This is a genomic window from Albibacterium profundi (assembly GCF_042159835.1).
GTDB classification, from domain to species: domain Bacteria; phylum Bacteroidota; class Bacteroidia; order Sphingobacteriales; family Sphingobacteriaceae; genus Albibacterium; species Albibacterium profundi.
The window spans coordinates 230686-692058 of the sequence record NZ_JBBVGT010000002.1; the positions used below are offsets into that span (position 1 = coordinate 230686).

Annotated in this window: 407 protein-coding genes, 7 tRNA genes, 2 pseudogenes, 1 CRISPR repeat array and 1 riboswitch (2 of these 418 cut by a window edge); of the genes and pseudogenes, 186 read left to right on the top strand and 230 right to left on the bottom strand. The window is 40.6% G+C overall.

From position 1 onward, the window contains the following. From WKR92_RS02420 to WKR92_RS02470, 11 genes are all read left to right on the top strand, one after another. A protein-coding gene (locus WKR92_RS02420; RefSeq protein ID WP_375556240.1) for an amino acid adenylation domain-containing protein crosses the window boundary here: on the top strand, positions 1–2144 show its end. Its footprint begins 4444 nt before the window's first position; 2144 of the gene's 6588 nt are visible here — the last part of the coding sequence; its start codon lies off the left edge, out of view; it ends in the stop codon at positions 2142–2144. 10 nt (positions 2145–2154) lie between these two features. Beyond that, on the top strand, positions 2155–10557 hold the full coding sequence (locus WKR92_RS02425; RefSeq protein WP_375556241.1) for a non-ribosomal peptide synthetase: 8403 nt from the start codon (positions 2155–2157) through the stop codon (positions 10555–10557). A 77-nt stretch (positions 10558–10634) separates the two neighbouring features. Continuing rightward, entirely contained in the window at positions 10635–15410 is a 4776-nt protein-coding gene (locus WKR92_RS02430; RefSeq protein ID WP_375556242.1) for an amino acid adenylation domain-containing protein, read from the top strand. Then, positions 15391–19965 carry a non-ribosomal peptide synthetase gene (locus WKR92_RS02435; RefSeq protein ID WP_375556243.1) on the top strand — a complete coding sequence of 1525 codons (4575 nt, stop codon included), beginning with the start codon at positions 15391–15393 and terminating at the stop codon, positions 19963–19965. The genes WKR92_RS02430 and WKR92_RS02435 overlap by 20 nt, the downstream gene beginning before the upstream one ends. Positions 19966–20044: 79 nt before the next feature. Beyond that, on the top strand, positions 20045–20800 hold the full coding sequence (locus WKR92_RS02440; protein ID WP_375556244.1) for a 4'-phosphopantetheinyl transferase family protein: 756 nt from the start codon (positions 20045–20047) through the stop codon (positions 20798–20800). A 24-nt stretch (positions 20801–20824) separates the two neighbouring features. After that, complete coding sequence (locus tag WKR92_RS02445) at positions 20825–22636, top strand: ABC transporter ATP-binding protein (RefSeq protein WP_375556245.1); 1812 nt, start codon at positions 20825–20827, stop codon at positions 22634–22636. 9 nt (positions 22637–22645) lie between these two features. Further along, entirely contained in the window at positions 22646–23866 is a 1221-nt protein-coding gene (locus WKR92_RS02450; RefSeq protein ID WP_375556246.1) for a glycosyltransferase, read from the top strand. Continuing rightward, positions 23823–24848 (top strand): glycosyltransferase family 2 protein, encoded by a 1026-nt coding sequence (locus WKR92_RS02455; protein ID WP_375556247.1) that lies wholly within the window; start codon positions 23823–23825, stop codon positions 24846–24848. The genes WKR92_RS02450 and WKR92_RS02455 overlap by 44 nt, the downstream gene beginning before the upstream one ends. Beyond that, positions 24796–25884 carry a prenyltransferase/squalene oxidase repeat-containing protein gene (locus WKR92_RS02460; protein WP_375556248.1) on the top strand — a complete coding sequence of 363 codons (1089 nt, stop codon included), beginning with the start codon at positions 24796–24798 and terminating at the stop codon, positions 25882–25884. The genes WKR92_RS02455 and WKR92_RS02460 overlap by 53 nt, the downstream gene beginning before the upstream one ends. Further along, entirely contained in the window at positions 25868–26899 is a 1032-nt protein-coding gene (locus WKR92_RS02465; RefSeq protein ID WP_375556249.1) for a UbiA family prenyltransferase, read from the top strand. The genes WKR92_RS02460 and WKR92_RS02465 overlap by 17 nt, the downstream gene beginning before the upstream one ends. A gap of 285 nt (positions 26900–27184) precedes the next feature. Beyond that, positions 27185–27385 carry a hypothetical protein gene (locus tag WKR92_RS02470; protein WP_375556250.1) on the top strand — a complete coding sequence of 67 codons (201 nt, stop codon included), beginning with the start codon at positions 27185–27187 and terminating at the stop codon, positions 27383–27385. Positions 27386–27623: 238 nt separating this feature from the next. Here the strand turns inward: WKR92_RS02470 and WKR92_RS02475 are convergent, their stop codons facing one another. Beyond that, the gene (locus WKR92_RS02475; RefSeq protein WP_375556251.1) at positions 27624–28556 is read right to left on the bottom strand and encodes a glycosyltransferase family 2 protein; all 933 of its coding nucleotides are present in this window, start codon (positions 28554–28556) and stop codon (positions 27624–27626) included. A 24-nt stretch (positions 28557–28580) separates the two neighbouring features. Beyond that, on the bottom strand, positions 28581–29315 hold the full coding sequence (locus tag WKR92_RS02480; protein WP_375556252.1) for an FkbM family methyltransferase: 735 nt from the start codon (positions 29313–29315) through the stop codon (positions 28581–28583). A 378-nt stretch (positions 29316–29693) separates the two neighbouring features. Here WKR92_RS02480 and WKR92_RS02485 point away from each other — a divergent pair, with 378 nt between their 5' ends. From WKR92_RS02485 to WKR92_RS02495, 3 genes are read left to right on the top strand one after another with little or no spacing between them, the layout of a single operon-like run. Continuing rightward, the gene (locus tag WKR92_RS02485; RefSeq protein WP_375556253.1) at positions 29694–30611 is read left to right on the top strand and encodes a glycosyltransferase family 2 protein; all 918 of its coding nucleotides are present in this window, start codon (positions 29694–29696) and stop codon (positions 30609–30611) included. Further along, the gene (locus tag WKR92_RS02490; RefSeq protein WP_375556254.1) at positions 30611–31816 is read left to right on the top strand and encodes a glycosyltransferase family 2 protein; all 1206 of its coding nucleotides are present in this window, start codon (positions 30611–30613) and stop codon (positions 31814–31816) included. The genes WKR92_RS02485 and WKR92_RS02490 overlap by 1 nt, the downstream gene beginning before the upstream one ends. Further along, a complete protein-coding gene (locus tag WKR92_RS02495) occupies positions 31797–32753 on the top strand; it encodes a hypothetical protein (protein ID WP_375556255.1) in 957 nt (318 codons plus the stop codon). Before WKR92_RS02490 ends, WKR92_RS02495 begins: the two co-directional genes overlap by 20 nt. Before the next feature lie 156 nt (positions 32754–32909). Here the strand turns inward: WKR92_RS02495 and WKR92_RS02500 are convergent, their stop codons facing one another. After that, positions 32910–34151 (bottom strand): glycosyltransferase, encoded by a 1242-nt coding sequence (locus WKR92_RS02500; protein ID WP_375556256.1) that lies wholly within the window; start codon positions 34149–34151, stop codon positions 32910–32912. A 286-nt stretch (positions 34152–34437) separates the two neighbouring features. On the opposite strand from WKR92_RS02500, the gene WKR92_RS02505 reads away from it, so the two are divergent. After that, a complete protein-coding gene (locus tag WKR92_RS02505; RefSeq protein ID WP_375556257.1) occupies positions 34438–35694 on the top strand; it encodes a hypothetical protein in 1257 nt (418 codons plus the stop codon). A 57-nt stretch (positions 35695–35751) separates the two neighbouring features. Here WKR92_RS02505 and WKR92_RS02510 read toward each other — a convergent pair whose 3' ends face one another. The 15 genes from WKR92_RS02510 to WKR92_RS02580 form a co-directional block, all read right to left on the bottom strand. Then, positions 35752–37578 (bottom strand): acyltransferase family protein, encoded by a 1827-nt coding sequence (locus WKR92_RS02510; protein ID WP_375556258.1) that lies wholly within the window; start codon positions 37576–37578, stop codon positions 35752–35754. 53 nt (positions 37579–37631) lie between these two features. Further along, the gene (locus WKR92_RS02515) at positions 37632–39317 is read right to left on the bottom strand and encodes a GMC oxidoreductase (RefSeq protein ID WP_375556259.1); all 1686 of its coding nucleotides are present in this window, start codon (positions 39315–39317) and stop codon (positions 37632–37634) included. Between the two features lie 16 nt (positions 39318–39333). Next, complete coding sequence (locus WKR92_RS02520) at positions 39334–39918, bottom strand: gluconate 2-dehydrogenase subunit 3 family protein (RefSeq protein ID WP_375556260.1); 585 nt, start codon at positions 39916–39918, stop codon at positions 39334–39336. A 6-nt stretch (positions 39919–39924) separates the two neighbouring features. Further along, a complete protein-coding gene (locus WKR92_RS02525) occupies positions 39925–40713 on the bottom strand; it encodes a glycosyltransferase family 2 protein (protein WP_375556261.1) in 789 nt (262 codons plus the stop codon). A gap of 12 nt (positions 40714–40725) precedes the next feature. Continuing rightward, positions 40726–41586, bottom strand: coding sequence for a glycosyltransferase family 2 protein (locus WKR92_RS02530; protein WP_375556262.1), 861 nt, complete (start codon positions 41584–41586; stop codon positions 40726–40728). A gap of 207 nt (positions 41587–41793) precedes the next feature. Then, on the bottom strand, positions 41794–42663 hold the full coding sequence (locus tag WKR92_RS02535; protein WP_375556263.1) for a beta-1,6-N-acetylglucosaminyltransferase: 870 nt from the start codon (positions 42661–42663) through the stop codon (positions 41794–41796). Continuing rightward, positions 42632–43855 (bottom strand): glycosyltransferase, encoded by a 1224-nt coding sequence (locus WKR92_RS02540; RefSeq protein WP_375556264.1) that lies wholly within the window; start codon positions 43853–43855, stop codon positions 42632–42634. Before WKR92_RS02540 ends, WKR92_RS02535 begins: the two co-directional genes overlap by 32 nt. A gap of 8 nt (positions 43856–43863) precedes the next feature. Then, positions 43864–45027: a glycosyltransferase gene (locus tag WKR92_RS02545; protein ID WP_375556265.1), complete on the bottom strand. Its 1164-nt coding sequence runs from the start codon at positions 45025–45027 to the stop codon at positions 43864–43866. 93 nt (positions 45028–45120) lie between these two features. After that, the gene (locus WKR92_RS02550) at positions 45121–46566 is read right to left on the bottom strand and encodes an O-antigen ligase family protein (protein WP_375556266.1); all 1446 of its coding nucleotides are present in this window, start codon (positions 46564–46566) and stop codon (positions 45121–45123) included. A gap of 8 nt (positions 46567–46574) precedes the next feature. After that, positions 46575–48737, bottom strand: a complete 2163-nt coding sequence (locus tag WKR92_RS02555) for an exopolysaccharide transport family protein (RefSeq protein WP_375556267.1) — start codon at positions 48735–48737, stop codon at positions 46575–46577. Positions 48738–48757: 20 nt separating this feature from the next. After that, complete coding sequence (locus tag WKR92_RS02560; protein WP_375556268.1) at positions 48758–49438, bottom strand: TolC family protein; 681 nt, start codon at positions 49436–49438, stop codon at positions 48758–48760. Between the two features lie 25 nt (positions 49439–49463). Further along, positions 49464–50558 (bottom strand): sugar transferase, encoded by a 1095-nt coding sequence (locus WKR92_RS02565; protein ID WP_375556269.1) that lies wholly within the window; start codon positions 50556–50558, stop codon positions 49464–49466. Next, positions 50533–50934 carry a response regulator gene (locus tag WKR92_RS02570; protein WP_118196355.1) on the bottom strand — a complete coding sequence of 134 codons (402 nt, stop codon included), beginning with the start codon at positions 50932–50934 and terminating at the stop codon, positions 50533–50535. The genes WKR92_RS02565 and WKR92_RS02570 overlap by 26 nt, the downstream gene beginning before the upstream one ends. 117 nt (positions 50935–51051) lie before the next feature. Further along, the gene (locus WKR92_RS02575) at positions 51052–51660 is read right to left on the bottom strand and encodes a response regulator (protein WP_375556270.1); all 609 of its coding nucleotides are present in this window, start codon (positions 51658–51660) and stop codon (positions 51052–51054) included. Positions 51661–51681: 21 nt separating this feature from the next. Then, positions 51682–52893, bottom strand: coding sequence for a histidine kinase dimerization/phosphoacceptor domain -containing protein (locus tag WKR92_RS02580; RefSeq protein ID WP_375556271.1), 1212 nt, complete (start codon positions 52891–52893; stop codon positions 51682–51684). Between the two features lie 242 nt (positions 52894–53135). Here WKR92_RS02580 and WKR92_RS02585 point away from each other — a divergent pair, with 242 nt between their 5' ends. After that, entirely contained in the window at positions 53136–54071 is a 936-nt protein-coding gene (locus WKR92_RS02585; RefSeq protein WP_375556272.1) for an LCP family protein, read from the top strand. An 8-nt stretch (positions 54072–54079) separates the two neighbouring features. Here WKR92_RS02585 and WKR92_RS02590 read toward each other — a convergent pair whose 3' ends face one another. Beyond that, the gene (locus WKR92_RS02590) at positions 54080–56050 is read right to left on the bottom strand and encodes a tetratricopeptide repeat-containing sensor histidine kinase (protein ID WP_375556273.1); all 1971 of its coding nucleotides are present in this window, start codon (positions 56048–56050) and stop codon (positions 54080–54082) included. 191 nt (positions 56051–56241) lie between these two features. Here WKR92_RS02590 and WKR92_RS02595 point away from each other — a divergent pair, with 191 nt between their 5' ends. The 5 genes from WKR92_RS02595 to phoU are packed head-to-tail and all read left to right on the top strand — an operon-like array spanning position 56242 to position 60447. Next, positions 56242–57243 (top strand): PstS family phosphate ABC transporter substrate-binding protein, encoded by a 1002-nt coding sequence (locus WKR92_RS02595; protein ID WP_375556274.1) that lies wholly within the window; start codon positions 56242–56244, stop codon positions 57241–57243. Positions 57244–57246: 3 nt separating this feature from the next. Further along, positions 57247–58134: a phosphate ABC transporter permease subunit PstC gene (gene pstC / locus WKR92_RS02600; RefSeq protein WP_375556275.1), complete on the top strand. Its 888-nt coding sequence runs from the start codon at positions 57247–57249 to the stop codon at positions 58132–58134. After that, positions 58127–58990: a phosphate ABC transporter permease PstA gene (gene pstA, locus WKR92_RS02605; protein ID WP_375556276.1), complete on the top strand. Its 864-nt coding sequence runs from the start codon at positions 58127–58129 to the stop codon at positions 58988–58990. The genes pstC and pstA overlap by 8 nt, the downstream gene beginning before the upstream one ends. Beyond that, entirely contained in the window at positions 58966–59757 is a 792-nt protein-coding gene (pstB, locus tag WKR92_RS02610) for a phosphate ABC transporter ATP-binding protein PstB (protein WP_375556277.1), read from the top strand. Before pstA ends, pstB begins: the two co-directional genes overlap by 25 nt. Positions 59758–59793: 36 nt before the next feature. After that, positions 59794–60447, top strand: a complete 654-nt coding sequence (gene phoU, locus WKR92_RS02615) for a phosphate signaling complex protein PhoU (protein WP_375556278.1) — start codon at positions 59794–59796, stop codon at positions 60445–60447. A gap of 19 nt (positions 60448–60466) precedes the next feature. Here phoU and WKR92_RS02620 read toward each other — a convergent pair whose 3' ends face one another. Genes WKR92_RS02620 through WKR92_RS02630 form a run of 3 tightly spaced genes read right to left on the bottom strand, consistent with a single transcriptional unit; the run spans position 60467 to position 62177 of the window. Next, on the bottom strand, positions 60467–61057 hold the full coding sequence (locus WKR92_RS02620) for a YdeI/OmpD-associated family protein (RefSeq protein WP_375556279.1): 591 nt from the start codon (positions 61055–61057) through the stop codon (positions 60467–60469). Positions 61058–61090: 33 nt separating this feature from the next. Then, a complete protein-coding gene (locus WKR92_RS02625) occupies positions 61091–61495 on the bottom strand; it encodes a GtrA family protein (RefSeq protein WP_375556280.1) in 405 nt (134 codons plus the stop codon). 4 nt (positions 61496–61499) lie between these two features. Continuing rightward, positions 61500–62177: a CDP-alcohol phosphatidyltransferase family protein gene (locus WKR92_RS02630; protein ID WP_375556281.1), complete on the bottom strand. Its 678-nt coding sequence runs from the start codon at positions 62175–62177 to the stop codon at positions 61500–61502. Positions 62178–62301: 124 nt separating this feature from the next. On the opposite strand from WKR92_RS02630, the gene WKR92_RS02635 reads away from it, so the two are divergent. Together WKR92_RS02635 and WKR92_RS02640 are read left to right on the top strand one after the other, a co-directional pair. After that, positions 62302–62673, top strand: coding sequence for a BlaI/MecI/CopY family transcriptional regulator (locus WKR92_RS02635; RefSeq protein WP_375556282.1), 372 nt, complete (start codon positions 62302–62304; stop codon positions 62671–62673). 36 nt (positions 62674–62709) lie between these two features. Beyond that, entirely contained in the window at positions 62710–64017 is a 1308-nt protein-coding gene (locus tag WKR92_RS02640) for a M56 family metallopeptidase (protein ID WP_375556283.1), read from the top strand. Positions 64018–64105: 88 nt separating this feature from the next. On the opposite strand, the gene WKR92_RS02645 is transcribed toward WKR92_RS02640, so the two are convergent. Further along, positions 64106–64579 carry a hypothetical protein gene (locus WKR92_RS02645; protein WP_375556284.1) on the bottom strand — a complete coding sequence of 158 codons (474 nt, stop codon included), beginning with the start codon at positions 64577–64579 and terminating at the stop codon, positions 64106–64108. Between the two features lie 241 nt (positions 64580–64820). Here WKR92_RS02645 and WKR92_RS02650 point away from each other — a divergent pair, with 241 nt between their 5' ends. From WKR92_RS02650 to WKR92_RS02680, 7 genes are all read left to right on the top strand, one after another. Further along, positions 64821–65762, top strand: coding sequence for an NADP-dependent oxidoreductase (locus WKR92_RS02650; RefSeq protein WP_375556285.1), 942 nt, complete (start codon positions 64821–64823; stop codon positions 65760–65762). Between the two features lie 4 nt (positions 65763–65766). Next, positions 65767–66231, top strand: a complete 465-nt coding sequence (locus tag WKR92_RS02655; protein ID WP_375556286.1) for a hypothetical protein — start codon at positions 65767–65769, stop codon at positions 66229–66231. A gap of 19 nt (positions 66232–66250) precedes the next feature. Beyond that, a complete protein-coding gene (locus tag WKR92_RS02660; protein WP_375556287.1) occupies positions 66251–66757 on the top strand; it encodes a VOC family protein in 507 nt (168 codons plus the stop codon). Positions 66758–66847: 90 nt separating this feature from the next. Beyond that, the gene (locus WKR92_RS02665; protein ID WP_375556288.1) at positions 66848–69844 is read left to right on the top strand and encodes a SusC/RagA family TonB-linked outer membrane protein; all 2997 of its coding nucleotides are present in this window, start codon (positions 66848–66850) and stop codon (positions 69842–69844) included. 18 nt (positions 69845–69862) lie between these two features. After that, positions 69863–71353, top strand: coding sequence for a RagB/SusD family nutrient uptake outer membrane protein (locus WKR92_RS02670; RefSeq protein ID WP_375556289.1), 1491 nt, complete (start codon positions 69863–69865; stop codon positions 71351–71353). 24 nt (positions 71354–71377) lie between these two features. After that, entirely contained in the window at positions 71378–72214 is an 837-nt protein-coding gene (locus WKR92_RS02675) for a LamG domain-containing protein (RefSeq protein ID WP_375556290.1), read from the top strand. 24 nt (positions 72215–72238) lie between these two features. Beyond that, a complete protein-coding gene (locus WKR92_RS02680; RefSeq protein ID WP_375556291.1) occupies positions 72239–73615 on the top strand; it encodes a glucoamylase family protein in 1377 nt (458 codons plus the stop codon). A gap of 26 nt (positions 73616–73641) precedes the next feature. Here WKR92_RS02680 and WKR92_RS02685 read toward each other — a convergent pair whose 3' ends face one another. The 4 genes and pseudogenes from WKR92_RS02685 to WKR92_RS02700 all read right to left on the bottom strand — a co-directional run bounded on the left by WKR92_RS02685 (position 73642) and on the right by WKR92_RS02700 (position 75754). Then, positions 73642–74511: a ChaN family lipoprotein gene (locus WKR92_RS02685; protein WP_375556292.1), complete on the bottom strand. Its 870-nt coding sequence runs from the start codon at positions 74509–74511 to the stop codon at positions 73642–73644. Positions 74512–74531: 20 nt separating this feature from the next. Continuing rightward, complete coding sequence (locus WKR92_RS02690; RefSeq protein WP_375557948.1) at positions 74532–75068, bottom strand: ChuX/HutX family heme-like substrate-binding protein; 537 nt, start codon at positions 75066–75068, stop codon at positions 74532–74534. A gap of 42 nt (positions 75069–75110) precedes the next feature. Further along, positions 75111–75416 (bottom strand): annotated as a pseudogene (locus tag WKR92_RS02695) (ChuX/HutX family heme-like substrate-binding protein); the annotation flags it as partial. A gap of 59 nt (positions 75417–75475) precedes the next feature. Continuing rightward, entirely contained in the window at positions 75476–75754 is a 279-nt protein-coding gene (locus WKR92_RS02700) for a hypothetical protein (RefSeq protein ID WP_375556293.1), read from the bottom strand. Positions 75755–76015: 261 nt separating this feature from the next. On the opposite strand from WKR92_RS02700, the gene fabF reads away from it, so the two are divergent. From fabF to WKR92_RS02715, 3 genes are all read left to right on the top strand, one after another. Continuing rightward, positions 76016–77257 carry a beta-ketoacyl-ACP synthase II gene (gene fabF / locus WKR92_RS02705; RefSeq protein ID WP_375556294.1) on the top strand — a complete coding sequence of 414 codons (1242 nt, stop codon included), beginning with the start codon at positions 76016–76018 and terminating at the stop codon, positions 77255–77257. Positions 77258–77438: 181 nt separating this feature from the next. Continuing rightward, positions 77439–77993, top strand: coding sequence for a DNA-3-methyladenine glycosylase I (locus tag WKR92_RS02710; RefSeq protein ID WP_375556295.1), 555 nt, complete (start codon positions 77439–77441; stop codon positions 77991–77993). A 2-nt stretch (positions 77994–77995) separates the two neighbouring features. Continuing rightward, positions 77996–79078, top strand: a complete 1083-nt coding sequence (locus WKR92_RS02715) for an NADH:flavin oxidoreductase/NADH oxidase (RefSeq protein ID WP_375556296.1) — start codon at positions 77996–77998, stop codon at positions 79076–79078. A 5-nt stretch (positions 79079–79083) separates the two neighbouring features. Here WKR92_RS02715 and WKR92_RS02720 read toward each other — a convergent pair whose 3' ends face one another. Continuing rightward, positions 79084–81174: a family 43 glycosylhydrolase gene (locus tag WKR92_RS02720; RefSeq protein ID WP_375556297.1), complete on the bottom strand. Its 2091-nt coding sequence runs from the start codon at positions 81172–81174 to the stop codon at positions 79084–79086. 171 nt (positions 81175–81345) lie between these two features. On the opposite strand from WKR92_RS02720, the gene bla reads away from it, so the two are divergent. Beyond that, positions 81346–82146, top strand: a complete 801-nt coding sequence (gene bla, locus WKR92_RS02725; protein ID WP_375556298.1) for a subclass B1 metallo-beta-lactamase — start codon at positions 81346–81348, stop codon at positions 82144–82146. 131 nt (positions 82147–82277) lie between these two features. Then, on the top strand, positions 82278–83180 hold the full coding sequence (locus WKR92_RS02730; RefSeq protein ID WP_375556299.1) for a DUF937 domain-containing protein: 903 nt from the start codon (positions 82278–82280) through the stop codon (positions 83178–83180). A gap of 15 nt (positions 83181–83195) precedes the next feature. Here the strand turns inward: WKR92_RS02730 and WKR92_RS02735 are convergent, their stop codons facing one another. The 6 genes from WKR92_RS02735 to WKR92_RS02760 all read right to left on the bottom strand — a co-directional run bounded on the left by WKR92_RS02735 (position 83196) and on the right by WKR92_RS02760 (position 92404). Beyond that, positions 83196–84293: an MBL fold metallo-hydrolase gene (locus tag WKR92_RS02735; RefSeq protein ID WP_375556300.1), complete on the bottom strand. Its 1098-nt coding sequence runs from the start codon at positions 84291–84293 to the stop codon at positions 83196–83198. Positions 84294–84448: 155 nt separating this feature from the next. Beyond that, on the bottom strand, positions 84449–85429 hold the full coding sequence (locus WKR92_RS02740) for a glycoside hydrolase family 43 protein (RefSeq protein WP_375556301.1): 981 nt from the start codon (positions 85427–85429) through the stop codon (positions 84449–84451). Between the two features lie 22 nt (positions 85430–85451). Beyond that, positions 85452–86498, bottom strand: a complete 1047-nt coding sequence (locus WKR92_RS02745) for a glycoside hydrolase family 43 protein (RefSeq protein ID WP_375556302.1) — start codon at positions 86496–86498, stop codon at positions 85452–85454. A gap of 23 nt (positions 86499–86521) precedes the next feature. Further along, positions 86522–88078, bottom strand: a complete 1557-nt coding sequence (locus tag WKR92_RS02750) for a RagB/SusD family nutrient uptake outer membrane protein (protein ID WP_375556303.1) — start codon at positions 88076–88078, stop codon at positions 86522–86524. Positions 88079–88100: 22 nt separating this feature from the next. Next, entirely contained in the window at positions 88101–91205 is a 3105-nt protein-coding gene (locus WKR92_RS02755; RefSeq protein WP_375556304.1) for a SusC/RagA family TonB-linked outer membrane protein, read from the bottom strand. A gap of 38 nt (positions 91206–91243) precedes the next feature. After that, on the bottom strand, positions 91244–92404 hold the full coding sequence (locus WKR92_RS02760) for a cellulase family glycosylhydrolase (protein ID WP_375556305.1): 1161 nt from the start codon (positions 92402–92404) through the stop codon (positions 91244–91246). A gap of 208 nt (positions 92405–92612) precedes the next feature. Between WKR92_RS02760 and WKR92_RS02765 the strand changes: the two genes are divergently transcribed. Beyond that, positions 92613–95783, top strand: coding sequence for a ligand-binding sensor domain-containing protein (locus WKR92_RS02765; RefSeq protein WP_375556306.1), 3171 nt, complete (start codon positions 92613–92615; stop codon positions 95781–95783). Further along, a complete protein-coding gene (locus WKR92_RS02770) occupies positions 95773–96582 on the top strand; it encodes a response regulator transcription factor (RefSeq protein ID WP_375556307.1) in 810 nt (269 codons plus the stop codon). Before WKR92_RS02765 ends, WKR92_RS02770 begins: the two co-directional genes overlap by 11 nt. On the opposite strand, the gene WKR92_RS02775 is transcribed toward WKR92_RS02770, so the two are convergent. The 6 genes from WKR92_RS02775 to WKR92_RS02800 form a co-directional block, all read right to left on the bottom strand. Beyond that, the gene (locus tag WKR92_RS02775; protein WP_375556308.1) at positions 96583–99780 is read right to left on the bottom strand and encodes a glycosyltransferase family 117 protein; all 3198 of its coding nucleotides are present in this window, start codon (positions 99778–99780) and stop codon (positions 96583–96585) included. Continuing rightward, complete coding sequence (locus tag WKR92_RS02780; RefSeq protein ID WP_375556309.1) at positions 99777–100124, bottom strand: PadR family transcriptional regulator; 348 nt, start codon at positions 100122–100124, stop codon at positions 99777–99779. Before WKR92_RS02780 ends, WKR92_RS02775 begins: the two co-directional genes overlap by 4 nt. Before the next feature lie 78 nt (positions 100125–100202). Next, positions 100203–101141, bottom strand: coding sequence for a siderophore ABC transporter substrate-binding protein (locus WKR92_RS02785; RefSeq protein WP_375556310.1), 939 nt, complete (start codon positions 101139–101141; stop codon positions 100203–100205). A gap of 11 nt (positions 101142–101152) precedes the next feature. Next, complete coding sequence (locus tag WKR92_RS02790; protein ID WP_375556311.1) at positions 101153–101914, bottom strand: iron ABC transporter ATP-binding protein; 762 nt, start codon at positions 101912–101914, stop codon at positions 101153–101155. Continuing rightward, positions 101911–102861: an iron chelate uptake ABC transporter family permease subunit gene (locus tag WKR92_RS02795; RefSeq protein WP_375556312.1), complete on the bottom strand. Its 951-nt coding sequence runs from the start codon at positions 102859–102861 to the stop codon at positions 101911–101913. The genes WKR92_RS02790 and WKR92_RS02795 overlap by 4 nt, the downstream gene beginning before the upstream one ends. Then, the gene (locus tag WKR92_RS02800) at positions 102858–103799 is read right to left on the bottom strand and encodes an ABC transporter permease (RefSeq protein WP_375556313.1); all 942 of its coding nucleotides are present in this window, start codon (positions 103797–103799) and stop codon (positions 102858–102860) included. The genes WKR92_RS02795 and WKR92_RS02800 overlap by 4 nt, the downstream gene beginning before the upstream one ends. Before the next feature lie 182 nt (positions 103800–103981). On the opposite strand from WKR92_RS02800, the gene WKR92_RS02805 reads away from it, so the two are divergent. The 9 genes from WKR92_RS02805 to WKR92_RS02845 all read left to right on the top strand — a co-directional run bounded on the left by WKR92_RS02805 (position 103982) and on the right by WKR92_RS02845 (position 112550). Next, a complete protein-coding gene (locus tag WKR92_RS02805) occupies positions 103982–104926 on the top strand; it encodes an NAD(P)/FAD-dependent oxidoreductase (RefSeq protein ID WP_375556314.1) in 945 nt (314 codons plus the stop codon). 18 nt (positions 104927–104944) lie between these two features. Further along, on the top strand, positions 104945–106684 hold the full coding sequence (locus WKR92_RS02810; RefSeq protein ID WP_375556315.1) for a DUF4091 domain-containing protein: 1740 nt from the start codon (positions 104945–104947) through the stop codon (positions 106682–106684). Between the two features lie 30 nt (positions 106685–106714). Next, positions 106715–106788 (top strand) — tRNA-Pro (locus tag WKR92_RS02815). Between the two features lie 298 nt (positions 106789–107086). Further along, positions 107087–107686, top strand: coding sequence for a phage integrase SAM-like domain and Arm DNA-binding domain-containing protein (locus tag WKR92_RS02820; protein WP_375556316.1), 600 nt, complete (start codon positions 107087–107089; stop codon positions 107684–107686). A 61-nt stretch (positions 107687–107747) separates the two neighbouring features. Then, positions 107748–108173 (top strand): hypothetical protein, encoded by a 426-nt coding sequence (locus WKR92_RS02825; protein ID WP_375556317.1) that lies wholly within the window; start codon positions 107748–107750, stop codon positions 108171–108173. A gap of 291 nt (positions 108174–108464) precedes the next feature. Then, positions 108465–108899 (top strand): MarR family winged helix-turn-helix transcriptional regulator, encoded by a 435-nt coding sequence (locus tag WKR92_RS02830; protein WP_375556318.1) that lies wholly within the window; start codon positions 108465–108467, stop codon positions 108897–108899. Positions 108900–108938: 39 nt separating this feature from the next. Further along, positions 108939–110345, top strand: coding sequence for a TolC family protein (locus tag WKR92_RS02835; protein WP_375556319.1), 1407 nt, complete (start codon positions 108939–108941; stop codon positions 110343–110345). A 47-nt stretch (positions 110346–110392) separates the two neighbouring features. Continuing rightward, positions 110393–111355, top strand: coding sequence for an HlyD family secretion protein (locus WKR92_RS02840; protein WP_375556320.1), 963 nt, complete (start codon positions 110393–110395; stop codon positions 111353–111355). A 25-nt stretch (positions 111356–111380) separates the two neighbouring features. Further along, positions 111381–112550, top strand: coding sequence for an ABC transporter permease (locus WKR92_RS02845; RefSeq protein ID WP_375556321.1), 1170 nt, complete (start codon positions 111381–111383; stop codon positions 112548–112550). A 375-nt stretch (positions 112551–112925) separates the two neighbouring features. On the opposite strand, the gene WKR92_RS02850 is transcribed toward WKR92_RS02845, so the two are convergent. After that, the gene (locus WKR92_RS02850) at positions 112926–113711 is read right to left on the bottom strand and encodes a hypothetical protein (RefSeq protein WP_375556322.1); all 786 of its coding nucleotides are present in this window, start codon (positions 113709–113711) and stop codon (positions 112926–112928) included. A gap of 249 nt (positions 113712–113960) precedes the next feature. On the opposite strand from WKR92_RS02850, the gene WKR92_RS02855 reads away from it, so the two are divergent. Then, entirely contained in the window at positions 113961–114176 is a 216-nt protein-coding gene (locus WKR92_RS02855) for a nucleotidyltransferase family protein (protein ID WP_375556323.1), read from the top strand. 222 nt (positions 114177–114398) lie between these two features. On the opposite strand, the gene WKR92_RS02860 is transcribed toward WKR92_RS02855, so the two are convergent. Continuing rightward, complete coding sequence (locus tag WKR92_RS02860; protein WP_375556324.1) at positions 114399–114758, bottom strand: DUF2200 domain-containing protein; 360 nt, start codon at positions 114756–114758, stop codon at positions 114399–114401. A 77-nt stretch (positions 114759–114835) separates the two neighbouring features. Further along, positions 114836–116092, bottom strand: coding sequence for an alkaline phosphatase family protein (locus WKR92_RS02865; protein WP_375556325.1), 1257 nt, complete (start codon positions 116090–116092; stop codon positions 114836–114838). A gap of 148 nt (positions 116093–116240) precedes the next feature. On the opposite strand from WKR92_RS02865, the gene WKR92_RS02870 reads away from it, so the two are divergent. Together WKR92_RS02870 and WKR92_RS02875 are read left to right on the top strand one after the other, a co-directional pair. Next, the gene (locus WKR92_RS02870) at positions 116241–118328 is read left to right on the top strand and encodes a CehA/McbA family metallohydrolase domain-containing protein (protein WP_375556326.1); all 2088 of its coding nucleotides are present in this window, start codon (positions 116241–116243) and stop codon (positions 118326–118328) included. Positions 118329–118409: 81 nt separating this feature from the next. Beyond that, complete coding sequence (locus WKR92_RS02875) at positions 118410–119801, top strand: exonuclease domain-containing protein (RefSeq protein WP_375556327.1); 1392 nt, start codon at positions 118410–118412, stop codon at positions 119799–119801. A gap of 37 nt (positions 119802–119838) precedes the next feature. Here WKR92_RS02875 and WKR92_RS02880 read toward each other — a convergent pair whose 3' ends face one another. Together WKR92_RS02880 and WKR92_RS02885 are read right to left on the bottom strand one after the other, a co-directional pair. Continuing rightward, complete coding sequence (locus WKR92_RS02880; protein ID WP_375556328.1) at positions 119839–125769, bottom strand: alpha-2-macroglobulin family protein; 5931 nt, start codon at positions 125767–125769, stop codon at positions 119839–119841. A gap of 170 nt (positions 125770–125939) precedes the next feature. Then, on the bottom strand, positions 125940–127475 hold the full coding sequence (locus WKR92_RS02885; protein WP_375556329.1) for a SulP family inorganic anion transporter: 1536 nt from the start codon (positions 127473–127475) through the stop codon (positions 125940–125942). A gap of 254 nt (positions 127476–127729) precedes the next feature. On the opposite strand from WKR92_RS02885, the gene WKR92_RS02890 reads away from it, so the two are divergent. The 5 genes from WKR92_RS02890 (at position 127730) to WKR92_RS02910 (ending at position 133073) form a co-directional block, all read left to right on the top strand. Next, complete coding sequence (locus WKR92_RS02890; RefSeq protein ID WP_375556330.1) at positions 127730–128080, top strand: MmcQ/YjbR family DNA-binding protein; 351 nt, start codon at positions 127730–127732, stop codon at positions 128078–128080. A gap of 2 nt (positions 128081–128082) precedes the next feature. Further along, positions 128083–128712, top strand: coding sequence for a LysE family translocator (locus WKR92_RS02895; protein ID WP_375556331.1), 630 nt, complete (start codon positions 128083–128085; stop codon positions 128710–128712). Between the two features lie 73 nt (positions 128713–128785). After that, complete coding sequence (locus WKR92_RS02900; protein ID WP_375556332.1) at positions 128786–129544, top strand: YebC/PmpR family DNA-binding transcriptional regulator; 759 nt, start codon at positions 128786–128788, stop codon at positions 129542–129544. A gap of 124 nt (positions 129545–129668) precedes the next feature. Next, positions 129669–132350 (top strand): TonB-dependent receptor, encoded by a 2682-nt coding sequence (locus tag WKR92_RS02905; protein WP_375556333.1) that lies wholly within the window; start codon positions 129669–129671, stop codon positions 132348–132350. A gap of 72 nt (positions 132351–132422) precedes the next feature. Continuing rightward, on the top strand, positions 132423–133073 hold the full coding sequence (locus tag WKR92_RS02910; RefSeq protein WP_375556334.1) for a carbonic anhydrase: 651 nt from the start codon (positions 132423–132425) through the stop codon (positions 133071–133073). Between the two features lie 7 nt (positions 133074–133080). Here WKR92_RS02910 and WKR92_RS02915 read toward each other — a convergent pair whose 3' ends face one another. Next, positions 133081–135354 (bottom strand): GH92 family glycosyl hydrolase, encoded by a 2274-nt coding sequence (locus WKR92_RS02915; protein ID WP_375556335.1) that lies wholly within the window; start codon positions 135352–135354, stop codon positions 133081–133083. A gap of 233 nt (positions 135355–135587) precedes the next feature. Between WKR92_RS02915 and WKR92_RS02920 the strand changes: the two genes are divergently transcribed. Together WKR92_RS02920 and WKR92_RS02925 are read left to right on the top strand one after the other, a co-directional pair. Continuing rightward, positions 135588–136442, top strand: coding sequence for a methylated-DNA--[protein]-cysteine S-methyltransferase (locus WKR92_RS02920; protein ID WP_375557949.1), 855 nt, complete (start codon positions 135588–135590; stop codon positions 136440–136442). A 17-nt stretch (positions 136443–136459) separates the two neighbouring features. Beyond that, positions 136460–137353, top strand: coding sequence for a macrolide 2'-phosphotransferase (locus tag WKR92_RS02925; protein WP_375556336.1), 894 nt, complete (start codon positions 136460–136462; stop codon positions 137351–137353). Positions 137354–137372: 19 nt separating this feature from the next. On the opposite strand, the gene WKR92_RS02930 is transcribed toward WKR92_RS02925, so the two are convergent. The 4 genes from WKR92_RS02930 to WKR92_RS02945 form a co-directional block, all read right to left on the bottom strand. After that, positions 137373–137984, bottom strand: coding sequence for an alpha-ketoglutarate-dependent dioxygenase AlkB family protein (locus tag WKR92_RS02930; RefSeq protein ID WP_375556337.1), 612 nt, complete (start codon positions 137982–137984; stop codon positions 137373–137375). 134 nt (positions 137985–138118) lie between these two features. Beyond that, positions 138119–138541, bottom strand: a complete 423-nt coding sequence (locus WKR92_RS02935; protein WP_375556338.1) for a DUF1801 domain-containing protein — start codon at positions 138539–138541, stop codon at positions 138119–138121. Between the two features lie 97 nt (positions 138542–138638). Then, positions 138639–140255, bottom strand: a complete 1617-nt coding sequence (gene abc-f / locus WKR92_RS02940; RefSeq protein WP_375556339.1) for a ribosomal protection-like ABC-F family protein — start codon at positions 140253–140255, stop codon at positions 138639–138641. A gap of 180 nt (positions 140256–140435) precedes the next feature. After that, positions 140436–141458 (bottom strand): LLM class flavin-dependent oxidoreductase, encoded by a 1023-nt coding sequence (locus WKR92_RS02945; protein ID WP_375556340.1) that lies wholly within the window; start codon positions 141456–141458, stop codon positions 140436–140438. A gap of 157 nt (positions 141459–141615) precedes the next feature. Between WKR92_RS02945 and WKR92_RS02950 the strand changes: the two genes are divergently transcribed. Beyond that, positions 141616–142344 carry a sulfite exporter TauE/SafE family protein gene (locus tag WKR92_RS02950; RefSeq protein ID WP_375556341.1) on the top strand — a complete coding sequence of 243 codons (729 nt, stop codon included), beginning with the start codon at positions 141616–141618 and terminating at the stop codon, positions 142342–142344. Between the two features lie 13 nt (positions 142345–142357). Here WKR92_RS02950 and WKR92_RS02955 read toward each other — a convergent pair whose 3' ends face one another. From WKR92_RS02955 to WKR92_RS02970, 4 genes are all read right to left on the bottom strand, one after another. Further along, a complete protein-coding gene (locus WKR92_RS02955) occupies positions 142358–144586 on the bottom strand; it encodes a penicillin acylase family protein (RefSeq protein ID WP_375556342.1) in 2229 nt (742 codons plus the stop codon). Between the two features lie 20 nt (positions 144587–144606). After that, positions 144607–146130, bottom strand: coding sequence for a glutamate racemase (locus WKR92_RS02960; protein WP_375556343.1), 1524 nt, complete (start codon positions 146128–146130; stop codon positions 144607–144609). 84 nt (positions 146131–146214) lie between these two features. Then, positions 146215–146553: a cupin domain-containing protein gene (locus tag WKR92_RS02965; RefSeq protein ID WP_375556344.1), complete on the bottom strand. Its 339-nt coding sequence runs from the start codon at positions 146551–146553 to the stop codon at positions 146215–146217. A 64-nt stretch (positions 146554–146617) separates the two neighbouring features. Next, positions 146618–147814: a basic secretory protein-like protein gene (locus WKR92_RS02970; protein ID WP_375556345.1), complete on the bottom strand. Its 1197-nt coding sequence runs from the start codon at positions 147812–147814 to the stop codon at positions 146618–146620. 62 nt (positions 147815–147876) lie between these two features. Here WKR92_RS02970 and WKR92_RS02975 point away from each other — a divergent pair, with 62 nt between their 5' ends. The 3 genes from WKR92_RS02975 to WKR92_RS02985 all read left to right on the top strand — a co-directional run bounded on the left by WKR92_RS02975 (position 147877) and on the right by WKR92_RS02985 (position 150981). Continuing rightward, positions 147877–148053: a hypothetical protein gene (locus WKR92_RS02975; protein ID WP_375556346.1), complete on the top strand. Its 177-nt coding sequence runs from the start codon at positions 147877–147879 to the stop codon at positions 148051–148053. A 219-nt stretch (positions 148054–148272) separates the two neighbouring features. Further along, positions 148273–149799 (top strand): CotH kinase family protein, encoded by a 1527-nt coding sequence (locus WKR92_RS02980; protein WP_375556347.1) that lies wholly within the window; start codon positions 148273–148275, stop codon positions 149797–149799. Between the two features lie 36 nt (positions 149800–149835). Then, the gene (locus WKR92_RS02985; protein WP_375556348.1) at positions 149836–150981 is read left to right on the top strand and encodes an endo-1,4-beta-xylanase; all 1146 of its coding nucleotides are present in this window, start codon (positions 149836–149838) and stop codon (positions 150979–150981) included. A gap of 11 nt (positions 150982–150992) precedes the next feature. On the opposite strand, the gene WKR92_RS02990 is transcribed toward WKR92_RS02985, so the two are convergent. The 5 genes from WKR92_RS02990 to WKR92_RS03010 all read right to left on the bottom strand — a co-directional run bounded on the left by WKR92_RS02990 (position 150993) and on the right by WKR92_RS03010 (position 155700). Next, on the bottom strand, positions 150993–151505 hold the full coding sequence (locus WKR92_RS02990) for a hypothetical protein (protein WP_375556349.1): 513 nt from the start codon (positions 151503–151505) through the stop codon (positions 150993–150995). A 13-nt stretch (positions 151506–151518) separates the two neighbouring features. Next, positions 151519–152286, bottom strand: coding sequence for a DUF2249 domain-containing protein (locus tag WKR92_RS02995; protein ID WP_375556350.1), 768 nt, complete (start codon positions 152284–152286; stop codon positions 151519–151521). A gap of 61 nt (positions 152287–152347) precedes the next feature. Then, positions 152348–152779 (bottom strand): RrF2 family transcriptional regulator, encoded by a 432-nt coding sequence (locus WKR92_RS03000; protein ID WP_375556351.1) that lies wholly within the window; start codon positions 152777–152779, stop codon positions 152348–152350. A 123-nt stretch (positions 152780–152902) separates the two neighbouring features. Continuing rightward, on the bottom strand, positions 152903–153658 hold the full coding sequence (locus WKR92_RS03005; protein ID WP_375556352.1) for a LytR/AlgR family response regulator transcription factor: 756 nt from the start codon (positions 153656–153658) through the stop codon (positions 152903–152905). Continuing rightward, positions 153655–155700, bottom strand: a complete 2046-nt coding sequence (locus WKR92_RS03010; protein WP_375556353.1) for a histidine kinase — start codon at positions 155698–155700, stop codon at positions 153655–153657. Before WKR92_RS03010 ends, WKR92_RS03005 begins: the two co-directional genes overlap by 4 nt. A gap of 292 nt (positions 155701–155992) precedes the next feature. On the opposite strand from WKR92_RS03010, the gene WKR92_RS03015 reads away from it, so the two are divergent. From WKR92_RS03015 to WKR92_RS03045, 7 genes are read left to right on the top strand one after another with little or no spacing between them, the layout of a single operon-like run. Continuing rightward, positions 155993–156529, top strand: a complete 537-nt coding sequence (locus WKR92_RS03015; protein WP_375556354.1) for an outer membrane beta-barrel protein — start codon at positions 155993–155995, stop codon at positions 156527–156529. Positions 156530–156556: 27 nt separating this feature from the next. Next, complete coding sequence (locus WKR92_RS03020; RefSeq protein WP_375556355.1) at positions 156557–157171, top strand: hypothetical protein; 615 nt, start codon at positions 156557–156559, stop codon at positions 157169–157171. 31 nt (positions 157172–157202) lie between these two features. Then, positions 157203–157820 (top strand): hypothetical protein, encoded by a 618-nt coding sequence (locus tag WKR92_RS03025; protein ID WP_375556356.1) that lies wholly within the window; start codon positions 157203–157205, stop codon positions 157818–157820. 11 nt (positions 157821–157831) lie between these two features. Beyond that, on the top strand, positions 157832–158419 hold the full coding sequence (locus WKR92_RS03030; RefSeq protein WP_375556357.1) for a hypothetical protein: 588 nt from the start codon (positions 157832–157834) through the stop codon (positions 158417–158419). Continuing rightward, positions 158407–159165 (top strand): glycoside hydrolase family 78 protein, encoded by a 759-nt coding sequence (locus WKR92_RS03035; protein WP_375556358.1) that lies wholly within the window; start codon positions 158407–158409, stop codon positions 159163–159165. Before WKR92_RS03030 ends, WKR92_RS03035 begins: the two co-directional genes overlap by 13 nt. Positions 159166–159211: 46 nt before the next feature. After that, complete coding sequence (locus WKR92_RS03040; RefSeq protein ID WP_375556359.1) at positions 159212–159367, top strand: hypothetical protein; 156 nt, start codon at positions 159212–159214, stop codon at positions 159365–159367. A 13-nt stretch (positions 159368–159380) separates the two neighbouring features. Next, the gene (locus WKR92_RS03045; protein WP_375556360.1) at positions 159381–160478 is read left to right on the top strand and encodes a hypothetical protein; all 1098 of its coding nucleotides are present in this window, start codon (positions 159381–159383) and stop codon (positions 160476–160478) included. Positions 160479–160601: 123 nt separating this feature from the next. Here WKR92_RS03045 and WKR92_RS03050 read toward each other — a convergent pair whose 3' ends face one another. Continuing rightward, entirely contained in the window at positions 160602–161918 is a 1317-nt protein-coding gene (locus tag WKR92_RS03050) for a mechanosensitive ion channel family protein (protein ID WP_375556361.1), read from the bottom strand. A gap of 188 nt (positions 161919–162106) precedes the next feature. Here WKR92_RS03050 and WKR92_RS03055 point away from each other — a divergent pair, with 188 nt between their 5' ends. From WKR92_RS03055 to WKR92_RS03065, 3 genes are all read left to right on the top strand, one after another. Next, positions 162107–163087, top strand: a complete 981-nt coding sequence (locus WKR92_RS03055; RefSeq protein WP_375556362.1) for a TolB family protein — start codon at positions 162107–162109, stop codon at positions 163085–163087. A 170-nt stretch (positions 163088–163257) separates the two neighbouring features. Further along, positions 163258–163503: an AbrB/MazE/SpoVT family DNA-binding domain-containing protein gene (locus tag WKR92_RS03060; RefSeq protein WP_375556363.1), complete on the top strand. Its 246-nt coding sequence runs from the start codon at positions 163258–163260 to the stop codon at positions 163501–163503. Next, positions 163494–163817: a type II toxin-antitoxin system PemK/MazF family toxin gene (locus WKR92_RS03065; RefSeq protein ID WP_375556364.1), complete on the top strand. Its 324-nt coding sequence runs from the start codon at positions 163494–163496 to the stop codon at positions 163815–163817. The genes WKR92_RS03060 and WKR92_RS03065 overlap by 10 nt, the downstream gene beginning before the upstream one ends. A gap of 205 nt (positions 163818–164022) precedes the next feature. Here WKR92_RS03065 and WKR92_RS03070 read toward each other — a convergent pair whose 3' ends face one another. From WKR92_RS03070 to prmC, 4 genes are all read right to left on the bottom strand, one after another. After that, positions 164023–164982 carry a Fic family protein gene (locus WKR92_RS03070; protein ID WP_375556365.1) on the bottom strand — a complete coding sequence of 320 codons (960 nt, stop codon included), beginning with the start codon at positions 164980–164982 and terminating at the stop codon, positions 164023–164025. A gap of 379 nt (positions 164983–165361) precedes the next feature. Further along, positions 165362–165434 (bottom strand) — tRNA-Lys (locus tag WKR92_RS03075). Positions 165435–165554: 120 nt separating this feature from the next. Further along, entirely contained in the window at positions 165555–167204 is a 1650-nt protein-coding gene (locus WKR92_RS03080) for an amidohydrolase (protein ID WP_375556366.1), read from the bottom strand. An 11-nt stretch (positions 167205–167215) separates the two neighbouring features. Next, positions 167216–168103 (bottom strand): peptide chain release factor N(5)-glutamine methyltransferase, encoded by an 888-nt coding sequence (gene prmC / locus WKR92_RS03085; protein ID WP_375556367.1) that lies wholly within the window; start codon positions 168101–168103, stop codon positions 167216–167218. A 58-nt stretch (positions 168104–168161) separates the two neighbouring features. Between prmC and ribD the strand changes: the two genes are divergently transcribed. The 3 genes from ribD to WKR92_RS03100 are packed head-to-tail and all read left to right on the top strand — an operon-like array spanning position 168162 to position 170681. After that, positions 168162–169211 carry a bifunctional diaminohydroxyphosphoribosylaminopyrimidine deaminase/5-amino-6-(5-phosphoribosylamino)uracil reductase RibD gene (ribD, locus tag WKR92_RS03090; protein ID WP_375556368.1) on the top strand — a complete coding sequence of 350 codons (1050 nt, stop codon included), beginning with the start codon at positions 168162–168164 and terminating at the stop codon, positions 169209–169211. Continuing rightward, positions 169208–170077, top strand: coding sequence for an EamA family transporter (locus WKR92_RS03095; protein ID WP_375556369.1), 870 nt, complete (start codon positions 169208–169210; stop codon positions 170075–170077). Before ribD ends, WKR92_RS03095 begins: the two co-directional genes overlap by 4 nt. Then, a complete protein-coding gene (locus WKR92_RS03100; protein WP_375556370.1) occupies positions 170064–170681 on the top strand; it encodes an IMPACT family protein in 618 nt (205 codons plus the stop codon). Before WKR92_RS03095 ends, WKR92_RS03100 begins: the two co-directional genes overlap by 14 nt. Here the strand turns inward: WKR92_RS03100 and WKR92_RS03105 are convergent. After that, positions 170674–171564 carry a polyphosphate kinase 2 family protein gene (locus tag WKR92_RS03105; protein ID WP_375556371.1) on the bottom strand — a complete coding sequence of 297 codons (891 nt, stop codon included), beginning with the start codon at positions 171562–171564 and terminating at the stop codon, positions 170674–170676. The genes WKR92_RS03100 and WKR92_RS03105 overlap by 8 nt on opposite strands. A gap of 114 nt (positions 171565–171678) precedes the next feature. Here WKR92_RS03105 and WKR92_RS03110 point away from each other — a divergent pair, with 114 nt between their 5' ends. Both WKR92_RS03110 and WKR92_RS03115 read left to right on the top strand, forming a co-directional pair. Continuing rightward, a complete protein-coding gene (locus WKR92_RS03110; RefSeq protein WP_375556372.1) occupies positions 171679–174000 on the top strand; it encodes a transglycosylase domain-containing protein in 2322 nt (773 codons plus the stop codon). A 50-nt stretch (positions 174001–174050) separates the two neighbouring features. Continuing rightward, positions 174051–177209, top strand: coding sequence for a DPP IV N-terminal domain-containing protein (locus tag WKR92_RS03115; protein ID WP_375556373.1), 3159 nt, complete (start codon positions 174051–174053; stop codon positions 177207–177209). Positions 177210–177241: 32 nt separating this feature from the next. Here WKR92_RS03115 and WKR92_RS03120 read toward each other — a convergent pair whose 3' ends face one another. After that, entirely contained in the window at positions 177242–177571 is a 330-nt protein-coding gene (locus WKR92_RS03120) for a GIY-YIG nuclease family protein (RefSeq protein ID WP_375556374.1), read from the bottom strand. 103 nt (positions 177572–177674) lie between these two features. On the opposite strand from WKR92_RS03120, the gene WKR92_RS03125 reads away from it, so the two are divergent. Together WKR92_RS03125 and WKR92_RS03130 are read left to right on the top strand one after the other, a co-directional pair. Next, positions 177675–178442 carry an XRE family transcriptional regulator gene (locus WKR92_RS03125; protein ID WP_375556375.1) on the top strand — a complete coding sequence of 256 codons (768 nt, stop codon included), beginning with the start codon at positions 177675–177677 and terminating at the stop codon, positions 178440–178442. A gap of 267 nt (positions 178443–178709) precedes the next feature. Next, positions 178710–179558, top strand: a complete 849-nt coding sequence (locus tag WKR92_RS03130; RefSeq protein WP_375556376.1) for a 3-hydroxyacyl-CoA dehydrogenase family protein — start codon at positions 178710–178712, stop codon at positions 179556–179558. Positions 179559–179572: 14 nt separating this feature from the next. Here WKR92_RS03130 and argS read toward each other — a convergent pair whose 3' ends face one another. Both argS and rocF read right to left on the bottom strand, forming a co-directional pair. After that, complete coding sequence (argS, locus tag WKR92_RS03135; protein WP_375556377.1) at positions 179573–181354, bottom strand: arginine--tRNA ligase; 1782 nt, start codon at positions 181352–181354, stop codon at positions 179573–179575. A gap of 18 nt (positions 181355–181372) precedes the next feature. Then, entirely contained in the window at positions 181373–182320 is a 948-nt protein-coding gene (rocF, locus tag WKR92_RS03140; protein WP_375556378.1) for an arginase, read from the bottom strand. 106 nt (positions 182321–182426) lie between these two features. On the opposite strand from rocF, the gene WKR92_RS03145 reads away from it, so the two are divergent. Next, positions 182427–183815 (top strand): arginine decarboxylase, encoded by a 1389-nt coding sequence (locus WKR92_RS03145; RefSeq protein ID WP_375556379.1) that lies wholly within the window; start codon positions 182427–182429, stop codon positions 183813–183815. Between the two features lie 5 nt (positions 183816–183820). Here the strand turns inward: WKR92_RS03145 and WKR92_RS03150 are convergent, their stop codons facing one another. Then, positions 183821–184558, bottom strand: a complete 738-nt coding sequence (locus WKR92_RS03150; RefSeq protein WP_375556380.1) for an RluA family pseudouridine synthase — start codon at positions 184556–184558, stop codon at positions 183821–183823. A gap of 150 nt (positions 184559–184708) precedes the next feature. Between WKR92_RS03150 and WKR92_RS03155 the strand changes: the two genes are divergently transcribed. Beyond that, positions 184709–185077, top strand: a complete 369-nt coding sequence (locus tag WKR92_RS03155; protein WP_375556381.1) for a response regulator — start codon at positions 184709–184711, stop codon at positions 185075–185077. A gap of 17 nt (positions 185078–185094) precedes the next feature. Here WKR92_RS03155 and WKR92_RS03160 read toward each other — a convergent pair whose 3' ends face one another. The 3 genes from WKR92_RS03160 to alaS all read right to left on the bottom strand — a co-directional run bounded on the left by WKR92_RS03160 (position 185095) and on the right by alaS (position 189644). Beyond that, positions 185095–185784 carry a response regulator transcription factor gene (locus WKR92_RS03160; protein ID WP_375556382.1) on the bottom strand — a complete coding sequence of 230 codons (690 nt, stop codon included), beginning with the start codon at positions 185782–185784 and terminating at the stop codon, positions 185095–185097. 97 nt (positions 185785–185881) lie between these two features. Next, positions 185882–186988: a redoxin domain-containing protein gene (locus WKR92_RS03165; protein ID WP_375556383.1), complete on the bottom strand. Its 1107-nt coding sequence runs from the start codon at positions 186986–186988 to the stop codon at positions 185882–185884. Positions 186989–187025: 37 nt separating this feature from the next. Beyond that, on the bottom strand, positions 187026–189644 hold the full coding sequence (alaS, locus tag WKR92_RS03170) for an alanine--tRNA ligase (protein ID WP_375556384.1): 2619 nt from the start codon (positions 189642–189644) through the stop codon (positions 187026–187028). A gap of 174 nt (positions 189645–189818) precedes the next feature. On the opposite strand from alaS, the gene WKR92_RS03175 reads away from it, so the two are divergent. Together WKR92_RS03175 and WKR92_RS03180 are read left to right on the top strand one after the other, a co-directional pair. Continuing rightward, positions 189819–190787, top strand: a complete 969-nt coding sequence (locus WKR92_RS03175; protein ID WP_375556385.1) for a M23 family metallopeptidase — start codon at positions 189819–189821, stop codon at positions 190785–190787. 71 nt (positions 190788–190858) lie between these two features. Then, on the top strand, positions 190859–191197 hold the full coding sequence (locus WKR92_RS03180) for a MerR family transcriptional regulator (protein WP_375556386.1): 339 nt from the start codon (positions 190859–190861) through the stop codon (positions 191195–191197). A 5-nt stretch (positions 191198–191202) separates the two neighbouring features. Here WKR92_RS03180 and fbp read toward each other — a convergent pair whose 3' ends face one another. From fbp to WKR92_RS03215, 7 genes are read right to left on the bottom strand one after another with little or no spacing between them, the layout of a single operon-like run. Next, positions 191203–192222 carry a class 1 fructose-bisphosphatase gene (gene fbp, locus WKR92_RS03185; protein WP_375556387.1) on the bottom strand — a complete coding sequence of 340 codons (1020 nt, stop codon included), beginning with the start codon at positions 192220–192222 and terminating at the stop codon, positions 191203–191205. 58 nt (positions 192223–192280) lie between these two features. Next, positions 192281–192775 (bottom strand): metallophosphoesterase family protein, encoded by a 495-nt coding sequence (locus WKR92_RS03190; protein ID WP_375556388.1) that lies wholly within the window; start codon positions 192773–192775, stop codon positions 192281–192283. Positions 192776–192785: 10 nt separating this feature from the next. Next, a complete protein-coding gene (locus WKR92_RS03195) occupies positions 192786–193499 on the bottom strand; it encodes a tRNA1(Val) (adenine(37)-N6)-methyltransferase (protein WP_375556389.1) in 714 nt (237 codons plus the stop codon). 21 nt (positions 193500–193520) lie between these two features. Then, the gene (locus WKR92_RS03200) at positions 193521–194417 is read right to left on the bottom strand and encodes a metal ABC transporter permease (RefSeq protein ID WP_375556390.1); all 897 of its coding nucleotides are present in this window, start codon (positions 194415–194417) and stop codon (positions 193521–193523) included. 3 nt (positions 194418–194420) lie between these two features. Next, on the bottom strand, positions 194421–195722 hold the full coding sequence (locus tag WKR92_RS03205) for a metal ABC transporter permease (RefSeq protein ID WP_375556391.1): 1302 nt from the start codon (positions 195720–195722) through the stop codon (positions 194421–194423). Beyond that, positions 195722–196504: a metal ABC transporter ATP-binding protein gene (locus tag WKR92_RS03210; protein ID WP_375556392.1), complete on the bottom strand. Its 783-nt coding sequence runs from the start codon at positions 196502–196504 to the stop codon at positions 195722–195724. The genes WKR92_RS03205 and WKR92_RS03210 overlap by 1 nt, the downstream gene beginning before the upstream one ends. After that, positions 196501–197415: a metal ABC transporter solute-binding protein, Zn/Mn family gene (locus WKR92_RS03215; protein WP_375556393.1), complete on the bottom strand. Its 915-nt coding sequence runs from the start codon at positions 197413–197415 to the stop codon at positions 196501–196503. Before WKR92_RS03215 ends, WKR92_RS03210 begins: the two co-directional genes overlap by 4 nt. A gap of 132 nt (positions 197416–197547) precedes the next feature. Between WKR92_RS03215 and WKR92_RS03220 the strand changes: the two genes are divergently transcribed. Then, positions 197548–198975 carry an alanine/glycine:cation symporter family protein gene (locus tag WKR92_RS03220; RefSeq protein ID WP_375556394.1) on the top strand — a complete coding sequence of 476 codons (1428 nt, stop codon included), beginning with the start codon at positions 197548–197550 and terminating at the stop codon, positions 198973–198975. Positions 198976–199255: 280 nt separating this feature from the next. Here the strand turns inward: WKR92_RS03220 and WKR92_RS03225 are convergent, their stop codons facing one another. From WKR92_RS03225 to glpK, 5 genes are all read right to left on the bottom strand, one after another. Continuing rightward, positions 199256–199996 carry a 3-keto-disaccharide hydrolase gene (locus WKR92_RS03225; protein WP_375556395.1) on the bottom strand — a complete coding sequence of 247 codons (741 nt, stop codon included), beginning with the start codon at positions 199994–199996 and terminating at the stop codon, positions 199256–199258. Between the two features lie 36 nt (positions 199997–200032). Then, complete coding sequence (locus tag WKR92_RS03230) at positions 200033–203434, bottom strand: 3-keto-alpha-glucoside-1,2-lyase-like domain-containing protein (protein WP_375556396.1); 3402 nt, start codon at positions 203432–203434, stop codon at positions 200033–200035. Between the two features lie 37 nt (positions 203435–203471). Continuing rightward, a complete protein-coding gene (locus WKR92_RS03235; protein ID WP_375556397.1) occupies positions 203472–204740 on the bottom strand; it encodes a Gfo/Idh/MocA family oxidoreductase in 1269 nt (422 codons plus the stop codon). 232 nt (positions 204741–204972) lie between these two features. Continuing rightward, complete coding sequence (locus tag WKR92_RS03240) at positions 204973–205701, bottom strand: MIP/aquaporin family protein (protein WP_375556398.1); 729 nt, start codon at positions 205699–205701, stop codon at positions 204973–204975. A 25-nt stretch (positions 205702–205726) separates the two neighbouring features. Next, a complete protein-coding gene (gene glpK / locus WKR92_RS03245; protein WP_375556399.1) occupies positions 205727–207229 on the bottom strand; it encodes a glycerol kinase GlpK in 1503 nt (500 codons plus the stop codon). A gap of 148 nt (positions 207230–207377) precedes the next feature. Between glpK and WKR92_RS03250 the strand changes: the two genes are divergently transcribed. Then, the gene (locus WKR92_RS03250) at positions 207378–208142 is read left to right on the top strand and encodes a DeoR/GlpR family DNA-binding transcription regulator (protein WP_375556400.1); all 765 of its coding nucleotides are present in this window, start codon (positions 207378–207380) and stop codon (positions 208140–208142) included. 53 nt (positions 208143–208195) lie between these two features. Here the strand turns inward: WKR92_RS03250 and WKR92_RS03255 are convergent, their stop codons facing one another. Beyond that, entirely contained in the window at positions 208196–209335 is a 1140-nt protein-coding gene (locus WKR92_RS03255) for a cystathionine gamma-synthase (RefSeq protein ID WP_375556401.1), read from the bottom strand. A 126-nt stretch (positions 209336–209461) separates the two neighbouring features. Here WKR92_RS03255 and egtB point away from each other — a divergent pair, with 126 nt between their 5' ends. Together egtB and WKR92_RS03265 are read left to right on the top strand one after the other, a co-directional pair. Then, positions 209462–210637, top strand: a complete 1176-nt coding sequence (egtB, locus tag WKR92_RS03260; protein WP_375556402.1) for an ergothioneine biosynthesis protein EgtB — start codon at positions 209462–209464, stop codon at positions 210635–210637. Between the two features lie 10 nt (positions 210638–210647). After that, positions 210648–211595, top strand: a complete 948-nt coding sequence (locus tag WKR92_RS03265; RefSeq protein WP_375556403.1) for an L-histidine N(alpha)-methyltransferase — start codon at positions 210648–210650, stop codon at positions 211593–211595. A 28-nt stretch (positions 211596–211623) separates the two neighbouring features. On the opposite strand, the gene proS is transcribed toward WKR92_RS03265, so the two are convergent. Next, entirely contained in the window at positions 211624–213096 is a 1473-nt protein-coding gene (proS, locus tag WKR92_RS03270) for a proline--tRNA ligase (RefSeq protein WP_375556404.1), read from the bottom strand. A gap of 188 nt (positions 213097–213284) precedes the next feature. Here proS and WKR92_RS03275 point away from each other — a divergent pair, with 188 nt between their 5' ends. Both WKR92_RS03275 and WKR92_RS03280 read left to right on the top strand, forming a co-directional pair. Then, complete coding sequence (locus WKR92_RS03275) at positions 213285–214259, top strand: hypothetical protein (protein WP_375556405.1); 975 nt, start codon at positions 213285–213287, stop codon at positions 214257–214259. Positions 214260–214336: 77 nt separating this feature from the next. Beyond that, on the top strand, positions 214337–215872 hold the full coding sequence (locus tag WKR92_RS03280; RefSeq protein WP_375556406.1) for an OmpP1/FadL family transporter: 1536 nt from the start codon (positions 214337–214339) through the stop codon (positions 215870–215872). Positions 215873–215956: 84 nt separating this feature from the next. On the opposite strand, the gene WKR92_RS03285 is transcribed toward WKR92_RS03280, so the two are convergent. The 4 genes from WKR92_RS03285 to WKR92_RS03300 all read right to left on the bottom strand — a co-directional run bounded on the left by WKR92_RS03285 (position 215957) and on the right by WKR92_RS03300 (position 219618). After that, a complete protein-coding gene (locus tag WKR92_RS03285; protein WP_375556407.1) occupies positions 215957–216310 on the bottom strand; it encodes an HPF/RaiA family ribosome-associated protein in 354 nt (117 codons plus the stop codon). Between the two features lie 14 nt (positions 216311–216324). After that, positions 216325–217206 (bottom strand): tyrosine-type recombinase/integrase, encoded by an 882-nt coding sequence (locus WKR92_RS03290; RefSeq protein WP_375556408.1) that lies wholly within the window; start codon positions 217204–217206, stop codon positions 216325–216327. Positions 217207–217275: 69 nt separating this feature from the next. Next, positions 217276–217467 carry a 30S ribosomal protein S21 gene (gene rpsU / locus WKR92_RS03295; RefSeq protein WP_375556409.1) on the bottom strand — a complete coding sequence of 64 codons (192 nt, stop codon included), beginning with the start codon at positions 217465–217467 and terminating at the stop codon, positions 217276–217278. 87 nt (positions 217468–217554) lie between these two features. Then, a complete protein-coding gene (locus WKR92_RS03300) occupies positions 217555–219618 on the bottom strand; it encodes a glucoamylase family protein (protein ID WP_375556410.1) in 2064 nt (687 codons plus the stop codon). Between the two features lie 322 nt (positions 219619–219940). Between WKR92_RS03300 and WKR92_RS03305 the strand changes: the two genes are divergently transcribed. From WKR92_RS03305 to WKR92_RS03315, 3 genes are read left to right on the top strand one after another with little or no spacing between them, the layout of a single operon-like run. Next, entirely contained in the window at positions 219941–220819 is an 879-nt protein-coding gene (locus tag WKR92_RS03305) for a LiaF transmembrane domain-containing protein (RefSeq protein ID WP_375556411.1), read from the top strand. Positions 220820–220834: 15 nt separating this feature from the next. Continuing rightward, the gene (locus tag WKR92_RS03310; protein ID WP_375556412.1) at positions 220835–221884 is read left to right on the top strand and encodes a sensor histidine kinase; all 1050 of its coding nucleotides are present in this window, start codon (positions 220835–220837) and stop codon (positions 221882–221884) included. Beyond that, a complete protein-coding gene (locus WKR92_RS03315; RefSeq protein ID WP_375556413.1) occupies positions 221881–222624 on the top strand; it encodes a LytR/AlgR family response regulator transcription factor in 744 nt (247 codons plus the stop codon). Before WKR92_RS03310 ends, WKR92_RS03315 begins: the two co-directional genes overlap by 4 nt. A 20-nt stretch (positions 222625–222644) precedes the next feature. Here WKR92_RS03315 and WKR92_RS03320 read toward each other — a convergent pair whose 3' ends face one another. Further along, the gene (locus WKR92_RS03320; RefSeq protein ID WP_375556414.1) at positions 222645–223139 is read right to left on the bottom strand and encodes a TlpA family protein disulfide reductase; all 495 of its coding nucleotides are present in this window, start codon (positions 223137–223139) and stop codon (positions 222645–222647) included. A gap of 118 nt (positions 223140–223257) precedes the next feature. Here WKR92_RS03320 and purN point away from each other — a divergent pair, with 118 nt between their 5' ends. The 7 genes from purN to rodA all read left to right on the top strand — a co-directional run bounded on the left by purN (position 223258) and on the right by rodA (position 231094). Further along, a complete protein-coding gene (purN, locus tag WKR92_RS03325) occupies positions 223258–223830 on the top strand; it encodes a phosphoribosylglycinamide formyltransferase (protein WP_375556415.1) in 573 nt (190 codons plus the stop codon). Positions 223831–223852: 22 nt separating this feature from the next. Next, positions 223853–225385, top strand: a complete 1533-nt coding sequence (purH, locus tag WKR92_RS03330) for a bifunctional phosphoribosylaminoimidazolecarboxamide formyltransferase/IMP cyclohydrolase (protein WP_375556416.1) — start codon at positions 223853–223855, stop codon at positions 225383–225385. 143 nt (positions 225386–225528) lie between these two features. Beyond that, a complete protein-coding gene (locus WKR92_RS03335) occupies positions 225529–226551 on the top strand; it encodes a rod shape-determining protein (RefSeq protein ID WP_118196763.1) in 1023 nt (340 codons plus the stop codon). 80 nt (positions 226552–226631) lie between these two features. Then, complete coding sequence (mreC, locus tag WKR92_RS03340) at positions 226632–227468, top strand: rod shape-determining protein MreC (protein ID WP_375556417.1); 837 nt, start codon at positions 226632–226634, stop codon at positions 227466–227468. Further along, positions 227461–227976 (top strand): rod shape-determining protein MreD, encoded by a 516-nt coding sequence (locus tag WKR92_RS03345; protein ID WP_375556418.1) that lies wholly within the window; start codon positions 227461–227463, stop codon positions 227974–227976. The genes mreC and WKR92_RS03345 overlap by 8 nt, the downstream gene beginning before the upstream one ends. Beyond that, positions 227973–229817 (top strand): penicillin-binding protein 2, encoded by a 1845-nt coding sequence (gene mrdA / locus WKR92_RS03350; RefSeq protein ID WP_375556419.1) that lies wholly within the window; start codon positions 227973–227975, stop codon positions 229815–229817. The genes WKR92_RS03345 and mrdA overlap by 4 nt, the downstream gene beginning before the upstream one ends. Further along, positions 229814–231094 (top strand): rod shape-determining protein RodA, encoded by a 1281-nt coding sequence (rodA, locus tag WKR92_RS03355; protein ID WP_375556420.1) that lies wholly within the window; start codon positions 229814–229816, stop codon positions 231092–231094. Before mrdA ends, rodA begins: the two co-directional genes overlap by 4 nt. A gap of 35 nt (positions 231095–231129) precedes the next feature. On the opposite strand, the gene WKR92_RS03360 is transcribed toward rodA, so the two are convergent. The 3 genes from WKR92_RS03360 to pafA form a co-directional block, all read right to left on the bottom strand. Then, on the bottom strand, positions 231130–232440 hold the full coding sequence (locus WKR92_RS03360; protein ID WP_375556421.1) for a DUF8457 domain-containing protein: 1311 nt from the start codon (positions 232438–232440) through the stop codon (positions 231130–231132). An 86-nt stretch (positions 232441–232526) separates the two neighbouring features. After that, positions 232527–234086, bottom strand: a complete 1560-nt coding sequence (locus WKR92_RS03365; protein ID WP_375556422.1) for an FMN-binding glutamate synthase family protein — start codon at positions 234084–234086, stop codon at positions 232527–232529. A gap of 53 nt (positions 234087–234139) precedes the next feature. Beyond that, positions 234140–235804: an alkaline phosphatase PafA gene (pafA, locus tag WKR92_RS03370; protein WP_375556423.1), complete on the bottom strand. Its 1665-nt coding sequence runs from the start codon at positions 235802–235804 to the stop codon at positions 234140–234142. Positions 235805–235941: 137 nt separating this feature from the next. Here pafA and WKR92_RS03375 point away from each other — a divergent pair, with 137 nt between their 5' ends. Then, on the top strand, positions 235942–237210 hold the full coding sequence (locus WKR92_RS03375) for a DUF819 family protein (RefSeq protein ID WP_375556424.1): 1269 nt from the start codon (positions 235942–235944) through the stop codon (positions 237208–237210). A 151-nt stretch (positions 237211–237361) separates the two neighbouring features. Here WKR92_RS03375 and WKR92_RS03380 read toward each other — a convergent pair whose 3' ends face one another. Further along, positions 237362–238171, bottom strand: coding sequence for a carboxylesterase family protein (locus WKR92_RS03380; RefSeq protein WP_375556425.1), 810 nt, complete (start codon positions 238169–238171; stop codon positions 237362–237364). A 170-nt stretch (positions 238172–238341) separates the two neighbouring features. Here WKR92_RS03380 and WKR92_RS03385 point away from each other — a divergent pair. Then, positions 238342–238414, top strand: a tRNA-Phe gene (locus WKR92_RS03385). Positions 238415–238715: 301 nt separating this feature from the next. Here WKR92_RS03385 and WKR92_RS03390 read toward each other — a convergent pair. Genes WKR92_RS03390 through WKR92_RS03405 form a run of 4 tightly spaced genes read right to left on the bottom strand, consistent with a single transcriptional unit; the run spans position 238716 to position 241590 of the window. After that, positions 238716–239567, bottom strand: coding sequence for a hypothetical protein (locus tag WKR92_RS03390; protein WP_375556426.1), 852 nt, complete (start codon positions 239565–239567; stop codon positions 238716–238718). Next, the gene (locus WKR92_RS03395; RefSeq protein WP_375556427.1) at positions 239554–239946 is read right to left on the bottom strand and encodes a GntR family transcriptional regulator; all 393 of its coding nucleotides are present in this window, start codon (positions 239944–239946) and stop codon (positions 239554–239556) included. Before WKR92_RS03395 ends, WKR92_RS03390 begins: the two co-directional genes overlap by 14 nt. Then, a complete protein-coding gene (locus tag WKR92_RS03400; protein ID WP_375556428.1) occupies positions 239947–240756 on the bottom strand; it encodes a hypothetical protein in 810 nt (269 codons plus the stop codon). Between the two features lie 3 nt (positions 240757–240759). Then, positions 240760–241590, bottom strand: coding sequence for an ABC transporter ATP-binding protein (locus WKR92_RS03405; RefSeq protein WP_375556429.1), 831 nt, complete (start codon positions 241588–241590; stop codon positions 240760–240762). Between the two features lie 117 nt (positions 241591–241707). Here WKR92_RS03405 and WKR92_RS03410 point away from each other — a divergent pair, with 117 nt between their 5' ends. Further along, positions 241708–242787 (top strand): isoaspartyl peptidase/L-asparaginase family protein, encoded by a 1080-nt coding sequence (locus WKR92_RS03410; RefSeq protein ID WP_375556430.1) that lies wholly within the window; start codon positions 241708–241710, stop codon positions 242785–242787. On the opposite strand, the gene WKR92_RS03415 is transcribed toward WKR92_RS03410, so the two are convergent. Together WKR92_RS03415 and WKR92_RS03420 are read right to left on the bottom strand one after the other, a co-directional pair. After that, positions 242775–243341, bottom strand: a complete 567-nt coding sequence (locus WKR92_RS03415; RefSeq protein ID WP_375556431.1) for a GNAT family N-acetyltransferase — start codon at positions 243339–243341, stop codon at positions 242775–242777. The two genes, WKR92_RS03410 and WKR92_RS03415, sit on opposite strands and share 13 nt — an antisense overlap. Before the next feature lie 26 nt (positions 243342–243367). Beyond that, entirely contained in the window at positions 243368–246214 is a 2847-nt protein-coding gene (locus WKR92_RS03420; RefSeq protein ID WP_375556432.1) for a glycoside hydrolase family 31 protein, read from the bottom strand. A gap of 157 nt (positions 246215–246371) precedes the next feature. On the opposite strand from WKR92_RS03420, the gene WKR92_RS03425 reads away from it, so the two are divergent. Further along, positions 246372–247274: an aldo/keto reductase gene (locus tag WKR92_RS03425; RefSeq protein WP_375556433.1), complete on the top strand. Its 903-nt coding sequence runs from the start codon at positions 246372–246374 to the stop codon at positions 247272–247274. Here WKR92_RS03425 and WKR92_RS03430 read toward each other — a convergent pair. Both WKR92_RS03430 and WKR92_RS03435 read right to left on the bottom strand, forming a co-directional pair. Further along, positions 247263–248330, bottom strand: a complete 1068-nt coding sequence (locus WKR92_RS03430; protein ID WP_375556434.1) for a trans-sulfuration enzyme family protein — start codon at positions 248328–248330, stop codon at positions 247263–247265. The genes WKR92_RS03425 and WKR92_RS03430 overlap by 12 nt on opposite strands. 149 nt (positions 248331–248479) lie before the next feature. Then, positions 248480–249997: a catalase gene (locus tag WKR92_RS03435; protein ID WP_375556435.1), complete on the bottom strand. Its 1518-nt coding sequence runs from the start codon at positions 249995–249997 to the stop codon at positions 248480–248482. 291 nt (positions 249998–250288) lie between these two features. On the opposite strand from WKR92_RS03435, the gene WKR92_RS03440 reads away from it, so the two are divergent. Beyond that, the gene (locus WKR92_RS03440; protein ID WP_375556436.1) at positions 250289–250924 is read left to right on the top strand and encodes a peroxiredoxin; all 636 of its coding nucleotides are present in this window, start codon (positions 250289–250291) and stop codon (positions 250922–250924) included. A gap of 69 nt (positions 250925–250993) precedes the next feature. Here WKR92_RS03440 and WKR92_RS03445 read toward each other — a convergent pair whose 3' ends face one another. Next, complete coding sequence (locus WKR92_RS03445; RefSeq protein WP_375556437.1) at positions 250994–252919, bottom strand: SGNH/GDSL hydrolase family protein; 1926 nt, start codon at positions 252917–252919, stop codon at positions 250994–250996. A 117-nt stretch (positions 252920–253036) separates the two neighbouring features. On the opposite strand from WKR92_RS03445, the gene WKR92_RS03450 reads away from it, so the two are divergent. Together WKR92_RS03450 and WKR92_RS03455 are read left to right on the top strand one after the other, a co-directional pair. Next, positions 253037–254350, top strand: coding sequence for an NAD(P)/FAD-dependent oxidoreductase (locus tag WKR92_RS03450; RefSeq protein WP_375556438.1), 1314 nt, complete (start codon positions 253037–253039; stop codon positions 254348–254350). Between the two features lie 106 nt (positions 254351–254456). Continuing rightward, the gene (locus WKR92_RS03455) at positions 254457–256916 is read left to right on the top strand and encodes an outer membrane beta-barrel protein (protein ID WP_375556439.1); all 2460 of its coding nucleotides are present in this window, start codon (positions 254457–254459) and stop codon (positions 256914–256916) included. Position 256917: 1 nt separating this feature from the next. On the opposite strand, the gene WKR92_RS03460 is transcribed toward WKR92_RS03455, so the two are convergent. Both WKR92_RS03460 and WKR92_RS03465 read right to left on the bottom strand, forming a co-directional pair. Continuing rightward, positions 256918–257955: an aminotransferase class I/II-fold pyridoxal phosphate-dependent enzyme gene (locus tag WKR92_RS03460; RefSeq protein WP_375556440.1), complete on the bottom strand. Its 1038-nt coding sequence runs from the start codon at positions 257953–257955 to the stop codon at positions 256918–256920. Between the two features lie 82 nt (positions 257956–258037). Continuing rightward, the gene (locus WKR92_RS03465) at positions 258038–258697 is read right to left on the bottom strand and encodes an SGNH/GDSL hydrolase family protein (protein ID WP_375556441.1); all 660 of its coding nucleotides are present in this window, start codon (positions 258695–258697) and stop codon (positions 258038–258040) included. Between the two features lie 364 nt (positions 258698–259061). On the opposite strand from WKR92_RS03465, the gene WKR92_RS03470 reads away from it, so the two are divergent. From WKR92_RS03470 to WKR92_RS03505, 8 genes are all read left to right on the top strand, one after another. Next, the gene (locus tag WKR92_RS03470; RefSeq protein WP_375556442.1) at positions 259062–261248 is read left to right on the top strand and encodes a glutamine synthetase III family protein; all 2187 of its coding nucleotides are present in this window, start codon (positions 259062–259064) and stop codon (positions 261246–261248) included. Positions 261249–261347: 99 nt separating this feature from the next. After that, positions 261348–262523, top strand: a complete 1176-nt coding sequence (locus WKR92_RS03475) for an AIR synthase related protein (protein ID WP_375556443.1) — start codon at positions 261348–261350, stop codon at positions 262521–262523. Between the two features lie 72 nt (positions 262524–262595). Further along, the gene (locus WKR92_RS03480) at positions 262596–263027 is read left to right on the top strand and encodes an ATP-dependent zinc protease family protein (RefSeq protein WP_375556444.1); all 432 of its coding nucleotides are present in this window, start codon (positions 262596–262598) and stop codon (positions 263025–263027) included. Between the two features lie 25 nt (positions 263028–263052). After that, positions 263053–263982, top strand: coding sequence for a 30S ribosomal protein S6--L-glutamate ligase (gene rimK, locus WKR92_RS03485; protein ID WP_375556445.1), 930 nt, complete (start codon positions 263053–263055; stop codon positions 263980–263982). A gap of 35 nt (positions 263983–264017) precedes the next feature. Then, complete coding sequence (locus WKR92_RS03490; RefSeq protein ID WP_375556446.1) at positions 264018–266309, top strand: ATP-dependent helicase; 2292 nt, start codon at positions 264018–264020, stop codon at positions 266307–266309. A 13-nt stretch (positions 266310–266322) separates the two neighbouring features. Continuing rightward, on the top strand, positions 266323–266979 hold the full coding sequence (locus WKR92_RS03495) for a DUF4290 domain-containing protein (RefSeq protein ID WP_375556447.1): 657 nt from the start codon (positions 266323–266325) through the stop codon (positions 266977–266979). Positions 266980–267009: 30 nt separating this feature from the next. Then, positions 267010–268335: a UDP-N-acetylglucosamine 1-carboxyvinyltransferase gene (gene murA / locus WKR92_RS03500; RefSeq protein WP_375556448.1), complete on the top strand. Its 1326-nt coding sequence runs from the start codon at positions 267010–267012 to the stop codon at positions 268333–268335. Positions 268336–268462: 127 nt separating this feature from the next. Continuing rightward, the gene (locus tag WKR92_RS03505) at positions 268463–269095 is read left to right on the top strand and encodes a YceI family protein (protein ID WP_375556449.1); all 633 of its coding nucleotides are present in this window, start codon (positions 268463–268465) and stop codon (positions 269093–269095) included. A gap of 87 nt (positions 269096–269182) precedes the next feature. On the opposite strand, the pseudogene WKR92_RS03510 reads toward WKR92_RS03505, so the two are convergent. The 6 genes and pseudogenes from WKR92_RS03510 to WKR92_RS03535 form a co-directional block, all read right to left on the bottom strand. Continuing rightward, positions 269183–270160: pseudogene (locus WKR92_RS03510) on the bottom strand (PLP-dependent cysteine synthase family protein); the annotation flags it as partial. A 48-nt stretch (positions 270161–270208) separates the two neighbouring features. After that, positions 270209–271027 carry an AMP nucleosidase gene (locus tag WKR92_RS03515; RefSeq protein ID WP_375556450.1) on the bottom strand — a complete coding sequence of 273 codons (819 nt, stop codon included), beginning with the start codon at positions 271025–271027 and terminating at the stop codon, positions 270209–270211. 74 nt (positions 271028–271101) lie between these two features. Continuing rightward, on the bottom strand, positions 271102–272349 hold the full coding sequence (gene clpX / locus WKR92_RS03520) for an ATP-dependent Clp protease ATP-binding subunit ClpX (protein WP_375556451.1): 1248 nt from the start codon (positions 272347–272349) through the stop codon (positions 271102–271104). Continuing rightward, entirely contained in the window at positions 272336–273046 is a 711-nt protein-coding gene (locus WKR92_RS03525) for an ATP-dependent Clp protease proteolytic subunit (RefSeq protein WP_375556452.1), read from the bottom strand. The genes clpX and WKR92_RS03525 overlap by 14 nt, the downstream gene beginning before the upstream one ends. Before the next feature lie 199 nt (positions 273047–273245). Continuing rightward, positions 273246–274583, bottom strand: a complete 1338-nt coding sequence (gene tig / locus WKR92_RS03530) for a trigger factor (protein WP_375556453.1) — start codon at positions 274581–274583, stop codon at positions 273246–273248. A 72-nt stretch (positions 274584–274655) separates the two neighbouring features. Then, a tRNA-Leu gene (locus WKR92_RS03535) sits at positions 274656–274737 on the bottom strand. A gap of 421 nt (positions 274738–275158) precedes the next feature. On the opposite strand from WKR92_RS03535, the gene WKR92_RS03540 reads away from it, so the two are divergent. From WKR92_RS03540 to WKR92_RS03560, 5 genes are all read left to right on the top strand, one after another. Next, the gene (locus tag WKR92_RS03540; RefSeq protein WP_375556454.1) at positions 275159–275791 is read left to right on the top strand and encodes a hypothetical protein; all 633 of its coding nucleotides are present in this window, start codon (positions 275159–275161) and stop codon (positions 275789–275791) included. A gap of 109 nt (positions 275792–275900) precedes the next feature. Beyond that, positions 275901–276034: riboswitch (adenosylcobalamin (AdoCbl) riboswitch) on the top strand. A gap of 99 nt (positions 276035–276133) precedes the next feature. Then, positions 276134–277108: a ribonucleotide-diphosphate reductase subunit beta gene (locus tag WKR92_RS03545; protein WP_375556455.1), complete on the top strand. Its 975-nt coding sequence runs from the start codon at positions 276134–276136 to the stop codon at positions 277106–277108. 38 nt (positions 277109–277146) lie between these two features. Continuing rightward, positions 277147–278793: a ribonucleoside-diphosphate reductase subunit alpha gene (locus WKR92_RS03550; protein WP_375556456.1), complete on the top strand. Its 1647-nt coding sequence runs from the start codon at positions 277147–277149 to the stop codon at positions 278791–278793. 60 nt (positions 278794–278853) lie between these two features. Beyond that, positions 278854–279438, top strand: coding sequence for a DUF4468 domain-containing protein (locus tag WKR92_RS03555; RefSeq protein ID WP_375556457.1), 585 nt, complete (start codon positions 278854–278856; stop codon positions 279436–279438). Between the two features lie 10 nt (positions 279439–279448). Then, the gene (locus WKR92_RS03560; RefSeq protein ID WP_375556458.1) at positions 279449–280846 is read left to right on the top strand and encodes a serine hydrolase domain-containing protein; all 1398 of its coding nucleotides are present in this window, start codon (positions 279449–279451) and stop codon (positions 280844–280846) included. Positions 280847–280910: 64 nt separating this feature from the next. Here the strand turns inward: WKR92_RS03560 and WKR92_RS03565 are convergent, their stop codons facing one another. The 7 genes from WKR92_RS03565 to WKR92_RS03595 form a co-directional block, all read right to left on the bottom strand. Next, positions 280911–281579, bottom strand: a complete 669-nt coding sequence (locus WKR92_RS03565) for a DUF2306 domain-containing protein (protein WP_375556459.1) — start codon at positions 281577–281579, stop codon at positions 280911–280913. A gap of 435 nt (positions 281580–282014) precedes the next feature. After that, positions 282015–282094 (bottom strand) — tRNA-Leu (locus WKR92_RS03570). 62 nt (positions 282095–282156) lie between these two features. After that, positions 282157–283479, bottom strand: coding sequence for an RIP metalloprotease RseP (gene rseP / locus WKR92_RS03575; RefSeq protein WP_375556460.1), 1323 nt, complete (start codon positions 283477–283479; stop codon positions 282157–282159). Positions 283480–283510: 31 nt separating this feature from the next. Continuing rightward, the gene (locus tag WKR92_RS03580; RefSeq protein ID WP_375556461.1) at positions 283511–284674 is read right to left on the bottom strand and encodes a 1-deoxy-D-xylulose-5-phosphate reductoisomerase; all 1164 of its coding nucleotides are present in this window, start codon (positions 284672–284674) and stop codon (positions 283511–283513) included. Then, positions 284671–286170, bottom strand: a complete 1500-nt coding sequence (locus tag WKR92_RS03585; RefSeq protein WP_375556462.1) for a GH3 auxin-responsive promoter family protein — start codon at positions 286168–286170, stop codon at positions 284671–284673. Before WKR92_RS03585 ends, WKR92_RS03580 begins: the two co-directional genes overlap by 4 nt. A gap of 21 nt (positions 286171–286191) precedes the next feature. Next, the gene (locus WKR92_RS03590; protein ID WP_375556463.1) at positions 286192–286977 is read right to left on the bottom strand and encodes a beta-carotene 15,15'-monooxygenase; all 786 of its coding nucleotides are present in this window, start codon (positions 286975–286977) and stop codon (positions 286192–286194) included. A gap of 96 nt (positions 286978–287073) precedes the next feature. After that, complete coding sequence (locus WKR92_RS03595) at positions 287074–288015, bottom strand: serine hydrolase (RefSeq protein ID WP_375556464.1); 942 nt, start codon at positions 288013–288015, stop codon at positions 287074–287076. 105 nt (positions 288016–288120) lie between these two features. On the opposite strand from WKR92_RS03595, the gene trxA reads away from it, so the two are divergent. The 3 genes from trxA to WKR92_RS03610 all read left to right on the top strand — a co-directional run bounded on the left by trxA (position 288121) and on the right by WKR92_RS03610 (position 289064). Next, complete coding sequence (gene trxA / locus WKR92_RS03600) at positions 288121–288417, top strand: thioredoxin (RefSeq protein ID WP_375556465.1); 297 nt, start codon at positions 288121–288123, stop codon at positions 288415–288417. Between the two features lies 1 nt (position 288418). Further along, positions 288419–288925, top strand: a complete 507-nt coding sequence (locus WKR92_RS03605; protein ID WP_375556466.1) for a rhodanese-like domain-containing protein — start codon at positions 288419–288421, stop codon at positions 288923–288925. Between the two features lie 52 nt (positions 288926–288977). Continuing rightward, positions 288978–289064, top strand: a tRNA-Ser gene (locus WKR92_RS03610). Positions 289065–289179: 115 nt separating this feature from the next. Here WKR92_RS03610 and WKR92_RS03615 read toward each other — a convergent pair. From WKR92_RS03615 to WKR92_RS03635, 5 genes are read right to left on the bottom strand one after another with little or no spacing between them, the layout of a single operon-like run. Next, on the bottom strand, positions 289180–289965 hold the full coding sequence (locus WKR92_RS03615; protein WP_375556467.1) for an Ig-like domain-containing protein: 786 nt from the start codon (positions 289963–289965) through the stop codon (positions 289180–289182). A gap of 56 nt (positions 289966–290021) precedes the next feature. Further along, positions 290022–291941, bottom strand: a complete 1920-nt coding sequence (locus tag WKR92_RS03620) for a glycoside hydrolase family 172 protein (protein WP_375556468.1) — start codon at positions 291939–291941, stop codon at positions 290022–290024. A gap of 27 nt (positions 291942–291968) precedes the next feature. Beyond that, positions 291969–293243: an alpha/beta hydrolase gene (locus WKR92_RS03625; RefSeq protein WP_375556469.1), complete on the bottom strand. Its 1275-nt coding sequence runs from the start codon at positions 293241–293243 to the stop codon at positions 291969–291971. Between the two features lie 24 nt (positions 293244–293267). Then, positions 293268–293888, bottom strand: coding sequence for a response regulator (locus tag WKR92_RS03630; RefSeq protein WP_375556470.1), 621 nt, complete (start codon positions 293886–293888; stop codon positions 293268–293270). Between the two features lie 5 nt (positions 293889–293893). After that, positions 293894–295825, bottom strand: coding sequence for a tetratricopeptide repeat-containing sensor histidine kinase (locus WKR92_RS03635; RefSeq protein WP_375556471.1), 1932 nt, complete (start codon positions 295823–295825; stop codon positions 293894–293896). A gap of 153 nt (positions 295826–295978) precedes the next feature. Between WKR92_RS03635 and WKR92_RS03640 the strand changes: the two genes are divergently transcribed. After that, positions 295979–296536, top strand: a complete 558-nt coding sequence (locus WKR92_RS03640) for a putative outer membrane beta-barrel protein (protein ID WP_375556472.1) — start codon at positions 295979–295981, stop codon at positions 296534–296536. A 92-nt stretch (positions 296537–296628) separates the two neighbouring features. Here the strand turns inward: WKR92_RS03640 and WKR92_RS03645 are convergent, their stop codons facing one another. The 4 genes from WKR92_RS03645 to nirB form a co-directional block, all read right to left on the bottom strand. After that, positions 296629–296988, bottom strand: a complete 360-nt coding sequence (locus WKR92_RS03645; RefSeq protein ID WP_375556473.1) for a hypothetical protein — start codon at positions 296986–296988, stop codon at positions 296629–296631. A 73-nt stretch (positions 296989–297061) separates the two neighbouring features. After that, complete coding sequence (locus WKR92_RS03650; RefSeq protein ID WP_375556474.1) at positions 297062–297877, bottom strand: formate/nitrite transporter family protein; 816 nt, start codon at positions 297875–297877, stop codon at positions 297062–297064. A 2-nt stretch (positions 297878–297879) separates the two neighbouring features. Continuing rightward, positions 297880–298239, bottom strand: coding sequence for a nitrite reductase small subunit NirD (gene nirD / locus WKR92_RS03655; protein WP_375556475.1), 360 nt, complete (start codon positions 298237–298239; stop codon positions 297880–297882). A 24-nt stretch (positions 298240–298263) separates the two neighbouring features. After that, complete coding sequence (gene nirB, locus WKR92_RS03660) at positions 298264–300777, bottom strand: nitrite reductase large subunit NirB (RefSeq protein WP_375556476.1); 2514 nt, start codon at positions 300775–300777, stop codon at positions 298264–298266. Positions 300778–300952: 175 nt separating this feature from the next. On the opposite strand from nirB, the gene cobA reads away from it, so the two are divergent. After that, complete coding sequence (gene cobA, locus WKR92_RS03665; protein WP_375556477.1) at positions 300953–301747, top strand: uroporphyrinogen-III C-methyltransferase; 795 nt, start codon at positions 300953–300955, stop codon at positions 301745–301747. Here cobA and WKR92_RS03670 read toward each other — a convergent pair. Then, on the bottom strand, positions 301704–302546 hold the full coding sequence (locus WKR92_RS03670; protein ID WP_375556478.1) for a helix-turn-helix domain-containing protein: 843 nt from the start codon (positions 302544–302546) through the stop codon (positions 301704–301706). The two genes, cobA and WKR92_RS03670, sit on opposite strands and share 44 nt — an antisense overlap. 91 nt (positions 302547–302637) lie before the next feature. On the opposite strand from WKR92_RS03670, the gene WKR92_RS03675 reads away from it, so the two are divergent. After that, positions 302638–303576: an NAD-dependent epimerase/dehydratase family protein gene (locus tag WKR92_RS03675; RefSeq protein WP_375556479.1), complete on the top strand. Its 939-nt coding sequence runs from the start codon at positions 302638–302640 to the stop codon at positions 303574–303576. Positions 303577–303586: 10 nt separating this feature from the next. Here the strand turns inward: WKR92_RS03675 and WKR92_RS03680 are convergent, their stop codons facing one another. Continuing rightward, positions 303587–303955 (bottom strand): DUF4870 domain-containing protein, encoded by a 369-nt coding sequence (locus WKR92_RS03680; protein ID WP_375556480.1) that lies wholly within the window; start codon positions 303953–303955, stop codon positions 303587–303589. 76 nt (positions 303956–304031) lie between these two features. On the opposite strand from WKR92_RS03680, the gene WKR92_RS03685 reads away from it, so the two are divergent. After that, positions 304032–304385 (top strand): avidin-fold protein, encoded by a 354-nt coding sequence (locus WKR92_RS03685; RefSeq protein WP_375556481.1) that lies wholly within the window; start codon positions 304032–304034, stop codon positions 304383–304385. Between the two features lie 5 nt (positions 304386–304390). On the opposite strand, the gene WKR92_RS03690 is transcribed toward WKR92_RS03685, so the two are convergent. Further along, the gene (locus tag WKR92_RS03690; protein WP_375556482.1) at positions 304391–304642 is read right to left on the bottom strand and encodes a 4a-hydroxytetrahydrobiopterin dehydratase; all 252 of its coding nucleotides are present in this window, start codon (positions 304640–304642) and stop codon (positions 304391–304393) included. Between the two features lie 70 nt (positions 304643–304712). On the opposite strand from WKR92_RS03690, the gene WKR92_RS03695 reads away from it, so the two are divergent. Continuing rightward, positions 304713–304931, top strand: coding sequence for a DUF2784 family protein (locus WKR92_RS03695; protein WP_375556483.1), 219 nt, complete (start codon positions 304713–304715; stop codon positions 304929–304931). A 31-nt stretch (positions 304932–304962) separates the two neighbouring features. Next, positions 304963–306048, top strand: a complete 1086-nt coding sequence (locus tag WKR92_RS03700; RefSeq protein ID WP_375556484.1) for a Gfo/Idh/MocA family protein — start codon at positions 304963–304965, stop codon at positions 306046–306048. On the opposite strand, the gene WKR92_RS03705 is transcribed toward WKR92_RS03700, so the two are convergent. From WKR92_RS03705 to WKR92_RS03725, 5 genes are read right to left on the bottom strand one after another with little or no spacing between them, the layout of a single operon-like run. Continuing rightward, positions 306045–306968 (bottom strand): hypothetical protein, encoded by a 924-nt coding sequence (locus WKR92_RS03705; protein WP_375556485.1) that lies wholly within the window; start codon positions 306966–306968, stop codon positions 306045–306047. The two genes, WKR92_RS03700 and WKR92_RS03705, sit on opposite strands and share 4 nt — an antisense overlap. 60 nt (positions 306969–307028) lie before the next feature. Next, positions 307029–308750, bottom strand: coding sequence for an STN and carboxypeptidase regulatory-like domain-containing protein (locus tag WKR92_RS03710; protein ID WP_375556486.1), 1722 nt, complete (start codon positions 308748–308750; stop codon positions 307029–307031). Continuing rightward, positions 308690–309664, bottom strand: a complete 975-nt coding sequence (locus tag WKR92_RS03715; RefSeq protein WP_375556487.1) for a FecR family protein — start codon at positions 309662–309664, stop codon at positions 308690–308692. The genes WKR92_RS03710 and WKR92_RS03715 overlap by 61 nt, the downstream gene beginning before the upstream one ends. Continuing rightward, entirely contained in the window at positions 309661–310242 is a 582-nt protein-coding gene (locus WKR92_RS03720; RefSeq protein ID WP_375557950.1) for an RNA polymerase sigma-70 factor, read from the bottom strand. The genes WKR92_RS03715 and WKR92_RS03720 overlap by 4 nt, the downstream gene beginning before the upstream one ends. 44 nt (positions 310243–310286) lie before the next feature. After that, positions 310287–310853, bottom strand: a complete 567-nt coding sequence (locus WKR92_RS03725; protein WP_375556488.1) for a porin family protein — start codon at positions 310851–310853, stop codon at positions 310287–310289. A 122-nt stretch (positions 310854–310975) separates the two neighbouring features. Here WKR92_RS03725 and WKR92_RS03730 point away from each other — a divergent pair, with 122 nt between their 5' ends. From WKR92_RS03730 to WKR92_RS03740, 3 genes are all read left to right on the top strand, one after another. After that, on the top strand, positions 310976–311926 hold the full coding sequence (locus tag WKR92_RS03730) for a sugar phosphate isomerase/epimerase family protein (RefSeq protein WP_375556489.1): 951 nt from the start codon (positions 310976–310978) through the stop codon (positions 311924–311926). 374 nt (positions 311927–312300) lie between these two features. Continuing rightward, positions 312301–312864 (top strand): Crp/Fnr family transcriptional regulator, encoded by a 564-nt coding sequence (locus tag WKR92_RS03735; protein WP_375556490.1) that lies wholly within the window; start codon positions 312301–312303, stop codon positions 312862–312864. 66 nt (positions 312865–312930) lie between these two features. Then, entirely contained in the window at positions 312931–313260 is a 330-nt protein-coding gene (locus WKR92_RS03740) for a DMT family transporter (protein WP_375556491.1), read from the top strand. A 69-nt stretch (positions 313261–313329) separates the two neighbouring features. Here WKR92_RS03740 and crcB read toward each other — a convergent pair whose 3' ends face one another. Beyond that, a complete protein-coding gene (gene crcB / locus WKR92_RS03745; protein WP_375556492.1) occupies positions 313330–313701 on the bottom strand; it encodes a fluoride efflux transporter CrcB in 372 nt (123 codons plus the stop codon). 222 nt (positions 313702–313923) lie between these two features. After that, a complete protein-coding gene (locus tag WKR92_RS03750; RefSeq protein ID WP_375556493.1) occupies positions 313924–314814 on the bottom strand; it encodes a collagen-like domain-containing protein in 891 nt (296 codons plus the stop codon). A gap of 201 nt (positions 314815–315015) precedes the next feature. Here WKR92_RS03750 and WKR92_RS03755 point away from each other — a divergent pair, with 201 nt between their 5' ends. After that, a complete protein-coding gene (locus WKR92_RS03755) occupies positions 315016–315846 on the top strand; it encodes a hypothetical protein (RefSeq protein ID WP_375556494.1) in 831 nt (276 codons plus the stop codon). 70 nt (positions 315847–315916) lie between these two features. Then, positions 315917–316405 (top strand): acyl-CoA thioesterase, encoded by a 489-nt coding sequence (locus tag WKR92_RS03760; protein WP_375556495.1) that lies wholly within the window; start codon positions 315917–315919, stop codon positions 316403–316405. Positions 316406–316483: 78 nt separating this feature from the next. Further along, positions 316484–316842: a CRISPR direct-repeat array (repeat unit 30 nt; unit sequence ACTTTAATCGCACCATACAGGAATTGAAAT). Between the two features lie 183 nt (positions 316843–317025). Here WKR92_RS03760 and WKR92_RS03765 read toward each other — a convergent pair. From WKR92_RS03765 to WKR92_RS03790, 6 genes are all read right to left on the bottom strand, one after another. Beyond that, positions 317026–317113: transfer RNA gene (locus WKR92_RS03765), tRNA-Ser, on the bottom strand. Positions 317114–317202: 89 nt separating this feature from the next. Continuing rightward, positions 317203–318081, bottom strand: a complete 879-nt coding sequence (locus WKR92_RS03770) for a Ppx/GppA phosphatase family protein (protein WP_375556496.1) — start codon at positions 318079–318081, stop codon at positions 317203–317205. Then, entirely contained in the window at positions 318078–320156 is a 2079-nt protein-coding gene (gene ppk1, locus WKR92_RS03775) for a polyphosphate kinase 1 (protein ID WP_375556497.1), read from the bottom strand. The genes WKR92_RS03770 and ppk1 overlap by 4 nt, the downstream gene beginning before the upstream one ends. Before the next feature lie 103 nt (positions 320157–320259). After that, entirely contained in the window at positions 320260–321291 is a 1032-nt protein-coding gene (locus WKR92_RS03780; protein WP_375556498.1) for a Gfo/Idh/MocA family oxidoreductase, read from the bottom strand. Continuing rightward, positions 321281–321829, bottom strand: a complete 549-nt coding sequence (locus WKR92_RS03785) for a hypothetical protein (RefSeq protein ID WP_375556499.1) — start codon at positions 321827–321829, stop codon at positions 321281–321283. Before WKR92_RS03785 ends, WKR92_RS03780 begins: the two co-directional genes overlap by 11 nt. A 49-nt stretch (positions 321830–321878) precedes the next feature. Then, on the bottom strand, positions 321879–324449 hold the full coding sequence (locus WKR92_RS03790; protein WP_375556500.1) for a phosphoenolpyruvate carboxylase: 2571 nt from the start codon (positions 324447–324449) through the stop codon (positions 321879–321881). A gap of 267 nt (positions 324450–324716) precedes the next feature. Between WKR92_RS03790 and WKR92_RS03795 the strand changes: the two genes are divergently transcribed. Together WKR92_RS03795 and WKR92_RS03800 are read left to right on the top strand one after the other, a co-directional pair. After that, the gene (locus WKR92_RS03795) at positions 324717–325127 is read left to right on the top strand and encodes an organic hydroperoxide resistance protein (RefSeq protein WP_375556501.1); all 411 of its coding nucleotides are present in this window, start codon (positions 324717–324719) and stop codon (positions 325125–325127) included. An 81-nt stretch (positions 325128–325208) separates the two neighbouring features. Beyond that, positions 325209–327425, top strand: coding sequence for an FUSC family protein (locus WKR92_RS03800; protein WP_375556502.1), 2217 nt, complete (start codon positions 325209–325211; stop codon positions 327423–327425). On the opposite strand, the gene WKR92_RS03805 is transcribed toward WKR92_RS03800, so the two are convergent. Both WKR92_RS03805 and WKR92_RS03810 read right to left on the bottom strand, forming a co-directional pair. Then, entirely contained in the window at positions 327422–328054 is a 633-nt protein-coding gene (locus WKR92_RS03805; protein WP_375556503.1) for a hypothetical protein, read from the bottom strand. The two genes, WKR92_RS03800 and WKR92_RS03805, sit on opposite strands and share 4 nt — an antisense overlap. Positions 328055–328112: 58 nt before the next feature. Next, positions 328113–328721: a WbqC family protein gene (locus tag WKR92_RS03810; RefSeq protein ID WP_375556504.1), complete on the bottom strand. Its 609-nt coding sequence runs from the start codon at positions 328719–328721 to the stop codon at positions 328113–328115. A gap of 74 nt (positions 328722–328795) precedes the next feature. Here WKR92_RS03810 and WKR92_RS03815 point away from each other — a divergent pair, with 74 nt between their 5' ends. Both WKR92_RS03815 and WKR92_RS03820 read left to right on the top strand, forming a co-directional pair. Continuing rightward, a complete protein-coding gene (locus WKR92_RS03815) occupies positions 328796–329665 on the top strand; it encodes a lysophospholipid acyltransferase family protein (RefSeq protein WP_375556505.1) in 870 nt (289 codons plus the stop codon). Further along, a complete protein-coding gene (locus WKR92_RS03820; protein WP_375556506.1) occupies positions 329658–330683 on the top strand; it encodes a glycosyltransferase family 2 protein in 1026 nt (341 codons plus the stop codon). The genes WKR92_RS03815 and WKR92_RS03820 overlap by 8 nt, the downstream gene beginning before the upstream one ends. On the opposite strand, the gene aroQ is transcribed toward WKR92_RS03820, so the two are convergent. Then, positions 330676–331095: a type II 3-dehydroquinate dehydratase gene (gene aroQ, locus WKR92_RS03825; protein ID WP_375556507.1), complete on the bottom strand. Its 420-nt coding sequence runs from the start codon at positions 331093–331095 to the stop codon at positions 330676–330678. The two genes, WKR92_RS03820 and aroQ, sit on opposite strands and share 8 nt — an antisense overlap. Before the next feature lie 130 nt (positions 331096–331225). Here aroQ and WKR92_RS03830 point away from each other — a divergent pair, with 130 nt between their 5' ends. Then, positions 331226–332647, top strand: coding sequence for a glycoside hydrolase family 125 protein (locus WKR92_RS03830; protein ID WP_375556508.1), 1422 nt, complete (start codon positions 331226–331228; stop codon positions 332645–332647). Further along, a complete protein-coding gene (gene murI / locus WKR92_RS03835; protein WP_375556509.1) occupies positions 332640–333470 on the top strand; it encodes a glutamate racemase in 831 nt (276 codons plus the stop codon). Before WKR92_RS03830 ends, murI begins: the two co-directional genes overlap by 8 nt. 12 nt (positions 333471–333482) lie before the next feature. Here murI and WKR92_RS03840 read toward each other — a convergent pair whose 3' ends face one another. The 3 genes from WKR92_RS03840 to fbaA all read right to left on the bottom strand — a co-directional run bounded on the left by WKR92_RS03840 (position 333483) and on the right by fbaA (position 335955). Continuing rightward, positions 333483–334430: a fumarylacetoacetate hydrolase family protein gene (locus tag WKR92_RS03840; protein ID WP_375556510.1), complete on the bottom strand. Its 948-nt coding sequence runs from the start codon at positions 334428–334430 to the stop codon at positions 333483–333485. Between the two features lie 122 nt (positions 334431–334552). Further along, positions 334553–334750, bottom strand: a complete 198-nt coding sequence (locus WKR92_RS03845) for a cold-shock protein (protein ID WP_375556511.1) — start codon at positions 334748–334750, stop codon at positions 334553–334555. Positions 334751–334875: 125 nt separating this feature from the next. Then, positions 334876–335955 (bottom strand): class II fructose-bisphosphate aldolase, encoded by a 1080-nt coding sequence (gene fbaA, locus WKR92_RS03850; RefSeq protein WP_375556512.1) that lies wholly within the window; start codon positions 335953–335955, stop codon positions 334876–334878. A 138-nt stretch (positions 335956–336093) separates the two neighbouring features. Here fbaA and accD point away from each other — a divergent pair, with 138 nt between their 5' ends. Next, positions 336094–336936: an acetyl-CoA carboxylase, carboxyltransferase subunit beta gene (gene accD / locus WKR92_RS03855; protein ID WP_375556513.1), complete on the top strand. Its 843-nt coding sequence runs from the start codon at positions 336094–336096 to the stop codon at positions 336934–336936. Between the two features lie 32 nt (positions 336937–336968). On the opposite strand, the gene WKR92_RS03860 is transcribed toward accD, so the two are convergent. The 3 genes from WKR92_RS03860 to glmM are packed head-to-tail and all read right to left on the bottom strand — an operon-like array spanning position 336969 to position 339794. Then, positions 336969–337190, bottom strand: a complete 222-nt coding sequence (locus WKR92_RS03860; protein ID WP_375556514.1) for a hypothetical protein — start codon at positions 337188–337190, stop codon at positions 336969–336971. Positions 337191–337249: 59 nt separating this feature from the next. Continuing rightward, positions 337250–338392 (bottom strand): cysteine desulfurase family protein, encoded by a 1143-nt coding sequence (locus tag WKR92_RS03865; RefSeq protein WP_375556515.1) that lies wholly within the window; start codon positions 338390–338392, stop codon positions 337250–337252. Between the two features lie 16 nt (positions 338393–338408). Further along, a complete protein-coding gene (glmM, locus tag WKR92_RS03870; RefSeq protein WP_375556516.1) occupies positions 338409–339794 on the bottom strand; it encodes a phosphoglucosamine mutase in 1386 nt (461 codons plus the stop codon). Between the two features lie 250 nt (positions 339795–340044). Between glmM and WKR92_RS03875 the strand changes: the two genes are divergently transcribed. Beyond that, positions 340045–340623, top strand: coding sequence for a phosphatase PAP2 family protein (locus tag WKR92_RS03875; RefSeq protein ID WP_375556517.1), 579 nt, complete (start codon positions 340045–340047; stop codon positions 340621–340623). Next, the gene (locus WKR92_RS03880; RefSeq protein WP_375556518.1) at positions 340620–341357 is read left to right on the top strand and encodes a ZIP family metal transporter; all 738 of its coding nucleotides are present in this window, start codon (positions 340620–340622) and stop codon (positions 341355–341357) included. The genes WKR92_RS03875 and WKR92_RS03880 overlap by 4 nt, the downstream gene beginning before the upstream one ends. Here WKR92_RS03880 and WKR92_RS03885 read toward each other — a convergent pair whose 3' ends face one another. The 7 genes from WKR92_RS03885 to WKR92_RS03915 form a co-directional block, all read right to left on the bottom strand. Beyond that, entirely contained in the window at positions 341358–342305 is a 948-nt protein-coding gene (locus tag WKR92_RS03885) for an exonuclease (protein WP_375556519.1), read from the bottom strand. Beyond that, positions 342306–342908: a dephospho-CoA kinase gene (coaE, locus tag WKR92_RS03890; protein ID WP_375556520.1), complete on the bottom strand. Its 603-nt coding sequence runs from the start codon at positions 342906–342908 to the stop codon at positions 342306–342308. Between the two features lie 2 nt (positions 342909–342910). After that, positions 342911–343753, bottom strand: a complete 843-nt coding sequence (locus tag WKR92_RS03895) for a YbbR-like domain-containing protein (RefSeq protein ID WP_375556521.1) — start codon at positions 343751–343753, stop codon at positions 342911–342913. Between the two features lie 200 nt (positions 343754–343953). Then, entirely contained in the window at positions 343954–344265 is a 312-nt protein-coding gene (gene yajC, locus WKR92_RS03900; RefSeq protein ID WP_375556522.1) for a preprotein translocase subunit YajC, read from the bottom strand. A gap of 23 nt (positions 344266–344288) precedes the next feature. Next, positions 344289–344744, bottom strand: a complete 456-nt coding sequence (locus WKR92_RS03905) for a DUF1573 domain-containing protein (protein ID WP_375556523.1) — start codon at positions 344742–344744, stop codon at positions 344289–344291. A gap of 40 nt (positions 344745–344784) precedes the next feature. Then, a complete protein-coding gene (nusB, locus tag WKR92_RS03910) occupies positions 344785–345732 on the bottom strand; it encodes a transcription antitermination factor NusB (protein ID WP_375556524.1) in 948 nt (315 codons plus the stop codon). Positions 345733–345768: 36 nt separating this feature from the next. Then, positions 345769–346863 (bottom strand): Glu/Leu/Phe/Val family dehydrogenase, encoded by a 1095-nt coding sequence (locus WKR92_RS03915; protein ID WP_375556525.1) that lies wholly within the window; start codon positions 346861–346863, stop codon positions 345769–345771. Between the two features lie 117 nt (positions 346864–346980). Between WKR92_RS03915 and WKR92_RS03920 the strand changes: the two genes are divergently transcribed. Beyond that, the gene (locus tag WKR92_RS03920) at positions 346981–348774 is read left to right on the top strand and encodes an ABC transporter ATP-binding protein (RefSeq protein ID WP_375556526.1); all 1794 of its coding nucleotides are present in this window, start codon (positions 346981–346983) and stop codon (positions 348772–348774) included. On the opposite strand, the gene WKR92_RS03925 is transcribed toward WKR92_RS03920, so the two are convergent. Next, entirely contained in the window at positions 348771–349307 is a 537-nt protein-coding gene (locus WKR92_RS03925; protein ID WP_375556527.1) for a DUF2892 domain-containing protein, read from the bottom strand. The two genes, WKR92_RS03920 and WKR92_RS03925, sit on opposite strands and share 4 nt — an antisense overlap. A gap of 123 nt (positions 349308–349430) precedes the next feature. On the opposite strand from WKR92_RS03925, the gene ung reads away from it, so the two are divergent. Beyond that, positions 349431–350096 (top strand): uracil-DNA glycosylase, encoded by a 666-nt coding sequence (ung, locus tag WKR92_RS03930; protein WP_375556528.1) that lies wholly within the window; start codon positions 349431–349433, stop codon positions 350094–350096. Here ung and WKR92_RS03935 read toward each other — a convergent pair. The 7 genes from WKR92_RS03935 to pyrF all read right to left on the bottom strand — a co-directional run bounded on the left by WKR92_RS03935 (position 350093) and on the right by pyrF (position 356929). Further along, positions 350093–350563 carry an Lrp/AsnC family transcriptional regulator gene (locus WKR92_RS03935; RefSeq protein ID WP_375556529.1) on the bottom strand — a complete coding sequence of 157 codons (471 nt, stop codon included), beginning with the start codon at positions 350561–350563 and terminating at the stop codon, positions 350093–350095. The genes ung and WKR92_RS03935 overlap by 4 nt on opposite strands. Before the next feature lie 67 nt (positions 350564–350630). Continuing rightward, on the bottom strand, positions 350631–351050 hold the full coding sequence (locus WKR92_RS03940; protein WP_375556530.1) for a SufE family protein: 420 nt from the start codon (positions 351048–351050) through the stop codon (positions 350631–350633). Between the two features lie 19 nt (positions 351051–351069). Then, complete coding sequence (locus tag WKR92_RS03945) at positions 351070–352293, bottom strand: aminotransferase class V-fold PLP-dependent enzyme (protein WP_375556531.1); 1224 nt, start codon at positions 352291–352293, stop codon at positions 351070–351072. A 10-nt stretch (positions 352294–352303) separates the two neighbouring features. Further along, positions 352304–353602, bottom strand: a complete 1299-nt coding sequence (gene sufD / locus WKR92_RS03950; RefSeq protein WP_375556532.1) for a Fe-S cluster assembly protein SufD — start codon at positions 353600–353602, stop codon at positions 352304–352306. Between the two features lie 18 nt (positions 353603–353620). Continuing rightward, positions 353621–354373 (bottom strand): Fe-S cluster assembly ATPase SufC, encoded by a 753-nt coding sequence (sufC, locus tag WKR92_RS03955; protein WP_375556533.1) that lies wholly within the window; start codon positions 354371–354373, stop codon positions 353621–353623. Positions 354374–354443: 70 nt separating this feature from the next. Then, positions 354444–355892: a Fe-S cluster assembly protein SufB gene (gene sufB, locus WKR92_RS03960; protein WP_375556534.1), complete on the bottom strand. Its 1449-nt coding sequence runs from the start codon at positions 355890–355892 to the stop codon at positions 354444–354446. A 203-nt stretch (positions 355893–356095) separates the two neighbouring features. Continuing rightward, on the bottom strand, positions 356096–356929 hold the full coding sequence (gene pyrF, locus WKR92_RS03965) for an orotidine-5'-phosphate decarboxylase (RefSeq protein WP_375556535.1): 834 nt from the start codon (positions 356927–356929) through the stop codon (positions 356096–356098). A 249-nt stretch (positions 356930–357178) separates the two neighbouring features. On the opposite strand from pyrF, the gene rho reads away from it, so the two are divergent. Together rho and pssA are read left to right on the top strand one after the other, a co-directional pair. Further along, positions 357179–358807, top strand: a complete 1629-nt coding sequence (gene rho / locus WKR92_RS03970; protein WP_375556536.1) for a transcription termination factor Rho — start codon at positions 357179–357181, stop codon at positions 358805–358807. Between the two features lie 11 nt (positions 358808–358818). Continuing rightward, complete coding sequence (pssA, locus tag WKR92_RS03975; RefSeq protein WP_375556537.1) at positions 358819–359514, top strand: CDP-diacylglycerol--serine O-phosphatidyltransferase; 696 nt, start codon at positions 358819–358821, stop codon at positions 359512–359514. Here pssA and folK read toward each other — a convergent pair. Then, complete coding sequence (gene folK, locus WKR92_RS03980; RefSeq protein ID WP_375556538.1) at positions 359498–360007, bottom strand: 2-amino-4-hydroxy-6-hydroxymethyldihydropteridine diphosphokinase; 510 nt, start codon at positions 360005–360007, stop codon at positions 359498–359500. The genes pssA and folK overlap by 17 nt on opposite strands. 153 nt (positions 360008–360160) lie before the next feature. On the opposite strand from folK, the gene sppA reads away from it, so the two are divergent. The 5 genes from sppA to WKR92_RS04005 are packed head-to-tail and all read left to right on the top strand — an operon-like array spanning position 360161 to position 365752. Then, entirely contained in the window at positions 360161–361924 is a 1764-nt protein-coding gene (sppA, locus tag WKR92_RS03985) for a signal peptide peptidase SppA (protein ID WP_375556539.1), read from the top strand. 6 nt (positions 361925–361930) lie between these two features. Next, positions 361931–363619, top strand: coding sequence for a helix-hairpin-helix domain-containing protein (locus WKR92_RS03990; protein ID WP_375556540.1), 1689 nt, complete (start codon positions 361931–361933; stop codon positions 363617–363619). 8 nt (positions 363620–363627) lie between these two features. Beyond that, positions 363628–364233 (top strand): DUF4254 domain-containing protein, encoded by a 606-nt coding sequence (locus WKR92_RS03995; RefSeq protein WP_375556541.1) that lies wholly within the window; start codon positions 363628–363630, stop codon positions 364231–364233. A gap of 3 nt (positions 364234–364236) precedes the next feature. Beyond that, positions 364237–365298, top strand: a complete 1062-nt coding sequence (locus tag WKR92_RS04000; RefSeq protein ID WP_375556542.1) for a glycosyltransferase family 9 protein — start codon at positions 364237–364239, stop codon at positions 365296–365298. Beyond that, a complete protein-coding gene (locus tag WKR92_RS04005; protein WP_375556543.1) occupies positions 365264–365752 on the top strand; it encodes a SixA phosphatase family protein in 489 nt (162 codons plus the stop codon). Before WKR92_RS04000 ends, WKR92_RS04005 begins: the two co-directional genes overlap by 35 nt. Here WKR92_RS04005 and dprA read toward each other — a convergent pair. Genes dprA through WKR92_RS04020 form a run of 3 tightly spaced genes read right to left on the bottom strand, consistent with a single transcriptional unit; the run spans position 365742 to position 368668 of the window. Further along, positions 365742–366857, bottom strand: a complete 1116-nt coding sequence (gene dprA / locus WKR92_RS04010; RefSeq protein WP_375556544.1) for a DNA-processing protein DprA — start codon at positions 366855–366857, stop codon at positions 365742–365744. The genes WKR92_RS04005 and dprA overlap by 11 nt on opposite strands. Positions 366858–366875: 18 nt before the next feature. After that, positions 366876–367511: a 16S rRNA (guanine(527)-N(7))-methyltransferase RsmG gene (gene rsmG / locus WKR92_RS04015; protein WP_375556545.1), complete on the bottom strand. Its 636-nt coding sequence runs from the start codon at positions 367509–367511 to the stop codon at positions 366876–366878. A gap of 17 nt (positions 367512–367528) precedes the next feature. Further along, entirely contained in the window at positions 367529–368668 is a 1140-nt protein-coding gene (locus WKR92_RS04020) for a glycosyltransferase (protein ID WP_375556546.1), read from the bottom strand. An 83-nt stretch (positions 368669–368751) separates the two neighbouring features. On the opposite strand from WKR92_RS04020, the gene tgt reads away from it, so the two are divergent. The 5 genes from tgt to WKR92_RS04045 all read left to right on the top strand — a co-directional run bounded on the left by tgt (position 368752) and on the right by WKR92_RS04045 (position 376403). Beyond that, on the top strand, positions 368752–369882 hold the full coding sequence (gene tgt / locus WKR92_RS04025) for a tRNA guanosine(34) transglycosylase Tgt (RefSeq protein ID WP_375556547.1): 1131 nt from the start codon (positions 368752–368754) through the stop codon (positions 369880–369882). A gap of 20 nt (positions 369883–369902) precedes the next feature. Continuing rightward, positions 369903–370985, top strand: coding sequence for an LptF/LptG family permease (locus tag WKR92_RS04030; protein WP_375556548.1), 1083 nt, complete (start codon positions 369903–369905; stop codon positions 370983–370985). An 8-nt stretch (positions 370986–370993) separates the two neighbouring features. After that, positions 370994–371905: a DMT family transporter gene (locus WKR92_RS04035; protein WP_375556549.1), complete on the top strand. Its 912-nt coding sequence runs from the start codon at positions 370994–370996 to the stop codon at positions 371903–371905. A 1311-nt stretch (positions 371906–373216) separates the two neighbouring features. Beyond that, positions 373217–376069: a TolB-like translocation protein gene (locus WKR92_RS04040; RefSeq protein WP_375556550.1), complete on the top strand. Its 2853-nt coding sequence runs from the start codon at positions 373217–373219 to the stop codon at positions 376067–376069. A gap of 40 nt (positions 376070–376109) precedes the next feature. Further along, complete coding sequence (locus WKR92_RS04045) at positions 376110–376403, top strand: LapA family protein (RefSeq protein WP_375556551.1); 294 nt, start codon at positions 376110–376112, stop codon at positions 376401–376403. Here WKR92_RS04045 and WKR92_RS04050 read toward each other — a convergent pair. Both WKR92_RS04050 and WKR92_RS04055 read right to left on the bottom strand, forming a co-directional pair. Then, a complete protein-coding gene (locus WKR92_RS04050; RefSeq protein ID WP_375556552.1) occupies positions 376400–377215 on the bottom strand; it encodes an alpha/beta hydrolase in 816 nt (271 codons plus the stop codon). The genes WKR92_RS04045 and WKR92_RS04050 overlap by 4 nt on opposite strands. 49 nt (positions 377216–377264) lie before the next feature. Next, on the bottom strand, positions 377265–378206 hold the full coding sequence (locus WKR92_RS04055) for a hypothetical protein (protein WP_375556553.1): 942 nt from the start codon (positions 378204–378206) through the stop codon (positions 377265–377267). Positions 378207–378296: 90 nt separating this feature from the next. Here WKR92_RS04055 and WKR92_RS04060 point away from each other — a divergent pair, with 90 nt between their 5' ends. Continuing rightward, positions 378297–379595, top strand: a complete 1299-nt coding sequence (locus WKR92_RS04060; protein WP_375556554.1) for a 4Fe-4S dicluster domain-containing protein — start codon at positions 378297–378299, stop codon at positions 379593–379595. Between the two features lie 28 nt (positions 379596–379623). Continuing rightward, positions 379624–380415, top strand: a complete 792-nt coding sequence (locus WKR92_RS04065) for a (Fe-S)-binding protein (RefSeq protein ID WP_375556555.1) — start codon at positions 379624–379626, stop codon at positions 380413–380415. Between the two features lie 40 nt (positions 380416–380455). Here the strand turns inward: WKR92_RS04065 and WKR92_RS04070 are convergent, their stop codons facing one another. Together WKR92_RS04070 and WKR92_RS04075 are read right to left on the bottom strand one after the other, a co-directional pair. Then, positions 380456–380965 (bottom strand): OmpA family protein, encoded by a 510-nt coding sequence (locus tag WKR92_RS04070; protein WP_375556556.1) that lies wholly within the window; start codon positions 380963–380965, stop codon positions 380456–380458. A 119-nt stretch (positions 380966–381084) separates the two neighbouring features. After that, positions 381085–382317 (bottom strand): NADP-dependent isocitrate dehydrogenase, encoded by a 1233-nt coding sequence (locus tag WKR92_RS04075; protein ID WP_446014089.1) that lies wholly within the window; start codon positions 382315–382317, stop codon positions 381085–381087. Between the two features lie 226 nt (positions 382318–382543). Here WKR92_RS04075 and lepB point away from each other — a divergent pair, with 226 nt between their 5' ends. The 5 genes from lepB (at position 382544) to hutG (ending at position 387481) form a co-directional block, all read left to right on the top strand. Continuing rightward, on the top strand, positions 382544–383047 hold the full coding sequence (gene lepB, locus WKR92_RS04080) for a signal peptidase I (protein WP_375556557.1): 504 nt from the start codon (positions 382544–382546) through the stop codon (positions 383045–383047). Positions 383048–383136: 89 nt separating this feature from the next. Then, a complete protein-coding gene (locus tag WKR92_RS04085; RefSeq protein WP_375556558.1) occupies positions 383137–383550 on the top strand; it encodes a hypothetical protein in 414 nt (137 codons plus the stop codon). A 57-nt stretch (positions 383551–383607) separates the two neighbouring features. Next, positions 383608–385281: a urocanate hydratase gene (gene hutU, locus WKR92_RS04090; RefSeq protein ID WP_375556559.1), complete on the top strand. Its 1674-nt coding sequence runs from the start codon at positions 383608–383610 to the stop codon at positions 385279–385281. Continuing rightward, positions 385281–386519 (top strand): imidazolonepropionase, encoded by a 1239-nt coding sequence (gene hutI, locus WKR92_RS04095; RefSeq protein WP_375556560.1) that lies wholly within the window; start codon positions 385281–385283, stop codon positions 386517–386519. Before hutU ends, hutI begins: the two co-directional genes overlap by 1 nt. Continuing rightward, on the top strand, positions 386516–387481 hold the full coding sequence (gene hutG, locus WKR92_RS04100) for a formimidoylglutamase (RefSeq protein ID WP_375556561.1): 966 nt from the start codon (positions 386516–386518) through the stop codon (positions 387479–387481). Before hutI ends, hutG begins: the two co-directional genes overlap by 4 nt. Before the next feature lie 337 nt (positions 387482–387818). Here the strand turns inward: hutG and WKR92_RS04105 are convergent, their stop codons facing one another. The 3 genes from WKR92_RS04105 to WKR92_RS04115 all read right to left on the bottom strand — a co-directional run bounded on the left by WKR92_RS04105 (position 387819) and on the right by WKR92_RS04115 (position 392455). Further along, the gene (locus tag WKR92_RS04105; RefSeq protein ID WP_375556562.1) at positions 387819–389348 is read right to left on the bottom strand and encodes a TlpA family protein disulfide reductase; all 1530 of its coding nucleotides are present in this window, start codon (positions 389346–389348) and stop codon (positions 387819–387821) included. Positions 389349–389662: 314 nt separating this feature from the next. Beyond that, on the bottom strand, positions 389663–390559 hold the full coding sequence (locus tag WKR92_RS04110; protein ID WP_375556563.1) for an MBL fold metallo-hydrolase: 897 nt from the start codon (positions 390557–390559) through the stop codon (positions 389663–389665). A gap of 75 nt (positions 390560–390634) precedes the next feature. Further along, positions 390635–392455: a DNA polymerase III subunit gamma/tau gene (locus WKR92_RS04115; protein ID WP_375556564.1), complete on the bottom strand. Its 1821-nt coding sequence runs from the start codon at positions 392453–392455 to the stop codon at positions 390635–390637. 113 nt (positions 392456–392568) lie between these two features. On the opposite strand from WKR92_RS04115, the gene WKR92_RS04120 reads away from it, so the two are divergent. From WKR92_RS04120 to mtgA, 5 genes are all read left to right on the top strand, one after another. Continuing rightward, complete coding sequence (locus tag WKR92_RS04120; protein WP_375556565.1) at positions 392569–393162, top strand: OmpA family protein; 594 nt, start codon at positions 392569–392571, stop codon at positions 393160–393162. Positions 393163–393249: 87 nt separating this feature from the next. Next, positions 393250–393612 carry a 30S ribosomal protein S6 gene (gene rpsF / locus WKR92_RS04125; RefSeq protein ID WP_375556566.1) on the top strand — a complete coding sequence of 121 codons (363 nt, stop codon included), beginning with the start codon at positions 393250–393252 and terminating at the stop codon, positions 393610–393612. After that, on the top strand, positions 393612–393878 hold the full coding sequence (gene rpsR, locus WKR92_RS04130) for a 30S ribosomal protein S18 (RefSeq protein ID WP_118193140.1): 267 nt from the start codon (positions 393612–393614) through the stop codon (positions 393876–393878). The genes rpsF and rpsR overlap by 1 nt, the downstream gene beginning before the upstream one ends. Positions 393879–393894: 16 nt before the next feature. Continuing rightward, positions 393895–394338, top strand: a complete 444-nt coding sequence (gene rplI, locus WKR92_RS04135; protein WP_375556567.1) for a 50S ribosomal protein L9 — start codon at positions 393895–393897, stop codon at positions 394336–394338. Positions 394339–394402: 64 nt separating this feature from the next. Beyond that, positions 394403–395110: a monofunctional biosynthetic peptidoglycan transglycosylase gene (mtgA, locus tag WKR92_RS04140; RefSeq protein ID WP_375557952.1), complete on the top strand. Its 708-nt coding sequence runs from the start codon at positions 394403–394405 to the stop codon at positions 395108–395110. Between the two features lie 50 nt (positions 395111–395160). On the opposite strand, the gene WKR92_RS04145 is transcribed toward mtgA, so the two are convergent. The 5 genes from WKR92_RS04145 to WKR92_RS04165 all read right to left on the bottom strand — a co-directional run bounded on the left by WKR92_RS04145 (position 395161) and on the right by WKR92_RS04165 (position 400363). After that, positions 395161–395622: an ABC transporter ATPase gene (locus WKR92_RS04145; protein ID WP_375556568.1), complete on the bottom strand. Its 462-nt coding sequence runs from the start codon at positions 395620–395622 to the stop codon at positions 395161–395163. 133 nt (positions 395623–395755) lie between these two features. Then, entirely contained in the window at positions 395756–395977 is a 222-nt protein-coding gene (locus WKR92_RS04150; RefSeq protein WP_375556569.1) for a heavy-metal-associated domain-containing protein, read from the bottom strand. A gap of 31 nt (positions 395978–396008) precedes the next feature. Next, positions 396009–398240, bottom strand: coding sequence for a heavy metal translocating P-type ATPase (locus WKR92_RS04155; protein WP_375556570.1), 2232 nt, complete (start codon positions 398238–398240; stop codon positions 396009–396011). A 109-nt stretch (positions 398241–398349) separates the two neighbouring features. Continuing rightward, on the bottom strand, positions 398350–398913 hold the full coding sequence (locus tag WKR92_RS04160; RefSeq protein WP_375556571.1) for a helix-turn-helix domain-containing protein: 564 nt from the start codon (positions 398911–398913) through the stop codon (positions 398350–398352). Positions 398914–398992: 79 nt separating this feature from the next. Beyond that, the gene (locus tag WKR92_RS04165; protein WP_375556572.1) at positions 398993–400363 is read right to left on the bottom strand and encodes an ammonium transporter; all 1371 of its coding nucleotides are present in this window, start codon (positions 400361–400363) and stop codon (positions 398993–398995) included. A gap of 385 nt (positions 400364–400748) precedes the next feature. Here WKR92_RS04165 and WKR92_RS04170 point away from each other — a divergent pair, with 385 nt between their 5' ends. The 5 genes from WKR92_RS04170 (at position 400749) to WKR92_RS04190 (ending at position 406414) form a co-directional block, all read left to right on the top strand. Continuing rightward, a complete protein-coding gene (locus WKR92_RS04170; protein WP_375556573.1) occupies positions 400749–401768 on the top strand; it encodes a glycosyltransferase family protein in 1020 nt (339 codons plus the stop codon). A 2-nt stretch (positions 401769–401770) separates the two neighbouring features. Beyond that, positions 401771–403111 (top strand): GH1 family beta-glucosidase, encoded by a 1341-nt coding sequence (locus tag WKR92_RS04175; protein ID WP_375556574.1) that lies wholly within the window; start codon positions 401771–401773, stop codon positions 403109–403111. An 80-nt stretch (positions 403112–403191) separates the two neighbouring features. Then, positions 403192–404415, top strand: coding sequence for an L-fucose:H+ symporter permease (fucP, locus tag WKR92_RS04180; protein WP_375556575.1), 1224 nt, complete (start codon positions 403192–403194; stop codon positions 404413–404415). A gap of 26 nt (positions 404416–404441) precedes the next feature. Then, complete coding sequence (locus tag WKR92_RS04185; protein WP_375556576.1) at positions 404442–405446, top strand: LacI family DNA-binding transcriptional regulator; 1005 nt, start codon at positions 404442–404444, stop codon at positions 405444–405446. A gap of 68 nt (positions 405447–405514) precedes the next feature. Further along, positions 405515–406414: an ROK family protein gene (locus WKR92_RS04190; protein WP_375556577.1), complete on the top strand. Its 900-nt coding sequence runs from the start codon at positions 405515–405517 to the stop codon at positions 406412–406414. On the opposite strand, the gene WKR92_RS04195 is transcribed toward WKR92_RS04190, so the two are convergent. After that, positions 406380–407195 carry a patatin-like phospholipase family protein gene (locus WKR92_RS04195; protein ID WP_375556578.1) on the bottom strand — a complete coding sequence of 272 codons (816 nt, stop codon included), beginning with the start codon at positions 407193–407195 and terminating at the stop codon, positions 406380–406382. The two genes, WKR92_RS04190 and WKR92_RS04195, sit on opposite strands and share 35 nt — an antisense overlap. 130 nt (positions 407196–407325) lie before the next feature. Here WKR92_RS04195 and WKR92_RS04200 point away from each other — a divergent pair, with 130 nt between their 5' ends. Together WKR92_RS04200 and WKR92_RS04205 are read left to right on the top strand one after the other, a co-directional pair. Then, positions 407326–408111: an SDR family NAD(P)-dependent oxidoreductase gene (locus WKR92_RS04200; RefSeq protein WP_375556579.1), complete on the top strand. Its 786-nt coding sequence runs from the start codon at positions 407326–407328 to the stop codon at positions 408109–408111. Between the two features lie 64 nt (positions 408112–408175). After that, on the top strand, positions 408176–408667 hold the full coding sequence (locus WKR92_RS04205; RefSeq protein ID WP_375556580.1) for a YajQ family cyclic di-GMP-binding protein: 492 nt from the start codon (positions 408176–408178) through the stop codon (positions 408665–408667). On the opposite strand, the gene WKR92_RS04210 is transcribed toward WKR92_RS04205, so the two are convergent. Then, positions 408664–409818, bottom strand: coding sequence for a BaiN/RdsA family NAD(P)/FAD-dependent oxidoreductase (locus tag WKR92_RS04210; RefSeq protein ID WP_375556581.1), 1155 nt, complete (start codon positions 409816–409818; stop codon positions 408664–408666). The two genes, WKR92_RS04205 and WKR92_RS04210, sit on opposite strands and share 4 nt — an antisense overlap. Before the next feature lie 82 nt (positions 409819–409900). Between WKR92_RS04210 and WKR92_RS04215 the strand changes: the two genes are divergently transcribed. Beyond that, on the top strand, positions 409901–411124 hold the full coding sequence (locus WKR92_RS04215) for an MFS transporter (RefSeq protein ID WP_375556582.1): 1224 nt from the start codon (positions 409901–409903) through the stop codon (positions 411122–411124). Positions 411125–411147: 23 nt separating this feature from the next. Here WKR92_RS04215 and WKR92_RS04220 read toward each other — a convergent pair whose 3' ends face one another. From WKR92_RS04220 to cls, 11 genes are all read right to left on the bottom strand, one after another. Beyond that, complete coding sequence (locus tag WKR92_RS04220) at positions 411148–412131, bottom strand: NAD-dependent epimerase/dehydratase family protein (protein WP_375556583.1); 984 nt, start codon at positions 412129–412131, stop codon at positions 411148–411150. Continuing rightward, positions 412128–413249, bottom strand: coding sequence for a hypothetical protein (locus tag WKR92_RS04225; RefSeq protein ID WP_375556584.1), 1122 nt, complete (start codon positions 413247–413249; stop codon positions 412128–412130). Before WKR92_RS04225 ends, WKR92_RS04220 begins: the two co-directional genes overlap by 4 nt. Beyond that, on the bottom strand, positions 413246–414451 hold the full coding sequence (spt, locus tag WKR92_RS04230) for a serine palmitoyltransferase (protein WP_375556585.1): 1206 nt from the start codon (positions 414449–414451) through the stop codon (positions 413246–413248). The genes WKR92_RS04225 and spt overlap by 4 nt, the downstream gene beginning before the upstream one ends. Positions 414452–414698: 247 nt before the next feature. Next, positions 414699–415142 (bottom strand): DoxX family protein, encoded by a 444-nt coding sequence (locus tag WKR92_RS04235; RefSeq protein ID WP_375556586.1) that lies wholly within the window; start codon positions 415140–415142, stop codon positions 414699–414701. Between the two features lie 77 nt (positions 415143–415219). After that, positions 415220–416092 carry a cysteine synthase CysM gene (gene cysM / locus WKR92_RS04240; protein WP_375556587.1) on the bottom strand — a complete coding sequence of 291 codons (873 nt, stop codon included), beginning with the start codon at positions 416090–416092 and terminating at the stop codon, positions 415220–415222. Between the two features lie 8 nt (positions 416093–416100). After that, positions 416101–416916 (bottom strand): serine O-acetyltransferase, encoded by an 816-nt coding sequence (locus WKR92_RS04245; protein WP_375556588.1) that lies wholly within the window; start codon positions 416914–416916, stop codon positions 416101–416103. Between the two features lie 12 nt (positions 416917–416928). After that, complete coding sequence (locus WKR92_RS04250) at positions 416929–418218, bottom strand: hemolysin family protein (RefSeq protein ID WP_375556589.1); 1290 nt, start codon at positions 418216–418218, stop codon at positions 416929–416931. A gap of 234 nt (positions 418219–418452) precedes the next feature. Beyond that, the gene (locus WKR92_RS04260; protein WP_446014090.1) at positions 418453–418929 is read right to left on the bottom strand and encodes a DUF4920 domain-containing protein; all 477 of its coding nucleotides are present in this window, start codon (positions 418927–418929) and stop codon (positions 418453–418455) included. Between the two features lie 24 nt (positions 418930–418953). Further along, entirely contained in the window at positions 418954–421521 is a 2568-nt protein-coding gene (locus WKR92_RS04265; protein WP_375556590.1) for a cation-translocating P-type ATPase, read from the bottom strand. A 14-nt stretch (positions 421522–421535) separates the two neighbouring features. Next, positions 421536–422246 (bottom strand): GDSL-type esterase/lipase family protein, encoded by a 711-nt coding sequence (locus WKR92_RS04270; protein ID WP_375556591.1) that lies wholly within the window; start codon positions 422244–422246, stop codon positions 421536–421538. A gap of 72 nt (positions 422247–422318) precedes the next feature. After that, the gene (gene cls, locus WKR92_RS04275; RefSeq protein WP_375556592.1) at positions 422319–423785 is read right to left on the bottom strand and encodes a cardiolipin synthase; all 1467 of its coding nucleotides are present in this window, start codon (positions 423783–423785) and stop codon (positions 422319–422321) included. Between the two features lie 114 nt (positions 423786–423899). Here cls and WKR92_RS04280 point away from each other — a divergent pair, with 114 nt between their 5' ends. Then, on the top strand, positions 423900–424679 hold the full coding sequence (locus WKR92_RS04280) for an NYN domain-containing protein (protein WP_375556593.1): 780 nt from the start codon (positions 423900–423902) through the stop codon (positions 424677–424679). Position 424680: 1 nt separating this feature from the next. Here WKR92_RS04280 and tsaB read toward each other — a convergent pair whose 3' ends face one another. From tsaB to mscL, 5 genes are all read right to left on the bottom strand, one after another. Next, entirely contained in the window at positions 424681–425370 is a 690-nt protein-coding gene (tsaB, locus tag WKR92_RS04285) for a tRNA (adenosine(37)-N6)-threonylcarbamoyltransferase complex dimerization subunit type 1 TsaB (protein ID WP_375556594.1), read from the bottom strand. A gap of 37 nt (positions 425371–425407) precedes the next feature. Then, positions 425408–425662, bottom strand: coding sequence for a membrane protein insertion efficiency factor YidD (gene yidD, locus WKR92_RS04290; protein WP_375556595.1), 255 nt, complete (start codon positions 425660–425662; stop codon positions 425408–425410). Then, positions 425634–426026, bottom strand: a complete 393-nt coding sequence (locus WKR92_RS04295) for a ribonuclease P protein component (RefSeq protein ID WP_375556596.1) — start codon at positions 426024–426026, stop codon at positions 425634–425636. Before WKR92_RS04295 ends, yidD begins: the two co-directional genes overlap by 29 nt. A gap of 74 nt (positions 426027–426100) precedes the next feature. Next, the gene (rpmH, locus tag WKR92_RS04300) at positions 426101–426259 is read right to left on the bottom strand and encodes a 50S ribosomal protein L34 (RefSeq protein ID WP_118193172.1); all 159 of its coding nucleotides are present in this window, start codon (positions 426257–426259) and stop codon (positions 426101–426103) included. 82 nt (positions 426260–426341) lie between these two features. Beyond that, entirely contained in the window at positions 426342–426749 is a 408-nt protein-coding gene (gene mscL / locus WKR92_RS04305; RefSeq protein WP_375556597.1) for a large-conductance mechanosensitive channel protein MscL, read from the bottom strand. Positions 426750–426951: 202 nt separating this feature from the next. On the opposite strand from mscL, the gene rpoN reads away from it, so the two are divergent. From rpoN to WKR92_RS04330, 5 genes are all read left to right on the top strand, one after another. Continuing rightward, positions 426952–428418: an RNA polymerase factor sigma-54 gene (rpoN, locus tag WKR92_RS04310; protein ID WP_375556598.1), complete on the top strand. Its 1467-nt coding sequence runs from the start codon at positions 426952–426954 to the stop codon at positions 428416–428418. Positions 428419–428721: 303 nt separating this feature from the next. Continuing rightward, positions 428722–429066, top strand: a complete 345-nt coding sequence (locus tag WKR92_RS04315) for a hypothetical protein (protein WP_375556599.1) — start codon at positions 428722–428724, stop codon at positions 429064–429066. A gap of 533 nt (positions 429067–429599) precedes the next feature. Then, positions 429600–430709 carry a glutamine-hydrolyzing carbamoyl-phosphate synthase small subunit gene (gene carA, locus WKR92_RS04320; RefSeq protein WP_375556600.1) on the top strand — a complete coding sequence of 370 codons (1110 nt, stop codon included), beginning with the start codon at positions 429600–429602 and terminating at the stop codon, positions 430707–430709. Positions 430710–430823: 114 nt separating this feature from the next. Further along, a complete protein-coding gene (eno, locus tag WKR92_RS04325; protein WP_375556601.1) occupies positions 430824–432113 on the top strand; it encodes a phosphopyruvate hydratase in 1290 nt (429 codons plus the stop codon). Between the two features lie 105 nt (positions 432114–432218). Then, positions 432219–432509: an FtsB family cell division protein gene (locus tag WKR92_RS04330; RefSeq protein WP_375556602.1), complete on the top strand. Its 291-nt coding sequence runs from the start codon at positions 432219–432221 to the stop codon at positions 432507–432509. Positions 432510–432531: 22 nt separating this feature from the next. Here WKR92_RS04330 and fabG read toward each other — a convergent pair whose 3' ends face one another. Beyond that, entirely contained in the window at positions 432532–433275 is a 744-nt protein-coding gene (gene fabG / locus WKR92_RS04335) for a 3-oxoacyl-[acyl-carrier-protein] reductase (protein ID WP_375556603.1), read from the bottom strand. Between the two features lie 62 nt (positions 433276–433337). Further along, positions 433338–435146 (bottom strand): MutS-related protein, encoded by a 1809-nt coding sequence (locus tag WKR92_RS04340; RefSeq protein WP_375556604.1) that lies wholly within the window; start codon positions 435144–435146, stop codon positions 433338–433340. Between the two features lie 61 nt (positions 435147–435207). Here WKR92_RS04340 and rlmH point away from each other — a divergent pair, with 61 nt between their 5' ends. Beyond that, complete coding sequence (rlmH, locus tag WKR92_RS04345; protein ID WP_375556605.1) at positions 435208–435681, top strand: 23S rRNA (pseudouridine(1915)-N(3))-methyltransferase RlmH; 474 nt, start codon at positions 435208–435210, stop codon at positions 435679–435681. A 260-nt stretch (positions 435682–435941) separates the two neighbouring features. On the opposite strand, the gene WKR92_RS04350 is transcribed toward rlmH, so the two are convergent. The 5 genes from WKR92_RS04350 to lpxK all read right to left on the bottom strand — a co-directional run bounded on the left by WKR92_RS04350 (position 435942) and on the right by lpxK (position 440889). Then, a complete protein-coding gene (locus WKR92_RS04350) occupies positions 435942–436367 on the bottom strand; it encodes a DUF5606 family protein (RefSeq protein WP_375556606.1) in 426 nt (141 codons plus the stop codon). A gap of 41 nt (positions 436368–436408) precedes the next feature. Next, positions 436409–436846, bottom strand: coding sequence for a peptidylprolyl isomerase (locus tag WKR92_RS04355; protein ID WP_375556607.1), 438 nt, complete (start codon positions 436844–436846; stop codon positions 436409–436411). Positions 436847–436926: 80 nt separating this feature from the next. Continuing rightward, positions 436927–438933, bottom strand: coding sequence for a putative porin (locus WKR92_RS04360; RefSeq protein WP_375556608.1), 2007 nt, complete (start codon positions 438931–438933; stop codon positions 436927–436929). Between the two features lie 6 nt (positions 438934–438939). Beyond that, positions 438940–439752 (bottom strand): purine-nucleoside phosphorylase, encoded by an 813-nt coding sequence (locus WKR92_RS04365; protein WP_375556609.1) that lies wholly within the window; start codon positions 439750–439752, stop codon positions 438940–438942. A 78-nt stretch (positions 439753–439830) separates the two neighbouring features. Continuing rightward, positions 439831–440889, bottom strand: a complete 1059-nt coding sequence (gene lpxK / locus WKR92_RS04370; RefSeq protein WP_375556610.1) for a tetraacyldisaccharide 4'-kinase — start codon at positions 440887–440889, stop codon at positions 439831–439833. Positions 440890–440962: 73 nt separating this feature from the next. Between lpxK and pruA the strand changes: the two genes are divergently transcribed. After that, complete coding sequence (pruA, locus tag WKR92_RS04375; RefSeq protein ID WP_375556611.1) at positions 440963–442597, top strand: L-glutamate gamma-semialdehyde dehydrogenase; 1635 nt, start codon at positions 440963–440965, stop codon at positions 442595–442597. Positions 442598–442808: 211 nt separating this feature from the next. On the opposite strand, the gene WKR92_RS04380 is transcribed toward pruA, so the two are convergent. Next, positions 442809–443477, bottom strand: coding sequence for a carbonic anhydrase (locus WKR92_RS04380; protein ID WP_375556612.1), 669 nt, complete (start codon positions 443475–443477; stop codon positions 442809–442811). 189 nt (positions 443478–443666) lie between these two features. Here WKR92_RS04380 and WKR92_RS04385 point away from each other — a divergent pair, with 189 nt between their 5' ends. From WKR92_RS04385 to WKR92_RS04400, 4 genes are read left to right on the top strand one after another with little or no spacing between them, the layout of a single operon-like run. Next, complete coding sequence (locus WKR92_RS04385; RefSeq protein WP_375556613.1) at positions 443667–445208, top strand: acyl-CoA carboxylase subunit beta; 1542 nt, start codon at positions 443667–443669, stop codon at positions 445206–445208. Between the two features lie 18 nt (positions 445209–445226). Further along, complete coding sequence (locus WKR92_RS04390) at positions 445227–446336, top strand: M42 family metallopeptidase (RefSeq protein WP_375556614.1); 1110 nt, start codon at positions 445227–445229, stop codon at positions 446334–446336. Between the two features lie 20 nt (positions 446337–446356). Then, on the top strand, positions 446357–447889 hold the full coding sequence (locus WKR92_RS04395; protein WP_375556615.1) for a helicase HerA-like domain-containing protein: 1533 nt from the start codon (positions 446357–446359) through the stop codon (positions 447887–447889). Between the two features lie 56 nt (positions 447890–447945). Continuing rightward, positions 447946–448860 carry a nucleotidyltransferase family protein gene (locus WKR92_RS04400; protein ID WP_375556616.1) on the top strand — a complete coding sequence of 305 codons (915 nt, stop codon included), beginning with the start codon at positions 447946–447948 and terminating at the stop codon, positions 448858–448860. A gap of 119 nt (positions 448861–448979) precedes the next feature. On the opposite strand, the gene dnaK is transcribed toward WKR92_RS04400, so the two are convergent. From dnaK to rplN, 20 genes are all read right to left on the bottom strand, one after another. Further along, positions 448980–450890 carry a molecular chaperone DnaK gene (gene dnaK, locus WKR92_RS04405; RefSeq protein ID WP_375556617.1) on the bottom strand — a complete coding sequence of 637 codons (1911 nt, stop codon included), beginning with the start codon at positions 450888–450890 and terminating at the stop codon, positions 448980–448982. A 329-nt stretch (positions 450891–451219) separates the two neighbouring features. Then, positions 451220–451978, bottom strand: a complete 759-nt coding sequence (gene rplQ / locus WKR92_RS04410; protein WP_375556618.1) for a 50S ribosomal protein L17 — start codon at positions 451976–451978, stop codon at positions 451220–451222. An 85-nt stretch (positions 451979–452063) separates the two neighbouring features. Continuing rightward, complete coding sequence (locus WKR92_RS04415; protein WP_375556619.1) at positions 452064–453056, bottom strand: DNA-directed RNA polymerase subunit alpha; 993 nt, start codon at positions 453054–453056, stop codon at positions 452064–452066. A gap of 78 nt (positions 453057–453134) precedes the next feature. Further along, positions 453135–453743, bottom strand: a complete 609-nt coding sequence (gene rpsD, locus WKR92_RS04420; RefSeq protein ID WP_375556620.1) for a 30S ribosomal protein S4 — start codon at positions 453741–453743, stop codon at positions 453135–453137. 67 nt (positions 453744–453810) lie between these two features. Continuing rightward, positions 453811–454200, bottom strand: a complete 390-nt coding sequence (rpsK, locus tag WKR92_RS04425; protein WP_375556621.1) for a 30S ribosomal protein S11 — start codon at positions 454198–454200, stop codon at positions 453811–453813. Between the two features lie 19 nt (positions 454201–454219). Continuing rightward, positions 454220–454597, bottom strand: a complete 378-nt coding sequence (rpsM, locus tag WKR92_RS04430; protein ID WP_375556622.1) for a 30S ribosomal protein S13 — start codon at positions 454595–454597, stop codon at positions 454220–454222. A 16-nt stretch (positions 454598–454613) separates the two neighbouring features. Beyond that, a complete protein-coding gene (ykgO, locus tag WKR92_RS04435) occupies positions 454614–454730 on the bottom strand; it encodes a type B 50S ribosomal protein L36 (protein ID WP_132224472.1) in 117 nt (38 codons plus the stop codon). A 52-nt stretch (positions 454731–454782) separates the two neighbouring features. After that, positions 454783–455001 (bottom strand): translation initiation factor IF-1, encoded by a 219-nt coding sequence (infA, locus tag WKR92_RS04440; protein ID WP_375556623.1) that lies wholly within the window; start codon positions 454999–455001, stop codon positions 454783–454785. A 65-nt stretch (positions 455002–455066) separates the two neighbouring features. Beyond that, positions 455067–455858, bottom strand: a complete 792-nt coding sequence (map, locus tag WKR92_RS04445; protein WP_375556624.1) for a type I methionyl aminopeptidase — start codon at positions 455856–455858, stop codon at positions 455067–455069. A 2-nt stretch (positions 455859–455860) separates the two neighbouring features. Continuing rightward, positions 455861–457189 carry a preprotein translocase subunit SecY gene (gene secY / locus WKR92_RS04450; protein ID WP_375556625.1) on the bottom strand — a complete coding sequence of 443 codons (1329 nt, stop codon included), beginning with the start codon at positions 457187–457189 and terminating at the stop codon, positions 455861–455863. Positions 457190–457192: 3 nt separating this feature from the next. Continuing rightward, positions 457193–457639 (bottom strand): 50S ribosomal protein L15, encoded by a 447-nt coding sequence (rplO, locus tag WKR92_RS04455; protein WP_375556626.1) that lies wholly within the window; start codon positions 457637–457639, stop codon positions 457193–457195. Between the two features lie 83 nt (positions 457640–457722). After that, positions 457723–457902: a 50S ribosomal protein L30 gene (gene rpmD / locus WKR92_RS04460; protein WP_375556627.1), complete on the bottom strand. Its 180-nt coding sequence runs from the start codon at positions 457900–457902 to the stop codon at positions 457723–457725. Between the two features lie 9 nt (positions 457903–457911). Then, positions 457912–458430, bottom strand: coding sequence for a 30S ribosomal protein S5 (gene rpsE / locus WKR92_RS04465; RefSeq protein WP_375556628.1), 519 nt, complete (start codon positions 458428–458430; stop codon positions 457912–457914). A 10-nt stretch (positions 458431–458440) separates the two neighbouring features. Continuing rightward, complete coding sequence (rplR, locus tag WKR92_RS04470; protein WP_446014091.1) at positions 458441–458794, bottom strand: 50S ribosomal protein L18; 354 nt, start codon at positions 458792–458794, stop codon at positions 458441–458443. A 5-nt stretch (positions 458795–458799) separates the two neighbouring features. Next, positions 458800–459357: a 50S ribosomal protein L6 gene (gene rplF / locus WKR92_RS04475; protein WP_375556629.1), complete on the bottom strand. Its 558-nt coding sequence runs from the start codon at positions 459355–459357 to the stop codon at positions 458800–458802. Between the two features lie 15 nt (positions 459358–459372). Further along, positions 459373–459771, bottom strand: coding sequence for a 30S ribosomal protein S8 (gene rpsH / locus WKR92_RS04480; protein WP_375556630.1), 399 nt, complete (start codon positions 459769–459771; stop codon positions 459373–459375). Between the two features lie 75 nt (positions 459772–459846). After that, on the bottom strand, positions 459847–460116 hold the full coding sequence (gene rpsN / locus WKR92_RS04485) for a 30S ribosomal protein S14 (protein ID WP_118193207.1): 270 nt from the start codon (positions 460114–460116) through the stop codon (positions 459847–459849). After that, positions 460109–460678, bottom strand: a complete 570-nt coding sequence (rplE, locus tag WKR92_RS04490) for a 50S ribosomal protein L5 (protein ID WP_375556631.1) — start codon at positions 460676–460678, stop codon at positions 460109–460111. Before rplE ends, rpsN begins: the two co-directional genes overlap by 8 nt. Beyond that, positions 460678–461019, bottom strand: a complete 342-nt coding sequence (rplX, locus tag WKR92_RS04495; RefSeq protein ID WP_375556632.1) for a 50S ribosomal protein L24 — start codon at positions 461017–461019, stop codon at positions 460678–460680. The genes rplE and rplX overlap by 1 nt, the downstream gene beginning before the upstream one ends. 1 nt (position 461020) lies before the next feature. Beyond that, positions 461021–461373 carry the 3' portion of a 50S ribosomal protein L14 gene (gene rplN / locus WKR92_RS04500; protein ID WP_375556633.1) on the bottom strand. It continues 16 nt past the right edge of the window, so the window shows 353 of its 369 coding nt (coding positions 17–369); its start codon lies beyond the right edge, outside the window; it ends in the stop codon at positions 461021–461023.

Consider the following 461373-nt stretch of genomic DNA (forward strand, 5'->3'; position numbering starts at 1 on the left):
CTATCCTGTCAGCTGCGCCTGCTACACCGTCAGAACAACCAAAAACTCAACAACCCGTGACAAATCAAATTTCGACACCACATTATAACACCGAAATGAGAAAGACTCAATTAATTGAAAAAATCAAATCAATACTTGAAAATGCATCCGGCATAGAAACAGCCGGCATGAATTCCGAATCAAGCTTTTTTGAAATCGGTCTTGATTCTCTTCTATTAACCCAGGTAGCACTTACTCTCAAGAAAGAGTTTAAACTACCTATTACCTTTCGAAAACTTACAGAGGAATACGATAGTCTATCAGCTTTAGCTGATTATTTAGATGCAAATTTGCCCGACGATACCCAGCCGAATATACCAGCAGTACCAGTGAATGTACTTGTACCGTCTTCATCTACACCCAATCTACAAGCAACCGACCTTACAGCAAGCGACAATGCGATTGGCTTAATCTCTCAACAGATCAATTTATTAGCTCAGCAAATTTCGCTTCTTCAAAATGGCAGTACTTCCAATCATAATGGTCATTCGCTAAAAGTTGCATCAAATCAATCTTCAGATTCAGATATTACGCCAGAGGAAGCCGTTGAACTGAAAAAACCGTTCGGTGCTACCGCGAAGATCGACAAACAAAGGGCAGATCTTTCAGCGAGCCAACATCAATTCTTAGAAAAATTCATCACACGCTATAACCAAAAAACCACTAAGAGCAAGGCTTACACCCAGCAACACAGAAGACAGATGGCAGATCCGCGCGTCGTATCCGGTTTCCGTCCCCTCACCAAGGAAATGACCTATCAACTCGTCGTAGAAAAATCAAAAGGCAGCTATCTATGGGATATTGATGGCAATCAATACATCGATTTGCTCAACGGCTTTGGTTCCAACCTACTCGGCTATCAGCCGGACTTTCTCAAAAAAGCATTGATTGATCAAATTGAGAAAGGGTATGAAATCGGTCCACAGCACGTACTTGCAGGCGAAGTCAGTCAGCTAATCTGTGAGTTTACAGGTCATGACCGTGTAGGTCTATGTAATACTGGTTCAGAGGCTGTTCTGGGCGCTATGCGCATAGCCAGAACGGTTACCGGTAAATCGTTGATTGTAGCCTTTACAGGATCATACCATGGCATTGTTGACGAGGTACTGGTTCGCGGCACCAAAAAACTAAAGAGTTTTCCTGCTGCATCGGGGATTATGCCTGAAGCAGTACAAAATATGCTGATCCTCGATTATGGTACCGAGGAAAGCCTTCAGATTATAAAAGACAGAGCAGATGAAATTGCCGCCGTTTTGGTTGAGCCTGTTCAAAGCAGAAGACCAGAGTTTCAGCCCATTGAATTTCTCAAAGAATTACGAAAGACCACAACCCAAAAAGAGGTTGTTCTGATTTTTGATGAAATTATCACCGGTTTCAGAATGCATCCTGGAGGAGCGCAAGCTCTCTTTGGTATCAAAGCAGATATAGCGACCTATGGAAAAGTTGTCGGCGGCGGTGTTTCTATTGGTATCATCGCAGGCAAAAAAGATTATATGGACGCCCTAGATGGCGGTTATTGGGAATACGGAGACGATTCAGCTCCAGAGGTTGGCGTAACCTATTTTGCCGGCACCTTTGTTCGCCATCCCTTAGCGCTGGCTACTGCCAAAGCTAGTTTATTGTACATGAAAGAACGCGGGCCAAAACTCCAAGACGAGCTGAATCAAAAAACAAAAACCTTTACAGACAGGCTTCAAAGAATCTGTACAAAGTACAACCTTCCTCATTACATCGTCCGTTTTGGTTCTCTATGGAAAATCAAGTATAAAGAAGAGTATCCTTATAGCGAACTTCTGTTCGCCTTAATGAGAGAAAAAGGAGTACACATTCTGGATAGTTTTCCATGTTTTATTACTGAGTCGCATACGACCGAAGAGTTATCGAAAGTAAGTGCTGTATTTGAAGAATGCATATTGGAATTGCTTGAAAATAATCTTATTCCTGTCGAGAAATTATTAGAAGAAAAGGTCTTGGAAAACACAATCCATTTCGCTGATGAACCACCGATTGAAGGAGCGTTATTAGGAAAAGACGCGGATGGCAATCCCGCTTGGTTTCTACCAGATGACAATATCCCTGGGAAATATTTACAGATCAATCTTTAAACGAGACACAATGGAACTTACGCAAAATATAGACAACAAGACAATTGATTTACAAGAAGTAGATTTCGACCCATTTGCCGGACCAAAACTGGTTAAAGTCATTCCTACAACTCAATCACAATTAGAGATCTGGCTTTCCTGCATCATGGGCGGTGACGATGCCAACCGATCTTATAACGAATCTATCTCTCTGAAGCTAAAAGGCGACCTAAACAGACAGGCCATTAAAAGTGCTATCAATACCTTACAAGATCGTCATGAAATTTTACGCTCCACATTTAGTCCCGATGGAAAATCCATTTGTATCTACAAGCCATTCCCAGTCAGCCATACTTATCGAGATCTCTCCGAAAAAAATCCGGAAAATCAGCAAAAGGAACTCGACAAACTTCATAAAATCGACGCTGAGTCAGTGTTTGACCTCGTCCGCGGCCCTTTATTACGAACTTATTTAATAAAAACCACAGAACAAGAACACATACTGAAAATTAGTGCTCATCACCTTGTTTGTGACGGATGGTCATTTGGTATTATATTAGAGAATATCAGCGCCATCTACAATTCTCTTGTCGGAAATGAAAATATCGCGCTTGAAACCCCGATCCCATATAGCCATTATGCCCAAGAAATTCAAGAACATACCTCTTCAAATGAATATAGGGAGATAGAAGCTTTTTGGTTGAATCAGTACAACGATGTGCCAATACTAAATTTACCGACCGATCGTGTCCGTCCCCAAGTTCGTACATTTAAAAGCCACCGAGCCGATTTTTCAGTTCCCAAAAGCATCATCGAATCACTGAAGAGTTTTGGTTCAAAAAAGAAAGCAAGCCTCATCACGACGTTGATAGCAGCTTTCGAGAGCTATCTTCATCTACTGACAAAGCAGAACGATATCGTGCTCGGCCTGCCCGCTTCTGGCCAATCTGCTACGGGCAATTACGAACTAGTAGGGCATTGTGTTAATCTCCTCCCTTTACGAAGTAAAATAAACGGAGACGAGAGTTTCATGGATTATCTTGATAAAAGAAAATCAGAGATTATGGACGCCTATGATCATCAGCAGTTCACATTTAGCAGCCTTCTTCAGAAATTAAATATTGCCCGTGATAGTTCCCGTATACCCTTAGTACCGGTCATCTTTAATGTTGATATGGGGATGGACGCCAATGTTTCGTTTAGTGGTCTAGAGCATGAACTATTTTCTGACCCCCGCGCCTATGAGAATTTTGAAATCTTCCTGAATATTACAGGCACCGAACAAAAACTCAATTTCGAATGGTCTTACAACTCGCTCCTCTTTACCTCCGACACGATCGAAAAAATGATGAGTGAATTTCAGAGTTTGCTTGAATGTTTAATAGCAGAACCGTCTATAAAAATCAAAGACATACACATTTCACGAAACAGGAGCCTATTAAGAGACCTTGATCAATGGAATAACACCGTGGTTACTTACCCAAAGGACAAGACCGTAGCTGATCTAGTTAATGAAACTGCAATCAGATACCCTTCAAAGGCAGCCATCATTTTCAATGACCAAGAAACAACCTACACCGAGCTTAACCAACAGTCGAACCGAATTGCTCATTACCTGATCAATCAAGGGGTCAAAGAAAACGATATTATAGCATTAGTTGCCGACCGGTCTCCTGAAATGATAATCACACTGTTAGGTATTATCAAGTCAGGTGCCGCTTACCTACCCATTGACCCCCAGTACCCCGAAGGAAGAATCCAGTTTATGTTAGAAGATTCGGGGGTAAAATATGCTCTTGTTTCTCAAACGCAGCAGGCCACTTTACATACCGCGGCGACTAAGCTCATTATTGAAGACTTATTACTTAGTCTCCAAAACACATCCAGTTCATATCCATCGCTCAATCTGACCGCCGATCGCACAGCTTATGTTCTTTATACATCGGGCTCGACCGGCAAACCAAAAGGAGTACAAATAAAGCACCCTAGTTTAACAAATTTCCTATTAAGCGTTCAAAAAGAGCCTGGCATCAAAGAGAACGATGTTTTGCTGGCAGTTAGCACCATCTCGTTTGACATTGCTGCCACCGAAATCTTCCTCCCGCTTATTTCCGGAGCATCTGTTTACCTTGCAGATACCAACTCAACCAGAGACGGCCGGGCTCTCTTTGATATTGTCCAAAACAAAGGTATCAGCATCATGCAAGCCACCCCATTAACGTGGAGGATAATGCTCGCTGCAGGATGGAACCAGAAACTACCTTTGAAAGTTATTTGTACGGGTGAGGCCTTCCCCAAAGATCTTGCTGAAACACTTCTTCTGAAGAGTTCAGAAGTTTGGAACGGTTATGGCCCCACTGAAGCCACCATTTGGGCTAGCATAAAAAAGCTTAGCGTTTCCGATGAATTAATTACCATTGGCAATCCCATTGCCAACACCCAACTATACATTCTAGATGAACATCTTTCTCCCGTGCCCTTAGGTACTTCTGGAGAGTTGTACATTGCCGGCGACTGCCTGGCCGATGGTTATCTTAACCGCCCTGACCTTAGCGATCAAAAATTTCTTCCAAATCCTTTCAAACCCGGAACCAAGATCTACCAAACTGGTGACCTCGGTTATCGTCTTCCCAATGGCGAGGTCGTTTGCCTCGGTCGTGCCGATGCCCAAGTTAAAATAAGAGGTCATCGAATCGAGCTCGGTGAGATAGAATATAATTTAATTCAGCAGGCTGGCATCAAGGAAGCGGTAGTCGTTGCAGATGGAGATGATAAAGACAATCAACAACTGCTAGCCTATGTTGTCCCGGATGAAAAAGACAGCTCCGGCTGGATGGAACGGTGGGATGACCTTTATACATTAGGTATAAAAAGTGAGGAATCAGTCCCGCTTGAAGATCAAAATCTAGATATCGCTATTATTTCCCAATACAATAACCAAGAAGACATCAAAGAGCATGGTCGTGAGTGGACCCAAGAAGGACTAAAACGTATTCGTGCTTTAAAAGCAAAAAAGATCCTGGAGCTAGGTACCGGCGGCGGACACCTTCTTTTTGAACTGGCACCTAATGCCGAAAAATATATCGCCACGGATTATTCTGATGTTGCAATCAGCAAGTTAAATGACAAGTTGGCTTTGAATAAGGAAAGATGGAAACACGTAAACGCATTTAGAGCACCTGCTGATGACTTCTCATCCATCCAAGAAAAAGACTTCGACCTTATTTTTTTCCATGGAGTTGTTCAATATTTTCCGACATTGGAATACCTTGTTAAGGTTCTTGAAACCGCTGTTGACCACCTTCGAGATGGCGGCTGCATCCATATTGGAGACTCGCAAACGCTCAGTGCAATCAGCATGCACTTTGCTACCGAGCAACTCGCACTTCTGCAAGATCAGGTATCAGTGGATGAGTTTGAAAAAATAGTCAGGTATCAAACAGAGAAAGAAGAAGAGATATCCATCGATCCAGGTTTCTTTTATTTCTTGCCCCAACTTATCCCCAATATCACAGCTGTTGACGTGCAAATTCGCGGAGGAGACTATTCAAACGAAGCAACCAAATGCCACTACGATATTTGGTTATACAAAGGTGAAAGCGTACCAAGAACAGTTGCAAATGATATCGTCGAGACATGGCATGAAAGAAGCTCTTTAGAATCTATTGACACTTTGTTAAGTGACCATAGCAATAAAGTCATTTTAATACGAGATATACCAAACCAACGTGTTGTAAAAGATTACGCACTAAGCCAAATCGTTAGAACCTTAGATAAGAACGATACTGTTAAAACCATCAAAGGGAAACTGCGAGCCATAAATCCTACAGGAATTAACCCTACGGAACTATGGCGTCTGGGTGAACAGCGGGGTTTTAAAACTCATATTCGATGGACTAACGACGCGTCAGATGGGAACATCGAAGTCGTGTTTATCCCCGTCAATTTGGGAGAATGCCTGCCTGATGCGCCTTCCCAACTAGTCATCACTTCTGAAAAAGAATACTTACGAGTAAAAAAAGATACCGTAGAAATCCTAAGCATACCTGATCACCAAATCCATCTTTGGAAAAATAAGTTAAAAGCACATCTCCCCGAATTCATGATTCCAAATGCTTTGATTGCACTTAACCGCTTTCCCACAACGGAAAACGGAAAAATAGATCGCAAGAGCCTACCTCAGCCAGCAAAAATCTTAGCTGAGACACAATCTAGCCAAGCGAAGCCCAGCAATGCAACTGAACAGTTGATTCATGACCTCTGGTGCAAACACCTTGATCTCACCTCTGTTGACATACACAGTAATTTCTTCGAGTTAGGTGGCCACTCTCTCATCGCCGTGCGATTGATGCTTGACTTAGAAAAAGAGACTGGGATTCGACTTCCTATTAGTGCATTATTTCAGAATTCTAGTATTGCAAAGCTAGCACAAAAGATCGTACTCAACGATGAACAGAAACTATCTGTTCAACCAAGTGCAACATCACTTGAATCGCAAACAATCACCGCCCCCACTACAAAACCTCAAAAAGAAATATGGACATCTTGCATCTTAGGTGGTGAAAACGCTAACAGAGCATATAATATTTCTTATGCTCAGAAATTATATGGAAAACTAGATTTAGAGATATTGAGATCATCTATTCAGGAATTGGTAAATAGACACCAATCTCTTCGCTCTACATTCAACGATGAGGGGACCGAGATCATAATAAATCCAAACGTCGTAGCAGATTACACTTTCTTTGAAATCAGTAATTTATCACCATATGAACAAAAAGAGTTTATAGACAAAGAGTTGCACAAGTGTGCAACTGACGTCCTTGACCTCCAACAAGCACCTCTATTCAAGGCGATTGTGATTCAGACAAGCCAAGATGAGCACCTGTTTATCATCTCCTTCCATCATATTATCTGTGACGGTTTCTCAACAAGTATTATCATGAAAGAGTTGAGTGAAGTCTATAACGCAAAGCTTTCTGGAACAAATCTTAAAATTGCGCCTGCAGTATCTCTCAGTGATTTTACGAATAAAACCGATAAGTATTATAAGTCGGATGAATACAATGAAACGATACGCTTTTGGATTGACCAATATCAAGGAGAAACACCTGTATTAAATCTTCCAACCGATTTTACACGACCTCAGAAACGAACATACAACGGTGCACGCGCTTATTTTCATGTCGCAAACGACAATATAAAAAAACTGAAAGCTCTGGCTTTTAACAATGGCTGTAGCTCAGCAATACTATTCCGATCCATCTTTGAAATCTTTTTATCCAGAATTTGTAACCAAAAAACAATTATAACCGGTTTACCAGTTGCTGGTCAGTTAAATGAGGAAAACACCAATCTTGTAGGTCACTGTGTAAACCTTTTACCTTTAAAAACTACTATAAATCCGAAACTAACTTTCGAGGCCTATCTTGCTGAAAGACGCGACTCTATTTTAGAAGTTTACAATCATTACAACATCACCTTTAGTGATTTACTAAGCAGCCTAAAATACAAACGTGATACCTCTCGACTTCCACTAACCCCTGTTTTTCTAAATATTAATTCAGACAAGTTCGAATTTGAGTTTATTAATTTAAAAAAAGAGACTTACCCTACCAAGAAGCTTTTTGAAACATTCGAAATCGCTTTAAATATTGACGATCTCACCACTGAAGTTGTATTCCGATGGGATTATAACACCGATCTGTTCAAATCGGAAACAATCGAAGAGTTCCAACGAGAATTTGAAACGCTAATTAATATTTTTTCAAACGAATCAAATATTATTATTGGAAAAATAGCGACAAAGCACGACAAAGAGTATGAAGCACTCTTAAAAAAAGTAGCTGACTGGAATAGTACCCAACAAATCTATCCCAAGGATAAAAATATTACAGCATATATAGACGAAATCAGTAATAGTTATCCGTCAAAAACTGCATTAACATACAACAATCAGCATATTACTTACCAGGAGCTGAATCTCCAATCAAATCAATTCGCTCATTTTCTAATTGGCGAAGGATTGAAAAAGGGGAACATCGTAGCTTTCATGTTGGATCGCGGCCCCGAGATGATCATCTCTTTACTCGGCATTTTAAAAGCTGGAGCAGCATATCTACCATTGGATCCTCAGTTTCCTAGCGACCGTACTGACTTCATGTTAACAGATTCAGAATCACAACTTATTATTACCTCTCAGAAATATCTTCATCGATTTAAGGATAAAAATGGTGTAATAACATGGGAGAATGTAGAGGAAAGGGTTTCTCAGGAATCCGACACATTGTCAGTTGTTAGTTCTAATGCACATGATCTCGCCTATGTTCTTTATACTTCCGGTTCAACCGGAAAACCCAAAGGAGTTCAAATTGAGATGCATAGTCTAGTTAACTTCTTACTTAGTATGCAAGAGAAACCCGGCATTTCTCTTAACGATAAGCTTCTTGCAGTAACAACTATATCCTTCGATATTGCAGGGTTAGAACTTTTGCTTCCTTTAATTTCGGGCGCTGAGATCGTAATGGCTGATTATGAAAAGAGCAGAAATGGAGTTGAACTATTAAATCTCCTAAATCAAAGCAATGCCAACATTATGCAGGCGACTCCGATTACATGGTATATGTTAATCGAATGCGGTTGGCAGCCTACAACAATGTTTAAAGCGTTGTGTGGAGGAGAAAACCTGCCAAAAGATCTTATTGAAAAACTACTAGCACTAGGGGTTAATCTTTGGAATATGTACGGTCCCACGGAAACTACGATATGGTCCTCTACAAAAAACATTACTTCATCAGAAGGAACGATTACAGTAGGAAAACCAATTAATAATACTGAATTCTATATTCTAGATGAAGAGATGAGACAGGTTCCGACAGGCACCGTCGGCGAAATATATATTGCTGGAGATGGACTGGCTCGTGGTTATCTAAACAGACCTGAATTAACATCGGAAAAATTCATAAAAAACCCATTTTCTATCAACAAAGATGCGAGAATGTACAGTACAGGTGATACTGGTTATTTCCTGGATAACGGAGAAGTAGTATGTCTCGGTCGCATGGATTCACAGGTAAAAATCAGAGGTTTTAGAATTGAACTTGAAGAAATCGAATATAACTTTAACAAATTACCCGGAATAAAAAAATGTATCGTTTCTGTTGATAAGGAAAATCCATATACTCCCCAACTGCGCGCTTATGTACTTTTAGATACTGAAGAAACAAAAATATCAGCAGACACCGTTATTGAATGGAAAACTCAATTGAAAACAATGATGCCGGACTATATGATTCCCACCTCAATCACTGCAGTTGATAAATTTCCAACGACAAATAATGGAAAAATTGATCGAAAGTCATTAGATAAGAGGAAACAAAATGAATCACAGTTCGCCGAAAAATCCGTAGTAAAGGTTAAAAACGAACTTGAGGAAACTGTCGCAAGAATATGGAGCGAACATTTATTAATTGATCAAATCGATCGAAATAGTAATTTCTTCGATTTAGGAGGAAATTCCCTATTAGCGATACGGACAATGCGGGCGATCGAAAATGAAACAGGTATTCGAGTTCCAATTAGTATTCTTTTTGAACATAGCACAATTAAAAGTGTAGCTCACTTTCTGTCGGATAGTAAACAAGAGAAAAAATGGCAATGTCTGGTCCCCATCAAACGAACGGGCACTAAATCGCCTTTATACCTTGTTCACGGTGGCGGCTTTAATATTCTGACATTTGAGCCTTTGAGCAAACACTTAGATCCTGATCAACCTTTATATGCCTTACAAGGACTCGGTTTGTACGATAAAAACACATTACTTCCTACCGTAGAAGAGATTGCCGCTTTTTATATCAATGAGATGTTAGAGAATGATCCAGTCGGGCCCTATCAGCTGGGCGGCTACTGTTCCGGTGGAATTCTAGCCTATGAAATGGCGGCTCAGCTTCAGGCGATGGGAAAAAAAGTTTCATTTCTTGCTATGCTTGATACGAACTATGATTATCCTCCATTAGGCGCAACAACCAATCAGTTAATTCTGCGTGACATCAAAAATATAGTATTGGCCGGAATGCATCTTATAAAATCGTCGCTACTTCATCCGCGCTTAACGTATCGATATATACGAAACGAAATCGAGAAGAAAAGCAAAATATTCCGAACAAAAAGCCACATATCATTTTATGAAGAAACTGTAAACGAGGCCTACGAGCAAGCTTTCAAAACTTACAAAGGGAAGCCACTAAATACTAAAATAACCTTGTTAAAAGCAAAAACCCGTGTGTTTTATGTCGAAGATCCTAAATTATACGGCTGGAAAAAATTAGCACTGCAAGGAATCGATGTGCACACAATGAAAGGAGACCATACCACGTTTCTAATGCCACCCAACGAAAAAGAATTTGCAAAAAAACTTCAGATTTTACTCAACTAAAATTATACCCATTAGTTGGTATTGCCCCTGCTGATGGCCGTCTGTACCTTTATTTATTGTTTCAGACGGCTATTATCATGAATAAAGACTTTTTCTCGATTCCCTCCACATCAATTCTTGCAAAAATTGATGCACATCTCTACGATTCGCCCGATCGAACGGCTATTTCGTTTGATAACCAAGAAGTTAGTTTTTATAAACTTATTACTGAATCCAATCAGCTTGCCCAATACCTTATCTCCCAAGGAGTAGGCAAAGGAGACATCGTTGCGCTATGTCTGGATAGATCGCCCAACCTGATTGTCTTAATGCTCGCCGTCCTCAAAGCAGGAGCTGCCTATTTGCCATTAGATCCCACTTACCCTAAAGACCGTATCGAGTTCATGGTCGAGGATTCTGGCGCGAAGTCATTAATCACGCAAACTCGTCTGGAGAATAAGTTTGACATTTTAGTCCCAAAATTACTTCAAGAAGATATTTGGCTTGAGCTAAGCAGATATGAACCTACACAACACTATGATATTGAGGCATCTGATTTAGCTTACATTCTCTACACATCAGGTACTACAGGAAAGCCGAAAGGCGTGCAGATTGAACACGGGTCACTTGCCAACTTCCTGTTAAGCATGCAACAACGTCCTGGCATAAGTAACGATGATATTCTTTTAGCCACCACAACCATATCTTTTGACATCGCCGGCCTTGAAATCTTCTTACCATTGATCAGCGGTGCCAAACTTGTTTTTTGTACAACTGAAGAGTCAAGAGACGGATTTGCTTTATTAAAACTTCTAAAGAAACATCATGTCACGATGATGCAGGCCACCCCTGCTACATGGCGGATGCTCCTGAATAGTGGTTGGAAAGAAAAGCTACCCATTAAAATATTATGTGGTGGTGAAGTACTCTCACAAAAATTAGCGAAGCAACTACTCGCACTCAGTAATGAACTGTGGAACATGTACGGCCCGACAGAGACCACAATCTGGTCATCCATTCAACAGATCACTGACGGATCGGATATTACCATCGGCAAGCCGATTCAAGCCACGCAATTTTATATTGTCGACGAAAACCTGACAATTCTAGAACCCGGTTCTATCGGGGAAATCGCCATAGCTGGCGCCGGTGTCGCAAGAGGTTACCTGAACAGGGAAAAACTTAACGATGAAAAGTTTATACTGCTCGACTTAGGTAATAATCCAGAACGTGTATACCTCACGGGCGATCTTGGCTACCTCAACGAAAATCAAGAATTCATTTGTTTGGGACGCAAAGACGATCAAGTAAAAATCAACGGACATCGCATTGAGTTGCAAGAAATTGAGACCACACTTAACCAATTGGAAACAATAAAAGAGTCTCTAGTAATCAGCAAAAAAAACGCAGACGAAACCCAGAGCCTTGTCGCCTATATTATTGAAAAGCCTAACTTCAATAAACAAGAGGCTATACAACATCTACAAAATACATTACCGGATTATATGGTTCCACTGGTGTTCATTAGCTTAACCAGTTTTCCGTTAACAGCAAACGGCAAGGTCGATAAAAAACAACTTCCTGAACTATCCGAAACACGCCGTCTGGATGGAGTTTATGTTCCCCCAAACAGCAATACCGAGTTACTGCTACAAAGCATTTGGTCAGACATACTTTGTCTGAAGCAACAAATAATCAGTATTGACCATAATTTTTTCGAATTGGGGGGCACGTCTTTATTAGCGCATCAATTGGTCCAATATCTTGGTCAACACAATATTGATGTTTTTCCCACACATGTTTATCAATACCCAACCATTGAACAGTTAAGCGCCTTTATCAATGGTACGGAGAAGGAATCTGATGAAACCAACTTTACAGAGCATCCAGCTGACGAGGACGATGATATAGCCGTTATCGGTATGGCAGTGCGTTTTCCAGACGCCTCCACAATTGAAGAGTTTTGGGAAAACCTGAAAACAGGTAAAGAGAGCATAAGCTTTTTTAGTGACGATGAACTCGATGAAAGCCTTTCAGCTGATTTGGTCAACAGACCCAATTATGTCAAGGCACGGGGAATTTTAAATGATATTGACAAGTTTGATTCTGCATTCTTCGGAATGAACCCAAAATCTGCTGAGATTATGGATCCCCAACAAAGGATTTTTTTGGAACTCGCTTGGGAAACGTTAGAAAATGCTGGTTACGCAAAAGATCTACAAAAACCCCAATCCATAGGTGTCTTCGCTGGCTGTAGCCATAACTCTTACTACACCAAAAACGTACTTCAGTATCCCGAACTGATTGAACAAATGGGAGAATTTCATGTCTTAACTTTGAACGACAAAGATTACCTCACTTCGCGTGCTGCTTTCTCCTTCAATCTCAGAGGCCCAGCAGTTACTATTCAATCCGCTTGTTCAACATCATTATTGGCCATCGCTCAAGCAGTCGACAGTATTCGAAAAGGTCAATGCACTATGGCCTTAGCAGGCGGTATAGCCATCAATCCACCCGTAAAAAGCGGACATCTTTATCAGGAAGGAGCAATATTCAGTAAAGATGGCCACTGCCGGCCTTTTGATGCTCAAGCCAGCGGAACGCTTTTTAGTGATGGTGGAGGACTTGTTATGTTAAAACGCAAGAGTCAGGCATTAAAAGATGGAGATCACATTTACGCGTGCATTAAGGGCATCGGCACAAGTAACGATGGGAACAATAAAGGCAGTTTTACCGCACCTAGTGCAGAAGGACAAGCAGATGCTATCAAAATGGCATTAAAAGATGGCGAAGTATCGCCCACAAGCATCGGCTATATTGAGGCGCACGGCACAGCAACACCATTAGGTGACCCCATCGAAATTGAAGGGTTAAAACTAGCTTTCGGAGAAGTACACGAGAAACAATATTGTCATATAGGATCCGTAAAGGGCAATTTCGGACACCTCACCGTAGCGGCTGGAGTAGCTGGTTTTATTAAAACTTGCTTATCGCTCTATTACCAAGAGATTCCAGCGTCAATACATTATAACTCGCCTAATCCCATTATAAACTTTCAGGACTCTCCTTTTATAGTAGCCAACGAGCATAAGGCATGGAATACGCCCCAAATCAGGCGAGCTGGCGTCAGTTCGTTTGGTATCGGAGGCACGAATGTCCATGTCGTCCTCGAAGAAAACGTGCCGAACAAAGAAGAGAAAGATGCAATAGCTTCATCCCCCTTCCACCTAATAAACTGGTCGGCGAAGACTGAAACTAGCTGTATTCTTTACCAAGATAAACTTCGAAGTTTTCTCATTGAAAAACCCAATTTAAATATTGACAACCTAAGTCGCACGCTCCAGTTACACAAAGACAATCTCTCTTACCGGAGATATACCGTTGCTTCAAACAGGGAAATGCTAATTAGCGATCTTGAAAACCAATCGAAATCTAAGGCCAAATGGGCACGTACCGTCAAAACCTTAGCATTTGTCTTCCCAGGTCAAGGTGCACAGTATATCAACATGGGAAAAGAAATCTATGAATGTGAGCCTGTATTTCGAGAAGAAATCGATCGTTGCGCAGAAATCTTAAACGATATCATCGACAAGGATATCAGACGAATTCTTTTCCCTGCATCAGTCGATTATAACGCAGAAGACAACCTGACCAACACACTTTATACCCAACTTACACTTTTCGTTGTCGAGTACGCTTTAGCCAAACTATGGATAAGCTGGGGAGTTAAACCCAATATACTCGTTGGTCATAGCGTCGGAGAGTTTGTGGCTGCACACCTATCAGGCATATTTAGTTTAAAAGATGCACTCTACCTCATTGCTTTACGTGGTGAGTTCATGCTACAACTTCCTGAAGGAAGCATGTTGGCTGTTAGAACAAAAGATATCAACGAAATACTTCCATCTGATTTAGATATTGCAGCTATTAACTCGCCTGACGTAGCAATTGTTTCCGGATCTGCCGATTCGATCAAACAATTGGCGAATAAGCTCACTTCAAAAAATATATCATCAAAGCTACTAGCAGCCAATAAAGCCTTTCACTCTCGAATGGTAGATCCTATAATCGACCCGTTTCAAAAGGCAGTCCAGAGCATATCCCTGAATACTCCAAAAACACCAATCATATCAACGGTAACTGGTACCTGGCTAACAGACTCCGAAGCTCTTTCACCATCCTACTGGGCCTCACACCTACGTTCTACAGTCAACTTTGCCGCAGCAATCCATCTCCTAAAACAAGAGTCCTTCGCTTTGGCTATTGAAGTGGGACCCAAAAACACGTTAACAAATCTTATTCGCCAGCAAATAGCTGATAGCGATTTGAAAACTTACGCCAGCTTAGCCAGCAGTTCATTAGGTGACTATTACGCAATCTTAGATTGCGTGGGCTCTATCTGGTCGGAAGGTTACGCATTGGATTGGCAGAAATTTAACGCTTTGAGACCAACAGCTCGCGTCACGACTCCGACTTATGCATTTGACCGTCAAAGCTATTGGCTTGACGCCAAGTCACCAAAAGTAGAAGTGATTCATGATGATCACTATAAAACGTTGGAAAGAAGAAATGTGGAGATAGCAAGAAACACCGTTATCAGCTCTTCAAATTCAATTGTGATTGAAATAAGAAATATTATTGAAGATATCTCGGGACTCTATTTAGACAACATAAGCGATGAATGCAGTTTTATTGAAATGGGTCTGGATTCCCTTCTTCTCACCCAACTGGCCTCTACATTACAAAGACAATTTCAAGTGTCCATTAATTTCCGAAAGCTAAATGAAGAATTATTCAACATTGAGATTCTAGCAGCGCACATTAACAAACAAAAAGAAAACAACCATGAACCCTATGCTATATCCACTAAATAATTCGTTCAACGACATGCAGATCGAACAATCAAAAGAACTAGTCATTGAAAAGACAATACCAACAACTGAGGCACAAAAAGAGATTTGGCTTGCATGCGAGATTGGCGGACAACAAGCAAACCTATCTTACAATCAATCATTTACAATCGATTTTACGGGAAACCTTCAAACTGACAAGTTGTGTGAAGCACTTAAACAATTAGTGATTAGACATGAAGCGTTAAGATCGAACTTCAGCATAAACGGACAGAAATCAAACATCTACATTCAGCCGCCCATTAGGGTCGAAAAAAGTGACCTATCACACCTGCCCACTTTATTGCAAGAGGAACATTTCGGTGAATTTATTCGAGAGGACGCTTTACAATCATTTAATTTGCAAAATGATGTTTTATTCAGGTTTACCCTTCACATATTTAATGACCAAAAACATCGGCTTACCTTATCGTTACATCATATTGTTGCCGATGGATGGTCTATCAATATAATTTTAAAAGATCTATCAAAAATCTATTCCGAGCTGGCACTAAATAAAGAAATCCAACTCTCTCCTGCTTCACAAATCAGCGAATATGTCGCCGATGAAATTGATTATAAAAAAAGTCATGCTTTCCAACAAACCGAAGAGTTTTGGACAAGCCGATTTAAAAAACAGCCTGCTCCTCTCAATCTACCAACTGATTTCCCCAGAAAGCCGGAAAGAGTATATCAAAGCTCAAGAGCAGATTTACCAATAGATCAAGATCTAATCGAGAAAATCAAACAATTTAGCATCAAACACCGATGCAGCTTACCAACTATTCTAATAAGCACATTTAAAATTTTTCTCTACCAAATCAGCTTTCAAAAAAACATCATACTTGGGTTGCCTACATCTGGCCAGGTCAGTCAGGAAAAGTACAATTTAGTCGGACATTGTGCCAATCTTCTTCCATTAATAAGTGAACTGGACCCTCTAAAACCCTTTATTACCCATCTAAAAGAAACTCGCTCTAATTTGTTTGACGCTTACGAGCACCAAAACTTCACATTTGGAGAACTTTTCAAAAAAATACTTATCAACCGTGATCATTCAAGAGCAGTCTTGGTTCCCGTTGTATTAAATATCGATACATCACTTGGCGATCAGGTGTCATTTCTGGGTCTAAATCACAAAATAATCAGCAACCCAAAATCACACGAAGTCTTTGAGATCTTTTTGAATATCAATCATACAAAAGCTGAAACTGTCTTTGAATGGACCTACAATAAAGAACTTTTTAAAGAAGAAAGTATCAGAAAGTATCATGAGAGTTTTGTCAATATCCTCGAAAAAGCCATTCACAACCCCGAATGCTCCATTGCAGAAATTGTTCACAAAAAGCAGGACAACCTAGTAAGCAAATCGATCGATAAAACACTCAATGAACTTTTCTATTCAGCAGTTGAACAATTCGAACAACTCCCGGCAGTGAGATTCAAAAACGTCCAGTTAACATATAACGAACTCAATAAATTCAGCAATCAATTTGCCCGTTATCTCCTGAAAAAAGGAATAGCTCCCGGAGACATGGTCGGAATTTCATGCTCCCGATCTGTCGACACCGTCATCGCCCTGCTTGGTATTATCAAGGCAAGAGCATGTTATGTACCTATCGATATGTCACTGCCTCTCGAGCGGATAAACTATATCGTCCATAACGCCAATATCAAATTACTTTTTGACGAAAAATGGCTTAATAAGCATATTGTAGCTAGCAACGAATTTGACGCCAACAATCTCACTCTTGAATCAGACAGTCACGATCTCATTTACCTACTCCATACGTCAGGATCAACCGGCGTACCAAAAGGTGTATGCATGGGAGACCAAGCGCTGGTAAATTTGCTTTTATGGCAAATAAATAACAGCGCAATGAAAGCTCATTCAAAAACCTTACAATATTCCGCTTTGAGTTTCGATGTTTCTTTTCAAGAAATCTTTGCAACGTGGCTGTCTGGCGGGGAGCTCATTCTCGTTGACGAAGAAACCCGTAAAGATCCGAAAGAATTACTTGGTTATATCAACCAACATGGCGTAAATCGTGTATTCATGCCTTTCGTCGCTTTACAATCGATCGCCGATACGGCTGTTAACAGCTGCCTTTTTCCTTCATCTTTAAAGGAAGTGATCACAGCAGGCGAACAGTTAAAAGTGACCAAACAAATCCGTCAGCTTTTCTCCTCATTAAAACACTGCACTTTATCCAATCAATACGGTCCAACCGAGTGCCATGTAGTTAGTCAACTTAAGCTGGAAGGCAGTCCGGAAACTTGGCCACACTTACCTAGTATTGGCAAAGAAATCTACAATACACAGATATTTATTCTAGACAACAACTTACAGGAGGTCTTACCCGGCGAAACAGGCGAACTCTGCATCAGCGGCCTTCCGCTTGCCCAAGGCTATTTAAATCAGCCAGAGATAACTAGCGATAAATTTATAACTTTTGTTAGTGACGATGGAGAACATATATGTATATATAAAACTGGTGACCTCGCCAAACGTCTACCAAATGGCGAGATAGACTTTTTGGGTCGCCAGGATTTTCAGGTCAAAATCAGAGGTTATCGAGTAGAACTAGGAGAAATTGAACATCACATCTTAGCACAAAAGAATATAAGAGATGCTGTCGTAACCTGCAGGGAAAGTCTCTTAGGGAATCAGCAATTGACCGCTTATTACATTCTACGTGATCGCCATGCGGAGAATATAGACATTCGGCAAGCTATACAACAACGTTTGCCCGAATACATGATTCCTCATCACTTTATAGAAGTCGATCAATTCCCAAAAACAACATCCGGAAAAATCGATAGAAAGCGTTTACCTTCTCCTCAAATTAACAGCCCGAAGATAAAATCGGAAGAAGATCAACCCCTTGACATCGTCCAGGAAAAAGTCGTTAACGTATGGAAACATTTCCTTAGCAATGAAAATGTAACTGTCGACAGCAACTTTTTTGAAATGGGCGGACATTCTTTAATCGCAATCAATGTATTAATAGAACTTGAAAAACAAACAGGGATAAGGCCTAAGTTAAGCAGTATATTCAAATTCCCGCGATTAAAAGATTTCGCACTATTGTATGAGAAAACTCTTCCAAAATCTGACTTCGAGATAAATCAGAACAACCAACAGATCATCAGTGATGAGACAGCCGCTATTATAGAAGCACCAATCCTCGAGACACAATTGGAAATCTGGGTAACTTCAATTTTAGGTGGTGATCTCGCTAATAAATCATACAATATATCGTCGGCACATATCCTGACAGGCGATTTGAATATCGAATGCTTAGAAAAAACGATCGAAGCCATCGTAAACCGTCATGAGTCACTCCGAACCAGGTTCAATGAAGATGGCAGTAAAATGCTTATTCATAAAACTGTTCCAGTACATATACATCAAGACGACTATTCTGCGTTAGACAAGTTTGAACAAAATCAGAAGATATTGACCTATTCAAGAGAGGTCTCTGAAGCACCATTTGACCTCAGGGAAGAGAATCTTTTCAGATTTTCACTCTTAAAGCTTTCATCAAACTCATACTATTTTATTTTTACAGTACATCACTTGATATGTGATGGCTACTCACTTAATATCATTCTTAATGAAATTAGTGCTATATATAATCTTTTGTTGACCGACAAACATTTGAGTTTACCAAAAGCACCTTCACTCCTGTCGTATGCGACACATAAAGATGCATTTTATAAAAGTGACGACTATCGTAAATTAATTGCCTATTGGGAGCATGTAATACCAAAAGATTTGGCACCCTTGGACTTACCTTTCGACTTTCCACGAAAACCTTCTAAAAGCTACAAAGGAGCCAGCTTTCAATCAAATTTATCCAGAGCTTCAACGAAGAAAATAGAATTATTTAACAAAAAACATGGTTCAAGCTTTTCTCTCACTACACGCATATTATTTGAGCTCTTTATATATCAGCTAAGTCAACAATCTAATTTTATGCTCGGTCAATTATCCTCGGATCAGATACACAATGCTAGTGAGGGTCTGGTTGGTCACTGCGTCAACCTGCTACCCATTCACTGTTCAATTGATAATCAATTAAGTTTTCTAGCTCATTTTAAGAAAAGAAGTGCCGAGCTGATAGAGGCCTATAGTAATCAATCAATCACCCTAGGGACATTAGTAAAAGAAATCAACTTAAAGAGAGCAGCACATTCTCCAGGATCAATATCAGTGGTTTTTAATAGTCTGATCGGTCTTCATAGCGGTTTGATTCTTAATCAGGTCAAAGCAGAAGAATACCATTTCGACTCCCAAAATGAAAAATTTGACTTAACACTAAACGTCTATGGAAGCGAAGACCTACCTCTTTTCGAATGGAATTATTGCACCGATGTCTTTAAAGAAGGAACCATCAGGAATTTCATGTTAAATTTTGAAAATTTAGTTGACAAATTAATATCAACACCAGCAAAAACACTTGACCTATTATTAATTAGAAATTCTGATAAAGAATTAAAGTATCAATTCCTTTCCTTTTTTAGAAGACGATCTTGAGAATACCTATTAATTGGTATTGTAAGAATCTGGCTGTCAAGATACCTTTACCTTAATTCTAATGCTATAACAATATTTCATGAATGCAGTAATGATTGACCCGATAGAAATCCGAACACAATTTATTCCAAGTATTATTTGGCAAAAAAATGACTCTATCGCAGACACCGATCTAGACAACACCGTCCATATATGGAAAATAAAGGTACCGGAACATTTTTGCTCTCTATTTAAGGAATACCGACATATTCTAAATTCTAAAGAGTATGAAAAAGCTAAAAACTTTCACTGGGAGGATGACTTCCGCAGTTATTTAACAGGGAGAATGGTTTTAAAGATCTTATTAAGTAAATACCTTGACATATCAGCATTAGATATTGAGTTTGGAGCATCGGGGACAAAGCCTACAATACATAAGAATGATAATTTAAAATTTAATCTTTCCTATTCAGGTGAGTATATTTTAATCTCCTTGTCTAAAACAGAAACTGGCATTGATATCGAAAAAATCAACCCAAAGTTTGACTATAAGAGCCTTCTGGAATCATGTTTCGCAGGAGACGAAAATCAATTTATTTTAGCAGATTCTAAAAATAGCCGGCGAAACTTCTTTCTTCAATGGACACGGAAAGAAGCCCTATTAAAATATACGGGTCAAGGTATTATCGACAACCTAATCATTGTTCCAAGCATGGATGGAACCCGATCAATAACGGAATCTGGGTTAGATCTCCACGAAGATCTACAGGTTGTAAGCTTTGATATCAGTCAGGATTGTGTTGGAACGATTGCCTACCCGAGGCACCTAAAAACAGTCAAATATTATACCTGGTAACAGTAACAACAAACCACAAAAAAGATGATCAGAGCAGCTGCTAGACGCATTCGCGTCATCAAGTCGAACCTTAACGTTCTTCATATCTTAAAATTTATATGGAAGGTCTCGCCAAAAAAAACATTAATTTCGCTAGGTTGTATTTTAATAGAAACGGGTATTTTCTTCGTATCACTCTATGCTTTAAAACTATTGATTGATACTGTCTCGGAAAATACCGATAATATAGGCGGTCCTGAAGTTATCAACAGTCTTATTTTAGCGGCAGTTTCCGGAATTGCCTATATCGCCATTAAATCGTTGTCTGTTTATATCTCTGAGGTTCAGTCTCAAACAATTGCAGAACACATCAGCGATGAAATCCATGAAAAAACAATTGCACTTGATCTGGCATTCTACGAAAGTCCAGATTATTACGATATGCTGAGCCGTGCATTAAATGCCGGATCTGACAGACCCGTTGCCGTAATTAATACACTTTTTGAAATACTAAAGACCATCATGTCCCTAGTCGCTTTCGGCATGGTTTTGATAACTATCGACTGGACACTACTGCCCATTCTTGCCCTCTTCGTAATCCCAACCATGTTGGTGCGTATCAGTTTTGCAGATAAATTTAATGCCTGGAGAATCAGGCAAACTCCGCTTGAGCGTCAGTCGCAGTATTACAGTACCCTTATTACCACTGAACAGCATGCCAAAGAAGTCAGAAGTTATGATCTCGGAAAATATTTCAAAAACGCCTTTATGAAGGTCAGAATGACCTTATTAGGTGAAAAACTAAAAATCAGCAAAGATCGTACAAAAAACGAAGTGATTACCGCTAGTTTGTCCAGCATCGGATTTTTTTCCTGCATAGCCTACATCATTCTTGGTTCGCGAACCAATAGTATTGGCGATATTACGGTGTTCCTGGTTATTTTTCCACAATCGTTCACCTTGCTTCAAAACTTATCTACACATATTTCTACATTGTATCACCACAATATCTTCATCAACAGCATTTTCGAACTCTTTGAACTCAAACCATCGCTTCAGGAGCCTCAAAAGGCTGAACCTGTTAAAACTCATCTGCCGGTAAATTTTGAATTCAAAAACGTAAATTTCTCTTACCCTAATACAAGTAAAAAAGTCTTACAAGACATCTCCTTTAAAGTCAAATCACGTCAGATCATTTCCATTGTAGGGATGAACGGAGCAGGAAAAACTACCCTTATTAAAATGCTGTGTCGCTTCTACGACCCACAAGCAGGTCAGATTTTAATGGATGGGAAAGACATTCGAAATTACGCAAGCAAAGATTACCGCAAGCAAATAGGCATGGTATTCCAAGATTTCGCCAAATATCAGGTAAGCGCAGCCGACAATATCCGCTTCGGGAATCTCGAGAAAGAATTTAAGCTCACTGAAATCAAAGAGGCTGCCGAAAAGTCGGGTGCTAATGTGTTTATCGAGAAATTTCCAAAACAATATGATAATATGATGGGAAGGATCTTCGATAATGGCCATGAAGTAAGTATCGGTCAATGGCAAAAACTCGCCAATGCTCGTTGTCTCTATTCCGATGCCCGCCTTCTTATTTTTGATGAAGCGACAAGTGCCCTTGATGCGCAAGCAGAAAAGGAATTTTTCGATGATTTCAGAAGACATATAGGTGACCGGGCAGCAATCATCATTAGTCACCGTCATTCCGCAGTTAAAAATGCAGATCATATCTATGTTCTATCAGGCGGAAGAATTAGTCAATCCGGAACGGATGAAGAACTGTTAAATCAAGATGGCGACTACGCAAATCTTTTTAAAAAAGACAGCGAATTAGAACCTCTAAAATTATAAATCAAACCAATGGTAGACAATGTCGTAAAGCATAATGTATTAGTATTCGTCACCTGTTGCCTTGATGCCTGGGGCGGAAGTGAAGAGCTGTGGTCAAGAAGTCTGCCATTTCTCCAAGATGATTACGACGAGGTTGTCGTCTTTAAAAATCAGCATGATCGCACATCCTACCCCGTAAGAAAGATGCTTGAAAGAGGGGTTGTCCTCGAAGATCTCAATCCATCATACCGAGTGCTGAGTAGGATAAAACGAAAATGCCTTGCGCTGGCTAAGCGAATTAAAAATCGGCATTACCATCAAAGCGACAATCACTATCTCGTACAGAATTTCAGCAAGCGAGTTCAGAAGATCCGACCCCGTATTGTCGTTATTTCTCAAGGCATTAATTTCGACGGATTAAGTTATGCTCAGGAGTGCCTTAAGCTTCATATTCCGTATGCTATTATTTCTCAGAAAGCTGTTGATTTTTATTGGCCGCATTACTCAGATAAGTCGTGGATGCAAAAGGTATTGAGACAATCCTTGGCTAACTATTTTGTATCCTACCATAACCTGCGTTTGACGGAGGATCAATTCGGGATGAACCTTAAAAATAGCGCAGTAGTTTTTAACCCTATAAAGGTTAAAAAAGAAATCATGCAATACCCCTCGACGTCCACGGGCTACAGATTGGCTTGTGTTGGCAGGTTCTTCTTGATTGATAAGGGACAAGACATTTTGATAAAAGTATTAGCTCAACGTAAATGGCGTGAACGACCGATTACCGTATCATTCGTCGGCTCAGGGCCTGATCTGGTTCATCTTCAAGAAATGATCGCACTTCACAAGTTAGAAAATATCAGTATCGTACAGTTCCAATCAGATATCGAAAAACTTTGGCTTGACTTCCACGGCTTAATTTTACCTTCACGGAGTGAAGGTTTACCCTTAGCGCTTGCGGAAGCCATGGCGCTGGGCCGCATGGCCATCGTATCCAATGCCGGAGGCAATGCTGAATTTGTCGAAGAAGGTGTATCGGGTTTTATTGGTGAAACCAATGCATCGTCTATGGATGATGCACTGGAACGAGCATGGATACGGAGGCATGAATGGCAAGAATTAGGCAAGAATGCCCATTCATTTATCAAAGATTATGCCCCCCCTCTCCCAGAGAAAAACTTTGCAGAACTACTAAAACAATTAATAGATGAAAAACCTACCACTAGTATCCGTAATTATTCCTACGTATAACCGAGCCGATAAAGTTGGGGATGCCATTAATAGTGCTCTCAATCAGAGCTACAAAAATTTAGAGGTTTTAGTGGTTGACGATGGCTCGACGGACGATACTGAGAAAACTATTTTAAATTTCCCAACCGTCCGGTACATCAGACAAAAGCATGCCGGACAAGCAGCCGCTCGCAATAACGGGCTTCACCATGCTAGCGGGGAGATCATTGCCAATTTAGACTCTGATGATCTGTGGGATTCGAATTTTATAGAAGACTGTGTCCTTAAGTTAGAAACAGACCAGCTCGATTTCGTTTTCGCTAACTGGATGCAACAGACGAAAATTGGGCACGATTGGGATTTCTTACAAAATGACCCTTTCCTAAAACCTTATTTTCCCCGACTCAAAAATAATTGGATACAGCTTGAAAGCGATGATTTACGTGACCTCTACCTTCAGGCTTGCCCCTCCCCTTCGTCAGCTGTCGTGATGCGTCGAACATCCATTCATAAAGGGTGGGACGAAGCAATTCATATCGGAGACGATTGGGCCTTATATATAGACATGATCATATCCAAAAAATGCAGAGCAGCTTTCACACTCAAAAAGCTATGGAGGAAAAGGATTGATGATATCAACATTTATGACGGACGCTCCCGGGCCGAAGTCTTAGATCTGCTCTATAACGCGGACATCAGCCGGATTATTGGTCGACATAAACACCACCTATCTAAAAAAGAGCTTATGAAACTCAACAAGATACATAGCTACAGTCTTGTAGAGCTTTCAAAACATAAGATTCTTAGAGAACATGATATTAAGAAGGCATTTCATCTGTTCAGGAAAGCATGTTCCATCAGCATTTTGTTCTCTTTCCAGGCTGCGCCTCAAATCTTTTTCAATGGAATTAAGCGTCAAGTCGGCAGCCCCAAGTTAAACCAGGTCAACCATGTTAGGGATCAGCAAAGCACCGTTACCAGAGAAGTTGTCGCCGGAAACTAATATTTCCAAAGCTATAGACAGGGGCCTGTCATATTTGGTAAGCCATCAATTTCCAAACGGTGAATTTTGCACATACTATTCACCTGATGACCCAATGAAGGAATGGTGTGTGCCTGATAGTACGGTTTTCCCCACATCCATTATTGCAAATACACTTCTGGTACTTCAGGAACGTCAAGAGGTAAAAACCATCTATAGCAAAACAATTCCTTTTCTGATTTATCAGAGAATGCGATACGGTACCTGGCAGCATTTCACCAAATGGCACAAACTATTCCCCGTTTCTCCACCTGATATCGATAACACCATTTTCGCATATAGCTTTCTGAAGTCACAAAACACGGATAGCCCAGATCCTTCTCAACTCATATTAGCCAATCATAACCGAAACGGGTTCTTATACACTTGGTTTGCCTTTCGAATGGAAAAGAATGGCAATTCTCAGTACTGGAGATTGATCTTACGAGAATTGAAACGCCCAATAAAGACGCTTGCCTTCTGGAAAATTAATGACTGTAGACGAAATGACGTTGATCTGGGAGTAAATCTGAATGTTCTGTCTTTTCTGGGTAAACGCAAAGCGACCGAGCCGATTATCGAATTCATCAGCAAACAAATCATCCAAAAGGATGTCATCAAAACCGATGGCTGGTACCGTAGCCCTATTATTCTCTACTATTTATTTTCCCGCAATGCAAAACATAAGATTGAAGCCTTCATTAACATATACCCGCTTATCATCGAAAACATCTTGGATCATTACAAACCCGATAAAGGCTTTAACGATACCATTCTTGAAACTGCATTAGCTATTAGCTCACTTATAAACCTGGGTTATACAGGTGTCGAGATAGAAGAAGGAATATCTTTTCTATTGCGATCTCAAGCTGAAAATGGAGAATGGGCGCGTTCCATATTTTTTTACAGTGGACCAAAACAAGTTGTTGGTTGGGGGTCAGAAGAGTTAACCACAGGCTTTTGCCTGGAGGCCCTTGCCCTCTACGATAAACTCATGAAACATGCCTCTGATTCGTAAAATATACCACGTATTTCGTCTGTCTGAATGGTGGGATTATAAGATTGTACCCGTTTTAGCAATTGCGTACGCCACTTGCATTCAGCTTGACATCTCGATTTTTAGTAATATTTCATGGATATTATTCCTCTTGGTATCGATTATTGTAGGTGCCATTTATGTTAGTACAATTAATGATATCACCGACATGGAAGATGATCTAAGGTGTGGAAAGGAGAACCGCATGGCTAAAATACAGCCAAAATACCGCTTCATTGCCCCACTGGTATGTTTGATAGTCGGTTGCTTTTTTGCTTATCAAATGTCGGATAATCTGATATCTCTTATACTCTATGTTCTACCCTGGATCGTATACAGCCTCTATTCTTTTAAACCTTTTCGTCTTAAAGAACGAGGTTTTTGGGGTGTTTTAGCAGATGCGTTGGGCGCGCATGTGTTTATAAGTCTCCTGATCGTCAGCAGCCTTAGTTTTAAGAACAACGCACCCATAGACTGGACTTGGTTCAGCTTAGTTGGCGGCTGGTCATTATTATTCGGCATCCGGGGAATACTCTGGCATCAATTTTATGATCTTGAAAACGATAAAAAAGCAGGCACAAAAACATTTGTATCCACTATTAATTCTGAGAATTTTAAAAAGAAAGAACTACTCCTCATTTTTATTGAGCTTACTCTTTTTCTAGCTTTACTACTGCACCTTAGTATGTCCATACTTTTTGTCTTCTTGCTAGTATATATAGCTCTCGCGACACTTCGATATCGACTAATGTCATATACACCCGTAATTGTTACCACACCCCTAGCTTCACCTTTTCAGATTCTTATGCTCGATTATTACTTGGTATTTTTCCCTTTGGGATTACTTATATATGGCTTTTCAATCGATCAATCTGCCTTCATTATTTTCGGGGTTCACATTGTTTTATTCCATGAAAAATTGTTAGCTATTTTCAAGGATGCAATGTTAATCGCCAAATTAATATTTTTGAAGGCATTCAAAACAACTAAATTATAATCTAACTGCTTTACATACTTGATCGCACTTGCTTGCCAAAAGGGAAAATACCCGACAAGGAATTGGGCGAGGACAGGTTGACGATAGCCAAGGCGCTGCTTAAGCACGATTATGACCGTGACCGGATCATCAGCTTTCTTGTATTTATTAAGAACTTTTTGTATATTAACGATGAAAAAATTAACAGTATGTTTTCTCTGAAAAAAGAATTCTTAAAGGCAGAGAAGAGAACGATAAATCTTAGTTGATGAACAAATCATCCAGTCCGGAGGAGGGACAATCAATATGGGAGTAATAGATGTAATAAAAAAGCAGGAAAGGCAAGAAGGCCTACAGCAGGGTGCCGAGCAGGAAAGACGGGAAATTATCAACAACCTTCTAAAACAGACAGATTTTGATGATGCCATGATTGCATCGTTAACGGGCGCCACAGAATCTTTGGTAAAAAAGATCCGCACCGAACTAAACGAAAAAAATAAAGGTTAAACAAACCTGCTAATATTTGGTGATAGCCATTTCTTGCAAAAGAGATGGCTATTTTTTTTGAAAATTAAATGAACGGCAAATTTGTCCACTAACAATGGAAAACAATCGTTCTACATGCCAGCGCAGAAAGATTATCCTCGATTCGTATCATATTGTTATATCCAATAAGCGAGGTTTTCATTAAAAGGCAGTTTCCACATTCAGACATCGCCATGTCAATCCAGTATCTGGGACTAATTTAAAGGCTTAAATCTTCGTCAATACCAAAATATCCTCGGACTGCACGATGGCGAGATCGAAAAAGATCCTCTATATATTTTTTACTTCCATAAAAAATGTTCTCTCCTGACTTCAGCGCCATAAATAACATGGTAAAAAACTTCAAGACACCAAATTTTACACTCCGAGAAATAAAAGGAAAAACTGGAATCATTTGCTCTCTATCAAAGCGTCTCAGATATCCGTTTACGAGCAGTACGGCTCGGTAGCGGTCATCAAATGCGGCTTCACTCACTTCATGTGTTAGACTATCTGTTCTGTGAGTCACACAATAAATCGGTTCCTTATCAACTTCAATGATTTGCGAAAAATGCCCTGCTGTTATCACAAATCCGGCGTCGTTGCCAACTGCGACCTCGTCAAATAAGATTCTATTTTCTTTAATATGGGCGTGATTAAACATTTTACCCCACGGTTCCCAGTTATAGTATTTGATAGTTTCAATTGACTTCGGGTTGTTTATATCATAATCATAGATAGCATTAGACAATTCTGTATGCCTTGTTGCCGGCTCCAAAGTTTCACTATCAACGCTAGTTGCTGAAAAATAAACTAAATCTGCATTTGAATCGTAAAATTTCTCGATTGACGAAAAAAAACAATCATTAAAATAATCATCTGAATCGGCAAAGATAAGCCATTTGGCTTTTGCATGTCTCAAGCCAACGTTTCTCGCGTATCCAGCTCCTTTTCCCTCTTTAGTAAAAATTATTTGCGTGTAGCATCTATCTGACCCGGGGAAATCCTCAAAGTCAACCTTTTCCGGATCACTATCATCGTCAACTATGATGACTTCTATTTCGGGGCATATGGGGATGCTAGCTAAACATCTGGATAAAAGATGAGGTATGTTCTTATGAGGTATGATTATACTGTATTTGATTTGAACCATAGCAAAATTCCGGAATTATGACTCTTAAAAATATTTAAACAAGAAATTATTGCTCGCGCCTCTATACTCCTCATCTATTTCGATAGTATTGTTGGATTTCTCATCATATAGAAAAATATGATATCCTAGCGCTTTCATAAAGGAAAAAACTTTACTCCGTTTATCATTGTTCCACAACTCACAATAAATTATCGGTTTATCTCTGTGTAATACGTACATCGCACCTTTTAATACCTCATATTCAAAATTTTCCACATCAATCTTTATGGCCGATACCGTCTCTCTTCGACCAATAACATTATCTAATTTATCAACTTGTACGTCATAGTAAACACCGTCTTCATCTGAATCATCCTGACAAACTTTACTCAGACCCTGCAATCTGGCATTCGAGGAAATCGGCATAATCATCCTTAAACTACCTTTTGAATTCCCTAATGCCGTTTGAAACAAAATAATATTGGTAAGTTTATAATAGTTGACTACTTTTTGAAGTGTTTCAAAATTCTCTCGAATCGGTTCAAATGCATATACCAATGGGTTATTTTTTAAACGAGCTAACGGTATAGCAGTTATACCAATATTCGCACCGATATCAAGAATTACCCCCTTCTCAGGAATAAGGGTTGTGAAGTAATGAAACCCTTTCTCATATTTTCCGTTTAACGCTTTCTTCGTTTTATAAAGAGAAAAAAGATACAAGTAGGTATCAAAGCCTAGAACTCTCTGCGCGATAGATTTTATTCTATTTTTTCCCATTAGGTCGAAATTCGGCAAAACTTCCTACCGATAAAATACCCATTAATCGGTATTTCTCATTCCGGAAAAGAATATCAAAAAGCTATAAAACGAACGGTATAAAACTTTAATAGCGGTAACCCACTATGTAAAATCAATCTACTAGAAATATTCTTAACTTGTCCGAGAAGAACAGTGGTCAAACAGTCCTTAACCAGTCCTCAAACAGTCCTCAAACTGTGGTAAAAGGACTGTTTGACCACTGTATAATGACTGTTTATTCACCGTTTAGGCTTAACAAGTTAGCCGGGAATTAACTACAAGTTTAAATCTTGGAAATACCTATTTGTCGGTATTGACCACTACTGCGATTCCAAATACCTTTATTTTCAGAAAACAATGGAGAGAACTACGATCATATCGGTCAATTACAATCAACCGCAGGTGACTATCGATTTTCTAAAGTCGGTTAAGAAGTATACGGACGTCGGCTCTACAGAACTTATTCTGGTTGACAACGGCAGTCTGATAAATCATGAAGACACCTTCAAGAATATCTACCCCGAGCTTATTTACATTCGTTCAGATAAAAACTTGGGTTTTGCGGGAGGGAATAATTTAGCAGTACCAGCTGCAACTGGAGACTTTCTGTTCTTTCTAAATAATGATACAGAACTAACAGAAGGGCTAATCCCCACTATGGTTGAAGAATTTAAAAAGAATCCGCAAATAGGGCTCCTCTCCCCGCTTATTATTTATCACGAAAACAAAACGAAGATACAGTACGCAGGCTTTTCAAACATGAACTACCTGACCTGTAGAAATAAAGGCATTGGTAATCTAGAAACTGATACAAATCAATATAACAATATCAGTGAAGAAACGGGTTATGCCCATGGTGCGGCTATGATGTGCCGGCGGAAAGACCTGGACGAAGTGGGACTGATGGAAGAGAATTATTTTCTGTATTACGAAGAACTGGATTGGTGCGAAAAGTTTCGGAGAACCGGAAAGAAAATTTGGTTTACGGGTAAAGCGAAGATATATCACAAGGAATCAATCTCCGTGGGAAAAGAAAGCAGTTTAAAGACCTACTTTCTATATAGAAACCGGATGCTCTTTATCCGAAAAAACACGAATATGTTCAATACGTTTTTGTTTAGCATATTTTACTTAACAATCGCCTGCCCGAAAGCAATTGCCAGCTATGCTCTACAAAAACGAAAAGACCTGATTCCTTGGCTAATTAGAGCCGTTGCATGGAACTTCAGCAACAAGACAACTAGCACAACTTTAGGGTACAAATTGATTAACTGATGGAAGTATTTTTTTGGATATCTCTGACTATCGTCGTTTACACATTTATTGGTTACGGTGCCGTATTGTTTTTGCTCGTAAAAATCAAAAGAGCCTTCGGGAAAAAGGCTAAAACAAATAATATAAACTTGGCTGACTTACCGACTTGTAGCGTCTTAATCGCCGCCTATAATGAAGAAAGTGTTATCCGGCAAAAAATTGAAAACACCCTTGCTTTAAATTACCCATCGCACTTGATCCAATATTTCATTGTTACCGATGGCTCGACTGATTCTACAAATCAGATTGTCTCAGAATATCCTTCCGCTAATTTACTATTTGAGCCACAACGCAGCGGTAAAATAAATGCTATACATAGATCAATGAGTTTAATCAACTCTGACGTCGTGGTTTTCACAGATGCAAATACCTTTTTAAATGAAGACGCATTGCTCAATATCTGCAGACATTATACCAATCCGCAGGTAGGTGGTGTCGCAGGAGAAAAACGTATATATACAGACGAAAAAGCAGATGCAAGCAGTGCTGGCGAAGGGTTCTACTGGAAATATGAATCCAAATTAAAGGAGTGGGATTCGGAACTGAACACGGCCATCGGTGCTGCGGGGGAGCTGTTCAGCATTCGCCGGGAGCTATACCAGGCAGTACCCAGTGATACGATCTTAGATGATTTTATGATCTCCATGCAGATTGCTATGCAAGGCCACAAGATCGTTTATGAGCCTGAAGCTTATGCGCTAGAAACATCCTCTTCCAATGTCAGGGAAGAGTTAAAACGAAAAATCCGGATCGCTACGGGCGGCATACAATCAATTATAAACCTAAAAGCTTTACTTAACCCGGTGGCTTATGGGATACTGAGTTTTCAATATATAAGCCACCGGGTTTTACGCTGGAGTATCACACCTATACTACTGATTATAACCTTTATTTTGAACGGCTTGCTTGTGATTAAAGCTGAAGGCTTGATTTACAGCCTGATGTTTGGATCGCAACTGGCTTTTTATTTACTCGCCTTACTGGGTTATCGTTTAGAAAAGAAAGAATTGAAATTGAAAATTGCCTTTATCCCCTATTATTTCTGTGTGATGAATTATGCAGTAATTGTCGGAACATTCAAATACTTTACGACAAAAAGAAGTGCTGTATGGGAAAAAGCAGAGAGGAAAGAAAATATAAAATACGATGGAAAGTTTGTTTCATAAAATATCCAATAAGGTCTTTAGCTTATATGTTTTGCTTCGTTTCGGCAAAATGCCAGCAAGCATCCGATATTATTATCGAGATACATATTATTGTCGTCTGTTGCAACTCAAATACTTCATAAAGGATTATATCACCAGACCAAAGTATAAGAACGTGTCTTTCAGTGGCGAATTTGCGCCAGATTTGATGTATGTCTTACCCTTCGCTTATTGGCACTATAAAAATGGCACACTATTAAAAACCGAAGCTGCTAAATACACGAAAGAGCTCTATTTTTTTTCGGAAAATCACGAAGAGGCTTATGAAACCCGAGTCACTGAGGGAAACTATAACTTTGAGACGCCCCGAATCTTGTACAGCCATGACTATAACATGAAAAAGTGGGAACCTGTTCCACTGAAAGAGATTTACGAAAACCATATTTACGTTTTCGACAAACCTATTCTTATCATTGCAAATCGTTATAATATGGAATGGGACGGCCCACCGATTAGCTTCTTTAGCATCGATGTACTAGACTTTATGATCAATCAATTAAAAGACAAATACACAATAATCTACAACCGACCTCGGCCACAAAATATAACGATGGATAATAGTGACATCTATGATCTGGATGAATACGACTGGATTGAAGAAACACATCCGGAAGTGATTCTAATGGAGAATCTTTTCAAAGAAAATAAAGCTAAAGCAAAAAATTTCAATCATTTACAACTTATGGTATATGCAAACGCTGACCGATTCATATCGATTCACGGAGGAACTGCTACACTAGCCAGTTACTTCGGCGGAACAAATATCATTCTATCTAAACAGGGGCCAGAACATCATTTTAAATGTTTTCATAAGCTATTCCCTAAACTATCTAGTGCAGAAATTCATCACGCAAAAACAGATGAGGAGTTAACAGACTTAATAGTCAAACATTACTAAATTATGGTCGGCGTTAAATTTATTGGAAGATTAGGAACAGTTTCTCTTGGTAGGCAGCCTATTTGAGTCCAAAAAACAACTTAGTTTATGCACCGAAAGACTGGTTAGCATTCCGGATTGGAAAAGAACGTCCGAAAAGAATAATGATAGAGCGGTTTAACTGGTGCGATGTAGAGCTATCTTCTCTTTAGAATTTTTCAACTCATAATATTGAGCTATTAACGCGGAAAACTCCGCAAGACGCTTCTCCCATGTATTATTTGCTGCGGTTTGTAAGCGCTTATTGATATCGCCCTTACCGTTTAGTGTCAATGCATAATGGATGCCTTCATGAAATCCCTCTGCATCTTGACAATAAATCACTGAGTCATCAGTATAATCTTTTAAGTCTTCGTTAAAATCTGTAGACACCACCGGCTTTCCGGCACCGAGGTACTCAAAGAGCTTTAACGGAAATATAGTCGAACTGACCTCATCTTTTTTGAATGGGATAGTTGCTACTTCAAAACCTTTCAATACAGACGGCAATTCCTTATAGGCAACCTTCCCAATGAAATGAACGTTATCCAATTTCCAAAATTCGACAGGCACATAGTTCCAGTTAACTGGTCCAGCAAATACAAAGCTAATATCACTGTTTCGGACTGCTGTTTTGTGTAACAAACTAAAATCTATCCGTCGTTCTATGTTACCAAAGTAGCCCACTATTGGTTTCGGAATATCAACTATTTTCGAAAAAACGGGCAGATTTACATCTAATGTCCTGGAACAGTGTTCTATATCTGCAGCATTGGGAATAAAATAAGTATTAGGATTAGTCGAAGTCTTTTCAATATACAATTGTTTACTCGTACATACTACCAAATCACTGCTTTTTAAAATAATTGCTTCGGACTTTACTCCATGACGTTTGTCGTAGTCGATTACAATTGGATCGACACAATGATAAACAGACAATTTGGGCTTCAACCTACTACCTATGTCCGGATAATGAAAATTGAAGGAATTAATAAATATGTAGTTTGATATCTTTTGTTTCTTGATTACCGCCTTTATTCGATTAATGATAATATCCTGATTAATAAACAAAAGCAATCGATATAAACGATTTTCTTTTAGAAAATTGATAGGAAATACAGGTGGTAATACTAGGATTTTCAATCGTTCAATATCGGTACCCATCAGACTATGAGTTAACGAGAAAAATGAACTTTGCCTTTTACGATATTGATCTGTCTTTTTTTCTTTGACATAGTCTTTGAGCGTATAGGGATAGTCAATGTAGTAAACGTCATTTTCTCGTGCAAGATATTTCGCGGTAGTAAAACTAGTCGACTCAATATCTGCGTCAAACTTTGTAATCCCCAAAATAAAAATAATATGATCTTTCAACCCCATACCGTACTATTATGCGATAAAGATAGCCCAAAGCTAAAACACATCAATAACCATTTATAGTAATTCGACTCTAAGAAGCCAAAAAACGTATCAATAAAGTTACGTATCATCTAAAACAAACAAAATAATCTGATAAGAGGCGTTAAAGTAGTTAATATAAAGCTATAAAATTACCCATTGTGTCAATACAATATTCTTTTAACGACAATTTTATTCTTTATTAAACATAATACACTACATTTGCAGCGTTTCAAAAAAATAAGTATAATTTAAAAATCAGTATCGAATGAAAGTAAAAAGTGTAAAAATGGGATTGCTTGGCTGTGCATTTTTGTTTTTTCTTTACTCTTGTGAAGTAGAGCAAATAGAACCTGCTAAACCAGTTGAAAATGAGAATGTAATTGATTCAGCAGAGACAGAGAAAGAAACTATAGACTCAAGCAGAGTTGAGAAAAAAGACGAGAACATTGAAGTTATTGGAACTGGATCAGGAAAACTTGTTATTAAAGACGTCGAAAACAAAAATTTCTCTATCAAACCGGGTGTCTATGGCGACATATTGATTGAGAACACCAAAAACACCTCAATTAAGGGAGACAAAAATGTTAAAATAGTAGGCAGTACTATAAATATTTCGAATGTTGATAATATAGAAATCGCCGGCATTACCATAGAGAATGGTACAAAAGGAATCTATATTTCCAAATCTGCAAATGATTTAACTTTAAAAGATATTAACCTTAAGAATATCTCTACGTACGGAATCAGATTTGACGTTAACAAGAAATTCGATAATAGTCCTCAAAGCTATAGTAAAAACATCCAACTTATAAATATTAAAGCAGAAAACGTTAGAGTATTATTTGAGAGCACTGGCGGTATTGAAACTGACGGATTTTATGGACTAATTAAAGGCTTTAAATTAACCGGTTCAACAATTGTAAATTCGCCAAATTTGGAAAGTGCTGTGTACCTTAACCTTGGCGAAGACTTCGAGGTTTCAAACAATGTTGTAAACAATGTGAATACTAATAATAATAACCATAATGGCATTTTCCATGTGAAAGGCAACGGTAAAATCTTCAATAATAAGATTACAAATCATCAAGGCAATGCTGTTAGATCATGGTTGTTTAGTATTACCAAACCCAACTCACTTGTCGAAATTTACAATAACATTGTCTACAACTCGCGTAGGTATAGTGCATTTGAAGTTCAAGTTACCCCGGATATCAAAGGGAAGGTTGGTTTTAAGCCCGCAAATGCAAAAATCTATAATAATACTGTTGGAAAAATGAATACTGGACAACCAAAATATTATGAAGGCAGGATTATCGACATCTACCAAACCTTTGGAAGCGTTGAAGTTTATAATAATTTGTATTTCGATATGCGAGATAATATTGTGTCGCTGAATCAATCAAACCCTAACGACACGAAGGTTAAAGAAACCAATAATAGGTACTTCAAAAACGCCAACGAGGCTGTCACAGATTTAACCGCTTTCATTTCAAAGATTCCTGGAATTGGAGCGAAATTATAAATAGTTACAACTTAAATAACCAAAGCTCCGAATAATATCGAAGCTTTGGTTATTTAATCATGGCAAAATAGTGCTCAGAAAATCAATGAATTTCTCTTCGCTAGATAATGCGTATTCTTCTGACCCATAACGATTCAGATGATCATCGTCATAATACATGATCGTATCTTTATAATAGGGGGTATTGGAAAACACAGGACTATGTGATAAGTCCAAATAATGAACATTCTCATATTTACGTACCAACTCAAAAATATCTTCCGATGGTAAGTAGGTGCTAACGATCCAAGCAAATGGATTGTCTCTATTTTTTGTGATGCTTCTATTTACTCTTATCGGACTTGCATTTACTTCCGGAAAATCAGAAAGAATAATAACATGTTGATTAGTATCTAACTCCATTATTATATTTTCCAAAGCTTCGCCCAAAGAGGGAATTTCAAAACGCCATGCCTTTGCAAAAAAAATAATTTTTGATTGTTTCATTTTTTTGAAGGCTATTTCTGCTAGTTTCTTGTGCTGTGAATAATATCGTGTCTCAATATCACTGCTATCAACACCTAGAATTGGGACATATCTAGAGTTAGTCACACTTTCGAAACAAAATCCGTTCCTTTTACCTAGTAATTCAAAAAATGAGTTCATGGCCAGAGCATGACTATCACCTATCAATAACAGAGTATCTTTTGACAATGTATCACCGCGAAGAATATCAGAAACATAGGTCTCAGCATGAGACTCCAGACCATGTGCAATCTGGGAAGAAAACTCAACCGGAAAATTATTGAAATTTCGATTGATTTTCATAAGTACATACCCAGATACTCCCAATAAAAATACAATAAGGAGAAAAGACTGTACACGTTTTTTATTCCAGACACTCTTTCTAAATGAGTTTTCCACGTATCTGTACGATAACCAAGATAATATAGCTACTAAGATCAAAATAGCTATCAGATGAAATACATTATCGATATCATACTTCCCATAGTAATATCTGTATAGTGCCAAAATTGGCCAATGCCAAAGGTATATTGAATATGATAATTCACCGATATAAACGAACGTTCTGTTTGAGATGAACTTGCTCAAAGGACCTTCTTTTGTAATTAAAATTAGACTTACGCCGAAACAAGGCAATAACGCAGTAACACCAGGAAAAGCACTACGCTCATTTATAAAGACCAATGAACCAAAAAGTAAAAACCCCCCAGTCAGGTTCAAGACATTTCTAAGCTTTGTTTTATTTGCGAAATTAAACTGATAAAAATTAAGCAAAACACCAAGAAAAAATTCTGGACTCCGTGCAATTAAAGAGAAATACATCCCATCTTTATTGCCTAAATAAATAACTTGATAAGTTGAATATATACATAAAACTCCCGTCAGTATCATTAATAGCCATCTGGATTTAGCGCGGGAAAGGAATATCAACATTAGCGGCAAGAATAGATAGAACTGCATTTCAACAGCCAATGTCCAAGTATGCAATAAAGGGTTTTCCGAACTCAATGCTCCGAAATAAGTATCCAATTTTGCGAAATAACTATTGCTAACAAACAAAATCGACCATAAGAGTGCATCTCTGTATATATAAGCATCAGATAGAAAATAAATATATGAAACAAAAAATGTAGTAACGATTAAGAACACAAAATAGGCTGGAACGATTCTTTTGATCCGACTTATATAGAATTCTTTAAATGAAAAAGTTCTTTTATTTTTTTTGGTAAGAATTATGGAAGAAATCAAATATCCAGACACTACAAAAAACATATCGACGCCTATAAACCCTCCGGGTAACCAATTTTTGTCTATATGGAATATTAAAACAAAAAATACAGCCAAAGCCCTAAGCCCTTGGATATCATTTCTAAATCTCATAATTTAAGGTGCGTTAAAAATATTAAGTATATGAATTTTCATCATCTTATGTCTTATCCTCCAAATGTCATTTGCTTGACCGCAAAATCACAGGCCCTTGCCGTTAATGCCATATAAGTCAACGAAGGATTTTGGCAAGCTGAAGATGTCATGCAACTACCATCGGTGACAAATACATTCTTTACAGAATGTATTTGATTATGCGCATTCAACACGGATGTTTCAGGATCATTCCCCATCCTAGCTGTACCCATTTCATGAATTGTGGAACCACCAGGTTTATCATAAATGAAGCCATCAACCTGTTCAAAACCAGCAGACTTAAGCATTTGCTCAGAAGTATGTCTGATATCTTCCATCATCATTCTTTCATTATCACCGAAAGAGAAACTAACTCTAACCAAGGGCATCCCCCATCGATCAGTTTCATTCTCATCCAAAGAAATATGATTTTTATAATAGGGCAAACACTCACCCCAACCTCCCATCCATACCTGCCAAGGCCCGGGTGTTGTAAGTGTTTGCTTAAAGTCCGCACCGAACCCAATAGCATTCTTTCTGTGATGCCAATTTTGGCGCTCACCCCGACCCTGTATATTATAACCACGTAGAAAATTTAGCTGTTCATTTTCCCGTAGATTGCGATACCTCGCAATCAAGAAACCACACGGTCGCCTTCCTTTGTAATATTTGTCTCGAAATCCACCGTGAATACCAAAGGCTCCCGCGGAAGAATGATGATCCATTAGATTATGTCCTAATTGACCACTATCATTCCCCAAACCATTTGGGAATCTTCTGGATTTAGATTTTAATAAAATCGCTGCCGTGTTAATCGTCGACGCATTCAGAAATATTACCCTTGACTTAAATTCAATTTCTTCTTTTGTTATAGCATCTATAACAAGAACACCAGTAGCTTTTTGCGTTTGGTCATCATATAGGACTTCTTTAACGACCGAGAAGGGACGCAGTACAAGATTTCCTGTATCCACTGCTACGGGTAAAGTCGAACTATTTGTGCTAAAATATCCACCATAGGGACACCCTCTTTCGCATAGATTTCGATTCATACATGGGTTCCTACCATTCCACCCTCTGGTTAAATTAGCTACACGAGCAATTGTTAGTATACGTTTCTCCTCATTTTTTTTCAATGAATCAGCCAAATGCTTTTCTATGCAATTCAACTCCATCGGCGGCAAAAACTCGCCATCTGGGAGCTGATTTAGATTTTCTTTCCTGCCACTAATCCCGATAAACGTCTCTACATAATCATACCACGGCTTTATGTCTTTATAGCGAATTGGCCAATCCACTCCAATACCATCTTTCAAGTTTGCCTCAAAATCCAAATCACTCCATCGATAACATTGTCTCCCCCAAGTCAATGACCTGCCACCAACCTGATAGCCTCGGAACCAATTAAATGGCTTATCTTGAATATATGGGTGCTCCTGATCACGGACAAAGAATTGTTTCGTCGCGGGATTATAGACTTGACATTGAATGGGATCGTTCGCAATATCTTCCTGCGTATTATTTAATCCATGTTCAAATTCCCAAGGAGCCAGATTCGCAGTTTGATAATCCTTAATATGCACTACATTACGTCCTCTTTCTAAAAGTAGGGTCTTCAATCCTTTTTTACATAACTCCATAGCTGCCCATCCCCCACTAATTCCAGAGCCGACAACTATAGCGTCATATGTATTGGATTGCAGTATATTTAAGTTCATATCGGTTATAATCTATCTAATCTGTCGCCCAAGCCCGTTGATTCGGAGATAGCGGCACACAAGCAATATAATTCCCTGGAATATGGTCGTATGCGAGCCCCTGAGTCGCACCAACCTTTGACGAACAATACCCCGCAACAGTTAAATCTTTAATAAGCTCGAAGAAGCGTTTCCCTAAAAGTTTATTTCTTACTTTATTTACAAACGCATTTTTATACGCACCTTGATCTTGAAAATGCGCCAAGGCAGCGATCTTCCTATCTTTAGAACAATTTGCAAATAATGACGAATATTGAGTTTGACAATATTCGTCAAGATTATTAAAGCCATAAAGTAATGTCCTTTTATCACGAGAAGTTAAACAGGATTTGAATACGCTTATAATATACATACTAACATCAGCCTCTTTGGCTCCAGGAGTATCTGTCCTTGGAATAATGATTTCAGAAATTTCGTCCAATACATTTTTACGATCAAGAATATCGGGAGAGATTGGTGTTTTCTGCACACGATAGTAACGGAAATAAAATTTACATAGCCAAAAAGTTATATAAGAACAGATCGCTAAAACTATGACAACTATAACCGTTCTTCTTTTCACGCCCAATTATTTTAATTGCCGTTTCCCTATTATTGGTGAAACGGAGATATCGTAGTTGTATTTTATCTGTCTGTATACATTTCGTACTTTACTAACGAAGTAGTTATTTCCTCGACGCCATGCATTTCTTCGAACGGTACTTGGTTCTTCCGTACTGTTTTTTTGTATAAACAGCCGTTGATAGTCATTATAAAACAACCCTTTACCGTTGTTTTGAATAAATGAAACACACATTTTATATTCTGTCTGTTCCACTTTTAATCCCTCTTGATATCGTCCAAACTTGTCAAAAAATGAGGTTCTTCTTAAATGTGGATGATCACTATAATAAAACAACTTACTATACTTTATACCGTAGACATTAAAGTTCATATAAGAAAATCCTTTTTTAAAAGGAGTCATATAAGGGTATTCTAAATATGAGTAGAACCGTACAATGTCGAGCTCGGGATCCTCGTCCATAAAAGAGATAGCGGTATGTAGCTTTTTAGGAAAGAACGAGGTTGGAACAAAATCTTCCTGTACATATAATGTGTACGGTGTATCGATAACATCCTGACCTTTGTTAATATTATTGCCTAGTCCCTTATTGGAAGGAGTCGTAACAAGATGAAAGGAATATCGAGACTGTAATGTTTTTAAATAATTAAGATGTTCGTATTGACTCCCATCATCTGATACTACTATCTGCGCAAAGTTACATTCAATTTCTTCGAATGACTTAAGCAAGGCCTCTAAAGATCGGCTCCTATTATAATGTGTAACTAAAATACTGACTGTCGGAAAAGAATTCATTAATACAAAGTTTTAATCATTACTTGATGTTTTTGTGTCATGTGGGGGATGGGGGATAAATAAAGAAAAAAATCGATCACATTCCTTTTTTATACGTACTCGCAGAGCAATAATAAGAGTTCCGTCTCTTTGTAATGTACGAGGATATGTCCAAGCTCTGGCAGTATTAGCTTTTACTTGTTTCACCTTACCATATTTCATTAAATCAAAACATAACCGACCGTCATCACCCCAGATTTTGTAATCAACATATTTAACCTTGAGCCCAAGATCCTTAATATACCCCATACTAATCCCGTATGCATTTAGATATGGCCGTTTGAAATGCCGTAATTCTGCGACGCAATCTTTCATTCTCTCCAAAAGATAAAGCTGCCAACGTGGATAATTCGGGCAGTCAATAAAAGAGTACCGTCCATACACACAAACAACATCAGGCGTTTTTAATTTAGATATCATTTTATCTAACCAGCATTCCGCATAAATACAATCTGCATCAGCGAGTAGAATATATTTACCCATTGCATGTTCTTGACCTAATTGTCTCGCAGGCCCACACCCTTGTATCTTCTGAAATAGCGTCCGTACATGTAATCGTTCTAGAATAGCTTGGGTACCATCCTTAGAATTATTGTTTACAACAATAATTTCAAACGGAATTACTGTTTTGAGGTTTGCTAAACTAGAAATACAGTTCATTATATTTTCCTCCTCGTTCCAAGCTGCAATTATGATAGACACTTCAGGTGAACTGCTTTGTACGGCATCGAGTTTTAGATTGATTTGATGATACACCCCATCATCAATTTTATTGATAGACTCAAATTTATATATATGACTCTTAACCCATTGGGGAGTTTTAAAAATATTCATACTATTATCAAGACTAATCAACTAATTGAAAATAAAGGTACTCCACGTACAAAGACTCATCAATACCTATTAATCGGTATTTATTATAATATTAAATTTAATCAACGATCAAGCTCTATCCGTTGAAAAATCTTATTCAAAATTTTTCCATCGGTTGCCTTGGAAAGTATCGGAGGCAAACATATCGACATCTAAGTAAATAGCTTTTTAAGGGGTTATTTTTACATTCAAAATATCGTCTATTGCATCTAATATGGCAACATCTACCCTATAGTCGAATTTCCTTGCAAATAAACAGGAGGTTTTTGAGATCATTTCCAAATCATTGATGGACAAGATATCTGGATGGGTTGACTCGAATGTCCATCTGATGTAACGATAGTTGTTATTAATGGCGCTGGACTGGATTTCAGAATTCATGATAAGAGTAGGGTAAAAAAACTCATCCGCACCCCACGTTAGTCGCATGAAGGAGGTTATTTTTTTATTCTTGTCAACCAAGTTTATAATATGATTTAGGCACTCAGTTGTCAACATCCACCATGTAGCGTTAGAGGAACCATACATCTTAACACGCAACGGAAAATTTCTTTTCGGCAAGAAATGGTTTATGACTTTTTGAACCCGGTATCTCCCCCTTATTTGGATGTCAGTAAAATGATATTTCTCATATCGGTTTTTTGCTAGTTGCCACCATTCACTTTCATTAGATTCATCGAAAGAAATAAAATTTCTCCCATTGTTTTCTTTGAAGAAAGTATATATATAGTCATTATTTTTTAATGGATAATCCTGTCCACTTAATAGATTTACATAACGATATTTAGTTTCCTTCGATAGAATTTCACGAACAGATTCCGTTATCGCACGAACAAAACTAAAGCCTCCCCAGTTACATCTCACTCGGTTTTTAATAAAAATCACATTGTGTAAACTTTCCAGATATTCAAAATCCCGGATATTAATTTTTTTGTCTAGATGAACATATAAATCAAACATTGGATAGCTCAATCTATTTAGCAACCTTTCCAATTGGACGGGTTCCTTATGTGCCATAATCAAATGCGCGATTTTCATTTGGCAAATGTTTCTCAATACTTTGTGAAATAGTATCTACTGCATCCGTCCAGTTGTGGGAAAATGCAAAATCCTCGCGTACTTTCCGCATATTTATATTGTCTTCTAATAGGGCCTGCCTTATCATTGATCCAAACATTGCGTGATCCCTTGCTAAATACACATAAGCTGCAAACATTTCCATGGTCTCTGTCCATGTCGCTATAACAGGTTTTCCTAGAGCCAAATATTCATCTATCTTTCGGGGATAGTTTCCAATCGTCAGGTCATTAACCAACTGAGGATTGATGCATATGTCAAAGTGCTTGATGTATTTAAAAATTTCTTCCGGTGCTTTCTTTCCTAGAAAAAATACATTTTTAAAAGTATGAAGAATACTTTTTCGAAATATTTCATCTTCAGGCCCAACAAGGACAATACTGCATTCTGGGAATGCCTCTGCTATGTACTGAATTAAGTCGATATCTAAACGCAAGGTGGTTAACACTCCAAAATAACCAATAATTGGAGTTATAATTCCATTTAAATCTTCGGGTTGCGTTAGATTAGATTTATTTAGCAACTCGAAATCACATCCTTGGGCTACGAAGTATGAATTCTTGTTATACTTCGCACTATACATTCTTAAATATTCAGAATTGGACAATACTAGATCACTTTTGGCTATGAGTTTCGGCTCTAGTTTCTTACCATGCCTTCTCCAATATGGTGTTGCGACCATATTATCCCGAATATAGTAAATGCTTAAATCAGGCTTCAATAGCTCTTTTAAATAAAAGCTTCTAAAAATATCGTTATCATTAAAAAGCAAGTATTTTGTAAATTTTAATTTATCTAAAGCTTTCAGAATTGCTTTAGAGAACTTTCTATTATTGATTAAATTAAAGAAAGAAAACAACGAGCTGATTCGTATCCAATTTATAGACTCGAGCAAAACATCCGGGTATAAAACCCACAAATTATCGTGTATTTGTTCAAAACTATTTTCTTTATTCTTGATAATATGGATTCGCTTTTCAATTTTAGGATCTTTTTTTGATCGTATTTTAGTAATACGGTCAAGTGGCGCATTCACATAAAGAATCCGATTATATTTGCTCAGTTCCAGAGCAATATTTTTGCAATTGCTGCCGATTTCAACATCCCAAGGTTGCTGCCCGACGATTATAATATCTCTTCCTTTTAATTTCATTTTTTAATTTAGGTATGTTTTGTTGCTATTGACCGTTTATTAGCCTTTCTTGAATACATAAGAGAGACAACTTGTAAGTAGACAAACTTATGAATGCTCAAAAGGGATTTATAAATTTTATTCGATGCCCCTCCTTCTTTCAATGCGATAAAAAAACTAAAGCAAAAAAGTAGAAAAGCTATTAACCAATAAACGATATCCCAAGATTTCATCATTAAGTTAACAGACATACAACCAAGTGCTGTTAAAATAAACATAAACAGAGGTGGTCTCAACAGCATTATACCGAAAAAAAATTGATTTTTATTGAGGTGTGTGATACTTTTCAATAATAATTCTCCTCCATATCGTACATATTTAAACCAAGTATTAATCCAACGCGATCGCTGATTAACCAATTGTTGAGAATGAGAGGTTTTTTCGTCATAAACTATAGCTCTGGATGCGTGCGCAATAACATGCCCTCTTTTAACAATCTCTGCCTGTAAAACCTTATCGAACCCTGCCCCTTGTATCTCGATCTTTTCTAAACATTCTTTGTATAATCTAACGTTAAATGCCATCCCTGATCCGGCAAGGGTGGCGGATGAACCTATTTGGAATAAAAGCTGACCGTCATAATAATTATAATAAATATCTCTTGCCGCATCTAAACAGGCCAGCGTTGTATTTAAATTCTTAGGAGCTCTTACACCTTGGACAGCTTGATAACCTTTACGAAAAAACAAATCGAGCTCGTTAACATATTCAGAATGCACCAGGTTGTCACTGTCGATAATTGTTAGAACATCATGCTGACGAACAAAGTGCTTGATGGCGTGGAAATGAGATTTAGTGTTACTGGCTAAAATATGTTCCGGGCGGAGGACGCTTACTCGTGGGTCTGAAAACTCAAGTTTCGAGATATCACAATTATCAGCTACAACATACACATGATAACGACTGTAATTTAGTTTTAGAATAGAATTTACAGTTTCTGGAAGTAAATGAGTTTGTTCATAAGCAGTTACGATAATAGCATAGTCCAAATTAGGATTGTAACTATTTATTACTTCAGATATTTCTTTTTTAGATTTTAAGTTAAATATCAGAAATAATATCATCGGATAAACTAAATAGAATCCTACTGTGATTTGTATGGAAATCCATACGATTTCAAATATATTATTCATTTATCAAACTGTTTATCTTTTGCTTTTAACCCGATATAAAACCCAATGAGTCCACAAATAATTCCTGGTATAACAAATATTTCAAAAGGCATTTCAAGCGGTTTTAGTATGATCTAAATTATCTCTACTTTTTTCAGAAATTTGGCGATCAAGTTCTGGTCCCATAAAAATAAAGACCAATGAAAGATAACTGACGATCGAAGATGGCAAAGCGTTAATAACCTCATTTCCATAACTGCAAATAAAGATTCCGAAGAAACTCGCTGTCAAAGCGATTAACTTAATTCGCAATCGATCATCGCGGATGTTCCAAACAATGCCACAAGATTTACCAATGATATAGCCCATCATACAGAACCAAAAAGTTAATCCCGTAATCCCATACATGCCCCATACCTTCACCCAATAACTATCGGGGGCGACGGAAGCAAGAAATTTACCCGAATTGTATTCGCCGCCGGCATACCCCATAACACCTAAACCGCCTCCAAAAGGATAGCTTTTCATATAATCACGAAGAATTTCTTGATTGAGAAAACGCATATTCAAGGAAGCGTCTTCCGGATCCAATGCTGTTCTTAGTCTATGTATATATTCGAAAGAACTCCCTATGTAAGTAAATTTAAGTATGGCTACAAAAAAAAGTAGAAAACCGATGCCACTAAACAAAGTCCGTGTATTTTTAAACAAAAATATGGCTATAAGTGCACCAGGCACTAATGCAAAAAATGCACCTCTCGTACCGGAAATGAGCATGCCATAGAAAAACAACAATGCCAATACGCCAAAAGCCAATCGTTTCCAAGTCTTAAATGGCCCGAAAGCAAGTACACCGCATAAGACAACGAATGCTGCTTGCGAAGCACCAAATTGACCTGCATCACCATAAAATGAGAATACACGTAATTGACCCCATATCATGTGGGTAGGATTGGCATCTAAAAATGCTTGCTCCCCCGGAAAAAGACCAAGCCTAAGCTGCTTAACACCATTCAACATAGCAAAGAGCGAGCAAGCGATAACAATAATAATAAAGAGATTTAGATGCTTTTGGTTTCTGAAGAGCATAAACCCAGCGGGCACCAGCATAAATGAATCAAATCCGGATGTTCTGATTTCACTTAACCAGCCACGGGCACTTGCACCCGGATTGACAACCTGTAAGACGCTGATCAAAAACCATATTAAAAAGAGTAAGACTAGATCATTTGATAGCCGTTTCCAGTCCGCTTGGCTGCTTTTACAAATAATCGAAATCCATAAGATAATATATAAAGCCTCCATTGCATAGCCTAAGGGTATACCTGGGAGTTCTCGGCTTATTAATATATAACAAAAGCCATATACAACAGTCGAGAATAGTCCAATTAAAGGATCTTTGAAGAGAATAGTTAGAAATACGAGTATAGCCGCAAACACTACGCTAAGAACTGGCACTAACATTCCTAACGTCCCTGTGAGATAGGAAATAATGACCGATGCGGTTAGTGCGACACCAATATATACGGCTTTTTCTCTATGTTCTAATACAATTTGCATCTTATAAACTAATTAGCGTGCATAAGTTTCCGCAACCCAATATCTTCCACCTTTGCTTTATTGAGCACCCACCCGATAAAGTTTTCTTGCTGGTTCATAAAAGAAATAAGATCTTTTTCGTAAGTCCCCACTGTCTCCCCGGCTGGAAAAACAGCGATACTCTTATCAACAAACATCAACCATTCTTTAGTACGATGTACTTTTTGCAGGCTATCGATATCGACTAGAATGACATCAAACTCAGCTTTAAGTTGGTCGAAGCCTTTTCGCAAAACATCCTCATTATATACTTCAAGAAGAGATTCGTTTTTGGAGTTCGTCGTGAGTTTGGTAATGAACTTTTCTGCTTGAAGTTCTCGTTTAACAATATAAGAGTCAAAAAGCTGGCTATCCCCTATTTCCTTAATCTCCGGTGTTTTATCCAATGCATAGTCTCCGCCAATTAAAAGAACCTTTTTTTGCGTTTTTGCAAAAGAATAGGCTAAACTGGATGTGATAAAAGATGAACCAGAGCTTTCAAACAAACCTGTAACGCCTAGAATTTGCTTGTTCTCTAAGCGCATAGCTTCGTCTATTTCAAAACGTAAAGAGCGTAATAAGTCTTTATAGGTAGCATAGTCTTTGGACACATTACCTTCCTCCCAAATGGTACTTAAATCTTTATCATTTGGAACAATACGATTAATAACACCCAATATCCGTTGTTTGGTCAAATGCGTTAACTGTTCGGAACTACGGATTTTATTGTCAAGGAGAAAAGCGATGATAAGAATAAAGAGACATACGCATAATGAAGCGAATGCAGCTAGAGCCACAAAGATTAGTTTCATTGATGGTTCTGGTGGGTTAACGACCCCTGCTTGAGCCAGTTGAGGACGCACACCGGTGCTGGCTAAAACGTTGTTTTTATTATAGAGCTCGAGAGCACTTAGATATTCTTTTGTGGCAACCTCCGCTTCACGTTCATAGTTCTTCATCCCCGCATCTTTCGGAACCATACTATTATACAATCCTTTCATCCGGCTGAGATCAGCTAAAATAACAGAGAGACCGCTCTTCGCCCGATCCAACTCAACCTCCATATCTAGTTTTTGCTGAATGAGACTTTGACGAAGAACACGCGGATCAGTAGCTGTACTGCTGGCGCTGCTGGCGATCAAACTAGTAAGTTTCGATTGTATAGAATCAATTGCGCGAGCATCTGCCGGCTTAAATCCATTATCAACATAGCGTTCATTAGCTACTTCTAGTTGTTTTTTTAAGCTAATGATCTGATTGTTTTCTTCGATGCTGACGGAAACTAAACCTGAATTTCGGTTTTTCAGCTTGTCTTCAATCCCCTGTATACCTCCTTGGAGAGATTGGATCTCACCAACAATAGTAGCTCGTTGTGCTTCCTTTTCAGCAATCTGACCATAAAGACTTTCTGCCTGACTGACAACATTGATCGTACTATTCTGTACTTGAAAGTTTTTGACCTGAGAGTTTTTAGCGTTCATTGAAGCTTCTTTATTCTTCAGAAGGGAATCAAGGAGCTCCTTTGAGTTATGTTTGCTTCTATCAGCCCGATCTTTGAACCCATTGATAAAGTCATTCGCCATCGTGTTAACGACATAAACTGACAGATAAGGATTATCTGACAAATATTCAATTTGAATAAAATCACTATTGTCCTTACGCGCAATAACAAGTTGGTCTTGGATAGCTTCTTCACCGTAACCAGCTAACTGAATGTAGTCAAACAAAGCATATTCCTGATTGTCATCCGGCGTAAGGACCTTTTCCTCGGCAAGGAATCGCTTATATTCTTCAACAATAGCTGAACGCTTGTTCGAGTCCAGTAAACGTAGCTCTTCGGGAAGTTCGTGGAAAGCGTTTTCTGGATTTTCAAGATCGTGAAGAATCAACTTATAAGATAAACTATTCAGGTTTTTCTTCATAAAGAGCGATTCGATGATGTTATTGAACCGCTGATTCTGCACCATATAATTAGAGGGAGCATCGTCTACTGTGACCTGATCTGATAAGCCTGTAGAGATTAGGGCTTGTGACTTGTATTCTTGAGGTAAATCTTGTACCAGATAATACGTCAATCCGCCCGCCAAAACTGGCACAGAAATGAGTAACCAGATATTACGCTTAAGTGTTCTAAAAAATCGTTTAAAGTCCATGGTTATGTTTTTTTCTGAAATTATTTTACATCGGAAAGCTTCACTCCAATGATTTCTTCCAGATTGTCTTTTGCTTGTAAATAACTCTTTTCTGTTTCGATCTTTGAAGTATTTGCTACCGCGATTGCCGCACGGGCTTCATTGTACTCCTCAAGCGTTACCTCGCCTTTTTCAAATCGATTGGTTAATGTCTGAAAGGTTCCAGTAGCATCTTGTGCTGCAATGGTCTGTACTTTTAAGGCTTTAACTTGGAAGATATAATCATAATAGCGGTTCTTCACTTCCTTTTCCAATTCGGTATCGTAGATCTGTCGTTCTAATTGAGCGATCTTCAAATTTGATTTGGCTGATTTCGATTGAAATGGCTTTTGCAAAAAATCTCCAAGATTGATAGTAGCACTTAATTGGAAGCCGTTGTACAAATAAGGGTTTTGCGGATTGATGGCGTCTTGTTCATCGGGCCGATAGAAATAGGAAGCCGAGAAGGGATCTAAGAACGAAATATTTGCCGCACTTAAGTCATTTTTGGCGATCTTTTCCTGCTCAGCCAAGATCTGGCGTTGAGGATAATATTCTTTAGCCATCTCAATATACTTTTGAAGTTGATTGTAGTTAATTTCATCCATCAAAGTTTCCTGTGCTCTGAGCGAAGGAACGATGGCTAAAATGAGTAGCGATAATATGAGTATTGTTTTTTTCATTGTCTTAGTTGTTTATAATTCGTTATTAAACTTTTTCTTTTTGCAATAATGCGGGTATGGTGGATCCGATGATTCGTAAATCGAACCAAATGGAGGAATGCTGTACATAGTAGTTATCGAGTTCTCGCCGTTCTTGATCTGACATGTCGCTACGGCCTCTTTTGGTGACCTGCCAGAGTCCGGTAATGCCAGCCGGGCCTAAGAATCGCTGACACCACTCATTGGAGGTAAGCATTTTGGCCTCGTATAAGGGCAGCGGACGGTTGCCAACGATGGACATATCGCCTTTTAATACGTTGAACAGCTGCGGCAGTTCATCAATACTGGTATTCCTTAAAAAGTGACCGAATTTGGTAATCCGGGGATCGTTCTTGATCTTAACAAAGGCTGCCGGCTTAGTAGCATGGCCATTGGTGTACTGATCATATTGGTTTTTTTCTTTTTTTAACTTCTCCAGCTCTTTATCGGCTCCGCACTTCATGCTACGGAATTTGTAGAAATCAAAGATCTTGTAACCGGTACCGGCGCGTTTGCTTTTATAGAAGACCGGACCTGGTGAATCAAGCTTGATCAGTATGGCGACGATTAAAAACAAGGGCGACAGGATTAGAAGGGTAATGGCTGAAAAACAGATATCAAAAAGGCGCTTGAAGATAGGTATCTTATAAGGCTTCGGAGGCAACTGCTTTAATCGGTTTACATCTGACCGGATGAGTTTAAACTTCCGTAAAAATTGAAGCCTCTCATTGATATGGTCAATATCAAAAGGGTATTCGTAATAGTCTTCTACGCGTAGTTCTTTAGCTAATAGCCGATATCGGCTATCATGCCTGGCTGACAACAACACGATAATTAACCCGCATGTCAAAGAACTTCTTCTTAATCTTTTGATGACATCAAACACTTTCCCTCTCTCATCAACTTCCATAATCAATATTTCCGGAGTATCTAATAAATTCAATTGCCCCAGGTGTACTTCTAACTCGAGAAGGTTGTCATAAGACCGGATATTGAAGTGTTCATCCAGTCCTTTTGAGACGTTCTTCTCAAATTGTTTTCCGGCATAGTACACCAGGTTGCGAAATGGTTGTTGATCAGTTATAGACACGCGCCATTCCATGTTCTTGTCTGCTTGCTATGATTTCGGAAACGGATGATTTTAGTTCAATGGGGTTGAAAGGTTTGGGGAAGAATCGGTCTACCCCATAAGGCACCTCGGCAGCAATGGGATCGAAATCTCCGGTCTGGGAAAGAATGACAACCGGGATGTTACGGTACATGCCGCTCACCTTGATGGTTCTCAGGAAATCCTTTCCGCCGAAACCCTTGATTGCAAAGTCGAGAATAATCAGATCGGGGGTGTCGTTGTCCTCTAACCAGATCAGTGCTTCATAACAACTGCTGGCAAGAGCTATTTTATATTCTTTGCCTAATATAAAATGTAATAGCTCTAAGATTGAGGGTTCACCATCCACTACCAGTACGGTCCTTTTCATAGTGTGTTCTTTTTTTCTTTGTTAATTATTTACAATACAAAGAACATCACTAATCGCTTAAGCTTTATAACCATTACTGGGTATTTTGCAGAAAGCGTGGGGAAAAATGGTGCTGTTTTATTGGTATTCTTCTAATAAACGGTGTTCTAGGGCGAATACAATCAGCTGAACGGTATTTTTGAAATTGGTTTTTCGCAGGATGTTTTTGCGGTGAACATCGACGGTGTGCTTACTAATAAAAAGTTCGTCGGCAATTTCGGTTGATGATTTCCCTTCGACCATTAGGGCAACGATGCGCAGCTCTCCCTTCGAAAGGGTTTGAAAGTCTTTGAGATGCTCGGAAACATTGGTATGGTTTGACTCTTTGGTCTTGAATGCCATTTGTACGCTGACGAGCAATTGCTGGTCGGTATAGGGCTTTAAAAGAAAGGCATTGGGATGTGTACCTAATGCGTCTTTCAGTAGTTGTTCATCACCGTGGGCGGTGACATAAATAAGCCGAAAGGCATGATTTTTACGAAGTTCTTGTATAACCTGGATGCCCGTTTTTTCTCCGCGCAAGCGGATGTCGCAAAGGATCAGATCAGGTTTATAACTAATAAAGCTACGGATAGCAGATTCGTAACGATCGGCGACAGCGCATACTTCATAGCCTTTGCTTTCTAAAAAAAATGACATGCTCTGTGCAACAATAAATTCATCTTCCACAATCATTATTCTTTCCATAATATTAATTTGTAAGTCGATTTAGTAATTGATTTTAAATTGTATGTTAATTTCTGTTTTAGGTTCCTCACTTTCGATGATATGGAGGTTACCGTCTAATTGCTTAATGAGTATATCAATCAATTCTGAGCTGAGGGTCTTTTTTATACTGCCATCAGGCTGTTGAGAGGATAGTCGTAATTTATAAAATGTGATGTTAAGTGACAGTTTCTTAAAATTAACTTCGCTCTGAATTTCAATTCTTCGATCAGTATCGGTGGTGTTATATAGAGGCTTGATCAGTCCTGAAAAGATCTCGTGTAACATTAACCCCAAGGGTACGGCTTGGTCGGCGTTGAGCATAATATCTTCGATCTGGCTGTGAATGTCGAACTTTACATTCGGATGCGCCAGGGAATGGTCTACAAGATCCTGAATATATTCACTAATGGATATTTGATTGAAGAAATTGTCTTGATACAGTTTTTTGTGAAGTAGGGACATGGAGACAAGTCGGTTTTTTCCCTCTTGCAACGCGGAAATGGCCTCTGGTGCCTGAGAACGATAGGCCTGAAGGCTAAGAAGACTAGAGATGACTTGTAGGTTATTCTTTACACGGTGGTTCAGCTCCTTCAGCAGGTCTTGTATTAATTGGTTTTTCTCTTGAAGAAAACGGTTCTGCGTACGAATGTTCTCCCGCTCGCGTTCAAATTCTTTGCGTACTACTTCTAATACAAAATACATGATGATGATAATAAACAGAACGCTGAAGAAGTTGTCAATCAACCGTTCTTTGGCATTGGGGTAGTTCACAACCCATTCGGGGTGATAGTATTGGATGGTTAAAACGGTTATAATGCAGCCCAAATGGAGTGTGGAAACAATATAAGTTAAAGCGCCTTTGGTGGTCATGAAATAAACCATGGTGCTGAGTAGTAATAGGGCGATAATTTTTCCATCTGTACCTGAATTGTAAAAGAAGCTGACGCCTAATATGGAGACAATGCAGATAGCACTGATAAGTGAGACCACTTCGGTATGCCAGCGTTTGATCCGTGAAAAGTAATAGGTAGTCGACAACACAACAAACATAACGATGATGAGTACGATCTGAAAATGGTGCTGACTGTAGACCAATCTTGATAGAAGATTAAGCAAACAGATGAATGCAGCAAAAAAAATGGAAAGGTTAAAAATTCGATGCCTGAGTCCAAAATGGGGGGCTTGACCGGATATTTTTTCACTTAATGTCATTCAGTGCTAGCAGTTAAATCGGATAACAATTGGTTTAAATAAGTCAGGGTAAAAAAATTTAGATAAACATACTAACAATATAACAGTTTTTAAAGGACGTTTTTATACCTATTTATAGGTATTTATTCGGCTAAATTTTTCATAAAACTGCCTCAGATTACCTATAGTTAAGTATTTCAGCAAAATTTTATTAGAAAGAACTTTACCGACATCAAGTTTATAGAAAAATAAAAACAGGATACATGAAACGATCTCTACTACTTTTCGTTGTTCTTTCGGTATTGGGATTTACATCAACTACGCACAGTCAACTGAATATAAAAGCAAACCCAGTGGCGCTCGGAATTCCGCATGCTAATTTGGAAGAACGAGATACCTTGTCTAACAAGCTCATTAACATTGCATTCTTCGGTGTTGACCGGAGGAGCACGAGTGATTTCGGAAACTCGGACATCATTATGGTGGTGACGATTGACATGGAATCACATAAGGTTAAACTGTCGTCTATTATGCGAGATACCTATGTTTCGATTTACGCACGCGGGAAAAATAAAATTAATGCCGCTTATCTGGAAGGGGGACCGCGACTGGCCATCCGTACGCTTAATGAAAATTTTGATCTGGCGATCCGCGATTATATCAGTGTGGATTTCTTTGGCTCGGCGAAGATAATTGAGGCTTTAGGCGGTGCGGAGATTGATGTCAAGCCGGAAGAACTTGAATATCTGAATAATTATCTGGGTGAGATAGCCGGGATCGACGGTGTTCCAGCAAATTTTGTAAAGAAAGCTGGTGTGCAACGTTTGGATGGGAAACAGACGGTCGCTTATTCACGGATTCGGGCAGTTGGGAGGGGCGATTATGGGCGGATAAACAGACAGGCTACGGTCATGAATGCGCTAACCAAAAGCATTCAGGATAAAAAGGAAAACTTTATACAGATTGTATTAAAAGACATTGTCCCGAATATTGAGACCAATTTGGATTATGCACAGTTGTTTGAGATAGGCTCCGGTCTATTGCGTGCGAAGTCAAGAAAGCTGGAGCATGTGCGCTTCCCATTGGATAATGCTAGTGAGGGCGTGATGATTGACAAGATCTGGTACCTGTCTACTGATTTGGCAAAGACAACAAAATCATTGCATGGATTTATCTATGACGATATATATCCAGAATAGGATGGGATCTATTCGGCTTCTTTAAAACGGATCAGGAAATGATGATCCGGATACACTTTATGGTATTCGATGGAACCATTGAGCTGTTGCAGAAGGCCACGCATCAAACGGATTCCGGTGGTTTTACTTGTTTGAATATCGATTGCATCATCTAAACCTGGCCCGCTGTCTGAATATTTTAACTCAAACTCATTCTCTCCGATTTTATTGATAACGATCTCGATCTCATGGCTCCGCTCCTCGCCTTCCATGAGCAAGGTGTCATCATCGGGCGCCCCGTAACCACCAGTTCGGCTAATGCTGGATTCTGAAAATGCGTACTTCAGGGAATTGGTAATCAACTCGTTGACAACAAGTCCTACCGGAAGCGATGTATCGGCATTTAAAAAGACATTGACGCCTTTGATGTTGAGGTCGAGTGTGTCCAAAAAGGAACCGTCTACATTGTATATTTCGAATAGGGACTCGCCTATTTCTTTGATAAAATCGCTCATCCGAATCCGATTAAGGCTCTTCTGACTATATAGGGTATTATGGATAATGGAAATGGTTTTTAGGCGACTCTTGCTCTTCTCGATCAGGTTAATGACTTCGGGGTGATGGATATTGCGAGCTTGGATGCTAAAGAGGCTACTGATAATTTGCAGATTGTTTTTTACACGATGATGGATCTCTCGTAATAGAGTTTCATTGTATTCATTTAACTGCCGCAAGGTGGTAAATTGGCGTTCGATTTTTTCGTTCTTAAGGTTGAGTATGCGTTCGTTTTTTGCCTTTTCGCGCAGACGGCCGTAAACTACAACACAGAGGATCACGGTTAAAATAAGGATACCAATTAAACCTTGACGAAAGTATTTGGCATGTGCCAACTCCATCTTCTGGAGATCGATCTGTTGCATCCGCTTTTCAGACTCATATTTCTGGCGCAAGTCTGCATCGAGGTTCATCCGCTCGCGAGAGTAAAGACTATCATCAGCTAGAGCAAACTGATCGTAAATACTGTCGGCTTTGATACGATTCCCTAATAAGTAATGGAGACGAAAGAGCAAATTGGACATGTGGTAAATGCCCTGGGTCTGTCCGCCAGCTCGAAGTAGTTCGCTTGCCTCTTTGGCTGCGATTAAGGATTCTTCAAAATTATCCTCTAGGTAATAGGCTTCGGAAAGCAACTTGGAATAGTTGGCTTTCATTAAATTATCTGAGTTCTCCTGAAGAAGCGGCTTGACCTGTGCTAGCACGTGATGAATTTCAGCCGGCTTCTCTAGTGCTTTATAAACTTGAGCTAACGTAAAAAGCGCACGCATCTGGTTATAGGAGCTGCCGATCGACTTGAACTCTGCGGCCGAGCGCCGACTGTAGTCGATGGCCTGATCAAATTCCTTTTTGTTGTTATAGCTAATACTGTATTGAAGGTAGATATGTCCGATTAAATTTTTATCGGCAAGCTTTTTAGCAGACGATTCAGCTTGCTGCAGATATTTAATAGCTTCATCGTATTCGCGCGTATAGTCGTTATGATGCATGGCTAACACAATGGTATTGCGGACAAGCGCTGCGTGATTTTTAAATTTTTCTGCAAGCTTTAGTGCTTCTAAAAGATGGCGGAGACCTTCTTGAGGTTGATTCTTTTTTATCAAGAGCAAGCCTAAGCGGCCGTAGGTATCGGGAATATTCTCTTCTCTATCTAGTAAATGAAAAAGAGTATTGGCTTTATTTAAATAAAGAATAGCAGAATCTACCTGCATCAACCGATCAAACAGACATCCTTTGTAGAAGTAACCATCAGCTATGCCCGCATCATTATCTTCGGCTAGAGACAGTTGGAAAGCCTTATTGATAAGCAGCTCGGCTTCGGTTGCGTTTTCATTAATTTTCTCAAAACCGAGCCTATAGAGTGCATCAATGTCCTCTTTCTGTTGAGCAGCGTTCCCTACACCCCCAAGCAGAACCAACAAGCTGATCGTCAAGAGATATCTCATGGAAGGTTTATAATTTCCAATGTAACATTATTGCAATATATACATAAAATCCTTATTAGGATAACAAATATATAGAATATTTTTTATTTCATTATCTTTAACAAAAAACTAATAGCGGGCAACAATTGTTAACATTAAATTAACATTGGATTAACTTCTTGTAAACATTCTCTTAATACCTTTGCGGCGAGATGCAGCTAAAAAAGACTCTTATACAACAAATCGGCTTAATACTACTGTTAGGCTTATTTTCGGCTTGTTTTAAAACCTATAAAGGTAAGATCAATATTGACGGATCTAGTACTGTATATCCGCTGACCGAGGCAGTTTCCGAAGAATTTCGTAAAATAGAACCTGACATCCGAGTTACCGTGGGTGTATCAGGTACGGGCGGTGGCTTCAAGAAATTCATCCGAAATGAACTGGACATTAGCAATGCTTCCCGCCCTATAAGCGCATCGGAAACAAAAGCTGCGGCAGAAGCCGGAATAGAATTCATCGAGCTGCCCGTTTCTTACGATGGTTTAGCCGTGGTTGTGAGTCCGCAAAACGATTTCATAGATTATCTGACGGTTGCAGAACTTCATAAAATGTGGGCGCCGGAAAGTCAGGGTAAAATCATGCGTTGGAACCAGATTAGACCGGAATGGCCGGATAGACCGTTAAATTTATACGGGGCTGGTACGTCGTCGGGAACGTATGATTATTTTACGGAGGCGATCAATGGAAAAGCGAAAGCTTCCAGAGGTGACTATACGGCGAGCGAGGATGATAACGTATTGGTTCAGGGGGTGTCTACCGATATCAACGGATTGGGTTATTTCGGTTTAGCTTACTATTCGGAGAATGCCGACAAACTAAAGTTGGTTCCTATTAAAGTAGATGAAAATAGCGATGCGGTAGCTCCTTCTGATGAGACAGTTCAAAATGGAACCTACCAACCGCTTGCGCGACCTGAATTTATCTATGTGAACAAGAGTTCTGCTTCACTCCCCCATATACAGAAATACATCAAATTCTACATGGAAAATGCAGGCACATTGGCCAAAGAAGTCGGCTATGTAGCACTGCCTCCTGAAGTTTATAAATTATCCTACGAAAAGTTTAAAAATCTGCAAACAGGTTCTATCTTTGAAAACGAATCTATCGTGGGTGCGAATCTGCTCGAATTGTTAAAAAAACAGACTGACTAAGAAATGGCAAAATCACCTGTTAAATCTGAGAGACTCATCGAAGCGGTGATGATTTTCTGCAGTTTAATCTCGGTTCTGACTACAATAGGAATCATTCTGGTTCTATCTATCGATACAATCAAATTCTTTTCAGAGGTATCAATTGTTGAGTTTTTCACGGATTTGGAATGGACTCCTTTATTTGAGGATCAACATTTTGGTATACTACCGCTTCTGTCCGGGACGATATTAACAACCTTAATCGCTACCCTATTGGCTGTGCCAGTGGGCGTGAGTATCGCTGTATATCTGAATGAATATGCTTCAAAAAAATTCACGTCGGCCGTAAAGCCGATACTTGAGGTATTAGCTGCCATCCCAACCGTTGTTTATGGTTTCTTTGCTTTGCAATTTGTTACCCCATTGTTGCAACAGTTTATCCCTAGTTTAGCTGGTTTTAACGCATTATCTCCAGGAATTGTCATGGGAATTATGATTATCCCTTACATCACTTCGTTGAGTGAGGATGCTCTGAGAGCGGTGCCGAACTCATTACGAGAAGCGAGTTACGGCCTGGGTGCTAATAAGTTACAAACGGCTTTTAGAGTTATGGTACCAGCGGCTAGTTCAGGTATTATTGTATCCATTATATTGGCTATTTCCAGAGCGCTGGGTGAGACCATGATTGTTGCGATAGCTGCCGGACAGCAACCTAACTTAACGTTGAACCCACTAGAGTCTGTGGAAACGATCACAACCTACATAGTCCAGGTGAGTATGGGTGATGTTCCTCAGGATTCTTTGGAATACCGAACCATCTTTGCAGCGGGTATTACCCTCTTCGCATTTACATTTTTGCTGAATAATATTTCGTTCTGGATTCAAAAAAAATATCAAAACCGTTATGACTAACAAGGTTCTCTTTTCTCCTAAGACAAAAGATAGGCTCTTTCGGATTTATGCGATCAGTTGTACGGTCTTTGCTTTGCTCGTACTGGCAGTATTGCTAATCGACATTCTAATAAAAGGCGCTACACGCATTAATTGGTCTTTCTTCACAAATCTCCCGTCGCGGCATCCAGAAGAAACAGGTATCTATACGGCTTTAGCCGGTATGGTGAGCTTACTGATCTTTACACTACTCGTTGCGCTTCCGATTGGCATCATGGCTGGCATTTACCTTCAGGAATATGGCCAGAAAAATCGTCTTGCAAAATTCATTGAAATTAATATATCAAACTTGGCAGGGGTTCCTTCGGTAATCTACGGTATCCTGGGTTTGCAGGTCTTCGTCCGAATGGCTAACTTAGGGAATAGCATTTTAGCTGGTTCCCTCACATTATCGTTGTTGATTATGCCAATTATCATTGTGTCGACAAGGGAAGCCATCAAAGCGGTCCCTGACTCCTTGAGACAGGCTGCTTATGGATTGGGGGCAACGAAATGGCAAACGATTAGAAGGGTGGTATTGCCGGCATCATTTGGTGGGATTATGACAGGGATTATTCTGTCTACGTCGCGCGCAATCGGTGAAACCGCTCCTTTGATTGTCGTAGGTGCATTGGCTTATGTACCTTTTATACCTGAAGGGCCACTGGATCAATACACTTCCCTACCTATTCAGATATTTAACTGGACATCAAGACCACAACAGGGTTTTGTGATTAGCGCGGCAGCCGGAATTATTGTGTTATTACTATTCACATTTATATTAAATGGTATAGCTATCTATTTAAGGAACAAATGGTACAAAAAAACAAGTCAGTAAAGGAATTAAACCCGAAGTTCAAACTTGAAACAAGGAAGTTGAACCTTCATTATGGACCAAAGCATGCATTAAAGGATGTTTCGATACAAATGATGGCGAATACTGTTACAGCATTTATAGGGCCATCAGGTTGTGGTAAATCTACTTTCCTACGATGCTTTAACCGGATGAACGACCTGATTGAGAGTGCGAAGATTGAGGGTGAAGTTCTGGTGGATAGCGTAGATATCTATAAGAATGAGATTGACATTTATGAATATCGGAAGAAGGTGGGTATGGTTTTCCAAAAGCCGAACCCGTTTCCGAAGTCAATTTATGAGAATGTGGCCTTCGGACTCCGTATTAACGGTGAAAAATCAAAGGAATATATTGAGGAAACGGTAGAGAGTGCTTTGAAGCAAGCTGCCTTATGGGAGGAAGTGAAAGACAATCTGCATAAGTCCGCCATGGCACTTTCAGGTGGGCAACAGCAACGACTTTGTATTGCGCGGGCAATTGCGGTTAAACCCTCTGTATTATTGATGGATGAGCCGGCATCAGCGCTTGACCCGATCTCGACAACCAAGATTGAAGAGCTGATCCACTCGCTAAAGGAAGATTATACAATTGTAATCGTTACACATAATATGCAACAAGCTGCTAGAATTAGCGATAAAACTGCGTATTTTTACTTAGGCGAATTGATCGAATATGATATGACAGAAAAAATATTCACCAATCCGGCTAAGGAACAAACTGAAAATTACATAACCGGTAGGTTCGGGTAGTTCTAGATTATTTGATTTACATTATTAGGGTTATATATGATACATCTGGATAAAGAATTAGAGCAATTAAAAAAGACCACAATTAACATGTGGGTGCTCGTTGAATCTCAAATTGAGAAGGCCTATCAAGCATTGATCAATGATGATAATGATTTGGCAAGGGAGGTAATCAGCAATGAAAAGCGGGTTAACTCGATGGAGTTGAAGATTGATAGTGACTGTGAAGATATCTTTGCACTTTACAATCCAGTTGCAGGCGACCTGCGTACGGTGTTGGCGACCCTCAAGATCAACAATAACTTGGAACGTATTGGCGACTTGGCCGAAGGAATCTGTAAGCATATTATTAGTGAGTCGAATGCATTTGACGCAGAACTACTGAAAGCTACGGAAATTCACGAAATGTATGAGGCTGCAATTGGTATCATGGAGGATGTTTTAAAAGCTTATATCGATGAGGACACGAAGTTGGCAAGGACGATTTTTAAAAAGGATGAGATCTTGAATGAGATCAATATGATGGCGACTCAAAACATTAAGGAATATATCGGATCGGATCTCAGCAAGATTGAACAGGGACTGAACTTTCTATCAATCATAAGAAAACTAGAGCGTGTGGGAGATCAGTTAACGAATATTGCTGAAGAAATTATCTTCTCACACGAAGCAAAGGTTTTAAAACACTTATAAATACCGCTAATGCATGACACTAGCGGTATTTATCGTTCATGCCCACGCCTTTCTCTATCATCGGAATAATTTTCTCCAAGCGCGCCGTTTTTGTTTTATCCTGTTTCGCAGAGCTAATGTAATCAGCATATTCGCGCTGTTTACCTTTACTCAAAGCGTCAAATGCTTCCTTTAGGGAAGAATTACTTGTAAGAATGATTTCTAATTCAGCGGGGATAATCAAAGGCTTGTTTCGATTGGGTTTAAAAACCTTCCCCTGTTTCAGGTTCTCGATTGCCTCATATACATAGGAGAGCAAAATATCACGGTCTATATCATCGATGGAGGTAAAACGCATTTGTCGTAACCCACCAGTCTTACCTTCCTGTGCGTTTACTAAAACACCTTCCGAATCCTTCAAAAAACCACCATTATGAAACCATACTGCAAAGTGAGCTTTGAAGCCGGCTATGCTTACAACGTTTTTACCATTGTACATGTAGACCGGTGTTCCCCATTTGATGGTTTCTTCCAGCTCAGCGCTTAAAAATATGTTTCTGAGAACCGTTAGTTCGGGTTTCCAAGTCTCTAGTCCGTCGAAAAAGGAATCTGCATTTTTCAATGATTTCATAATACGATGAGTTATTAGACGCTAGTCATTTAATTATAAGATTTTTTTATCCCTAAATACCCAATAGGTTTGCAGCGTATAATTGAAACCCAACGAAACGACTATATCAACCAGTACGCGACTTATTTTGTAATCGATAAGCAACCAGCTGGTTACTAAATAGGTACCAAGCGACTTCAACAGAATACTGCCTAATACAACGACAATAAATTTTATTAATTGTTTGCCGACTCCCAAATGGTGAACTCGATAGGTCCAGTATCGATTGATAGAAAAATTAACAACAGCCCCGATAAGTCCGCTGATTATAATGGATATGGGATAGTAGATATTGAGTAGTTCGGTGCAGATGATCATCACCGCATAATCCACTAAGCCACCGCTGAAAGCTGATACTTGGGCTTTCGAAAATGTGCGTATGGAAGATGCTTTTTTCACCTTACTATTTTTTTTCTTCTATATCTCTCAGATCACCGAGGTCAAGGAGAGTATTGGTATCTTTGATATTAATCAGGAGAAGAACTACACAAATGGCACTAATAAAATAGTGAATGGTATGGGGAAATATCAGCTCGATAAGGATAATGGCGCTGATGATGACGCGAATTTCAGTCGGTCCGACGCTCCCTGCATCAATGGAATATACATTGGTGATCTTATAGCGAAGTTGTGAAATAATCATCGCCCAACCGTAGAGAGCGACCAGGATAAAGGCGACAATTTCAAAACCTGGATCTGCATAAAGGAAATACCCGAGGCCGATAATGACCGTACCAATCCAATCCATGATGATATCTAATGAAAACCCATACCACCTACGCGGGATCTTCCGAAAATAAGCGATACGCCCGTCGAGCGAATCACCGAACCAGTTGATAAAGAAACCCAGGGGGCCGAGAAGTAGAAAGCTACGATCGACATAATAAGCAAGAGCAAAACCAATAAAGATAAGAATGGAACCTCCAATACCAATACCGGTTAACATATTAGGACTGACCCAGCTTGGCACCCGTTCGACAAGGTACAGAATCAATTTTTGCTCAGACTCCTTCAAGATATTCGTTCGCTTCCGATCTTTAAATAGCTTTCGGTCACCTTGCTTGTCGCCCCTACTTTCCATAAGTAATTTTATATAGTATAAACGCAAAGATAAGAAAAGATGAGAAAGCAATAACCAAAGATAAACTAAAACAATAGTTGCATAACTAAATTATTAGTTATATCTTTATATCAAATAGCTGATTATGGAAATACGAGAATTAACAAAAGCTGAAGAAGAAATCATGCAAAAGCTATGGACACTGGGTAATGCATTCGTAAAGGATATTATCGAAGAGCTACCTGAGCCCAAACCGGCTTATAACACGGTTTCAACCATTATTAGAATTCTAGAGAATAAGGGCTTTGTCGCCCACGAAAGCTTTGGCAAAAGCCACCAATATTATCCTTTGATAGATCGGGATACGTATAAGGGCTTTGCGACAAAAAAACTGGTATCTTCCTATTTTGAAGATTCACCGCAAAATATGCTTTCTTTCTTTCTGGAAAACAAAGAAATGGACACCAAAGAGCTTGATCAGATTATGAAGATTCTTGAAAAAGCTAAGAAGAAATAAAAATAAACGAAGACAGAACCACTAAACTCTAATGTTATGAATTATTTATTGTGGATAAATATCTATTTAATCGTTTTCTATACGTTCTACTGGATCTTCCTTAGAAATACGACCTTTTTTCAGTTAAGACGATTCTATCTCTTAACGGCAACGTTATGTTCTTTTATATTACCGTCGATAACGTTCGACCGCTCCTTCGTGGAACCTATGCAGGAAACAGGAGGTACGGTCATGCTTGCAGCGGCAACTATTGGCCAACAAATGAACCTGGCCGTAGAAACCACCCAACAGAACAGATCGGCTTCAGACGTACTGGCGGTTCTTTATTTGGTTGGCTTGCTTGGGTCGCTGACTTGGCTGACGGCCCGATCAATCATCACACGCAATGCGATAAGAAAGAACGATAAGCAGAGTGCCTTTTCGTTTTTTAACCGCATCGTCGTTGATCCGAAAATAGAAGGTTATGATCAGATCCTGGCACACGAACGTGTTCATGCCAATGAATTGCATAGTATCGATGTGTTACTTTTTGAAATGATTAAGATTGTTAATTGGTTTAATCCAATAAGCTACCTGATGACCCGATCCGCGAAGTTAAACCATGAATATATCGCCGATCAGAAAAGCGTTTCCACTTCCTCTGAGGATCGTATAGCTTATGCTCATCTCCTACTTAGCAAGGCGCTGGCGACGGATTTGCCTACGCTAACGAATAATTTTTTCAATAAATCTATTCTTAAGCCTCGCATAGCCATGTTATTTAAAGACCGGTCAAAAAAGACAACGCTGACCAGCTTCGGACTGCTACTTCCTGCTTTGGCTTTGATTGTCGCTTGCCAATCGTCTTCGAACGATGATTCAGCACAAGAGGATACTGCAACGAACACGACTATTGACCTGTCACAAGATTCAAATAGTTCGGACGAGTCGAGTACGGCACTTGCAAATTCGGACGAAGAAACAGATACTGTAATGGACGATCGGGAGCTATTGTTTACTGAAACAGAAATCCCGCCAAGCTTTAAGGGAGGTATGGAAGCGTTCTATCAATATGTTGCAGACAACTATGACTATCCCGCAGCAGCTGTAGAAAAAGGTGTAAAAGGACGGATGATACTCCAGTTTGTAGTAGAAAAAGATGGAAGCTTAACAAACATTGAGGTCCTCAGGGATTTAAAACATGGAACGGGTGAAGAGGCGATTCGCATGCTAAAAAATAGCCCGAAATGGGAACCAGCAATCCAAAATGGAAGGAAAGTGCGAATCCAATTTACCCTACCTATTCAGCTGAATTTAGCCGCAGGAGCAGAATCCGCTGATGAGAAGGCGATGAATAACGGCTAAACCGCACATCAAACAGAAAAAAACCGATTATAAATAAAAAAGCCTATTCTTTTTTAAGGATAGGCTTTGCTTTATAATGGTGACGTATCTAGGCTTCTGCACCATATACAGTGGATACGTTCGTTATTTTCCAGACATCATCTTTATTTGGCTTCATGGTCACATAACTAGTCTTCACGAAGGTTGGAAAGTTCATTGACACTTTGACAATCGATAAGTCGTCACATTCTTCAACGATCGTATAGGTGGTTGTGCAATTCATAACGATGTTCTGTGACATTTTAAGAATCTCCAGGAATTCGCTCTTATTGTAGGTTAATGATCTACCATTATAGCTCACCGTCTGTTGGAATTGGTCGTCTAACAGATTCTTTAGATTTTTTAAATCGCCACTGGTCACCCCTTCGATAAAGCGATCAATCGTATAGGTTTTCGTTGCTTTTAAACCATACTTATTGAATTTATCAGTAGTAGGATTTGTTGCGGTCGGAGCAGCTTGTACATTTACAAGAGCGTACATAAAGATGAATGCGATTAGAAAAGGAATTTGCAAGGTTTTCATAATTGAAAAATTTTTAGAGTTTTGAATTGAATTTGTTGTTACTAGGTTTTGATTTGTTCCGGTGTTTAAGTTCGTTTTCATAATATTATATATTTGATTATCAGCTTTGTTTGATTCAAAAGTAGCAACAGAATGCACACTGGGAAAGATGAATTAGGTTAGTGCATTCATAAAATCGGTGAATGGCCTAAAATATTCGGCGAATGAAATTATCAGTATATTTACATTTCAGATCACGAATATGCAAGCAGTAATTTTATCGGAATATGGTCCGGCAAGTAAGTTGGAATTAAAGGAAGTAGAAAAACCGTTTTATAACGACGATCAGGTTCTCGTAAAAATGAGAGCGGCAGGAATAAATCCGGTCGACACCAAAATACGAGCCGGGAGTAGCGGGATGTGTGCTAAGATTAGCCTTCCTGTCATTCTAGGCTTCGATCTAAGCGGTACAATTGAAGCAGTTGGTAAAAATGTACAGGAATTCAAGATCGGTGACAGGGTTATGGGTTGCGTAGGCTTTCCGGGCCTTGGCAAGACCTATGCGGATTATGTGATGGCTGAGCCCGTTCACCTAACACTTATGCCTGAGAATATCGATTTTGAAGAGGCAGCGGCCGTTCCACTGGCAGGCTTAACTGCGTATCAGGCTATCCATGACCACCTACAAGTAAAAAGCGGACAACGCATTTTAATTCAAGCAGCAGCAGGCGGCGTTGGTCATCTCGCTGTGCAATTTGCAAACTTAGCAGGTGCAAGTGTTAGCGGAACTGCTTCTGAGGAGAACCTAGACTTTCTGAGGGAATTAGGTGTTGATCAGCCTATCGATTATAAAAAAACAAAGTTTGAAGATGCTGTGGATGAGCTGGACGCTGCCGTGGACGCTATGGGCGGGGAAATTCTATACAGAACCCTTAGGTCCGTGAAGAAAGGTGGCCGAGTGGTTTGTCTCCCCTCCTCGACCAAAGATGATCCGGTTGCCATTAAGCTGGCCAAAGAACGGGAAATAGAATTAATATGGCCGCTAATGTACACGGATAAAAAGCAAATGCAGCATATTGCGTCACTTTTGGAGCAAGAGAAAATAAAGGTACGAATTGACAAGGTGTTCCCGATAGAGAAGGTAGTTGAAGCTCACCAACAGATTGAATCTCATCACACCACTGGCAAAGTAGTTATCGTTTAGTATTATGTTTTCTACCTTGTTAATTTTCCACTCCATTGTCCGCTGGGGTATTCTGATCAGCTTAGTAGTCTCTTTGTTTTTTGCTTATCGCGGATGGTTGAAAAACAAGCCTTGGACGCGCTTCGACAACTATTGCCGCATCATCACGGTGTCTTTCGTTCATATCCAATTAATCATTGGTTTCTGGCTCTATCTTATTAGCCCGATCGTAGATTACTTCCTAAATAATTTTGATGAAGCGCTCCATATTACGCAAGCCCGCTTCTTCGGGATGGAACACATTACAATGATGGTGCTTGCGGTGAGCTTTATTACCATTGGATCCAGCATTGCCAGAAGAACGAAAGATTCGAAAAAGAAATTTAAGATGATTGCTATTTGGTATACCATCGCGTTTATATTTATCTTTACGTCAATACCTTGGCCATTTTCGCCGTTTACGACGAGGCCCTATATCCGATTCTTTTAACACCTAAAGCATTAGTCGTATGGAGAATAACGCTGAAAAATACATAGTCCCCGCACAGACCCGCATTGGACATGTACACTTGAAAGTAGCTGACTTGCAACGGGCACTCGACTTTTACACCGATTTACTAGGTTTCGAAATAACGACGATGTACGGTGATCAGGCAGCCTTTATTTCTGCCGGAGGTTATCATCATCATATTGGTTTAAATACTTGGTACAGTGAGGGTGCGGAACCTGCGTCTCCTTATGGCGTGGGGTTATATCATACCGCCATTGTATACCCGACCAGAAAGGATTTGGCTCAAATATTAAATCGGCTTCGTATCGCAAAATATCCCTTGACCGGTGCGAGTGACCATGGTGTTTCCGAAGCTCTTTATCTGAATGACCCAGATGGAAACGGCGTCGAGCTGTATTGGGACAGGCCTAAAGAGGAGTGGCCACAGAAACCAGATGGCTCTCTGGAGATGTATACAAGACCGTTAGATTTACAAAACTTGATAAACGAATTAAGCGAACAATAAAAACAAACATTCTGCCTTCTAATTAGTTTTAATATTCAGGAAGACTGCCTCGTTTTCCCGATGTCAATTTTTAACTCTAATTATGAGCGTATGAAAATTATTACTTATTGTCTCGCGGCATCTCTCTTTTTTCTTAGCAATTATATATGGGCTCAAGAGCTGATAACCGTTAGTGGTGTCGTGCGCGACGCTGAGACAGGGGAGACGATTCCCGGTGCTACCGTCAAAGCGAAGGGATCTAGTGCAGGGACACAAACCGATATTGACGGAGCCTATACCTTGCAAGTTGATGCCAATGAAACCTTAGTATTCAGCTTTATAAGCTATGCTATACAGGAAGTTGCTGTCAATAACCAGACACAGATCAATGTGGAGTTGGCGAGCTCGACTCAAGAGCTCGATCAGGTTGTTGTGATAGGATATGGTACGGCAACGAAAAGGGATTTGACGGGTTCAATCGCCACTGTGGAAGGTGAGGATGTGGCCAATAAACCCGCTACAAACCCTGTTGCATCCATTCAAGGTAAGGTAGCCGGAGTCCAAATAGTCAACTCGGGTCGCCCGGGCGCAGAGCCGGATGTCCGGATTCGGGGAACAAACTCAATCAACAGCGTTAAGCCGCTTTATGTGGTTGATGGAATTCTAAACGATAATATCAACTTTGTTAACCCGGCTGATATTGAATCGATGGAAATCCTGAAAGACCCCTCATCCTTGGCAATCTTTGGTGTCAGGGGTGCAAATGGTGTTATTATCGTAACCACCAAACAGGCTAAAGCCGGACAGCTCAACTTTAATTTCAACTCAACCATTGGTATTAAGAGTGTTCAGGACCGAATGGAACTGACAGATGCGACTGAGTTTAAATTGTTATACGATGAGCAGCTGGCAAATGAGGGCAATCCACCTTATGACTATACGTTTTGGAATGCGAATACTGATTGGCAGGATCAGATATTTCAGCAGGGTATCTTAAATTATAATAACCTCAGTGTTAGTGGTGCATCGGAGAATAATAAATTCTACATGGGCTTGGGCTATACAACCGAAGAGGGTATTATTCACCATGAAAAGCTAAACAAGATTACGTTAACGATAAACGACGAGCTACAGGTTACGGATAATCTGCGCTTTGGGGTTAATTTCAACGGTTATCGCTCGCAACTGCCACAGGGAAGATCGGTTGCTTCCGCAGTAAGAGCGGCACCTATAGCCCCTGTTTATAATGAAGAATACGGGCTTTATCATACCATGCCCGACTTTCAACGTGCACAAATATGGAATCCATTGGTTGATATCATGGATCGGAAAAACACGGCAATTAATCGTGAATACCGTGCTGTAGCGAGCATTTTTGGAGAGATCGACTTTCTAGAGCATTTTACCTTTAAAGCTAATTTCCTAGCGGATTACGGATTTAATCAAGGACGCTCCTATTCGCCACTGATCAATGTGTACAACCCGGATATAGAAGGTGAAGATAAAACCCATAATCTGGAAAGCGTAACACGGGTGTCACAGAATCAAAACATTTTTACCAAGGTGCAAACCGACTGGCTACTGACTTATAAAAACAGTTTCGGTGATCACAACTTGACCGCTACTGCGGGTTGGACGAGCTATTACAACTCATACGAATCAACCAATGCGAGTCGTACGCAAGGCAGCGGAGACCCGATTCCAAACGACCCGGACAAATGGTACGTTGGCATCGGAGCATCGGACACGCAACAGGGAAATGGAAGCGCATGGGAACGAGCAACCCTCTCCTTCCTTGCTCGGGCACTCTACAACTATAAAGGCAAGTATCTCTTAAATGCTTCCTTCCGCCGAGATGGTACCTCAGGATTCTATAAATACGGAAATCATTGGCAGAATTTCGGTGCAATTGGAGCTGCATGGGTTGTGTCAGACGAAGAGTTCCTGCTCGACAACTCGACGATCGACCGACTCAAGATCAAGGGCTCATATGGTGTGCTAGGTAATCAAAATACCGGCGGAAATCAATACCCTCTCTTCCCATTACTCATAGCGGGCAATTCAGCGGTTTTTGGTGACAACATCATCCCGGCCTATGAAGCAGAATATATTCCCGATCGTGACCTGCAATGGGAGCGAGTTCATGCATGGGAAGCAGGTTTTGAGTTGGCGGCTTTTGAAAATCGCTTCTCTTTAGAAGCTGTGTATTATCATAAGGATACAAGAGGTATCATTGTAACGGTGCCGGCTTCACTAGGCGTACGGGCTGGTTTATCGAATCCCGGTGAGGTGAGGAATAAAGGTATTGAGCTATCCACTTCATGGACGCAAAACTTTAATGAGGATCTTTCTTTAACAGTTGGGGGTAATTTGACGACGATGGATAATGAGGTAACGAAGCTGCTTGATGAAGGCTTTGATATTTTTGATGGGGTTTCCAGAACTAGCGTTGGTTACCCAATTGGATACTTCTACGGCTATGTTTCAGACGGGATCTACCAAACCAATGAAGAATTTCGTGTTTCGCCAACACACCCAAACGCTCAAATCGGAGATATCAAGTTTCAGGATACTGATAATAACGGTGAGATCGACGAAGCTGATAGGACCATCATAGGAAATCCAACTCCCGATCTGACTTATGGATTCTCATTTAACCTGAATTATAAAGGTTTTGATTTGGGAGCCGACTTTATGGGTGTTTATGGAAATGAAATCTTCAGAAATTGGAACAGAAATTCGTTTGCACAATTCAATTTCTTGACGGACAGATTGGAGCGCTGGCACGGAGTGGGCACCTCTAACTGGGAGCCGATTATGGACTCGGGAAGATCGAATAACCTGCTGCCGTCTACCTATTTCATTGAAGATGGTAGTTTCTTTCGACTTCGGAACCTGCAATTAGGTTATAATTTTAATGAAGATCTGCTGACGAGGTTAAAGGTAAAATCACTTCGCATCTTTGTAAATGCACAAAATATGTTCACACTGGCCAACAACACGGGCTATACTCCCGAAATAGGCGGTAGTGCGACTTCCTTTGGTGTGGATAATGGAACCTATCCGGTTCCGACCATCTATACTTTTGGAGTAAACTTAAATTTCTAATTGCTAAACAGTACGATCATGAAAAAATTAAACATCCTATATATTAAGTTTTCTGTTTTCGTCGTATTCGTTGCGATGATGACTGCAAGTTGTAAAAAAGACTGGCTTGACCGAAAGCCCCTAGGGCAGCTGACCGAAGAGGATTTGGATCCCGGTTCACTTGAAGGACAGGTATTTGCCATCTACGGAGGCGGGCTCAGACATGAAGGGATTAGCGGCCTACCTTATATCGCTGTTCATAATATGCGGGCAGATGATGCTTCAAAAGGAAGTTCTCCCGGCGACGGAGAGGACGCTGCCAGAATCTTTGATGAGTTTCAATATGTAACCGACTTTTGGTTGATTAATTCGTATTGGACAGGACAGTATAACCTGATTAACCTCTCTAACAATGTCATAGCAGCGGCTGATTCAATTGAAAACAAGACACCCTTGACCATGATAAATGTGGGCGAAGCAAAGTTTTTCCGAGCATTTGCATATTTTAATCTGGTAAGAGCATTTGGAGAAGTACCGAAGATCGATTTTAAAATTAATGACCCTAGCGAGGCAATTGTCCCTAAATCGACCATCGCGGAGATTTATCAGCTGATTGATGCGGATCTGGATGAAGCGGTAGCTGCCTTGCCCCCTACCTGGGAAAGCCAATATATAGGTCGCATAACAAAAGGAGCCGCATTAGCCCTTCAGGCCAAAACCTTTTTAGCCCGTCAAATGTGGGCTCCGGCATTGGCTTCAGCCGAGATGGTGATGGGCTCGGGTATATACGATCTGAGTACTCCGTATAATCAAATATTCCGGGAATCACAGGAGAACGGTAAGGAGTCTGTATTTGAAATTCAAGCTTTTTACTCGCAAAGCAATACCAATGTTGGAATTACCTATGCGAGTCGCCAAGGTGTACGGGGTGCGGGCGATTGGGACCTAGGTTGGGGTTGGAATGTACCGAACCAGAAAATGGCGGATGCTTTTGAAGAAGGTGATCCCCGCAAAGATGAAACACTGCTCTATACCGGACAGTCGAATTCGCCTTATGGAGAAATACTTCCATCAAATCTCCCAAGACCTTATTGGAATAAAAAAGTGTATACGGATCCTGATATCAGACGCTCTACCGGTAGCAAAGCGGGCCAGTGGTTTAATATGCGGGTGATCAGGTATGCCGACGTGGTATTGATGGCGGCTGAGGCGGCGAATGAATTGGGCGGATCTGCAAACACGGAAAAAGCTCTCGAATACCTTGAAATGATACGGGCTCGTGCTCGCGGAGGGAACCCAGCGGTTCTGCCTGAGGTAACCACGACAAATCAAGGTGAATTAAGGGCAGCAATTCAACATGAGCGGCAAGTGGAATTGGGGATGGAACATCAACGTTTCTTCGATCTGGTGCGATGGGGACTTGCAGCTGAAAATCTTCCTGGCTATCAACATAAGCATCGTTTCCTACCGATTCCTCAACCAGAAATAGATAAGTCAGGTGGCGTTCTAATACAAAATCCAGACTATTGATTGCTGACCACTAAATCGTTCATTATGAAAAAGATTATATTTAAAACAATAGCGGCTATATTTTTCCTGTCCCTATTGGCTACTAGTTTCATTGGCTGCCAGAAAATGGACCGGCCGCCGATGAATATTATACCGGATGATACAGCGCGACTTAACGGGCCTTTACAACTATTTCTTTCTTTTGAGGATAGTCCGCTTGACAGTATTCACGATGTGGATGGCTCTGTGCAGGGCGTAAGCTATGTTGAAGGCAAACGCGGAAAAGCTTATCAGGGTTCATCGAATGGTCAGATTCTTTTCGGTAATGCAGGTAAATTATCATCGATGACTAGCTTTACGGTGGCATTCTGGATGAATACCGAAAAACATGGCGGTGGAGCGCAGTCCATTTTTATGTTGCCAAGAACTTCCGACTTCTGGGGAAATCTCTTTGCGATGATCGAAGGAAACGAGGATGAAGCAGACAATAGCATGCTTCTGAAGTTTAACTTCGCTGGCAACTGGGTGGAGTTTAGTGGTAATAACGGAGTAGACCGACTTCCCGATATGTATGGGAAATGGCGTCATTTAGCTTTCAGTTACGATGAGAACACGTCGAAGTTTGCTGCATATCTAGATGGGCAGGCCATCGACCTACCGGCAAGTGTGACCGATCGGAAAAGTGGTGACGCACCGCTAGGACCTTTGGCATTCCAAGATGCTTCTCAATTTGTCATAGGAGCCTTTCAGCAACATATTGGCGTTGGAAACGCTCCCGATGCTTGGATGTTACACTATACCGGCATGTTGGATGAATTTAGAGTTTATACAGAAGCGCTCTCGGCAGATGAAATAAACCAGCTATTTACGGATAACAGATAGAAATTAACACGAAAACAAAGCACTATGACTAGTAACTATTTAATAGCTATCTTCTTCTTGATCGGCTCTGTGGCCATGAACGCTTGTACGACGCCCAAAGACACAGATACAGACCAACCGGATGAAGAGGATACAACAAGCTTAAGCGATGATTCACTTCTTACCTTGGTTCAAAAGCAAACATTTAATTATTTCTGGGATGGCGCAGAAGAAACTTCCGGCCTCGCGCGTGAGCGGATTCATATGGATGGTGAATATCCGCAAAACGATCAAGACGTTGTCACCATAGGTGGCAGCGGGTTTGGTATTATGACGATACTTGTGGGCATCGAACGTGGCTTTATTTCGCGTGCAGAAGGCTATACTCGTCTCAATAAGATTGCCGATTACCTGGCAAAAGCCGACCGCTTTCACGGGGTTTGGCCTCATTGGCTACATGGACCAACTGGGAAAGTAAAACCCTTTAGTGCAAATGATGATGGCGGAGATCTGGTTGAAACGGCTTTTCTTGCGCAGGCATTGATTACTGTTCGTCAGTATTTCCAAGACGGTAATGAAGAAGAGCAAGCTTTGGCAGCGAAAGTTGACGAGCTTTGGAAGTCCATAGAATGGGATTTCTACAGAAACGGCGATCAGAATGTACTTTACTGGCATTGGAGTCCGAATGTAGGTTGGGAAATGAACTTCCCCATCCGTGGTTATGATGAATGCTTAATTGTTTACATTCTTGCAGCGTCTTCGCCAACTTATGGTGTTCCTGCGGAAGTGTACCATGAAGGTTGGGCTAGAAGCGGTGATATTAAATCAGGTTCTGAACAATATGGTATTAAAACGATTGTTGCGCACAATGGACAAAATGGAAATGTGGGGCCTCTTTTTTGGTCGCATTACTCCTACCTGGGTTTAGATCCACAGGGTTTGCAAGATCAATATGCAAATTATGAGGACTTGACAAGAAACCACACGCTGATCCATCGTGCCTATGCGATCGACAATCCAAAGAACTATGAAGGCTATGGTGAAGATATGTGGGGTTTCACATCGAGTTATTCAATCAATGGCTATTCGGGTCACAGTCCGAACAACGATCTGGGCGTAATTACCCCCACAGCCGCAATTTCATCTATCCCTTATACTCCAGAATACAGCATGGAGGTTATGAGACATCTTTATGAAGATTTAGGTGACAAGGTGTGGGGGGAATATGGTTTCTACGATGCGTTAAGTGAAACGGACGACTGGTACCCTACCCGCTATCTGGCGATTGATCAAGGTACGATGCCGGTGATGATTGAGAATTATCGGAGTGGACTGATTTGGGATTTATTCATGAGCGCACCTGAAATTAAAGCAGGATTAACGAAGCTGGGCTTTACGAGTTCGAAGCATAGTTTGGACTAAGTCTTCACTGGTACCCGAAACTCCGCTTAATGCGTCTTGGTCATACTAGAATCAACAACAATGATAAAATCGGCTAGCTGATGATTTTTTTCGTCAAGCTGGTCGATATTATCTTGGCTGACAGTAGTGATCGTTAGGATCTTTCTAAGAGGTATATCACGAGAAAGAAAGTTTACAACTCCCTCCTTCCGATCGCTATGGTAAGAGCCGTTCAGATGCAAGAAGATGGTTTTCCTTGTACTATTCTCTAGAATAAAATGAGCCATGGTGGCATCTTTAATTGCTTGAGCCTCCATCATATTTTTCCCTTGATGGCCTTCAACCATTTGGGTAATCTCCTGATAGGAAACCTGAGTCGTGTCAATTTCTATCGGAAGAGGTGCCATATAACTCTTTGCTTCGTCCGTAAATTCGCTAAGCACGGCTAGGCCTTTATGGTAAACCATGTTAGCGTACCTTCTAGGCACATTGGTGGCAATCAACTTAAGTTTGTTCTTTTTAGCGAACTCAAGAATCGGCTTGTAATCGGTTTTATAATTCTTCCATAAGCGGGTCTCCTCTTCAAAGTTCTTCTGGCTGATCTGATCAGCAAAATACTCATCGATCAGCAACTGATTATCAGCTTCAAACATTTCCGTGCCTATCACCAATCGCTCGCCATGATCATCAAATAGCGCATGAGTCAACTCTAATTGCAACCAATGGCTAATGGGATTGTTATGCAACTCGCCGAAGAAAACATGTGACTTATCATTGGTTTTTCGGATGACCTGATCAAAATCTACCTGTTGCCCATCACCGGTAAAAATCAAGTAAGCCCTCTGGGCAAATACATGCCCAGAGTAGCTTAACAAAACAAAAACAAGAAAAGTAAAACACACAGATTTATTAGTCATATCCGTTCTGTTAATTTTATTTATTTCTTTACTAAATAGTCAGCGACCACCTTTCGCCAAGCTTCGTTTTCAGGGATTCTTGGTTTACGCTTACCGAAGAACTGGACAATAATGTTGCCGTCTTTATCGTAAGCCTCTATACTCGTAACATCACCATCAGTCGTTGGTTTCTTTACCAGCCATACGCTGTCAACTGCATCCTCACGCAGGTGCATATTAAACTCTGGATCTAAGATATTAAACCAAGGGCCGCTTTGCAAAAGCTTCTTGGCTTTTCCGGTGTGAATCTGAATACATCCGCGGCTACCAATAAAAACCATGATGTCCAGATCTTGCTCGGACACCGCTTCTAGCAAACCTTTTACCGAGTCGAAATACACCTCTGTGGCATAACCTGCTGGGGCAAGGCGCATAGCCTGTCTTCTGGAAACGCCGAACTTGTTCAAAAAGCCAAAAAACTGGTGAGTGTCCGTTAATGCCAACCATGCTTCCTTAAAACTATCCACATCAATTTCACTATCCGGTTTCTCAACAATGGTTTTATCGACAGGTTGCACTAATAATGGAGCCTCTTGATCGTCTGCTTTAAACTTCGCAACCAAGGCTTCGTAAGCGTTCAAATCACTTTTCTCTGTCAAGTAGATTTTATGAACAGCCGTACCATCTAAGTCAAAAAACTGCAGACTCTTGCGCTCCTTTTCCTGCACAGCGAAACCGAAATGCCACGCAGTCATAAACAATCGCAAGTCGATATCCGGATTAACCACCAAGCCAACGTGAACGTTAAACGTAGCTTTAGTATAGACACCCTTACGTTCGTGTACGGCATGATCATTTCTTGTCAAGGCCATTACATAACCTAAAGTTTTGATTTCCTTCAATATCTCTTGAAACTCTGGTCGTAAAGCAACATTCTGCTCTCTCCATCAATGGTACGGTCTCCGAGATTCTAGTAGATCTTGGATTAGAAGATCAGATCGTAGGGGTAGATGTAACGAACGCCTAACTGATTGCTCAGGACATTTTCTACGCTGGTCGACGCTCGTAAGCGAATCTCCTCATTCGTGATCAGACGCACGCGATAAACTGATTTTCTCAAAGACTGCGGAGCGAACTGTCCTGTAACGACTACTTCATCCAATGCATTGCTTTTAATTGTATCGGTTAAACCAATATTTTGCGCTTGCGATTCAACAGCAACACACACACAAAACAGAATCAACATGTAATAAGTATGTTTCATTTATTTAGAACGGTTATAAACAACAGCACAAACCTAATCACATTATTTAGAATGATTACAAACAAAATCAAGATATTCCGTTTAACGTCTATTTCCGTGCTATTTGTTTCTTTTGGCGTCACATTAAAATGTAGAGATAAACTCAAGCGCATTAGTTTATTATTAGTATTTTTGCACCTTGTTAAAATATGCAGGAAGGTTTTACCAGCGCTTTGGCTCAAGAGCTCCGCTTACTAAAAAGTAAAAAGAATAGATAATTATATGAAAAGAGTTGTCGTAACAGGACTAGGAACCGTCAATCCACTTGGACATGATATCCAATCATTTTGGGAAAATTTATTAGCAGGAACAAGTAGCGCAGGAAAAATAACACGTTTTGATGCATCGCTGTTTCGTACCCAAATAGCCTGTGAAGTAAAAGATTTCGATCCAAAAAGATATCTCGATAGGAACGAAATTAAAAGAAGTGACCTATTCACCCAATATGCCCTTTACAGTGCATCACAAGCCATGGAAGATTCGGGTTTAGAAGTCGATAAGATGGATCCTTTTGATATTGGTGTCGTATGGGGTGTCGGACAAGGCGGAATGGAAACTTTTGAGACCGAAGTTGAAAACTATGTAAAAGGTGAGTATGTTCCTCGCTTTAGTCCATTTTTCGTACCTCGTCTCATTGTCAATATGGCTTCCGGTCTTATTTCGATGAAGTTCGGCCTTCAAGGTATTAACTATGCAACGGTTTCTGCTTGTGCAACCGGCAATACGGCTATTATGGACGCGTTCAATTATATCCGCATGGGCAAAGGAAAGGTATTCGTAACTGGTGGCTCTGAGGCGCCTATTACGGCTGCTTCTGTGGGTGGTTTCTCTGCGATGAAAGCGATGTCGGCCAGAAATGATGATCCATTAACCGCCAGTAGACCTTACGATCAGGATCGCGATGGTTTTGTAATGGGCGAAGGTGCCGGCGCTATTATACTTGAAGAATATGAACACGCAAAAGCACGAGGTGCTCATATTTATGCAGAACTGTCTGGAGCGGCCATGACGGCAGATGCCTATCATATGACATCTCCACACCCCGAAGGTATCGGTGCGTCGAAAGCAATGCAGTTAGCGTTAAAAGAGGCGGGACTGAATCCTGAGGACTTAGACTACCTAAATCCACATGCAACGTCTACCCCTATCGGGGACATTAGCGAATTAAATGCAATTTCAAAAGTATTTGGAAGCTCACCTCATTTGCAGATCAGTGCAACGAAATCGATGACCGGTCACTTACTTGGCGCTGCGGGCGCAATTGAAGCAATTGTAGCTATCAATGCGATCAAACATCAAGTGATTCCACCGACGATCAATGTTGAGAAATTAGATACTGATATTTCCAAAGACTTCAATATTGTTTTAAATGACCCGCTTGAGACCCGCGTTAACAACGCAATGAGCAACGCTTTCGGTTTTGGTGGACATAATAGCACCTTGGTTTTTGAGAAATTATCTTAAACTAAGATCAAAATATATTTTAAAGGCTACCTGACGACGCAGGTAGCCTTTTTTATGCTGGCATTTTTCATATTAAAATGCACTGAGCGAAAAGGAAAATCATTTTAGAGTAAACATCAACCATCCTTTACGTCGCCTTCTAAATAAAAAACAGATATTTACACTAAATAGAATCTACACTATGTCCTACTGCCATGCGATTGAAAATATGACCGGAGATCGACGGGATCTTCACAAAGCTTATCACGATGTTTTATACGGATTCCCGATTCATGACGACAATGAACTTTTTGGGCGACTTATTCTTGAGATAAATCAAGCCGGTCTCAGCTGGGAAACGATCCTAAAGAAAGAACCTGCTTTCAGAGAAGCCTATCACAATTTTGATATTCAAAAAATAGCTGCTTATACGGAAGCCGACCGTGAGCGACTTTTAAGCGATGCTGGTATCATTCGAAACCGGCTAAAGGTCAATGCTGCTATAGAGAATGCAAAGACGATAGTGGGCTTACAAGAAGAATATGGATCCTTTGAAAGCTGGTTGGAACACTATCATCCCTTAACGAAGGACGAATGGGTGAAACTATTCAAGAAGACATTCAAATTTACAGGCGGCGAAATAGTGAATGAATTTCTCATGAGTATTGGGTACTTGCCCGGTGCTCACAGCGCCGATTGCAAAATTTATCAAAAGATATTAAAGGAAAAGCCCCTTTGGGCGCAGACAGGAAATTAGAAATGAGCAAATTACTTTCATCGATTCGAATCGGAAAATTTGAACTTAAAAATAGAATTGTGATTTCACCGATGTGTCAGTATTCGGCGAACGACGGTTTCGCGAACGACTGGCACTTGGTACACTTGGGTAGTCGTGCTACTGGCCGTGCCGCTTTGATTATTCAAGAAGCAACAGCCGTTTCCCCGGAAGGTCGGATTAGCTATGGTGATTTAGGTTTGTGGAAAGATGAGCATATCGAAAAGCTAAAACAGATCGTTGATTTCTTACATAGCCAAGGCTCGCTGGCAGGTATTCAGTTGGCTCACGCTGGCAGAAAAGCCAGTTCAGAAAAACCGTGGAATGGTGGTGGTCAGATCAAATCAAATGACAAAAATGGATGGATTACCTATAGCGCTAGTCCAAAGGCATTTAAGGAGGGACAAGAACCTCCCGTCGAACTCGACCATAACGGAATCGAGCAGGTAATTACTGACTTTAAAGAAGCAGCTAAGCGCGCTGTAAAGGCCGGTTATGATGTCATCGAAATCCATGCCGCGCATGGTTATCTGTTGCATCAGTTCTATTCACCGTTAAGTAATCAAAGGACGGATGAATACGGTGGCAGTTTCGAGAACCGGATCCGCCTAATCCTAGAAATTGTCGACAGCGTTAAATCAGCTATGACCGAAGATCAGCTATTATTTGTTCGAATCTCAGCTACCGACTGGATCGACGGTGCTTGGGATATCGAAGACTCGATCAAGCTGGTTAAGATTTTGAAAGAAAGAGGTGTACACGTTATCGACACTTCGACCGGCGGCAATCAGATTACCAATATACCAGCTGAGCCAAACTACCAGGTTCCTTTTGCTGCACAAATCAAGAAAGAAACAGGAATTTTGACTGGCTGTGTGGGCCTAATTAACAGTCCACAACAAGCCGAACAAATTCTGGAGAATGAGCAAGCTGATTTAATTTTCATCGCTCGTGAAAGCCTCCGCAATCCCCATTTCCCGTTATATGCAGGAGTGATTTTAGATGACGAGATAGCCTGGCCACCTCAATATGAGCGGGCGTTCCCAAAACACGATGAATGGAAATAAAATGCTTAATCTGCTAACGTAGGGCCATGCACAACGATTTCTCCCTTTTCGTTTACCTCCATCCTGTCTATAAACACCAGTCGTTCGTCACCTGTCTTTTCCGTGCGACCGTGATAGACGCATAGCATGCTATCCCCGTCAGGCGAAAAGGTAATGCTGTTATGACCGGTTCCCGTTACTTTTCCGTTTTTTTGTAAAATGGGGTTTTCGACTGCTTTAACAAAAGGACCGAGCGGACTTTTTGATGTCGCATAACCTACTGCATAGTTCTGTCCTCCGAAGAAATTAGCAGAATACATCATGTAGTATACATCATTCTTCTTGAAGATATACGACCCCTCCGTCCACCGACGGTTCGCTTCACGAGCGGTTACCGAGCGACTTTCCCAAGGATGAACATCAAGCTCCAATGGCGGTCGCAATAATAATTTAGGGTCTCCAATTATACCACTGAAATCGGGTTTCATTTCAACACCATACACCCAACTCTCTTCAATTTCGTCGTACCAACCTTTTTCTCTCGCCCAAGCAGAAATTTCACTTTCTACAGGATGTTTATAGCAACAACGCGAATAGTACAAATACACCTTGCCATCTTCAAACCACACGTTCGCATCAATAATCGGATAACCCGGATCAAAAATCGGCCGGTTGTGCATATCAATAAATGGTCCAGTTGGTTTATCGGAAACCGCAACGCCAATTTTAAAATTTTCTAGCTCATTCGTAGGGTTCACCTCCCATTGTGCACTATAGAACAGGTAGTATTTCCCATGACGATGGTACACCTCCGGCGCCCAAAAAGCATCGATACCCCAACCATTTTCATTATCGCTATAATAAACCTGACCTTCAAATTCCCAATCCTTCAAATTGGTCGACGAATACGCCGCAAAGCCCTTTTTAGCGCCGCCGCCGGTTCCGTACATATAATAGGTTCCATCAGAATCTTTCATCACGTATGGATCACCAAAGGCTACTGGTAGAGGGTTATTTCCTACGGTCGCATGGCTTTTATCCGAATGCTGACGCTGAATAATCTCAGCCTCGCCGCTCGGTCTCTTTATTCTATTACCAGTAGGAATAGGCTTCCCAAATACAGGTTCACCTTTCTCGTTCCATGTAAATTTCTGCGTTCGGATATCCCGATCCCAACCCGGCTCTAAGGATTTTTTACTATGGTACACAATCCACCACTCCGAATCGTCGGGCGACGTGGTAAAACTTGCGTGTCCTGTTCCGTGAACCTGTTCGGTTCCCATAAACACTGGTCCCTTCTTCTCCCAGTTAGCCGGATCCATGGGTGACTTGGAAGAGTCAATTAGGCGCAATTGGCCTAAGCGATAGTTTTCCAGCCAGGATTCGCGGGTCGAATAAATAATGAAAGTTTGTCCATCACGTTGCAATACCTGAGCACCTTCATTTAAATCCAATGGGCCACCTGTTTCCCATGACTCTTCTGGTGATGAAATCTTTACCCTTTCGGAACTAATTGAATACGGATTACTCATTTCTGCAATATACAAATGCTGCTTTGTGGCATCTGTTTCTTCGTTTTTTTCCCAACCTGACCAAACAGCGTAGAGTTGACCATTAAGTTCTAAAGGTGTAACATCAATCGCCCAGATTGTATTCACATAATCATTTGGATCATCGCCAGTCTTCAAAATACCGCGATCTATATATTCTCCCTGTGGATCATCGCTTACAGACTCAAGCACACCTGAACGTTGATAAATAAACGGAGGGCCCGATTTTCCTGCCGCATAATATATGTACCATTTATTACCAATTCGGTGCAACTCAGGAGCCCAAAGGCAATTCTGATTCCATCCTTCATCCGGCGTTTTCCACACAGTCACTCGCTCACCGGGCTCAGTAAGTGTTTTCGATTTTGTAACGGTCAACGTATTTCCACTCTTTCCTCCCACAGCACACATATAGTAATAACCATCGTGTTTAGTAACCCACGGGTCGGCCCCGTTAGCTATTGGATTTGTAAAATGCGTCGTTGACGTTTCATTCTGCGCACGTGCATGCTGAATGTTGAAAGCCGACAAAAATATTAGGCAAATAAAAATTAACTTAATTCTCATAAGGATATCAATCGTAAAGGTCTCAAATCGTAAATTGAACATAGAATCTCAGGGCCGCCCCAATCGTAAAGGTAACGAATGTATTTCTTTTTGCTGTATTCAAACATGAAGGATCTTTCAGAAATAAATTTAATTTTTCCGTACTTTGAAATTAAATAAAAGAAATTCGCCATGACCAAAAAGATACTGCGCACCTTATTAACACTAAGCATTTTCATTGCCGCCTGCAGCACCGGTAGAACCGATGCAGATCACGAAACCGGCGAGAGAGACGTCACGACATCTGATGAAACTGCCCTGCATAAAGATTCAGTTCTCTATAGTAGTGAATCCTTGCAAATAAGGCAGGTATCAGAACATGTGTATCAACATACCTCCTATCTATCTACCAACGACTTTGGAAACGTACCCTGTAATGGTATGATTGTATTCAATGGAAACGAAGCGATCGTCTTCGATACGCCTGCAAGCGAAACAAGTTCAGAAGAGTTATTGAGCCAGTTAGATTCCATGGGATTTGAAGTAAAGGCTGTCGTAGCCACTCATTTTCATGCCGACTGTGTGGCTGGACTAAAACAATTCCACGCTCGGAACATACCGTCATATACGAATACGCGTACATTGGTACTTCTCGACGGACTATCTTCTGAACAGATGCCTCAAAACGCCTTTGATCGCGAAATAGAGCTCATGGTAGGTGGTCAGAACGTATACGCTAAATATTTTGGAGAAGGACATACGACCGACAATGTGATAGGTTACTTTCCGTCAGACCAAGTGCTTTTCGGCGGCTGTTTAATTAAAGAAATGGATGCTGGAAAAGGAAACTTAGAAGATGCCAATACCGATGCGTGGCCTGCGACGGTTATGAAAATCAAAAAAGAGTATCCTAATCTTTCCAAGGTTATTCCCGGACATGGTTCCATCGGAGGCCCCGAGCTCCTAGATTATACCATCACTTTATTTCAATAAAAGCGTTAAGCAAAGTAGCACTCAGACGCAAACAAAAGTTTACTCACTTTGTTATCCTGACTAATGAACTGATTTTCAAAAAGTAACAAGCTTTTATTATCAGTTAAAAACAAGTTAAAACAACAAGTGATATGAACTTAATCGAAATGATCAAAGAGGAGATTGACGGAGACGTACTTTCCTCCATAAGCCAAAAAGCGGGCGTCAGTCAAGAACAGGCAGAAAAAGGCCTTTCTGCAACCATCCCAGCCGTTCTAGCTGGAATCTTAAAAAATAACAATGGTGAAAATTCCAGTCTACTGGGAGGATTATTTGTTCAAGGAGCAGGCGACGATCAATCAGAAGAAGATGATTCACAACTACTGAACCGTGGAAGTGCGATGGCCAATAGCTTATTTGGAACGGAGCGTGAAAAACTAACTACTGAAGTGGGGAATGCGACCGGACTCGATCACAATAAATCCTCTGGACTTCTAGCGATGGCTGTACCAACGATCACGGGACTGATAAGCAAATTAATGACCAAGCACAATTGGAATCTCACTGATGTTCTCGGTAGGGTTGCATCTACCAAAGACGATATTGCTACATCACTTTCAGATATTCCACCTGCTGGTTTTCCGAAAACGGATACTCCACCGGACGAGCGACATGAACCGGAGGAAAGACCTATCGAAGTCCCTCCAGCACCCATTCCACCAGTTGTGGATGAACCCGTTATTGACGAACCTGTTAGTAGCGATGAACCCATAATCGGCGACGCGATTAGAGACGAGGAAATCATCGACGAAACCAGTGTAACAAGGGAGCCCTTAAGAACCCTTGACGATTCAGAGGATGTTCCGCTTTCTAAAGAACCTATTACTCCCGCATCCATTGCACGCGAAACTGTAGAACAAGAACATATAGAGTCTGAACAAATACCACCGAGAGCAGCCATACCTCCAGAACCAAGTCCGAAGTCTGGTGGAGGAATGCTACGATGGTTACTGATAATTGTCCTGGTAATTCTAATTCTCTGGTGGCTTCTATAAGTTTCTGACAAGATCTTAATGAAGCTCGTCCCACCACCTAGAATAGCTTCGACCAATATCATCTAAGCTCAGCTCTTCACCGATCATGGGGGTAAGGAGTGGAATACCGTTCACTCCGTTAAGCTCCGTGATTTTGTTCAATGGTTCATTCCATGGGTGATGAGCTAGTTTGAATTTCGACGAATGCACAGGTAACAGTCGTTTTGCTTTTAGATCGGCCGCAGCCTTTAACACTTCTTCTGGCAACATATGAATAGCCTGCCAAGCTTTATTGTATTGACCATTGTCGAGAATGGCAAGGTCGACTGGACCGTGTCGCTCTCCGATCTGAGCAAAATGCTTTCCATAGCCACTGTCACCTCCGATATAGATCTTTTTCGTCGGCGACTCCAAAACGAAAGACATCCACAAGGTGTTATTTCTAGAAAATCCACGGCCAGAAAAATGTCTGGCAGGCTCTGTATGGATCAATAGATCATTCGTTAATTCAACAGTTTGATACCAATTTTTTTCAATGATTTTATCTTTCGGATAACCCCAATACTCAAAATGCTGCCCTACACCTAAGCCACAAATCACCTTCCCCACTTTCTCTTTCAACTTTATAACGGTTTCATAATCGAGGTGATCATAATGATCATGTGTAATCAGCAAATAATCTATGGGAGGAATATCATCTGTCGAATAGATATCAGAACCATTGAATGACAAATTCGTACCAGGAAGAGGTGAGGCGTTACCACTAAAAACAGGATCAACCAAAAAGCGTTTACCATCTAACTGAAGATAATAAGACGAGTGTCCAAACCAAACCAACACATTGCTATCAATTGGCAGCTCAAACAAATCGGTCTTCACTGAAGGTAAAGAATCAACAGGTATAGTTTCAGGAAATTTGGCAAACAGGAAGTTGAAAAATATTTTCGGCATGGAATAGCCCTCTGTTAAAGAAGGAGTCTCTTCTATGTTCTGAAAAGCTTTATCCTTATAGTTGTCTGCTTGCATCATGCGTTCTAAGCGATTTCCCGTTGGCGCTTTTCCGAACTTTGGTTGGCGCATGTACAGAAAAATAGCTGCTACGGCGAGCATTACAATACCAATCAGAACTATCATTATTTTTTTAATTACGGAAGATTTCTTTGCCATTATGAGTTAGCAATATATCAATAATTTTTAGGATGCAGACCAATAAAAACTCGATACACTCTCAAGAAGAAACCGTAATTTTCAACTCAAAGGAATTAGTTCGCGGGAGAATACATCACAACTTATTCGACAATCAATCTCGGCGTAACAAAGTCTGGATCAATAACCATAATGGTTTCTCCGTCTTTTTCCTCAAAGCTAACCGTGCTGATATTCATAAAACGCGGGTGAATCTTATCCTTACTGCGATGCGAATGAAAAACAATTCTTAGCTGACCTTCTTTATCTTCAAACATCGCACTATGCCCTACTCCTACCAAGTCGCCAGGCATTTGAAGAATCGGATTCCCCTCATATTTAGTCCACGGACCATTTACATGGTCGGCCGTTGCATACCCAATTCCATAAAACTGACTTTCATAACTATTAGCGGAATAAGTCATATAATACTTTCCATCGTGTTTTAATACGTATGGGCCTTCGTTTACGCGGGGCCAAACTTCTTCCCATTCTTGTGAAACATTGATGCACTTCTTCATCGTCTCCGTCTTAATCGTTTTCAAATCATCCTCCAATTCGGCAACCCAAATATTCAAACCATCATTAAAGCGATCAAAAAAGAGATATGGTTTACCGTCGTCGTCAATGAACAAGGAGTTGTCGATACACTTTTCTCCACTAATCATAGGTTCCTTTACTTCTTGTATAAAAGGACCTAAAGGACTATTGCTCGTCGCCACACAGATATGTTCATCTGCAGAGTAATACATATAAAATTTACCATTGACATGATACACTTCCGGTGCCCAAAACCATCTATCGCCCCAAGTATCCTTTTTATCCAAGGCTAGTCGTTGTTCCGCTGCTTTCCATGTCAGTAAATCATCTGATGTATAAACTTCTATTCCATCTGCTGCATTAGTTCCGTAGGCATAATACACACCATCATAAAGCAAAATAAAGGGATCGCCAAAGGGAACTTCTATTGATAGAGCTTCGGAAGGGGTATTGGATGGAGGATCGGACAATTCGCCTCCCTCTTTTGCTGAACATGACAGACATCCAAAACAAACGATAAAACTCAAAAACGCAATGTATCTCATTATATTTCTATTTAATTTATTTCTATTCCGAGGTACTATTCTCTAGAACTCCATATTCATCAACAAGCCGTTCATACTCTTCTTTACTAATAGTAATCATACAGCCATGTCTAACTGAAGCGGGCATACTATATTTATCCCAATCTGCGTGAAAAGTATAGCCCGATGCTTGATACCAGGGCCCGTTTAAATTGTCAGCGATGGAAAGACCGTATGAAACGCCGGGATATTGTTCATAATACATATACCAGATTTTATTATCCGGTGATGGAATCAACATCGGCGCTTCTCTGAAGTTAGGACTAATAGGATCGGCAGGTGCTGAATAGGGACCAGTCAAAGATGCCGATCTAGCTATGCGAATCGTCTTCCCGGTAGGCCAATAAAGAGTCGGATATGTTTCATCTTTAATAACAGCAAAATACTGATCGTCAACCTTACGGATGAATACATCGATTGTACCCATTCCTAAGTCAAATAGTTTTGTCGGATGATCGGAGAAAGTCTTTAGATCTTCCGACAAAACATACAAGGTACGTTGACTAGCCCAATAGCGTTCGGGATCTTCGCTTGTCCCCTCTTTATGCGGTGTATGCCACGTAAGGATGTACTGACTCGTCGATTCGTCAAAATAAACCTTTGGAGCACCAATCCGCTGTAGGGCATCTTCATAATCTGGTGTACTTCGCAAAACTGGTGTATAAACCGTATGTTCCTTCCAGTTAATCAAATCGGATGAGACCCAGATAACAATGTCAGGTGAGCTATCGCTCGTGTTACCAGCAAGGTAATATCGTCCATCATGACCTTTGGTGATATCAGGATGTCCTTTATAGGCCTCGAATACCCGCTTTTTATTATTCAATGCCTTCCAATGTAGACCATCCAAGCTAACTGAATAATAAAGTCGACCATAGTCCTGATGGGTCATATGTGCGAACAAATATGCTTGATTTACTGCATTATTTGGGTCTGTGACTTGTCCTGGTGGATCTGGTTGCTGACCATAGACCGAGATTGTCGTGGTTGTCAATAGGAAGAATAGCAAATATCTTTTAATGCTGATCATGTCGTTGATTTACAATATAAATTCTAATATTTAGGGTTCTGCGTAAGTTTGTTATCGCTATTATCCACTTCTATTTGAGGAATCGGCAGTCGCCTGTGTTTACCAATAACAAAGTTATTAAAATCTGCGTCTCTTTCTTTTAGTTCAGCAATACCCTCTTCCGAGTCCAACAGCCCCCAACGCTTTAAATCGGCCCATCGCCACCCTTCGAAGCACAGCTCTAAAGATCGTTCCATTTGCAATCTTTTCATAAAGGCTTCTTTCGAGTTCAAACTTGCACTGTGGACGCTGGTCTGAAGGGTCGGAAGATTCACGGATGGACGCTGTCTCACTTTATTCACATAATTTGCTGCCTCAGTTATTGAGCCACCCGTTTCGACAATACATTCCGCATACATCAATAGAACATCAGCATAGCGGAGAAAACGAAAATTATTAGGTGCAAAATAATCTTCTCGATCTCGGAAATAACCGGTTGAATATTTCCGGATATACATGTGATCTCCCCAAGCAGAATCCCATGTTCGACCATAAACTAAAGGTGACTCATTAGGAAAGTCGGCCGGGCTATCTTTGTAATACAAATTATAGTACAAACGAATATCATTCCCGCCATCTAGGTTCTTTTCTTTTTTATATTCTGTCACAAACCATGACCGCGCCATACCATCCTGCCAGCCAATTCCACCCGGTGCATAGAACTGGGTGCGTTGAAAGCCTGTAGCCATGGAAGCACTATTACCTGTCCCACCCTTATTCTCATCTGAAAACTGAATTTCAAAGATTCCCTCTTTATTATTTTCATTATAATGAGTAAAGTTATCCATGTAATTGTCAACTAGACCATAGAGCGAACCCTCCCTGTCGATGAGCCACTGCAATTCATTTTTTGCCTCTTGATATTTATGCTGTTGCATATATGCTTTGGCTAAAAGAGCTTTAGCCGCACCAATTGTAGCTCTTCCCAAATTGGCGTCATCCCAGGTTTCTGGTAACTTTGTTATCGCATTCTGTAAGTCAATTTCAATTTGCGCCCAAATTTGCTCCTGCGAAACCTCTTCTGGCTTGTAACTACCATCCTTCGGTTCTAGTACCAAGGCCCCTTTCTCCCACAGGATCGCTATCTGAAAATACCAAATCGCACGTAGAAATTCGGCCTGTCCAATTACCCGGCTTCTTGTTGTCTCATCTTCAAATGGGATCTCTGGAGTGAATTTAAGAACCTGATTTGCTCTGAAAATACTTACATAAAAATCTTCCCAATGCACATTGTTGCCTTCCCAGAAATTATAGTTTACATAGTTAAAACGTGTCCAGTCAGCTAATTCATTCCACGGACTAGTACTCCATCCCTCGTCTGAACTTAAATCATAGCGAAAAGAAAGCCAACGCATCCAGGTTCCTTCCTTATAGAATCGGCTATATACAGCGTTTAAGCCTTTTTGCGCATCATCTTCTGTTTTCCAAAAAGTTTCTGTTGTTGGTTCATTGGGGTTTTTGATGTCCAACAAACTTTTCTTACATGATCCCGCAATTCCAAGAATCATGATTCCCCATATTATTATTTTAAATCTTTTCATCGTCTAAGTTTTTTATGGATAATTAAAAACTCACTTGTAAGCCAAACATAAATGTCCGGGGATTTGGAAAAGCCATATTGTCTGTTCCACGGTCCCAAACATTAGTATTGATAAAATCCGGATCCAAGCCCTTGTACTTGGTGATGGTCACTAGATTATTTCCCGAAACAAAAACACGTAATCCATCTAAATTAATTCGATTCAAAAACTGATCGTCAAACGTGTATCCCAGCTGAATATTTCGAAGTCGCAAATAAGAGCCGTTTTCCAACCAGATATCGCTGTCTCCTCGTGTATTACGTGTGTCGGCATAAATAATACGGGGGAAATCACTATCTGGATTTTCCTGATAAGGTTCATGACCAGATTCAAATCTGATGTAATTGGAGTTATCAGCAAACAAGCGACCCTGTCTCATCCCTCCATTCAGTACATCATTGCCAAACTGGCCACTCCATAACATCGAGAAATCGATATTTTTGAAGGAGAATCCTGCATTTACAGAAAGTAATAGATCCGCCCAGGGGTCACCGACAATCTGCCTGTCACCCGTCGTTATCTGACCATTATCATCCGTATCGATATAACGTAAATCTCCTAACTGGGGCCTCTTACCCTCAATAGTAATGGGATCACCTGCTGAATTCACATAATTGTCGATATCCGCCTGAGTGCGAAATAGCCCGTCGGTCTTTAATAGATAATATTCACCGAGTGAGCGACCAATTTCACTTCGTGTTTGTCCTGTATAAAACACTTCGTTTCCGTAACCTAATTCAAGTATTTCATTCTTCAGGGTTGTAATATTAGTTCCCACATTATAATTGAAATCACCTATTTGATCGCGCCACATCAACCCGAGTTCGAAGCCGGTATTTTTCAGACTTGCAACATTCGCTAGCGGCGCACCTCCTTGATTACCTGTTGTCATTGAGATTTGCATCCCAGTCAGGACATCACGCGTTTCCGAATTATAATACTCGGCCGTCGCTGAAAGTCGGTTATCTAAAAACAGTGCATCTACTCCGATGTTAGTCTGCGCTGTTCGCTCCCAACGGAGATTCTCGTTCACGATTTGTACTTGTGTAGCGCCGTTCACAAGACTTTGATCGCTACCAAACACGGTTACAATATTCGGATTAAGCGTGCCCAGATAACTCCAGTTGCCTGGGAACGCAGCATTCCCGATTTCCCCGTAATTAGCACGTATTTTCAAGTCATTGATCCACGGTACTTCAAAGAAATCCTCATTGCTTACCCGCCATGCCCCTGAAATCGAATAGAAATTATCCCATCGATTAGCTAGACTCAGTTTCGACGAGCCATCTCTTCTAAATGTAACCGTAGCGAAATATTTGTCGTCAAAAATATAATTCGCGCGACCTAAGTATGATATCAATGCATATTCTTGAATACTATTCCAGTTGGTTTGATTTTCTTGACCAGCATTCAGTACGGTTATATAATCGCCACCTAGGAATGGAAACTTGAGACGCTGAGCACCCACATCTTCCCAATACTGATGCTGATAGGTAAGCCCGGCAACGGCGTCAACGTGGTGTTTGCCAAAATCATGATCAAAATTCAGCGTATTTTCAATAAGCTCGTTGGTTTCTTTTATCCGATTTTTACTACCCGTAGGATCCCGGTATTCCTGATTCATCGTCCAGTTTCCTTCTTTTCTAAAATAGCGATATTCATCAAAAATATAATCGATACCTACGTTTAGCTTGTAAGACAGAGATTTTGTTATTTGCGCTTGACCCCAAAACGTTCCGCGCATTCGATAAATTTTAGTATTGGTATCTTCTATTTCCTCTCTTGCAATAGGGTTCGTTGCAAAAGTCCGTGCGTTGGCTTCATTACCATATCCGAATCCTCCTAAATTGTCTGGATTACGAACAGCTATTGTTGGTAGCATTCTGATGATATCAATATATGAGCTCGTCTGCAAAGGGTCTCTGTCTGTTTGCGCAAAGCTGAAGGATTCACCGAACGAAAAAATCCCTTTATTGCCCTCGGTATTCACTCGAAAAGTGTAACGATCGAATGAATTCCCATACATAATCCCGTCGTTGTTATAATAACCACCGGACAAGAAGTAGTTACCTGCATCACCGCCACCTGAGATAGAAACATTATAATCCTGCACCAAAGCAGTTCCCATAGTTTCATCTTGCCAGTCCGTATTAATATCTGCGTGATCCTGTAAATTGCCGCTCCATACCCCATCTTTAATAGCCTCTTTATAAGCCATATCATTATACTTCTTGTATTCTTCGGCTCCCATCAGATCATAGCGTGGCGACCAGTCAAAAGATTCTCGTATCGAAAAATCAACTACTGCCGGACCTTTCTTTCCTTTTTTTGTAGTTACGATGATCACCCCGTTGGCTGCCCTCGAACCATAAATAGCAGCGGCCGACGCGTCCTTTAGAATCTGGACAGATTCTACGTCGTTCGGATTAAAGTCAGCCCCCGCCGAAGTGATCAAACCATCAATCACCCATAGAGGATTGTTATTGGTCAAATTACCAATCCCACGAATTTCGATACTTGCATCGCTACCAGCGTTTCCTGTATTTCGAACATTGACCCCAGTTGCTAGTCCTTGAATTGATTGTGCTATTGTTGCTGATCCTGTTTTAGCCATTTCTCTAGTATCGACTACAGAAACAGCTCCAGTAAGATCCTTCTTGCGGACCGACCCATAGCCGATCACGACAACTTCATCCAGCTCTTCTAGAGACTCAGTAAGTGTTACTTGAATTTCGCGCTTGCTTCCAACAGTAACTTCCTGATTATCATACCCCAAAAAAGAAAAAACAAGAATCGCATCATTTGAAGGCACTTGTATTGTAAATTCACCATCTTCGTTCGTTACTGTGCTTACTTCTGTACCTTTGACTTGCACATTGATGCCCTGCATAGGCAAACCTTGCGGATTAGTTACGCGTCCGCTTACACTGGTTTGATTATATAGGGAGGAGACGTTGACACGACTCGGCACAAGAGCTCCCCGTTCACCAGCACTGAGCGTGCTAATCGTGCCGATACTTACGAGCAAGCATACCGCAAGCCCGACAGAATTTGGCCAATAGGCCTTACCTTTTATGTTTTTTTTCATAAAATCACGGTTTATTGGTGATAAAAAGGTTTATTATATTATTTGATAATATTCTTAATAAACTCTACTTCTTCTGTTATATAAGGAGTTCCATCTGTACGTAAGACATCGTGAAACCATAATTCTGGTTCTTCAGTATAGGTTTTTGTCCAGCTATCCCAAGGATACTTTGTCTGTGTTTTTCCATCCACAAAACCCCAATTGAACATCGCAACATTATGCTCCTTAGCAATCGGCAAGAAACCCTCGAAGGTACTTCCATTGGGTCGCGCCATATATTCTGTGCAAAGTAACGGACGGTTGTAGCGCTGCAGTTCTTTAAGTCGCTTTTCGAAGTCCTCAGGCTGCTCATAGTGATGAAAACTAATAATATCAGAATTCTCTATCTGTAACTTTTCGATCGGTTTCAATTCCTCATGATTAGACCAATCTCCACCGCCCCATATTCCGGATGTTAACGGCTGCGATGGATTTGCAGAGCGGGCCCACGCAAAAGCTTTCTCTAACAAAGGAATGACATAATCTACCTTATCCTTAATTTCCACCGCTTCGTAGGATGGTCCTGTCATATTATCTGGTTCGTTCCAAATATCCCAACCTAATATCCTGTCGTCGTCTGCGAAATGACCAACTACACCCTTAACATAGCGTTCCAGACGAGGATATTGCGTAGAGTCTTTTAAGGCATCCTGACCTGGGCTTTGGACCCAACCCGAGTTGTGAACGTGAGGCTTCGGTGCTCTTTGCTTTCCAGACACGGGAAAGGGATCCCAACAAGAGTCGAAGAACACGAGTAAAGTCTTAATATTATGTTTCTTAGAGATCGCTAAGTATTCATCAATGCGACTGATAAAGCCGATCGAATCTTGCTCATAGGGTAGATCGTGGAGATATACACGCATGGTATTCATACCCAAGTCCGCTGCCCAGCCCAATTCACGATCAATTGTTTCTGGATCAAAAGTGTCTTCCTGCCACATCTCTAGTTGATTGATAGCTGTAGATGGACTAAAATTCGCTCCCACTAACCATCCTTGCTTAGCATACCATTCATTCGCTTTCTCCGCTGACCACGTCGAGGTGTGGACACTATCCGAGTTATCCGTCTTGGCAGTTTCGCTGGTCGAATTTTGGTTACAACTAAATAACAAGATGGATGTAACAGCAATTGCAATACAAAACAAATTGTAGTTTCTCATAATAAGATTGGTTTTAATTCGGGTTAAAAATTGGGTAATAAGAAGTTATCTCTCCCCCATCTAATACAAAGGACGTTAATTCAACTACTTAGTTGGCATCAATTTGTTCCATTCTTTCCTTAATTTGTCCCAATCTCCGTAGAAAAGCGATAAGCAGAATATTTTCATAAATTCAATTATATTTGAACGACTACACTAACCCTGAATTGTGAGATACCTGATTGCGATACTGATTGTTGTCAATTTATTACCGATAACGGTAGTCTATGCGCAACCTTATTATTTTCGTCATTATCAAGTTGAAAATGGGTTATCCAATAATGCTGTCCTATGCAGTATGCAAGATCGACGGGGCTTTATGTGGTTTGGCACTAAAGATGGCCTAAATCGGTTCGATGGTTATTCCTTCAAAGTATTTCATAGTAATCCTGACAGTCCAAATGGTTTAGGAAGTAATTTCATCCGTGCCCTCTGTGAAGACAACAACGGTAACATATGGATTGGGACAGATCAAGGCATCTTTATATTTGATCCAAAATCGGAGAGTTTTTCGTTGTTTGACGATGAAATTGTAAACGAAGTTTTAGAAATTCAAAAAGACCATCAGGGAAACATCTGGTTCATCAATAACTTTCAATTATATCAATACAATTTTTCTGAGCAAACTATCATTCAAGTTACTTCAAACAGTCAATTTAATTGTAGCTCATTCCAGCAGGGAGAAGACAGTAGAATTTGGATCGGGACCACTGCCGGCGACCTGTTAGAATACAGCAAAGATGAGAAACGCTTCACTTCAATGTCGCTTTACAATCATTCACCTTCCGTCGAAACACGCTGGATCGAAAGCATTTACGATAGTAAACAAGGTTACCTTCTAATCGGAACAACTAAGCAGGGCGTTAAAAAATTTGACATCGAATCTAGAAGCTATCAGGATATTTTCATAGATCATAAAATAGGATCAGATATCTTTGTGCGGGATATTATGCAACATAGTAATCAAGAATATTGGTTTGCTACTGAAGCGGGGATTTTCATCTATAATATTGCAACAAATCAATTCACAAATTTAAAAAAGCAAAGAGGACATCCGTGGGCAATATCAGATAATGCAATTTATACCCTTTGCAAGGATCGGGAAGGAGGTATATGGGCGGGTACATATTTTGGCGGGATTAATTATTATGAAGCTAGTAATACCTTTTTCGAGAAGTATTTTCCACACAACGGGCGTAACGGAATTTCCGGAAATGCAGTACGAGAATTAAGTTTAGATGATTATAACAATCTGTGGATTGGCACAGAAGACGACGGTTTAAACAAACTTCATATTCCTTCTGGCAAAATAACCCATTATCGCACATCAGACGATCCTTTCAGCATTTCATTCAACAATATACACGGCCTGCTCGCTAGTGGCGACAGCTTATGGATTGGCACTTTCGAACATGGCCTTGATTTAATGGATATTCCTAGTGGAAAAGTCATTAAACACTATAGCGTAGGTGCTGAAAAGGACACGTTACCTAATAACTTTATCTTTAATATTTATAAGACTCGTAAACAGCGGATTATCCTGGCAACGGGCAGCGGGTTGCTGGAATACAATCAAAATACAAAAGCATTTCATTATGCGCCTGGCTTCCCTGAACATCTCTTCTATACGACAATATTTGAAGACTCTAAAGGCATCATATGGGCGGGGACATGGCGCGACGGCCTTTATTATTTCAATCCGAAAACTGGAGAAAGTGGTGAGTTTACTCACCAAATGGGTGACAATAAAAGCCTAGGCAGTAACCGGGTCAACCGAATTTTTGAGGATCACAAGCATAATCTATGGATTGCAACGGAAGGGGGACTCTGTCTTCTCAACTCCTCCTCTCAAACATTTAAACGCTATACAACCAACAATGGATTCCCTAGCAATCTTATCCTAGCGATGCTTGAAGATAACAATCATTACCTTTGGATTACCACATCAAAAGGACTTGTACGTTTTCATCCAGAAAGCGAAGATATTCAGATATTTACAAAAGCTAATGGGCTCTTGAGTGATCAGTTCAACTACAATTCTGCACTCAAGAATACCAAAGGAGACCTCTATTTTGGAAGCGTAAATGGATTGATAAAGTTTAATCCTATAAATTATCGTAAAAGCAATTATCATCCGCCGGTGTACATTACTGGCATACAGATACATAATCAAGACCTGGAGATCAACCAAAACACCAATTCTATTCTAAGCCAATCAATTACATACACGGAGCATATCTATGTCAGGCATGATCAGTCATCATTAAGTATCGACTTTGCGGCTTTGAGTTATGTCTCGCCAAAAATGACAGAATACGCTTACAAAATGGAAGGGTTGGATGATGAATGGACCCACATTCGTACAAACCGAAGGGCATATTTTACTAAATTACCCCCTGGTGAATATACGTTCAAAGTGAATGTCGCTGATGGAACAGGGAGTTTCAAAGGGAAAGAAAAGCAACTTCGTATCACCGTTATCCCGCCCATTTGGGCAACGCATTTCGCCTATGGGATATATATTATACTGATAGCGGGTACTACTTGGTATTTAATTCATAACTACCACTCTCGGATTAAGGAAAGAAATAGAAGAAAATTAGAACTTATACGTCACAGAAAAGAGGAGGAAGTGTACCATGCGAAAATCGATTTTTTCACAAACGTCACCCATGAGATCCGCACCCCTCTAACATTAATTAAAGCGCCACTGGAAAAAGTCATAAAGAAAACAGAGGAACTGCCTCTTATTCAAAAACATTTACAAACGATGGACAGAAATACAGATCGTTTGATGGAACTAACCGATCAATTATTAGATTTTAGAAGAATAGAAGTACAAGGTTATCAATTAAAATATGTGCCAGTCAACCTTAACGAACTTCTTACTGATAACTATCAACGGTTTAAAATGGTAGCCGCTCAAAAGAATATCCGACTAACACTAGACCTTCCTACTTACGAGTGTATGGCCAATGTGGATAAAGAAGCAGTGACACAGATTATCAGCAACTTATTGACAAACGGGTTAAAGTATGCGAAGCGTACAATTGTCCTGCGACTGTATGAACAAAGGGACGAAAACAACATGTTAACGATTTCGGTTAAAAATGATGGACATATTATCCCTGTTCATATGCGGGAGAAAGTATTCGACACGTTTGTCCGGTTGAAGGAAGGTGAAAGCCAACAGGGCTCAGGCTTAGGTTTAGCGCTAGCACGGTCCCTTGCACAGCTACATAATGGAAAGCTCTACCTTATTCCACCAGAAGACGATATGAATATTTTTATATTGAAGTTACCACTTATACAGATAAATCGAGATACAAATGGAAACTAAACAGCGAACGAAACCTTTGATTTTGGTTATCGACGACAACCCCGAAATCCTGGACTTCCTTGTGGATGATCTAAGTGAAGCGTACGAAGTACTCCAGGCGCTCGATGCTAGGTCAGCTCTGAAATTACTTAACGAACACAACGTGCAACTGATTATTTGCGATATCATGATGCCGGAAATGGATGGCTATGAGTTTTGCCGAATCGTAAAATCTGAAATCTCACACAGCCATATCCCGATAATTTTGTTAACTGCAAAGAATACGTTGCAGTCCAAGATCAAAGGGCTTGAGCAAGGCGCAGACGTGTACATTGAGAAACCTTTTTCGGTCGCACATCTAAATGCTCAGATACAAAGCTTAATAGCAAATCGAAATAAACTTCGTGATTACTTTGTTGAATCACCTCTTGTACATCTAAGAACGATGGCAAGGTCGAAAGCTGATAAGTCCTTCCTCGAGCAGCTAAACGGCACTATTGAGGAGCATATGACAGATATCCACTTTGATGTCGAACACCTTGCGGACTTGATGTGCATGAGTCGAACGACCCTCTACCGAAAAATTAATGCAATTTCAGATCTTACGCCCAATGACTTCATCAACCTAGCACGGCTCAAAAAAGCAGCTATTTTGTTGGGTGAGGGACAATTAAAAGTATATGAAATATCTGAGCGTGTAGGCTATAGCTCACAAACACAATTCGGAAGAAACTTCCACAAGCAATTTGGAATTACCCCTTCACAATTCATTGGAAAACCCCTAAGCGAATTACGACCAACCAATGAATACGACCTGTAATTAAGCCTCCACCATAAAAGCGTTGAGCATCCCTTCGAATGATTTCCGTATCGATTGATGTATTTCCATCTGCTGATACTGTTCAGTCATTCTTTGAAACTCATCCAACACATATAAGCCAACCTGAATTTCATCGCGGTAAGCAAGTTGATGTGAAGGATTAAGCGTACTAATATACGCAAGTTCTGTCTCTATGAAATCCGCTGTCATTAGCGTCAAATCATTTCCTTCGTTGACCATATCGCTAGCGTATAAATTCCGAACAGTGCTCAACTTATTAAGCGTATCTGCAACCGAATAATTTCGAAGTGGCAACTCTTTCAAACCTTTAAACAGTACATTTTGTGCTTCCTCTAGTTTATTCTCTTTAAGCAGATTAGCCGTCAGCGCATTGCTTAATTGCCAAGTACTATTAATTACCCGTCTGGATTCAACATCCAAATAGCCAGCTTGATGAAATCCACTAAAATCAAACTCATCCATAAAGTTGCTATACATCTCCGGTGTGTTGGTACGTTGAGTTTTGTCGATCCCCTCCTCGACTTTGATCGGCAGCAAACGATAGGCATAGCCCTCCAAGAAAAGATAATCCTCAAGTCCCACATACGTATCCGCAGACACAGAACTCGCAAAATAAACAGGTCGTTCCCAATTGTTATTCGCTAAAATATCAAAGATGATCAAGTCGGCTTTTGTGGCATACGATTTATCGAAGCTCCATTCCATTTCCGACACTACTTCTGATCGCTGATCATCACGAATAGTATTTGTATCCACCAGCTGCTGGGCGTCAATGGTAAGTTTCAATTTCCGGGCAGGTAGAGAGTTGATATAAGATCTGTCGGCGAGCTGCACTTGATCATTTCGATGGTTCGAAGTCATTACAGCAATTAAATCGCTTAATTCCACACTATCTGTTATACCATAATCCACATAAGGAAAGAAGTCTCTTTCACCAGCTTTATAAGTATCATGTGCTAAGCTTAATGGCAGTGGATCAGATTGGTTAACCTTCATTTTCATTTGATCGATAAATGAAGCATCATGTAAAAACTGATAATTTAAAACCCGTACATCAGTCCGATAACCTTCAACTTCCTGAACATACCACAAAGGATAAGTGTCGTTATCCGCATTAGTAATGAGTATTGCATTTGGTGCACACGAATCCAAATAATTCTTTGCCCAGGCTAGTGCCGTTGTCTTTCCTGAACGATTGTGATCATCCCAGCCCTGAGTACCCATTAGAAAAGGAGCCGAAAAAAAGCAGGCTAATAATGCGGCCGACCAAGCCAGCTTGTGTGGAGCCACTCGCTGAAAGAAGTCCTTGACCAGTAAAAAACCAAAACCAATAAAGATTGCAAAGGCGTAGAAAGAACCCACATACGCATAATCACGCTCCCTCACCTGCATGGGGTCTTGATTCAGGTAGATAATAATAGCTAAGCCCGTAAAGAAAAACAGTGTCGAAACAATCAGTGCAGTCTGCTTATTCTTTCTTAGCAACCAATAAACGCCAGCTAAACCCAATAAAAATGGTAGCCCATAAAAAACATTATGTCCTTCATTTGCCGTAATGCGTGGTGGGAGATCCTCCTGATTCCCTAGGCGAATCGCATCAACAGCTTTGATCCCTGTGATCCAATTACCATTCCGGATTCCGCCGTAGCCTTGTATATCATTCTGTCGGCCGGAGAAGTTCCACAGAAAATACCGCCAATACATCACTCCAATCTGCCATGAAGCAAAAAAACCAAGGTTCTGAGAAAACGTAGGCGTCTCCCCATCTGCTAAACCCATCCAGTTTTTATAGAAATTGACATGATGAGGCTCTTGACTATGCGTACGTGGAAATATCAAATTCTTATCGAAGATCGGTTTATATGTATTACCAGACACCTCATAGCGCTCACTTCCTCTCCGATAGGTTACACCTGTCACTTCATTACCCAAGCGCTCGGCATCAAACGTGTTCCCATACAATAAAGGTGTCGAGCCATAATTGGTCCGTCCTAAATAATTATAAAGCGCATAAGCATTATCAGGATCACTCAAATTAATCGGAGGATTGGCATTTGCTCGTATTGCAATCATCATATATGAGCTAAAACCCAAAAGAATAAAGCCAGTACAAATCAAGCTGAGGTTCAACTGATACTTCCCAGTACGCACCGAATACCATATACCCAAACCCAGAAGCACCACCACCAATAGAATGAAAAAGAGTGCTCCTGATCCAAAGGGTAATTCCAAACCGTTAACAAACCACAAATCGACTTTGAAAGCTGCTAAAACAAAATATTGCAGGATCCCGAATTGGACGAGTGCCACAAGTAAACAACCAATCAATAGCGCCTTAGCCACACCAAACGCAGAATTACGTTTTGTTTTACGAAAGTAATAGACCAACGCCAGTGCCGGAATCGTTAATAAACTTAACAGGTGAACTCCGGTAGACAAACCGACCATGAAAGCGATGAAAACCAACCAACGATCATTTAAATATCTCTCCCATTTAAGAATTGCCCAAAACGTAATCGCCGTAAATAATGATGACAGCGCATATACCTCCGCCTCGACCGCCGAAAACCAAAAGGTATCCGAAAAAGTATAAGCCGTGGCACCGATGATTCCCGAAGCCATGATACTCAGCGTCTTTGTTCTAATCTTCTCATCTCGAAAAACCTTTGACACCAAAGCAGTAATTGTCCAAAACAAAAACATGATAGTCGCGGCACTCGCCACAACAGAGCTAAAATTGACCCAGTACGCGACCTTCGACAAATCTCCTAAAGCCAAAAAGCTGAAAAGTTTTCCGATAACCAGAAACAGCGGTGCACCGGGTTGATGCCCTACCTCCAACTTAAAAGCAGCTGCTATAAATTCACCACAATCCCAAAAGCTGACCGTTGGCTCCATCGTTAACCAATACACTAAAAGAGCAAAAAGAAAGATTGAGAATCCGACAATGTTATTTGTTCGCTGGTAGACTCGCCTATCGCGATCCGTATTTATAAGTACATCGAATTCTCTATCTATGGTCTCCTTGACTTCATTTATATCAAAGTGATTGATAGCGTCACGCTGTTCCATATCTGAAACTATATGATCATATAACTCGTCTATATTCGTGTTATCGATGGTAACGTGTTGTAAATACGCACGAATTTCTTTTTGTTGGTGAATATTAAGTTTCATGAAAGCGAAGGATTAAAATTGAGCAATAAATGTAGATTATCTAGAAAACTTTTTGTCTCCTTCAATTTAACCTCTACCTCAGCTTCCCCGACGGGCGTCAGCGAATAGTATTTACGAGCTCTGTTATCTACCAACTCAACGGTTGTAGCCAGAAAACCCTCTTTCTCCATTTTATGTAGCGCCGGATAAAGTGCGCCTTCAGTTAATAGGATCTCACCATTGGTAATTTCCTTCACTACTTGGGTAAGTTCATACCCATACATACGGCCTCTTTCTTTCAGGAGTTTCAACAGGATTAATTGAAGACTACCTTTTAAGAGACCACTTTGTTTCTTCGATCTCATACACAAATATATTATTTTTTCTTACATACATAGAATCCTTAGGTATGTAAGAAAAAATAATATATCCGCTAGTATAGGCTAATTGAAAACCGAAGCAACCTCATCGATCATCATGTTGACAGAGATAATACCCGTACCAGACAGGTACCAGGCTTGAGAGTCCAAATAAACTATTTTATCATTTTTATATGCATTGGTTTGTTGGATCAGCTTATTTTCAACATCCTCCCTATTCAAAGCTTGATCACCAATAGCTGCGCTTCTATCGATCACAAACAAGATGTCCGGGTTTACTTGTTGGATAAACTCGTTTGATGCCACATTTCCATGCGTATGCGTATCAAGACCTGGTTTGGCTTCTTTTACACCTAAAACATCGTGAACGATTGCAAATCTTGATTTACTCCCATAGGCACTAAACCTTCCTTTGTTGTGTAGTACAACGAGGGCTTTTTCATCAGATACTGATGCATTAGCATGTACCTCTTCTGCTTTCGTTTTAATTTTGTCAAATGCCTTTTTAAACTCTTCTTCTTTGTTGAAGATCTGCCCCAGGTTATTTAGGTTATTTTTTAAAGAACCTAAAATATCCTCTGTATCATTTGCATGGTTATAAGTTGGCGCGATCTTCGAAAGAGTTTCATACGATTCAGCCAAACGACCACCAATAATGATCAAATCAGGTTGCAATTCATTGATCTTTTCGATATCAACTTCGGTAATGTTTCCTACGTCCTCTATCGACTCATCATCTTTAAATTTACTCAAATAATCGGGAAGCGCATTTTTGGCAATTGCTACAGGTTTTACACCAATAGCGTCCAAATTCTCTAAGGCTCCAAATTCTAGAACGACTACACGTTGAGGATTTACAGGCACCTCTATCGTTCCAAGGTTATGAGTCACCGTTACGGTTTCATTATTCGCATTTTCTTCAGATCCACTCTGTTGGCCGCTATTACAACTTGTAAAAACCAACACGAGTGCTGCCGCAAATAAACCAATCGCTTTTTTCATAGTTAAAATAATTAGTGATTAAAATAGTTACAAATTCTCTTGTTCTTATACTCCGAAATACTAAAGTCGATATCGAAGATATCTTTTAGCACACATTCTGTAATTATATTCTCTGTGGTATCACAGTATCGGATTTTGTGATTTTTTAAGGCTACAATATGGTCAGAGTAATGCGATGCAAAATTTATATCGTGCAGTACAATGATAATCGTCTTCCCTAATTCATCAGCCAATTTTTTCAATATTTTCATAATCTGAACCGAATGCTTCATATCCAGATTATTCAAAGGCTCATCCAGCAAAATATATTCTGTATCCTGCGCTACAACCATGGCCATGTAAGCGCGTTGCTTCTGTCCACCGCTTAGCTCATCCATATACGAATCTTCTATATCCTGCAAGTTGAGAAAGGTGATAGCCTCATCAATCTTCTCGTTGTCCTGTTTAGAAAGCTTTCCCTGGCTATATGGAAAACGGCCAAAAGCCACCAACTCACGAACTGTCAACCGCAGACCAACCTGATTAAACTGTTTAAGTATAGATAAATGTTGAGCAAGAACCCTGTTCTTATAATCGGTGATGTTCTTTTCATCGACTAAAATCACCCCACCATCCTGCGGCAGCAACCTGCTAATGATGGACAATAGCGTACTTTTTCCGGCACCATTACTCCCAATTAGGGAAGTAATCTGTCCTTTTGGAAAGCGGATCGAGATATCGTCCAATATGATCCGATCACCATATTGCTTCGTTATATTTTTTACTTCGATCATATCTTTTTAACTTTTAATAATAAATACATAAAATACAGCCCACCTATAAAATTAATAATCGTACTTATTGGCGTTGACAAGGCAAACAATCGTTCCATTAAAAACTGTCCGCCAATGACGGTAATAGCTGAAACTAAACAACAGGCAAAAATAATTACGCTGTGCCTATGCGTCTTAATCAGTTCATAAGTAAGGTTGCTTACCAATAGTCCAAAAAAGGTTATGGGACCAACTAATGCAGTTGATACGGATACCATAACAGCAATAATGATTAAGAAAATCTGAATCATCCGATTGTAGTTCAAACCCAAATTTATAGCCTGATCTCTACCTAAGGCTATCACATCCAAGTATTTCGTTAAGCGGAACCCGACAATCATTAAAGCACCTATCAATACCAACGAATAAACAAGTAAGTCATCATTTATCTTGTTGAAAGACGCAAACATCTTCCCCTGAATAATGAAGAAATCGTTCGGGTCAATCAGCAATTGCATAAACGAACTCATTGTATTAAACAGAATCCCCAGCACCAGACCAATCAATAACAAAAGGTACATATTGCTCTTCCCCTTTTTATAGATCAGGATATACAGCAAAAAAGCAAAACCGATCATACAGAGAACCGACAGCAGAAAGTTATCGACGCTGTTGAGGACTTTAAAAGTCATATCGCCGTAAATAAAAACAATAACAGTCTGCAACAGTAAGTAAACCGACTCAAAGCCCATAATAGATGGCGTCAGTATTCGGTTAGCCGTAAGCGTTTGGAAGGCGACGGAAGAATAAGCTACGCAACAAGAAACAATGAGCATAGCTAACACTTTACTAGATCTAAGTTGAATAGCAAACTCCCAACTATTCCCAAGCCGATAGAACAAGTAAGATACTACAACCAACAAGGTTGTAAGCCCCAATGCTGTTATTTTTTTTCTATCTCCTGTCATTTCTTTCTTAATAACAAGATTAGAAAAACGACTCCACCGATAATTCCCACCATCATTCCGATAGGTATTTCAAATGGATAAATGACTAATCGCCCGATGATATCACAGATCAATAAAAAGATTGCTCCAAAAAAAGCAATTAACGGTAAAGTTTTCCGAACATTATCACCGTACATCATACTGACAATATTCGGTATCACCAATCCCAGAAAGGGTATAGCGCCAGCCGTAATCACCACCGTACTCACCGTAAGCGACACACAGAATAAACCAATCTGCATCACTGCATTATAATTGAGACCCAGATTCTTCGAAAAATCCTCACCCATTCCTACGATCGTAAATTTGTTGGCATATAAATAGGTGATCACCACTGCCGGTAAGCTTAGATAAATCAATTCATAGCGCCCCTGCAAGACGCTTGAAAAATCCCCCATCATCCACGCATCCGTGTCTTGAACGATATTCATTCGGACAGCAAAGAATGTTGAAATGGAGTTCAAAATACCGCCAAACATGAGCCCTACCAAAGGCACAAAAACCACGTTTCTAAAACGAATTTTCTGAACAATCTTCAAAAAAAGAAGACTCGCTAAAAACGTAAATAAGAAAGCGAAAATCATCTTTCCGGTAAAACCCACCGAAGGAATGATGATCAAGGCGGCCAATAAACCCATCTTCGTTGCTTCCAGCGTACCAGCAGTCGTAGGCGACACAAACTTATTTTGTGTCATCTGTTGCATAATCAGACCAGACACACTCAAGCCCACCCCCGCCAAGATCAACGCAACGGTACGTGGAATCCGACTTATCGTAAATAGCAGGATCGTTTCCGCGTCCGACTCCAATAGGTCCGATATAGAAATATCCGCTACGCCGACGAACAAAGAAGTTATGGCCAAAACGATCAACAGTCCGGCAAGTGCAAGCTTTTTCAAAATAGCTGCAATATTATTTATAATAAATCTTAATAAGAAACATTGCCGTAAAGTTATTGTAATAAAATTGTCAATATTGACATAAATCAAATCGACGAGATAAACGAATGCAATCAAACTGCATTAAATTTATATATTTGCAACATTATTGCATTATATTAATAACGTACAGCCCATCATCCATGAAAAATAAAAACACGACAAGCATTCATCCATTTGAAGTCATTATTATCGGAGGCAGTTACGCCGGACTCTCAGCGGCCATGTCCTTAGGCCGTTCTTTACGCAAGGTTCTTATTATCGATCGTGGATTACCATGCAACAGATCAACCCCCAAGTCCCATAACTTTTTAACGCAGGATGGCGAGGCCCCTGCTGCAATAAGTGAGTTATCTAAAAAACAGGTATTGACTTACAACACCGTAGAAATAAGAAATGACCTGGCAACAAGCTGTGAACGCCATGAAGATACCTTCCGGGTAGAAACAGAATCAGGTGAAACATATCTTGGGAAAAAAGTGCTCTTTGCAACCGGGATCAAGGACTTACTACCGAAAATTGAGGGCCTCTCCGATTGCTGGGGAAAGTCAGTAATCCATTGTCCTTATTGTCATGGCTATGAATATCACGGTAAAAAAACAGGTATTCTAGCAAACGGTGAAGCAGCCATTCATCTCACCAAACTCATTAGTAACCTGACACAAGATCTAACCATCTTCACAAACGGTCCGACAGACCTTACGAGCGAACAAACGGAATCACTAGGACAAAGGAACATCGATCTTATCGAAACGCCCCTTAAAACGATCAAACACCAAGAAGGCTATATTAATCATCTTGATTTGGAAGACGGTTCGATTGTTCAAATCGATGCATTATATGCACGCGTTCCCTTCCAACAGAACTGCAAATTGCCGGAAAACATGGGTTGTGAACTAAATGAACATGGGTTTATCTCAATAAACAACTTTCAGGAAACCAATATTGAAGGCGTGTTTGCCGCCGGGGACAACTCATCAGGAATGCGTTCCTTGGCCAATGCAATAGCCGCTGGCAGCTTAGCGGGAGCCATCATAAACGGTCAACTTTGCGACGAAGACTTCGGTTCCCCTATGAATTTAAATTAAAAAGAATAAATTAGCGTTATGAACAAAATTATAACGCTCCTATTTTTAATCGTATCCTTTTCTGCACAAGCTCAGTTAAAAGAATACGTACAGTTTCAAGAACTTGAAGATCCAAAACCCAAAGATTTAACCAGCTGGGAGACCTACACATCTGACGCCTACAGCGGATTTGTATCCGTAGACGAGCACTTTCACCGTTCATCGGCACCCGTTCTATCTCAAATATCATCCAGTTGGGAAGGCAAAGGCTGGAAAGGCGAACGCGTACACACGCAAGCACTCATCTGGACAAACAAAGAATTGAAAGACGTAAACCTTTCGGTTGAGGAACTAGTAGGACCAGGTTCAAGCACCATCCCAAAAGGAAATATACGAGCTAATTTTGTTCGCTATACACTAACCGATCACTTAGGCGATCTGACATCCGGTTGCGGAATCCCCGCCGGCTTAGACACCTCCTTACATGCCGACCTGATCGATGATATCGCAAATTTCACCATCAAAGACCAAACCAGCAGACCACTCTGGCTTAGTGTGGCCATCCCTCAAAATGCACAGGCTGGTATTTACAAAGGCATATTGACCATTTCATCACCTGACTATAACGCAGAACTCCCTTTTCAGATTGAAGTAATCAACCGCACATTGCCAGTCGCCAGCGAATGGACATACCATTTAGATATTTGGCAGAACCCCTATAGCGTAGCACGCGTCCATGGCGTAGAACCTTGGAGCGACCAGCATTTTGAAGTGATGAAACCCGTGATGGCACGCTTGGCCGATGCCGGACAGAAAAATATCACAGCCTCCATCATTTATGACCCTTGGAACGCACAAACCTATGATATCTACGGCAGCATGATCCAATGGACAAAAAAGAAAAACGGATCTTGGGAATACGACTACAGCATTTTCGACAAATGGGTACAGTACATGATGGATTTGGGGATTGATGAATACATCAATTGCTATAGCATGATCCCTTGGAACCTCAAATTCTATTATCATGATGAGGCTACCAACAGCGAAAAATTATTAGTAGCCACACCGGGTACCGCAGAATACAAAAACCACTGGCAAAACATGCTCGAAGATTTTGCCAAGCATCTGAAGAAAAAGGGTTGGTTTGATAAAACCACCATCGCCATGGACGAACGGCCAGAAGAACATATGAATGCCGCCATCGACATTATCAAATCAGCCGACCCAGACTACTTGATTTCCATGGCCGGCGTTTACCATCCAGATTTGCAAGACAAACTTGTTGATTATAGCGTTGCCTATCAACAACCCATTCCACATGAAGTAATTGAAGAGCGTAGAGCGAAAGGCTTGAAAACCACTTTCTATACATGCTGTGCAGAGCCTTATCCTAACACATTCACCTCTTCTCCATACGCAGAAGCAACCTGGTTGTCATGGCACGCCTTAAACCTAGATTTCGACGGCTATCTGCGCTGGGCATATAATAACTGGACTGAAGACCCACAGCGCGACTCACGCTTCCGTTCGTGGGCAGCTGGCGACACCTATTTAGTCTATCCCGGCAACCGTACTTCAATCCGTTTCGAACGATTAAGAGAAGGCATCCAAGACTTCGAAAAAGCCAAAATATTACGTGAAGAACTTAAAAAATCGGGTGACAACGAACGCCTGAAAGAACTAGAAGCTGCAATCAAAGCCTTTGATGCTGAAACCTTGAAAAAGACACCTGCATCGGTAACCGTAAATGCCGCAAAAGCTGTTTTAAACAAATAGTAATTTTTCTATATTTGCTGTCATTGTTTTCGGGATGTAGCGTAGCCCGGTATCGCGCCAGCATGGGGTGCTGGAGGTCGTCGGTTCAAATCCGGCCATCCCGACGAAAGCCAGTTCATCTGGATCCATAAGCCTCTAAATCATACGATTTTGAGGCTTTTTTGCTTTTAAACCGTCCTTTTCAATACATACTATTCTTCCTATCATGCGAACAAAGAGGTGAACAGATTTAAATTTTATATTTGTTCACCAGAATGAGTTAGATAGCTGATTTACAATCCAATGTAGAAATAATCTATGAACTCAGTTGTATCAAAATGAATCACTTTTTTGGTTCACTGGTGAACTGTTTCGACATAATAGTTTGAAACAATTTATCTAAGTATTTAAAAAGGAGTAAAAATGAGATCAACAAACACATCCGGAATCCATTTCGTATTGAGAATGAGCCGTGGAAAAAATGGAAAAGCAGCAATTTATGTTCGTATCGTGGTAGACAAAGGCCGCAGTGAGATCGCCCTTAAGCGATTGATCGATATTGCTGACTGGAACAAAGTAAAGGGAATGGCCAAACCGAAAAATGTAGAGCTGAAAGCCTTAAACAGTTATCTGGAAGAAACCCGGGGACTTCTCACTTCCCACTACCAGGAATTTATTATCAAGAAGCAGCTTGTAACGGCTGATGCAGTCAAAAACAAATATATTGGAATTGTAGAGCAGGAAAATACACTCCAATCGTTAATGGAATATCATAACCTGCTTATGAAAGAAGTACTGGCATATGGAACGCTCAAAAATTACTTCACCACCGTTAAATATCTAAAGGAGTTTTTACTAAAACAGTTCAAGAAGTCAGATATCTATCTTACCGAATTGGATTATCAGTTTATTACTCAGTTTGAATATTTCCTGAGAACCTATGAGCCGACAGATTATCATAAAGGAATGGCGAATAATGGTGTCATGAAGCATTTGGAACGGTTTCGTAAGATGGTATTTTAATCTTTTTGAGGATAACACATATAAAATTCAAGAGAACTCAGAGCACGATTGTCTATTTTCTTTGCCAATAGAAGAAAAATACAAAAATGGGTTTCTTTTACAATGTTATGATAATGGGCATATAAATAAGGTGTATGTAAATTCTATTTTAGATAAACGATTAAACTATCATTATTCAAACGGGAAAAATCCCAATGCCAAAATTTTATACCTGAAACTTATCGAGGTCGATTCAATTATAGCCCTAAAGATAAAACGAGGTCAAAAAACTGTTTTTAAAGCTCATAAAACCGAAAATATTTCGAATAGAGAACTCTTACACTTGCAGGGTTATAAAATTGTATATCAAAACTATGACAATATTAAATACAAGATTTTACCGAATAAAATCTATGAGGATATAAGAAGACTTGTTTTTAATAGTTTTACCGTAGAAGGAAAATCCGTTCATAACAACTACTATGAAAATGAGTGGAAAAATAATTAAACAGTTCTTTCCTAAATTAGATGAGTAGGAAGGTTGGGCTCATATTTTTATTTGTCCCGCGAATAAAACTAAGATACCGCCAAATTATAAGCAAGCATCATATCACTAAGGTCATACGAGAATCCCCCGCGCATTTGCGGCCTGCGAAACCCCTGCGCTCATGGCCTCGGCTGTTCTTGTATGTATTATCCAATAATTCAAACCAACTCCTAATCATTAAATTATTTTATAACAGTTTCAGCTTTTTTGGCACACTCATTGTAGTTGTATATGCAACTAGATTTGAATAGAGTGAAAATATCAATAAGCGACATTTTTAATATTGTAATAGGTAGAACAACTAATATAGTTAATAGGAAATTGCAACGTGAGTTTAAGCGAGCTAATCTTGCGATTACTCATGAACAATGGACTCTTCTTTCTGCTTTATGGAATGAGGATGGACAGACACAGCAATCGCTCTCTGAGAAAACCTTTCGTGACAAAACTAGTGTTACTAGACTGATTAATAAGCTAGAATCTCGAAGTTTGGTGGTTAGAGTTACTGATAAATATGATCAGCGAACAAACTTAATTTATCTGACAGCTCAAGGAAAGTCTTTAGAAAACACAACTACACAAATTTTAAAGCAAACCTACCAGAAAGCTATTGCAGGTATCTCTGAGAAAGATATTTTGATCTGTAAGGATGTTTTAAATAGAGTTTTCGATAACTTGAAAGATTGATATTTTTAATATAAAATGGTTGTATTGACAACAATAGACATGAAACGTATATTATTTATCCCAGCATTTCTACTTACATCCCTTCAGATTAGCGCACAAACGAATGTTTCTGATTTTGCAAAATCATTAACTAATGATGCGTTGAAGAAGAGTTATGAGCTAAATAATGCTCAGTTAGAAAGCGAAAAAACAGCACAGGATATTAAAAGTGCTAAAGCTACCTATATTCCAAAGATAAATGCCATTGGGGCTTACGCATATATTAATCAGGACCTTACGGTAGATCTTCCTTCTATACAAACTGGGATATCTGGACTTAATTTATTTGAAGGTAGCCAGTCTTTTGGTATTAAAGGACAATTAGGACTTGCAGCAGTTAACGCTGAAATGGTTCTGTTCTCTGGTATGCAGGCTGAATATGGTTCAAAAGCCTTGGCCGAAAAAAAGAACGCTCAAGAATATCTCTCGAAGGCGAAGAGTGATGAAATTATTCAAGATATCTTGCAGACAATTGATCAAATCGCACTTTTACATCAATCAAAACTGCTTTTAGATGAAAGTCAAAAAAGGTTAGATAAAGAGAATTTACGGGTAATCAAAGCGATTGAAAATGGATTGGCTATTCCTTATGATAGAAAGAGGATTGAAGTAGCTATTTATCGTTTGGAAGCTAAAAAACAAGAATACGAAGGAAAAAAGGAGCTTTTGTTTTCAAAGTTAAGTATGATCACGGGTCGATCTGTAGACGACTTAGAAAGCCAGACCAAAGAGTTGAGCTACTTGAATCCCTGGCGGTTTGTGTCGCATGATTTATCCAATGAGGGTTCTATGGTAAATACTCGTCCTGAAATGCAAGCACTGAGTTCAGGAATTAAAGCTGTAGATTATCAGATTAAAATGGAAAAGGCAAAAGCTCTTCCTCAGGTTATTGCAATGGGTAGTGTAGGTTATACAAATTTGCACAATACCGAAATTTCAACACCATATCATTTACCCGTTTCTGGCCAGGAAGGGAATCTTAAAGCGAATAAAATTGAGGCCTTTCCCAATTATATAGTAGGAGTAGGTGTAAAATGGAACTTGTTTTCTGGGACAAAAAGAACACATGAGATTAAGAAATTGAGTCTTGAAAAGACCATCGTTGAGAATAAAAGAAAAGATATCAAGGAGAAATTAGATCTCTTATTACAGAAATCGCGTACAGAATTTAAATTGGCAGAAAAACAAATGCAATTGAAAGAAAAAGAGAAAGCTGTATCTGAGGATGCAATGAATACTGCTGTTAAAAGTTACCAGGAAGGATTAATTTCTATAACGGAGCGTATTGAAGCTGAGAATTCTTTGCAGCAATCACAAATGGAATATGTACAAGCTGTTTTTGAACAAAGAAAAGCAGCCCTGTCTTATTTGAAGGCTCAGGGTGCTTTGACATTAGAGAGTTTGTAAATTACAAGAAACAAAGTTTTAATTGCTGAATAATAATAAGATCTTAAATGAAAACATTAAAAAATATCAACCTCCTATTTCTTCTTTCCGTTTTGGGATTTGCATCTTGTCAATCAACTATTGATAAGCCTATTGAAGGAAAAATTAAAAGAAATACAATATCAGTTACAGGAAAGATTCCTGGTAGAGTTCATGAAATTCGCGTTCATGAAGGTGAATTCGTTAAAGCTGGTGACACCTTAGCAATTTTATCTTTGCCCGAGGTAGATGCTAAAATGGTTCAGGCAGAAGGTGCCGTAAAATCTGCTGATGCACAATATAAAATGACCCTAAAAGGTGCAACCGACTTACAACTTCAACAATTGGCAGCAAAAAGAGATGCTTTACAAGAACAGTGTAAATTTGCTCAAACCTCTGTAAAACGTTTATCGAATATGCTTCAAGATTCTTTAATTTCTCGTCAACAATATGATGAAGCGTATACTAAAATGCAAGGTGCAAAAGCTCAATATATGGCAACTTTAGCTGAATTTGAAGAAGCGAAAAACGGTGCAAGAGTTGAACAACAAATCATGGCTCTGGGACAGAAAGATAGGGCAGAAGGAGCTTTGCAAGAGGCCGGGGCAGCAGACAAAGAAAGGTATATTATTGCTCCGCAAGACATGAGCATTGAAAATATTACCCTAAGTGTCGGGGAATTGGCCCTTCCTGGTTATACATTATTTACAGGTTATTTGAACTCGTCTACTTATTTTCGATTTACGTTACCTGAATCGAAAATCGGGCAAGTAAAAAATGGACAAGAGGTTACGATCGAGATTTCTTATGCAAAGACTTCTGCTGCCGGGACTATAATTTCGATTTCTCAATTAACTCATTATGCTGATATTACCACAGCTTACCCTGACTATGAAATGGGAGAGGCTATTTACGAGATAAAGGTAAAACCTGGCGATGAGAATGCAGCCAAAGAGTTCTTAGCGAATGCTACAGTAACGCTCAAGCTTTAACCCATTATTGCAATAAAGAATTAAGATGAGAAGGTATATTGATTTAGTTAAGCGTGAATTCAAGTTATTCTGGAACAATTCGGTTCTTAGAATGCTCTTTATTGGCGCACCGTTGGCCTATGGCATACTCTTTGGATTTGTGTATGAAAAAGGAAAAGTAACGGATTTGCCGATCGTTGTGGTGGATGAAGATAACTCTCCAATGAGTCATCGCTTAATTGAAATGCTGAATGATAATGAAACAGTTAAGATTGCTGCAATTGTTCCAGCGAATACTGACTTGCATGTTTTATCAGTAAAATATGGTGCAGCAAGTGTAATTGTAATTCCAGATCATTTTGAAGCTGATATTCTTTATAAACGCTATCCTGAAATACCAGTCTATGTTAATACTGATAATATTTTAACTGCTAATTTCTCTTCCAAAGCCATTCAAATAGTTACAGGTACCTTAAAGGCTGGTATCGAAATAGAAGCTTTGAGAAAAACCGGAGTGCCAGAAGCTCTTGCTAATACACAATATGAACCTTTTCAGGTAACCTACATCAAAAACTATAATACGAGCGGAAACTATATGTATTTTTTATGGCCAGGGATGCTGGCTACGATTTTTCAGCAAGTATTATTTTTGGCGTTGGCGATAACTTTTGCCGCTGAACTTGAAAATGGAACCTTTTCTGAACTGGTTAGGAAATCGCGCACCTCTTTAATGGCCATTGTTGCCAAATGTACTCCGTACTTTATTATGTCATTTATTATCTGGATTTGCTATGCAATTATGCACTTGTATTTTAAAGTTCCATTAGGCTATAATCTTGGATGGATTACGCTCATTGCGGGTCTGCTCGTTTTTTCTGTAAGCATGATCGGCATCTTGGTTAGTATTCTTATTCCTAATCAATTAAAAGCAACTGAGATTTTAATGGTAATTGCTACTCCAAGCTTCGTGCTTAGTGGATTCACCTGGCCATTAAGCCAGATGCCAGTTTGGATACAATACTTAGCGCAAGCTATTCCTTTAACGCACTTTTTAGAGGCTTACCGAATTGCTACGATTCAAAATGGAGGCTTTGACGCATTAATTAACCCGATTGCTAAAATGTTTATTCTAGGTTTGGTAACAGGTGTTATTGCATGGATTTGTATAGAGGTGAAGTTCCGTAAAGCAAAAAAGACGGAATTGTTACTGCTATAAACAACAACATTTTTATGGTGAAAAGACTATGTTGGCGTCTTCTTTCTCTGTTGCGTAATATCCGGATGCTCGGGGAAAGAGGATTCATTCCCTCCTTTATACTATTTTCTCAAAGTCGAATTTGTTACCGCTTCTGATGAAGATAGGCTAGCTGATATAATTCATCTAGATGAAGAGGTTGGACCGGATATGTATGAAATAAAAAATTCTCTTTATGAACTTCAGGTGGTTCAATCGGGCAAACCATAGGAAGCTCTTTTATTGTCGCCATTATATATACAAACGGCATCCGAAGCAAATCGATTAGTAATAGTCACTTCTACCCTTCCAGATCGCCCGAACTACCAAGGATTAATGTCCTCCTTGCTTCCCTTTTTAATTTGCTTTTTTGTAGGTGTATTCGCGCGTTGCCACCAGCACTCCGGTTTGCCGGTCATAAATTTTCGCTTTTACAGGATAACCGGATTCATTGTAAATATATTCGTAGCGATGATCCTGCACTCCATTGGCAGTTGTAGATCTATACGATTGATAATTGTTGATAGAGGCCGGAACCCGATAAGAAGGGAATTTTTGGTGAGGGTAAGGCTTGTCGTCGTAATCCCCAAATTCAAACAAGAAATTCGACGACTCATTAGCACTTTGGTTTTGCAGTGACAAAAGGTTATCCCTATCATCATACGTATAGGTAAAAACATTTCCGATTTCACCCTCTATACTATGTGTTTCGATAATCGTATTCTGGGCATAGACAAATTGAATTTGAACTATGTTTTCGTTGTTTGGAGGACCAGATGTTCCAGAAATCGGTCGGTTATCACTTCCGTAGGTGTATGTATCTCGCAAAATAAACGTTCCTGATTCATCCCGCCTATCGAGAGCCACCAACCGATCGTCGGCGTCATAGGTGAAATGCCAGGATCCACTACCGTCGCTAACTGAAATATCCCATCGTATCATACGGTTCCGTTCATCGTAAGTATATTTATACGTAAAATCAGATTGCTTTTCCTCGACCAACAAGAGCATACCATCAGAAGGGCCTGCGTAGCAAGGACTTTCTTCGTTGTTAGGATCACAGTGTTCGTCGTCTTTGGTACAGCTTGCTAAAGCAAACACCGCGAGGAACAGTATTATTACTTTTTTGATGGCTATTTTCATTTTTGTTCATTTTTATAGTTCATAATTTTTATCTGGATGAGGTTTTACAGACCACATTGACTGTTTTCATCCATTTGATAAAGACAAAGGTATAGTGGCAAAACTTCCCCCCATCCCCCCTAAAGGGGGTATTTCTGCGACTGGCTGATATCTCCAATCTTAAAAAACCCAAGAATATCTAATTGATAGTAAGTGGATTAATCTTTATTCGTCTATTAAAAGTGGCAAAAATTGCTTATTTTTGACTATATGATAACGCAACAACAGGTAGATATCATCCACGATGTTACTCATCGATTCCAACCGACGCTTATCGGCATCTTTGGCTCATATGCGCGTGGAGAGCAACGACCAGGTAGCGATCTGGATATCCTCATTGATTTTGGCCATCGTGTTAATCTGTTGGAGATTGTTGCCTTGGAAGATGAACTTTCGGCAATACCAACGAAAGCTTTGTGCTTGTGACTTACTCCTACCTCTGTCTACATTTCTCTTTAGTGCCCCTTTTGCAGCACCGATAAGACCCCGTTCAAACAGCGGTTTGAATATGTGCATAACGGGAGCACCAGCCAACCGCCACGGGAACATGTAGGACAAGTCCTGTACAAGACTCGTAAAGGTCCTAGACGGATCCATGTTAGACTTATGCCGCTGCTTTTTACTTACTATTAAAACGAGTGTAGGAGATCACTTACGCAAGATCTTTTCCATGGCTTTTCCTTTGGCGAGTTCGTCGATTAGCTTATCCAGATAACGAACTTTTTGCATAAGAGGTTCTTCAATTTCCTCGACCCGATATCCACAAATCACACCCGTAATTTTCGACACGTTCGGGTTTATTTTCGGTGCTTGGCCGAAGAAATCTTCAAAATTGGTTTTGTTATCAATGAGCTCTTGTAGGCCTTCTTCGTTATAGCCCGTCAGCCAGAAGATAATTTCATCCACCTCCTCTTTCGTCCTACCTTTTTTTTCCGCTTTGGTTATATAATGCGGATAAACGCTTGCAAAAGACATTTTGTAGACACGTTCGTTGTTCTTGCTGTTCATCTTCTTCTTTGGGTTTAGATGCGTACATTGGCACTGTATATCAACAACAAAAATAACACTTTTTCTCTAAGCTGCTATTATTTAACAATCCATCGGTTCACGGCATTATGCTCCCCTTCAATAATAACTTTCAAAAATTTGCTGTTCGCAAGGTTTTCCGGAAGCTTAATTTTTGCCTTCCTAGCTGAAATTTTATATTCACCAATTGTTTGGTAAGAATCAGGATGCTCAAGTCCCTGTTTGTTAAACTGATTCGTCGCTGTGACTAATACTTTTACCGAACCTTGATTTGCAAAGGGAGTCCATTCAACTGCTAGGGTATCACCAACTAGCTCGGCTCGCGGATCGGCAACTGAAACCTCACCAATAAACGATACACCATCCAGTTCATAGCGCTGTTTTTCATTGATGGTTATTTGCATATGTTCGGCCACGGACGGCAGAATATCTACTATCGCGGGAGTATGCGCAAAGAAATGTTTGTTCAGAGAAGGACAGTTCGTAGCGATCCAAATGCCACGTTCAGCATCGGTCTGACCTCCGTGCCCTGAACCGTCAACGACATTTCTGCCATGGTCGGTTGTAACCACCAATAACCAATCTTCATTAAAATATTGTTCTCTATATTGAATAGCGTTGTATATCTCTCCGATTTGACGATCTGCGATCTTAACGGCACGGATCATTTCTTCACTTTGCCCATAACGATGTCCCATATCATCAGTGTATTGTAGATAAACCCAACTGAGATATGGAGCATCTTCACGAATACCTTTACTGGCCTGCTTGGTTACTTCTTCGTCTATCATGTTAATATATCGCGAATTATTGTCATGCGGAAAACGAACGGTATCCAGCTCATAGCCATCATAGTGATCATCTAAGGTCAGGTTACCGGTTTGAGGCAGGTCGGCACCTAGCAGCTTCGTACGGTTATCCAACCAGGTAGAATATATCGCCAGCTTAGCGGATGGTTTGCTTTCTTTTAAGAATCTAAAAATTGTCCAATAATGATAGTTTGGATCTTCGATACCATTGCCCCAAACATTATGCTTGTTGCTCCAGGTTCCTGTTAGCATACTATTATACCCTACCGCAGAGATCGTAGGTGTCTCGGAATAGCCACCTCTTTCACCACCTGTATAGGCTCTCGTGTAACCACCTTCGCGACTGATTGCATCAATATTGGGCGTTGGTAACCGTTCAAGTAAATCTGCGGGGATACCGTCGACAATGACCAATACGGTTTTACGGGTCTTTTGTTCTTGGGCTAAAGAATTTTCTACAGTAATAGCCAACAATGAAGTAAATAAAATTAAAAGTGTTACTCTCATATCTTAGTATGCTGTTACTTTTCAGGTTATTTAATTAACGCGATATAGGTTAGGGACAATTCTATTGAAATAAAGATAGTAAATACTTCCCATTGTGCTCTCTGGATTTTTCTTATATTCAACATGCAATTTAAGAAAAACCTCTTTTATGAAATTTAAATCACTGATACTCTCCGTGCTAGTTTTTGTCGGTTACGGGAGCTTACAAGCTGAAACAAAACTCAATACAAAACAATTCAACGATCGGGGAGAATCTACGCTTAGCCGTGAAGGCAATATGGTAGAAATCACTTGGCCGGTCGGTGATCAAAGCTTTGGAAAAGTACAATTTGATATGGCTCCTGGCAGCCCTTTGTTCAAAAGTATCCGTGTAGGGTCCGAAAATAACTACAGTAACGTTTCAGAAAATCTGGACGCAGCCTTTTTGTTGACCATAGGCGAACGTGATCTTTTGTCGCAAAATAGATGGAATATCTTTTTTGATCGGGTTCCTAACAAACCTTATGAGACTTTTCCAGTTGTGCTTAAAAAAGATAGCATTTCGGTTAAAAGCGTCGGCAGTCGCACCATTGTGAACATCGGCACTCTTTCCGCCGAAGACTTTTCAGGGAATATGGAGATAACTTTCTATCATGGCAGCCCTCTCTTCAATATCGCCGCGGTGATGTCAACGCCGGATGACGCGACCGCTATTGTATATGATGCTGGATTGATCAGCCGGTCTGAAGAATGGAAGAATATGTCTTGGACGAGTACTGCGGATGAATTAGAATCAAGTACCGTAAACTATGCTGATCCGGCTAAGAATCTGGCGGTGAAGTATCGGACGATTGTCGCAAGTGGTGAAGAAGGTGCGCTAGCACTCTTCCCCGCGCCTCATCAATACTTTTATCCGCTTGACGAAGCTTTCAATTTGAAATTCGTTTGGCATGGTGAAAATTATCGGGGTCTATTGGAAGGCTACGGCATGGGGATCCGGCAAGAGCTTGAGGGAGATCATCGTTTCGTTCCTTGGTTCAATGCGCCTCCCGGCACGAAACAGCGATTAAATTTCTTCTGCCTGATCAACGGACTCGGCGACAATGAAGCGATGGAAGAGGTTAAGAAATTCACGAACGCTGATCGTTATCCTAAACTTCCGGGCTATAAAACGATGTCCAGTCATTTTCACAATGAATTTATTATGAACGTGGTATTGGCCGGTAAGCCAATCCCTGAAAAGCCTGAATTTATTGATGTTTTTAAACGCTTGGGCTTAGATATGGTTCATTTGGGTGAATTTCATTATACCGCTCACCCTAAAGGACCTGATTCCCTCCGCCTTCAGGAGCTGAAAGCACTTTTTGAACAATCGGAAAGGCTGTCGGATGATGAATTTCTACTTATCCCCGGAGAAGAGCCGAATGAGTTTTTCGGAGGCCACTGGATGCAGATGTTTCCGCGGCCGGTGTACTGGATTATGTCGCGAGGCGATGGAGTCCCGTTTGTTGAGAACAAACCTGGCTTTGGCAAGGTTTATCATATCGGCAGCACGGAAGACATGATGCGCCTACTTGAGGAAGAACAAGGTTTAGCGTGGACGGCTCACGCTCGGACTAAAGGGTCGGTTAATACTCCGGACATCTATAAACACAAGGACTTTTTCAAATCAGACCGGTTTATGGGTGCTGCGTGGAAAGCCATGCCTGCAGACCTTTCTGATGATCGTTCAGGTTTAAGGGTACTTGACTTGCTAGATGATATGAACAACTGGGGCGAGAAAAAGACTGTGATTGCCGAAGCTGATTTATTCACTGTAACCCATGAAAATGAGATGTATGCGCATATGAACGTCAATTATCTGATGCTGGATCAATTACCGAGATACCAAGACGGTTGGCAAGAAGTAGCGGATGCGATGCAAAATGGCAAATTCTTTTCGACGACGGGTGAAGTTCTCATGCATAACTTGAAGGTGAATGGAAAGCTGTCTGGTGAAACGTTCAATTTAAATGCTGACGGAACCGCGGATATTGACCTGAAACTGAGCTGGACGTTCCCCATGAGTTTCGTAGAAGTGATTTCAGGTGATGGGGATGAAGTTTACCATGAACGGATTGACCTGCGTGAAACCAAGGCTTTTGGTGAACAGGATTTTGATTTTCAAGTGAATTTAGAAGGAAGAAAATGGGTGCGCGTGGAAGCATGGGACTGTGCGGTAAATGGTGCTTTCAGTCAGACTTTCTACATAGAATAAAACACAAAAAATAGTTACAAAAGACATTTCATTATACTAACTATTTTAGTATTTTTGTTTTCTTAAACTAAAACGCCTCGCTTGGCTAAACGAGAAAACATAGAATACGCAATTGTTGATATAGAAACCACAGGTGGCTATGCCAGTGGTAGCGGTATAACAGAAATCGCTATTCTAATCCATGACGGCAAAAGAGTTGTGCAACGTTTTGAACAATTGCTAGACCCTCAGATGCCCATCCCCTTGCATATACAAGCGTTGACCGGCATTGACGATCTGATGGTTGCCGGTTGTCCTACTTTTGCTGATGTATCTGAGGAAGTCTACGAATTATTATCTAATCGGGTCTTTGTAGCGCACAATGTTAATTTTGATTACTCATTTATACGGCATCATCTGACAGAAGCGGGCTTGGAATGGTCGGCAAATAAGCTATGCACCGTTCGTATGTCTAGGAAAATCAGACCGGGGTTAAGATCCTATAGTCTGGGGCGACTGTGTGATGCATTGAAGTTGCCCATCGAAAATCGCCACCGTGCTGGCGGCGATGCCGAGGCTACCGCCATCCTCTTTGGAAAGTTACTCGAGTGGGATGATCAAAATATAATCAACGAAATGCTAAAGGCTCGTTCTGCCGAACAGCGTTTACCTCCCAACTTGCCCAAGAAATATTTCGACGATCTGCCTAATCGGCCCGGTGTATATTATTTTAGAAACCGACAAGGAAAGGCCATCTACATTGGTAAAGCGGTGAACGTAAAGAAACGGGTAGCCTCGCATTTTACGGGCAATACGCCTAATCCGCAGCGTCAACATTTTCTAAGGGATATCTACTCGATCACCTATGAGATCTGCGGTACGGAGCTGATGGCTTTTTTGCTGGAATGCATTGAAATTAAGCGACTGTGGCCGCTTTATAATCGTGCGCTAAAACGCTTTGAAGCTAAATTTGCTTTATATTCCTATGAAGATCAAAATGGGTACATGCGATTGGCCGTAGGTAAAAAGATGAAACAGCAAAGCTGTCTTCAATCGTATAACCGTGCAGTAGATGCTGTCAGCCAGCTCAATACTTTGATTCACGATTTTGATCTTGATCGGAAGCTTTGTGTATTTGGGTTGCAACACCATCCTTATCAATTAAATATAATCCAAAAGAAAGACGCTCCATCATGTTCTGTTGACATTCATAACGAAAGAGTCATGCAGGCGATTGCAAGCCTTCAGAAAAGCGAAGATTGCTATGTTATTATTGATAAAGGTCGTAACGAAGATGAGAAAAGCTGCATCTGGGTTGAAGACGGCCAATTTCACAGCATGGGATACATATCAACGGAAACTGATCTGCGTGATCCGGAAGACATTCGTGATAGCCTGTCCCGCTACCCAACGAATCACTACATGATGCAGCTGATTCAGTCATTCGCTATGAAACACCCCTGGAAGGTTAAATCAAGATCAGACTTTAGTTGATTTTTTTCTGAATAGGATCGTATTCACCATATCTGAATCAATCTTTTATCGGCAATATTTCCACCTTTACTCCTTCTGTATGCGCGCTCATTTCTGGTGCGTACATGCTCTGCAAGGTAGCAATTCCATTGCTAAATGTCCCGGCATTGTTTGCCCTCAAATCATATTCAAACACATGAGTACCTTTTGGAAGTCTATCGATAAAGAAGTTTGACGCTGCATCTCTTGTACTTTCATAATATCCTAATCCGCTCTGCCATTTGTAACCCGACAAGACAGTTACTGGTTCAAAACCACTGGATCTAGAATCTTTTAAATGCAGGAATTGTAAATCGCGATCCGATCGAATAACTAGCCTCACAGTAATCAGATCACCGACACGAAGTGGTGTTTCTGTCGTAATGGCGTGTAGAACTATGCCCTCTTCTGTATACTCTTTCCTGAACAATTCTTTTTCAATCCGTAAAGCAGCCGAAGAAGCTTCAATTTCATCCATTTTTTGAAGATGCTGCCAGTACATACCGCCCCAAACTACGCCGGGCGATGTATTATCGATCTGCACTTGCGCCATGTCAGCTGTGATTTCCGAGGCTTGCCATGTCCGTTTATAATATCCCGTAGCGGAAGTTTTACTAGCAATATCGAGGACTTCATCACCAACCTTTACGTCAACTCCTATATCGGAGTCGACCCAGTTTTTACCGGTAAGCAACAAGGAGTAAATAGCCTCCGTAGTCGCTTTCGTGCTGGCCCAGTGATTACTTTGCTTATTTTTCAACAACCATACTTTCATTTGCTCTACACTTTCCTCGTCCTCAGACACCTCGTGAAATGCTTCAATTAAACGGGTTTGTGTTTCAATCGGATTTTTCCACCAATCCCATCCACTCATATTTTCTTTCCAATACATGCCCTGCTCGTCAGACTGTACGGCATAATCTTTTAGGGATTTAATGATAGCCGCGGCCTTCTCTCCCGCGCCGGTCCGATGGTAGATTAAGGCCAACATAGCCCTTGATTGCAAATCATTTACAGCTGTTGATTTTTCCCCATCTTTGAGAATCGTTGTCAGCAACACAGAATCCAAAGGGTATTCTTCTAGAAAGAAACTTCGCGCATAAAGATAATGCAAGGTATTATTCATCGGTGCTTTGCGCAAGGCTTTTGATTCCAACTCTTTCTGGGTATTCGAATCTAAATAAGTAATCATTTTTTTAATGATTTGTTCAGCGCTCTCCGTAAATTCACGATCCGAAGGATTGAGACTTTTCAAATGACCGAATCCAGCTAGCATATGGGACGTTACGGCACGGTTGGCCGGTCCCCCTTCGAACCAAGGGAAAGCACCCGATACAAGTTGCGTTCCAGCCAGTCTACGAAGCAAGGAAGCTTGTTGCTGTTTCTGATTGTTTTCATCGAAAAGAACCGCTAAGCGCGCCATTCTCTGCTGTTCATTTTCCGCGTCTCTTACCCATGGAGTTTCCGCTATTACAATACTTTTCAGTTCTTCATTCATGATCAATTTCGATTGCCCTACACCCACTCTACGCCACTCGTCAACAGCAGCCGTCATACTCGGGAAGGTATCAATCAGGTAGCTAGAAACACGGGAGCTATAGAGCTGAGCAAACAGTTGCTCTGAGCTTTGATAGCGTGCATCCTGCAAAAACGGCAAGGCCTGAATAGCATACCAAATCGGGTTTGTCGCGATCTCTAAGCTTAAACCAATATGTTCTGGTTCTTGAGTTTTCAACAAACCAGGTAATGTAAATTTCTTTTTCTGTCCTTCTTTGGCGTAAAGCGATAGGGTTTCAGTAACGACTTGTTTATTAGGCAATATGGGCAGAATAGATGCCTCGCCATCGCTAAAATCACCAGCCGAAGCTACAACACGGTAGCTGACCAAACCCGGCAAGGACGGTACATGCAGTTGCCAAGAAACATCGGTGCTCTCACCCTTATTCACATAAAATTTTCTTGTTTTAGCGGACATAGAAAACAGACTGTCTATGGGCTCCATCGTCTTGGGATCGAATAACATAAGCTGAGCCGTACCAGACAGGTCTGAATCGGAAAGATTGACAATCTTCGTACTCAAGGTTAAATCATCTCCAACGCGTAAAAAGCGAGGAGTATTAGGTACAACCATCAGGTCTTTGCTGGTTCTGACCGTTCTTTCCAAATAGGCCGTCTTCATTGTGGGTGTGTGTGCCAGTGCCATAAACTTCCATGCGGTCAGTCGTTCTGGCGCCGTGAAGCGTATTTTAACGTTTCCGTCTTTATCGGTTCGGAGATCAGGATAGAAAAAAGCAGTCTCTTTAAGGTCATCTCGAACAGGAATGTTTTGTAGCAGCTCAATTTCTTCAGCTGCCAACGCGTCCAATTCGGCACTTTCTTCCGTCACCACACCAGCTACGTTGCCTGTGAGCGTGGATCGTTTTTGTTGGCCATAACCAACTACGACAACTTCATTCATTGTTGAAGATGACATTGATGTAAAAACCATATTGCCTTCCTGCGGAGATCCGGACAGTTTACCTCTGTAGCGGGCTTGTTGTCTAGTCGGTTGAGAGAGACCAAAACCGAAGTATTCTAAGTTTTCAAGCTTCAATGATAAATACGTTGGTATCGAGCTTTGATCGCTTAGGTAGCGGCCGTAAGTCAGGCCAAAAGATGGCCCCAATCTCCAATGAAGTCTAGCGGGTTGCTGCCTATTTAGATTACGAAAAGACAAATTATTCGTCGCAAATTTGTCCAGCGAGGCATCGTACATTAGTGCCAACAGCTCGGGCATCATTTCATCCTTATGGGCACCTCGTATTGTCAGTTGCCAAACTTCTTCATCCCCCGGTTGCAATTTATCTCTGAAAGTGGCGATTTTTATACTTAGATCATTTGCTGTATCTATTATGGGGACATGGATAGTTCCGGTTTCAAAAGAATTATATTTCGCCATATAGTAATGAATCCATACGGGCTTTGTATCATTTTCCGCAATCGGGAGAATTAGCTTGCGCACGCTATTATTTAAGATTACACGCTCACTTTTCACAATCTCTCCGTCTTGTTCGAACTCAACCAGCACCATCGTGTTTTTATCTGCGGAGGACAGAATAAGCTCCACGTTCTCACCTGGCTCATAGCTAGGCTGCGCTAACCTTACTTCCAATAGCTTATTATCAACCGGCTTTGTGGGTTCAGAACGATAGATATGTATAGTTCGACTAAACCGAAGGGTATCGCCCCCGTCCAACACATAGGCTTCCAACAAATAAGCTCCTGCTTGCAATTTATTGCTACTACCGATGATCACTGATTTTTGCACCGCTGTATTGAAGTCCTCGCTCAATGCTACTTCACCCTTTTTCCAATTTTTAACATCAGCTTCATTTTTAAAGGCTAAATGTGGAAAATATTCTATAAAAGCGATGCTATCTTCTAACTGGTAATCAATTGCAGAATAAGCAGAGGCTCGAAGTATACGTTTTGGAGCTTCTAATTTTATTAAACGAAGATTACCTTTCGCATGAACTGGATACCCGTTTAGATTGGTAGTGTGAATAGGTATTGAGTCTGTATGATCAATATTCAGCTCGTCGACAGGAATGTTCAACACCGTGGATTTATCACCTAGCGACAAGACCTGCTTGCTTTCCTGCGTTTCTCCGTTGATATCTTTTGCAGTCACCTGTATTTCATACTTGTAAAAACGAAAACGTTCATTCTCTTCTGGTGCTGGCTTCGCAGTGAAGATTATTTCAAAGTGACCACGTTCATCAGCCTTTGTCGTACCCACTGCAATAGTTTCGGCCTGAGAATGAAGGTAACTACTACGTTGCCAATGAAAATAAGGGAACCGAGTTGTTCTGACAATATTATATTCGATATCAGCATTTCCTACTCCAGCTCCAGAAAATGCTTGTATACTACCATTAACCGTAACTTCATCTCCTATTTTAAGTGATTCTTTCAAGGTATCAATAATAACCTCAAAGGTTGGCCGCTTATATTCCTCTACTTTAAAACTCTTAAAGCTTCGATATTGGCTGGGCACCCTAAGTTGAAAATTGCCAGTCAGTTCGCCATGAGGTATCATGAAGCTGCCAAATACAGAACCGTATTCATTGCTTGTCAACTCAAGTGAACTTATATTTTCGCCATTAGCATTGTGCAGGCTGACGGTGATTTTATCGTCTTTTATAACCCGATGCCCCTCGTCCGTCTCTTCGTAAATAATTCCCTTAAAATACAAAGTTTGTCCAGGCCGATAGATGCCTCTGTCGATAAAAAATTGTACGTTATCGCGTTCACGACGACTTTCTCTGGCTAGAGGGTTGGGCAACTGGCTACGGAAGTAGACCTGGTCGTTTTTAACCTGATAGATTCGCGTAATACTGCCTCGATAATTTGACTCGGGATTCGTTACTTTGGCGATTCCATTTTCGTCGGTTTCTACTGTCTGCACGAATTCTAACGTCGGTTGATCGTTTTCATGGGAGTACACGTCCACGGGCTGATTCTTCAAGGGTTTACCACTGTGCCGGTCCGTTAGGAGAATTTCGCTTTCACGCGTGACTAGGGCATTATCAGTAACCCGAAGATCATGTACCGCAACGCTATGGAGGCTATCGATGGTAAACGAATCATCATTGGAGACGAGAACTACATACTCCCCATTATCCAGCGGATCAAACCGTACGATAGTAGAATGACTCTGGTAGTCATCAAAATGCTTTAAATCTCGCGAGTAAACTTGCACTGTCGGGTTTTCTTCAAGCAGAGAATCGATATCGGCTTGCGTTCGTACATCCCGAAGCCGCTCATACTCATGCTGAAAATAATTAGGTGCCGGATCCTGATATTTGAGTACTTTGATATATAATTTATCAACATTTTTATGCGACACAAATACTGGAATGGGATGCTCTGGGAGGATATACTTTTCAGATTGCACCGTGATCGTGGACGATAAGATGCGATGAACTACCTGTTCTTGTAATTCGGTGGCAGCTCGTGTCGCTGGGTAAGATTGCTTCATTTGGCGAGCTATTGCCAGCACGCTGTCAAGGTTCTGTTTTTTGTCCGCAGTGGCTTCCGATGTATAGGAACGTCGCTGATAAGCACGAGCCAAATCCAACAAAATTTCAGATGTGTACCAAGCTTCAGGATACAGCTCAGCCATGGAGCTTAGCGTGTCAATCCGAACGCTGTCTGCTTTATTCTTCCGATTGAATGCGGTATGTATATTATAAAGGAAAGCATTTTTATTTGATCCTGAATAATAATCAATTAAGCTTTGACTCAATGCATTTGCTTTCTTTTCTTGGCCATTCTCGCCGTAGAACTTCATGGCGGAGTGAGCTAAAATATCATAAACAGATGGACGAAGACCCCGGTTTTGACTCATGGTATCCAACAGGAACGACCAGTTGTCCGCAGAAGATTTAAATAGTTGCTCGGACTTGTCAAGCGAGGCGTCGTAAAGACGAGTGATTTCTTCCTTAAATGCGTCTTCCGTCCAACTAAGAAATTCGTCAGTTTGCTGGCCTTCTTCAAGGTCCGTGCGGTTGACAATCCGATGTCGGTTTATCTGAAAATAATCATATAAGGATCCCGCCAACAAGGATTGCAATATGTTCTTTTCGACCGCATCAGCCTGCTGAATTTCTAATTTGAAACGCTTAACGATCGTAGCTTCCTGTTCTTCCTGATCTTCAGTAATCAAGATAATCTTAAACTGGTAAAGAAGGGCGCGGATTTTCTGCTGTGGGTCTTGATCCTTCTTAGCTTGTTCATATATTTCATCTACTAATGGCTGCGTACTTTTTAATAAACCATCGATTTCCTGTTGTTCAATCTTCTCCCATTTCTCGTGATAAGGATAATCTTGCCCTAAAGCAGGCTGTTGGTATACGAAGAGTAATAGTAGACAGATGAGGGTTGTTGATGTAGCTAGACCTACTTTCATTATCTATTTAACTTAGGTTTAATCAGTCATAATACTTCTATCGGCTTATATTATAGAGGCATTATGACAAGGTAGTTAAATATAATTAATTTAGGTTATTTTTTCTTTATTAGTTTATAGAGTACGTTATCAACTAGTTCCGTTCTTTCCAACCTACCAGTCGCTATAGTTTATCCTCTCGGCATTACCTTATAGGTAGGATCTTCCTGTATATTGACTTCAATAAAGCCGTTGGCATTTTCCAGTAGGCGTATACAGTCGCCACTTAAATGCCTTAATACCACCGTCTTATTATGCTGCTTATATTTGTCGATGACATTTTTTAGCGCTTCAATTGCTGACATATCAGCTACCCTGGATTCTTTAAAATCAATGATTACCTTATCGGGGTCATCCGCTGTATCGAACTTCTCAATAAATGCACTCGTACTGCCAAAAAATAATGGCCCGTATATTTCGTATACCTTATTACCAAACTGATCGACCGACTTTCGTGCACGTATTCTCTTGGCATTATCCCAAGCAAAAACCAGAGCCGATATAACAACACCTATCAAAACCGCTAAAGCCAAATTATGTAATACAATCGTAATCACGGCAACCAATATACCCACGAAAATATCTGATTTAGGCATTTTCGTAATAATACCGAACGAGATCCATTTGAACGTACTGATCGCCACCATCATCATCACGCCGACGAGCGCAGCCATCGGAATCTGCTCGATCACTGGACCACCGACCAAAATCACAAAGAGGATTGTCAACGCTCCTATGATCGCCGATATCCTTGTTCTACCACCCGCATCTAAATTAACGAGGGTTTGTGCTACCATAGCACACCCTCCCATGCCGCCAAAAAAACCGTTCACAACATTGGCCGTTCCCTGTGCCACCGCTTCCTTATTCGACTTACCTTTCGTATTCGTAATGTCATCAACCATGTTGAGGGTTAGCAAGGATTCAATTAAACCAACACCTGCCATTACTAAGGAATACGGAAAAATTATTTTTAGACTTTCTATGGTAAAAGGGACAGTCGGAATGTGAAAGGAAGGAAAAGCTCCGCTCACCGACGCAATATCGACGACCTTTTTAGTGTCAATATCCCAAAAATAAACAAGCCCGAATACGACCACAATCGCAACCAAGGAGGAAGGTACGATTTTAGTTAGACGCGGAAAAATGACGACGACAAGGATTGTTAGTATGGTTAGGCCAGCCATGATATAGAAGGCGCCCCCCTGCAACCAGGTACCTACTCCATTTTCGACAACCTTAAATTGCTCTACCTGTGCCATAAAGATAATGACTGCTAGGCCGTTCAAAAAGCCGTACATCACGGGTTGCGGTATGAGCCGAACGAACTTACCCAGCTTAAATAGGCCAACAAGAAGCTGCAGAACACCTGCTAAAACAACCGCTGCGAATAGATATTCCACCCCGTGCGAAACCACTAAAGCTATTAATACTACCACCGTCGCCCCTGCCCCTCCGGACACCATACCGGGCCGTCCACCCAGGACAGCTGTCACAATACCCATTAAAAAAGCAGCATACAAACCAGTAAGAGGTGTTAGTCCGGCCAGGATAGCAAATGACAAGGATTCAGGGATCATGGTCATGGCAACCGTTAAACCTGCTAATACCTCATTTTTATTATTGATACTGCCGAAATTTGAGGTATTAAATAGGTAGTTTCGCATATTTCAAAGCCCGTTAATAAGACAATCTGTATTAAAGGGCGCAAATATAAGAAATACCTTCTACTTCAAATATGCCTCTGTCAGTCCCACCCAATACGCTGCTCCTAAAGGCAATATCTCTTGGTCGAAAACATATTGTGGGTGGTGGAACCATGCTCAACTTAGTGGTTTGCTTTATAGATCATCGGCTTATTTCTTAAATTGAAAAATTGCTACCTTAGTCCGTACGATATTTTTCTTTTTAAAGAAAAGCCATGAATATAGAAGAATTAAGAACCTACTGCCTAGCCAAAGACGGCGTGACGGAAAGCTTTCCATTCGGACCCGATACATTGGTTTTCAAAGTGGGCGAGAAAATATTTTTACTAACCGGCCTAGACTCCCATCCGCTTTCTTTCAATGTAAAGTGTGACCCCGAACGTGCAATAGACCTTCGTGAACAATACCCCGACAGCGTTTTCCCCGGTTACCACATGAATAAGAAACATTGGAACACAATACAAGTCAACGGAGAACTGACACGCATCCAATTGCAAGAGTTGATTGACTTCAGTTATGACCTAGTTGTCCGCTCCTTACCACGAAAAATGAGAGAACGAATTTAGAAATGGAGCTAGAACTGATCCTATCTTTCCTTGGAGCGTCCATCATGTTGACGGTCATGCCCGGTCCGGACATTATTTATGTACTTACCGAAAGCCTCTCAAGAGGACAAAAAAACGGGATTGCCTTATCTCTCGGGCTCGTTTCCGGCGTATTTGTTCACACACTGGCGGCAGCAGCTGGCATATCAATCATTATTCAACAGTCAGCTGTGGCTTTCTCCGTAATCAAGTACATCGGAGCAGCCTATTTATTCTATTTGGCGTTTATGGCTACTAAAGAAAAAAAAGTGAATGTTAATCTTGCAGATTCAAAGTCTCCTGCCTTAGAAAACAAATACAGACTCGTTAGAAAAGGTTTTTTAATGAATGTCACCAACCCTAAAGTTGCTCTTTTTTTCATCGCCCTTCTACCACAGTTTATTACAGCAGACGGCTTCAATATTTCACTTCAAATGATCATACTCGGACTCATCTTCGCCCTCCAAGCATTGATCATTTTTGCAATGGTAGCGATGCTATCTGGACGTTTAACGAAATACTTAATCGACAGTAAATTCTGGAAAATTACCAAGTGGACTAAGGTATGCGTCCTAGCAACCTTGGGTTTAGCATTGCTCTTCGCAAGGAAATAACCCTGTGATATTAAGATATGTCTTCGATATGTCTTATATTGGAGATTTTTGAAACTTTAAATTATTTTTCTTCATGGCTGGACATAGCAAGTGGGCTAATATTAAACATAGAAAGGGCGCGCAGGACAAAAGACGCAGTAAAATATTTACGAAGGTTTTAAAAGAGATTACCGTTGCAATAAAAGAGAATAACAACAACGGTGACCCAGAAACAAACCCGGCATTGCGTAACGCACTACTCAACGCTAGGGGCGTGAATATGCCCAAAGACAATATTGAACGAGCGATAAAGAAAGCAACAGGTGCCGATGCGGACAACTATGAATATATGTCGTTTGAGGGTTATGGTCCTCATGGTATCGCATTTTTTATTGAGTGCATGACAAATAATACAAACCGAACGGTTGCGAGTGTCAGATCTATATTTAATAAGAACAACGGTTCGCTGAGCACCAATGGTTCGGTGGAATTTTTATTCGAGAGGAATGGTGTTTTTACAGTTCGTAAGGATGCTCTTTCGCTCGACTTAGAGGAACTGCAACTTGAGTTAATTGAGGCGGGAGCTGTGTCATTTGACAATGATGTTGAATTTTTCACTATCTATACAGAGTTTGAGGAATTTGGCACCATGTCTACAAAATTAGACTCTTTGAATATCGAAGTACAAAATGTAGAATTACAGCGTATACCACTTGTTACGAAAACCTTGGATCTAGAAGACTCTAAGGATATCATTAAACTCATCGACGCTTTCGAAGACGATGACGACGTTCAGAACATTTTTCACGACCTAGAACTTACCGAGGAGCTAATGGAACATTTGCAAGAATAATTATTACCCTTGCAATAGGCGCACTGCACTGTTAAATATCTGTTAAAATCTTAGATAATTTAAATAAATTATCTAATTAATCTTATATTGACGGCGTAATTAACCAATTTACGACGCCTAAGACATGAAATATTTCCTTTCGTTGATAGCGATCTTGTTTATCAACCAACTATACGCTCAAAATGATGCTAAAATTGAAGGGCGTGTATTTGATCCCAGTTTACAACCCTTGGAGCGGGCAACAGTTTCTATCATAGCGGAGCAAGATTCATTGGTATTGAGTTATGCACTAACCGATGGAAAGGGCAAGTTTGAGTTTGTTCGTTTGCCGAGTGAAAAACCACTCATCTTGTATGTTTCTCACGTAAACAGTGCTTCCTATGCAAAAAAACTGATCTTAAAACCAGAAGAAGAACTCATGCTCGATAGCATCATTATGGAAGGACATATGATGGAGGAAGTTGCTATCACCGCCGCCGCACCCATTCGTTTAAACGGTGACACACTCGAGTATAAAGCCGACTATTTCAAGACAAGACCGAATGCTAGCGTAGAAGAATTATTGCTGCTGCTGCCTGGTTTACAAGTCAATGCAGACGGATCAATTTATTATCAAGGCAAGCAGGTATCAGGTGTCAGAGTCAACAACAAGGACTTTTTCGCTCACGATCTGACTATCGCAACACGTAATCTAGATGCATCCTTAATTGACATTGTACAGGTTATCAAAGACAAAGGAGAATCAAAACGAGAAGTACTCGACGATTCTGAGTTACCAATCGTCCTCAATCTAAAAATGAAGAAGGAGTTTTTGAAAGCTAACTTCGGAAAGTTCTATGGTAGCGCTGCCACACGAGATCGCTACGAATCCGGCGCATTACTCAATGCATTTAGGGACACTCTTCAGGTAAGCTTTATCGGCTTTGCCAACAATATCGGAAAGCAAGGCTTTGATTACTCAGAATTAAGTCGTTACGGAGGTTTTGGCCGCGCAGAAAACAACCGCTTCGTAATGTACGGGTCGAACGGTCTGATGAATCAAATATCGGCAGGTATTAATGTCAATTACGACATTGCTAAAAAACTGAAAGCCAATTTAATGTACAACTACGGTCAGCGGAGTTATTATAGCGATAGTCGTAACAATAGTCAATCATTCTACAATGAGATCCGAGAAGAATCACTCAGTACGAATCGTTCGGAAAATGATCAGTTTGAGCATGAAATCAGAGGCTTTGTGCGTTACTATTTTGATACGACCGCTCATTTTTCCTTCGATGGTCGAGTTGACTTAAGCAATCGGCGTGCAGTAAATGAAGGTTCCGGCGAAAGCTGGCGAAACATCGACGAACCGGTGACCAACACACAGTATCAAAATAACAATGATCATATTAATCATGGCTACCGACAGACGATTCGTTTCGAGAAAAAGTTTGAAAATAAATGGCTCCTATCCTATAACCATTCATTGAGCAATAATCAGATCGGAGCTGATAATATGAGCGCATCGTTAAATCGATACTATCTATTCAACGATAGTTTAATTGATCAAGAAAACCTGCGGGCAACAACTGAATCGATCTTTAACACGACCAACAAAATCAACCTGCAAATTCCAATCAGCAAAAGTGTGAACTTTGATATATTCACCGAATATTCACTCAAAAATGAAAGTAGCAAAGAAGATATCCAAATCCGACTGAATTCTGATGACTTCGAAAATAGAAACGATGTAGCGAATAACAAGGGATTGAAAAATTTATTTTTTTACGTTGGAACTCAATGGAATATTAAAGCGATCAAAAACGTACCGATCACCGTTGGTGCACGTTGGCTATCGCTGGAAAACAAATTCGACTATTACGGCCGAATGGATAATAGAAGCAACAAACACACCTATTTACTGCCTCGAGTCGACATCAATTTTAAAGGCTTTCGTGTAAGTTATTCTAAACAAGTGAACCCACCTAGTTTTTATCAGTTGGTCGTTGTCGATTCAGACCTCTATCCAACAAGCTATACCTATGCAAGCCCTTATTTTGACAACGTGGTTGAAGACCAATACAGCATTAACTACAATAAGTATTTCCAAAAGTTGAAAATGAGTGTTTATTTTTACGGGCGCTACAGTCTTTCAGATCACGATGTGGCCCAAGCCAGAACCTATGATACTGAAAACAGCTTCTCAACAAACAGGAGCTACCAAGTCGGGGCAACGGATGCCATCTATTCGAGCGGCAATGTGTCGAAAACATTTCTCCAAAACAATACATGGAAGCTTTCATATTCTGTAAATTACTACGGAAGTTGGTCTGAACGATACTCCAATGTTAATCGCGAAGAAAACATAGCAGATCAATTTTATGGTAGTGTAAATAATTCAATCAATTTATCTTATAAAGACATCGTGACTTTCCGTCCGAATTACGGCCTGCAGCTCAATCGAACAATGTTCCAAATTGAGTCAGAAAATTTCCGTAACACAACAAACGCAGAGCACAGTGTCGGTGCTTCCTTGCTTTTCAGTAATATCAAAAAATTCAGATTGGAAAGTTCATATACCCTTAAAAATCAAATAAGTGGACTGAATAATGAAAGACAAAACCTACATATACTGAATACATCGATATATTACCCGGTTCTCCAGAAAGGAGAGTTGAAGTTCACAGCATTTGACATCCTCAACCAAAATGCTTCGAGCTACTTTTCATCTTATTCAAATACCACGAGATATTCCACGACATTAACGTTAAGGCAATACTTTATGCTGGGTTTTGTTTACAAGTTTTTGACTACGGGTGATTAGAAATAATTAAAATCGCGATCCGCATACACCATAATTTCATAGTTTTTCTACATTTGTAGAAATCCTATAAATATGCGACTACACAACATCGAAGATCAACGTTCTGTGACTCCCGAATTAGCTTTGTCTTTTCTTAAAGAAGGAAACGAGCGTTTTGTTAGTAATTTAAAATCCAATCGGAATCTGCTGGAACAGGTCAATGAGACGAAGAACGGTCAATTTCCTTTCGCGGCAGTTTTAAGTTGCATAGATAGCCGAACGTCGGCCGAACTGATTTTTGATCAAGGACTGGGTGATATTTTCAGTATTCGTATCGCCGGAAATGTCATCAGCGACGATGTGATCGGATCGATGGAATTTGCTTGTAAACTTGCGGGGTCTAAACTGATTGTAATATTAGGTCATTCTAGATGCGGAGCAATAACCGGCGCATGCAAGGAAACAAAACTAGGTCACTTAACCAATCTTCTCGAAAAAGTAAATCCTTCTATAGAGTATGTGAAGCAAAATCATACCGAAACAGAGATTGATTCCGCTGAAGGCATCAACCTAGTAGCTTCCCGTCACGTAGAACATACCATTGAAGAAGTATTACAGAAAAGCCCAATACTTAATGAGATGTACAAAAATGGCGAAATCGGTATCATAGGGGCGTTTTATAATGTAGAGACCGGTCAGGTTGATTTCTTAAAAACCTTGTTCTTAGAACCAAGCACGGTGTAATCAGCGATTACTTTATACTACTCAATGAAAAAGGCCGAGAGGACGGATCAACACCGCGGCTTTTGTTTGGCGTATTTCCCATTTCAAAAACCAGCTCTCCGCCGTTTGATATGTCCGCGTACCGTATGTAGTTTTTATCATAGGGTTTACCGTTGAGCGTAGCCGATTGGATGTAAACATTTTCGGGAGAATTATTATTAGCTATAACGCTAAAGACACGACCGTTCTCTAGTTCGATACTAGCTTTCTCGAATACCGGACTCCCAATTACATACTCATCGGTTCCAGGGCATACGCTGTAAAAACCAAGGGCACTCAGAACATACCATGATGACATAGCGCCCTGGTCTTCGTCTCCCGGGTATCCTTGCTCTGTAGCGTTATATAGCTGAGAAGTGATCATTCGCACCCTTTTCTGGGACTTCCACGGCTGGCCGCTAAAATTATACAGGTAAGCCACGTGTTGTGCCGGCTGATTCCCATGAGCATATTGCCCCATGTTGGCCAAGAGCATTTCCTTCATTTCGTGGATTTCCTTTTTATAGGTGCCGTAATTGATATCTTGAGGCATGGTGAAAAGAGAGTCTAATTTAGCATTAAAGCGGTCTTCCCCACCGATCAGATTAATCAATCCGTTAATATCGTGAAAGACCGACCAAGTGTACTGCCATGCATTTGCCTCTGTAAATGGCCCGCCCCACTCTACCGGATCAAAATCGGGCATCCACTCTCCATTGGCCAAGCGGCCGCGCATAAAGTTTACCCGCTCATCAAACACATTCTTGTAATTGTACATCTGACGTGCGAAAATATTCTCATAAAATGTATTTCCCGTCATTTTAGCCAGCTGATATGCACAAAAATCATCATACGCATATTCCAGCGTTTTGGCAGTTGATTCATGGATAGGGTCATAAGGGATATAACCTTTGGTAAAATACTCCTTCCATCCTTCACGACCGTTTGACCCTCCCCAGAAACCTTTGTTCGTAGCTTCATGATAATAAGCTGCCAAGGCACTATCGGGATCAAAGGTCCGGATATCTTTAACCCAAGCATCTGTGAGTAACGATATTGCGTGATTTCCAATCATCACACCTGACATGCCGGGGTTCGACCAGGTAGGAAAAAAACCTGCTTGATCCTGAGCATCCAACAGCGATTGCATATAACGCCCTTGCATCTCGGGATGCAAAATATTGCTCAAAGGGAATTGCGCGCGAAAGGTATCCCAGAAACCATTATCTGTATACATATAACCCTCGTAAATTTCTCCGTCGTAAGGACTGTAATAATAGGGCTCGCCCGCTTCATTCAGATCATAGAATTTACGGGAAAAAAGATTAGCCCTGAACAGACATGAATAAAAAGTTGCCTTTTCCTCTTCTGTACCACCTTCTACAGCTACCCTGTTCAATAAATCGTTCCAAACTGTAAATGCTGCATCTTTCGTCGCTTCTAAGTTTTTCGCTTTAGCAAGTTCCTGATCAAAATTCAACTGTGCCTGTTCCGGACTGATAAAAGAGGACGCTATTTTGACTTCAACCTGCACACCTGGTTTGAATTCCAGATAAGCACCATAACCTTTGCCGGAACCAGAAGCATTGCCCTCATGAATATTACCGTCCACATTCTCCCAAGTACCATAACTTTTAAATGGCTTATCAAATTCCAGAACAAAATAATTTTTAAAATTACCCGGCACAAAGCGGCCGTTGTTTACCCAACCTATGATCTTACGTTCTTTCGGGAAAACCGTCACCTCGCAATCCTTTAAAAAACCATCTAAAACTAGAAAAGCATCGTTACCCTTCGGAAATGTAAAACGCATATGTGCACCCCGTTCAGTTGGGCTCAACTCCGTTTGAATGCCATTGTCAAACTTCACGGAATAATAATGTGGCTTGGCAGTTTCATTCTCATGTTTAAACGCCAGCGCCCGTTCATCTTCATTCACCTTTAGAGCTCCTATACCCGGCATCAATGAAAATACGGCATAATCGTTCATCCAAGGGCTGCACTGATGTACCTGTTGAAAACCGCGAATCGTCGTTGCTTTGTATTGATATTTCCAACCATCCCCATTTTTTCCAGTCTGCGCGGAATAGAAATGCTGACCGAAAGGCAAGCCCACTGTCGGGTAGGTGCTGCCGTACGACAGCGCCCATTCGGAATCCGTTCCTTGCAGGGTATTAACATATTTGACCAGATCAGGCTTTTGAGCACTTGAGAGGTTTAACCCCAATACTCCCCACAGAACGATGATAAAAAAACACTTCATGACAACAGTTTAGATTTTAAGATGGCCTTATCATCGCAAGATAAAAACGTATTAGGAAATAAAAAAGCCAAGCTAAATCATTTTTGATTATTTGTACCTTTGAATAATCGTAATTGTATAAGGTCGCCAATAACCACGCGTCCTTTCTTGATGTTCAAGAGATACATTCAGCAAGTTTCGGGTTTTATGACTTACACATAATTCGGACTTTAGTGATCAAAATAGAAGCAACGATGACCAGTCAACACGAGTTAAATTACAAGCGAATTGCTGAAGCAATCGAATACATTAAAAATAATTTCAAGGAACAACCCAGCTTGGAAGAGGTCGCATCGAAAGTACACCTGAGCCCATTTCATTTTCAACGGCTATTCGTGGATTGGGCGGGCACGACACCAAAGAAGTTCTTACAATACATCAGCATTGAACACGCCAAAAAAATACTTCTTAATCACCAAGCGACACTTTTTGATACAGCCTTCGAAACCGGACTTTCGGGAACCGGTCGATTACACGACTTGTTTATCCGCATCGAAGGGATGACACCGGCAGACTTTAAAAACGGAGGTAAAGATCTTACTATCAATTATGATTTTGCCGACAGCCCCTTTGGCAAATTAATCATAGCATCCACACAAAAAGGAATTTGCTATATGGCGTTTGAGACGGATGAAAGTCGGGCTTTATCCAACTTGAAACTTAAGTTCCCCCATGCAACTCTCCATCGCCAATCAGATCAAATCCAACAGAATGCGCTGTCTATTTTTGAGGACGACTGGACGAAATTACCAGAAATAAAACTGCACTTTAAAGGGACACCCTTTCAAATGAAAGTGTGGGAGTCACTCCTAAAAATACCTATGGGACAGCTTTCTACGTATGGGCGAATTGCCCAACAAATTGGCACACCAAAAGCTTCCAGAGCGGTAGGAACCGCTATCGGCAGCAACCCGATCGCGTTCCTTATTCCTTGTCACCGCGTGATTCAGTCGTCCGGAAACGTGGGCGGCTATATGTGGGGAAGTACTCGGAAGACAGCGATCATAGGCTGGGAAAATGCTAAAACAGAATCCTTGGAAATACAATGATAAAATCAAATAACAAAATGGAAATACGAGATATCTTAAAACTAGCCGAGGAACATGGCCTCCATCTTAAAGATGAAATGAGCTTCAATGAAATGGGTATAGACTTCAAGATTGTTTTCGCTACTGCAATTGACAATACGAGTTGGGTGCTGCGAATTCCTCGAAGAGGCGATCAGGAGAAACAAATAGAAAAGGAGAAAAATATACTTACCCTAGCAAAAAGGCACCTTAACATAGCCGTTCCCGATTGGAAGATAGCGAGCTCGACACTTGTTGCCTATCCCCTGTTAGAAGATAAACCGGCCCTAACCTTTGACGCACAAACTTATGATGTGACCTGGAATATCGATAAAGACGATCCACACTTTGTCAAATCATTAGCAAAAGCATTGGTGAAACTGCATCAGATACCGACTCATGAAGCTGAAGCAGTGAACTTGAAAATTTTGACTCCTGATATGCTCAAACAAGAAGTATTGGATCGTATACAAACCGTAAAAAGCGAAATAGGTATAAATCCCAACCTGGAAACGCGTTGGATGAAATGGCTTGACAGCGAAGCACTTTGGCCAGATTTTACAAGCTTTATTCATGGAGACCTATACGCAGGCCATATCTTAGCAACTTCAGAAGGCGACGTAAGCGGTTTCATCGATTGGTCTGAAGGTCAGGTCAGCGATTCATCGATTGATTTTGCAGGCCATATTGCTGCTTTTGGAGAAAATAGTTTGAGAGACTTGATCAGCGAGTATCAAAAGTCGGGAGGGCGTACTTGGGAAAAAATGTTAGAACAGGCTATAGAGCGTCATGCCTCTGCACCCTTAAACTATGGCCTATTCGCAGTTTTAACAAAAAGCGATGCCCATATTGAAGCTGCTAAAGTCCAACTCGGGGTGGCCACCATGACTTAAATAGCCTAAAACTAGCCTATCAGTCTACAATCGTCCGGAATGTCAAGTTGATGCGAGGTTTCATGATTCGCTTCGTGGGAGGCAGTCGATGCAACCAGTATGTCTGTGTAGTATCCTTCATTACCAATAGGCTACCATGTTCTAAAATCAATTCGATCTTTTCCTTAGTCTCTTTATGCTTAAACGCGAACTTACGTTCTGCACCGAAACTCAACGAGGCGATTGCCCCATTCCTTTTCAGATCCTTTTCTCCATCACTATGCCACGCCATCCCCTCTTCACCGTTGTGATATAAGTTGAGCAAGCATGAATTAAACGTGTCGCCAGTTTCGCTTTCAATAACTTTTTTCAATGTCAACAAATCATCTGTCCACTGTAATGCCCGTTTCGTCGTGTTCGAATATGTATACTCGAATGGTCTTTCACCATACCAGGCTACTTTACGTTTTGTTATAATCTTTTTTCCTAAAATGATTGCTTCATCATTTCTCCATTCGATGGTCTTCAATAAGCTGTCCAGATAGTTATCCGCCTCCTGCTGGCTGAAAAGTCTACCGTAGTAATTTACGGTCCCATCTCTAGGCAAGAGGTTTTTTGTTTTATCGAAGCTATTTCCAAATAAATCCATCATTCCGTAATTCTATTTTCCTACTTTTTAAATCTGTCACATTCTAACGTTCAGACTTGTCTTGTTAATATATTTATGGCATCTGAACACCAATTGGAAGTTTTGGATTTCATCGGCACTTCTCAAACAGATGCTTTCTAAGCATATTTAGATTGCAAAAACTCAACAGTTGATTTTATTAACTTTTTAAGGACATCTTGGTTTATATCATCGAGCTTTTTGATATAAATACAAGATTTCCCCATTTTAAATTTTCCTAGTTCTTTAAGCAAATTTTCCTGCTCGGAACCACCGGAATAAACATATAACGATATGGCAGATTTTCTTGGCGAAAAGCCTACAAGTGGCCAGTCGCCTTCTTGCCGACTTCTCTCTGATTTATAATGATATACCCCAAAGCCAATGATAGACGGGCCCCACATTTTGGGTTCAAAGCCGGTCACTGCCTGCATGAGCTTTACAAGTTCAAAACTGTCTTCTTTCTTTTGCTCCGTATTGGCAAAAGAATTAATAAATTCAAAGACGTCAGCCTGTGTTTGTTTTGTTTTTATCTCCGCCATGTTAGGTTGTTTAGTTCTGAACAAATGTAATAAAGTCAATCTCTAAACCCTAGTATTTATACGCTTTTGTAAGTCGAGCAAACAGTGTTCATTAGATTTAGAGTACAATGGTCCGGGTAATATTAATTTCGTTCAGAAAGCTTTCATCGTGAGAAATCACAATCAAAGTTCCTTGATAATCGTTGATAGCATTGGTAAGTATTTCAATATTTTGAATATCGAGATTATTAGTTGGCTCATCAAGAATAATCATATCGGGCGACCGGTAACCGATGCTTAAACAGCAAAGTGCTAATCGCATTCTTTCCCCTCCGCTCAGTGCACCGCATGATTTACCCCATTGCTCCTGCGAGAACAAGAATCTGTTCAGCCTGATTTTCACTTCGTGTTCTTGCAAGCCCGTGGTATTGAACTGTTGGGTTTGATCATACACGGTGATCTTATTATTCACTAATGAATAATCCTGATCAATATAAACCGACTTGGAGTCAGCAATGAAAACCTTCCCCGTTTGGGGATGAAGGTTTCCTAAAACCACTTGTATCAGTGTCGTTTTACCTGAACCGTTGGGTCCTTTTATTGCTATTCTTTCACCACTCACAATCTGAATATTCAGTTTGCTCTTCCACAAATAACTCTGATTCTCGTATCGAAAGTTGATATCTGTCGCTACGAAAAGATTCTTCCCTTTATGTAAAGCCGAATTATCAAAACCAAATTTCATCTGATCGATCTCCGAAACTGAAGCTCGTAAATCCTGAAGCTCCTGCATGATATTGCCGGTCTTTTCATTATGTACACTTTTTAATTTAGCCGTACTATTTTCTGCATTATTACGGAGTGTATTCATCATAATGCGGGAAACGCCAGACTTCAATTGCTTTTTCTTTCCCCTACTGTCCAATCGCTGTTGTCGTTCAATAGTTTCCCGTTCTTTTTCTTTAGCTTTTCGGAGAGCTTTTTCCTTATCTTGAATATCCTCGTTCAAAGCAGCTTCTTCAATTCGTTTTTGTTCGGTGTAGAAATCATAGTTGCCGCCATAAGTGTTTATTCCTTGCCTGCTGAGTTCGCAGATTCTGTCAACAAGGTTTAGTAGTTTCCTATCGTGACTAACAATAAGTAAAGTAGCGTTGGTAGATTGAATATAGTCGTATAATAACTGTCTGCCAGAATCATCTAAATGATTGCTCGGTTCATCTAATAGTACGAGTTGTGGATTATGTAGAAAAATTCCCGCTAAGAAAACCTTGGTTTTTTGACCACCACTGAGGGTATCCATCTTTTGGGACAAATCAAACTCCGAGAGAAGCCAATGCGCCAATGCATTTCTGCAACGCTTTTCAATGGTCCAATCGTCGTTCAAAATGTCGTAATTGACTTCCGACACATTTCCGTTCAAGATTTCATGTAAAGCATTAAGCTTTCTATCAACGCCCATAGCCTCAGCGATTGTCAGATGATTATACTGCCCGAATATTTGTGGAATGTAATAAGCATTGGTGTCAGCTATTAAACTCCCGTCTGATGGTTGCAGCTGACCGGCAATTATTTTCAGAAGTGTCGACTTTCCTGTTCCGTTGCTTCCTATTAAGGCAACTTGATCATTGGCATTTAAAGTGAGATTGATATTGCTAAACAAGCAATCTTTATTAGGATGTATATAGGATAAGTTTTGAATCGTAAGCATAATTTCTTTCGTTGTGGGGTGAAACATTTTCAGCAATTATCTAATGAGAGTTGCTGTTTCCGTAATTCTGAAAGAAATTATATCCTACATCTTATTTTCTGTTTGTTGATCAGTTTTACAAATGTACGTTTTTTTCTTGGAGCTAAAAATGCCCCAGTCTTTGCTGGGGCATCCTATATTTCACTACTCACTTCAATCACATTTTCCTTAACGCCAACCTAGCGCCGGTGCAACGTGCTCCAAAATAGACGATAACACATGTACATTATAGTCCACGCCTAACGTATTAGGAACCGTCAACAGTAATGTATCGGCCTCTTGTATGGCTTCATCTTTTGCCAGTTCCTTAATTAACTGATCTGGTTCAGCAGCATAACTCCGACCGAAGATAGCTCGCTTATCTTTTTCGATTACACCTACTTTATCACGCCGATCGGCCTCCTGTCCAAAGTACCAACGATCTTGGTCGTTTACCAAAGCAAAAATAGAACGACTTACCGAAACACGTGGTTCGCGCTTATGACCAGCCTCTTTCCAAGCTTCTTTGTATAACCTGATTTGCTCTGCTTGCTGCACATGGAAGGGCTTTCCACTTTCATCCTCCTTCAATGTAGAGCTCTGAAGGTTCATACCTTGTTCGGCCGCCCATATTGCCGTTGCATTCGAACCGGCACCCCACCAAATGCGTTCACGCATACCTTCGGAATGTGGCTCCAAACGCAACAATCCCGGCGGGTTTGGGAACATCGGATGCGGGTTAGGCTGTGCAAAGCCAATGCCTTTTAACTTTTCTAAAAACTCCAAGGTTTTTCGGCGACCCATATCGGCATCGCTTTCCCCCTCTAGTGGTTCATAACCAAAATAGCGCCACCCGTCGATTACCTGCTCGGGCGAGCCTCTACTTACACCCAATTGCAAGCGCCCACCCGATATCAAATCGGCCGCACCAGCTTCCTCTACCATATACAAAGGGTTTTCATAACGCATATCGATGACGCCTGTCCCTATCTCTATCTTGCTTGTCTTTGCACCAATCGCCGCAAGTAAAGGGAACGGTGAGGCCAACTGGGCCGCATAATGATGCACTCGGAAATATGCACCGTCGATTCCGATTTCCTCGGCAGCAACGGCTAAGTCAATCGACTGAAGCAAGGTATCGCTTGCCGACTGTGTCTGATAAGAAGGGTGACTACCCCAATGTCCAAAAGATAAAAATCCTATATTTTTCATAACTAAGACAAATTTACGCATTATGCGACCGGACAAAGTTAACGTAGGTTAATAATTGACTGTTTGCTTTCTGTGTCCGTCTTTTATACTTTTGTTCTGCTCCCGAACAGGTTCTCAATGATCATCGTTCTTGTAAAAGCGATAGAAGCGTTACTATATGATTGAAATAACATGTATCCTCCTTATTAGTTTCGTCGCCTCCCTTGTCCGATCAACACTCGGTTTTGGTGAATCATTGATAGCCGTCCCCCTGTTTTTACTCTTTTTACCGGCTGAAACCGCCGTGCCGCTCTCTGTGATGCTATCCATCGTCATCGCACTGATCATTGTTATCCAAGACCATAAAAAAATTCATTTCCAAAGTGCTAAGTGGCTGATTCTTTATGCTATACCCGGAATTCCCTTTGGTATTTTAATCCTACTTTACGGTAATGAGATGCTTATTAAAATAAGTCTCGGCACCCTCATTATCCTGTATTCGATCTATTCTCTTTACGTCAAGAAACCAACTATTAAAAGTATGGGCAAATCCTTACTCTTCCTTTGCGGATTTCTATCCGGAGTATTTGGCGGCGCCTATGGTTTAAACGGACCTCCATTAGTTGTATACGGCAATTTACGGCAATGGAGTGCCAAGCATTTTCGTGCTACGCTGCAAGCCTATTTTTTGCCCGTCAGCCTTCTCAGTGTTCTTGGTTACTATGCAAATGGTCTCGTTAATCGCGAAGTGAGCAACTATTTCCTGATTTGCCTGATAACAACGATTCCGGCAGTCTTTCTAGGTCGCTATTTAAATCATCAGCTCAAAGGAGATTCGTTTTTTAAATATGTTTACTGGGGACTTATCGTGACAAGTATCATATTGATTTTTACCGCTTTAAAATGAAGAGTGCCTACGATTATTCCACTTCCTCTCCAGGGCGATATTCAATAACCGCGTTTTCTTTAATATCCTCCTCGCTATAAGCTACCTTTTTCATCTTGTTCTCTGTAAACATCTTAAGTTGATCAGCATAGTAAGGCGAGTCTTCACGGCTACTATTACCATAAGCTAGTATTGAGTAAGCTCTGGGAATATCACCGAACTCAACAGCGAAGACCCAACCATCTCCACCTCGAACCTGTAGCTTTTTCGCGTCGTTGTCATGCTCCACATACCATAACACTCGAAATGCGCCCAAGTCGCCCGTAGCACCCCCGACGGGATAGTCCTGATCACCAATTTTTGCCCGATGCACCTCTCCCCATGCCAAGTTCCAATCCCCATAACGCTCCTTGCAAGCATCGATAGCCCATAAAAACGCTGCCACTGCTCTGTCTCCGCTGGCTAGACCGCTCGGTGTCGAAGTAGGCTTATCGAAAGACCAAGCTTCCTTAAATAAGGATTCAGCAGAAGCCTTGTATCCAGCCGATTCAGGGCTTGATTCGATATCTTTCCCTTCGGCGGCAAGTTCAACGTAACGCTCCCACCATGTTTTAAACAATACTCCGCCCCGGCTCTCGGCAGCTACGGTGTTATCCCACTTCATTAAGTGCTTTAAAGCCTTGGCTGCTTCTCCTTTTGGCTGGCTACGTTTCACTGCTTCAATAAGATCCGGCTTGACCCTGTCAGCAAGTAAAACTCGCATATTATGCTTGCGCTCGACAACATCTTCCAATGAAAGTATGTCAGTCTGCCCAATGAGTTGCAATGAAAGCTGACTTCGGAGCCGAAGTCTCGGTTCATTAAAATTATCCGGATAATCCTTCGGATCGATCACCTCATTCATATTTGTAAAGTGGAAAGGATCGTTCTCGTTACGCAGGTATCCACCTTCAGGGTTCAGGAGCTGAGGAAGATCATCCCATTCCATCACTTCTTCCCAAATCTGCGCGCTTGACTCCACAGAGACAGCTGTGCTGTCCCCACCATCGGGCAATGGAAGTAAGGGTACAGATGCATTCCATACATAAAAAATATTACCGTCGGCATCCGCATAGGTAAAATTTGAACTCTGTTTCGCTTGCATTCGCATCGCATCTTTCCATTCCTCGAGATTGTTTGCTTTCATCATTCTTAAGAACTGCTCATTGGTACGATACTCGCCCTCCTCAGCGGCTCGGATAATGTAGATCTTGTGATCATCGCGATAAATCACAGGCCCATAAGGTGTCGACCAAAAGTCTCTCGATGCATGCGATACGCCATTTTGTGTTTTATACCTCACACTCACAATTTCTTTTTGCAAGAAATGCGAGCTGCCGTCCAGCAAATAGGAATCTGGTCGCGAGGGGTCTATCGCCAAGGCATAAATTTCATCCGTGTCGGGATAATTATTAGTGGTCGACCAGCCCAGGTGCTGATTAAAACCTCCGACAATACCAAGAGGGTTCCCCATCCGAAAATCACCATAGAAATCGAATTTGCCCGGAACCGTGATATGAGCTTCATAATAGCCTGCTCCCCAAGATAGATGCGGATTTCGCATGAGGATCGCTTTACCCGACGAAGTTCGTTCAGGGGCAAGTGCCCAAACATTGGATCCTACATCCGGGTGTACATCTTCACTATGTGCTGCCAGACGCATCCATGTCGTTTCCTTGATTTGCGCAATAGACTCTTTATCTAAACTCTGAATAAAGCTTCTGACTTTACTGCCGCTGTGAGCACCAATACTTTTTGCATGAGCATCCATTGCAGTAAATGTCGGCCACACCCGGTCGGCAAACTCATCCGGATGAGTATCTATGTATCGGTTCACTCCCGCGACATAGCCTTCTAATAAATCTTGAGTATCTTGATCCAGCAGATCATAGGTTTCTTCCGCTCGGGCGTAACGAAGCTTAGCAGCAGCATCCCTATCTAACTGCGCAGCTCTTAGACTATCGTCCAACAGTACATGTAATGCCCACTCGCCCCTGGCTTTAACTAAGCCTTCCAGCACACTTTCCCCGTAATCTTCAACCTGTACATAACCCATAGCAAAAGAAGCAGCCTTTATATTTTCGGCTTTAATATGTGGTACACCGTACTCAGTACGACGAATAACAACCTGTTCAGCGAGATCTTGTGCCACGACCACACTGGAGAGTAAAATAGCATGAATAACAAGTACGACGGCTCGGATGAATTGCTTACACTGATACATAAAAAATAGTCTTAAATAGTTTATCGTATACGATTCTCGTCTGAAAGATCTGCCACTTTAGCACTTTCAGCGTTAAATGCATGAATTAGCTTATAGGTCTCCGGGATGGATGCTCGCAGACGTTCTAGGATATCATCGGATATATTCTCTTTACTAAAAGGCACGACCTTCACATATTCTTGGATCTCCCCTGCATTACGCCCATACTTATAATCGTACGTGAATCGCTGATCATCACCTAGTTGAACATTTTTATTATCAAGATTAGGCACCGAAATAAAGAACTCACTATTGGCCATGCTCCCTTCTTTATTAAATAGATCCCTTTCCTCTAAGATATCAAACAACTCTTTCGCAACATGCTCTGCGGGATCTATAATCTGTATATCATCGTCCATAATATTCCGATAAATATAGTCGCCATCTCGCTGATAATCGTATAGATCTTCCAATATCTCGTTGATTTCTGATGTCAAATAAGGGTAATGTGTACAACCAAGAACCAGAGCTTTCAGCGGCTTAGCATTTGGATTATTTCGAATTTTCTCCATCATCGAAACAAGGTGATAACGCACATAGTTATCCGGAGAATTTATTTGTAGAATAGTGCAATCATCTGTATTTTCAGAATCACAGAGCATTTTATTGTGATCGAAATCAAAGTCATATACATCCATCAACGTACGATCAATAAGATAATTCTCATTCTCCAATGAAGGTCCTCTGTAGTCATTGCGTGGTCGCGTTGCCGACCGATCAATAAAACCCAGTTCTTCATCTACAGCTTCCGCTACGCCATATCCACCTTGATTATAAATCTGAATATCTCCCGTGTAGCCTAAGTCAGTTTTCATCTCCAACAAGGTATTTTCATAACCTTTTGAAGCAATGGTTCCAACGGTCGCAAAAACTCCGATAGACCCGTCTTCATCTTTTTGAAAATGCTCCAGCGTGCCAAGTGCACCGGCGTTTATGACACCGACAACGGGAATATCCAATCCAGTTTTTTCGATAAACGCATCAATATGTTCCTGACCATATGCGGTAGCTGTATTACAGGCTATTACCAAGGCTTTGATATGCTGTTTGTCGGTTTTAGGAACTTTTGCCGTAGCATTCTCATAGTAATTGTTACCCAGCATAAACTGTGCATCTTTTATAATATGTTCCAGCAACAGGTCTGTCTTCCCTTCTGCATGATAATTCCCGTAAGGCATATTTGCCTGATCCGCGAGATAAATAAATTTCTCAGCATTAAAGTCCGCCATGTCATCTGCCCCTGTTATCCAACTTTCATTTTCATGTTGATCATAACGAACCAAGGCGTCTAAAACGGTTAGACCGCCAGTTCCCGAATCGAAGACGCCGATGGGCAAGGTAGCATCTCCGGTTTCGTAATTATCAACATCGACGTAATAAAAGTTCTCTCTGTCTTCTAAAATGCTAGCCTCGATCGGCAACAACGTCTTATCATCACCTTGTGAGTCACCCTGAAGACTTCCACAGGCAGCAAATCCGAGTACAAGAAATAGTAGCGCTCTCATCTTTCACAATTTAGGTCGATAAAAAGATAAATTTAAAATTATTTTAACAAATACGAGGAACGATTAGCTGCCGACTTGTCACTATTATAGATTTATTCGGTCTCCGTGTGATTTCGGTTCGGATGTGACAATAAACTCGAGCACCTGACCCGACTGATTTAAAATACGATGTTTCTTTTTTGGAGTAATGTGAAAGCCCTGTCCTTCCCTGACCTCAAAGGTTTCGTTTTCCAATTCAAACACGGCAGAACCTTTCAGGATATAGAAAAATTGTTGGGCGGAATTATGATAGTGTAAATTTTCGGATGAGCCCGGTGGCATCTTCTCTTGTATAATACTGAGCGAACTAGATTGTACCAAATGCCAACCATCGCATCCACTACCCCACTGATAGTGTTCGCTATTCTTCGTGTCTTTAATCATTTTATGCCTTTTTATAAAAATGTAAAATTAGATTATGTGTGTAGTTTGATATACTGAAGCAAGTCTATATATCGGGATTTTGCTCATATTCAGCCCAAACATCATCAATGCTACTGCCGAGCGACTGGATCCAGAAATCACGGTAATCAACGCCGTCCAGTAGTGCGTCGTTAAGCTCTTTGACAAAATCTTCATGCTTGTGGTTTTCAATCCACAGAAGATAGCGTGCCGTTATACCGTAACTCCCGTTATATTCATGACTCGGGGAGTAATCTGGTAGTGACCAAGGGTCTGGATCGTCTATACCAAAACGATATCGCGCATAATCCGCCATTCCCTCTGTTAACCAACCGGGAACATTTCCCTGATAACCTGCCTGGATCTTGTGCATCGTTTCATGGACCACGACATCTCCATCACGAGGGCTTCGTTCCATATAATCAAAAGAATAAACTATGACATCCCCAAAAGAATAAGCAACCCCGTCGTATGTCGGGTCAACAATGAAGTACACTCGCTTAAGCGCATCAGGATTATACTCTTCCAACAACTGAGGATAGGTCGTAAAAAATACATTTTTTAAGTTTGCTTCATAAGCCAAGTCTTCCTTATTAGAATGGTTCACAAAAATCAATTTCAGATCGCCCTGCGTTGTGCTATCCACTCTGGATACCGGCAATGATTTTTGCAATGAGGGTGGCATTTGAAACAAACGTAGCTCCGACGCTTGGAACATGTCTGCACCGTATACTTTGGATACCGACCACCGGTAATGTGTGTAAAGCTGATCATTCTTGAAATAGAAGCGATAGTTCGTTCTTCTTTTCCGAAACTGCATGCCTACGCGACTATCTAGCTCCGTCCATGCTTGCCCATCTTTAGAGCCGTAGAATTTCCAATCCAGAGGATCACGACCGTCGAAGTCATTGCCCGTGGTGAATTGATAGGAGGCAACGAGCTTTGCGCTATCGAAACGGAAGTCGACATTAACAAACTTGAAATCCTTCACAAGAAATTTAGTAGTCGTGTCCCCATCAACCAGCTTCGCCGACCCTTCTGCCCCGTTAGGTCCGTCGGGATTATCCTTACTAACAATTAAGAAGGCATCGTCTGCAATGTCGAGCAAAGGAATATCTTCGAGTCCAGGTTCCGGATCAGGTTCAGGCAATATACTGTCGGGGTCTTTGCTGCACCCGGCTGCAAATACAGATAAAAGAAGAAAAAACGCAATAGATCGTCTCCAAGAATAAAAAGTTGTCATAAGGTATAAAGGTCAGTTTAAAAATCAGTTTAAATATAGCATTTTTAAAAATAAACTTCCATTTGCACATAAGAATCAAGCGTGAATTGGTCGACTCAACTCCCAATCAGTTTTCTAATGCCTCCCTATTGCACCCGATGGGTGGGGCTGAAATGGGAAGTCGAAAGAAAACCACTGACCGACCAGCTCCATCTCACCTAAAGCAAGTCCAATACGAAAGCCTCATTCGGTTCGTATAAAAGCTAGATCTATAAGCATTAATTCACGTATTTAACTATATTTGACGGTAGTAAACCTGCTCACGACCGTTATCTGAAAATAATAGATCAACTGAACGTCATTGACTTCGCAGCAACCCTGTTATATTCTTGGTCCTGAAAGGCGAAACTGAAGACGCTTGGCCGAAAACATTAAATAGAGGGTCAATGCGATAACTATATACCTAAATATGAATCAACATGAGAAATAATTTATTTCGCAAGAGCTATTGGTTTCTACTAATGCTATCCGTTTTTAGCTTTGCTTGTACAAAAGACTCCCCACCATCTGACCTCTCGGCAAGCAACGACTTAACGAGCTTTGTTTTTTTGAGCGAAAAACATCCCAATTTATGGGCAGACATCGAAACTGAAATAATTGATGACACGATTTTCGCATACACGTTGGTTGGAACAGATATTAGTGCGCTAACTCCCGAGTTCGAGCACAATGGCGTGAAAGTTACTGTAGCTGGTGAAGAACAAACGAGCGGCTCTTCTCCTCAAGATTTTTCGCAATTAGTGGAATATAGCATTGAAGCCGAAAACGGTGATAAAAATGTCTTTGTTGTCAAATTTTCCGATACAGGTATACCAACGGTTCATTTATCAACCGACGGCAAGCCGATAGACAGTAAAGAAGAATACGTAGATGGGGAACTTAAAATCACCAAGGGACTTCAGGCGGAGGTATTATATACTGGTATAACCGAAGTTAAGGGCCGCGGTAATTCCACTTGGGGAATGCCTAAAAAGCCTTATCGGATCAAACTCGACGAAAAAGCCCCTTTATTGGAAATGCCTACCGATAAAAGTTGGACCCTGTTAGCCAACTACGGAGATCAATCTCTACTTCGCAACGATGTGGCCTTCGAAGTAAGTCGCCGACTGGAGCTAGAATATACGCCTCGCCAACGATTTGTTGAATTATTTCTAAATGGCGAATACATGGGAAATTATACACTGACCGAACATGTGAAAGAAAGCGAGGACCGGATTCCTATTGATGAAGACAATGGTGGTTTTGTGATTGAAGAGGACGGATATGCCAATCAGGAACCAAAGCATTTTTATACACCGCGCGGCATGCCAATAACGATCAAATTTCCTGATGACGATGAAATCACAGATGCGGAATTCAATTATATCAGAGACTATGTCGCGACATTCGAGAATAGCTTATTCACTACCGATGGCGATCCGAACGCTTATCAGCAGTATTTCGACCTACCGAGCTTCGTTAAATACTACCTTATCAACGAGATTTGTGGGAACTCGGACATGCTATGGAGCATGCGGATGTATAAAAAAAGCAACCAAGATCCGAAAATATATGTTGGGCCGGTATGGGATTTCGATCTAGCTTTCAACAATGATAAGCGTCTAGGAGATTCTCAGAAAAAACTGATGCTCACAGAAGCACACGAGCCTCGGGTCTGGATGAACCGACTAATGAACGATCCCGAATTCAAGAAACTAGTTCGAAGTCAATGGAACAGCATAAAAGCCAATATTGAGTCTCTCCCACAATATGTGGATCAACGAGCAGAGACACTAAAACACAGCCAATTAGCTAATTTTCAGCGCTGGGATGTACTTGGAAAAAACATCAACCAAAGTTGGTACATGGGACAGAGTCATCAGGATTACGTTGATTTCATCCGCGACTATTTAACGGTTAGAATCTCTTGGCTGGATGACACGATTAATGGTGAGCAGTTTGATTAACGTTTTAAAAACATTAATTTTAAACAAAAATAAGACATGAACATATTGAGAGTTAGCCTATTGACTATTGGACTCATTGCATTTAGCCTTCCCTTTATATCGGTAAAATCTCAAGTACCTAATACTGACCAAAAACCGTTTGGTCTGAAAGATGCATTTGAAGGCAAATTCCTTATTGGGACAGCGCTCAATATGAATCAAATTTGGAGATCGCACCAAGCACCGATTAAAGTACTTAAACAACATTTTAACTCCATCGTCGCCGAAAACTCTATGAAGAGTATGTTCTTGCAGCCCAGAGAGGGTGAGTTTAACTTTAAGAATGCGGATCTCTTCGTTGAGTTTGGTAAAAAAAACGACATGGAGATTATTGGCCACACCTTAATTTGGCACTCTCAGGCACCTCGATGGTTTTTCTCGGACAAGGAGGGTCAGGATGTGTCAAGAGAAGTTCTAATCGAACGAATGCGCCAACATATTCATACCGTCGTTTCCCGCTATAAAGGACAGATTAAAGGCTGGGACGTGGTAAACGAAGTTATTTTAGACAATGGAGAGTGGCGGAAAAGTAAATTTTATGAAATCATTGGAGACGACTTTATCAAGTTGGCGTTTCAATTCGCTCATGAGGCTGACCCGGAAGCTGAACTTTATTATAACGATTACAATACGGCTATTCCGGCCAAAAGAGAAGGTATAGGAAGAGTTATCAAACAGATATTAGATTCAGGTGGTAGAGTAGACGCAATCGGCATGCAAGAACACCACGGATTACATTTTCCCTCATTAAACGAGGTAGAAAACTCTATAAAATACTTTTCCAATTTGGGTGTCGATGTAATGGTGACAGAGATGGATATTTCTGTTTTGCCACATGCACGTCCAAATGCTGGAGCGAACATTAGCGATACCAGTGCTTTTAGAAAGGAACTTAATCCCTATCCAGACGGCCTACCCGACGATGTTATGCTACAGTTAGGAAAACGATATATTGACTTTTTCAGGTTGTATTTAAAGCACCAAGATAAAATATCAAGAGTAACACTCTGGGGTATTAGTGACAAAGACTCTTGGCTGAATAACTTTCCGGTGCGCGGTCGGACAAATTACCCTCTGTTATTCGATCGGCAATATAATCCGAAACCCTTTGTTAAAGAAATCATTGCACTAGCAAAAGAATAAAACACAATCGGTTAATCAGTTAAAGCATCGAAATCAAAACCCGCTCGCTTTACCGAGCGTTTGGCTACATCTAACGCATAGGGAGCTTCATTGAATGGATGCACGGGCACCGGGGTTACATTTTTGAGCTCGTCTAGTATCTGCTGCCTTTCATGAATGGTCAGCTTTTCACAAGCCTCATACATGCCCCCCTCTTCCTCTTCGAGTATATCGTGCTTTTCCAAAATGTATTCAATCACGTTGATAACATCCTGACTTGGTGGGCAAACTAATAGAGAGGTTAACGCGCCGTGATCCAATCGCAATTTTGGTTGTAAAGGAAGAGGTTCTCCTCCATTTGCTTTCTGCGCTGCCACAAAAAGGATCTTTTCTTCCATTTTGATATGCGTCAACAACCCAACTCGGAACTCATGGTACCTATCCAAATCCACCTTATTCCGGTCTCTAATGGCTTCATTTAAAATCACTTCGATACGCCGGTGATCTTCGGTAAAGAAATCATAGAGTGTTTTATCTTGGGGCATATCTATTTTAGTTTTAGTTCTCGTTTTCGTCTTTTACTTTAACTACTCGAACCTTCCAATCCTCAGGTCCTTTCTCAATGTATTCCCATCGAAACGGTTCTTTGCTCTCTGCCTCCATTTGGTAGTAAAGTGGCTTCGGATCATGGTCATTTATAAATTCAAAAGCTTCACCGGGTCGGATATCGGCGAATGCTTGATAAAACATCTCGTGTCTTTGCGTCGGCGGAAATGGTCGCAGGTCAAATTCATTAACCACCGAAAAGCCATCATCACCGAGTCCACTTTGATCCTGCTTGGTAATATGGATGACAAACTCACCGTCATTTTGTTTCTTATAAATCCATTTATGTCTGCCCTCAAACTTATTGATAAAGATCTCATGGATTTCGACAGGGTCTTCTCCTGAAATAAGCTCCATCGTCGTATTTTGATCCATCATACCGTAGCGATGAAATACGATCTGCTTCCATTCGTCTTTATTTGCCTTTCTTAGATCTAATAACGTTGCAATACCATCAAATTCAATACCTTTTGATTCTTCTAAGCGAGTTACCTTTACTTTCCATTCCCGGCCGCCACGATTCAGGTAATCCCAACCGACGACGTCACCGTAGATAGAACGGAACTCATAAAATAGTGGGATTGGATCGTGATCATTTATAAAAGTGAAGCTATCATGCACCGGGAGGTCCTTAAAAAGCTTTATTAATAATTCATGTCTCTGTATGGGGACTAATACCCGAACATCTAGTTCCCCTTCAGCATTCTTTTCTAAATTCATTATTAAAAATTTTAAAATTGAAAACCTAATGTATAATCCATATAAACTGTATCGTCCACACTTAGTCGATTAAATAGGCTAGACCATCATTGACCGACTTGCAAAGTGTTCGCACCTTTCGTTCTCTAAAAATTTTCTCCATCAGCTCTCTGGCAACTTTATATTCATTGTGTATTGGACAAGGACGTAAAGAAGAGCATTCGCTCAGACCAAGACCGCATTCTTTAAAAATACGGTCATCTTCAATTGCTTCCACAATATTGATTACCGGCTGTTCCTGCTGCTCTTCGCTTAAATAAAAACCGCCATGGGGGCCTTTTAAACTGTTGATGATTCTCCTGCGTGCGAGTTGTTGTAGTATTTTACCCACGGTGTGCTCACTTGCCTTGATCTGACCTGCCACCTCTTTAATGCCAGCTCGTTCTCCCCTTTCACTTTGACTTGAAAGAAATATAACCGCCTTAATAGCATTTTTACAGGTTAAACTAAGCATATTGATACAAATAGAGGGTCATTGACTCTCTACAAATATATACAATAATCCGATTAAAAGTATTTAAATACTTTTAATATCCAAAAATCAAAGCATTTCCGTTACCAACAGGGTTCTTTTGTACTACATCTGAAGCATCTTTTCTAAAATTTTGCTTACCTGCTTTGACTTCTGCCGAGAAACGGGCACTTCGGTATTATCGATCATCACCAAACTACCACCGTCATGCTTCAAGATACCTTTTACAAAATTGGGATTTATCAGATGCGATTGATGTACCCGAACAAAATTGTGCTCTTTCAATAGCTCCTCAATTTCTTTTAAGGTACGACTAATTAAAATCTTGTTATCATCATCGCAAAATACATAGGTATAGTTATTATCAGATTGACATCGTACGATATTAGCTATCGCTACAATATGATATCCACCAGCTATGGGTAGTGCAATTTTCGGTTGTTTCTGCTGCCGGTTTACCAAATATTCGCGAAGCAAGTTCCATTGCTTTTCAGATGTTTTCCTTCGTCGTTGTTCCCAATAAGAAAGCGCTTTCACAATGTCCTTTTCGGTGATTGGTTTTTGTAAATACGTTATAGCGCTATATCGGAATGCTTTGACCGCATATTGGTCGTAAGCAGTTGTGAAAATAATATCAAAGTCAACGGGCTGCAGATTGTCTAACAACTGGAATCCATTCATATTTGGCATTTCAATATCGAGGAACAGCAGATCTGGCGGATACTTTTTAATAAACTCTAGACCTTCAAGTGGACTAGTGAAGATACCGATAATTGTATAACCTGCATCTACTTTATTGATCATATGCTTTAATACATTTGTGCTATGTGCTTCGTCGTCGATGATAATTATTTTTGTCATTGCTCAATATTATAAATTAATGAAACTCGTGTTCCCTGTGCTCGATCGTTATATTCTAAATCATCAATCTGCATGACGATAGCATCATCGTTCAAGTGATTATGTAGTGCTAGTCGGTCTCGAATAAGTGTAGTACCCATCGCTTCATGCAGTTTGGTTTTTTTCGCGCTTTCTCTCCTACCGATCCCATTGTCCTGGATAATGATTTTTAGGTTATCGTTGGTGTCAAATGTGATGTCCAATCGCTTTTCCGCCTTTAAACTAGGATGAAGACCATGCCAAATCGCATTTTCAACAATGGGTTGTAATAGTAAAGGTGGAATATAGTATTGAGAGAGCTCTTCTTTAGAAGAAACATGAACCTGATAACAAAAGCCCGAACCCATGCGGCTCTGCTCTAAAGATAGGTATAACTCTAAGATCTCAAGCTCCTCTTCCACAGTTATTTGCTGATGGCTAGCATTTTTTAAAATGTGTCTGAGCAAACTTGAGAAATCATCCAAATAGGTCATAGCATCTTCATTTCTGGATGTCATTATGAGATTCTTTATGGCGTTCATGCTATTGAAAATAAAGTGTGGATTCATCTGTGAACGCAATGCCACCATTTCTGTTTCCTTTATCTTTTTCGTGAATTCACTTTTTATTTTTTGTTCTCTTTCCTGTTCTATCTCGGCATACAATTGAACCAGTTCGACCGTTTTTTCACGAACTTTGATATCTAATTCGATATTCATTTCTTTTTGCAAGCGTTCATTCTCTTTAAACTGCTCTATTAGAGCTGCATCCGTCCGCTCTTTTTCTTCTTGCATCAAAGACACGTTTTTCCCCAATGCCAACGAAAAACAATAGACCTCTCCGATCAATCCTATCTGAAAAACAATATTGGGAGCTTCTTTAAAACTGAAAAAGTGACCCGGAATGAATTCAAGACCAGCATAGTTAATATAGGTACCGAGTACGGCGCCGATAAAAAATAGTGACTGACCTATTATAAAATAGCTCAATAAAGGATGTTTTACCTTAAAAATGATCCAAAAGATTAATACAAAGTTAATTGGAAGGATAATTAGGCGTACTATATTATAGAGCATTGTTAAAGACATTGCTGTTTCAAAAGAAAGCACGTTAAACAGAAAGCGAGAAACAGCATATATCAAACATGCAAAAGCCAAATAGTTAAGAACACGGGCAAGCCGCTTATCATACTGCTTAACTCGTAGCAGATTCAGAATAAAAAAAATATAAAATGTAATAAAAGCAAATTGAACAGGATCGTTCAACTGATTAGATAATTTCGGCGCGTATTGGAAAAAATTACCAACCGGAGCCAAGGTTTCATGGAGTACAATAAAACCAAATAACAACAAGAAAAATAAATAACCTAAATAATAAAAGTAAAGACGCCCGCCTACCCTTAACCATAAAACCAGAATAAATATAATAAGTGTAAATAGCGAAAAGATGTAGAAATAGTTGAAAACGATCGAAGCGATCTGTTCACTATAGTCATTTTGAGAGCGCTCCCAATAAGCTTTCTCAGAGACTAACATAAGGGGGCTGAATAAATAAGCAGCCCCCACCCGAACATATACCTCTACCTTCTGGGAAGGAACAAATGTAAACTCTGTAAAATAGTATTGTGATTTATTACTTCGTTGAGGTAGTGGCACATAATACCCATTTTTTAATTGGTCAAACTCCTGTTCATTTTGCTTGTAGATCGTCACCTCAAGAGCGTTACCATATAAGTAAGCTTTAACAGTATCTTTCGACTCGTTATCAACTTTAAAAGTTAACCAAAGCGCGGTGCTGAAATCAGCCATACCGCTAAGCTCATAGGGTTCCCATGCATCGGAAGCAATAACTTTATTAATACCGACGTTGGAGGCGGCTCTTAATGCCGTGACATTTTTATTATCAAGAAGGGGCAACTGATCGATAAGGGAATCGATCTTAATTTGCCCCTTGACCGGCATTGCACTGGCTAAACACCAAAATATGATTAGATAAAAGGTCTTCATCGATACCGTTTGCTTCATTCTTGATTGTGCTTTCCCCATAGACTTATTACCCATAAAACAGACGGACGTCAATTTGTAACTAAAGTAGTGATGTTTTTTTCTATTTGAAACCCTCAATGAGTATTTGGTACCATTGATTTAGTATTTGGGTATTTGCAGCTTCTTTTCCAAATTCTAACTCATTCCAGCCAGATACTCATTGGTACTTTCGGCGGATTGGTATAGTAGCTATGTTTGCCGACGTACTTGTCAACAGAGACAATTATTTTTTTAACCTATTTATGTTCAATTTTTAAAAAACAATGTAACGATGAAAAAATTAGTACTTGTATGCTTATTACTAACAGCATTTTCAATTGCAACCTATGCGCAAAAAGGCGCGATTGACATCAATGCGGGCGTAGATGTAGCCCTTCCTTTGGGAGATTTCGGTGAAGGTTTCGGTACTGGCTTTGGTGCCACAGCTAAAGGCTTATATGGTGTCAGTGACGAAGGCCAGGTAGGATTGACCTTGGGCTATATACACTTTGGGTCGAAAGAGGATCTTGGGGAAGGCAACAGCGTGTCTTTCGGAGTCATTCCTATCTTGGCTCTATACCGCCATCATTTTGGCAGTTTATACGTGGAGCCGCAAATCGGTTTATCATCCAATCGTTCCAAGATAACAGTTTCAAGTTCAGAATTCAACTTCGGCGGATCTGCTTCAAGTACATCCTTGGGTTATGCAGCGGGGATAGGCTATATGCTCGGAGATATTGACATTTCAGCACGCTATCAGGGTTTGTCGCGAGGAGGATCGAGTTCAGGTTTCGCTGCAATTCGCATAGCTTATAATTTTTCGCTCTAGAGCTGTGAACGTTAAAACACGATAAAAATGAAGACGATAAAATCCATATCCAGCATATTCTTGTTCTCACTACTTATTGGTGCCACTCTTTCCAGTTGCAGTAAAAGTAACAACGGGTCTGTCGACGAAGAGGACAACGCTTCTGGAGAACACACTTATAATATAACCTTGATCAATAAAGGTGATGCATCAAATAAGGTAGAATATAGAGGTGGACTACCATTAGATGAAGCACGTGCGATATACCGATATCGCACGATATCGGACGAAATAGAGCATAGTATAACCATGCTTTTTGGAAAGCTTGAGGAGGTAGGGAGTATTTACGGCAACTTCGATCTGGATGATAGCAAACAGCCCTTTACCAAATTAGGAGGCTACAGCTTACAAGACGGGGGTACATTAACCATAAGACCTGAAGGCACAACAGATATGTATATATCGACCTCGGGAACACTGACATTTTCAGATCTGAAATATGCTTTACCTACCTCAGCAGTAGGTGCGGCCTGTTACACACTCAAATTTGAAGGCGATTTCGATAAATATACAGACGGAGATAAAACCGATGAGACTTACCAAGGTTCGGGCACGTTTGTGATTAGTCCTCAGGATGATATGGGAACCTATAAGGCGCCCTAAACGAATTATATAAATAAAAAAAACTAACATAATGAATAACTCAAAAATACTACGATTCCTATTAAGTCTTATTGTCTTTACAGGTGCGCTATTCTTCACTGCATGCAGTGAAGAAGGAGCAGAAAATGTGGAACCCGATCCCATAACGGGTGCCGGTACAGCCTCTGCCACCATTGAATTTCTGGATACTGGAGAGAAAGTTCAGTTTACCGGTTCTGCGATGGGGGCTGTCGGTTCGGGTAGTGCCGATACCGTCATCATGCATTTCGCAGGGCAAGACCAATCGATGAGATTCATGCTCATGGTAACGCCGGTTAGCAAAGGAAAGCACACGATGGGTAAAAATGGTTTTGAAACTATCGGTGTTTTTTTCCCAGACACTATTCAATCTACTAATTATTTGAATGCATACTTGGTAGGCGAAGACAATATCAATGACAATGAGACAGAAATTGACGGTGCAGCATCCTTTGATATATCTACCTTCTCAAACAATTTGATTAAAGGCTCTTTCGAACTTACCATGATCCGAAATACGACGATCAAGGAAGATGGAGAGGTCATATCAGGTGATATAAAACGGGTGAAAGTGACCAATGGAAAGTTCAATGTCCCTTTATTTAGCGGCGGAAACATAAGCGGCAATTAAACTGAAGAGCTATGAAAAATCAGATTTTTAAATCCATAGCAATCGGCTTATTAAGTGCATTTTTCTTTGTTTCTTGTGATAAAAGCAACGATGAGCCCGACTTAAATTCCGATGGAGACATCACCGCAACTTTTCAATTTAGCGATGGCGAATCGGTAGACTTTACATTCACCTCTCAAGAGGATGACTTTGTAAAACCTTACGTGTATGGACCGAACAGCAACGATCACTATAAATTGTATTTACGAGGAGAGAAAGAAATCGGTGCCAAGATATATACCATCAATCTTTACGTCACCATGCCCGAAAACGGGGTTGGAGACTACCCATTTGGGCGAGCTTGGCAATGGTATGATGAAGGGTTCGTAACAGAGATTCTTATCGGTGTAACCGAGAAGGGCGATCCGCTCTCATTGAAACAATACATGTCCATGGAAATCGATAATACGAACAGTAAAGGGGTCACGATTACCTCGCTTACGGACACCCATGCCAAAGGAACGTTCTCTGGGAAAGCGATGTATACGGAATCCGACGTGGTTACAATAACCAACGGTAAATTTGATATAGCAGTTAACCGAGGCGATTGGGAAGATTAAAAATAAAATCACATAAAAAAGCACAGTTTAACATGAAAATAATACAATATACGGTCAAAGGATTACTGTTTATATTGTTCATTGGTACAGTTTTTACCAGTTGCAGCAAAAGTGAATCTGTTCCCGACAATCAACCGCCCAACAGCTTTAACCTTATCAGCGTAGCAGACGGTGCTACCGATATAGGACTAGAACCCCAACTAAAGTGGGAAGCTGCGACAGATCCTGACGGCGACCAAGTTACCTATCAGGTTTATCTGGATGCACAAAATCCGCCACAAACTTCCATCGTAAACAACTTGGATGTGAACACTTTTACTGTTGACGAAGCATTACACCCTAAAACCACTTATTATTGGAAGGTAGTCGCAAAAGATAAAAATGGAAAGACTACTGAAAGCGATATATCTTCTTTTACCACGAGAGACATGACCAACGCAGAGGCCATAATAGGAAAATGGTTTTACGAAAGTATTTCAGGACAACCACCGCTTTCAGCTTGTAATAAGCGGTCCTTTTTACATTTTACCGAGGAATTGTCTTTACGTAATGAAATCTTTTCACAGGGCAGTACTAGTAAAGTTTGTGGAAGGGAGTTTTCATCAACTTTTACTTATGAAGTTAAAGGGGGTCAACTCAGATTGTCTAATAAAAGCGTGGATGAGACGTACTTAATAGAATCCATAACAGACACAGAGCTTGTATTATTAATACGTGGAGAGTCCTATACATTTAGAAAAGAATAACAGTTGTTTTTAGAAAATTAAAAATAGAAACAATAAAACACCTACCATGAAAACACAACTTTATTCATACATTCAATACACAGGAGTGCTGCTTTGCAGCATGCTCCTTCTTTTTTCTTGTACTAAAGAAGAAGACGGACCTGAACCAGGTCCGGAAGAAAAATCTGAGTTGGTACTCAACCCCCTCAGAAACCGAAATTGATAAGGGAGACACCGTGACTTTCGAGGTTACGGTCGACGGCAAAGTCATAGATTCTGACATCTATATAAATAATGACAAAATCAGCGGAGCAAGCCATGTATTTGAAGAAGCAGGCATTCATCAGGTGATAGCCAAAAAAGAGGGTTATACAGACAGTGAAGCTATTGAAATAAAATCATACCAAGTAGATGTCTATGTAGCCGGACATGATTTCGGGGGTGCTGTCTATTGGAAAAATGGAACAATCGTAACCTTGACCGACGGAAAACCAAGTTCGAGAGCAAACGATATCGTGGTGGATAATGGTGATGTATATGTCAGTGGAGTTGACAACGACGGGGTCGGCAACCTTGCTGTTTACTGGAAGAATGGCACGCGGATCACGATGGCGACATCCAGGGAATATCCGGCGGCATATGGACGATCCATTGCTGTGGATAATGGCGATGTGTACATGGCTGGAGAACAAAGCACCCTACTACCGACAGGTGGCTTTGCTAGCCGTACCATGTATTGGAAGAATGGTACGGCTGTAAATTTAGGTGATAATGGACGGGCGGTTGAAATAGCCGTCGAGAATGGCGATGTCCATATGATCGCGCTAGAGACCGACCGTTTCAAGAAGATTGCCAATTACTGGAAAAATGGTACCCGTGCAGAACTCGACGGTGGAGATTATTTGCTAACTACTGCGTTAGCCGTGGATAACGGTGATGTTTATATAACCGGAAGTCGCCTTGTCCAACATGGAAGTTTTGGCACTGGCACGGCAATATACTGGAAAAACGGCACGCTCGTCACGCTTGCTGAGCGAACATATCCCACGGATATAGCCATCGATAACGGTGATGTTTATATATCAGCATCCGATTTCAATGGAAGTCGCAGCGCAGCTAAGTACTGGAAGAATGATGAAGAAGTATTCTTAACCGATGGAAAACAAAGTTCTGCCGAAACAACAGCCATCGCCGTCAGCAACGGAGATGTGTATGTAGCCGGATCATACGATCGTGACGCTGTATATTGGAAAAATGGTACGCTCATTAAACTCGAAGGAGTTAATGCAGAAGCATCTGACATCTTTGTGACCCGTTCGCTAGGGGAAAATTAAATACATTTCGTTTCTAGTTTAAATCCACCGGAATATTGCTTAACAGCATATTCCGGTTTTTTATTCTAAGATGTCACGCTTATAACCAACTAAAAGCTACTCAATGAGTCGTTGGAACTGCGTTTACTTGATATCGCCAATTTTGGTACTAGAAAGGATCTGTCTCAAATCATCTGAAGCCGGTAACTCAAATACCTCTAAGTGGAAGTATTTGATAGCCGCAAATAGGTGATCAAATATATCAGACATGGTATCTTCGAAAAAGACCCATGCTGTACCTTGAGTAAACATGTACAATTCTAGAGGGAGCCCATGTTCATTTGGCGCTAACTGACGTACCATTAAGGTCATATCCTTGTTGATGTCTGGACTGTTGTTCGCATAGGCATCGATGTAGGCTCTAAACAAACCGATATTTGTCAACCGTCTGCCATTCACCATCATGGTTTGGTCTACTTCATTCTTTTTATTGTATTCTTCAATTTCCTTTTCTCTTTTTTCGATAAAAGGAGCTAAGAATTTTATCTTTTTCAGTTCTGAAATTTCCTCGGGATCAAGATATCGTATTGATGAGATCTTCACATTGATAGCACGCTTGATTCGCCTACCGCCGCTTTCAGACATTCCACGATAGTTTTGAAACGAATCGCTCAAAAGCGTATAAGTGGGAACTGTAACTATAGTTTTATCCCAATTCTGTACTTTAACATTATTCAGGTTTATTTGTAAAACATCGCCATCGACACCATATTTCGGCATCACAATCCAGTCACCAACCCTCACGGAGTCATTCGCAGAAACTTGTATGCTCGCAACAAAGCCGAGTATCGTGTCTTTAAAGACTAACATTAAAATCGCTGATGCCGCTCCTAGAGAAACAAGGAAAGACCAGGGAGAATTTCCGGTAACTATAGAAACAATGAGTGTAGCAACAACAAAAATCAGGAAGATTTGCACGACTTGCAGATAACTATCCAAGGGCTTATCGGCAAATGCTTTTGAAGTTCGTAAAATGTCTCTTACGACCTTAAGAATTCCATTTATTAAGTTGTAGATAGCTAAGATCACGGCTATACTTAATAATTTTACTAAAACAGCTGCAATAGTAGGAAATCCAACAAAGATGAAAGGCAATATCTGTTGGGCTAATATTATCAGTATCAGGACACTTAAACGTCCCAATACTCGATGATGTATCAGGAAGTCATCCCAAGAGGTTTTAGATTTTTTAATCAGACTGGTCAATATCGTAACGAAGATTGACCGTAGAATATAATGTGCGATAAACAGCACGATGAAAGCTGCTATAAGCAAACTCCCAACGGTTAAAATGTGAGCAACGTTTTCGGACATCCCACTTTTTTCAAAAATATTAGATGCCCATTCATAAAGTGCACTGGTGTTTTCTGGCGCTACGGCAATGATGTTTAGTTTTTCCATATTAACATTCAAAATTACGAAAACTAAGAGGCTTACAAAATAACCAACCGATATTTAGAAAAAGTTAAGAGTCATCATTAAAATAACGATCCTCTCTAGTTGAAAAATCCCCCTTTTCAAGGATTGTTTTGAGCTGTCATTCTCAGTATCTTTGATATATACCCATCTTTAGAATTAAAGATCATGTTATGCAAAATCTACGCATTAAAAGAATTGGGTGTTTTCTAATGGCATTCTTTCTTCTGGCCTCAGGATGTAAAGAAAGCGACCCGAACATCCCCGAGAAAAGCGGCACGCTGTATTATTCTTCAGCAAATGAGTTAATTAAATATGACTTCCGCTCCAAACAGGAAGTATCACTGTTTTCAGGAGGCGATAACTACCGAATCTCTGAAGATGCCAAGCGATTCCTATGGTATAAAAATAATTTTACCGACGGAATTACGCAGGTTCAGGTTCATAATTTACAAACACCAAGCGAGTACCAGACAATTACGGTTCCTTTGGTCATTGAACATACGCCGCAGTTTGTTATTGGAGAAACAAGCTTATTCGCAGCGCTGGCGAGAGCCGAAGACGAACCAATTAATCGAACGGATCTGGTATTTTTTAACGATAATAATCAAATTAACGGGCGCATTCCGCATGTTAAAAGCTTTGTATTTTTGCCTAACGGTAACGATATCATATTGTCGGCGGAAGCATTGAACGCGCAGGGAGAGCCCATTGGCTATGCGCTAGCTCTTTTGAAGAATTACCAATCTGAAACAGATCAGCAAAGCATCGTCATTCATGAGTATCCCGATTATGCGCAGTTGCCTGAAGGAATCGCGGTCTCCCCTAATGGGCGACAGATAGTATTTACGCAGTCCGATCACCTATATACAGCAAACACGCAAGAAAATGGTACGCCCAAGCAACTAACACAATCACGCTTCCGGGAAATTGATGCCGCTTGGAGCCCGGACGGACAATCCATCATTTTCACGGCAAATGTTAGCGGAGTAGCCGAATGCGGCGAGATCAGAATTATTCCCGCTCATCCAAATGATCCGATACCGGTGCCGGAAGATGGTGTTAATAATAAGCCGGTGGATCCATTACAACCATTAGATAGCGATGGCGAGGTTATTCATGCCTGTGCTTCAGAATCCTTTATTTGGTTGTAGACTGATTCCTATGAATTGCGTATAGGTATTGGACAAACAATATACTCTTGTTCCTGAACGGCAGACTATTACATTATTTGAAATTAAAAGGTAATAGGATAAACAAACTATTTTTATGAGTTTTAATATATCAATATAAGTAGTTACTTTGTAATAACAAAAGGAGTGTTATGGAAACGCCAATAATCAAAATCGGAAATTCAAAAGGACTTCGTCTAAGTAAAACTATTTTAGAAACATATAAAATCAAGGACAAAGTAGAACTTATTTTTGAAGAAGGACGAATCATCCTCAAACCAATTGCTACACCAAGGGAGAACTGGGAAAAGGAGTTTATAAAAATGAGTGAAAACAATGACGATAAGTTGCTAATAAATGATGTTTTCGATGACGAAGATCTTGAAGAATGGATTTAAAGCAATACTCAATAGTACTTGTCAATCTTGACCCGACCGTCGGGAGTGAAATAAAAAAGACGAGACCCTGTGTGGTTATCTCACCAAACGAGATAAACAAGTTTCTAAAAACGATCGTTCTTGCACCAGTGACAACTAATTTGACAAAATATCCGACTAGAGTTCCTATAAAACACAATGGAAAGAAAGGAATGGTTGCAATTGATCAAGTTCGTACAGTAGATAAAACCAGAATCATTCGAGTTTTTGAGAATCTTAGTAAATCGGAAATTGACGAGTGTAAGTCAGTAATCAAAGAGACCTTTGTAGATTAAAAAACCAGGTCTAATAATAGTAGCTTTCTGTACCTGTCTACTCACATGCTCTGTTTTAATATTACAATACAAAGTTCCTAAAGGATAGAATCTAAAATGTATCCAATACTCGGCTTGACGTATCCAATTGTCGATTGTTAATGGTTTTTCTCATCCGAAGGATATTGCGACGATAGCATTATTTGAGTCTCTTATTTAACACGACTTATTTTATGTATTCATACTTTGTCAATCTCTTGTCTCCGGATTTTATTAAAATAGCTTGTTCCGTCCCCCATTTCAGGTCCCGGCTTGCCGTTGCCTCGCTGATTTCCCTGAAATTTACCAAATAATCTTTTCTGCTGAATGATTTGGTGCCAATGATTGTCCTGTATAGCTCAATGCGATCAGGCGCGGTAAGTTTCTTGTTTTGGGAGGCAAGGAGATTATCCAGCGCTTGAAGAATGATGGTTAACATATACTCAATAAAAGGCGTGGAACTGCCGTTTTTATCGGATTGGGATAATGCCCCATAATAGGTTTCTTGATTGGATTTTATGAGGCTTTCAACAGGCAGATATTCAAATATAGGATATTCTTGCATTAAAATAAGTGTTTGCCACAATCTCCCCATTCTCCCGTTACCGTCTGAAAAAGGGTGAATGAATTCAAATTCATAATGAAACACACAGCTTTTAACCAAAACGATGTCTTCATCCGTTTTTAGGTAATTGAATAAATCCTTCATCAAACCTTTTATCATGCTCCCGTTTGGTGCGATGTGTTCCACTATGGATCCTTTTACAATACCAACATTCTCTGTGCGGAGTTTGCCGGCACGTTCAATCAGCCCATTCATCAAAATGCCATGTGCTTTTTCTAAATCCGTTAATCGATAAGGGTCAAATTCATATAAGCGTTCGTAAACCTGGATGGCATTCTGTACTTCGATGATGTCCTTTTGAGGAGCGAGTACCCGTTTGTTTTCCAACAAGGCGGTTATTTGATCTTCTCCAAGCGTGTTCCCCTCAATCTCCAAAGATGATTGGATAGTTTTGATGCGGTTCTTTTTACGTAATTCCGTAGGGGGTTTATATAGATGCAAAGCTTTAATTTCCCCCAACTTTTCGGAGATGGAAACGATTGACTTTAATATTTTATCCGTTAATTGATAAGGTGGCTTCATACGATGATAGTATCATTTGATAGTATCACAAAGGTAGTCATTTTGTAATTCTTACAATATGAAAACACTTTCATGTTGAAATTTGTTCGTATTTTCGACATGAATATTTATTTATGATGAGTCATTCGACATGATTAAATCATGAAGATGAAATTTTGGTACAACTTCGACATATGGCTACAAAGCTGCGACGAGCGCTTAAAAATGCTATTACCGGGTCAGTAACTTATACCCCACTCTGCTGTGAATACTTTCTCCTCAAAAAATGGGTCGATCTACCTATTATGTCAACTAAAAGTTGATGGATTTATTGACTGCTCAATAAAAGACTATCTGTGTGATTTAAAGCAGAAAAGGCGCAATTTCTTGCGCCTTTTTGTGATCCCGCTGGGGCTCGAACCCAGGACCCATACATTAAAAGTGTATTGCTCTACCAGCTGAGCTACGGAATCCTTAATACTTCCTTTTTTGAAAGTGATGCAAAGATAGAATTATCAGCTATACTGTCCAAAAATAATTGAATATAATTTCAATTCGGCAATTAACTCCCTAAATCTCAATGGCAAATATTTTTACTTGTTAAGCCGAAATACAGTTTCCCCTCCTATTACGGTGCGACTAACCTTTACATTTCTTAATTGTTCATCCGGGATCTCCATGATATCTTGTTCTAGAATCACAAAATCGGCTACTTTTCCATTTTCGATGCTTCCATGTGTATCTTCCTGAAATGACGCAAAAGCCGACCAAATAGTCATCCCTTTTAATGCTTCCTCCCTACTGATAGCATCCTCAAGCTGGAAACCACCTTCTGGTTGGTTGTTGGCGTCGACACGTGCGACTGCTGCATGAAAACCGTATAAGGGGTTGAAGTGTTCAACGGGAAAGTCGCTCCCCAATGCCAACATACCATAAGCTTCCAGTAAATCTTTATAGGCATAGGCGCCTTTCATGCGCTCTGCACCTAAACGATCTTCTGCCCAATACATATCAGAAGTGGCGTGGGTAGGCTGAACCGAAGGTATAATGGAATAGGCTGCGAATTTTTCAAAATCAGTAGGCGCAATGATCTGTGCATGCTCAATTCGCCAACGACGATCATTTTCTCCCTTCAAATACTTACCGTACACATCAAGCATAATGCGGTTTGCTGAATCTCCAATAGCATGGGTGTTTATCTGAAAATCAGTTTCGCTCAACACACCTACAACTGAATCTAACTTCGACGGTGACAATAGAAGAAAACCGGATGTTGACGCATCTGAATAAGGATGCAATAAGCAAGCTCCACGCGAACCTAAAGCCCCATCGGCCATGAGCTTAAATGAACGTACATTTAAGCGATCGCTAGCATAGGTACCTTCTTTCTGATAATGCTGTAAGTTTCTTTCGCTGAGCGCTACCATCGCATAATCACGGATTTTTAAGTCTCCACTTTCATATAATTTTTTTAGCAAGTCAATTTGATTTATGCTTAGACCGGCATCCGCGATGGTTGTCAACCCAACGGAAACGCACGAGTCTTGCGCTTTTAATAGCTGACGTGTTAGATCAGCCTCTGTCGGGTCAGGAATATTACGCCGCACTACCCCCATAGCATTATCAATCAATACACCGGTCAGTCTATTATTATCAGCTACGAAAAGACCGCCTTCAATTTCCCTCGGTTTGGTAACACCAGAAAGCTCTAAGGCCTTGTCATTAACAATGGCGGCATGTCCGTCGATACGTGTCAAGTAAATGGGTGTCTCAGGAAAGGCTTCATTAAGCAAATGATTGTCTGGAAATTCTTTCCCAGGCCACTTATTTTGGTCCCACCCTCTTCCTAAAATCCATTTGTTGTCTGGATTAGCTTCATGGAATGCTCTTAATCGTTCCACCACCTCTTCAAAACTTTGCGTATTGATCAAATCGGCTTGATCAAGAGTACTACCCAAACCGAAGAAGTGGGCATGTGAATCATAAAATCCAGGGTAAACTGGTTTCCCCTCAGCATCGATCGTCTCGGCAGCCTGATAATTATTTAAGATATCTTCGCTTGTTCCTATTTCTATAAACTTTCCGTCGGCCACGGCAAATGCTTCTGCAGTCGAGAATAAGCTATCGACCGTGTAAATATTTGCATTGTGGACAATTAGGTCTACATTTGTCTTAGAGGAGCATGCGGCCATAAGTATTGTTAAACATATAACCAAGCTGTTTAATAATGGATGTCTTTTCATTTATTCGTGGTTTATGGTTGCGTATCTAGAGATGCACGGATCATGCGGTCATTTCCCGAAATATCTTTCTTTAAAATAATATTTTTAAATCCATTGGCTGACAAATAGTCAACGAGCTCTTCCCCATATTGTTGATTGATTTCAAAATAGATCAATCCACCGTCATGTAAGTTTTTTATAGCATATGCCGCAATCGTTGTATAGAAAATCAACGGATTTTCTTGTTTAACAAATAAGGCTTGATGAGGTTCGTAGTCAACGACATTTTGATGCATACCCTTTTTTTCTTCCGAACCAATATACGGAGGGTTGCTCACAATGATATGAAATTTCTGATTTAATTCATTGACATAGGGTTCAGCTTGCAAAATGTCAAGCTGCAGAAAATCAATGTCAGCTTGGTGAAGTTCTGCATTTTCCTTAGCAACCTGGAGTGCATCCGAGGATATATCTACGGCGTGGACACGGGTTTTGACAGGTGACTTTTTTTTCAAAGTGATAGGGATGCAACCACTTCCGGTACCAACATCCAATATCTCAATAGGCTCTTGTAGTTGTTTGGAATCAGTGAGATCATCTACTATCCACGTGACAAGCTCCTCTGTTTCCGGACGCGGGATTAAAACCGACTCGTTGACGATGAACTTTTCTCCCAGGAAGTATGAGTAGCCTACAATGTGCTGAATGGGTCGCCCTTTCTCTAAGTCTAAAAGTATTTGATGAATGGTTTGCGTTTCAGCCTCGCTTAGCTGTAATCGGGAATCGAGTTTTAATTGCATACGTCCACGATTAAGTACATGCTCCAGACTCAGCCAAAACAGTTCCGTTGCTTCAGACGGCGAATAAAGGTGTGTTAATGATTCAATAAAGTTTTGCCGAATTTTATGAGGTTGCAGCATGGGCGACTTATTTAATATTCAAATCTACATAAAATAACGAAAGACCTATATTTGCATTATGCAGAACCATGATATATATATGCGTCGTTGTCTCGACCTAGCATCTTTGGGTGCCGGTTCGGTGAGTCCTAACCCGATGGTAGGCGCGGTTATCGTACATGACCAACAGGTCATCGGCGAAGGTTGGCATGAGCGATATGGTCAGGCGCACGCAGAGGTGAATGCTATTAATCAGGTTTTAACTAGCTATAACTCTCAAGCCGAAGAATTATTAAGGAATTCCACGCTCTATGTGAGCTTAGAGCCTTGTTCTCATCATGGTAAAACTCCGCCCTGTGTCGACTTGATTATTAAACACCAGATACCGCATGTTGTAATTGGCTGTCGGGATTCATTCGATAAGGTAAACGGTCAAGGCATAAAACGTTTGACCGATGCCGGGGTTCGGGTGACCGAAGGTGTGTTGGAGAAGGAAGCACGCCACCTTAACCGCCGTTTCTTTACGCAGATCTCGAAAAAGCGTCCCTATATCATTTTGAAATGGGCGCAAACGGCTGACGGCTATTTTGCGCCGGTTGACGCACAACAGAAATGGATCAGCAGCAAGCAGTCGAAATTACTTGTTCACCGATGGCGAAGTGAGGAAGATGCTATCTTGGTAGGCAAGAACACAGCATTGATTGATAACCCTCAACTAAATACTCGCTTGTGGAAGGGGAAAAATCCGAAACGGATTGTAATGGACAGAAACTTGGAGCTTCCTCCTAACCTTCATCTGTTCGACAAGAGTGTGGAAACAATTGTTCTCAATGAGAAAAAAACTGATATCCAGGCTAACCTGAAATATATTTCTTTAGAGAGCTTTGATTTCTATTTGGCAGAGAGCGTAAGCTTCCAGCTATTCCTGCTGGATATTCAATCGGTTATTATCGAAGGTGGCGCCAAAACAATCGATCTCTTTATTAAATCCGGCCTTTGGGATGAAGCGCGTGTGTTTACGTCGGACACAATTTGGGGCGAAGGGCTTGCTGCTCCTCGCATCAACGCAGGGCCGACAGAATCGTTGCGGATAGGTAGCGACCAACTCTCTATATATTATCGCCCATGATATTCGTATTTTTTAGCATTGTCTGCAGCGTTTTAGTTTCAATTATTTTGAAGCTGGCCAAACGTTACGAAATCAGTACCAATCAGATTATTGCTTGGAATTATCCAATGGCCGTGATATTAAATTTGATTTTCTATAAGCCTCAGATCCAACAGATTTCATTTAATACCGGAAATACGAGTCTATATCTTGTGCTCGGTTTTTTACTACCGGCATTGTTTTTAGCAATCGCCGCCGCTATTAAATACACCGGGATTGTTAGGACCGATATTGCACAAAGAACGTCGATCTTTATCCCACTCATTGCTGCCTTCCTTATCTTTCATGAGGACCCGACAATCCAATCCATAATCGGCATCGCCGTCGGTATCGCAGCTATTATTTGCTCGATCAGATGGAATGCTTCGTCAAATGCTAACTCCGGAAAGGCAGGATGGCTATATCCATTGATTATCTTCTTCGGAATGGGTCTGATCGACATTCTGTTCAAGCAGATAGCGCAACATAAAGAAGTGCCGTACACAGCTTCCGTTTTGTGTGTATTCATTATTGCGATGGTTATTTCGTTCATCTATATCGGTGCAAGAATATATCGGGGATCGGAAAAGTTCAGCCTAGTATCGATTTTTTGGGGTCTTCTTTTGGGTGCGTTTAATTTTGGTAATATTTTGTTTTATATGAAAGCGCATCGCGCGATACCAGACAACCCATCAGTTGTCTTTTCGGCCATGAATATCGGGGTGATAGCGCTTGGTGCGGTAGTAGGCTTGTATCTATTTAAAGAAAAGTTATCAGTCTTAAATAAAGTTGGTATTTTGCTTGCTATCATTTCTATCCTTATTATTGCCGGCAATGAGTCTATTTGAAGATACGTACACGACGATTGAAAATCCAGTCACCGGGTTATTTAAAGATAAAGGGAGCAAGTTCATAGCCTATGCATTTCCGTTTAACGATGAGCATGAGCTAAAAGATTTACTGATGAAGGTAAAGACCGAGCACCCGAAAGCCCGTCATCATTGTTATGCCTACCGGTTGGGTATCGACCGATCAGTATTCAGAGTCAACGATGACGGTGAGCCGGCCGGATCTGCCGGACGTCCTATATTAAACACATTGTTATCAGCAGATTTGACTAACATCCTCGTTGTAGTTGTCCGGTATTTCGGTGGAACCTTATTGGGAATACCGGGATTAATCAATGCATATAAATCTGCTACACAGGATGCAATAGATCAAGCAGATACAATTGAAAAACATGAACAAGATGTTTATGAAATTCAATTTGAATATCCGCAGATGAACGATATTATGCGGGTAGTAAAGGATGAAAACCTAGATGTAGTTAAACAGGATTTTGAAATTAGCTGTTTGATGCAAATTGCTATCCGGAAAACGATGGTAAACCGATTGGCGGATCAGATTGCTAGCCTTCCAAATACGAAACTGAAATACTTACGAACTATTTAGTCTCTTTTTTCTCGTCTAACAGTTGGTCGCGATAAACATCGAGACGATCTTCTTGCTTTTTACTTACTGTAGGAAAATCAGGCTCCATCTCTTGCAGGGTTTCGACGATGATGCGACCGATCGCTAATCTCGAGAACCATTTTTTATCAGCCGGGATAATATACCAAGGAGCGCTATCGGTGCTCGTCTCATTGATACATTCTTCATATACCTGTTGGTATTGATCCCACAAAGCGCGCTCGTCTAAATCGCCTGCGGAAAACTTCCAGTGTTTATCTTCTTCATTCAATCGATCCAGAAACCGATCACGTTGTTCTTCTTTTGACAGATGCAGGAAAAATTTGATAATAGTGGTACCGTTCCGAGTCAGATGTTCCTCGAACTGTCGAATACTTTTATACCGATCGCTCCAAAACTCTTCAGTAATATCAGATTCCTTTCTAATTCCGGGGAGTCGCTCTTTTAATATATATTCTGGATGCACTTTACAAACCAGTACATATTCATAATGAGACCGGTTATGAATGCCTATTCGCCCACGCTCTGGCAGTGCATCATAATGCCGCCAAAGAAAATCATGGTCGTAATCTTCATCATTCGGTTGCTTAAAGCTAAACACCTGACAGCCTTGCGGGTTCACACCGCTCATAACATGTTCGATAGCACTGTCTTTACCAGCTGCGTCCATGGCTTGAAAGACAATTAATAGACTCTTCCTATCCTCTGCATACAGTCGCTCTTGCAACTCAAACAAGGAATCCTGAAAGTCTTTTAGATCTTCTTTGGCATCGTCTTTAGAAAGACCAAATGTTTCATCTGTCTTAAAGTCAGCTAGTTTAATCGATTTTCCTGATACTTTAAATTGCTCGTATTTTTTGCTCATCTCGATTCGTAATTTATATTCAGATCAATATATTCTCAGACGTGAATGATTCATAAGACTTAGGAAAATAAATATAAAGATAAATTTCTTCAAACATTTACGATATTTACGGATATGTTTAGAAGAATTAAGAACAGGTTCCTCCGCTATCTGCTCATTTTCATTTACTTTATTATCATTTTCATCTGCGCAGTAGAGATTAACTTCCTCAATCTTTTCGGGTACTCTCCCAATCGGGATGATATTCAGATGCCAGAGTTAAGCGTTGCTTCACATTTGTATACAGCGGATGGAAAGCTGCTTGGAACGTACTTTAAACAAAACCGCAATCCGGTTCAACACGAAAATCTTTCCGAACCTTTGAAGGAGGCATTAATCTCGACGGAAGACATCCGTTTTTACAAACATAATGGAGTGGACTTTATCGCAGTGTTCACCAGTATTATATCGACATTCCAAGGCGAAAAGCGCGGAGCGAGTACACTAACACAGCAACTTGCGAAAAACCTATATCAAACGCGTTATGATAAATCGGCCGGACTGCTAGGTAAAATTCCAGGTGTTAGGATGGTTATCATCAAAATTAAGGAATGGATGACTGCTTATAAGCTTGAAACAAAGTATTCTAAGGAGGAAATTCTAACAATGTACCTAAACACGGTCTCCTTTGGAAACAATACATATGGTATTAAAACCGCAGCCAAACATTATTTCAATACAATACCGGATTCTTTAGATGCACCGCAGTCAGCCTTGCTTGTAGGTATGCTAAAGGGCACAACACTTTATAACCCAATCAGAAATCCTGAAAACTCGAAAAAACGAAGAAACGTAGTGCTCAGCCAGATGGCTAAAGAAAATTTTATCACTAAAGATCAACTTGCAGAGTATCAATCTTTGGACATCAACCTATCAGTAGCGGAAGTTGAGGATGAACTAATAGGGAACTCCTACTTAAGATCCGCCGTTTTGCGCTTTCTTGATGAATGGAGTGAGGAAAGTGGTTATGATATTTACGAGGACGGACTACAAATTTACACAAGCATTGACTCTAAAATGCAGGCCTACGCAGAAGAGGTAGTGGCAAAACAAATGCGAATTCTTCAAAATCGTTTCGAAAATGTCTGGGGCGATGATCTGCCATGGCGTGACTCACAAGGTAATGTCGTTGAAGGGTTCTTAGAGAATTTAGCGAGCAAAACGGATTACTATGAATTTCTAAACGAAAAATATGATGGAATCCAGGATAGCATTCAGTTTTACCTGACTCAAAAGAAAGAAATGAAGGTTTTTACTTGGGACGGAATGGAAACGGTAAATTATTCGACTCTCGACTCACTGGCGCATTATGCCAAGATGATCAATACCGGAATGATGTCAATGGATCCCTTCAACGGCGAAATTAAAGTTTGGGTAGGCGGGATAAATCATAAGTATTATAAATTTGACCATGTTGACCAAGCTAGAAGGCAAGCCGGATCAACATTTAAGCCTTTTGCCTATCTGACGGCGATAGAACAAGGAATCGATCCTTGTGACAAATTCGTGGATAAACCGGTTAGGATAGAGTATATAGAAAATGGCGAAGAAATGGTCTGGGAGCCTAAAAATGCAGATTGGAATTTTACTTACCAAAACATGTCGCTAAGATGGGCGATGGGTCGTTCTGTTAATTCAATCACAGCTCAAATCACCGAAGAGGTTGGCTGGGACAATGTAGTTGAGACGGCGCACAGGGTAGGAATAGAAAGTCCGCTGAAGTCGGTGCCTTCTGTTAGTTTAGGATCAAACGATGTAAGTGTTTTGGAAATGGTAAAAGCATATGCTACTTTTTTAAACAAAGGGAATCAAGTAGACCCGGTGCTGGTGACAACCATTAAAGACAGACACGGGAAAGTAATCGCTGAATTTAAATCTGAAAACGAGCGTGTTATCAGTGAGGAGGATGCATGGTTAATGTTATATATGCTTCGCGGAACGATGGACGAGCCGGGCGGAACGTCGCAGGCTCTTTGGGAGTGGGATTTATGGAAAGACGGAAATCAAATTGCGGGAAAAACAGGCACTTCATCTGATTATGTTGATGGTTGGTACATGGGTCTTACCAAAGATTTAGTAACCGGCGTTTGGGTTGGAAACGATGAACGAAGCATTCATTTTAAAAGCTCGGCAACCGGTGAAGGCGCTCATACGGCGCTTCCAATCTTTGGTATGTTTATGGAGAAACTCTATCAAGATGAAAATGACGAATATACGTATGGTCCTTTCCCTGAACCCACAGTTGAAATTACGAAAGAATATAACTGTCCGACACCACGACCACGACGCCAAGTCGACTCAACTGAAGTTGATTCCAGCGTAGTGCCTTTGCCTCATGCGATTGAAATGGATCGTATTCTTGAAGAGATTGAACGAAGTCTACCAGACAGTTTGTAAACAAAAAAACATATCTTTAACTAGACAATTATAAAGGAACGATGAAATTTATGGTTACGAATACATTGAATAAAAAGTTTGCAATTGGGCTCTCATTTTTGATTGTCTTTCTATGCTCTTTTTTAAGTGCGGAGGCGCAATATTTTGGTCAAAATAAAATGCGCTATAAAAAGCTTGATTTTAAAGTAAAAGAAACTCCTCACTTCAATTTATACTATTACATGGAGAATGATTCACTGTTGGCAAACTTTGCCAAGGAGAGTGAGTTATGGTATGAATTACATCAACAAGTATTTCGTGACACGTTTGATCATAAAAACCCACTGATAATTTATAATAACCATCCCGATTTCCAACAAACCACAGCTATACAGGGTTCCATCAGTGTGGGGACAGGTGGTGTTACAGAAGGTTTGAAGAACAGAGTCGTGATGCCAATTATGCAGGTGAATAGTCAGACGCGACATGTACTCGGTCACGAAATGGTCCACGCATTTCAATATCACTCGCTAATAGAGGGAGATTCAACTCAGTTAGAAAATATCGGCAACCTTCCCCTGTGGATGGTTGAAGGGATGGCAGAGTATCTTTCTGTAGGAAAGAAAGATGCATTTACTGCAATGTGGATGCGCGATGCTTATCTTAATCAAGATATCCCAACGCTAAAGGATTTAACAGAAAGTAATAAATACTTCCCATATCGTTATGGGCAAGCTTTCTGGTCATACATCGGTTCAACCTATGGAGATACGGTCATTGTTCCCTTATTTAAAGCGACGGCAAAATATGGTTATCAGATGGCAGTTCGCCGAGTTTTAGGTTATGATGAAGCCACTGTGTCAAGCTTATGGCGACAGGCTATCGAAAATACATATAAACCACTCTTGACAGACACAACGAAAAAACCAGTCGGAAATATCATCATCGACAAAAATAATGCGGGAAATACTAATGTGTCGCCAGCAATTTCACCAGATGGTAAATATGTGGCTTTTTTGTCCGAAAAGGATCTTTTTAGTATTGATCTCTACCTAGCAGATGCACAGACAGGGAAAATTATTCGAAAATTGACGAGTCGTATCAGCAATAGCCATATCGATGAGTTTAGTTATATTGAATCTGCTGGTAGCTTTTCCCCGGATAGCAGAAAGTTTGCATATAGTGTATTCTCGGAAGGACGGAACAAGTTAATGATAACAGATGTCTCTAACGGAAGAACGCTACTAACAGAAGGGATGGGCGAAGTTGGTGAATTCAGCAACATTACTTGGGCGCCGGACGGCAAGTCTGTTGTATTTTCTGGCTTGAAGCAAGGGCAGAGCGATCTTTATAAATACAACATAGAAACAAAAAAGCTGACACAGCTAACCGATGACCCTTATTCGGAATACCATCCATCCTACTCGCATGATGGAAAATATCTGGTATTTAGCAGTGACCGTGGCAGTTTCCAACGGGGTGATGAATCTGTAAATATCAGCTTTAACCTTTCACTGATGGATATGGACAGTCGCCAAGTAGTCGATATACCCGTGTTCCCGACAGCTAATAACCTAAACCCGCAATTTTCGGGTGATGACCAGCAGATCTATTTCCTATCTAACCGCGATGGTTTCAGGAACCTATACCGTTATACAATTGAAACCAATACTACTGAGCAACTGACTGAATACTTTACTGGCATTAGTGGTATTACCGAGTACTCGCCAGCATTAAGTGTTTCGGCGAATGACGATATTTTATATTCATATTATCGATCGCAAACCTACACAATCTACAATGCTAAAGCCGATGAATTTGAGCCTCAGCCGGTTGCCAATGACGCAATCGATTTTACAGCGGCCATGCTCCCGCCTTTGAAGTCATACGGAGTGGATGTAGTTAACACGAACTTGCGAAACTTTAATAATTTGACGCGAATAGACACTGCGCAAATTTATCCGATCCCGTACAAACCCAAATTCAAGTTAGACTATTTAGCGAGTAGCGGAATGGGCGTATCCGTCGGGAGTAGATACGGTGCCGGCCTTGCCAGCGGGATTCAAGGCATATTTTCTGATATCTTAGGACGCAATCAAATATTTGCAGGTTTGGCAATAAATGGCGAAATCTACGACTTCGGAGGGCAAGTTGCCTACATCAATCAGGCGAGTCGCCTGAACTGGGGAGGCGCGATATCGCATATTCCTTTCATCTCCGGATTGGTATCTGCTTCTATTGACGAAAACTCGCAAATATCGCCGACAGGGGTTGCATATTTGGATAACTACGATATTATAAGAACCTTCCAAGAGCAAGCAGAGGCTTTTGTTGCCTATCCGTTTTCGAGAAGAACTCGTGTAGAAATGGGTGGTGCTTTTGCACACTATAGCTATCGTATAGATCGGTATACAAACTATTATGCTGCCGATCCGAACTCCTACTACCCTCTTTATTATTTAGGTGGAGACAGACGAAAAATAGATCTGGAAGAAGCTGCGAAAACCTACGGATCAAGTTTTGAGTCTTTCACAATTCAACAACTGAACAGCGCCTTGGTCGGTGATAATTCAGTATTCGGAGTGGCAGCTCCATTAGCGGGTTATCGCTACCGGCTTGGTGTGGAACAGTACTTCGGCGACTATAACTTTAGAAGCTACACGGTAGACTTAAGGAAATATCATCGGATGAACAAAGTAACACTGGCAGCCAGGGCTTATACTTATATGCGGGTAGGTGAAGACAGCGACCGGCTATATCCTCTGTTCTTGGGATATCCGTATCTAATACGAGGATACGAGTCTTCAAGTTTTTATAATAACCAAAGCGGCGTATCGACCTTCAATTACAATCAGCTAATGGGAACGCGCATAGCTGTTGCTAATATCGAAGCGCGGATTCCCTTTACTGGTCCTGAACGTTTGTCACTGTTCGCATCGAGAATGCTATTCTCGGATCTCAACTTTTTCTTTGATATGGGCTTAGCGTGGAGTGAAGGAGATAAGATTGCATTTAAATCAGAGCCTGACCTCATTGAACAAGTCCCAAGTCCGACAAGCCCTAACACATATATCAATGTATACGAGCGTGTGCCAGCGATGAGTGCTGGGGTATCGTTACGGGTAAATATGTTTGGCTACTTTGTCATCGAGCCTTATTTTGCGATTCCTTTCCAAAGGAACGATGTTAAATTTGGGACATTCGGAATCAACTTTGCCCCTGGATGGTAATAAAATATAGGTTAGCCTACGCTAGATGATAACTATGAGGCGTAGGTTAACCTATCATAGCCATGGGATGATATGCATCGCATATCCATATGAATGCTGAGGTCATGCCAGTTAGCATTATCAAAACGAATCAGTCTTTCTTTCTGCGGCCTTGTATATGTGTCAATCTCATCTAATCTGGTCAGTGCTGTGTCTTGCCGAACCTCTTCAAAATACACTAATCGAGTCGCCTCTTTGTGTCCGTTAAGTCCCAAACTCTGTCGACTTTTATAATACTGCATGGTGTAATTCAAGTTATCTGTCAGACCAATTTTGAAATTCTTTCGATTCGTATCTGTCAATATGTATATAAACTGTCTCATAATGCTTGTTTCTAACTAATTTCTTTGGTTATACAAATTAAATTACTAACTTTAATGGCACAATATTACTAATAATATTAGTACAAACAAAATAAATTTTAAAATGTCTAACATCGCTGCAAATTTACGGTACTTAAGAAAAAAGAAAGGCTTAACGCAACAGCAGTTCGCTGATGCAATGGATATTAAACGTTCGCTTGTCGGAGCCTACGAAGAACATAGAGCAGAACCTAAATATGATCTACTAAAAAAAATAGCAGATTTCTTCGACCTATCTATGGATGAATTAGTAGCTGAAAAAATCAACGACAAATGGAAACCAAAGTCGATTGTTGATGGATCTTCATTGAGGATATTGAGCATAACAACGGATAGCGAAGAAAATGAAAACATTGAACTGGTACCTGTAAAGGCTAGCGCAGGCTATCTAAATGGCTATGCCGACCCTGAATTTATTAGTGAGCTTCCTAAGTTCCGCCTACCAATGTTCAATCAAGGTACATATCGAGCTTTTGAACTTAAAGGGGATTCTATGCTGCCTTTGAACCCTGGTACCGTCATTATTGGAGAGTACATGGAAGACTGGCATCATATTAAACCCGGTCAGACTTACGTTGTAGTCTCGAGAACAGAGGGCGTAGTTTATAAAAGAGTGGCGTTTAAATTTAAGACGGATAAGGGATTAAAACTTCTTTCTGATAACAAAACATATGACCCTTACTGGATTGAAGCCAAAGACATACTTGAAGTATGGAAAGCAAAGGCTTTTATCAGCACGGATTTCCCTGAGCCGAGCAATGAACCGACCTTAGAATCATTAACTAGCATGATTACAGATATGCAAAAGACCATTAGCACAATGAAAAAGTAAAATCGATATTTATTGACAATTAACACTTTTTAACATTTTATATTTTAAACTTTTTGTCGGCAACACACTCTATCAATAAAAGAACGACAAAATAATAGTTAAGAAAATAAAGTGAAGTTTTAGGTTTTTGATTTTAGAATAGATTAAGTTTTAGGTTTAGGTTTAGTAAAGATTGTTCTGTTTTCAGGTTCGGAGCAATCAGGCGACTCGCTTCTCAAGCGGGTCGCTTTTTTTATTAACTTTATGCTGAACAAACCAAAGCTCCTAATGAAACAAATTGTAGTACTCGGTGCGGGAACCATGGGAAATGGCATAGCACATACTTTTGCACTTCATAAATTTAACGTCACATTAATCGACACCGATTCAGCTCGTTTAGAGAATGCGGTTAACACAATTGAAAGAAATCTAGAAAGACAGGTCAAAAAAGGAACGATTGATCAATCCGAAAAAGAAGAAGCTCTATCGAACATTACGAGTACTTCCGTTCTATCGGAAGGTATCACAAATGCTGATCTAATCATTGAGGCGGTTACAGAAGATTTAGAGATAAAAAGTGATTTATTCCGCAAGATTGATGAATTGTGCCCAACGCACGCAATTATAGCATCCAACACTTCGTCGATCTCTATTACTGCCCTAGCCAGCGCAACGAAACGACCGGCGCAAGTTGTTGGAATGCACTTTATGAACCCTGTTCCGATTATGAAATTAGTCGAAGTAATCCGTGGATATGAGACGAGCGATGATACAGCTACAAAGATCATGAACTTGGCAACGGAACTCGACAAAGTTCCAGTTGAAGTGAATGACTATCCTGGATTTATTGCCAATCGCATACTTATGCCAATGATCAATGAATCCATCTTCGCTCTCTATGAAGGGGTAGCCGGTAGAGAAGAAATTGACCAAGTAATGAAATTGGGTATGGCCCACCCTATGGGGCCCTTGCAGTTAGCAGATTTTATCGGCTTGGATGTATGCTCTGCAATACTTACCGTGTTGTACGATGGTTTCGGCAACCCAAAGTATGCCCCCTGCCCCCTTTTAACTAAAATGGTGACAGCCAGAAAGTTAGGTATTAAAACGAAAGAGGGCTTCTACAAATACGATTAAACTTTGCAGGCTGTTTACATTCGTTCAGGAACCTCAATACCAAGCAGCTTCATTCCCCGCTTGATAATATTAGCGGTTACGCTCGACAACGAGAGACGAAAGGCTTTCACTAGCGGATCCTCGGCCTTTAAAATTGTTTCTTCGTGATAGAACTTATTATAAAGCTTAGCTATTTCATAAATATAATTCGCTAGCTGTGCTGGGCTAAACTCATCTGCCGATGCCTTAATTTTTTCCGGAAAACGATCTAAGGCTTTGATTAGTTCAATTTCAGAAGGCTTTAGCAGAGTCGGCAATTCGTGCTGCTCTCCCCCATTTATATACTCAGCTTTGATAAGGACTGAATTAATCCTAGCATAGGTATACTGAATAAAGGGGCCCGTATGACCCTGAAAGTCAATAGACTCAGCTGGATTAAACAAAAGTCTCTTTTTAGGCTCAACTCGTAATAAAAAGTATTTAAGTGCTCCTAACCCGATCTGTTGATACAAACGATCTTTCTCCGCTTCTGAAAAACCATCTACTTTTCCTAACTCCTCTGTTCGTGTCTTTGCCGTATCAAACATCTGGGTCATCAAATCATCCGCATCGACCACCGTACCTTCACGTGATTTCATTTTTCCAGAAGGAAGATCAACCATACCATATGAAAGGTGATAAAGTCCTTTTGCCCAATCTTTACCCAATTTTTCGAGTATCAAAAAGAGAACCTTAAAATGATAGTCTTGTTCATTACCCACAACATACACCGATTCATCCATTTTAAAATCGTCATGTTTCAGTTGCGCTGTCCCAAGATCCTGCGTAATATACACAGAGGTTCCATCTCCTCTTAGGACTAATTTTTCATCTAAACCATCATCGCTTAAATCTATCCAAACGGAATTATCTTCTTTCCGATAGAAAACACCCTTATCTAACCCTTCTTGAATTAAGTCTTTCCCGAGCAAATAGGTATCAGACTCATAATAATATTTATCAAAATCAACCCCAAGCCTTTTGTAAGTTTCATCAAAGCCTTCATAAACCCAGGCGTTCATCTTTTCCCAGAGCCCTACAACCTCCTCATTCCCAGCTTCCCACTGTTGGAGCATTTCCTGAGCCTGCTTAATCAGAGGTGCATTTTTTTTCGCTTCGTCTTCAGTTTGCCCTTCCGATATCAATTGTTGAATTTGCTCCTTATATTTTTTATCAAAAATGACATAATATTTGCCTACTAAATGATCTCCTTTCTTTCCGGTAGATTGAGGTGTTTCTCCATCTCCAAAAAGCTGCCAAGCAAGCATTGACTTACAGATATGAATCCCTCGATCGTTGACTAAATTTGACTTAATAACATCATAGCCAGACGCTTTTAGAATCTCTGATACAGCAAAACCTAATAGGTTATTTCTAATATGCCCTAAATGGAGTGGTTTGTTGGTGTTTGGAGATGAATATTCGACCATTAACTTCTTACCATTAGGCGGGAAGAAGCCAAAATCTGGTCTGGATATTTCATTGATTAATTGCTCTGACCAATAAGCGGGACTCACCACAATATTCAAAAAACCTTTAATGGTGTTATAGTCCGCAACAGAAGGCACATGTTTCTTCAAATATTCGCCAACCTCGGCTCCAGTTGCTTCCGGGGATTTCTTTGAAAAACGCGTAATAGGAAAAGTCACTAAGGTTATATCCCCTTCAAACTCTTTGCGTGTTTCTTGTAAAGAAAATTGGCTTTCAGGTAATTCAGCATTATATAATTCCTTGACTGCTGTTTTAGCAGCCTTAACTAACTGATCTTGTATATTCATTATCTGTTTTAGAAAATATTAATCGTGAATGAGTGCGTTAATGGCCCGAGTTAAAATTTCAAACGCATTTTCGGCCATTAAATTCTCGTTATCTAAGGTAGGGTTTACTTCGACCATTTCGAAGCAACATATCTTTGGGTGCCCACAAAGTCGAGTTACCAAAGCTCCTGCCTCCCGCTCGGTAAAACCATTCGGAACCGGCGTCCCTGTACCGCGCGATATGGTGGGATCCATCGAGTCGACATCAAAAGACACATAAATCATATCGCACTGCTCCAGATAGCTGGTAATATCATTGACGATCCTCTCTACACCTAGCTTTCTAAAGTTTGCAACACTAATATTCTTTATTTTTTTCTTTTTTATCAGTGACGCTTCTGGCGCCTCGACGTCCCTGACACCAATATAAATTAGATCTCTAGCCTGTATCTTCGGAACAATCGCTCCAATATTCTTCAACTGAAACCAATAGTTAATGGTTTCCTGGTCAGGCTTATTTATCTTATTTGCTAAATTATCTTCGTCAAGGGAAACCGCAATGGGCATACCATGAACATTACCTGTAGGGGTAGTATATGGTGAATGAATATCTGCATGAGCGTCGATCCACACAACACCGAGTCTTTTCTTAGGGAAGGCTTTCCGGATACCGGCAATGGTACCCATTGCAGTACTATGATCACCAGCTAAAACAACTGGAAACCGTTCTTCATGATAGGTTTTTTTAACTTCATCTGCTACCCGCTCACTTACCGTTAAGATACCAGAGATTCGCTTCCCATAAGGGCTACCTGACGATTCAAATAAGAGGTGATTTTCATTTTGGACTTCCTTAGTGGGATATTGTTTAAAAAACCGGCTTCCAAAATCTAATGCGGCGACCTTTATGGCGTCTACTCCTAAACTTGCTCCACGAGTACCAGCACCCAGCTCAGACTTTACTTCTATCAATTGAATTTCTCGCATATCTTAAAACAAATTACGTCCCTTACAAAATTTGGGGAACAAAATTGGCATTGATTTGTTCAACATCTCAATGTGAAAGTATATCTTTGCCAAAATTAAAAAAATAATGCAGACCTATCAGGAATTTCTTGACTTAAGTGTTGGTTTTCCGCAAGACGGATTTGAAATAATCGACGATGAGCTATATTTCCATGACATTAACCTCATGGAGATGATTGAGACCTACGGGACACCGTTACGATTTACTTATTTGCCAATAATCAGCAAAAAGATCCAACAAGCTAAAATACTTTTTCAAACAGCTATTTTGAAAAACAATTATCGAGGGTCATATAAATACTGTTACTGTACCAAAAGCTCTCACTTCAGACATGTAGTAGAAGAAGCTTTAAAAAACGATATCCACTTAGAGACATCCTCGGCTTTTGACATGCCGGTTATTGATGCTTTAGAGAAAAAAGGAATCGTTAATAAAGACATTACGGTAATTTGCAATGGGTTCAAAACCTATCAATACAAGCAGTATATAATTGATATGCTGCACGATGGGTTCAAAAACATTATTCCTGTACTAGACAATAAAGAAGAATTTAACCTCTTTGATGACGAGGTTGAGCTAGATACTCCCTGTAATCTTGGGATTAGGATTGCTGCAGAAGAGCAGCCTGATTCACAGTTTTACACTTCAAGACTCGGGATCAGAATGGAAGACATTATTGACTATTATAACAATAAGATCGTTCCAAATCCAAATTTCAGGGTAAAGTTACTGCATTTCTTTATCAATTCCGGCATTTCGGACACGCCCTATTACTGGACAGAACTCGAAAAATACGTCACCTTATACTGCAAATTTAAAAAGATAAACCCTGATCTTGACACGTTAGATATCGGTGGGGGCATGCCTTTTAAAGATTCCTTAGTGCATGATTTCGATTACGAATACATGGTCAATGAAATCGTGAATAGAATAAAAGAAATATGTGCTCTCCACGATGTTATGGAACCTGATATCATTACCGAATTTGGTAAATATACCGTAGCTGAAGCGTCTGGAATTTTGTATAAAATTATTGGCAGAAAACAACAAAACGACCGTGAACGTTGGCTTATGCTTGACGGTTCATTTATAACGAATCTACCCGACGTATGGGCACTGAACCAAAAATATATTTTACTCCCGATTAATAATTGGGATTTCGAATACGAGAAAGTTAACCTAGGTGGTATTACCTGCGACGGCCAAGATTATTATAACTCTGAGGCACATATGAATAATGTGTTCATGCCCAAAACGAGAAAAGTTCAATACTTGGGTTTCTTCCACACAGGGGCCTATCAAGAGGTATTAAGTGGATACGGAGGAATACACCATTGTTTACTCCCATCGCCGAAGCATGTGATTATACGTAGAAATCGTGACGAGACTTTCAATTTTGAAGTTTTTGGGGAAGAACAAAATAGCAAGCAAGTTCTAAAAATACTGGGTTATTAAACTTTTTATGCGTCGAACTTCTCTAGCTGCTTAATTAAGACGGCGAAGTCCTTCGGATAAGGTGCCTCAAAAGTAAGGTCTTCGCCATTTAAATTGATTTTGATTGACTTCGCATGGAGAGCAAAACGTTTCATAATTGGCTGCTCTTCTTTGTTCTTTGTGAGAGTATATCCGCGTTTTAATTGGGAAAGAAAAACCGGTTTACCTCTATACATCTCGTCGCCAACGATAGAAGCTTTTAGCGTAGCAAGATGAACCCTGATTTGATGCATTCTTCCCGTTACGGGTCGGCACTCGACCAACGTAAAGTGTCTAAAAAAGCGAATGGAATTGAAATACGTTATCGCATTCTTACCGCGCGCGCGATCAATACTTACGTTTTTATTTCCTTGGTTTAATATCGGTAGATCGACCAGTTTATCCTCAAAACGATGTACTCCCTCAATCAACGCGTGATAGTGTTTTTCAACACGGCGATGCTCGAACTCCATCGATATCGAACGATAGGTTTCAGGGTTCTTTGCTATTAACATCACTCCAGACGTTTCGCGATCCAATCGATGACATATTTGCGCATCTTCGTGATAAGATTTTGCTATCCGATGAATATTCTGTTCATTTTTGTCCCTATCATCAAGCGAGGAAATAAGTGGGGGTTTATTAATTACAATCAGATTGGAATCCTCAAATATGATTAAATCAGAAAGCCTAATAAATTTACGAGTTGTATTTATTTTATCCATCGTCACAAAAGTACAATAAGCGGACTGCATTCAGAAAACATTGAGTTTAAAATGGTAGAAAAACTAACGAAGCGGGAAATTTGGAACCAATTTTGCTCTATAAAACTATTTGCAAAACAAATTAACAGAACATACTATACTCCTTGAAATATGTCGCATAAAATACTAATCTTGGATGACGATTCAGATATTCTATTTTTCTGTACATATGTTTTCGAGAATATGGGTTTCGAAGTGACGTCGTCAACCCATTGCAACGACATCATTGCGCAGGTAGAATCAGCAGATCCGGATATGGTCCTAATCGACAATTGGATACCCGATATTGGTGGAGTAAAAGCTACCCAGCAACTAAAAGCTTCCGAACATTTAAAAGAAATTCCGGTTATTCTCTTTTCAGCGAACAGCAATTTGTCAGAACTGGCTGAAGAAGCCGGCGCTGACGATTATCTACGAAAGCCTTTCGACCTCGATGAGTTAGAAGACCTCGCGTTAAAACACGTTAAAACTAGTAGATAAAACAAGTCAGCATCTAGCTATACCTTTTCAAATTTATAACCTACCCCTTTTACGGTAGCTACATAGTCATTCCCAATTTTCTCTCGTAACTTACGAATATGAACATCAATGGTACGATTGGTTACGACTACCGAGTCCTCCCAAATACTCTTCAGGATTACGTCACGAGTAAACACCTTTCCAGGTTTCGAAGCCAACAAATACAATAATTCAAACTCCTTTTTTGCCAAGACAATTTTTTCTTCACCTCGAAAAACTAAAAAGGCATCGCGATCAATTATTAGGTCCGCAATCTCAATCCGATTGTACAAAGGTTCCTCTTGCTGAACATTTCTCCGCAGTATGGCATTAATCCTGCTCACCAGCACTCGTGGCTTAATAGGTTTGGCAATATAGTCATCCGCACCTACATTAAATCCAGCTATCTCAGAATACTCTTCACTTCTAGCTGTTAGGAATACCATAAACGTCTGCCTAAACTCTGGCATAGTGCGCATGATCCTACAAGCTTCTATCCCGTCCATTTCAGGCATCATTATATCCAAAATGATTAAATCCGGTGTATTTTCCTTCGCAAGTTTAATAGCCTCTTTACCGTTAACTGCGGTCGTAACTTGATAACCTTCTTTTCTTAGATTATATTCGATAAGCTCTCGGATATCAGGTTCATCATCAACAATTAGAATCTTATTCTTCGAAACGTTCATTTCATTTAAAATTTTATGCTAAAATATGAACTTATTAAAATCTAATTGTTTACTCAATGTTAAGTAATCGTTAACACGTAAGATTGTTAACCGAACGCTATTCCCCCAAATGTTCAGCTAATGCTGCTCTAAGAGCTTCTCCCCGGAGGTTTTTACCGATTATAACCCCATCAGGATCGATTAAAAAGGAAGCAGGGATTGCTGTTATCTTATATAACATCCCAGCCTCGCTATCCCAGCGTTTTAGCTCTGATACTTGGGTCCAATCTAACTTATCGTCCTTAATTGCCTTCAGCCAAGCAGCTTGATTGTTGTCTAACGACACGCCTAACACGGTAAAGCCTTTATCTTTATATGCATGATATTGTTCAACGATATTCGGGTTTTCTTCCCGACACGGAGCACACCATGATGCCCAAAAGTCGAGCAAGACATACTTACCCTTAAAGTCCGATAGTCGTACCGGTTGTCCCGTCGGCGTAAGAGACTCAAAATCGGGAGCCTTCTGGCCTACACTCACTGGTTTAAGTTCCGCCATGTGATTTGCAAAAAACTGCACAGACGAATTGTTAGGAAATCGCTCTCTTGCCTCATCAGCATATTGAATTAGTTCATTTTCATAGGTTATCGGGTCTAGCGAAAATAAAGAAAGCATAGCATAAAACCCAGCGAGGTTCTCACGATTTTCATTCGCGAACTGCAAGGTTTTCTCTGATGTTTCTGCTAAAATGGCTTCGTTTCTGGTAAGGAGTTCCTTCTGCACCTCAGCCTGGTCTTCATTGTTGGCCAGTCTAGTCTCATATTCACTCTGAAGTTCATTTTGTGCTTTTTGATATTCACCTCTAATCGCACTCAAAGTTTGCAATCGCGATGATATTTCAGAGCCACTTACTGTGTATTCGTCGCTAGCATTATTTAAATCGGTTTTAAAATCCACCCGATCACCATTACCAAGCACAAGCATATAGGATCTTGATCCTATGACCAATGTATATGGCTTAGCTTCAACAGCGGTACGTTTGAACCTAAACTTATCATTTTCGTTCAGAAATGCTGAATCCACTACAGCATCACCTTCATATAACAATACTTTCTTAAGATCACCAGCATTCATTATTTCACCGTTTAAAATGAAAATATCCTTATCGGAACAAGATGCTAGCAGTCCAAGTAGCGCAATAAATCCAAAAATCATTTTCTTCATAGCCATTTATTTCTTTCTAAATTTATATACAATCTTATCAACCAGATACGATTATTCTTCCTTTGTCAATCGCCCTTTGGAGCCCTTCTACATTCTTACCACCTGCACTTGCGAAAAATGGCTGTCCTCCACCACCGCCGTTAATTTCCTTGGCAAGTTCACGAACAATCACGGATGCGTCAAACCCTTTTTCTTTGATAAGATCTTCAGAGACCATCACGCTCAAATGCGGTTTACCCTGGATATTAGCCGCCAGTACAAGGAAAAGTCGGTCGATTGCCCCCTTCAACGAAAAAGCTAGTTTTTTCACAGCATCCGCGCTGCCCAAATCTACCTGATGTCCTATAAAATGAACCCCCTGGATATCCTCAGCATCGGCAAGCAGTTTATTCTTTAAACCATTCACCTTATCGACGGTTGCTTTTTCCACCTCTTTCTTCAGCTGATGGTTCTCGTTGATCATATCCTCGATCGCCTTCAGTGGATTACTGCCTTTCAGCAGCTCTACGATCTGTTTGCTCTGATTGATTTTTTCCGAAAAATAGTTCAGGGCGGCAGGTCCGGTCAGCGCTTCTATTCTCCGAACACCCGACGCAACGGCCGATTCGGCGACGATTGTAAAGACCCCAATCATCCCCGTCTGCGGTACGTGCGTTCCACCGCACAGCTCAACTGAAAAACTTGGATCAATAGTTACCACGCGTACGTCCTTACCATATTTTTCACCAAATAACGCAGTTGCACCCATTTCAAGCGCTTTCTCTTTTGGCATCGTTGCTGTCTCAACGAGAAGATTCTCGCGGATCTTATTGTTCACAATGCGGTTGATCATCGTCAGCTCCTCGTCGGTAACCTTCGAAAAATGAGAAAAGTCGAATCGGAGGATATCGGGGGATACAAGAGAGCCCTTCTGAGCCACGTGTGAGCCCAATACCTCTTTCAATGCCGCATGTAGTAAATGGGTCGATGTATGGTTGTAAGATGTATTTAACCGTTTCTGAATATCTACCTGGGCTGTAACAGGACCGTCAACATTTGATGGAAGTTTGTCAAGCAGGTGGACGGTCAAATCATTCTCTTTCTTGGTATCTATGACCGGTATGTGTTCTTCACCGAAAAAGAGCAGCCCTTTATCGCCAACCTGCCCGCCACTCTCAGCATAAAAAGGCGTAGTCATCAGGACTAGTTGGTATTTTGTCTTTCCTTTGATCTTGACCTTTCGGTAGCGTGCAACCTCCGTCTCGATCATCAGGTCCTGATACCCTACGAATTGGCTGCCGGTCGATTCCTTTAAGATCACCCAGTCCCCGGTGTCGATGCTGGTAGCAGCGCGACTGCGGTTTTTCTGCTTCTGCATCTCCTGTTCAAAGCCCTCTTCATCAACCGTAAAGTTATTCTCACTGGCAATCAACCGCGTCAGGTCGATCGGAAAACCAAAAGTATCATAGAGTTCAAAAGCGACCTGACCGTTCACAACGGCGCCGCCCTGCGACTGGCGGATGACTTCATCGATCTTCCTCAACCCTTTCTCCAATGTTTTAAGAAACGACTCTTCCTCTTCACGCATCACCTTCGCAACAAATTCCTGTTGGTTGCTCAGCTCCGGAAAAACGTCCTCAAACTGTTCCGAAAGAACGGGCACCAAGCGATACAACAGAGCATCCTCAGATCCCAGATATGAATAGTAGTAGCGGACGGCCCGTCTTAAAATACGACGGATCACATAACCGGCTCCCGAATTGGACGGAAGCTGTCCGTCTGCTATTGCAAAGGATACCGCTCGGATATGGTCTGCCAATACCCGGAAAGCAATATCCTCACGACTGTCACTGCCCTGGTATCCCATACCGCAGATCTTCTCGATCGCATCGATTGTCCCGCTGAACACATCTGTATCGTAGTTGCTCTTCTTTTGTTGCAATACACGAACCAAACGCTCAAAGCCCATTCCGGTGTCCACATGTTTCTCCGGAAGTTCCTGCAGCCTACCGTCTTTCAACCGGTTAAACTCCATGAATACGTTGTTCCAGATTTCTATCACCTGTGGATGGTCCTCGTTCACCAGGTTGCGACCATCAAACTCCTCCCTTTCCGTCTTGCTGCGGCAGTCGATATGGATCTCGCTGCATGGGCCGCATGGTCCTGTGTCCCCCATCTCCCAAAAATTATCTTTCTTGTTGCCCTTCAGGATACGGTCGGTTTCGACCCATTTCGACCACTCATCGTAGGCGTCCTGGTCGAACGGTAAGCCTTCGCTCTCATCACCTTCGAACACGGTAACATAAATCTGGTCAGGGTCGATCCGGTAAACTTCCGTCAATAACCTCCAACTCCACTCAATCGCCTCCTTCTTAAAATAATCACCAAAACTCCAATTGCCTAACATCTCGAACATCGTATGGTGGTAGGTATCCACACCGACCTCTTCAAGATCGTTATGCTTACCACTCACCCGCAAGCACTTCTGTGTATCGACGATACGTCTGCTTTCAGGTGTCCGATTTCCTAGAAAATAGTCTTTGAACTGGTTCATACCTGCATTGGTAAACAGCAGTGTCGGGTCATTTTTAACTACGATAGGCGCCGACGGAACGATCGTATGTTGTCGTGCTTCAAAAAATTGGAGGAAGGTGGATCTTATCTCTTTGCTAGTCATGAATGAAATCTAATTTCGCAAAGTTAATGCTTTATCCCATATTCGAGAAAAATCGACGGCTAAAGCTGATACATTGATATCGTCTTTGTAACATTTTTTAACATTCTCTTGTTAGCAAATTTACGTACCTTTGCCACCGTTGCATTTCGTAACCATTGAACAAGATTAGCATAAATGGCGAAAACGAAATTTTATTATAATTCACATACGTTAAAATACGAAAAAGTAAAGGTGAGCCTATGGACGAAAATTCTAAGGCTTACGGGTGTTCTCAGTTGCGGACTTCTGTTCGCTTGTATCCTTTTGTTTTTAGGCTTCACTTACTTAGATTCTCCTAAAGAGAAACAGCTAAAAAGAGAACTGAACAAATTGACCCTCCAGTATGAGGTCATGCAAAATAAAATGGATCAGGCTAATGCTGTTTTAAAGGATTTACAAGAAAGAGACGCAAATATCTACCGGGTTATTTTTGAGGCTGACCCTATCTCTCCAGATATTAGAAACGCAGGTTTCGGAGGAATTGATCGTTATGAAAATCTTAAAAATTACAACAATTCCGAGCTCATGATTAAAAGCAGCGCACAACTTGACCAACTAGCTAGTTCGCTGTACGTACAGGCTAAATCTTTTAAGGAATTGGAGACATTGGCCGAATCCAAATCAGAAATGCTAGCAAGCATTCCTGCTATTCAACCATTAAATGGGAAGAACCTGAAACGCGGGATATCAGGCTTTGGCTCAAGAATACATCCGATTTACAAAATCCGGAAAATGCATTCGGGAATTGACTTTTCTGCCCCGATAGGAACACCTGTGTACGCGACAGGCAATGGGAAGATAATCAAAGTTAGCTCAGACCATGGCTATGGCCGCCATATTGAAATAGATCATGGTTTTGGATATAAAACTCTTTATGCCCATCTGAGTAAATTTGCTGTTAAGAAAGGAAAAAAGGTTAAGCGAGGAGATCTAATAGGTTATGTGGGTAATACAGGCGCATCAACCGGTCCGCACTTGCACTATGAAGTCCTGAAAAACAATCGCTCTGTTAACCCAGTGAATTTCTTCTACAATGATTTAACACCGGGAGAATACGCCGAAATGCTGAAAGTTGCCTCGCAAGTAAATCAATCTTTTGATTAATCTGTTTAATACATTAACTTTGAGTAGTTAGTACGCCTCAGCTCTTATTAATTTTTATTGTAGAACCCTATATGCCATATAAAGAATCTGATGAAATAAAGAAAATGTATTACACCATGGGTGAAGTTACGGCCATGTTTAACGTTGCGCCGTCGCAAATACGTTTTTATGAAAAAGAGTTCAGCATCCTCAAGCCTAAAAAAAACAAGAAGGGAAACCGACTCTTTAGGGAAGAGGACATTTCTAATCTTAAGATTATCTTTTCCTTAATCAAGGAAAAGGGATATACCTTGCAAGGTGCGCGAGATTATCTAAAATCTAATAAGAAAGAGGCTAATAATACTCAAGACATCATCGATTCATTAGAAAGAATCAAAACGTTTTTAATTGAAGTAAGAGAAGGTTTATAAACTCGCTACAACTCGACTCCAGCAGTTTCTTCGGCCAACATCGTCTCTAATTGTTCAACCATGTTCTTATTCCCAATAAAAATAGGTGTTCGCTGATGGAGTTCGGTGGGATTGATTTCCATAATCCTTGCATGCCCATTACTAGCCTTACCACCTGCCTGTTCAACAATGAAGGCTAATGGATTACATTCATACATTAGTCGCAACTTCCCATTTGGGTACGCTGCGGTAGCGGGATAAAGAAAAATGCCTCCTTTCAATAAATTACGATGAATATCCGCTACCATTGATCCAATGTACCGTGACGAGTATGGTCTGTTAGTTGTGACATCTTCTTCTTGACAATATTTGATATAATTCTTCACTCCCTGTGGAAAATGAACGTAGTTGCCTTCGTTAATCGAATACATTCGCCCCTCTTTATTAATTGTCATCTGTGGATGAGACAAGCAGAACTCACCGATCGAAGGATCTAATGTAAAACCATTAACTCCTTTTCCAGTCGTATACACCATCATCGTGGAAGCGCCATATACAATGTACCCCGCCGCAACTTGGTTGATACCTTTCTGAAGGATATCCGAAGCAGAGATCGGCTTATCAATACTTTCACGACGATAAATCGAAAAAATTGTCCCAATCGATACATTCACGTCAATGTTGGATGAGCCATCAAGCGGATCTATGCATACTATATATTTTGCGTTTGTAGAAACAGCTGTATTTATCTTAATATACTCATCATGCTCTTCTGAAGCTACTACGCAACATTCCCCACCTTGGCTTAAAGCATCTATGAATTGTTCATCGGCGAAAACATCTAGCTTCTTTTGCTCTTCTCCCTGTATATTACATGCGCCGTAGTCTCCTAAAATATCAGCAAGGCCTGCTTTGTTTACTTCTCTATTAACAACCTTCGCAGCAATGCCGATGTCCCGAAGAAGTCTTGATAATTCACCTTTTGCAAAAGGGAACTCTGCTTGTTTTTCAATGATAAACTGTCCAAGAGTTTTGAATCTAATCATAATATAGTTCGAATTGAATAGTTAACTGGCCTTACAAAAGTAAATCTATTTTTTGCAATTACCTATTCCCCAACTCGATAACTTCCAGATTTTGTATCTGATTACCATTAACATCAAAGCGAAGTAAGGTCTGTACCTTGTGCCACCCCTGCTTTCCTGCTGCACCTGGGTTTAGATGCAAACAACTATATTCCTGATCGTATACTACTTTTAAAATATGAGAATGTCCCGAAATGAAAAGGTCTGGTGGGTTGGCTGACATTAGCTCTCTAATACGCGGCTGATAACGTTTAGGATAACCACCTATGTGAATCATCAATACGTCAACCTGCTCACAAGAGAAACGATTCTCTTCGGGAAATCGCATTCGAATTTCTTTTCCATCAATATTACCATAAACACCTCGTAATGGTTTAAACTGTTCTAAGCGATCCACCAAATCAACTGAGCCAAAATCACCGGCATGCCAAATTTCATCGCATTGCGCAAAATACTTAAAAACTGCCTCATCCAAATGCCCATGGGTGTCTGACAACAAACCGATCTTTTTCATCACTCCAACGTTAAAAATTGAGAAAAAAATCTTTTAGTAATTCAACATACTTAACTGAATATTTCCCTCGTTCTTTGTAAATATAGAATATCTCTTTAAAATAGCTGGACGACTTCCCTTTCGAAAAAAAACTGATGACACGAAAAGGCTCTGACTCAGGAAAGGACTGAATAAAAATTTCACGATAGTTGTGCATTCCAGACGCATACCGTAGCCCGATCAGTCTGTTACGTATATCGATAGGCCATACGATAACGAACGATCCGTCGTCAGCCAGTACCTGAGCGGATTTCTCAAAAAGTGATTTATAAAATGACAAAGAACCGTGGCGGGACAGCGTTTTCCGGTTGTCTATATTTTTCAGAGAATCAATAAAAAAGGGAGGATTTGAAACAATGAGGTCATATACACACCTTATCTCCATTTCTCGTACCCCGACATGGAATGCATTCATACGTTCAGCAAAAGGCCCATTTCTAAAATTTGCCTGACTACGAACAAATGCTTGCTCATCGATATCGATTGCATCCACAAAAGCTTGACGGTTACGTTGAGCTAGCATCAAAGCGATCACCCCAGTACCTGTGCCAATATCTAATATTCGCTTCGGTTCACCGTGCTGTAAAGCCGCAAAAGCACCCAACAATACACCGTCGGTATTGATTCTCATGGCGCAACCTTGTTGATCTACTTCGAATTGCTTGAAACGGAAAATTTCATTCATTGCCGCAAAGATAGTCGATTCCTACTTCGAATCAACATTGCTAGTCTCAAGAGGCATATTACGTTCCAGAGTCCCCAGTTTTCTCGAAAGCCTCAGATAGATGAAAACCAAGGCAAATAAAACCCCAGTAGTGACCGCCATGGATCCTGCGACAGACACGTCTAAATAGGCAGCGACCAAACCACCAATGATTGCAATAGCAATACCGATAATAACGGTGTAGAGTAGCATTTTTTTCAAACTTTCAGTTAGTAGGAATGCAATGGATGGTGGACCAATTAAAAAATTAATAATTAAGATTGCCCCAACGGACTCGAAAGAAACTACCGTCGTCATCGACACGAAGCCCATTAGCAAATAGTGCCACACGGTTGTTGATATCCCAATAGCGGTGGCAAATGCTGGATCGAAGGCGGTAAGCGATAATTGCTTAAAAAAGAGATAAATAAAGGCAACTATAACAATAAGCATCCCTCCTAATAGATAAATTGGTCTAGGCCCTATATTTTGTCCACCGTCGGTAATAAGGGTATCGATGGGCACGTAAGCGATTTCGCCATACAATACACAGTCTTGATCGATGTCAACCTGGTTTGCAAACAAACTTATGAGGATAATTCCAATTGCAAACAGAAAAGTAAACGTGACCCCAATAGCGGCATCTCCTTGCACTTTTGCTTTTTTACGCAGATATTCGATCATAAAAGTGGCAACCAAGCCTAGCGCACCCGCACCAATCAACATGGTAAAAGGTTCGCGGTCTCCGCTAACTAAATATGCAATAACAATCCCTGGCAATACCGCATGGCTAATTGCATCGCCGATCATACTCATCCTACGCAAAACTAGGAAACAACCCAGTAGTCCTGCGGAGACTGCAACCAATGCACCTGTTAATATAATCCAAAATAAAACCATTCGTTAGTCTTTAATACGAGGTATAACCGATTCATGAGGATCTCGTTCTGGGTACCCCAACTGAACTTCTAATTCTTCTTCCATTTCAGGCGTTAACATGTGTTCAATCATTTCAGCGCTTTCATGTACTTGATGAGGAGGAACTTTCGCATAGCGCGCTAAATATAGTTCCCATAAGCGATGCAATCGTACGATCCTAACCGCTTCCTTATACCCTTTGTCACTCAATTTTCGTTTGCTTCCGCTTCTTTTTATCAGTAAACCATGCTTAACTAAACGTTTAATAGCCAATTTTAAACGGGGTTCATCAAGTTGTCGAACATCTAATAGATCGGCTTCGTCGTATGCTCTTGAAAAATCGTCAGACGGTTCGCCTAATTGATAGAAAATTTTCAATACATTCTGATTATCTGCAAGCTGCATAGCTCTTTTTCGCTGCAGTTGTTTAAAAATGTACCCTTTCTGAGGGGCGAAAAAGAAGGAGATAAAAGCGATTACAGACGAAGTAATGACCATCCACGGGCCCGTTGGCATTGAAGGTGCTAGGTAAGATATTAATGCGCCAAAAAAACCAGAAAGTGCACCGAAGACCGCTGCAAGAAGCACAATCTTCTTCAGATTATCAGACCAAAATCTAGCCGCCGCAGCTGGCGTAATTAGCATCGCGGCCATAAGTACAACTCCGACAGCCGTTATTCCCGCTACGACCGCTAACACAGTCAACGTTGATAGCAGTAAGTCCAGCCGCCCTACTGGAACGCCAATTGTTTTTGCGTATGAATCGTTAAATGCAATCAAGGCAAACTCTTTGAAAAAAGCAAGCACAACAATAACGAGTATACAGCCTATCAGCGAAAACACAAGAACATCCGTACCAATCAAAGCTGCTGCATTACCGAAAATAAAGCTTTCCAATCCAGTTTGGGATGCGCTGCCATGATGCTGAATATAGGTTAACATAACAATACCTAAACCGAACATTACGCTTAGTACAATACTTATAGCTGCATCTTTCTTAATTTTCGATTTTGTAACAATCAGATCAATAAATATCAAAGCCAACCAACCCGATGCAAATGCGCCGATAATCAACGATGGTATATCTTTACTGCCAGAGAAAAGAAAGGCAAAACAGATACCTGGCAGAACTGAATGAGAAACGGCATCTCCAATCAAAGCTTTCTTTTTCAAGACAATAAACACCCCAACAATCGCTGAACTTGCAGCCAGAAGCATGGATCCAAGCACCACATAGCGGATATTAGGATCTGAAAAAGAAAGAAATTCGATGATCGATTGAATCATTACACCTCCTTATCAGTATAACTTGAATGTGCTAACATCGTTCGAACATCTGAAAGCAAGGTCAGCTTACCACCATAGGCTTTCTGGATGTTTTTTTCTGTAAACACCTGCTCGGTTTCTCCGGCAGCAATCAGATTTACATTCAATAAGACTGTCCAATCAAAATATTTTCTTACAGATTGCAAATCATGATGCACGACCATCAAGGTTTTATTATTGGCGGCCATATTTCGGAGCAAGCTGATAATTGTTTCTTCTGTGGCAGCGTCAACACCTGCAAATGGTTCATCCAGCAAATAAAAATCGGCCTGCTGTGCCAGTGCACGAGCGATAAAAACGCGTTGTTGCTGTCCACCTGAAAGCTGTGAAATTTGCCTCTTAGAAAACTCTGACATCCCCACCTGCTCAAGACAGTCATTCACAATTTCCTTATCACGGGCGCCTGGTTTTTTTAGCAAGCCGAGCTGTCCATATCGCCCCATCATAACAACATCGTAAACAGAAGCAGGAAAGTCCCAGTCGACCGACTCACGCTGCGGCACATAGCTTACACGATGTCGGACTTCGTTTAGTTCGCTACCAAAGATTTCAACTGAGCCATTAGAAAGCGGCAGTATGTCCATAATGGATTTGAGCAACGTTGATTTCCCTGCACCGTTGGGCCCGACTATCCCAACAATTTTACCTTCGGGGACCCGAAAGTCGACTCCCCACAACACGGGCTTTTGCGTATAACCCACCGTTAGATTATTAACTTTTAAAACTATTTTTTCATCGTTCATTTTAGCCCCTTTACAATTGTTTGAATGTTATTTCTCATCATCCCAATATAAGTTCCTTCAGGTTGTCCCTCCTCACCCAAAGCATCCGTATAAAGGGTGCCTCCTATCGAAACTTGCCCACCGCGTTCTCGCACACCGGCAATCACTGCTTCAAGGGACCTAGACGATACCGAAGTTTCTACAAATACAGCCGTTATATCACGATCAATAATTGTTTTCACTAAGTCTGAAACATCCTTCAATCCGAAATCCGAAAGTGTGGATATTCCTTGCAATCCTCTCACCTCTATACCATAAGCAGCACCAAAGTAATTGAATGCGTCGTGTGAGGTTATTAACACCCTTTTTTCAGGCTCAATTAAATCAACCTGCTGACGAATGAATTGGTCAAGTTTGTCAAGTTCTTTCAAATACGCATCCGCATTAATACGGAAATAGTATGCGTGCGACGGTAATTTTTCCGATAATTTCAAGCAGGCCGTTTCTACAATATTTTTCCAAATATGAACATCAAACCAAATGTGTGGGTCAGGGACCGATTTATTCGTGTCGACATAACGGATTTGTTGAGGCGATACATGATCTGCAAGAGCCATCACATTCTTCGTTCTACCCAATTTATCAAGGACCTCTCCTAGCTTACCTTCCAAATGCAAACCCTGATAAAAGATAAGATCAGCATCTAATAGCTTTTTTAGGTCGCCGATGCTTGCTTTATATAGATGTGGATCAATTCCGGCGCCCATTAATGACTCCACGCGAACGGAGTCCTTTACGATATGCTTGATGGCATCCGCCAGTAGATTAGTCGTGACAACGACCATAGGGCGACTGTCATCTACTACATCTTTATGGCTGCGCGAATCGCAGGAAATCAATAAGACTAAGAACGTTATGAATAAAATTCGCATGAATGTCATTGAGTTAACACTGCAAAACTAATTTATTTAGATCAATCTAACAAATAAACTAAATAAAAAACATCCGTTTGAAATCGTGATTTTCTTTAAAATTCACTTTCTTTACGGCACCAAAGCCTCTTTATGGAACAAATAGCAAACTTTTTAAACGGTATTATTTGGAGCGATGCTCTTGTTTTTCTTTGTGTAGCGATAGGTCTTTACTTCACATTTGCAATGAAGTTTATGCAGTTCAGGTACATCCGAGAGATGATCAGACTCCTCTTGAATGGCAAAGCTTCTGCTAAAGGAGTCTCGTCTTTCCAAGCTTTTACGATTGCCATCTCAGGTCGGGTAGGAACAGGGAACATCATTGGTGTAGCCACGGCTATTGCCATGGGCGGTCCGGGAGCAATTTTTTGGATGTGGGCAATAGCTTTGTTAGGTGCTTGTTCTGCATATATGGAAGCAACTTTGGGCCAAATATACAAAACCGTGAAAGATGGTCAATTTCGTGGTGGCCCGGCGTACTATATCGAAAAAGGACTGGGTGTAAAATGGTATGCCATACTCTTTTGCATCGCAACAATTTTGAGTACAGCCCTATTTCTACCGGGTGTTCAGAGCAATAGTATCTCATCCAGTATGAACAATGCGTTCGACATTCCTGTAGAGATGACGGGAGCTGTAGTCACATTATTGTTAGGTTTAATTGTCTTTGGCGGCGTAAAAAGAATCGGAAAAGTAGCTGAAATAGTCGTACCCTTTATGGCAGGCGCATATGTTCTCATGGCCGTTGTGATTGTGATCTTGAATATTCGAGAAGTACCTTATGTATTTGGATTAATATTCAGGTCAGCCTTCGACTTAGAGCCCCTCTTTGGAGGAGTTTTTGGCATGGCGATTTCTTGGGGTGTAAAACGGGGTCTTTACTCAAACGAAGCAGGTCAAGGTACCGCACCGCATGCAGCTTCTGCCGCTGAAGTTAGCCACCCCGCGAAACAAGGGTTGGTACAAGCTTTTTCGGTATATATCGATACAATCTTTGTTTGTACCGCGACTGCATTAATGATTATTTTCTCTAATCAATACCATGTCAATAATCCTGAAGGAGGATTTATCATTGACCATAACCCCGGAGTGGACGCAACCGGCTTTACGCAAGCAGCCATAAGTACCCATTTTCCTGCGATCGGTCATGGTTTTGTGGCAGTGGCTTTATTGTTTTTTGCTTTCACCACCATTATGGCATACTATTATATCGCCGAAACAAATTTAAGTTACCTGCAGCCTAAAAAAACGAATAAGTGGTGGCTCTGGACGCTCCGGATCGGTTTGCTAGCTGCAACGTTCTATGGATCGGTGAAATCGGCTCAATTAGCTTGGACCTTTGGTGACATTGGCGTAGGCCTAATGGCTTGGCTCAACTTGATCGCGATCTTCCTATTAAGGAAACCTGCTCTGATAGCCTTTAAAGATTATAAAGAACAAAGAAAACAAGGAAAAGACCCTGTTTTCAATGCTAAAAAATTAGGTATTAAAAATACGGAAGTGTGGGGTGATGATACATAAATCAACACCCTGTTTGTCCTAATAGCCAGTAAACAATCACAAAAACGATAATCGTACCGAAACAGCCGCCGCCCCATTTCCATGCAGCGACACCTGCTATTACTGTTTTGAGCCAGTTTTGCATAATAATAGTTTAGTTCTAAATAAAATTTATTAATACATCTATAACACAAAAATATTTAGATTGTTTCAGGGCAAGCTGTGACTCACATGAAAATCAGTACTTATAAAAAAGGCAGTAAACGCTCGTTTACTGCCTTTTTTATAAGTACGATGGCTACTAAAGTTCCCTTATTTTAATATTTTTAAAATAAGCCTTTTTGCCATGATCCTGCAAAGCGATCTTACCTTTTTTTACAGACGCATAATCAGGAAAGTCCTTCCATTTACCTTCTTCTTTTTCTCTATTCCACTCTTCAGTCCCGACTTCAAAATCCACGATTTTCTCGCCATTCAACCAATGTTCAACATGACCATCGTCATAAACGATTTTACTGCTGTTCCATTCACCGATTGGATTTACCTTCTTCTTATCATTAGCTAGATTCATCGCGTAATCGGCACCAGTTTTTTGCCATTCCTCCAATTCTCCAGGCCAACCTTCATCATCGATCATCTGATATTCCGGGCCTGTTTCATAAGGACCTTTGTATTTCGGATCTTCGACAACATGGTACATCACACCGCTATTACTACCGGCTTCCAATTTCCACTCCCATACTAGCTCGAAATTATCGAATTCTCGATCCGTAACAATATCTCCACCTGTATCGTGTTCGGCTGCACCCAAACAAACTAATGCACCGTCTTCGATAATCCAATTGTCAACAGGCTCCGTTTTATTATACCCATGCCAACCTGCTAGAGATTCTCCATCAAAAAGCGAGATCCACTCACTTTCTGCGTCCAACTCGACACTATCCGTCTGTGCACTTTCGTTTGTTTGGGCCGATTGATTGTTGCATGCCGAAAAACCAACGACAGCAGCGATTAAGCCAGTAGCTATAAGTTCTCTTTTCATCTTCATCGTTATACGTTATTTCACTTTTAATTTATCTTATTTAGTTAGATCCTTTACACGAATGTTCTTAAAGTGTACTTCCGAGCCGTGTCCCAAAAATCCTATATGTCCGCTTGTTCTTTTTAGTCCCGGATGATCCCGACCATCTAATGTTCCATTTTGTGATGCCTCAGCCAAATTCCCTTCCAATATGACCGTGCCATTTAACGTTACGCGTATATCATCTCCTTTGATGTAGATTTCCTGTGTGTTCCATTCACCGACAGGTTTTAAAAAACCGCGCTTAGCAGCAATAACACCATATACGGAACCATGATATTGATATTCTTTCAAATCTTTATATACATCGGCGCCATTATCTAGCACTTGGATTTCCATGCCCTGATAAGCTGAATCACCGGTTAACGGAGCGCGGACACCAATTCCGTTGTTAGCACCCGGTGTTAAGCGAAAGTCGAAACGATAAATAAAATCGCTATATTCTTTTTTTGTATATAAATTTCCACCCGACCCCTCTCTCGGGAAAATGGCTAATGTACCTTCATCGCTCACTACATACGAATCAGTATTGCCCGTCCAAGAATCTAGATTCGTGCCATCAAATAACACTTCGAAGCCCTCGCTTTTCTCTGCGTCGCTCAATTTAAAAATCTCTTTCCTAGGAAGCTCTTTGATAAAAACATCTCGGTAGTACACCAAAGTTCCGTGTGCCTGTAATTCGATTTGCTCTATTGGGAAAATCGACTGATTCCTATCCCAATAGTTTTCAAGTACAACATCATCAACCACCAATTCGCCGTTTAGATAGACAGTTACTTTTTCACCAACCATCTTTATTTTAAAGGTATTCCACTCGCCTAGAGGATTGTCTGCAACTTTCAATGGTTTACTTTCGTGCTTTTGGTTATTGTATAAACCACCGGAACCAACTTCTGCACCCACATCAGTACGTGAGATATCCCAGATTTGAACCTGAGGAGTTCCGCGTAGGTATACACCAGCATCCCCTTCTTCCCCATCTTTATCTAGCTTCCAGTCTACCAACATCTCGAAATCACCGTATTGTTTAATAGTCGCAATATTGTCGCCTTTACCAGTAAACGTCAATACCCCATCGTTAACAATCCAACCCGAACGCATCACTTCATCGGCTTTCTTTTGAGCAGCAGCAAGTTCCTTCTCGCTCATTTGAGCACGTTTTATCGGGTTCGCTACCAAACCTTTCCATCCTGTTAAATCCTTGCCGTTGAACAACGAGACATAACCCGGTCCATTTGGCATCTCCGCCAAGTGCTTTCTTACAGCTTCTTTCAGGTAGCTGCTTTCACTACCGCCTAACAATCCGATTACCTGTTCCAATAGTGCACGTACATCTTGACCGTAAAGGTTTTTATTATTTAATGCAATGTTCATCACGGTGTTAGCGGCAACGCCCTGCAGATCCTTATTATCAAGGAATGAACCCGCAAAGATCAAAGCATTATATGTCGCATTCGCTTGTATTCTGCCTAAGATGAGCTTCTTCTGATCTATATTTTGAGCAACATCCATCAAATCTCTATAAATCAATACTTTTTGCTCGTCTGGAAGCGTTGCAGCGCCGGTAATACGAACGATGCCTTTGAGAATAGCATCAAATTGCTGCTGATTAGTTGTTGTCTTACTCAACTCAATCAGCTCACGAAGTGCGCCTTCATCACTCCAAGCGGACAAAGCTAAGATAGAAGCGCCTTTTAAATTCGCTCCACCTTTGTCAATGGATTGAGAAACGGCAGCAAGAGCTTTTTCTCCACCTATGCCCGATAAAACTTTCAACAATGCCATTTTTCCCTGTTCATCGGCACCTGCATATGCACCTAATACCTGATCAACATCTTGCTCTTTACTCGAACTAGTATTCACAACATTCACAATAGCATTCTGCACAGCCGTTAATTCAGTACCAGAAGATTCTTTTACTAGACCCAAAAGTACAGGCAAGTTATCAGATCTGGAAATTTGTGTAAGAGCATTAAATGCAGCTTTCTTAACGGCTGGGTCGCTGTCTTTTAATAAGGAATGAACAGCATCAAAGCTACCGGCATAAGCACGACTCGTAAGAACTTCCAGTATCAAAGCTTTATCAGCTGCGCTGGCGTTCGCCAATGACTTTGTTAATACAACCGGCACTTGATCACCCTTCATGGTAAGAAACGCTTCTTTTACCGCAGCTCTGTCTGATTCCGTTCCATTAGCCAAGACTTCAACCAATCTGCCTGCTACTTCATCTCCGGACAACTTACTTAAAGCATGTATAGCAGCTGCACGCTCAATTTCTGATTCGCTATCTAGCGATTTAGAAATAACCGGAATCGCAGCAATTTGTTCATTACTGGCTAGGAACCCAATAAAATCAGCTTTAGTTTCAGCATCTCCTTTCCGAATACCCTTAATCCACCTGCTAACATTTGCGTCAGTCAAATAAGGTGCAGCAAATTTTAAAGCAGCCACGCGATATTCCAAATTATCATCCAATGCTGCTTTCACTAATTTCTTTGTATAGCTCTCACCGTTGATTTGTGCTAGCAACTCCAATGCAGCAATACGTGAATGTACTTGTGCATCAGACTTTGCATCCTTTAGCAAACGTGAGGCGAGCTTTTCAGCTAAGCGTTCATTCCCATTTTCTGCCAATTGGTTAGCATAATGAATAAATGAAGCCGTAGCATTTGATTCATTGTAAATATAATCTGCACTTTCGGCAGCGTCTTTGAGAACTTCAGCCGATGCAGTTCCTGCAATATTAGCAAGAGCATATAGAGCTACACGCTCTAAATCTACATCATCACTGCCTACCAAGTCAATAATTGCAGACTCAGCACCCGCAAATCGCGCATCTCCCAATGCTTCTACGATTGACACTTGGGCATGCCCACTAGCGCCCGGCAGTTGACTTAACAACGCTTCTGAGGCGACATCTGTACCAATAGTAGCCAATGCTCTTGCTGCTTTTTCTGCTAAATATTCATCCGACAAAAAAGGAGTTAACGCCGAAACCGCATCATCTTTACCGGCCTTTTGAAGTAAGGAGATGACAAATCCTTTATTGTCTTTATCGTCAACCTCAGATAAAGCTGCGATTAATCCTTGTACAAATTTCTCACGTTGACTTTCTTTTCCTGGAAGCGTTACATAAAACGCATAACTATTAGACGCATATTCAACCTTGGAGTCATCGCCTTGCCCTTCTGGTGTTAAACGTTTGACAAGAGCTGTGATGTCGGATGCCGTAAACCCGTCGAGTTGTGCCATCGCCTCATTTAGTTTTTGCTCATCCATAGCCGGTTGCAAAGCCAACACATCCGCTACCTTCGTCGTTGCGGTACGTTGGTCTTGCTGAGCAAATGCCGGCATTTGCAGCATAAAGGCTGCTAATAAAGTATATATAGTTTTTTTCATTATTAATGTTTTCTGATAGGTAGATATTAAGACTCGTTTATATTGTCCATGGACCGCGCATTGGTTGGTCGATTAACCGATTCGCTGCCTCATCATTGATAAATTCTTCTTTAACAGGGTCATATTTCAATGTTCTACCTAATCTCACTGCCGTTAAGCCCATATTAACTAAAGTACAAGAACGGTGTCCATTCTCCTCGTTCAGAGCAAATTTCTTACGTTCTTTAACTGCCTCTACAAAATCTGTCACTTGCGCCTCTGGTTCCGGGAACGCAGCTAATTTCTGCTCCATATTTGGTATATCAGATTTAAAACCAGGATATAATTTCCCATCTGGACCATCGATATACGGCACATCGTCAATCTTCCCTTCTCCATCTAAAACAATTTTACATCCGTCTGCATAGGTATATACTATTTTTCGCCATGTTCCAACAGCATCACTATGTTGCTGGGGTGCATCGACCTCAATAGAGATAGGGCTTTCATTATCTTTACCTAAGAAATACTGAATTGGGTCTAAATAATGCTGTCCCATGTCGCCTAGACCACCACCGTCGTAATCCCAGTAGCCACGGAATGTTGTATGGGTACGATGTTCACTATACGGTTTATAAGGTGCAGGTCCTAACCACATATCATAATCTAATTCTGCAGGTACTTTTTCTACGGGTAAATTTTCTTTCCCAACCCAATAAAATTTCCAATCAAAACCGGTGTGACGACCAACAGTTACCGTCAATGGCCATCCTAACATCTTAGAATCCACTAGTTTCTTAATTTTCTTTACTGGTACGGCCATACCGTAAAAGTTAGCATCAAATCTAAACCAAGTATTCAAACGGAAAATACGACCGTGCTGCTGAACAGCTTCTCGTACCCGCTTTCCTTCACCAATTGTACGTGTCATTGGTTTCTCACACCATATATCTTTTCCAGCTTTCGCTGCTTCCGCCGCCATGATTCCATGCCAGTGCGGAGGAGTCGCTATATGAACAATATCAACTTCTGGAAGTTGTATTAGATCACGATAGTCATGAAGCTGCTTAACGCCCTTTTCTAGCATTCCCGCTGCAATTTGCAAATGCCGTTTATCAACATCACAGATCGCTACGGTCTTAGTTCCTGCATATCCAAAATGCCCACGGCCCATGCTACCAACACCAATAACGGCTTTCGTAAGATGGTCACTTGGAGCTAAAAAGCCTTGCCCTCCCAATACATGTCGAGGCACGATTGTGAAAGCAGCCGCAGCTAATGCGGTGTTTTTAAGAAATTCACGTCTTGAATTTTTTTGTTTAGTCATGATTCAATAGAAATGGTATAATTAAAAGTTTCCCTATAAAAAAGTATCCAAAAGGGTAATCAAAATTTTTCTAAATTAATAATTTTAATAAAATGATGGGCAAAAAGCCTCAATTTATTTATGATCTAGTCTTTTTCGACGACGTTTTATCATTCACAAGTTAGCAACCTGAAATAATGAGTTCTTTTGACTCCAAATCAAAATGAAGGAAGACCGGCTTATAAAAAGTAAATTACTGAATGATGACATTCAGCAGACAAGCTAGCAGAGCACCTAATAAAGGACCGACAACAGGAACCCAAGAGTAACTCAAATTAAATCCAGCTTTGTTTTTTATAGGCAATAGCGCATGTACAATGCGCGGGCCTAAATCACGTGCCGGGTTAATTGCATAACCAGTTGTCCCGCCGAGTGACAGACCGATCACCCATACAACAAAGGCAACGGGAATCGCACCAATCGAGCCCAAACCTACAGGCGTTTGCGTATCGGAAATTTCTGCGTCCGTAAAATAAAAGACAGCAAAAATAAGAACGAAGGTTCCAACCGTTTCAGCCAATAGATTGATTGGTAGATTTCTAATGGCAGGCGACGTACAGAAAACGGCTTGTTTGGCACCGCTATCCTCGGTAACCTTAAAATGTTCGTAATGGATCAGCCAGACAAAAAAGGCACCGATCATCGCACCGATAAACTGCGCGAGAATAAATGATAGACCTTCCATCCAAGTCAAGTCTGTACTAATAACCATAGCTAAGGTTACCGCTGGGTTTAAATGAGCGCCACTATAGGGGCCGGCGATCACCACGCCAGTAAAAACCGCCAGAGCCCAAGCGGTTGTAATAACAATCCAACCACCCCCATTTCCGTTGGTTCCTTTTAATAATACATTAGCAACAACGCCCCCACCGAGTAATATCAGGATGGCTGTTCCAATCAGTTCTGCTAAAAAAGGTGACATAATTTTAAGTATATGGTCAAGAGTATTACTTCTTGTCTTCTAAATTCGACCACGCTTTTGCGGTCTCCACAGCACGGTTCCAATTTTTCATTTCTTCATCGATATTCATATCAGGTGAAGGTTTAAACACCCTGTCTATTTGCCATTGCTCCTGAATATCTTGAAGGTTCTCCCAGTAACCAACTGCCAGCCCTGCTAAATATGCGGCACCGATAGCTGTAACCTCGGTTAATTGTGGACGAACAACGTCCGCGGAGAGAATGTCCGACTGGAACTGCATTAGCAGATTATTTGCTGTTGCACCTCCATCAACGCGCAGCTCATGGATATCGACACCCGAATCTGCTTCCATTGCCTTTAGAATATCAACGGTCTGAAAGGCGATACTTTCTAATGCAGCTCGGGCAATATGTGCTGAAGTAGTTCCACGCGATAAACCAACGATAGTGCCTCGTGCGTACGAATCCCAATGGGGGGCACCTAATCCAGCAAAAGCTGGAACCAGATAGACTCCGTCAGTATCATCCACCTGTGCAGCGAGTGCTTCAACATCCTCGGACTTTTTAATAATTCCGAGCCCGTCTCTCAGCCATTGCACAACCGCACCGGCAATAAAAATACTTCCTTCTAATGCATAACTAACCTTATCCCCAATTTTCCATGCGACCGTTGTGACCAGGTTGTTTTTGGAAATAATCGGCTCAGAACCAATATTCATTAACATAAAACATCCTGTTCCGTAGGTATTTTTAACCATTCCTGACCTTGTACATAATTGACCGAAAAGAGCAGCTTGCTGATCCCCTCCAATCCCAGCTATTGGTATCCTGACAGAGAAGATGTTTCCAGCCGTCTCTCCATAAATCTCGCTGGAAGACTTCACTTCGGGTAGCATGCTTGATGGAATACCTAATAGATCTAATAACTCTTGATCCCAACTCAGATCGTGTATATTATAAATCATGGTACGAGATGCGTTGGAAACGTCTGTAATATGTTTCTCACCATTCGTTAGTTTCCATATCAGCCAAGAGTCTACGGTTCCGAACGCAAGTTCTCCCCTTTCTGCTTTATCTTTTGCACCTTCTACATTATCAAGAATCCAACGAATTTTGGTAGCCGAAAAATACGAATCGATTAGTAGACCTGTCTTCTGTCGAATGCGGTCTTCGTGACCATCCTTTTTGAGCTGATCGCAATAGGCTGCTGTTCTTCTATCTTGCCAAACAATGGCGTTAAAAATTGGCTTCCCTGTATTCTTGTCCCACACTATTGTAGTTTCCCGTTGGTTAGAAATTCCAATACCGGCGATTTGCGAAGGTGACAGGCCAGCTTTACTTACAGCTTCCGTAGCAACTCCTAATTGTGTGGACCAAATTTCAAGCGGATCATGTTCAACCCATCCGGGAGACGGATAACGTTGTTGGAATTCCTTCTGAGCGATGCTCACTACATTTCCGTTCTTATTAAAAATAATAGCTCGTGAACTCGTCGTGCCCTGATCTAGGGATAAAATAAAGCTTTCCATGTTGGTATTTAGTGTTTATCGGTTTAAATAAATCAAACGAAACTATACAAAACTATAAATTCAACAATAAAAACAAAACATAAACAATAAAATAAATTTAATTTTTGAATTACATCCATTCTCACTATATTTCGGAAAAACCAAACCAATGATCAGTTTAGCCGATAGACACCGCATAATTCTAGAAAAAATTAAGGAAGAAGGCAAGGTAAGTGTACTTGACCTATGCGACATGCTAGATGTTTCATCCGTAACTATACGAAAGGATTTGAAACAGCTTGAGGATAAGAATTTATTGTTCCGAGTTCATGGCGGAGCCACACTAAACAATCCGTATACCATGGACCGCCCCGTCAACGTAAAGGAGAAGTTACAAACGGAAGAAAAAAATAAAATAGGCGTAGCTGCTTCAGCACTTATCGAAGTGAACGATTCCATCATCATTGCGTCCGGAACCACTGTAATGGCATTGGCTCGTCACATAAAGACCAAGGAGAGCTTAACAGTGATAACTTCAGCCATACAAGTCGCTGAGGTGCTTTTACAAAATCCAGAGATCGATGTACTTATGCTCGGCGGTCTCTTGCGAAGAAGTTCTTCTTCAGTTATGGGACCTTATGCAGAAGATATTCTCAAAGATTTTTTCTGTAGTAAATTGTTCGTCGGTGTTGATGGTATCGATCTTGAAAATGGACTTACAACCACGAATGTTTTGGAGGCTCATTTAAATCGGCAGATGATGAACGTTTCCAACAAAACGATTGTGTTGGCTGATTCATCCAAATTTGGCAAACGTGGTTTTGGCAAAATTTGCGATATCGATGAGATTGACCAAATTATTACAGACGATGGTGTATCACCTCACACGGTCGAACAATTAGAGGCAAAGGGCGTCAAGGTCATTATCGTCTGATGGTATTAAAAAAAATTCTGGCTGGGAGAATAGCTCCCAGCCAGAAAACATAATTAAGACAGTGCTTGCTGCAAATCGTCCAATAGATCATCAATATCCTCAATACCAACGCTTAGCCGTATCAGGTTATCTACAACTCCTACTTTTTCTCGTACGTCTTTAGGAATCGAACCGTGAGTCATGGTAGCTGGGTGATTAATCAGAGACTCAACCCCGCCTAAAGATTCAGCAAGCGAGAATACTTTAAACGATGACGCAATTTTAAATGTATTTTCTAATGACTTGTCCTTAAATACAACCGACAACATTCCTCCAAAATCATGCATCTGCTTTTTTGCAATATCGTGGCGTGTATGATCTTCAAAACCCGGCCAATAAACTTTCTCAATTTTTGGGTGTTGCTTCAATGCTTCCGCAATCTTCCTCCCATTTTCACAATGCGCTTTCATGCGCAAGTGCAAGGTTTTGATACCCCTTAAAACTAAAAAACTGTCTTGAGGTCCCGGAGTGTTCCCACAAGCATTGTAGTAGAAAAAAAGTTGGTCGTACAATTCTTTGTCATTTACAATCAGCGCCCCCATGACTACATCGGAATGACCACCAATATATTTAGTTACTGAATGCATCACGAGATCAGCGCCCAGATCCAATGGATTTTGTAAATAAGGGGAGGCAAACGTATTATCTACAGCGAATAATATTTCAGTTTCTTTAGCGATCTTAGAAACTGATTCGATATCAATGATTTGCATCGTGGGATTTGTGGGTGTTTCAACCCATATCAATTTCGTTTTTTCATTGATATATTGTCGAATGCTTTCCGGATTGGCAAGATCAATGAAATGAAACTTGATTCCCAGAGGCTCAAAAAGTTTGGTAAATATACGATATGTACCGCCATATAGATCATTTCCGGTAATGACCTCATCGCCCGGTCGTAAGAGTTTCAAAACGGTCTCTGTGGCAGCCATTCCGCTAGAGAAAGCGAGACCATGTTGGCCATTTTCTAATGCAGCTAAACAATTCTCTAAGGCCGTTCGTGTTGGATTTGTCCCTCGTGAGTATTCGTAACCTTTATGATCGCCCGGTGATGCCTGAACATACGTTGTTGTCTGATAAATAGGGGTCATTACCGCCCCCGTACTTGGATCGGGTGATTGGCCTGCATGTATGGCCTTCGTAGCAAATTTCATATTCTTTAAATCAATTAAATTAATATTTTGTTCTATAAACAAATGTATAAAAACAAGGTACAGCTAAATATGATAACACGCAAACATGAAGCTCCAAATTAAATGGAGCATCAACCAAGAAGTTTTATGAACAAAATGAACACGACGACCCAAGTTGATTTGATCGACCTGTATACCTCTACGCGCCAGTACACAGAAAGTATCTGCCATGCATTGAAAACCGAAGATTATGTATTGCAACCCATCGGAGAGGTTAGTCCTCCAAAATGGCATCTTGGGCACACATCGTGGTTTTTTGAAACGTTCATTCTTTCAAAATTCGACGTCGGCTATCAATCGTTCAATCCTCAGTATAATTTTGTATTCAATAGCTATTACGAGTCGGTTGGCAAACGTGTTATCCGCGTAAATCGCGGGAATCTGAGTAGACCAACTGTTGGCCAGGTGTATGACTATCGGCGTCATGTCGACACCCAAATAGTTCGCTTATTGAATGAAATTGAAATTAGTTCTGAGATTCAAAAACTAATGATTCTCGGCATTAATCATGAACAGCAACATCAAGAATTGCTCATCAGCGACATTAAGTATATTTTCGGTAATAACCCATTATTCCCAGTTTACGACGAGGGGTACCCAATTCAGAAATTAAGCAAGAAAAGAAAACCCATTGTCTGCCAAGAAGGTCTTTATGAGATAGGATTTGACGGCCCGGACTTTTGTTTCGATAACGAAAAAGGACGCCATAAAGTCTATTTAAATCAATTTGCAATTTCATCCGAACTCGTAACAAATGATGAATATCTAGAGTTCATGACGGACGGCGGGTATGAGAACTTTGTTTATTGGCATGCTGATGGCTGGGATTGGGTAAACAAAAATAATATAAAAGCTCCGCTTTATTGGCATTTCCATCAAGGGGAATGGCATCGATATCATCTTGATGGTTTTAAACCCATAGAACCCGATGCTCCAGTCTGTCATGTCTCCTATTATGAAGCTTTTGCCTTCGCAAGTTGGAAGGGAACGCGACTGCCAACGGAGGCTGAATGGGAAACAGCTTGCAACAAATTTGACTGGGGTCAGCGGTGGGAATGGACAGAAAGTGCATATCTACCTTACCCTGGTTTTAAAAAAGAAGAAGGTGCTATCGGTGAATACAATGGAAAGTTTATGGTTAGTCAAATGGTGCTCCGGGGTGCCTCCGAAGCCACAAGTCCCCATCACAGCAGACCAACGTATCGAAACTTTTTTTATCCGGATGCTCGTTGGCAATTTACAGGTATCCGATACATAATATAATGGAGAACAAATGAGCGAATTTTATAGAGACGTAAAGGCTGGCTTACTAGCACCCCTAAAAAGTTTACCTTCGAAGTATTTTTATGACAAAATAGGCGATCACCTATTTCAAAGATTGATGCATTCCGACGAATACTATCTAAGTCGATGTGAATTATCAATCTTGAAGACCCAATCAGGCGACATGTCAAAAATCGTTGCAGGCCATTTCCGGGAATTAGACTTGGTTGAACTCGGAGCAGGCGATGCCAGCAAATCGGTCTACCTGATACGTTCACTTCAGGAAGTGGGGCTCGATTTTAACTATTACCCAATTGACATTTCTCAAAATGTGATCAACCATCTGCACAAAAAATTCGCGGAAACGATACCCTCATTGAAAATTCACGGCCTAAATGGTGATTATCTAAAAATGCTCGGGGAACAACGTAGTATTAGTCGAAAACCCCTACTTATTTTATTTCTCGGATCAAATGTAGGCAATATGAACCGACCGCAGGCTCTTGATTTTTGTCGTCAGGTAAACCAGTTCATGCAGAAAGGCGATCTCTTTCTTATCGGTGTCGACCTAAAAAAGAATCCTCATACCATTCTCGGAGCATATAACGACCAAGAGGGCCTTACGAAAGCTTTCAATTTAAATCTTTTGACGCGGATAAATATGGAGCTGGGCGCAAATTTCAATATCGACAAGTATATGCATTTCCCTTTATATGACCCGGTATCGGGTGAGTGTCGAAGTTATTTGGTAAGCACTATTGATCAGATCGTTTCGGTAGGAAAAAAGTCGGAGCAATTTCAAGTGCATTTTAAGGCATATGAGCCCATCCATATGGAAGTATCAAAAAAATACGACATTTCAGAACTGAACGCATTAGCCAAAGATTCAGGTTTTAAATCCACAAAACACTTTTTTGACAACAAAAAGTACTTTGTGGATAGTCTGTGGCAAAAATAACGTCCTTATTTTAAAACTAAAAAACTTCTTAATAAGCTTTAGCGAATAACACACGCTGTGTCGAAGGCTTACCTGTGACAATACAAGTACCTAATTCCTGTTTATTATTTATAGGAATACAACGAATGGTCGCTTTCGTCTCTTCTTTGATCTGCTTTTCAGTTTCAACTGTTCCGTCCCAATGCGCGGAAATAAAACCACCCTTATTTTCAAGAACCTCTTTAAATTCTTCGTATGAATCAACTTCCGTCGTTTTCTCCATTTGGAATGTTTTGGCCGTATCGAAGATTGACTCTTGAATATCTGCTAACAACGTTTCTATTCGGTCAATTAAACCTTCCTTAGATACGGTTTCCTTCGTCCGTTGATCACGCCTCGCAATTTCAACTGTCCCATTTTTCAAATCTCGCGCACCTACAGTTAATCGCACAGGTACACCTTTTAACTCCCACTCTGCAAACTTAAACCCAGGACGATGCGTATCACGGTCATCAAATTTCATCGAGATATCTTTCTGTTTCCCTGCCGCCATTAACTCGTCAACCAGTAGATTAATTTCCTGCCTTTCTTCTTCGGTCTTATAAATAGGTACAATAACGACTTGAATGGGTGCCAACATAGGTGGTAAAACCAACCCAGCGTCATCCGAATGAGCCATAATAAGTGCGCCCATCAAGCGTGTTGACACGCCCCATGAGGTGGCCCAAACATGCTCCAATTTTCCTTCCTTCGACGTGAACTTGACATCGAAAGCCTTCGCAAAATTTTGTCCCAAAAAATGGGATGTACCCGCTTGCAAAGCTTTCCCATCTTGCATTAAAGCTTCAATACAGTAAGTATCAACAGCACCAGCGAAGCGCTCAGTTTCCGTTTTCCTACCTCGAACCACCGGCATAGCCATCCATTGTTCAGCGAAAGTAGCATACACATCTAACATTTGCTCCGCTTCGGCAATGGCTTCTGCTTGCGTGGCGTGAGCAGTATGCCCTTCTTGCCACAAAAACTCAGCAGTTCGCAAGAATAAACGCGTACGCATTTCCCAGCGGACAACATTGGCCCATTGATTGACAAGGATAGGTAAATCGCGATAGGATTCAATCCATCCGCGGTAGGTATTCCAAATGATTGTCTCCGACGTTGGCCTCACTATGAGCTCTTCTTCTAACTTTGCTTCCTCATCAACAACAATGTTACCTGTACCATCATTTTTCAACCGATAATGAGTCACAACGGCACATTCGGTGGCAAAACCTTCTACGTGCGACGCTTCCTTCGAAAAAAATGACTTAGGAATGAATAAAGGAAAATACGCGTTACTATGCCCGGTGTCTTTAAACATTTTGTCCAAAGCGGCCTGCATTTTTTCCCAAATAGCGAAACCGTATGGCTTAATGACCATGCAGCCACGAACCGCGGAATGTTCGGCTAAATCGGCTTTATCGACCAGCTCATTATACCATTGGGAATAATCTTCCGTTCTACTTGTAATACCCTTACCCATTGTAATTTATCAGTTTTATTAGCTATATTAAAGTCAAATACTAATCAATTCTTTATACACAAAGTTATACGGATTTATTAATATTGTGGCTTTTATATTAGAAATTTTTAACATACGCATTAAACCTCAGCATATTAAATTAGTCAAATAAGTAATTGCTGTACGAAAACCGCAAAAACTAAAACAAGATGAAACTGAAATACAAAATATTAAATGGCTTGGGACTCATGGGTGTCATGGCTTTTTTAGGCTCATGTGCATCAATGAACCAGACCGCGCAAACATTTCCTGATGATGTTTACGGGCGGGATGCAGAGGCTGTGGTCGTTGCTCAAAGTGACAACGAACGGTATGAGGAAGAGGAGTATTACGAAGATAACTATTCCAATCAGGACTACTATGACGGTTATTACGATGGAATGTCTTATGCTACTAGGATTAGTCGTTTTTATTACGGTACGCCGGGTCTGCCCTACTACGATCCATGGATAAATCACTGGGCCTATTATAGCCCGTTCTATTCAGGACTCTCATTCGGATTCGGATGGAACAGTTGGTATAGTCCATATTATGGCTACTCACGCTTAGGTTGGGGTAATCCATATTATGGTGGTTACTGGGGACCTTATTCGTATTATGGCGGTGGCTATTATGGTGGAGGTTACTATGGTGGAGGTTACTATGGTGGCGGAGGATATTATACAGGTAATATCCGAGACCGTCGGGTTCGTCCTACGAGAATCGGGACGGATAATGTTCGAAGAACTACAAGACCTTCAATAGGATCATCGACCAATAGAACCCGCAGCGGGATAACTGCGACGAGACCGTCTACCGGCGATAGACTGCAAAGAACGCGCTCAACAGCCAACGGGACACAGCGTCCAACAAGTATCGAAAGAAGTCGGACTCGTAGCACGGAAGCACGACCAACTCCATCAAACAGGAGGCCAACTTCTGATCGTCCAACACCAAGAACACGTAGTCAGGAAGTGAGACGTCCGGCAACACAAAGCAGACCGACTCAACGCCCGCAAGCGAGACCGGCCCAACGCTCACGTCCGACTCCAACGGTAAGAAGTACTCCGCCGAGAAGCTCTGCACCAGCGAGCAGACCTAGCTCAAGCAGAGGTAGCTCGAGTTCTTCACGCTCACAACGCTAAAAAGCTAAACAAACATACATTATAAGTCGGCCGATACCGGCCGACTTTTCTTTTCAAATTCAATTTAGAACTCCGATATGAAAAAAGAAATAACTAGTTTTTTGCTTTCTGCATTTTGCATGATTGGCCTAAGTCAAGCTCAGTACGTTGAAGACGGGCTTCTGTTTTCTCAACCTGACCTTGGATCCACGGCTAGATTTAAGGCAATGGGTAGTGCAAACACATCCCTAGGTGGCGATCTCAGTTCGATCACCGGCAACCCAGCTGGATTAGGCTTTTTTAATACGTCTGATGCAGGCTTAAGTTTTGACTATTTGAACAGTCAAAGTAAAAGCAGCTATTATGGAACTTCAACTACGGGAACTAAAGAGAAATTCTCGTTAAGTCAGGGTGGTGCTGTATTTCATATGCCGGTGCGTTCTACTGTAGGACGTAATACGGGTTGGTTAAACTTCAATATAGGTATTGGTTATACTAAAACCAATGACTTCAATTCAACGATCGACTTTATAGGAGAAAATAACACAAGTAGCTATACCAATTTCCTAGCAGAAGCAGCGAATGACCCAAGCTATGAACCTGCGTTCGGTGACTGGGGTTATGAAAGCTACTTGCTTGATTATAACGAAAGCGAAGGCTTCTACTTCCCTGCCGCCAGCGAGAGTACCTCAAACAGTCAGGGCAATTTAGACAAGCGGACAGGCAACCAATTTCAAACTAATATAGCATTTGGCGCTAATTATAGTAACAAGCTATACGTCGGAGCATCCATCGGCATCGCGGGCTTCAGCTACCGTAAAGAACGACGATTCGACGAAATTGGCTTTATGAAAGAAGAGGGAGAGATCGCAGCAATTAATCCCGGATCCGACTTCTTAGATCCCAATCATGAGGCGTATGATTTTGTATACGCAGACTATGAGTTGAGTTCATCGAGCGTGCAAAAAACAAATGGAACGGGTTTTAACGGGACTGTCGGCTTCATCTATAAGCCAGACAATATGTTTCAAGTAGGATTTTCCGCGACATCACCCACTTGGTATACGGTTACAGATGACTACAGCATGTATTTCGACAGCTGGATGGTTGACCCGGAGACTGGAGATGCATTTTTTGAATATGTATCGGATGAAGAATTATTTTATGACGAATATAAATTAAGGACTCCTTATCGCTTAAATGCAGGAGTGTCAGCTATATTCACAGAAGGACTAATTACCGCAGATGTGGAGTATGTTGATTATGCGAGTATGCGTATTACGACCGATTATGCCGATGTAAACACCGCCTCAGACGAAGACATTGCCAATATATATCAGAGCGCGGTAAATTTCCGCTTGGGTGGTGAGTATCGTTTAGCATCTGACTTCCTACTACGGGCTGGTTATAATTATCGCGGCAACCCGTATCAAGATGGGTTGGAAAGCACGGCACAAACTATATCGGGTGGATTAGGCTACAGGATTAATAATACGTATATAGATCTAACTTACTTAAATCAACGATCAGACATGGAGTACACGCCTTATCAGTCGATCGAGTACCCATCCAATACAGCATCAATTAAGAACAGTAGAAATAATGTATTTTTAACCGTCGGATTTAAGTTTTAACAATACCGATCCAACAATGTCTTAAAATGCAAGAGGCGCTTAAATAAAATTTAAGCGCCTCTTGCATTTTAAATAAAAATAAATTTATATCTCCTCTTTGTTCTCAATCTCAACCATTACGTCTTTATGATTGCTGAGGACTGTTCTATTTTCTCGGGTTTTTTGCTTATTAATCTGTCTTCTCAATGACTCAACGGCTAAGTCTGTCGCTTCTTCAAAACTTTTTGCTTGCCCTTTCGCGAACAACTGGTTTCCTGGTATATTAATTTTAAATTCTGCTATTTTATTTGCCTCACTTTCGCCATTTTCTAACTTTAAATAGCAGATTCCATCTAACAATTGGTCATAAAACTGAGTTAGTTTGTTTGTTTTTCGCTGAATAAAATCAACTAATTTTTGATCTGCATCAAAATGAATAGATTGCACAGTAATGTTCATCTTTCCTCCTTTTTTTAAGCCTTTGGATGGGCCTGTTTATAAATATATTTCAACCGTTCAACTGAGTTATGCGTATAGACTTGCGTAGATGCAAGACTAGAATGACCCAGCAGTTCCTTAATGTCGTTTAGTTGAGCTCCATTGTTAAGCATGGCCGTCGCTATGCTATGTCTCAATACATGCGGACTTCTTTTCTGTTTGGACGAGATCAATCCTAATCTATTTCGGACAACCTGATAAATTAGTTCTGCATACGCGTCTTCTCCTTTATTTGTAACAATCAACTTCGAACTTGTGTTGTTAAAATTATGTTTTTCTTTAAGAACTATATATTCCTTTATTACCTCACTTAACGAAGATGTAATGGGAACCAATCTTTCTTTACTCCCTTTACCAAATATACGAATCGTACCCTGCATAAAATCGATATCATGTTCAGAGATTTGTAATAATTCTGAACGACGAACTCCTGTACCAAACAAAATTTCAACCACGACTCGATCTCGATACCCTTGGAAGTCATTTGAAAAACCCCCTTCTGAATCCAGCATCTTGATTATATCATTAGATGGAATAAAATGAGGTAGATTCTTTGGCGTTTTTAGCATCTTGACTAATGCTACCGGATTAACGTCAATTATCTGTTCACGAAGTAAAAACTTATGGAATGATTTAAGGGATGAAATGGTACGATTAATACTTCTAGGTTGAAGCTTCCTTTCCATTAGCTGGGCCAGAAAAGCCCGTATTTGATGGTGAGTCGCATCCTGAACTTGAAAGCCATTCTTGGTCAGATAGTCTAAATAAGTTCGAATGTCTCTTTCATATGCATGAATGCTATGAACAGAATAGTTCTTTTCGTACTTTAGGAAATTTATGAAACGCTCTAAAAACATAAAAAACTATTTGCTCCCTCAATGCTTTGAAGTTACAAATAGTTTTTTAATATGTAAAGACAATAAGAATTAAATCGTCTCTTGATTCAATTTCTGCTTGTATATTGCTTTCTTCACTTGAACACGACGGGAGATCGACTTCTTCTCATAAGCTTGACGAGAACGCAATTCCCTAAGGACACCCGTTTTTTCGAATTTCTTCTTGAAACGCTTTAACGCCCTATCCAAAGATTCGCCTTCTTTAACATTTACTATAATCATATGGTTAACTACCCCCTTTCGTTATAAATTTTTAGAGTTGCAAAGATAAACAAATCAATCTAGAACACAAAAATTTAAAAGGTATTTTTATTCAGGATCGGGCGTAAACAGCACATCGACGACCGGTTTAATGTCTTCATCTCTCGAAAACAGATCCCAAATCAAATTACTTTTACCATTTTCAATCATAACAGCCGAAATACCGTAACGTACCCCTTGCCATTGGGTGTTCTCCTTATTTTCAACGAGGTTAATTGTACGAAAGCCGTATTCATTCCAAAATAGCTCCGGATATTGCCGATACGTACTTGCTAAATTTTTTATAGCAAACTCAGGATTGATCGGGTATGCTGCAACAATTGATGAAGGAGAGATGAGACCTTTGGAGTTTACGATCAATCCCCGACTCAAACTGATTGGCAATACGCCCTTCTCCGAGGATCTACGTAACTGGATAAGAACATGGTTTTGTAGCTCGTGATAGTAGTTCGCAAATTGATCACGCTTACCTCGTGGATCAAACACCAAGAACGATGATAGAAGGCTACTCAATGACTCATCCACATTTGCTACATCTAAAGACAGGCCATAATATATACGTTCTTTCGCAATTTCAGACTCAGTAGTATCAACAAGCTGAACGGCCGGCTTAAGGGTCGCCGTTAAATCCTGGCTCGTCATATTTGTATCAACCTGAGGAAGGCTGAGTTCTTCAATTTCATCCACTAAGGAAGAATCCACTTTATAAAATCTGTTTAATGCGTCATTGTAAAAATTCAACTCAATATTATGACTTGGGGAAGCCAGCGCCAGCAAGTAGGTGGTTAGCGCATCTCTTCCTAATAAGGGTAGGGCATTCTCAAACCCATATTTCTCAGACCAATTTGTGTATAAATAAGAATTTCCGTTCCTAGTAAATTGATTCCATTGCACTGCGTTCCATATTTCGTCTATTTTCTTACGAACCTCGATTTCGACTGCATTATTTTCACTTAAATACTGTTTAGCTGTCAAGAGTCCTTGTATTAGCAAAGAGGTACCGCTCAGATCCACCGTAAAACCACTCTCTTTAGAATAAACACCTTCACCCGATCGTCCATCCATCAAAGCCGGAAATGCGCCGTACCGTGCTTCTGCTCCTCTTAAGAATCTAATAATCTTCTGAATCCGAGCGGTAAACTGTTCTCTTGTAAAAACCTTTTGTTCAACGCCACTAATGGAGGCCATGATAGCAACACCCGTTAGAGCGGGCGAAACGATAGCACTTTTTGTTGCTGGCTTTAGCAATTGCATACCGCTATTAAATTCGGCTCCATCTGCGAAATATTGAATATTCGCCTGATGCACCATATCAAGCAACTCCGCATCCGTTAATACTTTCGTTTGCGCTTTCTCTACGTTACTGAATGGGGATTCACGATATTGATAATCAACCCAGGCTATTTTATAATAATATTCTTTGCCAGTTTCAGGCACTACATCACTGTAACGATTGGAAAAAATGGGTCGAATAGCGACAGGTTGAAAATTCTTATTGTCTTCTGAGCGATATATCTTAATATAACGCAAGCTTGGCGTCAACGGCAGACGCCATGATATATCTACGTGTCTTTCATATGCCTTAACATCCTGTATTACGGCTGCACCTGTCAGTCGGTTCTGAGGAGTCTTACGTGGAAGAACTTCTATTTGGTCAATATACAGCTGGTGATTCTTACCATCTGTTCCTATCTGTGAAAAGCGAATTCCCATAATTCTGGCTCCGTCATCAGCAAATCCAATTTGCTCCAAGGGTATCTCAACCGACACCCACATATTTTCCTGATATGAATCAATATAGTTCGCTAGTTGAACTCTCTTCGTATAACTCGAATCTGCACGAATTAGCTCAACGGCAGGTAGCTCCGCCAAGCTTGTTGATGACTGAACATATAATTTAAAAATTAACGCTGAGTTCCTTTCTGGCAGATAACTATCCGGATAGAAAATATCTGCTGTCCACTGGCCTTTACTCGCCGATATATACTTCAACACCAAGGAGTTCTTAGGCGTAAAAAAAACCGAATCTGATACTGGCAGATTACCTTTTATATTCATAATCCAACTTGCACCCGAATATTCAACCTTACTGCCAGAATAGCTATTAGGCAAAACGCTATTGGCAAATAAAACATCTGGATAAGTTTCGGCCCGGACGCTGGAAGAAAAGCAAATTATAAAACTAAAAAGGGTGAAATAAAAATTAAAGTAAGTTTGCTTCATAACCTCAATTAGAAAAAATACAAATATTACAAAAACCAAGCCATATCATGATTAATTAATATATTTAGATCGTAACACACAAAAAGGTCATATATGCTGTTTTTCTTTTACCGACGAAAGGGCTTCACTCACCGATTTTTTTACGGTCTCCGACTATTTCTTCTTTTGAACCCGAAGCGTTGTAGGTATATTTGATCAAACATTTAAGAACATGAACACACAACATAAAAGAAAAAACAGCAATACAAGCAGAACCCTGAAAGGTCTTATTATCATTCTAATCGGAGGTCTGCTCTTAATAGACAAACTTTTACCAGCTATTTATCTGGGTTGGCTATTTCAATGGCCAATGATTCTCATCATTATTGGAGCCATCATTGGAGCGAAGTCAGGTTTCGAAAATAGAGCCTCATACATCTTAATAGGGATCGGTCTATTTTTCTTTCTTAGCAATACGCTCAATTTCAGTATTGGGCCTCTCATCTGGCCAATTATCTTAATCGCAGTAGGCTTTTTCCTTATTAAAGGAAAATCCAAAAAACGGCAAATGAGACGTGGTACTTATCAGTATCCAGAAAACAATGATTTTGTATGGGACAAACGGGTAAAAGATGAATCTCAACCAACGGATCAGGTCGACGACGATACCACTGACCACGATCATATAACTGAAGAAGAAAGCTCGTCCAGCGAACAAAAGGACGAGTATTCGGATGAAAACCATCGTAATGAAGAGTATTCGGGCACGGCTAATGACTATATAGACTCTACGTCAATTTTCGGCGGAGGGAAGCATTATATTGTTTCGCAAAACTTCAAGGGTGGCGACGTCGTTAATATTATGGGTGGATCGACAATCAATCTAATGCGTGCAGACCTAAGGGGCCCAGCAACACTAGAGGTCGTACAACTATTTGGTGGCACAACAATCATCGCTCCGGCACATTGGATTATTAAGTCGGAAATGGCTTCCATTTTCGGAGACATTGAGGACAAACGCTTCCATACACCGGCCGTACCAGACCATTCTAAGATATTATACATCAAAGGAACTTCCCTGTTTGGCGGCATTACCATCAAAAGCATTTAGTCGAGTTAATAACAGATGATACCAGCCAACCAACCGCCTGTAATCGAAAGAAATCGCTTCTTATTGCTTAGCTGCTCGATCATTTTCGTTGGCTGGTCGATCATCCAAGGTGGACTTCTATTCTGGTATGGCACAACCATGTATACGGCTATCGTAGATAGCTTAATTTCGGCTGCAATTATTACCTTGGCCTGCTACGTTGTCGCAAGTGTGCTATTTTACTATCAGCCACAGAAAGAAAAAACCACCTATATTCTCGTATGGGTTATCAGCCTAACAGTAATAAGCTTAGCAGTGATACGTTATGCAATTGGTTGGATAATAGCTTCTGAAGAATACCAAGACCTTATTGATTATTCGCTACCGTTGCGATTTCTCGCTGCGGGATTATTAATTGGTTGCATGGCTATTATAAACGTATTATGGAACATACAGCAAAATAACCGAGATAATGAACGAAGAAAAGCAGATGCTGAAAAAATGGCTCGAGAAGCCGAACTCTACAGCTTGCGGCAAAAACTTCAACCTCACTTTTTATTCAACAGCTTAAATTCGATTATCGCACTGATCACTCAAAAACCCGACCTCGCCCGGACTATGGTATTTCAATTGTCAGACTTCCTACGGGGGACCCTACACATGGACGATCAACAGTTACTCGACTTGGAAGCCGAACTTGAACACCTCCAACTGTACATCGACATCGAGAAAGTACGATTCGGACATCGATTGAACATCAAAATTCACCAAGAAGGCGCTCGAGATTATCAACTTCCTGCGATGATCATCCAACCCCTATTGGAAAATGCCATCAAATATGGGCTGTATAACACCACCGGTCAGGTAGACATCAATATCGATATTTCTAAGCAAGACAATCTATTAAAAATAAAAGTGACAAACCCGTTTGACCTCGACAGCCAGACCAAACAAAAAAGCTCTGGATTCGGTCTAAGGAGTATCGAGCGTAGACTCTTCCTGATTTATGGTCGCACTGACTTGTTGCATACAAATGCTGGAAAGCATATCTTTACAGCAACAATATCTATCCCCCAGCCAGAATGATAAAAGCTTTAATTATAGACGATGAACCCCTGGCCCGCAGCATTGTTAGCGAGTATCTAAACGATTTTCCTCAAATCGAGGTTGTCAGGGAATGTGGCGACGGCTTTGAAGCAGCAAAGGCCATTGCAGAAATAAATCCAGAGTTAATTTTTCTGGACGTGCAAATGCCTAAAATAACAGGTTTCGAATTACTGGAGCTGATCGAAGAACCACCAGCAGTTATTTTCACGACCGCATTTGAAGAGTTTGCACTCCGAGCATTTGAACAGCATGCAATAGACTATTTATTAAAACCGATTAGCAAAGCGAGATTTGTTAAGGCGATCGAAAAATTTCTGTCACAAAAGCCAAGCCTGTCAAAAGAAAAGACAAAAGCCTTCATCGAGAAGGTTCAGGACAAAGAGGAAAACAACTTAGACAGGGTCCTGGTACGTACCGGAAATAATATAAAAATCATTCCCGTAGACAAGATTAACTACCTGGCTGCGGATGACGACTATGTCTCGATCCATACCGACGAAGGTAGCGCGCTAAAGAAGGCGACTCTCACCTATTTCGAGAAAAATCTAAACCAAGATGAGTTTGTCCGAGTACACAGATCATTTATCGTGAGAATCAATCAGATCATCCGCATCGAGCCTTATGAGAAGGAAAGTCACAAAGTGATCCTCAAAGACAAAAGCTCCATCAGTGTAAGCAAATCAGGCTATGCTAAACTGAAAGCGGCTCTAGAGAAATAATATTCGCTACACACAGAGCACTACTGGTTAATCACTGATATAAGTTTATCCAAGCCGTTTTCACCATCTAAGTACGCTTTTAATTTCCTATCCGACCCATAGACGTACAAAGCGGGATATTGAATTGGCTGAAATTTAGCCAGAAACTCATATTGTTTATCTAGCAAGACATGCACATTGGGTTCACCTTGAAGTTCTTTGCCATATGTATTCATGAAATCGGCTACGATCCCTCGATCCTGCTGTGACACAAAATAGAAGGTTGCGTTTTTAAACTGATCAAAATTCTCACCCATTAGCTCAATTTCGTTTCTACAGTGTATACACCCTGTATCAAAAAACACAAAAACGATATTCCCTTCAATAGCAAGACTTGTTCGCATCACAGGTCGATTATCCACTATATTGAAGAAAGTGAATTCCGGCACCATATCAGGTGCATTCTCAGGTTTTGAATTCGAACAGGCTAAGTTAAACAAAGCAATGAGCGAAAATATCAACAATATACGTTTCATGTCTGATTCTTTGGATTCTGTGGGTAAACAGGTCAAAATTATAAAAATAAATCAATTTACTTACTGTTACTTTTCCTATGTCAGGCGATATTAATATCTTTGAGGAAAAATTTCACTTTTGAAAAAACGTATCGCAATATTTGCATCCGGATCAGGATCCAACACCCAAAAAATTCTGGAACACTTCAAAAACCATGAATTGGCGGAAGTGTCGCTTATTCTGAGCAATAATCCTGATGCCTATGTCTTGCAGCGAGCCGATAATTTTGAAACGCCATCGCACGTCTTCGACCGCAATGAGTTTTATAAAACCGATGCAACTGTAGAGCTGCTGAAAGATCTAGAAATTGATCTTATTGTACTTGCAGGATTTCTCTGGCTGGTTCCTCAAAATCTTCTCGATGCCTTTCCTGAAAGAATCATCAATATCCATCCAGCACTTCTTCCCGACTATGGCGGTAAAGGTATGTATGGCGACCATGTGCACCAAGCTGTCCTCGAAGCTAAGGAAAGTGAATCCGGTATTACCATCCATTATGTTAACGACAAATTCGATGATGGAGAAATCATCTATCAAGCTAAATATAAGATAGAACCAGAGGATACGATCGAATCAATCAAGTTCAAAGGTCAACAGTTAGAACATTTACATTTTCCAAGGATTATAGAGACAATCATAAAAGAACTTTAATAGTAAAATTTGAATATAAACAATGAGCCAGCCTGTTAAAATTAAAAACGCATTAATATCTGTTTTCTACAAGGATAACCTAGAATCTATTGTCCAGCAATTAGACAAATATGGAGTTAACATCTATTCCACCGGAGGTACTGAAAAATTCATTAAAGACCTAGGAATAAACGTTATACCCGTTGAAGAGCTAACGGGCTATCCATCTATTTTAGGAGGAAGAGTAAAAACACTTCACCCCTCAGTGTTCGGAGGTATCTTGTCTCGCCGAGATCATGCGAACGACAAAGAACAAATCAACGAATACAATATCCCCGAGATAGACTTAGTAATCGTCGACCTCTACCCTTTTGAGGAAACTGTAAAATCAGGAGCTACTGAACAGGATATTATTGAAAAAATAGATATCGGCGGAATATCATTGATACGGGCAGCGGCAAAAAACTACAAAGATGTCACGATCTTATCATCAAAAGATGACTACCGTGAATTTGAGATGTTCTTAGTTGAAAATGAAGGCTATACAACCTTAGAACACAGACGGTATTTCGCTAAGCGTGCTTTCCATATTTCTTCGCATTATGACACGGCCATCTTTAACTACTTTAACTCAACATCAGAAGAGCCTCTAACAGCATTCAAGCATAGTGAAAGTCAATTTAAAAACTTAAGATACGGTGAGAACCCACATCAAAAGGCTGTTTTCTATGGCGATTTAGACGCTATGTTCGAAAAGTTAAATGGTAAAGAACTTTCATATAATAACTTAGTCGACATCGATGCTGCGGTGGCCTTAATCGACGAGTTCACCAAGCCTACCTTCGCCATTTTAAAACATACAAATGCCTGTGGTGTTGCCAGCAAGGACTCAATATTTGAAGCTTGGAAAACCGCACTTGAATGCGATCCTATCTCTGCCTTTGGAGGTGTCCTGATTTGCAACGGAACTATTGACGAAGAAACAGCACAAGATATCAACAAACTATTTTTTGAGGTGTTGATAGCGCCTGAATTCAGCGACGAAGCTTTGCGGGTCTTGACAAGCAAGAAGAACAGAATTATTTTGCAACGTAAAGAAGTGGCACTACCGAAACAGCAATTCAAAACCCTGTTAAATGGAGTTATACAGCAAGATAAAGACCTTTCGATCGAAGGAACCGAACAAATGGAATCTGTAACTGATCGGCAACCGGAATTAGAGGAGCTTGAAGACCTTGTATTTGCTAACAAAATAGTCAAGCATACGAAATCGAACACCATCGTCCTTGTCAAAGGAGAACAGCTTTTGGCCAGTGGCGTTGGTCAAACCTCACGCGTAGACGCATTGAAGCAAGCAATCGACAAAGCTAAATATTTCAAATTTCCATTAGAAGGTTCGGTGATGGCTTCCGATGCATTTTTCCCTTTCCCTGATTGTGTTGAAATTGCTAGCGATGCAGGTGTCAAGGCTATCCTGCAGCCCGGAGGTTCTATAAAGGATAAAGAATCAATAGAAATGGCAAACAACAAGAACGTTTCTATGGTTTTAACCGGTGTTCGTCATTTTAAACATTAATTTTCTATTTTAGGGAATTCATTGCAAAAAATGACTTTTTTATATCGTATTATTAACGAATCTTTTTTATAGAATTTAATAAGCTTCTTTTGTAAAAAGCGATTAACTTTGCAATCTATTAATAAATTTAAAAAAATATCCGAATGGGGTTATTTAACTGGTTTACTCAAGAAGTTGCCATTGATTTAGGTACTGCTAATACATTAATAATACATAACGATAAGGTTGTTGTCGACGAACCTTCCATCGTCGCATTTGATCGTACTACAAATAAGGTCATCGCCATTGGGCGCCAAGCCATGCAAATGGAGGGTAAAACCCACGCTAACATCAGAACCGTACGTCCGCTGAAAGATGGTGTCATAGCGGATTTTAATGCGGCTGAGCATATGATTAGAGGAATGATCAAGAAAATTAACAACGGTAAAGGTTGGTTTTTTCCATCTCTACGAATGGTTATTTGTATCCCCTCAGGTATTACGGAGGTAGAGAAGCGTGCAGTACGAGATTCTGCGGAAATTGCCGGCGCCAAAGAGGTCTATCTCATTCACGAGCCCATGGCTGCGGCTGTGGGTATCGGAATCGATGTTGATGAACCCATGGGTAACATGATCATCGATATTGGCGGTGGGACAACTGAGATCGCCGTTATCGCTCTTTCGGGCATTGTATGCGACCAATCTATACGTGTCGCAGGCGATAATTTTGATTCCGACATTATTAATTACATCCGTCGCCAACACAATATTATGATTGGAGAACGCACTGCTGAAAAAATTAAAATTGAAGTGGGTTCTGCGCTTCCTGAGTTACAGGACCCACCAGAAGACTTTGCAGTTCAAGGACGCGATTTAATGACCGGAGTACCGAAGCAAATTACAGTTTCTTATACTGAAATTGCACACTGTTTGGATAAGTCAATCTCAAAAATAGAAGAAGGAATTCTTAAAGCACTTGAAATCACACCGCCAGAACTTTCGGCTGATATTTATCAAACTGGGATTTATTTGACCGGCGGTGGCGCTTTATTACGTGGGCTTGATAAGCGTGTACATTCAAAAACCAAATTGCCTGTTCACATTGCAGAAGATCCTTTACGTGCTGTCGTAAGAGGAACGGGAATTTCGTTGAAGAACATAGGTAGCTTTAAATTTTTAATGCAATAGAAAGAATTGGGATATGAGCTTAAACCCACAGAGGTCAAATAGCTGATGGCTAACTCATATCTTAAGCGGAACGATAAGATATGCGAAACCTTTGGATATTCATTAACAGATACAGTACATTCTTTTTGTTTATCCTGTTCTTTGCCGTTTCATTTATCTTAATCATTAATAATAATTCATTTCAGCGAGCGAGCGCACTTAACTCTTCCAATGAAATCATCGGACGAGCTTACGAGAAGATCGATTACTTTAAAGCCTATATAGACCTTAACGAGACAAACCTTACACTCGCTCATGAAAATGCAGCCTTACGAGCTTTGTTAAAAAGTTCCAATTACGATAATGAGGTTACCTCTCGTACGATACGAGACACCTCGCTTCAACCGCGTTATAGCTATATAGAAGCACGTGTCATCAACAACAGTGTTAATCAAAAGAATAATTACCTGACGGTGAACCGCGGATCGCGTCACGGGATTAAAAAGGGAATGGGTGTTATATCCTCAAATGGCGTCGTCGGTATCGTGCTAAATGTATCACCTAATTTCGCCACTATTCAGTCACTTTTACATTCAGACACAAAGATCAGTGCCAGTCTTTCGAAAAGCGAGGCTTTCGGATCATTGGTATGGGGCCAAAATGCCGTTGACCCACAATACGCCGTTTTAAAAGACATACCTAACCATGTCGAAGTAGCGAAAGGAGAACAAGTTGTGACATCTGGTTACTCTCTTTTTCCTTCAGGGGTTATTATCGGACAAGTCGAAGAAACAGGAATTCTAAGCGGCAGCAGCTTCTTGGATATTAAGATTAAGTTGAACAATGACTTTAGCACTTTACGTTATGTATACATCGTAACCGATAAACTCTCGGAGGAAAAGAAGAAACTGGAAGAACAAAATTCAGAAAATGGCTAAGTTGTTTATAGAAAATATCATACGATTCATTGTGCTTATTTTAGCGCAGGTATTTTTATTTAAAAACATCGGCTATTATAATCTAGCTTCACCATTTCCCTATATCATGGCGCTTATGCTACTTCCGGCAAAGATACCGAAAGTGCTTTTATTTGTTATCGCTTTCTTGACCGGTATTACAATAGACACCTTCTATGATACATTAGGAATCCATGCAGCTGCATGTATAACACTCGCTTGGGCACGAATCGTTTTTATCAACCTCACGCTACAAGACGATGATTACGACGCATCATCCACACCTGGTATCGGACAAATGTCCTTTCGATGGTTTTTAATTTATGCCCTAATTCTCAGCTTCTTCCATCACTCTGCATTGTATATTCTGGAAGTATTTTCATTAAATAACTTCCTCTACACACTAACAAGCATTCTTTTTAGTTGTATCTTTACGACGATACTGATTGTTTTGTTTGAATTGATATTATATAGAAGGAAAAAGCGGTGAACAGTTATTTTGCGCGAAAATTCATTATCCAAGGTATAATAATAACATCAGCTGTCGTTATTCTTTTGCGTCTATTTTACATTCAGGTCATAGATGATTCGTATTACCTTTCTGCAGAAAATAATGTATTAAGAAAAGTAGTAATCTATCCGGCTCGCGGCGTGATCCTCGACAGAAATTCTGAAGTTCTGGTTCAGAACGAGCCAGTATACGATTTAATGGTGACGCCTCGCGAAGTAAAAGAAATGGATACTACGCTCTTCTGTGAACTGGTCGGTATCGATAAAGAGGGCTTCGATAAACGATTTCTAAAGGCAAAAAACTACTCTCCTTATCGCGCCTCGATTTTCGAAAAACAGCTATCGGCCGAGACTTACGCGCGTTTACAGGAGCACTTATATGAATTCAGGGGTTTCTATGTTCAGAACAGAACTGTACGAAATTATCCCGACAGCATAGCTGCGCAGTTTCTTGGTTACATTAATGAGGTAACCGACAAAGACATTGAGCGGAGCGACGGCTTCTATCGGCCGGGCGACTATATCGGTGTGAGCGGTGTTGAACGTGCATACGAGGAATTGCTACGTGGTCAGCGTGGTGTACAGAATCTCATGGTAGATGCATTCAACCGACCAAAAGGGCATTTTGCCGATGGAAAATACGATACACTTGCCGTTGCGGGGGAAGATCTCATGTCCTCGCTAGATAAAAACTTACAAAAATTAGGTGAAACACTGATGAAGAATAAGCTGGGTAGCATCGTGGCAATAGAACCCAGTACAGGTGAAATATTAAGTTTCGTAAGCAGCCCCTCCTACAACCCGAATATGATGGTCGGTCGTGAGCGTGGAAACAATTACATGAAACTACTTTATGACCCACTAAAACCAATGTTTATCCGGCCCATACAAGCGCAATATCCTCCTGGGTCAATCTTTAAAGTCGTTGCCGCTTTGGTTGGGCAGCAAGCTCAGGTAATCGATAAAGATATGAGGTATCAATGCGTGGGTGGATACCGATACGGACGAAGCGGCTACATGCGATGCACACACGTCCATGGCTCGATAAATCTGGCTACGTCTATCCAAGCCTCTTGTAACCCTTACTATGCATTTACCTTTGCACGCATGATAGATGGCAGAGGAAAAAAACCAGCAGAATCGTATAAAGATTGGTATGATGCAGTTCAGCGTTTTGGGATTGGTAAAGAATTAGGTATCGACCTACCTGGTGAGAACTCGGGAAATTTACCCAAAGCTGATTATTATACCAAACACTTTGGTAATGATAGTTGGACTTCGGCTTACAATATATCTTTATCAATCGGTCAGGGAGAAATGGGTATAACTCCTTTACAGATGGCTAATATCATGGCCATCGTTGCCAATAGAGGATTTTATTATCGTCCACACCTAATCAAGTCGATCGGTGAGAAAAAGATTGTCAAACCCGAGTTTTCCGAAAAAATATCCGTTGGGGTTGATCCGCAATATTTTGAACCAGTAATTGAAGGCATGAGCCGGGCAGTAAACCAACCGGGAGGAACGGCCTACTCAGTTAAGATTAAAGGGGTTGAAATGTCTGGTAAAACAGGTACAGTTCAAAATCCACACGGAACAAATCACGCGGTGTTCTTTGCTTTTGCACCTAGAGAAAATCCTAAAATTGCCATTGCTGTTTTCGTTGAGAATGCAGGTTACGGGGGTGTTTGGGCAGCACCTATTGCCAGTATGATGGTTGAGAAATATTTAACCGATACCATTACACTTCCAAAATACATACAGGATCGAATTTATAACGGTAGCATTTTACCAGATACCACCAAGGCAGTAAAACGATGAATCAACAAAGAAAATTCTTCGGTGCAGGAATCGATTGGTTAACCATATTTTTATGGCTAACTCTCTGTGTCATTGGCTGGTTCAATATCCATGCAGCTGTATATGACCCCGAGCACCCTAGCTTGATCAGTATCGACACAAATTATGGCAAACAGTTTATTTTTATCATATCTGCCATTATTTTGGCTGCTGTTATCCTCATCATTGACAGTCGCTTCTACAGTTCGGCAGCCCCCATTCTCTATGGTATCACGATATTACTTCTTATCGCAGTATTGGTCATCGGAAAGAATGTTGGAGGGAACCAGGCCTGGATACCCTTGGGATCTTTCCGTCTACAGCCTTCAGAGTTTGCAAAGTTAGCGTCCTGTTTAATTCTGGCGAAATACCTAAACACTCATAGCAACCGAAATCCGAACTTTCAAACGTTGATTATCGGCTCATTACTCTTATTATTGCCGGTTGGGTTAATCATGTTGCAGCCTGATACTGGATCTGCGTTGGCATTCTTTGCACTAATTTTTGTATTCTATCGTGAGGGTTATGTATCCGGTACATTCCTTCTGATTGGAGCCTCTGCTATCGCGTTATTTATCTTATCCTTGCTCTTTCCTCAGTGGACCGTCATCTTAGGCGTAGCGGTTCTATGTGCTTTAATAGTTTATTTTACTCGAAAATCCCGTAGAGCTATTATTACCGGCGTAATGCTCTTCTCTGCGGCAACTATTTTCATCTTGGGGGTAGATTTTGTTTACAATCAAGTTTTACAAAGTCACCAACGTAATAGGATCGAAGTATTACTGGGCAAAATCGATGATCCTCGAGGAGAAGGATACAACGTCAACCAGTCATTGATTGCGATTGGATCCGGTCAGCTGTTAGGAAAAGGCTATTTACAAGGTACTCAGACAAAATACAATTTTGTGCCAGAACAGAGCACCGACTTCATCTTCTGTACCATCGGTGAAGAGTGGGGCTTCGTGGGTTCCGCTTCAATGGTTTTGATATACATAGGACTTCTTCTACGACTAATTCATATCGCTGAGCGTCAACGCTCCCATTTCGCCAGAATCTATGGATATGGTGTAGTTTCGATCCTATTTTTCCATTTCTTTATTAATATCGGAATGACCTTAGGCATTGTACCCGTAATCGGGATTCCGCTCCCATTCATTAGTTACGGAGGTTCATCTCTCTGGAGTTTCACGATCCTATTATTTATCCTTATTAAGCTTGACGCAAATAGAAAAGGACTGCTTAATATGCAGTCCTTTTAATTCGATTACTTTCGAAGTTTCTGACTTAAGCGAAACTACCCATAGCGCTTCCTCAAAATAGCGTATAGCTTATCAACGGTTGCTTGTTTCGTACCCCAATTATTTTTGGCGGCATAATTAGACTGTAAAAAATGATCAGCATCTTCCATTGTCTCGAATCGATTCAACAATTCAATTGCCTCGCTATAGGCCAAGCTATAACCATTAAACAAATCCTTTATAAATAATAATTTATCATTCAGATTAATACTCGACTTGATATCGCGAATACGCTGTTGCTTAGGGATTGGCGTCTTGGGTGTGTTTAGGCCTTGAGCCAATGGCGTCGATGGTTTGTCCTCCGATAGCGTGTTTTTTCGTTGAGCAAAGAGACGTTCGTTTAAACTCATAGGACGTTCCGGTTCTATATTCACCGTCTTCTCTTCAATCACTACCTCTGAACTTATTTTTTCATCATCTGAAGTTGCCTGCGTCTCGCTAGTTACAGCTTTCTCGTCGGATCTATTATCCGACGGCTGACCAGCAGATGTATGATCAGTAGACGATTGACTGGCAGATTCTTGTACACCGGAACGATCCGATTCAGCACGACTATCATCTCCTGTCTGTTTAGTTAATTCCGCGGGGACATCAAAGGGTTCAAAAAAAGACTTCAATTTAGAATGATTAAGCTCTTGATCCCCTTGCTTGGTTTGCTCACTTTCTCTCTGTACACCTTTTTCTTCCTGCTGTTGATTGTTGTGTCCCTCTGTCTCTTTATCCTTGGGTTCTACTTCATCCGCTTCTTCAACTTCTTCATCATTTTTAACATTCGTTTCACCGGTTGTCACTGGGTTCTTTTGATCATCCTTATCTTCATTACGAGATTCTGTAACATCGTCTTGTGACTCAGAGCTCGTTGAATCTTCCTTTTCGGGAATTTCGTCTACTGTTTTCTGTTTATCCTCTTCCTGATTAGAATTACGTTCTTCTATCGGCGGCGTAAAATAAATTTCATCGTCATCACCAGCATTCTCCTCTCCTTCCGGCACCCCTGGGACTTCATTTACGGCCGAGGTATCCTCGTCTTCGCGAGTCGCTTCATTGCTAGGTTCAGCATTTTCCTCTTCCGATCCGGTTTCAGTTACATATTGTTTGCCTACATCCGCACCCTCGTTGGCATATCGTTCCTCTTCCAATTTTCGCAAAATTGTCGCATGCTCTGTAAAATACGTAGCATTCGCTTCAAACAATTGAAACTCCAATGGATGAACATCTTTTTCGGAATCCGAAATATGATCAAACGACTCCGAAAGCTCCTTCATTAACACGCGTATTTTATCGACAATCTCTTCTTTAGATATCATAATAACTAATCTTTTTTCTTACAAATTTTATTATCAAATTTAACTAATTTAGCAGTATATATCACGTACCATTGAATACTTTAACATCACTTAACATCTGGACGTTCACCAACCTTCGTAAACGTAGATTTTTCTGTTCTTACTTTGGTAAAATCATCCAAGTAGTTAGGGAAGTAAATATCAGACAAGTGCATAAATTCATCCCCTCTCATAAACATATCCATACTTATATCACCAAAACTTTTCTTCCCGCATGCGGCCAATAACTCCATAGCCGCGTGCAGGGTATTGTGATGGAAGTGATAAACTCTATCTTTCTTTTCTCTCACAACAAGACCTTTGACTAGGTTTGGATCTTGCGTGGCAACTCCCGTCGGACAATCATTCGTATTGCACCTCAATGCTTGTATGCAGCCTAAAGAAAGCATAAAACCACGTGCACTATTCACAGCATCAGCACCTAATGATAATGCTTTCAAGAACGATGCAGCCGATATGATCTTGCCACTACATATTAAACGAAGTTTTTTCCTGATTCCGTATTTCTCCAACGATTGATGGACAAAAATAAGTGCCGGCTCTAATGGAATACCAACTGCATCCGAGAACTCCAATGGAGCCGCGCCTGTGCCGCCTTCTGCACCGTCGACGGTAATGAAGTCAGGGTAAATCTGCAATTCATTCATTACTTCGCATAACTCGATAAATTCATCAGTGCGACCTACACATAGTTTAAAACCAACAGGTTTACCATCAGAAAGCTCTCTAAGTGTACCAATAAACTGAATGAGCTCCCGAGCATTGGAAAAGGCACGATGGTGCTGGGGAGATAAAACCGTCGTATGAGGCACCAAACCTCTAATTTTTGCAATTTCCTCGCTATTCTTTACAGCCGGCAACACTCCCCCGTGCCCCGGTTTCGCACCTTGAGAAAGTTTTACTTCAATCATCTTGACTTCTTTCAACGCAGCTCGTTCCTTAAACATTTCAGGATTAAAATCACCATCTGCATCACGACAACCAAAATAACCTGTCCCTATTTGCCAAACCAAATCCCCACCCTGCAAGTGATATTCAGAGATGCCCCCTTCTCCCGTGTTATGATAGAACTCGCCCCTGAGTGCACCCTGATTTAATGCCATAATCGCATTCGAACTTAAGCTACCATAACTCATTGCCGATATATTCAATCTCGACGCGCTATACGGATGCTTACATTGTTCCCCACCAATGGTCACCCGTGGAAGCTCTTCCGTAATGGGCGCGGGATATATCGAGTGGCGAAGGCCCTCATAATTCCGATTATTAATTTCCAATTGCGTACCGAAAGCTACTGTAGATTCGATATTTTTTGCACGTTGGTAGGCAATCGACCGGATAGTTCTGGGAATTGGCTTTCCATCAGTGTTTCGCTCAATAAAATATTGTTGTAATTCAGGTGAAATGAATTCAAAAAAATATCTAAAATAACCCAACACGGGAAAATTTCGTAAAATCGTATGTCGTTCTTGGATCATATTATAAATTCCCACAAGGAAGATAACAAGAACAATAGCTGTCCACCATATAATACCCGGATAAAACCAAGTAAACACCAACAGTAATGCTACTAACGCACCTCCAACATATAAAAATAGATTTCTCATAGGATTCAGTTTATATTAATAATTACCTAAACGACTTATGGAGTTTTTTCTTTTTAATTTTTCATCGCTTCCAATATAGGTTCTCCAATAGTACCATTAGGCGTTTGAATATTCAAGAGCGCAGCGATTGTAGGCGCCACATCTGTCATATGTGTGGGACGACTGGTTTTGCCTTGTTCTATTCCCCAGCCCATAAATATCAACGGTATGTGTGAATCATATGGGTTCCAAGCAGAGTGCGAAGTACCAGTTGGGCGCTTCGAGCCGTGACCATACCAAGCAGGATTCAATATAATTTGTATACTTCCACTACGCTTGTAATGGTAACCATTCACAATCCGTTCTCTAATAAGTGCTGGAACGGCAGACGAAGCTGCCTTCTCCATATCAACAACGTAGCTCACCCCCTCTTGTTTTTTCAAAAAATCAATGGCAACCGACTTGAGTTCTTCCTTATCCAGCCCGCGCTCATTAATCAAAGGACTGTTGAAATGAACCTGATAGTTCGACAGACTTATAACCAACTCCTCTTCAGAAAACTTCTCTTGTAGCACATTGTTTAATTCTTTTTCTATTTGTCCCGACGAAAAAGTACCCGATGGGAAACGATTATCTTGCATAAAACTCACGTTGTGCGCGCCACCATGATCCGCTGTTAAGAAGACCGTGTATTCACCTTCGCCGACTTGCTTATCCAAGTAATTAAGAAACTCCTCTAACTCTTTGTCTAATCTTAAATAAGTATCCTCCACCTCGATCGCATTCGGCCCAAATCGGTGTCCGATATAATCAGTCGAGGACAAGCTAAGCGCTAAGAAATCTGTAACCTCATGATTCCCCAAATCCTCATTATCTATCGCGGCTTTCGCCATTTCAATACTCAGCGTATTTCCAAAAGGCGTGGACGAGATCATTCCAGGTCCCTGCTCTTTATACAGATTTGCTGTATTTAGTGGTAAGGTTGGTTTATCCGTCCCCTTGAACTCACCTTCATATTCATTATCATCAGCGCTACTTTGGACATAGGTATCAATCGGATAAAGCGTTTCCCAACCTTTGTCCATTAGCTTTTCAACCCAAGCCGCTTTATTAAATTCGTTTACCCAAGCCGGTAGCTCCTTCATATAGTACGTTGAAGTAATAAAATTACCCGTTTTACCATCAAACCAATAGGCAGCATCAGCAGCATGTCCTGCTGGAAATATACTTCCACGATCTTTTATTGCTACCCCAATAACCTTAGATCGGAAGTTAGTAGCTAGCTTTAATTCATCGGTAATGGTACTTGCCAACAAATTTCGAGGCGACATTTCACCTGCATCAGACGTGCTTCCTACCGTTTGTACAGATTTATCTTCAGAACAATACATTTGCTCGCCTGTTGCCTGAATAATAAAGTTATTCCCTGCAATACCGTGGATCGAAGGGACGGAACCTGTGTAAACAGTGGTGTGGCCAATAGCCGTTACGGTTGGCACATAGTCGATGTTCGTGTTATTGGCGCTAAACCCTTCATTCAACATCCGCTTAAACCCTCCTTCTCCGTAGCGTTCATAATAGCGATAGAGATAATCCCAACGCATCTGATCTACGACAATCCCAACCACAAGCTTCGGTCTATCTAAAGTTTGATCCGTTCGTTTGCGTTGCGCATAAGAAGTTAGTGAAATAAGAATAAATACGATAAGTGCGGAACACCAGATGAGTTGTTTTTTCATTTTTATAACTAGGATGTTTTGAATTGTAAATCTAAGCTACAAATTTTGACGTAAAATCCCTTTGTGTTTTGGATGTAATAATGATTTTGATAAAATTTTAATACTTTAGAAAAATAATCTTATCGAAACGCTAATTAATGGAAAACCCAAATGCCAATCCGGCCTTACTCACGAACGATGCCGTAGTCTTCGGACTATTAATGATCATCCTGGCCCTGATCTTTTATACCTCATCCAGAAAAAACGGATTCTGGGCAAAATTTTACACATACGTTCCTTCAGTTTTACTATGTTATTTTATTCCGGCTCTGCTTAATACTTTCGGTATTATCTCTGGGAACAGCTCACAACTATATAGTATTGCATCACGTTACCTTTTGCCAGCCAGTCTGATCCTATTTACAGTAGGTATCGATATGAAAAGCGTAAGACGTTTAGGTCCGAAGGCTATATATATGTTCTTTGCAGGCACGTTCGGAATTATTATCGGTGGCCCCATTGCTCTCGCCGTGGTCGGAAATTTCTTCCCGGACGTTTTCCGTTTTGGAGAAGCAGAGACTTGGCGTGGATTGTCTACGATTGCGGGCAGCTGGATTGGCGGTGGTGCCAACCAAGCAGCTATGCTGGAGGTATTCGGTGCTGATAAAACATTGTTCGCACAAATGATTGCTGTAGATGTGATAGTCGCTAATATCTGGTTAGGGATCTTACTCTACAGTTCCCAGCATCGAGATCGAGTCAATCGGTTTTTTAGAGCTGACAACTCAGAAATCATTGCGTTAGAACAACGCATGGAAAAAATGCATCTTGAAAATGGTAGCACACAGAGCGGAACGAGTGAATGGATGGTAATTCTAGGTGTTGCTTTTGGAGGTGTCGCAGTCTCTCATTTTTTTGCGGACCTAATTACTCCGTGGCTCTCAGAAAACTATCCAAATCTAAGCCAATATTCTCTAACAAGTGGTTTTTTCTGGATAGTGATTATTGCAACCACGATTGGATTACTTCTCTCACTTACAAAAGCAAGACGCTTGGAACAGCACGGGTCGTCTAACTTTGGTTCTCTCTTTTTATATATCTTAGTAGCGACAATTGGTATGAGTATGGACCTGAAAGCACTCTTCGACAATCCTAAATTTTTCATGATTGGTGGGCTCTGGTTATGTATCCATGCAACTATCATGATTGTTATAGCACGCATTATCAAAGCTCCATTATTTCTTTTAGCTGTCGGTAGCCAGGCTAATGTTGGTGGTGCAGCTTCAGCTCCTATCGTCGCAGTCGCATTCAATCGCTTCTTAGCTCCGGTAGGCGTATTATTGGCTGTTCTTGGCTATGCAGTCGGAACTTACGGAGGTTATTTAACCGGTCTGCTATTACAGTGGGTTTCAGGAATCATGTCTTAGACTGCAACTATACTTCATTCAAATGTTGAGAAAATGTGACCCAGTCTCGACCCCATTTCTTCCGCATTTAAGGCCATAAATGCAGAAGAAATGCGTAATGGATGCATCATGAACCCGCTAACATGTGAACCAAATATACACCCTAATTGGGTCAGTTCTTATGTCGAAATATCCAGCTCAACAGATCTGGTTCAGCAAAGGCATTGTCCCAACTATTATGATCTACACCCGGATATAGGCTAAAGCGGGGCTTGGCGCCTATTTCCTTCAACTTTTCGACAATATCAATAGAGAGACTAGCTGGGACGATGGAGTCTTCCTCTCCATGGAAAACCCAGAGCGGTATATCCTTATATTCTTTTACGTTTTCAAGATTGTCACCTCCGCAAATAGCAAACGCCGCAGCAAACACTCCCGGTTTACGACGAAGAAGCTCGAACGTTCCCATACCTCCCATAGATAAACCACCGAGGTAAATCCGATCTTGATCTACATAGGCTGTCTGTTGTAGATCATCCACCAAGGCCAATACACCTTTCATCGCTTCAGTGGGCTCGCCCTCTGTGCCAAACTTAAAAATCCGTTTGCCACTTTCATCAGTCTCCACGTTGACGTTCGACCAATAACTGTCGGTTGGACATTGTGGAAAAATCACGATAGCTGGGTATTTTTTCCGATTAGCCGTCTCCAAAAAAAGATCAGATCCATGGGTAAGCTGCTTTTGATTATCATCTCCCCTTTCACCCGCACCATGCAAAAATAAAATCACGGGATATTCTTTATTTTTGTTAAAACCCTCTGGATAGAGTACGCGATATGACAATTCTCCTCCATTATATTTAATTTGCTCTTCTTTAAAAGGCTGCTGATCACCTTGTCGTTCTTGAGCTTTTACAGGATTACTACCGATTGAGCCCAGCAAAATGCAACTGAATAACATGAGTTTGATTAGATTTTTCATATGGAATACTTTTAAAAACAATATCGTTAAAATAAATGAAAAACAAATCAAGCTCATTTTCAATCACAAAAGAAAAATATTCGATTATTTTCAGGAAAAATTTTCCATATATCAAAAAAGAAGCTACATTTGCAATCCCCAAACAAAGGAAACTACGTTTCAATTGTTAAGGTACCATAGCTCAGTTGGTAGAGCAAAGGACTGAAAATCCTTGTGTCGCTGGTTCGATTCCAGCTGGTACCACGAAAGAAAACAGAAAAACCCACTCTAAAATATCATAGAGTGGGTTTTTTTCGTTTATTCCTCCTAGCAGTGTAAGCTAAGTGTAAACAATGGCCGGATCAAGACAGCCCCTATATTTCCAATAGGCCTTGTATAGGACTCGTTCTACATGCTACCGTAGCAGCTGGCTAGTGCTCCCGTTGTGCTCGTATTCAAACGCCGGTTCTAACGGTTACACTAAGGGATATCAAGGGTGCGAATAAAGTAGATTCCCGAACGAGCTCAGACCTTGATCTTCGTTTAGTCAAGACGCAATCATCCATCATCTACGAACCAATTTTTCCATCATATAAAAAGGTGCTTTCACAAGCGTACTGTCTGAGATAGAACCGCTGAGACTGTCAACCCTAACGCGTTCTTCTAAGGAAATAGTACTCTTGCCTAATGTATTGACGGTCAAACGACCAATCTTTGCTTGACTGTCCTTCGCTGGATCTATCTTGAACGAAGAATTGTTGGCATGAATGAGAATTTCATTATAATAATCTGACTCGAAGGAGATCGAACTATCTTCTAACTCAACCTCGATGGATTCGAGCTGTTTGAACATCGGACTTGATCCCCGCATTGTCCAATCCGAATTGTTTAAACTCAGATGCAGGAACGTCAAATTTGGATTTTCCTCAATCACTGTCTCGTTTGGATGCATGCGATTAAAAAACAAACTCAGGCTATCCTGTTCTGTATGTAGTGCACCTATGTGCACCCTGTCGAATTCAACATGATGAATATCAGGTGCAAACAGAAAAATAGTCGGGTAATAAGAGCCGACTTCCGGCACAGAAATATGCAATGTCCGCTCTTCATCGATTTCATAGGAAAGCTCGCCGTGCGTTGTCCGGTTAATCTTAACACCATACTCATCGCTCTTCACCAAATGCACGTGTAGATAGCTGTAATCGTCACTTGAAAATTTCACATTGCTGAACTCCTCTAATTTGGTAGTCGACAAAAACTTGTCTTCCGTATCCAATTTCACACTTTCTATAGCGACGCCACGTCGGTATTCGTCATAATCCACTCGCCCATTAAGGGATGAAAAAACCATGGTGCTGATGGGTATAACGAGAAGAGCGACCGCTATCCCGATTAACATTTTATTACTCGTTTTCATTTTGGTTAGTCTTAAAGTTTTGATCTACAAAAGCTTGATAACGGTCTTTTAATTCGTCCAAGCTGATGTCTAATAAATAAATATCCTTGAATAGCTGAGGCAAGTCCTCCTCCACGAATACCGCACGTTTATACTCCTTGATATGCTTTACTGAGTCTTTAGCAACAAAAAATCCTATTCCCCGCTTGTTATAGATAACCTCCATCTGCTGCAAAAAATCATAGCTACGCATCACTGTATTAGGATTAACCTCTAGTTGCACGGCAAACTCTCTGACAGAGGGCATCTTTTCTTCAACAGCCCACACCCCCAGTAAAATTTGTTCAAATACATGCTCAGCTATCTGAAGATAAATTGCCTTATTTGAGTTAAAATCCATTTAAACCTCCTTTTCTTTTAGTCGCAAATACGCCACCGTCCATAGAAGCAGCGTAAGCACAATCCCGCCGATGCATACAACCATGAAAACGGTTGATCTGCTTTCCCAAAAACCATTACCTTGTGAAATTGTACCTCCAAGAAACCACCGGCTTGCCTTATACATACAAAAGGCGAAGAGAATGACATAAGCAAATAACGAAATTGCCGTTTTAATGTATTGGAAATTACGAAAGTAGATCGATCCCAGTAAGAAAATCGAACCCAACAGATAAGGTAAAAAAATAAAGTAATAAACCTCTTTTGGAAAGGGGATTTGATAAAAATTAACTAAAAGCTGCGTTTCTACTGCTGGTCCGGATTCGACCTGCAGCGTTGTGGTCACCGAAATCAGCTTACTCTTTAAATAGGTCACAAAACCAAAGTCCACGATCCAAAAAATCAATATATACGAAACTGTAGCTAAGATAGCCGTATAAAACAGGGCAGCCATGAACTTCTCTAATCGCGATGCGGGGAGTAACAGTTCAAAGCTTGCTTTTGCTTTTTCTCCCAGTTGGCTGAAATAACTACTAGATATAATTGTCATATAAAACAGTCCCAGAAAAACAAAGAAAGAAGACCGAAACTCCAACATCGCTACGATCGACTCAACATTTGTCGCATACCCGGCACTTCCTGCAAATAAAATATAAAAGAAGAGCAATAGACCCGCCAGCACTCCCCAAGCCATCAAGTAAATCTTACCCACACCAATCCACTGCCGGCGAACTAAGAGCATAAAACGATTAAAATTAAATGTAGTTTCCATAAGTTAAGCTTCGATTAGGTTCGTGATTTTTTCTTTTTCCGTTAAGACCCCATTAAATAGCAGTTCAAGGTCTACTTTAGAGTCGCTTCCGTCTGCATTAGGAACCATAGCATGAAAGCCGCCTAGGCTAGATTCGGCATATAATACCTCGTCGTTGATGGTCTGTTGCTTTCGAAACTGCACCTTTTCTGCTATATCAAAAATGGATGCATTTAACACGACCTTGTTCTGATTGAGAACGATCACCGAGTCAATCAGGTTATCCAAATCACGAATCTGGTGGGTAGATATAATAATACATCGATCTTCTTTCATCGCCGAGGCCATAATTTTCCGAAACTGTGTCTTTGACGGAATATCAAGGCCGTTGGTCGGCTCATCCATAATAATTAGTTTAGAACCGGATGCTAACCCGAAGGAGATAATGTACTTCTTCTTTTGCCCATAGCTCATGTTGCCTAATTTTTGCTGAATAGGTATTTCAAATTCGGCGATCAGACTATTAAAATAATCATGGTTAAAATTCGGATAGAACACAGCATTTGACCGTACATACGTGTCTGATTTGACGGACGGTAAGTAAAACTCTTCGGGAATAAAGCAGATGTCTTGCAAAAACATGACTTCTCGACTCTCAGGCCGATAGCCTAAGACCTCAATGAATCCACTGTCGGGAAATACCAGGCCGGCTATATTTTTTAATAAAGTCGACTTCCCCGCCCCGTTTTTACCCAGCAGTCCATAAATATGTCCTGCACCGAGTTCCATATTCATATTTGTGAATAGCGGAACCTTTTTGCTGTAGCTAAAATTTAGATTTCTAATGGTTATCATACTAGTGTACTATTTAAATAATACACTAATGTATAGCAAAAAATTTTATTGTCCAAGTGTTTTATAATTTAATTTTATAGATTGGCACTTAGATTTTGAGATCTAGCTAAATAAATTATGGTACATAAAGCGATTAGATGTCTTTTACTAATTTTCATATTATCATCTTGGAGTATTACGGAATCATCTTGGAGTATTACGGAAACTGCTTCTGCACAGCAAAAGAAGGCAGCTGACAAAAAATACGTATTGGTCATCCATGGCGGTGCTGGAGCTATGGCTCGTGACAAGATTACTCCTAAACAAGAAAGAGACTACAAAGAAAAAATAACCGAAGCGTTGAGAGCAGGGTATAAAGAACTCCAACAAGGAAAGTCGAGCGTCGACGCTGTCGTCGCCGCCATCGAGATTATGGAAAACTCTCCCCTCTTCAATGCTGGGAAGGGTGCAGTATTCACAAACGACGGAAAAAACGAGTTAGATGCATCGATTATGGATGGGGCAACGAGAAATGCAGGTGCTGTGGCCGGTGTAACAACCATTAAAAACCCGATTAAAGCAGCCAGAGCGGTTATGGAAAAGTCCGAACATGTTATGCTCGCCGGCAAAGGCGCTGAAGAATTTGCCGAGTTGGTCGGGTTAGAGATCGTGTCCCCTTCTTATTTTTATACCGAGCATCGCTGGAATCGGTTGCAAGAGTTATTGGGGTCGAAGGATGCGAATCGTAAAACTGAGCTCGACCATGATACCACCAAACAGAGCTCATCACGAAGTCTAAAAGTTGATCGCGATAAAATTGGCACCGTCGGCGCGGTCGCCCTAGACCGCGAAGGCAACTTGGCTGCGGGGACATCGACTGGCGGAATGATGAACAAAAAATATGGACGGATTGGTGATTCCCCTATTATTGGTGCAGGAACCTATGCAAATCAAGATGTAGCTGTTTCTTGTACCGGTTGGGGTGAATTCTACATAAGGACGGTTGCCGCTTATAATCTAGCCTCAAGAATAAAATTACAGCAGAAGACAGTAGGTGAAGCGAGCAAAGAGACGATCGCGGAAATTGGGGAACTAGGGGGTACGGGCGGGCTCATTGCTTTAGATAAGGATGGCAACTATGCTGCGCCTTTTAACACTGCTGGAATGTATCGGGGAATGATTACAGAAGACGGTGACATTGAGCTCTATATTTTCTGATCAAATTCTCGTTTTAATAGCCCATAAATCACCGTATCGCGATACACATCTTTGTAGCGTATATTCTCTCTGAGATGTGCCTCCTTTTTAAAGCCATGACGCTCGAGAATCTTCGCTGACGCCAGATTATTGGGATCGATAACGGCTATGACAGAATTGAAACCTAGTGTAGAAAAAGCATACTCTAAAATCAGTTTCAATGCTTCGGACATGAGTCCCTGACCTCGATGACTTTCGTGCAATATGTAACCAATCTCTGCGCGATGGTTACTGGGCTTGATGCGTACAAGACCAATTAAGCCAATGAGTTCACCGGAGTCTTTAGTCGTAATAGCCCAATTAATTGACTTATTGGCAGCAATCTCTTTATTTACAGCTTGGATATGTTCCAACGCATGCTCTCTCGTTTGTGCCAAAGCCTCAGGTATATACCTGGCGGTCGCCCTGTCCAGCCTTAATTCGTAAACTTCATCAATGTCATTTTCACGCAATTGACGCAATACTAATCGCTCTGACTGTAGCTCGGGGAATGGTGAAAATTTAAGTTCTAACATAGCAATAGGAAAGTGGTTAAACCTTTTTATAGATCAACCACAATCTCCTTACCACGATAGCGAACTTTCTGATTTATTTTCTTTTCATCGTCATAACCCGAAGCAGTTTGCGGACTTACATAGATGATATTAAATGTCCGTCCCTTCAGCATACCTTTAAATGAACCTTTTTTTTGACCGATCGTAAGTGTTTTGGCAGCATCGTTATAATCCAATGAAATCTGAATGCTTTCTCCCTTTTCGTAATCGTAGGTCAGGCCATCGTCTTCATATAGTACAAAATTTGCATCTGCACCAGCGTATACGTAAAGATCAATTTCAGAGGCAGGCTTTTCGCCGGTATATTGCAACTCAGGTCCCAACGGAATAATCGACCCGCCGCGAACAAACAAAGGTATCCGTTCATAAGGAGCATCTGCTTCTACGTCCTTACCCCCTTCGAAATAAGAGCCATCGTAAAAATTATACCAAGAACCGTGGGGCAGATAAACGGACCGCGATACCTTCCCTTTTTCGGTTACTGGATTCACCAAGAGCGAAGGACCAAACATGTATTGATCATCGATATTCAAAGTCTTTTCATCATCCCCATAATCCATCGCTAACCCTCTGATCATTGAGTAGTTATCATAATAGGTAGCAGCAGCTATCGAATAATTATAAGGAAGGAAGCGATACCGAAGTTTGATGTAATATACGATGCTTTCATAAGCCGCATGCCCTTTCGGAGCTATATTAAACGGTTCACGATATGGAAATTGACCATGTGCCCTAAACATCGGCAAAAAAGCACCGTATTGATACCAACGTGTATTCATTTCTCTCCACTCTTCCAGATCGGCCCTCGCCGGCTCATAATACCTGTCCTCAACCAAAAATCCCCCGGCATCCATGGTCCAATAGGGCACTCCCGACATGGAAAAGTTAATTCCTGCTGAAATTTGGTCGCGCATATCATGCCAACGGGATGCGATATCGCCACTCCAAGTGGCCGAGGCATAGCGTTGCTGTCCGGCAAAAGAAGAACGGGTTAGGATAAATACCCGATTGTTCGGGTCGACGGCTCGCTGACCTTCGTAGATACCTTTCGCGTTCAATAATGGAAATGCATTGTAATACCTCACCGATGAACCTATAGCTGGTTGCATAACAGCCTTTCGTGCCTCCATGTTTATATTTGAGTGCATATCCGGTTCACTGGCATCCATCCACCAGGCATCAACTCCTATGCTATACAGCTTCTCGTTCATCAAGTCCCAAAAGCCTTTTCTAGCTTCTGGGTTAAACGGATCGTAAAAGGTGGATGTATAACCCTTTCCTATCCAGTCCTTCCGCGCATCAGCAATGTTTCTTGAATACAACCACCCCTTGTCCCGAAAGTATGGATACACACTTGACTCTTCGTTGATTTTCGGCCATACAGATATCATGAGACGGAAGTGATCTTGGTGAAGTTTCTCGATCATCCCTTTGGGGTCTGGAAAACGCTCTTCATCAAAATCGTGACTCCCCCAGTCATGTTCTTTCCAATAGGACCAGTCCTGTACCATATTATCGATTGGAATCTCTCGCTTTCTAAATTCTGCGGCAGCGTCCAATAGTTCTTTTTGTGTTTTGTAGCGTTCGCGACTTTGCCAGAAGCCGAAAGACCATTTCGGCATAATAGGAGCTCTACCTGTAAGACTTCTGTAGCCCGATATTACATCGTCCATATTATCTCCGGAAATAACGTAGTAATCTATCGCATCTCCAGCTTCAGAACGAAACGAAAAGGTGTTTTTTAATGAAGCTGGGATGGGTTTCTGGATCTTCAACCCTAAATATGACTCCCCTCCGGCAGGTGTCCATTCCATGCGTATCGGATATTTTTCCCCGCTTGTCATGTCGATATCTATCTCGAAAGAGCCCGCATTCCACGAAGCACGCCAGCGATCCTCAACTAGTTCTCCATTAATCCACACCTTCAAGTAACCGGCATAGTTGAAATGGAGTCTGTGTAGACCTTCATAAGGCGACTCGATTGACCCTTCATAACGAACGAAAGCATCTTGTAAGTTAATCTCTTTTGGAAATTTATGCTGATCTGATAAGTATAAATAATTAATTTGCGATTCAGGCCTAGAAAGTACAACTTTATCCAAGCTGTCTTTGTGAAAATAGTTTGCTGTAAGCCAACCCTCCTGGCCGTCTGCACTTGTCAACTTGAGTGAAGATAAAGGCTCAAGAGGTCGCACATCACCCGCTTTTGTAATCGAATAATTATTCCATAAAATGCCATAGTTTTGATTTGAGGTAAGGAATGGCACGGCAACTTCCGTATTGTACTGAAGTAATGTAACCTGTCGTCCTCGGTAATTCATTACGCCGCTTTGATGCTGACCCAGTCCATACAGACCCTCATTTTCGTCTATTTCAAAACCTTGGGTTATTTTATAAAATGCGTCCCCCTGGTAGGAATTTGCTATAAAAGAGTGTGAAGAACGCTTACGCTCAGTCACCAGCTCTTTGCCAAATTGGTCTTTAAACACAATGACACCCGTAGTTAAGCAAACGTTTGCATTCAAGTACCGAGTTTTAATTTTCAAGGTATCTGCCTCTTCCTCTGTTGTCCATTCAACTGCCTTTTTACGTAGCGTGTCAACAGTGATAAAATCTTCATTCCTTTCAACCCTGGGACCCTGAGTCACACGTACATGGATTATTTGTTCACTAATCGGCGTCAAGCTGATCTTCTGCTCTATCGCAGTCTGGAAAGTGTCGTCGAAATCAATATCAACTCCAGTTTTTGTCACCTGATACCGAGCGGTCTGAGCAACCGCAAAAGAAAGTGACACCAGCAATAATATAGCGAGTGAAGTAAAACGTTTTGTCATTTTGAAAGTTTAAATGGTCAAGTCGTAAAAATAGTAAAAATGAATATTTATTCCCCATCCTAATACATTTTTTTAAATTCGCTTGTGGAAAGCACATCTTTCATCCCTACAAACCGGATCGTGATTTCCTCGTTATTATCATTAAAGCATATTCAGAATGAAAAATATATACTTAAGCGACGCCGGCCCGAAAGTTTCTCCAGCGATATATGGATTCTATAGATGGAATAGCATCACAAATGTGTCTCAAACCATGGAGAAAATCGTAAATCTCTGTTTGGAGCTGGGAATTAACACCTTTGACCATGGCGACAGCTATGGTTCATATCATTGCGAAGAAGCATTTGGCAATTTAATCGGAAAAGGGACAATAAAACGCAAAGATGTTGTTTTATTCACGAAGTGTGGACGAAACCTTCCGAACGACCTTAATTCTGAAATACGGGTTCCTCATTATAATACATCGGCAGAACATATTATCAAAAGTGTTGATGGTTCACTTAAGAAGCTAAAAACCGATTATATTGATATTTTCCTCTTAGACCACTTGGATCCCATATCAGATTTAGAGCAGACCGCTCAAGCGTTGGAAAACCTTAAGCGATCCGGCAAGATCCGAAATATTGGCGTGGCAAACTTTTCTGTTTTCGAGCATCAATTGCTGGCAACATACCTCAGCACGCCTATTGTAACAAACCATGTTGAGCTGAATCTACTCAACGTTGAGGCCTTGGATAACGGCCAAGTTGACTATATCAAGCAACGTTATATGCGCCCACTAGCATCCACTCCATTAGCGGGAGGGAGAATTGCAAAAGGAGATGATCCGCAAGCGAAGCGCATCCGTAAAAAACTCGAAGAGCTTAGTCCGAAGTATCATGTAGATATCGAGTCGATAGCCGCAGCCTGGTTAATCAAATTAGGTGCATTGCCTCTGATTGGAACAACAGACGAGAATCGCATACGAAATATTGCTAATGCTTTCAGTATTGATTTAGATCACCAGGATTGGTATGACCTGTATAATACCACGCGAGGTAAAAACGGATCAGACTTTTAAAGCAGCATCTAGGTCTTCTATAAGATCATTGATATTTTCTAAACCGACCGACACCCTGAGTAAATTTCTCGGGGTTTTGGTGTCTGGACCTTCAATCGATGCTCGGTGTTCAATAAGACTTTCTACACCTCCTAAGCTGGTTGCTTGAATAAAGATTTTCGTTGCATTGGCAACCTTCTTTGCTGCGCTCTCTCCGCTCGCGGTCGTAAATGAAAGCATACCTCCAAAACCCGGATAGAAAACATCAGCAACTTCCTGATGTGATTTAAGAAAGGCAACTAGTTGTTTAGCATTGGCATCATGTCCTTTCATACGATAGGGCAATGTTTTAATTCCGCGTATCGTAAGGTAGCAATCGAACGGTGATATCACGGCTCCCGAATGCTCCTGAACTGCACAAATTCGTTGCCAAAACTCGTCTTTATTACGAGTAATCAACCCACCACCTAGGGCATCACTGTGACCGCCTAAATATTTTGTAGTGGAATGCATAACAAGATCCGCACCTAACTTAAGAGGGTTTTGAAAAACAGGTGTGGCAAAAGTGTTATCACAGCAAACTTTAATGTCTTTTGTTTTCACAAGATCGCAAATAGCAGTGATGTCGCTTAGTAGCAATAGCGGGTTTGAGGGGGTTTCGATCCAGATTAATTTTGTATTGGATTTTAAAGCGTTCTTTACAGCCTCCAGATCAGACATATCTACAAATTCCACTTCAAGAATCCCATTATAGACCACCTTCAGCTGGTTTCTTAACCCATGGTACATGTCGACCGGAGCAATAACATGGCTTCCCGGCTCTAAAGCCTGAAAAACTGCGCTTCCAGCAGCATTGCCTGACGAGAATGCACAGGCATCCTCCCCTCCTTCTAACAAGGTAAGTACATTTTCAAGCGCCACACGGTTGGGGTTGGATATACGAGTGTACATATAACCACTGGGGTACGCTCCTTGCGCGTCCCGTTGAAAAGTTGTAGACAATGTGAGGGGTTGGATAGCAGCACTTCCCGGCTCTATCAAATTACCAGCATGAATTGCGATTGTTTCAATTTCCATTTGTTGACTATAATAGATTCAAATGCATCCCTGCATTTTTTTATAAAATTAATAATTAAAATACAAATGCAACAAATTTTAAATAAATGAACAAAAAAAGAGCAGCCGCCGAAGCAGCCGCTCTTCATTCTATTATTATTATGAAAAAACTATGATTTATTAACGATAAACTGAGGATTTGCCCGGAACCAGTCGCACAGCTCTTTGGTTACAACTTTATCGATGTCCAGCCCCATAGCTTTGGCAACACCCTCCCCATACGCTGGGTCGGCAATATAGCAATGTTGAGCATGGCGGATCTTCACATACTCTTCCGCACCGTCAATAGCTCTGGCAGTATTTCCAAACAATAACTCTTGCTTTTCGGGTGTCATTAACCTGAAGAGATTTCCAGGTTGTGTATAATGGTCATTATCATCTTCATAATGATTCCAATGATCTGCATCCCCATGTAACGCCAATGGTGGTTCTTTTACTTCGGGACTTTCATTCCAAGCACCCTGACTATTTGGAGTATAATGCACTTTAGACCCATAATTACCGTCTACACGCATCGCGCCGTCTCGGTGGAAAGAATTCACAGGGCATTTGGCTTGATTTACCGGAATCTGATGATGATTCACACCTAATCTATAACGCTGCGCATCTCCATATGAGAATAAACGGCCCTGTAACATTTTATCAGGTGAGAAACCGATACCCTCAACGATGTTAGCTGGAGTAAATGCAGCTTGCTCCACTTCTGCGAAATAGTTCTCAGGATTTCTATTCAACTCAAAATAACCTACATCGATCAGTGGATATTCCCCTTTAGGCCATACTTTTGTCAGGTCGAAAGGGTTGTGATAGTGATTCTGTGCCTGTTCTTCCGTCATCACCTGAATCTTCATATTCCAACGAGGGAAGTCCCCATTTTCAATCGACTCAAACAAATCACGTTGCGCACTTTCACGATCGTGCCCAACAATTTTTGCAGCTTCATCGTCGGTTAAATTCTCAATCCCTTGTTGAGTTTGGAAATGAAACTTCACCCAAACACGCTCATTATTAGCATTGATCATACTAAACGTATGGCTTCCAAATCCATGCATGTGACGCATTCCACGTGGAAGACCACGGTCGCTCATCACGATAGTAACTTGATGAAGCGACTCAGGGATAGACGTCCAGAAGTCCCAGTTATTTTGGGCACTTCTCATATTGGTTTTAGGATCTCTTTTAACCGCATGGTTAAGGTCGGGAAACCTAAGTGGGTCTTTGAAGAAAAACACTGGTGTATTATTCCCTACCAGATCCCAGTTTCCGTCATCCGTATAAAACTTTAACGCGAAACCTCTAATATCTCGTTCTGCATCGGCTGCTCCACGTTCACCGGCGACAGTTGAAAAACGAGCAAACAAATCGGTCTGCTTCCCTATTTCCGAGAACAAGCTTGCTTTTGTATACTGTGTGATATCATGAGTCACCGTAAATGTCCCAAATGCGCCCGACCCTTTAGCGTGCATTCTTCTTTCCGGGATCACCTCACGATCGAAATGTGCTAATTTTTCTATTAACCAAACATCTTGTAATAACACCGGACCTCTGGGACCTGCTGTCTGAGAGTTTGTGTTATCAGCAATAGGTCTTCCATTAATTGAGGTGAGCTTGTCGTTTTTCTTTTCCATGTCTTTAATTTTTTGGTGTGAGAAGTCATACTGAATCTTCTTAAAGATAATAAACTATTTGTTTTGTTATCAAATATAAAGAGCATTTAGCGATATAATGCATCTTTTAAAGTGATGTGCTATAATCAAAAACTATACGACAAAACGAAACTATATTCGCGATTTATAGTATTACTGGAATGGATCCTATATTATTTACGTTGGAGTGATAACATTATTCAAAACAAATTGTATATTTGATTTATTGTCTACTAGAATTATAGTTTATTAAACGATTTAAATTTAATTGATATGAGTTTACGATTAGGGGACACGGCGCCCAATTTTAAAGCCGTTACAACCGCAGGAGATATCGACTTCTACGATTATCTTGGTGATAGCTGGGGAGTCTTATTTTCTCACCCGGCGGACTATACGCCGGTGTGTACAACTGAACTGGGACGGACTGCACAATTGGATGAAGAGTTCAAAAAAAGAAACGCTAAGGTTCTAGCTGTTAGCGTTGACCCGATTGAAGACCATCACGGCTGGGTGAAGGATATCAATGAAACCCAAAACACAGACGTTAAGTTCCCACTAATTGCGGACAAGGATCGGAAGGTTGCAGAACTTTATGACATGATCCATCCGAATGCGTCAGCAACAGCAACTGTACGTTCGGTATTTTTGGTCTCTCCCGACAAAAAGATACGACTTACGCTGACTTATCCTGCTGCCACTGGTCGAAACTTTACAGAAATCTTACGTGTGCTTGACTCACTGCAGCTAACAGATGAGCATAGCGTTGCTACGCCGGTGGACTGGAACAAAGGAGACGACGTAATCGTTTCTCCGGCAATCCCAACCGAAGAAGCAAAAAATAAATTCCCTAAGGGAGTCAAAGAAATCAAACCCTATTTACGGTATACAGCTGACCCATCAGCCTAAACCTGTTTCTGATAAAAACAAGAAAGCCCGCTTAATGCGGGCTTTCTTATTTTGCTTTAACGATAATCCTTATTGTTTCGAGAATATATCCTTTATTATTCTTTCATAAGCAATTGCATGCTCCATCATTCCAATATCATTCGGATGTGAACCATCGACTGTTGAGTTGATACCCATATTAATATCTTCTGTTTTCAGCAAGTATATATTCTCCGTTCCACTGGCCTTTAACTCTGAGAAAACCTTTTCCAAGAAAGCCGTTGTTCGCTTATAACGATTATTTCTTGGCTGATCAATTATTAGATCGGTTCCACCCCCGCTGTTCTCAACCAGCAGAATGGGAGTTGCCGGATTTTTCTCTTGCAAGGAAGCAACAGCAGCAGTTACACGTTGCCGAATGTCATCTTCAGAATAACTATCAGAGCTCAGGTTAGGAAGACAGTCGAGCACAAACAATCGAGCTTCAGTATCGCCTATGACATCAATCAATGGTTTTTCTAAGCGACCATTACCAGAAAAGCCCAGATTGATTATCGGCATATCTAATTTCCGTCCTAAAATGGATGTCCATGCCAAGCCGGGTCGAGTTGCGCATGCACCCTGAGCAATGGATGTACCATAAACAATAATCGGTGCCTGTTCATCAACGGGAATAAATGACACACCATCCGTCTCTTTAACGCCAACCTCTAACCAAGAAACCTCGTTATACAACGGTAAATAAAGGCGAAAACTTCGGTTTTCATTATGGTCTGCAGTAGGAAACGTATAGGTTATAGTGTCTTGAAATTGATATCTCCCGGGTGCCCATTCCCACTCCCCATTGTTGTTTTTTGCGTAGAGATCCACCCCACTAACACCAGTTGCCGGCATATGATTCATATCAAGTCGTTTGGTAACCTGATAACGAACAACAATCTCCTTTGCGGGTGTTCGAAACTCGATATATTCTCCGGCATTATCTTTTGACAAGTTCCAAACTGGCTTACGCACATCTGCTTCCATACCAGCCGGTAGCCGATCGTAACCCGCGATATTTGGTAACTGTCCGTTGATAACAGTATACGACTCATCCAGTGGGTTTTTCCAAGTGATAAACGACTGCCCATCAAGCCAAGCTAAAAACAGGTCCATCCACTTCTTTTGAGATGTTGGGTTATTCATACCGAACCCGTGCCCACCTTTTTCGTAACTCACAAATTCTACCGGCACCTGATTCGCTTTCAGGGCATCTATAAACCGAAGGCTATTTGAAATCGGCACTACTTTGTCATCTTTTGCGTGAAATATAAAGGTCGCCGGCGTGTTGCTGTCAACCTGCTTTTCATTCGAGTAGTTGAGCACCTGTGCTGAAGAAGGACTTTCTCCTATCAAGTTCTGCCGAGAGCCCATATGTGTAATCTGAGAATCAAAACTAATAACGGGGTATGCCAACACCATAAAATCTGGTCGAAGACTCGTATTATTTGGATTAGGAATCAATGGCTCTTTGTAGTGGGTACCCAATGTAGATGCCAAATGACCACCGGCTGAAAAACCCATAATACCGATTTGGTTCTCCGCAAGCCCCCATTCTCCAGCTCGCTCGCGGACCAGCTGAATAGCCCGCTGCGCATCTTGTAACGGGCCAATGCTTTTATCCTTCATAGTGAGGTCACTCGGCAGCCGATATTGCACAACAAAGGCAGTAATCCCTTCCTCATTCAGTCGTTCGGCGACCTCATAACCTTCGTGGGAAACTGCTAAGATGGAATACCCTCCGCCAGGAAAGATGATAACTGATTTCCCGTTTTTCTTTTGCTCAGCTGGGAAAAAGGCTACAATTTTAGGGATTGAGACTTCGGACATGCGTGTTATACCATCATCGCCAGTCACACTCTTCTCATGAACTTGATTGACTTTTTCATTGGGAATGTCCTTATACAAATCCATCGTAGTCTGTGCCATTAACGGCGCTTGGAACATCAACATGAGCACTAAAAGTATATTTTTCACATCACAATTTATTAAACAAATGAAATCGATTGCTAAGTATCCTTTTTTAAGATACATTAAAAAGTAAAAATAAGGAATGATTTTAGAAAGACGGATAATTATTCCTTAATTTTGAGCATGGAAACGAAAACTGAACGCGTGGTTATTGTTGGTGGGGGGTTTGCGGGACTGAATGTGTTAAAAAAACTCGCTAATAACCCACATTTTGAAGTCATACTTGTCGACAAAAATAATTATCATTTTTTCCCTCCATTAATTTACCAGGTCTCAACTGCTTTTATAGAGAACTCGAATATTAGCTATCCGTTTCGGCGTATGTTCCAGAGCATGAATAATGTGCGTTTTCATATGGGTTCATTGGTAAAGGTAGACCCAGCCGAAAATACGGTTGAAACCACTACAGGAACATTGCGTTATGACTATCTGGTGTTAGCACTGGGAACCGAAACGAATTTCTTTGGCATGGAGAACGTAAAGCAGCATGCTTTACCCATGAAAACCATAAAAGACGCTCTTAAGCTTCGCGATCACCTTCTTCTGATGATGGAGAAGGCGGTACGCACAAAAAACAAGTTTGAGAGAAACAAGTATTTCAATATCGTTATATCTGGAGGTGGACCAACAGGCGTAGAGATTGCCGGAATGTTAGCGGAAATGGTTCATAAAATCGGCGCAAAAGATTATCCTGAAATTACTGATCGAAATCTTAAAATTTACTTAATTGATGCGGCCCCCACCTTGCTCGGCCCTATGAGTACCAAATCACAACAGGAAGCCGCGAAAGTCTTGACAAAACTGGGGGTAATCATTAAGCTCGATACCCCCGTAAAAGACTACGTTAATGGTAAGGTTATACTGGGGAATGGGGAAACCATAGCTACTAGTGCGCTGATATGGACATCGGGTGTGGTCGCATGTGAGGTTCCCGGCTTACCACCTTCTGTGATCGGACGGGGAAGAAGAATTATAGTGAACGAGTTCAATCAGATTGCCGCTCCAAACTCAAGCTTGCCGGACAATATTTACGTAATTGGAGATATTGCACTTCAAACAAGCGACAAGAACTTTCCCAACGGGCACCCACAACTCGCACAGGTGGCCATTCAGCAAGGGGATCTATTAGGCGCTAATCTAAAAAGAATGAGTAAAGAAGAGTTTCTCGAGCCCTTCTCTTATAACGATAAGGGCAGTATGGCTATTATTTCCAAGTACAAAGCTGTGGTTGATCTTCCAAAAGGCCATTTTAAAGGATTCTTTGCATGGCTGGTTTGGCTATTCATCCACTTGATACCTATCGCTGGCTTTAGAAACAAATTCACACTAACTTTCAATTGGTTTTGGGCATTTGTGACGAATGATCCGACGCTTCGCTTAATTATCGGCTCTGGCAAAAAAGAAGAGGAAGACACAAAAAGCGAGCTACCCAAATAATTTTCACCGATTTTTTAGGGGTCTTTACCGATTTCTCGATTCAGCTTACCTAATATAGCTTGCCCAGCGGTGGTAGAGCGACTAGTTTTGATTCAAATATCAAACTATGAAACTCTTTTTACGACCGATGAAAACGTTTATAACCTTAGCAACGCTATGCTCAATCTTGTTCTTGTTTCAAATCAAACTGGCGAATGCACAGCAGCCAACTCAATATTCTATTGAAGGGAAAGTCCTCGACACCCTAAACCAAACACTCGACTATGCCACCATTAGCCTTTTGCACGCTGCGGATTCATCCGTCGCAAAAGTTATGTTCACCGACGAAAATGGAAAATATAGGTTCGATGCTATTAAATCTGGGACGTATCTCGTGCAAGCGGAACTACTTGGTTTTTCAAGAAGTATCAGTCAGCCGATTCATATCGACGCTGCTACCTCACACAAGAAAGTTGAAGACCTAATTCTCAGACCGGTAAATCAGCAATTAAATACCATTGTTATTACTGGCGAGCGACCACTAATAGAACGAAAATCCGATATGTTGGTAGTCAATGTAGCGAATTCCACGTTAGCCGCCGGGAATAATGCCATGGATATACTTGAGCGTTCTCCGGGTATTACGGTCGATAAAGATGATAACATCAGCTTAAATGGGAAAAAGGGAATTATGGTTATGATCGACGGGAAACAAACGTACCTTTCTTCTGAACAACTAGGAAGTCTGTTACGTTCGACCGATGGGAACACCATTGAATCCATTGAAATCATCAACAATCCTTCTTCAAAATATGATGCAGCTGGCGGTCCAGGTATCATCAATATCAAGCTAAAAAAGAATAAAGTAGCCGGCACAAGTGGCTCACTAAACGTGGGAGGCGGCTACGGTAACGGACACAAGGCCAACAGCTCGTTAAACGTCAACCATAAAAACGGAAGAATAAATGTTTTTGGCATTTATTCCTACCAACAGAATGAGCGTACAGATCTTATTAATATCTATCGAATAGTTGGTGGTGATAATCAATTTACGAGCTTCGACCAAGGAAACACCATGATCCAAGCTCGAAAAAACCATTCCTTACGAGCAGGCTTTGACTATCAAACCTCGGACAAGAATACCCTGTCATTGCAGGCAAGCGGTTTAATTAATGACTCAGGCGACGAGAACAGAAGCGGCGTCCAAATTGGCTCGTTTCAATCAGCCCTAGACTCAACTCTGCTGGCTAATTCATTATTCGACGAAGACTTTAGAAGTTTCTCAGTGAACCTAAATAATACGTATACGATCGACACACTGGGCAGAAAACTATCAATTGACGCAGACTATTCTAACTTTTTCGAAGATGCATCTGCTAACTATACAAACACGTTTTATCGTCCGGATGGCGCCTTAATGCATGAGCCGTTAAAATCGAGAAGCATGATGCCATCAAGAATATACATCCAAGCCTATAAAGCCGACTACACACATCCTTTCAATGAAAAATCAGTGCTTGAAGCAGGCTTAAAATATGCCAATGTAAAAACCGATAATGATCTCAAGTTTTCAGAACTGAAAGACGAGCAGTGGGTAAACGATGAGAACCGAAGTAACCATTTCGTATATAGAGAACAAGTAGCTGCGGGATATGTAAGCTATCATACTACGCTTAATAAGTTTGGCATCAAGGCAGGGTTACGGTCAGAATATACCATCTCGGATGGTAATTCCATCACCCTTCAAAACCAAGTAAAACGAGACTATATTGACTTCTTCCCCAACTTATCTATCAGCTATAACGCATCGGACAATCATCAGTACAGCCTTAGCTACTCTAAGCGGATCAACCGCCCCCGCTACAATAATCTGAATCCTTTCAACTATTTTTTGGATCAATACACCTATGTTCAGGGAAACCCCTACTTGCAACCTGAATATACACATGCCCTTGCATTCAATTACACATTAATGAAACGGTTCAACCTGTCAACCGGATATGAGATCACGCAAGACGCTGTCGTTGAAATTATGAAACAGAATGACGTGAATAAGTCGACTTTCATCACTAACGAAAACATTGCACAACAGAAACAATGGTTTGTAAATATCAACGCCCCGGTTCGATTTACAAAGTTCTGGAATTCAAACACAAATGTCACAGGTTTTTATCTAGGCTTTGAATCTGAAGACGCGAACAATATCAACTATGGGCAATATGCCATGCAGTTAACTAGCAATCAAAACTTCACGATATTACCAACGTTGGGTGCAGAAGCTACCCTCAATTACCAATCGGGTCTGCGATACAGCATCTATAAAATCGCAGACGCTTGGAGTATTGACATGGGGATAAACAAATCGTTTAACAACAAAAAAGCCAACATCAAATTATCGGTATCCGATGTATTCAACACACGCGACCAATATGTCACCACGCAACATGGTAATTTGAACGCTATCATTGACCAAAAACGAGAAACAAGGGTTTTCCGTCTATCTTTCACCTACAATTTCGGAAACACAAAAATCGGCTCATCAAAGCATCATGAAAAATCTGATGAAGAGAAAAGAATAGGAAAATAAGCTATAAGCATGCAAGAAGATAGCTTAGATCCTCTTCCGTATGAAGACTGTTTATAACTACCCGATTCATCAGAGGATCAGTCGCACTGGGATAGTGAAAACTAGAGATCACAATTCCCTTCTTCAAAAGCTTAGCATACAATTCAGGGTTTTCAGTAGCATATACTGGAAACCCTGTTGCATAATACAAACCGGTGGGTTTACTAGCTTCAAAAAAAAGCATATTCGATTCCAGACGTTCTCTGTTTCGCTTATAAACAGATTCCGATTTTAAAAAAGCGTATAAAAGCGCCGGCGATGGTGGCGATGCCGCCAAAAACACAGCAGAAGTCTTTAACTGACTAATAATTTTCTCATCAGCTAAAACGACGCCTGCATCAATACCCATGGCTTTCGCCAAGGAGGCTACGACAACTCGTTGAATATGAGGTCCCGTTGGCAAGCTCATATAAATGCCTCTGCCCTTGTGAGTGATACCGATTCCATGTGAATCGTCAATTAGTAAAATGATCTCCTTGCTTTCATCGATATTAGAAAAGCTTGTAAAATCGAAAAGTTGCGGCCGTAAATTATCAAGCGAGTCGTTGACGATTAGAAAGCGTTTTTTGTTGCTCGCATTTATATACTTTACTGTTTGCTTTACCCAATCGTCAAAACTTAAACCAACTTGGGGTTTTGCTCCTAGCCAAAGTGCCGGATGTGTATTGGGTCCATAGATGATTTCACCGAAATCGGAAAAATATCGCACAGCGAGTTGGGCAACAAGAAAGCCACTGGAGGAAAGCAAGGCAGACTCAGCAGCAAATCGTTTAGCAGCTTCTGATTCCGCTTCTCCATAAATTCTTAATTGAACATTATTGCTTCGCGATGTACCATTACTGAAACCGTATCTTTTAGCTCCTTCAAAACAATACTCCCGAAACTCAGCATTGGCTCCGATTCCTAAATAAGAGGTACCTCCAAAGAATATATATTCGCGATCTTGTAATTGAATCGTTCTTGAAGGGGCGTAGGCTAACTCTGCAAAAATGTCTACCATAATCTATTAAATAAAAAGATCAAATAAAAAGAGCTCCCAATTGGTAGGAGCTCTTTCGATCATAATTAGGTTAGCAATATTTTTATTTCAGGAAAGGAAGAAGGCTGTCCGCAACCAACTGATTCCCCTTTTTGTTCAAATGTACACCATCGGTCGTAAGCACACCCTTTTCTAGATTATCTTGGTTATGCTGTTGCTCATATTCTCCAAATAACACTCGCAAATCACACAACGGAACGTTATTCTTTTTTGCCAACTCTCTGATTGCACCTGAATACTTATCAAGATCTTCATCTAAGTCATTTTGTCCGTTCGGCTTTTCTCCGATCACAGAGGGTGTACATAATACAACTTCACTCCCACTTTCCTTTATTCTATCAATAACTGCTTGATAAAACTGAATGTATTTATCGTAATCCGTTCCTGTGTGACTTGTTTTTTTATGCCACACATCGTTAATTCCTACGTAAACAACCACTAGATCCGGGTTCTTTTGAAGAACATCTTCTTCAATCCGCAGATATAAGTCATAAATTTTGTTACCTCCTATGCCTGCTCCTATCAATTCGTAGTCGGGCGCTTTCAGCTTATCAGACAGAATTGTTATATAGCCATCTTCATTTACTGCGGCTTGTGTAATGGAATCGCCAAAGAACACAATTCGCTTAGGCTTCAGCATCATAGAGCTGAAGACAATTAGTGAAAGACATAAGATAAAAGGAACGTAAAATTTTATCCTCATACACACTGGTTAACGTATTTAAAATTAAATGTAGCATATTTTTTTTATTCCATGAAATTAAATATAAAATAACTATAATAAATTTTACATGTTATACTTAATCCAATATACAATATCAAAACGGCAGTCCCATGCGAAAATTGATCATCAGGATATCACAAAACTGTAGTTATCTTTTACATTTCATAAACGAACAAAATCACCTCAAAATGAAAATTTAGGCTCATTTTACAAGTATCACCAAAAATAATTGACCATTTATTCATTTTTTTGATTAAAAAACTATTAATTATCGAAAAAAATTACTGATTTTTGTTTTATCACTAGAAAAAAGTACAAAAGAACAACTTATAAAATTAGAAAAATGAACAATCTCAGGTTCGACGCAGTAGAAACCGTATTATCACGTCAAAAAATCGACATTCCAGCACCAAAAGGCAAACCTTCTAGCTTTTATGGCCAGAATGTCTTCGGCATCAAAAAGATGAAAGACTATCTGCCGAAATACGCTTATGAAAAACTATTAAATGCTGTAGAAGGGGCCGATGTTATCGACCGTGAATTAGCCGAGCACATATCTCAAGCTATAAAGAGCTGGGCAATTGCAAACGGCGCTACACATTACACTCACTGGTTTCAACCACTGACCGGAAGCACAGCTGAAAAGCATGACGCATTTTTTGAACCGGATAGCGATGGCGTTGCTATTGAAAAATTCACTGCTGATGCCTTGATTCAACAAGAGCCAGATGCTTCAAGTTTTCCTAACGGAGGAATCAGAAATACGTTTGAAGCTCGAGGCTATACAGGATGGGATCCAACTTCGCCTGCATTTCTTTTTGAAACAGCCGCGGGTAAAACACTTTGCATCCCTACTGTATTCTTATCATATACAGGTGAAGCTTTAGATTATAAGGCTCCGTTGCTTAAATCCATTAGTGCATTAGACAAAGCAGCTACGGACGTTTGTCAATACTTTAGCAAAAGCATTACGCGGGTTTCAGCCTCTTTAGGGATTGAGCAGGAATACTTCTTAGTTGACCTGTCGTTATTTAATGCTCGCCCGGATCTACTTCTAACGGGTCGTACATTATTCGGTCATATGTCGGCAAAAGGCCAGCAACTAGATGATCACTATTTTGGATCCATCCCAGAACGTGTAATGGCCTTTATGGTCGACTTGGAGAATGAAGCTTTGAAGCTAGGGATACCACTAAAGACTCGACACAACGAAGTTGCACCCTCACAATTCGAATGTGCACCAATGTATGAAGAGATGAATTTAGCAATCGACCATAATCAGCTTCTCCTTAATATCATGGAACAGGTTGCATTGCGTCATAAATTCAAGGTACTTATTCACGAAAAACCGTATGCAGACATCAACGGATCTGGCAAACATAACAATTGGTCATTAATCACCAACACAGGTGTAAACTTATTGTCGCCGGGCAAGACCCCGAAAACCAACTTAATGTTCCTTGCCTTCTTCGTAAACACAATTAAAGCAGTATATGAACATAGTGAATTAATGAGAGCATCCATTGCTTCAGCAAGTAACGACCACCGTTTGGGAGCCAATGAAGCACCACCGGCTATTATATCAATTTTCGTAGGAGGCCAATTAAGCGATGTTCTAGACCAAGTGGAAACACCGCGGATTGCTAAAATTGTCAAAGCTGAAAGCATGTTATGGCATGGAATTCCAAAAATCCCTGAACTAAACTTAGATAATACAGACCGTAACAGAACTTCACCATTTGCATTTACCGGAAATAAATTTGAATTCAGAGCGGTTGGTTCCTCATCTAACTGTGCTAGCTCGATGACCGTTTTAAATGCTATTGTTGCAGATCAGCTCATTAAATTTAAAATCGAAGTAGATAAGCTAATCGCCAAGGGAACGAAAAAAGATCTTGCACTTTTGAACGTTATACGTAAATATATTAAACAATCAAAAGCCATTCGTTTCGAAGGAAACGGATATAGCAAAGAATGGGAGATCGAAGCCGAAAAGAGAGGCTTGTCGAACATCAAAACTACTCCCAAAGCGCTGGACATTTACACCGACGAGATTAGTATCAAACTTTTTGAATCATTAGGTATTCTCAACCGTCGTGAGTCGATTGCTCGCCATGAGATTCTTTTGGAAAGTTATTATAAAAAAATACAAATTGAAGCGCGCGTTATCGGAGAAATTGTCAACAGCATGCTTGCTCCAGCATCCATCACCTATCTAAATGAATTGGTGGAAAACGTGAAGGGCCTGAAAGACATTGGTCTTCCAAAAGAGTCTTATAGTTCTCAACTTAATCTAGTAGAGCGAATCTCTTCACTCATTAATAATATCTTAGAAGATACAGAAGCGATGCGCCAAGAACGTAAAAAGGCTAATAACATCGAAGACATTCGTGAACGTGCCATTGCCTATGATGAGAAAGTGAAAGTCTATTTCGATCAAATTCGTTACCACATCAACAAGTTGGAACAAATTGTAGACGACAGTAAATGGCCTGTACCGAAGTTACGCGAGCTTTTATTTGTCAAATAATCACCGTATACACATACCAATAAAATAATAAAAGGTCAGCACTGTCTGACCTTTTATTATTTACTACAATTTCAATACTTATTCCTTATTTTTGTGGCAATGTCTGATTTAAAATATAACCAACGCGGCGTATCCGCTGGAAAAGAGGATGTGCATAACGCCATCAAAAACATCGATAAAGGCTTGTATCCTCAAGCATTCTGTAAGATCATCCCCGATATACTTGGAAACGATGAATCGTATTGCAATATCATGCACGCAGACGGGGCTGGCACCAAGTCTTCCTTAGCCTACCTATATTGGAAGGAAACAGGAGACACTCGCGTATGGAAAGGTATCGCACAAGATGCGATCATTATGAATCTGGACGACTTACTGTGCGTGGGTGCTACCGATAATATTTTACTATCATCAACCATCGGAAGAAACAAAAACTTAATACCGGGTGAAGTGATCGCCGAAATCATTAATGGAACCGAAGAAATTTTAAGTGAGCTTCGGGAACTTGGTATTGGCATTTATTCTACTGGTGGGGAAACCGCCGATGTAGGCGACCTGGTACGTACCATCATTGTGGATTCAACCGTAACGTGCAGAATGAAGCGCTCCGATATCATCTCCAACCATACGATACAAGATGGGGATGTAATTATTGGATTGGCATCCTTCGGCCAGGCGAACTATGAAAGCGAATACAATGGAGGAATGGGATCCAACGGATTGACCTCAGCACGGCACGATGTTTTCTCGAAAGAGAATGCCGGCCAGTACCCAGAAAGCTATGATCCATCTATTCCTTCCGATCTTGTTTTTTCGGGGAGTCGTTCACTTACTGAAATAATCGATATTGGCGATGGAAAGACAATGACAGCCGGAAAATTAGTATTATCGCCGACACGTACCTATGCTCCCGTAATTAAAAAGATATTGGATGCCCATCGCACTGAAATTCACGGTATGGTTCACTGTAGTGGTGGTGCTCAAACCAAAGTATTGCATTTCATCGAAAACCTACATGTAGTCAAAAATAATCTATTCCCCCTTCCTCCCCTGTTTAAATTAATTCAGGAAGAGTCTGGAACTAACTGGCAAGAAATGTACAAGGTATTCAATATGGGCCACCGAATGGAACTTTATGTTCCTCCTCATTTAGCAGAAGAAATTATTCAAATTTCCGAAAGCTTTGGTATCGCTGCACAGAAAATTGGCTACGTAGAAAAGGCAGAGTCGAAAAAAGTAAGTATTCACAGCGAATTTGGCACGTTTACGTATTAGAACATAACGGTCAATTATAGGTTATACTAGTGATTGTTCCTAACAATACGTTATGAAACAAGAATGAATTAAATGAAAAGAATAGGCTGGAAAGAAATAGTCGATTTTATTGATTTCGAATTGCCAGACGTGCCTGCCAAGGTTGACACCGGAGCTAAAACGTCTGTGTTACACTGCGAACATATCGAATTGATAAAGAAAGGCAGAAAACAATTTGTTAAATTTAGCCCTCTTAGTGCGGAGATTTCCGGTGGCAAAACCTTCACTCTCCCTTTTCATAAGGAAAGAAAAATTAAAAATTCGTTCGGTCTGGAAGAGAACCGATACATCGTGCATACCCGAATACGTATGTTCAATGAAATCTACGATATTGAGATCTCACTGAGAGACCGGTCAAACATGGAATTTCCTATGCTATTAGGGAGAAGCTTTATACGCAGAAAGTTTCTCGTCGACGTAAACCGGGCTAATTTGGCTCATCACAAAGCCCAAAAAACAACATAAGATAAAAACGTTCAACTGAATAGAAGTGAAAATTGCAATCCTATCAACCAACAAGAACTTGTACTCCACAAGGCAACTTTACGATGCGGCTGTCAAACGTGGGCACGAGTGTCTTATCCTTGATCACCGAAAATGCTATGTTGGTATCAAGCAAGGTAAACCTAGCATTCATTACAATGGACAGGATGTATCAGATATCGACGCAATCATCCCGCGTATTGGTGCCTCGCTTACGTTCTATGGTTCGGCAATCGTCCGTCAGTTTGAAGTTATGGGCGTTATTTCCGCCAACCCCAGCCAGGCTATAACCCGATCGCGCGATAAACTGCGCTGCATGCAAATCCTTTCAGGTGCCGGTATCGGTCTGCCGGTGACCGGTTTTGCTCGGAACACCCATGACGTAGACGACCTTATAAAAATGGTAGGCGGGGCTCCCCTTGTGATTAAGCTACTGGAAGGCACACAAGGTATCGGTGTCGTTTTGGCAGAAACTAAGAAAGCAGCTAGTTCTGTGATCGAAGCTTTCTTCGGACTGGGGAACAACATCCTTATTCAGGAATACATCAAAGAAGCGAAAGGAACCGACATTCGCGTGTTTGTGGTCGACGGGAAAGTAGTCGGCGCCATGAAACGCACTGCTAAGGAAGGTGAATTTCGCTCCAACCTTCACCGAGGTGGTACAGCCGAACTAATTAAACTTTCCAAGGCTGAACGGGAGACCGCTTTAAAAGCCGCTAAGGAACTAGGATTAACTGTGTGTGGAGTGGACATGCTGCCATCCGACCGTGGCCCCTTGGTACTGGAGGTAAATTCATCCCCCGGTCTAGAGGGCATTGAAAAAGCTACGAATCGCGATATAGCAGCTAAGGTGATTGAGTTCTTAGAAAAACAACATGCCATCAAAGTACAAAACACCAAAAGCGCTAGAAAATCATCTAGTCGCCATAAACTATAAATCGTAAATAAAATAAGAAAAGAAGAGGTATAGACTTGGATTATTTAGAAGGATTAAACCCATCTCAACGAGCAGCAGTAGAACAATTGAAAGGCCCAGTAATGATTGTGGCCGGCGCAGGTTCAGGAAAAACCCGTGTAATTACCTATCGGGTAGCACACCTCATCCGAAATGGTGTGGACCCTTTTAGCATCTTGGTACTAACGTTTACAAACAAAGCAGCTAAGGAAATGCGAGAGCGGATTACCAGTGTTGTAGGAGATGCCGCGAGAAATATCTGGATGGGCACATTTCACTCCGTTTTTGCAAGAATTTTGCGTGTTGAAGCACAACATCTTGGCTATCCATCCAACTTTACGATTTACGACACAGATGACTCCAAGAGTTTGATCCGCACGATTCTGAAAGAAATGCAGCTCGACGATAAACTGTACAATGCGAATTTCGTTTATAACCGCATTTCGTCGGCAAAAAACAATCTGATTTCCGCTGCGGAATATCAAAAAAACGAACAGATCCAAGCTGAGGATAATTCGACAGGGAGAAGCTTTCTAGGCCAGATTTATCAAACCTATACACAGCGTTGTTTCAAGGCTGGGGCCATGGACTTTGATGATCTACTCTTCAAAACCAATGTCCTGCTAAAGAATCATCCAGAGATCCTGTATAAATATCAAAACAAGTTCAAATACTTAATGCTCGATGAGTATCAGGACACCAACTTCTCTCAGTACCTGATCGTGAAAAAACTTGCTGCCATTCACGAGAACCTGTGTGTTGTTGGTGACGATGCCCAAAGTATTTATGCGTTTCGCGGTGCCAACATCCAAAATATCTTAAATTTTGAAAAGGACTATCCAGATGTAAAAGTCTACAAACTAGAACAGAACTATCGATCCACAAAGAATATCGTCAACATTGCAAACAGTATCATTGCTAAAAACAAGAACCAGCTGAAGAAGGACGTCTTTTCCAACAATGAAACCGGCGACAAAATCAAAATTATCCGTGCTTTTAGCGATAACGAAGAAGGTAAAATCGTAGCAGAAAACATTGTTCAGAAGCGTTCGATATCCGGATCAAAATATAAAGAATTTGCCATCCTCTACCGAACAAATGCACAATCACGTGCTATGGAAGAAGCGCTGAGAAAACTGGGAGTTCCATATAAAATATATGGAGGCACTTCCTTCTATCAGAGAAAGGAAATTAAGGATTTAATCGCTTACTTTCGACTAACATTCAATCCGAACGACGAGGAAGCCTTAAAGAGGGTTATTAACTATCCACGTCGTGGTATTGGGAACACATCGGTCGAGAGGATCATGATCGCCGCCAACCAACAAAATATCGGGTTATGGGATGTTATTAAGGAGGCACCTACCTACCTTGATAACAGAACAGCCTCTGCTGTGGCACCTTTCTCGACCTTGATTCAAAGCTTTCAAGCCATCGCCAGCGACCATAATGCTTTTGACACGGCTATGCATATTGCGCAGCATTCGGGTCTTCTCCGAGATCTTTATGAAGACAAATCGGTAGAAGGATTGAGTCGTTATGAAAACATCCAAGAACTCCTCAATGGTATCAAAGAATTTAGTGAGCGTGAAGACATTGAAGAAAAGGGACTCGATGTTTTTATGCAGGACATTGCCTTGCTGACAAACGAAGACAATGATAAAGACCCTAATGCCGATACGGTATCGTTGATGACGATCCACTCATCCAAAGGTCTTGAATTTCCCTATGTCCACATTGTTGGCCTAGAAGAAAATCTTTTTCCTTCGCAACGTTCCTTAAACTCAAGAAGTGATCTAGAGGAGGAACGCCGCTTATTTTATGTAGCTTTAACTCGTGCTGAAAAAAATGTGTATATTTCGTATGCTACTTCACGCTATCAATGGGGGACGCTTAACAATTGCGAGCCGAGTCGCTTTATTGATGAGCTCGACCCACAATATTTAGACTTGGACTTTAAGCCTCGGATGGAAAGTAGCGGTCCGGCTTCAAGCTTTGCAAATGAGCGTGCGGGCTGGCAACAGAATCAGTCGGATCAACACGGCGACACGTACTTTAAACCCAAACCGAAGATTAAACAGAAAACCACAAGCATCTTACCAAAAGCGCATGTGCCGTCGGAAAACTTTAGTCCCTCTGACACTAGCAAACTGCAGGTGGGCATGGAAGTTGAACATGAAAGGTTCGGATTTGGGAAAGTAGTAAATGTTGAAGGGAAAGCTCCGGACATGAAAGCTACAATTTTCTTTAAAGAATTAGGACAGAAGCAATTGTTGCTTAAATTTGCAAAACTCAGAATAATAGATTAATTAGAAATTCAATATGGAATTTGATTATAACAGTACACGAAGTCCCCTTATTCTCGCTGAATACGGCCGTAACGTGCAGAACATGGTAGACTATATTTGTACACTACCAACCCGTGAAGAAAGAAATAAATATGCGCAAGTCGTAATCGACCTCATGGGATTCCTTAATCCTCATCTGCGGGATGTATCCGACTTCAAACACAAGCTTTGGGATCACTTACATATTATCTCCGACTTCAAGATCGACGTAGATTCTCCTTATCCGGTTCCAGAGAAGGAATCACTTCGTTCGAAACCGGAAATATTAGATTACCCACAGCATCGTATCCGATTTAAGCACTATGGAAAAACGGTAGAGAAGCTTATTGAATCAGCAAAAAAGATCGAAAACCCGGAGAGTCAGAAAAACATGATCACCTCCATTGCCAACTTTATGAAGATGGCTTACGTAACTTGGAACAAAGACTCTGTGGCGGATGAAACGATAATCAGTGATCTAAAAGAACTATCAAATGGCGAATTGCCAATTGATGAAAACATGACATTGAACAAAGTAGAATTTAAAACTCCGCCTCCCGGCAATCGCGTCCGTACGGGCCAAAGCTCGAAAGGCAATAAAAACGGGAAGAACCAAAACGGAGGAAAGAAAAGAAACGGAAAGCGTCACTAATTTTAAACACGGTACAATAAATTTATATTGATGAGCAAAAACTCTTTTGAGATTATTGGAGGCACACCATTAAAGGGAGAAATTACACCTCAGGGTGCAAAGAATGAAGCATTACAAATTATTTCAGCTGTTCTTTTGACTAAGGAAAAAGTTGTCATTAACAATGTTCCTGATATTAAGGATGTCAACAAGCTGATCGATCTGCTTAGCAACCTTGGTGTTAAAGTCGACCGTCTCGGTAAGGATAGCTACAGCTTTCAAGCAGAAAACATCAATACGGAATATTTTCAAACCGAAGAGTTTAAAACTAAAGGCGGCAGTCTGCGAGGTTCTATCATGATCGTAGGTCCCCTACTGGCTCGCTTCGGCAAAGCGTCCATTCCAAAACCAGGTGGCGATAAAATTGGACGTCGAAGACTCGACACACATTTTATAGGTCTAGAGAAACTAGGTGCAAAATTTGTTTACGACGCAGAAAATCATTTCTTCGACATTGATGCAAGTCAGCTGAAGGGCACATACATCCTAATGGATGAAGCATCTGTTACCGGCACAGCCAATATCGTAATGGCTGCCGTTTTAGCTGAAGGAACCACGACGATCTATAATGCTGCCTGCGAACCTTATCTACAGCAGCTCTGCAAAATGCTGAATCGTATGGGAGCAAAAATAAGTGGCATAGGCTCTAATTTGTTAACGATAGAAGGTGTTGAAGAACTAGGAGGCACGGAGCATCGCATGCTACCTGACATGATAGAAATCGGTTCTTTCATTGGCTTAGCCGCGATGACCGGGTCAGAAATAACCATCAAAGATGTCCACTTCAACGAACTGGGTATTATCCCGACGGTTTTCTCACGTTTAGGGATCAAATTTGAACTACGCGGGGATGATATCTATATCCCTGCACAAGAAAGCTATGAAATTGAAACGTTTATTGACGGTTCCATTCTAACTGTTAGCGATGCACCTTGGCCGGGTTTTACTCCCGACCTATTAAGCATCATACTTGTTGTAGCGATTCAAGCCAAAGGAAACGTTCTCATTCATCAAAAGATGTTCGAGAGTCGCCTCTTTTTTGTCGACAAGTTGATCGACATGGGTGCACAAATTATCTTGTGTGACCCACACCGAGCAACGGTTATCGGCCTCGATAACAACGTGCGCCTTCGGGGAATTGAAATGTCCTCACCAGATATCAGAGCCGGTGTTTCTTTGCTCATTGCAGCACTTTCAGCACAGGGCAAATCTGTCATTCATAATATCGAGCAAATTGAAAGAGGGTATCAGGATATCGAAGAACGACTACGCTCATTGGGGGCTAACATTCGGAGGGTCAGTTCTAGTGACGACTAGTTCGACGCTAGCTTAACGTGAACAGCATCATGAATTTGTCAGGAAATAAAATTTTCGAAGGCGGAATCAAAGAAAATCAGTTGTTTTGCGACTTATTAACACAAATCAAACAAACAGATTTAAACAGATGAGAAAGATTTTAATCTTATTAAGCGCACCAGCTATCTTTTTAGCTTCTTGCGTAAGTAACCCCGATGGTCAGAAAGCTGAGACTTCTGATGCAGTAGAAACGACAGTAACAACTGATGGAAATTCGCTAAGCGTAGACACCAGTGCTTCTACCGTAAAATGGTTAGGACAAAAAGTTACAGGCAAACACCATGGCGAAGTTGATATCACTTCAGGTTCTCTAATCGTTTCAGAGGATGGACACTTAACTGGAGGTAACTTTGAAATCGATTTGAACACAATCGACGTTCAAGATCTTGAAGGCGAAATGAGAGACAAGTTGATGGGTCACTTGAGAAGTGAAGATTTCTTTCACGTTGAAAATCATCCCACCGCTACGTTTGAGATAACAGAGGTTACCGAGGGCGCAACAGCTAACGAACTCGTTGTTGCAGGTAACTTAACCATCCGCGGCGTTAGCAAGAACATCAAATTTGATGCTACAGCATCGGAACTATCGGCTGAATCAGCAGTTCTTGACGCTAACTTTAACATCGCTCGTGAAGACTGGGGAGTTAGCTACCAAGGAAAAGCAGACGACCTGATTAGTAAAGAGATCAACTTTGACGTACACCTAGTTGCAAAGAAATAATAACGGTTCAGATCACAATCTGAATCCACAAAACACGAATGCCGAATGAATATTCATTCGGCATTCGTGTTTTTGATAAAAAGACTAGTCGCGTACGAAACCCTTTTCTTTCATCCAATCATCATTAAACATTTTACCCATATAACGTGAACCGTGATCATGGAATATAACGACAACGACATCATCTTCTTTCAGCCGATCCTTTAATTGCATCACTCCTGCCATCGCCGCGCCAGCCGAATTACCGACAAAAACCCCTTCCTTCCTAGCAAGTTCCATGGTCATGATAGCCCCATCCTTATCACTCACTTTTTCAAAGTAATCAATAACATCAAAGTCTACGTTCTTGGGAAGAAAATCCTCACCAATACCTTCAGTAATATATGGATAGATCTCATTTTTGTCAAAGATCCCCGTCTCTTTATATTTCTTAAAAACCGACCCGTATGAGTCAATGCCCCACACTTTAATATCCGGATTCTTCTCTTTCAAATATTTTCCTGTTCCGCAAATCGTTCCACCCGTTCCAACACCGACCACCAAATGCGTCACTTTTCCCTCAGTTTGCTCCCAAATTTCCGGTCCGGTCTGTTCATAATTTGCCTGCGTATTAGAAAGGTTATCATATTGATTCGGTTTCCAGGCATTCGGGGTTTCTTCTACTAAGCGACTAGATACCGAGTAATACGAACGGGGGTCCTCGGGGTCAACATCAGTCGGACACACAATTACCTCCGCTCCAAAAGCCTTCAAAGCATCTATCTTTTCTTTAGACTGCTTATCTGTGGTCGTAAAAATACATTTATATCCTTTAATCACTGCAGCCATCGCCAAGCCCATTCCTGTGTTTCCCGAAGTACCTTCCACAATGGTTCCTCCTGGCTTAAGCAACCCCGCTTTTTCCGCGTCTTCAATCATTTTCAAGGCCATCCGGTCCTTTATCGAATTACCCGGATTGAAGGACTCAATCTTAGCCAATACCGTAGCAGGCACATCTTGCGTAATCTTGTTTATCTTCACCAAAGGAGTCTGGCCAATGGTTTCTAAAATATTATTATACCACATCGTATTTATTATCTCTATTTTCTGATTCTTAGCTAATCAATTGTAGGATTAAAACTTCAAATGCTTCACCGTTAGCTTATGTTCAATTAATTGTCGTAGCGACTCAATTCCAATTTGCAAATGCGACTCCACAAAATCGGCACTAACCTTTGTATCACTATCCTCAGTTTTCACACCTTCCGGAACCATCGGTTGGTCCGAAATTAACAATAAAGCGCCCGTCGGAATTTTATTAGCAAAACCAACCGAAAATATGGTAGCAGTTTCCATATCCACGGCCATGGCACGTAACTGTTTTAAATATTTCTTAAAGCCCTTATCGTGTTCCCAGACCCTCCGGTTCGTAGTATAAACGGTACCGGTCCAATAATCGAGCTCATGATCGCGAATAGTTGTTGAAATGGCCTTCTGCAAAGCAAAGGCGGGTAAGGCTGGCACCTCAGGCGGAAAATAATCATTCGAAGTACCTTCACCTCGGATCGCGGCAATAGGCAAAACCAAATCACCAATACTGTTCTTTTTCTTTATTCCACCGGCTTTCCCAAGAAACAAAACCGCCTTGGGTTGAATAGCCGATAATAAATCCATAACGGTCGCTGCAACCGGACTCCCCATCCCAAAGTTGATGATGGTGATACCCTCGGCAGTTACACTCTGCATAGGTTTATCTAAACCATAAATGGGCGCATTGTCATGCCATTCCGAAAATAGCTTTAGATAGTTAGAAAAATTCGTCAGCAAGATATAGTTACCAAACTCATCCAAGGGCCGACCCGTATACCTGGGCAACCAATTCTCTACAATCTCATCTTTTGTCTTTAAGCCTACCTGAACGGGGCTCTGGTTAGTATCTTTTTTATCTTCCATAATCATTATCCGCGATATATAAATATAAAAAAAGTCCCCGTAATTACGGGGACTTTTCATTTTTCTATCTTAAATCAAGCAGCCCTGAGCTTGTCGACATCTGATTTTTGAAATTTATCTTGCGCATAGTCCAGCGTGATCCTCAAAGTCTCCTCTGCTTTATGCTTTTGAGAGGGAACCTCAAACATGGCATCCAACATGATAGCTTCACAAATTGCCCTTAAACCTCTTGCACCTAATTTAAACTCCATCGCTTTGTCCACGATAAACTCAAATACTTCCTTATCGAATTCAAGTTTCACATTCTCATAAGCAAACAGTTTTACATATTGCTTGATCAGAGAGTTTTTAGGCTCTGTCAGAATACTCAGTAGTGTATCTCTATCCAATGGATTCAAGAAGGTGATTGCCGGTAACCTACCAATCAACTCTGGAATTAAACCGAAGGCCTTCAAATCCTGAGGAGTTATATACTTGTGTAAGTTTTCCAAGTCGATATCCGAGTCACTAGATGACATCTTATAGCCCACCGTGGTTGTACGTAAGCGTTTTGCTATCCGCTTCTCGATGCCATCAAATGCACCGCCACAGATAAATAGAATATTAGCTGTATTTACAGCGATCATCTTTTGATCCGGATGCTTACGTCCCCCTTGTGGTGGTACGTTGACACTCGTTCCTTCCAAAATCTTCAATAAAGCCTGTTGAACACCCTCACCCGACACATCCCGTGTTATCGAAGGGTTTCCACTTTTACGTGCGATTTTGTCAATTTCATCGATATATACAATTCCTCGTTCTGCTGCGGCTACATCATAGTCAGCTGCCTGAAGCAAGCGAGTTAAAATACTTTCAACGTCCTCCCCAACATAGCCTGCCTCCGTCAATACCGTTGCATCTACAATACTGAAAGGTACATTCAAGATCTTCGCTATGGTTTTAGCTAATAGCGTCTTTCCCGTTCCAGTTTGCCCTACCATGATGATATTCGACTTTTCGATTTCAACTCCGTCTTCATCAACCTTTTGGCTCAAACGTTTATAGTGATTATATACGGCAACAGAAAGAACTCGCTTAGCTTCGTCTTGCCCGATTACGTATTCATCAAGATGTTTTTTTATGTCTACTGGCTTCAAAAGCTTCAGGGCACCTTCAATGGCTTTGCTTTTTTCAACACCTGTCGCCTCAGCCAATAATTCATTTGCCTGCGTAATACATTTATCACATATATATACGCCGTCGCCATTGATTAGCAGCATCGTATCTTTCCGGGCTCTACCGCAAAAAGAACAAGCTACTTCCTTTTCTTTACTTTTTGCCATCGTCTTTTTTTGTTCCTTTTAATACTTCATCCACCATTCCATGCCCTTTCGCTTCCTCGGATGTCATCCAGAAATCACGATCAGAAGACTTTTCTACCCAGTCAAACGATTTGCCCGAGTGGTGTGAAATAATGGTATAAAGTTCCTTTTTCAATTTTAACATTTGCTCCAAGTTGATTTCCATATCAGAAGCCACTCCCTGTGCTCCGCCCGACGGCTGGTGTATCATCACTCGCGAATGTTGCAAAGCAGCACGTTTACCCGCAGCACCTGCCACCAATAATACAGCTCCCATTGAAGCTGCCATCCCTGTACAAATAGTAGCGACATCTGGTGAAATATACTGCATCGTATCGTAGATACCTAATCCAGCGTATACACTTCCACCGGGAGAATTAATATAAATTTGAATATCGCGGTGAGCATCGGCCGATTGAAGAAACAACAATTGTGCTTGGATGATATTCGCGACATGGTCAGTCACCGCGTCCCCTAAAAAGATAATACGGTCCATCATTAAACGCGAAAAAACATCCATTTGAGCAACATTTAATTGTCTTTCCTCAATAATATATGGAGTCATCGATGTCGGTACATGTCTATTTTCTACCCGAGAGATAAACCCATCGACATGTTGACTACCGATGCGGTGATGTTTAATAGCATAATTTCTAAATTCTTTTTTATCGATACTCATAATGATTTGTTTTAATATTTAAGACGAATAAATATATGGATTAAGGATAAGTAAAAAAACTAGAATTACAAAAACTGAGCCATCTGGTATCCCTCGTCAAAACCTGCCAAAATGCCCGATGCTCTTAAAAAATACCCTTAAAACCAATAAAAAAGCCACACTAAGAATCAGCGTGGCTTCCTTTATATGTTAGAAAATTTTACTTTAATTCGATAAATTCGTTGTAAGGAATTTCCTTTTTCTCCAACTTCACAATCCCTTTCAAATGATCAAACACTTTCAATGCTTTTACTTCCTCAAACAAACGATTCGCTTGTTCTTTATCCTGAAGTAATTGAGCTGCGTATTGGTTCAACTGCTCCTCAGGAAGGTCTTGCTGTCCGTACATCTTTAATTGGGCGGCTAAACGCTCTTTAGCAGCGGCAATTACTTCCTCATACTGAATCTCCAATTTATTATCATTGATAATTTTATTTTCGATCAATGTCCATTTTAAATTTTTGGCGAAATCATCATAGCCTTCCGTAATCTCCTCGTCAGTTAGTTTTTCATTGGTAGTTTTCAACCAGCGCTTCAAAAACTCATCTGGAAAATCTGCTTTCACACGATCCATACCGAGTGTATACATATCGTTTTGAAGCTTCTGATCTGCATTTTGAACAAATAAGCTTTCAATTTCTTCTTGTACCTTGGCTTTGAATTCTTCCTCAGTTTTTACCGTTCCCTCACCGTAAATTTTATCGAAAAACTCCTGATCCATTTCAGCTTCCTCTAAGCGGTTTACATTTTCAACTTTCAGGTTGAATGTTCCCACCAAGTCAGCTACCTGATCTTCTTCAATTTCCAATAATCTGGCTACTGTACTGTCATCATAAGCTTTCTTCAAGTCGATTGCAACAACATCGTCCTTTTTCAGGCCCGCCAAACTCTTTTTAATTTTCTTATCTTCGATGATATCGCTACGTACCGAAGTTGTTTTCACAATTCCGTCTTCGAGAGGTTCTCCTTTGGCATCCACTTGTGTCAATTCACCGTATAGTACATCGTCCTCTTCAGATACTTCTGGGTTCGAACGCTTACCATAGCTTTTTCTCAAGTTTGAAATTCTTGAGTTCAAGGTTTCATCATCTGCCTTAATAACATATTCAGTTAATGTATCTTTCTCTGTAAAAGGCACATCAACCTTTGGAGCTAAGCCAATTTCATATTTGAAGTTATAATCATCTTCAAAACCCCATGTATATTGAGTTTCCTCTTCTTTCGGAAGAGGCTGTCCTAGAATTTCTAGTTTATTTTCCGTTAGATAATCGTTTAGGCTATTGCTAACAATTTTATTGATTTCATCGATTAAGATCGCTTTACCATAGGTTCTCTTAATATGCGAAGTAGGTACCATTCCAGGACGGAAACCTGGTAACTTCGCTTGCTTAGCTTGAGTTTTAATAGCACTGTCAACTTGACTTTTATAGTCTTCTGGTTTTAATTCTATGCTGACTACTGCATTCAAGTCATCAATGTTTTCTTGGGAAATATTCATAGCTGCTATTACGTTTGCCGTTAATTATTCATTTAACAAAAATTCCCCCCGATTATGTCGAGAGGAATCAAGTGCGGAAGAAGGGACTCGAACCCCCACGCCGTGAGGCGCCAGATCCTAAGTCTGGTGCGGCTACCAATTACGCCACTTCCGCAGGTATAGGATTAATTATGGATTGCAAAGGTAGTATCTTTTGTTAAAAATCAAAAACATTTTTAAATATTTTTCGGATTACGTCAACCGGCCAACGTCCAAACTTCACTGAGCAATACCATCAGCTCATTCAGTAAAAAGCCCGAACTAAATCAATAAGAAACGAATAATACATTCTTCTAAACAAACCATGGACAAACTGTGATTGTATAGTCCCCAACCAGTCCTTTTACCATTGGTTAAGGACTGCTTGAAGTCTGGTTGACCACTGTTTGACCACTGTTCAATTAAAACGTGTACTTTGCAAGTTGACAACTGCATCTTGTCAAAATGTCGCTTTATCTTTTTGGCATTGTTTTCCGCTCTTAGCTTTCCTTCTACTATTTTTTTATTACATTTATACGTATTCAAGATTAGAAAACATGAAAAGATTTTTCGTATTTATTATCGCGCTTACCCTGTTCGCGTCCTGTAATAATAGCAACAACCAACAAAGCGAAGATCAAAGCGACTCGCTGAATGTTGCAAGCGACTCGACGGATACGGCTATTGTCAGAACGGATTTGACCCAGGTCAGCAAAGCGATCTTAAAGGAATTCAAGGATAAAAACTATGAAGCAATCGCACAATACATCCATCCGGATGAAGGCGTTCGCTTCTCTCCCTACGCTTATATTCGTCCTGACACAGACGTCCACCTATCACAAGCCGATTTTCTGAGCGCGGTGAACAGTGAGGAAGAACAGATCTGGGGCGCAGCAGACGGAACAGGCGATGACATTAAACTCACCGCAAAGGAGTATTTTGACAGGTATGTCTACGATGTAGATTTTCTGGAACCGGAAACTTTTAGCGTTAATGAATCCATTGCATCCGGGAATAGTATCAACAACCAAGAAGAAATTTACCCAGGAACACAATTCACTGAAAGTCATTTCTCCGGCTTCGAAGAAAAATACAGTGGCATGGACTGGCGGGCTCTTCGCTTGATATTCAAGCAGGTCAACGGCAACTATTACTTGGTTGGCGTGGTACACGACGAGTGGACCATTTAAGCTTTGCATTCACGTTTGTGAATAACGGTGTTATTGTTGATAAATATTTACCCCACTCATCAATTAAAACAATAGATTTGTCTTGATGTAAAATCATAGCGATCAGGTATTACACTAATAAAAAAGGGGAATCGTGTGAAATTCATGAGCTGTCGCGCAACTGTAAGTAGGAATTATTCTATAAGCCAGATCACCTTCCTTTTTCGCTAGACTTTGCTTTCGCAAAAAAAGTAAATGTCCGAATGAATACTTTAAGGTATTGATCTCAAGACCCTTCAGCCCGTATCCGTTTGTACATCCTACTTTTTAATTTGTTTTTTTCAATTTAAAACACAAAGTAGTATGAGCATTTTTAACAAGAGGGTAAATTACAAACCTTTCGAGTACCCCGAAATTCTGAACTTTACAGAAGCTATTAACAAATCATTTTGGGTCCATTCAGAAGTAGACTTCACTGCCGACGTCCAAGATTTCCACTCCCATTTGGATGCCAATGAAAAGGAAGTTATTAAAAAAAGCCTGCTGGCGATTGCACAAATCGAAGTTGCCGTAAAATCCTTCTGGGGCAACCTGTATCATCACCTACCGAAACCAGAGTTTAATGGCTTGGGAAGCACCTTTGCTGAATGCGAATTCAGACACTCGGAAGCTTATTCAAGGTTGCTGGATGTACTCGGTTATAATAATGAATTTGAACAGTTGATTGATGTTCCGGTTATAAAAAAGCGTGTCGACTATCTCTCAGAGGCCCTGGCACATACCAAATCTGAAGATGAGAAGGAATATCTTTTCTCTCTGATTCTATTCTCCATTTTGATCGAGAATGTTTCCCTGTTCAGCCAGTTCGCTATCATCCTTTCCTTTACGCGCTTCAAAGGGGCGATGAAAAACGTGAGCAACATTATTGCCTGGACCTCGGTGGATGAACAAATTCATGCGAATGCAGGCATTTACATTGTCAACAAAATCAAAGAAGAGTTTCCTGAATATTTCGACGACGAGACGAAGAACCGCATTATGGATATTGTCAGAAACTCAATTGAGGTAGAAGCGGAGATATTGGACTGGATATTTGAGAGTGGGGAAATTGAGAGCGTGAACAAGACCAACCTCCTGAACTTCATGAAGTATCGTGCGGATGACAGCTTGCGCAGAATTGGAATGCCGAGAGCCTTCAATGTATCTGAAAGCGATTATCAGCCGATGGTGTGGTTTGAAGAAGAAGTATTTGCAAACAGCATGGATGATTTCTTTGCCAAAAGGCCGGTAGACTACACCAAACATGATAAAAGTATTACTGCAAACGACTTATTTTAAACAAAAAATCCCTGTTTTAAAAATTATAATTGACGAAGATGGAAAGACTTTGGTGGTTAAATGAAGAAAGTCAGCAAATCCTCAACCGAGGTTATCTGCTCAAAGGCGAAACGACAAAAACGGCTATCGAACGGATCGCTATGGCGGCCGCTAAGCGACTCTATAAGCCTGAACTTTGCGAACCGTTTATCGAGATGATCGAAAAAGGCTGGATGAGCTTAAGCTCGCCGATTTGGGCAAACATGGGTACCGAAAGAGGCCTACCGATCTCTTGTTTCAATGTTTACGTACCGGACAATATAGAAAGCATCACTCATAAACTCGGTGAGGTGATTATGCAAACCAAAATTGGCGGTGGCACTTCCGGTTATTTTGGTGAACTCCGCGAACGCGGCAGTGCGGTTACCGACAATGGGAAAAGTAGCGGTGCCGTTAGCTTTATGAAACTATTTGATACCGCCATGGATACCATCTCGCAGGGCGGCGTTCGGCGCGGGGCCTTTGCTGCTTATTTGGATATTGATCATCCGGATATTGGTGAATTCTTGGAAATCAAGAATATCGGCAATCCCATACAAAATCTTTTTACAGGTATTTGTGTACCCGACTACTGGATGCAGGACATGATTGACGGCGACATGGATAAACGTAAAATCTGGGCAAAAGTACTGGAGAGCCGTCAGCAAAAAGGACTCCCCTATCTATTCTTCTCGGATAACATCAACCGAAACAAACCACAGGTATATAAGGATAAAAACCTGAAAATATACTCGAGTAATCTATGCTCAGAGATTGCTTTACCATCCAGTTTCGACGAATCCTTTATTTGTTGCCTCTCATCGATGAACCTGGAGTTATACGATGAATGGAAAGATACAGGCGCTGTGCGGCTGGCTACGTTCTTTCTGGATGCAGTATTACAAGAATTCATTGCCAAAACGGAAGATAATTACTACTTAGCTTCTGCCAATCGCTTTGCCAAAAGGCATCGCGCTTTAGGATTGGGCGTGATGGGTTGGCATTCCTATCTTCAAAAAAACATGATTCCTTTCGAAGGGATGGATGCAAAACGATTGACCACCACCATCTTCAAGGACATCAGCGAAAAAGCAGAAAAAGCCAGCGCAGAATTGGCAAACATCTATGGCGAACCCGAGATCCTGAAAGGTTACGAAAAAAGAAACACCACCTTGATGGCCATCGCCCCTACCACCTCCTCTTCTGCCATTTTAGGTCAGACCTCACCAGGCATTGAACCTTTTAGCAGCAATTATTACAAAGCCGGACTCGCGAAAGGTAACTTTATGCGGAAGAACAAATACCTACGCCAGTTGCTCGTCGAAAAAGACCTAGACAACGAAGATATTTGGCGCAGCATTATGTTGAACCACGGTAGCGTGCAACACTTAACCGAACTGAGCGACGAAGAGAAAGCCGTTTTCAAAACCTTTAAAGAAATCAGTCAGCTCGAGATCATCCAGCAAGCATCCATTCGTCAGAAATACATCGATCAGGCTCAGAGCTTAAATCTCAATATCCCGTCTAACCTTCCGGTCAAAGACGTCAACATGTTGATGATCGAGGCGTGGAAACTTGGTGTAAAGAGCCTTTACTACCAACGTAGCCAGAGCGTGTCGAAAGAATTTATTGCCAATATGGTTACTTGTGTCAGTTGCGAGGCATAGCTTCATATTCGCGACAATCCTCCACGTTTATTTTACTATCTTAGGGTAAATTTTGTTCAAATGCAGAGATCAATATTTACCCTATTTTTATTTACCTGCCTAAGCTATGTCTACGGTCAGGACATCCCTATCAACCCAGAATTCGAAAAAGTAGAATACTCGGGAGTTGTAGAAAGAACCGGAACGCAAGAAGAGCTCTATGAGGAACTAAAGGCTTGGGTTGTGCAAACCTTCAAGTCTGCCGAAGAAGTAATCCTAACAGATGACAAACAAGCTGGAAAGCTGAGCTTGCGAGGGCAAAGCCTTATTAGTTTAGATCCCGACAGTCCACAAGACACCGTCTTGATTGACGTCCCGGTTCATTTCAATCTTTTATTTGATATAAAGGAAAATTCCTATCAATATCGTATTACCGATATTTACTTTGAACATGAAGGACTGGTTATCCCGATGGAAGAAACGCTATTAACCTCTACACAGCAAGAGCGGATTATCAGAGATCGACTATTTGACTCATCCTATTCCGAAGAAGAAAAAGTTGATATGGTCGCCAAAGGACTGGACCACTATCGGCAGTTTAAATCAAAAGGACGGTCGACATTGAAAGGTATTGAATGGTTGATTGCAGAGGGATTAAGTGAGTGAAAAAATCCATATGAAAAGAGTACTTTGTTTTTTAACAATAATCCTGACGACAAATTTATTGTTCGCTCAGACGGACAATTACAAAACCGCCGCGGATAATTTCCAAGCGAATTACAACGCTGGGAGCTATGATGAAATTTTCAATAATTTCTCGGCCGAAATGAAACAAGCTCTGCCGTTGGAAAAAACAAAGCAGTTTTTGACTGGTCTAAAAACTCAAATGGGTAAAATAGAAAGCAAAGAATTTATCAGTTATCAACAAAGGACCTATGCGACCTATAAAACAACATTTCAAAAAGGTATTTTAGCGGTCAACATTTCGCTCGACGACAAAGATAGGATAAACGGACTCTTGGTCCGGCCTTATAAAGAACCAACGGAGACTGCGAAGAATGCTGTAAACGCATTGAACAAATACCCAAAAGAAATTGCTGAAATAATTTTCTCAAAAACAAAAGAGTTTCCCAATAATACGCAACTTTCAATCGCTTTAACCCAAAACGGTATAACCAATTATTACGGAGTTATAAAAATAAACGATACCATCAGTCCCATCGAAAATCAAAACAATGTATTTGAAATCGGCTCTATTACAAAGGTATTTACATCAACCGTTTTGGCGTCACTGGTGGAAGAGGGAAAAATCAAATTAACCGACGATATCAATTCATATTATCCATTCCCTTTTAAGGACAATATCGAACTAACCTTCATTAATCTGGCGAATCACACTTCCGGTTTACCTCGCTTACCAGAAAATCTAGACTTATCAGATCCAGTAAATCCATACAAAAGCTACGGGAAAGAGCAAATTGAGGATTATCTGAGAAATATGATAAAACTTGAGCATATGCCTTCAAAAACATATTCGTATTCAAACCTAGGAGCCGGTTTATTAGGCTATACACTTGGATTATCACAAAAGACAAGCTTCGAAGAGCTTCTTCAAAAGAGAGTTTTCGATCAGTATAAAATGGAAAATTCATTTATAAGTCCGCTGCACCTGAATGAAAAGTTAGTAAAAGGACGAAATCCGAAAGGCGAAATTACAGCTAATTGGGACTTCGATGTTCTGTTCGGAGCAGGAGGAGTATTATCCACCACCAAGGATCTAGCGAAATTTGCAACTGGACAACTTGACCCGGATAATAAAGAGCTTGCGTTAACACGGAAGCCGACTTTTGATATCAACGAAAATATGAAAATCGGTTTAGGATGGCATTTATTAAAATCTAAAAAGGGAGAAGATTTAGTCTGGCATAATGGAGGGACAGGAGGTTATTCCTCTTCTATAATTGTAAACCTAAGTAATGAAACAGCCGTTGTAGTTTTATCGAACGTTGCCAGTTCTCATCCCAAAACAGGGAATATAGATGAATTGTGTTTCGAACTGATGAACGAACTATGAGGTTCATTGCTGAACCGCCGTATGCGAGACCCGCACGTACAGTGGTGTGAGGGGGTGCACTCCGTCATTTGATGGCAGAGCCATCCACTCGATTGGTAACTGTTTTTGTTTTTCTATTCATTTTTATCATCCAATATGTGATTATAAATCCTCCAACAATACTTGGGATAAACCAGCCATAAAAACTTGGAAAAAATTCATTCACTACAACAAATGCAGTTGTCGCAGAAATGTAACCGCCTAGCATTTTTCCTAAATGTAATTTCAACCATCCCTTTCTTAATTGTTCAGAATTTTTAAATAAGGTTAAGTCTCTCACAGAAAATATTATTCCAATAATTGCAAAAACGACAAGAATTATATTTGTACTTTTTGTTAATATGATCGGTAATGAAATCATTAAAACTCCTGTTATAATCATAATAATTGATATTAATTTGTCAATTTTCAAATCAGGATTTTTCCTTTTAAATCTCAAAGCTCTTTTTCCTGTTAAAACAAAATATAGACTAAAAATTCCGACTGCGAATAAAAATGGACTTTCGTGATTTGGTAAAACAGCAACTATCATAGCTATTATTCCAGATAATATCATAGAATAGAAAAAGATCAGCCCAGATTTTCTATGAATATTTTTCCCTTTTCTGGCAATTATTGAAACCAAACCTGCAAGCAGAGCAAAACCACCAAATGTTGCGTGAATATAAATTAATATTTGTATCGTTTTTTCCATTCTCAATTGTATTTAACCATTCAAAATTCAGACAATAAATTCATTCAGTTTATTGTTATTTACTGAATTGTTGTTTTTCAGCAATGAGTTTGTCAAATAGTTGCCAACGTGTTTGTATAACGGCAGTAACGAGTAGGCACAAGACCAGCTTTCCACCGAAGTGGAAAGGTAGCAAAAGTAGGTGAATTTCCTCGCAGAAATTCCGCAGCTATTGCTGTTATGCAGTGTTGAACTAAACCTAAAGGTAGCTTCAGGAGTTATCTAAATCTCCATTCACTACCTTTAAGGTGTATAAAACTAATATCTAGCAAATTATGAAGAAGGAGGAAGACTGGGGGAATTTTATTTTGGAAAAAGTATAAAACTTATTACACCTTTCTTACATCCTGAAAGAAGAAAAAGACCTGAAAATCAACTGATTAACAGGTCTTTTAGTACCCAGGGCCGGGATCGAACCGGCACGGTTTCCCATTGGTGTTTGAGACCAACGCGTCTACCAATTCCGCCACCTGGGCATTGTCTTGTGCGGGGACGCAAATGTATTTATTTATCCACCAAACACAAAATTTTATTTCAACTATTTTTGGACGAGCTTTAGTATATCGTTGCCCATGACAAAGATCATTAAAGCAACGATAATCACGAAACCGACCAACTGGGCACGTTCCATAAACTTATCGCTCATAGGCTTCCCTTGTACCATTTCAATTAATAAGAACAGGGTATGACCTCCATCTAATCCTGGGATAGGTAGAAGATTCATTAAGGCCAGAGCCATCGACAATAAACCGACTAATGTCCAGAAGCGAATCCAGTTCACTTCGGCGCCAAACATTTCAGCTATACCAACGGGCCCGGAGAGTGCTTTCGATGCTTTAACTTCACCGGTAGCGATTTTTCCAAGTCCTTTTGCGTTGTCTACCAAAGAACCCCAGGCCACAGATGCTCCAATTGGTAAGGCTTCAAAGAAACCGTATTTCACTTGCTCTAAAGGCAGATGACGAGGGAACACAACTCCCAGAATGCCATCCTCAGGAATATTAGCGGTCAACTCGACTTTCTTACTATCTCGATAAACGACGAAATCAACTGGCTGACCTTTTTTGTCGGCCATCGCAGCGCTGAATTCATCAAAAAAAGTGACCGGTGTTCCGGCAACGCTCAAAACACTATCGCCTTCCATAAAGCCTGCTTTCTCAGCTGCACCACCTTCTTGAAGCGTCTGTATAGCATGTAAATATTCTCTTGGTGCAACGAATTCATCAGCTCCGTGATCGGAAATATCATTCAAAATATCGACAGGAACGGTAACCTGCTGGGTATTTCCATTTCTTTCCACGGTCAGGTCAACCCCGCCCATCAGCACTTTGGAACTACGAACATCTTCAAAGTGAACCACCTTTTCACCATCAATCGCCAAAATACGGTCGCCAGTCTGTAGACCGATCTCCTTTCCGACAATACCGGGAACTACCCCCTGTGTCAACTTTTCATTATTGATAAAGGTATCGCCGTATTTGAATGATAACATCCAAAAAATAAAAATACCCAGGACAACGTTGACGAAGATTCCACCCAACATCACGATTAGACGCTGCCATGCAGGTTTCGACCTGAATTCCCATGGTTGAGGTTCGCCTGCCATCTGCTCAGTATCCATCGACTCATCAATCATACCACTAATCTTCACATATCCGCCCAATGGCAACCAGCCAATTCCATATTCGCAACCTTTGTAAGTAAACTTAAATAGCTTTACGCCCCACGCATCAAAAAATAAATAGAACTTCTCTACCCTTATTCCAAATGCTCGTGCAGCGACAAAGTGCCCTAACTCGTGTAAAACTATTAAAATTGAAAGGCCAAGAATTAACTGCCCCGTCATAATCAAACCATCCATACTCTATATTTATTTCTTTTTAGTTGTGTTATTATTTCTGTTTTTGGATTGCTTCCAATGCATAGACTCTACTTTGATGATCTATTTCCGAAAATGTTTCTAAATCTGGATTTTTTTCGAAATCTATTTTCAACATGGTTTCTTCGATAAGTTCACTCATTTGTAGAAAATCAATCTGCTGTTTCAAAAAGGCTGCCACAACTACTTCGTTGGCAGCATTTAGTACGCAAGGCATAGACCCGCCTTTGTTCAAGGCTTCGTATGCTAATCGTAAATTTGAGAAAGTTGCTGTATCTGGTTGCTCGAAACTTAGCTGTGAAAAAGTGTTAAAATCCATTCTAGGAAGAGAGTTTTCCACTCTTTGAGGATACGCCAGAGCATATTGGATAGGAAGCATCATATCTGGCAAACCCAATTGAGCCTTGATGGATCCATCTTTAAACTGAACCATTGAATGAACAATGGACTGAGGGTGGACAACTACGTCAATTTGGCACACGTCAACTCCGAATAACCAGTATGCTTCGATTACTTCTAGTCCTTTATTCATTAGGGAAGCCGAATCGATGGTAATTTTCTGTCCCATCGTCCAATTTGGATGCTTCAATGCATCTTTAAAGGAAACGGTGCGAAGATACTCACGATCTTTACCTCGAAAAGGGCCTCCAGAGGCTGTCAAAATCAGCTTTTCAATCGAACTTGGCTCTTCCCCTACGAGGCACTGAAATATAGCCGAGTGTTCTGAATCGACCGGCAATATATCCACTCCATTTTGTTTGGCTAATTCAGTTATCAACGCGCCAGCCACAACGAGCGTTTCCTTATTCGCTAAGGCGATCGTCTTCTGAGCTTTTATTGCTTGAACGGTAGGCAATAGACCTGAAAAACCCACCAGCGCAGTGAGTACCACATCTACCGAGGGGATCTGGACAACTTCAGAGAGCGCCTCTGTACCAGCATACACTTGGATGTCTTCATCAGCAAGCGTTTCTTTAACCAGCGAATAAAACTCAGTGTTACCAATGACCACAGCCTTTGGTTGGAACTGCTTCGCCTGTTCTATTAATAAGCTGTAGTTGTTAGCTGCAGTTAGCACCTCAGCCTTAAACAGGTCCGGATGTTCCTTAATAACAGCTAACGTTTGTGTTCCAATACTTCCTGTGGACCCCAATATGGCTATACTCTTCTTTCTCACAAGATATATTTTTCTAATTCATCTGCCATAGCGCGGTCATTCGATAAGCGGGGTAACTTATTCTGACCACCCAGCTTACCTTTCGATTTCATATAATTTATAAATGCACCCTTTTGCATCGGTCTGATCTTCAATGGTTGTAAAACTTTACCTTCAATCAGGTCAAAATAATAGGAATTTTTCTTTTGCAATGCTTCATCTACTCTACTGCGGAACAACTCGATGTCTTCAGGAAGTTTATTAAACTCAATAAACCATTCGTGATATGGCAGTTCATTGCCATCAGGTGTTACTTGCGGCGCAACGGTAAACTCCACGATTTCAACTCGTTCGTCTTTAGCTACCGATAAAAGCGCATATTCAACCTCCTCTCCGATCACGTGTTCTCCAAATGCAGAAATGAAGTGCTTTATTCTTCCGCTTACAATAATACGATAAGGATTTAAAGAAACAAATTTTACCGTATCTCCGATACTGTAACCCCACAAGCCTGCATTTGTATTTAACACAAGTGCATAGTTGACATCCAGTGCAACTTCCCGCAGCGATAAGCGGGTCGGGTTTTCATCAAAAAACTCGTCGGCTGGAACAAACTCGTAAAAAATACCTGATTCAGGCAAAAGTAACATTCCCTTTTCGTCTTGTTGATCTTGGAAAGCAATAAAGCCCTCTGATGCAGGATAGGTTTCAATAGAATCTATTCTTTTACCGATACTCTCTTCCAGTTTAGCACGATAGGGTTCGAAATTCACTCCTCCATAGACGAAAAGACTGAAGTTTTTAAAAATATCCTTAACTCGCTTCCCATCAGCGCGAGCGATTAACCGATCAAAATACATCTGAATCCAGGGTGGTATCCCAGAAATAAGTCGCATATCCTCCTTAATGGTCTCGTCGACAATCGCTTCAATCTTAGTTTCCCAATCTTCAATACAATTTGTGTCATAAGAAGGGAGTCGGTTTTTTTGCAAATAAGCGGGTATATGATGTGCCACAATACCTGACAGTCGCCCAAAATCAACCCCATTCTTCTTTTCTAGCACAGGACTGCCTTGAATGAAGATCATTTTCCCGTCGACAAAGTCAGTTTTCCCGGTTTCATGAATATAATTAAGCAGAGCATCCCTTGCTGCGCTTATCTGGTCTGGTAAGGACTCCTTTGTCAACGGAATATATTTCACACCGGAAGTCGTTCCAGAGGTTTTCGCCAAGTAAGAAGGTTTACCCGGCCAAAGCACATTGGCTTCACCTTCCACAATTCTATCTATATATTTTCTCAGGTCTTCATAATCTTGTACAGCTACACGTTCCTTAAAATCAGCATAGGTTTTTATTTCATCAAAATGATGGTCCCGTCCAAAAGCTGTGTCCTTCGCGGCCGATATCAACTTCTGGAAAGTCTTCTCCTGTACAGAAACAGCATCCTTACGCCAGCGATTGAGTTTTCGCGAATTAAATGCAGCGTAGACTTTACTTAATGATGCTTTGATACCCATAAAATTTCTTACTCTTTTCTTTTAAATGATGTTCTGCATGATGGACGGATTGGCATCCCCTTTATAGTCGTTTACCATCTTACGATAGGCGATAATGAAGGTCACACTAGATAGTGGAATAATCACAAAGGAGTTTACTAAACTCAATATCGCTGAAATAAAGGGATATCCACGATAGCTGAAATATAAATATAATGAGCCCGAGAGGGCAAAAAAAGCGATCAACAAAATAATCTTGACAAAGTTCCCTCGGGTAACCGCTAAACTCAGGCGGATGGCTTTGAAGGGAGTTTCTTTCTTATCCAGAATAAAAAATGGAAAGAAAGCGATTCGCAGAAAGGTATAGGAAGACAAGACAATCGTAATGATATAGACGATATTAACCATCGCCTCGATATCAACTAAATATATTAACGGAAAAAACAAAACGGAAATAATCAGATAGCCGATAAAAGTTCCCACAGAAATGGTCAGAACGCAAGCAAAAAAATAAATTATTTCTTTCATAGTTGGAACGCTCTTCGCTAGCTTGACTTCATTAGGCTCTTTGTCCAAAACCTGAAAAATATGCTTGAATAAAGTGAGCTGGATACTGAAATACAAGAATAAAAATAGAAGCGCCATGAAGACACTAAGCACGATATTAATGCTACCAAGATATGCTGCTAATATCCCAGAAATATTAGAGACAATGAAGAGAGAAAAACAAATACCGGCGATAGCTAAGTACCGCTTTTTTAAAACATCCCAAGCATCGCTAATAACGTCGTTTACGACAAAAGTGCTTTCTTTTAAATAATCAATCATGAACCCGCTCGGAGAAAATAATAGTTTACAAAACTAGATAAATCTTCTATTAACATAAAATTATATACCTCTTATATTAAAGAAGATAACGTATAATCAGTAAGGCTGATCGCGTTTCAATGCTTCGGTTCCTTCCGCAGGTTCCCAATTCGCCTTCGGTTCAAAATGATTCCATACGGCTGCTGAGATCTTCCTCATTAACTCGCTTGCTTCATTATCATAGGTCCAGCTCCGATCTTTATTATTTTTGGTACCAATATATAAAACATAGTCGCCGTGCGGGGCATTCACCATGATCAGCTCTGAACGCGAAGCATCAACAGCACCTGTTTTGGACGCCTTTTGAACATAGGGTGGAATTTGAGATGCTGCATTGTCTACATAAAACCCACTAGTCATTAGCCGATACATCTGCTCGCTCGCCACCTTATCTATCAATTTACCTTCTCTTATTTTAATCAATAAAGATGCCATCTCTCTTGGTGTCGTCTGTCCCCAACCGTAAATCTCCCAGATTTTTTCTCTCCCTTTTGTTCTAGAGTTTACGCGGGTGTTCTCTAATCCGATTTCAGCCATCAATTTGTTAATCTCCGCACCTCCGCCGGCCAACTCTTGACACCATAGTGACGTCGTGTTATCACTATAGGTAATCATCAAAGAAGCGAGCGTTCTTAAATCCGTTTGTGAACTGTCTTTGTAAAATTGCATGAGACCTGACCCACCATAAGCTCGGCCATCGTCATAAACCAAGGGCTGATTCAGCGTGTACTCTCCGTCTGATATCTTCTTAAATAGACCAATCAGTATCGGTACTTTCACGATACTAGCCGTCGGAAAAATAGTATCTGCATTGATAGAGACCTCTTTGTGGTCTTTTAGATGATATACATATACCCCAACGTCTCCTTTATGTTCCTTCGTTAATTCCTCTAATGTCTTCTGCAACTTCCTGTCGGTTTTAACGGATTGAGCTAAGGTTATTTGAGTCATTGACAGAACAGCTAAAAGTAAGATCAGTTTGCGATAATGTTTTCCCATGTTTCCGGATTTATAAACAAATATACAATTTGCTTTAGTACTCTATGAACGAAAACCATACCTTTATCACAAAAACATTCTTTCATAAATACTGTTTTTTAGAGTATGAGTAAATTTGCAGAGTTAATAAATTCCGATAAGCCCGTTTTGGTAGATTTTTTCGCAGAATGGTGCGGCCCGTGTCAGACACTGAAGCCAATATTGAATGATTTAAAGAAATCGGTTGGCGACAAAGCCACGATTATAAAAGTAGATGTTGATAAGAATCCGACTATTGCCAGTTCTTTGGGAATACAAGGTGTACCAACTTTAATCATCTTCAAAAATGGAGAACTAAAATGGCGTCAGAGCGGGGTGCGACCGTTAGGAGAACTTACTGAAGAGCTTTTAAAACACACATAAAATGAGAAAAATATTTTTAAATATTAGCGGCGTCCTGCTAATGGGGATTGTCGTGAGCGCTTGTTCCTCGCTCAAATCAACACCTACCGCGTCGACAGATGGAAACAATAGAACATCCGTAGAAACAACAACTGAAGCATCGACAAGTACTAGTGCCGGCACTAGCACCAGTGCATCTGTTTCATCTAACAACGTGAAATCCGTCAATACGGAACAGTTCAGTAAACTATTACTGTTGGACAACGTGCAGGTTCTTGATGTTCGCACGGCCGAAGAATATGAAGGTGGTCATATTGAGGATGCAGTCAATATCGACGTGTTGAAGGATGATTTCAAAGCGAAAGCTGCTAAACTAGACAAAAGCAAGCCTGTTCTAGTCTACTGTAGATCAGGTAAAAGAAGCATGAAAGCTGCAAGTACTCTAGAGAGCATGGGTTTTACGAGGATTGTGAACCTTGATGGCGGTATGCTAGCATGGGAAGAAGATGATATGCCCGTAGAAAAATAATATATTTCCAAATCAGCAAATTTAGACGTAAATTCGCCCTCTCAAATTTATCGGAGAGGTGTCTGAGTGGTCGAAAGAGCAAGCCTGGAAAGTTTGTATACTCGCAAGGGTATCCTGGGTTCGAATCCCAGTCTCTCCGCAGAAAAAGAGTCTAACTATTTTATTATAAAACAGTTAGACTCTTTTATTTTTAATAGATGATCTTTTCGGGCTCCGCAAACGTGACGAATTCTAGCCTAATCTTCCAAGAAAATCTACCGAAGCGCCTTATTAATATCGAGAACCCTTAAATCGTTAAGTGTTGTTTCCTTAGCTCCGTTAAGCGACTTCTTGAGGGCATTGAAGTCGAATTCCTTCTTAACCAAAGACTGAGGTTGGCTCGTCGACATTTCCGACTTACTATATAATGCTACCCATCCAAGTTCAGCGGTTAAGCCTACTAATAAATTAGAGATACCATTGTCAAAAATGCCCACATTATCACTCGTTCCAAGAAACTCGTATCGTTCGAGATAGAATCGTAAAACTTGTTCCATTTTGCTATCATCGGATCCAAAAACGGCAGCTGCACCATCCATTTTATCATTCGTAAACAGATACATAACATTGGACAGATCTGTATTCTCACCCACATACAGAATGGCTTCCGCATCCTCTCCAGCAATCTGACGGGACTCTTTTGCTTTAATAGCCTCCTTGCTACTGCCATAGTCTGCATAAGGCTCTATAAACATCTCATTATAAGACTCAACAGTCACCTCGCTTTTTACTGTGGCTCCCTGGATAGTAGCGGTAATAGTTGTATTACCAATTTTCGAAGCCTCGAATAATCCTGTTTCATCAATTGTGCCTACCCATTCGTCACTTGAACTCCATGTGACATCTGCGGGATCGCCTTCAATTAGAAACTGAAAATCTTTATCGAAATTGGTTATTAGAGCTTCTTCATTTATTTTGTACTTGGGAGTGTTGTCACCTTTGGAACAGCCGACCAGAATGAATACAACAGCCATAACGAGCATTGTGGTTGTTTTGCGCATAAGTATAGGTTTGTTTTGTCACAAATATAATATAAAAAGCTATTGACAAGCATTTTTTATTCTGCAGAAACGAGCATTACGCGGTTAAATGTGAACTTATCTCCAGCCGATGTAAACGAAACAACTGTAGAATCCATGCCCTCTGATACTTTTAAGTTACCAATTGACACATCAGCGGTGCCTGTGTTAACCGCTGATTGCGATAAAGCGGCAGGCGACTGGTTACCAATGGATACGGATAGTCCTTCAGGGACAACGGACGTTGAATGTACCAAAACCTGATAGTTTCCCGCTGGGATCTCACGAAGATCAATATTCATGACACCTTCCTCACCTCCATGAAAAGTTGCGTCGTCATGAGCTAAAGCCATGTTTTTATCGTAAGTCAGATGCTTCATCAAGCGCGAGTAAAATGTCAGGGTATCAGGAATAAGAACCTGTGTTTCGATATTTTGTGGCCGTTCATTCACCAGTACTGGCTTTTCAGCATAATACAGAGCTACTGAAGAGTACGCTACCGCTCGATTGTTATCGACTGGTCCGTGCTCTATCTGATGCTGAATACTTTCATCAAACGGCATTTTGTCGCTTACAAACAAGCGATACCCACCAGTTCTACTGAATGGCAATGAATAGTCAAGACATCCGTGCAAATGGGTGCCTTTCTTTTCGACCCAGCCGTTTGGTTGCGCGTACCATCCCCCATTAAAATAATCTTCTGAGCCAGTGCCATGAACGGTCATCTCGCCATCAATAAATGTTTGATCGTCTCCTTCAAAAAATTCAGTAAAATGAGTAAAACTAGTCGCTTGACTGTGCAGCACGGTCCCCACATAATGACCTTTCCCTTTTCCTTCTAGCAATACATAGGGTTCTCCCAGTGCTGGCGATTCATATTTCCAATAGGCATAGAATTTCCCTTCTACCCTAGGATCACGAGCTTGGTCGTGATGATACACTCTAGCGTCTATTTCCAAAGGTGTCTGCTTTTCCCCTGACAATTTTCTGTAAACAAGTTCAATTTTGGCATGACGATCATAAGGCATGGGAAAATAAGAAAACACAGTATTCTCTTTCACGCCCTGAAGCAGGCTTTTCATTGAGATATCACCAAAAGCATATCCAAAGTAGTCAGCTAAAGGGGCGTAAACTGCTGGCTGACTTTCCCCGTCCCAAGTAATTTTAATATCTAATTGTTTTGACAATCCCTCAAACTGCCCCGCATGGTCAAGTTCAATCCCTAACACTCGTCCTCCTTCTCCAAATTCTGCTAAGGTTAAACTTTGTCCGGGTTTTAAGGTTTTTGATACTTCCACCTTCTCAATATTGTCTCTCAGCTCAGCGTAAAAGTCGGCCACACCTGCATCCGCTGCATTCCAAAGCGTCGCCAGATCATTAAGAAGCTCATTTTCCTTTGGCTGAAAATTGATGTCAAACGTTTTGACATTCACATCATCACTCAATTCACGATATTGAAATTGATGAAAGAGTATCTTTTCACCTCGAAAAACAATCTTGACGCCGTTTTCAAAAGGAATGGGCAAATAGGTGTAATTTCCACCAACAATGCTACCACTTAATGGAGACACAAAAGGATATACTTCTCCCGAAAAAAGATCTCGATACCGGATAGAAAACGAGGGTTCTGAGTTTCCATCAAAATAGAAGTCCAAGGTATCATCTGTTGGGGTTGGCGTCCAAATACGCTCTATAACCCCCTTACCTTCTGCTTCAAATACAACCAAGGAACCATCTGCTTCCTCTCGAATAGAAGAATAGGTCCCGTCAAAGCCATCATCATTCCCGCCGGTACGGTCATATGATGATATTTGTTTAACGACCGACTGATCTCTATATTTAGGTAATTCATTAGTTTTCAATAAACGTTGAAGCTCTGACGCAACTGAGACCGGGTTGGTTTGTGCATAAGAAATAATAGATAATAGGCTTAAGGCAAGTCCGAGTATGTAGCGCATAATTTTCTATTTTAAATGCCTAATATGCTAAATTTTACTCACTTTCTTAATAAAATCGATCAGGATAGGGGCCAGATCAGGATGTAGAGGCAGATCAGGCCTGTTGTAGGTCGCTAAATTCCCTGCGCGGTCTGTAGGTGCGCTTTTTAAGATGTGGTTCATGCTGTGTATTCGGTGAACGGTCGCCTTCTTAGCAGCCTTTGCCAAAAGGTTCGTTTCTTGGATACGTACTTGAAGATCATTATCACCGCCGACAATGAGAATGGGAATTTCAAGTACTGACACGATCGTAGTCGGCCGATATTGGTTGGTGGATATCAGATAAGGTTGCACGGAAGGGTGAAAAAGTGGAGCTAAAGCCGGTGGCAGATTTCGACTGAAGGTTTTTCCAGCTTTTAGACTATCCAAAACCTCATTGGCAATTAACAGATTCTCCGGAGAAATACTGCCCTTGATTTGTGTTCTTACCAAATCTAACAAAGGGTTAGCAGGACCGCATAAGGAAATAAACGCCGTTGGTTTGCTTTCTAAAGAAGCAACGGAACCAATGATAGACCCCTCACTGTGTCCAAGGACGATCACATTAGAAAACCTAGCATCAGCTTGTAGTTTGGCGACAAACAACTCCGCGTCTTCGATAAAGTCGCCCAAAACAACATCCGACGTGCCGATCGCATCGGCACTTTTACCGACACCTCTTTTATCATAACGAAGCGAGGCTATACCGTTCTTAGCTAAAGCTTCTGCCAGCTGTAACGCTGAATTGGTTTTTAAAGCTGCGCCTTGATTCATGTTGCGGTCGGTCGGCCCCGAGCCAGCGATCATCAAAACTACCGGCACCTTACCCTCCACTTCCGGCAATACCAAGGTTCCATATAATGTACCGTAATCATTATCCACCGAGAAATTATCTGGACTTGCTTGAACAGTTGAATCGCTACTTGTATTTTCAACTGGCCGTTGCCAGATTCCGGCAATTGAATCTTCTTGTATTATTAAGGCTAAATCAACGATTGGCTTCTCAAAACTGATTCGATACTCGTTGACCCCCGGCGCCGGGGATTCTACCTTCCGTGTTTTCACAATCGTTCCCAGTCCGCTCTTCAGTTGATTAACAAGCATCGTCGCTCCTTCAGGCTTAACGGCATCTTTCATTTTTGCATTAAACAGAAGAAAAATACTATCCGCCTGGTTAGACGAGTAATACGTATTAAATTTAGTAACCGTAGGATGCATTGGATTTTGCGCTTGAACAAAAGCTACGGAAATCAAAAACAAAAGGGATAAGGATATTCTTTTCATATAGGCAAATAGGTAACTAGTAAGTCAAATCAACTTTTGCTCGAATGCCATTCGAACAAGTACAGCTGTATTTTTTGCCCCTAATTTAAGTAATAAATTCTTACGGTACCCCTTGATGGTTTCTGGACTTAAGAATATTTTATCAGCTATTTCAATATTCGTATACCCCTCTGCCACCAGTTTCAGCAGCTCGCGTTCACGGTCGGTTAACCAAATCGTTCTCGACGATTGTTTGTTAAGAAGTACGTCTATCTCATGGCTCAAGAACTCATCGCCTTCATATACGGCTTTAATTCCCGCCAGCACCTCAGCAGACATTGCATTTTTCACTAAATAGCCCGATGCACCGTTAGTCAGCATTTGCCTGACAACAGCATACTCATTATGGCTGGTCAAGGCTAAGATTTTCAATTCAGGATAACTGTCAACCAATTCCTTACAAAACTCTATTCCACTGATGTCAGGCAAGCTCACGTCCAACAGAATGACATCCGGATGCCAAAACGGAATCTGATCTCGGCACGCCTTGGCGCTGTGAGCTACACCCACTACCGTTGCAAAAGTTGACTCTTCAATTAAGCTATTCAGGCCTTCCGTCAGGATCTTATGATCGTCTACGATTCCTACTTTAATTTTTTCGTCCATTAATTCTAGGTATCAAATGCTAATTCAATATTTACTTCAGTTCCTTTCCCAGCCGAGGAGTATATATTCATCTCTCCTCGATGGGCTTCAACGCGTTGTCGAATATTATCCAACCCCATCCCTTCCTTTTGTTTTATATAATCGAAACCATTTCCGTTATCTTGCACAACCAATGAAACTCGATCGACTTCCTGCACAAGTTGAACATTGATCTGAGTAGCCTCTGCGTGCTTCAAAGCATTGTTAACCAACTCATGTGCACATCGATAGATCAACACTTCTAGTTTATTATCCAAACGCTCTTCATTACCATAATAATGAAATTCGGCAATAGGGATGGCATCGCAGAAATCTGACAAGGACACCTTCAATCCATACCTCACTAAAGACTCAGGCATCATATGGTGAGCTACACGACGTAGCTCACTGATCGACTGGTCTAACATTCCAAGTGCACTATGGAATCGTTTCCGATCTTCCGAAGCTAGCACACCATGTTCGTTTAAATCTGGTAAATTTAATTTGACCACAGAAAGCATACTTCCCAATCCGTCATGTAGGTCTTTCGCCAAACGGCTGCGTTCTGCAGTTTCTCCGTCTAGGATAGCCTGCATAGTAGCCAACTGTTTTTCTTTTTCCAGCTGACCGACATGCTGCTCGGCTACTTTCCGCTTGGCAACAGCTAAGCGGTGTCTAATAATAAAATAGGCTAGCAAGACAAGCAACAAAATGGCAAGCGACACACCCAAGCCAATCGTCAGGCGTCTTTCTTTCTCGAGTGAGTTGATCTGCAATTGCTTTTTTTCGGTCTCATATTTGACTTTCATTTCACTAAGCGATTGCTGGAAAGCATCATTGGCATACAAATCAATCCACTCTCGATACTTATCCAAGTAACTGATCGCCATTTCTGGTTTAGCTAAGAATATATTGGCACGGAGGGCATTCACAATCATATTCCCTGTCAAGTTCAAATCAGTAGAGTCTATCTCTAAGGCAGACAATGCATAGTATTCGCTATCCTTAAAGTTTCGCAAATAATAATATATATTCGATAGAACGCCATTTGCCTCAGCCGTCAGTTTAGGAAAGTTGGACTCATTTGCCATTTTCATCCCGCGCTCCGCATACACCATAGCGTCATTATAGTTTTCAGCGAAATAATGACTCTGTGCAATGGTCAGTATACTCATCGTTTCACCATATAAATTATCATGTTCTTTGAAAATTGCAGCCGCTTCTTTTGCAAGCTCAATAGCCTTCGCATAATCTGAATCCATATAAATATTCGTCATAGCCATCAGCGTATGTGCAATACTTTCCCTATCGCCTATCTTTTCAGCAATGCGCATGGATTCTGTAAAATAATACACGGCCTCATCAGTATTCCTAATGCGTTGATACAAGGCACCGATATTATGCAAAATGGCCGCTAACCTTTCTTCTTCGCCAGCGCTTTCAAACATTCGCAACGATTTCATATAATAATCGAGCGCTTTGGTATAATCACTGGTTTGATTGTACAGGTTGCCAAGTGCTACGTAGATTCTTGCCTGCAATTTTTCATTTTCCACGGCATTCGCTATCTCCAAGCCGGTGTCAAGGTAGCTTGCTGCCGTATCATAAGAGTTGACCATATAGTAGGCTACCCCCAAATTCCGATAGAACGTCGCTATCATTGGATCATTCTCCATCTTTTCAGCCAAGTCTAGACCTTTATAACTGTAGAAAGTCGATTTCCTAGCATCAGAATCCATGTAACCCCAACTGAGATCATCATAAATTACAATGAGATCGGAAGGCTTCAAGTCTTCTGATTCCAGTATCTTTTCTAAGGAATCGACATTTTGTGCATAGGTTACCATGCAGAGAGAGAGCAAGCTCAGGTAGATGGCGGCAAAGACTGATTTTGATCTAGTCAAGTAGGTTGTTTTCATATCTATGCAAATATATTTTATGTACGGTTTATAAATTCCCCCATTTAGGGGGTAATTGGAGATACAACACCCACTCTATCTTTGCTTCATCGTTAACCCAGAAAGGCTAAATAATAAATTGACCTTTCATAAACCCTTTTAAACAAGAAAGATATGAAAAATTTTGTCGTTATCCTCTGTATACTATGCATGGGAGTGAGCACATCATCAGCTCAGGAGTCAACTTTTGTAAAACCAGACCGTGTTATTAATATCGGGGTCGGTCTCGGCGGAAACCTGTATTCCGGCTATGGCTCTGATATTAAGCGAATACCTGCTATTACATTGAGCTATGAAAGCTGTGTGAAAGATCAGCTGTTTGATGAGAAGAGCTCCTTAGGAGTTGGCGCAATATTGGGCTACAGCTCAGCAAAATACAATGACCCTATGGACGATTGGTCGTGGAAGTCAAGTACATTTGTGGTTGGAGCTCGCGGTGCATTGCACTATGCCCTTGTCGATAAGTTCGACACCTATACCGGCTTGATGCTCGGCTATAATATAGTATCGACCAAATATAGTGGTGCTGTAGATGCCGGAGGTGCGGCAAGTGGACTTTCATGGGCTTGGTATCTAGGCGGCCGCTATTATTTCAACCAGTCTACCGCCGCCTTTGCAGAGCTGGGCTACGGAATTTCAGTGCTGAACGTGGGCGTAGCTTTCAAACTCTAGTATTTTATCCAAATCCGTTACCATAAAAAAAGGTAGAAACATGACTGAATCTACCTTTTTTTTACGTGTTGACGAGGATCAGAATTTATATCCTATCCTATACCTACGTTCCATTTCCCATCGCTTACAGCTGTTTTAGGATTATAAAAGAAGGGTACTTGGACGGCAACATGTTTGTAAACTCCCGTCAGGCCAAAACCTAAGGCTGAGGTTACTAACGAATTTTTTGTATCGCCCTCAGATTTATCCTCCTTGAAACGTAGACTGGGCAGCAAACCCGCCAATACAGAAAAAGAATTACCAGAAAATTTAAGTGCCGGTCCGGCGAAGTTAAGGTAAGCACCTTCGTCAACATAACCTCCCACAATAACCCCTTCGCCCCAAGTAGCTTTCACCTTCTTCTCTTGAGCATAGGAAAGCCCAGACGACACTGTTATGATTATCAAAATCATCAAAGTTTGTTTTAATCGGTTTATGATCATGATCTGAGTATTAATTTTTTATATACAAATTTAATGTTAAAGCTTATTTACTTACTAGGGGAAGGCTGCCTTCTTTTGTCCGAAAAGTGTAATAAATAGCCATGCCTGTAAAGAGCAGTCCGCCGACTATATTACCCAGGGTGACAATGAGTTGATTGTAGAGCCACCAATCACCTATACTTACGTCCGCACCAAACATCATCCCCGCTGGGATTACGAACATATTTACTACCGCGTGTTCATAACCGAGTGCGAAAAACATGAAAATTGGTATTCCCGCAGCTGCTATTTTTCCGAGTGTTGATTTAGATGTCATTGCCATAACCACACCCATACAAACCATCCAATTACAGAGAATAGCTTTGACAAAAGCAGTAAAAAGTCCTGCCGCACCATTCTGCGCATAGCCTATGGTTTTTTTCTCGCTCGTGGCAATGATCATTTGTTCTACGCCCCCTAGAGCGTCAACGGTACCCGTCTCAGAAACAGCCGCCCAATAAAGGATGGCAAAAAAGACACTGCCTATCAGGTTTCCGACAAATACCCAAAACAAGCTCCGAACCATAGTTTTTAAGCTTATTTTCTTTTCCATATAAGCAAGCGGAACCAAAGAAAAGCTACCGGTGACCAGCTCCAGTCCCAGGATAACAATCATGATAAATCCGACCGGAAAAATAATAGCGCCAGCCAGACTGAAACTTGTTTGTGTAGTGGCAAAAAATGCCAAACAAACTGAAATAGCAAGCAAAGCGCCTGACAAGCAGCCTCTGACTAACAGATCTTTAACTGACAGAGAGGATTTTGCTAAAGCTGCACTCATCATCGTTGAAGCAACTTCTTTGGGGTTAACGTAGTCCATATTTACGAATTATTTAAAGGTACTTGAATATATACGATGCCTTCCTCGACTTTCACGGGGAAGGTTTGGAGTGAACACTCATCTCCAGACAAGCATTCTCCGGTACGTAATGAGAATGTCTTCTTATGAAACGGACAAGCGACTTTCAAATCATCCCCGGTCGACCCTAAAAGCCCACGGCTTAAGGCCATCTGCTTACGGTGGGGACATTCATTTTGTGTAGCGTACCATTCATTTCTTCGTGTAAAATAGAATAGGGCGATTTGCTGGTCGCGATATTTAACGCAGACACCGCCGTTCTCTACCGCATCTTCCACTCTGCATGCGGCAAACCATATTGACTCTTCGGTAGTTATTTCCATTGAATTTATTTTATTTGGTTCTTATTAAACAGTGACTTCCGACCATGGCATGGCTCTCTTCTGTCCTCGCATGGTTTCAAATCTGATTGAAGGATCCGTTTCCTCCGGAGCATTCACAAAGTGGTTGAAGCGTTTGCGGATACCCGGATCTTCCACGGCAGTCTTCCATTCGCATCTGTAAGACTGAACAAACTGATCCATCTCCGCTTCCCATTTTTCAGCCATATTGAGACTGTCATTTACGATTACATTCCTAAGATATTCTATGCCACCATCCATTTTATTTAACCAAGTAGCCGTCCGCGTCAAAGGGTCTGCTGTTTTGATATAAAACATTAAGAAACGGTCGAGATACCGGATACAGGTATCACTATCAATATCGCTGGCCAGCAATTTTCCATGTTGAGGTTTACTCCCGCCATTGCCACAGACATATAGATTCCAACCCTTTTCAGTTGCAATAATTCCAAAATCCTTACTCTGTGCCTCAGCGCACTCGCGGATGCAACCGCTTACGGCCGACTTATATTTATGTGGTGCACGTAAGCCCTTATATCGTTCTTCAATCTGTATAGCAAAACTTACGCTGTCATGGAGGCCAAAACGGCACCAGGTACTCCCAACGCAACTCTTGACCGTCCGCAGCCCTTTTCCATAAGCGTGGCCACTTTCAAAACCAGCAGCAATCAACTCTTCCCAGATGAAAGGAAGGTCCTTAACGTGTGCTCCAAACATATCGATACGCTGGCCGCCCGTAATTTTAGTATACAGTCCATACTTATGGGCTACATTTCCGATTACAATCAATTTTTCGGGTGTTATCTCGCCACCAGGAATTCTAGGCACAACTGAATAAGATCCACCCTTTTGGATATTCGCTAAAAATCGGTCGTTACTATCTTGCGCCGCATCATTCCCCTTCTTTAGAATCATATCGTTCCATATACTTGCCAATAGCGAAGACACCAAAGGCTTGCAAATCTCGCAGCCATCACCGCTTCCCAGATTGTCCAACACATCATTATAGCTGTCCAATCCATGGATCTTAATTAAATCGTATAGCTCTTGTCTACTCAGATCGAAATGCTCACACACGACATTTCTGACGTATTTTCCTTTCGATTTCATGGTATACAGCATCAAATCCTTCACCATTGGAACACAACCACCACATCCGGAACCAGCGCCGGTACATTTCTTAATTGCATCAACCGACTCACAATTCTGATCTGATACCGATTTACAAATGGTGCCCTTGGTAACCCCCTCACAACTACAAATTATTGCTTCATCAGGTAGGCCCGCAAGACCATCGGGAGCTGATTTTTCAGTTTTCGCATCAACAATCAAGTCTTCCGGATTTGGTGGCAATACGATGTTGTTTACAACGGTTTGTGAAAGAAGGTTATATGCCGACGCATCGCCAACTAAGATCCCACCTAATAGTTTTTTACCGTCATTGCTTACGTTTATGCGTTTATAAATACCCTTTAATCGATTTTCGAAAACTATGCTTTGCGCAAAGGGTTCGGAAATAAAAGGATCTCCAAAGCTCGCCACATCCACCCCGATCAGCTTCAGCTTGGTGCTCATATCAAAAGTTTTAAATGTCTTTTGTCCACCCGTTATCGAATCAACCGCTACATCAGCCATCTCATAGCCGGGAGCCACTAGTCCGTAAGTACAATCCTCAAATAAAGCACATTCACCAATCGCATATATATTACCGTCGGAGCTCTGCATATGTTCGTTTACGACGATACCTCCTCGGTCTCCAATCGACAACCCACAATCTTTGGCTAGCTGATCTCGCGGTCGAATACCAGCAGAAATAACCAACATATCGGTTTCTAGGCTGCTACCGTCGTCAAATTTTAAAGCACTTACCTTCTTGTCTCCCGCGATGCCGACGGTCAGCTTGTTCAAATGTATCTGTAAATCCAAATCAGCCAATTGGCTTTCCAGGCCCCCACTTCCCTGATCATCAATTTGTTTTGGCATTAGTTTAGCTGCCGACTCCACCACGTGCGTCTCAACTAAATCGAGATCTATTAATGCTTTTGCCGCTTCTAAGCCTAATAGGCCACCGCCCAAAACGCTACCTCGTTTAACTTCTGATGCATAATTTCTAATTTTCTCCAGATCCTCAATCGTTCGGTACACGAAGACACCTTCTTTTTCTATACCCGAAATGGGTGGCACAAAAGGCGCTGACCCCGTAGCAATCACCAAATAATCGTACGTCTCCAAACGTCCACTCGCAGCTAATACCGATTTATTATTACGATCGATCTGAACGATCGCATCTCCCAAATTCAACTCAATCTCGTTGTCGGCATACCAAGATTCATCGCACAGTGATAAAGAGTCTGCAGTCTTCCCACTGAACAATTGGCTCAAATGAACCCGATCATAAGCTCTTTGAGGCTCTTCGCCAAACACTTGGATATAAAAGGAGTGACCTTTCGACTTAATTTTTTCGCAAAACTTGTAACTGACCATCCCATTTCCAATTACAATTATTTTTTTCGGTTTCATAGGGCTAAAAAATTAGATTTTTTATACTTAATAGCATAAACACTTAAATTTATACAACAAATATATAGTTTTTTTTATATTAATATAATATTCACACATATTTTTTATGATATTTGCTAATATTATCCATGAATTTCTAATTTCCATAAAAATATTTAAATTAAATTATATCATAATGAACGTAAAATCAGAAAATGGCAAATTATTTATTGTAGGATCTGGTCCGGGAGACCCAAAACTACTAACATTGGCCGCTTTAGAGACTATAAAATCGGCAGACGTCATACTTTATGACAATTTAGTAAACAAATCGCTGTTAAACTTTGCAAAAAAGACATGTATTAAGGTTTTTGTTGGCAAAAAACCTTATGAAAACACCATAAGTCAATCAGAAATCAATGATTTAATCAGATTTTATGCACTTTCAGTCGAAAATATCGTCCGATTAAAGGGTGGAGACCCTCATATTTTCGGTCGTGGCTATGAAGAACTCCAGTTTGCGAAAGAAAACAATATATGTGCTAGCTATATTCCTGGAATTAGTAGCATGCAAACTACGGGCCTACACGATATCCCCCTCACCTATCGGGGAATCAGTACTGGGGTCTGGGCTATTACGGGCACTAGGAAAGACGGATCGTTGGCGGCCGATCTTCACCTTGCCGCACGGAGCACATCAACCATAGTCATTTACATGGGCATGAGCAAATTAGCAGAAATTGCTCAGATCTATCAGGAAGCAGGAAAAGGCCACACCTCTGCTTGCATTATAGAGAACGGTTCTTTGGAAACCCAACGAAAGCTAATCTGCAAGGTAAAAGATCTGAATAAAGAGGCTACTAGACAAAATTTTGCCAACCCAGCAATCATCGTCATTGGTGATGTTGTAGCGTTGGCTGAGGAACAGGAAACATTAGAGGAATTGCTTATCGGCCCTCTGGATGAAAGCAAAAATTTCTTTGAAGGTTAAGCCCGGCAAACTTGGCCGGTGAAGTACCCGTATAATATTTAAAATCTTTGTTTAAATGGCTTTGATCGTGATAACCAAACTTATAAATCACATCAAACCAATCCACCTCCTTTAATTCCTTACCTGAAATATAAGTAATGACCTGTTTGAAACGCAGAAACCTCATTAATTCTTTCGGTGAGTAGCCGGTATATTTTCTAAATCGCTTCTGAATGGTTCTTTCTGACACGGCATGATCGTGGGCGATGACCTTAACGGGATTAAAGGCAGTATCCAATGAAGGAATAGCATCCAACAGCGGCAAGGCACCAGTAGAAGAGGGGTTTAAATGAGTAATTAAGTAGTTGCTCATCCAATCTACCCTTTCCTTATTCGTCGACAGTTCCGAAAGCGCCTTCCAAATCTTCTCTAGCGTGGAATTATAGGTTGCCACTTCCTTTTCACTTAATTTCCCCTCTGACATCCCCTCAATTGACAGTGAAAAGAAACGATAAAAACCATCGTAAATAAAAGGCAATACCAAAAATTCGGACCCTACCGCGATTTCATAATTCATTATTTTCCGCAAGGGACCAATTACAGCAATTTTTTCTAGCGAATGATCCAGTATTTCACTTTCTCCGAACGAACAGTGGATAGGTGATCCAAAACTAAAGATGATCATCATTTCTAACGAGGGAGGGTAATGGTAGGAAACGGAATTGTCTATTTCGTGAGCATCGACATAATAAAATCTGCTAATCACATTCTTAAGGCGCTCATCAACCGCCACGTTTTCACCAATAAATAAAGCTTCCATTCTTGTTCGTTTTCTTACAATTATCGAGAATAACCGTGTCGTACATTTGTTAAACAATCGAAATATAAATTTATAAATAAAAAAGAAAATCATGGCAATTCACACCATATTAGGAGCAAATGGCACCATCGCCAATGCATTGCTACCTATCTTAAAGGAAAATAATCATAGCATCCGGCTCGCATCGAGAAACCCGAAGACGATTATAGGCGTAGAAAATATTAAAGCGGATGTTTTAAACTACAACGAAGTACTGTCCGCGGCAAATGGCTCTGATATTGTCTATCTATTGGTAGGGATTCAATACAATGCGAAGATATGGGCAAGAGATTGGCCGCAAATCATAGCCAACGTAATAAATGCCTGTAAAACTACGGGTGCCAAACTTGTCTTTTTCGACAATGCCTATATGTACGGAAAAGTGGAAGGTAACATTACGGAAGAGACACCTTATAATCCGTCTAGTAAAAAAGGGGCCGTAAGAGCGAAAGTGGCGAAGACCATTCACGAAGAAGTGACAAGGAACAACTTTCAAGCGATCATTGCACGGGCGGCCGACTTTTACGGCCCGGAAGTAACCGAGAAAAGCGCTCCCGGATTATTGGTGTTCATGAATCTTAAGAAAAAGAAGAAAGCACAGTGGATGATTAATCCCCATGTGCCCCGAACATTTAATTATGTGCCCGATGCTGCAAAAGCCCTCTATTTATTAGCGACAACAGATGAAGCATATGGGCAAGTATGGCATTTACCAACAGCGCCTAAGGCACTGAGTGGAAACGAATTTGTCAGAGAAGCTGCTAAACATATCGGTACAACCGACAAGATGTTCGTGTTACCGAAATGGCTATTAAAAACACTTGGATTATTTAATCCATTTATTAATGAGATGAACGAGCTAAACTATCAAGACGAATATCCCTTTGAATTTGATTCGAGCAAATTTAATAAAGCATTCCATTTTAAACCGACATCATATGAGGAAGGCATAAAGAAAACAGCCCAATGGTTTAAAGAAAACAGTGCCTAGGCGGCATGCCCTAATTTACACCTCTAAACCATTCTTCAAATTTAGGGCCTAAGATCGGCACTGGTTTGGCCTTGCCACTTAATGCATTAACGAGTCCTATAATCCACATAATAAATAGGAGAACCCAGCCAACCGCAAATGCAAACCAACCGATATAAGGTATAATATTGAGAACACCGATGATCAGTGATGCTATGTTGAGTCCCAAAGATTGTCTGATATGAAAAGACGCGAATGCATTCTTTTTATCGTTATTTAACACAATGGCGATGATAAGGCCTATAACTGAAATGTAGGCTATAATGGCCGTTGTCTTTCCATCGTTAATGGTCTTCTCATCAAGGATTGGAAGAATAGGGTCATTTTTAGGAAATTCCATAATTGTCTGATCTAAAGTACCATATAAAAATAGATTATATTTTTCATAATATAAAATTCAGATTTATATCTTTGATGTGCAGAACAACGTTATGATAAATTATAATAACAAATTTTTTAAACCAGTCCGCACTACCGCAAATGGCGAAACCTCTAGAGACACGGTTTTTCATTACAGACAATCGGGCAATGTACTAACGGCAGAATATTCAGGCGGCAAAATCTCGGCGGGCCATTTAATCGGCCTGGTAAATGAGCAAGGCGATATCGACATGCACTACCATCAAATCAACGACCAAGGAGAATTGATGATCGGTGTTTGCCATTCAACCCCCGAAATGCTGGCCAATGGAAAAATAAGGCTCCATGAGAAATGGCAATGGACCTCCGGAGATAAAACAAGCGGCGAATCTATCCTCGATGAAGTTTAAAGCGTCTATCGTAGCTTATCGATCTCCTCAGCCAATTTATGATCTTTTTCGGTGACAATGTCGCCTTTATCATGTGTACTTAACCAAAACTCAAGCGTGTTATACTCGTTTGTCCAACGAGGATGATGATTGTTCTTTTCTGCCACAAAAGCTACTTTAAGCATAAAGGCAAAAGCCTCCTGAAAGTCACTAAATATAAATTTCTTATAAAGCTTTTCATCCACTACCTTCCAGTCTTCTTGTGATATCTTTTCCATTTTCAATATATTAGGGCCATAGATTATATGCTCTAACAAAGAAATCAATTTTAAGTTTACAAAAACCCAGATGTTGCAGGCGCTCGACTTCGTATTAACTTCCATTCACCTCATCATTATTATCTTTAACTTAAGTGGGTGGATATGGAAACGTACCAGACGTTTGCACTTATACGTTATTCTATTGACGGCATTCTCGTGGCTCGGTTTAGGCATTTGGTTTGGAATTGGCTATTGCCCAATTACCGATCTGCTTTATTCTTGCCGCTATTCTGTCCTTTTATGTTAATTTTAGACATCACAAACCCAAATAGTACTTCATGAAACATCTTATCGTCGCACTAATTGCTGTATTTCTCTCTTTACCGACTTTCGCTCAAAAACCGATAAAGCTTGCTATCGCCGGACTCAGTCACGGGCATGTTGACTGGATATTTAATCGAAAAGAAAAGAGCGATATACGGCTTGTTGGCATTTATGAAACCAATAAAGAATTGATAGACCGATACGCCGAACGTTATGGGCTTGACCGAGCGCTGTTCTTTACGGATCTTGATGAAATGCTTGATCAGGTCGCCCCCGACGCAGTCTCCGCTTTCGGAGCAATCAGCGAGCATATCACCGTGGTCAGAGCCTGCGCGCCGAAGAGAATCCATGTGATGGTAGAAAAACCGCTGGCAACGAATTTTGCCGATGCGAAGGAAATACAGCAGTTAGCTCAGAAAAACAACATTCATGTTTTAACAAATTTCGAAACCTCCTGGTATTCCAGCAACCAACATGTAAATAAGCTCCTTCAAGAAGGCCAGCTTGGGGAAATTCGAAAGGTGATGGTTAACGATGGACATCAAGGACCTAAAGAGATCGGTGTAAGTGAGGAATTTCTTGAAATCCTAACCGACCCCAGAAAAAATGGCGCCGGTGCCTTAGTCGACTTCGGATGTTATGGAGCCAATCTAATGACCTGGTTACTTAAGGGAGAAAGACCCATTTCCGTCACCGCTGTCACCCACCAAAATAAACCTCAGATATACAAAGAGGTAGACGACGAAGCCTCCATTATTTTGCAATACCCAAAAGCGCAATGCATTATACAAGCGTCGTGGAACTGGCCTTTCTCTAGAAAGGATATGGAAGTGTATGGCGATAACGGATATGCGATTGCCGTTAATGCTACAAATGTACGTCAGCGTCTACAAGAAAACTCAAAGGAACAGCACTTGAAATTAGATTCAAGACCTGCTCCTTTTGATGATCCCTTCTCTCTCTTGGGCGCCGTAGTTAACAATCAACTGAAGCCTGAAGAATATAGAATGTATGGATTGGATATTAACGTTACCGTCGTAGAGATTTTGGAAGCGGCAATACAATCGGCAAAGCAGAATAAAACAATTTATCTTGACTAAAGGTAGATTTGAATGCCGCCGATAAATCCAATATTCACAGCGCTCATCTCACCATCACTCAAACTCTTTTTCCAGATGGTATTTTTGATCATCTCCTTTCCGTCTTCCGTGTTTGTAAAAATATGGGAAGCAACAGGACCGGCATAGATTTCAATCGACTCAGACAATTTGTAAGCTGGTAATAGTCGCAAGGAATTTTTATTATACATACCGCCTTCAAAATCAATCAAACCAGAACCAATTACCTCCATGTTCAAGGTAAAAGCACCTCTTGACAATAAATGAGCTCCTATACCGCCTTCAAACGCATATTTCTGTTCACCGTTCTGTAGATTATACCCCAATCCGATAATTCCATATAAAACTCGACCTCCCGACCGAAAGGACGCTAGAATTGTCTGATCATCGTCTACACTTAGGCCAATCGACATCGTTCCATTTTTAATGATATTAACGAGCCCGACCGGATAATCACTGCTGTCGGCAATATTCATTAGTCCGGCAAACTGAACGCCATCTACTGTTCCTGCCTTATTAAGTAGGCCGGCAATTTGAACACCACTCACATGTCCCTTAGCAAGATTTAACAGCCCAGCCATCTGAATTCCCTTTGCGTTGTGATATTGATTTAGAATTCCTGCAAACTGAGCACCTTGTGCGTCCTCTTTAATTAAATTGGCTATACCCGCCATACTGAACCCTCTTTCATTTTTTGAAAGCCCTGCAAGTCCGTGCACAGATAATACATTGGAATATTCTCCCGCATGTACACCATGATTACTGATCGGATAAATTAATCCAATATGGATATTGTGCATGAAGCCTTTAGTCTGATCAGATTCTTGTGCGAAAGACGTGTCTATAAAGGAAAATAAACTGAGGCTGATACCTATTGCAATAGCAATTAATTGTGATTTCATATTTTGTCTTATTTATAGATAAGACAATCTTGTTGGCATTTACCCCTATGTTACGTTCAATTAAAATAAGGTAACGCCTATATCCCAACCTATCCAAGCATTTGTTTTGGCATTAAAACGCTTGCCGTCATAGTTTTGAAATGGAAAATAATTTTTATACCTAGCAACCTCTTCGCTCCGATCATCTACAAAAACATTCAAAGCCGGACCTGCATAAATCTCAAGGTTCTTCGAAAGTCTAAAATTGGCAACTAATTTAGCTCGGTATAAATTACTCAACTCATTCCAATTGCCCAGATAGGCATTTTGTGAGGTCAACTGACTCCCTAAAGAGAAGTGGTCGTTAAAGAGGAAATCACGTCCGAAACCTCCGCCTAAAAGAAACATCTTTTGGTTAGGCACTACACTCATTCCTACTTTCAGAACCGTGTAAAAGCCAGCAACCCCTGATTGGTATTCCACATTCACGTGTGTAAATTCATTATTTGAGACAGACAAACGATGATAGCCCCCTTTAATAAAATTGAGCAGTCCTATGCTCACACCCGAACTAGTATCCGCGATATTGACTAGACCAACCTGAAGGCCGCTGATCTTCTTGGCATAATTAAATGCTCCAAATTGCGATCCTTGAACCTCGCCATGAGTAATATTAGCTAAACCTGCGATCTGTACACCATCTACATTTCCGTGTACCAAATTGATTCCTCCAGACATCAATACACCCTTTACATTTTTTAAATTGTGATTATACAATCCACTAGCTTGCAGACCAATAACACTGTCCATAACCGTATTGCTGATTCCGGCTAATTGCACACCGCGCATACCGCCCCCTACCAGATTAAAAATACCGGCGGCCTGTACAACGCGAACATCCGATTTATTAATATTAAAAGCACCCCCCAATTCGACACCTTCTACACCAAAGGTATAGCCCCCTATCATGTTAATAGAAACTTTAGGCACTACCTGACCACTCAATGATCCGTGCGTACTCAAACCAGGCGTGAGCGAAGTCTGCACCGGCGAGTTCGCAAAGAAGCCGCCCAAATTTAAACTTTGAAGCTTCTGTTTAGAGGAAACGAGGAAGCGACCTACGCCCGTGCGTTCAGCTGCATTCAAGTCGGAACCAGCGTGATACCCATAATTTTGATCACTCTTTCCAACCAATACCGGAGCTAAGAGAACCACCGTAGTATCCCGATAATATTCCTTACTGACGGTAATAGATAAGCTGGTGACCGGATTCTTGACTTTGAGACTGAAATAGCCATTCTTATCGGTCAAGGTAGAAAGAAGCAAGCGCTTCTCATAGACACTGGCATGAGCAATTCGCTCGCCAGTCACATCATCAATTACATGCCCAGTTATCGTATGAATTTTCCCATATTCATGATTATCTTCAGAAACCAGTTGCAAACGGTTCGGCGCTAATCGGAGTATAACATAATTGGGTGTCTCTTTATACTCATAGTCGCCTTTCAAAAGCATGTTCAATATTTTTTCAACGGGTTCTTGACGAACCGACATACTCACCAAGCTGTCTTTCGGCAATGCATCGCTACTATAAGAAAAATAAAAGCCACCTATCCTGCTAATCTGTGCCAATAAGGAGTCTAACCTTTCTTCCTTAGCATCGATTGATATCAAAGTAGAAAGGTAGTTCTGAGCAAAGCTCGGTAGCGAAAAAAGAGCAAAGAAAAGGAGGACGAATAGCCTTATTTGTAAAGTACGATCTGCTCTCCTCTTTTCTTCATTTTGATTCCGAAAGTCTCGCATATAAGATCTAAATTCGACCGAATCGAATTATTGTACGTAAGCGTTGTATTTAATTCTAAATTTTCTAATTCCACACCTTCGATGACGATATGGACGTCATATGCATCATTTAACACATCCACCACTCTGTACAAAGGTGTACCATCTGCAATTAATTTATTATTTCGATAGTATTTATACAATTGATCCTGCACCGAACCTTTCTTAAGGTCATGTGAATCTCGATCAATCTCTACAGTTTCATCCCGTTTCAAACGCACAACAACATGTTCTTTACGAACTTCGACCACGCCGGTCTCAACGATTAATTCAGTTGTCTCTTCATTGATTTTAATATTGAAAGAGGTACCTACTACTTTAACGTCAATATCATTAATAATAACATGAAAAGGCTTGTTCGCATCTGGTGCCACATCAAAGAACGCTTCACCTTCGATTAACTTAACGGTTCGATGTTTATTCGCAAAGTGCGTTGGATATTGAACTTTACTATGACGGTTGAGCGTAATAACTGAACCGTCCGACAGCGTATCTATCTTGCTATAATTACCTGTTTCTACGATAAGCTGATTTAAGGAAGATTGATTATAAGCATAAAATGCTCCCCAAGCTCCCAAACTTACCAAGATGATACCCGCAGCAACTTTCAGCCACGACCAAGAGCTTTTCTTTGTTTCCGCAGAAGGCTTCTCGTCGGCCAAGCGCTGTTGGAACCGGTTCCAAGCTAAGTTTTCATCAATCTTGCTTGTCAGAGCCAACTTTTCGCTAGTCGCCCACAACAGCTTAAAATCGCGGTATTGTTTCTGGTTCTCTTCGCTCGCCGCAATCCAAGCTTCTACAAGTGCTTTTTCTTCCTCGCTAGCCTCGCCAACCAAGTATTTGGTCAATATATCATCGTTCACGTGTTTGTTCATAGCCGGAAGAGATTAACAATTAAAAAAAGAATTGGTAAAAAGTCAACAAGCTCCAATCGTAAAATCCTCAGAGCTTTGCCCATCTGATTTTCAACGGTTTTGATGGAAATGTTCAATTGCTCTGCGATTTCACGATATTTCAACTCCTCGAACCGACTCATTTGAAATATAGTCCGACAAGCCTCGGGCAGTTTATTCAACGCCAACTCTAGCCGGCCTTCTAGATCTTTCATTTGCACACGATTGCTTGAGTCATCACCTGAGTCATTCCCACGAACATATCGTTGATGTTGATGATAAGCAGACTTCACTTTTTGGTGTTTGTGATAATTAAGGCTTTCGTTGTACACACTTCGATACAAGAAAGCCTTAATGGATGTATGGACAGTAAGACTTGAACGTTTCTCCCATAATCTAAGGAAGACCGACTGAACAACCTCTTCGGCGATAATTTCATCTTTGACAATCGCGTACGCATAAGCATGTAAAGCTTTGAAATGAGCTTTAAATAAATCCTCAAAAGCGGTGTCAATTGTATCCGTACTTACTTCCACCAAGTTATTGCTGATAATATCCACCAAAGGTATCCGATTAGGTCAAAATTCAAAAAAATCAATGAAAATTATCTGATAATAAATCCAAGCGATAGATTAAAAATACCCGATTTCTGATCCAGTCCCTCGTTCGCTTTTGTCAAACCGCGGCTATACCTGGCATCAATCGTAAACATTCCCAAATCAACCCCGGCATTGAGAACACCACCAGCGTTGAATTTTTTATACTCTGTATCCGCAGGAGCAATTGGATCTTTTAAAGCATAATTAAGATCTGGCCCCAATGACACCCTAAACTTCAAAGCTTCTTCGTTCACAATCTTGTAACCCACCATCAGGGGCACGTTCAGGTTCCGAAATTTAGGCTCAAACTTTTCAGATGCATAGGTATACTCGGAGCTGTAGCTTGAAAAGTTAACTTCCGGCTGAAAGTACAACTCGTCTCCTACCCGGGCGAATACACCTAGATTGAAACCTAATTTACCTGCCTCGTCAGTTAATTCATCCATACCAGATGGAAGCGTGCCATAATTTACACCTGCTTTAACACCTAAGTCTACGCTCTGAGCCTTTACGAGTACTGAAGTTAGCATCAGTGCAGCAAATACAAACATGTTCATTGTTTTCATTTTCATTTTTATTTAGTTTGACTGTTTAGATATATGACAACAAGAACTTGATCCACCCCCATGCGAAGTGAAAAAAAATTCAATCAATTCAATAATAAACTCTAATTTGCAGGTAAATAATGAACCTTATGAAAAGAATCGGAATAACCCTCTGTTTAATCTGTGCTTTATTTTTATGGCAAACGAGCCTGTCGATCGCAGTACCTAAACCGCCAAAGAAATTAGAAATAGGTGTTGCTATGGGAATCGATAAAATTACGGCCGAGAACATGAAATATGCTAAATCGGCCGATATACACCATATCGAAATAGGTGTAGGTGCGTTAATCGACCGAGAAACCTTAACCTTTACAAAGAGTCACCAAGAAATTTTAAAATTGGTTACGGAAGTCAAAAAGGCGGCCGACGGTGCAGGTATTAACATCTGGTCTATTCACATGCCTTTTAGCAATAAGATCGACCTTTCGATGCGGAACGAGGAGGCACGAGCAAAAACCATCGAACTCCATAAACAAGTACTGGAGTATGTTAAAATTCTGAACCCAGAGATTATTCTTTTTCACCCAAGCTTCTATCTGGGTCTGAATGAGCGCGAGGAAAGAAAGCAGCAGCTTATCAAATCTGCGATTGAATTGAACAAGTATGTTAAAACCATCGATGCTACCATGGTAATTGAGAACATGTTAGGCTACGAACTGGTATTGGCCAATGGAAAACGTGAACGTCCTCTTCTTCGAACTGTAGAGGAAGCAGTAGAAATCATGAACCGTCTGCCTGAAGACATTTATTCGGCGGTCGACATGAACCATATTAAAAACCCCGAAAAGCTTATTCGCGCGCTCGGAAAGCGCGTTAAAACGGTTCATGTTGCTGACGGAACCGGCAAAGAAGAGAACCATGCTTTCCCATGTTCTGGTGAAGGCGAAAATAACTGGGTGGATATCATAGCCGCTTTGGATGAAACAGGTTATTCCGGCCCATTTATGTACGAAAGTAAATACCCAGACCTAAAAGACCTGAAAGCCTGTTATGATTCCATGTATAACGATTACGTGCATTCTCTTTCTTTAAAGAAATAAGATAATCTTAAAAATAAAAAAGGCGAGGTTCCGATTCAATGAGAAATTGGCACCTCGCCTTTTTTATTCCTTTAAACTTTCTTAATAGTTAAATGTAATTTACAGCAATTTAAAACATAGCAACAACGGAGATTAAACGGACATTCACCGGAGATCAATCGGGCCCATCTGTTTAAAGTCCGTCTAATGTCCGTTTGATGTCCGTCTAGAGTCCGTCTCAGACCAGAGCAAAATTGCACCAATTTATGTGCAAGAAACAGCTGGAATAGCAACTTGACCATGCGTTTTATTTTGTTTTATCTACCAGAATTGATTTTTCATTTTTAACTCAAAAGAAATAACGGGATTGTCATCCGAAAGCTTATTTTAGTGGCATGGATTTAAACCAAATTCTTGACTCTATATATCCGTTGCCGAAACCTTCTAAGGAGAAGCTGAAGAAGTGTGTAAGAGAAGTTAGTTTTCCAAAAGGACATATCATTTTGAGAGCTGATAGGATTGAAAAAAAACTATACTTTATAAAGAAAGGAATAGCACGTGGTTATTCATATGTAGAAGAGAATGAGGTTACTTTCTGGTTTGGGAAAGAGGGAGATGCTATTATCTCAATGAGAAGCTATGTGGATAATCAAAGAAGTTATGAGAACATCGAACTTTTAGAAGCTTCTGATTTGTACGAAATTAAGGGCGACAGCCTACAACAACTTTATACAGAAGACATCCATCTAGCGAATTGGGGAAGAAAATTTTCGGAAAAAGAGATTATCAAAGCCGAAGAACGGCTGATTTCATTGCAGTTTTTAACGGCGACCGAACGCTATCAAGAAATACTCGATAAAAGTCCTGACCTAATCAACCGTGTTCAACTTGGATATATTGCTTCCTATCTTGGTATCACGCAAGTTAGCTTAAGCAGAATCAGAGCGGAAATTAAATAGAGTTTTTTTATCATTTGTAAAAGATCAGTAGCTGTAAAATACTGACCTTTGAAAAAAAATAAAAAAATGAATTGGATTATATTGATTATCGCTGGATTATTCGAAGTTGGTTTCACGTCCTGTTTAGGAAAGGCAAAAGAGTCGACCGGAACAGAGGCCTATCTATGGTATGGTGGGTTTCTAGTTTCTTTGGTTGTTAGTATGGTGTTGCTTATCAAAGCCACTCAGAGTCTCCCACTGGGAACCGCATATGCCGTTTGGACGGGGATTGGAGCCGTTGGGACTGTTTTAGTCGGTATCTTTATTTTTAAAGAACCTGCAACTTTCTGGCGAATCTTTTTTATTACTACGTTGATTGCCTCAATCGTCGGGCTGAAAGCGGTATCTTCACATTAGCCGGCTAATCTGATCCATTAGTACACCATTATTTAAGAAAAGGTCGCGAGAGTTCAGCAGCACGAGAATTTATTTGGCAAGTGTCAGACCTAACCAAACTGCGATAAGTCCGCCGATGATGCTAGTGCCGATATATAAAGCTGCAGTCCCGTAATATTGATTTTGCAAGAGGCTGAAGTTTTCAGAAGCAAAGGTTGAGAATGTTGTATATCCACCGCAAAATCCGGTAATTAATAAGAGTCTTAGATTTTGGTTATTCTGAATGCTTGAGCTTAGTGAGCCGATCAAAAGTCCGATTAAAAAGCAACCCAAGATATTCACAGCAAAAGTTGCTAGCGGAAACAAACTGGAGTTATACTTTTGAGTGACGACAGAAGTGAGAAAGCGCAGAATGCTTCCTATACCGCCGCCTAATCCTACAAGTAATATCTGTTTCAGCATAATTTATTTGACAATCGCTCTTGATAAAAGATTACGATCAAATATATGAAAATACTGCTTCGATAGAATATTTTTTGTTTCCATCAGCTTCAATTTTTCGGGACACCCGGAACATTTTAAAAAGACACTTTAATTTAGTGCCTCGAATTGGAAAGAAAAAAGGACCCCTTTCGGAGCCCCTTCTTCAACGAAAAGAAAACTAAAAGTTAAACTGGTTATTTATCATTCAATTCGCGATTGAATATTTAAGGCTGCTTTAACTTCATCGAAATTTTTCAGATCGACACCAGCAGATGCTATTTTTGTGTATTCACTAGCTTCGATGAAGACAACCCTTACTCCCCCAAAAGTGATCTGATTGGTGTGCAAAGCGTAGGTTGAAGGGTTTCTCACAGAAACGGAAACTCTGAAGCTACTATTGTATGGGAATGTCGAATAGGTGACCGTGAAGCTTTGGTATAAAAATGGAAGATTATACCACGGATTTCCATATTTAACATATACGAGCATGTTCTTTTGAATTGCTTCGTCATAAGAGATAGGCAAATCGAGTTGTAATGTCCCCGTAAAGGTTTTCCTGCCAATTTCGAACACCTGCACATTCGCATTCCCGGTATCACCCTTGTCCCCTTTATCACCCTTGTCACCTTTCGGACCTTTTAAACTTATCCCTGTTCCCCAACCGGCATTGGTCTTAGGACCATATAAGATACCGGACGTAGTATGAAAGTAAAAGTCACCTATCGCACCGACCGAACTTGCTGGAACTGCCGTACCACTCAACATTTTTGTACCTGGTGTACCTGCCGGACCGCGTGCTCCGGTAGCGCCTGTGGAGCCTTTAAGACTTGAGCCTGTGCCCCAGCCAGTGCTGGTTTTAGGGCCATATAATACAGAGTTGCTTGTGCGAAGATAGAAGTCTCCTTCTGATCCAATATCAGCTGAAGGTGCTGCTGTACCTGACAAAATTTTGGTACCATCAGCGCCGGAGACACCTTGAACGCCTTGCTCTCCTTGTGGCCCCTGAGGACCCTCCGCACCTATTTCTCCTTTCTCACAAGCTACTAAGCAGAAAGCAAATAATATGCTCAGTAAGATGATTGTTTTTTTCATGTTTCTAAATTTATTTTATTGGTTACTTAATTTGTTGGAACAAAGGTATGTTCCGAACAATTTCACCAATACCCCCAAAAGGGGGATTTTTGGAGGAGACTTAAAGACTTTAAAAAGTAAAATAAAATATCCCCCTTTTGGGGGTAAACTACAGACACATAGCTCAATACCTTTGCTTTCGTAATCAATAATACCTGAAAAATGAAAACAAGTTTCAAATTCGTATGGCTATGCTTTATTGCACTGGCTACTGTTTCCTGTAAGAAAGATAAAATTCCCTGTGATCCGACACGTGAAGACAGTCCATGTTATCAGGGCCCGAGCGACCCTCAACCTGGCGACATCCTGTTAGTTTCTGAATATACAAGGCAAACACAGTATGGAAAGACTTACTTCCGAAATACCTTTGATGAACAAAATCGTTTGATCAAGAACACACAGTATTCTACGGAAAATGAAGTACGATCGTCCATAGAGTACACCTATAATGAGCGAGGTTATTTATCGACTGTTATCGATAAAAATGAATTAGGTCGCGCAATAAGAGTTTCGGAATATACAACTCACGACAATCAGGGGCGTCCCATGACGATGAATGAAAGTGTGCCCAACCAACCAGACGAGGTCATTTATGATTGGAGCTTTCAGTATTCGGCTAATAAACTGGTACAATATGCTCATCCACGAGGTGAACTAACCGGTGGATTTACCGAGACCTACATCTACAATGATAGTGGAGATATTTTTTCATTTGAAGTGACGGCAGAGAATTATTTTCACAAGGAAGTTATGAGCAACCTGGACGGGAAGATCAGGCCAAATAAATACGGTAATCCGTACAATTGGCGCTTCCCGGGAACTCAAAACCATCAGCGCATTGTGTCTATTTTGGAAGACGGTACGGAGGATTATGAACGGGAACTTCGATATACTTACAATAATGCGGGATATCCTCTAACAAAAGAGGTATATCAAAAAGCTACAGGTGAACTGATCGAAACCTATACCTATAGTTATCAGCAAGCACGGTAAGATTCGTCTGCATTGGGCTATTATCTTTTCTTTCTTATTTAAGTAGTATATTTTTTTTAAATTAACATATATGAAAAATAAAAAGAAATCTGAGGTCACTTTCCGTTTTTTAGCAGAACCTGAACATGTTAACTATGGGGGTAAGGTTCATGGTGGGGCAGTCATGAAGTGGATTGATCAAGTGGCATATACATGTGCGGCAGGTTGGAGCGGTCACTACTGCGTGACTCTCTATGTTGGGGGTATCCGCTTCTTTTCACCCATTGATATTGGCGACATGGTTGAGCTGACAGCAAAAGTGATTTATACAGGGAATACCAGTATGCACCTATCGGTAGATGTGTATTCCGGTGAGCTGGAAGGCGATAAAATGAAAAAAGCTACTCACTGCATTATTATCTTTGTTGCTGTTGACGATAACCACAAACCTGTAAAAGTCCCTAAATGGATCCCGTTGACCGATAAGGAAAAGGAACTGGAGCAATATGCGATTACACTGATGGAATCGAGAAAGTTTATTGGAGAAAAAATGCGTCCTTATTTAGAGGAGGAGGAGTGATTGTTAGTTGTGAATTCGTACGGTTTTAACAGGAATTGAAATATTAAACGAAGGCAAAATAGCGATCTTTTACAACTAACTTTAATCGCACCATACAGGAATTGAAATTTATAGTTAACATCCTCAATATCTAATCGATATACACTTTAATCGCACCATACAGGAATTGAAATAGTTATAAAACTCCAACAATGGACTTAGGCTCTGTTACTTTAATCGCACCATACAGGAATTGAAATCCGTCCGATTCTATAACATAACCATGTATGCTATACTTACTTTAATCGCACCATACAGGAATTGAAATTTTCTTCCTTAAAGGAGTTTATTCCGTCTATCATACTTTAATCGCACCATACAGGAATTGAAATTATTTTGAACTCGGTTATCCGAAAGGTTACTCCCGTACTTTAATCGCACCATACAGGAATTGGAAGTTCCCGTTGGCAGTAGTTACAGAGAAACGCTTAAGGTTTATTTAAATAAAAATAAATTATAACCCATAGTGGGATTGGCTGGGTCGCGCTATCCCCGCACGCAAAGGCCGCAGCCACCCTAGTGAGGGGGGCTTCAACACAAAAGAAGCCCCCTCGTTTAAAACGAGAAGGCTTCTTTTGTGTTGGCGGAGAGCGAGGGATTCGAACCCCCGGTCCTGTGACAGACAACGGTTTTCAAGACCGCCGCATTCGACCACTCTGCCAGCTCTCCGGGGGCAAAAGTACATACTTTAAGCAATTCTACAAACATTAAGATACATTTTTTTAACATTTGAAGATAAGCTATTCATTTATTGACAATTAGCTTTTCAGGTTTTTGTCGATTAATGTTTGAATAACACCATCAACTAAGCCAATGCGAGGAACAGCAATCTTTTTAAGCTTTCCCCACTTCATGACACTGATAAAAATTAAACAAGCAGGTATGATCACATCTGCTCTATCGGGCTTAAGGCCGAGAACTGTAATCCGCTCTTTAAGCGAATAGCTGTTAAGATAATCTGACAGAGCTTTAAGCTTGTCAAAGCTAAGCAGACTGTCCGGCTTTTCATTTGACAATGAGAAAAGCTTATTAATATTACCGCCAGAACCGACGCCGATAACATTTTTAAATTCTTTAGTTTGCTCACGTACCCATTTTTTCATCTCAATCCAAGTTTCTTCTTTATCTTGATTGTCAAGGATACGGATCGTGCCAATATTAAACGATTGGGAAGCTTTTACCTTACCTTTATCTAAGATCGACAATTCCGTACTCCCGCCTCCAACATCGATGTATAGGTATGTTTTTTTTGAGTCCAATTTACTAACTAATTGGTTCGAGTAAATGATTTTTGCTTCTTCCTTCCCATCGATGATCTGCAAATCGACACCGATCTCTTTTATTCTTTTAACAAGATCAGGTCCGTTGTCGGCTTCGCGCATCGCAGAGGTAGCACAAGCCATGTAGTCCTTGACTTCATATGCGTCCATTAAGTTGCGGAAAGCGGACATTGTTTTAATTAACAAACCGGCCTTTTTATCTGATATTTCATGATCTAAAAAAGCATCATCTCCTAAACGTAATGGAACCCGAACAAGGGTATCTTTATTAAAACTGTAATCACCGCCGCTTTTTGATATATCTGATATTAACAGACGAACGGCATTCGATCCGATGTCGATTGCTGCGTATCTCATTTGTTGATTTTATCTTTTAAATATAAATAGGTGTCTAACTGAGCATGATAACGCTTGCCTGCTCCTGAGCTTAGGTAACGATTGTCATTATTGACATTGATCTCCCTAGCTTTCGTGTTATCATTCAATTGATAATAAATAATTTGCTTAATTTCTTCTTTGATCGCCTCGTCTAAAATGGGAAAGGTGACTTCTACTCGCCTATCGAGATTACGATTCATAAAATCTGCGGAACTTAAAAAATATTCCTCATCTCCATTATTGTGGAATATCCAAATGCGGGCATGCTCTAGATAACGACCAACAATGCTACGAACATAGATATTTTCACTGAAGCCGGGCACGTTTGGAACCAAACAACACATCCCTCGAACGATCAATTCTATTTTTACACCGGCATTGCTTGCCTCGTAGAGCTTCCGGATGAGAGATTCATCGGTCAATGAATTCATCTTAAAGGTCATGGCAGCGGATTTGCCGGCTTTCGCATTATCGATCTCACGATCGATTAACTTATTAAGCGTAGATCGTGTTTCTAACGGAGAGGTGATGATCGACTGATAATCATCATTGTACTTATTATGTCTTAGATCAGAGAATAGCCGTTTCAAGTCGCTGACAATCGACTTATTCACGGTGAATAAATTGTGATCACAATACTTGACTGCGGTTTTTTCGTTAAAGTTGCCCGTAGCCAATGTAGCATAATATTTTATTGTTTTCTGTTCACGTCGGCCAACCAAACAGATCTTGGCATGTACTTTATAATCCGCCTGACCATAATACACTTTGACGCCAGCCTCGGTAAGTTTTTCACCCCAGTCAATGTTTGCTTTTTCATCAAAACGGGCCTTTAATTCGAGGAAACAATAGACTTTTTTGCCATTCCTAACAGCATTTATCAACGCATTGATTACATTGGAATTTTCCGCAAGTCGATAAAGGGAAATGGATATGTTAACTACTTTTGGATCAATCGCCGCCTCCCGGAGAAAATGAATAATATAATCGTAGGACTGATAAGGGAGATTAATCAGATAATCCGATTTTTTCATCTGGTCGAAAAGGCTCTTTTGCAGATCAAAATTGGCAACCTTAAGTGTTTGTAAATACCTATATTCTAATTCTTTACTCCCGACGTTCGGAAAATCGATAAAATCTTTAAAGTTATGATAGCGATTCCCCGGAATAAGTGCGTCCGAGTCCAGTTCGGTTTTCTCAACGAGATAATCTAACATGTCCTGCGGCATATCAGCATCATACAGTAAACGCATTGGCTTTCCTTTCTCACGCTTTTTAAGACTAGATGAAAGAATGTTGATAAATGCGTCGTTCACATTCGTATCTAGGTCGAGTTCTGCATCGCGTGTGAGCTGTATAGTGTACGCTTGGATACTATCGTATTTGAAGATAAAGAACAACTCTTCAAAGCAGTACCGGATGATGTCATCTAAGAGAATAATGAAATTAAGATTTCGCTCTTTGGGGAGTATTAAAAATCGCGATATAACATTTGACGGTACTTCCAGAAGTGAATATCCTATTTTTTTCTTGTAGTTAAACTTTATCAGGAAGTAAATACGCCGATCTTTCAGTTCGGGAAATGGCTTGCTAACTTTTCCATAATCAAGCATGATGGGGACAAGCTTTGGCAGAACAATCTCCACAAAATATTGCCTAACAAATTGTCCGCGCGCAACATTGAGTTGCATTTCATTGATGATAAATATTTTCTCCTTCGCTAGAAGATCAATAATTTCATCGTAAAGTATATCGAATCGTCTTTCGAGGGAGACCACTAGTTCCTTTATGAGCTTTAGAATCTTTTTCGGGCTATAGCCTAAGAACTCTTTCGCTTTGACATTTACATCCGCAAACCGGTTTAACGTTGCTACACGAACTCGATAAAACTCATCTAAATTGGAAGAGAAGATAGCAAGGAAACGCAGCCTTTCTATTAACGGAACTGTAGGATCCGCCGCTTCTTGTAGTACCCGTTCGTTAAAATGTAGCCAACTCAGTTCTCTATTAACGAGGGGTATGTCGATTTCCTTTAATTCTGAATCTTCTTGCATAAATTACTAACAGACACTTTAGTTCTATTACAAATATTGTAATGCAATATAAAGTATTTGTTAAGTTAATATTAACAGTATGCAATTTAATATAATAAGATGATTAATTCCAAAATGGCTGCTCTAAAACTTCCAATTGATGGATGATTTGGTCTTCTTTGATTGGATACTCTTGATCATTCCGGATCGTCTGATAGACACATTCGAACAAATCCATAAACGTGGCGCTGTCGGCTTCAATATATTCGGTCATCTTATCTTCTTCATCAATGAAGTATGTAAGCTTGCCCTTACTTTCCGTTGGCTCTAAACCGTATCCAGCATCTGTGGGTTTAATGCCTTCCAGCAATTGCTGTTCTTGCACGTCGGAACGGTCTTTTTTGAAGCTGCCTTTGCTTCCATTTAGAACGTAGGCTGTTCCTGGATCAGCAGCCAGATAGCTCGTCGTAATGTAAACTTGTACGCCGTTTTCATAGGAGAGGATGAAAAGCACGTAATCCTCAACCTGGGTGCCTTCCCGATTCTTTGTACCGATTTTGAGCGTTTTGCTGGGTTTACCAAAGAGGTAAATAACCTGATCAATAATGTGCGATCCTAAATCGTATGCGATTCCACTAGCAGGGATCGGTTTTTCTTTAAATGCTTTTGGACCTATTTCCGCGCGATAGCGATCGAACCGTACGTGCATTTCTATTAACTTGCCAAGCTTCCCGCTTTCCAAAACGTGTTTCACGGATAAAAAGTCGCTGTTCCAGCGTCGATTTTGATAAATTAACAGTTTTCTATTTAGGGATTTAGCTAATTCAAAAAGCTCCTTTGCTTCCGCACTTGTTGCAACGAAAGGTTTTTCGACTAAAACATCTTTGCCGGCGTTTAACGCTTGGGCAGTAAATTCATAATGAGTGTTATTCGGTGTATTGATGATGACGAGCTCGATTTCCGAGTCATTCATCAAGGCATCGACCGAGTCATACGATTTTACGGACGGGTACCGCTTTTGTACCTCCTTCTTACTGCGTTCTACTACAGCGACAAAGTCAAAGCGATCGCTTTCAGCAACAAAAGGCGCATGAAATAATTTACCGGACATACCATATGATAGCAGTCCGGTTTTTATGGGGTGATTAGTGTTCAAACTCTTTTAGTTTTTCTACTGCAAAGTCTTGAATAACTGTGTTCGTGTTTCTGCTGATATTCTCCAATTGGTGTACAATTTCTCCTTGAGAATGCTTTACCTTTTCTGCCATCTTTTCAGCAGAAAGTACCGGAGCAGACGGAGACTCGACGGCGTTTGTAACCGTCGAATCGGTTGCCAAACTATCTGCAACAGCCGGAGCGGCTGCGACAGGATATCCAGTGGATTTACCAGCTTTAACATCGAAATGATCTTCTGCAAACTCGGGCAAGATAACGTTTGATTCAATAGCCAAGCTAGCTACTTCATTTGCTAAATCTTTATACTTCGTAGCTAACTCTTGCGACTTAGGGTTCAAATTAAGAGCCGCATACTCTTGGAAAAGAGCCTCTTCATATACGATATTAAGAGCCTTATAAGCCTCTGTATCTACCTTTGTATAATCATTGTACCGAAAAGTCTTGTTTGAATCGCCACAAGAACCCATGAATAAAGCCGCTGCTAGCAGACTAGAATAAAAAAAAGCAGGTTGTTTCATTGTAATAAGTATTTTGAAGCGGTAAATTTAGTTATTTTATTCAACTTACCTAAGCCAGATTCCTTCCTGCATTCACTATTCCAAAAATAGTTCGTGTAATTAATTTTGAATATACCTTGTGAAGTGGGTCATTCTCATCGAGCTCACTCAACTTTTGTATAGAATAATGCTGAATCACCACGAGCGGCAAGATAATACGTTCCCGCATAGCGATGGAGTCGCGATCTACCGGAAACTCATCCATTAAGCTATCGCCATTACTGATCTTAACCAAATATTTTTTAGTCCGTTCGTACTCTTCCTTCATGGTCTTCCAGAAGTCTCCATATTTTTCGTCTTCGGCCAGATGGGAAGTAATATTGAAGTTGATTTTAGACATTGCCATCGAACAATTGTCAATAATCGTCTTAAACATACCTGAACTACGATAAAGCGCTTGGACATCATCCCATTTACCAGTTTTCTCTGCATTTTCAAGCGCAGAACCAACACCGTAGAACCCTGGAATACCCTGTTTCAGTTGACTCCAAGAGGTGACAAAGCTGATCGCTCTGAGATCTTCCAAACGAAGTTTACTATTTCCGTTTCTTTTGACTGGTCGACTACTGATATTGATTTCCGACAAGAATTTAAGAGGACTTTTCTCTTCTAAATACTCTAGGAACAAAGGATGATGACGCAAATCCAAGAATTTCTTATGACTTACATCGGCCATTGCTTCAATGAGGGCCTTTTCTCCATCATTTAACGTATCACCCGGTTTAGGATTTAGCGTAGATGCCAGACCTGCCTGCAGTAGCTGTTCAATATTATAGTGAGCTGTATCAAATGATCCATAAAGGCTACTAATAGTCTGCCCTTGAATTGTCAATTCGATATGGTTATTTTCGACCTCAGAGCCCATGGACGCATAAAACGCCTGCGTTTTACCGCCACCTCTTGCGGGAGGCCCTCCTCTTCCATCGAAGAAGGTAAGGTCAACCTCATGTTCTCTAGAAACCGCAGTCAATTCAATCTTCGCCTTATAAATAGACCAGTTGGCTCTTAGGTAACCACCGTCCTTTGTACTATCAGAAAAACCAAGCATGATAGTTTGACCTTTTCTTTCTTTGATATGTTTTTGATAAACCGGATGTGTGTACAGCATCTTCATAACATTTGCCGCGCGCTCCAGATCGTCTACTGTTTCAAACAGAGGTACAAAGTCTATCGGCAACTCGTCTATGTTCCATCCATTTGCCAAGAAAAGCTCCATTAACTGCAGAATATCTGATGCCTGCTGGCAGTTACTAATAATAAAACGGTGACAAGCCAACTCGCCGCCTGCTTTCTGCATTGTTTTTATGTACTTAATTACATCGAACGTATCGGCGACTAAAGGGTCATCAATATTATCTAAGGATAATGTGGTTTCTTTGAACTGCAAGGAACCATTCTTCTCTTGTTCTGATAAATCATCAAACTGCTCCTTGTTAAGTGCGTTCGGATAAGTTTGCTCTCGTACAATCTGATGTGCTTTACGCAAAATACTACTATCCTGACGAATATCTATACTAGCAAAATAACACCCAAAAGTCTTAACCTTCAGAGCTAAATCGTCGACTAATTCGGTAAACAAGCCGTTATGACGCTCTGTTAACACATCTTTAATGGCCTCAAGGTTTTCAATGATATACGGCTTTACATTCTCAGGCTCGTCTGCCGGGTTAAAGCTATTGTCATAGAGAACACTTTGAAGGTTATTCATATATTGTTCAACTCCGCGGAAGGTGATCCGTCTTCTCAGCACCCTGAAGTCACGATAATAAGCGCGGAACAGAACTGTACGAAGAAGTGCAGACACTTCTTTAGTACTTTCGACGCGGACATTCGGGTTACCATCGCGGTCACCTCCCGGCCAAAAGCCTAATTGGATGATTTGATCTTTCGATTCAAGACTCTCAAAATTACTACCTAGTTGTTTACGAATCGTAGAAATAACTGGATAAAAAACATTTTCAAGAAACCATGCTAAGCTAATTGCTTCATCGACCGGAGTCGGCTTTTCCTTTTTTATAAAAGGGGTTTTGCCTAACTGCTGTAAAAGAAGCACGATATTGTCTAGGTCATTATTCTTCAAAGCCTGTGTAAGATCCGTTATGATCCCCAACACCTCACCCGGATAAAACTGAGTAGGGTGTGCTGTTAAGACCAGACGCAAGGAGAAGTTCTTTAGCTTCTCGATAATCTTTTCGTTAAGATCTTCATCAGATGCTGCTTGATTAACCAAACTGCCTAACAGATAAGCGTCCTCAGATCTTCCTGTCTTCACAAACGCGGCATCTTCTATAGCATCAAAAAGAACGACACGTCGTTCGATATATTGGATAATTCGGAATAGGAGATCGACTTTATCCATTCCTTGTTGATACTGTCCATATTTTTCAAAGAAGTCTTCGATAATAGTTTTTGGATCTACTTGGTTCTCTACTTCACGCTCACAGTGTAAGGTGAAAAACGGCAGTAAAGCGCCCGTATACTTAATTTTCTGAAAGGGTAATGTTTGAAATAAGCTGTTATATAGCTCAAAACGGGTCAAGACCTCATTTTGATAGATTGTTTCTTGTTTTTCAATTCTCATATAATCTGTGTTTTATCGGAGTTCTAGCAATCCTAACAACCTTCGAATTTAATTGAAATAAATGAAATAAAAAACCTTTTATGTTGTTTATTCTATTTTTAATACCTCATTCCGTTATAACTATATCACTAATAGGACAATATTAATATCAAATTACTAAACCAAAAATTCATACTTAGCATTGCTAACTTGTGCTTCTGTCTTTCATAAACAAATCGTAGCTGCGGTTGTTTACTTGATACGCTTTATCTATTAATACCAAACAAAATGGAAAAATTGTATACTGCTGAGGTAACTGCGACGGGTGGACGGGACGGACACGTTAAATCTGCCGACGGAATGATCGATTGGAAGATGCGCAGACCTAAGGAACTAAAAGGTCAGGAAGCGGGGTATAATCCTGAGCAACTTTTTGCTGCTGCTTGGGCTACATGTTATTTATCAGCATTGATAGCCGTGGCGACAAAGGAAGGAGTTGATGCATCATTGGCAGAAGTGATTGTGAGAGTTTCTTTTAATAAAGCCGGCGAATCCTTTGTTTTGTCCGCCGAACTTGATGTTCATATTCCAGATATACATATTGAAGAAGCGCAACATTTGGCGGAAAAGGCCAACCATGTTTGCCCATATTCCAAAGCGACAAAAGGAAACATCGAATCGATTGTGCTTGCGTTGTAACTGATGTCTTGTTTTCGTACATTTGCGTATTACTAGCTATTAGAATTCAAGACATCTTAGACTCCCTGTAATACGCTTAAAATGATAAAGAAGGCGGATTTCTTACACTTTTTGCATGGTCAAGACTTTGCGAATGGTTTACGGATTTCTTTTGGGGCAATTATCCCTGCCTTAGTGGGTTTTTATTTTGGCGATTTAGAGACCGGTATTGCGATATCTATCGGTGCGCTTTATGCCAGCATTGCTGATACTCCAGGGCCAGTGGCTCACCGGCGAAATGCGCTATTGGCGACGCTGCTTTTAGTGTTTTTAATGACGCTGATAACGCAGTATTTGAACGGCTCACCGATATTATTAGTTACAGAACTTTTAGTCTTTAGTTTTTTATTCTCAATGTTAGCAGCATACGGCCCGCGTGCCGCAGCGGTAGGGACCACTGCTATGCTTATTGTTTTTTTGAATATTGAACCTCCTGAAGGGGGGCATAGTATTGTTGAATACTCCGCATTTATCACACTTGGCAGCGGCTGGTACGCTTTATTAAGCCTTTCATTGACACAGGTAATGCCCTATAGGCTTGCGCAACAAGAGTTAGCGGAAGCAGTCAGAGAGATAGCGACTTTTATTCGTATCAAGTCTGAGTTTTACGATCCAAGCAGCGATATCGACAAGTCGTATACCAAATTAATCGACCAACAAATTAAAATAAATGGTCACTTACATAGTTTAAGGGAGATTCTTTTTAAGAGTAAACTGATCGTAAAGGACGCCACCTCAATTGGACGGACTTTAATTTTAGTATTCTCAGACATCATCGACCTCTATGAGAAGGCAATGTCGACCCAATACAATTACGATGAAATTAGAGGTAAGTTTGGCGATACCGATGCATTAAAGGAAATTAGATTCACACTGATTCGCCTATCAAACGAATTGGATAATTTTGGGTATTACCTCGCATCAAATCGTAGACCCAAACTGCTGTTTAATCTTCAACAAGATTTAGAAAAACTAAAAGAAGTAATTGATCAGACATCACACAATAAGCATGAGAACACGTTTTATTTAAAGAAGGTACTTATCAACATAAGGAGTATCTCAAGACGAACACAAACGCTTTATAGTTATTTCCAAAACAAAGAAGTGGACCGTCAACGAAACATTGGGGACATTAGTAAATTCGTTTCGCATGACACGATTGACCTTAAGGTTTTCAGAAACAACCTGACCCTAAAGTCTGATATTTTCAGGCATGCTATCCGGACGTCGGTCGTGATGGTTGGAGCCTTTGCCCTCGCCTATTCAATCGATTTCGGACAACATATCAACTGGATACTATTAACGATATTGGTGATATTGAAACCGGGTTGGAGCTTGACCCGTGAGCGTAACTTCCAACGACTGGTGGGAACGATTGTGGGGGGAGGAATGGGGATTATTTTATTGATCTGGGTGACTGATCCAACCACACGCTTTTTTATGTTATTGGTATTTATGGTGCTCACGTATAGCTTGATACGCATCAACTATATCGTGGGTGTTATTTTCATGACCCCTTATTTATTGATTATGTTCAGTTTTTTAGGAGAGGGAACCATCGATGTAGCAAGGGAACGAATATTTGCGACGTTTATAGGTTGTGGACTGGCATTTATATCCAGCTATATTATCTTGCCAAGCTGGGAAGGGGAACAAATCGAAAAATATATGCGTAAGCTTTTGATTGCCAATTACAATTACTTTATTAAAATACCGGAAACGCTGGTAAGGACCGACTTGACGGAAACAGATTATAAGCTTGCAAGAAAGGAAGTCTACGTAGCCAGCGCAAACATGGCTTCTGCGTATCAACGGATGATTACGGAGCCGAAGAGCAAACAGAAAAACTCAAAAAGCCTGAATAAGTTTATTGTAGTGAATCACTTGTTCACATCGCATACGGCTAATCTAATTGATGCTGTTCAATCTACAAATAGTCAGGATATTAGTGGACGGCCTGTGCGAAACTTAAAACGTATAACGATAAAACTTGAAAAACTAATCGATCAGTTCCAGGAAGACAGCAAGAGTCCGTTCGAACCAGCGCAAATAAATATGCCAGAAACACTGTTAGTGGATTTGGTGGAGTCCGACGAGAAGACATTCCTTATCTCGCAAACACGTGAACTGCGACGGGTGACGGACGACCTGCGAAGAAGCTCTGATATTATTTTAGGAGTACTTCCGGACAGAAATACGCCTTTACCTTCAGAGACAATCCAATTATTAGCCGATCAGCCCGCGCCTATGAAGAATTAAAATATCTTGTCAATGAGCATGGTAACATCGGTTTTGAGACCGCCATGCAATGTAACCACACTCAAATCACTTCCTTGAGTTTCACGGAAATTACGAACATAAGACGATTCAACAAACAGGTAAAAGTCTCCCATCCGATAATGCGCACCCATTCCGCCACGGAGCCCGGCTGTCCAAGACGAAGTTTTTTTAATGTCTGCCTGCCCTGCTGAAATGTCGACTACGATATATGGCTCGTAAATTAGTTGAAGTGACGGTCCAGCATAGGCATACAATCGCAATGAACCTAAAAACTGGTTGATACCAGGCATGATTGACAATCCATACATATTCAAAGAACCATTCTGAAGTCGGAATTCGGAATCGGGGTTATCAACGACCTCATCGTATGAGAATCGTAGAAAATCGACTACTGGATACAAAAAATAGCGATCGCTGCTGAGAGGTATGTTAAGTCCGAGAATATTCGAAACTTTAGGTGAAAGGGCTTGATTGATGTCACCGACAGGAAATCCGAAACCAAGTCCACTTGAAACAAAAACCTTTTTACCCGGAGACGGGTCGGGCGAGACCTGACCGACCGCGTGACCGAAAACAGAGAGTAGAATAATAATAAAGATGATTCTCATAGAAATTTCTTTATAAAACATGAATCTGTACCCATTGTTTTGAACGACTAACTTCTGTCTATAAATACTGTTTACTTTGTGGCCCTTGACTAAACAATAAATCGACAATACTTAGGTTTGGAAGAAAGCCATGCTGGTCTTCAAAAACTTGAAAATAAGGTTTTGCGACAAATGTATTAAGCTTTTTTGGACTGATTACGTCACGATAATCGTTTACTCCCTCAGGGCTTTTCATATACGTTTCAGTATGTTGCAACGTTGGATCGATTTTTAGCAAAGAGAGGCACAACTCCAACAATGATAGGTTGAAGTCGAAAAGGAACTCTATTTTAGAATGGAAAAAAGGCGCAAAATCATCTTCGTAGTATTCGAAGTATGACGAGCTCCGATAAGAGGTTTGAAGACTCCGCCAGTGGAGACGTTGCCAATCGGCATCATAACTAATGCGCACATCTTTCATTTTAGTGTGTACGTGTGCACCTTTCTTAATAGGGATGGTTAGGTCAAGTTTACCATTGGGAGACTGAATTGAAGCCCTGTTCCGAAACGTTTGTTTAGGGTAATGCTCGAACTTCTCTAAATACACTTGTGACGAATTCGACTTAATTTTACTAAAATACTCGATTGGTCCCAGATAAAACAAGGGTAAAAGAATACCATTTTCCATATATTCGTAATATTAAGTTTTTTTTCTGCGAAAATAAATAAATAAAAAGATATTTGCTTTGGTTTAAGAAATACATGGAAATTCAGTCTCGGATACTATCATTTTTTATTTACCTCTGCTCACTACTCCCTTTTTGGGCTCTGTATCTACTATCTGATATTTTGTACTATGTATTGTATTATATCGTCGGCTATCGTCGTGAAGTTGTTTTTAAAAATCTAAAAAAATCCTTCCCCGAAAAAAGTAGCGATGACTTAAAGCGAATCGAAAAGTTGTTCTATCGTTCGTTAGGCGATATGATTGTTGAAAACATAAAAATGGCAAGTATCTCTGCCAAGGAATCAAAAAAACGCCTCACGATTCTTAATGAACGTGTACTACTTGACTATCTAGAAAAAGGCCAGCCTGTAATTATGGTTACAGGACATTATTCAAATTGGGAGTTGGGTATTCACGCACTCTCATTGTTATCACCCTACCCCTCTCTTATTGTGTATAAACCACTAAGCAATAAGGTGTTCGGCGCAGCATACAATAAAATCAGGTCGCGATTTGGTGCCGTGATGGTGCCAATGAAACAAACACTCAGAAAAATACATCATTATAGAAATCGAGCGCATACAAGTGTCTTCCTAGCCGATCAGACACCTATGAAAAGCGAATCAAAACACTTTATCACTTTCCTCAATCAGCCAACGCTAATGTATCTTGGTATCGAAAAAATTGCCAAAAAATTAAATTACCCGATAATATATAGTCACATTGATCGTGTTAAAAGAGGGTACTATACTTGTGAATTTACAGTTTTAGTTGATAACCCCTCAGAATACTCGGAAAACGAGATCACAGATTTACACAGTTCATTTCTCGAACAATTAATTCAGAAAAAACCCGAACTTTGGTTGTGGTCACATAAACGATGGAAACATAAACCTCATGCATAATTATCCAAGTGTAGCAATTGTTATTTTGAACTGGAACGGAAAATTTCATCTTGAAAGCTTCCTTCCATCAGTCTATAATAGCACGTACCCGAACTTGGAGTTCGTGATAGGTGATAATGCGTCAACAGATGATTCCATTGATTTTATCGAAAATAATTTCCCGCTAATACGCATTATTAGAAACGACGCTAATTATGGCTTCGCTGAAGGATATAATCGTGTGCTGGAACAAGTGGAAGCCGATTACTTTATATTACTGAATTCGGATGTCGAGGTAACTAATAACTGGATTGAACCGATCATTGCCGCAATGGAATCTGACCCAGAGGTAGCAGCTGCTCAACCCAAGATACGATCATGGTCCTTGAAGGACTCATTTGAATATGCAGGAGCTGCGGGTGGATTTATAGACCGCTACGGCTACCCTTTTTGTCGCGGACGTTTATTTAATCATGTTGAAAGGGACATTGGTCAATATAACGATTCAAAAGAAATCTTCTGGGCTACGGGTGCAGCGCTTTTTATTCGGAGCGATCGGTGGAAAGAGATCGGAGGTTTTGACAGCGACTTTTTTGCTCATATGGAGGAGATCGACCTTTGCTGGAGGTTAAAGAGGCGTGGACACAAGATCTGGTATTATTCTGATTCGGAAGTCTATCATGTCGGTGGTGGGACACTCGACAAGTCAAATGCTCAGAAGACATTTTTAAACTTCAGGAACAACTTATTCATGATTCTTAAAAATGCTCGTTACCCTAATTGTACAATCTTTATAAGATTGTGGCTTGACCTGATAGCGCTATTGCGTTTCGCTTTATCCGGCAAGTTCGCTGATGCCGGAGCGGTCAGCAGAGCCCATATAGATCTCTTTCGAAACTATCGCAGAATGATCAAAAAAAGGAACGCTTTCACAGCTCCGTTTTTAACTTCCAAGGTTTACGATGGTCTTATTATATGGGACTTTTTTGTCAAGAATAAAAGACGTTTTGGAGATTTACGTGAAGACAAATTCAGTTAAGCTCTAACCCCTGTATCGCTAAACGATAGCTTTCCAGACCAAATCCACTTATCACACCAAGGCAATTTTTCGCAAGATAAGAATGTTGACGGTATGCCTCGCGTGCGTGTACATTAGAAATATGTACTTCAATAACTGGACACGAAACAGCACTTATAGCATCGGCAATCGCCAAAGATGTGTGTGTGTAGGCACCCGCATTTAAGACAATTCCGTCGACATCAAAACCAACTTCATGAATCTTGTCGATAATAGCACCCTCGCTATTGCTCTGAAAATAGATGATTTCGTGCTGGGCAAACGCTTCAGTTAATACTTGAAAGTATTCATCGAACGACTTTTTGCCGTAAACTTCAGGTTCACGCTTTCCTAGTAAATTAAGATTTGGTCCGTTAATGATTTGTATTTTCATGCTAAGGTCGTTTTATCAAAGATAAGAAGCATTTTCTTATTACTTGATTCAGTTTCGTTCTTTTTTTTGCATATTAGGAGGAAAATTCGAACTATTATTTACAACACGAAATTGAAAATACTTTAAACCTATGAAACGCAGACTATTTTTACAACAATCAGCATTACTGTCTGCTGGCGTTATGGCGGGGAACTTAAGTTTCGCGGCAGGAAGCCAGCAATTTAAGGACATGAGACCTCCCGTTGCAGAAAGACACTTCAGCAGCCCGGCTATTGAAAAGGTAATCAAAGAATTCCAAAGTAAAGTAAAGAATAAAGAACTCGCTTGGCTATTTTCTAATTGTTTTCCAAACACGTTAGACACCACAGTGGATTATCAGGTATTGAACGGACGACCGGACACCTATGTAATTACAGGTGACATTGACGCCATGTGGCTGCGCGATAGCAGTGCACAAGTGTGGCCCTACCTGCCGTTCATGAAAGAAGACAAGAAATTACAAGACCTCATTGCTGGCGTGATTAATAGACAATCTGCGAATATCAATATAGATCCTTACGCAAATGCTTTCTACAAAACAGCTGATCGGGTTGGAGATTGGAAAGACGATAGAACCGACATGCAACCGGGAATACATGAGAGAAAATGGGAAATTGACTCACTTTGCTATCCGATCCGTTTAGCTTATGCATATTGGAAAGCAACTGGTGACACCTCGCCATTCAATGATGCTTGGGTAAGCGCACAGAAGAAAACCTTGCAAACTTTTCTCGAGCAACAACGGAAGGAGGATCTTGGCCCGTATAAGTTTGAAAGAGAAACTGCTCGCGCTACTGACACCTTGCCGATGGATGGCTATGGATATCCCGTTAAACCCGTAGGTTTGATCTGCTCCAGCTTCCGTCCAAGTGACGACGCAAGCGTATTTTCATTCCTAATCCCATCCAACGCATTTGCCGTAATTAGTCTGCGTGAGTCTGCTGAGATGTTAACCACTATTACAAAAGAGAAAGAAACAGCGACGCGAATGCTTGAGCTAGCTAACGAAGTGGAAAAAGCTATCCAGGAACACGGAATCGTGGATCATCCACGCCATGGCCGCGTTTACGCTTTTGAGGTTGATGGTTTCGGCAGCTATCTTATGATGGATGATTCGAACGTACCAAGTTTACTCTCGCTACCTTATCTAGATGCAGTTACAGTGAACGACCCTATTTATCAACGTACAAGAAATTATGTTCTGTCACCAAACAATCCATTCTTCTTCAAAGGAAAAGTTGCTGAAGGCGTTGGCGGACCGCATATTGGCTTAGACATGGTATGGCCAATGAGTATCGTGATGCGTGCGATGACAACTAGTGATAAGAATGAAATAAAAAAATGTATTGATATGCTGCGTGTAAGCAATGCAGGGACCGGCTTTATGCATGAGTCTTTCCATAAGGACGATCCTTCTAACTTTACAAGAAGCTGGTTTGCATGGACCAATACACTGTTCGGCGAACTATTATGGAAAGTATATCAGGAAAAACCCCATTTATTAAATGCGTAACGCTAATGGTGGGCCTATCGGCATATTCGATTCAGGGTACGGAGGCTTAACAGTTTTCAAGGAGATTGTTAAGCTACTACCTCAGTATGATTATATTTATTTAGGGGACAATGCTCGCGTACCATATGGTACGCGAACATTCGAAACAGTTTATCAATATACGTGGCAATGCACACGTACGCTGTTTGAAATGGGCTGCCCACTTGTTGTTCTTGCCTGCAATACGGCATCAGCGAAAGCTCTGAGAACGATCCAGATGAATAACCTACCTGCGTACCCTGAGTCCAAAAAGGTGTTGGGCGTCATTCGCCCGACCACAGAACGGATCGGCGAGTTTACAAAAACCAGGCATGTAGGCATTTTAGCAACCCCCGGAACGATTAAATCAGAGTCTTATCGGATAGAAATCGAACGATTTTTCCCAGATATTTCCGTATATCAAGAAGCTTGTCCAATGTGGGTCTCGCTTGTTGAAAACAATGAAATGGATACAGCAGGAGCCGCATATTTTGTTAAAAAACATGTTGATCAGCTGTTAAAACAGTCGCCCTACATTGATACTATCGTTCTTGCTTGTACCCACTACCCACTTCTATATCCACTAATCCGGAAGTTTACCCCTCCGTCCATCACTATTATGGAACAAGGAGGACTAGTAGCCGAAAGTCTGAAAGACTATCTAAATAGGCACCAAGAGCTTGATTCCTCTTTGTCCAAGGGTAGCCATAAGAAATTTTTCACCACTGAAAACCCAACAATATTCAATGAAAAAGGGGGGATATTCTACGAAAAAGAAGTAAAATCCACGCAGATATTTGTCTAAACTTCCGGTCAGTCAACTATCATCGTCCGTCAAGGATATTTCGGCTGCGCTAAGACTTGCTTTATTCCGTAATTCTCCAAGGCCCTGGACATGAAACATAACTTCATCATTGGGATTGAGCCATTGATCCTCATAGGCTTCATCATTCCTTTTATTTTCCTCATTAACGTCTTTTAAACAAGCCCCTTGGATCTTACCTGAACCTATTATATCACCAGGATATAATGTTGCTCCGTAAGACACCCTTTCTATTATTTCAGCAAATGTCCAAGGCAAGTGGATTGTATTGGTTTCATAAACCTTCTCGCCCTTCACAATACATTCAGCTTCCATCTGGTAGTGTTTACCAATATGGCCTTCTTTTGTGACTTGATACTCGTCTAATTCATCTGGTGTTACTAAAAAAGGACCTGTTGTGACACTAAAGTCCATGCTTTTCGCCGAAGTATCGACAAAGTTCTGTTCATCATCCTGGATACCTCTTGAAACATACGTAACGAGCATCATAATACCACCAATGTAATAATCGGCATGTTCTGCCCGAATATTTCTGCCCTCTTTGTTCAAAACGGCAGCGATTTCTAATTCGAAATCCAATTTACCAAAATGATATTGCATGCAATCAACGTCCCCCTCTCCTCCGACCGCATGATGATTACCAAAATTCCATATCGGAAACGGTAACCCTTTTACGTTCTTATTAATGCAATTCCGAAATGATTTAGGATTAGGCAACGGTGCGGTGATTACTTTATCGTCTAAAGACTTCTGAGCATATTGCCCATTAGCAATTTCTTCTATGGTAATTTTTGCAAAATCCATTCCTTGGTTTTCTTGTTGGAGGAAGCCAAGCATTGTTTCGCTGATAAATGGGTTGATATTATGTAGATCGTATAATTGATCGTTTACAATTATACCTAAACGGGGACTGTCAACATCGAGATAGGATACAAATTTCATATGCTAATTCATATACCAAATCAACAAGTGCATCAATACATTGTTTTAAAAAAGCCATTAACGCAAAAAAAGGAGATTGTAACCATACAATCTCCTTTTTTATTTTAGAATCTTATTCGCAATTATAATTTTTGGACGTTCACTGCTTGAAGGCCTTTACGACCTTCAGTCACTTCGAATTCAACGTCATCTCCGTCATTTAAGACATCGATTCCACCTATTACATCCTTGAAATGCACGAAGATGTCTTGACCATCTTCCTGAATAATAAATCCAAATCCTTTTTGGGCATTAAACCACTTTACTTTTCCGGTTTTCATTAATTTAATTTTATACTGCTTAATTGCAGTCGAAACCGGTATACTTTTGATATAACAGTCAAGAACTGCGTTAATTATTATACCAAAGATAAAAAAATGGAGAAATAAAACGAATTTGCGTCAAACTATAATTTGCTATTCGCATCTAAACAATTCAGCTCCTCGAAAGCTTGTTTCAATCGGGTAACGAATGATTCCTCTCCTTTACGCAACCATACGCGTGGATCATAAAACTTCTTGTTTGGAGCATCAGGGTCATTGGAATTGCCGATCTGACTTTGAAGCGAATCCTCATTAGCCTGATAGTAATCACGAACACCATCCCAGAAAGCCCACTGCATATCCGTATCGATGTTCATCTTAATTGCACCATATGAAAGAGCTTCCTTTATTTCTGCCGGTGAAGAACCAGAACCACCATGAAATACAAAATTTACTGGCTTGTCCTCGGAAATATTAAATTTCTCACGAATATATTTCTGTGAATTATTTAAGATAACCGGCTGTAATTTCACATTTCCAGGCTTATATACGCCATGAACATTACCAAATGCTGCTGCTACGGTAAACTTGTCACTCACTTTACTTAATTTCTCAAAAGCATATGCAACTTCTTCGGGTTGTGTATATAACTTTGAGCTGTCTACATCCGTATTGTCAACACCATCTTCTTCGCCACCAGTAACACCAAGTTCAATCTCAATAGTCATCCCCAATGGCTTCATACGTTCTAGGTACTTAGCAGAGATCTCAATATTTTCCTCCAAAGACTCCTCTGAAAGATCTAACATGTGAGATGAGAAAAGCGGCTTTCCGTGTTTCTTAAAAAACTCCTCACCATGATCTAACAAACCGTCAATCCATGGAAGTAACTTTTTAGCAGCATGGTCAGTGTGTAAAATCACTGCTACACCATAGTGCTCGGCTAATAAATGAACATGTTGTGCTGCTGAGACCGCACCAAGCACACAGGCCTTTAAATTATCGTTATTTAACGACTTACCTGCATAAAATTGTGCTCCACCATTTGAAAGCTGGATAATAACGGGTGAATTAACCGCCTTCGCTGTTTCCATTACAGCATTAATAGAATTTGTTCCAATAATATTTACAGCCGGAAGTGCAAATTGATTCTTTTTAGCTATTTCAAACAGCTCTTGTACCGCGTCTCCGTGCAATACACCTTTGTAATTTTTTAAGCTCATTAAAAATAATAATTTGTAAAATTGAATTAAACTTTACGAATTTAACAAAAAAGTTCGGGTATCTATAAAGACCTACAACAAATGAAATTCTATTTCTATTTTTTTTCGTTAATTTGCACGAAATTGAAAACATAGAAAATGGCTTGGTTCAGACGTAATAAAGTTGGTATCAATACTGCAACAGAAAATAAGAAGGAAGCGCCAGATGGCTTATGGAAGAAATGTCCGTCATGTAAGAAGCCTCTTTTAAAATCAGAGCAAATCGAAAATCAATATGTTTGTCAGTATTGTAACTTTCATTTGAGAATAGGATCGGCAGAATATTTTTCGATTTTATTTGATGACAACTCATTTACAGAGCTTTTCGCTAACTTGAGATCGGGCGATCCTCTTAACTTTGAGGATACCAAAAAGTATACAGACCGACTGGCAGACAGTTACAAAAAGACTGGATTAAACGATGCGATAAGAAGTGCACACGGTAAGATGGAGGGCGAAGAATTAGTCATTGCCTGCATGGATTTCGCTTTTATAGGTGGGTCAATGGGTTCGGTAGTTGGCGAAAAAATTGCAAGATCGATCGACTATTGCATGGAGCACAAGATTCCTTTTTTACTTATATCGAAATCAGGCGGTGCCCGGATGATGGAAGCAGCATTTTCACTAATGCAAATGGCAAAAACATCGGCGAAACTGGCATTGTTGAGTCAAGCAAAGATTCCCTATATATCGTATCTAACCGACCCGACCACAGGAGGGGTAACTGCTTCGTATGCTATGTTAGGGGACATAAACATATCAGAACCAGGAGCTCTAATTGGATTCGCTGGTCCACGTGTCATTAAAGAAACTATTAAAAAGGACTTACCTAAGGGATTTCAGACTGCCGAGTTTGTGCTTGAGCATGGGTTCCTCGATTTTATCGCCAATAGAAAAGACATGAAAAGCAAAATCGCATCATTCTTACGGATGGTAAAATAGATGCGATTTCTAATGTGGTAACGATACAAATCTTAGCTATCAGTCTTAGGGGTTGAACCGGTCAACGGTTCCCCATGATCTCGACCACGCTTACGATTTAGTATTTCTGATTTGGTATCGGAAATAACATTATCTTGAGACTCAGCATCTGCTGAATTAATGTCATCGAAACCTGTCGGTACTCTTGTATCCGATTCGTCTTCCGATTCACTTCTTCGAGTTGTCTTGGAATTCTTTTCTTCGTGATCTTTCATATTAATTCTCCTTCCTTTATTTATAGGAAAACGAGAATCCGAAAGCATTGTTTGTATTTTTATTTTGACAGTTCGGTCAAGAAGACCTCCTTAAGTTTAGACACGACTATATCAACCTCCTCTTTCGTATTGTATTTACTGAATGAGAAACGGACCGAGGGCTTATTAGGATTGGAGCCAATTGCAGTTAAAACATGGGACCCGATGTTAGACCCAGAGCTACAAGCGCTTCCGCCCGATGCGGACACACCCGCAATGTCAAGATTAAACAACAACATATCCGCCATATCCATTTCTGGGAAACAAATATTTAAAACCGTGTATAAACTTTTATCTGGATCCAGCTCACCGTTTACCGTACACTCTGGAATATGCTTTTGAACTTGTTCAAGCATATATGATTTCAAACTCTGAATATGAGCCTGATGTTCGTCCATATGCTCATACGCTATTTCAAGTGCCTTTGCTAAGCCAACAATCCCATAAACATTTTCTGTTCCGCCACGCATATTACGTTCTTGAGCACCACCGTATAACAAGGGTTTTATTTTTACATTATGGTTTATATATAAAAATCCGACACCCTTCGGTCCATGAAGTTTGTGAGCCGCGCAGGTTACAAAATCTATATGTATCTTACTCAGGTCGTGCTCATAATGCCCCATCGTTTGAACGGTATCACAATGAAACAGTGCCTCATGTTGTTGGCAAATATCTGACACCCGTTTGATATCGAGTAGTGTACCAATTTCATTGTTTGCATGCATTAACGATACGAAGGACTTGGGGTTTGCCGCCAGCAAAGATTCAAGCTGCTCTAGATTGACATTTCCATGGGCATCTACATCCAGCTGACTTAGTTTGATTTTACCCTCTTTCTCTAGATTTTCCAATGTATGCAATACTGCATGATGTTCAATAGGAGAACTAATAGCATGTGTAATATCATGATCCTCAATACCTTTTCGGATCGCCATATTATCCGCTTCAGTTCCTCCGGACGTAAAAAAGATTTCCGCTGGAGATACTTTTAAGAGACCTGCAACTGTTTTTCGCGCCTTTTCTATCAATGTCCTTACCTCGCGACCATGAGCGTGGATTGATGATGGGTTGCCGTATGCATGTTGCATTACGTCAATCATCTCTTGCGCAACCACCGGATCAATAGCAGTTGTCGCAGCGTTATCAAAATATATTCGCATTTTGCAAATTTATGAATTAGTCTTTAATTAAAGACCTAATATTGGTCATAACTTTATCAGCAATAGCTTCAGCTTCTGCCAATGTAGGTGCCTCGGAGTATATACGAATGATGGGTTCGGTGTTCGATTTGCGCAGATGGACCCATTTATCTTCAAAATCAATCTTCAGTCCGTCTATGGTGCTAAAGTTCTCATTCTGATAGATCTTTTCAACCTCATTAAGTATTTGGTCGATGTCCATACCGTCTGTCAGGGTGATCTTATTTTTGGACATATAGTATTGTGGATAAGTGGCGCGAAGCTCGGAAATCGTTTGTTTCCGTTTGGCTAAATGAGTTAAAAACAAAGCTATACCAGCTAATGCATCACGTCCGTAATGTGTTTCAGGGTAAATGACACCTCCATTTCCTTCACCCCCAATGACAGCTCCAACTTCCTTCATTTTATTTACCACATTCACTTCGCCCACCGCAGCGGCAAAATATTCGCCACCATGTTTCAAGGTCACATCTCTCAATGCTCTCGTAGAAGACAAGTTCGAAACAGTATTACCTGGTTTGTTTTCTAAAATGAAATCAGCTACCGCAACCAAGGTATACTCTTCGCCAAACATTTCACCATTCTCCATGACGAAACACAGTCTATCTACATCCGGGTCAACAGCGATCCCTAGATCCGCATGCTCCTTAACAACCAATGCAGATAATTCCGTCAAATTTTCAGCTAACGGTTCTGGATTGTGCGGAAAGTCACCATTAGGTTCACAAAAAATCTCATAAATCGTTTCTACACCCAATGCCCTTAGTAAAGCAGGCACAAAGATTCCGCCTGTTGAATTTACTGCATCTACCGCTATTTTAAAGTTAGCACGTTTAATGGCTTCGACATCAACAAATTCTAATGCTAAAACCTCGTCAATATGCTTTTGGAGATATGAATCATCAAAGCTCACTTTTCCAAGATCATATACCTCCGAAAAGTCGAAATCTAATTTATCGGCGATTTCAAGCACTTTCTTTCCTTGCTCGTCGTTTATAAACTCACCCTTCTCATTTAAGAGTTTTAAAGCGTTCCACTGTGCAGGGTTGTGGCTAGCAGTAAGAATGATCCCCCCACCAGCGTTCTCTTTCGGGACAGCGATCTCCACCGTGGGAGTAGTAGATAATCCAAGGTCTACGACATTCATTCCAACACTTTGGAGGGTTCCTACGACCAAGTTTCTTACCATCTCGCCAGACATCCGAGCATCACGACCAACCACAATTTTATTATTGCCGGTATTCTGGAGAATCAACCTGCCAAAGGCTGCTGTAAATTTAACAATATCTAATGGGCTTAATCCGTCGTTTGGACGACCTCCGATGGTGCCACGTATTCCGGAAATAGACTTAATCAGTGTCATAGCTAGTTTCTTCGATTTAAAACCGTAAAAGTAAGGAATGTGAAGGAATTTTTCTGTCTCAAATGAAACAAACAACCGTACATTTATTATATTTGCAACTTAATTGAATTAGCGACGTAAAGAAACAACGGTATTGCCCTATTAATTATGTCACGGTGCGCTTACCGCTTTTTTTTAAAATGCTTTTCATCCAATAGTAAAGATGTGTATCTTCATTCTCACTAGCTCAATGTATTTAGCATGAACAATCATGATTGAACAATTAATAGAATTAGACCAACAGCTCTTTTTATCGATCAATAAAGGATTAGCAAATCAATTTTTTGATTTCTTAATGCCCCTACTTCGAAACCCTTACACGTGGGCACCCTTATATCTATTCTTCATTATTTTCGCTATTAGAAATTACAAGAAAAAAGGAATTATTATGATTCTTTTACTTTTAGTGACATTCGGCTTAGGGGACTATACATCTGCTTCGATAATTAAGCCTGAAGTTATGCGCGTACGACCATGCAACGACGTGCCGTTTAAAGAGCAGGTCACTACACGGGTACGCTGTGGAAGCGGCTATAGCATGCCCTCATCGCATGCCACCAATCATTTCGCAATCGGTATTTTTATCCTCATGTTATTTAGGCGTCAATGGAAACCGATTGTCTGGCTTTCACTTTTATGGGCGGCATCCATCAGTTTTGCACAAATTTATGTAGGTGTGCATTATCCAGGGGATATATTGGTGGGCGCATTACTCGGAACTGCAATCGGACTCTTTACATCGTGGCTATTCTTTTTCATCCAATCTAAAGCACAACGGTCAGAAACATGATCATTAGCAGTATACTGTTTATTTCAGCTCTTTTAGGCGGGCTTTCCGTCTTTATTGTAAAACGAGATAATACTAAATTACTCAAGCTTATTCTCGCATTTAGCGGATCCTACATTTTTGCGATCACTATTTTACACCTGATACCTGACACCTATAACGCAGGTGATGAAAAAATAGGCTTATATGTTTTAGGAGGATTTTTATTTCAATTGCTTTTGGAGCAATTTTCGGCCGGTGTTGAGCACGGACACCTTCACCCGCACAAGAATGGCGATCATCAAGAACATGAGAAATATCTGTTCCCAGTAGGCGTGATGGCTAGTCTTTGTTTACACGCATTTCTCGAAGGAATGCCTTTAGCCGGAGAGCACGGAAATTATTTACTTTTCGGTATTGCAATCCATCATATACCAGCCGCATTTGCCCTTGGCACATTATTACTACGCGCTCAGCTCAGCAATCGACGAACCTTAATGTCTTTAATCCTCTTTGCAGCCATGTCTCCGCTCGGATATTTACTTAGCGAAGGGATTAAAAGCCACTTAGTGATAGATATCTCTCAATATTTTGATAAAATAATGGCGGTTGTTGTTGGGATATTTTTACATATTTCAACAACGATTCTATTCGAATCATCGACAAAAGATCACCGTTATAATAGACAGAAAATTGTAGCTGTATTACTAGGTGTTCTAATATCTCTTCTTAATTTCCTGTTTGGCCATTCTCACTAATTAGTTGAGGATTTTAACAGGCACTTTAGCGTGGAAATGTTCCTCCAAATATTTACCGTCACCGTGAAGTGTCCATATTTCTATCGGATCCACTACACATATATATTCCAAAATTTCACCCCAGTCAACATGGTCTGAAATGTATAAAGACATGTCGTTATTCCTTTGTAGACGCTCCCATCCAGAAGCAAATACTTTCTTCAAGTTCGTAGCTCTGAAATAACTATTAAAGGTCAATGGTGGCACGATATAAATTTGATTTTCTAAGTTCGATTTCAGCGCTTTTCGCTCGTAAGGGCTATATCGCAGAAAGTCGACTCCATATTGTTCATACACCCTGTGTATGGGCAGAATGGAATAGTGCAAGTGGACGGCTTTCTGTGGACAGTATTTATTTATTAAATAATTCAACCGCTGCGCCTTGCCTAAGCCATAAGCTCCTAAAAGTACATTATCGCTGAACGTATTTAATTTTTTAATCTCTTCAACATCGCTCGGATGATGAGTTGTCGGGTTTGCGAATGTGCTTTCGGTGATGAGCACGTCCGCTCGGAAATAGTCAATCGGCGTACAAGTGGGATCAGGTTGAACTTTATAATCTCCTGTATACAGATAGCTAACATTTTTATATTCAAGTAAAATCTGCGCCGATCCTAAAATATGTCCCGCGGAAATAAAAGTGATTTTCACACCACCTACATCAAAGGACTGGAAGTATTCAAATAAACGAAACTCGTGCCCACTCGCTTTACCATAGCGTGATTTCATGAATGCTTGTGTTGGCGGAGTGCAGTAAACCGTCACATTATTTCTACAAGCATGGTCACCATGAGCATGGGAGATAACTGCTGTCTTTACCGAACTTGTTGGATCGATATGAAAATTGCCCGTGGCACAGTAAAGGCCTTGTTTCGTCATTACTAAAAAATCTGAAATGATTTCTTTCATCTAAGATTTGTTTAACTTTGAGCGGCTAAGAAAATAACCGTGTAAGCTTAATACTTGCGGTAATAGTGCAGTGCTGCCGTCGTTTTCAATTACAAAATCCGAAAGTTCACGCTTTTTATCCTCCGGCATCTGTTTGTCAATTCTCGCACGCACCTCTGCTTCTGTAGTATTGTCACGTTTCATAACTCGCTTAATCCGCAAATTCTCAGGAGTATAAACAAGGATAGTGAAATCACAATCCTTATATGACCCACTTTCAAAAAGTATTGCCGCTTCTTTAATTATGTAGGGACTATCTTGTTCTTTACTCCAATCTTCAAAAGCCTGGATAGCAGCTGGATGGACTAAACTATTTAACTTTTCTAAAGCTTGTGAATTATTGAAAACCAATTTCGCCAAAGCTTTTCTATCCAATATCTCCTCCTCGGAATACAGCTCTGATCCAAATTCTCGCTTGATTGCGTCAATTAAATGAGGGTCTTTATTCATTACAGACTTAGCGGCATCATCGGCATAGAACACAGGAATCTTAAGTATCTCAAACACCTTACATACGGTGGTTTTCCCGCTCCCAATACCGCCAGTTATTCCGATTTTAAGCATCTCTATTCCTTTATGATAAAATCAACATTCTGAGGGCTAATTTTGACGATTTCACAAAACTCAGGGAACTGAGTTAGGATAACAGGTAAACTTTCGACTTGGTTATTCTTCCAACTTTCAAGATTGACGACGGCTTCGAACGAGCTCGGCAGAATATCCATATAACTTCTCAAAGAAACTAAAACTGTGACTTTAACTTTTGACGGAATTAAACGAACAGAAGCAAACTCCTCCGCATTCTCAACCCGGATTGGAATCTCTAAAACCTTTTCGGTAACCTCCCCTACTGGTATTTTGAACTCGACAATATTAGGATAGACATTGATATTAGCCTGTTTCTTCTGCTGGAGAAAAAGTCTGCCAGAAATATCTGAATTAATATCTTTTCTACGGAGTGTGTCTGTCTCCCACGCATCAATCCTTGCTAGATCTTCTAAGGGACCGGTGACGGTTACATATTTTGGGTTCAATAGAACACTATCAATGATCGCATATTGTTTTTGAAAGCTTAGATCCGATGCGAACTTGATTGGGACCTTCTTAACAGTCTGTTTTGAAAAGTCGAAATGGAGCGTATCCGGAGATATTGATACGATGCGCTGGTTACTAGAAAATTGCCTGTTGATAAAACCCATTTGACTTGAAAACACCACCCAATCACGCGTCCTTAACGGACTAATATCAACGTTGATTTCCTGTGATTGGAAACTAAGCCGCGCAAAAACAACTTGCCACCCAGAACCTTCTACTTGGAGATCAACTGTGTCCGACTGAAGCGGGTGGAACGCTTTATTATTAGGTGCATTGACATAACGAATAGCTGCGGGGATCCTGTAAGTGTACATATTAGACATAGCAAATAAGGCCCACGAAAAAACAGAAACACATATACACACAATGAAAATGCGTACTTTCTGCCTTTGAACCTTTGTTAAATTTAATATTGCCATGTCCTTCCTGTAAGATATTAAAATCAAAAACGCTTAACAAACGGTTATAAAAGGTTATGACCATTCGTTAAGCGCCTGAAATGAGACTACCGAGCTTACTGGGCGTTAGCAGCTTTAGAAGCGTCTAAAGACACTGAACTTTTATCAAAGCGGATCTTAACCCCATTACCAACATCAAGTAATATTGATGTATCGTTAACCTCCATAATTCGTCCGTGAATACCAGCTGTTGTTACAACCTTGTCATTAACCTTTAATGCTTCAATATATTTCTTATGTTCTTTTGATTTTTTCATCTGTGGTCTTATCATAAAAAAATAAAAGACCACGATTATCAAAATCATGGGTAAAAAGCTCATTAATCCGCCGCCCGGAGCAGCCTGTAGCAAAATGTTTCCTGTTGTCATATTTCTATTTACTTATATATAATTTATTTTACCTGACCTTTTAGATGAAAGATTGTTTGTGATTCTTTCGTATTGGAAAGCATGGTGATGACTTTGTGTTGCATGCCCGGTTGATTACTGGTGTCAAAAACAACCTCAATCGTTGACTGCTCTCCAGGATTAATAGGTTCTTTTGGATAATTTGGTGTTGTACATCCACATGAAGCACGTACTGAACTTATAATTAAGGGTGTATTCCCGGTATTTGTGAATGTGTACTCATGCTTGACCTTTTGTCCCTCGTTTACAACGCCAAAATCATAGGTATCATTTTCAACTTCTACAACTGCAAACTCTGTGGCACTAGCCTCATCAGATTGAGTGTTTTCGGTTTCAGTACTTGCAGTATCTGCTGTTGTATTTGCACTGCTGTTACATGATACAGCAAGTACAGATATTACAAACGCTGCCAATATCGATTTTAGATAGTTCCTTCTCATAACCCTTTTAAATATTTGGTACTTCTTTACAAATATAAATTTATTCATTTAATCCTCGGCCATATTTCCGAATTCTTCCATTACTTTTAAGCTCACCCAGAATTTTATCAAGTATTCCGTTGATAAATGTATTGCTCTTAGGCGTACTAAAAAGCTTGGACATCTCTATATATTCGTTGATAGTAACTTTAACGGGAATTGAAGAAAAATTGAGTAATTCCGAAATAGCCAACTGCATGATCAGGGTATCCATCAACGCTATTCGATCCGCTTCCCAGTTCTTTGTCTTTTTCCCAATCATCTCGCTGTACTCTTCCGAATGACGAACGGTTAGCACAAATAAATCGATAATAAACTCCTTATCCTCATTCCAATTCGGCGTTAAATCGGCAAGCTTGTTTTCATAAGGATTATGTGAGACGAAATTCTTAAAAGTTTTGGCAACCAAAGCTTGTAATACTTCTTTATCAAGCTGCCAATTTATAAATTTCTCTTCGAAGGCTTGATCAACAATTGGAAGCTTAAGAATAATTTTCTTAAAAATATATTTGATGATATCCTTATCTTCTGATATGCTATGAGAATCTTGCGATAAATACGCTTGGTATTCATCCGAATCCCGCAGTTTATGAAATACCTGCCTTACAATTTCTGGGTCAAATGACCATGAGACATGATACTTTTTACTTTGATCGATAAACTTTTCGTTTTTACGAAGCGTATCGATAAACACATTGCCTTGTAAACGTAGGTTTGCATTAAGATCTTGTTCAGTCGGTAAAAACTTTCGAGACCGTTCGTCCGCGTCTATCACTGTATAATCAGCAATATCAACCAAAAGATTTAAAAGCCAGATATACATTTCATTTACCTGATCAATATTTTTCAATAAGGCCTTTTCAAACTTAGTGACGTTTTTGTCTTCGGATTGATAATATGCATAAAGAGTCTGCAAGACCTTAACGCGGAGATGTCTGCGATTTAACATTATAAAGAACGATTTTTTTGTGGAAATATAACCTTTTTACAGTCGCCTGTGATTATTAATAATTTTTATTGAATTTATCCTATCCTCTGCTATTCTATTAGCCGCTTGATGGGCAGAAATTTGCTCTAGCTTTGATTTTTGAATCACAGAACGTGTTGCTTCATAGATATTTTCTGCAAGCTCTAACGTCCTAGAGTTGGAATAACCAGCTAATTCCGAATAGCAACTAATCAACCCGCCCGCGTTAATCAAATAATCCGGTGCATACAAAATACCCCGTTCTAGAAGCATCCTACCATTCCTATCTTCATCTTTCAATTGGTTATTCGCGGATCCTGCAATAATTTTGCATTTTAACTTAGGAATCGTGTCGTCATTCAACGTTCCGCCCAATGCACAAGGAGCGTATACGTCGACATCCATATTATATATATTATTTGCTTGAACAACTTCTGCTCCATATTGGTTCGCAACATAGACCATTCTGTCTACCACAATATCGCTGACATACACTTTTGCATTTTCTCGTCTAAGCAAAGAAACTAGGTCAGCACCAACTTGGCCACTACCTTGTACTAAAATTGTCCGTCCAGCTAAACTATCATTACCAAACATCTCTTTAATACCGGCTTTAATACCATAGTAAACACTTTTGGCAGTAAATGGAGAAGAGTCACCGCTGCCTCCAACAGAAGCGGGCAAACCAGCAACATGGGGTGTCTCCATTTTGATAATCTCCATGTCTCGAGGGGTAGTGCCAATATCTAATGATGTTATATAGGTTCCATTCAACTCATTGACAAATTGACCAAAGCGTCTAAGTAGAGACTCACTTTTTATTATGGAATTGTTGCCAATTATTACAGCGTTTCCACCGCCTAGATTCACGCCGGTGATCGCCGACTTGTATGTCATGGCTTTTGACAATCTCAAGGAATCTTTAATAACTTCTTGTTCAGTTTTGTATTCTAGGATACGAGTACCTCCGATCGCGGGTCCCAAAGTGGTATCATGAATTGTGATAATAGCTTTAAGACCTATCTTTTCATCATTGCAAAACGCGATCTTTTGATGGTCGAATTGACTTAACAATTGAAAAATGTCGGTATTTGTTGTGCTCTCAGTACTCATTTTAACAAAGGTGATCCCTTGCGGTCAAAAGTAATAATTTTTATAGAATATTACGCTATAAATCAAGTATTAGGTATTTACCTAATGATTAAAGGATAATTCATATTTTTGTATTCTATGAAGTACCTATCATACCTGAACAAATACTTTTATAAGTATAAATGGAGGTTAATTCCCGGCGTATTATTTGTAATCGCTTCCAACTACTTCGGCATCTTACCAGCGCAGGTCATTCGCGTAGCGTTTGATCTTGTCAAAGAAAACATCAGCTTATATCAGATATTCGAGGGCTTCAATAGGCAGCAGGAAATTTATCAGATTTTTGGATACAGCTTATTATTATTTGGTGCCGCAGTCCTTATTCTAGCATTAATCAGAGGTCTATTTCTGTTTCTGATGAGACAAACAATTATCCTAACATCGCGGCACATTGAGTACGATTTAAAGAATGAAATCTATGCTCATTACCAAAAACTAGATATGGCGTTTTACAGACGCAACAATACTGGCGATTTAATGAACCGGGCAACGGAAGATGTCGGCCGTGTCCGTGGATACCTAGGACCTGCTGTGATGTATTCGATTAACACTGTTGTTCTCACCATTATGGTGATTATAGCAATGTTGCAAGTAAATAAAACACTTACATTTTACGCACTACTCCCTATTCCAATTCTTACGATCGTAATACTCTTCATTAATAAAATTATTAATATCCGAAGTGAAAATATCCAGAAACAACTTTCTGTATTATCGAATTTTGTTCAAGAAACATTTTCTGGCATCCGAGTAATTAAAAGTTATAATAGAGAAGAAAAAAAAGCGAGTGATTTTTTAGATGAAAGTAATACATATAAAGACGTCTCCATCTCTCTAGTCAAAGCACAGGCGATCTTCTTTCCTTTAATCCTGTTACTTGTTGGTTTGAGTACAATTTTAACCGTATATGTAGGGGGCCAAGAAGTGATAAAAGGGACTATTTCATCGGGAAACATTGCAGAATTTATTGTTTATGTTAACCAACTAACCTTCCCAGCAATGGCACTTGCCTGGGTAAACTCTCTTATCCAACGTGCAGCTGCTTCACAAAAACGGATCAATGAATTTTTAGAGACCAAACCGGATATCTATAACGAAAACGATGGGATAAGAAAAAAACTAGAAGGAAAAATAGCGTTCAAAAATGTAGTTTTTACCTATCCTGATACCGGGATTACCGCTTTGGACGATATATCTTTTAACGTGAACCAAGGTGAAATATTAGCAATCTTGGGTAAAACCGGCTCGGGAAAGTCTACCATCGCAGCATTGTTGATGCGGATGTATAACTTAAATGCTGGAAAAATAACAATAGACGACGTCGATATCACCGAATATAACTTACAGTATTATCGTGAGCAAATCGGCTATGTCCCTCAAGACGTCTTTCTTTTTTCCGACACGATTGCCAGGAACATTGCTTTCGGCCAGAACACCGAAGACGAGGAAAAAATTAAATGGGCTGCCCGATCAGCAGCCGTTTATGACAACATTATGAACTTCGATAAGGGTTTCCAGACAGCAATTGGCGAACGAGGAATAACATTGTCGGGTGGCCAAAAACAACGTATATCGATCGCCCGGGCGCTAGTCAAGGATCCAGAAATATTGATATTCGATGATTGCCTGTCAGCTGTAGACACAAAGACAGAAGAAGAAATTCTAAACCAGCTCGGCAAGATCATGCAAGGCAAGACGAGTATTCTTATCTCACACCGCGTATCAACCGTTAAAAACGCAGACAAGATCATCTTATTAGAGGCCGGAAAAATAGTTGAAAAAGGTAATCACGACCAGCTTATCGCACTCGGCGGAAAATATTTCGAATTATATGAAAAACAGAAATTGGATGAAGAAACCGTAGTAAATTAACGGAAACGAGTCTGTGTCCTATCCATTAAGCCCATCTGATCCTTCATTGTCTTGATCTGTTCTGCTAGAAGTTTATTTTTATCAGCTCGCTTTGCTTCCTGCAAAAACCTATTTGCTTCTCGCTTATTTCTTTTTGCCATCGCGATTCCAGCCAAACTCAAGAAGGCCATCGCGGTATTGTGGCTCATCTTAAGCCCTAGCGACAAGGCTCGTTTAAAATATTTTTCCGATTTAAGTGGTGCTGTTCTAGATTCTATTAAACCAATTAGCAGAAAATAATAACCATGTTGCCCACGGAAAAGTTGTCTCTCATAATTGGTGATTTTGCCTAACCAGAAAGCAGTTTTTTCCATATTCTCCTTCCGGAGATAAAACTGAGCAATCAGCATATTTTCGTTGAAGAAAAAAGTTACACCTACTATAATTGCTACAAATAACACTAAAATCCCCCAGCCCCAATGGCCGAATACGAACAAAGTCACAGACGCTCCCAATAAGGCAAAAGCAATTATCAAACGAATTATATTTGGCATTTTATCTATTTTTTCAAGTTAAGATTTTTATTATTTGCTACAAATATCGACTTATTTCATGGTTTTAACAAAAGTTCTTTTATAATGGAAATTCCTTTACTTTTATTAAAAAAATAAAAACTGATGGAAAAAAGCTGGGAAAAAGCAGTCGGCATAGAACTGCATAAGCCGTATATGAAAGAACTGAAAATATTTCTACAAAAGGAATATAAAACAAATCTTATTTTTCCACCCGCCAAACAGATTTTCCAAGCTTTTGACAAAACACCTTTTGATGAAATTAAAGTTGTTATTCTAGGTCAAGACCCCTATCATAGAAAGGGCCAGGCCCATGGACTTGCATTCTCAGTACAGAAGAACGTTCAAATACCTCCGTCGTTACGTAACATATATTTAGCGATTAAGAATGACTATCCTGACTTCATTACCCCACCGCATGGGAACCTTTCGTCTTGGGCAGAACAAGGAGTCCTGTTGCTCAATACGGTCCTAACCGTCAGAGAGGGCCAAGCTGGATCACATCATCATCGCGGGTGGGAACAATTTACGGATCGCATAATTCAAACTATTTCCGACAAAAAAGAGAAGGTTATTTTTCTTCTATGGGGAAGCCCGGCTAAGCGGAAAGAAATTTTAATTGATACAACAAAACACTATATATTAAAATCTGTCCATCCTTCGCCATTATCGGCTTACAGAGGTTTTTTGGATTGCCATCATTTTAAAAAATCAAATGAGATATTAAGTGAGAATGGCCAAGTGATAATCGACTGGCAAATACCGATTTAATACTCCATCGGAACAATTGGCTCCTTTTTACTTGTAGACATGATCATCATCGTGTGAAAAGTCTTGACGAAAGGAATCTTGGATATCTTTTCCATAATTAGTGTTTCATAAGCTTTGATATCCTTCACGTAGACTTTTAAAATAAAATCACATTGCCCCGTTACATGATGGCATTCTGTAACTTCTTCTATTTCTTTGATAGTAGCAACGAATTCGGGTATTGCATTATGAGTATGGAAATCCAACGATATTTGGATAAAGGATTTGATTCCTAAACCTAAAAGCTCCTCGTCCACCAAAGCATGATAACTCTTAATATAACCCGAGTTTTCTAGCTTCCGAACGCGTTCCAATGTAGGTGCGGGAGAAAGACCAATATGTGATGAAAGTTGCAGGTTCGTTATTCTCCCATTCTCCTGCAACAAACGTAAGATTTGTAAGTCAACTTTGTCGGGATGGTAAGGCATATCTCAATATTTTTTCGCTAATTTAAATAAAAAGCGATCACTCCGCCTACATAAATAGTCGTTTTCTTTAAACCTTTGTCTTCATGGCCAAAGCATACATTTTCATTTGCTTCACCATTGAAACTAATCCATTTGCGCGAGTCGGAGATAAATGTTCTTTTAAACCGATGTTATCGATAAAATATAAATCCGCTTCGACGATTTCATCCGGACTATGGTTTGACAATACTTTAACCATGAGGCTAACCAAACCCTTCGTAATGACGGCATCACTATCAGCCGTAAAAACAACTTTACCATCAACCAAATCAGCTTGTAACCAAACTTGGGACTGACAGCCTTTAATTAAATATTCGTTTCTTTTATAGACATCATCGATCAACGGCAATTCCTTTCCGAGCTGGATGATATATTCATATTTTGCCATCCAGTCTTCAAAAAAAGAAAAATCATCTATTAATTCGTCTTGAATATCATTTATTGTCATAACAGCTTTTTGATAGGCATTAAGAAAGCATCGTAATAGCACGTTTTACACCCGCCACCAATACATCGACTTCTTCTTTCGTATTATACAAACCAAATGATGCACGCACTGTTCCGGGAATATTGTACCTAGCCATTAATGGTTGTGTACAGTGGTGACCGGTACGAACAGCAATTCCAAGCTTGTCTAAGATAACTCCAATATCATACGGATGAATACCATCTACAACAAACGAAATCACACCTGACTTCTCTTTTGCCGTACCCACGATCTTTAATCCTTCAATAGATTCTAGTTGATCGGTTGCATACATCAAAAGCTCATGCTCATATTCGGCAATTTTCTCCAATCCAATCGAATTAATATAATCAACTGCAAAAGCTAAAGTTATACCGGCTTCAATATTCGGAGTGCCCGCTTCAAATTTAAAAGGCAGTTCGTTGTACGTCGTCTTTTCGAATGTCACATCCTTAATCATTTCTCCACCACCTTGATATGGAGGCATCTTGTTCAATAAGGCTTCTTTCCCATAAAGCACACCAACACCCGTGGGTCCGTACATCTTGTGACCGGAAAAAGCTAAGAAGTCAACATCCAGGTCTTGCACATCGACAGCAGTATGATGAACTGCCTGTGCGGCATCCAATAAAACAGGGATATTATATTGATGAGCTAATTCTATAATTTTCTTAACTGGATTAATCGTACCCAAGCTGTTAGATATATATGTGATAGACACCATCTTCACCCGGTCATTTAACATTCCACGATAGACCTCCATATCCAACTCTCCTGCGTCATTGACCGGAACCACTTTCAAGGTTGCTTTTCTATTTTCACAAAGCATTTGCCATGGAACGATATTAGAATGATGTTCCATTTCAGATATGATGATCTCATCTCCCTCATTAAGGAATGCATTACCATAGCTGGAAGCAACCAGATTAATACTATCGGTCGTTCCTTTCGTAATGATGATCTCGTGTTCATGCGCTGCGTTAATAAAGGCACGCAGTTTACGACGAGTAACCTCATACGCATCCGTAGCTATTTGACTCAAATGATGAACACCACGATGCACATTGCTATTCTGACTGGTATAATAATGATCTATAGCATCAATAACGGACTGTGGCTTCTGAGAGGAAGCACCATTATCTAAATAGACCAATGGCTTACCATTGACCATGCTTCTCAGTATAGGGAAATCGTTTCTAATACTATGGATATCGTATTCTGTCAAAATATTGGTTTTAGTGCTTCAAACCTTGTTCAACCAGATTATTTACATGATTTTTTACCGTTTCATTTTTGAAACGTTCTGTAACGTCAAAAGCAAATGCATGAACGAGCAAGGTTTTCGCTTGGTCCTCGCTTATTCCTCGAGCCTGTAGATAAAACTTAGCTTCATCATCAAACTGTCCGATTGTACATCCATGACTACACTTTACGTCATCTGCAAATATCTCTAACTGAGGTTTAGTATTAATAGTCGCATCTGGGTTCAACAGTAGATTATTGTTTTGTTGGAATGCATTCGTTTTCTGGGCGTCTTCGCGGACAAAAATCTTTCCATTAAAAACAGCTGTCGATTTATCTTGAAGGATATTCTTATACCACTCATAGCTCTCACAATTTGGCATCAAATGATCTACAACAGTATGATTATCTACCAACTGACTATCAGACAGCAGAGTTATACCATATAAATGACTTTCGACATCTGCATCAATCAAACGGACATTAATTGTATTCCGAACAAAAGAAGCACCGGGGAAAGTACAGTTATAGTTATTATACAAACTGTATTTCGATTGGATAATCTCTGTGTGGTTATTGTAATTCCCCACCGAGCCCGCTTGCTGTAAATAATAATGTTCTAACTTGGCGTTCTCATCAACGACAATTTCGCTTACAACATTACTAAACACCTTAGCCGAGTCTGTTTCATTAATAAATGTCTCAATAATTTCAGCTTCGGCACTCTTACCAAGAACGATTAAGTTACGCTCTTGAAAGAATGTTTGAGAATCAGCGGCAGCAACGTGAATAATATGAATAGGCTTCTGAACTACGTTCCCACCTACAATAGTAATAACAAAACCATCCTTCGCCAACGCCGTATTTAACGAAACAAACGGATTTTCGGCTTTATCAGCATGTCCAGCAAAGTGTTTTTTTACTAGGTCTTCTTCTGTGGCATCACCAAATGATGAAACAAAAACACCCGATTCATCGATCGTATCGGAGAGATCCTTGCGAAAAACACCATTAACCAAAACGATCTTATAGGCATCCAAGCCCTCAATAGCAGCTAGATCTAAAGCAACTGCTCTACCAGGCAAGTGACCGTCTACTTGATAAGATTCATTTAGCAGCGGTTGTATGTTTGTGTACTTCCATTCCTCAGCTTTAGACGAAGGAAAGCCAGTACTTTTAAATCGATCAAAAGCATCTTTACGTCTTTGTTCAAATGAAGCAGATGGAGAAATTAATCCATCGTGCGTATTGATCAGTTGTTGATATAAAGAGCTGGAAACTTGTGTAATCATTGTTTTCTAAATTGCATTTTAAGCACTAACATTCTCTTTAATCCAGTCGTACCCCTTCTCCTCTAGTTCTAGCGCTAACTCTTTCGTACCCGACCGTACAATTTTCCCATTGTATAGCACATGGACAAAATCAGGAACGATGTATTCTAAAAGTCTCTGATAGTGCGTAATCAGTACAAACGCATTATCCGGAGACCTCAATTGATTTACCCCATTAGCTACAATTTTCAAGGCATCAATATCTAAGCCTGAATCTGTTTCATCTAAAATAGCTAGTTTAGGTTGAAGCATAGCTAATTGGAAGATCTCATTTCTCTTTTTTTCTCCACCGGAAAACCCTTCATTAAGGGAACGATTCGTCAATTTTGCATCAAAATCAACTAGTTCCTGTTTTTCTTTAACTAATTTCAGGAATTCCTTTGCGGTCAGAGGAGGTAATCCCTTGTATTTACGAATTTCCGAAATAGCTGTTTTAAGAAAGTTTATATTTGAAACTCCTGGTATTTCAACTGGATATTGAAAAGCGAGGAACAATCCTTCGCTAGCACGTTCTTCCGGAGCAAGGTCTAACAAGTCTTTTCCATCAAACGTTACGTCACCTGCAGTCACTTCATATTCTGGTCTACCTGCCAGTACAGATGCCAATGTGCTCTTTCCCGAACCGTTTGGTCCCATAATCGCGTGCACTTCTCCTGGCTTTACCTGAAGATTTAATCCTTTTAATATCTGTTTATCTTCAATTGACGCCTGAAGGTTATTTATATCTAGCATTTTTTTAAATTTTATTTTATTGCTGTTTTATCAATTAATATTCTTGCCTGTTATAATCTATATTCCCAAACTAACCTACACTGCCTTCTAAGGATATTGCTAACAACTTTTGTGCTTCCACAGCAAACTCCATTGGCAATTGGTTAAGGACCTCTTTCGCATAACCATTAATAATCAAACCAACAGCTTGTTCTGAGTCAATTCCTCGTTGATTTAGATAGAACACCTGGTCTTCGCCAATTTTTGAGGTTGTTGCCTCATGCTCCAACATAGCCGAATTATTTTTAGTTTCAATATATGGGAAAGTATGAGCACCGCACTTATCGCCGATTAACATAGAATCACATTGAGTAAAATTACGAGCATTATCTGCTCCCTTTGCAATTTTCACCAATCCGCGATAACTGTTTTGACTAACCCCGGCAGAGATTCCTTTTGAAATAATACGACTGCGTGTATTTTTACCCAAGTGAATCATCTTGGTTCCCGTATCAGCTACTTGATGGTTCCGTGTTAAAGCCACCGAGTAAAATTCACCTACCGAACCATCGCCTTTCAAAATAACGCCAGGATATTTCCAAGTTATCGCTGAACCAGTCTCCACTTGCGTCCAAGAAATCTTACTACGATCCCCCTTGCAGATACCACGCTTAGTTACAAAGTTGTAAATTCCACCGTTCCCATCCTTATCACCTGGATACCAATTCTGAACTGTCGAATACTTAATCTCCGCATCTTCCATCGCAATCAACTCAACAACGGCTGCGTGCATCTGATTTTCGTCGCGCATCGGCGCAGTACATCCTTCTAAGTAACTAACATAGGATTTGTCATCGGCAACAATCAATGTTCTTTCAAACTGACCTGTATTAGCTGCATTGATCCTAAAATAGGTCGAAAGTTCCATTGGACAACGTACTCCTTTCGGAATATACACAAAGGAACCATCGGAAAAAACAGCTGCATTCAGAGCTGCATATACATTATCGGTAGAAGGCACAACCGTTCCTAAGTATTTTTTCACTAATTCAGGATGCTCCTGTACAGCTTCTCCAAAAGAACAAAAGATAACACCCTGCTCCTTTAATTTTTTCTGAAACGTCGTTTTAACTGACACCGAGTCAAATACCGCATCAACCGCAACAACTCCTGCCAAAACCTTCTGTTCATCAAGAGGAATACCTAATTTATTGAACGTATCTATTAGCTCAGGGTCTACTTCGTCCATGCTATTCAATTTAGGCTTCTCCTTTGGTGCGGCGTAGTACGACATGTCCTGAAAATCAACATCAGGATGTTTGAAATTCTGCCAAGTGGGTATCCCCATCTCCATGAAGTAGCGAAACGCTTTCAATCTCCATTCCAACAACCATTCAGGTTCGTTCTTCTTAGCAGAAATGAACCGGATCGTATCTTCTGTTAATCCCTTTGGAGCCACCTCCATTTCAATATCAGTGGTAAATCCGTATTTATATTCCTCGGTAGTTAATTCTTCTAATAACTCTTTTTCTGAACTCATATTATAGAATTTTGAGAAAACATTATTTCTCGTTTATCAGCGGTTTGGGTAAGCGCTCTGCCTAACAGCGCCGATTAGTTATTTTTTACGTTACAAAGGTACAATTTGATAACGAATTAAATAAACTAGCAGTCGTTTTTTACGGAATTGTGATAATCACCCTATCGCCTCGCATTGTGCGTCCGTCGACAAATGTAGCCTTATTATATGATATTAGCTTTGATTAATTCGGATTCCATCTGCTTCTGAAGAGCAAGTGCCTCCTCACGGGCCTTTTCTGCAAAATCCTTCCCGTCAGAAGCGTATATAATAGACCGTGTTGCATTAACCAACAAACCACAGTCTTCATTCATTCCATAATTACAGACATCTTCCAAACTTCCGCCTTGCGCGCCAACGCCAGGCACCAACAAAAAATGATTCGGTGCATGCTTCCGGATCGTCTTAAAAGCTTCACCACGTGTGGCACCAACTACATACATCAGATTCTTTTCCGTCCCCCACCCGTTGGTCTTCACAATTACTTTCTCAAACAACTGGTAGCCGTCCTGATCAAGTGTGTTTTGAAAATCAGCACTTCCTTGATTCGATGTAAGCGCCAGTACAATCGCCCATTTATTATCAAATTCGAGGAAAGGTTTAACGGAATCTTCACCCATGTAAGGAGCCACGGTGATCGAATCAAACCCTAAACCACCTTGCTCTTCATCGAAAAAAGCACGTGCGTACATAGATGCCGTATTGCCGATATCGCCCCTTTTTGCATCTGCAATCGTAAAGCAATTACTCGGGATTAATGACCAAGTCTTCTGCAAACTATTCCAACCTTCTGCGCCTCTATATTCATAAAAAGCAATATTAGGTTTGTACGCGACACAAAGATCGGAAGTAGCTTCAATAATTCGCTTATTAAACTCATATACTGGATCTTCATAATCCAGAAGAAATTCAGGGATCTTGGCAATGTCTGTATCTAATCCCACACAAAGAAAAGAACGTTTCGTTTTAATCTCGTGAATCAGTTCTGCTCGAGTCATATAAAATATCGGTATAAATTTTGATGCAAAACTATTAAAATTGAAGTGCTAAGGCGATTATTTTCACTTTTTTTTTGATATTCCAATTCTTATGCATAGAATTGTGCCGTAATCTCAAAATTACTCAGAGTCGAGAAATAATCATAATTATCTTAGCGCTTAGAAAAAAATATTTCAAAACAGGTCTATTAAGAGAAATAGAAACTGCTTTAAACAGCAATAATCCGATTTATTTATAATAATTATTTGATGGATATTAATGAATTGAACGCGAAGCTTGTGTCTGAGCTACGCGAAATCGCCAAAACAATTGGTATAAAAGAAGCCGACAAACTACGAAAGCAAGAGCTTATCAAAAAAATTGTTGAGAGCGGAAAGGAAAACTCAGATGAAGAGGTGGATCAATCAACTGATCCGCAACCAGTGAAAACTCGTACACGTAAAAAAACAGACAACCCTGGAGTACCTTCACCACAAATTTCAGCATTCCCCGTTCAAGGAGGAACAAAGGACGACGATAATGCAAATGAGAAACCTAGAAGAAGGACACGTTTAGTTAAAACAGCACAACCGGTAAAAGACGCGCAAGGAGAGAAAGGATCAAACCCTAACTTAAGCAGTCGCCCGTCGGAAACACAGTCGAGTCCATCTCATCACAACGATGACAAACAACAACCGGTTGAAAGAACTGAAAGGAAACATTCCAATCCGAATAAAAACGAAAGCTCACAAAGTGGGAGCAGTTCGGTATCAGCATTAGATTTTGATAATGTGATCGCTAACGAAGGGGTATTGGAGATCATGCCCGACGGCTACGGTTTTCTTCGCTCATCTGATTACAACTACCTTACCTCACCAGATGATATATACGTTTCACAGTCGCAAATAAAACTTTTTGGACTTAAAACCGGCGACACCGTTCGAGGAAGTATCCGTCCACCAAAAGAAGGTGAAAAGTACTTTCCACTTGTACGTGTAGAGTCGATAAATGGACAAAACCCCGCGGAAGTTCGTGATCGTGTTCCTTTCGACTACCTTACACCTCTGTTTCCGACCGAACGCTTTAAACTGTTTAATGGCGCTAACAACTATTCGACAAGAATAATTGACCTATTCACACCTATAGGTAAGGGTCAGCGGGGCTTGATCGTCGCACAACCCAAAACAGGTAAAACAATGCTACTTAAGGATGTAGCAAACGCGATCGCCAAGAACCACCCCGAAGCATACCTAATTATCCTCTTAATCGATGAACGGCCTGAAGAGGTTACCGATATGGCTAGAAGCGTCCGCGCTGAAGTTGTCGCTTCTACATTTGACGAGCCCGCAGAACGCCACGTTAAAATAGCCAATATCGTACTCGAAAAGGCAAAACGAATGGTGGAATGTGGACACGATGTCGTGATCTTATTAGATTCCATTACCAGACTTGCACGTGCTTATAACACTGTTGCACCTGCATCTGGTAAAATCCTATCAGGGGGGGTTGATGCCAATGCGCTACACAAACCTAAACGTTTTTTTGGCGCAGCACGTAATATTGAGCACGGCGGTTCCTTAACCATACTTGCAACCGCGTTAATTGATACCGGGTCCAAAATGGACGAAGTGATTTTCGAAGAATTTAAAGGTACTGGTAACATGGAGCTTCAATTAGACCGGAAACTTTCTAATAAACGCGTGTTCCCTGCTATTGATCTAACGGCCTCAAGTACAAGACGAGATGATTTACTTCACGACAAGGAAACCATTCAGCGAATTTGGGTATTACGAAACCACTTAGCTGATATGAACTCCAATGAATCGATGGAATTCCTTCTTCAGCAGCTTAGAGGCACACGTGATAACGAAGAGTTCCTCATTAGTATGAATCGTTAAATTTAATCAGCATGTTGCTTTCCCTTCCGAATGTAATTACCTGCTTAAATCTTTTTAGCGGGTGCGTCGGGATTGTATTTGCATTTAACGGAGATCTAAAGAGCGCTGGCTATGCAATTTTATTATCAGCGTTCTTTGATTTTTTCGATGGCTTGGCAGCACGCGCGCTAAGGATCAGTTCAAACTTAGGGAAAGAACTCGATTCTTTAGCAGACGTGATCAGTTTCGGCTTTTTACCTTCTGTTATCATCTATCAGTTAATCGGAACGTCAACCGGCCTGATTGAACAACTTCCATGGCTTCAATACGCCGCCTTCGTGTTGACGATCTTTTCTGCTCTGCGATTAGCCAAATTCAATATCGATACGCGACAAAGCGACAGCTTTATTGGGCTTCCTGTTCCGTCATCAGCACTCGTCGTACTATCAATACCATACTTAGTTGAACAGCCCGGTTTTATCGGCGATATATTCCAATCTACACTGAGTTTGCTAATTTTAATTGGCATTTTGAGCCTTTTGATGATTTCTGAGTTGCCCTTAATCGCTCTGAAGTTCAAGAGCCTTGATGTCAAACAAAATATTTACCAGTATGCGCTTATCATTATTGGAATTATTTTATTTGTGTTATTCAAATTTGCCGCAGTCGGACTTATTATCGTAACCTACATTCTACTATCAATACTGAAGCTTAGTTTGAATCGGTAAGACTATCTAATCCACTAAGCCGTCGCACCTCAAGCGGATCGTTCAATTCGTCTAAAAGCTCTTGGATTGTTTTTTTTAAAACCGGGTGCATGAGCGCTAATGTCAACTCGGAAAGTGGAAGTAAAGTAAATTTTCGCTTATGCAATAAAGGATGTGGTATCGTCAAGAACTCCTCTTCAATCACGAAGTCGTTATAAAAAAGTATATCAATATCGATCAGTCTGGATCCCCACTTTTTCAACCGTGTTCTTCCCAGGCGACTCTCTATTTCATGTATTTTTGCCAATAAAAGCTGTGGTTTCAATTCCGTTTCAATTAAAAGAACCTGATTAAGATAAGAGGGTTCGTCTTCCATACCCCAAGCAGCTGTTTCGTAAATGGAGGACCTTTCGATTATAACCCCCACATGTTCTTCAATTTCGGCAGCTGCTTTTCGTAACTGCTCGTGTCGCGCCCCTAAATTTACACCAAGCAACAGATAAACGATATTCATATGACAAAATTATTAAATTCTAGGATTAATAATGCAACCATAAAACCATAAGGTCATTCCTTTAGTAAAATTTGAGTAAGTGTAACATAATGCCTTTGAAAACATCTAAGGGTAAATTGCGTTGAATAGAACAGACAAGAAAAATAAACACGAATGAAATCATTTTTTAAATCGGTGCTGGCCACCATTGTAGGAATCATCCTATCATTCTTTGTGATAGTCATTATCACCTTTGGTATCATGGGAGCCTGGATGAGTAGCTTATCCGATAAGACGGTCGAAATATCAGACAATACCGTATTACACATCTCTTTGAATTATCCTATTGAAGAACGAACTAACAAGAACAACTTCCAATCCTATAGCTTTTCGGATATGTTCTCAGAGAATATTGGATTAAATGATATTCTCAGTCGGATTGAATCAGCTAAAGAAGACGACAAGATAAAGGGGATCTATTTAGATATGAGCATGATGGGAGCAAGTTTTGCTACTCTTCAGGAGATTCGTAACGCATTGATCGATTTTAAATCCTCTGGTAAGTTCATTCTTTCTTATAGTGAATACTACTCTCAAGGCACCTACTATCTTGCTTCAACCGCAGACAAGGTATATTTAAACCCTGAGGGAATTATCGATTTTAGTGGTCTTTCAAGCCAATCTGTATTTTTCAAGCATACACTGGAAAAGCTAGGCATTGAAGCTCAAATCATCAAGGTGGGAACCTATAAGAGTGCTGTTGAACCCTTTGTTCTTGACAAAATGAGTGCGGCAAACCGCGAACAAGTAAGCTCCTTTTTAGGGTCAATCTACAGCAATTATCTCGATGAAATAGCCGCTAGTCGTAACGTCCCTGCCGATTCACTCTTTCAGATCGCCAACGAGCTAAAGGTTGAAACTGCGGAAGATGCAGTAAACTACGGCTTAGTTGATGCTACCAAGTATAAAGACGAAGTCTTGGCTGAGCTAAGAAGCTATTTGGACCTGGATGATGATGATAAAGTTAAGTCTGTAAGTATCGAAAAATATGTAGTGAACAACCCTAATCAATCAAGCTCAAGCAGAGACCGAATTGCAGTAATATACGCAGTTGGAAACATTGTTTCGGGCGAAGGTAGCGACCAGCAGATTGGCTCTGAAAAAATTTCAAGAGCAATACGGACCGTACGTAAAGATGATAAAGTTAAGGCTGTTGTTTTACGTGTAAACTCACCCGGCGGAAGCGCTTTAGCTTCTGATGTCATCTGGCGCGAAGTGAAACTTACGAAAGAAGTAAAACCGATTATTGTTTCAATGGGAGATTTAGCTGCATCCGGCGGATACTACATCTCAGCTGCTGCAGATTCCATTTTCGCACAACCAAATACCATTACAGGATCAATCGGAGTATTTGGTATCATCCCTAACATGCAAGGATTCTTTAACGACAAATTAGGTATAACATTCGATGTCGTTAAAACTGGAGAATTTGCCGACCTAGGGTCAATTAACAGACCTTTAACGGCACAAGAAGAAGCTATCATTCAACGGAGCGTCAACAAAATATACGACACATTTACGAAAAAGGTGGCTGATGGCCGTGACAAATCGCAAAGCTATATCGACAGTATCGGTCAAGGACGAGTGTGGACTGGGTCGCAGGCCCTAGAGATGGGTTTGGTTGATAAGCTAGGTGGTATTGAAGATGCAATAACAGCAGCAGCTAGCAAAGCCAATATCGAAGAGTATAAGATAGTTACCTATCCAGCTATCTCGGATCCATTTGAAGCGTTGTTAGGTAATAGTAAAGACAGAATCAGTCAATGGTTCCTAAAGAAAGAATTAGGTGTCGCTTACCCTGTTTATCAACAGAGTAAAGAAATGCTCGAGCAAACAGGTATCCAAGCACGACTACCATATACAATTACAATAAAATAACAGCATATGGACAATAAGGTGATTACACGCGAATTCAAATTACTTGCCAAATTATTGGAATTTCACGGCGAAAACCCTTTTAAAGTTAAGGCGATTAATAACGCGGCTTCGACCCTAAGCAAATTACCTTTTACCATCGCGTCTAAGAACCAGGAAGAACTTAGCCAAATACCTGGTATTGGAAAAAGCACTGCGACCAAAATAATAGAGATTCTCGAAAAGGGCAGCATGTCCGAGCTTAATGAACTTATTCAACAAACACCTCCGGGTATCATTCCTTTATTGAAAATTAAAGGAATCAGTCCTAAAAAAATGTCGACTATCTGGAAAGAACTCGGCATTGACAACGAGGCTGAACTTTGGTACGCTTGTAAAGAGGATAAAATATCTAAGCTCAAAGGCTTTGGAGCTAAGACTCAAGCCGAACTACAAAATGTACTGGAATATGCGTTGGAAAATCAAGGCAATTTCCGCTTTGCCGATGCAGAGAAAATCGCAGAAGAATTACTTTCTAAACTTCGAACTGTTTTAAGTACTGACACACAGTTTGGATTGACAGGTGATATACGTCGATACAATGAATTGATCAAGTGTATCGATATATTAGTAGCCTTGGCACCTGATTCCTTAGAATCACATTTGCAAGCCACAGGTGTACTTGACAACATGCTGAAGAAAGATGAAACCATTCATTGTCAACATGCTTCTGGCATCGAAGTGATTTTTCATTATTGTCCACCCGATGTTTTTAGCACTAGGTTATTGGAAACAACCGGCAACAATGATCATATCAAACTACTAAAGAGCAATTTCCCTCAGGGAGAAATTCCGTTATTAAACACCGAAGAAGAGATATACGGTGCGGCCAACATGGATTTTATTGCTCCAGAAATGCGAGAAGGCCTCAATGAAATTGACCTTGCTCTATCACATTCGCTACCTAACTTAGTGGAATTTGCTAATATCAAGGGCGCTCTTCACAATCATAGCCTATGGAGTGACGGTGTTTTTTCGGTCGAAGACATGGCACTTTACTGTCGAGACAATTTAGGGTTACAATATTTCGGCATCTCTGACCACTCGAAAACAGCGGTTTACGCAAATGGCTTAAGTATTGATCGCGTTCAAGCACAATGGAGAGAAGTTGATATCTTAAACGAAAAATTGGCACCTTTTCATATTTTTAAAGGGATCGAATCAGACATTCTCTCAAACGGTTCATTGGATTATCCAGATGAAATATTAGCCGGATTCGATTTCGTAGTCGCTTCCATCCATTCGCAATTATCCATGGATGAGAAAAAAGCTACGACACGACTTATTAAAGCCATTGAAAACCCTTATACAACATTTCTCGGACACCCCACCGGACGACAATTATTGGTGAGAAAAGGCTATTCAATCGATCACAAAAAAGTTATCGACGCATGCGCGGCCAATGGTGTGATCATTGAAATCAATGCAAATCCATTACGTTTAGATATCGACTGGCGCTGGATTTCTTATTGCCTAGAAAAGGGCGTCATGCTTTCTATTAATCCAGATGCACATCATGTTGACGAGCTTGTTTATATGAAATATGGCATTAATGTGGCTCGAAAAGGTGGTCTTACAGCAGAACACTGCTTCAACTGTTTAGGCCAAAAAGAAGTTACAGATTACTTCGCTGCTCGGAAAGCAAATATTAATCCTTAAATTTGGGCATGATCAGTGATTCAGCAAACCGCATATTTGAAGCAGCAATAAAGGACTACCATGTCCATGACGAGATAGATTTTCCCATCCAAAATCCGTATCCGCCAGAAAGGATTGAACATTTACTGTATTTAAAATGCTGGATAGATACTATGCAATGGCATATGGAGGATGAAATTCGTGACCCGAATATCAATTCGGACGAGGCGCTTAAATGGAAGCGGAGAATCGACAAATCCAACCAAGATCGTACAGATACAGTCGAATACATAGACAGTTACTTTTTGGATAAATATAAGGACATCACGCCTAAAGCTGACGCTACGGTTAATACCGAAAGCCCGGCATGGGCAATCGACCGTCTGTCTATCTTAGCATTAAAGATCTATCATATGCGGCTTGAAACCCTTAGAGACGATGCAGACCCAGAACATAAAGAAGCCTGTCAGGTAAAATTAGATGTGCTAATCGAGCAACAAAAAGACCTTTCGGAGAGTATTGATGAATTACTAAAGAACATCGAAGAGGGTAAAAAGATAATGAAGGTGTATAAACAGATGAAAATGTATAACGACCCTAATCTTAACCCAGTATTGTATTCATCAAAACAATAAGCGATGAAATCCGAAAGATGTCTCCTCGTTTTTCGTTTCTCCGCTATGGGGGACGTGGCAATGAGCGCGTCGGTTATAAAAGAATTTCTTCAGCAGAACGCTGGCATGACGGTGATTATGGTCAGTCGGCACACCTTCAAACCTTTTTTTGATGATATCAATGGCGTGAAATTTCACAGTCTCCGCTCTAATGATAAACATAAAGGCCTTGCAGGTTTATTTTACCTTTACAAGGAGCTAAAAAAATATAGGCCAATCGCCATTGCCGATCTGCACAATAACCTTCGCAGCAACATTCTTTCTTTCTATTTTAAAGCTTTTCATGGAATACGAAGCATTAAAATCGATAAAGGAAGAACGGAGAAAAAGCGACTAACTCGTAGAGACAACAAAATAAATAAACAGCTTAAGTCTACTACTGAACGCTACGCCGACGTATTTAGGCAACTTGGTTTTTCGCTTAACTTGAGTCATAAATTAATAAGGAACGTTGCTACCATTGAGGGTTCATTAAAAGGATACGTTCGACATAATAAGGCTGTCATCGGCATTTCGCCTTTTGCTAAGCACCGCGAGAAAGTGTACCCACTCAATAAAATGGAGAACATAATTGCCGAGCTAAACCAACTTAACTATCGCCTGTTAATATTTGGTGGCGGCACCGAGGAACGCATCCAGGCAGCAATCTGGGAAGAAAAATTTGAGAATGTCACCAGCCTAATCGGTAAAACTACACTAGATGAAGAATTACAACTGATTGGCAAACTGGATTTGATGCTTAGCATGGACTCATCCGGAATGCACATGGCGTCGCTAATGGGGACACCAGTTGTATCTATCTGGGGCGCTACTCATCCCCACGCCGGCTTTTTAGGCTATGGCCAAGATTTAAAAGATTGTATCCAAATTGATCTCCACTGTAGGCCATGCTCTGTTTTTGGAAACAAAACATGTTATCGAGGTGATTTTGCTTGCATGAACGGTATCGATTCAGGCATGATAGTTGAACACATTATTGAAAAGATCAATAATGGGAAAACATCTTTTTCTGATTCGACACGCTGAATCCAGCCATCCTTCGGGAGTGAAAGACTTCGATAGGCCATTGAATGAAACGGGTTACGAAGAAGCCAATAAGATGAGCAATAAGCTTCGCTATTACGACATCCAGCCTGAACTATTCATTAGCAGCCCTGCGAAACGGGCATTGAATACAGCCATGATTTTTGCGGAGACCTTCCATATACCGGTTGGTCAAATCCAACCGGAAAACATGATCTACGAAGCATCAATTGAAACACTCCTTGCGATTACTAACCATTTACCAAAACAATATGATCATGTTGCTTTGTTTGGACACAATCCTGGGCTTACCAATTTTGCAGAATACCTTACCGACGAATATTTAGGGAACATTCCAACGGCGGGGATCGTGCATATCTCGTTCACCGAAGAACAATGGAATCATATTAGTATCGGAACTGGAACGCTTACATGGCGCGTGACACCTAAATCGTAATACGATACATTTTACCCGGAGTGGTAATAACCAATCCCTTCATTTCCAATTCCAGCAAAATAATTGGTAATTTACTGGCTGGGATATTTGAACGATTCAGAATTCCATCTATACTTATCTGTCCACCTTCCTTGACAATATCGAAAACAGTTTGCTCGGTGCCTGTTAACCGAACCTGAACGGTCTCTTTATTCTGCTCTATATTTTCTTTACAAGGCTGCCAATCCATGACATAACCTAGGTCGTCTGCACTAGTTATCAGATGTGCACGGTGGCTCTTGATCAACATGTTGCAGCCTGCCGAATATTCATTCCCTATATTACCCGGAAACGCGCATACATCGCGATCGTAACTATTCGCAAGTTCCGCGGTAATTAATGCTCCGCCACGAATCGCAGCTTCCACAACAATGGTGACATCGGCCAAGCCCGCTACAATCCGATTCCTTTTAGGAAAATGCTTGGGATCAGCAGGAGTATCTGACGGAAACTCAGAAAGCAGTCCACCGTTATCTAGCATTTTGACGGCAACGTTGCGATGAACCGCTGGATATATAGTATCTAAGCCATGTCCTAAGACCCCCACTGTCGGTATTCCAAATTCCAGACTCGCTTTGTGAGCATACACATCGATACCGTAAGCCAAACCGCTAACAACTAGCACATTGTAGTCACTAAGGTTTTCAATGAGACGTTCACATAACATTTTCCCATAAGCGGTCGCTTTGCGGCTACCGACAATACTAACTATCCTCGTTGAGTCTAAATCTGCGTTACCTCGATAATAAAACACCATAGGTGCATCAGCACATTCTCGCAATCTCCGAGGGTAAGCACGGTCCGAATAAGTAACAATTTTTATTTGATGCTTTTCGGCAAAGAGCAGTTCCTTCTCCGCCCTTCGATAAGCATCTGATTTACCCGTAAGAATATTCGAAGATAAGACTTTTCCTATGCCACTTATTTGTTGTAACTCGTCTTGAGAAGCGTCTATAACCGCTTTGGGTGAACCAAAATAATCAATTAAATTTCGTTGAGTGACTGAACCTACACCTGCTATAAAACTAAGTGCCAGCGCGTCAATCTCAGAAGATTCAGCTTGCATGATAAATAGGAAATAAAATCAATAAAAGGGTATATACACTATATATTTTGTATCAAAAAAATCCTCGCTAAAATAGTCTGCAATGGGAATCAAGGTGGTATCTAAACCAGATTCTTCGATTTCCTCCTCTAAATCGCCTCCTTTTAAATATAAGATCCCATTAGGAATTGCATTGATGGATTGGCGGGCTACTTTATCTTTGACCCACGGATAAAAATCCTTCAAACGGGTCACAGCCCGGGAAACAATGAAGTTGAATTTTCCGTCAATTGCCTCGGCTCGAGAGTGCACTCCTTTCAGGTTCTTTAATCCAATGGTCGACGCCACTTCATTGACTACTTTAATTTTCTTCCCAATAGAATCAACCAACAGAAAATCGGTCTCAGGAAAAAGGATCGCTAATGGAAGACCGGGAAAGCCGCCACCGGTTCCTACATCAAGTATTCTTTCTCCGGGCAGGAATTTTATATATTTAGCAATAGCCAAGGAATGTAAAACATGGCGTATATAGAGGCTATCAACATCCTTGCGGGATATTACGTTGATTTTTGCATTCCAATCTCGATAGCAATCCGACAACATATCAAATTGCTTTTTCTGCAATGCTGTCAGATCCGGGAAATACCTATAAACAATCTCAGAGTTCGTATTCAAAACCAAAAATTAAATGCTTATTTCCAACGGACATCTTTTCTTAGAAGTGAGAAAAAACCGTTGAAACTGGTATAAAAATAGAAAAATATATCCATTATCGGCAAAGATAGCAGTAAGTCCCCCACTTGGAGCTTCTTCATGCACGGGCTATACACCAATAATTGAATGATTAATCGTAGAAAATAAGCACCCAATAAATACGGCCACCATGCTGTATACAGAATAAAAGAGAGTATCAAAAACATATAGAACGTAACTGCTGATCCAACTTGTAGACTCAGCATCCATTTATGTTTACCTTTATATGCTTCCGATGCACCATGATGACGGGCCTTTTGCACAGAATACGATGCCCAATCTCGTTTAGGTTCACTCCATACATGAGCATCGGGATGAATACAGATATTTGTATTGTAGCGATTCCCATTCTGGTTGACAAACAAATCGTCGTCGCCCGATAAAATATGCATATGCGAAGCAAACCCTTTTCCTTCAAAGAATAAACTTTTTGTATAAGCAAGATTACGACCTACCCCCATATATGGATTACGTTTTAAAGCATGTGATAAATAGCTCAATGCTGTGTGGAAGGTCTCGAAACGGATGAAGTAATTTAAGAACCCTGGGTATTTTGTGTAGGGAGAATAACCCAGTACAATTTTCCTTTCTTTGTCAAAAGCGCTACCTATATTTCGCAGCCAATGGACTGACGCCGGTCTACAATCGGCATCTGTAAAAACCATTTGTTCATTCTTGGCAGCTTTAATACCCATAGTCACCGCAAATTTTTTCCCATGCTTAAATCGCACATCCTCCTTTAAGCTCACCACCTTCAGTTGCGGATACTTCTCTGAAAACTCTTTCAGAACCCACTCACTGTCATCAAAAGAGCAATCGTTGACGACAACAACTTCATAATCAGGATAATCTTGATTGAGCACGAGCTCCAGATTATCTTTCAAATTCACCTCTTCATTTCTCGCACAGATTACAACAGACAAAGGGGGCGTTCTAGCTATTCCTTTATCTAGGTCACGAACTTTATAGAGAGCCAGTTTTGTATAAACGAATAACAAAAAATAAACTTGAATCAAAAGCGCTAGGCCTAGAATGATCAAGGGCACAAAAGGAAGGTAATTAATCAATGTTATATCCAAAATCCAGTCAATTAGCAATAAACACCCCAAATATAACCATGTATTTTTGTTATTTTTGCAGGCCTACAAGATAAGGAAAGTCGATGAAATTTACGCTGGAAGCAAAGGACAGTCAAAGCAAAGCACGCGCGGGAGAAATTGAAACCGCTCACGGCAATATTAAAACACCTATTTTTATGCCCGTGGGAACTGCTGGCTCGGTCAAAGCAGTGCATCAAACCGAATTGGTCAAGGATGTGGAGGCGCAGATTATTTTAGGAAATACCTACCATTTATATCTCAGACCGGGGCTAGATGTCATTAAAGCAGCTGGAGGATTGCATAAATTCAACGCGTGGGATCGACCAATCCTAACCGACAGCGGAGGCTATCAAGTTTATTCGCTAACCGAAGTACGTAAAATTAAAGAGGAAGGTGTTACCTTTCGTTCACACATCGATGGATCCAAACATCTCTTTACACCTGAAAATGTAATGGACATCCAACGCGTAATCGGCGCCGATATCATCATGGCATTCGATGAGTGTACCCCCTATCCATGTGATTATTCCTATGCCCGAAAGTCGCTGGACATGACCCATCGATGGTTAAAACGCTGCTGTGATCAATTCGACAAAACGGAGCCTTTATACGGCTATGAACAAACACTCTTCCCAATTGTGCAAGGTTCTGTCTATAAAGATCTGAGGGAACGATCCGCGGAAACGATCGCTTCGTATGAACGTGAAGGAAATGCAATTGGCGGACTATCGGTAGGTGAGCCAGCCGAAGAGATGTATGCCATGACGGAGGTAGTCTGCAATATTCTACCAGAAAGTAAACCTCGCTATCTGATGGGCGTTGGCACACCAGTCAATTTACTTGAAAATATAGCTTTGGGGATTGATATGTTTGATTGCGTCATGCCTACACGAAACGGCCGGAATGGCATGCTATTTACGAAAGAAGGCATCATTAATATTAAAAACAAGAAATGGGAAAATGATTTTTCACCAATCGATGCTACTAGTGAGTTATTTGCTGACCAGCTTTATTCGAAAGCCTATTTAAGACATTTAATTCGGTCAAAAGAAATTCTTGGTGCTCAAATTGCCAGTCTTCATAATCTTCACTTCTATCTTTGGTTGATGGGCGAGGCACGAAAACATATTCTCAACGGCACTTTCTACCAATGGAAAAAAGAAATGGTTGTGAAGCTCGATCAGAAACTATAAATTAAGGACATCGAAGCGCAATGAAATTAACGATCATCGATAAATACATCATTAAGAAATACCTTGGAACGTTCATATTTACGATGGCGATATTCACGGTTGTGATGGTTATTTTCGATATATCGGAGCGTTTAGACGATTTTTTAGAGCATAAGGCACCATTGTCTAAAATCGCATTTGAATATTACGCGGGCTTCATCCCTTTCTACCTCAACTTTCTGTCGCCGCTAATTAACTTCATAGCTGTTATCTTTTTCACAGCCAAAATGGCTGATCAGACGGAAATTGTTCCAATATTAAGTGGCGGAATGAGCTTTAATCGTTTTCTTAAACCATATATAATATCGGCATCACTTATCTTTTTGGTGACCTTTGTATTCAACTTATATGTGATCCCGAAAACTAATAAACTCAAAATTGGCTTCGAGAATGTCTATGTCAAACCCATGGACAGCAATACCAAAACGTCGACTCATATGCAGATTGATCCAAATACCTTTGTATATATCAAGAGCTTCGACAATGATCGTAAAATTGGATACGACTTTATCTTGGAGATTTTTGATGGTCAAGAGCTTAAGAGTAAACTAATCGCTGATCGCATCACATGGGATTCAGTGAACACAAAATGGAATATACAGAATTACTCCATTCGTACAATAGACAGTCTAAAAGAGGAAATGATTAAAGGGTCATCAAAGGATACCACACTGGATATGTCTCCGAAGGATTTCGAAGTATACGATAACATCTTCATCGCCATGGATCTTGATGAACTAAACGATCGTATCGAAAAGGAAAAATTGAGAGGAACAGGCTATATGACCCATCTTTTACTAGAAAAGTATAAGCGCTTTGTATATCCTTTCTCCGCATTTATTCTAACGTTGATGGGCGTCGCTCTTTCTTCGAGAAAAGTACGCGGTGGTATTGGCTTAAGCCTCGGGGTTGGTATTGCATTGAGCTTTACCTATATCCTGTTTATTCAATTTGCAACGATGTTTTCACTGAAAGGAGGGCTGTCCCCGTTAATTGCCGTGCTAATCCCTAATGTTATATTTGGAGCCCTTTCTATCATCTTACTGATCAAAGCGCCTAAGTAGGTTTTAAAATGCTTAAAATACAGAATAAAAACAGTTGGATCCTCCATCTTACTGTGCTAATTTGGGGCTTCACAGGAATACTGGGCGTACTTATTCAGGTTTCGTCCATATACCTCGTATGGTATCGCGTCCTTATAGCTTCGCTTTCTCTCTTGGTCTATCTAATCATCCGTCGTCGCAAGCTATTAATTGCTCGAAAACAGCTCTTGCAATATATCTTTACCGGCGCATTGGTAGGCGCACACTGGATTCTATTTTTCGAATCCATTAAGACGTCAACCGTCTCCATCACACTAGTCTGTTTATCATCCGTTACATTATTTACAGCGATTCTTGAACCCATCTTTAAGCGAAAGAAAATATCCGTAATAGACATCGTCGTAGGGGTGGTCATCATCGTCGGAATCTATCTCATATTTACCTTTGAAGCTAACTACATTCAAGGCATTGTCTATGGAATTATCGCCGCATTTTTAGCTAGTTGTTTCTCAATTATCAATTCTAAATTAGTTAGCAAAGGTAGCGCTACTACCATCAGTTTCTATGAAATGGCGGGAGCCTTCGTCTGGATTTCCATCTTTATGGGACTCACAAATATGTATGATGATCGCATTAAATTGAACTCGTCCGACTTGAAATATCTATTGATCTTGGGCACGGTCTGTACTGCTACAGCCTATGTTCTCGCAGTAGCCGTGATGAAGGAATTAAGTGCATTTACAGTCGCACTTGCTACCAATTTAGAACCTGTGTACGGCATTATCCTCGCCTGGATATTTTTTGGCGAACAAGAGCAAATGAGCCTTGGATTTTACCTGGGTGCAATCATCGTTTTAGGAACGGTATTTTCTTATCCGTATCTTAAAAAATGGCACCAAACTCGTATATATGCTAAGAAAATAAAACAGATAAAATCCTAACAAAAAAACCACAAAACCTACATAAAGCCAAATAACACTCACTGACGACATCTTTATAGGCTATAGACCCAATGAATGTCGAACTACCTAAAACGCCTTCACAACGCCTTAAACTGTGTCAAATTCAACGGGAATGATCTATTTTTTCATGAAAATATCGTATATATATACATGAACAGTGACGGCCAAGCCTCTTACAACCACTAAATAAAAGCTACAGTTCGTGTATATGAACACAAGATTGGCCGCACCATAATAGTTAATTTACGGGTTGCACACGAGCTTTAAGATTGAAGAATATTTTTATCAGAATCTCAGATTGAACTTCCACCAAGAACCAACGACTACCAAGATAACATTTACACTAAGCTATGGTAACAACGAGGTACAATTAATCTATAACATGCGTTAGTCCGCGATGAATAAAGAGTCGACTTTCGTCCAAGGACCCAGCTAAAACAAGAGACAATTGTTCGAATAAATAGGAGCAAAAAAAATTGATCATTCGTTGGAAAACAAGAACGTCCGAAACAGAACCGTAAGGTCCGAAGACTACGGCCAAAAGTCTAGTTTCTCTGTAAGCATAACACTCGTATCAACGCCATACAATGGTCGAACTGCTTAAGCTCAACTAAAGTACCAGCGCCACTCCAATACGCAATAGGCATCAATAAGAGCATTTCGAAAATTACCAAGTAGGCTAGTCAATTCGCATCACCAATTGATAGCACAAAACTGTCGACTCAAGAAGTTTTTATGATTATCGAAAATAAACTCGTCAAGTTCAATCCCGCTAACTGAAAAATAAAGATAAGACAGAATGACATACTCAATACAACGTATACATTTCAGGTGTCGGGATTTAAAAGTTGATCACATAATACAACCGCAATCAATAAAAACAGAAAACGCATAACATCTCGCTTCTTTATAAAGCAATTATGCAACACAACTCTAATTGCACTTTTTATGGATCCAATATTTAACAGATTAAAAATCCAAAATTCATTGGACTCAACAAAGAAATAGATTCGAGAACAATCGCACAAACTAAAATATTTTTATGACGGAAAATTAAAAAACTTAGTGTACTTTAGAATGGAAATCAGGTGAGGGGTTTGAAATGACGATGTTAGTGAAAATAGTTGATTTATGATAACCACGATTTCCACAGAAAACAACAACAATAGATTTATTGATATACACATAATGATCTGTAAATCAGAATTTATAACGATCCAAATAAAGAAATACTACATATTTAAATTCACCAAAAGCACCTTTTTGTACTAAATTATTTAGCATACCGCCATGTACCGATTACTAAACAATATTAATATATTTATAATCAGTGTATTAACTGCAATAATATCAACAGTCACTTTTTCAACGGTCTCAGCGCAGCTGATTAGTGACCATCAAGCCCCTCCTAGTGTAGAATGGCAACAGATAAATGAAAAGAATTTCAACCTAATCTACCCTATTGAACTCCAAGAAGTAGCGGCACGAACGGCAATACTTCTTAAAACCAAGATCGAATCCATACGATACCATCTTGGTATAAATCCAAGGAAAATCGATATCATTCTCCAGAACCAGAACCTCGACGCAAATGGCTATGTGCAACTCGCCCCGCGAAAATCCGAGTTCTACACAACGCCACCTCAAGGAGGATCGCCAGACGATTGGGTAAAAACGCTTGCCATTCATGAGTACCGACACGTAGTACAGTTTGACAAATTGACAGGAAACCTCAGATTCCCATTTGAAGAACTGGGACTCGCTTTTTTTGGAGTCGCACTACCCACCTGGTTCTATGAGGGAGACGCGGTGCTAACCGAAACGTTACTGAGCATTGGGGGGCGGGGTATCCTCCCCTCTTGGGAAATGAACTTACGTGCAAACCTCTTAAAGGGAAAATCGTACAGCTACGAAAAAGACTACCTAGGTTCCTATAAGGATATCACGCCAGGGCACTACCAATTAGGTTACTTTATGACAACCAAACTATATCGAGATTACGGACCAGACATGGCAAAAAGAATCCTTACTCGTATTGCAAAAAATCCGATCAGACCATACAATTTCTCCCGCTCATTAAAAAGACTTACTGGTTATAATAGCAGGAGCTGGCATGAACAAACCATGAAGGAACTTAAAGATTTATGGAAAGATCAAGCAAACAATCTGAACATCCAAAAATACACGAAGATCAGGGCGAATAGCACTAATTTCCCCACTGCCTATCTATATCCTCAAGCAGCACCTGACGGCACAATATATGCAATTCGAAAAACACCACTTCGTGTAAACTCTATCGTCCAAATTGACTCTAGTGGAAACACGAAGAAAGTGCTAAAAACCGGCAGGCAACATGAACCCTACTTCTCCTATGCTGCTGGCAGTTTCGTGTGGAACGAAATAAGAGAGAATCCACGTTTTAAATTAAGAAACTATTCCGTCATCCATCTCTATAATTCAGCTACAGAAACAACACGCCAAATAACCGAAAAGAGCAGACTTTTTTCACCCGCTTTGAGTAGCAATGCCGAGCTAATTGCAGCTATTGAAATCAACAGAAAAAATGAAAATTTTCTCGTCACCATTGATAGCGAGACTGGCCGCGAAATCAACCGAATCCCATCACCTAGCAATCGCAATCTTTCACACGTATCGTTTCGGGATAATGCAAGCACCGTCCTAGCCGTCGGACGCAATGATGAAGGGTCATCCCTCATTGAATTTGACCTTACTAATAAAACTAGCAAGATTTTGCTCGACCATCAAATTCAGGAAATCGAGAACCCTATTTACATCAACGAAAACATTCTATTTAAAGCTCACTATAACGGTATCGACAACCTATACATCCTTGAACCTGAAACTAAGAATATCCGCCAGCTAACATCGGTAAAATACGGCGCATTTACCCCTTCGTACCAGCGGGGAACGCAAAACGTATTATTTAGTAATTTCACGGGAAAAGATTATGAACTTCATCGTCTCAACTTGGACAGTACAACTACGACCGATATAAAGAATATCAACAATACCTTTATTAGCTATTTTAAGCCGATCTCAGACACAGTAAGCGCAAAGACGACCGTCAGTGCGCCTGGCGACCTTAAATTAACACACAAACCCTATAAAGAGATCGGACATCTCTTTAATTTCCACAGCATTTCAATCAACGACGGAGAATATGATAATCTTACGGATTATAAACCGGGTTTATTTTTCTTATCAAATAACCTAATGAACACACTCGCCATGAAAGTTGGCGGAACTTACGATCCAGACATCCATTCGCTAAACTTTCACAGCCAATTAACATATAGCCGTTATTACCCACGGTTTTCGATAGGCTATCACAATCGCGAACAACTTAGTAACGTCCAACACCCTCAAAGCAAGGAAATCCAGGCGGTCCGTTGGCGGGAACACTACAGTCAATTTCAAATACAATTCCCATTTTCGACCAACCGGCTCAATTATAACTATAACTTCGATATTGGAATCGCTAGCTCTTACACCAGTCGATACAATATCAATCGCCCCGACTTTCAGAACGTCTTCATTAAGCATATTGAATTTCCAATGCACTACCAGATAAGTCTCGGCAGAAACGCACGAAGAGCGCCGCTCGATCTGGCACCCCGATGGGGACAAAACATTTCGCTTGGTTACCGACACCTCCCCTTTTCTAAACTATCAGGTACACGCTTCGCCTTGCGATCGGCATTCTATTTCCCCGGTTTGGCGACCAATCACTCAGCTCAAGTTAGATTCAACCTACAAGAACGGGATGGCGTCTTCTCTTACGAGAACATCATCCCCATGGTCAGTGGATTTGCCCAGCTCAAGCCTACCCAGCCTCAAAACACCTTGTTCTTAAATTATAAGCTTCCCCTTGCCTATCCAGATTTCCAGCTCGGATCATTAATTTATCTGAATAGAATTAAAGCCAACCTATTTACAGATTTCGAAGATTTTTCATTCGACGAACAATCAAAACCCCGAACATATGGCATCGAACTTTTAACGGATGTTAACCTACTTCGCTTTCTACTACCGGAATTTGAGCTGGGCGCAAAAGCTATTGTAGTTAATGAGGATAATCCGGAGCGATTTATTTTGCAATACAGTCTGAGTTATTCCTATTAGATTATTTATCTTTATCCATCGAAACCAACAGAACCATACCATGAGAGCAAAAACTATTTTTATCATTATCACAACCGTCCTGGTGACTATTATTCTAATGAACAATACAGACGCCGTTACTTTTTGGATATTTGGAGACGTTCAAATACCTAAGCTTGCCGTGTTAGGTGCTCTGTTTGCTTTAGGGTTTCTATTAGGGTTTCTTGCGAGAGGAAGAAGAAAGCGCGTAGAACAGGAATTCACGATCCAGCAATCTGCCGCGGCAGATCATAATTCCAAATATGATGACGAAAATACAGATGATGACTTCGCCGACGAGAATTACATTCGTTAAGTCGTTTTCTCAAAATAGCGATGCATAAAAAGCATCTGGTAATGAATAGCTTCTTTCCAGTAATCCCAGTTGTGCGCACCCGGACGCACGATATAACTATGAGGTATATTACGTTCCAAAAGCCTGTCATGGAGACGTTCGTTCACCCCGTAGAAAAAGTCCTCCGTACCGCAGTCGATTAACAACTCCAACGAACCCGGCGTTAATAAATGCACCTGATTAATTACAGTATGAGACTCCCAAGATGCTGGATTTTCAGCATAACTTCCTAAGCGTTTGGCCATATCCCAACGCAATGGAAACGGACGTATATCAACACCGCCCGACATACTCCCACCGGCTCCGAATACGTCCTGATGACGCATAGCCAAATATAATGCACCGTGACCACCCATACTTAAACCAGTTATGGCGCGTGACTGGCGGTTTTCACGTGTATTAAATTCCGAGTCTACCCAAGCTACCAACTCTTTTGCTACAAAGGTTTCATATTGAAACTCCTTATCCACTTCGCTATCCCAATACCAGCTACCAACTCCTCCGTCGGGGCAAATAACAATCATCGAATATCTGTCGGCCAACTCTTGGACTGCCGGTACCCGATTCACCCAGTCTGCGTAGTTACCACCATAACCATGAAGCAAGTACAATACTGGCAAAGCATGGTGATCATCATAACCGTCAGGCAGAATAGTAACCGTTTTAATATTTTTATTCATGACCTTGCTAAAAACATTTACGGTATCAACCCTCGCTGAAAACGCAATGCCAGATAATAAAAGAAAAGAGAGTAACAAAGAAGCTTTTTTCATAATTGACTGTGGTTTATTTTAGTGGAATATTTTATTTTGAAATATTGAATCAAGGAATCCCCTTTACATGTAGCATGATGAGTGTACTATGAGGCATACCAAGTGTGGTTCCCGGCTGAATATCCATTAGGTTATGCAAATAAACGTCGATTATACCTTGTAAAACACGCCGACGTGATTCTTCGAACTCGGGACTAGTAACAAACTTACCAACGCGCATCTTCCCGTGCTCGTCAACCAACACCGAGAATGAGTAATAGAACTCTTTATAGACCTCTTTTATTTCGATATCGAACTCAGGGTATAGGTAACGGTATGCGGCTGTTTTCCCCAGTTCTTCTCCCTCGTCATATTCATAACGTTCCACGGTCAGGTTACCGTCAACACTCGTCAGCTCTACTCCATGACGCGCAGAGAAAGCGCTGTCAATCGATTCCGGGTTGCGATTAGCACGTTCTACACGCGCACGTATAAAGGTTGTATCCGCTTTAGAAGGCTTTCTCAACTCATCGATAGTTGTCTTTAACGAGTCCTTGATGAAGCGATCGGAATAAAATTTCATGTACACGTTGGAACGTGGTTCTTTGACACGCAGCCCCTGCACTGCCAAGCGCTGAAACAAAAGACTATCCGTATCCAAACTCTTCACTCTAAACCATTCCGTACCGAAATGAAAGATAGAATCGTGATCATAGTAAATCGGAAAACGGATCATAGAGTCTACCTCCACACTATGAATCAAAACTGTGTCATTATTAACAAAACGAATATGCCAGATTGGCTCCTGTTGAAAACCAATGGTGTCAAAAGACAAACCATTATCAAAGGCTCTTCTAGCTTCGTAGAAATCCGTTCCGACAATGGGGGTAAAAGGCGGACGTTTACCATCTCGATTGCCTTTTGACGGCACCGTACAAGCTGAGAAAAAGACGACTATACAAAGGAGTACGAAGAATATCGACGATAAGGTTACAGGATTTTTCTTTTGCATACGGAGCAAATATATTCAATTCCTTAGTTATTTGGTAGCTAATATAGCATTAATCCATATATTTGAACATCAAACCATAACCACATAAACATGCTGAGTCAAATCATTTTTACGGTTTTATTCTTGGGAGCGATTATCCTGTTCACCGTCAATGTTCGTAAAATAATACGCAATATTAAGTTGGGCAGAAGTGAAGACCGGAGTGACAAGCCATCCGAACGCTTACGGACCATGCTTTTAGTTGCCTTCGGCCAGAAAAAAATGTTTAAACGACCCATACCAGCTATTTTACACTTATTTGTCTATCTCGGCTTCGTGATCATTAACATTGAAATGCTGGAAATCATCATCGACGGGATCGCCGGCACCCATCGTGTTTTCAGTGGAATGGGTTCATTCTATAACTTTCTTATCGCTAGCTTTGAATGGCTCGCATTATCCGTTCTACTCGGTTGCATTATCTTTCTGATTCGTCGCAATATTCTCCATGTAAAGCGATTTTTCGGTACGGAGATGGCTTCCTGGCCAAAGACGGACGCTAATTTGATTTTGATCATGGAGGTCTTGTTGATGTCTGCTTTTCTTCTCATGAATGCCGCCGATCATAAGTTACAATTAGCAGGTGCCGAGAATTATACTCAAGGTGGTAGTTTTCCAATAAGCGCAATGCTTGTCAATTTGCTACCGGACAGTATTGAATCCCTTATAATTATAGAACGAGCGGCTTGGTGGTTTCACATTATCGGTGTTCTTGTGTTCCTAAACTACCTGGTAGTTTCCAAACATCTTCATATTCTGTTAGCATTTCCGAATACCTACTTTTCACGCTTGGAACCGAAGGGCAAGTTCCCATTAATGGACAGTGTCACGACCGAGGTGAAGGCGATGCTCGATCCAAGTTTTACACCTACGCCACCATCAGAAGAACCACTGCGTTTTGGCGCCAAAGATGTCGCCGATCTCAGTTGGAAGAGCCTGCTGGATGCTTACACCTGTACGGAATGCGGACGCTGCACCTCGGTTTGTCCGGCAAACATTACTGGAAAGCTTCTTTCTCCTCGAAAGATCATGATGGATACGCGCGACCGACTAAGCGAGGTGGGCAAGAATATCGACAAGAACGGATCTTTTCAACCCGACGATAAAAGTCTCTTAGATTCCTATATCAGCAGAGAAGAGATCTGGGCTTGCACTACGTGCAATGCCTGCGTAGAGGCCTGTCCGGTGAACATTGATCCTCTGAAAATTATTATGGAACTTAGACAATATGCTGTGATGGAAGAATCACAAGCACCCGGCCCGATCAATGCGATGTTTGGCAATGTTGAAAACAATGGCGCACCTTGGAAGTATTCTCCATCAGACCGCGCAAATTGGGCAAAATCATAAATATTTACATCATTTTAAAAACACAAACATGACTGATCTACATATACCGACCATGGCAGAATTAACCGCCAAAGGGGAAATCCCAGATATCTTATTTTGGGTTGGTTGCATGGGTAGCTATGACGAGCGGGCACAACGGATAACCAAAGATATTTGCAAAATCTTACAGCATGTAGGTTTAAAATATGCTATCCTCGGCGAAGAAGAAAGCTGCACAGGCGACCCAGCGAAACGGGCAGGCAACGAATTCTTATTCCAAATGCAGGCCATGGCAAACATACAAGTACTGGATGGCTATCAGATAAAAAAAATTGTCACAGCCTGCCCGCATTGTTTTAATACTATAAAAAATGAATATCCAGCGCTTGGCGGGCATTATGAGACCATCCATCATACACAGTTAATCCAGGAACTAATCGACAGTGGAAAGCTCAAAGCCGAAGGTGGTGAGTCATTTAAAGGAAAACGCATTACGTATCACGATCCTTGCTATTTAGGACGGGCGAACGGCGTATACGAAGCGCCAAGGAAAGCACTGGAAACACTCGACGCCGACTTAATTGAGATGAGACGCTGCAAAAGCAATGGATTGTGTTGTGGTGCGGGCGGAGCCCAAATGTTTAAGGAGCCTGAGAAAGGAAAAAAAGATATCAATGTTGAACGCGCAGAAGAGATACTTGAGTCAAAAGCCGAGGTAGTTGCCGCTTCTTGCCCCTTCTGTATGACCATGCTTCGTGATGGTGTAAAACATTTTGATAAAGAAAAAGAGATAGACGTACTTGATATCGCTGAAATTACTGCACGTGCGAATGGTTTATAACCCTCGCACGCGCAGATCTCACACATTCAAAAATTAAAAATTAATCTAAAATTGTAATCTCAACACGGCGATTTTGTTGACGCCCTTCTTTCGTTTTATTGGTTGCAATCGGCTTTTCAAGTCCGAATCCGGCAGTAGAAATACGACTAGCCGAAATTCCTGAGTTTACCAAAAATTCTTTAACTGAATTTGCACGTTTATCAGAAAGCCATTTGTTATATTCTGCTGTGCCAGTTGCATCTGTATGTCCATCTACCTGAATATTCGAATTCGGATAGCTCGCCACAGTTTCTACGAATCGAAGTAAATCTTGTTTAGCTTGATCCGTCAAATACGATGAGTTGGTCGGGAATAACACGTCCGATTCAAAGGTCATCATCAACCCCCGATCGGTTTGTGTCAAATTATTGTTATTCGATTGTGAGCTTTCTACTGTCTTACCATTATATGTCACCACAGCTCCATCTTTGATTTGCATCTGCTTGCTCGCGCATGAAAACAGACTCAGCGAAGCGATTGTACAAACCACACCTAAGGTAATTTTTTTCATCTGCTATACTTGTTTATAATATCCGACTCGAAATTAAACAATTTTTAAGCTAAAAAAAGAATAAAAAAGAAAAGCTTCGATAAAATACCGAAGCTTCTCTTTTCTAAAGTAAAATCAAACTAGTTACTCAATCTTTTTTTAAGATTTTCATCAATTGCAGCCAAGAAATCCTGCGTATTTAAATAATGTTCTTTCTCAACCTTATTACCGTGAATACATACAGCAAGATCCTTTGTCATTTTCCCGCTTTCAACTGTTTCAATACAAACAGCTTCTAGCGTATTTGCGAAATCGATTAGCTCTTGATTATTATCTAATTTACCTCGGAATGCCAACCCGCGCGTCCATGCAAAGATCGAAGCAATTGGGTTTGTCGAAGTAGGATTTCCTTTTTGATGCTCGCGGTAGTGACGGGTAACTGTACCGTGAGCCGCCTCTGCTTCCATGGTTTTTCCGTCTGGAGTCACCAAAGTAGATGTCATCAAACCTAATGAACCGAAGCCTTGTGCAACAGTATCAGACTGCACATCACCGTCGTAGTTTTTACATGCCCATACAAAGTTACCGTTCCATTTCAACGCCGCTGCTACCATATCGTCAATTAGACGGTGTTCATAGGTAATTCCAGCTTCATCAAATTGATCTTTAAATTCATTTTGATACACTTCTTCAAAGATATCTTTGAAACGACCATCGTATTTCTTTAAGATGGTGTTCTTAGTCGACAAGTAAAGAGGCCACTTTTTGCTCAATGCCTGATTAAAACATGCACGTGCAAAACCGTAAATACTTTCATCTGTATTGTACATAGCCAAAGCAACACCGTCACCTTTAAAGTTGAAAACTTCAAACTCTTGCGTATTTCCATCCTCTCCTTCAAACTTGATCGTCAACTTACCTTTTCCTTTTGTAAGGAAGTCAGTCGCGCGGTATTGGTCACCAAATGCGTGACGTCCGATACATATTGGAGCTGTCCAATTAGGCACTAAACGAGGGATATTCTTAATTACGATAGGCTCACGAAAAACTGTACCGTCTAAGATATTACGGATGGTTCCGTTAGGTGAACGCCACATTTGCTTCAAACCAAATTCTTCTACGCGAGCCTCATCAGGTGTAATGGTAGCGCATTTAATACCAACACCATATTCTTTGATTGCATTCGCCGCGTCGATAGTTACTTGGTCATCGGTAGCATCACGATGCTCCATTCCCAAATCGAAATACTTGATATCAAGATCCAAATAGGATAAAATCAGTTTATCTTTAATAAATTTCCAGATAATGCGAGTCATCTCGTCACCATCCAATTCAACTACTGGATTTGCTACTTTAATTTTCTGTATTGACATATTATTTTAAAAATTATTGACTTATTCGAAAAGTTCCAAATATACGATTTTGATTCGATTTTTTTGCATCTGGAATGGAGATAAAAGGCTTTGTAAAACACTTTGATTAAGGACATTCCATGAAACACAGTGTATATCACTAGTTGTCAAATTTTTATTGTGACAATCGAATGATTATACTACCTTTATCATTTAACCAGTTAAACCCTTTACAGCGTCAGAAATCATGAACAAACTAATTAAACTCGCTGCCATTTGTACTCTCCTCATCTTTGGTTGCACAAAGACCTACAACATGGCAACGACAAGTATGGAACCGACTATTAGGAAGGGACAAGCAATGACAATCATTAATAACACAGAAATAACCAGAGACGATATCGTCGCATTTAATGCACCCGAAGACGACAATATATGGATATTTCGTGTAGTCGGCATTCCTGGAGATACCATACGAGTTATCGATGGTATACTGCAAGTAAATTCCGAAAAAGATCCCTATGGTTTTTCGACTTCTGATACAAATAACTCGGAAGACGACGCGATGGAAATCTTTGGCGCAAGCGAACAGGATGATTGGACGGCCAATAATCTAGGGCCCATCGTCGTACCGGCCGATTCAGAACAATATTTCTTAATGGGTGATAATAGATCAAATTCATATGATTCTCGCTATTTCGGCTTTATTAAAAAAGAAGATATTATTGGAACGGTCGAGTTAAAAGAATAAAATTTATTGCTGAAATAAATCCGACTGCAGGCAGGCACGTGAAAAAACAATTTTTCTATACCCGACGTTGTTCTAAAAAAGGAGGATTTATGGCTAAGCAAAAAGATAAATACGACAACCTGCCCAACGAGAACAAATTCAACGAAGGCAAAGAAGAGGCGGCTCAGGATTTGAAATATAATAACGAAGAGGACAGCTTCGAACTTGATGTACAGGGAGACGATGAAGACGACTATGTACATGAAAATCCCTATGATACAGCTGCTGAGGATGGAGAAGATATGGACTCGGATTGGGATGAGGCCAATCTAAATGTGGGTGATGAATACGAAGATTTCAATGAAGAGGAGGAAATAGAGGAACTCGGTATGCGGGTCGACAAAGGAAAAATTGTTGAATTAGATGCGATGGACGAAAAACTAGCAGAAACACCTGAGGACAAGCGGACTGACTTGGATGAAGAGGGCTATCCAAAACGCAATACGGACGAAGAACCGGAATAATTGTTTTGCGATATTGGTTAATTTCTATAAATTTCGGACAAACCATCAAGTAACATTATGAATGTTTCCGATTTTTTAAACCAATACGCTAAGCACCCTCATTATAAATCTCCCACCGGAACTAAGCTGCATGCCAAAAGCTGGCAGACTGAAGCTCCATTAAGGATGTTATTAAACAATCTAGATGGAGAAGTCGCCGAGAACCCCGACGAGTTAGTAGTCTATGGCGGAATCGGACAAGCAGCCAGAAATCGTGAGTCGTTACAAAAAATTATTGAAATCTTATTAGAGCTTGACGATCATCACTCTTTATTGGTCCAATCGGGAAAACCGGTGGGCATTGTCCGTTCTCACCCCGCCGCACCGAGGGTTTTGATTGCTAATAGCAACCTCGTACCCCACTGGGCTACATGGGATCACTTCAATGAGCTTCGGAGCAAGGGTTTAATGATGTATGGACAAATGACTGCCGGAAGTTGGATTTACATTGGTACGCAGGGGATTTTACAAGGCACTTACGAGACTTTTATGGCTTGTGCACAAAAAGAATTTAACGGTGATTTGACTGGAAAGCTGATTGTTACAGCCGGGTTAGGCGGGATGGGTGGTGCTCAGCCTTTGGCTGCTACCATGGCGGGGGCTGTTTTTCTTGGTGCCGATGTTGATCCGGAACGAATAAAAAAACGCTTAGAGACAAAGTATATCGATCGAATGACCGAATCTTATGACGAAGCTATTCAATGGGTTAAAGAAGCAATGTCTGAACAAAAACCTTTGTCAGTGGGCATCGTTAGCGATGCGGGTGATTTACTCGAAAAATTGTTGGCTGACAACTTAATTCCAGACATACTCACCGATCAGACATCCGCCCATGACCCACTCAATGGCTATGTGCCGCATGGCATGAACCTGCAAGAAGCCGGACAACTTAGGAAACAAGACCCAAAATCTTATCAAGAAAAAAGCATACAAAGCATGGCTAGACATGTTGACTTAATGTTAAAACTACAACAGAAAGGCGCAGTTACGTTTGACTATGGAAATAATATACGGGAATTCGCACTGCAAGGGGGTACTGAAAATGCATTCGACTTTCCCGGTTTTACACCGGCCTACTTACGACCCCTTTTTTGTGAAGGCAAAGGGCCTTTTAGATGGGCTGCCTTGTCCGGAGACCCTGAAGATATTTATGTAACCGACCGGGCACTGATGGAAGCTTTTCCTGAAAATAAAGCGCTCATCAATTGGCTAAAAATGGCACAAGAGAAAGTAGCCTTTCAGGGTCTCCCCTGTCGTATCTGCTGGTTAGGAATGGGCGAGCGAGAGAGGGCAGGAAAGATATTCAACGATTTAGTAAGATCCGGCAAAGTGAAAGCACCCATCGTAATCGGTCGCGACCATCTGGATTGTGGCTCGGTCGCTTCCCCCAATCGGGAGACGGAGGGAATGTTAGATGGTTCGGATGCAGTATCTGACTGGCCTCTGTTGAACCTAATGAGTAATGCTGTCGGCGGAGCTACCTGGATATCTTTTCATCACGGCGGCGGAGTCGGTATCGGTTATTCTCAGCACGCTGGGATGGTCGTGCTTGCTGACGGAACGGACCGTGCGGAAAAATGCCTGGAAAGGGTGTTGTATAACGACCCGGCAATGGGTGTGTTCCGTCATACCGATGCAGGCTATGACCAGGCGGATAAATGGGCCGACAAATTCAATCTAAAGGTTTGGTAATGGTATCAGGAACAAAGATCATTGGCCCTTTCAGCCAGATTATCACCATGGCTAAACTTCCTTTGAAGGGAGCGATTGCTGACGAACAATTGGAGATTATCAACGATGGAGCGGTAGCCGTTGGTCGCTCCGGCGAAATTAAGGATGTGGGATCATTCCACGCAGTCCGAAAAAAACATTCATCCGCCACACTCGAAGAGATAGAACAACCTTCAGTTCTGTTACCCGGCTTTGTCGACTGTCACACACATATTGCTTTTGGGGGCAGTCGTGCAAAGGATTACGCGATGCGAGTGGCTGGAAAAACTTATCTGGACATTGCGAGGGCAGGCGGAGGCATCTGGGATACCGTTACCCAAACCCGAGCGGCGACTGAACAGGATTTGACAACTCATACGTTAACACGTGCGGCGAAGCATATCAACGAAGGTGTAACTACCATAGAAGTTAAAAGTGGCTATGGTTTGAATGTTGACGATGAAATAAAAATACTAAATGCAATTGACGCCGCCAACCAACTGACCAAAGCGGACCTCATTAGTACCTGTTTGGCTGCACATATGAAGCCGAAAGACTTTGATGGCGGACAAAAGGAGTATATTAACTATTTGATAAAGAAACTACTACCGCTAATCCAAGAAAAGAATTTAAGTAAACGGATGGACATCTTTGTAGAAGACTCAGCATTCGATCTGGTCCATGCTGATTATTTTCTAAGTGAAGCGGGTTCTTTGGGGTTTGACTTTACCGTGCATGCAGATCAGTTCAGCACAGGGGGATCAGCATTGGCTGTCAAACACAATGCTTTGTCTGCCGACCATCTGGAAGCGTCAACTGAAAAGGAAATAAAGCTTTTAGCTAGTTCAAACACTACGGCGGTCGTGCTTCCAGGAGCATCAATCGGTTTAGGAATGAATTTCGGGCCAGCAAGAAGGCTCTTAGATGCTGGTGCATGTGTGGTTATTGCAAGCGATTGGAACCCTGGGTCTGCGCCAATGGGCTCCTTGTTGATTCAAGCCAGCATCTTAGGGACTTTCGAGAAATTGACGGTCGCCGAGACATTGGCTGGGTTGACGTTCCGTGCAGCGCATGCGCTAAACCTCGATGATCGAGGTCGGATAGAAAAAAAGCAGATGGCTGACTTCCAGTCCTACCCCTGCTCCGATTACCGGGAGATTCTTTATCATCAAGGACAATTGAAACCACTTAATATTTGGAAAAAAGGAATACAATTATGATAGACTCCAATTTTTATACCCCGGCGAATGAAGGCACTTGGTTTGCCCGCATCGATGGGTTTGATGAAAATCAATTACGCTGGCACCAGAGCATTGAACCAGTTGACATCAGACGTCTACCGCAATCAAGCGGGGCAAAGAATATCGCATTCATAGGATTTGCGAGTGATGAGGGTGTTAAAAGAAATATGGGTCGCATCGGCGCTGCCAAAGCGCCAGAACGAATCCGACGACTTTGCAGTAGCCTACCTAATATTGAAGGAATTACACTATACGATGCGGGTGATGTTCTATGTTATGATGAAAACTTAGAAAAAGCCCAAAAACAATTGGCTCTCGCTGTTGATAAACTGTTAAAACATGGCTATACACCACTGCTCTTGGGCGGCGGACATGAAATCGTCTTCGGACATTATTCTGGCATCAAAAAATCATTCCCATCAGAAAAAGTGGGCATCATTAGTTTTGACGCCCATTTCGACTTGCGAAAACCTGATAGCAAGGGCGTGAACTCGGGTACGGGTTTTTGGCAGATTGTCGAAGAATCAGGCGATAAGAATTTAGATTACCTCGCTATCGGGATACAGAAAGCAGGCAACACACATGAGTTATTTGAGACCGCAGACCAACTAAACGTGTCTTATATTTTTGATACTGAATTCAACCATCTTCAAATGGATTATATCAGGCAAAAAGTAGCCAATTTCTGTGACGGTATTGACAAACTCTACATCACGATTGATATGGATGCTTTTTCATCTGCCTACGCTCCAGGGGTTAGTGCATCAAACCCCAAAGGACTGACTCCCGACTTTGTATTTGATAGTTGCTTAAAAGATGTATTCAGCACCGGCAAAGTGATATCAATTGATATAGCCGAGGTAAACCCAAATTTTGATTTAGACAATCGCACTTCAAAGTTAGCTGCACGCTTAGTTTTCGACATGCTCAATCTTTTATAGTCATAGTTCTATTCTTAATACCATGGTTTATTTCAGGGTAAAATCAGGGATGAATCCACACCCATCAAATCCGCATTTTAGCCTTAAAATGTGGATAAAATGCGGATGGAATCCATCATGAATTCATTATGATGTGAACCAATTCTAGTCGAATTTATGCAGTTCATATCCCAAGCTGAGATAGACCTTGTATAGGACTTGTTCGACATGTCTCCGCTGTGGTCGGGCGGTGATCCCGCTATGCACGTAGTCAAACTGCCGTTCCAGCGGGTCCACCGCACGGCCTCTATTGGTGCACGATGTAAAAATCTCGAACAAGGGGATTGCTTTACCTGATTTACTCATTTAACTGCCCGTCAATCATCTCCTTTACTGCGTCATTTCCGGGAAAGCCTGAAAATTTATCAATGAGCACGCCTTGTTTATTATACAACAGATAGGAAGGAATATACTCAAACTCAAAATATTCCATCATGTAAGTCCACTGATCGTCTGTCAGGTAATAATGTTCGCTACCAATTCCTTTTATTTTTTCTTCCCATAGCTTTGGGGGTGAAGACCCGTTGGTAATATATACAAATACAACATCCTTATCCCGAAAATCGCCCTTTGTAACTCTGAATTGTTTGATTGCTTCCAGACATGGGGCACACCATGTCGCCCAAAGGTCAATAAACACAGCCTTGTCCTTATATTTGGAAACAATGGTTTCCATGACTTTATCTTCTGGAACATTCGAGATATCATTTACGACAACAGGTGATTTTACTTTGTCCAGTTCAATTACTTGTTCGTTTTTCCGAGCCAGTATTTTAGCGATTTCTCCATCTTTCCAATAACTAGTTATATTCTCTTTTTGCTTTTCAGTTAGGGGTTCTACCTGTTCGTTGAACTGCCGACCATAGGCATTAGCCGCCAGTATATCATAATATGGCCCTTCATCGAATCCGACCAAATCAGCTAAAATACCTTTCACGCTTGCCAACCAAGAGGGGATATCGCTTTCCCCGATCACAGGGAGCCCCAATACTTCATTTTTTAGAATAGAGTCTTGAAATTCAGGAAACGTGAACGTGTGGAGGTATTGTGGATCGTTGAGATTGAAGTCTTTCAAAAAACGAAAATAGGATCGGTCGATCTTTTGGATTTCAGGCTTCCCGATTGTATCCCGAGTTGCATTACGATAATTACTTTTCATCTGTCTTTCGTAATCAAAGACATGTCCCGTATATAGAAATAAACGATAATCTTTAGCTATAGACTCTTTAAACTCCTTGGAGAATTCATGATCATTATCTACGAATAGCGCCATTCGTTTAGACACGTTACTGTTAGCAAAATCCAAGAACTCATCTATACTTTTATCAAAGAGTCGTGGATATACCCAACCTGATGTATCTGGTCTATAATCAATCATTTTGCTTAACACCTCCATTCTCCGTGTCATATCATATTCATTCATGTCAGGCCTAACCTCAATATTTTCGAAATCGCGGTTTGAGTTATAGGCTATATCGATGTTGGTAAGACCCCCATTTATTGTTTTTACTATAAGAGTCTTAGATAGATTTACACTGGTATACAAACCGATATAAGAAATGTCGGTTTCCACATCGATGTCCACAGAGAATTTGCCCGATTGGTCAGCGAGAACTTCATGTCTAATATTTTCTCCTGAAATTGGATGTAGGACAGTAATAGTTACCATAATACTATCCTTATTTTGATCATCAGGAGTGATGATTCTTCCTGTTATTTTAGAAGTACCGGCAACTATCGTTATTGTATCTGTATTTATTTCTGTTGCCAGGTTACATGACAAAAAGAAAAAAAGACTACATACAAAAATTTGTTTTATTTTATTCATGGTTATTTTGATTTGAATCCCGGCAAATTTTTAAAAAAAATCTGCCGAAATAATATGATTAGGTAAACTATGGTATCAACACACCTCTTTCAACTCTTTTCGGGATAGCTGTTCTAGCTCCTTGAGATTTAAGGTTTTGAATGAGATTTTTTTATTTAATAAAGTTTAAGTTAGTTAAATTAGTCGCTTTCTCACCAAAACGACCAATTTTTCCTCCTTAAGAACAAAGTGAGTCTTTCCTCGAGGGAAAGGGTGCAACGGTCTCTCGAGGAGTTTTTGACCATCGATGAGAACCTGGTTTATGTTAGTATTTTTTATTGGTTTAATTCTTGGTACGCAGCATTTAAACTTCGTTCGATTCCGTCACCCTGCCATTCTGGAACACCCGGTATACTCTCGGTTTTCAGGATCTCCTCGAGGTTTCGACCGGACTTGATCTGGCCGCCGACGTGGTCTAGTAGCGCGCTAAGGTAGTTTTGAAATGCTTTGATATCAGCTTGACTGCCAATGATCTTCTCTGGATCAAGGCTGTGTCCGAAAATAAAAAGCGTGTCCCTATCGAAAGTGTCCATCGCCTTTTGTAAAACTTGAATCCAATTGCCAATGTCGGCACCAGCAGACTTGTCGATAAAAGGATAGCGTCTATTAAAGACCAAATCCCCCATATGCACGATATTTGCGTTTTGGAAATGGATGATAGCATCACCGTTCGTATGTCCGGGACCAAAATAATGAGCTTTAACCGACTCCTTACCGGTTTTTAGTTCCCAGCTTTCTGTAAAAACGGTATCAGGATAGAGTTGTTCGCTCTCTTTATCTGACCGTTTGGCAACTGCTTTCTGATTAATTAGCGAATTGTTATGGGCGACAACCTTACCGATAAGTCCTTTAAAAGCAATATTACCGGCCGTATGATCTCCATGATGATGTGTATTGATTAAATAGTTAAAAGGCTTAGAGCCTAATTTTTTCAACTCTCCGATTAAGTGCGATGCCGAATGGGGGAACTGTGCATCTACCACCAGATACCCTTCATCAGAATTTAACCAACCAATGGTGCCACCCGCTTCAGTAAATATACCGATACTGTCTCGTAATGTTAAAAAATTATATTCTTGGGTATTTATAAGAGCTGCCAATGCATCTTGTTTATTGAGCGACAGGACCGCTGCCGCCAAGCTTGCATTTCTAATAAATTTACGTCTTTTCATGATATTGAAATAATCGGTTTATCGCAAAACAAAAACCAGCTTCATTTGTTTCAAAATTTCTGCTTTAAGCACTGTTTAATCGAAACCCAAATTAAAATCTTTCCGAAGTTGATCGAGCATCGGATTCTTGGCAACCATAGCCTGGTACTTTTCGGTATCAGTCACTGGCTTTCTGACCGTAGTTGATTTTTGGAGTACGGGGATGAGATCGACTTTAAAATTATTAAGACCCTGACGAATGAAATTAAGAATATCGATCTTCGATTCAAATAGAAGCTGCTGTTGAATTTGATTTTCCACAATAACGTCAACCTTATAATTTTCCTTTAGCATCGGAACGTTGGCGGTCATCAAAGTAAAAAGGCTTATTTTTCCTTCTTCTTTCGCCACTAAAGCAAATTTTTTCCACAACTGAAGGAATTTCTCCTGGTCGAACGGCTCTTCTCCTTCTCCTTGAATGTATTGAGGATCCTTGTTCGGTGACCCATCATCCGCTTTCTCATCAAAGACTGTGTTGAGATTCGGGATATTAGTCGTCAAATTAATATCCGCCAATTTGGGAATGACGAGTTTGGGCTTCGCAACTGGACGCTCTGCTTCCGCTGAAAGGGCAGAACTTGCAGGCAACGCACTATTTTCTGGCGAGACACGGTCTTTTGATTGAGATGCATGCGGCGATGTAACCGTCGGCACATCACTTTCCTTCGCTTTATCTTGTTCAGGCGACTTGGTTATGGAAGTTTTTTTTTTAGCGGCTTCGCCGTTTTCTTTACTTACTACTGACTGTCTACTCAGTTGCACAGCTGAACTGATATGGCACATTTTGAGCAAGGCCAATTCCACCTGTAAGCGCTGATTTCTGCTGTTCTTGTAATTGATTTCACATTGGTTAGCGATGTTAAGGGCAGATAGAAGTAAGCCTTGACCCACCTTTTCAGCTTGGCTCAAGTAACGATCTTTAATCGTCTGACTCACCTCGAGTAACTTCACTGTCTCCATATCCTTTGCAACCAATAGGTTTCGGAAATGGCTCGCCAATCCGGAAACAAAATGACTGCCGTCAAAACCTTTTGATAGTACTTCGTTAAAAAGCAGCAGACACTTGGAACTATCCTCATCAAGAATAGCCTGCATAAGTTTAAAATAGTAATCGTAATCTAAAACATTCAGATTATCAATAACAGCTTGATAATTCAGGTTTTTATTCGAAAAGCTCACGAGCTGATCGAACATCGATAAAGCATCACGTAGACCGCCGTCCGCCTTTTGAGCGATTAGGTGTAACCCGTCCAAATCATAATGAACATCTTCCTTTTTAGCGATTGTTTCAAGATGCTCGGCGATGTCTTCAACTTTAATCCTGTTAAAGTCGAAAATTTGGCAACGCGATAAGATGGTTGGCAAAATCTTATGTTTCTCTGTAGTCGCCAATATAAACTTGGCATAAGATGGCGGCTCTTCTAAAGTTTTCAAAAATGCGTTAAAAGCCTGCGCAGACAACATGTGAACCTCATCAATGATGTATATTTTATAAGCACCTGTTTGAGGTGGAATCCGAACCTGTTCGATCAGATTACGGATATCCTCGACCGAGTTGTTCGATGCTGCATCAAGTTCATGAACATTGAAAGAGGCCCCATTCTGAAATGCCATGCAACTTTCGCATGTACCACAAGCTTCAATTTCAGAAGTAAGGTTTTGGCAATTAATTGTTTTCGCTAGGATACGAGCACAGGTGGTTTTGCCCACACCCCGAGGTCCACAAAATAAAAATGCTTGTGCCAGTTGATTGTTTTTGATAGCATTTCTTAATGTCCCGGTTATGTGCTGCTGTCCGACAACTGTGTCAAAGGTGGCTGGTCGGTATTTTCGTGCTGAAACAATAAAATTATCCATTAGCACGAAGATACAGCATAAAAATTTAAATTAAATAGCTATTATTGAATTTGTAAACAAAAAAGCTCTTTCAGAGTTTAACTTAGAGTAGACTATACATTAAAACAACTGTTATGAAAACCTTGACAATTTCTTTATTATCCTTAGCTAGTTTTTGCATGATTGCTTGCAATCAGAACAGTAACGACCGCTCGGCTGATACCGACGCTTCAATGACTGATTCCATTGCTTATTCTGATAACCCACCTGCCTCGAGGGATCTTTCTTCGCAACCGGAAGTAGACCTATCGCAAAGTGCATTAACATATACCGAAACCAGTTCTCAAATGAAACTTGTTCTCCCAAATGCGGACGTCTTTGAAGACGGCAGTGCAGAGTTTAAAGACGGATATGAAGCGACTCTCCAAGAAACACTCAACGTGATTAACGAGCGTGGCTTCGGGAAGGTATTGATATCTGGAAATACAGGACGCGAGGGTGATCCGGCGACAAATAAATCTTTATCTGCTGAACGTGCGATTAAAATAGCCCAATGGTTGAAAGAAAAGGGACTTAAGGACGAGGTGAATGTTACTACACAAGGAGTCGGCTCTCAATATCCGATGATTGCCTATGAGCTGAAAGATGGTTCCCCTAATCCAGAGGCTAGTGAGTTAAACAGTCGCACAGAAATTACATTCCGGAAATCACAACTAGCATCGCAATAATCAGTTAGCTATTGTAATTTTAAATATTTCATTGTACTTTTGCATCCCGCTTTAGTGGGAACATAAATTATTAATTTATACGTAAAAATGCAACAGTACGAAACCGTAATCATTCTAACCCCGTTGTTGTCAGAAGAAGTAGCTAAAGAAACTATTACTAAATTTAGCACTTTCTTGACTGAGAACGGAGCCGAAATTATCCACGAAGATAATTGGGGTTTGAGAAAATTAGCGTATCCGATTGAGAAAAAATCAACCGGATTCTTCCACCTAACTGAATTTAAGGCTCCAGGTGATTTAATTAGCAAACTGGAACTTCAGTATAAGCGTGATGAGCGCATTATGCGTTTCCTAACAATTGCTTTGGACAAACATGCAATCGCTTACAACGAGAAAAAACGTAGCGGTGCTTTTAACAAAAAACCTAAAACTGAGGAGGCTGCAAAATAATGGCAAGAGAACAAAAAATTCAGTATGTTACTGCTCCCAAGGTGGATGATAACCGTAAGAAATATTGCCGTTTTAAGAAAAATGGCATTAAATACATTGACTATAAAGACGCGAACTTTTTATTGAAATTCGTTAATGACCAAGGTAAGCTTTTACCAAGACGTTTAACTGGAACTTCATTGAAATTTCAACGCAAGGTAGCACAAGCTGTTAAGCGTGCACGCCACATTGGTCTATTACCTTATGTTGCAGATTCATTAAAATAAACGGAGGTAAAGAAACATGGAAATTATTTTAAAACAAGATATTAAGAAACTTGGCGAGAAGGACGATATCGTAGATGTAAAACCAGGATACGGTCGTAACTACTTAATTCCCCAAGGATTTGCTGAATTGGCTACTCCTTCTGCAAAAAAAGTTTTAGCAGAAAATATCAGACAAGCGCAATTCAAACAAGATAAAATCAAACAAGACGCAGAGGTTTTAGCCGGCAAGCTTGAATCTGTAAAATTAACCATCGGAGCGAAAGCTGGAGAGAGCGGCAAAATCTTCGGATCAGTTAATACTATCCAGATTGCTGATGCCCTTAAAAAGCAAGGCTATGAAGTTGACCGTCGTCGCATTACTTTCGAAGAAGAACCAAAGGTTATTGGTGAATACATTGCTAACCTGAACCTTCATAAAGAAGTTAAAGTTCAAGTTCCTTTTGAGGTAATCGCTGAATAAATTACAGTACTAAAACAAAGAAGGCTATCCATAACAGGATAGCCTTTTTTTGTCAGAATACATGATGGCAAAACAACGTTCCATAAAGAAGAAACCGAAAAATAAAAAGCGGATTTTTACTATCCTGTTGAGGGTCGTTTTTTACTTTATTGTTATCAGCGCCGGCTGGGTGATCCTTTATCGTTTTGTCAACCCACCGATTACAATTTTGATGATCCAACGGAATTCTCAGGATATTCAAAACGAAAAACAACCGGCACCCAGAAAATGGGTAAATTATGAAGATTTGTCTGAAAATTTAAAACGAGCGGTTATTGCCAGCGAGGATGCGCACTTTATGCAACATCGGGGTTTTGACAAGAAAGCGATCAAGGAAGCTATACAAAAAAACAAAGAAGGCGGAACACTCCGTGGAGGCAGTACGATTAGTCAGCAAACAGCAAAGAATGTTTTCTTATGGCCACAACGATCCTGGATACGAAAAGGTTTGGAAGCTTGGTTCACGATATTAATTGAAGCTTTCTGGAGTAAGGAACGAATTCTAGAGGTCTATCTAAACGTGATTGAAATGGGTCCAAATCTTTATGGTGCCGAATCTGCAACCCAATACTACTTTAATAAATCTGCACAAAGCCTTACAAAGCGTCAAGCCGCACTAATTGCCGCCGTACTTCCAAACCCCTTACGCTGGTCGCCAGCAAAGCCCACGAACTATATAAGCAATCGGGCTTATCGGATTGTACGCTATATGCCGCATAGCGAAATTCCTTAGTATCTGCTCGTCTCATGTACCTTTAGAAAGCCCCACCCTTATAGGTCGGACTAAACTAAATTAAATACCTTACTATGCCAGCTTTCTTTTATCGGGACGATCCATCGTTCAGCTAATTCCTTGCTATTCTGGACAGTATTATCAAAAACGAGTGTATCCTCATTGATTTGACCATTAGCTAATAGACTTTCCAGCTCAGTGCGTGATGCTGTTTTGACCGTTTCGCCGTCAAAATAGGCTGTTTGCATCCGATCGAATAAATCGATGTTAAGTTCTTTTTCGATTGCTTTCAAAAAGCGAACGGATGAATCGATTGAGCAACCGGAAGCAGCTTCCAAGCTCTCGTTTAAAAATAAAATAACAAAGCGATTGTATCGAACTTCAGCTCTTGCAGCCAACTCCTTGCCATGTGCTTTCCACTGCTCCGTGAACTCCCGAAGTTTATTTTCTGCGATAGTAAGCTCTTGTTCCGCGAGCTCCTTATTCGATTGATATATCCAAATACGTTCCATTCTCTACGATTTTATCTTAAGGTGTGTTACTAATCATGCGAACTGACAAGTCGCTCAATCAAATCTAAGAAGAACTAGTCGAATGCTGGTAGTTTCAATGTCACATTATTCTTTTCACCTTGACAGTGAAACACTAGATAGAAAGCGGTTCAGCGTCAAAGCCTTTGCTTTTAACAACTGCAATTACTTCCTCTTCGGTAATACCATCTGCATGGACTGTTAGGACTTTATCACGCGAGTTGGTATCAACATTCCATTCTTCGGCGCCTACCAATTTATCCAAATCTCCTTGGACTTTAGATACACAACCACTGCAATTCAAGGTTGTTTTCAATTTAAAATTATTAGTTTTCATGTTTTTATATATTATATGTTAACGATCATTATTATTTCTTCCATTTTAATCGTAAACTATTGCTTACAACACTTACACTACTCAAAGCCATCGCAGCTCCGGCTATCATTGGGTTCAGTAAAAAGCCATTGATGGGATAGAGAATACCTGCCGCTATCGGGATACCGATCAGATTATATATAAACGCCCAAAAAAGGTTTTGTTTAACGGTTGCTACCGTTTGTTTAGATAATTTGATAGCCTGCGGTATCTTACCCAGATCAGACGAAATGATTGTCATCTTGGCCACATCCATGGCGATATCACTTCCTTTTCCCATCGCGATACTTACGTCAGCCGTGGCCAAGGCCGTGCTGTCGTTAATACCGTCCCCTACCATCGCAACTATTTTTCCTCTGCTTTGCAGATCCTTGATAAAGTCTGCCTTATCTTGTGGTAATACTTCGGCTCGGTAATTCTTAATACCTGTTTGCTCCGCAATGGCTTTTGCCGTTGCCGTATTATCTCCCGTGAGCATATAAAGATCAATGTCCATATCCTGCATCTTTTTGATAGCTGAAACAGACGTTTCTTTGATCTTGTCAGAAATAGCTAATACGGCCAATGCTTGTTGTTGATCAGCGAACCATATAACCGTTTTGGATTCAGCTCCCCACCTATCGGCTTGTTGTTGCAAATCCTGCGAAACCTCTATTTTTTGCTCTTTCATGAGAGCTGGGTTACCAACAAAATAAGCAGCGTCATCGTAAACAGCTTTCGCACCTTTGCCTGTTATACTTTCGAACTTCGAAACTTCCACAGCGTCGCTTTCGTCAAAATATTTAACTACAGCATCGGCTAAAGGGTGTTCTGATTGCATTTCAAGACCCTTGAGGATATTCTTAATCCGATCGTCGTTGTTAAGCCAGATGACCCCCGTAACCTGAGGTTTCCCCTCGGTAATTGTACCTGTTTTATCCAAAACGATCGCATCTATTTTTTTACCCAGTTCAAGACTCTCGGCATCCTTGATTAGAATACCAGTTTCTGCACCCTTACCTACACCGACCATGATCGCCGTTGGCGTTGCCAAACCCAAAGCACACGGACAGGCTATTACCAATACAGTTACAGCAGCCAATAATCCATGCACGAGTCCGCTATCCCCACCAAGGATCAGCCATAAAACGAACGTCAGGATAGCGATACCTATAACAATGGGCACAAACACTCCGGCTATTTTGTCGACCAGCTTTTGAACCGGCGCCTTACTTCCCTGGGCGTCTTGGACCATTCTTATAATCTGAGCAAGCATCGTTTCTTTGCCCACTTTAGTCGCCTCAAAACGAAAACCCCCTTTTTGGTTAATCGTGCCGGCAAATACCTTCTCATCCTTCTCTTTAAGTCCTGGAACCGGTTCCCCACTTAACATGCTCTCGTCGACATATGAGCTTCCGGAGATAACCATACCGTCTACGGCAATTTTTTCTCCCGGCTTGACCAAGATTAAGTCCCCAACTACCACATCTTCTATTTTCTTCTGGGCCTCCAAACCGTCTTCTTGGATAAACGTTACAGTTTTAGGTTGCAAACCCATTAGCTTTTTAATAGCAGATGAAGTGTTCCCCTTTGCCTTTTCCTCGAGTAGTCTTCCTAACAGTATGAATGCGACGATAACCGCTGCCGCCTCAAAATAAACATGCGCCTCAAGACCTCTCTGCGCCCAGAAATCCTGGAAAAACATATTGAAAACACTAAAAACATAAGCAATTCCCGTACTCAGAGCCACTAGGGTGTCCATATTAGCCGACCGGTGCTGCGCTTGTTTCCATGCATTTACAAAGAAATCTTTACCGAACCACAACACCACAGGTGTAGAAAACAGCCACATGATTTCATTCGCATAGGATATGTTCATAAAGAACATACCGATGATGACCACAGGAACCGACAGCAAAACCGCCCATATCGTTTTCCTTTTTAATTTTTTGTATTTATCTGCGTGTATACTTTCTAAAGTTTCTTGTTGTTTTGACTCATCCTCGAGCAAGAGATCGTATCCAACGGACTGCAAGGCTTGTTGCAACTTTCCTGTATCGGTTATTTCGGGTTGATATTCTACCGCCAAGTTACCTGTTGCGAAGTTAACCGACGCGCCCACGACACCTGGTGTTTGCTTCACAATACTTTCTGCACTGCTGGCACAGGACGCACAGGTCATCCCCAGCACCGGAAAGGATTGCTTGATCGATGCGTTTTCTGAACTTATGGTATTCGTTGCCATTACTACTCCTTTGTTTTATTAACAAAGTTGGCAATAAAAAGACTGTGAATCCTTACAGAACTATGGAATTTAATTGTAAGATTTAAATATTCGGCGGGCTCCTATTAACTTATACCTTGTCTAATGGTTTACGTTTATCTTCCTTTATTTGCTTAAAATGACTGGGGGTAAGACCTGTCACCTTTTTAAATTGGTTACTTAAATAGGCGACACTTGAGTAATTGAGACGATAAGCGATTTCGCTTAATGATAACTCATCGTATACCAAGAGCTCTTTAACTTTTTCAATTTTCTGTGCAATAAAATATTTCTCTATCGTTACACCCTCTACTTCTGAAAACAAATTTGACAGGTAATTATAATCGAGATCCAAGTGCTGACTTAAAATATCTGAAAGGTTGATTTTCGCTTCATTGTTTTGATAATGAACCAAATCAATAATAACATTCTTAACCTGTTCAATTATTCTGCTTTTTTTATTATCGATGAGGTGAAAACCCAGAGCTTCTAACGAAGCTTCCAGCTGTTGGCGCTTCTCTAGCTTAAGTTCCTGGGCGGTTACTACTTCGCCTAATTTGACGCTTTTGGTTTCAATGCCCAGCTTTTCCAGCTGGTCTTGCACAACCATAATGCAACGATCGCAGACCATATTTTTCACAAACAGCTTACTCATCTGAATTAAATATTTGAATACACGAAGTTACGATTTATTCAGATTACTCGATAGTCAACTCATGCAACGGTCCACCGAGTTAATAAGTCTCCTGCAAAGTAACCTTGTCAGCAACGCGGTAAACATATAACTCTTCATTATGTTGAGTAATATCCAAGCCCTGTTCTTCTTCCGCTTCTGTTACTCGAATAGGATCAATGAGGTTAACTAATTTAAAAATACCATACGAAACAGCGAAGCTATAGCTCGTGACAATCAGAATGCCCACCACCTGAGCAATGAAGAAACTGGTTTCTCCAAAAAGTAATCCATCAGCAGCATCAGGATTCACGATTGTGGAAGCAAAAACGCCCGTAAAAAACATACCAACAATCCCACCAACACCATGACATGGGATAACATCCAGCGTATCATCTAAGGATGATTTTGATCGCCATTCCATAGCTAGGTTCGAAATAATAGCGGCAATAACACCAATAAAGACACTTTGCGGAATCGCAACAAAACCAGCCGATGGAGTAATGGCAACCAATCCCACTACAGCTCCGATACAAAAGCCGACAACTGAAGGCTTTTTACCACGTAGAACATCAAAAAACATCCAAGCTAATCCTGCGGCTGCAGCAGCTATATTAGTCGTTGAAAAGGCAGAAACTGCCAACGAGTTAGCAGCTAGTGCAGATCCTCCGTTAAAACCAAACCATCCAAACCAAAGAAGCCCTGTACCAATTAGCACATAAGTTATATTAGCAGGCTGAATTTTAATGTGATTTGCATGTGCCTTCCGTCGTTTAAGTACCAAAACACCTGCAAGTGCCGCACATCCGGCGGAAATATGAACGACCGTTCCCCCAGCAAAGTCGAGAACCCCCAAACGAGCAAGAAAACCTTCAGGATGCCAGCTCCAGTGAGCGAGAGGTGCATAAACAAAAAGCGAGAAAAGCACGATAAAAAGAATGTAGGATGTAAACTTAATCCGCTCGGCGACCGCACCAACAACAATACCCGGCGTAATAATCGCAAACATTAAATGAAAGAATGCAAATAGCGAGAAAGGTATAGTCGGTGCTGCTGGCCAAGGTTCACCCGACACAACATTTTGCAGAAACAAGAAGGAAGTTGGATTCCCAATCACCCCCCCTAATGAATCTCCAAAACAAAGGCTAAAGCCTACGACCACCCAAAGAATACTTACAACGCCAGCTGAGACAAAGCTCTTTATCATAGTTGAAATCACGTTCTTACTGTTGACCATTCCACCGTAAAAAAAAGCTAAACCGGGGGTCATGAGGAATACTAAGGCAGCAGAGATAAGAACCCAAGCAATGTCTGAACTATTATAGGTATTAGTACCATCAAAATTCAATTCAGGGCGGATAAAAAGAGCTGAAATAGCTATCACGGCAAGCACCAAAAACGGAAAACTCTGTTTAATTGTTATTTTTTTCATAGAATTTAAAATAAAAAGGCATTAAAAAAGGCATAAAGATGGACTATCTATTAATACTATCACATAAAAGACAAAATACACTCACTTTGCACTGTAAAATTATATATATTTTCATAAAATCAACAAACTATATATAAAAAAAACATATTGAATCATTTTTTTATGATAAAAATCAATTATGGTCATAAAAATAACATATTATTCCGATTTTTAACACGCATTATACAGTTTTTATTAAAAATAATAAATTATCAAGTAAGTAAAATAGCGATTATCATTAACAGAATCTTAATACCCTGCTCATACCAGCATAATACGAACTGAGTATTTTTATCGCCGACGAGGGAGACTGCTACTCTTTCCCTCTCGTCAGCCATCACCTATCATGAATAATAAGAAATTGAATATCCTATATGCGATTCAGGGCACCGGGAACGGCCACCTGAGCAGAGCCAGGGATATTGTTCCCATATTACAATCCAAAGGCAATTTAGACTTACTTATCAGCGGCACTCAGGCTGACGTTGACCTGCCATATGAGGTCAAATACAGGTTCAACGGCTTAAGCTTTATTTTTGGCAAAACTGGAGGAGTGGATCTCGTCGAAACCTATAGGCAAGGAAATATACGTCGCCTGTTAAATGAAATTAAACAACTTCCATTGGATGAATATGATGTTATTATTAACGATTTCGAACCCGTATCGGCCTGGGCATGTTATCTAAAAAACAAACCGTGCATATCGCTGAGTCACCAAGCAGCTGTAGTCGCCAATAAAGCACCGAAACCCAAAAAACAAGACCTGATCGGTAAAATAACTTTGAAGAACTATGCTCCTACGACCAGTCAATTTGGATTTCATTTCGAACGATACGACAATAATATATACACACCTGTTATTAGACAAACGATTCGAGACCAAAAGCCGACAAATCAGGGGCATTATACGGTTTATCTTCCCTCCTATGATGATGAAAAAATAATTCGTGTGCTTTCTGAGATTCCAGAAACACGATGGCAGGTTTTTTCAAAACACACAGCCAAGGACTATCAAATTGGCAATATTTTCATCCACCGGATCAATAACGAGCGATTTATTCAAAGCATGGCCGGGGCTGCTGGTGTTCTTTGTGGCGCTGGTTTCGAAACGCCTGCCGAAGCTTTATATATGAAGAAGAAGCTAATAGTTATTCCGATGAAAAATCAGTTTGAACAACATTGCAACGCAGCTGCACTCAAACAAATGGGCGTACCCGTATTGAAGAACTTAAAGAAAAAACGCTTACCGAAAATTAAAGAATGGGTCAATTCGAAGCAAATAATTGCCGTAGACTATCCCGACGACACAGAGGAGATCATTGATTTAATCTTGTCTAAACATAGCCAAGAACAAATCGTTTTATAGATATGAGAAAAAGTGACTTTGGAGAGAATTTTAACTGGTGGGTCTCAACAGCGGCCTATCAAATAGAGGGAGCGTACCAGGATGGAGGAAAAGGATTATCGATTTGGGATCAATTTGTAAAGAAAAAAGGCAATATTTTAAACAACGATCATGCGAATATAAGTGCGGACTTCTACAACCGGTTTGAGGGCGATTTAGCGCTGATGAAAGCAATGGGTATCCCCAATTTCCGATTTTCGATTTCATGGAGCCGTATTTTCCCAAACGGCACTGGGAGCGTAAACCAGGAAGGAGTGGACTTTTACAATAAACTTATTGACAACTGCTTGGAGTACAATATCGAGCCATGGATTACTTTATATCACTGGGATTTGCCATTTGCTTTAGAAAAGCTTGGAGGTTGGACTAACCGTGATATTCTTCATTGGTTTGGCGAGTATGCAAGTTTCTGCATACGTACTTTCGGCGACCGTGTTCAAAATTGGATGATTCTCAATGAACCCATGGTGTTCACGGGTGCTGGGTATTTCCTAGGGGTGCACGCTCCGGGCCGAAGAAAGCTTTCCAATTTTTTCCCGGCTGCTCATCACGCTGCTTTGTGCCAGGCAGAGGGAGGGCGAATTATTCGATCGGAACGGAACAACATGAATATAGGCACAACATTCTCCTATACACATGTCGAGCCCTACAGCACAAGACTTCGAGATATCAAATCAGCAAGTAGAATTGACACGCTTTTAAATCGGACATTTATTGAACCCTTGATTGGTCTCGGTTACCCGATAGATGGATTGGCAAGTTTACAACCCATTGAAAAATGGATGAAGGAAGGCGATGATCAAAAACTACGATTTAACATGGACTTCATTGGTCTTCAATGCTATACGAGAGAAATCATCAAACATTCTTATTTGACCCCAATTCTTAAAGCAAAGCTGGTGTCTGCTAGCAAACGTAATGTCGACCGAACCAGCATGAACTGGGAGGTATACCCGGAATCTATTTATCATTGCTTGAAGCGGGTTTCAGAGTATCCGGGTATAAAAAGCTTAATTATCACCGAAAACGGTGCTTCATTTCCTGATTTGGAAAAAGAAGGTGAAATTTATGACAATCAGCGAAAGGTCTATCTTGAGAGCCACATGAAGCAGGTACTGAGAGCTAAAAAAGAAGGAGTTGACGTGAACGGTTATTTCGTTTGGAGCTTCATCGACAATTTTGAGTGGGCAGAAGGCTTTATGCCAAGATTCGGCCTTGTTCATATCAACTATTCAACACAGAAAAGAACCATCAAATATTCCGGCAAATGGTTTAAAAATTTCCTAAAAAAGCCACATTATTAAAAAAATATAACTTTAAGCAGCTAAAATTATTGCTAAATCGTTTTGTTTTTGTTTTATTTGAAGATAAAATCAAAGTCAACATGACGACCAAACCTAAATTCACAGAGAAAAAGTATCTCATTACACTCTTGTGCGTCACCGCTTTATTTATGTTGTGGGGCATTGCTATAACCATGGGAGATGTACTAAACAAGCATTTCCAGAACGTTCTCGGGGTCAGCAAGTCGGAATCCGGATTGGTTCAATTTTCCATTTTTGGTGCCTATGCCGTTATGGGGATACCAGCAGGATTATTCATGAAGCGCTTTGGCTACAAGAATGGTGTATTATTAGGGCTTTCACTTTATGCTTTTGGAGCATTCCTATTTGTGCCTGCAGCAAATGCTGAGTCATTCGGCTATTTCAGGATAGCCCTTTTTATCCTCGCCTGTGGCCTAGCAACCTTAGAGACCGTTGCTCACCCCTTTGTAGCAGCACTCGGGAATCAGCGCACAAGTGATCAGCGGATCAACTTCGCACAATCTTTCAACGGACTGGGAACGATTATCGGCCCGGTTATAGGAAGCTATTTTATTTTGCGAGGTAGCGGCATAGACGGCACCCTAGACTCTGTTAAAACTCTTTACATAGTTATAGGTTGTGTAATTGCCGCATTCGCATTGATATTTTCGACCTTGAAGATTCCAGCATTAAGCACGAATTTTGAAGATGAAAATGAGGCACAGATCGACAAACCAATAGCGCCCAAGAAAAAGTTATTTCAGCATCGCCATTTTAAGTGGGCAATTGCGGCACAATTTTTTAATGCCGCCGCGCAAGGAGGAACATGGGCATTCTTTATTAACTACGGGCATGAGATTATGGGCTTTTCAGACGAACTAGCAGGCTATTATTTCGCACTCAGTATGGTCTTTATGACGATAGGCCGGTTCGCAGGCACATTTTTAATGAAATACTTAGCACCCAACAAACTCTTGTCAATTTTTGCCTTTGCCAATATTGTCATGTGTGTAATTATTGGCGGAGCTTGGGGTTGGCCATCATTTGTTGCTCTACTAATGTTAAACTTCTTTTTTAGTATTATGTTCCCAACTATCTTTAGTTTAGGGTTAAAAAACCTTGGCCCGCATACCCAGCAAGGATCGTCGTTTATCGTGATGGGAGTTGTTGGAGCCGCATTTTTTCCTTACTTTATGGGGTCTATTGCCGATCATTATGGAATTTCGCAAGCATATTATTTACCAATTATCTGTTATTTAATTATATTCTTGTTTGGCAGTATATTTTACAAGGTTAAAGGATAAAATGAGATCCGATAAAGTTTTTTGTAATGAAAAAAAAATCAATTATAGACATAGCCAAGGAGTTGAATATCTCTCCAACAACGGTTTCTTTTATTCTTAATAATAAGGCTGAAGAAAAAAGAATCAGCAAGAAGCTGACAAAAACCGTCAAGGATTATGTCGAGAAAGTAGGCTATAAGCCAAGCTCTATAGCGCGCAGCCTTCGTACAGGCAAAACCAATACGATCGGCTTAATGGTTGAAAATATTGCCAACCCATTTTTTGGAACGGTTGCAAGAAAAATTGAAGAGGAAGCATATAATCATGGCTATCGAATCCTTTATTGCAGTACGGATAACAGTCCAGAAAAAACGAAAGATCTGCTTCATGTTTTTAAGGAACGTAAAGTTGACGGCTACATTATCAGTCCCCCTGCCGGTATTGAAAAAGAGATAGAAAGTCTGATTCAAGCTGATATCCCTGTCGTAATGTTTGACCGTGAAATTAGTGTCGAAACTGACCTCGTTATTATCAATAATGAAGAGAGCACCTACCAAGGGACAAAGCATCTGCTCGAAAAATTTAAAAACATTGGCTTTGTGACATTAGATTCAAATCAGACGCAAATGATTAGCCGGCTTGAGGGATATCAACGTGCGGTTAAGGAGGCTGGGGCGAAGGAGTACATTCATAGGGTGGCATACAGCCAGCAAGACGAAAAGGTTACAAAAGAAATTACAGCATTCCTGAAAAACAACGAGTCACTTGACGCTATCCTCTTCGCAACCAACTACCTAGTAGTAAGCGGATTAAAAGCGCTTCAAAAACTAGAATTAAAAATACCAGAAGACATTGGCGTGGTTGCATTTGACCATCATGACCTATTCGAATTACACTCACCAACTATTACGTCAATAGACCAACCGATTAATGAAATAGCGACCAAAGCGATCCAGTTACTCCTCAAGCGCCTAAGTGGCAAGACCTCTAGTCCGCCTCAAGAAACGATCCTTTCAACAGTTATGCAGATTCGAGAATCTTCAAAAAAATAAAGAGATCAGGGTGAAGCTAAAACGATTTATTATATTTGGCAACAAAATACAAAACTAGTAGATAATCTATGGACATTGTTACGGGGGTAGACATCGGTGGTTCACATATAAGCTGCGCGCAAGTCGACCTTGCAAAAAAGGAGATTGTGCCGGACACCTTATGCCGCAAGGCGGTAAACTCAAAAGAGCAGGCCGATGTAGTTATAGGGCAATGGTGTGAGTGCATCCAGGAAAGTCAATCTAAGGCAGGCGTTTCCGGCACTCAGTTAGGCATCGCCATACCGGCACCGTTCGACTATGATGAAGGAGTCTGTCTTATTAAAAATCAAGATAAATTCGACTTACTCTATAATGTCAATATAAAGACACAATTAGCTGAGCGACTCGGCATCGAACGCTGCGATATTGCAATGCAAAACGACGCGAGCTGCTTTATGTTAGGAGAAATGATTGTGGGAGCAGGAAAAGATTTCGAATATGCATTGGGAGTAACCCTTGGCACGGGCTTAGGTTCGGCTTCTGCTAAAGGCATGAACATCCAAGATGCTAGTTTGTGGAACACACCCTTTCGAGACAGTATCGCCGAGGAATATATATCCAATCGCTGGTTCCTGAACAGCTATTTTGAACGCAGCGGTCTACGGTTTCCGGGCGTTAAAGAGCTTGCCAAACATGCAGAGACGGATTCTACCGCGCGCGATTTATTTATCGAATTTGGAGACAGTTTAGGCCAATTTATTGAGATTGCGATGGAACAAGTCAACTATAATCCGCAGGTCATTATCTTAGGTGGCAACATTGCGAAAAGCAATCATTTATTTTTGGATGCGACCCAAACCTACCTTTCGAACAAACAAATTGAACTCCCTATAAAAATTGCGGAGTTGGGTGAGCTGTCTGCTATTTATGGTGCTGCCGGATTATGGAAGAACCTTAATTTTTCAGGAAATTCTTTACCCCAGCTTTGAGTTTATTTATAAACGAACTTTCACCCTTTAAAAGATGTGTTCGTTCGGCTAGGTATAATTTCGTATAATCGTATCCTGCCTGTATGATTTCGTGCGACTTATTTAGGTCAAACAGTAAATAGTTTACCAGCTCTTTAGGCTCTATATACATAAAGCAATCACGTGCCGACGAATAAACCGTATTGGCGAAGCTTAAGTGAAATGAACGGTCTATTGTTTCCCAGAGACCTCTTTTGGGATTTAAATCACGAATAGGATTAACATGTACCGCAATTATTTCATTTTTACGATCAATAAACGGCTCCACGGGTAAGTTATTAGCAAGCCCTCCATCCACATAGACGACTGAATCAATCTCAACAGACGGGAATATAGCTGGTATAGCGCAAGAAGCTTCTATTGCATCCAAAATATTCCCCTCGTTAAATATCTTCTGTCTCCCGTCCACATAAGATGTCGCTGTGACATATAGCGGAATGGGGAGCTCTTCGAAAGTTTTATATCGAAGATTCTCTTCCAGATAGGCTTTGATTTTTTTGAACGAGACGAGACCATGCCTGATAGAATGCCAGGTCAGCATTTTTCGGGTTAGTTTTCCGTCTAGCATCTCTATAATCTCATCCGGCGTATAACCATTCGCAAGAAATGCACCTGCGATAGCTCCTGCACTCGTGCCTGAGATAGCCGATGGATAAATTCCATACTCATACAAGGCTTTGGCGACACCTAAATGCGCAAAACCCCGAGCAGCTCCACCCGACAATACAAATGCCTTCTTCATAGATGATGTTGGTATGCTTAAAGATAGATTTATCTTTCCCATTTCGCAAACTCAGTTTAAATGAAATGATTATTAGGCGCCGCGATGTAGCCCTAAATTTATCTATCTTTAGATTTAAAATAAAACACGAATGGCACATGCATTAATCACCGGAGCGAGTAAAGGAATTGGTAAAGCCATCGCACTGGAGTTAGCTTTAAAAGGATACGACGTTTTATTGGTCGCACGAAATGAGTCGGCGCTGTCGGAAACCTGTCAGGAAATCATGGATAAAGCCTCAGTAGACGCGCAGTCACTTGTTCTAGACCTTTCATCCGACGACGCGGCTCTGCGACTGCGTGAATGGGTACATTCACTGCATGTCGATCTCCGTATCCTCGTCAATAATGCCGGCTACGGTCTAAGCGGTCGTTTCGAGGAGCAAAAGCTAGAGACGATTCAAAATATGATGCAGCTTAACATGACTAATTTAGTTAGTCTTACTCACTTACTATTGCCCTTATTAAAGCGCTGCCCGCAAGCTTATATCCTAAATGTGGCCAGCACCTCAGCTTACCAGTCCACGCCCAACCTCGCGGTTTATGCTGCATCTAAAGCTTTTGTATTATCGTTCAGTCGCGCATTAAACAACGAATTAAAAAAATCATCTGTGTCAGTCACTTGTATATCTCCGGGACCTACGAATACGGCATTCGTTGAGCGAGCTCAATTGACAGAGAAGGGACTTGAGCGTATGAAAAAAGTACATATGGAAGCTTCAGACGTTGCTAAAATTGCCGTTCGGGCTCTATTTTCGAAAAAAGCGGAAATCGTTCCGGGCCTAACGAATAAGTCTGCTTCTTTTATGGCTTGGCTATTCCCTAAGTCGCTCGTAGAGAATATTGCTGGTCGCATTATCGGAAACGTAATTGAGTGAAAAGCCCTTTTAAAGAAATATCATTCAAAATCATTATATTCATGCTCACTTTATTTTAAAAGATATGCCATCATTTGATATCGTTAGCAAAATCGACGGGCAGACCCTCGATAATGCTATTAACAACGCAAAAAAAGAAATATTGAACCGATACGACTTTCAAACATCGAAAAGTACAATCGATTTAGATAAAAAAAGCAATGTAATCACCATTGTGACCGAAGATGATATGCGCCTAAAAGCGATTACTGATTCAATTATTTCAAGAATGCTTAAGCAGAAACTTGATCCAGCGAGCTTAGATTTTGGAAAGGAAAGTATTGCGTCTGGCAATATGCTCAGAAAAGAAGTTAAGATTCAGGAAGGTATCGATAAAGAGACCGCTAAAAAAATTGTTTCAAAAATCAAAGAGAGCAAGATAAAAGTACAGGCTTCAATAATGGATGATCAGGTAAGAGTACAAAGCAAAAACATCGACGACCTACAGAAAGTCATTGCTTTATGCAAGGGAGAAGATTTTGGACAGCCATTACAGTATATCAACATGCGAAACTAGTGGGTTTCACCTCTTGCGGTATAATAACCTGTCGCAAAACAGGCTTGAAGCAGGTATCCGCCCGTTGGAGCGTCCCAAGCTAACATCTCACCACAAAGCTGGATAGCGGGGTACTTCTTTAAGGACAGGTTTGGGTTCAGTTCGTCCCAGCTGACACCACCATGGGTTGAGATAACCTCTTCCACCGGACGAAAACCAGTGACCTTCAACGGAAAGTTTTTTATGATATATGCCAGTTTTGATGGGGATGTATATACATCTTTGTCAAGTGTTCTCAGCAAAGAAATTTTGGTTGGTCCTAATCGCAGTTGTCGTTTAAGAACGTTACTAATCTTTTCTCCATTGAACGCCGATATGATACGTGATTCATCAAAGGATGGCTTCAGATCAATAAAAAGTTCTTGCGGAAAAGCTTGAGATCGGACCGCGCGGTTGAGATGATAAACGGCATTTCCTTCGATACCGTAATCTGTAAAAACCAATTCGCCGTACTTTTCTGCATAACGATTAAACAATCGTACATTCTTCAAAGGCTGGCCAGCTAAGCTTGAATACACCGTCGCTAGTTCTAAACCTGAATTAGCGGAACCGGTTGCGGTCACGGCAATCCCCTTGTTTTGAAACAAGTCGATCCACTTTCCGTCTGATCCGGTTTTAGGCCAGCTCCTGCCTCCAAGCGCTAGAACAGCATGGTTATAAATTACCTCTATTTGCTTATTTACGGTCAAAAAAGTTAATTTACGAGAATCGAAATCACTCAGGTAGTATCCAAACTTAAAATCTACACCTAGCTGACTCAACCTCAGCAACCAGCGCTGTAAAACTTCAATAGGCTTAATACCTTTAACAGGAAAGACTTTGCCCGACGACCCGATAAAAGTTGGTACGCCAATCGACTCGAGCCAGCTAACTGTATCTTTGTTATTAAAGGTTTGTACAATTTCTTTAATCTGTTCCGAATCGTATCTATCAAGAAAGACATCTAACGGCTCGGCGTGACTTAAATTAAAACCGCCATTACCAGCTACTAAGAACTTCCTAGCCGCAGCTGCCTTATGATCGTAAACTATTACAGGATGGCCTTGAAGTGCATACTCTTGAGCTGCCATAAGACCAGCTGGTCCCGCGCCGACGATGTGAATCGTTTCCATAAAACGAAAATACGATCATTTTATATCTTTCCCGTTATATTAAAGCCATTGACTTTAAATTTCGTATTTTCGTAGATATAAAATGCAGATCTTTCGATCCCTTAAATATCACAATTACAGGCTTTTCTTTACCGGACAATCCATTTCTCTAATCGGGACTTGGATGCAGCGTGTTGCAATCAGTTGGTTAGTTTACCGCCTGACAGGGTCGCCCTTCGTGTTGGGCTTAATCACATTTGCCAGCTTAATACCTTCATTAGTCTTAGCTCCGTTCGCTGGCAGTTTGGTAGATCGATATAATAAATTCAATATCTTTATATCTACACAGATCGTGTTGATGTTGCAAGCGGGAACCTTAGCATTGATGGTCTGGTTGGATTACTACAACATTGCCTGGATAGGTATCTTAAGTCTCGTTCAAGGCTTAGTGAACTCGCTAGACGTAACGGCCAGACAATCGCTTGTCGTCAACTTCGTCGAGAAAAAAGAGGATTTACCAAATGCGATCGCCCTGAACTCATCGATGTTTAACGGAGCCAGACTAGTCGGCCCTGCTCTGGCGGGCATCATTCTAAGTTCTTTTGGTGAAAATGTGTGTTTCTTTCTCAATTTTCTAACCTACATAGCGGTTCTTATTTGCTTATCATTGATGAAGATTAAGCTCAAGCCGGTTGAAAAATCGAAAGAAAACATCTGGTTTGATCTGAAAGAGGGTTTCAATTACCTGAAAAACTCACCTAATATATCATCCCTTATACTCCTTATGGCGGCATCCAGCTTAATTATCATACCCTTTACAACGTTTTTACCCGTCTTTGCTAAAGATATTTTTAACGGTGACGCCACAACGTTCAGTTGGTTTGAGAGTGTCGGTGGCTTAGGTGCTTTAATGGGTGCGGTATACATGGCAACTTTAAAGTCGACTCGCAATTTTATAAAGATCATTATCCGTTCGAGTTTCACACTCTCGCTATCTGTACTCGGACTGGCACTATCGCCTTCACTGATTATGGCTTTGTTGTTCACCGGTACAGCAGCCCTGGGACTAATGTCGCAGAATTCATCAATCAACACTTATTTACAAACACATACACCCGATAAAATGCGGGGACGAACAATGAGCTACTATATCATGGCCTTCCAGGGTGTGCTGCCACTTGGCACTCTTCTGATGGGCTACCTAGCCCACAAAATCGGAACGACTACGATCGTTGCTTTAGAAGGGATGGCAGGTGTCCTTATCATGATAAGCTTTATTCTATACCGGAGGAATCGTTTTAAAAACATTAAAGAGCAACTCGGTTAAGGGCGCTGTCAAACAGCACGAGGTCAAATCCAATGATTAGCTTTATACCACTGGATTGTCTCTGCTAAACCCGACTGCAAATCGTACTGCGGAACAAAACCCAAATCATCCTTTAGCGCATCAACGTCGCAAGCCCAGTTTATTGCTGTCAACTCGTTCATCTTCTCTTTATTCAATACGGGCGTTGAACTACGCTTTGCGTATATACGATCCATGAAAGAGGCTAGCATATTTACACCGCCCAAGGGTAAGTGTATTCTCAAAGCCTTTTTTTGAAGGATCTGTTTTGCCGTATCTGCCAATGCATAGCGATCATACACCATACCGTCCGAGACATTATAAAACTGTTTCGGAGGTGTTTCGTGCAATGAATTGATGATTATTTTTGCCAAATCCTTTACATAAATAAAACTTAATTGTTGATCAAACCTACCGATATGGGGATCAAGTCCGCGACTTAATGCCTGGATTAGAATGAATAGATCCCTTTCGCGTGGTCCGTATACTGCGGTCGGTCTAAAACCGAGTAAAGGGAGTTTAGGAATCGACTGTAAATACCGTTCTGCCCTGAGCTTGCTCCGTCCATAAGCCGTGACAGGCTGTGGTTCGGAAGCATCATGAATAAGCGTGTCCAAATCGGTTAGCGGCCCCAGGGCAGCCAAGCTGCTCACGAAAACGAACTTTTTCAATGTAACACAGCCTTTTACCGCTGCTTCAGCCAAGGTTTTACTAGCATCTGCATTAACTTTATTGTAAACTTGTTCATTTTTTGCTTTCGTAATCCCAGCCGCATGTATAATATAATCGAAATCTTTTAAGGTGGATTGGAGATGACCAATTGATGAATAATTGAGGTACATGTATCGAAGCGGCAACTTGTTAAGATGATCTATCTTGCTGTTTTCCCGTATAGCAGCATGCACTTCATAGCCTTGCGATAAAGCCTCTATAATGAGATGATAACCAACGAATCCGCTGGCTCCCGTTATGAGTATCTTCTCGTTCATATCGATTTTGATAGAATTCGGTAGGTGCGATAAGGAACCCCTTTGATTCGCTCGATAGCTTTATTGATTAGATCGTTGTCCTCCAAGGTCCAAGAAGCCTCGGCGTATTCCAGACCTTTCTCTTGAAAAGCCTTAATAATCATGGCGTACAGACAAACTTCTATGCCCATCTTCCGATAGCCATCAATCACCCCTAAAACCATAATCCGAATACCTTTTACCTTTCTTTTCATCGATAAGAGTTTCAAAAAACCGAATGGAAAAAGTCGTCCCCGCTTGATCGTCTTCAATATTGGATTAATATCGGGAATTGCCAATGCGAAGGCCACTAACTTTCCTTCCTTTTCTGCAACCAAGCAAAAATCTGGATCTAGAATTAATTTTAAATCCTTCGCCATATAATCAAACTCCTTATCCGTCATCGGCACAAAGCCCAAATTATGATCCCAAGCCTGATTATACACTTCCCTTAGTGCACTCGCCTCTTGTTTAAAGTTCTTAATATCAATCTTGCGTACCCGAATATCGTTACGCTCCAGTCGCCTCTGTAGACCCTCCAAAAGACCGACGGAACGGTCGTCATAATCATTTCCGTCGTAGTAATATGCACGGAGGTCGACTTTCTTGCTAAAACCATATTGTTCCAATAAGGTTAAATAATACGGAAAGTTATATGGCATCATAACCCGTGGCATACCATCGTATCCATCTATCAAAAGACCGCAGGTTTCATTTGTTGAGAAATTAGTTGGCCCCATTACCGAAGTCAAGCCCTGACCCTTCAGCCAGCTTATAGCAGTGTCCAACAACATATCGGCAACGTCCTGGTCGTTTATGCTGTCGAAAAAACCAAAGAAACCTTCCTTTTGCTTATAAACACGATTATGATTATTATTCTTTATAGCTGCGATACGACCAACAAGCTGATCGCCATCATATGCCAAAAATAACTTAACTTCTGAGTGGTCATGAAAGGGGTGCTTACCGGGAGTGAGCATATCTCGCTGGGCAATATACAATTCAGGTACATAAAAGGGATCATCCTTGTATAAGCTGTGAGGAAAATCAATAAAAGATTTTAGTGCACGCTTTCCTTCGACCGCTATGACCTTTCTCATATAGCTACGTTAACAGGATCGCTGTTCACAGCCTTATAAGCCTCAATAATTTTTCCGACTGCTTCATCTATCTGACTGAATGTGTGCGTCGCCATCAACGAAAAACGAATCAAGGAGTCTTCTGACGCAACTGCTGGAGAGACCACGGGGTTAACGAAGACCCCATTATTATGCAAAATATTAGTTAAACGGAATGTTTTGTCGTTATCTCGTATATATATCGGCAGTATCGGACTTTCTGAGTTTCCGATATCAAAGCCTGCATCTCTCAATTGTGCAGTGGCATAACGCGTATTTTGCCATAACTTCTCGATTCTTTCAGGTTCAGACTCAATAATATCCAAAGCGGCAAGGACGCTAGCTACAGACGCTGGTGGCATACTAGCGCTAAACATGAGTGATCGTGCACGATGCTTAATAAATTCAATTGTAGGTTTCGTTCCGGCAACAAAACCACCTAAAGAGGCTAACGACTTACTAAATGTGCCCATAATCAAATCAACCTCCTTCTCCAAGTTAAAGTGAGAAGCCGTCCCCGCTCCCTGATGACCAATCACGCCCAAGCTATGCGCATCGTCGATCATAATATTGACTCCGAACTCCTCGCTCAGTTCTACAAGTTCCGGAAGCTTAACAAGATCACCTTCCATGCTAAAGATACCGTCTACGACGATTAATTTTGCTGCATCCGCCGGTAGACGACTAAGTTTGCTCCTCAAGTCGTCCATATTATTGTGATCATATTTCAATGTGCGTGAGAACGAAAGACGACTTCCGTCAATGATAGAAGCGTGATTTGATTCGTCCAAAATCAGATAATCATTACGGTCCAATAGGCATGATATCACGCCTAAATTCACTTGAAAGCCGGTGCTAAAAAGTACAGCCGCTTCTTTGTTAACGTATCGGGCTAATCGTTCCTCTAACTCGAGATGAATATCCAGCGTGCCATTTAGAAACCTAGATCCGGCACAACCAGTTCCATATTTGTCGACTGCAGCTTTCGACGCCTCTTTTATCTTAGGATGATTTGTCAATCCTAAATAGGAGTTAGATCCAAACATAAGCACGTTCTTACCGTCTATGACAACTTCGGTATCCTGTGCAGACTCTATTGGTCGGAAATAAGGGTAGATCCCCTTTGCTTTGATAGCGTCTGCATCCTTGAAAGCCGCTACCCGCTCATATAATTTTTTACCCATTGTTAACTTTCTTAATACTTCATATGTTCGTCTCTGGGACGACAACATTATATTTTTGTTAGTATTATCTAAATATTAGGCAAATGTAAATTATTGTTCACAATAATTTTACGTTTTCTAAACGCAACCTGATTTTGTTACCTTATGAACAGTGCAACAAAACGACACAAAAAGCTCATTACCATCGACTTAGACAACAAATCAATGATTTCACCTTAATGTCATATAACAAACAGCAAAAATCGTACTAAAAGCTTCTCCGGCGCTTAATTAAGCCGTCAGTCGAGTATGTACCTGACCCTGACCCGACAACAAGGAATACAAGTAAAAGAATGAGCACTAAAACAGATACCCATAGCTCGGAATTAAGATAAGAAAGTCCATTGGTAAGATTAACAAAGAATACGGCACCAATTAAAATAGGGAGCTGGAAAACAACAAAAATCCTGGTTAATAAGCCAAAAGCAATAAAAATTCCTCCAACCAGATGGGCGAACGCCACGTAATGAATAATAGCCCAAGCATTCGGTTGAAAAGCAGTATCTTCAAGTAGTCGTAAAACAGAATTAGTGTCGGCTATGAACAGTACACCTTTTATAAAAATAAATATTCCTAAAGCTATTCTAAGAATATCTAACCATTGTGGATGGTGGGTATCTCCCCAATATTCCACCTTTTGAATTAAGTTCATTATGTACCTCCTTTCGGGATGTTATACTAAAGTTAATGATATTAATTCAAAAAGAAAAAATTATATCGACTTAATAATCAGGCGAAAAGATCGCTACTAAGATATCGATCACCACGATCGCAGGCGATAAAAACAATGATTCCTTCAGATAATTTAGCGGCAAGCCTTAATGCAACCGCACAGGCTCCTCCACTACTCATCCCTACAAATATCCCCTCTTTTTTTGCCAAAGATCGCGCTGCTGCAACAGCATCTTCTTCCGATACATCCATTATTGTGTCAACGCGTGAAGGATCAAATATCTTTGGGAGATATTCCTCTGGCCATCTCCGAATCCCCGGAATCGACGAGTTATCGGTAGGTTGACAGCCTACAATCTGGATAGATGTATTTTGTTCTTTTAGAAATCTAGAGCAGCCCATTATCGTACCAGTTGTACCCATAGAACTTACAAAATGCGTGATACCCGCTTCAGTATCTCTCCAAATTTCTGGTCCTGTTGTCCGGTAATGAGCTAAGTAATTATCTTCATTAGCAAACTGATTTAATAGAAAATAACCTTCAGTACTTCCTTTCTCTTCGGCGTAATCCCGACAGACCTCGATTGATTCGAGTAGGGTAACCTGCGCACCAAAAGCTTGCATCGTCAGCGTTCGTTCTCTGGTAGAACTCGCCGGCATGACCAATTCAATATCCAGACCATATATCCCGGCCATCATGGCAAGCGCAATACCTGTGTTGCCGCTGGTAGCCTCAATCAACTTCGTACCCTTTTTAATATCTCCTCTTTCCAGTGCACTTCGAATCATATTCAAGGCGGCGCGATCCTTAACACTTCCGCCGGGGTTTGAACCTTCGAGTTTTGCAAAAACACGAACCTTGCTATTCGTATTCAAACGTTTCAATTCTACTAACGGAGTATTTCCAACGGTATCGATAATTGTATTCATACTGTCTCTTACGATTTACTTTTCGCTTCAATCACTTTAATAGTTGGCTGATGGTATACAGTCGCAAAAGGCGGAACACTACGCGTAAGCCAGACATTACCACCAATTGTACAATGACTTCCGATGACGGTATCGCCCCCCAAGATTGTGGCGCCTGCATATAATACAACGTGATCCCCTATGGTTGGGTGTCTTTTGACGTCGACCATAGCCTTATCAACACTCAGCGCACCTAAGGTTACGCCTTGGTAAATCTTCACATGATTGCCAATGATCGTTGTTTCTCCGATCACGATGCCCGTACCATGATCTATGCATAGATAATCACCAATGGTAGCACCCGGATGGATATCAATTCCGGTCTTAGAATGAGCTAGCTCCGTCAACAATCTAGGAATCAAGGGAACATCCAATTGGAATAGAGCATTGGCAATTCTGTAAAACGCTATCGCAATAAAACCTGGATAGGCGCGAATGATTTCAAAGGTATTTGTCGCGGCTGGATCTCCTTGTTGGATGGCTAAGATGTCCGTGTTCATTCTCCTGTAAATCTCCGGGAAGTCCCGAAAGAAGGACCGAACAATCTCCTCGTTGTTGCAATCGTCACAAGCCTTCGTAACATTTAAAATCCTTAGCAGCTCCTTTTCTAACCTAGCGAAATAACTCTCAACTTCTTCGAGGCTGGAAAACGCGCCTTCTGAGCGTTCAGGGAATGCAAAATTTAACAGGTCATTTATCCATTTTTCAATAACTTCGTTTGAAGATACTGTTTCATGCAGCTTTTGCTTTTTAAATATATGAAGATAGAACTCTTCTGTACTCATGTTCGTCTTAATTTAATCATCCGATTCATCTTCAACGTTTTCAAGAATCAACAACTTATCGATACGCATACCATCCATATCAACGATTTCAATTTGTAGACCTTCTACCTCTAGCTTTTCTCCGGTCGTCGGTATTGCGCGAAGCTTATGAAGAATAAAGCCGGATATTGTTGTATATTTTGAGTGATCTTCTTCGATTAATTCCTTGGCAAAAAACTGATTGATTGCCAATACAGAGGTTTTACCGTCAACTAAGAACGTGCCATCTGCTCGCCTTAATATACTTGTTTCTTCGTCTTCATCGGGCAAATCTCCAACGATAGCTTCAAATAAGTCATGAATAGTCACTATTCCAACTACCCCTCCATATTCGTCAACCGCAATCGCGATGTACTGCTTCTCTGCTTTAAACGTATTTAGAATCTTAAAAGAAGGGGTATTTTGTGAGATGATAATCGGTTTACGTAAAATTGACAAGATATCAAACCCTTCCGTTCGGAAGTTCTCTAAGAAATCTTTAATATAAACAACCCCCTTGATATTATCAATCGACTCATCTGATACGATAAACTTTGAATGCACACTTTCTTTTATCTGATCGAAGATATCATCTGCGCTATCCTCGAGGTTTATCCATTCCAATTCGGATCGGTGGGTTAACATCGACTTTGCAGTCTGATCGGTAAACATAAACAGGTTTTGATGAACCTGCGTTTCTTCATTTTCTAAAACACCTTGATTGTGGGCTGTTTTCAACATAAAACGCAGTTCATCCTCACTAATTTGCTCGCCTGACTTTTCCTTAATCCCAAATAGTTTGATAATGAGGGAAGTTGAAAAGGACAATAGTTTTACAAAAGGATATGCTATAAATGTGAAATATCGAATGACCGGAACGGCAAATAATGCGATAGGTTCCGCATTATTCATGGCTATCGTCTTAGGCACTAACTCACCGATAACGATAGACACATACGTGATACCGCCGATAACGATGATCATCGCGACTGTATTGATCGAATCACCTAACCAGGAAAACTGAGATAGGAACGCAACCATATCATCGGTTAACGCCGCACCTCCATATGCGCCGGAGACAATCCCAATTAAGGTGATGCCTACCTGAACAGAAGACAGAAAATTTTCAGGATTTTTTAGAAGCTTCAAAACCATGGCAGCACGACTGTTGCCTTGGGCCGCTAAATGCTCAAACCTGCTCTTCTTAACCGATACGAGAGCGATTTCTGACAACGCAAAGAAACCATTTAACATGATCAAGATTAGAATAATTAGTATTTCCATCTATCGTAAACTAAGGTTTTCGCGTTCCATTATTTAAAATTATCTGTTTGAGTATATTCAATTACAAGTAAAGTTAATGATTGTTTCCCATATTCATAGAGTTTCTTTTGCGCTTCAACAATTCGACAATTGTTCGTAATATAAAAAAGCCCCAATACTTTTTCAGTATTGGGGCTCTCTTTTAAAAAGCTTTTGAATTGCTCTTTTTCAAAAATAACAATTGATCGCGTTAAGCTATCTTAAAACTTTAACACCTGTTGCGATAATCTCAATGGTTTTTCTTGGCGCTTGGATCGCAGCGATTTCTTCTTTGCTTTTACCAGCATCCTCAGCCCAATGTTGTAACTGCTTCACCGAATGCTCTGTAAGCTTTGCCTCACCTTCTACCGCCACTGTTTTACCGACAATATTTTGTGGCATAAAGAAGCCATAGTCTTTAAAACGAACGGTAATAAGCTCACCCGATTTGTCGTCGGTCAATTTCATAAAACAACCTTTTTTCGTGCATACTTCCACAATATTGCCGGTAACCGATCCACTATAAACTGAGTCTTTGTCAAGTTTCTTCTCCAGTTTTGTCACCGTCATATGCTTATTGGCGTCAACGCCTTCTCCATATTCCACGCCAGGTTGTGCTGAACGAATATCTTCTTGTGCGAAGATGCATGTCGATACTAACAAAGCAACTCCTAATAATATTATCTTTTTCATCGAAACAAATATACAATTTTCAAATTAAGAAGCTCCGTTCTCTGTTTTCTTTCTCATCAACAGTTTTACCAATTCAATCGCAACAATCCCTCCTGCGGTAATGAGGGTGATCATCGACATAGATCGCCAATCAAGTGGACTTACCTTCAAAATACCACCAAAAACAGGCACATAGATAATAGCCAACTGCAACGCGATCGTGAATAGAAGAGCGAACCACATCTTTGCATTTGAAAAAAGAGCTGTATATATTGGGTAGTTCCTGGAACGCACTGAAAATGAATTGCCCAGCTGTATAAAACAAAGCAGGGTGAATACCATGGTCTGCTGGGTATTTTCGTCGTAATTTTGATTGGCAGCCCATGATTGGAGAAAGATAGCGGCAAAAGCCATGATAACTCCGGTAGCAATAATCTTCGGCACCATCCCGCCAGCAAACAGATTCTCCTTAGGGGGCCGCGGTGGAATTTTCATGGTGTCTTTCTCAGCAGGTTCAGACGCCAAAGCTAGACCTGGCAAACCATCGGTCACCAAATTAATCCACAAGATATGAATCGGCAATAAAGGTGTGGCCAGGCCAATTAAGGGTGCAAAAAAGATCGTCAAAATCTCACCTAGATTACAAGAAAGAACGTACAAAACAAACTTTTTAATATTTGCGTATATTCTTCTTCCCTCTTTGATGGCTTTTACGATCGTGGCAAAATCATCATCTAATAAGATCATATCTGCTGCTTCCTTAGACACTTCAGTTCCGGTGATACCCATCGCAACGCCGATATTTGCTTGCTTCAGTGAGGGCGCATCATTCACTCCATCTCCCGTCATGGCAACAAATTCACCTTGCTTTTGAAGTGCTTTAACAATGTTCAGCTTCTGCTCGGGTGACACGCGAGCGTATACAGAAACACTCGAGACATGTTCATTTAATTCGTGTTCTGAAAGCTTACTTAGCGCTACACCTGTTAAACTGTTATCACTATCGTCTTGGCTGATATTAAGACGATGAGCTATCGCTTTGGCCGTTAAAACCTGATCTCCAGTGATCATTACCGAATGTATTCCCGCTGTTTGACATTCTTGAATAGCATCAATGACTTCTTCTCTTGGGGGATCAATCATTGCAACCATACCGAGAAAATCTAACTCGATCTCCATATCCACCGAAAATTTCTCAGGTTTTTTGTCAAAAATCTTATATGCAAAGAATAGAACGCGTAGACCCTCTGCCGCCCATTGTCGATTGATACCCAACCAAGCTTCAGTTTCGTCTTTGTATTTATCTGACAAAGCTTCGACGATGCGGGCTGGCGCCCCTTTAGTAAACAAAAACCACTTGCCTTCTCTTTCATGCAGTGTACTCATCCGCATGCGCTCGGAGTCAAACGGCACTTTATCTACCTGTGGAAACTCCTTTTGCGCTTTTTCAAGACTCAAGCCCTCAGCTATCGCATATTGGACCATCGCTGTCTCTGTCGAATCCCCCATAAGCTCATCATCTGACACCTGCACCTCGTTGTTGAGAAGCATAGCATGCTCCAAAAGATTATCTTCTTCTCCGGCCACCACTTTTGTTTTCTCAACCGTCATGACATTCTTTGTCAGCGTGCCGGTTTTATCACTACAGATATAGGTGACAGACCCCAATGTTTCCACAGCCGGTAAATTTCTCATAAGGGCTTTCTGTTTCACCATCCGTCGCGCTCCACCAGATAAGGCGATTGTAACCACGGCGGGCAGAGCCTCCGGCAAGGCTGCAACTGCAAGCGACAAGGCAGTCAAAAACATCAAAAACGGTGCTTCCCCTCGCAACCAACCAAAGAGAAAGACAACAACACAAATGATAATAACGATAACAGCCAGTTGCTTGCTAAAAACGCCCAGTCTTTTCTGTAAGGGAGTTTGTGGATCATCGCCTTTAAGTAAGCCGGCCACCTTGCCGATTTCGGTTTTCATGCCGGTAGCCGTAACCACCATACTAGCTGTGCCATTACTGATCATCGTCCCTTTAAAAACCATGTTCTTTTGATCGCCCACCGGCAGGTCCTTTTCTTCGAGTACACCTATTTCCTTCTCAACGGTGTGGCTTTCGCCGGTCAAGGCCGACTCATCGGTTTTCAATGCGTTTACTTTCAGCAAGCGTCCATCCGCAGGCACAACATCGCCGGCTTCGAGCAATACAATATCACCGGGTACAAGATCTGATGCATCTAATTTTACTGGTTTATTGTTCCTTACTGCGATCGCGTGTTGTGCCGACATTTCTTGTAGCATTTGTACAGCATTCTCGGCATTGTTTTCTTGAAAGAAACCGATCAAAGCATTCCCAATGATAATGACTAGGATGACATAGGCGTCAACCTGCTCACCTACCACAAAAGAAATGACAGCAGCAGCAGCCAAAATAAGAATCATCAAATCCTTAAACTGACCTAGGAAAATTGCGAGTTTGGTCTTTTTCTTCGCCCGTTCGATCACATTCGGCCCCTCTACTTCTCGTATAGAAGCCACTTGTTGATTATCTAGCCCTTGCTCGGAGCTGTTAAGTTTTTCGAATAATTCTTCTTCGCTCTGCAAGTAAGTACCAGACATATCAACGTTTCATTTTATTCCAAATGTGGTTTTAGTTTCTCAACCCATACATCATAACCAGCAGCAGTCATATGCAGACTATCGGCCAGATAATATGCAGGATTCGGTCTGCCGTTGTCCATTAACATCGGATTCAAGATGTCAACGTAACTGGCATTTTCCATTGTATTTAGATAACCTTCAACCTTTGCATTTGTTTTTTTGATGCTGTCAATCAAGTGCCAGCGGCTTGGACTAGGTTTAATAGCAAGAAAAGTAATCTTTGTTTTAGGAAGCTGGAGGCGTATATCGTCAAAGAAATCTTTCAGGTCATTAAAAACTCTTTCGGTCGACTTGCCGGCATTTAAATCATTATCACCTACATAAACAACCACTTGTTTCGGCTTATACGGATAAAGGATCCTATAAGCATAATAATGTACTTCGTCCGTCTGTGACCCTCCAAAACCCCGATTTATTGTATTTTGATCCGGGAAATCTTCAGCGAGAGTTTTCCAACCAACAATCGATGAACTACCGACAAATACAATGCCTCCCTTCTTGGGCCTCTGGATCTTGTCAGCTTCTTCAAAAGCAACAATATCTTTCTCCCATCTTTCAATGTTCTCAGGGATATTTTGAACAATATTAAACTTCGACTGTGTGGTTTGAAGCTTCGGACTGCATCCAACAGCAAATACCACAAACAACAAAACAAAAATCTGCAACGTATTGCTTAATTTCATAACAACTATTTAATGTAGAGTAATGTATTAGGATTCTAATTTAAAAAATTAATCTATCTAAGATAAAAAAATTTAAAGTAACGGTGCTAACAGTCTACAAACAGAATCCAAGCCTCGTGCCCAAACTGATCGCTTTTTCCAAAAGTCTATATCTACTAATAAGCTAACTTTCTTATCTTCTTCAAACTGACTGCTTAACTCTTCGCACACCTTTAAGTCATAAATAATAGAAGTAATCTCAAAATTAATATAGAAACTCCGGATGTCGATATTAACGGTGCCAACAAATGCTAATTTATTGTCGATGCAAACTGTTTTAGCATGCATAAAACCTTTTTCATACAAGTAGACTGACACTCCACGTTTAAGCAAGGGCTTTAGGAAAGAAAATGAAGCATGATGCACGATAAAAGAGTCCGAATTTCTCGGCATCAGAAGTTCAACTTTGATCCCGCTTGCGGCAGCCACTTGCAATGCTGTACTGATCTGATCGGTGGGTACAAAGTAAGGAGTACAAATCTGTATGGAATGCTTAGCCCTAGAAATAGCCAATAAAATAGCTTCCATCGTATAAGGAGCAGGCGAACCAGGGTCACTTAAAGCAAAACTGACTGTCGAATTCCCCTTGTTCTGAATATTTTCCACGAGGTAGTCCTCGCTCAATTTATATGGCGCCCCTTCGGAGAAATGCCACGTAAGCCAAAATTGAAACTGTAACAAGAAAACCGATTGCCCTTCAATCTTCACAGCGGTATCCCTCCAATAGATTCGATTTTTGCCGTTGTTGATATAGCGGTCAGAGACATTAATACCACCAACAAAGGCCAGATCGCCGTCGATGATCGCTACCTTTCGGTGATTCCGATAATTGCTGTCTGAAATCGACGCAAAACGTACGGGCAGGAATCTCACAAAATCAACCCCTCCTTCTTGCATTAATATACGCTCTTTCTTTAATTTAGAAGACCCAAAATCGTCGACAAGCAGGCGTACTTTGACGCCCTCTCGAACCTTCAACAACAGTAATTCAAGTAGTTCCGTACCAATCCCACCCTCTTCGTAAATATAATATTCAAGATGGATATGGTGTTTAGCCTGTTTAATCTCTTTAAAGAGCTCTGGAAACTTCTTTTCCCCATTGATCAACAACTTCACATAGTTGTTCATCAGAGGAGCAGAAATATTTTCGTTGTATAAAAATCGGTAGACCGAGGCCAACTCACCGAGCTCTTTATCCAACTGCTCCAGATTTTGTTCAAGCATAGGTCTATGCTCCTGCCATCGGGCAAAGAAACTACGGTGCTCGTCCTTATTTTTCTCGCGAAAGATTCTTTTCTTTTGAAAACGCCGACCGAAAAAGAAATAGAACAATAAGCCCACCCCCGGCAGAAACACAATCACCAGAATCCAGGCTAACGTCTTCGTGGGGTTTCTATTTTCTGCCAAGATAGTAATAATGACACCTGTATAGATAAGTGCTAAAGGCGCCCAATACCATTCTCTCATAAACTCCAAAACAGGTGTTAAGAAATCATGCATATGAAATATTTTATCTTCGATTTTGGTTGGCACTATAAAGATAGAATTAAAATACTTACTGACCATTATTGTAACTCAATTATATACCTTTGTAGCAAATCGAAAAATACTTTTATGGAATCGATACAAGATCTTAGGTTAGCCGTACTAATTGACGCGGACAATGTCCCGTACCGAAAAGTCAAACTTATGTTTGAAGAGATTGCAAAATATGGCAGTCCTACTTTTAAACGGATTTATGCAGACTGGACCAAACCGACCGTATCGGGCTGGAAGACCGTACTTCTTGAAAATGCGATCACACCCATTCAACAATACAGCTATTCTGTCGGCAAAAATTCTAGTGATAGCGCCATGATCATTGACGCAATGGATATCCTCTATTCTGGGAAAGTCGACGGTTTCTGTATCGTCTCGAGCGATAGCGATTTCACGCGACTAGCGACGCGACTACGTGAAGCTGGCATGAAAGTGATCGGGATCGGCGAGAAAAAAACCCTGACGCCGTTCATAACTGCATGTGACAAATTCATCTATATCGAAATTCTTGGCGAGGATGACAATGATAGCCGTTCGGACGAAGAATCTAATAGTGTGGATAAAACCTCGGCGAAGAAAACAAGTAAGAAAAAAACGCTGCGTAAAATCGACAAATCACTGATACGTCTCCTCAGTACCAGTATTTCCGATCTCGGGGACGAGGATGGTTGGACATTTCTAGGTGACCTTGGAAATTTTATTCTAAAAAAGCACCCCGATTTCGATCCAAGAAACTACGGTTACCCAAAAATGTTAGCTTTAATCAAAGACATCAACCGTTTTGAAGTGGACGAAAGAGAAACGGGGAAAAGAAATATCAAACACGTCTTCGTAAGGGTTAAAGGGAATCATTAACTCATGGATTTTTAGATTTCAGAGGGACGAAATCTTTGAGATAAAAAGGCTCAAAGTAAGCAACATCGTCAAAGTTCTTACGCTCAAATGCCTGAAACGCTGGCCCACTCAGATAGTCGGCCGACTGTCGAAAATTCTCGACAACGTTAACACGAGTGTCTGCGACAAACGTCTCAGCAAACTTATCAGCGCCATCACCAAAAAGAACGATTGAATCCGATTCTGAGATATCGTTAAAAAAATCCACGTCGATTATCTCAGCCTGTGTTGGTTTTTTCAAATTTAACGCCCCATCATAAGCAGCTGTGTATACTTCTCTTCTTCTTGCGTCAATCATCGGGTACAGAAGCGAATTAGCAGAAACAGCCTCGTGAAGTTTATTATATCCGTGAGCTAAAGAATAAAGAGAATCGATGGCAACCAAGGGTTTATCGAGTCCGTAGCAAAGACCTTTCGCAGTAGACACCCCTATCCGCAGTCCAGTATAAGATCCAGGACCCTTGCTCACGGCGATAGCATCCAAATTATTTAATGAATACCCTGTTTCCGTCATCACTTCCTCAATAAGTCGCGTTAGCTTGGAAGCATGCACATTAGGCTCATTTAGGTCAACGTGATGAATGGTTTTACCTGAATCGGATAAGGCTACCGAACAAACTGCGGTGGCTGTTTCAATCTGAAGAATAAGCATAGACAAATGTAAGGCTAAATATTAAATAAAAGCACAGCTAAGGAACAGGATCATGCCCATGTCCGCCCCATGGATGACATCGTGCGATACGCTTCATGGTGAGCCACCCTCCTTTGAAGGGTCCATGCTTCTTAATCGCTAAATAACCGTACTGAGAGCATGTGGGTGTAAAACGACAAGACGCTCTGAATAGCGGGGAGATAAAAAGCTGATAAATCCGGATGATGAGTAAAAAAACAAATCCGAAAAATGCCTTTATCACTTTATTCCATATGAATATTAGAAAATTCATCTTGCAATTTACGAAAAAGCTTACTCATCTTCTCGGCGATAAAATGATAGCTTTCTATGTTCTTACCAATGTATTGGATGGATAGCAAAATAGGCTGCTCTTTAAAAAAAGGATAGAGCTGAGTACCTTTATGCAAACGATAGGCTTCTCGCATACGGCGTTTCAAAAGGTTGCGATCTACAGCCTTTTTAAATCTGCGTTTAGGAGCGGAAATCACGACTTGAACCGGAACGTCAAGTTCGTTACAGGGGTGAAATACCACCTTATAGGGATACAAAATAAAAGAAGAACCACTTTCATAAAGGACCTTAATAAGTCGCTTATTACAAAGTCGTTCTTCTTTCTTAAAATGGTATATCTTCATTTATTCAAGTGCTCCTACAAATATACTCAAATCCGTTGGGACCAATAAGCAGGGAGGGCACTATGAAAAATGAATTAAGCTTTATGACGACGCTCGTCAGATACAGATAATCTTTTTCTGCCTTTAGCTCTTCTTGCAGCTAATACTCTTCTTCCGTTAGCCGTACTCATACGCTCTCTAAAACCGTGCTTATTTCTTCTTTTACGCTGCGAAGGCTGAAATGTTCTTTTCATGACTTTATATTATAAACTCTAAAAAAATGAGAATGCAAATGTAAGGCTAAATGATTATATTATCAAATATTTACTTTTTATTTTAACCCTGTTTCTTTAATAAGTCCCTTATATCTGCTAGCAATTCTTCTTGTGTTGGTCCTGCAGGTGCTTCTTCAACAACCTCCTCCTTGCGTTTCATTGAATTAATACCTTTAATAACTAGGAATATCACAAAGGCAACGATTATGAATTGAATGATCACATTCACAAAATTTCCATACATAATTGCCGTCTCGGGAATCTCAGCTGCAGGATCACCCGGATCGATTACATATTTCATCTCACTAAAATCGGTTCCACCAGTTATATACCCAACGCCCGGCATAATGATATCGTCAACGAGTGACGTTACAATCTTACCGAATGCAGCGCCGATAACCACACCGACAGCCAGATCAACTACGCTACCGCGCATTGCAAATTCCTTAAATTCTTTAATAAAACCCATAATTGTTAGTTAAAAACGATTGATATAAAAAACTTGTTATACAATATTATAAATAAAAATATAAAAACTAAGCAGATTTGAAAATTTATTTCTTGCAAGATCGGTAAAAAAGCGAGTATTTAAATTCGTATCTTTCTTAAGAATTTTACTCTTCAGCGAATATTTGCACTTTTTCCGTAAGTTTGCCTTTGTATAATTTGATATGCTTAAACAGAGTTTACAACAAAAGTTACTTCAGAAGTTATCACCTCAACAGATTCAATTCATTAAACTGTTGCAAGTGCCTACTGTTTCTTTGGATGCCAGAATCAAGGAAGAGCTAGAGATTAATCCTGCCCTAGAGGACACTAGCTTAACGAACATGACAGACCCTAAAGAAGAATACCCGGATCAAGACCCTGGGGAAACGAACAAAGACGAGCAGAGCTCAGACTCCGACGATTTTAACGTCGACGATTATCTGCAAGATGACAATATAAATGATTACGGTGGCTCGAGAAGCCGAGGTGGCGACGATGAGGAACATAAAGAAATCCCCATAGCAGTTCAAAGTTCATTTTTTGAAAATTTAAGTCAGCAGTTGGACTTACTGGACCTTTCTGAGCGTGATCTAATGATTGGTCAACAAATTATCGGTAGTCTCGATGATGACGGATACCTTCGTAGACCCATTGAATCATTGATAGACGACATGGCTTTCTCACAGAACGTGATCGCCGAAGAGGATGAAGTTCTTTCCGTTCTAGAGAAAATACAACAATTTGACCCTCCCGGTGTAGCGGCACGCGACTTGCAAGAATGCCTACTGATCCAATTGAATAAAAAGGATCAGGACAGCCCTACGATTAAGAATGCCATACAATTAATCGAAAATCACCTGGAAGAATTCACAAGAAAACACTACGATAAATTAGAACGTACTCTTAATATTAATTCAGAAGAGCTCAAGGCCATCATTGATGAGATACTTAAACTAAATCCGAAGCCTGGAGATTCTGGCGCATCCACGAACAAACAGATGCATGTCATTCCTGACTTTCATATAGAGAACAACGACGGCGTATTGACACTTACATTAAATGCACGGAACGCTCCGGAGTTGAGAGTAAGCAGATCTTATCAGGAAATGTTCCAGCATTATGAAAAATCAGATCAAAAAGACAAGAAAATGAAGGAAGCTGTCCAGTTTGTAAAACAGAAACTGGATTCGGCAAAGTGGTTTATCGATGCGATTAAGCAAAGACAACATACCCTATTAAAAACCATGAATGCCATCATGAATTATCAATATGAGTATTTCCTGACCGGCGACGACCGCAACCTCAAACCGATGATCTTAAAAGACATTGCCGATCGGGTTGACATGGATATTTCCACCGTTTCTCGCGTTGCTAATTCTAAGTATGTACAAACAGAATTCGGCACGTTCCTTCTAAAGTCATTTTTCTCTGAAGCCATACAAACACAAAGTGGCGAAGAGGTTTCAAATAAAGAGGTTAAGAAGATATTGGAAGAGTGCATTGCGAATGAAGACAAGCGTAAGCCTTTGGCTGACGAAAAGCTAACCGAAGTACTCAAGGAAAAAGGATATCCTATTGCCAGAAGAACCGTAGCGAAATACAGAGAAGCGATGAATATACCAGTAGCACGATTAAGGAAAGAGCTGTAGGAAACCCTTTTAGACAAAGAGGACAGAACAGAGCCAGCTCTGAAGTTATATTTTTTTTGTCATAAGGATTGTTATTTGTATCTTTATATCACTGAACCTAACAATAAACCAAAAGTATCTCAACTGACATTAACATACCCGGATAAAACAATTGGTCAACTTGTATTTAACAAAGAAACAGGATCAATCCTTTATACTGTCGATGGAAAGATACAATATAAAAAAAGTCTAACCACCGACTCAGGTCAGGAAATAATAAAGCCAGACAATTCGATACCTACAGAGATTGAGGTAATCTTCCTTATGACTATGCTTTCTGATCCGTATCTTAGCAGCGATGTGACGAATCAAAATATTACAACTATTGATTTTACACAATCAAACAACACACATACCCCATCATTTAAAATCGCCAAGAGAGAAGATGAAGAAGGCGACGCCTGTGTAGGACAGGAACCTTACTATGGGTATACATTAGGCTGGGGCTATACGAAAACTGGATCTGAAGATCATGAAAAAAATGTCAGAAGTGACTCTGACAATATAAAGAAATATGGCTGTCGTTTAATAGGAACGGACACTTCATGTTTATTCGACAACCATTACTGTGTTACCACTTCCACATTCGCTTGTTGTACTAAACAATAACATTATTGCAAAACTTTAGAAACGTCTCATATGTTTTTAACCAACCATCACTTACATCTAATCACAATAGCTTATTTAATAATAATAATCGGAATGGCTGTCTATCTTCTTAATATCAAGATGTCAACACGAGAAAAAGCTATTCGACTATTAATTCTCTTCTTTGTTCCTGTGTTGGGACCCTTAGTTATCCTTATTGACTTTATATATCGATTAATAAAAAATAGTCGGTATCAAGATCCACTTGAAGGATGAATCTATCGTCATAGATAATTTACACTCTGTCAATAAAAGAACAAACCTATCGGTATATCAACCTTGTGTTCGGTCAATATACCGATAGACTCGAACCGACAAAGTATCCCAATATTTTATTTGTGAAGAGTTTATAAAATCCCTACCTTTGTCCTTTGTGAAAAAAGAAGTACAGGACTTCCCTAATGTACAGAATAGCACCGCATCACCCAAGCGGAAACAGTCTTATTTTTTTCACTATCCCACTCTAACAATCACAAATTCACATATTTACATACATGACTAATTACGCAAATCTTCCGGCAATTTTACTATTAGAAGACGGCACCGTCTACCATGGAAAAGCCGCTGGTAAAATTGGCACTACCACCGGAGAAATCTGCTTCAACACGGGCATGACCGGCTATCAGGAAATTTTCACTGACCCTTCTTACTTCGGACAGATCATGGTAACAACCAATGCACACATTGGCAACTATGGTATCAGCGATGAAGAAAACGAATCAGCTAAAATTCAAATATCTGGGCTCGTTTGCAAAAACTATAACATCCATTATAGTCGTAAAATGGCTGACAAGTCGATTCAAAGCTATTTCGAAGAAGAAAACTTAGTCGGCATCTCGGATATTGACACACGCTCCTTAGTGCGACATATTCGCGACAAAGGCGCAATGAATGCGATTATCTCGTCGGAAATACTGGATGTAGAAGAACTAAAAAAGCGTTTAAAAGAGGTTCCTTCAATGGAGGGGCTAGAGCTATCATCGCAGGTTTCCACCAAGGAACCTTATTTTTACGGTGATGAAAACGCGAGTCACCGGGTAGCTGTCTTAGACTTGGGTATTAAGAAAAACATCCTGCGCAACTTTGACAATCGCGATGTGTTTATCAAAGTGTTCCCTGCAAAAACTACTTTTGAAGAGATGGAAAAATGGGAGCCTGCGGGTTACTTTGTTTCTAACGGCCCAGGTGATCCAGCTGCTATGCCTTATGCATTGGAAACCATGAAAGCAATTATAGCATCTGACAAGCCGATGTTCGGTATTTGCTTAGGGCACCAACTGCTAGCACTAGCAAATGGCGTTGGTACCGAAAAAATGTTCAACGGTCACCGAGGCACAAACCACCCGGTTAAAAATATCATCACAGGGCAGTGTGAAATCACAAGTCAAAATCATGGCTTTGGGGTAGTGGCCGAAGATGTTGAAAAGTCAGACAAAATAGAGATCACACATCGTAACCTTAACGATCATACCGTTGAAGGTATACGAGTGAAGGGGAAAAAGGCCTTTTCGGTACAATACCATCCTGAATCATCACCGGGACCACATGATTCTGTATATTTATTTGATGATTTTATCAGTGCCTTAGATTTGGTTAGTAATTAACTAGTAAACAACACAATTATAATTTAATATAAAAGAAAATTTATCTAAGTTTGGCTATACCTAACAAAGGGTAATTTTTACACTAAGAATTTATTCATCGAAAAACAATAAAAAATGAGTTTGATTATTGATGTACATGCGCGACAGATTCTAGATTCGCGTGGAAACCCAACTATCGAGGTTGACGTAACAACCCAAAACGGATTTGTAGGACGTGCTGCGGTACCTTCTGGTGCTTCAACTGGAAGCTACGAAGCAGTAGAGCTGCGTGATAACGATAAAGGAACCTACCTAGGAAAAGGTGTTTTACAAGCAGTTAAAAATGTCAATGAGACGATCGCACTTGAACTAAAGGGTGCTGATGTCTTTGAACAAAATGCTATCGACAACCTAATGCTTGAATTGGATGGTACGCCAAACAAAGCCAAATTAGGTGCCAATGCAATCTTAGGTGTTTCCTTAGCCGTAGCTAAAGCTGCAGCACAAGAAAGCAGACAGCCTTTGTATCGCTATGTTGGAGGTGTAAATGCAAACACATTGCCAATCCCAATGATGAACATTCTTAACGGAGGTTCCCACGCTGATAATAAAATAGACTTCCAAGAGTTTATGGTTATGCCTGTTGGGGCAAGTACTTTTTCCGAATCATTACGTTGGGGTGTGGAGATCTTCCACCACTTAAAAACCGTATTGAAGAAAAAAGGATATTCTACGAACGTAGGTGATGAAGGTGGTTTTGCTCCAAATATCGGATCAAACGAAGAAGCGATCGAAACAGTACTACAGGCAATTGAAGTTGCAGGCTTCAAACCAGGCGAAGATGTTTACATCGCGATGGATGCGGCTTCATCTGAATTCTACAACAAAGAAACCGGACTGTATACATTCAGCAAATCCGATAACAGAGAAATGACGTCTGAAGAGTTAGTAAACTATTGGGTTGACTGGACTAAAAAATACCCGATCATCTCTATCGAAGACGGATTGGACGAAGATGATTGGAACGGTTGGGAAGCTTTGACGAAAGCGATCGGCAATACAACTCAATTGGTGGGTGATGATTTATTCGTAACAAATGTGACTCGTCTACAGGATGGTATTAGCAAGGGAATTGCAAACTCCATCTTAATCAAAGTAAATCAGATTGGTAGCTTAACAGAAACTATCAATGCTGTATCTCTGGCTCAAAACAGTGGATTTACATCTGTTATGAGCCATCGTTCAGGTGAAACAGAAGATTATACAATTGCGGACTTAGCAGTAGCACTGAACTGTGGACAGATCAAAACCGGTTCTGCGTCTCGTTCAGACAGAGTGGCTAAATACAACCAATTGCTTCGTATCGAAGAAGAATTAGGAAGCAATGCAAGGTTCTTAGGTAAGGATTTCAAATTCGCTAAGTAAACCTCAGCTGTATATAAAATTAATGCAAAAAGCCGGCAGATGCCGGCTTTTTGCATTAATCATTTTTTTTTATAATTTGTGCCTAGCAAACTCTATCTTTGTTTTATGCACAGATTATTTAAGATCATCAAGAATAAATATGTTATTGCTTCCTTTGCGTTTGCAGCGTGGATGTTATTCTTTGATCGAAACGACCTTTCCTCACAATACAAATATCATAGTCAGCTTCAGGAATTGGAATCTGAAAAGGTCTTCTACAGTAAAGAAATCGAAAAAGTACAAAAGGACCTCGAAGGTTTTGACAATGACCCAAAGCAACTACAAAAGTTTGCCCGCGAAAAATACTTTATGAAGAAAGATAATGAGGATGTTTACGTTATTATCCGAGAACAATAACGTAAACTATCTTTTTCAGGAGTTATAACATCCCGCCATCCACTGGAATCACTTGCCCAGTAATATAAGTGCTCAAGTCTGAGGCTAAAAACACACAAAGATTTGCTACATCTTCCGGTTCACCTGCTCGTTTTAATGGAATATTCTCTTCCCAACCGGCAACCACCTTGGGGTCTAGTACATCGGTCATTTCAGTACGTATAAAACCGGGAGCCACTACGTTAGCTCGGATATTCCGAGAACCCAATTCTTTGGCAACAGACTTTGAAAAGCCTATGATACCTGCTTTAGAGGCTGCATAATTAGCTTGTCCGGCGTTACCCTGCACACCCACCACCGAGCTCATATTAATGAACGAACCTTTTCGGTTCTTCATCATTACTCGAGATGCTGCTTTCGTTACGTTAAAAATGGATTTCAAATTAATATTCAGTACGTCATCCCAATTCTCCTCGGTCATACGCAATAACAAACCGTCTTTAGTAACTCCCGCATTGTTCACAACTATTTCTAAAGAACCAAAATCCGCTACAATATCTTGAATAAGTTTATCGGCCGCAGCAAAATCAGAAGCATCTGAACGATAACCTTTCACCTGCGTACCAAATGACTGAAGTTCCTGCTCTAATTGCTGACCTTTTTCAACTGAAGATAAATAAGTAAAGGCTACGTTCGCTCCTTGCTCAGCAAACTTCTCCGCAATTTTACGCCCTATTCCTTTTGAAGCACCTGTGATAAGAGCTGTTTTTCCGTCAAGTAATTTCATGTATTTTATAGTTAATTCTGTGATAAAAGTGTTCAACTGCTAAAAATAAGAATTAATTGTCACTAAATGGTTATACCAATTTTCTTTAAGAGCATCGATGCATTAAAGATGGTGCATGCCCCGTCTTTTAGGCGGTAATCGAACAACATGTCTTCGCCTTTTACCTGAATATCGAAATGAAAATTGCGAACATAACCTGGATAGGCCTCTGCCAGCTCGGCTAGCTTCAAATCATGCGTGGCTACAAGCCCGACCCCTTGATAGGAAATCAGCTTCTCAATGATTGCTTTAGATCCAAGGTACTTATCGACAGAATTGGTTCCACGCAACAACTCATCAAGCAAGAAACAAACATTTTTGTGTTGCTCAACTTCCTCTAACACCTGTTTAATACGGTTAAGCTCTGCTTTGAAGGTCGATGTGCTTTCGTTTACCGAATCACGGATGCGCATATACGTTACTATGTGCATTACCGAGATGTCCATCGACTGTGCCTTGACCGGTGCACCAGTATAGGCTAATACAGCATTCATTCCTAAAGTTCTTAGAAACGTACTTTTGCCAGCCATGTTTGAGCCGGTAATCAATGCCAATGAATGATCCTCAAACGAATAATCGTTGGCAACGACATCTGTATCTTTAATAAAAGGATGTGCAATTCCCCGGGCATCGATCACATGACGTTGACTCTCATTGATTGTCGGAAATGCCCAATGAGGATTATTAAAATGCAGGGTGGTCAAGCTACCGATGGCCTCAAAGTCCGAAAGAAACTCAAAGGCTTCCGGTATACCGGCAGACTGCCCCTGTCTCCATTCTTCTAAAGCTGCAATATGCTTGAGGTCCCACAATTGCGTAATGTTAAGAAATGCACCAACAAACATATTGAGTCGCGCATCCAGTCGATTTAAAATGCTTGATAAGTTTCTAATGGAGACTGAGACTGCTTCATTGCTCTGCTCTTCGATATTACGAAGCATATCCACAGCCATCTTGTTTTTCCATTTTCTTTGTTCTATGGATTCAAACACATCAGAAAAAGACGAAAGCGCCTTGCCAATCCGTTCTACTTTTGCCACAACCAAATTAACTCTACGAGCGTAGAAAAGACTAAGAAAAAAATTAAATACGCCTAAGACAATCAGAGCGGCCAGTGCCAAAGATGAAAAGAAGCTCCCCACAAATAAGGCGATAAAAATATAATATGTTACTTTAACATAAGCTTTTAATACGCTGCTTTGCGCTACTGAGATCGGCTCTGAAAGGAAATGGCTTAACTGTGCTTGATAGTCGAGCGGCTTATCTAAGTTAAAAAGCATGTTGGCTTGAATCTGTTGCCAAAAGTCATAGTCGCTGCCTAGCTCTTTTGCAAATGCCTGCCTCGCTTCAATATCCTCTTTATTTGCCGGTGTGCTTAACCATTCAGCTAGTTTCTTATTGCCACCTACTGTCGCACTCCGGTTGACCAGCTGGTAGAGCGACAACTCTCCGAATATATCTAAATCAGAACTGTACGGATGTTTGTCATTAATATACCTGCTTCCGGCGGAATACATATTTTTCGAACGATCTTGCCGTATTTGTAATTCATTCTCGTTGACTTTAAGATAGTTTTCTGTATGTATCTTTACCTTGCGCACTTTACTTTGAAGATACACAAGCCACGAAAAGAGAATAATGATTAAAATAAATACCCCAAGGGTTAAAATTACTTCTTGGCTTTGGATGACTTGGAAAAGTGCGAAGCCACCCAGGAGAATGACGCCGAGACGAAATAGAGCCAATCTATTAACCTTTGTTGTTAACTCTTTAATCTTTCCATTCGCCTTTGCACAATTGGCTTGATAAAATTCTTCTCGTTGAAATTCCATAGATCTAATAATTTCCGAATTTAATCTTTCTATATGGCTTTAAAAAATTAACTTTACGCATATGAAGGTAAGCCTAATTTGCGTCGGAAAAACCGACGAGAAGTACTTGATAGAAGGTATAGAAAATTACCTAAAACGTCTAAAATTCTACATCAACTTCAAATTGGTTATCATCCCGGATATTAAAAACAGTAAAAATCTCAGCCAGAACCAACAAAAAGAAAAAGAAGCCGAATTAATTTTAAAACACATTAACGGTGGAGATGTTGTATTTCTACTGGATGAGCGAGGAAAGGAATACAGATCCATTGAGTTCAGTAGTTTTTTGGAGAAGAAAATGTTAGCCAGCACGCAGCATTTAACTTTCGTTATTGGTGGGCCTTATGGATTTGACACGAGCGTAGAACAGCGATCGGACGGAAAACTATCGTTATCAAAGATGACTTTTTCACACCAGATGATTCGTCTGTTTTTTATAGAGCAGCTTTACCGAGCATTGAGCATACTGAAAAATGAACCCTATCACCATGAGTAAAACGGGTTGATTTTATGCAAACTACCCAAATAATGCATCTTAAAATAAACAACCAGGCAGGAAAGGATATTTGATATGTTTAATAAACAAAAAAGAAATTATCGTTACAAAAGTGGAAATCAAGCCAGTGAACAAAAAGTAATGACGATATCGATTATCGTCGGCGTTGTCATAATCGCCTTGCTAATTTATTTTACGTAAAAGGAACAAAATAAAGAAGGGGAGCAACTGCTCCCCTATTTCGTATTACGCTGATCATCTTACTCCGAGTCAGAAGCAGACGCTTCATTTTCTTTCGGCTTCTCTTCTTCAAATAAAGGAAGTTCCTTTAAAATGTTATACCAGCTGATAATTTTTTTAATATCGGAGGTATATACCCTATCTTCATCGTGATTAGGAGCTACCGTTCTGAAAAACTCACGCAAATTGTCCGAGCTAGCCTTTTTCACTTCCGGAGCCTCACCCTCCTCTTTCATCTTTGCAAATATATCAGGCAACTGGATATCATCGTCTTCTCCGAATATAGTAATGTCTTCTAATGAAGCCATTTTGGTGGTAGAAAGATTTACAACCGACTTCACTTTTTGATCATCCAAGCTCTCTAATACGAAGCCTGCTTTATTCTGCCCTATCAGTTTAAATAAACCAGGCTTTCCTGATACGGATACAATTCCTTGTAAATTCATTTAGTTATTTTACTGCAATAGCACTGGCTATTGACGGTTAATTAATCTTCAATAATTTCTATGCTTGTAATCTTGTCGCCTTGACGGATATTATCTACTACGTCTACGTTTTCAACCACTTTACCAAAGCAGGTATGGTTCCTATCCAAGTGAGCGGTGTTATTCCGACTATGGCAGATGAAAAACTGTGAGCCACCAGTATCGCGACCCGCATGAGCCATTGAAAGTACGCCACGGTCATGATATTGGTTTTCACCGTCTAATTCACATTTGATAGAGTAACCTGGTCCACCAGCACCGGTTCCGGTCGGGTCACCACCTTGAACTACGAAATCAGGTATTACTCTGTGAAAAGTCACCCCATCATAAAAGCCTGACTTAGCTAGTTTTTGAAAATTTTCGACCGTATTCGGAGCATCTTTGTCGTAGAATTCGACTGTCATATCGCCCTTCTCAGTTTTTATTATTGCTTTACTCATTTCGATAAATTTATTTTGACAAACTTAGATAAATTGCTTTTTATATGCAAAACCGCTACGTAGCATTTTGTTAGACAAGCTTAATCATAAAATTTCCAGGCGACCCCAAAACGCAGATGAGCATCGGCCATCGGATAACGCCTGACTGTATAATATCCGTCTGACAACAGACCCTGGTTCAGGTAATTGTAACGTAAGAAGAAGTTGGTACGTTTTAAGGTGGCAGTCAACCATACATCAACAACCGGATAGGTAGAAAATTCAATATCCGCATTGTCATTATAAAACTGACCTATACTGATAGCATAGGATGGCGTAGAGAAAGGTGTGTTGAATCGAACATCAAAGCCAATGTTAAAATTAACCACTTTAACCAAAGTGTTATTGTAATAGAAACTATGCCAAGTATACAACTCAGGAGTTTGCAGAATATTCATATAATCTGACTTCTGATATACTGCGAAGTTATCAAAATGAAAATTACCAAACTTCAATTTCTCCCCTACGGTTATTTTCAACATGTTAATACTTCCGGAAAACTGCGTTGGTTCAATCTTCCTGAACAGCGTTTGGTCGAAATCAGGGTTATCGACTTCCTTGAAGTAAAGATAATTGTTCATCAGAAAGTACTCAACCTTGCCATAGAAACCGAGCTTTTTATTTTCATATTGAAATGAGAGGTTATTAACCTTCGTCTTTTCAAAATCGAGCGACTGATCGGCTTCTGGCCATCGATGGTATTGATAGTTGGCGAACTCATAGAGGTATTCAGGCGATTTATTCTGTGTATAAGCACCTAAAACAATGCGGCCAAACGTGTTGCTTAATAAAATATTGGCTTTCGCCTCATAGAGGAAATCTCCAAAATTACGCCCGGCTACGATCTGACTAAAGTCACCCGTAATATTCACCCGATCACTGAAACGATAGCCGACACCAGCCAAAGCAGTTGTATTTTGAAAGCTAAACTTATTGTCTTTTGCATCAAACCATGAGATCTCATTTCGGAGACCGACATCTAATTTCACTTCGTTCTTGGCAGACGAATCCGATTTACCCCGTAACGCGAAACTGTAACCAAATTCGTTGATAATTGATTTCAGTCGCGTAGAATCGTTCGTTAGGATGGCTTGCTCATCAATAAAAGGGAATGCACCGTCGGAGTCATCTTCGTTCTTATAAAACTTATATTTCTTTGAACTTAGGCGTAAAGAATGGTAGACCCGCTGGGTAGGCAGTATTTCCATATCTGGCAGCCCCGCATTGAGCGAGTCAATCCTTCCAATGAAATAGCTTTGTCTCAAGAAAAAACTAAAGTCTCGCCAGGTCTGCTGCGGTCTTTCTTCGCGTTGGCCATTGAGCCTTACCAACTCAGCGTCGCTCGCCTGCCTATCGGGAGTACGAAACAGCGTATCGTTTAATACCGATCCGTTTTCTGTTGAAACCAAGGTATTGAAAAGTGCATTCGTTAAAAGATTGTAGCGATGGTTTTCCGACTCATACCATGAATAAACGGCAGCTTTAACATCGTTATAGCGCTGGTTTTGATAAAAGCCTTTTGATAGTGCAAAGTCGAGATCGGTTCCGATGCTCCATCGCGGGTTGATATTTTGGGCCACCGTGGCCTTGAAGACCTGATCACCAGTCACAAACTCTAGTTCTGAATAAGGAGAGCGCGCCCGATAATACTTGATCGAGTCAGGTGAACGAACATACCGGTCCATACTATGAAAACCTGTGTGAAATCCGATGGTTTTTGAAGGACTAAATAGCAGATCGCGCGTGGATAAGCCGTAGCTTCCTAAATTTATACTCGGATTATAAGGGTCATATTGTGGGTTATAATACTGATAACCAACATGGCTTGTGTCAATTTGAACAGTAGATGTACCCAAGCGCATCCGATCAAGCGTGGTATAGCGAATGTAACTCGCATTATAAATAATAGAATCTTCTTTTAGCTCCTCAGCATCTCTCAAAGAATCAAGATCCGCCCCCCACTCTTCGCCACCAATGGGAACCTGTGCGTAAAGGGTTTGCCCCATTAGGCAGAGAAAGATTCCGATTAATAAAAAGCGCACATTCATTATTTTTTACAAAGCTATTAATTCTTTTAAAATCTCAGTCATGGTAGGCTCTGTTTGTGCAGCTACAGCCACAATTTCCTCAAAAGACACCGGCTGGAGATCCTCGTGAAAACCTTCGTCAGTAACGACAGAAACGGCGAAGACTTTTAACGACATATGATTGGCTACAATCACCTCAGGAACGGTGCTCATACCCACAACATCGCCACCGATGATACGCATGTAGCGATACTCCGCCCTGGTCTCCAAATTAGGGCCCATGGTGGCAACATAGACGCCTTGGTGTACATCAATACCTTTTTCTTTGGTAATAGCTATTGCTTTTGAAAGCAGATCTGTACAATAAGGCTTGGACATATCGGGGAACCGCGGACCAAAGCTGTTATGGTTTACCCCACGAAGGGGATTGTCCGGTAAAAGGTTAATATGGTCTGTGATAAATACCAACGATCCCTTTTTTATGTCGGGATTAAGGGATCCGCTGGCATTGGAAACAAACATCTTCGTAATGCCCAGCAGCTTCATAATGCGGATTGGAAACGTAATCTGCTGCATACTATACCCTTCGTAATAATGGAGCCTGCCCTGCATTGCAACGACCTTTTTACCATTCAGGGTTCCAAAAATGAGTTTCCCGGAATGAAACTCTACTGTAGAAACGGGAAAATGAGGAATATTGGCGTAGGGTAACTGCTTCTCTACAACGATCTCATCTGCAAGGCCTGCTAAGCCTGTGCCTAAGATTATCCCTATTTCAGGCTGAAACTCGCCAATATGGTGACGAATATATTTTAAGGATTGATCTATACTTGAATGCATGTCTTTGTGTTTGTAAATATGATGTCTAGTTCTACTAAAATACGTTAATCTTTTAATTTGAAGACACAGCTTGCTCCGCTAACTTATTTTTCCCTTACAATATTGATGCACAATGGATGAAAACCCCTCGTCGCCAGCGTCATGAAAGCTGGTTTTAACAGGTAACACGCGAACTGCCGAAGGCGGAAGACGATCAAACATCTGCGCAAAATCTTTAAGTCGCTGATAATCCTTCTCGGTCGTGACGATGTATTTTTGATCAGATTGTATCTGTTGATAAAGCTCAATAACGTCTCGAAGATCATTCTCAGAAAAAAGATGATGATCCGGATAGCTCAATGTTTTCAGAGACGCACATTGACCTTGTAAATATTTCTGTAAGAGGGCTGGATTAGCGATACCGGAAACCAAGAGAATATGATCTGATTTCGTGATGGGTATTTCAGCGATCTTGTTTGTAAAAACAACCTGCGGATGATCATAAGACAGATAGGAGAAAAACACGTTTTGTACTGGGTCAGCGTCGAGTCTTTCTAAAGCTTGCTTTTTCTTATCCGCGGTCAACTGTTCGGGCGATTTGCTGATAACGATCATATCCGCACGTTTTCGCTGGGAATAGCTATCTCTAAAGTTTCCGGCCGGGAGCAAAAGCTTGGTCTTAAAAAGACTTTGATACTCAATTAAAAGAATACTGAATCCGGGTGTGAGTGCGCGGTGCTGGTAAGCATCATCTAGCAGAACAAGTTCATGGTCACGCTGCAATTTTTCTACACCGACCACCCGATCTTCACAAACAGCTACGGTAATTTCCGGAAATTTGTTTTTGAATTGCAGTGGTTCATCTCCAACTTGTCGCACGCTATCTGTAGGGCTTACATAAAGAAAACCTGAACTTTTCCTTCCATAACCCCTGCTAAGGGTTGCAAGCTTAAAATCATTTTTAAGCAATCGGATTAGCAGTTCGGTCATCGGACTTTTTCCTGTTCCGCCAACAGCAAGGTTTCCAACAACAATAACTGGGAGGGAAAATTTTGTCGTCTTCAGGATACCACGATCGTACATGAAATTACGAGCAGAAATGATAATCCCGTAAACAAGAGAAAACGGCCATAAAATTAATCGTAAAAACCTTAGCATATATAGGTCAAATTTACGCATAAATTTATGCGTGCCGTCAGAAATCTGTATCTTTGTTTTTAAAAACTTAACTATGTCTAAAGGATTTTTCAAAGTACCGACTCCGGTGAACGAACCTGTTTTATCATACGCTCCCGGAACTCCAGAACGCAAGTCATTACAAAAAGCACTTAAGGATGCATTAGAAACCGAAATTGAGGTTCCGATGTATATTGGTGACAAAGCCATCAAAACCGGAAAAAAAGTAGCATTAAGACCCCCTCATAACCACCAACACGTGCTAGGATACTTTCATGAAGGTGATAAGAGCCATGTAAATGATGCCATCGATGCAGCTTTGGCGGCTAAGCATGACTGGGAAAATTTGCCTTGGTACGAGAGAGCTTCCATATTTTTAAAAGCGGCCGACTTGGTTTCAGGTCCTTACCGCGCGAAAATCAATGCAGCCACGATGTTGGGACAGTCAAAGAATGCTTTCCAAGCTGAGATTGACTCTGCATGTGAACTTGCTGATTTTCTACGTTTCAATGTTGAGTACATGACGGAAATATATGCTCAGCAGCCACCGGTTTCTCCGAAAGGTGTATGGAATAAAGTAGAGCAAAGACCACTGGAAGGATTTGTTTTTGCACTGACTCCGTTTAACTTCACTGCCATCGCGGGTAACCTGCCAAGCTCGGCTGCCATGATGGGTAATGTGGTTGTATGGAAACCTGCCAACACACAAATCTACGCTGCCAATGTCATCATGCAGATTTTCAAAGAAGCAGGAGTTCCGGATGGTGTTATCAATTTGGTATACGTATCAGGACCGGATGCAGGAGATGTGATATTTAAGCACCCCGACTTCGCAGGAATCCACTTTACAGGGTCAACTGCAGTATTCCAAGATATCTGGAAAACCATTGGAAATAACATTCATCGCTATAAGAGCTACCCTAGAATTGTAGGGGAAACAGGCGGAAAGGACTTTATTTTGATCCACCCATCAGCCGATGTGGAAATTTCTAGTACAGCGATTGTTAGAGGTGCATTCGAATATCAAGGACAGAAGTGCTCCGCAGCTTCAAGGGTATATATTGCTAAAAGCCTTTGGCCACAGATCAAAGAACTGATGCTTCGTGACATCAAATCATTCAAAATGGGCGGTGTTGAAGATTTTACCAATTTCATCAATGCTGTTATCGATGAGAAGTCATTTGATAAGCTTGCAAAATACATTGACGATGCAAAGGCAGATTCATCTGTAGAGATCATCGCTGGTGGCAACTATGACAAGAGCAAAGGTTACTTTATTGAACCAACGGTGATTGTTGCGTCGAAGCCCGATTACGTAACCATGTGTGAAGAGCTATTCGGCCCTGTCCTTACCGTTTTCGTGTATGAAGATGAAAAATATGATGAAATTCTTAAAACGATCGATGAGACCTCGATCTATGCATTAACGGGTGCAGTGATTGCTCAAGATCGATATGCTATCGACAAAGCGACGAAAGCTCTGAAAAATGCTGCCGGAAACTTTTACGTAAACGATAAGTGTACGGGAGCTGTTGTAGGCCAACAACCTTTTGGAGGCGCTAGAGGCTCGGGAACAAACGATAAAGCTGGTTCGATGATCAACCTACTACGCTGGGTGTCACCTCGTACGATTAAAGAATCATTCGACTCACCAAAAGACTATCGTTATCCGTTTATGCAGGAAGACTAGTTCTTTGCAACATAAAGAAAGATAAAACGGTTGCAGCGATTAGCTGCAACCGTTTTTGTTTAAGACTTGTTTTACTTTATTGGGGGATTCACCGCCATCGGTTTTCAAATGAATCCCAATTATACATGAAATACAGGGACTCAATAGGGACCCATTTGGGAACTGATAGGTAATTGTGTAGACCGAGTCTGCCAGGACAGTCGAGTCGTAACTATTTATTGAGCTGATAATATTCCCCTAGCTGTTGGTCAACATTGGTTGCTGTGACGTTCAAGTCGATCAGCTTACCCGTTTCCAATTGGATAATCATTCCGTGTATAGCGAGGTCATCCCGTTGTTTCCATGCATTCTGTACAATCGTCGTCTTGCAAAGATTAGAAACCTGTTCAATAACATTCAACTCAACAAAGCGATCTTCTCGTTTTTGTAGGTCGCTGATAGCATTGAGTTCTTGCGCATGGGTGCGATAAACATCTTTCAGATGCCGAAGCCAATTGTCTAAAAGACCATATTGTTTTTGCCCCATAGCGGCAGTTATCCCTCCACAACGATAATGGCCGGCGACAATAACGTGCTTCACCTTCAAAATATTAACAGCAAAATCGAGCACACTCAGCATGTTCATATCTGAATGGACGCAGAGATTGGCGACATTACGATGGACAAAAACATCCCCGGGCCGAGTGCCGGTGATTTGATTGGCGGGAACGCGACTGTCGGAACAACCGATCCAGAGGAGATCGGGATGTTGTCCTTTTGCCAGTTCTGTAAAAAGTCCGGTTTTATCTTCCTCTACTTCTTTGGACCAGGCCTGGTTACCCGCAATGATCTTATGAAAGCTCTTGGTTAAGGTTTCATTATCAAATTTTTTATCACACATTATATTAGTATTAAAAATTAGGGTCTAAATAAATGCAATATTACGAAATTGCCGGTTCCGATATTAAAGAAAATGCAATATACTTTTGTCAGTGACGACGACGAAGTTGATTGATGAATGGAAATGAACAATTTTATTACCTTTATTGGTGGATTATCGCTAAATTACTCCTAACCAAACTGCTCAAAATTGAAAGATAAGATTCAACACCTGAAGGATAAAAAGAAGGAGGCTTTACAAGGAGGTGGAACCGCACGGATTGATAGCCAGCATAAAAAGGGTAAGCTGACGGCACGTGAACGTTTGCAGCTATTACTGGACGAAGGCTCTTTTCAGGAAATAGGCATGTTGGTGAAGCATCGGAGTACCGACTTCGGCATGGAAAATGAAACCTATGCGGGAGATGGAGTGGTAACAGGATATGGCACAATTGGTGGCCGTACGGTATACGTCTTCTCTCAGGATTTTACTGTTTTCGGAGGTTCCCTTTCTGAGACTTACGCTGAAAAGATTTGTAAAATAATGGATCTGGCACTCCAAAATGGCGCACCCATTATCGGCCTTAATGACTCGGGCGGTGCACGCATCCAAGAGGGAGTGGTGTCACTCGGCGGATATGCTGATATTTTTTATAGAAATACCCTAGCCTCGGGAGTCATTCCTCAGATATCGGCCATTATGGGTCCGAGTGCGGGCGGCGCCGTGTATTCGCCGGCGATTACTGACTTTACAGTGATGGTTAAAAACACATCGTATATGTTTGTTACCGGCCCCAATGTGGTAAAAACGGTGACTCATGAATCCGTTACTGCAGAGGAGTTAGGAGGCGCTGAAACGCATGCCTCTAAATCAGGCGTTACGCATTTTGCATGTGAAAATGAGTTGGATGCCGTTGAGCATATTAAACGACTATTGAGCTATATGCCGCAGAACTGTGAAGATCTTGTCCCCTGTCTAGATTATCAGATTAAAAATGAACATCGGGAAGTATTGAATTCGGTTATCCCGGATAATGCTTCACAACCCTATGATATGCGACTGGTGATTGAAGAGCTTGCAGACCCCGATTCTTTTATGGAAGTACATAGGGATTTTGCAGAGAATATTGTTGTGGGTTTCGCAAGGCTGGCCGGTCGCAGTATCGGAATCGTAGCAAATCAACCCGCATCTTTAGCAGGTGTTCTTGACATTGATGCATCAGTAAAGGGTGCGCGCTTTGTCAGGTTCTGTGACTGCTTCAATATCCCGCTATTAGTACTGGAGGATGTACCGGGTTTCTTGCCCGGAACGGATCAGGAGTGGAACGGTATCATTACACATGGTGCAAAACTGTTGTTTGCTTTTAGTGAAGCTACAGTTCCCCGGATCACCGTGATCACGAGAAAAGCATATGGAGGGGCCTATTGTGTGATGAACAGTAAACATATAGGAGCTGATATGAACTTTGCATGGCCGTCTGCAGAGATTGCAGTTATGGGTGCGAAAGGTGCCGCTGAGATCATCTTTAAAAAGCAAATTTCATCAGCCGAAGATCCTGAAAAGGAATGGCTAAAGAAAGAGAAAGAGTATTCTGATAAATTTGCAAATCCATATCGGGCGGCAGAAAGGGGTTTTATTGATGAGGTAATTGAGCCAGCAGAAACTCGTGAAAAACTTATCTTTGCCTTTAAGATGCTTGAAAACAAAGCAGTAAAATTACCAAAGAAAAAACATGGGAATATTCCCTTATAATGTACGTTAATAATAAACATGAGTAAAAAGAAAGAACAAGCGAAGAAATTGAGCAATGAGAAATCATTAAGTTTTTTAGAACAGTATTTAAACAATCCTTCACCTACAGGTTTTGAATGGGATGGCCAACGGATATGGCTAGACTATTTAAACAAGTATGTTGATGATAGCTTCACGGACACCTATGGTTCGGCAGTGGGTGTGATTAATCCGGATGCGGCCTACAAAGTAGTCTTGGAAGCACATGCTGACGAAATCTCTTGGTTTGTGAACTATATTAATAGTGATGGCTTGATTTATGTAATTCGAAACGGTGGATCTGACCATCAAATTGCACCATCTAAACGTGTGAATATTCACACAGACCAAGGAATTCGGAAAGCGGTGTTCGGATGGCCGGCCATTCATACACGCAACGGAAAAGAAAAGGAGGATAACCCTACACAAAAGAACATTTTCTTGGACTGCGGCTGCACATCGAAAGAAGAGGTAGAAGCGCTGGGCATTCACGTCGGTTCTGTGATCACCTATGAGGATGAATTTATGGTATTGAACGATCGCTATTATGTAGGCAGAGCTTTAGATAACCGGATCGGCGGATTTATGATTGCAGAAGTGGCGAGACTGTTAAAGGAAAATAAGAAGAAATTGCCTTTTGGATTATATATTGTTAATTCAGTGCAAGAGGAAATAGGACTGAAAGGGGCTGAAATGATTGCTGAACGTATTCAACCGGATGTGGCAATTGTTACGGATGTAACGCATGATACACAGACGCCTATGATTGAGAAAAACGTGCAAGGCGATCTTGCCTGTGGGAAAGGTCCGGTAGTCTCTTATGCACCGGCTGTGCAGATTAATCTGAATCGGCTGATCGTGGAGACGGCGCAGAAGAAGAATATACCCTTCCAAAGACAAGCTTCATCTAGAACGACAGGAACGGATACGGATGCATTTGCCTATTCGAACCAAGGAGTAGCATCAGCACTGATTTCCTTGCCTCTACGCTATATGCACACGACAGTAGAGATGGCACATATTGAGGATGTTGATAATGCTATCCGTTTGCTATATGAAACTGTATTGGCCTTAGAAGCAGAAAAAGACTATCGCTCATTTGCTAAATAATATTTTAATCGGAACCACTCATGGAAAATAAAGCATTGTTTATAGAAAAGATAAAAGAATCTTACAATCCAAAGGGTGAATTTATTTACTTGGGCTCCGGTATTCTCGAGCAAGAGATCATAGCACCTGCACAAGTCAACCTGGCCCTGAAGATGATGAATAGACATGGGCTAATCGCTGGGGCAACTGGAACTGGGAAAACACGCACGCTACAATTAATAGCTGAACAGCTGTCGGATGCGGGTGTACCAGTATTCATGTTGGATGTTAAAGGGGATTTGTCAGGTTTGGCAGAGGCTGGAGAAAGCAATCCGGCTCTTGTGGAACGCGGGAAAATGCTGGAGCGACCTTTCGTGCCGCAAAGCTTCCCGATAGAATTGTTTTCGCTAAGTGGAAAAAATGGAATCCCGCTACGGATCAAAATCAGCGATTTTGGCCCCGTTATGCTGGCAAGGGTTCTTGACCTGAATGATACACAAACGGGTGTATTGACGGCTATTTTTAAGTATGCCGATGATCATCAGATTGCGCTGATTAACTTTGACGATCTAAAGGCTTTATTGAATTTTTTATCACAAGGTGAAGGTGCTATGGAAATAGCGCAGGATTATGGAAAAATCAGTAGCAGTACATCGGGAACCATCCTTCGAAAAATTGTATCGGTGGAGCAGCAAGGGCTTTCCGATGTCTTCGGCGAACCAGAATTTGACATCAATGATCTGTTTCGAAAAATAGATGACAAAGGGATAATCAGCCTGCTGAACATTTCAGATGTGCAAAACCAACCGGTTTTGTTCTCTACTTTCCTTTTGAGTTTATTGAACCAGCTTTTTAAGAATTTACCAGAGGTAGGCAATCCGGATAAACCGAAGCTTATCTTCTTCTTTGATGAGGCTCATCTTCTTTTTAAAAATGCATCAAAGGTGTTTCTTTCACGTGTTGATCAGATTATCCGGTTGATTCGTTCAAAGGGTGTAGGCGTGTTTTTCTGTACGCAAGCGCCTACAGATATCCCAGAGAATGTGCTGGGGCAGTTAGGGAACAGAGTACAACATGCTTTAAGGGCCTTTACGCCTAATGATGCTGAAAATCTGCGCAAAACGGTTAAAACATATCCAAACTCCGATTTTTATAAAATAGATGAGATATTAACACAGCTAGGGACAGGGCAGGCGCTGATTACCGTACTGAATGATAAAGGGATACCGACTGAAGTTGTGGCAACACATCTGATCCCTCCTAGAGCGGTGATGGGACCGTTGAACACCAGTGACTATGATAAGATCATCGCTTCATCTGACCTGTTCCAGAAATACGGCCAGTCGACTGACAGTCACAGTGCTGCTGAAGTAATTGAAGAAAGAAGGAGAGAACTAGAGGCAGAAGCAGAAAAACTCAAGAGCAAAAAAGTTAGTAAAACCCGGAAACGAAGTAACCGACAGACACCGGTAGAAGCTGCGGGAAAGACGCTGATACGTACGCTTGCTGCAGGGGCTGGCAGAATCATATTAACAGCGCTTACAAGCTTTCTAAAAGGTAAAAGAAAACGATAAAAAAAAGGCAAAACGAAAACGATAAAATTAAAACACAAATCAATAATTATTTTAAAATGAAAAAACCAACTCTTTTAATCTTGGCAGCAGGAATGGCAAGTCGTTATGGCAGCATGAAGCAAATCGACGCTTTTGGACCCAATGGAGAAACGATAATTGATTATTCTATATACGATGCGATACGAGCTGGGTTCGGCAAGGTAACGTTCATTATAAAAAAAGAATTCGAGGATAACTTCAGATCTATTTATGACCCGAAGCTGAAAGGAAAAATTGAGACGGAATATGTCTTCCAAGATTTTGACTTGACAAAATATGGTATTGACCGTGAAGTGGAACGAGCAAAACCTTGGGGAACTGCACACGCTGTTTTATCAGCTAAAGACACAATTAAGGAGCCTTTTTGCGTAATCAACGCAGACGATTTTTACGGCTATGATTCGTTTAAAAAAATGGCAGATTTCCTAATAAATGATGCAACAGATAGTGAGTTTGCTCTAATGGGCTTTCAAATCGATAAAACTCTATCTGAACATGGCTCGGTGTCTCGCGGAGTCTGTCAGGTAGATGACAAAGGCAATATGACTGAGATAATAGAAAGAACAAAGGTTTATTTCAAAGACATTGAGGGAGAAAAGAAAATCGTGTTTGAAGAAGATGGAAAAGAGACTGCCCTCCCTTCTGATGCACGCGTATCAATGAATTTCTGGGGTTTCACACCAGCCGTTTTTGATATATCCGTAGAATTGTTTAAAGACTTTATCGAAAAGAATCATACGAACCCTAAATCGGAATTTTTCATCCCATTGGTTGCCGACCATTTGATCCAGAATGATAAAGCTACCTTCAAGGTAATTCCTACTGCGGAAAAGTGGTTCGGTGTTACATATAAGGAGGACAAGCCGATTGTACAGGAAAATATTTCAAAACTAATTGAGAATGGCACCTACCCTGAGCACTTGTGGGGGTAAGTGTATAACCACCAAGCGTGGAAAAATAATAGTGATTATTAGTTAGTTACTTTCCAATAAAAAATGCCCCAAAAATAAACATTCTTGGGGCATTGCATTTATTGAATATCCGTTGTGACTTATTTCTTTTCGTCGTCTTTCACTTCTTCAAAGTCCACATCGGTTACGTCATCGCCATTCTGTGTTTCACCTTCTGAGGGCTGATCTTGTGCTTCTCCTGAAGGCTGACCTTGCGCATACATATCACCTGCTGCTTGGTTCCAGGCATTTTGAAGTGATTCTTGGGCTGCATCCATTGCTGTAAAGTCACGTGCAGCATGCGCTTCTTTCAACTTAGCAAGACCGTCCTCGATTGTAGCCTTTTTATCAGCAGGAATTTTCTCACCATATTCTTTCAACTGGCTCTCGGTCGAGAATATTAGCGCATCTGCTGCATTAATTTTATCAGCTTCTTCTTTCGCTTTTTTATCTTGATCTGCATTCGCTTCAGCCTCTTCTTTCATCTTTTGAATTTCCTCATCACTAAGTCCAGAGGATGCTTCGATACGAATCTTCTGTTCTTTGCCCGTAGCCTTGTCTTTTGCAGATACATTTAAGATACCGTTTGCATCAATATCGAATGTCACTTCAATTTGAGGCACTCCACGTGGAGCTGGTGGTATTCCATCTAAATGGAATCTTCCGATAGTCCGGTTCTGGTTAGCCATTGGGCGCTCACCTTGCAAGATATGGATCTCAACTGACGGCTGATTATCTGACGCCGTTGAGAATGTTTCTGATTTTCTACTTGGGATAGTCGTGTTAGCTTCAATCAACTTGGTCATTACCCCACCCATTGTTTCGATACCCAATGAAAGCGGTGTAACGTCTAGTAGAAGAACATCTTTAACCTCACCAGTTAATACTCCTCCTTGAATAGCTGCTCCTAATGCGACTACTTCGTCTGGATTAACACCTTTCGACGGTTCTTTACCAAAGAATGCCTTAACTGCTTCCTGAATAGCAGGAATACGTGTTGATCCACCAACTAGAATAATTTCGTCAATTTCCGACTTGTCCAAACCAGCATTTTTCAATGCGGAACGACAAGGTTCTATTGTGCGCTTAATCAAACTGTCTGCTAACTGTTCAAACTTGGCACGGGTCAGGCTCCGAACTAAGTGTTTCGGGCCGGTTTGATCAGCTGTTATATAAGGTAAGTTAATCTCCGTAGTAGATGTACTTGAAAGCTCTACTTTCGCTTTTTCGGCAGCTTCTTTCAAACGTTGAAGGGCCATTGCGTCTTTCGACAAGTCAAAGCCATTATTGTCAGTCTTGAACTCTTGTACTAACCAATCAATGATAACCTGATCAAAGTCGTCACCACCCAAGTGCACATCCCCGTCAGTAGATTTAACTTCAAAAACCCCATCTCCTAGCTCCAGGATCGAAACGTCGTGCGTACCGCCACCGCAGTCAAAGACGGCGATCTTCATATCCTTGTCAGCTTTGTCTAGACCGTAAGCCAGCGCAGCCGCAGTTGGCTCGTTAATGATTCTCTTAACTGTCAAGCCAGCAATTTCACCTGCTTCTTTGGTAGCTTGACGCTGAGAGTCATTAAAGTATGCTGGTACAGTAATAACAGCCTCTGATACCTCTTGTCCAAGGAAATCTTCTGCAGTTTTCTTCATTTTTTGTAGAATCATGGCAGATATCTCCTGAGGCGTATACTTCCTGTCATCTATCACTACGCGAGGCGTATTATTGTCACCTTTCACTACCTCATATGGCACGCGAGCAATTTCTTTTGATACTTCATCGAATGTCTCGCCAATGAACCTTTTAATTGATGATATGGTCTTCGTAGGATTCGTTATAGCCTGACGTTTAGCAGGGTCTCCTACTTTTCTTTCTCCGTTTTCGACGAAAGCAACAATAGAAGGCGTAGTGCGTTTTCCTTCGTTATTCGAAATCACCACTGGTTCATTACCTTCCATTACTGCAACACAGGAATTCGTTGTTCCTAAGTCGATTCCAATAATTTTTGACATATTTCCTTTTTTTGAGTTTAATTTGATATTACTATAATGCCTCATCAAACCTTATACCAAGGGAATCGCAGAATTAAAATTCCAACAAGCGAATGACAAATTGACACACACTCTTCACTTACCTTCGTTAGTCAATCTGATACAGTGTTTAAAAATGCTATACGAACTCTACACATACGGAGCACTCTTGAACTTACGGGCATATGAATTTAACTAATGTCTTTGGTGCACATCACAGCTCTACCGCAAAAACACAACTCTAGTAAGGATATAAAAAAAGGTTGACCACTTCTAGTGATCAACCTTTCTACAATAATATGTAATGTATCTTAAGCTTCTTCTTTACCGCCCTTAAGTTCGTCCTGTAACTTTTCAAGTTCTTCGAACTTACCTTCACTTGCGAGTTCAGCTTGTTGAGGCCATGTATCAGGAGTAGCCGTGTTAAACTGATCGCCTGCATTTGTAAGAACCTCTTTTAACTCTTCAGGAGTTTTAGCCGCCAATTCTTTAAATGTACTGATTCCAGCGTTTGTAAACACTTCAGCGATTTTCGGTCCAACACCTTCAATTTTAGTCAAGTCGTCCGCTTTTACTTCTTCTTTAGGTGCCTTTTCTTTTGGTTCTTCCACCGCTACATCGTCTTTCTTAGCACTGCTAGCTTTCTTCTTAGCTCCACCACGACGTCTTGTAGCTTTCTTTTCAGGCTTCGCTTCTGCAGTATTATAGACTTCGTTATAGTCTACCAGTTCGATTATAGCCATCTCTGCGTTATCGCCTATACGATTAGCCATCTTAATGATACGAGTATATCCACCAGGACGATTTGCTACCTTCTCGGAAATCTCACGGAACAGTATTGTTACCGCGTCTTTATCCTTGAGGTACGAAAATACCGTACGGCGAGAATGAGTTGAATCTGTTTTAGATTTCGTAATTAGCGGCTCAACATATTTGCGTAAAGCTTTTGCTTTGGCTAAAGTAGTAGTGATTCGCTTATGTTTAACAAGCGATGTAGCCATATTTGATAACATTGCCTTACGGTGGCTGTCAGTACGACTTAAGTGATTGATTTTTTTTCCGTGTCTCATTTGTTTAGTTTTTTGTGCATACCGTCTCCTTTGTTCTATGGAGGGAATTATGCAACAGGTCTGCTATCGATAGATATCGACCTAATTATTCCTCATCTAATTTATACTTACTAAGATTCATTCCGAAAGACAAACCTTTCGATTTTACCAATTCTTGGATTTCCGTTAGGGACTTTTTACCGAAATTTCTAAACTTCAACATGTCTGCTACATCGTAGGAAATCAATTCCGCTAACGTACGAATATCTGCGGCTTTCAAGCAGTTTAATGCCCGAACAGACAAGTCAAGATCCACAAGTTCAGTTTTTAAAACTTTACGCATATGCAAAATTTCTTCATCCACTTCTTTAGTTTCTTCTTTCGTTTGTGATTCTAAAAGAATATTCTCGTCAGAGAATAACATGAAGTGGTGAATTAAAATCTTAGCAGCCTCTTTTAACGCATCTTCTGGATGAATAGAACCATCAGTAGATATATCTAAGAGAAGCTTTTCGTAGTCAGTTTTTTGCTCGACACGAAAGTTCTCAATAGTATATTTAACATTAATGATTGGTGTAAAAATTGAATCAATAGCAATAACACCTAACGCTGAATCGACTACTTTATTTTCTTCCGCACTAACATAACCTCTACCTTTGTTTACTGTAATCTCGATCTCCAATGGAATAGTGCTATCCAAGTTACATATTACTAAATCGGGATTAAGAACAGTAAAGTTAGATGAAAACTTGGTTATCTCTCCTGCTTTGAACTGATCTTGACCGTTAATGACGATAAAGATCTTTTCAGTATCACCCATCTCACCTGTCTTCTTGAAACGCACTTGCTTCAAGTTTAAGATAATTTCCGTAACATCCTCCACTACACCTTTAATGGTCGAGAATTCATGCGATACCCCTGAAAACCGAGTTGAAGTAATTGCATAACCTTCTAATGAAGAAAGTAAAATACGACGCAAAGCATTACCAATGGTGACACCAAAACCCGGTTCTAATGGACGAAATTCAAACTGACCATCAAAATCAGTCGCTTTTTGCATAATAACTTTGTCCGGTTTCTGAAATGCTAAAATTGCCATTTATTTCAATTTAAAATTGTTGAATTTATATTTTAGTGAAAGACCACATATTAAAAATATAATCTTCCACTAAAAGGTTTATTTAGAGTACAACTCAACGATTAAGTTTTCCTTAATATTTTCAGGAATCTCGTCGCGGTTCGGATAGTTCAAGAACTTCCCAGCTAACTCATTTCCGTCCCATTCTAACCAAGAGAATTTGTTGATTTGTTTACCTGCTACAGAATTTGTGATTGCTTCCAGAGATTTTGAACGTTCTCTTACAGCCACAGTATCACCAGGTCTAAGGCTATATGATGGAATATTAACCAACTCACCATTCACAGTGATATGCTTATGTCCAACCAATTGCCGTGCAGCGGCACGCGTAGGGGCTATCCCTAAACGGTACACCGTATTGTCTAAACGCGCTTCAAGCAATTTAAACAACTCCTCACCAGTAATCCCTTCTTTCGCTGAAGCTTTCACGAATAGATTAGCAAATTGACGCTCTAAAATACCATAGGTATATTTAGCTTTTTGCTTCTCCATCAACTGAATCGCGTATTCAGATTGTTTTCCCCGTCTTCTACCATTTCCGTGTTGACCCGGTGGGTAATTTTTTCTATCTAATACTTTATCAGGACCAAAAATAGGTTCCCTGAATCTGCGAGCGATTTTGGACTTTGGTCCGATATATCTAGCCATATTGTTATTATTTAAAGTATCCCCCTCTCTATCTATATGGGAGAATCTTAGCTTTAAAATGAATTAATTAAACTCTTCTTCTTTTTGGAGGACGGCAACCATTATGTGGAAGAGGAGTGATATCACGTATTGATGTAACTTCAATTCCTGCAGTCTGCAATGTGCGTATCGCCGACTCGCGTCCTGACCCTGGTCCTTTAACAAATACGTCAACCTTTCTCAGTCCTAAATCGTAAGCAACTTTAGCACAGTCAGCAGCTGCTTGACCAGCCGCATATGGCGTATTCTTCTTAGAACCACGGAAACCCATCTTACCTGAAGAAGACCAAGATATTGGTTGTCCTTGATTGTTAGTTAAAGTGACAATGATATTATTAAATGTTGCGCTTATGTGAGCCTGACCTACGGGCTCAATCACAACAAGACGCTTTTTGGTTATTTTTTTATTTTTAGCCATTATTAAATCTTGTCAATTATTATTTAGTAGCTTTTTTCTTGTTCGCAACTGTCTTACGTCTTCCTTTACGGGTACGGGAATTATTTTTAGTGCGTTGACCACGAACTGGTAATCCCTTACGATGACGAAGACCACGATAGCATCCAATATCCATCAATCGCTTGATATTCAATTGAACTTCAGAACGCAACGCGCCTTCAACCTTAATCTCGTCATTAATAAGCGTACGTATTGTCGCTAGTTGATCATCAGTCCATTCTTGAACTTTTACGTCAAAACTTATGCCTGCATCGGTCAAAATACGTTGTGCTGTTGAACGACCGATACCATAAATGTAAGTAAGACCGATTTCTCCTCGTTTGTTTTTGGGTAAATCTATACCTGCTATCCTTGCCATATATTATTTTAATATTTTATCCCTGTCTCTGTTTAAATCTAGGGTTCTTTTTATTGATTACATACAATTTGCCATTGCGACGAATGATCTTGCAATCGGCACTACGTTTTTTTATGGATGCTCTAACTTTCATCTTTAATATTATTATTATAAAACAGGTCCTATGAGGCACCTAATGTGTACTATTATTTGTATCGATAGGTAATTCGGCCTTTAGTTAAATCATAAGGAGACATTTCCAACTTCACTCGGTCACCCGGTAAAATCTTAATATAGTGCATTCTCATCTTACCAGAAATGTGGGCAATTATCTCATGCCCATTCTCCAGTTCAACTCGGAACATAGCATTGGATAATGCTTCCCTAATGACTCCGTCTTGTTCAATTGAGGCTTGTTTAGCCATATATTATATAAATTATCGTTTAATGCCTGATACTAACAGGGTTGCAAAAATACAAATAAAAAAAACTAATAACAATCTTTTTTATCTAAAATATCTTCGATATATGAGAAGGTGGTTAAAACCTCTGGTTTACCTTTTGCTATAGCAACGGTATGTTCAAAATGTGCTGAAGGTAACCCATCTATTGTACTCACAGTCCAACCATCTTCCCAAAATTTGACACCTGCTTTTCCCAAATTAACCATCGGTTCTATTGCAATCACCATCCCGTCGACCAACTTTACACCGTTTCCTCTACGTCCGTAATTAGGTATTTCGGGCTTTTCATGCAGATTGACTCCTACTCCGTGTCCTACTAATTCCCTTACAATTCCGTATCCGTACTTCTCAATATAAGATTGAATACTGTATGATATATCACCAACTCGCTTCCCAGTTGTCGCTTGATCAATCCCAGCGTATAATGCTTCCTTTGTTATTTTTAAAAGATCTCTGACCTCAGGTTTGACTTCGCCTACTGCAAAAGTATATGCAGAGTCACTAATATATCCATTCAACACAATACCTCCATCAACGGATATAATATCACCATCCTTTAGCTCATACTTTCCGGGAAAACCGTGAACAACCTGATCGTTCACAGATATACATAAAGAATAAGGAAACCCATTGTAATTCAAAAACGCAGGCTCACCACCATTATCACGAATAAATTCGCGAGCCATCGAATCTAGATCAATTGTCCGTACGCCTGGCTTAATAAGCTTGGCTAATTCGCCGAGTGTTCTAGATAAAAGATCACAACTTTGGCGAATTAAAGCTATTTGTTCTGCGGATTTAAGAATGAGTTTCGACATACCTAAATGGGCGAATTAGCAGCACTTGGCATAGATGTTCGACCTTTAACTCGACCCGTTTTCATCAATCCATCATAATGACGCATCAATAGATGACTTTCAATCTGCTGCAATGTATCTAGCACAACACCCACTAAAATCAGTAAAGAAGTTCCTCCATAAAAATGAGCAAACTGACTGTTAACACCAAGCTTAGTTGCAATTGCCGGGAATATCGCTATGATTGCCAAAAAGATAGCTCCTGGAAATGTTATTTTGGATAGAACTCCATCTATAAAACCTGTAGTTGCAATACCAGGTTTGATTCCAGGTATAAAACCACCATTTTTCTTCATATCTTCTGCCATTTGTTGAGGATTGACCATAATTGCTGTATAGAAAAATGTAAAGGCAATAATCAAAATAGCAAAAGTTATGTTGTAAGCAACAGATGTGTAGTCACTTAAAGATGTAATTAACGATGATTGCATATCAGGGAAAAACTGAGGAAGCGTCATCGGCACGAACATTATTGCTTGCGCGAAAATAATAGGCATTACACCAGACGTATTTACCTTCAAAGGAATATATTGCCTTACCCCACCATATTGTTTGTTTCCCACTATTCTCTTTGCATATTGAACAGGGATCTTACGAACCCCTTGGACGATCAAAATAGTAAATAGCACAACCCCAAACAAGGCGACCATTTCTAAAATCAAAGCAATTAGTCCGCCATTACCACCCAACCTCGAAGCTCCTTCTTGCATCAATCCACCTGGTAATTGAGCAATAATACCCACCATGATAATTAGAGAAATACCGTTTCCAATACCCTTGTCTGTAATCTTCTCTCCAAGCCACATCACAAACATGGTTCCTGATGTTAATATAATTGTAGATAAGATTGTAAACAGTGGCTCGGACATCATGATTGCGTCGGGACTGATTTGTGAACGTATATAAGCTACTGACTGAAGAAGCGTGATAACCAGTGTCAGGTATCTCGTAATTTGCGTCATTTTTTTAGTACCGCTCTCTCCTTCTTTCTGCAGCTTTTGAAAATAGGGTACCGCAATGCCTAATAATTGCACCACGATAGATGCAGAAATATAGGGCATTACACCTAATGCGAAAATTGCCGAACGAGAAAAAGACCCACCCGCAAACATGTTTAACAAACCTAATAGACCTTCCTTAGCTTCTTGATCAAGAGCCGCAGGATTAACTCCAGGCAATACAATATGCGAACCAATACGGTAAATCAAAAGAAAAAGAAGCGTATTCAGAATACGCGTCCTTAAATCTTCAATTTTCCAAATATTCGTTAATGTTGAAATCAGCTTCTTCATTTATTATAATTTAACGACCGACCCACCAGCAACTTCAATCGCTTTTTGAGCAGAAGCAGAAAAGGCATGTGCTTTAACTTCCAACTTTGATGAAACTTCTCCACGGCCTAATACCTTTACCAACTCATTTTTCGAAACTAGGCCATGCTCCTTCAAAACGTCGAAATCTATGGTAGTCAAACTAAACTTCTCTGCTAATGCCTGAATTACGTCAAGGTTAACAGCGGAATATTCAACGCGATTGACATTTTTAAAGCCAAACTTTGGAACTCGACGCTGTAATGGCATTTGTCCACCTTCAAACCCAATTTTGACACTGTATCCTGAACGAGATTGTGCTCCTTTATGTCCTCTAGTAGAAGTACCTCCACGACCTGATCCAGTACCACGTCCAATACGCTTTTTTGTTTTTGTAGAACCTGCCGCAGGTTTTAAGTTACTTAAATTCATTGTAATAACTTCAATTATTTATGCCTTCGCTCTCACTTTACAGGCATAAGATTAACATTAAATTATAGAAATAATCTATAATATTATAAACTCTCTAAAGCAACAAGATGATTAACTTTTCGAATCATCCCTATAATCGATGGTGTAGCCTCTACCTCAACTGAATGGTTAATTTTCTTTAACCCTAAAGCTTGCATAGTTCTTTTTTGGCGTTCACTTCTATCGATAACGCTTTTTATTTGTGTGATTTTAATTTTCGCCATGATGAATGATTATCCGTTAAATACTTTACTCAATTCAACTCCTCGTTGCTGAGCTACCGTATAAGCATCGCGCATATTAACCAACGCATCAATAGTAGCTTTTACCACATTATGAGGGTTGGATGACCCTGTTGACTTTGCTAATACGTCTGTGATTCCGGCACTTTCAAGAACCGCACGCATCGCGCCACCTGCAAGAACACCAGTACCACTAACTGCGGGCTTAATCAAAACACGGCCACCTGAATATTTACCTTTCTGGCTATGCGGAACAGTACCTCTGATAATTGGAACCTTAATTAAGTTTTTCTTAGCATCATCAATACCTTTCGCGATAGCTTCTGTAACTTCTTTAGCTTTTCCTAAGCCGTAACCAACAACACCGTTCTCATCCCCAACTATTACGATTGCCGAAAAACTAAATGTACGTCCACCTTTGGTTACTTTTGCAACTCGTTGAATGCTAACTAAGCGATCTTTTAATTCGATATCGCTTGATTTAACTCTTTTTATATTATTTGTTGACATCTCTTTTAATTTAAAATTTCAAGCCACCTTCGCGAGCACCATCTGCTAAAGATTTTACTCGACCGTGATACAAATATCCGTTACGGTCAAAAACCACATCATTTACTCCGGCCGCGATAGCTCTTTCGGCAATCATCTTGCCTACGACTTTTGATTGTTCTATTTTGTTGCCCGTTCCATCGAAATCTTTGGATAAAGAAGATGCTGAAACAATTGTTCTACCGTTAACATCATCAATAACCTGTGCATAGATGCCTTTATTACTTCTAAATACAGACAGACGAGGACGCTCGGTCGATCCCGATAAACGTTTTCTAATTCCTCTCTTGATTCGCTCTCTGCGAGATATTTTTTTTCCTGCCATGATGATTATTTTTTAGCTGCTGATTTACCTGCTTTTCTTCTTAACTCTTCACCAACAAACTTGATACCTTTTCCTTTGTAAGGTTCCGGCGCACGAAGCTCACGGATTTTAGCAGCTACTTGTCCGATAAGTTGTTTGTCGATTGATTCTAATGTGATCGTTGGATTTTTACCTTTTTCCGTAACCGTCGTAACTTTTACTTCCTTCGGTAAAACAAACACGATATGGTGAGAATAACCCAATACTAAATCTAAAGTATTACCTTGATTAGTAGCACGATAACCAACACCCACCAACTCTTGAGTCGTTTTAAACCCTTCAGTAACTCCAATTACCATATTGGCAATTAAAGATCTGTATAATCCGTGAAGTGATTTATGTTGTTTTTGTTCAGTTGATCTCTTAACTAGTAATTCGCCATCTTCTTGGGAGATAGTTATCGCTGGATCAACCTGTTGATTCAATTCGCCTTTAGGTCCTTTAACAGTAACAAGGTTTTTATCTGAAACAATTATTGTTACACCACTTGGGATGGCGATTGGTGATTTTCCTATTCTTGACATTGCGTTTCCTCCTGATTAATATACATAACATAAAACCTCACCACCAATATTTTGAACGCGAGCTTCTTTATCTGTCATTACACCCTTTGAGGTCGACAGGATAGCTATACCCAAACCGTTCAAAACACGTGGAATATTATCTACACCTGCATATTTTCTTAAACCAGGTTTACTCACACGGGTAAGCGTGCGAATAGCAGGAACTTTCGTAATCGGATGATACTTCAACGCAATCTTAATTGTGCCTTGCGCTGACTCATCTTCGAACTTATAGTTTGTAATGTAACCTTTGTCAAAAAGAACTTTAGTGATTTCCTTTTTTAGGTTTGATGCAGGAATTTCTACAACCCTATGGTTGGCCTTCATGGCATTCCTTACTCGAGTAAGATAGTCCGCAATTGGATCTGTATTCATTGTTGTTAATTTATGATAGTGGTTTCTATAATTGACTCAGACCTACTATCGGTTAAAAATATTTTCTTATTGCTATTACCAGCTCGCTTTCTTTACGCCCGGTATTTTACCAGCCAAAGCCATTTCACGAAATGCAACCCGTGAAATACCAAACTGACGCATATACCCTTTAGGGCGACCAGTTAGTTTACAACGATTGTGCAAACGAACAGGAGAAGCGTTTTTTGGAAGCTTATCTAAAGCCTCATAATCGCCAGCAGCTTTTAGTGTTGCACGCTTCTCAGCATATTTAGCTACCAACTTGGCGCGTTTTACGCCTCTTGCTTTAATTCCTTCTTTAGCCATTTGTGTTTGTATTTTGATTTTTAAATGGTAATCCGAATTGTTTCAATAACTCCAATGCTTCCACGTCATTTTGCGCTGAAGTTACAAACGTAATATCCATACCTGTAATTTTATTAATCTTATCTATATTAATTTCAGGGAAGATAATTTGCTCACTAATACCTAAGGTATAATTTCCATGACCGTCGAACCCTTTATCATTAATACCTCTAAAATCACGAATACGCGGCAATGCTACCGAAACTAATCGATCTAAAAATTCATACATTTTAACGTCACGAAGTGTTACGCGGACGCCAACGGGCATTCCTTTTCTTAACTTAAAGTTAGAAACGTCCTTTTTTGACTTTGCAGCAACTGCCTGCTGACCTGTAATAGTGGTTATCTCGTTGATTGCATTTTCAATCAACTTCTTATCAGTAGTAGCGCCACCAACCCCTTGATTAATCGAAATCTTCTGCAGTTTTGGAACCTGCATTACACTTTTGTACTGGAATTTATCCTTCAGTGCCGTACGGATTTCTTCGTTATATTTGCTTTTTAAGCGTGGTACGTAACTCATTATTTAATTTCCTCCCCTGATTTTTTTGCTATACGAACTAGCTTATTATCACTATTTAATTTACGACCAATTCGCGTAGGTTTCCCAGATTTAGGATCTACATAAGCTACATTCGAAATATGGATTGAAGCTTCTTTTTTTATAATTCCACCATTTGGGTTCGTTGCATTTGGTTTTGTATGTTTAGAAACAATGTTAGCGCCTTCGACTATGACACGACTAGACTTAACACTTACTTCTAAAACTTTACCTTGAATTCCTTTGGAATTACCAGCAATAATTTGAACTAAATCACCCTTACGGATTTTTAGCTTTGGTTGTTTCGTTTGTATATTTCCCATTTTATAAAACCTCCGGTGCTAATGAAATAATTTTCATGAACTGCTTTTCACGTAATTCTCTCGCTACAGGGCCAAAGATACGAGTTCCGCGGGGTTCATTTTGATTGTTTAACAATACAGCCGCATTATCATCAAAGCGAATGTAAGAACCATCTTTACGACGAATCTCTTTTTTCGTTCTTACAACAACAGCTTTGGACACAGAGCCCTTTTTTATATTACCGGAAGGAATAGCACTTTTAACGCTTACAACAATTTTATCGCCAATAGACGCATAACGCTTACCGGTGCCTCCTAATACACGAATTACCAAAACTTCTTTGGCTCCGCTATTGTCAGCAACATTTAATCTTG

Coding starts and splice junctions, on each gene's coding strand:
- WKR92_RS02425 (WP_375556241.1), top strand. CDS start 2,155: ATGGAACTTACGCAAAATATAGACAACAAGACAATTGATTTACAAGAA.
- WKR92_RS02430 (WP_375556242.1), top strand. CDS start 10,635: ATGAATAAAGACTTTTTCTCGATTCCCTCCACATCAATTCTTGCAAAA.
- WKR92_RS02435 (WP_375556243.1), top strand. CDS start 15,391: ATGCTATATCCACTAAATAATTCGTTCAACGACATGCAGATCGAACAA.
- WKR92_RS02440 (WP_375556244.1), top strand. CDS start 20,045: ATGAATGCAGTAATGATTGACCCGATAGAAATCCGAACACAATTTATT.
- WKR92_RS02445 (WP_375556245.1), top strand. CDS start 20,825: ATGATCAGAGCAGCTGCTAGACGCATTCGCGTCATCAAGTCGAACCTT.
- WKR92_RS02450 (WP_375556246.1), top strand. CDS start 22,646: ATGGTAGACAATGTCGTAAAGCATAATGTATTAGTATTCGTCACCTGT.
- WKR92_RS02455 (WP_375556247.1), top strand. CDS start 23,823: ATGAAAAACCTACCACTAGTATCCGTAATTATTCCTACGTATAACCGA.
- WKR92_RS02460 (WP_375556248.1), top strand. CDS start 24,796: ATGTTAGGGATCAGCAAAGCACCGTTACCAGAGAAGTTGTCGCCGGAA.
- WKR92_RS02465 (WP_375556249.1), top strand. CDS start 25,868: ATGCCTCTGATTCGTAAAATATACCACGTATTTCGTCTGTCTGAATGG.
- WKR92_RS02470 (WP_375556250.1), top strand. CDS start 27,185: ATGGGAGTAATAGATGTAATAAAAAAGCAGGAAAGGCAAGAAGGCCTA.
- WKR92_RS02475 (WP_375556251.1), bottom strand. CDS start 28,556: ATGGTTCAAATCAAATACAGTATAATCATACCTCATAAGAACATACCT.
- WKR92_RS02480 (WP_375556252.1), bottom strand. CDS start 29,315: ATGGGAAAAAATAGAATAAAATCTATCGCGCAGAGAGTTCTAGGCTTT.
- WKR92_RS02485 (WP_375556253.1), top strand. CDS start 29,694: ATGGAGAGAACTACGATCATATCGGTCAATTACAATCAACCGCAGGTG.
- WKR92_RS02490 (WP_375556254.1), top strand. CDS start 30,611: ATGGAAGTATTTTTTTGGATATCTCTGACTATCGTCGTTTACACATTT.
- WKR92_RS02495 (WP_375556255.1), top strand. CDS start 31,797: ATGGAAAGTTTGTTTCATAAAATATCCAATAAGGTCTTTAGCTTATAT.
- WKR92_RS02500 (WP_375556256.1), bottom strand. CDS start 34,151: ATGGGGTTGAAAGATCATATTATTTTTATTTTGGGGATTACAAAGTTT.
- WKR92_RS02505 (WP_375556257.1), top strand. CDS start 34,438: ATGAAAGTAAAAAGTGTAAAAATGGGATTGCTTGGCTGTGCATTTTTG.
- WKR92_RS02510 (WP_375556258.1), bottom strand. CDS start 37,578: ATGAGATTTAGAAATGATATCCAAGGGCTTAGGGCTTTGGCTGTATTT.
- WKR92_RS02515 (WP_375556259.1), bottom strand. CDS start 39,317: ATGAACTTAAATATACTGCAATCCAATACATATGACGCTATAGTTGTC.
- WKR92_RS02525 (WP_375556261.1), bottom strand. CDS start 40,713: ATGAATTCTTTTCCGACAGTCAGTATTTTAGTTACACATTATAATAGG.
- WKR92_RS02530 (WP_375556262.1), bottom strand. CDS start 41,586: ATGAATATTTTTAAAACTCCCCAATGGGTTAAGAGTCATATATATAAA.
- WKR92_RS02535 (WP_375556263.1), bottom strand. CDS start 42,663: ATGAAAATCGCGCATTTGATTATGGCACATAAGGAACCCGTCCAATTG.
- WKR92_RS02540 (WP_375556264.1), bottom strand. CDS start 43,855: ATGAAATTAAAAGGAAGAGATATTATAATCGTCGGGCAGCAACCTTGG.
- WKR92_RS02545 (WP_375556265.1), bottom strand. CDS start 45,027: ATGAATAATATATTTGAAATCGTATGGATTTCCATACAAATCACAGTA.
- WKR92_RS02550 (WP_375556266.1), bottom strand. CDS start 46,566: ATGCAAATTGTATTAGAACATAGAGAAAAAGCCGTATATATTGGTGTC.
- WKR92_RS02555 (WP_375556267.1), bottom strand. CDS start 48,737: ATGGACTTTAAACGATTTTTTAGAACACTTAAGCGTAATATCTGGTTA.
- WKR92_RS02560 (WP_375556268.1), bottom strand. CDS start 49,438: ATGAAAAAAACAATACTCATATTATCGCTACTCATTTTAGCCATCGTT.
- WKR92_RS02565 (WP_375556269.1), bottom strand. CDS start 50,558: ATGGAATGGCGCGTGTCTATAACTGATCAACAACCATTTCGCAACCTG.
- WKR92_RS02570 (WP_118196355.1), bottom strand. CDS start 50,934: ATGAAAAGGACCGTACTGGTAGTGGATGGTGAACCCTCAATCTTAGAG.
- WKR92_RS02575 (WP_375556270.1), bottom strand. CDS start 51,660: ATGGAAAGAATAATGATTGTGGAAGATGAATTTATTGTTGCACAGAGC.
- WKR92_RS02580 (WP_375556271.1), bottom strand. CDS start 52,893: ATGACATTAAGTGAAAAAATATCCGGTCAAGCCCCCCATTTTGGACTC.
- WKR92_RS02585 (WP_375556272.1), top strand. CDS start 53,136: ATGAAACGATCTCTACTACTTTTCGTTGTTCTTTCGGTATTGGGATTT.
- WKR92_RS02590 (WP_375556273.1), bottom strand. CDS start 56,050: ATGAGATATCTCTTGACGATCAGCTTGTTGGTTCTGCTTGGGGGTGTA.
- WKR92_RS02595 (WP_375556274.1), top strand. CDS start 56,242: ATGCAGCTAAAAAAGACTCTTATACAACAAATCGGCTTAATACTACTG.
- pstC (WP_375556275.1), top strand. CDS start 57,247: ATGGCAAAATCACCTGTTAAATCTGAGAGACTCATCGAAGCGGTGATG.
- pstA (WP_375556276.1), top strand. CDS start 58,127: ATGACTAACAAGGTTCTCTTTTCTCCTAAGACAAAAGATAGGCTCTTT.
- pstB (WP_375556277.1), top strand. CDS start 58,966: ATGGTACAAAAAAACAAGTCAGTAAAGGAATTAAACCCGAAGTTCAAA.
- phoU (WP_375556278.1), top strand. CDS start 59,794: ATGATACATCTGGATAAAGAATTAGAGCAATTAAAAAAGACCACAATT.
- WKR92_RS02620 (WP_375556279.1), bottom strand. CDS start 61,057: ATGAAATCATTGAAAAATGCAGATTCCTTTTTCGACGGACTAGAGACT.
- WKR92_RS02630 (WP_375556281.1), bottom strand. CDS start 62,177: ATGGAAAGTAGGGGCGACAAGCAAGGTGACCGAAAGCTATTTAAAGAT.
- WKR92_RS02635 (WP_375556282.1), top strand. CDS start 62,302: ATGGAAATACGAGAATTAACAAAAGCTGAAGAAGAAATCATGCAAAAG.
- WKR92_RS02640 (WP_375556283.1), top strand. CDS start 62,710: ATGAATTATTTATTGTGGATAAATATCTATTTAATCGTTTTCTATACG.
- WKR92_RS02645 (WP_375556284.1), bottom strand. CDS start 64,579: ATGAAAACCTTGCAAATTCCTTTTCTAATCGCATTCATCTTTATGTAC.
- WKR92_RS02650 (WP_375556285.1), top strand. CDS start 64,821: ATGCAAGCAGTAATTTTATCGGAATATGGTCCGGCAAGTAAGTTGGAA.
- WKR92_RS02655 (WP_375556286.1), top strand. CDS start 65,767: ATGTTTTCTACCTTGTTAATTTTCCACTCCATTGTCCGCTGGGGTATT.
- WKR92_RS02660 (WP_375556287.1), top strand. CDS start 66,251: ATGGAGAATAACGCTGAAAAATACATAGTCCCCGCACAGACCCGCATT.
- WKR92_RS02665 (WP_375556288.1), top strand. CDS start 66,848: ATGAAAATTATTACTTATTGTCTCGCGGCATCTCTCTTTTTTCTTAGC.
- WKR92_RS02670 (WP_375556289.1), top strand. CDS start 69,863: ATGAAAAAATTAAACATCCTATATATTAAGTTTTCTGTTTTCGTCGTA.
- WKR92_RS02675 (WP_375556290.1), top strand. CDS start 71,378: ATGAAAAAGATTATATTTAAAACAATAGCGGCTATATTTTTCCTGTCC.
- WKR92_RS02680 (WP_375556291.1), top strand. CDS start 72,239: ATGACTAGTAACTATTTAATAGCTATCTTCTTCTTGATCGGCTCTGTG.
- WKR92_RS02685 (WP_375556292.1), bottom strand. CDS start 74,511: ATGACTAATAAATCTGTGTGTTTTACTTTTCTTGTTTTTGTTTTGTTA.
- WKR92_RS02700 (WP_375556293.1), bottom strand. CDS start 75,754: ATGAAACATACTTATTACATGTTGATTCTGTTTTGTGTGTGTGTTGCT.
- fabF (WP_375556294.1), top strand. CDS start 76,016: ATGAAAAGAGTTGTCGTAACAGGACTAGGAACCGTCAATCCACTTGGA.
- WKR92_RS02710 (WP_375556295.1), top strand. CDS start 77,439: ATGTCCTACTGCCATGCGATTGAAAATATGACCGGAGATCGACGGGAT.
- WKR92_RS02715 (WP_375556296.1), top strand. CDS start 77,996: ATGAGCAAATTACTTTCATCGATTCGAATCGGAAAATTTGAACTTAAA.
- WKR92_RS02720 (WP_375556297.1), bottom strand. CDS start 81,174: ATGAGAATTAAGTTAATTTTTATTTGCCTAATATTTTTGTCGGCTTTC.
- bla (WP_375556298.1), top strand. CDS start 81,346: ATGACCAAAAAGATACTGCGCACCTTATTAACACTAAGCATTTTCATT.
- WKR92_RS02730 (WP_375556299.1), top strand. CDS start 82,278: ATGAACTTAATCGAAATGATCAAAGAGGAGATTGACGGAGACGTACTT.
- WKR92_RS02735 (WP_375556300.1), bottom strand. CDS start 84,293: ATGATAGTTCTGATTGGTATTGTAATGCTCGCCGTAGCAGCTATTTTT.
- WKR92_RS02740 (WP_375556301.1), bottom strand. CDS start 85,429: ATGAGATACATTGCGTTTTTGAGTTTTATCGTTTGTTTTGGATGTCTG.
- WKR92_RS02745 (WP_375556302.1), bottom strand. CDS start 86,498: ATGATCAGCATTAAAAGATATTTGCTATTCTTCCTATTGACAACCACG.
- WKR92_RS02750 (WP_375556303.1), bottom strand. CDS start 88,078: ATGAAAAGATTTAAAATAATAATATGGGGAATCATGATTCTTGGAATT.
- WKR92_RS02755 (WP_375556304.1), bottom strand. CDS start 91,205: ATGAAAAAAAACATAAAAGGTAAGGCCTATTGGCCAAATTCTGTCGGG.
- WKR92_RS02760 (WP_375556305.1), bottom strand. CDS start 92,404: ATGAGAAACTACAATTTGTTTTGTATTGCAATTGCTGTTACATCCATC.
- WKR92_RS02770 (WP_375556307.1), top strand. CDS start 95,773: ATGGAAACTAAACAGCGAACGAAACCTTTGATTTTGGTTATCGACGAC.
- WKR92_RS02775 (WP_375556308.1), bottom strand. CDS start 99,780: ATGAAACTTAATATTCACCAACAAAAAGAAATTCGTGCGTATTTACAA.
- WKR92_RS02780 (WP_375556309.1), bottom strand. CDS start 100,124: ATGAGATCGAAGAAACAAAGTGGTCTCTTAAAAGGTAGTCTTCAATTA.
- WKR92_RS02785 (WP_375556310.1), bottom strand. CDS start 101,141: ATGAAAAAAGCGATTGGTTTATTTGCGGCAGCACTCGTGTTGGTTTTT.
- WKR92_RS02790 (WP_375556311.1), bottom strand. CDS start 101,914: ATGATCGAAGTAAAAAATATAACGAAGCAATATGGTGATCGGATCATA.
- WKR92_RS02795 (WP_375556312.1), bottom strand. CDS start 102,861: ATGACAGGAGATAGAAAAAAAATAACAGCATTGGGGCTTACAACCTTG.
- WKR92_RS02805 (WP_375556314.1), top strand. CDS start 103,982: ATGAAAAATAAAAACACGACAAGCATTCATCCATTTGAAGTCATTATT.
- WKR92_RS02810 (WP_375556315.1), top strand. CDS start 104,945: ATGAACAAAATTATAACGCTCCTATTTTTAATCGTATCCTTTTCTGCA.
- WKR92_RS02820 (WP_375556316.1), top strand. CDS start 107,087: ATGAGATCAACAAACACATCCGGAATCCATTTCGTATTGAGAATGAGC.
- WKR92_RS02835 (WP_375556319.1), top strand. CDS start 108,939: ATGAAACGTATATTATTTATCCCAGCATTTCTACTTACATCCCTTCAG.
- WKR92_RS02840 (WP_375556320.1), top strand. CDS start 110,393: ATGAAAACATTAAAAAATATCAACCTCCTATTTCTTCTTTCCGTTTTG.
- WKR92_RS02845 (WP_375556321.1), top strand. CDS start 111,381: ATGAGAAGGTATATTGATTTAGTTAAGCGTGAATTCAAGTTATTCTGG.
- WKR92_RS02850 (WP_375556322.1), bottom strand. CDS start 113,711: ATGAAAATAGCCATCAAAAAAGTAATAATACTGTTCCTCGCGGTGTTT.
- WKR92_RS02855 (WP_375556323.1), top strand. CDS start 113,961: ATGATAACGCAACAACAGGTAGATATCATCCACGATGTTACTCATCGA.
- WKR92_RS02860 (WP_375556324.1), bottom strand. CDS start 114,758: ATGAACAGCAAGAACAACGAACGTGTCTACAAAATGTCTTTTGCAAGC.
- WKR92_RS02865 (WP_375556325.1), bottom strand. CDS start 116,092: ATGAGAGTAACACTTTTAATTTTATTTACTTCATTGTTGGCTATTACT.
- WKR92_RS02870 (WP_375556326.1), top strand. CDS start 116,241: ATGAAATTTAAATCACTGATACTCTCCGTGCTAGTTTTTGTCGGTTAC.
- WKR92_RS02880 (WP_375556328.1), bottom strand. CDS start 125,769: ATGAAAGTAGGTCTAGCTACATCAACAACCCTCATCTGTCTACTATTA.
- WKR92_RS02885 (WP_375556329.1), bottom strand. CDS start 127,475: ATGCGAAACTACCTATTTAATACCTCAAATTTCGGCAGTATCAATAAT.
- WKR92_RS02890 (WP_375556330.1), top strand. CDS start 127,730: ATGAATATAGAAGAATTAAGAACCTACTGCCTAGCCAAAGACGGCGTG.
- WKR92_RS02895 (WP_375556331.1), top strand. CDS start 128,083: ATGGAGCTAGAACTGATCCTATCTTTCCTTGGAGCGTCCATCATGTTG.
- WKR92_RS02900 (WP_375556332.1), top strand. CDS start 128,786: ATGGCTGGACATAGCAAGTGGGCTAATATTAAACATAGAAAGGGCGCG.
- WKR92_RS02905 (WP_375556333.1), top strand. CDS start 129,669: ATGAAATATTTCCTTTCGTTGATAGCGATCTTGTTTATCAACCAACTA.
- WKR92_RS02910 (WP_375556334.1), top strand. CDS start 132,423: ATGCGACTACACAACATCGAAGATCAACGTTCTGTGACTCCCGAATTA.
- WKR92_RS02915 (WP_375556335.1), bottom strand. CDS start 135,354: ATGAAGTGTTTTTTTATCATCGTTCTGTGGGGAGTATTGGGGTTAAAC.
- WKR92_RS02920 (WP_375557949.1), top strand. CDS start 135,588: ATGACCAGTCAACACGAGTTAAATTACAAGCGAATTGCTGAAGCAATC.
- WKR92_RS02925 (WP_375556336.1), top strand. CDS start 136,460: ATGGAAATACGAGATATCTTAAAACTAGCCGAGGAACATGGCCTCCAT.
- WKR92_RS02930 (WP_375556337.1), bottom strand. CDS start 137,984: ATGATGGATTTATTTGGAAATAGCTTCGATAAAACAAAAAACCTCTTG.
- WKR92_RS02935 (WP_375556338.1), bottom strand. CDS start 138,541: ATGGCGGAGATAAAAACAAAACAAACACAGGCTGACGTCTTTGAATTT.
- abc-f (WP_375556339.1), bottom strand. CDS start 140,255: ATGTTTCACCCCACAACGAAAGAAATTATGCTTACGATTCAAAACTTA.
- WKR92_RS02945 (WP_375556340.1), bottom strand. CDS start 141,458: ATGAAAAATATAGGATTTTTATCTTTTGGACATTGGGGTAGTCACCCT.
- WKR92_RS02950 (WP_375556341.1), top strand. CDS start 141,616: ATGATTGAAATAACATGTATCCTCCTTATTAGTTTCGTCGCCTCCCTT.
- WKR92_RS02955 (WP_375556342.1), bottom strand. CDS start 144,586: ATGTATCAGTGTAAGCAATTCATCCGAGCCGTCGTACTTGTTATTCAT.
- WKR92_RS02960 (WP_375556343.1), bottom strand. CDS start 146,130: ATGAGAGCGCTACTATTTCTTGTACTCGGATTTGCTGCCTGTGGAAGT.
- WKR92_RS02965 (WP_375556344.1), bottom strand. CDS start 146,553: ATGATTAAAGACACGAAGAATAGCGAACACTATCAGTGGGGTAGTGGA.
- WKR92_RS02970 (WP_375556345.1), bottom strand. CDS start 147,814: ATGACAACTTTTTATTCTTGGAGACGATCTATTGCGTTTTTTCTTCTT.
- WKR92_RS02980 (WP_375556347.1), top strand. CDS start 148,273: ATGAGAAATAATTTATTTCGCAAGAGCTATTGGTTTCTACTAATGCTA.
- WKR92_RS02985 (WP_375556348.1), top strand. CDS start 149,836: ATGAACATATTGAGAGTTAGCCTATTGACTATTGGACTCATTGCATTT.
- WKR92_RS02990 (WP_375556349.1), bottom strand. CDS start 151,505: ATGCCCCAAGATAAAACACTCTATGATTTCTTTACCGAAGATCACCGG.
- WKR92_RS02995 (WP_375556350.1), bottom strand. CDS start 152,286: ATGAATTTAGAAAAGAATGCTGAAGGGGAACTAGATGTTCGGGTATTA.
- WKR92_RS03000 (WP_375556351.1), bottom strand. CDS start 152,779: ATGCTTAGTTTAACCTGTAAAAATGCTATTAAGGCGGTTATATTTCTT.
- WKR92_RS03005 (WP_375556352.1), bottom strand. CDS start 153,658: ATGACAAAAATAATTATCATCGACGACGAAGCACATAGCACAAATGTA.
- WKR92_RS03010 (WP_375556353.1), bottom strand. CDS start 155,700: ATGAAGCAAACGGTATCGATGAAGACCTTTTATCTAATCATATTTTGG.
- WKR92_RS03015 (WP_375556354.1), top strand. CDS start 155,993: ATGAAAAAATTAGTACTTGTATGCTTATTACTAACAGCATTTTCAATT.
- WKR92_RS03020 (WP_375556355.1), top strand. CDS start 156,557: ATGAAGACGATAAAATCCATATCCAGCATATTCTTGTTCTCACTACTT.
- WKR92_RS03025 (WP_375556356.1), top strand. CDS start 157,203: ATGAATAACTCAAAAATACTACGATTCCTATTAAGTCTTATTGTCTTT.
- WKR92_RS03030 (WP_375556357.1), top strand. CDS start 157,832: ATGAAAAATCAGATTTTTAAATCCATAGCAATCGGCTTATTAAGTGCA.
- WKR92_RS03040 (WP_375556359.1), top strand. CDS start 159,212: ATGAAAACACAACTTTATTCATACATTCAATACACAGGAGTGCTGCTT.
- WKR92_RS03050 (WP_375556361.1), bottom strand. CDS start 161,918: ATGGAAAAACTAAACATCATTGCCGTAGCGCCAGAAAACACCAGTGCA.
- WKR92_RS03055 (WP_375556362.1), top strand. CDS start 162,107: ATGCAAAATCTACGCATTAAAAGAATTGGGTGTTTTCTAATGGCATTC.
- WKR92_RS03060 (WP_375556363.1), top strand. CDS start 163,258: ATGGAAACGCCAATAATCAAAATCGGAAATTCAAAAGGACTTCGTCTA.
- WKR92_RS03065 (WP_375556364.1), top strand. CDS start 163,494: ATGGATTTAAAGCAATACTCAATAGTACTTGTCAATCTTGACCCGACC.
- WKR92_RS03070 (WP_375556365.1), bottom strand. CDS start 164,982: ATGAAGCCACCTTATCAATTAACGGATAAAATATTAAAGTCAATCGTT.
- WKR92_RS03080 (WP_375556366.1), bottom strand. CDS start 167,204: ATGAAAAGACATCCATTATTAAACAGCTTGGTTATATGTTTAACAATA.
- prmC (WP_375556367.1), bottom strand. CDS start 168,103: ATGCTGCAACCTCATAAAATTCGGCAAAACTTTATTGAATCATTAACA.
- ribD (WP_375556368.1), top strand. CDS start 168,162: ATGCAGAACCATGATATATATATGCGTCGTTGTCTCGACCTAGCATCT.
- WKR92_RS03095 (WP_375556369.1), top strand. CDS start 169,208: ATGATATTCGTATTTTTTAGCATTGTCTGCAGCGTTTTAGTTTCAATT.
- WKR92_RS03100 (WP_375556370.1), top strand. CDS start 170,064: ATGAGTCTATTTGAAGATACGTACACGACGATTGAAAATCCAGTCACC.
- WKR92_RS03105 (WP_375556371.1), bottom strand. CDS start 171,564: ATGAGCAAAAAATACGAGCAATTTAAAGTATCAGGAAAATCGATTAAA.
- WKR92_RS03110 (WP_375556372.1), top strand. CDS start 171,679: ATGTTTAGAAGAATTAAGAACAGGTTCCTCCGCTATCTGCTCATTTTC.
- WKR92_RS03115 (WP_375556373.1), top strand. CDS start 174,051: ATGGTTACGAATACATTGAATAAAAAGTTTGCAATTGGGCTCTCATTT.
- WKR92_RS03120 (WP_375556374.1), bottom strand. CDS start 177,571: ATGAGACAGTTTATATACATATTGACAGATACGAATCGAAAGAATTTC.
- WKR92_RS03125 (WP_375556375.1), top strand. CDS start 177,675: ATGTCTAACATCGCTGCAAATTTACGGTACTTAAGAAAAAAGAAAGGC.
- WKR92_RS03130 (WP_375556376.1), top strand. CDS start 178,710: ATGAAACAAATTGTAGTACTCGGTGCGGGAACCATGGGAAATGGCATA.
- argS (WP_375556377.1), bottom strand. CDS start 181,354: ATGAATATACAAGATCAGTTAGTTAAGGCTGCTAAAACAGCAGTCAAG.
- rocF (WP_375556378.1), bottom strand. CDS start 182,320: ATGCGAGAAATTCAATTGATAGAAGTAAAGTCTGAGCTGGGTGCTGGT.
- WKR92_RS03145 (WP_375556379.1), top strand. CDS start 182,427: ATGCAGACCTATCAGGAATTTCTTGACTTAAGTGTTGGTTTTCCGCAA.
- WKR92_RS03150 (WP_375556380.1), bottom strand. CDS start 184,558: ATGGATAAAATAAATACAACTCGTAAATTTATTAGGCTTTCTGATTTA.
- WKR92_RS03155 (WP_375556381.1), top strand. CDS start 184,709: ATGTCGCATAAAATACTAATCTTGGATGACGATTCAGATATTCTATTT.
- WKR92_RS03160 (WP_375556382.1), bottom strand. CDS start 185,784: ATGAACGTTTCGAAGAATAAGATTCTAATTGTTGATGATGAACCTGAT.
- WKR92_RS03165 (WP_375556383.1), bottom strand. CDS start 186,988: ATGAAGAAAATGATTTTTGGATTTATTGCGCTACTTGGACTGCTAGCA.
- alaS (WP_375556384.1), bottom strand. CDS start 189,644: ATGACTAGCAAAGAGATAAGATCCACCTTCCTCCAATTTTTTGAAGCA.
- WKR92_RS03175 (WP_375556385.1), top strand. CDS start 189,819: ATGGCGAAAACGAAATTTTATTATAATTCACATACGTTAAAATACGAA.
- WKR92_RS03180 (WP_375556386.1), top strand. CDS start 190,859: ATGCCATATAAAGAATCTGATGAAATAAAGAAAATGTATTACACCATG.
- fbp (WP_375556387.1), bottom strand. CDS start 192,222: ATGATTAGATTCAAAACTCTTGGACAGTTTATCATTGAAAAACAAGCA.
- WKR92_RS03190 (WP_375556388.1), bottom strand. CDS start 192,775: ATGAAAAAGATCGGTTTGTTGTCAGACACCCATGGGCATTTGGATGAG.
- WKR92_RS03195 (WP_375556389.1), bottom strand. CDS start 193,499: ATGAATGAAATTTTCCGTTTCAAGCAATTCGAAGTAGATCAACAAGGT.
- WKR92_RS03200 (WP_375556390.1), bottom strand. CDS start 194,417: ATGGTTTTATTTTGGATTATATTAACAGGTGCATTGGTTGCAGTCTCC.
- WKR92_RS03205 (WP_375556391.1), bottom strand. CDS start 195,722: ATGATTCAATCGATCATCGAATTTCTTTCTTTTTCAGATCCTAATATC.
- WKR92_RS03210 (WP_375556392.1), bottom strand. CDS start 196,504: ATGAACGATGAAAAAATAGTTTTAAAAGTTAATAATCTAACGGTGGGT.
- WKR92_RS03215 (WP_375556393.1), bottom strand. CDS start 197,415: ATGCGAATTTTATTCATAACGTTCTTAGTCTTATTGATTTCCTGCGAT.
- WKR92_RS03220 (WP_375556394.1), top strand. CDS start 197,548: ATGGAACAAATAGCAAACTTTTTAAACGGTATTATTTGGAGCGATGCT.
- WKR92_RS03225 (WP_375556395.1), bottom strand. CDS start 199,996: ATGAAAAGAGAACTTATAGCTACTGGCTTAATCGCTGCTGTCGTTGGT.
- WKR92_RS03230 (WP_375556396.1), bottom strand. CDS start 203,434: ATGAAAAAAACTATATATACTTTATTAGCAGCCTTTATGCTGCAAATG.
- WKR92_RS03235 (WP_375556397.1), bottom strand. CDS start 204,740: ATGACTAAACAAAAAAATTCAAGACGTGAATTTCTTAAAAACACCGCA.
- WKR92_RS03240 (WP_375556398.1), bottom strand. CDS start 205,701: ATGTCACCTTTTTTAGCAGAACTGATTGGAACAGCCATCCTGATATTA.
- glpK (WP_375556399.1), bottom strand. CDS start 207,229: ATGGAAAGCTTTATTTTATCCCTAGATCAGGGCACGACGAGTTCACGA.
- WKR92_RS03250 (WP_375556400.1), top strand. CDS start 207,378: ATGATCAGTTTAGCCGATAGACACCGCATAATTCTAGAAAAAATTAAG.
- WKR92_RS03255 (WP_375556401.1), bottom strand. CDS start 209,335: ATGAAATTTGCTACGAAGGCCATACATGCAGGCCAATCACCCGATCCA.
- egtB (WP_375556402.1), top strand. CDS start 209,462: ATGAACAAAATGAACACGACGACCCAAGTTGATTTGATCGACCTGTAT.
- WKR92_RS03265 (WP_375556403.1), top strand. CDS start 210,648: ATGAGCGAATTTTATAGAGACGTAAAGGCTGGCTTACTAGCACCCCTA.
- proS (WP_375556404.1), bottom strand. CDS start 213,096: ATGGGTAAGGGTATTACAAGTAGAACGGAAGATTATTCCCAATGGTAT.
- WKR92_RS03275 (WP_375556405.1), top strand. CDS start 213,285: ATGAAACTGAAATACAAAATATTAAATGGCTTGGGACTCATGGGTGTC.
- WKR92_RS03280 (WP_375556406.1), top strand. CDS start 214,337: ATGAAAAAAGAAATAACTAGTTTTTTGCTTTCTGCATTTTGCATGATT.
- WKR92_RS03285 (WP_375556407.1), bottom strand. CDS start 216,310: ATGAACATTACTGTGCAATCTATTCATTTTGATGCAGATCAAAAATTA.
- WKR92_RS03290 (WP_375556408.1), bottom strand. CDS start 217,206: ATGTTTTTAGAGCGTTTCATAAATTTCCTAAAGTACGAAAAGAACTAT.
- rpsU (WP_375556409.1), bottom strand. CDS start 217,467: ATGATTATAGTAAATGTTAAAGAAGGCGAATCTTTGGATAGGGCGTTA.
- WKR92_RS03305 (WP_375556411.1), top strand. CDS start 219,941: ATGAACACACAACATAAAAGAAAAAACAGCAATACAAGCAGAACCCTG.
- WKR92_RS03310 (WP_375556412.1), top strand. CDS start 220,835: ATGATACCAGCCAACCAACCGCCTGTAATCGAAAGAAATCGCTTCTTA.
- WKR92_RS03315 (WP_375556413.1), top strand. CDS start 221,881: ATGATAAAAGCTTTAATTATAGACGATGAACCCCTGGCCCGCAGCATT.
- WKR92_RS03320 (WP_375556414.1), bottom strand. CDS start 223,139: ATGAAACGTATATTGTTGATATTTTCGCTCATTGCTTTGTTTAACTTA.
- purH (WP_375556416.1), top strand. CDS start 223,853: ATGAGCCAGCCTGTTAAAATTAAAAACGCATTAATATCTGTTTTCTAC.
- WKR92_RS03335 (WP_118196763.1), top strand. CDS start 225,529: ATGGGGTTATTTAACTGGTTTACTCAAGAAGTTGCCATTGATTTAGGT.
- mreC (WP_375556417.1), top strand. CDS start 226,632: ATGCGAAACCTTTGGATATTCATTAACAGATACAGTACATTCTTTTTG.
- WKR92_RS03345 (WP_375556418.1), top strand. CDS start 227,461: ATGGCTAAGTTGTTTATAGAAAATATCATACGATTCATTGTGCTTATT.
- rodA (WP_375556420.1), top strand. CDS start 229,814: ATGAATCAACAAAGAAAATTCTTCGGTGCAGGAATCGATTGGTTAACC.
- WKR92_RS03360 (WP_375556421.1), bottom strand. CDS start 232,440: ATGATATCTAAAGAAGAGATTGTCGATAAAATACGCGTGTTAATGAAG.
- WKR92_RS03365 (WP_375556422.1), bottom strand. CDS start 234,086: ATGAGAAATCTATTTTTATATGTTGGAGGTGCGTTAGTAGCATTACTG.
- pafA (WP_375556423.1), bottom strand. CDS start 235,804: ATGAAAAAACAACTCATCTGGTGTTCCGCACTTATCGTATTTATTCTT.
- WKR92_RS03375 (WP_375556424.1), top strand. CDS start 235,942: ATGGAAAACCCAAATGCCAATCCGGCCTTACTCACGAACGATGCCGTA.
- WKR92_RS03380 (WP_375556425.1), bottom strand. CDS start 238,171: ATGAAAAATCTAATCAAACTCATGTTATTCAGTTGCATTTTGCTGGGC.
- WKR92_RS03390 (WP_375556426.1), bottom strand. CDS start 239,567: ATGAAAACGAGTAATAAAATGTTAATCGGGATAGCGGTCGCTCTTCTC.
- WKR92_RS03395 (WP_375556427.1), bottom strand. CDS start 239,946: ATGGATTTTAACTCAAATAAGGCAATTTATCTTCAGATAGCTGAGCAT.
- WKR92_RS03400 (WP_375556428.1), bottom strand. CDS start 240,756: ATGGAAACTACATTTAATTTTAATCGTTTTATGCTCTTAGTTCGCCGG.
- WKR92_RS03405 (WP_375556429.1), bottom strand. CDS start 241,590: ATGATAACCATTAGAAATCTAAATTTTAGCTACAGCAAAAAGGTTCCG.
- WKR92_RS03410 (WP_375556430.1), top strand. CDS start 241,708: ATGGTACATAAAGCGATTAGATGTCTTTTACTAATTTTCATATTATCA.
- WKR92_RS03415 (WP_375556431.1), bottom strand. CDS start 243,341: ATGTTAGAACTTAAATTTTCACCATTCCCCGAGCTACAGTCAGAGCGA.
- WKR92_RS03420 (WP_375556432.1), bottom strand. CDS start 246,214: ATGACAAAACGTTTTACTTCACTCGCTATATTATTGCTGGTGTCACTT.
- WKR92_RS03425 (WP_375556433.1), top strand. CDS start 246,372: ATGAAAAATATATACTTAAGCGACGCCGGCCCGAAAGTTTCTCCAGCG.
- WKR92_RS03430 (WP_375556434.1), bottom strand. CDS start 248,330: ATGGAAATTGAAACAATCGCAATTCATGCTGGTAATTTGATAGAGCCG.
- WKR92_RS03435 (WP_375556435.1), bottom strand. CDS start 249,997: ATGGAAAAGAAAAACGACAAGCTCACCTCAATTAATGGAAGACCTATT.
- WKR92_RS03440 (WP_375556436.1), top strand. CDS start 250,289: ATGAGTTTACGATTAGGGGACACGGCGCCCAATTTTAAAGCCGTTACA.
- WKR92_RS03450 (WP_375556438.1), top strand. CDS start 253,037: ATGGAAACGAAAACTGAACGCGTGGTTATTGTTGGTGGGGGGTTTGCG.
- WKR92_RS03455 (WP_375556439.1), top strand. CDS start 254,457: ATGAAACTCTTTTTACGACCGATGAAAACGTTTATAACCTTAGCAACG.
- WKR92_RS03460 (WP_375556440.1), bottom strand. CDS start 257,955: ATGGTAGACATTTTTGCAGAGTTAGCCTACGCCCCTTCAAGAACGATT.
- WKR92_RS03465 (WP_375556441.1), bottom strand. CDS start 258,697: ATGAGGATAAAATTTTACGTTCCTTTTATCTTATGTCTTTCACTAATT.
- WKR92_RS03470 (WP_375556442.1), top strand. CDS start 259,062: ATGAACAATCTCAGGTTCGACGCAGTAGAAACCGTATTATCACGTCAA.
- WKR92_RS03475 (WP_375556443.1), top strand. CDS start 261,348: ATGTCTGATTTAAAATATAACCAACGCGGCGTATCCGCTGGAAAAGAG.
- WKR92_RS03480 (WP_375556444.1), top strand. CDS start 262,596: ATGAAAAGAATAGGCTGGAAAGAAATAGTCGATTTTATTGATTTCGAA.
- WKR92_RS03495 (WP_375556447.1), top strand. CDS start 266,323: ATGGAATTTGATTATAACAGTACACGAAGTCCCCTTATTCTCGCTGAA.
- murA (WP_375556448.1), top strand. CDS start 267,010: ATGAGCAAAAACTCTTTTGAGATTATTGGAGGCACACCATTAAAGGGA.
- WKR92_RS03505 (WP_375556449.1), top strand. CDS start 268,463: ATGAGAAAGATTTTAATCTTATTAAGCGCACCAGCTATCTTTTTAGCT.
- WKR92_RS03515 (WP_375556450.1), bottom strand. CDS start 271,027: ATGGAAGATAAAAAAGATACTAACCAGAGCCCCGTTCAGGTAGGCTTA.
- clpX (WP_375556451.1), bottom strand. CDS start 272,349: ATGGCAAAAAGTAAAGAAAAGGAAGTAGCTTGTTCTTTTTGCGGTAGA.
- WKR92_RS03525 (WP_375556452.1), bottom strand. CDS start 273,046: ATGAGTATCGATAAAAAAGAATTTAGAAATTATGCTATTAAACATCAC.
- tig (WP_375556453.1), bottom strand. CDS start 274,583: ATGAATATTTCCCAAGAAAACATTGATGACTTGAATGCAGTAGTCAGC.
- WKR92_RS03540 (WP_375556454.1), top strand. CDS start 275,159: ATGAAAAGATTTTTCGTATTTATTATCGCGCTTACCCTGTTCGCGTCC.
- WKR92_RS03545 (WP_375556455.1), top strand. CDS start 276,134: ATGAGCATTTTTAACAAGAGGGTAAATTACAAACCTTTCGAGTACCCC.
- WKR92_RS03550 (WP_375556456.1), top strand. CDS start 277,147: ATGGAAAGACTTTGGTGGTTAAATGAAGAAAGTCAGCAAATCCTCAAC.
- WKR92_RS03555 (WP_375556457.1), top strand. CDS start 278,854: ATGCAGAGATCAATATTTACCCTATTTTTATTTACCTGCCTAAGCTAT.
- WKR92_RS03560 (WP_375556458.1), top strand. CDS start 279,449: ATGAAAAGAGTACTTTGTTTTTTAACAATAATCCTGACGACAAATTTA.
- WKR92_RS03565 (WP_375556459.1), bottom strand. CDS start 281,579: ATGGAAAAAACGATACAAATATTAATTTATATTCACGCAACATTTGGT.
- rseP (WP_375556460.1), bottom strand. CDS start 283,479: ATGGATGGTTTGATTATGACGGGGCAGTTAATTCTTGGCCTTTCAATT.
- WKR92_RS03585 (WP_375556462.1), bottom strand. CDS start 286,170: ATGGGTATCAAAGCATCATTAAGTAAAGTCTACGCTGCATTTAATTCG.
- WKR92_RS03590 (WP_375556463.1), bottom strand. CDS start 286,977: ATGATTGATTATTTAAAAGAAAGCACTTTTGTCGTAAACGACGTTATT.
- WKR92_RS03595 (WP_375556464.1), bottom strand. CDS start 288,015: ATGGGAAAACATTATCGCAAACTGATCTTACTTTTAGCTGTTCTGTCA.
- trxA (WP_375556465.1), top strand. CDS start 288,121: ATGAGTAAATTTGCAGAGTTAATAAATTCCGATAAGCCCGTTTTGGTA.
- WKR92_RS03605 (WP_375556466.1), top strand. CDS start 288,419: ATGAGAAAAATATTTTTAAATATTAGCGGCGTCCTGCTAATGGGGATT.
- WKR92_RS03615 (WP_375556467.1), bottom strand. CDS start 289,965: ATGCGCAAAACAACCACAATGCTCGTTATGGCTGTTGTATTCATTCTG.
- WKR92_RS03620 (WP_375556468.1), bottom strand. CDS start 291,941: ATGCGCTACATACTCGGACTTGCCTTAAGCCTATTATCTATTATTTCT.
- WKR92_RS03625 (WP_375556469.1), bottom strand. CDS start 293,243: ATGAAAAGAATATCCTTATCCCTTTTGTTTTTGATTTCCGTAGCTTTT.
- WKR92_RS03630 (WP_375556470.1), bottom strand. CDS start 293,888: ATGGACGAAAAAATTAAAGTAGGAATCGTAGACGATCATAAGATCCTG.
- WKR92_RS03635 (WP_375556471.1), bottom strand. CDS start 295,825: ATGAAAACAACCTACTTGACTAGATCAAAATCAGTCTTTGCCGCCATC.
- WKR92_RS03640 (WP_375556472.1), top strand. CDS start 295,979: ATGAAAAATTTTGTCGTTATCCTCTGTATACTATGCATGGGAGTGAGC.
- WKR92_RS03645 (WP_375556473.1), bottom strand. CDS start 296,988: ATGATTTTGATAATCATAACAGTGTCGTCTGGGCTTTCCTATGCTCAA.
- WKR92_RS03650 (WP_375556474.1), bottom strand. CDS start 297,877: ATGGACTACGTTAACCCCAAAGAAGTTGCTTCAACGATGATGAGTGCA.
- nirD (WP_375556475.1), bottom strand. CDS start 298,239: ATGGAAATAACTACCGAAGAGTCAATATGGTTTGCCGCATGCAGAGTG.
- nirB (WP_375556476.1), bottom strand. CDS start 300,777: ATGAAACCGAAAAAAATAATTGTAATTGGAAATGGGATGGTCAGTTAC.
- cobA (WP_375556477.1), top strand. CDS start 300,953: ATGAACGTAAAATCAGAAAATGGCAAATTATTTATTGTAGGATCTGGT.
- WKR92_RS03670 (WP_375556478.1), bottom strand. CDS start 302,546: ATGGAAGCTTTATTTATTGGTGAAAACGTGGCGGTTGATGAGCGCCTT.
- WKR92_RS03675 (WP_375556479.1), top strand. CDS start 302,638: ATGGCAATTCACACCATATTAGGAGCAAATGGCACCATCGCCAATGCA.
- WKR92_RS03680 (WP_375556480.1), bottom strand. CDS start 303,955: ATGGAATTTCCTAAAAATGACCCTATTCTTCCAATCCTTGATGAGAAG.
- WKR92_RS03690 (WP_375556482.1), bottom strand. CDS start 304,642: ATGGAAAAGATATCACAAGAAGACTGGAAGGTAGTGGATGAAAAGCTT.
- WKR92_RS03695 (WP_375556483.1), top strand. CDS start 304,713: ATGTTGCAGGCGCTCGACTTCGTATTAACTTCCATTCACCTCATCATT.
- WKR92_RS03700 (WP_375556484.1), top strand. CDS start 304,963: ATGAAACATCTTATCGTCGCACTAATTGCTGTATTTCTCTCTTTACCG.
- WKR92_RS03705 (WP_375556485.1), bottom strand. CDS start 306,968: ATGAAATCACAATTAATTGCTATTGCAATAGGTATCAGCCTCAGTTTA.
- WKR92_RS03710 (WP_375556486.1), bottom strand. CDS start 308,750: ATGCGAGACTTTCGGAATCAAAATGAAGAAAAGAGGAGAGCAGATCGT.
- WKR92_RS03715 (WP_375556487.1), bottom strand. CDS start 309,664: ATGAACAAACACGTGAACGATGATATATTGACCAAATACTTGGTTGGC.
- WKR92_RS03725 (WP_375556488.1), bottom strand. CDS start 310,853: ATGAAAATGAAAACAATGAACATGTTTGTATTTGCTGCACTGATGCTA.
- WKR92_RS03730 (WP_375556489.1), top strand. CDS start 310,976: ATGAAAAGAATCGGAATAACCCTCTGTTTAATCTGTGCTTTATTTTTA.
- WKR92_RS03735 (WP_375556490.1), top strand. CDS start 312,301: ATGGATTTAAACCAAATTCTTGACTCTATATATCCGTTGCCGAAACCT.
- WKR92_RS03740 (WP_375556491.1), top strand. CDS start 312,931: ATGAATTGGATTATATTGATTATCGCTGGATTATTCGAAGTTGGTTTC.
- crcB (WP_375556492.1), bottom strand. CDS start 313,701: ATGCTGAAACAGATATTACTTGTAGGATTAGGCGGCGGTATAGGAAGC.
- WKR92_RS03750 (WP_375556493.1), bottom strand. CDS start 314,814: ATGAAAAAAACAATCATCTTACTGAGCATATTATTTGCTTTCTGCTTA.
- WKR92_RS03755 (WP_375556494.1), top strand. CDS start 315,016: ATGAAAACAAGTTTCAAATTCGTATGGCTATGCTTTATTGCACTGGCT.
- WKR92_RS03760 (WP_375556495.1), top strand. CDS start 315,917: ATGAAAAATAAAAAGAAATCTGAGGTCACTTTCCGTTTTTTAGCAGAA.
- WKR92_RS03770 (WP_375556496.1), bottom strand. CDS start 318,081: ATGAGATACGCAGCAATCGACATCGGATCGAATGCCGTTCGTCTGTTA.
- ppk1 (WP_375556497.1), bottom strand. CDS start 320,156: ATGCAAGAAGATTCAGAATTAAAGGAAATCGACATACCCCTCGTTAAT.
- WKR92_RS03785 (WP_375556499.1), bottom strand. CDS start 321,829: ATGAAACAACCTGCTTTTTTTTATTCTAGTCTGCTAGCAGCGGCTTTA.
- WKR92_RS03790 (WP_375556500.1), bottom strand. CDS start 324,449: ATGAGAATTGAAAAACAAGAAACAATCTATCAAAATGAGGTCTTGACC.
- WKR92_RS03795 (WP_375556501.1), top strand. CDS start 324,717: ATGGAAAAATTGTATACTGCTGAGGTAACTGCGACGGGTGGACGGGAC.
- WKR92_RS03800 (WP_375556502.1), top strand. CDS start 325,209: ATGATAAAGAAGGCGGATTTCTTACACTTTTTGCATGGTCAAGACTTT.
- WKR92_RS03805 (WP_375556503.1), bottom strand. CDS start 328,054: ATGAGAATCATCTTTATTATTATTCTACTCTCTGTTTTCGGTCACGCG.
- WKR92_RS03810 (WP_375556504.1), bottom strand. CDS start 328,721: ATGGAAAATGGTATTCTTTTACCCTTGTTTTATCTGGGACCAATCGAG.
- WKR92_RS03815 (WP_375556505.1), top strand. CDS start 328,796: ATGGAAATTCAGTCTCGGATACTATCATTTTTTATTTACCTCTGCTCA.
- WKR92_RS03820 (WP_375556506.1), top strand. CDS start 329,658: ATGCATAATTATCCAAGTGTAGCAATTGTTATTTTGAACTGGAACGGA.
- aroQ (WP_375556507.1), bottom strand. CDS start 331,095: ATGAAAATACAAATCATTAACGGACCAAATCTTAATTTACTAGGAAAG.
- WKR92_RS03830 (WP_375556508.1), top strand. CDS start 331,226: ATGAAACGCAGACTATTTTTACAACAATCAGCATTACTGTCTGCTGGC.
- murI (WP_375556509.1), top strand. CDS start 332,640: ATGCGTAACGCTAATGGTGGGCCTATCGGCATATTCGATTCAGGGTAC.
- WKR92_RS03840 (WP_375556510.1), bottom strand. CDS start 334,430: ATGAAATTTGTATCCTATCTCGATGTTGACAGTCCCCGTTTAGGTATA.
- WKR92_RS03845 (WP_375556511.1), bottom strand. CDS start 334,750: ATGAAAACCGGAAAAGTAAAGTGGTTTAATGCCCAAAAAGGATTTGGA.
- fbaA (WP_375556512.1), bottom strand. CDS start 335,955: ATGAGCTTAAAAAATTACAAAGGTGTATTGCACGGAGACGCGGTACAA.
- accD (WP_375556513.1), top strand. CDS start 336,094: ATGGCTTGGTTCAGACGTAATAAAGTTGGTATCAATACTGCAACAGAA.
- WKR92_RS03860 (WP_375556514.1), bottom strand. CDS start 337,190: ATGAAAGATCACGAAGAAAAGAATTCCAAGACAACTCGAAGAAGTGAA.
- WKR92_RS03865 (WP_375556515.1), bottom strand. CDS start 338,392: ATGCGAATATATTTTGATAACGCTGCGACAACTGCTATTGATCCGGTG.
- glmM (WP_375556516.1), bottom strand. CDS start 339,794: ATGACACTGATTAAGTCTATTTCCGGAATACGTGGCACCATCGGAGGT.
- WKR92_RS03875 (WP_375556517.1), top strand. CDS start 340,045: ATGATTGAACAATTAATAGAATTAGACCAACAGCTCTTTTTATCGATC.
- WKR92_RS03880 (WP_375556518.1), top strand. CDS start 340,620: ATGATCATTAGCAGTATACTGTTTATTTCAGCTCTTTTAGGCGGGCTT.
- WKR92_RS03885 (WP_375556519.1), bottom strand. CDS start 342,305: ATGAAAGAAATCATTTCAGATTTTTTAGTAATGACGAAACAAGGCCTT.
- coaE (WP_375556520.1), bottom strand. CDS start 342,908: ATGCTTAAAATCGGAATAACTGGCGGTATTGGGAGCGGGAAAACCACC.
- WKR92_RS03895 (WP_375556521.1), bottom strand. CDS start 343,753: ATGTACACTTACAGGATCCCCGCAGCTATTCGTTATGTCAATGCACCT.
- yajC (WP_375556522.1), bottom strand. CDS start 344,265: ATGACAACAGGAAACATTTTGCTACAGGCTGCTCCGGGCGGCGGATTA.
- WKR92_RS03905 (WP_375556523.1), bottom strand. CDS start 344,744: ATGAGAAGGAACTATCTAAAATCGATATTGGCAGCGTTTGTAATATCT.
- nusB (WP_375556524.1), bottom strand. CDS start 345,732: ATGTTAAATCGCAGACATCTCCGCGTTAAGGTCTTGCAGACTCTTTAT.
- WKR92_RS03915 (WP_375556525.1), bottom strand. CDS start 346,863: ATGAGTACTGAGAGCACAACAAATACCGACATTTTTCAATTGTTAAGT.
- WKR92_RS03920 (WP_375556526.1), top strand. CDS start 346,981: ATGAAGTACCTATCATACCTGAACAAATACTTTTATAAGTATAAATGG.
- WKR92_RS03925 (WP_375556527.1), bottom strand. CDS start 349,307: ATGCCAAATATAATTCGTTTGATAATTGCTTTTGCCTTATTGGGAGCG.
- ung (WP_375556528.1), top strand. CDS start 349,431: ATGGAAAAAAGCTGGGAAAAAGCAGTCGGCATAGAACTGCATAAGCCG.
- WKR92_RS03935 (WP_375556529.1), bottom strand. CDS start 350,563: ATGCCTTACCATCCCGACAAAGTTGACTTACAAATCTTACGTTTGTTG.
- WKR92_RS03940 (WP_375556530.1), bottom strand. CDS start 351,050: ATGACAATAAATGATATTCAAGACGAATTAATAGATGATTTTTCTTTT.
- sufD (WP_375556532.1), bottom strand. CDS start 353,602: ATGATTACACAAGTTTCCAGCTCTTTATATCAACAACTGATCAATACG.
- sufC (WP_375556533.1), bottom strand. CDS start 354,373: ATGCTAGATATAAATAACCTTCAGGCGTCAATTGAAGATAAACAGATA.
- sufB (WP_375556534.1), bottom strand. CDS start 355,892: ATGAGTTCAGAAAAAGAGTTATTAGAAGAATTAACTACCGAGGAATAT.
- pyrF (WP_375556535.1), bottom strand. CDS start 356,929: ATGACTCGAGCAGAACTGATTCACGAGATTAAAACGAAACGTTCTTTT.
- rho (WP_375556536.1), top strand. CDS start 357,179: ATGGATATTAATGAATTGAACGCGAAGCTTGTGTCTGAGCTACGCGAA.
- pssA (WP_375556537.1), top strand. CDS start 358,819: ATGTTGCTTTCCCTTCCGAATGTAATTACCTGCTTAAATCTTTTTAGC.
- folK (WP_375556538.1), bottom strand. CDS start 360,007: ATGAATATCGTTTATCTGTTGCTTGGTGTAAATTTAGGGGCGCGACAC.
- sppA (WP_375556539.1), top strand. CDS start 360,161: ATGAAATCATTTTTTAAATCGGTGCTGGCCACCATTGTAGGAATCATC.
- WKR92_RS03990 (WP_375556540.1), top strand. CDS start 361,931: ATGGACAATAAGGTGATTACACGCGAATTCAAATTACTTGCCAAATTA.
- WKR92_RS03995 (WP_375556541.1), top strand. CDS start 363,628: ATGATCAGTGATTCAGCAAACCGCATATTTGAAGCAGCAATAAAGGAC.
- WKR92_RS04000 (WP_375556542.1), top strand. CDS start 364,237: ATGAAATCCGAAAGATGTCTCCTCGTTTTTCGTTTCTCCGCTATGGGG.
- WKR92_RS04005 (WP_375556543.1), top strand. CDS start 365,264: ATGGGAAAACATCTTTTTCTGATTCGACACGCTGAATCCAGCCATCCT.
- dprA (WP_375556544.1), bottom strand. CDS start 366,857: ATGCAAGCTGAATCTTCTGAGATTGACGCGCTGGCACTTAGTTTTATA.
- tgt (WP_375556547.1), top strand. CDS start 368,752: ATGAAATTTACGCTGGAAGCAAAGGACAGTCAAAGCAAAGCACGCGCG.
- WKR92_RS04030 (WP_375556548.1), top strand. CDS start 369,903: ATGAAATTAACGATCATCGATAAATACATCATTAAGAAATACCTTGGA.
- WKR92_RS04035 (WP_375556549.1), top strand. CDS start 370,994: ATGCTTAAAATACAGAATAAAAACAGTTGGATCCTCCATCTTACTGTG.
- WKR92_RS04040 (WP_375556550.1), top strand. CDS start 373,217: ATGTACCGATTACTAAACAATATTAATATATTTATAATCAGTGTATTA.
- WKR92_RS04045 (WP_375556551.1), top strand. CDS start 376,110: ATGAGAGCAAAAACTATTTTTATCATTATCACAACCGTCCTGGTGACT.
- WKR92_RS04050 (WP_375556552.1), bottom strand. CDS start 377,215: ATGAAAAAAGCTTCTTTGTTACTCTCTTTTCTTTTATTATCTGGCATT.
- WKR92_RS04055 (WP_375556553.1), bottom strand. CDS start 378,206: ATGCAAAAGAAAAATCCTGTAACCTTATCGTCGATATTCTTCGTACTC.
- WKR92_RS04060 (WP_375556554.1), top strand. CDS start 378,297: ATGCTGAGTCAAATCATTTTTACGGTTTTATTCTTGGGAGCGATTATC.
- WKR92_RS04065 (WP_375556555.1), top strand. CDS start 379,624: ATGACTGATCTACATATACCGACCATGGCAGAATTAACCGCCAAAGGG.
- WKR92_RS04070 (WP_375556556.1), bottom strand. CDS start 380,965: ATGAAAAAAATTACCTTAGGTGTGGTTTGTACAATCGCTTCGCTGAGT.
- WKR92_RS04075 (WP_446014089.1), bottom strand. CDS start 382,317: ATGTCAATACAGAAAATTAAAGTAGCAAATCCAGTAGTTGAATTGGAT.
- lepB (WP_375556557.1), top strand. CDS start 382,544: ATGAACAAACTAATTAAACTCGCTGCCATTTGTACTCTCCTCATCTTT.
- WKR92_RS04085 (WP_375556558.1), top strand. CDS start 383,137: ATGGCTAAGCAAAAAGATAAATACGACAACCTGCCCAACGAGAACAAA.
- hutU (WP_375556559.1), top strand. CDS start 383,608: ATGAATGTTTCCGATTTTTTAAACCAATACGCTAAGCACCCTCATTAT.
- hutI (WP_375556560.1), top strand. CDS start 385,281: ATGGTATCAGGAACAAAGATCATTGGCCCTTTCAGCCAGATTATCACC.
- hutG (WP_375556561.1), top strand. CDS start 386,516: ATGATAGACTCCAATTTTTATACCCCGGCGAATGAAGGCACTTGGTTT.
- WKR92_RS04105 (WP_375556562.1), bottom strand. CDS start 389,348: ATGAATAAAATAAAACAAATTTTTGTATGTAGTCTTTTTTTCTTTTTG.
- WKR92_RS04110 (WP_375556563.1), bottom strand. CDS start 390,559: ATGAAAAGACGTAAATTTATTAGAAATGCAAGCTTGGCGGCAGCGGTC.
- WKR92_RS04115 (WP_375556564.1), bottom strand. CDS start 392,455: ATGGATAATTTTATTGTTTCAGCACGAAAATACCGACCAGCCACCTTT.
- WKR92_RS04120 (WP_375556565.1), top strand. CDS start 392,569: ATGAAAACCTTGACAATTTCTTTATTATCCTTAGCTAGTTTTTGCATG.
- rpsF (WP_375556566.1), top strand. CDS start 393,250: ATGCAACAGTACGAAACCGTAATCATTCTAACCCCGTTGTTGTCAGAA.
- rpsR (WP_118193140.1), top strand. CDS start 393,612: ATGGCAAGAGAACAAAAAATTCAGTATGTTACTGCTCCCAAGGTGGAT.
- rplI (WP_375556567.1), top strand. CDS start 393,895: ATGGAAATTATTTTAAAACAAGATATTAAGAAACTTGGCGAGAAGGAC.
- mtgA (WP_375557952.1), top strand. CDS start 394,403: ATGGCAAAACAACGTTCCATAAAGAAGAAACCGAAAAATAAAAAGCGG.
- WKR92_RS04145 (WP_375556568.1), bottom strand. CDS start 395,622: ATGGAACGTATTTGGATATATCAATCGAATAAGGAGCTCGCGGAACAA.
- WKR92_RS04150 (WP_375556569.1), bottom strand. CDS start 395,977: ATGAAAACTAATAATTTTAAATTGAAAACAACCTTGAATTGCAGTGGT.
- WKR92_RS04155 (WP_375556570.1), bottom strand. CDS start 398,240: ATGGCAACGAATACCATAAGTTCAGAAAACGCATCGATCAAGCAATCC.
- WKR92_RS04160 (WP_375556571.1), bottom strand. CDS start 398,913: ATGAGTAAGCTGTTTGTGAAAAATATGGTCTGCGATCGTTGCATTATG.
- WKR92_RS04165 (WP_375556572.1), bottom strand. CDS start 400,363: ATGAAAAAAATAACAATTAAACAGAGTTTTCCGTTTTTGGTGCTTGCC.
- WKR92_RS04170 (WP_375556573.1), top strand. CDS start 400,749: ATGAATAATAAGAAATTGAATATCCTATATGCGATTCAGGGCACCGGG.
- WKR92_RS04175 (WP_375556574.1), top strand. CDS start 401,771: ATGAGAAAAAGTGACTTTGGAGAGAATTTTAACTGGTGGGTCTCAACA.
- fucP (WP_375556575.1), top strand. CDS start 403,192: ATGACGACCAAACCTAAATTCACAGAGAAAAAGTATCTCATTACACTC.
- WKR92_RS04185 (WP_375556576.1), top strand. CDS start 404,442: ATGAAAAAAAAATCAATTATAGACATAGCCAAGGAGTTGAATATCTCT.
- WKR92_RS04190 (WP_375556577.1), top strand. CDS start 405,515: ATGGACATTGTTACGGGGGTAGACATCGGTGGTTCACATATAAGCTGC.
- WKR92_RS04195 (WP_375556578.1), bottom strand. CDS start 407,195: ATGAAGAAGGCATTTGTATTGTCGGGTGGAGCTGCTCGGGGTTTTGCG.
- WKR92_RS04200 (WP_375556579.1), top strand. CDS start 407,326: ATGGCACATGCATTAATCACCGGAGCGAGTAAAGGAATTGGTAAAGCC.
- WKR92_RS04205 (WP_375556580.1), top strand. CDS start 408,176: ATGCCATCATTTGATATCGTTAGCAAAATCGACGGGCAGACCCTCGAT.
- WKR92_RS04210 (WP_375556581.1), bottom strand. CDS start 409,818: ATGGAAACGATTCACATCGTCGGCGCGGGACCAGCTGGTCTTATGGCA.
- WKR92_RS04215 (WP_375556582.1), top strand. CDS start 409,901: ATGCAGATCTTTCGATCCCTTAAATATCACAATTACAGGCTTTTCTTT.
- WKR92_RS04220 (WP_375556583.1), bottom strand. CDS start 412,131: ATGAACGAGAAGATACTCATAACGGGAGCCAGCGGATTCGTTGGTTAT.
- WKR92_RS04225 (WP_375556584.1), bottom strand. CDS start 413,249: ATGAGAAAGGTCATAGCGGTCGAAGGAAAGCGTGCACTAAAATCTTTT.
- spt (WP_375556585.1), bottom strand. CDS start 414,451: ATGGGTAAAAAATTATATGAGCGGGTAGCGGCTTTCAAGGATGCAGAC.
- WKR92_RS04235 (WP_375556586.1), bottom strand. CDS start 415,142: ATGAACTTAATTCAAAAGGTGGAATATTGGGGAGATACCCACCATCCA.
- cysM (WP_375556587.1), bottom strand. CDS start 416,092: ATGAATACAATTATCGATACCGTTGGAAATACTCCGTTAGTAGAATTG.
- WKR92_RS04245 (WP_375556588.1), bottom strand. CDS start 416,916: ATGAGTACAGAAGAGTTCTATCTTCATATATTTAAAAAGCAAAAGCTG.
- WKR92_RS04250 (WP_375556589.1), bottom strand. CDS start 418,218: ATGGAAATACTAATTATTCTAATCTTGATCATGTTAAATGGTTTCTTT.
- WKR92_RS04260 (WP_446014090.1), bottom strand. CDS start 418,929: ATGAAAAAGATAATATTATTAGGAGTTGCTTTGTTAGTATCGACATGC.
- WKR92_RS04265 (WP_375556590.1), bottom strand. CDS start 421,521: ATGTCTGGTACTTACTTGCAGAGCGAAGAAGAATTATTCGAAAAACTT.
- WKR92_RS04270 (WP_375556591.1), bottom strand. CDS start 422,246: ATGAAATTAAGCAATACGTTGCAGATTTTTGTTTTGTTGTTTGTGGTA.
- cls (WP_375556592.1), bottom strand. CDS start 423,785: ATGCATGATTTCTTAACACCTGTTTTGGAGTTTATGAGAGAATGGTAT.
- WKR92_RS04280 (WP_375556593.1), top strand. CDS start 423,900: ATGGAATCGATACAAGATCTTAGGTTAGCCGTACTAATTGACGCGGAC.
- tsaB (WP_375556594.1), bottom strand. CDS start 425,370: ATGCTTATTCTTCAGATTGAAACAGCCACCGCAGTTTGTTCGGTAGCC.
- yidD (WP_375556595.1), bottom strand. CDS start 425,662: ATGAATTTTCTAATATTCATATGGAATAAAGTGATAAAGGCATTTTTC.
- WKR92_RS04295 (WP_375556596.1), bottom strand. CDS start 426,026: ATGAAGATATACCATTTTAAGAAAGAAGAACGACTTTGTAATAAGCGA.
- rpmH (WP_118193172.1), bottom strand. CDS start 426,259: ATGAAAAGAACATTTCAGCCTTCGCAGCGTAAAAGAAGAAATAAGCAC.
- mscL (WP_375556597.1), bottom strand. CDS start 426,749: ATGGGTTTTATTAAAGAATTTAAGGAATTTGCAATGCGCGGTAGCGTA.
- rpoN (WP_375556598.1), top strand. CDS start 426,952: ATGCTTAAACAGAGTTTACAACAAAAGTTACTTCAGAAGTTATCACCT.
- WKR92_RS04315 (WP_375556599.1), top strand. CDS start 428,722: ATGACTATGCTTTCTGATCCGTATCTTAGCAGCGATGTGACGAATCAA.
- carA (WP_375556600.1), top strand. CDS start 429,600: ATGACTAATTACGCAAATCTTCCGGCAATTTTACTATTAGAAGACGGC.
- eno (WP_375556601.1), top strand. CDS start 430,824: ATGAGTTTGATTATTGATGTACATGCGCGACAGATTCTAGATTCGCGT.
- WKR92_RS04330 (WP_375556602.1), top strand. CDS start 432,219: ATGCACAGATTATTTAAGATCATCAAGAATAAATATGTTATTGCTTCC.
- fabG (WP_375556603.1), bottom strand. CDS start 433,275: ATGAAATTACTTGACGGAAAAACAGCTCTTATCACAGGTGCTTCAAAA.
- WKR92_RS04340 (WP_375556604.1), bottom strand. CDS start 435,146: ATGGAATTTCAACGAGAAGAATTTTATCAAGCCAATTGTGCAAAGGCG.
- rlmH (WP_375556605.1), top strand. CDS start 435,208: ATGAAGGTAAGCCTAATTTGCGTCGGAAAAACCGACGAGAAGTACTTG.
- WKR92_RS04350 (WP_375556606.1), bottom strand. CDS start 436,367: ATGAATTTACAAGGAATTGTATCCGTATCAGGAAAGCCTGGTTTATTT.
- WKR92_RS04355 (WP_375556607.1), bottom strand. CDS start 436,846: ATGAGTAAAGCAATAATAAAAACTGAGAAGGGCGATATGACAGTCGAA.
- WKR92_RS04360 (WP_375556608.1), bottom strand. CDS start 438,933: ATGAATGTGCGCTTTTTATTAATCGGAATCTTTCTCTGCCTAATGGGG.
- WKR92_RS04365 (WP_375556609.1), bottom strand. CDS start 439,752: ATGCATTCAAGTATAGATCAATCCTTAAAATATATTCGTCACCATATT.
- lpxK (WP_375556610.1), bottom strand. CDS start 440,889: ATGCTAAGGTTTTTACGATTAATTTTATGGCCGTTTTCTCTTGTTTAC.
- pruA (WP_375556611.1), top strand. CDS start 440,963: ATGTCTAAAGGATTTTTCAAAGTACCGACTCCGGTGAACGAACCTGTT.
- WKR92_RS04380 (WP_375556612.1), bottom strand. CDS start 443,477: ATGTGTGATAAAAAATTTGATAATGAAACCTTAACCAAGAGCTTTCAT.
- WKR92_RS04390 (WP_375556614.1), top strand. CDS start 445,227: ATGAGTAAAAAGAAAGAACAAGCGAAGAAATTGAGCAATGAGAAATCA.
- WKR92_RS04395 (WP_375556615.1), top strand. CDS start 446,357: ATGGAAAATAAAGCATTGTTTATAGAAAAGATAAAAGAATCTTACAAT.
- WKR92_RS04400 (WP_375556616.1), top strand. CDS start 447,946: ATGAAAAAACCAACTCTTTTAATCTTGGCAGCAGGAATGGCAAGTCGT.
- dnaK (WP_375556617.1), bottom strand. CDS start 450,890: ATGTCAAAAATTATTGGAATCGACTTAGGAACAACGAATTCCTGTGTT.
- rplQ (WP_375556618.1), bottom strand. CDS start 451,978: ATGAGACACGGAAAAAAAATCAATCACTTAAGTCGTACTGACAGCCAC.
- WKR92_RS04415 (WP_375556619.1), bottom strand. CDS start 453,056: ATGGCAATTTTAGCATTTCAGAAACCGGACAAAGTTATTATGCAAAAA.
- rpsD (WP_375556620.1), bottom strand. CDS start 453,743: ATGGCTAGATATATCGGACCAAAGTCCAAAATCGCTCGCAGATTCAGG.
- rpsK (WP_375556621.1), bottom strand. CDS start 454,200: ATGGCTAAAAATAAAAAAATAACCAAAAAGCGTCTTGTTGTGATTGAG.
- rpsM (WP_375556622.1), bottom strand. CDS start 454,597: ATGGCAAGGATAGCAGGTATAGATTTACCCAAAAACAAACGAGGAGAA.
- ykgO (WP_132224472.1), bottom strand. CDS start 454,730: ATGAAAGTTAGAGCATCCATAAAAAAACGTAGTGCCGATTGCAAGATC.
- infA (WP_375556623.1), bottom strand. CDS start 455,001: ATGGCTAAACAAGCCTCAATTGAACAAGACGGAGTCATTAGGGAAGCA.
- map (WP_375556624.1), bottom strand. CDS start 455,858: ATGTCGAAACTCATTCTTAAATCCGCAGAACAAATAGCTTTAATTCGC.
- secY (WP_375556625.1), bottom strand. CDS start 457,189: ATGAAGAAGCTGATTTCAACATTAACGAATATTTGGAAAATTGAAGAT.
- rplO (WP_375556626.1), bottom strand. CDS start 457,639: ATGAATTTAAGTAACTTAAAACCTGCGGCAGGTTCTACAAAAACAAAA.
- rpmD (WP_375556627.1), bottom strand. CDS start 457,902: ATGGCGAAAATTAAAATCACACAAATAAAAAGCGTTATCGATAGAAGT.
- rpsE (WP_375556628.1), bottom strand. CDS start 458,430: ATGTCAACAAATAATATAAAAAGAGTTAAATCAAGCGATATCGAATTA.
- rplR (WP_446014091.1), bottom strand. CDS start 458,794: ATGGCAGGAAAAAAAATATCTCGCAGAGAGCGAATCAAGAGAGGAATT.
- rplF (WP_375556629.1), bottom strand. CDS start 459,357: ATGTCAAGAATAGGAAAATCACCAATCGCCATCCCAAGTGGTGTAACA.
- rpsH (WP_375556630.1), bottom strand. CDS start 459,771: ATGAATACAGATCCAATTGCGGACTATCTTACTCGAGTAAGGAATGCC.
- rpsN (WP_118193207.1), bottom strand. CDS start 460,116: ATGGCTAAAGAAGGAATTAAAGCAAGAGGCGTAAAACGCGCCAAGTTG.
- rplE (WP_375556631.1), bottom strand. CDS start 460,678: ATGAGTTACGTACCACGCTTAAAAAGCAAATATAACGAAGAAATCCGT.
- rplX (WP_375556632.1), bottom strand. CDS start 461,019: ATGGGAAATATACAAACGAAACAACCAAAGCTAAAAATCCGTAAGGGT.